Source organism: Marinobacter subterrani (assembly GCF_001045555.1).
Taxonomy (GTDB): domain Bacteria; phylum Pseudomonadota; class Gammaproteobacteria; order Pseudomonadales; family Oleiphilaceae; genus Marinobacter; species Marinobacter subterrani.
Window position 1 is genome coordinate 1 of sequence record NZ_LFBU01000001.1, and the last position, 456094, is coordinate 456094.

Sequence of the window (456094 nt, forward strand, 5' to 3'; positions counted from 1 at the left end):
CCAGCACCAAGGCAGCGGAACCGAATACCCAACCTGGCCAGGGCGCCAAGGAAACCGAAGCAACGGAGCCGGCCAAGGACCAGGCCGCCAAGGAAGGCACCACCGATAACGCCCAGGCACCGCAAGCGCCAGAGAGTGCGAGCGCCACGGGCGAGGCTGGGCAGCACGTTGCAGAGCCGGCTGGCGACGCCAAGCCCGAGGACGCCCAGGTGACAACACCCAGGAAACCGGCAACCAGAATGACCAGGGCGAGCAGACCCCAGACCCGGAGGGCGACAACGACAACCCGCCCGAGGGCGAGAAGGCCGCGCTGTGGGTGCGTACCCGCCGCCGTGTGGGCAGTCGCCGGCGTGCCGGCATTCGCTTTGGCCGCGAGCCCATCGGTGTGGACCTGGAGTCCCTCACCGACGAGCAGGTGAAAGCGATCAAGGAAGACCCGGCACTGATTGTCGAGGACGTGACCTACCCGGCCGAGTCCGAGGAGTAAGCCATCATGCCTACTGCACCCTGGATGACCTGATCGAGCGGTTCGGCGAGAACGAGCTGCTGGATCTGGTGCCTGACAGCACTGGGGCAGTCATCGACCAGTCGGTGGTCGACAAGGCCATTGAGGACGCCAGTGGCGAGATCGACGGCTTTGTGTCTGCCGGTGGCTATCCGGTGCCGATGGACCCGGTGCCGCGCATCGTCACCGCCTACTGCACGGACATCGCCCGGTACCGGCTCTACGACAACCGGGCAACTGATCAGGTGACCAAGCGCTACGACGACGCGGTCAAGTTCCTGCGCTCCGTGGCCAGCGGCCAGGTAAAGCTGGGCACCCGGGTACCGACGGAATCCTCGGTTGGTGACGCGCAGTTCGACACCGGCCGGCGCACCTTTAACGGCGGTGGCTTCTGATGCTGGCCACCATTGAGGACGCCATCATCGAGCGCTGCCAGGCGGTGCTGGGTGCGCACGTGCGCACGGTGGAGGATCTGCCGGGGCGCTGGAGCGAGGCCACCCTGCGCGCAGCGCTGCGAAGAACACCAGGTGTTTACGTGGCCTGGGGTGGCAGCAGCGCGGTGGGCGACAACACCCAGCCACCACCAATGCCCGATACGTGGTTTACGTGGTGACCTCCCACGCCAGTGGCGAGCGTGAACGCCGCCGGGGCAACAGCCGCCAGGTGGGCGCTTACGAATTGGTGGAGCGCGTGGCGCCTGCCGTGCATGGGCTGAAGGTGGACAATATCGGCAGCCTGAGCCTGGAGAGCATCGACAACCTGTACTCCGACCGGTTCGACAAGGAAGGCGTGGTGATCTACGGCCTGGCCTACCGGCTGCGGTTGACCTTCCCGCCCGCCTTTGATGTGAACACTTTGAACGATTTTGAGCTTTACACCGGCACCCATCAGGTGGGTGATGCGGACGATCCCGAGCTGCAAAGCCGGGCAGATCTGAACCAGCCAGAGTAGGAGGAGTGATCCGTGGCCAAAGAACGCATTTACGTGAAGCCTCGCCAGCGTGACCCGGCCAAACCCGCCGCCGGTGTGCTGCAGGTGCGCCGGGAGAACGGCACGCCGATCCCGGACGAGGGCGCCTGGGTAGAACCCAGCCAGTACATCCGCCGTCGCCTGCGCGATGGCGACCTGGTAACGGCCACCGCCCGAAAAAGGCGAGTGCCAAAACCGCCGCCAAATCCACTGACACCCAGGAGTAAGCCATGATTACCGCCGGTGTATTCAATGACATCCCAGCGCGCTGCGCATTCCGGCGTGTTCATCGAGTTCGATGACCGCCTGGCCAACAGTGGCGTATGGCAGACCGCCTGCTGGTGCTGGCCAGCGCAGCGCGGCTGCTGAAAAGCCCGCCCTCTCGGTTGAGCGGGTCACCAGCGCCGAACAGGCCGACCGCTTCTACGGCCGCGGCTCCATGATCGCCGAGATGATCCGCGCGGCACTGGAGATCGACCCCTACATGGAAACCTGGGCCATCCCTCTGGATGACGACGGTACCGGCGTGAAGGCTACCGGGAGCATCACCGTGGCTGGCACGGCCACCGTGCCGGGTACCCTGGCGCTGTACATCGCCGGTTACCGGGTGCGTGTTGCGGTTGACGCCGCCGATGCGGCCGCCGATATCGCCCAGAGTATGGTTGCGGCCATCACCGCTGACGATCGTTTGCCGGTGACCGCGGCCGTGGACGGCGTGGATACCACCAAAGTGAACCTCACCTGTCGCTGGGCTGGCGAGACCGGCAACGACATCGATCTGGATCTCAACCGCCAGGACGAGGTAAGCCCGAATGGCGTCACCCTGACCTTTGGGGCGATGGCCAACGGGGCCGCCAATCCGGATCTGGCCGCTGCGATCGCCGCCATGGGTGACCAGTGGTACCACTACATCGCCTGCCCCTACAACGACACCGCCAACCTGGGAGAGCTCAAGAACGAGCTGGACCGCCGCTGGGGCCCAATGGTGCAGCAGGGTGCCCGGGCGTTCACCGCGTTCCGGGGCACTCACTCTGAGACGGGCACCTTTGGCAGCGGCCACAACAACCCGCACCTGACCGTGATGGGCACCAACCTGGCAGCCAGCCCAACCTGGTTGTGGGCGGTGACCTACGCCATGGTGTCGGCGGGCTCACTGAGCAACGACCCGGCCCGGCCGCTCCAGTACCTGGCGTTGCCAGGGCTGATCGGCCCGCGTACCTCTCTGGCCTGGACCAAGGCCGAGCGCAACCTGCTGCTGTACGACGGCATTGCCACCTTCACCGTGGCCAACGACGGCACCGTGCAGATCAACCGGGAGATCACCACCTTCCAGACCAACAGCGCCGGCGTGGCCAGCGATGCCTACCTGGACATCCAGGTGCCGGAAACCCTGGAGCGGATCCGCTACGAGCAGATCAGCCGCATCCTCTCGAAGTACCCGCGCCACAAGCTGGCCGGCGATGCCGACGCCGGCAACTACGGCGCTGGCCAGCCGATCGTGACGCCCGGGTGATCAAGGCGGAGCTGCTGGACCTGTACCGCGACTTCATGACCAGCGGCTGGGCCCAGGACTACGCCGGCTACGCCGAGAGCCTGACCGCCAACATCGACCCGGCCGACCCCAAGCGCATGAACGTGATTGACTCGCCCAAGCTGGTTGGCCAGTACCGCATCCACGCCATGCAGACCCAGTTCCGCCAGTAAGGCCTGACGCCCCTGGCATTGAGAGACAGGAGTAAAGAGACATGAGCCAGATTACCGGCAAAGCCACCGTCAAGGTGGATGGCGAGGAGCTGCTCACCGACGTGGACGCCACCCTGAACGTGGGCGGCGTGAGCCGCGAGGCCGTGATGGGGCCCCGTGGTGTGCAGGGCCACCGGGAAACCCGGAAGCCCCAACGCTCACCACCACGGTGCGCCACACCGAAAACACCGACCTGCTGGCCCTGGGCCGCATTACCGGTGCCACCGTGCTGTTTGAGACCGACACCGGGGATGGCTACATGCTGCGCCGCGCGTTCGTAACCGACACGGTCGAGCTGAGCAGCGGCAACGGCGGCGTGCGGCTGAACTGGAGCGGTTACGGCGTGGAGCGGATCTGATGGCGGGCGCACGAATCACCGTTGCATTGATCCATGGCCTGGCCCTGGGTGAGGAGGTGCACAAGGAAGTGACCCTGCGTGAGCCCACGGCCGGCGACATTCTGGACGCCCAGGAAGCCTCCGAGCGCCTGATGATGGTGCCCACCGGCGACGGTGGCGTGGAGCCCATGCTGGTGAGCAGCCCATCGCGCAGCAGCATGGAAGTGCTGCGCCGGCAGATCGTCAGCGTGGGCGACATCAGCGGCCCGCTGGACATGAAGCTGCTGCGCAAGCTGGACCCCGAAGACCTCGACCTGCTGCTGGCCACGACCGGCAACCTCAACGCCGGCAGTATCAACCAGGTGCAGCAGGAGGTGGTGAAACGGGGGCGAGGCGAAGGCGGCCGTCCGGACGCTGACTAAAGCGATCTGGAGGGTTGCCACCCACACCGGCTGGAGTGAGGCCGAGCAGCGCGGCATGACACCGCGCCAGTTAATGCGATACATCCAACAAACCCGGAAGGACTCAGCATGAGCGAATTGCGCGCCAGCGTGGTGATGAACCTGCGGGGCAACCTGGAACGAAACGCCAGGCGTTACGAAGGCTCCATGCGCCAGCTGGCCACCAACGGCAGCCGGCACATGAGCCGCCTGCAGCGGGTGACCAGTGGTTTGGGGCGCACCCTGGAGTCCCTCGGCGGGCGCTACACCGCCATGCTCGGCGGTGCCGCTGCCGGTTACGCGGGTGTCCGGCTGGCTGTTGAGTCCGCCAAGTTGGATAAGCAGCTTATCCAGATCCGACAGACTGCGGGCGCCACCGTAGAGCAGTCTCAGTTGCTCAGAGCCGAGCTGCACCGGATGAGTGAGGAGACTGGCCAGTCTCTCGGATCCTTGCTGAACGGCTTTAACAGCCTTATTCAGGCTGGTCAGAGCTGGGAGCAGGCGCTGGCCACGATTATGGCCATTAACCCGGCCATGGCGGTGACCGGTTCTAACGCTGAAGTGCTTGCCTCGGCTGTTGGAGTTGCTGGAGAGGCATTCAAGTTTGACCTTTCTAACCCGAAAACAGCGCTGGCCTTGATTGATCAAATGACCAAAGCCGGACGACTGGGTAATGCCGAGCTGGAGGATTTGTCGAGCATTTTTGCCCGAGTCGGTGTTAATGCCAAATCTGCGGGCCTCGAATTTGCGGACACCCTGGGCTTCATCGAGCAGCTCTCGATGATCGAGAGAAACCCGGAACGTCTGGCTACCTTAGTTGATTCGACTCTGCGGTTATTCACCAATTCCAAATACATGGAGCGTGCTCAAAACGCGACGGGGGTTAGCTTCTATAACGCCGAGGGTGACCGCCGTGCAGCTTTCGACGTGCTGGACGATATTGCATCCAGGTATCAGGAGCTGGAGACCGATCAGCAGAGGGCCGGCGCTATTGAAGCAGCTTTTGGCAATGCTGACCTCGACACAATCAAGGGTCTTAGAACGCTTTTGTCCGGGGATGCGATTGCCGGCGCCAGAACCAAGACCAGAGACATTTTGAACAGCGCTGGCACGATCAGCAGGGATCTCGAAGAGGCGTTGTCGAATTCGGTTGATCAGGTCGCCCGCCTCAAGAATGCTCTCTCTGGTGCAGCAGATGAGTTCGCAAAGCCAATCAATGAGGCCGTAGAAAACGCAGTCAAATATCTTCTGGATGAACAGAATCTCAGCGGCAAGGAAATGATCGGCGGCGGGCTGGCGGCAGCGGCCGGCGGTCTGGCTTTGGCCAAAGGTGGCGGCAAGCTGCTGCAACGTTTCGGAGGCTTAGGTACCGGTGTTGCAGTTGGCAAGGCTCTTGAGGAAGCGTCCGGAGTTCAACCCGTCTATGTCGTCAACATGCCGGGTGGTGGGTTTGGTGCTGGCGCTGATGCTCGTGGCGGGGCTGGTGGTTCCAGGGGTAACAGGCGCCGTGCAAACCGTGTCAGCAACTGGCGCATGGCGCGCCGTGCGCCGTCTTTGAGAATGTTGCCAACCGCAGGGCTCGGCGTGATGGGTACGGCAGGGTTGGCAGTGGGAGCTGCTGGCGCTGCTGGATATGGAGTGGGCTCACTCGTCAGCAATAAGTTGCTGACCGATCAGGGGATGCTGGGCACTGAGACCGGCCGCAACATTGGCGAGGCTATCGGCGAGAGCGTGGCCCGCGTATTGGCTGCGTTCGGCAACGATGAAGCGCAGCGGGCTATCCGCTACAACGAAGGCCGTGGCGAGAGCACTGTGAGGATTCAGATCGATCAGGATGGTCGAGTGCGTGGGGCGACCCCAGAGAAAGGTCCGGGTGGCCCGGACCTGGACGTTGACTCTGGGGCATGGGGGATCTGGCCGTGAACTCAGTTTTTGTAAATATCTGGTTGGCGTCCTCAGCAAGTTGCAGCAGCTTGAAGTAGCTCCCCTCATCGGTCAGGTGTTCCTCTGCCAGGAGGGTCACATCGTGCTCGGTCAGGTAGTAGGTCTCCAGAAAGGGGCCATCCCCGGGCCGGACACAAGCGCCGTATCGGTCTTTCCCGTGAGAGCAGTAGATGAGTTCCACGCCCTCATATCTGGCTTGCCGATCACAGTCCTTAGGTTCGGTCCAGGTGCCGCAGTCACCAATGGCCGGCAGGTGGTACCGGAACCTTTCCAGGGTGTCCAGCCGCCACTCGCGATAGCTGTACCTTTCTCCATGGCTGAGTCCCAGCTTGCTGGCGATCGCTTCGGATTCGGCTTTCTCGGCCGGGTCGATAGTGACGCCGATAGGGGCGTTACTTTTGGGCTCGCCTTTGGTGTAGACGACGGTGTCTCTGCCGGCTTTTCCTTGGCGGCCGCAAAACTCAGCCCCCTGATGCTTCTGTGTAAGCCATACATCGTCCCACAGGTAATAATAAACGTGGTGACCGCTGGCCACGCCGCCATCAGGGGCAACCACGAGACTGACTTCCACTTCCAGGGGCCAGCCGTAGGTGTCTTCTCGATACGGCATGGGGCTTTTCAACTCAATAGTGGGGCCTTCAACAATGCGGTCTTCGAATTTGTTAAAGAGGGTTGGGCAGGTCTCCAGAAAGCCGGCCAGGTAGCCCTTAGCTTTTTGAATGTCTTCTTGGGTCGCCTGTTCGGCGCTGATTTTCATCTCCAAGGTGCGGTCATCCCCGGCTTGAGAAACCACGATGTAAATCAACAGGCCGGCCAGCATTCCCAGCGGGACTCGAATCCAATTGCTCATCATTACACTCCCTCCATCTATCCGAGGAGCATAGCCCAATGACCTGGAGAGATCGAATCGGAGACGGCACCGCCGAGTTCCGGGGCGTGGTGCTTTACCTGGAGCGCGGCTCCATCTCACCTGGTCGCCGTGTGGAAGTGCACGAGTACCCCCTGCGCGATGAGCCCTACGCCGAAGACCTGGGCCGCAAGGCGCGGGAGTGGCAGATCACCGGCTACCTGGTGGGTGACGATTACGACGCACAGCGCAACCGCCTGGCGGATGCCCTGGAGCTGCCGGGTGCCTTTGAGATGCGCCACAGCTATTACGGCACACACCAGGTGGTGGTGATTGGTGAGCCGCGCATCACCGAAACCACCCGCGAAGGCGGCATGGCCCGGGTAACCCTTACCGTCGTTCGGGCGGATGACAAGCCCCGGTACCCGCGTGCGGTGGCAGACACCCAGAAGGTGGTGGAAGACCGCGCCGAGAGCGCCTTCGATGCCCTGCAGGCGGAGTTTGAGGAGCAGTTCGAGATCGTCGACCTGGCCGCTGATCGGGTGGAAGAGGTGGAAACCGCCATTCTGAATGCCCTTCAAGACGCGGAAGGCATCGCCGGCGATATCGGCGGCACCATTGCCCGCGTAATCCGCACGCCAGGTGAATTGGGCGTGGCCATCATAGACAGCCTGGTGGGCATTGCCGATCGGCTGGCCGAGCCATTGCGGGCACTGCGTTCCTATGAGGCGCTGTTCGGTGCCGGTGAGACCCGGTCCGCATCGCTAACCGCTCCACTGGACACCCGCCTGCAGGCCCAGGCGCAGACCGCTGCCGTTAACCTGGTTCGCCGTGGCTCAGCCGTGGCGGCTGCCCGTGCCTCTGCCAGCTGGACCTACAACACCCGCGACAGTGCCCAGCAAAGCCTGGAGACCATCCACCGTGGCTTGACCGACCCGCTCTCCACCACGGAGCCACCCACACCGGCAACCACTCAACGCCTGGTGTCTCTGCGCGCGGCCGTGGTGGATGACCTGCGCCGGCGCGGTACCGCCCTGCCAGAGCTGACTGTATTCAACACCCGCCGCGCCATGCCGGCGCTGGTGATCGCCCATCGCCTGTATGGCGACGCCACCCGCAGCGAGGAGATCGTGGCCCGCAACCGCGTCCGTCATCCAGGTGCGGTGCCCGGTGGTTCGGAGCTGGAGGTGCTGAGTGAGTGAGCTGATGTTGCGCGTAGATGGAAAGCTCCACGGCGGCTGGAAGAACGTGACCATCCGCCGGAGCCTGAAACAGATGGCGGACACCTTCGAGGTAAGCCTGACCGAGAAATGGGCGGACTCACCTGAGCCCCGGCCGCTGCGCCCGGGCCAGTCGGTGACGGTAGAGATTGACGGCGAGCGCGTGATTACCGGTTACATCGACGACGTGCTGCCTAGTTACGACGCCCGCACGCACAGCCTGGTGGTTAGCGGCCGTTCTAAAACGGCAGACCTGGTGGATGCCTCCGGTACCGCCCAACCGATTGAGACGTCCCAGACCGTGCTGCAGATCGCCCGCAAGCTGGCCCGGCCTTTTGGCATTGAGGTGGTGGCCGAGATCAACGTGGGCGGGCCGATTCGTAGCCTGGAGGTGGAGCCTGGCCAGACCTACGCCGAGGCCCTGGCCCAGATTGCCAGTTACCGCGCACTCATTCTGGTACCGGATGCCGATGGCCGCCTGGTGATCACCCGGCCGCCGCGCGGGCGCTTGAGCACGGAGCTGGCCCTGGGCGAGAACATCCGCACGGCCAGCGGCCGCTTCAGCGATCGGGACCGGTTCAGCGAAGTGATTGTCCAAGGCCAAAGCGTGGCCGACGACGCCATCTGGGGTGAAACAGCCAGCGAGCCGGAGGGCCGGGCCAAGGACACTGGTATTGGTCGGTACCGCCCCACGTTGGTGGTTTGTGACACCGGTGTGGATCGCAGCTCCTGTAAGCAACGGGCGGATTGGGAAGTGCGCCGGCGCTGGGGTGAATCCCGGGGCGTGACTTACACGGTGGCCGGCTGGCAGCACGCCCAGGGCATCTGGCGGCCGGGGGACATCGTGCCAGTGCGCGATCGTTGGCTGGGGCTGGATGGCGTGGAGTGGCTGATCACTGAGGTGCAGCTGCTGCTCGATGAGCGCGGCGAACGCAGCGAGATCCGTGTGGCCCCGCCCAGCAGCTTTGACCTGCAGGCCCAGCCGGAGCCCGAGCAAGAGGAGAGTGTGTGGTGAATGCGCGCGAGGCTTACAAACTGCTGTCGCCGCTGTGGCGCCGCCTGCGCCTGCTGATCAGCCGGGGCGTGGTTGGCCGTACCGAATCCAGCGCAGGGCTGCAGCGCCTGCAGATGAGCCTGCTCAAGGGCGAAACCCGCAACCTGGAGCACATGGAGCCGTACGGGTTTACGGCTCGACCGCTGAAGGGCGCGGAGACCATCGCCGCTGCCGTGGGCGGTGCCCGTGGCCACCTGGTGGCGCTGGTGGCCAGCGACCGCCGGTACCGCCGCAAGGGCTTGGCCGAGGGTGAGGTGGCGCTTTACACCGATGAGGGCGACGAGCTGGTGTTCGCGCGCGGTCGCGTGGTGCGCCTGAACGCCGGTAACGCGGTGGAAGTGACGGCGCCGGAGGTACGGGTGATCGCCAGCACGTCCGTCACCCTGGACACGCCGCTGACCACGGCCACCGGCAACCTGGTGGTTGAGCAGAACATCAACGCCGGCGGCAACATGGTGGCGGCCGGCCAGGTGCAGGACGGCGTAGGCACCATGAGTGACATGCGCGGTACCTACAACAGCCATACCCACAATGAAAACGACAACGGTGGGCCGACTGATTCGCCCAACCAGGGGATGATCTGATGGATGTGCGCCTAAAGGGACTCAATGGGGAGCTGGACGTGTCTCTTGGTACCAACGGCGACCTACTGGCTGACGATGGCATGCGCACGGCCGTGGCGCTGTCACTCCTGAGCGATCGCCGCGCCCGTGCGGACGACGCCTTGCCAGACGGCACCACCGACCGGCGTGGCTGGTGGGCCGACGCCCTGGCCGATCGGCAGGGTGACCAGTTTGGCTCGCGCCTCTGGCTGCTGAGCCGCGAGAAGGATCTGGAGGAAGTTCGCCGGCGTGCCGAGGGCTACGCCCGGGAGGCGCTGCAATGGTTGCTGGATGACCGCGTGGCCACCGATATCGAAGTGGAAGCGCGCACGGTGGGTGGTGACCGGCTGCTGATCGACGTGGCTGTGATCCGTGGTGACGGCACGCGCCTGGCGCAACAATTTGACTATGTGTGGAGGTAATCGATGCCCTGGAACTCGCCGAGCTTAACCGAACTGGCCGAAGGCGTCCGGGCCGATATCCGGGGTCGGGTGTCGTCGGCACGTCCGGAGTTGCGCCGGTCGCTACTGCGGGTGATTGCCGATGTGGATGCCGGTGTGGCTCATGGCCTTTATGGCTATCTGGCGTGGCTGGCCAAGCAACTGATGATCGACACTGCGGATGCGGAGTACCTGGAACGCTGGGCAGGCATCTGGCGGATCGAGCGGGAAGAGGCGGTGTCTGCCACTGGCCCGGTGCTGTTGACCGGCACCTCCGGCGCGCAGGTGTTGCAGGATACAGAGCTTGAGCATGACAGCGGTGCGGTCTACACGGTGGACGACACCGTGACTCTGGATGCTCAGGGCAATGCGGTGGCGCAACTCACGGCTGTAGAGCCTGGTGCCTCCGGCAATCTGGATGCCGGCGCCACGCTGCGTTTTGTGGAACCGGTAAGCGGCGTGAATGCTGAGGCCACAGTAGATACAGAGGGGCTCACTGGCGGCGCCGATCAAGAGGACATTGAGCGGCTCCGGGAGCGACTGCTGGAGCGGATTCGCCGGCAGCCCCATGGGGGCAGCGAGGCGGATTACATTGGCTGGGCCCTCGAGGCGCATCCGGATGTGACCCGGGCCTGGGTTTACCCGCATCAACCGGACGAAGGGGAGGTGTCCCTGCGCCTGGTGTGCGACGAACTGGCCAACATTATTCCCACCGATGCCGTCATACAGGCGGTCGAGACCTACATCGATGGGGAGCGTCCGGTGGCCGCCAGAGGGTTTTATGCTGTTAAACCAGTGGCCAAACCGTTAGATCCGAGCATCCGTCTAACGCCTGACACCCAGCAAGCCCGCGATCGGGTAAGTGCCGCACTCAAGGACTTTCTGACCGATGTGGCCAAGCCTGGTGGCACTCTATATCGAGAGCAGCTATCCGGTGTCATCTACGTAGCCGCCGGAGACAGCCGCCATGAACTGGTGATGCCTGACACGGATGTGGTGCATGCCATTAACGAAATCGCCGTTCTGGGGACACCGACATGGCTTTAAGCCGTGACCAGTATAAAGACCTGATGAATCAGCTGGCTCCGCCCGGGGCAGCTCTGCCGCAAGCGCCCGAGAGCCTTTGGCAGCAACTTCTGGCTGCTCGGGCTGGCGCGTTCGAACGATTGGACGGTCGGGCGGATGTGCTGATCAACGAGGCGGATCCGCGTACCGCCTATGAGCTGCTCAGCGACTGGGAGCGAGTGGCCGGCTTGCCTGATCCTTGTGTCGACCGTGAGCAGACCATCGCAGAGCGTCGAGCGGCCCTGTTGCGAGTGTTCACGAGTACCGGCGGTGCCAGCCGCAAGTACTTTCAGGAACTGGCGGCGGATCTCGGTTACGCCGTTGCGGTGGAAGACTACACCGCGCATACCGTTGGCGACCCGGTTGACAAGCCGATCTATGGCATCGCCTGGCGATGGGCTTTCACCGTGCGCAGCGCCGAGGAAACCGTGATCTATCACTCCGTCATCGGCAACGTCGGCGAGGCCCTTGCCACGTGGGGCAACGACCGCTTGGAGTGTGTTATTGAGCGCCTGAAGCCGGCGCATACCCGTGTTCTATTTGCTTATGGAGAGGACTGATGGTCGATAGAGTTTATGAGCGCAATGCAACGCAGTCGGCGCCGCAGGCTCCACAAACGCCCAGTGCAGGTTATCCGACCGATGGCAACCCCGCGCAGGGTATCCCCGCGACAATTCCGGGTGCTTACTGGTACCACATGATTCTGGAGAGCCTGGTGGCCTTGGTCTCGAAATCAGGCCAGCAACCGGATCACACGGACTTGCAACAGGTGGTCGAAGCTGTAAGTCGGCTTTCTGCCCGTGGTGTTACGACCGTTACCAGTGCGGACTCGCCGAAGTCCCTGACCGTGGCCGAGGCCGGGCTGGTGCTGGTGGATGCTAGTGCAGGCGATGTGACACTGAATTTGCCGGCCTCTGCTGGCAATAAGGGCCTGGGCTACACAATCGCCCGCACCGACAGCAGCGCCAACGCCGTGACGGTGACCCCGGACGGCACGAACCCGGACACCATCGAGGGTGCTGCCAGCCTGTCCCTGACCGTTTCCCGGCGCTTAGTGCTCATTGCGGACGGTGTGACCGACTGGACTGCGCCGGTGTTGGTGGCGACGGATGCCGAGGCTCAGGCCTTCGACGCCGGACGGTTGATCGATGGCGCAGCTTTGTTGGCAGCATTTAAAGGCGGGAACCAGAATCTGGCGGACAGTGGTTATCAGAGGCTTCCAGGTGGTCTGATCATTCAATGGGGTAAAGCAGCTACCGATAGTCAGGGCTTCATAGCAGCTTTCTTTCCGATCGCCTTCCCAAACGCGTTCTTGGGCGCAGTATTAACTGAGGCAAATGCGGATTCAGCTACTGGAGGACTTTGGGACACGGACACCGCGACTGTTTACGGAACCAACGGTAATAGCACTTTGACGGAAATTCGAGGCGCGGGACGCAGGCTCGACCCTACAGGCCCTTCCAAGCAGGCAGGGATGGCTGCTCAATACTTCGCTTTCGGATACTAGGAGTCGTATATGGCACTTTACTTTAGCAAGACTGCCGGTGGATTTTTCGATGACGCCATTCACGACAACCTGCCTGCCGACGTTGTCGAGATTTCATATGAAGATCACGCTACATTGATCAACGGGCAGGCGGACGGAAGCACGATAAAGGTTGATTCAGATGGCAGGCCGTACTTGGAGTCGAAGCCGATACCCGTTTTGGCCGATCGGCGAAAATCAGCCAAGCAAGCCATCGACCGGGCTGCGGGACAAGCCCGCCAACGCTACGTAAGTGATGGCCAACTGGTGGAGCAGGAATATCGCCAGGCGCTGGAGGCCACAAAAGAGTGGCGTGCGGCCGGCAGTCCGGCAAATTCGGTGCCGGCAGATATTCAGGTGTGGGCAGACGCTGCAGGTATTTCTGCAGAGGAATCGGCCCAGAACATCGAAGCTACTGCCGCAGCCTGGACACAAGTTCTCAGTAACATCCGCCAGATCCGCCTATCTGGGAAAGCCGCTGTCGACGCGGCCACCGACCAGTCATCCGCACATGACATGGAGGTGGTCGCCCAGCCTTATATAGACCAGCTAGAAGCCCTGAAACCATGATCACCCTGCAATTCTCCACCACCAAAGGCATCGGCAACCGGGTGATCCGCTGGGCCACCTGGTCGCCGTTCAGCCATGTGGACCTGGTTCTGGACGATGGCCGGCTGCTGGGCGCCACGGCCCGTTTCGGTGTCTCCGTGCGAGATCCCGAGCCGGTTAAGGCGTCTGTTCGCTTCCAGGTGGCTGCGCCTGCTGAGGTTGTTGAGGCCGCCCGCAGCCAGATTGGCCGGCCCTACGACTGGCCCGGCATCTTTGGATGGGGCTTTCGCCGTAACTGGCAGGAGCAAGACTCCTGGTTTTGTTCTGAGCTGATTGCCTGGGCTTTCCAACAGGCCGGGCATCCGTTGCTCCGTTTCGACAAGGTATGGAGGGTCACCCCCCGCGACATCCTATTGTCTCCACTGCTGGAAGCCATCGATTAATTTTGAAGAAAAGAGAAAGCGACCCAATAGCGCTGCCACGCTAGAGGGCCACCAGAACACAGCGAGCTAGGCGCTGTGAACCAGCCAAGGCTTTCTCACCGCGACGTCACGGCGCGAGAAAGCCTACCAGAAACAAGGTAGGTTCACATGCATAACATCCGTTGTGGTAGTTGCAACAGGCTGCTCGCTAAGGGTTTGTTTGAACAACTAGAAATCAAATGCCCGCGCTGCGGGAAAATCAACGAGAGGACCGCGAGTCCCATGGAAAAGGATGTGAAGTACTCCCATGGCAAAACCTCTCGTACCCTGGATCGGCGGCAAACGAAAACTCGCTGATCACATTATCCCGCTGTTCCCAGACCACAGCTGCTACGTAGAACCATTCTGCGGCGCAGCTGCACTGTTTTTCATGAAGGATCCTTCCAAGGTCGAGATCTTGAATGATGTGAATGGCGACTTGGTTAACCTTTACCGCGTGGTCAAGTACCACCTGGAGGAGCTGTACAAACAGTTCAAGTGGCTGCTATCGAGTCGGCAGCACTGGGAGTGGATGAGCCAGACCCCGCCTGAGACCATGACGGACGTCCAGCGGGCTGCGCGCTTCCTATACCTGCAAAAGCAGGCGTTCGGTGGCAAGGTCGATGGTCAGTGCTTTGGAACAAGCGCCACCAGCCGTCCTCGGTGGAACATCTACACACTTGAGCATGACCTGGCCGAGGCCCACTATCGGCTTTCGGGCACAACGATCGAGCACCTCGACTGGAAAAAGATAATCCAGAAGTACGACCGCCCCGGCACTCTGTTTTACCTAGACCCACCATACTGGCAAACCGAAGGATACGGAGTTCCTTTTGGGTTCGAGGAATATGAGTCTATGGCGTCTCTCGCCAAGTCAATCGATGGTGAGATGATCATAAGCATCAACGACCATCCTGATGTCAGATCGGCCTTCAGTGGCCTTCACGTTGTAGAGGTCGATTATCAGTACACTGTGGGTGGTTCAGACAAGCCCTCAAGCTGCGTTGAGCTCATTTACGGAAGCTGGGAAAAGGCTCCGGTCCCGAGGGGGCAGGCTGGTCTATTTGAGCGGTGATTTACCGTGGTTTGCGTGTGCCAAGTCCGGCGCCACTCGGTGCCAAATCCGGCGCGCGTTTACACAATTTCTGATTTGCGAATTTTGGACGATCCCGGAACCTGTTCGTAGGCCTTTCGCTCGGCGCGGGCCCGTTACCAGCCCCAGAACAGCAACCACCAGGCCGCCGCGATCACGGCGATTGCTGCCGCACCAAATCCTGTCGCAAACAGTCTGCGAGTGGAGGAGCGGGTGTACAGCCCGGTGATCTGCCAGAACAGCTTCAGAGCCCAGGTGCCGGCGGCGGCGAGCAGGGCGGCGCGGGTTGGTCCGACCCAGAACAGCGGAACGTGCTCCGCCCGGAGCATGCTGATGGTCACAGCGGAAAGCCCCAGGAACACCCCGACGCCGGCAAGCGGAATCAGCGCGTGGGAAAGGTGGTAGAGCATCCGCTTGTTGAAGTGTGAGAGTGCACGCTGCGAGGCCACCAGCAACCCGGACAATGCCGTACCCATCACCAGGCCGGTAGCTGCGATATAAGCCAGCAGGAGAGAGCCGTCCAGAAGATTAAACACATCGTTCTGCGCGGGGTAGTTGGTGAAAATCCACCAGGGCATGTGGGCCTGCAGCGGCCACATCCAGTCATGGCTGATCAGCCACACGGCGAGGGTCTGTTTGAGTTCGATGAACCAGGGGCTGGCAGACCAGTGAAACGCCCCGACGGCGATGCCACAAAGGCCGAAGGTGATCAGGATGAAGTCGCCGAACGTCGCGCGACGGCCGCTTTCATGGACGACTTCGGAGCCTGGTGCCCGGGCGGTCAATTCGATGGCGTCGCGGTGCCCCTCGCAGCGGCCGCACACGTGGCAGTCGCTGGCGGTTTGCAGATCCTTCAGTGACAACAGGGTGGGGCAGTTGACCGCCTCCGGCCTTTCGCCCCGGGCGCGACTGGTCTGCCAGAGTTCCGGATCCGCCCGGTAGTGTACCGGCGCGAGTTTCGACAGCAGGCTGAAGACGCCGTTCACCGGGCAGAGATAGCGGCACCAGACGCGGACATTCCGCCCGTAGAGATAGCCAATGATGATGGCGCCCAGGGTGGAGCCGCCGAGAATGAGGAGAGTGGCTTTGGGGTATTGGTAGACACTGATCATTTGGCCGTACACGGTCGTGCCCACAAACGCCACGAACGGCCAGCCTCCCCAGCGTACCCAGCGGGGTATCGCGCCACCGCGGCCATTCCGGCTCGCCCACTCGCTCAGGGAACCCTCAGGGCAGAACACGCCGCACCAGATCCGCCCCATGAGCACCATGCTGATCAGCACGAACGGCCACCATATGCCCCAGAACAGGAACTGGGCGAACAGGGTGAGGTCGTTCCAGATGTGGGCGGTGTGGGGTGGCAAGGGGCGCACCGCCGGCACAATGATCAGCACGGCATAGAACGCCACCACCAGCCACTGGACGCGGCGAATGATCCGCTGATTAAGCCGCATCCACTGCCCGAAGGCTGCGAGTTTGCCCTGCGGCCGGGGTGCCTGGGTTCCGGTGCGGTCGGTGGCAATGATGGTCGGCATGACACCCTCAGGCATTGGCGCTGACGGTCTGTCGGCTCTGGTACCTGAACAGGCCCAGAATCACAATCCAGAAGCCGACCCAGGCGACCACGTCTGTCAGCGCAGGGTAGGCCCGGTAGCCGGTCAGCGCCGAGATCACACCGCCCAGGCGGCTGCTGTCACTGAGAATGGCCGAGGTGTCCCAGAGCGGGTCGATACCGGCGGGCAGCCAGCCGAGGCCGATCAGCTTGTCGATCGCCGAGAGCAGCAGGGCGCTGGCGAGCAGTAGCAGCATGACTTCCGTCACCCGGAAGAAGTGTTTCCAGGAGAGCCAGTAGCGGCCGGCCTGCAGCAGATAATAGGTGAGCCCGGCCAGAGCCAGGGCCAACGCCACTGCGCCGGTAAAACCGACCCAGTCCTGCATGCTCTGCTGGGCGTAGCTCATGCCGTACAGGAAAATAACCGTCTCGGAGCCTTCCCGTGCGATAGCGACCGCGACCAGGATGGAGATGGACCAGAAGGTCCGGTTGTTGATCGCCTTCCGGGTCTGATCCCGGAAGTGGCTGTGCAGGTGGCGCCCGTGTTCACGCATCCAGAGCACCATGTGAACGATCAGAGCCATCGCCGTCAGCATCATCACGAGCATGAAGATTTCCTGCCCATTGCCGCTGAGGAACTGTTGCATGCCCAGCAGGGCGCCTGCCAGGGCCAGTGCGGCAACCACACCGCCGGTTACCCCGAACCACAGGTATCGCAGGGTGCCGTCGGCGCCGAACTGCTTGAGCCAGGAATAGAGAATGCCAACCACGAGAAGGGCTTCGATGCTCTCCCGCCAGACGACGAAAATGATCTGCTCCATGGGTCACTCCTACTGCGCGATGATCCTGCCCTTGGCGTCAGGAAGGTGGAATTCATCAAAGAACTCGTACTCGTCCTTTTTCAGGGGCGGAATCACCACAAACGATTCGGCGCCGGGCGCCAGCACCTTCTCCTGACGGAGCCGCGGGCTCTCGAATTCCACCGGGCCCATGCCGGTGTTGTGCAGGTTGAGCTTGAATCGCTCGCCAGCGTTCACTTTGAGGGTTTGCGGGTTCAGAGCGCCGTCCTTCAGTTCAAGATCGTAGGACGGCAGGCCCGCAAATGCGGGCGTGACGACTCCGAATGACAGCAACACCAGTGATGCCCGGAGAAACCTGGACACGGTTAATACCCTCCCTTTTTGCCGGTTCCGGCATAAACAAAGTCATACTCCAGAGTGAACGGATCGAACCATTCAGCCACCCCGGTATCGCGGTCGACGTGCCGCATGAACGGTTTGCCCATGTAGGTGGGCGCGTGAATGGTGTATTCGAGGTGGTACTTGCCCGGGCCTTCGAGTTTCACGTTGGCGCCATAGTGGGTGCCGTCACTCGCGACCATCGGCATGAAGGTGCCGGACACTGTCTTGTCGCTGCCTTCCCGGCTGAGTACGTAATCCACGGTGAGGTAGGGGACCCAGGCACCGGCCGGAATACCGTTCGGGTTTTCTTCCAGCGCCATGATGTCGGCTTCGAGATGAACGTCCGCCTGTTTGGCGGGCAGGTTGCCCGCAGGTTCCATGATGACCGGTTGCAGGTAAACGGCAGCCACTTCCATCCCGTGCGCCTGCTGGGGGTGACCGATGGGGTATTCCGCCGCATTGGCCAGGGGAGACGCGGCGGCTCCGGCAAGCAGCAGGGCAGAGGCGGTTAAAGAGGCGTTCAGTCGTTTCATGGGCAAGGTTCCTTGGTTGGGGGGCTGAATGAGTCCTGATCAACTTGGGAAGCAGTGTACACAGACAGTCATGGATATAAAATAGAAAGATTCGCATTTAGATTAAGTTGAAATGACTCAGGTCAATTGCGGATGTCAAATGCGCTCGAAATAATCCGGGGATGGCGTTGCCCCGAGCTCTGTGCCCGGGGCCGGGCCCGGAAGGTGACGGATACGACATTGCTTGTCGCTGACTACCGTTACGATATCTGTTACAAAGTCCCCGGTGGCTGACGCCGCCCACCATTTCGAACTGATCCAGGAAAAGCACGATGCCCAAGTTTTTGCACACGGCAGACTGGCAGATGGGGCGCGCCTTCAGCCGCTTCGAAACAGAAGACGGGGCGGCGTTGGTCGAAGCCCGGTTTGAGGCCATTGAAAAGATCGCGCGGCTGGCCAATGAGCATCAGTGTGATGCGGTTCTGGTGGCCGGGGATGTTTTTGACGCCCAGACTGTCGCAGACCGGACCATCCGCCGGGTATTCAACGCCACCGGGGCATTCAGGGGTCCGTGGGTGATGTTGCCGGGTAACCACGATGCGGCCCTGGCCGAGAGCGTCTGGACGCGAGCACAGCGCCTCGGCGCGGTGCCGGATAATGTCCATGCGGCACTGGAGCCCGGCGTGATCAACCTCGAACCCCAGGGCCTGGCGATCCTCTGCGCTCCGCTGACACAACGCAACACCTACAGTGATCTCACAGAGGCCTTCAGTACCTGGGAAACCCCGGAACGCCTGATCCGGGTCGGCCTTGCCCACGGCAGTGTCCAGGGCGTCCTGTCTGATGACATTGACTCGGCCAACCCCATATCGCCGAATCGCGCAGAGGCTGCCCGCCTGGATTACCTGGCCCTGGGCGACTGGCACGGCACCAGGCAGATTGACGGGCGCACCTGGTACAGCGGTACCCCGGAGCCGGAGCGGTTTCGTAACAACAGTGCCGGCTATGCCCTGATCGTTGATGTGCCCGGGCCAGGAGCGTTGCCGCAGGTAACGCCCCTGGAAACCGGCCGCTACCAGTGGCACCAGTGGCGCGAAACCCTGACGGTGGAGTCCGACCTGGACCAGTTGCTGGAGAGGCTCGGCGAATTACCCGAGCCTTCCGTCGTCGATCTTCGCCTGGAAGGCGCGATCACTCTGGCCGGCGAGGAGAGGCTGACTAATGCGCTGTCGGTAGCCGAGGCCAGGTTCCGAAGCATCCAGTGCGATCGCAGCGGATTGCAACTGGCGCCCACCGATGACGATGTTGCCGCCCTCAAGGCGGACGGCTACGTGGGGGAGGTTATCGAGCATTTGAGGTCTCACCAGCAGGACGATGACGCTGAAGCCGCGCGGGATGCGCTGGCCATTCTGGCCGGACTGCTGAAAGACCGGAAACAGGAGACCAGCGAATGAAACTCCGTCGTCTGCAGGTGGAGCAGCTTCGCCAGTTCCGTCAGCCATTTGTACTGGACAGCCTGGAGCCGGGCCTGAACCTGATCCACGGCCCCAATGAGTCCGGCAAGAGCACTCTGGTGCGGGCCATTCGTGCCGCCTTTTTCGAGCGCTACCGGACCAGCTCCGTGGACGACCTGCGCCCCTGGGGTGATTCCGCTGCAGCCCCGACCATTACCCTGGACTTTGAGGCCCGCAGCCAGTCCTGGCATCTGGTCAAGAGTTTTCTCCAGCGCAAACGCTGCGACCTGACGATCGATTCAGCCAGCTACAGCGAAGACGAGGCCGAAGAGAAGCTCGCGGAGCTCCTTGGCTTCCAGTTCTCCGCCAAAGGTGTCAGCAAGCCCGAACACTGGGGTGTGCCCGGGTTGCTGTGGGTTGAGCAGGGCACCGGGCAGAACATCGAGCAGGCGGTGGAGCATGCCGGCGATCATCTGAAATCCGCGCTCAACTCCCTGGTGGGCGAAGTGGCCAGTACCGGGGGTGACGAGCTGATAGACCAGGTCAGAACCCGCTGGCGGGAGCTGTTCACACCCACGGGTAAGCCCCGTGGTGACTACCAGAAACTGGAGCGGGAGCGGGAAGAACACCAGCAGGCGATTGACGAGCTGCAGGCCCGGATCCGGAAATACCAGGAGCAGGTCGACCGACTTGGCAAACTCAAGCAGGACCATGAGCGTATCCAGCACGAGCGCCCCTGGGAGGAGGCCGAGCGGCAGCTTGAACACGCCAGGGAGCGGTTCCGGCAAGTCGAGAAGCTGGAGCAGCAGCAGGCACAGGAAAAAGAAACCCTGGCCCACCTGCAGAGCAACCGGCAACTGCTGCGGCAGAACCAAGAGCAGCTTCAGAGCCTGAGCAGGAAGCTGGATGTCCGCACGGCAGAACTGGAGAAAGCCAGGCGGGAACTGGAGCAGACCGAGGCCCGAAGCGCCTCTGTTGCGAGCAATATCGAGGCCGCAAAAGCCGCCTATGAGGCTGCCGCCCGGCAGGTTGAGCAGGCTCGTCTGCAGGAAACCTGGTCCCGGCTGGAGCAGGATATCCGCCGGCTGGAACAGCACAACCAGACGCTGACCGAGAACCTGAAGAGCGCACAGCAATACCAGCAAGCGCTCGAGCAGGCGAGAGAGCAGGCCCGGGAGAACCGGATTGATGCCGCCGCCGTGAAGGCGCTGAAGAACACGGAGCACCAGTGGAACGAAGAAAGCATCCGCTCGCAAGCCATCGCGACCCGGTTAACCTGGCAACTGGAGCCAGGCGCAAGGCTGGCGCTGAACGACGAAGCCGTGGAAGGCGAGGGCGAGCGACAACTGCTTGAGTCATCCCGCCTGGTGATACCGGGTGTGGGTACCCTGGGCATTACCCCCGGTGGCGAAGACCTGGCCAGTACCCGCCGTAAGCTTGCTGCTCTCAGGCAAACCCTGGCCGAACAGATGCAGGCGCTGGGCGTGGAATCCGTGCAGCAGGCTGAGCAGCGGGTGGCGGCGCATGAGTCGGCCGAAAGAACACTACAGCACACCCTTGAATTGCTCAAGTCTGTGGCGCCCGTGGGCATCGAGCAGCTCCTGGCCGACCAGAAGGAAGCCGAGTCCCGGCTGCGGAAGGCAAAAACCGAACTGCAGAGCCGTCGGGCACCGGAGGGTCCAGCCGGGGTCACCGACGTTGCCTCCGCAGAAGCCGGTCGAGCCAAGGCCGAAGCCCGACTGGCCGAAGCAGAAGCGGAGGAGCGGAAGCATCAGACAGAGCTTCTGACCCGCCGGCAGAGCCGGGACAGTGCAAACTCGGAATGGCAGCAACTGCAGAACGAGGTGCAGAACCCGGAGCATCAGAAGCAGCTCCGGAAACTCGCCACAGAACTGGCGGACATCGACAGGAAGCAGGGCAGTCTGGAGGCAGGGCTGCAGGCCCGTGAACAGGAAATACAGCAGGCTCACCCGACAATCCTGAAGCAGGATATCGACCGCTACCAGCGCAGTATCAGTAACCTGCGCCAGGCCCAGGAAGACCGGCAGCGGGAACTGCGAGACATACAGGTGAGGCTGGAGGCCTGGGGAGCCGAAGGCCTGGAAGAGCAGTTTAACGAAAAGGCGGCTGATCTGGAGCAATGCAATCGTCGCTATCAGGAACTGCATCGCCGCGCCCGGGCCCTGGACCTTCTGCTCTCGCTGCTGACGGACAAGAGACAGGCACTGACCCGGCGCCTGCAGGCGCCCCTGCAAAAGCACCTCGACCACTACCTCTCGCTGCTGTTCCCGCAGGCCACCCTGGAAGTGGATGAGCACCTCAGGCCGGGTACGTTTACCCGGGGCGCTGAACTGGGCCAGATCGCCGAGCTGAGTTTTGGTGCCCGCGAGCAAATGGGCCTGATCAGCCGTCTGGCCTACGCCGACCTGCTGCGTGAAGCCGGAAGGCCTACCCTGGTGATCCTCGACGACACGCTGGTACACAGCGATACGGACCGCCTGGAAGACATGAAGCGCATTCTGTTCGACGCCGCCAACCGGCATCAGATATTGCTTTTTACCTGCCACCCGGAAAAGTGGAGTGATCTGGGCGTGGTGCCCAGGGATATCCAGGTTATGAAAGAGCGTCTCGAAAACCCCGGGTAGCAAGCCGCCAATGACATTTGTGTTATGGAGCGGCAAGGCCGGGAGACAGGTTGGCGGGCAGGAAAATGTTTTTATGTCAGTAACTTCCACTATGTCATTACCGAAACCTGACGGGAAATTGACAATTTCGTAACTAGAAAGATGACATGCTTCACATCGATAATTCGCCGCGTTTTATACAATTTCATATAACCGACGAATTATTGGTGTTAACTGTCCATGAAACGCGTCATAACAATGTCAAAGGCATGGATTGCCGCGTTTATTCTGGGAGTCTTACTATCGGGGTGTGGAGGTTCCGGCAGTTCCAGCGGCCAGGCCTCAACGCAGGAGGGCACCGCCGTCCTGAGCTGGAGTGCACCGAAGAAGCGGGTCAATGGAGAGGATCTGAGTCGGTACGAGCTGGAAAAATATACCATCCGTTATGGTACTGAGCCGGATAATCTGAACCAGGTTGTGGTGATTGACAATGTTGGGGGCCTCATTGAACTGAGTCATGAGGTGACCGATCTGTCCACCGGCACCTGGTACTTCACTATCCAGGTTCAGGATGCCAATGGTTTGACCAGCGAACCCTCCGACGTGGTAAGCAAAACCATCAGTTCCTGAGCCCGGTAGTCCATGGCCTGGTGTTATGCAGTCTCAGGCCAGTGGGTCGGCGATTGGCAGCTTCAGGGTGAAGGTCGAGCCGTCGCCCGGGCTGGACAGCACTGAAATTTCCCCTCTGTGTTTTTCCACCACCGTTTTGACAAAGGAAAGTCCGAGCCCGGTGCCATGCACCCCAGCCAGCTCGCTGCTTTTCTGCCGCCGGTAACGGTCGAACAGGAAAGGCAGTTCTTCCGGGTCGATGCCGGAGCCCTCGTCAGCAATGGCAAGGCAGGCCTGATGACCGGCCTGGAACACCTGGATGCTGACAGTAGACCCGCCAGGGCTGTACTGGACCGCGTTGGTGAGCAGGTTGATGACCGCCCGCTCCAGCAACTCCGCGTTACCCCGGAGCCAGAGGTCTTCAGTGCCCTGTAGCTGAAGCTGAATCTGTTTCTCCAGCGCCTGTTCACTGACGCTGTCCCGGGCGTTCTCCACGATGGCAAGGAACTCGCACTCGTAGAACCGGGTTTCCGTGAGCTGTTCCGCCCGGGCAAGCTGTACGAACTCCTCCGCCAGATGATAGCTCCTGCGGGCAAGCCGGCTCAGTTGTTCCAGCTGGCTTTGCTCGATGTGGCTGGGGTCGCGTTTGAGCTGTTCGATCAGGGCCAGTTGGGAGACCAGCGGCGAGCGGACATCGTGGGAAATGAAGTCGATGGCCTCGCGATGCTGGCGCTGTTGCTCCCGCAGTTCCGAGATGTCGGAAATGTTGGCGATGATGCCCTGCTGGTTGCTGTCGGGCAGAGAAAACGGCGCGAAGTGAATCAGGAAGTCCTTGTCACGGATTCTCAGATCCACGGTGCGGCTTTGCCTGAGGGTCAGGGTGTCGGAGACGGTTTCATGCCAGGGCGGCGTTTCCCTGGGGTCGTGGCCCTCTAGGAGTCGCACCAGAGGCAGGCCGCCCAGGCTCGGCATGGGTTCCCGGAACCACTCTTCAATGTGGCCGTTGGCGAAGCGGATAACGCCCAGCTCGTCGGTCACGATGATGCCGTCGGGCATCCGTTCAAAGCTCCTGTGGATGAACTGCTGCATGTGATTCAGCCGGTCGGTGGCAACGCGAACCCGTTCGATCCGTGCGGAGATGTTCTCGCTGTGCCGGGAATTGCGATTTGCCGGTGCCGTCTGCTCAAGATGCAGCCGTTGAAGGTAGCGCTGAATGGCCTCCCGGCCAAGGTCGTTAGGCAGGGCCAGGCCAAGGTGATAGCGGGTACCTCCCCGTAAAAGCTGGATCCAGCTTCGGTTGCTGTCGTGTAGCCAGAGCCCGGGTGTCAGGTCTTCCGGGATGTCGGCGGGGCGGAGGTCCTGCCTGGACAGAACATTGCGCTCCTCGGTCAGCAGCCATCCGGTGGGCTGGAAAAGCGCTATGAAATGCTCCAGCAGTTGGGTCGGGTGTCTGCCTGAAGGCGCGGGCAAGGCAACCTGGGGGCTTCTCGCCAGGCCATCCAGTTGGCGGTTCAGGAACCTGTTGGTCATGGCAAGGCGAAGACCGCTGGAGATCGGGAAGGCAAGTAAAGGCACCAGCATGGCGTTCGCCATGGGTATCCACCACCCAAGTACCCGTAGTGTGAACAGGTAAAGCCCGATGAGCGCAGCCGCACCGGACACACAGGCAATAAGGGTGCGCGCCGGCCGCAAGGGAGGGAGGGCAAGCGAGTACATCAGAACCATCGCCAGTGCCAGAACAGCCGATACCCACTCCGGTGCCCGGCGCATAAGCAGGCCCCTGGACTGTGCGGAAAACACATTGGCGTGGAATTCCACGCCAGACATGGGGCGGCTCAGGCCGGAGAACGGGGTTGGCAGTATGTCTCCCAATCCGGCCGCCGTGGCACCGACAAACACGGTCTTTCCACTGAATCGTTCCGGCGCCGGTGGCTGGCTCAGTACCTGTGCGAACGAATAGCTGGGCAGGGAGCCGGCGCCTCCGATCAGAGGCACCGCCCGATATTCATCCCGAACGTTCACGTAGGGTGGAATGTTTCTGGCCGCGGGGCTTTCTGGCCCGGCACCCCGGGCGGCCAGGGCGAGGCTGGGCCAGAGCCGATTGCCAAGGCCGTTGAAAAGATACAGGCCGCGGGCAACGCCGTCACTGTCCAGCTCCACATGGGCATGGCCAAGCCCGGCTGCCGCCGTGGCGAGGGTGCTGACCGGCAGTTGTTCGCTTAAAAGGTACTGGGAGGTCGGCGGTGACAGGTAAACCGGCAGAATCACATTGCCGTGATTGCGCATCTGCGCAGCCAGTGCATCGTCGTCTGCCGAGGGTTCTGCGAAGAGTACATCGAACACAATGGTTCTGGCGCCCGCCCGGGTCAGTTTGTCGATCAGTTCGGCGTGCAGGCTCCGGGGCCACGGCCAGCGGCCCAGACGGTTCAGGCTGGGCTCGTCGATGGTTACCAGAACAACGTTATCCGAGGCGTTCACCGGGTTGGCGGTGATGGCACGGTCGTACAGCCAGTAATCAAGGCGCTGGGGCAGTGCGGTAAGCTGTATCAGCAAAAGGAGGGCCAGCAGGATCAGGCCCAGTGTCCAGGGGGTCGTTTTTATTGGCAGCCAATCCCGGTTCATGAGCCCTGCTGTGTGTTTCGGTCGATCAAAGGTTTATTCCAGGTACAATTCCCTCCCAGGTCCCCAGCGGCTTTGCAGCGGACCATCAGAAAGAGCTTTCAGGCGCACAAAATACCGCCTTCCGGGAATCAGACGCAAGGCTGCGGTGGTATCAGACAGCGTGGCTTCCTTGATGATGTTATTGAATCCCGGCTCTTCCGAGAGTTGCAGGCGGTAATCCGTGGCTGTGTCGACTTTCTCCCAGAACACCCGTACCTGGCTGTCGATGTAGTTCACGCTGAGGATGCGTACAGGTGGCAGGCTGCCATTCACCACCACTTTGCGCGGCTCGGTCGTGGCCACCGAATTGCCGCCGGCCTCGGTCACAACCCGCCAGTAGTATTGGCCCGGGCTCAGAGGGCGTGATGGCAGGGCCGAGGTTTCCGGCGCCCATTCGCTAGTGGTGATCAGGTTGCTGAAGGCTTTGTCTTCGGCGATTTCCACCCGGGCCACTTCGTTATCGCCGTTGAGCTGCCAGCGGAATTCCGGCATGTCATCGTTGACGGTGCCGCCGTCGGCAGGTGATACCAGCGATGCAGCGCGCGCCTGCAGGTCAACCTTGACCGGCACCACCCCCGGCATTCCGGCGATGCCGCGACTGTCCAGGGCGGCCAACTGAATCTCATAGCTGCCGTTGTCCAGCAGGCCGATATCAAAGCTGTTGCCGGTCACTCTGCGGCTCTCCACCCAGCGGCCACTGTCGGCCTCGAAGATGTCCACCCGGTACATGGGCGCCAGGCTTTCCTGCCAGGTCATGGTTGATGGCAACTGGGTCAGCGTGGGTGGTAGCGGGTTGATTTCCGGCGCGGGCGGCAGGCGGCGAATTTGCAGACCAGTGTGGCTGTTGGTAGACAGGCTGGCCCCGTACCCGGCGGGAATGCGCTGGGTTTTGCCGGGTGCGCCAAAGTCCACGACGCCCTCGGTTACCTGCAGGCGCGTGCCTTCGGGCGAGGCCTGGAGAACAAAGGCCGTGCCACGCACCGCAGCCACGGCAGACGGCGTTTCAATCTCAAAACGTGCGCCGCCTTCCATGACCGGCTTCACCCGGGTATGGACTTCCCCATGGTTGAGCCGCAGGCGGGTATCGACCATTCCGGCTTTGCCGTACTGGGTCAGGCGGTTGAATATCAGGCGCGAGTTGGGCGAGATCCGTACTTCCGAGCCGTCGGCCAGTTCGATGGTCGCGGTGCCTGAGGCGGACAGAATCTCGTCACCGACCCGGATCAGGGTGTTTTCACTCAGTTGTATCTTGCGGCCGGTGCTGGCGGAAATCAGTTGAACGCTCCCCGAGACGCTGATGGCCTTTGCCGGCTGGGGCTGTCGCTTGAGCCAGGCCAGGGGAATGCGAATGCTGTCGCCCTCGCCGAGGATAGCGCCGTTACTGATCTTGTTGTACTGCAGCAGTTGCCTGGTGTGGTAGTTCGGGGCCAGCAGGTCGTTTGCCACCTCGGAGAAACTCTCGCCCGGGTGAAGGGTGTAGATCCACTCCGGCACTGTGCTGGCAGAGGAGGTCTCGGTATACTGCCCGGCGGACCCGCGGGTGATCGACAGGTCGGCGCTTGCCGGTCCGGCGCAGGCCAGAAGGGCAAGGATCAACAGCAGAACAGGTAGCTTGGGCGCCGGCGTATCAGTCATTGGTGAGGGTTTCTGCCTCGGGCGAATCGGCGTCCGGTTCCTGGGCTTTCATGGCCTCCAGGCGGTAGCCGCGCTGGTAGATGGTCTTGATCCGGAAACCGTTTTCCGGATTGAGGCCCAGCCGCCGGCGCAGACGGCTCATGTGGGTGTCCACGGTGCGGGTGTTGATGTCCCGGGCCAGGCCCCAGACGCGCTCCAGCAGCATTTCCCGGGTAAGCAGGCGGCCCTGGTTCTGGAACAGAAACAGGGTCAGGTCAAAATCCTTGTCGGTCAGCGTGAGTTCTCTGCCGTGCAGGGCAATCGTGCGCTGTTGTGTGTTTATTTCAAACGGTCCGTAAAGCAGCAATTCCTTTTCGCTGTCCGGGTTCGTGCGTCTGGCCAGGGCGTTGATACGCGCCACCAGTTCGGCGGCCCGGGCGGGCTTGGCGAGGTAATCATCAGCGCCGGCATCCAGTGCCCGCACGATGTCGGTTTCGCTGTCTCTCTGGGTGAGGAACACCACGGGAATCGGCCAGTTTAGCTGCGCCCGGACACTCTCGAGAACGTCGATGCCCGTCATGTCGGGGATCTGCCAATCCAGGATCAGCAACTCGTAGCTTCGGTGAAATACGGCACTCAGGAAACTCTGACCGGTAGGGAAGCTGTCGCAATGATGACCGCGCTCAGACAGAATTGACTGGATGTGCTGTGCCTGTTCGGTTTCGTCTTCAAGCAAAGCAATGCGCATTAAACCTCTCCCGGGTGTCGCCTTGTTGTTTCCTGGCAGGGTGCAGGCCGATAGACGGACTGCCCTGTTATACCTGCCGATTATCACAAAACGTGAATAAGTGTTCAGTATCGTTATGTAGACTTGCGTAACGGAATGGCAGGCTTTCCGTTGTCGTCGTCGAGTGTTTGTCGGCAGCCGGGGAAGTTACTGCAGCCCCAGAACCAGCCTTTTTTACCTTTGCGCCGGACCAGCGGTGAAAAACAGTGTGGGCAGGGGATGGGCTTCTGGCTGGTGCCATCCTCAGGGCTGGCCTCTTCCAGCGGCCGGGTGCCGCGGCAATCCGGGTAGCGGGTGCAGGCATAGAAGCGCCCGAACTTGCCGTCTCGCTCGAGCATGGGGGCCCGGCATTTAGGGCAGTGGGGCAGGTTTTCCGGTGCGGCGGTCTCGGGACCCGTGGAGCCGCCCGCTGGCTGGCCCTGGGGCTGATTCAGAAAGCCGCGAATTTCCTGCTGCAGGGTTGCCAGGAACCTTTTCGGGTCGCCTTCGCCCCGGCGAATGCTCTCCAGGGTGGCTTCCCACACCGCTGTACGATCCGGCTTGCTGACCGATTCCGGCAAGGCGCTGATCAGTGCCTTGCCTTTGTCGGTGGCGCGTATGTGGCGGCTGTCCCGGTACAGGTACTCCCGTTTGAACAGGGTGTCGATGATGGCCGCGCGAGTGGCTTCGGTGCCCAGGCCGTCGGTTTCCCGCAGCGTTTTGCGCAGCTCGGCATCGGTTACAAAACGGGCGATGTTGGTCATCGCCGAGAGCAGGGTGGCATCGGTGAAGTGTTGGGGTGGCTGGGTCTTCCGTTCGGCGATGGCGCTGTCTTCACAGAGAACCGGCTCGCCTCTCTCCAGCCTGGGCAGCGGGGTTTTCTCCGGCTCAGCGCGCCCTTCCCGGAGTTTTATTTCCAGGGCTTTCCAGCCGGGCAACAGGATGGCGGTTTCCGTAGCCCGGAAGTGGTGGTCTGCAACCTGTACCGTGAGCTTGCCTTCCCGGTGAACGGCATCGGCTGCGAGCTGCATCAGGTAGTAGCGGCTGATCAGTCCGTAGATCTTTGCCTCCGCCGCACTGAGCTTGCCGTTGGGGGACGGCCGGCTGGTGGGGATGATGGCATGGTGGGCATCCACCTGCTTGTCGTTCCAGGCGGCGGTTTTCCGGTTCAGGTCTGCGCCATCGCAGGCCTCCTGGAGATCCGGTGCCACCCGGCCGATCGCCCGAACCACCTGTTCCCGCTGGCCATAATGCCCCTCCGGCAGATACCGGCAATCGGATCGGGGGTAGGTGATGAGCTGGTGGCGCTCGTACAGATTCTGGGCGGTATCCAACACCTCTTTTGCGCCCATCCGGAACAGCCTGCCGGCTTCTATCTGCAGGGCGGACAGGGAAAACGGCAGAGGCGGCGCTTCTGGCCGGTCCCGGAAGCGGGCTTCGGTGATTTTGCCGGGCCGGCCTTGTACGCTTTCGGCGATCTGTGCGGCGACTTCCCGGCTGAGCAGGCGGTTTTCTTCGTCCAGGTAATCCTGGAACTGCTCGTTTGGCTGCCAGCGGGCGGTGAAGCTCTGCTGGTCGGCCTCATCTTCCTGGGCCCTGAACCGGGCCTCAACCCGGAAATAGGGCCGGGGCTGGAAGTCTTCGATGGTGTTGTCCCGTTCCACCACCAGGCCAAGTACCGGGGTCTGCACCCGACCAACGGAATAGACGCCCTGTTCGCCCAGTTGCTGGTAGCTGAGGGTGTAGAAGCGGGTCAGGTTGATACCATAGAGCCAGTCTGCCCGTTGGCGGGCCAGGGCAGAATGGGACAAGCGGCGGAATTCGCGGTTGTCTTTTGGCTTCTGGATAGCCCGGGCCACGGCGGCCGGCGTCAGGTCGTTGATCAGAATGCGCTGCACCGGTGCGCTGGCGCCAAAGTAGCGGATCACTTCATCGACCAGGAGCTGGCCCTCGCGATCCGGGTCGCCCGCGTGGGTGATGGTGTCGGCCTGGCGGATCAGGGACTCGAGGACTTTGAGTTGCTGGCGTACGCTGTCCTTGGGCATGACTTGCCATTTTTCGGGAAACAGGGGCAGGTCTTCCTGGCGCCATTTTTTCCAGGCCGGGTTGTAGCGGGCGGGTTCTGCCGGTTCCAGCAGGTGGCCGATACACCAGCTGACGGTGGCGGCCTGCTCGCCCTGGCCACAGCGTATCCAGCCCTGGCCTTTCTGGTGCGGGCCCGGTAAGGCGGCGGCGATGGCGCGGCCGAGGCTTGGTTTTTCGGCGATGTACAGGTGCATGGGGTCTGGTGTTTTGGAATCGGGGTGGGAATGTGGCGCTTTGGCTTTATGCTGTCAAGGTTCGGGTGGCGGCGGTATGTGTAGTAGACTGAAAACGTTGGGGGAGGCGGCTGTGAAGATGGCCGTCCCAAAAGACGCCGTGAACCCATCCATGGGGGCTTGGTGTTGCCATCCATGGCAACACACACTTTTGGGACGGCCATCTTCACACCCGCTTCTGGCCAGGTGCAATTCGCTCACTTTCAACCGAGGTTGAGCCGTAGGAGTCTCGAAACATGAAAATCCAGAATGCGATTGAAACCAAACTGAACGACGCATTTGATTCGCGTCTTCTTCAGGTGGAGAACGAGAGCCACAAGCACAGTGTGCCGCCGAACTCAGAAACCCATTTCAAGGTGACGCTGGTGTCGCCGGAGTTTGAGGGGCAGATGAAGGTTCGGCGGCATCAGGCGATCTACAAGGTGCTGGCCGAGGAGCTGGAAGGCGGGGTGCATGCGTTAGCGCTGCATCTGTATTCTCCGGCGGAATGGGAGGCATCCGGGCAGGCGGTGCCGGAATCGCCGAATTGTATGGGCGGGTCCAAGAAGGATCCGGTGATGGCGGCACGGATCGCTCGGGGAGAGGGTTAATGAGTCAGTTTTTCCAGATCCATCCGGAGACGCCGCAGAAGCGTCTGATCAACCAGGCGGTGGATATTCTTCGTCGCGGCGGGGTGATTGTCTATCCCACGGATTCCGCCTATGCCATTGGCTGTCACCTGGGTGACAAGCAGGCGGCGGACCGGATCAAGCGGATTCGCAGGCTGGATGACAAGCACAATTTTACGCTGGTGTGCCGGGATCTGTCGGATATCGGGGTGTATGCCAAGGTGGACAACACCCAGTACCGGTTGCTGAAGAATTTCACGCCGGGCCCCTACACCTTTATTCTCGATGCCACCAGCGAGGTGCCGCGCCGGTTACTGCATCCCAAGCGCCGCACGGTGGGGGTTCGGGTGCCGGATAATGCCATTGTCCAGGAATTGCTGGGCGAGCTGGGCGAGCCGATCATGAGCAGTACCCTGATACTGCCCGGCGAAACCGACCCGATGACCGACCCCTACGAAATCCGGGACACTCTGGAGCATGAGCTGGATCTGATTATCGATGGCGGGTTCTGCGGTATGGAAGCAACCACGGTGGTGGATTTTACAGGCGAGGCGCCGGTGGTGACCCGGGTTGGCAAAGGGGATCCGGCACCTTTCGAAGTCTGACACCCGCGACTTCTAAAAGCCGGAATCAGGCCCGGGCGTTCAGGTTAAAAGCGTACGACCGGGTGTTTCCTGCCGCTTCTATCTGCTCGGCGCTTACGGATCGCCGTAGGGTGTCGTAGCGGTGAACCAGGTCCTGCAGGCCGTTGAACTGCTGGTTATCACTGATCAGGGTATCCAGTAACGGGTTATTGACGCCGTAGGCCTGGTTGAGTTTCAGCGCGTTGTCCATAAAGTGCAGCGTCGGCTCGTTGACACTCAGGCGGCTGAAGGCGTCCTTGAAGTTTTTGTTCACGTTGAGATCTTTCTCGATCAGCGTCCTTGTTTTTTCGGCAATTTTCCCATCTACGGCAATACGACCGCTCTCATCCTTGCTCACATTGAGCGCGGTTGCCGGGTGCAGGTTGTATTCGGCAAGTTTATGCCGCAGCGTTTCCCGCACAAAGGCAAGATCCTGCCCCACGGTCTGCTTGTAGTCGACCAGGGATAGCTTGCGGGATTTCAGGCGGGCGAGGTCGGCCTGGTTGTTGTCCGAGGGCGTGAAGCGGTCAGCGCCCGGTACCGGCTCGGCTTCGGCTGGTTGGCTCCGGGGCGTGCCGGCAGAGGCGTCCGCGCCGGTGACTGGGGCCTGGCGTTTTTCCATGGCCTGCTGGAACTGGGTGCTCGCCCGGATCAGAGACGTCAGTAGGGACATGGGTGGTTTTCCTCCTTCGGCTTACCCGATTGCGGGCGCCGAACCGTCAGCGTTGGCAATTTCTGGTACTCACCACTCGATTTAGCAGCTTTCGGGCCAACTCTTGCCCTGCCTTTTTTGCTCCCTGCGCAGTTGATGCTACTGACCTTTCCCGGATCTGATCTGGATCAGGAAATAGTTGGCGCAAAGTTATAAAGTTCCGCGGCAGTTAACCGTCATCATAACCAGTGAAAACAATCGTCAAGTCGCGGGCTGAGCGGCTTCTGTGCCGGGTTACCATGAAAAAACACTATTCCATCCGTTTTCTGCTTCTCGCTGCCCTGGCGGCGGCTTTCTCACTCGTGCTTGTGCTTACCGTGCTCTACAACGCGGATTCGCAACGGGATCATATGGAAGCGTTCAGTCAAAAATATGTTGACGGGTTGGCCAAGTCCTATTTCGACGGGCTGAACACCATGATGGTCACTGGCACCATCGCCAACCGGGACGTGCTACGGCAGAAGGTGATGGCCCCGGAGGATGTGCTGGATGTGCGGGTGATTCGCGGTGACCACCTGAACAGTATCTTCGGCGACGGCAAGGCAACGGAACAGAAGCGCGAGCCCCTGGACCGGAAAGCGCTGGCCGGTGAGCGGGTGGAGGCCTACTCCAGTAATGAAGACGGACGGGTGTATACGCTCATCAAACCGGTCATTGCCACGGAAAATTACCAGGGCGTGAACTGCCTGGGTTGCCACCAGGCCAAGGAGGGGACGGTACTGGGTGCCATCCGGATCGACTATTCCCTGGCCGAGGGCGACGCGCGCCTGCACCGACAGCTACTGACCAGTGGTGGCATTCAGATTGCCATCTTTGCCGTGGTGTTTTTCCTCACCGCAGTGGCCCTGAGCCGCCTGGTGTTTTCCCGCCTGCGCCGGCTCCATGACCGGATGGACGAGATTTCCCGCAATTCCGACCTGACCATTGAGCTGGAGGTTACCCGCAATGACGAAATCGGCTCTGTCTCCCGTGCCTTCAACCGGATGATGGTGAAGATTCGTGCAAGCATGAACACGGTCATGGATAACGCTGGGCGGGTTGAGCAGGCGGCCCGCAGTATCGCCAGCAAGGCAGACACAACCGAGCATGAAGTGCTGGCCCAGCGGGACAACACCGACCAGGTAGCGAGCGCAACCACGGAAATGGCCGCGTCAGCCGTCCAGGTGCGGGAAAATGCCATCCATACCACCCGCAAATCTGCCGATACCGCAGAATCAGCCAGCAAGGGAGAGAGGCTCGCGCGCACTGCGGTGGAAGGCATCGAGGCACTCAATACAGAAGTTCAGAGCGGCGCGAAACGGATTGAGCAGCTTGACCAGCGAACCGGCCAGATGTCCGACATGCTGGCGGTGATTTCCAAGATTGCCGACCAAACCAACCTGTTGGCATTGAACGCCGCCATAGAAGCGGCTCGGGCTGGCGAGCAGGGCCGTGGTTTCTCGGTGGTGGCGGACGAGGTGCGGGCCCTTGCCTCGCGCACCCAGGATTCCACCGAGGAAATCCGCAAAACCATCAATGGCCTGAAGGGCGAAGTGGTGGACTGCGTAGCCACCATGCGCCACGCCTCGGAAATGGCGGAACAGCAGGTGGCGGCCATTCTGACTGTCGAATCCGAGCTGCAGGCCATCGCAACAGCCGTGCGTGAGATTACCGATCTGAACGAGGAAATGGAGAGTGCCGCCAACGAGCAGAGCGACGTTTCCGAATCGATCAATCACAACGTGATCGAAATCAGCCGGTCTGCGGAGCAGACCTCCGGCGATGCCAAGGAGACCTCCCGCATTGCCGGCGACCTGCTGGCCATGGCGGAAACGCTGAGAGAAACCATCGAGCAATTCCGGCTCAACCAGGGCCGCCGCGACTGACAACGCCAGTCCGGGCCGGCCCTGTGGCCAGCCCGACGGGGCAAAAGGACTTACCAGGCCAGCCAGATCACGTGGCGCGCACCCTTACCCGGGCGAAGAGCCCGCACGGTTACCGGCTCCACGGAAAACCCGGCACGGCGCAGGCGCTCGGTAAATGCATGCTCCGGGCCGGCGGACCAGTAGGCCAGGATGCCCTCCGGGCGAAGGGATTTCTGGGCGGCGGCGATGCCGGCCGGGGAGTAAATCCAGTTGTTCTCCTTGCGGGTCAGCCCTTCCGGGCCATTATCCACATCCAGCAGGATGGCATCCCACTCGCCCTCGCTGCTTCTGAGCAATTCCGCCACATCACCGATATGGATACGGGCCCTGGGGTCGCTCAGCGGGTTGCCGGCGGCAGCACCCAAGGCCCCCCGGTTCCACGCTTCCACTTCGGGAACCAGCTCAGCCACGGTAACCTGCGCGTCGTCGCCCAGTGCTGCTAACGCGGCCGCCAAGGTGAACCCCATGCCCAGCCCGCCAATCAGAACCCGGGGCGAGGGTTGGTCGGCAATGCGCTCGCACGCCAGCGTGGCAAGTGCATCCTCCGAGCCGTGTACCCGGCTGTTCATCAGCTCACCGGTGGTGCCGGCAATCTTGATGGAGAACTCGTCATTGCGTTGCAGCAGGCGCAGCCGGGTTCCGTTGCCGGGAATTGTTGCGGTGCCGATTTCGGTGAAGCGGGCCATAGGGGGTCCAGATAGCTGAGCGGGCCCGCAGTTTAACCTGACCGGACGGATTTGAAGAACAGGATGAGGAAAAACCGGCACTTTTCAGCCCAGCTCCACCTCGACAAAATGCTCCCCGCGGTCATCGGTCAGGGGAATGCGCATGTCAGCCTGTTCGGCACCGTCCAGGGTTACACGGCTTACCTGTCCCGACGCCTCACCGCGGCGGCTGATGGTGATGTGGTAGACGGTGTCACGATACCGGTAATGGATTTTGTAGCTGTCCCACTCGGCGGGCACACAGGGGGCAATGCGCAGGTGGTCCACTTCCAGTTGCAGGCCCAGCAGGGTTTCCACGGTCAGCCGGTACATCCAGCCTGACGCTCCGGTATACCAGGTCCAGCCACCGCGGCCGATGTGTGGCGCCACACCATAGATGTCCGCGCACATCACATAGGGCTCGACCTTGTAGCGGTCGATGGACTCGGGCGTATTGCCGTGGTTAACAGGGTTAAGCATGGCGAAAAATTCCCACGCGCGTTCGGTGTCACCCAACATGGCAAATGCCATCGTGGTCCAGATTGCGGCGTGGGTGTATTGGCCACCGTTTTCCCGCACGCCCGGGATATAGCCCTTGATGTAGCCCGGCTCCAGGCCGGATTTGTCAAAGGGCGGATCGAGCAACTGGATGATCTGTTTGTCGCGCCGCACAAGGCGCCGGTCCACCGCCATCATCGCCTGTCGGGCCCGCAGTTGATCGCCGCCTTTCGAGATGACCGCCCAGCTCTGGCTTATGGAATCGATCTGGCATTCGTCGTTACTGTCTGAACCCAGTGGGGTGCCGTCATCAAAATAGGCGCGCCGGTACCAGGCACCATCCCAGGCCTTGGCTTCGATGTAGTCCCGCAGTTGTGCGGCCTGGGCGCGGCACAACTCGGCAAATTCCTGGTCATTGCGCTCACCGGCAAGGTCGGCGAACAGCTCAAGATTTTCCACCAGGAACCAGGCCAACCATACACTCTCGCCACGGCCGTCCTTGCCGACCAGATTCATTCCGTCATTCCAGTCGCCGCAGCCCATCAGCGGCAAATGATGGGCGCCAAACTTCAGGCCGTACCTGAGGGCCCGCACGCAGTGCTCGTAGAGACTGGCGGCTTCGGGTGAGCGTTGCGGCTGGTCGTAGTAAGCCTCTTCGTCGGTGTACAGCTCACGGCCCTCCAGGAAATGGATGGGCTCGTCAAGCACGCCGGTATCGCCGGTCGCCCGCACATAACGGCAGGTGGCATACGGCAGCCACAGATAGTCGTCGGAGAAATGGGTTCGTACGCCCTGTCCGTTGGGTGGATGCCACCAGTGTTGCACATCGCCCTTGAGGAACTGGCGACCGGCATGCCGAACCAGTTGCTCGCGGGCGAGCCAGGGCGTGGCGTGGACCAGCGCCATGGTGTCCTGCAACTGGTCGCGGAAGCCGTAGGCGCCCCCCGACTGGTAATAGCCACTGCGGCCCCACAATCTGCACGACAGGGTCTGGTAAACCAGCCAGCCGTTGGCCAGTACGTTCAGCGCCACGTCCGGTGTATCGACGCTGACGGCCCCCAGGGTGCGGTTCCAGTATTCCCACACCGCTGCCAGCGCCTGGCGCGCGCCCGCCTGGCCGCCGAATTGCTGGATCAAATGCCGCGCTTCGTCGGCATTGGCAGCTGCCCCGAAGACGAACACGATCTCCCGTTCCTGGCCGGCGTCCAGTTCGATCCGGGTCTGGATAGCTGCGCACGGGTCGAGGCCAGCACCGGTCCTGCCCGACAGGCGCTTCCGGCGCATTGCCGCCGGACTGGCGAGGGTGCCGTTGCGGCCGATAAACTCAGTGCGGTTGCCGCTCACCGACCGCCCCCGTTCGCTGACCTGCGCAAACACAACCCGGTTGGCACACTCGCGACCGTAGGAATTGCGGGCGAACAGTCCGCCCGTGGGCAGGTCGATTTCGGTGACGATGTGCATCAGGTTGGCGTGTCGCAATTCGCCGAGCACCAGTTCCCAGTAACCGGTCAGCGACAGCTTGCGCGATCGCCTGGACTGGTTGTGCAGTTTTACCACCAGGAATTTGACCGGCGCATCCATGGCGACGTAGGTGTACAGTTCCGAGGCGATGTCGGCCTCCAGGTGCTCAAACACGCTGTAGCCGAAACCGTGTCGGCATACATAGCCGGAACGCCCGCAGGCAGGCAGTGGCGTTGGCGACCAGAATGCGCCGGTTTCCTCGTCGCGGAGATAAAGCGCTTCGCCGCTAGTGTCGGAGAGTGGGTCGTTGTGCCAGGGGCTAAGCCGGAATTCGTGGGCGTTGCCCACCCAGGTATAGGCGCTGCCGCTCTCGCTGACGACGGTGCCGATGTGTGGGCTGGCAATGACATTGGCCCAGGGCGCCGGTGTGGCTTGTCCGGGTTCAAGGGTAACGACGTATTCGTGGCCGTCGGGCGTGAAGCCGCCGAGGCCATTGCTGAAAATACGCTCGCGCGGCGCCAGCGGATAAACCGGCTCGGTCTCGGCCTGCTTCGAAGGCTCCAGAAGGTCCGATGTCCGTTCCGGTGATACTCTGCGGTCCACCTGCTCAATCAGGGTGTCAGCGCTGTCGCTGAACACGATGCGAGCCACGGTCTGCAGCAATACCCGTTCGTCTTCGGAAAGTTCTTCGGCCCGTCGCACGAAGACGCCGCCCGGTTTATCGACCACCTGGGCCTCGGGGCCCGCGTTGATCAGCCCCATGATCTGGTCCTGCAGCTCCGCCCGATAGCCGGAGAAACCCTCGTTGACGATCACCAGATCAACCGCAAGGCCCTTCATGCGCCAATAGGCATGGGCCTGCACCACCTGCTTGACCAGATCAATCCGGCCGAGGTCACCGATAAGCAGCAACACGATGGGCAGATCGCCGGAGATGGCAAAACGCCACAATCCCGACTGGCCCAACTGATTGCGGGCGATGACGCTGGGCGCCGCGCGGCGCAGTGCATTGCTGTAGATGACAGAACTCGCCAGACGGCCAAAAATCTGGGCATCGGCTTCGGTGGCGCTCAGGTGCCGCAATACTTCCTGGCTCTGGAACCAGGCCATCTCGAACGCGCGCTCCACGAAATGGCGGTCGCCGTATTTCTCGATCAGGACCAGTGCAGCCTCGCGGGTGTCCGCGATACCGGAAATGATCTGTACGCTTGCCGATCTGTCGGGCAGCAGGGTCAGCGTACTGCGGATTGCCACAATGGGGTCCAGCACTGCGCCCTGGGTATTCGACAGGGCCGAGCGGCGGCCTCCACTGTCCAGCACGACCGGATTGGCGGGGGTGCGACCGCGCCCGATGAACCGCGCGCGGTCGGTTTCAAAGGAAGGTTCGTTGGCCACCGAACCCGGCGCCGCCAGCAAGTGAAACATCCAGGGCACCTGTTCGCCCGGGGTGCGGGGGCGTCGGGTGCAGAGGATGGCCTGCCGCCCGGGCAGGATTTCGGTCTGCACGAACAGATTGCTGAACGAGCGGTGGGACAGGTCGGCGCTCAGCGGCGCCAGCACCACTTCAGCGAAGCTGGTCACCTCAACGTGGCGGGTGCGCGACGACTGATTGGTGAGCGTGACACGACGGATCTCGACGTCATCTTCGGGAGACACACTGATCTCTGTGTGCGCTTCGATCGCATGGTCGCGCCGCCGGTATTCGGCGCGGGCCTGCACAAAAATGGCTTCATAGTAATCAGCCTGGCGCAGGGTTGGCTGGTGCGCCGTGGACCAATACTTGCCAGTGTCGCGGTCTCGCAGGTAAATGAACGTACCCCAGCCATCGCAGGTGGCGTCCTCGCGCCAGCGGGTGACGGCGAGGTCGCGCCACCGGCTGGTGCTGCCGCCGGCGTGGGTTGCCATCACGTGATAGCGACCGTTCGACAGCAGGTGAACTTCGGGGAGCCGCGTGGCCGGGTCGGTGAACACGCGCATGATGGCGCCGGCCTCCGCGCTGGGCGGACGGGCGGCGGCGCTGACTTCGGCTGCGTGCGGGTGCAGGGTGTCACTCCTCTTCGGTACTCGCTCCTGCAGCAGCAACTCGGTCGCCCGCGCGAGCGGATCGGCCATGAAGCGGCGCTGCATCGGCTGGTCAAACAGGACATGGGCAAAGGCCAGGAAGCTCATCCCCTGGTGGTGCGCCATGAACGTCTGCACGATGGCGTGCAGCTTGCCCCGGGGCACGCGCGTGGGGGTGTAGTCGATGGCTTCGTAGAAACCGTAGGCACCGAGGAATCCCTGGTCAGCCAGCCCCTGCAGATTACGGCAGGCCTCCTGCGGCATCACCGTCAGTGCCAGCGCGCTGGCATAGGGCGCGATCACGAGGTCATCGCCCAATCCGCGCTTGAAGCCAAGGCCGGGTACGCCGAACGCCCGATACTGGTAAACCTGATGGATGTCGGTGAGGTTGTAGCAGGATTCGGAAATCCCCCAGGGCACCGCCCGCTGCCGGCCGTATTCGATCTGGCGTGAAACGGCTGCCTTGCAGCTATGCTCCAGCAGGGTATTGCCATAGCTCGGCATAACCAGCTGTGGCATCAGATATTCGAACATGGAGCCGCTCCAGGAAATCAGGCTGACGTCACCGCCATGGCTGGTCAGCAGGCGGCCGAGCGCGAACCAGTGCTTCTGGGGTACCTGTCCCTGGGCAATAAGCAGGAAACTGGCCAGCCGCGCCTCGGATGCCAGCAGGTCGTAGCAGGCGCGGTCACGGCGCCGTTCACTGACGTCATAGCCAATGGTCAGCAGGCTGCACCCGGCATCGTAAAGAAATTCGAAATCCATTGTTGCCAGAACCTGGCAGCGGTCTATCAGGCTGTCGATGAGGTCGAGCTGCTCCTGGGCGGCCGGGCCCGCGCCCGAATCATGGCTGCCCGCCAGCGCCATCCGGCTGGGGAGGCCGCTGTCCTGCCAGGTAGCGGGTACCAGAAAGGCGAATTCGTCGCGCAGCGCACGCAGTTGCTGATGGAATGCCCTGGCCCAGTACGCCAGTTCGCCATCGATGTCGGCATCGGCCGAAAGCCAGGTAAAAAGGGGACCGCCGGTGCGGTCGATCTGGTCCAGCGCGCTGGCGGTGCCGGCCAGTGTGCGGGGTGGACCCTCCAGGGTGAGGGCGCGCAGGGTGTCCTGCAGTACACGGATATTCTCCGCCAGTTCGGGGGTGAGGGCGGCGGGCAGCTCGTCGGCCAGGGCCTGCAAGGTGTCCTGCAGGCCCTGCAGTGCGCAGGTCGACGGCACCGGCTGGTACTTCAGCTCGGCCAGCCCGGCCTTCAGCGTAAGCAGGGCGCCTACCAGATTGCCACTGTCCACCGACGAAACGTATTGCGGGTGGAGTGGCTGCAGCGTTCGGGTGTCGTACCAGTTGAAGAAATGGCCGCGGTAGCGTTCCAGCTTTTCCATGGTCGCCAGTGTGTTGTCGATGCGTTGCAGGCACTCGCCAACGGTGAGATAGCCGAAATCGACGGCAGCCAGATCCGCAAGCAGCGCCATGCCAATGTTGGTGGGTGAGGTGCGCGAGGCGATGGCGGGGGCAGGGTAGGCCTGGAAGTTATCTGGCGGCAGCCAGTTGTCCTCCGGGCCGACAAAGTCCGCGAAGTAGCGCCAGGTGCGGCGGGCCGCTTTGCGCAGGAAAACCTCCTGCCCTGCACTCAGGCCTGGGGTGGGGGCGGGCAACGGGCGGCTGAGCCACCAGCCAATGGTGGGCGCCACCAGCCACAGCAACAGAACGGGAAAGGCGGCGAGCCACACCGTCGGCGGGCTGTCCGCCATAACCAGAGCCGCAACCAACCCCGCCGCCAGACCCGGGGGTACCCACATTTCCCGACAAAAATCCGCCAGTGAACGGCATGCGTTGCGGCGTGTGTATCCGGGCAGTTGCCACAGCAACAAACCGCGCCGGGTGAATGGCATGCGCGCCCCGGAGCGCAGAATCGCCCCCAGGATTATGTGGGTGTCGTAGGGCAAAAATGCGAGGCTCAGGAGGGCGAGCGCTAACGGCCGGCCGGCGGAGTTTCCGGTCATGCCCAGGTGTACCAGCCAGTTGCACTCTGCCGGCTTGCGAGTCAGCTCGATCAACAGGGACAGCAGTGTGGGCAGGAATAACACCGCCAGGACCAGCCCAGTCGATGCCCACAAGTAGCCCGTGCCCCAAAGCCATCCCGCCACCAGCAGGACAAGCAGCGCCGGTGTAACCAGGCTGCGCCGGAGGTTGTCGAAGATCTTCCAGAGCGACAGGGCCGACAGCGGGTTGGCCTGCCGCTTCGACCCTGCACCCTGCAAGCCGGGCGCCCCTGGCACCCGTGGCAGCAACCATCCGGCCAGTTGCCAGTCACCGCGTATCCAGCGATGGCGCCGGCTGGACTCGATCGCGATACTGGCCGGTTGATCTTCGATCAGGTCGACGTCTGTCACCAGCGCGGATCGCGCGTAGCCGCTTTCCAGCAGGTCGTGACTGAGGATGAGGTTTTCCGGAAAGCGACCGTCAACTGCCTGGCGAAAGGCATCGACGTCGTAGATGCCCTTGCCGATGTAGGAGCCCTCCGCAAACACATCCTGGTAGACATCCGACACCTCGCGGGTGTAGGGGTCGAGGCCCGATTCACCTGCGAACAGCCGGGTAAAGCGTGACTGGCCGGCGCTGGTCAGGCTGATTGAGGCGCGTGGCTGGAGGATGGCGTAGCCTTCGACGATGCGGCCTTTGGCAGCATTGAAAACCGGGCGGTTGAGCGGGTGCGCCAGGTTGCCGACCAGGAGGCGTGCCGCCTCGCGCGGCAATTGGGTATCGGTATCCAGGGTGATGACATAACGGATCGAGCCCAGGAGCGACTGATCACCGACGATGTCCGAGAACGCCGTGGACGCTTGGCCCCGGAGCCGGGCGTTGAACTGCTCGAGCTTGCCGCGCTTGCGCTCGTAGCCCATCCACACTCGCTCGAAGGGATTCCACTGCCGCGGTCGGTGGAACAGGTAGAAGACACAGGGGCGATCGTCGCGGTAGGTGTCATTGAGTGCCTCGATTCCCGCTCGGGCGCGGGCGAGCAGGGCCGCGTCGTCTGGCAGTGTTTGCTCGGGTGCGTCGGGAAAATCCGTCAGCAGGGCAAAGTAGAGGTTGGCATCGCGGTTGCCGAGATAACGTATCTCGAGGGCATCGAGCAGATCATCAATTTCCTGCCGACTGCTCAGCAGGGTGGGAACGATCACCATGCTGCGGTGATCGGCAGGGATGCCCTGTGAAAAATCCAGTCGTGGCAATGCCCGCGGCGGCACGAATAGCGTAATCGACCGATTGACAAGCGCGAGCGCGAGTGCCGAGGCTCCGGTCATGGCGGTCATCGCAAAAATCCAGTCGCGCCAGGCCTGGAGTGAGATGCCATCAAGCGCGGACTGGGCGGCTGCCGTGGTGAGCAGTGTCAGTAACACTATGCCCCCCAGATACAGGGGCAGGCGAACAGGCCTGCAGGCCCGGTTCAGGCGCGTTCTCAACGACAGGCGGCAGCAGATCGAATGCTCCAGGCGTGGCCGCCCCCGGTCGATCAGGTAGTAGCCGACATGGGCGCTACGGTCGTGCCGGCCCTGTTGTGCCGCTGCTGCGTGGGCCAGAACAATGGCTTCCCGTGCCACGTCCAGTTCGCCACACAGGCTGCCCCGCGCCAGGTCCTCGATGACATGCCGGTAGCGGTCGCGGGTCGCGAAATCCTGGTGGGCGTGCATGCCCGACGGGTCTTCGCGCAGTGTCTTTTCCACGACACTGAGGGATTCGACGTACTCCTTCCAGTCCATGGCGCCGATAAAGCGCAAACTGCCAATGCTGTTGGCGATGGATATCTGGTTGGCCGCGTCGGTGTGCCCGGCCGCTTCCGAGAGCTGGGTTGCGGTCACCCCCTGTCCGAGCAGTTTCTGTTCCACCCAGGTCTGCACGAAGGCCATGACGGACCCCTGCGCCTGGAGCCGGTCGTAGAATTCCTCCACGAACGGCGCGGTGAGTGGGACATCGGCATGGGCAAACTCGGCGAGCAACAGGATCAACTGTTTCGGATCGCTTTCGGCTGCGACAAGCATGCGATCCGCCCAGGTGGCGGCCGCATCACGCTCTTCCCGCCGCTGGGCGATGCGCACGCTGACCCGCCGCAGGTTTTCCAGCAGCGCCAGTTGCAGCATGATGGGAAAGGCCCACAACTCGCCTAGCCTGAAGGGTTCCACGGTCTGATAGGCGGCGATGAACTGGGTGACGTTGTCGCTGTCGACGCGACCGTCCATGTGGGAGATCAACTCCAGCGCCAGGTCGTAGATGCGGGGGAAACCGGCCGAATGCCCCTCGGCCAGACGCGGCAATTGCCGGCTGTATCCGCGAGGAAGGTGACGACGTGCCAGGCTGATCTGCTGTTCGATCAGATAAAAGTTGTCCAGCAACCAGGCTTCGGTCGGCGCGGTCCGTTGTCCCGGCGCCACGGCAGCCGTAACAACATCGTAGGCTGCCAGCAGAACCCGGGCATTATCCGCCAGCCGTGGCAGTAACCGGTCTGCCCCCGGTCGCGGTTCAATCCGGTGCTGACCCGCCAGGGTAACCGCATGGCGCTTGAGCTGCTCAATACTGAACAGCTCCGCCCGCAACAACTCGGTATCCCGGTCATGGCGCAGCTCATTCCGTGTGCGTGCCAAAAACCTGAACGGTTTGATGATTAATGCTCCCTGCTAACCCTGAGCCTCTCCGGGATACCACCTCGCAGCATCGGTCAGGGCTTTGGTTTCAATGTCTTCAGTGCTACGCCACGATTCAGAAGTTGTAACCCAGACCTATGGTGTAGGCCCAGGCGCCGCTGTCCTGGAACGCATCATCGGCATCATCCGCGTCGTTAAAGAAGAACTGGTACTCCGCCCGGGCCAGGAAGTAGGTCTTGGTCTGAACGTAGTATTTGATACCGGTTTCCAGGCCGGCAAAGGCACTGTCCTTGACGCCGTCGCCGTAAATACCGCCGAGGCTGCCGCCCACAAAGGGACGTGCACGATCGTTGAGGAACTGATAGTCGAGGTAACCCCGGGTTGAGCCGTTCCAGAAATCGTCCTCGATATCGGCACCTTCGATGCTGGCGTAGTTGACGCTTTGGCGGACACCGCCAACCATGTTATCCCGCAGATACCAGCCCAGATCGCCGGTTACGCCGAAGCTGCCACTGTTGAAATCCCGGTCGTTACTGCCGGTACCCGAGATGGAGAATTCGCGATCTCCCTGATCAGGACCAAACTCTGCAGATTGAGCGGCGGCTGCCAGGGGCAGTGCGCCAAGAAGACAGCTTAATGTGATAGCCGTAGTGTGGATTCTGGTCATGAGAAGCTCCTTGCTTGCATTTTTCAGACGGCATTTCCGGTGTATGCCGCCGGTTGCCCGGCGTCGACTTGGCCCCAACCTGACAGGGCAGGGCGAGTCTTTGCCGGGGCAGACCCTCAGGATCGGCGCTTGCTGGCCGGGTGGTCTGTTCGCAAGCACACACAGGAAGCGGAAAAGGAACTGCGGCATTGGCATCCCGGGCCTGTCGGGCGCCAGCAAGCTTTTATTTTTCGTCGGAAAAGCGCAGTCTTATGGCCAACAATGCGAATGCCGAGACTCGATTTTCGGTCGCGGACCGAATGGGTGTGGTTAATTTCCAGTCAATAACCATTTCTGACAGGATCAGCAGCGTGAGTACTCGCGACGACACTCCTCAGCCCCGATTGCCCGCCGGGATCTGGGTGCTCGGCTTCGTAAGCCTGTTGATGGATATTTCGTCCGAGATTATTCACAGCCTCTTGCCTGAGTGCCTTCTATCCGTGCTTGGCGTCGGCGCCCTTGCCGGCTCTGTGGTTTGGGGCTTGCACATGGGTATGACCCAGGGATTGCTCGCAACTATGGTTGCAAATGCGGCACCCAGAAGCCTGCGCGGAACTGCGTTTGGTTTTTTCAACCTGGTGTCGGGCATTGCCCTGCTGATCGCGAGCGTGCTGGCGGGGCTGCTATGGCAATACGGCGGCCCAGAAAATAATTGACGTTATCTCCCCGCGTCGCACCGACAATCGCAAAAAAACAGCAGGCCTCCGAGATCAAAATACCCCTGCCCAGCCAGCATGCCCATCATGAGCAGCAGGGCCGAACCGACAAAAACAAGCCAGGTAAAAAACCGTTTCGGCCAGGGCGGCAAAAAATGCAAACCAGTAACCCCACAAGCCGACACTTTGCGCCAGTGACATTGCGGACTGTGTTAGGGAATCCATCTTCGGGTATTTCCTGAATTCAGGAATTTCAATATGGTGCAAGTTTAAAACAGAAGGATATGAGGGGCATTTAAAGAGATTGGAAGTGCGGTTGGTACCCCCGGCAGGACTCGAACCTGCTACCTTCCCCTTAGGAGGGGGACGCTCTATCCAGATGAGCTACGGGGGCATTATCGCGAGAAGGGCGGTATGATAACGGCCTGAGCCCCGCGGCTCAAGGTGCAGTCCTGTTTCGGTGAATCTCACGGAGTGCGTGTTGCCTGAACCTTTCTCGTTGAGCGTGATCATCCCGGTATGGAGGGAGGCGGCCGGTATTACCGAAACACTCCGGGCCCTGCAGCCGATTCGTGGCCGGGCGCATGAAGTGATTGTGGTGGATGCCGGCAGCACCGATGGCACCGCTGAACTGGCGCGGCCGCTCTGCGACCGGGTGGTGAACTCTGAAAAGGGGCGGGCGGCACAGATGAACGCCGGAGCGGCGGTGGCCAGAGGCGATCTGTTGCTTTTTCTGCATGCCGATACCCGCCTGCCGGAAAGCGCCCTGGAGCATCTTGCCGACTTTGCCCATTCTCATCGCGCCTGGGGGCGGTTTAATGTGCGTCTGAGTGGCCAGCGGCCGGTGTTCCGGGTAATCGCCTGGTTTATGAATAAGCGTTCCCGCCTGACGGGTATCTGCACCGGTGATCAGGCGATGTTTGTACGCCGGGATGTGTTCGAGGCGCTGGCCGGTTTCCGTCCGATGCCGTTGATGGAAGACGTGGAATTTTCACGCCGCCTTTGCCGAATGTCGCGCCCCTTCTGTATAAAAGAACCTGTCGTAACCGATAGCCGCCGATGGCAGACGCATGGTGTCTGGCGAACGATTTTCCTGATGTGGCGGCTGCGCTGGCGTTACTGGCGCGGTGAATCGCCGGAATCTCTGGCCCAAATCTACCGATCGGATGTACGCAATGCCTCAAAGTAACCCTCCCCTGGCGGTATTTCTCCAGTTTGCCAAGTGGCCGGAAGCCGGCCGTGTGAAAACCCGGTTAATTCCGGAGTTGGGCCCGGCTGGCGCGCTCGAAGCCCATATAAGGTTGACGCTGGCGGTGCTCGATAACCTGTGTGCTACCGGTTACGCGGTGGAATTCTGGTGGGACCGGCTGGTGGACGATCACCCTTTGGAAGCCGCCTCTATTCTTGAAGAAGTCGATGGAGCCGGTCTGGTTCAGGGGGTGCAGCAGGGCGATACGCTCGGGGAGAAGATGTTCGCCGCACTCAGCCAATCGCTTTGCGACTATGACCGTGCCCTGGTGGTCGGCAGCGACTGCCCATCGGTTGATCCTGAGTATGCCCGCAGGGCCGTGGCCTGCCTGGCGGATCATGATGTGGTGCTGGGGCCCTCCGACGATGGTGGTTACGTGCTCATCGGCGCCTCAAGGGTGGTGGATGGAATGCTGGACAACATCGCCTGGGGAACGCCGGACGTTCTGGCCCAGACCTGCGAGCGGCTGGATGCAGCGGGGCTAAGCTATGTCTTGCTGGAGCCCCGCTGGGACGTGGACGAGCCCGAGGACTGGGCCCGTTTTCTTCGCATCGTCTGACGCTGTCAGCTGGCGGGCACAAGTGGCAGGTCGGTCAGCTTGCCAAGGGCTTTGTCCGCTTGCAGGCCGTCGCCACCGGTAACCACCCGCAGTGCCTGCTCTCGCTCCAGCACCGCATTGCGGAAGGTGGCCAGTAATTCCTCCTTGCTGACCTTCTTCACCGCCTCGGCCAGGCGCTCCCGCGAGTTGAAGTAGTCTGCGCCACGGTCAATTTCGCGCCAGTAGCGGCTGGAGATCTCGCCGAGTTGCCGATCCTGCTCCAGAAGTTTGCTTACCACGGCCTGTTTTTCCTGGTTGAGCCGCTCTTCGGTCAGCCCGGCCAGTGTTTTATCGAATCCTTTGGCGAATTCTCTGACCGCCTGGTCAATCTCGGATTGCGAGGCAGAGGGTGACTGCACCACAAAACCCAGTGCCGGCGTCTCCAGCATTTCGTAGGGAGTGGCATACACAATGTAGCCAAGTTGGCGGGTGGTGCGGATTTCCTCGTAGAAGGGGCTGCTGATGATCTGCCCCAGCAACTGGAAGCGGGCCCGCTCCTCGAAACTGGTATTGTCCCCCTGCATATACAGGGTGTAGCCGGTATCAGGGTGATCCACCTTGAGGGACACCTCGGTCTCGCGCTCCGGCAACTGGCGCACCTGGCTGCGATCTACCCGGGTGTTTTCGCTGTTGCGAAGCACGATGGCGTTGATCTGGCGAGCCAGGTTCAGGGCCGAGGCCTCGGTGAGGTTGCCGTGCGCCATCATGACAGGGTCCACCTGGGCGAAGGCGTTCTCAGCGAAGGAGCGCAGCTCATCAAAGGTGACCTCTTTCGCTGCCCGGAGTTTGGCCGCCGTGCTCCAGGCGCCTTCGATCAGGGCCGTCTGAACAAACTCCGAGGTCTGTTCCACCGGGCGGTCCTTGGCCTGGTTCTGCAGGCTGTCGATCAGGTTCTGCCGGGCAATATCAAAGCGCTGCCGGGTCAGTTCCGGCACCGCCACCTGCAGCAGGATGCGGTTCATCAGGGTGTGCAGTTTGTCATTGTAGCCGCCGACGCGAACGGTGATGCCGCGCAGGTGCGGATAAACGCTGTAATCCAGCCCGGCCAGACTGGCGGAATAGGCCCAGGCGTTGAGGTTGGCGTTGATGGAGTCAACCAACAACTGGGTCAGTACGTGGCCGCGTGCCGATACCGTAGCAGCAGGTGTCCTCAGGCTTAAAAACACATTGGCTTTGGGCGTATCAAACCGGGTATCCCGGGCGAACCAGATGTCCATGCCGTTCAGTGTGCCCAGCATTATGGGCTTTGCCATGGTCTTTCCGGGCACCAGTTCCAGGTCCTCGGGTATGAAAGGGTTGGCCGGCGGCAATTGCAGCTGGCTGGCAAGTTTGGGCAGGCCGGTTTGTGTCAGGGTGTCCGGGTTCAGTGGTTCTTTGGTCCAGCGTGCCTCGTACCACTTGGTGAGGTTCGGGTTTTTCAGCTCCGGGTCCGGCGCAAGGACGAATACCAGGACATTATCCGGCGTCAACCGTTGCAGGATGTCCCGGTATTGTTCAGGGGCATAGCGCTCAACCAGCCAGGGCGCGCGGAGCAGGTCCTCTGGCGGGTATTCCAGGAGCTGGCTGGCCAGGCGCATGGCCTCATGCAGCGGGCTGCCCTGTTCACGGAACCGGAAATCGATGCGCGCCAATTTTTTCATTTCCCGGAAGCGCTGCTCGCTGATGCCGTTCTCGCGAATCTGGGCGATGTAATCAAAAACCAGTGGCAGGATTTCCTCTTGGCGGTTCAGGCCTTCCGGGGTCAGCGCGATGCTGATCTCGAGGGTGGCGTTTTCGCCGGTATCCATGCCAAGCCCTGCTGACAGGCTCTCGGCAAGCCCTGCCCGTTTCAGGACGTCGAACAGGCTGCCTGGCCCTTCATGGCCCAGCAGGTTGGCCACGTAACTGGCTGGTTTGGTGCGATAGTTGTCTTCCTGGGAGGGAATGGGGAAGGTGAGCGTCAGGCTCCGCACATCCTTGATGGCATCCGCTGTTACCTTTGCCGGCAGCTCATCCTGCTCCAGGAGGCTGGCCATATGGCGCTTTGGCTCCAGATGGCGGTTCTCGATGGCATCAAACCGCCCACGCACCATGGCTTCCAGGTCATCCAGCGGTTGCGGGCCGTAAACCGCCAGGGACATCAGGTTGGCCGAATAGTGCTGTTTCCAGAATTCAATCAGGTCCGGGCGCAGCGGGTTGTCGTCGGTATTTTCAAGGGTGCTCAGGTTGCCAACGGCAAACTGGCTGAAGGCACTCTCCGGGTTGCTCACGGCCTTCTGTACCGAATAGAACCTGCGGCCATCGTCCTTCTGCTTGGAACTGAACTCCGAGTGAACGGCATTGCGTTCCCGGTCTACCAGTTTTGCCGTGAACAGTGGCGCTGCAAACTGCTGGGCAAACCGGTCCAGTGCCGGCGCGAGAAAATCGGCCTGAATATCAAAAAAATAGTTGGTGTCCTGGAACGCGGTGAAGGCGTTGTGCTGCCCGCCGTGGCTCTTGATGAATTGCTGGTACTCGCCGGGTTCCGGGTATTTTTCGGTGCCCAGAAACAGCATGTGTTCCAGAAAGTGGGCGATGCCCTCGCGGTCTTCGGGGTCGTCTCCGCTGCCAACGGCCACATTCATTGAGGCGGCGGCCTTGTCTGCCTCCTTGTCGGAAACCAGGATGACCTTCAGGCCGTTCTCCAGTTCAATGAACCGGTACTGGTTGTCGTCGTTCGGGCTTTTTTCCGGTATCTGGGCGGCGAGGCTCAGGGTGCTGATCAGCAGGAGTGTGAGCAGGGCAAACAGACGCGCCATCTGGCTTTGCATTGGGTGTTTTCTCGAGATGCGGGTGCTCATAGGCTCTCTGATATCCGGTGAATGTGGTCTGGCGTTCAGTGCATCAGTGTGTTGCGTGTGCTTTCCGGCTGCCGGTCCAGTGTTTTACGGGCAAGATCCGCGGCCTTTTCGGCGTCCAGCTGGCCAGAGGCAATACGCTCAAGAACGGTTGCCATAACGGCCACGGACTGGCGGTAATCGGCGAACTCGGATTGAAAGGCACTGTCGATGGCCTCGTAAACCGCCTGGATTTTCTGCTCGCGGGAACCGGCGTTCTCGGCGGAGTCGTTAATGGCCTTGAGGCAGGCCCGGGCAATGGAAATGTAGCGTTCTGCGTTGGGATTGTCTTTTTGCATGATCGGGTTTCCGGAGGTCGGTTGTCCTGTGAGATAGAGAGATGCCAAAAGGCCCTAAAAGTTCCTGATTATGTCATTGCTGGCGGGGTGTTTCATTGCTTTGTGGTAATCCAACAATCGGGCAGGCAGACGGCCATTCCTGTGCTAGTCTCAACAGCATTATGTCGGCAAACCGGATAGGCCCGCCAGGTGCGGGAGAGTGAATTTTTAGAGTAATAGCTCTATTTAAAACAAAGGCTTACGGAGTAAAAACTCTAAAAAAGTTCGATACATGAAGGTTGCAATTAAGTACAATTCCGGCGTTTCCGGATTAACCTAAGACTTTAGTCGTATGGGTGCCGGCACGGATAGACAACAACTGAGCAACAAGCAGGGTGGAAGATTGATGAACTATTTCCTGACCGGTGGCACCGGATTTATTGGCCGATTTCTTGTGGAGAAGCTGCTGGCGCGCGGCGGCACGATACATGTGCTGGTCCGTGAGCAGTCCCTGGACAAGCTCGACTTACTGCGTGAGCGCTGGGGTGCAGACGAAAGCCAGGTGAAGGCGGTGATAGGCGACCTTACCAGCGAGAACCTCGGGATCGATGCCAAAACGCTCAAGGCCCTGACAGGAAATATTGATCACTTTTTCCACCTCGCCGCGGTGTACGACATGGGCGCCGACGAGGAGGCCCAGCAGGCGACCAATATTGAAGGTACCCGGGCTGCAGTGAATGCGGCTGAGGCCATGGGCGCCAAGCACTTCCATCACGTGTCCTCGATTGCCGCCGCTGGCCTGTTCAAGGGCATTTTCCGCGAGGACATGTTCGAGGAAGCGGAGAAGCTGGATCACCCGTACCTGCGCACCAAGCATGAGTCTGAAAAAGTCGTGCGCAAGGAGTGCAAGGTGCCGTTCCGCATCTATCGGCCGGGCATGGTCATTGGCCATTCTGCCACCGGTGAGATGGACAAGGTGGACGGGCCCTATTATTTCTTCAAGATGATCCAGAAAATCCGCCACGCACTGCCCCAGTGGGTTCCCACCATTGGCATTGAAGGCGGCCGCCTGAACATCGTGCCGGTGGATTTTGTGGTTAATGCCATGGACCACATCGCCCACCTGGAAGGCGAAGACGGCAAGTGTTTCCATCTGGTTGATCCGGATCCGTACAAGGTCGGTGAGATTCTCAATATTTTCAGTGAGGCGGGCCATGCGCCCAAGATGGGCATGCGCATCGACTCCCGCATGTTCGGCTTTATCCCGCCGTTCATTCGCCAGAGCCTGAAGAATCTGCCGCCGGTAAAGCGGCTCACCGCGGCGGTGCTGGACGATATGGGTATTCCGCCTTCGGTGATGTCGTTCATCAATTACCCGACCCGGTTCGATGCCCGGGAAACCGAGCGGGTTCTCAAGGACACAGGTATCGAGGTGCCACGCCTGCCGGATTTCGCACCGATAATCTGGGATTACTGGGAGCGTCACCTGGATCCGGACCTGTTCAAGGACCGCACGCTGCGCGGTACCGTTGAGGGCCGGGTCTGTGTGGTGACCGGCGCAACCTCCGGTATTGGTCTGGCCACCGCCCAGAAGCTGGCAGATGCCGGCGCAATTCTGGTGATCGGTGCCCGTAAACGGGAGCGCCTCAAGGAAGTCACCGCGGAACTGGAGTCCCGCGGTGCCAGCGTGCATGCGTACCCGTGCGATTTCTCGGATATGGAAGCCTGCGACGAATTCGTTAAAACAGTGCTGGATAATCACGGCCATGTGGATGTGCTGGTCAACAACGCCGGCCGTTCGATCCGCCGGTCACTGGATCTGTCCTTCGACCGTTTCCACGATTTTGAGCGTACCATGCAGCTCAACTACTTTGGCTCTGTGCGCCTGATTATGGGCTTTGCGCCCACGATGCTGGAGCGCCGCCGTGGCCATGTGGTGAATATTTCATCCATCGGTGTGCTGACCAATGCGCCGAGGTTCTCGGCCTATGTTGCCTCCAAGTCCGCGCTGGACGCCTTCAGCCGATGCGCCGCCTCGGAGTGGTCTGACCGTAACGTAACCTTCACCACCATTAATATGCCGCTGGTGAAAACGCCCATGATAGCGCCGACCAAGATCTACGATTCGGTGCCGACCTTGTCGCCGGATGAAGCAGCGACGATGGTGGCTGATGCCATTGTTTACCGGCCGAAGCGAATTGCGACCCGTCTGGGCATCTTTGCCCAGGTGCTGCATGCTCTGGCGCCGAAGATGGGAGAGATTGTCATGAACACGGGTTACCGCATGTTCCCGGATTCACCGTCTGCTGCGGGCAGCAAGTCCGGCCAGCGGCCCAAGGTGTCTTCAGAGCAGGTAGCCTTTGCGGCCATCATGCGGGGCATTTACTGGTAATCGGTTGGATCCTGAAACAAAAAAACCCGCTTCGGCGGGTTTTTTTCTGGCGGTTACTCGGTCTCTTCCGGGATCAGGGGAGGGGGAAAACCGCCCAGCTCCTTCCAGCGGTTCACAATGCCGCAGAACAGATCAGCCGTCTTTTCGGCGTCATAGGCGGCCGAGTGGGCTTCCTTGTTGCTGAACGGAATGCCGGCCAGCTTGCAGGCCTGGGCCAATACGGTGTGGCCGTAGGCGAGGCCCGCCAGGGTGGCTGTGTCGAAGGTGGAAAAGGGGTGGAAGGGGTTGCGGCGGATGTCGGCACGCAGGGCCGCGGCGAAGATGAAGTTGTGGTCGAAGGTGGCATTGTGGCCCACCAGCACGGCCCGTTTGCAATCGTGGTTTTTCACGGCCTTGCGGATCGGGCTGAAGATTTCACTCAGGCCTTCGCGCTCGGGTACTGCTTCCCGCTCCGGATTCCAGGGGTCAATGCCGGTGAAGTCCAGGGCGGACTGTTCCAGGTTGGCGCCTTCAAAGGGGTCAATCTGCTGTACGTGGGTTTCAGTGCGGCGCAACCAGCCATCGTCGTCCATAGTCAGGATAACGGCCGCCACTTCCAGCAGAGCGTCCCGCTCGGGGTTGAAGCCGGCGGTCTCCACATCCACAACAACAGGCAGAAAGCCGCGGAAACGGCGGGACATGGGGTGCGGTGGTTTGTTTTCGTCAGTCACTCAAGCTCCGGTCTTGGCCGTGTGTGATAGGGAATAATCGATAGTTACGCGAGCTGCCAGTGAACGGTTTCACCGGCCTTCAATGGCACGATGGTGCCGTCAGCCAGGGGTAGTTCTGCCGGCATGGTCCAGGGTTTACGCACCAGGGTGATGGTGTCGGTGTTGCGCGGCAGGCCATAGAAATCGGCACCGTTGAAGCTGGCAAAGGCCTCGAGCTTGTCGAGAATGCCCAGCTCCTCGAAGATGTCGGCATACAGGCCGATGGCCCCGAAGGCCGAATAGCAGCCGGCGCACCCACAGGCCGCTTCCTTGCGGTCTTTGGCATGGGGGGCTGAATCCGTGCCCAGGAAGAAGCGTTTGTCGCCGCTGGCAACGGCATCCCGGAGTGCTTTTTGATGGCGGTTGCGCTTCAGAATCGGGAGGCAGTAGAGATGCGGCCGGATACCGCCCACGAGCATGTGGTTGCGGTTGTACATCAAGTGCTGAGGCGTCAGGGTGGCGCCGAGATTATCGCCGCTGTACTGGCGGACAAATTCCGCCGAATCCTCCGTGGTGATGTGCTCCAGTACGACTTTCAGGTTGGGAAAGGCCGCAAGCGTCGGCGCCAGAACGCGCTCCAGAAAAACCTTCTCCCGGTCAAAAATATCAATGTCGGCGTCGGTTACTTCACCGTGCACCAGCAGCAGCATTCCACAGTCGGCCAAGGCCTCCAGAACCGGATAGATGTTGCGGATGTCCTTCACGCCCGAGGCGGAATTGGTAGTGGCACCGGCCGGGTAGAGTTTGGCGGCTACAACGCCGGCGGCTTTGGCCTCCCGGATGGTTTCCGGGGTGGTGCTTTCGGTCAGGTACAGGGTCATCAGTGGCTCAAACCCGGTGCCGTTGGCGGCGGCCAGGATCCGGTCGCGGTACGCGGTGGCATCGGCTGCCGTGGTTACCGGTGGTACCTGGTTGGGCATGATGATGGCCCGCCCGAAACACGCCGCAGTCGCAGGTACCACGTGCTTCAGGACATCGCCATCCCGAACATGGAGGTGCCAGTCGTCGGGGCGGGTAAGAGTTAGCTGGTCAGTCATGGCAGTTGTCCGCAATACCTTGGGAGAGTCGAGTCCGGAGCCGAAAACGGCAAGGCCGGGGGGTGGTATTACACAGGCCCCGGAAAAATTTGGCGAATTATACCAGAAGGTGCCGGTGATTGTTTTCTGTCCCGGAGCTAAAGAAACACCACCCTGGGCCGTTAAACTCTCAGAGCCTGTTAACTCCCTGATACCGATGGCAACCGATATGGGATTCCGCCCCCGCAATAATCCGATCACCGCGCTGGCTGCTGGCCTTCTCGGCCTGTGTTTGCCCGCGATTGGCGCAGCTGCAAGTTATGGTGCCGGCATTGAAAACAGCCAGTGGTACCTGGCCGAATCGGTTTTTGAATGTCGGCTGGTGCATGAAGTACCCGGGTATGGGCGGGCGGTGTTCTATCATCGCGCAGGCGAGAGCCTGTCGTTTTTTCTTGAATCCGACGCGCCGCTGATGCGCCCCGGCCGCGGCAGCCTGGTGGTTGAAGCACCTTCCTGGCGTCCGGGCGTGGCTCCGAGGCCGCTGGGCACCGTGCATGTTTCCGATGGCCGTCGCCAGGTTGCCCTGGATACCCGCCAGGCCTTTGTTCTGGCTCGCGGCTTGCTTGATGGCATGCAGCCGACTGTTACCCGGGAATCCTGGTTTGATGGCCGCCCGGTGCGCGTGCAGGTTTCCAATATCAATTTTGCCGGTGAGTATCAGCGTTACCAGCGCTGTACCAACAATCTACTGCCGGTGAACTTTGATCAGATCCACCGATCGAGAATTCCCTTTGCCAGCGGCAGTACCGAGTTGTCCGCCGCCGACCGGCAGTTACTCGACAATATCGTGGCCTACGTGAATGCCGACTCCACCGTGGAGCGGATTTTTGTCGACGGGCACAGCGACAGCATTGGCAGCCGGATCAACAACCGGGCGCTGTCGGAGGATCGCGCCAATGTGGTGGCCGATTACCTCAAGGCCCGCGGCATTGATGAAAACCTGATTACGGTCCGGGCCCACGGCGACCAGTATCCGGTTTCAAACCGCCCGGCGGATAATCGACGCACCAACATCCGGTTGCAGCGTGCTGGTGACCAGCCGGAACTGCAGCAGGCGAATGGCTACGGCGGGGATCCGCTAGGTTAGGCGGAATCAGTAAACCGAGTCGAGCACTTCCAGGTGGGCATTCACGCTCTCGGCCAGGGCCTGAAGGTGATAGCCGCCTTCCAGGGTTGAAATGATCCGGTCATTACTGTGCTCGCCGGCCACCTCCACAATCATTTCTGTCAGCCAGCGATAGTCTTCAGTCTCCAGATTCAGCTCCGCCATCGGATCCAGCCGGTGGGCGTCAAAGCCTGCGGAAATAAGGACAAGCTGGGGTTTGAAGTCGTTCAGTCGCTGCAACCAGCCGGCTTCCACCTGCTTCCGGTACTCCTCAGACGAACAGTTCGCCTCAATCGGAATATTCACGATGTTGTCCGCCTGCCGGTGCACATGGGAGTGCGGATAGAAGGGGTGCTGGAAGCTGGAGCACATCAGGATTCGCTCGTCGCCACCTACGATGTCCACCGTGCCGTTGCCCTGGTGCACATCAAAGTCGATGATCGCCACCCGCTCAAGGTGGTGGAAGGTGAGGGCGCGCATGGCGGCCAGCGCGATGTTGTTGTAAAAGCAGAACCCCATGGATTTGGCGCGCTCGGCATGATGCCCCGGAGGGCGGGCGCAGACAAAAGCATTGGTAACCTGGCTACTCATCACCATATCCACCGCCTGGACATTGGCGCCGGCGGCCAGACGGGCAGCGCGCAGGGTATCCGGCATCATGGCCGTGTCCGGGTCGGTAAACACCCGGCCCCGGGTAGGCTGCATCAGATCGAGCTGGTGCAGGTATTTCTCAGGATGCACCGTCAGCAACTGGTCACGAGTGACTTCTTCCGGTCGGACCCAGTCCAGTCTCTGGTCCAGACCGGTATCCGCCAGATAACTGATAATGGCCGCAAGCCGCTCCGGGCTTTCCGGGTGTTCCGGGCCCATGTTGTGCTTCATGAAGTCATCGTGGGAAAAGAATGCCGTGGTCATACGTCTGGGGCTGCCTTCGAATTGCTTATATTTTCTTCAAGCTTATCAGGGAAAACCACAGGGTGCCGTGTTTCTTTGGTCTTATGAGCTCGATAGTCATTTCATATCGGAGGATCAGCGCCTAAGATAAGAGATGCACCTATAAGTAACCTGTTTTATTACACTTATTACCCGACTGGCCCTGGGCCGGACAGTAAGGAGAGTCAGCTTGAGCACCCGGTATCTGGAAAGCCTGTTCAACCCTGCATCCATTGTGGTGATCGGTGCATCAGAGCGGGGTGATAACCTTGGCGGCATGGTGCTGAGGAACCTGATGGGTGGCGGTTATCCCGGGCGCCTGCTGGTGGTGAACCAGAACGATTACGACAACGTGCACGGGGTGCCCTGCGCCCGGAAAGTCTCGAAAATGGACTTTACTCCCGATCTGGCAATCATCTGTACGCCGCCGGATACTGTGTCCAAGACCATCAAGCGGCTCGGAGAGGCGGGGGTGCGCACCGCCATTGTGATGACCGGCGGCATGTCCCGTACCCACAGCAAAACCGGCCAGCCCCTGATGTACTCGGTGCGGGAAGCCGCCCGAGAGACCGGCATACGGGTGCTTGGCCCAAACACCATCGGCCTGATGGTGCCGGCCCGCAGTCTCAACGCCACCTATGCCCACATGGGCGCGATTCCCGGCCGGGTGGCGTTCGTCGGCCAGTCCGGCACCATTGCCAGCTCGGTGATCGACTGGGCCTTCGCCCGGGGCGTCGGGTTTTCCTATTTTCTGACCCTCGGCGATGGCATGGACATCGATCATGACGATCTGATCGACTACCTGGCCCAGGATACCCAGACCCGTGCCATTCTTCTGCATATCGAGAACATTCCCAATGCCCGACGTTTCATGTCCGCTGTTCGGGTTGCCTCCCGCACCAAACCGGTGATTGCCGTGAAATCCGGCCGGGTGCCGGAATCCGAATGGTTCCCCCATGAGTTGCCGGCGGGGCTGAAACGCAGCGACCCGATCTACGATGCCATGCTTCAGCGCGCCGGTGTGCTTAGGGTGGACGGCCTGGGGCAGATGTTTGATGCCCTGGAAACCCTGACCCGCATGCGCCCGTTGCGCCGGGAGACCCTGGCGATCATGGCGAACGGGGTTGGCCCGGGTGTCCTGGCTGTGGACCGGCTGGCAGACCTGGGTGGCGAGCTGGCAGAGCTGTCGGAATCCTCTATCGAGGCGTTGGCGGAACTGCTGCCGCCGTACTGGACCCGGAAAAACCCCATTGACCTTAACTACGACGCGTCTCCAGAGCTCTACGGCAAGGCCATCAAGATCCTGGCGAAGGACCCGGAAGTGGCCAATGTGCTGGTGATGTATGCCCCCAGCCTGACCGAAGACAGTCTTCAGATTGCCGATGCGGTGGTGCAGGCGTCCAAGGGTACCCGTTTGAATGTGTTTACCTGCTGGCTTGGCCAGAGCACGGTGATGGATTCGCGGGAGGAATTTTACCGGGCCGGGCTGCCGTCGTTCTTCAACCCGGAAAAGGCGGTAATGGCGTTCATGCAGCACGTTCGCCACCAGCGGGTGCAGCGGTTGCTGACGGAAACCCCGGAGTCCTTTACCGATCATTTTGCCGACCGCACGCACACGCGCAAGGTGGTTGTGAGGGCGCTGCGCTCCGGGCGCCATCATCTGTCCAACCGTGAGGCCCGCGAGCTTGTGCGGGATTATGGCATCAACACCATTGATACCCTGTATTGCGACGATATGGAGGAGGTGCTCGAGGTGTTCGCGGTTGAGCGCCGGCCCATCGACATTGCCATTATTCATGAGCAGGCCTGTCACCCGTTCCTGAACCTGAGCCCTACCCAACGTCGCTACAAGGGCACAGTACAGAAGCTCAACAGCGAAGCGGCCATCATGGATTCCTGCCGTTACCTGATGGAGGAATACCAGACCCACTTCCCGGACAGCGGTTTTCTGGGGTTTGCCGTTCAACGCTCCTACCAGCATGTTGGGGGTATCGAGTTCAGCGTGGGCATCACCCGGGACAAACTGTTTGGCCCTCTGGTCGTATGCGGCGCCGCCGGCGCCCAGATTAACGTGATGACCGACCGCCAGATCGCTCTGCCGCCCCTGAACATGGTGCTGGCAAGAGAACTGCTGCGCCGTACCTACATGTACAAGCTGCTCAAGGAGCACAGCCTGAAGCCGGAGGAGGATATCCGGGCCGTCTCTGAAACCCTGGTGACTCTGTCACAGATCGTGATCGACATCCCGGAAATCCAGGGCCTGGAAATTGCCCCTTTGCTGTTCAACGAACAGGGCGCCGTGGCGGTCAATATCGCCATCAACCTGGCGGACACGCCGGGCCGGCCAATTATCCAGCCTTACCCCAGGGAGCTTGAGGAGTGGATTGTGCTGCCCAAATCCGGCCGCCGGGTGATTATCCGGCCGGTACTGGCGGAAGATGAACCGGCCCACCGCGCGTTCCACGAGTTGCAGTCACCGGAATCCATTCGCTACCGGTTCTTCCAGTACCGCAAGCATTTTTCCCGGGAGGACGTGGCCCAGATGGTGCAGATCGATTACGACCGGGAAATGGTGTTCATCGCCAATGCACCCAGGGAAGACGGCGAGGGCGAGGAAACCCTGGGGACTGTCCGCACCTGGACTGACGCCGACAATCTGCAATGCGAGTTCGCCGTGATGGTGCACGACAAAATGAAAGGCGAAGGCCTGGGCGTGGCCCTGATGCAGAAGATGATCGACTACTGTCGGGCCCGTGGCACCATGGAAATGGTCGGCAATGTGCTGCCGGACAATCGCCCCATGCTGCAACTGGCGGAACACCTGGGCTTCGAGATCAAGTTCAATACGGAAGAGGAAGTGATGGATCTTCGGCTGGTGCTGAACGAGCCGGAGAAGGACTGGCAGCGGGAGCGGCTGGGAAAAATCGCGCACTGAAAGTGGGGTCAGATGAAAATGGGGTCAGATGAAAAGTTCATCTGACCCCATTTTCATCTGACCCCGAGTTCACGTTTTTAGTCTTCGACAATCGCCGAGCGGTCTTCTCCGCCCAGGGCCTCCAGCAGGCCCGGGATCAGTCGGGACAGCTCCAGGGTCATCAGGGTGAAGGCGGCGTCAAACTTGGCCGCGGCGTCGTCGACGTCAACGTCGTCGAGCTGCTCCTGAAGGGTTTCGCCGAATTTCAGGCGGCGGATGCCCAGTTCCTCGTCCAGCACAAACGAGACGTTGTCGTCCCAGGTGAGAGACAGTTTGGTAACCTGCATGCCGGCGTCCAGGTGATTGCGGATTTCCTCGGCTTTCAGATCCAGGCCTTTGCAGCGCACCACGCCGCCGTCTTCGGACGGGTCTTTCAGCTCGCATTCGCTACCCAACGTCACTGAGCCGGGCAAATCAATGGACTCGTTCAGCCATCCGGTAAAGGTGAAGGCGGGTGCCTGTTCCACCGCTGGCGGGCGCACGGGCAAAGAACCCAGGCTCTTGCGCAGGGTTGAAGCCAGGTCTTCCGCCTGTTTCGCCGAGCCCGCGTCCACCACCAGCACACCGTCCTGGGGCGCGAGGTAGGCAAAGCAGCGGCGGTTTTTGGAGAAGGCCTGGGGCAGCATCTCCAGCATCACCTGTTCCTTGATTTCGTCCTTTTCCTTGCGACGGACCTTGCGGTTCTGCTCGAATTCAATGGCTTCGGCTCTTTCCTCGACGGCTTCCTTGACCACCGGGCCCGGAAGGATTTTCTCTTCCTTGCGCAGGGCGATCAGATGGTAGCCATTGGCGCTGTGAACCAGTTGTTCACCCCGCTTGCCCAGCGGTGGTACCCAGCCCTGACGGCTGGTTTCCTGGGGGCCACAGGGTTTGAACGCATCGGCCTGGAGTTTCTCTTCCAGATCCTCGGCGGTGATATCAAACGGCTTGGTAAAACGGAATATTCGGGCGTTGCGAAACCACATCAGGGCTGGTCCTTGTCTTTCATATTTGCATGATCTCTACGAGTACGGTTTTGACGAGAAAGCCCACAACACCTGCACCGAGAACGGTAAACAGGGCGATGGTGCCAAACTTGCCAGCCTGGGATTTCTTGGCCAGATCCCAGACGATGAAACCCATCCAGACAATCAGGCCGGTCAGAAACACCAGCATGGCGATCTGGGAAAAAACTGCTTCGTTCATTGGTTAACTCCGATTTAAACGTCGATCACTGTTCGTCCCGCAGGAAAACCCAGTTGTTCTTATCGGATTGGTCTTCGCTGAAGTAGTAGCCTTCGAGGTTGAACCCCTTGAGGTCGTCGGCCTGGGTAATGCGGTTCTGAATGGCAAACCGGGCCATAAGGCCGCGGGCCTTCTTGGCATAGAAGCTGATCATCTTGTACTGGCCGTTTTTCCAGTCCTTGAACTGGGGTGTCACCAGCCGGCCTTCCAGGTCCTTCTTCTTTATGCTTTTGAAATACTCGTTGGAGGCCAGGTTAACCAGTACGCCGTCGTCATTTGCCAGCAGGCAATTGATTTCATGGGTGATCTTGCTTCCCCAGAAGGCATAGAGATCCTTGCCGCGGTGGTTCTCGAACCGGGTGCCCATCTCCAGCCGGTAAGGCTGCATCAGGTCCAGCGGTTTGAGAATGCCGTAGAGACCGGAGAGCATGCGCAGGTGCTTCTGGGCAAACTCGAAATCCGCCTCACTGAAGCTCCCGGCATCCAGGCCTGTGTACACGTCGCCCTTGAATGCCAGCACGGCCTGGCGCGCGTTTTCCGGGGTGAACGGCGTGTGCCAGTTCCGAAAACGCTCCGCGTTCAGCTGGCCCAGCTTGTCGCTGATGCTCATCAGGTTGCTGATCTGGTGCGGTTCCAGCTTCTTGAGCTGATCCACCAGTTCGCAGGCGTCATCAAGAAAGTCCGGCTGGGTGGTCTTGTCGGTCGCCAGCGGGCTTTCGTAATCCAGTGTTTTGGCAGGGGAAACAACCATCAACATGTCAGGCAATCCTCATTGCAGGAATGTGAGTAAATCATCCCTGGTAAACGGCCAGTCCAGCTCCGCACCGTTATCATTACGGCGCAACACCGGGATACGGGTGCCATATCGCTCAACCAGCTCGTCGGACTGGGCAATGTCCACCACATCAACCGGAATCGGTTCCGGCATCGGTGTATTGACCAGCAGGGCTTCGGCCAGCTCGCACAAGTGGCACTGGGACGTTGTGTAGAAAAGCAGTTCCATTATTTCGGCTGTGCGTCCAGCTTCTGGCCGGTGACGCCCTGGCTGTCCTTGCCCATGAGATACAGGTAAATCGGCATCAGGTCCTCCGGTGCCGGATTCTGCTGTGGGTTTTCCGCCGGGTAGGCGTGGGCTCTCATGTTGGTACGGGTGGCGCCGGGATTCAGACTGTTCACCCGTACATTATGGCGTTCATCGTCCAGTTCATCCGACAGCAGCTGGCTCAGGCCTTCAACGGCGAATTTGGAGACGGCGTAGGCGCCCCAATAAGCCTTGGCTTTCCGGCCGACGCCGGAGGACGTGAAAATAACCGAGGCCGCATCGGATTTGCGCAGCAGGGGTATCATGGCGCGGCTCAGCAGGAACGGCGCCGTGGTGTTAACGTGCATGACCTTGTTCCAGGTTTCCGGGTCATACAGCTCCACCGGGCTGCGGTCGCCCAGAATGGCCGCGTTGTGTAGCAAGCCGTCGAGCTGGCCGAAGTTGTCTTCGAGGGTCATGGCCAGCTCCTCGTAATCCTTCACCGCGGCCCCTTCAAAGTTCATGGGTACAATGGCAGGCTTCGGATGGCCTGCGGCCTCGATTTCGTCGTAAACCGTCTCCAGCTTGCTGACAGTGCGGCCCACAAGCACCACGGTCGCACCATGGGCTGCATAGGCCTTGGCGGCCGCCCGGCCAATGCCGCTTCCGGCGCCGGTAACCATGACGATACGGTCTTTCAGAAGATCGGCGGGTGCTTGATAATCGTGCATAACCTGTCTCCGTACAAGGCGTTTACCGGCAGCGATACCGGATCCTGAAATTGGCCGACTATTGTAACAGCTTTGCCAGATCCGTGACGGTGTCGGCGATCAGATCGGCTTGCCACAGATCAACGCTGTCCGGTTGTTCGATATAGCCGTAGCGAACCGCAATGGTCTTCATGCCGGCATTGCGGCCAGCCTCGATATCACGCTCGTGGTCGCCTACGTAGATACCGGTGCCCGGGGCCGTTCCCATCTGCTGGCAGGCGAGGAGGAGGGCTTCCGGATGTGGCTTGCGCTGGGCGACGTGGTCGGGGCATACCAGAGTTGCGCAGCGGTCGGCCAGGTTCAGCGCCTTGACCAGCGGCACCGCGAACCGGGCCGGCTTGTTGGTGACGATACCCCAGGGGATACGCCGTTCTTCAAGCGTTCTGAGCAGCTCGTCCATGCCTTCGAACAGGGTGGTCTCAATCGCCACGCCCGCATCGTAGAGGTCCAGAAACGCCGTGTGCTTTACCAGATAGTCCGGGTGCTCCGGCTCCAGCCCGAACCCCACCCGGATCATCGCCCGGGCGCCATTGGAAACGGAGCGCCGAATCTGTTCGGCGGGCAGGGCGGGCAGGCCGTGCTGATGGCGCAACTGGTTCAGGCAACGGATAAAATCCGGCGCCGTGTCGATCAGCGTTCCGTCCAGATCAAACAGGACCGCGGAAGTTTCCGGGGTGACTTGAGGGGCGGCTTCAGGCTTCACGGACATCCCTGGCATGCATCAGGTAGTTCACATCGACATCCCGGCCCAGCTTGTACACCTTGGTAACGGGGTTATAGGTCATTCCGGTGAGTTCGCGGACATCCAGCCCGGCATGGCGCAGGTGATCGGACATTTCCGACGGTCGGATAAATTTCTTCCACTCATGGGTTCCCTTGGGAAGCAGCCCGAGCACATATTCAGCGCCGACAATGGCAAACAGGAACGACTTGGGGTTGCGGTTGATCGTTGAGACGAACAGGTGGCCGCCGGGTTTCAGCATGCTGGCGCAGGCTTTGATAACCGAGGCCGGGTCGGGTACATGTTCCAGCATCTCCAGGCAGGTAACGACATCGTACTGTCCGGCATGGGCCTGGTCCTGGGCCAGTTCCTCGACGGTGATCTGGCGGTAGTCGACGCTGATCCCGGTTTCCATACCGTGTAGCCGGGCTACCGACAGTGGCGCCTCCCCCATGTCGATGCCGGTTACGTGGGCACCGCGCTGGGCCATGCCCTCGGACAGCAGGCCGCCGCCGCAGCCGACGTCCAGCGCCCGCTTGCCGGCCAGGGAGACGCGCTCGTCGATATAGTTCAGGCGCAGGGGGTTGATGTCGTGTAACGGCTTGAACTCGCTGGTCGGATCCCACCAGCGGCTGGCCAGGGCCTCGAATTTGGCGATCTCATTGCGGTCTACGTTCTGGTTTGTCATGGTTGCTTCTGCCTGGTGATTCAATAGAAAATCGGTTAGTCAGCCTGTCTGCGGATTCGTCCCGCCCAGTCGTCAACCCGGAGCATGAGATCGGCAACATCAATACGGGTAAGCCGGCCGTCCTGTACTTGTGGTACGCCGTTAATCCAGCTGTGGCTTACCGACCGGCCATGGTTGCTGTACACCAGGTGCGACGCCGGGTCGTAGACCGGTTGCAGGAACGGGTCGCTCAGATCGATGGCAATCAGGTCGGCCAGTTTTCCGGAAACCAGCGAGCCCAGTTCGTGATCCCGGCCAAGCGCTCTGGCCCCGTTGATGGTGGCCATTGCCAGTGCCCGATGGGCCGACACGGCAGCCGCGTCGCCGGCCACAACCTTGGCCACCATGGCGGCGGTGCGCAGTTCTCCGAACAGGTCCAGGTCGTTGTTGCTGGCTGCACCGTCGGTGCCGATGGCGACGTTTACGCCGCTATCGAGCAGTTTCTGGACCGGGCAAAGGCCGCTGGCCAGCTTCAGGTTGGACTCCGGGCAATGGATAACCTGGGCGCCGGACTGCTGCAGCAGGCGGATGTCGCTGTCGTCGATCTGGGTCATGTGCACGCACTGGGTCTCCGGGCGCAACATGCCAAGCTCAGCCAGTCGGGCCGTGGGGCGCCTGCCCTGCTTTTCAGTGGCTTCCTCAACCTCGAAAGCGGTTTCATGCAGGTGTATCTGGATCCGGGCGCCAGTGGCCTCGGACAGCCGGACGGCCTCGGCCATGGGGCCATCAGAGACCGTGTAGGGCGCATGGGGGCCAATGGCAGGCATGATATAGCCATCGTTTTTCCAGGTATCGATAAAGGCGGCGCCCTTGCTCAGATATTCTTCCGGGCCGGAACCCCAGATAGTGGGGAAATCCAGTAACGGGAAACAGATCTGGGCGCGCATGCCAGCATCGCAGGCAACCTGTGCGGCAATCTCTGGGAAAAAATACATGTCCGAGAAGGTGGTCGTGCCTGTGCGCAACATTTCCGCCATGGCCAACTGGGTGCCGTCGGCAATGAACTGTTGGCTGATGTGGCGGCCCTCGGCCGGCCAGATGTGGTCGTTCAGCCAGGTCATCAGTGGCAGGTCGTCCGCCATGCCCCGGAAGAGCGTCATCGCCGCGTGGCCGTGCATATTGATCAGGCCGGGCATAACGACATGATGTGGCAGATCAACGGTTTCACGGGTTCTGAACTCCCGGTTTGCCTGCGCCTGGGGAATAACCGCGGCAATCCGGTTTCCCTGGATGATCACGGCCTGGTTGTCGAGCACTGTGGCCGCCGGTTCAATCGGAATCAGCCAGCGTGCGTTGATGCGAATATCGGCTGCGGTGATGGTATCTGCCGTCATTAACCCTGCCTTACAGCGATTGGCGCGGTGCGGCCGCGCCATGGAAATGTAGCGGGCAAGTATAACCGTTATACTGGCGGTTTTCAGCGCTGGCAAAGCGGAGCAATTTTCATGGCAGAATCCCCGAAACCATCTTCCTCCGGACGCAGTATTGGCACGTTTGCGATGCGCTGGCATGGCAACAGCCTGGAGCTGCTCGACCAACGCCTGCTGCCCGGAGAAGAACACTGGATCACCCTTGAGGGCGCCGCCGGTGTGGCCCAGAGCATTCGGGATATGGTAGTGCGTGGCGCTCCCGCCATCGGCATCAGCGCGGCATACGGTGTTGCTCTGGCAGCACGGCATGCCGGCGGGGGTGACTGGAAAGCGGAAATCAAACAGGCCATCCGGGAGCTGGCGGCCTCACGCCCGACGGCAGTCAATCTGTTCTGGGCGCTGCAGCGAATGGAGCAGGTATTCCATGAGTGCCACTCCCTGGCGGAGGCGGTGAAGCGGCTGGACCAGGAGGCGGTGGCGATTCACCAGGAGGATCTGGCGGCCAATATTGCCATGGCGGACCATGCCCTGGAATTCATGGCGCCGGCCAGCCCCATATCGGTACTCACGCACTGCAACACCGGCGCCCTGGCCACCGGCGGCTACGGGACAGCTTTGGGGGTCATCCGCCGGCTGCACGAGGAGAAGTTGCTGAAAAACGTTTTTGCCGATGAAACCCGGCCCTGGCTTCAGGGCAGCCGTCTGACAGCCTGGGAGCTGGCCCGGGATGGTATCCCGGTAACATTGAATGCCGATGGCGCGGCGGCGGCGATCATGGCCCGGAAAAACGTGCGTTGGGTGATTGTGGGCGCGGATCGGATTACCGCCAACGGGGATGTCGCCAACAAGATTGGTACCTATAGCCTGGCGGTTCTGGCCCGTCATCACAAAGTGGGCTTCATGGTGGTGGCGCCCTCAAGCACCGTGGATATGTCCCTGGCTTCGGGCTCGGACATCCCCATTGAGGAGCGGGAAGGCCTTGAGGTGCGGGAGATACGGGGGATTCCGCTGGCCCCTGCAGGCGTCAGGGTGTTTAACCCGGTGTTTGATGTAACACCGGCCAGCCTGATTGACGCCATCGTTACCGAAAAGGGCGTGGTGCATAACCCCAATATTACCGGTATGCGGGCGCTATTTGGCTGAGGGGTTCCTGGTTGAGGAGGCCTTTTCCTCGTAAGCCGCCCGCAGCTCCTCCACCTGCCGTTCCTGCTCTTCGACAAAGTGCAGGGACATCTCGAAACTGTGGCGCGTGAATTCCAGTACCTTCTGGAAGCCTTCGTCTGAAAGGGTGCGGGCGTCGTCATGCCGGCGAAAGATATTGATGAATTCCCGTTCGCGTTCAAACTGCAGTGGCAGCCTTGCCACCCCCCAGTCGTTCAGAAGCTGCCAGACTTCGGGGTTGTAGTTGCGCGTGGTGCGCATGATGAACGGGATGGGATCGTTCCGGGCGATGAGGGCGGCGAGCCGGAGAATCAGTTCGAAGGAGAGGGTGGCGGTGCCGTTCTCAATGGCCTCCAGTACCGATTTATCACGGAGGTTCAGGGCCTCGCTCATTTCCGAAAGCGTGAGCCCGGCCACTTCCCGGATATCCTTCAGGGATTGGCCCGCCGTCAGCATGGCCCTGAGCTGATCCTGTGAGTTGATCAGGGCCCGGCCTACCCGAAGAGACCTGTCCGTGGCTTTTACTCCGAACCGGAGCGCCGAACCGGTCAGGCTGGCCAGCCGGTCAAGCAGCCCCTCCGGCCCGGGTTCCTGTGCCGGGGGCTTTTCCAGACCTTCAACTTCTTCAAGGGATCGCATGGCATGCAGGGCGTCCAGGAGCATATCCTGGAGTGCTTTTGCCCTGTGCCGGTTGTCTTCCCTGTCAGTCATTGAAATGGCTGGCCTTTTTCTAGGGGCTGGAGGTGACTGCGGGCGTCTGTGCAGCCAGTTGCTGTGGGGTCAGGATAGATGCCATGCGGCTATTCAGGTCGAGCATGTCCGCCATGATCTGGCCGCCCTCGCGAATAATGAAATCCACCTCGTCGTCGGTCGAGGCCAGATCCGCGGCTTGCTGATCCTGCCAGTCTTCAAGCGCCTCAAGTGACTCGAACGGCGGCTTCCCGTCGAGCTCGCGCCGGGCATTGGCAATCGCCAGGCGCGTGCGTTCGATCTGTTCGTACTCTTCCCGACGCTCATTCAGATTCAGGCTGACTCTGTCTGTGGCACGCTGTTTGGTCAGGAAGTCAATTTCCTTCTGCAGCAGGCTGAATTCAGGGCTGGTGGCAAAACGCTGGTCATGGCGCTGCCGGAGTTCATCAATGATGCTGCTGAAATCGTAGTACCGGGTGTGGGGCACCGCCTCGATCTGATCCCAGGGCAGGGCATGCTCGAGCGCGTCCTCACCGATGCGGGTCTTGTCGATGCGGGAGGGAATCTCGATATCGGGAATCACGCCCTTGTGCTGGGTTGAACCGCCGGATACCCGGTAGAACTTCGATTGGGTGATTTTGAGCTGACCATGATTCAACGGGCGAACGGCCTGAACCGTGCCCTTGCCGAAGGTCTGCGATCCGACCACCAGCCCGCGGCCATAGTCCTGAATGGCCCCTGCGAAAATCTCTGACGCCGAGGCGCTCATCCGGTTGGTGAGAACCACCAGCGGGCCGGCGTAGGCGACGGAGGGATCCTCGTCAACCAGCACCTGAACGTCATTGTTGGCGTTGCGGATCTGCACGGTCGGGCCCTTGTCAATGAACAGGCCGACCATGTCATTGGCCTCATGCAGAGCGCCGCCACCATTATTGCGCAGGTCGATCACCAGTCCGTCGACACCTTCGGCTTTCAGTTGCGTAATCAGTTCGCGGACGTCGCGGGTTGTGCTCTTGTAGTTGGGGTCACCGGCCTGCATGGCCTGGAAATCCGCATAGAAAGTCGGAATGGTAATGACACCGATGGTGTATTCCTTGCCGCCCCGCTGCAGATGCAGGGTGTCCTTGCTGGCGCTCTGTTCTTCCAGCTTTACCTCATCGCGGGTGATGGCGATGGTTTCGGTCATGGTTTCATCGGAGGCCGTCGCCGGAATCACTTCGAGGGTGACGCTCGAGTTACGTGGGCCGCGGATCAGGTCCACAACTTCGTCAAGGCGCCAGCCGATCACGTTCACGGGCTTTTCGCCTTCCTGAGCCACTGACACAATCCGATCCGCAGGTTGCAGTTCACCCTGCTTGGAGGCCGGGCCGCCGGGTACCAGCCGGACGACCTTGGTGTATTCGTTATCGGACTGGAGAACCGCACCGATCCCCTCCAGGGAAAGGCTCATGTTGATGTTGAAGTTCTCGGAGGTACGCGGCGAGAAATACGAGGTGTGCGGATCCCACATACCGGTAAATGCGTTCATATAGGCCTGAAACGCATCCTCGCTCCGGGCCTGGTAGGCGCGCTTAAGCTGCCCTTCGTAACGGCGGAGCAGGGTATCTGCAATCGCCTCGTCCTTGGTACCACTCAGTCGCTGTGCCAGGACGGCATTCTTGATGCGCTTGCGCCAGAGTTCATCCAGGGCCTTGGAATCGGCTACCCAGTCGGCTTCCGAACGGTCGACCAGAATGCTTTCGTTCTCAGTGAAATCGAGCTTGTCGATGCCATTCTCGATAACACCAATGGCAAACTTCAGCCGTTCAATGACTCGCTGCTGGACCAGGTTATAGATATCGAACCCGGGCTGTAACTGGCCGGTTTTCAGGGCTGAACCCAACTGGCCCTTGATCTGGTCGAACTTTTCAATGTCCGCTTTGGTCAGGTAAATCCGCTGGCCGTCGAGGTAGTCCAGATAGGCTTCAAACACGTTAGCGGACAGCTCATCGCTGATGTTCAGATCCCGGAAATGGGTGAACTGCAGCTGACGGGCAATCAGGATATTTGCCCGTGCCTGCTCAATGGTCGGTGCCACCGGCTCGTAGACCGAGGCTGGATCCACCTTGGCTTGCAGTCCAAGCGGCGTCGAGAGCAACAGGGCAACGGTGATTGCCCGGCATACTCCGCCCCGGATGTTCGGAACCGGAGAGCGACGGGCCATAATATTTTCCGCAATGGTCATACATGCATACCTGACGGTGTTGGGCAGAAAAGCACGGCTGAGACACTTTTTCTGACCGTGAACGATAGATTTATTGTAGGCAAGCGCTACACCTGTTGCCATAGGCAGCGAGTATCGGTTCGTGACAATCTGTCCATGAAGCCGGCAGGTTGGTAACCGGGAAACTGCATGTCGTCGCAATCTGCATGACGGGCAAGGGGGCGCCGGAAGGGAGTGTCGCGCCTCCCGGCGTGATGCCTTCAGGCGAATACCGAGTTGCTCTCGGCTTTCTCCAGCAGCAGCCTGGGTGGCGTAAATCGTTCACCATAGAGGCGGGCAAGTTCTGTTGCCCGTTCTGTGAACGCTCTCACGCCATATTGGTTAATAAATTGTATAGCGCCCCCGGTCCACGGGGCGTAGCCAATGCCAAAAATACTGCCGATGTTGGCGTCTTCCACCGTGCGCAACACGCCTTCCTCGAGACAGCGGACCGTTTCAATAGCCTGGATGAACAAAATACGATCTTTGAGTTCCTGGAGTTCAACGTTCCGGGCCCTGTCGACATCGACAAACCGTTTTTCCAGCTCGGGCCAGAGGTGTTTCTTGCCGTTGGCCGGGTAATCATAGAACCCTGCACCTGCCGCTTTACCCTTGCGGCCGTGCTCGTTAACCATCGCATCAATTACGGCTTCCGCCGGGTGGGCGTTCCATTTACGGCCTGAGGCATCGGTGTCCTTCATGCTCTGGTCCCGGATGTGCTGCATGAGGGTCAAGCTGACTTCGTCGGAAATGGCCAGCGGGCCCACAGGCATGCCTGCGAGCAACCCGGCGTTTTCAATACTGGAGGGGTGAATGCCTTCCCCGAGCATGCAGATACCTTCGTTGACAAAGGTGCCGAAGACCCGGGAGGTAAAGAAGCCCCGGCTGTCATTCACCACAACGGGGATCTTGCCGATCTGCTGCACGTAATCGAACGAGCGTGCCAGGGTTTCATTGGAGGTTTTTTCACCGACAATGATTTCCACCAGTTGCATTTTATCCACCGGTGAGAAGAAATGCAGGCCGATGAAGTTCTCAGGTTTTGCCGAGGCGCCCGCAAGCTGGGTAATGGGGATGGTGGAAGTGTTAGACGCAAAAATGCCGTTGGCAGCGAGTTTCGGCTCGGACTCCCGGGTTACTGTGGCCTTCAGCTCGCTGTCTTCGAATACCGCCTCGATAACCAGATCGCAGCCTTCCAGATCGTCCGCGGAATCCGTGGCTTTGATGCGGCCCAGGATTTCTGCTTTTTGGTCTTCGGTCATCCGGCCACGGCTGACCCTCTTGGCCAACAGTTTCTCGGAGTAGCTTTTGCCTTTCTCGGCATTTTCCACGGAGACGTCTTTCAACACCACGTTGATACCGCGTGTGGCCGTGGAATAGGCAATGCCTGCGCCCATCATGCCGGCACCCAGCACACCTACCTTGCGGAAGGTTTCTTTTTCAACGCCGTCGGGACGGCTGCCGCCTGCCTTGATTGCGTTCAACTGGAACCAGAAGGTGCCGGTCATGTTCTTGGCGACCGGGCCGATCACCAGTTCGGCAAAATACCGGGTTTCGATCAGGCTACCGTTGTCGAAATCCACCTGGGCACCTTCGACTGCGGCGGAGAGGATGCGCTCCGGCGCCGGATAGCAGCCTCTGGTTTTCTGCTTCAGCATGGCTGGGGCGATGGCCAGCTTCTGGGCCATGGCGGGATGGTGAGGCGCGCCGCCGGGGAATTTGAAGCCCTTCTGGTCCCAGGGCTGCTGGCATTTGGGGTTGGCGTCAATGAATGCCCGGGCCCTGGTAATCAGGTCGTCGGCAGAATCTGCCAGCTCGTCAACGATGCCGGCCTTGAGGGCGGCTTTCGGATTTACCTTCTTGCCCTCCATCAGGAACGGGAAGGCGGCCTCCAGGCCAATCATCCGGGGCAGTCGCTGGGTGCCGCCACCGCCGGGCAGCAGGCCCAGTGTCACTTCCGGCAGGCCCAGTTGAATGCTGTCGTCGTCAATGGCGATGCGGTGGTGACAGGCCAGGGCGATCTCAAGCCCGCCGCCCAGGGCAGAGCCGTTAATGGCGGCAACTACCGGTTTGCCGCTGGTCTCGAGAAAGCGCATGTCGGCTTTCAGGCTGTTGACCATGTCTTCAAAGGTCTGGGCATCCTCCCGGCTAACCTTGTGCAGCTCGTTCAGATCGCCGCCGGCGAAGAAGGTCTTCTTGGCTGACGCAATGATCACGCCCCGTATACTGTCCAGGTCGCCTTTGACCTTTGCGGCGGTTTCCGAGAGGGCTTCCCGGAAAGCGGCATTCATGGTGTTGGCGGACTGGCCGGGCATGTCGATGGTGAGGGTCAGGATCTGGTCTGAACCCAGTTCGTAACGGATGGCGCTCATAATCGGTTCTCCTTGAAAAGTGGACGGGGTCAGACGCGCTCGATAATGGTGGCAATGCCCATGCCGCCACCCACGCACAGGGTAGCCAGGCCGAAGCGCAATTCGCGGCGCTCCAGCTCATCCAGCAGGGTGCCGAGGATCATGGCACCGGTGGCACCCAGCGGGTGGCCCATGGCGATGGCGCCGCCGTTCACGTTCACTTTTTCATCGGGAACCGAAAGCTCCCGCTGGAAGCGCATCACCACGGAGGCGAAGGCTTCGTTCACTTCAAACAGGTCAATCTGGTCGGCGGTCATGCCCGCTTTTTCCAACGCCTTGCGCGCGGCCGGCGCAGGACCGGTCAGCATGATGGTCGGGTCGGTGCTGGTGACTGCCGTGGCGACAATGCGGGCGCGCGGTGTCAGGCCCATGGCCTTGCCCTTGGCGTCGCTGCCAATCAGCATGGCGGTGGCCCCATCCACAATGCCGGAGGAATTGCCGGCATGGTGTACATGGTTGATCTTTTCCACGTAGTGGTACTTTTCCCGGGCCACGCCGTCGAAGCCCATCTCGCCCATCATCTGGAACGAGGGTTTGAGGCCAGACAGGGATTCGACGGTGGTGTTGCCGCGCACATGCTCGTCACGGTCAAGAATCACCACGCCGTTCTGGTCAGTGACGGGGATAATGGACTTTCCGAAGTGGCCGTTTTGCCAGGCGTTGGCGGCCTTTTGCTGGGATCTCACCGCGAAGGCATCAACATCCTCGCGACTGAAGCCCTCAAGCGTGGCGATCAGATCCGCGCCGATCCCCTGGGGCATAAAGCCGGTGTGCAGGTTGGTCTGTGGATCGGTCGCCCAGGCCCCGCCGTCCGAGCCCATCGGAACCCGGGACATGGCCTCCACGCCGCCGGCTACGACCATGTCTTCCCAGCCGGACCGTACTTTCATGGCCGCCAGGTTGACGGCCTCCAGGCCCGAGGCGCAGAAGCGGTTAAGAGTGACACCCGCTACCGTTTCATCCCAGTCAGCGGCCAGTGCCGCCGTCTTTGCAATATCAGCGCCCTGGTCGCCCACTGCCGTCACACAGCCCATCACAATGTCATCCACCTGAGCTGTGTCCAGGCTGTTCCTTTTTTGCAGGGCATTGAGCACGGTGGTCAGGAGTGTAATAGGTTTGACACTGTGGAGTGATCCGTCTTTTTTCCCGCGCCCTCTCGGCGTGCGGACTGCATCGAAGATATACGCTTCGGTGGTCATTGCCTGTCCTCTGGTGATGTTGCTTTCTGGATTGTCTGATCAATGACTCAACCATAGCCGGTTGCAGCAGCGGCGGGTAATGACGCTGGCTGCCAATCGCATTGGCAAAATTGCTCATGAACCATGACAAGCGGACGGGTGACTTCTATGGTGATAGAAACCGCAGACGAATTCAGGAGGCGCGAGCCATGTCTCTGCGAGATGCAATCGACAATTTCTACGAGCGACTGGTGGTGGATGCGATCGACGCGACCCGGGAGGAGGCCGACACCGCAGATTTTCTCACCGATGTGATGTGTGTGGCCCTGAACCGCCTGCCCACGCGTTATTACCGCCACTCCATCGATATGATGTTCTATCTGGGGGATGAAGAATTGAAGGAGATGAAGCAGAAATCCCTGGCCGCCGTGAAGGACGCCAGGGGTTTCGTCAGAGGGCATCAGCGGGAGTGACCCGCTGAATCTTTCAGGGCTGGTTCAGGTTTGAAAGCGCGTTGTTCAGACGTTCAGCCAGGTCTCGGTTAGCAGACTGGCCGGCTTCGCCCAGGCACCAGTTGGCGACCAGCTTTTCCACATCCTGCAGTTGATCGCTACCGTTGTCCGCGGAGCCCATGCCATCGGCCAGGCGCTGGACCTGGATCTCCATGCGCCGTTGCTGGTCCGAATCCGGTGATGGAACGCCGCACAGGATTTCTGCGCGGATGACCAGCTCCGTCGGATCACCGATCTCAGAGGCTTCGGCCAACGGCTGCCAGTGCTCCGGTGCCTGGTCATCCGAGACTTCGCCGGTTGCCGCTGCCAGCACCAGCGACTGCCAGGATGCCATTTTCGCCCGCAGCTGCAGACCGGAGAGGGTCTGGTTGAGCCGCTGCTTTTCCTGCTGGACATGCTCCCTGAGATTTTTCGACAGGGCCGAGGCATCGATGTCCCGCAGGCTTGCCAGCGCTGTGATTACCGACTGCTCGTCACTGTTGCCGGTGACCCCGGACGATTGCGCCAGGACTGCCTGCGCGGATTCGTCCGCGGCCCGGGAGGCCAGCTGCTGCTCTGAGCGCTCGGCATCACGGCGGGCGAAGATCCGGTCGCAGGCCTTGCGGAAGGCCTGCCAGAGTTTCCGGTCTTCCCGGTGGCGGGTAATTCCGATGGCTTGCCAGTCGGATTGCAGTGCCTTGGCCTGATTCATCGCCTCCTGCAGCGGTTCGTGATCCACCAGTGCCTGGGCTTTATCGACAATCGCCTGCTTCAGGCTTTCGTTTTTCCGGCGCTCCTCATCCAGCGGTGCTTGCAGTCTCTTGAGCAGCTCATCGAATCGCTTCTGGACGGCCCGGTTGTCGCGGAACTCCACCGGCCAGGCTTCCTTCCATTCCTGGCGGGCGGTCTGGTGAATCCGTTCGGCGGCTTTCCAGTCGATGGAAGACCAGTCGGCGTTGTCCAGGAAGGTTTCCAACTGTTCGCAAATGGCAGCTCGTTTCTCCAGGTTGGCCTGTTTCAGGCCGGATTTGGCGGAGAAGTACGCCTTGCAGGGTTCATAAGCTTTGTCCGAAGCGGCCTTGAAGCGGGACCAGAGGTTTCGGTCGGACGATCCGCCCAGATCGCGCCACGCGTTCTGCAGTTCCTTGATTCGGTCGGCCTTGGCTTCCGGGTCCATGGGCTGGTCGGCCAGGTATTCCATCTGTTCACACAGGGCAACCTGCTTCGGCTCGGTGGCAAAGCCCTGCCAGTCGGTGAGCTCTCTGAGTTGCCCGGTCAGTAGCTGCATCCGTGCCTGGAAGGGTTTGCCGTGGCGATGGTCAAGATCCCGGAGGTGCTGTTGGGCGGTCTTGAACAGTTGCTTCGATTCTTTAAGCTGCTTTGCCTCAAGTGCCTGTTCCAGCTGTTGCAGGTCGGATTGCAGGCGTGTCGCAAGGGCTTTCTGTTTTTCCTGGTCTTCCGGAGCTTCAACGCGGGGCTTACGCTTTCCGGCCAGCTTTCGTAGCGGCTCCAGCAGGGCCGGGGCGGGATAGCCTTCCGGCCAGTTAATTTCCTGGATCAGGGTTTTGGCCCGGGCACGCTGCTCGTCGGAGGCCTCATCATGGCTATCCAGAACGGCACCGAGTTCGTCAATGGCGCCTCGCTCCTGGCTGATGCGCCTGACCGCGTTCAGGTAATTGCGCAGGGCAAGCATGGCGGTCTCGTAGGATTTCTGCTCCTGTTTGTCTACGCTGGTATCCCGGGTTGCTTCGAGCCAGCGGTTTTCCTGGGTCTTCTGCAAGGCATCCAGGGATGCAATGGAGGGCAGGGCCTCCGGTGCTTGCGCCCTGAGATCGTCCAGGGTACCGGTCAGCATGTTCAGGGTTTCCCGGCGCTGCAATGACTGCTCGCGCTGACGTTTTTCCGTCTCGGCAGCCGTCTGGATAGCGGTAATTCTCTCCCTGCACCGATGAGCCGCCTCAAGGAACGCCTGCGCCTGTTCAGGAGTTGTGTGCGTTTCCACCCCCGACCATTGCTTGAGCAAGGCCTCCAGCCGGGCTTCATAGAGTTTGGTGTCGTCACTTCGTGCCTGATCCTGAGCGTGGCGGATCAGGCTGGCGATGGTCTGGGCAATGCCTTCCTGGCGGGCCTGTTCGTCCCTCTGTTTCTGGAGCGCCAGCTTGACAGTCTGATAAACCCCTTTGTCTCTGCCCTTGGCCTGCTTCTGAACCTGTTGCAGAGTGCTTTCGTCGGTCAGCAGGCTGGCAGCGCCTTGTCGGATCTCGGCCGTTGTGCCATCAATTGCCAGCTTTGCCAGCACATCCTGTGACGGCGAGCCCGCCAGCGTTCTGAGCTGCTCCTCTCTTTGGCCCGCCCGGGTGTCTTCCTGCTCAATGGGGGAAGGTTGGGGAGCTTTTTGACCTTTCTGAGGGGCAGCGGTTGTCTTGCGGGATCTGAACAGTTTCTGGATGAACGCGGCCATAAGAGTATCCTTTGGTGTTGAAACCAGTTCACGGTGTCGGGCACAGTTGAGCCGCCACCGGCCATCGGCCTCCTGGAGTGGATGCCGGGTAGTTTCGCTGGCCAGGCTGGCTGGTCAGCTGATGGAATTCGCGGCTAGTCTAGCGTTTTGTATGCGTATGCGGAAAGGGTCTGTATGGCAAAACAGAAAAATCAGGATGATCAGGAATACAAGGCCCGGGCAACGGCCCTCAGGCTGCTGGCCAGACGCGAGCACAGCCGCTTGGAACTGAGCCTGAAACTCCGCCAGAGGAAAGTCCCGGGAGCTATTATTGAGACGGTGCTCGACGACTATGAGAACGAGGGCTGGCTTGACGATAACCGCTTTGCCGATGTCTATGCGCGCCAGAGGCTGGATCTGGGCTACGGGCCTTTGCGAATTCTCGGCGAGCTTCAGCAGCGAGGGGTTCACCGTTGCCCGGAGTGCCTTGATGAAATTACGGAGGAGGGCTGGTGCCAGAGGGCCATCGGTCTCAGGGATAAGCGGTTTGGCCTGGCGGATCTCAGTGAGGACTGGGATGAGAAAATGCGCCAGGCAAGGTTCCTGTACCGGCGGGGATTTTCTGCCAGTCAGGTGGAGTGTGCGCTTGAGGCCCGGTCACCCTGGCCGTCTGTAGACGCTGACCAAGCTTGACGGTTACAACGTAGGGGGAATCATCCCCAGTTCCGGTGGCAGGGCGGCCCTGAGTTCGGAGCCAGGGCGCGAGCCCTTCGGCTGGGCACCTTTGTCCTTTTGGCCATCCAGTTGCACGAACTGCGGTTTTTTCTCGGGAGGCTCGGGGCTCGGTTCGTGAAGGCGCGCCAGCACATCGTAGTAGCGCCGGATATTCTGGACATAAGCGACCGGCTCATTGCCCCGCGCGTAACCGAAGCGGGTTTTGGTATACCACTCCTTCTCGGCAAGCAGGGGCAGAAATTCCTTGACGTCCATCCACCGGTCGGGGTCTTTTCCGGCACTCTCAGTCAGGCGCCGTGCGTCTTCCAGATGCCCGAAGCCCACGTTGTAGGATGCCAGGGCAAACCAGCTCCGGTCAGGTTCCGGAATGCGCTCCGGGATCTTTTCGTGAACGATTCTGAAGTACTTGGCGCCGCCCTGAATGCTCTCCTCGGCATCCAGCCGGTTATTGATTCCGATGTGGCTGGCGGTGTTGCGGGTCAGCATCATCAGGCCGCGCACACCGGTGGGCGATACGGCGTTGGGGCGCCAGTGGGATTCCTGGTAACCCATGGCGGCGAGGAGGCGCCAGTCAATGTTATATTCCCTGGCGTATTCCCGGAACAGCGGCTCGTATTTGGGCAATCTGTTATCTACGTGGTGCATGAACGTGCGCGCGCCCACATAGTTCAGTTGGTCCAGGTGGCCGTAAAAGCGTTCCGAAATCTGGGCCAGTGCGCCTTCTTTACGGAGCTTCGCCAGAAACTTTGCGGCGGCATTGGCCAGTGATTTGTCCTGTGCGGCCGGGAAAAACCAGGCCAGCTCGCTGACAGGGCCGATGGCGAAGGCTGCTTTTACCATGGGGTAGAACACCTGGTTCATTTCAAGCACATTGGATGAAATGACCGCGTACCGAAATTCACCGCTCTGAACACGGTTCAGAACGCCGGCGGCGTCCAGGCCGGGGTGGACCTGCCACTGAAGTTCCGGGAAGTCCGGCTGGATCCGGGCCAGGCGTTGCTCATGATTGCTGTCTGCAACCACGTGAACCGTTCGGCCGGCAAGATCCGCCAGGGATTCCGGGCTCTCAACGTCACGGTTGTAGATCAGCACCGACTGGGCAGTGATGCCTGTCGGAACCGTATGATATTCGCCGGCAAGTGCGGTCTGGCTGGACAGGCCCGCCATCCCGATATGGGCATAGTTTTTCCTCAGCACCGAGAGAATTTCGGTATTGTCGTCGGCAACCCGCACGTTCAGCTTCACCCCCAGCTCTTCGGCAAAGAGTTTCGCCAGCTCGTAGTCGTAGCCGGTCGGCCCGTCCTCTTCCTCAATATAGATAGAGGGGGCGACCCGGGTAATAACATGCAGAACCCCTTCTTCACGAATCTCTTGAAGAGTGGAGGGCTGTGAGCAACCGGTAATGATGAGGGCAACACCAAAGAGAAGAAGCGTCCTGGCGGATGCGCCTGCTATCGCAGTACTAAACATGGACAAATCCCTGGTCTCCGTTACAGCTGGATCATCTGGTTACGGCGCCTTTGTGCTTCCGTATCCTTTTTTATCTTGAAAGTGGGATTCCGTTCCGCCCTCCCAATGATCCTTTGTGTCGGGTGGCTGGTCAATCAATCTGGTTAATTAATATGCAAAACAATGTCAATTGTACAGTCCGGGATTAACGTTCTCAGCGCTGTATCCTGACCCCGCTTTCGAGTATCATGGCGGCCTTTCAGAATTGCACCCGGTCTTCCCCGTTTCGCGCGATACAGGTTGATATCATGCTTGAACTTCGCGGCGCGCCCGCGCTTTCGCCATTCCGCTCACGCAAACTGCACTCCCGGATTCAGGACATCCTGCCTGAAATCGAGCATGTCTACGCCGAGTTCATGCACTTCGTTGATCTGGAGGCCGACCTCTCCGAATCCGAACAGGCCATACTCGACCGGCTTCTGACTTATGGGCCCAGTGTTCCCGTCGAAGAGCCCGATGGTGTGCTGTTCCTGGTGGTGCCACGCCCGGGCACGCTTTCTCCCTGGTCCAGCAAGGCGACCGATATCGCCCGGAACTGCGGGCTTCGGCAGATTCACCGGATAGAGCGAGGTACGGCTTACTACGTTCGGTCGCGCCGCAAGCTGGGTCTTGAGCAGCGGGAGAAAATCGCGGCCTTGCTGCACGACCGTATGACCCAGAAAGTGTTCCACGAAATGGGTGGCGCAGAATTGCTGTTCAGCCATGACGAGCCCCGGCTTCTTGGCCGGGTTCCGGTATTGGCGGGTGGTCGGGATGCGCTGGTAGAGGCGAACTCACGCCTGGGGCTGGCGCTCGCGGAAGACGAAATCGACTACCTGGTCAAATCCTTCACGGATCTGGCGCGGGATCCGACCGACGTCGAACTGATGATGTTCGCCCAGGCGAACTCCGAACACTGTCGGCACAAGATTTTCAACGCGTCGTGGGATATTGACGGTGAAGGCCAGGAAAAATCGCTGTTCGCCATGATCCGCAACACCTATGAAATGAACAGCGAAGGTGTCCTCTCTGCGTACAAGGATAATGCTTCGGTCATAAGGGGCAGCCGTGGTGGCCGTTTCTTCCCGGACCCGGAAACCGGGGTTTACGGCTACAACCAAGAAGAAATCCACATTCTGATGAAGGTGGAGACCCACAACCACCCGACGGCCATCGCGCCGGCGGCTGGCGCGGCGACGGGCTCCGGCGGTGAAATTCGGGATGAAGGGGCGACGGGCCGTGGCTCCAAGCCCAAGGCCGGCCTGACCGGCTTTACGGTCTCCAACCTGAACCTGCCCGATGATCCCCAGCCGTGGGAAATCAACTATGGCAAGCCAGAGCGGATTGCCTCGGCCCTGGATATCATGATTGAAGGGCCTATTGGTGGCGCTGCGTTCAACAACGAATTTGGCCGTCCCAATCTGGCCGGCTATTTCCGCACCTTTGAAGATAAGGTGCCCGGGGCTGCCGGTGAGGAAGTGCGCGGGTACCACAAGCCGATCATGATTGCCGGTGGTCTCGGCAATATTCGCGAAGAGCATGTGGAGAAGGGCAACATACCGGTCGGTGCCAAGCTCATCGTTCTGGGCGGGCCGTCGATGCTCATCGGTCTTGGCGGCGGTGCAGCCTCGTCGATGGATTCCGGCTCAAGTAACGAGAATCTGGATTTCGCCTCGGTGCAGCGTGACAACCCCGAAATGGAGCGCCGCTGCCAGGAGGTTATTGATCGTTGCTGGCAGATGGGTGCAAGGAATCCCATCGCGTTTATTCATGATGTCGGCGCCGGCGGCCTGTCCAATGCCATGCCGGAACTGGTGAAAGACGGCGGTCGTGGCGGCAAGTTCGAACTGCGCGACATTCCCAGTGACGAACCGGGCATGTCGCCCCTGGAGATCTGGTGTAACGAATCCCAGGAGCGTTACGTTATGGCGGTGGCTCCGGAGAATATGGAGTTGTTCGACGACCTTTGTCGGCGTGAGCGCTGCCCGTATTCGGTGATCGGCGAGGCCACGGAAGCCCACTACCTTGAGCTCGGTGACTCCTATTTTGACGATAAACCCGTTGATATTCCCATGGAAGTGCTGTTCGGCAAGCCGCCACGCATGCACCGGAGCATCAACCGTGCGTCGTTCACCAAGCCGGTATTCGACTCCACGAAGATTGACCTGCACGATGCTATTCGCCGAGTCCTTCGCCTGCCGTCGGTGGGCTCCAAGAGCTTCCTGATCACCATTGGCGACCGCACCATCACGGGCCTTGTTGCCCGCGATCAGATGGTGGGGCCCTGGCAGGTGCCCGTTGCAGATGTGGCAGTCACTGCCAGTTCATTCGATGTCCGCACCGGCGAAGCCATGGCGATGGGTGAGCGTACCCCGGTTGCCACCATTGATGCGCCGGCCTCTGGCCGTATGGCGGTGGGGGAGGTCATTACCAATATGGCCGCGGCACCTATTGCCCGGCTTTCCGACATTCGGTTGTCCGCCAACTGGATGGCCGCGGCTGGCCACCCGGGCGAAGACGAAAACCTCTACGAAACAGTTCGGGCGGTGGGCATGGAACTCTGCCCGGAACTGGGCATTACAATCCCGGTGGGCAAGGACTCCATGTCCATGAAGACCATGTGGGAAGAAGACAATGGCGAGCAGAAAAGCGTTACTGCGCCACTTTCGCTGATTGTCAGCGGTTTTGCACCGGTCACTGATGTTGCGAAAACGCTGACCCCACAACTGAAAAAGGATGTTGGTGAGACCGATCTTATTCTGGTGGATCTGGCAGCGGGCCAGAACCGACTGGGAGGCTCGGCGCTGGCTCAGGTCTACCGCGCCGTAGGCGCTGTGGCGCCTGATCTGGATGATCCGGAGGATATCAAGGCCTTCTTCGCCGTTATCCAGGGGCTCAATGCGGACGACAAACTGCTGGCGTACCACGACCGGTCGGACGGGGGCTTGTTCGTTACCCTGGCGGAAATGTGTTTTGCAGGCCGTTCCGGTGTTGATATCAAGCTGGATGGACTGGCAGAAGACCGTACCCAGTTTGCACGGGAGCTGTTCAACGAAGAGCTGGGCGCCGTTATTCAGGTTCGCCGCGACGACACTGGCTTTGTTCTGCAGCAGTTCTCGGCAGCCGGGCTTGGGGATTCCATCAGCGTTATTGGTAGCCCCAACAACAGCGATCGCCTGCGCCTGACCTTTGAAGGCTCGACAGTGGTGGATGAGGCCCGGGTTGAATTGCAGCGCCTCTGGGCCGAGACGAGCTATCGTATCCAGTCCCTGCGCGACAATGCCGACTGCGCCCGGGAGGAGTTCGATAACCTGCTGGATGCTGAAGATCCGGGGCTTCATGTCGACCTGTCCTACGATATCAATGAGGACGTAGCTGCGCCGTACATTAACAAGGGCGCACGTCCGAAGGTGGCCGTTCTCCGTGAGCAGGGGGTGAACGGGCAGGTGGAAATGGCTGCGGCCTTTGATCGCGCCGGCTTTGAGTCTGTGGATGTGCACATGAGCGATCTGCTCTCAGGACGTGTAACCCTGGAGGGCTTCAACAGCCTCGTTGCCTGCGGTGGCTTCTCATACGGTGATGTTCTCGGTGCTGGTGAAGGCTGGGCAAAGTCCATTCTGTTCAGCGACCGGGTGCGGGACCAGTTCGCTGGTTTCTTCAACCGGCAGGACACCCTGGCCCTTGGCGTCTGTAATGGCTGCCAGATGCTGTCAAACCTGCACGAGCTGATTCCCGGTAGCGAAGACTGGCCGCGATTTGTGCGCAACCAGTCAGAACAGTTCGAGGCGCGCCTGGCGATGGTCGAAGTTATGCCGTCGCCGTCGGCCTTCATGGACGGTATGGCCGGTTCGAGGATGCCGGTTGCAGTCGCCCATGGTGAGGGCAGAGTTGAGTTTGCCGGTGGCACGTCAGCCGCGGGGTTGGCTGAAAATGAACTGGTGGCCCTGCGTTTTGTCGATAACCGGGGTGAGGCGACCATTCGTTACCCATACAACCCGAACGGGTCAGAGGCGGGTATTACCGGCGTCACCAGCCGCGATGGCCGTGTCACCATTATGATGCCCCACCCCGAGCGGGTTTTCAGGGCGGTACAGCACTCCTGGCATCCGTCGGAGTGGCAGGAAGACGGTTCGTGGATTCGCATGTTCCGAAATGCGAGGCGCTGGTTCGGCTGATCAACCGTCCCAAATTCAAGCCGGCTTTGGATGCACTCATTATGGGCGCTGACATCAAAGCCGGCTTTTTTGTTTGAAGCCCTGTTCTGAGCATTTTTTCAAGGGGAAAAAGCCGGGAAATCGGAAAAAATCCCTTGACTCAGTATTCTTATGCACATTTCTGGTGCCGTGTTGTGTGTTCTGTGAACAAAGCACGGGAGTTCGGTTCAATTTTTGCGCATGAATCGTAAGGTTCTGATTATTAAAGAATAAATGAATCAGGTGAATTTGTCGCCAATTTGACAAGAGTGCAGTGATTACGGGGTTCGGGGGCGTGTTCCCAAAAACTTTCCCCAGAGTTATCCACAGATTCTGTGGGTAAGTGTCTAAGCTATTAATCTGTACAAAAAATATCCGATCAGGAGGAGGGTTTTCGATGTACAAGATGTGTTATTTCGTTCCGGAAACTCATGTTGGGGCAACCAAGCAGGCATTGTTTGATGCCGGGGCCGGTCGCATTGGCGATTACGACAGTTGTGCCTGGCAGTGCCTCGGCAGAGGCCAGTTTCGCCCGCTGGAAGGAAGCGATCCTTTCCTTGGCAAAGCGGGGGAGGTTGAAACGGTCGATGAGTACAAGGTGGAGTTGGTTTGCGAGGACGACTTCATCCGGGATGCGCTTGCGGCGCTTAAACGGGCTCACCCGTATGAAGAGCCCGCCTACGAAATCTATCGGCTGGAAGAGTTCTAGCGCCCTGCGCGGAAACCCCCTCAGTCGGTTTTGGCCCGGGCGGCTGACATCGAATGACGAATGTCGCTGACATGAACGCCGAAGGATTCGTTTCTCGCGTCCTCAAGGAAAAGTTCAAGAGTGCGCCTTACGGTCGGGAAGGAGATCTCGTCCCAGGGAATCTCGTCAAACCCGAACAGTTTGCTTTCAAGAGACTCCTCACCGGCACCGAACTGCCCGTCCTTGAGGGTCGCCCGATAGAACATGTGCACCTGGTTAATGTGCGGAACGTCGATGATAGAGTAGAGGCCTTCGATGTTTACCTCGGCGAGGGCTTCCTCAAGAGTTTCACGTTCAGCGGCTTCAACAGTGGTCTCGGCGTTCTCCATAAATCCGGCAGGGAGTGTCCAATAGCCATAACGCGGCTCAATTGCCCGTCGGCACAGGAGTATTTTGCCGCCCCAGACCGGAACCGTGCCGGCGACAATGCGCGGATTCTGGTAATGTATGGTTTCGCAGCTGACACAGACATAGCGGTGGCGGTTATCACCTTCGGGGATGCGTTGTTCAACCGGATGGCCGCAGGTGCTGCAGTACTTCATGATTTTCCCCGTTTACTGGAATTGGTGTATTTAGTCAGTTTAACGATCCAGGCTGGCTCTGTCTCATCCGGCATCAGGATGTACCATGGAGACAAAATTTGCGTGATTTACTCGCCGAGCGCCTCGCCGGCTATGCCCCCCGGCAATTAGCGCTGGACTATCCGGAAGCCGGTATATTAGTACCCATAACGGACGATCACCGTAACCCGGAAATGATTTTTACGCTCAGGTCGGAAAATTTGAGCACTCATCGGGGACAGGTTGCGTATCCGGGCGGAAAACGTGACCCTGGCGATCCTTCGCTGGCGGCCACGGCGCTGCGGGAGACCCACGAAGAGATTGGTCTGCCACCGGATCAGGTGCAGATTATTGCACCGCTCAGCCAGGTTATGTCCCGTCACGGTATTCTGGTAACGCCCTACGTGGGTGTCATTCCCGGGGATCATCCTCTGGAGGCTAATCCTTACGAGATTGAAAGCATATTTCGGGTGCCACTCTCGTTTTTTCTTGAAGATCGGCGGGAAAGAACGGATGCTCTTTACTTTCTGGACCATACCTTTTACGTGCCATGCTATCGCTGGGAGCGATACCAGATTTGGGGGCTATCCGCGGTGGTTCTGGTGGATTTCCTGAACGCTGTTTATGGTGCCGGAATTGACTTGCTTGAGCCGCCTGAAGGAGGCTGACATGTTTTACCAGCTTAACGACCGAGTGCCCGAGTTCGAGGGAGAGGGGCAGTTTGTCGCTGAGAATGCCTCGGTGATCGGCCGCGTCCGCCTCTTTGAAAATTCCAGCGTGTGGTTCAATGCGGTTATCCGGGGTGATAACGAGTTGATTACGATCGGGCCGGAATCCAATGTTCAGGACGGTGCGGTTCTGCACACCGACCCGGGCATACCTCTGACATTGGGGCGGGGGGTCACCGTTGGCCACAAAGTGATGCTGCACGGCTGTGAGATTGGTGACTATTCGCTGATTGGCATCAATGCAGTGGTTCTCAACGGCGCGAAGATTGGCAAGCATTGCCTTATTGGTGCCAACGCGCTGATCCCGGAGGGTATGGAGATACCGGATGGCTCGATGGTTATCGGCTCGCCCGGCAAGATCAAGCGGCAACTGAACGACAACCAGCAGAAGATGCTGGAAATGAGCGCGCAGCATTACGTGGAGAATGCCGCCCGTTACCGCAGGGAGCTGAAACCCTGGGAGCCGGAAAGGTGAGCAGGGCTGACAAGGTGCGCTCTCCTTGTGTAAGCATTTGCGCTCTGGATGATGACGATGTTTGCGTGGGCTGTCATCGAAGTGGTGATGAAATTACCCGATGGGCCCGAATGAATAATGAGGAAAGGCGGGACGTGCTCCGGAAGGTCGCGGAGCGTGAAAAGAAATCGCTGATTCAGAGTTAAAAGGCGCTTATAGATAATGACTGACATTGTGCGAATTGGTACTCCTCTGAAAGGTAACGCGTTCAGGGTTCTCTTTTGCGGCTCTGGCGAACTTGGCAAGGAAGTGGTCATCGAGTTGCAGCGTTATGGCGTCGAGGTAATCGCGGTCGATCGCTACGCTGATGCGCCGGCTATGCAGGTTGCCCATCGAAGCCATGTTCTCGACATGCTGGACGGGCAAGCCCTGCGCCGCATTATTGAGCAGGAAAAGCCGGATCTCATCGTCCCCGAAATCGAAGCCATCGCAACGCCTGAGCTGGTCAAGCTTGAGGAAGAGGGGTATCGCGTGATTCCGACAGCCAGGGCGGTCAACCTTACTATGAACCGTGAAGGTATCCGACGTCTTGCTGCGGAAGAACTGGGGTTGCCGACCTCTCCTTATCGGTTCGCCGGAACACGTGAAGAGTACCTGGCCGCTGTAAAGGAGGTCGGGTTGCCACTGGTGGTGAAGCCGGTTATGAGTTCCTCCGGAAAGGGGCAGAGTACTGTCAAGGCAGAAAGCGATATTGAGGCGGCGTGGGAGTATGCCCAGTCCGGTGGTCGTGCCGGCAAGGGCAGGGTGATCGTAGAGGGGTTTGTGGATTTTGATTATGAGATCACTTTGCTCACGGTAAAGCACCGGGGTGGCGTTTCTTTCTGTGAGCCCATAGGTCACCGGCAGGAAGAAGGGGATTACCGCGAATCCTGGCAGCCTCAGGCAATGGCGCCCCTGGCCTTTGACCGCTCGGCAGAAATTGCCCGTGCCGTGGTCGAGAACCTGGGTGGCTATGGCATTTATGGGGTTGAGCTATTTGTTAAGGGCGATAATGTCTGGTTCTCAGAGGTTTCCCCACGCCCCCATGATACGGGCCTGGTAACGCTTGTTTCCCAGGACATCTCGGAGTTCGCGCTTCACGCCCGGGCCATACTCGGTTTGCCCATTCCGTCGATCCGGCAGAATGGCCCCTCGGCGTCTGCGGTTATTCTTCCAGAAGGTGAATCATCAGAGGTGGCGTACTCCGGGCTGGAAGAGGCTCTTGCAGAGCCGGACACCCAGCTACGCCTGTTCGGCAAACCGGAGCTCAAGGGTCGGCGCCGCATGGGTGTGGCACTGGCAACAGGGGTCTCGATCGAGCAGGCGCGTGAGAAAGCCCGTCGTGCCGCGGGTGCCGTGAAGGTTGAGGTTTGACTTCTGCTTCTGCTGACTGGATTTATGGTGGGCGCATTTTGGCAGTTTTGGTTGTTCTGAAAAAAAAGTTAAAGTGAACCGTTGACACCCCGGCGCAGGTCTGTAGAATGCGCATCTCTTTCGAGGGGCAGGCCACTGAGTCGGCTCCGGATTCGGAAGGCAACTGTTTGAAAGTATTCGAAAATTTGCAGCAGAAAATCTTCGAAATAAACGGTTGACAAGGCGGCGGAAGGATGTAGAATACGCCACCTTGATTGAGCAACGGCTCAAACGCTCTTTAAAAAGTTAACCAAGTAATTCGTGTGGGCGCTGGCCGAGGTATTTCGGATACGAAATATCAGGACAGTGACTCGTCGAAATTGAGTTTTGTCTTGAGCAAGAATAGAGGATCTTCGGATTCTTGTATGATTTAAACTGAAGAGTTTGATCATGGCTCAGATTGAACGCTGGCGGCAGGCTTAACACATGCAAGTCGAGCGGTAACAGGGGGTGCTTGCACCCCGCTGACGAGCGGCGGACGGGTGAGTAATGCATAGGAAACTGCCCAGTAGTGGGGGATAGCCCGGGGAAACCCGGATTAATACCGCGTACGCCCTTCGGGGGAAAGCAGGGGATCTTCGGACCTTGCGCTATTGGATGTGCCTATGTCGGATTAGCTAGTTGGTGGGGTAAAGGCCTACCAAGGCGACGATCCGTAGCTGGTCTGAGAGGATGATCAGCCACATCGGGACTGAGACACGGCCCGAACTCCTACGGGAGGCAGCAGTGGGGAATATTGGACAATGGGGGCAACCCTGATCCAGCCATGCCGCGTGTGTGAAGAAGGCTTTCGGGTTGTAAAGCACTTTCAGTGAGGAGGAAGGCTTTCAGATTAATACTCTGGAGGATTGACGTTACTCACAGAAGAAGCACCGGCTAACTCCGTGCCAGCAGCCGCGGTAATACGGAGGGTGCAAGCGTTAATCGGAATTACTGGGCGTAAAGCGCGCGTAGGTGGTTTGATAAGCGAGATGTGAAAGCCCCGGGCTTAACCTGGGAACGGCATTTCGAACTGTCAGGCTAGAGTGTGGTAGAGGGTAGTGGAATTTCCTGTGTAGCGGTGAAATGCGTAGATATAGGAAGGAACACCAGTGGCGAAGGCGGCTACCTGGACCAACACTGACACTGAGGTGCGAAAGCGTGGGGAGCAAACAGGATTAGATACCCTGGTAGTCCACGCCGTAAACGATGTCAACTAGCCGTTGGGACTCTTGAAGTCTTAGTGGCGCAGCTAACGCACTAAGTTGACCGCCTGGGGAGTACGGCCGCAAGGTTAAAACTCAAATGAATTGACGGGGGCCCGCACAAGCGGTGGAGCATGTGGTTTAATTCGACGCAACGCGAAGAACCTTACCTGGCCTTGACATGCAGAGAACTTTCCAGAGATGGATTGGTGCCTTCGGGAACTCTGACACAGGTGCTGCATGGCCGTCGTCAGCTCGTGTCGTGAGATGTTGGGTTAAGTCCCGTAACGAGCGCAACCCCTATCCCTAGTTGCTAGCAGTTCGGCTGAGAACTCTAGGGAGACTGCCGGTGACAAACCGGAGGAAGGTGGGGATGACGTCAGGTCATCATGGCCCTTACGGCCAGGGCTACACACGTGCTACAATGGCGCGCACAGAGGGCTGCAAACCCGCGAGGGGGAGCCAATCTCACAAAACGCGTCGTAGTCCGGATCGCAGTCTGCAACTCGACTGCGTGAAGTCGGAATCGCTAGTAATCGTGAATCAGAATGTCACGGTGAATACGTTCCCGGGCCTTGTACACACCGCCCGTCACACCATGGGAGTGGATTGCACCAGAAGTGGTTAGTCTAACCTTCGGGAGGACGATCACCACGGTGTGGTTCATGACTGGGGTGAAGTCGTAACAAGGTAGCCGTAGGGGAACCTGCGGCTGGATCACCTCCTTAAACGAAGCCGAATGCTTCGGTCAGAGTCCACACGAATTACTTGGTTGGCTAATAAAGAGAGCAAAAGGGTCTTTGCAGGCCCGATGGCTGCGACGCTTTAAAGTGAAGCAGGCATTAGCGCTGTAGATTGTGACAGCTGACAAGGCGCAGGCTGAGAGAGCGAGGGAGCGTACATAAGTACGTGACCGAGTGAACGAAGACTGCAACGCAGCTCAGGTGGCGCAAGATGCAGTGATAATTGGGTCTGTAGCTCAGGTGGTTAGAGCGCACCCCTGATAAGGGTGAGGTCGGTGGTTCAAGTCCACCCAGACCCACCAGAATTGCGTGGCTCGTCGTTGTGTCCGGACTTGCATAGCAGGCTATGCGGCGCCCAGACACGCCTAGATCCACACAATTCTATAGCTTAGGTTAAACGGCCTGGCTTGTGTGGAAGATCGAGGGGCCATAGCTCAGCTGGGAGAGCGCCTGCCTTGCACGCAGGAGGTCGGCGGTTCGATCCCGCCTGGCTCCACCAAAAGCCTGAACGATCGATGCTTACATAACTGACTAACTTCGGTTAGCAGTGTACAGAAACGAATGTTTCATGATGATGAAGCCTTCCTTTCTGATCACTGGGTCAGATTTGCTCTTTAACAAATTGGACGAGATAGAACACGATTGATGGATTCCATTATCTCCGGAATTCATTGATCAGAGTGATAACGATTTCAAGCGTTATCCGGTGTTGTCGTTGAAGTGGTTGTTATATCGCTTCAAGGAACTGTCTCCACTTATTGACGCCCTGGGTTACCAGGTGGTTGATAGTTGGAACACAGTTGTCTTGGGGTTATATAGTCAAGCAACTAAGCGCATACGGTGGATGCCTTGGCAGTCAGAGGCGATGAAAGACGTGGAAGCCTGCGATAAGGCTCGGGGAGCTGGCAAACAAGCTGTGATCCGGGCATTTCTGAATGGGGAAACCCACCGACTTTCGGGTCGGTATCTTGCACTGAATACATAGGTGTAAGAGGCGAACCGGGGGAACTGAAACATCTAAGTACCCCGAGGAAAAGAAATCAACCGAGATTCCCTAAGTAGCGGCGAGCGAACGGGGACTAGCCCTTAAGCTGGACAACTGGTAGGAGAAGGCTCTGGAAAGTGCCGCCATAGTGGGTGATAGCCCCGTATCCGAAACCTGAGTCTGGTGAAATCGAGTAGGACGGGACACGTGGTATCCTGTCTGAACATGGGGGGACCATCCTCCAAGGCTAAATACTCCTGACTGACCGATAGTGAACCAGTACCGTGAGGGAAAGGCGAAAAGAACCCCTGTGAGGGGAGTGAAATAGATCCTGAAACCGTATGCGTACAAGCAGTCGGAGCGGACTTGTTCCGTGACGGCGTACCTTTTGTATAATGGGTCAGCGACTTATGTTCAGTGGCGAGGTTAACCGTTTAGGGGAGCCGTAGGGAAACCGAGTCTGAATAGGGCGATTTAGTCGCTGGGCATAGACCCGAAACCGGGCGATCTATCCATGAGCAGGTTGAAGGTTGAGTAACATCAACTGGAGGACCGAACCCACTGTCGTTGAAAAGCCAGGGGATGACTTGTGGATCGGAGTGAAAGGCTAATCAAGCCCGGAGATAGCTGGTTCTCCCCGAAAGCTATTTAGGTAGCGCCTCGGACGAATACCACAGGGGGTAGAGCACTGTTTCGGCTAGGGGGTCATCCCGACTTACCAACCCGATGCAAACTCCGAATACCTGTGAGTACTATCCGGGAGACACACGGCGGGTGCTAACGTCCGTCGTGAAGAGGGAAACAACCCAGACCGCCAGCTAAGGTCCCCAAGTACCAGTTAAGTGGGAAACGATGTGGGAAGGCTCAGACAGCTAGGAGGTTGGCTTAGAAGCAGCCATCCTTTAAAGAAAGCGTAATAGCTCACTAGTCGAGTCGGCCTGCGCGGAAGATGTAACGGGGCTCAAACTGGTCACCGAAGCTGCGGCTGCATACATAGTATGCGGGGTAGGGGAGCGTTCTGTAAGCCTGCGAAGGTGAGTTGAGAAGCTTGCTGGAGGTATCAGAAGTGCGAATGCTGACATGAGTAACGACAATGCGGGTGAAAAACCCGCACGCCGGAAGACCAAGGGTTCCTGCGCAACGCTAATCGGCGCAGGGTGAGTCGGCCCCTAAGGCGAGACCGAAAGGTGTAGTCGATGGGAAACGGGTTAATATTCCCGTACCTTGGATAGCTGCGATGGAGAGACGGAGAAGGCTAGGTGAGCCGGGCGACGGTTGTCCCGGTTTAAGCATGTAGGCAGTGGGGTTAGGCAAATCCGGTCCCACAATGCCGAGACGCGACGACGACTGCTCTTAGAGCGGGAAGTCATTGATGCCCTGCTTCCAGGAAAATCTTCTAAGCTTCAGGCTATTCGAGACCGTACCCCAAACCGACACAGGTGGTCAGGTAGAGAATACCAAGGCGCTTGAGAGAACTCGGGTAAAGGAACTAGGCAAAATGGTGCCGTAACTTCGGGAGAAGGCACGCCGGTATTACGTGAAGCCCCTGCGGGTGGAGCGGAAGCCGGTCGAAGATACCAGGCCCCTGCGACTGTTTATTAAAAACACAGCACTGTGCAAACACGAAAGTGGACGTATACGGTGTGACGCCTGCCCGGTGCCGGAAGGTTAATTGATGGGGTTAGCGCTTGCGCGAAGCTCTTGATCGAAGCCCCGGTAAACGGCGGCCGTAACTATAACGGTCCTAAGGTAGCGAAATTCCTTGTCGGGTAAGTTCCGACCTGCACGAATGGCGTAACGATGGGGGCGCTGTCTCTACCCGAGACTCAGTGAAATTGAAATCGCCGTGAAGATGCGGTGTATCCGCGGCTAGACGGAAAGACCCCGTGAACCTTTACTATAGCTTCACAGTGAACTTTGAGCATGTTTGTGTAGGATAGCTGGGAGGCTTTGAAGCGGTGACGCCAGTCATCGTGGAGCCAACCTTGAAATACCAGCCTGACCTGTTTGAGGTTCTAACTTCGTCCCCTGATCGGGGATAAGGACACTGTGTGGTGGGTAGTTTGACTGGGGCGGTCTCCTCCCAAAGCGTAACGGAGGAGCACAAAGGTGGGCTAAGCATGGTCGGACATCATGCGGTTAGTGTAATGGCACAAGCCCGCTTAACTGCGAGACAGACACGTCGAGCAGGTACGAAAGTAGGTCATAGTGATCCGGTGGTTCTGTATGGAAGGGCCATCGCTCAACGGATAAAAGGTACTCCGGGGATAACAGGCTGATACCGCCCAAGAGTTCACATCGACGGCGGTGTTTGGCACCTCGATGTCGGCTCATCACATCCTGGGGCTGAAGCCGGTCCCAAGGGTATGGCTGTTCGCCATTTAAAGTGGTACGCGAGCTGGGTTTAGAACGTCGTGAGACAGTTCGGTCCCTATCTGCCGTGGACGTTGGAGATTTGAGGAAAGCTGCTCCTAGTACGAGAGGACCGGAGTGGACGAACCTCTGGTGTTCGGGTTGTCACGCCAGTGGCATTGCCCGGTAGCTATGTTCGGACAGGATAACCGCTGAAAGCATCTAAGCGGGAAGCCCCTTCCAAGATGAGATCTCCCTGGCCCCTCGAGGGCCCTGAAGAGCCGTTCAAGACCAGGACGTTGATAGGTCGGGTGTGTAAGCGCTGCGAGGCGTTGAGCTAACCGATACTAATTGCTCGTGCGGCTTGACTATATAACACCCAAGACAATTGCGGATAACGCAAGAGCCAAAAGCTCTGAAATCAACATCACACCGTTCCATCTCGTCCCCCAGTGATCAACCGTTTTGCCTGACGACCATAGCGGTCTGGAACCACCTGATCCCATCCCGAACTCAGAAGTGAAACAGACCAGCGCCGATGGTAGTGTGGCGTTGCCCATGTGAGAGTAGGTCATCGTCAGGCGCCTAATGCCTTAAACCCCAGTATCCTCGATGCTGGGGTTTTTTATTGCCCGGAATTTGGGAAATCTTGGTTTAAAACGCGTTTGTCATGGCAGCCAGATCTCGAACACCCCACCACCCAGGCTTCCTCCGTTATGCAGCTTGATGGAGCCGCTTCGGTCTCCCTCGCTGTGAAGCCTGGCAACGGAGGATGCGAAAAACAGTCCCAGGCTGGTACTGCCGCTTTTGAAATCGAGGGATTTGAAATTCAGGGTACCGGCGTGCTGCATACTTTCCGGGTAGCCTTCTCCATCATCTTCGACCCCGATCACAAGATAGCCTTCCCTTTCACCGGCGGTGAGGCGGATTTTTTTTCTGGTATAACGGATGGCGTTGTTAATGGTGTTGTTCAATACACCGGTCAAAAGGTCCTCGTCGAAAAAACCGTTAATGTCGTCGGCTTCGATGGAGCAGTGGATGCCTAGCCCCTCAAGCAAGGGTGTATGCCGGGCGAGGTGCTCTGAGAGGAAGTCTGGAACGAAATGTTCCTCAATGTGAGCGGACAGATTATTCTCGCCCAGGCGGTAGATACCCAGGAGCTGAACGAGATCGTTATGCATGCGCTCTGCTTCATACTGCAGGGTATTGAAGCGTGGGGATTCTCCCAGGCTATGCTGTTGCTCGCTCCTGAGCTCGTCCAGGGAGTTCAGGAGCATGCCAAGCGAGTTCTTCATATCGTGAACCGCGGAGGCAAGGACCATCGAAAAATCTATGTTCTGATTGTTCATTCCATCAGCCCCTTGAGCTTGCGTTGTAAGGCGATATAACGCCGGTATTGACGGTGTTGTTCGGGCAGGCCGGATAACCGGTCCAGGCAGGACTGACAGCGACTGAGCAGGCCGGAGGCCGCCGGATTGCTGTCGTATTCCTTCATCAGTACCTGAACCAGGTTAAGGTTCAGGGCGGCGTGCTCCGGCACGATTTCCAGGGCCCTGGCGAAGGTCTCCGCAGCTTCCTGCAGGTTGCCTGACTCGAACGCCCTGATGCCATCCCGGTTCAGCGTACGGGCTTTGATCTTCTGCCGGAATCCCACAGGTTCATCCAGAAGGTTTTCGATTTTCTGCAGAGTTTCAGGGTCCTCACTGCAGCGTTGGGCCATATCTGCAAGCAGGTGCTTTGCCTCGGCATCATGGTTGAGTCGGAACAGGGTTTTTGCATAGTCGAGGCCGGTGTCCGCATCCAGCGATGAGGTGTTTTCAAGGTCAGGGCGGATTGCTTCTAGAATGTTTTCGGCCTGTCTGTGTTGGCCCTGGCCTGCAAGCACCCGGCACTGGATGATCTGGCTGCGGACACTGATGCCTTCCTCTTCCGCAAACCGCTTCTCCATCTTCTTGAGTACGGCAAGTGCTTCCTTTGCCCGGACGGCGCCGTCCTCTTCCTGGTCGCCCTCGCTCAGATCCGAAAGCGTCTGGCCGAGCGCCAGGTAGTGGGCAGAGCTGTCGTGAATCGAATGTGTGCCCAGTTCAACGGTCCGGCGCCATGCATCGGACGCGGTGTCCATATCCTGATTGGAACCCGCCAGTTCTGCCAGGTGCTTTTGTCTGAGCAGGGCGTTCGGCGAGTGCTCAGTGGCCTTCTCGAGGATTTGTTGTGCCTGGCTTGGCCGACCCTGACGTTCAAGCCCCTCCGCCAGAAGATCGTAAGCCTCCATATAGTCCGGATGTTTGGCGATAAGCTCACGGAGGCCCTCTACGGCTTCGTCGAAGCTTCGTTTGGCGAGAAGTACCTTGCAGCGGCCAAGTTTTGCCCAGGAGAGCTCGCGCTGGGCAAGAACTTCATCATAGACCTTGATGGCGTGGGCCAGGTCACCCAGCCGGAAATACAGGTCCCCCAGGGTTTTCATCAGCCAGGTTTTGTAGCGGGGTTGTCGAGGCAATGCCTGAAGACACAGGGAAATGGCTTCCGGATAATTTTCCCGGTCCATTTCCCGGTTGATGGGCATGAGGGCATTGCGCTGGCTGATCAGGCTTTCCAGGCGCTTTTCAAGAACGGCCCGGTTAATCGGTTTGGTGAGGTAGGCGTCCGGTTGATATTCGCGGGCGCCCATGACCATTTCCTTGGAGGTTTCTGCGGTTACCATCAGGAACAGGGACGACCGTTGCAGGAGCTTTTTGTGGCGTAGTTCCTCCAGGATGTGCTGGCCGTTTTTGCCCTCGCCAAGGTTAAAGTCGCAGAGCACTACATCAACGTGGTTGTAGGTGCAGTATTGAATCGCCGGGGTGGCGTGAGCGACCAGTTCGATTTTGTCAGCCCCGCAGCTACGGAGCATCTGCCGTATTGATAAACGGAAGTTCTCGAAGTCATCGATAATCAGGTAGGTCAGTTTTCCGAACGGATTGAGATCAGCTTTGGGGTCGGTCATGAGCGTTTCTGCTTGAGTAACTTGTTAACCAATGCGCGCAAGGCCGCGGGTTTTACCGGCTTGTAGAGAATCTGGTAGCCACGGGACAAGGCATCTTCCCGAACGTCCGGCGCCATATACCCGGTAATCAGTATCCCCGGGATATCCTCGCTGAGAGCATCGCGGATGCCGTCCATGGCGTCCAGGCCATTCTTGTTATCATCCAGCTGGTAGTCGGCAAGTATAATGTCCGGCTTCTGGCCGGCCAGTTTTTCCATGGCATCGTTGAGGCTTTCCGCCGCCGTTACGTCACACTTCCAGTTACCCAGCAACGCCACCATGCCCTGCAGGATGGCAGGATCGTTATCAATACACAGGAAATGCAGGCCACCCAGGTTAGACACTCGCCGCGAGCTGGAGGCAGATTTCGTGACAGAGGGTTCGCTCTGCTCCGGTGCCGCGACGGGTACAGTGATTCCAAACACACTCCCACGGCCCTGAACCGAATGCACGCTGACCGGGTGGTTCAGCATGCCACTGATCCGGTCCACGATGGCCAGGCCAAGCCCAAGACCTTTTTTGTCTCTGCCGTGCTGGAAGCGGCGGAACTCCTCGAAAATATGGGCCAGCTGGTCGTCGGGTATGCCTGGACCGGTGTCCCAGACCTCGATACGGAGATACCCCTTCAATCGCCGGCAGCCAAGCAGAATCTTGCCTTCCGGGGTGTAGCGTATGGCATTGGACAGAAAATTCTGGATCACACGGCGCAGCAATTTGGCGTCTGACCGGATCCAGACGCTGCTGGGTACAACATGTAGTTCAAGGTCCTGATCCGCAGCAATCGCTGAAAAATCGGTGGCCAGATGGCGCATGATGTCGTTGACGGGGAAGACTCCGATGTCCGGCTCCAGCGCACCGGCATCGAGCTTGGAAATATCAAGCAGTGTGCTGATGATTTCTTCAGCGGCCCCGAGAGAACTGTCGATATGGGTGACCAGATCTTTCATCTCGGTGTTCTCGGCCTTGCCTGCCAGGGCCGAGGTAAACAGCCGGGCCGCATTGAGAGGCTGCAGCAGGTCATGACTGGCGGATGCCAGAAACCGGGTCTTGCTCTGGTTGGCCTGCTCGGCAACCGATTTTGCCTTGAGCATCTGTTCGTTGATGACCTGCAGTTCCTGGGTTCGCTCTTTTACCCGCTGTTCCAGATAAATGTTGGTTTCCTTCAAAGCCTGCTCGGTCCGACGCATGGCGGTAATATCCTGGAATGTCGTGACATAACCACCGCCGGGAATAGGGCTGCCGTCTATCCTGAGGACAGTGCCATCCGGCCGCTGCCGCTCATAGGACATGGGGCGCCCCTCCCGCATGCTGGCGCATCGGTCCGCGATCACTTCGTCAATTCTGCGGGCCGACAGGTTGGCGTTCGTCAGGTTATACCGCATCAGATCTTCCACCGGGCGTCCTACTCTCACAAAGCCCTTGGGGTAGGTAAACTGTTCAAGGTAGCGGTGATTCCAGACCACCAGTTGTTGCTGGTGGTTAACCACAGAAACGCCCAGGCTGATATTTTCAATGGCCGACTGCAGTAGCTCGCGACTGAAGGTCATGGCCTGTGAGGCTTCGTCGACAATGCTGACCACATCCTCGATCTGCATATCACGGCCGGTCAGAGTGGATTCGAGTACCACCCGCGCCGTGGATGCCCCGATTACCGAAGCCAACTGACGTTCGATATACTTCATGAGGTGGGCTGACGCGGGCCGGTGCAGATGCAACCGGATGGCGTTACGACGCTCGTAGTTCCGGAAAATTGTTTCCGAGCGATCCTCACCCATGAACCGGTCCGTCAGGGCCTGTAGATCGGAGGTCAGGATTTCGCCTTGCCAGCTCTGGTGCTGGGCAGTTTCCGCCCTGGGGTGGGGGTCGTGAAAAAAAGACGCAATCTGGATTTTCTCGCGCACCCGCTGACGGGTCAGCATCGAAAGTACGATGTAGACCACCGTATTGATACCGAGGCTCCAGATAATGCCATGGCTGGTCTGGTCCAGCTCTGAGCCGAATAACGCGGTGGGGCGGGTCCAGCTCAGGCCCCAGATGCCATGGTTTATCAGGGTATCGGTTACCCATCCTGTGGTTGCCAGGGCGGGCAGGAGCAGGGTGTAGCACCACATCAGAAAGCCCAGCCCGAGGCCCCATACCGCCCCCGTGTAATTGCCTTTTCGCCAGATTATGCCGCCGACAAGCGCTGGCCCAAACTGTGCGGCTGCAGCGAAAGAGAGCAACCCGAAGGCCGTGAGACTGTAGTCTTCCCCGGCCATTCGATAGAAACCGTAGGCCGTCAGAAGAACCACAAAGATGGCCACCCGCCGGATGCTCAGCAGCAGATAACTGAGGTCGTTACGCCGATTCATGCCTGGCCGGAAGAATTTCAGCAGGGCGGGCATGATGATTTCGTTACTGACCATGGTGGCAATAGCGACCGAACAGACTATGACCATGGCAGCGGCAGCCGAACCACCACCGAGGAAGGCCAATATGGCGAGCCATTCCTTACCTGCCATGATTGGCAGTTGCAGGATCAGGATATCAGGGTTGCCTGCTGCTGCTTCCGGCGATAAAAGTCCCGCGGCAGCGATGGGAAGCACGAATGCACTGGCAACGATGAGGTAGATGGGCATTGCCCAGCGGGCAATCTCGAAATCGCGATGATCAGTATTTTCCACGACCATGACATGGAATTGCCGTGGCAGGCAGATAATTGCCAGCATCGCGATCAGAGTCTGGGTGATAAACGCCGGGGCCTCGACGCCGTTGGTAGTGAGCGTACCAATCAGGTCTGCTTCTCTGGCCCGGGCAAACAGGTCACCGAACCCGCCATACAGCCCGTAGCCCACGAAAAGCCCAACGGCAACAAAAGCCACGAGTTTGATCAGTGATTCGAAGGCAACCGCCTGGATCATGCCTCTGTGGTGCTCCGTGGACTCCAGGTGTCGGGTGCCAAAAAGCACTGTAAAGACTGCCAGCGCCAAGGTGATGTACCAGGCGGAATCGTTCCAGGCTGCCGAACTCAGTTCTGCATGCCCTGCGCCCGTCGCTGACAGCACGTTGAATCCCATGGCAATCGCTTTCAACTGCAGGGCAATGTAGGGAACGCTGCCAATCAGCGCAAAGGTCGCAATCATTGCGGCCAGTAGTTGGGATTTTCCGTAACGGGAGGCGATGAAGTCGGCGATGGAGGTGCTGTTATTGCGCTTGCTGATGTAAATAATGCGGCGTAGAAGGGGCGCGCCAAAAACGAAGACCAGCAGCGGCCCGAGATAGATCGGCAGAAAGCCGAGGCCTTCCTGGGTGGCTCGGCCAACAGCACCGTAGAAGGTCCAGGAGGTAAAGTAAACTGCCAGTGACAGGGCATAGATATGGGTTCGTGCCAGGCGCCGGCGATACAGCCCCGGATGTTTGTCGCCCGCCCAGGCGATCACAAACAGGACTGAAATGTAGGTGATTGAGATAAGAACCAGTAGCCAGGCACTAATCATCAAAAGCGCTTCCCGTTAAACCAGTACCGGATCCTGAGCCCGGACCACTGCGTTTTGCAGTAGATTAACGAATTACCCGGTCGGGTCGCTAGTCTGTGCAAACCGTCTCAACCAGTTGATCGTCAGGCGCCAGGATTTTCATGTTATCGACCCGGGGCGTTCCATCCGAGCCCAGGGGCACCAGTTCACGGGACTGGCAATTCATGATGTGGACCCGGTGAGAGACAGCGTCCGCGAGTTTCTGTTCGAACCGGTAAAGGGTGAAGCGCACGATATCCGGGTTGCTGGTGTCACGACTGATACTCTTAACATCCACCGTCGAGAATGCAGTGACATAGGGGAACACAAAGGTCCATGGGCGCCACAGGATCCCATCGCTTTCAGTGTCGACGACAATAGCCTCCTCTGGCAGCAGCGTTTTCTTGTGGTCGTACCAGGTGTATTCACCATAGATGAGATAACCGAGCATGCCGGCGCCGGCGAATACCGGTATCAGCCACCGGGGCGCCTTGTTACGGCTGACGGCGCGGATACCCAGGGCGATGCCGGCAGCGCCGAGGCCGCAAAAGACAGTGGCAATCAGATTCCAGAACATAAAACGACTTCCTCAAAAAAAGAACGGGCTTCCTCATTGAGGAAGCCCGCCCAGTTTCAACCCGTTAACTCATTGAGTGAATCAGGTTGAGTTGCTGCTTAGTGGTCTTGAGCCTGACTCGCCCCACGTGGGTAACGAACGCTTTCAACCAACTCCTGAATCTCAATGGGCGGTTCTTCAGTTGCGTTGGACACAATGAAGGCTACCGCAAAGTTGACGGCTGCACCAATCGCGCCGATAGACAGCGGCGAAATGCCCAGTACCCAGTTTTCCGGAGTATCAGGAAGGTTGTTGGTGCCCGGGATGAACAGCCAGCCCTTGTATACAAAGATGTAGGTCAGGGTGAAGGCCAGGCCTGCCAGCATGCCGGCAACTGCGCCCTTGTTGTTCACCCGCTTGGAGAAGATACCCATCATCAGTGTCGGGAACAGCGAGGCTGCGGCAATACCGAACGCCAGTGCCACCACCTGTGCCGCAAAGCCCGGAGGGTTGGCGCCCAGGTAAGTGGCTACCACGATGGCTACGGCCATGGAGATCCGGGCAGCCATCAATTCGCCTTTCTCCGAGATATTCGGGTTGATCGAACCCTTGATCAGGTCGTGACTGACAGCCGACGAGATCGCCAGCAACAGACCTGCCGCCGTCGACAGTGCCGCTGCCAGACCACCGGCTGCAATCAGACCAACAACCCAGCCCGGAAGGTTGGCAATTTCCGGGTTGGCCAGCACCAGGATGTCCCGGTTAACTACCAGCTCGTTGCCTTTCCAGCCACGACGGTCCGCTTCCTGCTCGAAGGAGGGCGCATCGTTGTAGAGCTGGATGCGGCCATCTTCGTTTTTGTCCGTGTACTGGATCAGGCCGGTAATTTCCCATTCCTTGATCCAGTTAGGCCTCTCATCATACTGGATCGGCGCCGCGGAGGTGCCATCCGGATAGATGGTGGTCATCAGGTTCAGGCGCGCCATGGAAGCAACTGCGGGTGCAGTCAGGTACAGCAGGGCGATGAACACCAGAGCCCAGCCTGCAGACCAGCGGGCATCAGCGACTTTAGGTACGGTGAAGAAGCGGATGATGACGTGGGGAAGACCTGCAGTACCGATCATCAGGGTCAGGGTGAACAGAACCATGTTCAGCTTGTTGTCGATATCGGCAGTATAGGAATTGAAGCCCAGGTCGGTGATAACCTGGTTCAGTTTGTCCAGGATGGGCATGCCGGAATCCACGTGGGTGGAGAACAGGCCCAGGGCCGGAATGGGATTGCCGGTCAGTTGCATTGAGATGAAAACTGCCGGAATGGTGTAGGCGACGATCAGTACACAGTACTGGGCAACCTGGGTGTAGGTGATGCCTTTCATGCCGCCGAGTACGGCGTACACGAAGACCACCACTGCGGCGATGATCAGACCCATGGTGGCGTCTACTTCCAGGAAGCGGGAGAAGGCAACACCGGCACCGGCCATCTGACCGATTACGTAGGTGACAGACGCCACGATCAGGCAGATAACCGCCACCAGGCGGGCATTCTTGCTATAGAAGCGATCACCGATGAACTCGGGAACGGTGAACTTGCCAAACTTCCGAAGGTACGGAGCGAGCAGCATGGCCAGCAGAACGTAACCGCCGGTCCAGCCCATCAGGAAGGTAGAGTTGGCGTAACCACCGGCGGCAATCAGGCCAGCCATGGAAATGAAGGACGCCGCTGACATCCAGTCTGCACCGATCGCCATACCGTTGGTAATCGGGTGAACGCCGCCGCCGGCGACATAGAAATCCTTCGTGCTACCGGCCTTGGCCCAGATAGCGATAAGGATGTAGAGGAGGAAGGAGCCCCCTACAAAAATCAGGTTAATCGCAAATTGGCTCATCGCTGCTTACTCCTCGTGCACGCCGAATTGTTCGTCGATCTTGTTCATACGCCAGGCGTAGAAGAAGATCAGGACGATGAACGTAAGAATGGAACCTTGCTGGGCAAACCAGAAGCCCAGGTCCGTTCCACCGACGTGAATGCCGGCAAGCATTGGTCGAAGCAGAATGGCAAAGCCATAAGAAACCAGGGCCCAGATAATCAGACTCCCGAATATGAGGCGCAGATTCGCCTTCCAGTACTTCTCAGCGTCGTAGCTATGACCTGCTGACATAGGATCACTCCTGTGTTGTTTTTGTGGAGGTTGGGTGGATTTCTGGTGAGGCACTTCGGTTAGAGAATTTATTATTCATATAAGTACTTCTCCGACTAGTTGTCTCTACTGACTTTACCGGTCAAGCGATTTATAGATATTGGCAAAAGGTCTAATTCTCAGTAATTTGCCGCACATTTGATGAAATTCTGCGAGCCCGTTCGTGGTTTAGAATCAAAAGCGATGCATGTTTTTGAGACGGCGGTGGTAATGCAGCTTTTGATGCAGATCCTTCAGGGTTTTTACGCCGCCTTTTTGGGCCTTGTTCAGGGCTGCCAGCGTTAACTCGGCAGTTGCCAGTGCGTCGGAAGCGGCGTGGTGCCGTTCGCTGACCTCCAGGCGGAAATACTCCGCCCAGTGGTCAAGCCCTTTGCCGCCGGTATTTGCCTCGGGGAAAAAGGCGGGCATCAGGTCGGCGACGTCCATCCAGGTGTGGTTTGATGTGTAGCCAAGCTGGGCTCGCAGGGTTTTCTCCAGAAACTTCTGATCAAAGGCTGAGTGATACGCCAGGATCGGGTCGCCGTTCATCCATTCAAGCAGATAGAGCAGGGCGTCCTCGGTTTCGTGTCCCTGGGTCAGTGCCTCGGGCCCGATCCCGTGAATAAGGACGGTTTCCCGGATGTCCAGCTCAGGGCGCCGCAGAATCAGATCAAACTGGTCGCCAAGGTGGATGATGCCACCCCGGATAGCTACCGCTCCGATGGCGATCACCTCATCCTTTGCCGCATTCAGCCCCGTGGTTTCAAGATCAAGCACCACCAGCCGACAATCGGAGAGCAACTGGTCACCCGGTGTCTTCGGATGGGGCAGGTTGCCCGGGTCGTGGCTGCCAATTTTTCCGCCCCGGCGATGCGCAATCCATTGTCTGATCTGTTCCAGCATGTGGCGTTGCCCGAGGGTCAGAGTTGATAGGTGAGTTCGAGTTTCTGCTGCAAACGCTGGGCTTGCCTGAATGATTCCCGAAGGATGCGACGGTCCAGAGGGTTCAGGTCATCAGGATCGATATAGTTGGTGAGTTCCTCACCCTTTGCCAGCATTTCCTGATGGGCCCGCATCCGGATGGCCTGGATCAGGCTGTACCCTTCCTTCCAGGCGTTGGCGTCCTTGGGATCGAACACGCCCTTCTTCGCCAGCGCATCCATCCTCTCCAGGGTGTTGGCCGTTTCTACGCCGTTGGCCAGGGCGAAAACCCTGACGGCTTCCACGAAGGGCGCCAGGCCCTGGCGTTTGAGATCCAGCGCACGCTTGTTGCCCTCGGAAAGGTAGCGGAAGCTCCGGAACATGGTCAGCGGGGGCTTGCGCTGGAAGGCATTGCCCGCCAGCATTTTCTGGAACAGCAGGTTTTTACGGATGCGTGACAGAACCTTTTCGAGCAGGGCTTGCAGCGGCAACGTGGGGCCGAAAACCGCTCTCATGTCCAGAAAGATCGAGGAGTACACCAGGTTCTGCGGCGTTGAGGCATCGATGAACCGGATAAACCAGTCGTCCCACTCCCGGTCGCTCAGACACAACTTGGGGTTGCTGGCCATGATGTTGCCCTTGCAAAGGGTAAACCCGCATTCCGCCAGTTCGTCGTTCACCCTGAGGGCAAACGGCAGGAGAATCTCCCGTACCTGGTTGTCGGTCATGCCCTCCGGAGTCTGGAACAGGATGCCGTTGTCCTGGTCGGTCAGCAGCGTCTGCTCCTGGCGACCCTCACTGCCAAAGGTAAGCCAGGTGAAGGGGATGCCCGGATCGTTCTTCTTGATGTTCAGTTCCAGAACCCGTCGCACGGTGACGTCGTTCAGGGTGGTAATAATCTTGACCACCTGCCCGGAGTCGGCCCCATGGGCGAGCATGGCGTCCACCAGGCGGGAGACCTCTGTGCGAAGGCTCACCAGAGTGCGCAGGTGGGTGGCGGTGCCGATGGTGCGGGCCAGGTTGACCAGGTCGACGCGCTGCAGCGAGAAAAGGTCACGCTCTGAAACCACGCCAATCAGCTTGAGCTCGTCGTCGACCACGCACAAATGGGCGAAATGATGCTCGGCCATCAGCATGGCCGCTTCAAAGGCGTCGGCCTGGGCCGGCAGGCAGGAAGGATCCCGGGTCATCACCTGGCGGATCGGTGTATCCAGTGATCCCTTGTCCTCGGCAATCATCGTGCGAAGGTCCCGCAAGGTAAAGATGCCGACGGGATGACGACTGTCGTCGGTGATAATAATACTGCCGACATTGTTTTCATGCATCCGGGCCACGGCCTTGCGAACCGGCAGGTCCGCAGAGCAGACAATCGGGTTGCGCAGGGCATAGCGTTCCAGTGGCGTATCCAGGGAGGTACTGGAACCCATCGACGCCATGGCGCTGGACTGAATTCGGCGGTTTACCTGATCCAGCAGGCTGCTGACGCCCCGCAGGCAGAAATCCCGGAACGGCTCGCTCTCGGCAAACAGGTTCACGAAGGCCGCCTGCCCGATGCTGAGGCAAAACGTATCGCCGGAGGCCCGGTGCAGGGTTCGTGTTGGTCGTTCGCCTATGATGGCGGCGAGCGGAAAGCACTCCCCCTGACTGATTTCGAAGGTGGTCTCGGTCCGGTCTTCCTTGTCATTATGGCGCTCGCCACGAATCCGCCCCTGTTTGACGACGTAGAATCGTTTTACAACGCCCTGGTCGGGTGAGAGGACAACGTCGCCGTCGGCGTAGAACTGTATAGAGGCGTTCTCCGCGAAGTGCGCCAGATGCGCATCGTCCATGCTGGAAAAAGGCGCATGCTCCCGCAGAAACGTCATGGTGGCGCGGATGTTCTGGGGGTGCTCATGTTCCTGGTTCGCTGCGGCCATATCCTTTGTCACTCGCTGGTTGTTATTGTCCGCCTGAAGTGTAGTTCACCACATGCGCTTGCAGCCCTAAGATTTTGGTCGCAAGGGGACTGGCCCGGATCAGTTTTCTTTAAGGCGGGTGGGCCGGGTGGTAAAGTCGTCTCCTGAATCGGGTCATTAATTGTAATGCCATGACTACCAAAGACGAACGCCTCAGCTTCCTTGAGGAAATGAAAGATGTCCGGCGTATTCGCAAGCCCAACCGCGCCGAGGTTTCAACACCCCGTGAACTGACGCCCGGTCATCTTGAGCGCCAGCGGGCCGCCGTGGAAAGCCCGGTCCGGGACACCAACCCGCTGACATCCGAAATGGTCGAACCGCTCACCGCCCATGACGTACTGAGCTGGCAGCGCCCGGGTATTCAGCATGGCGTATTCCGTAAGCTGCGGCTCGGACAATACCCCATTGAAGCCCGCCTCGATCTGCACCGGATGACGGTGGAACAGGCTCGCAGGGAGGTGTTTGCGTTTGTCGGTGATTGTGTGCGCTATGGCCTGCGTTCAGTGATCATTCTGCATGGCAAGGGGGAGCGCAATCCGGATGGCGTTGCCCAACTGAAAAGCTACCTTGCCAAGTGGTTGCCAGAGCTTACGGATGTTATGGCCTTCCATTCGGCCCAGAAACACCATGGCGGCACCGGAGCGGTTTATGTCATGGTGCGAAAGAGCGAACGGGACAAGCAGCATAATCGTGAGATTCACGGAAGCCGGTGACGGCTCCAGTTTCTGATGTCTTTAAAATGTGGCCAGTTACATGGCCGAACGGAGGTGATCGTCGTGAAAAAAGCAATCCTGGTTGTATGCGCAATGCTGGCGCTGGCTGGCTGCAAGGATCGAGTTATCTGGAACGACAACGGCAAGGTGGAAGAGGCGACCACGAATCGGGAGGTCTGGGATGCCAATGGCAAACTGGAATCCGGCGAGCGCAAAATCTGGGTCAACAAGGAAGGTGAGGAAGTCATCAAGTAACAGTTGATTGATTCCGCCAAAACAAAAGAACGATAAATCCGGCGCCCCGAACCAGGGCGCCCAGGGGAGAGCGCAGGAATGGCATTGAGGCTGACAGTCAACGGGCAGCAACATTCGCTGGATGTGGAGGCGGATACGCCGCTGCTGTGGGTAATCCGCGATGAACTGGGCCTGAAAGGCACCAAATTCGGCTGTGGGGCCGGGCTCTGCGGTGCCTGCACCGTGCATCTGAACGGCCAGCCCGCGCGGTCCTGCTCAACGCCGGTTGAAATGGCGGCCGGTGGCCGGGTGGAGACGATTGAGGGGCTGGGTGGCAGTGACCGGCTTCACGCCCTGCAGGAAGCCTGGATTGCGCAGGGTGTTCCACAATGCGGTTACTGCCAGTCAGGACAGATCATGAGTGCGGCACACTTGCTGGCCAGCAATCCGGCCCCGTCGCGGGACGACATTGTTGCCGCCATGGCTGGTAACCTGTGCCGGTGCGGAACCTACTCCCGGATCATTGCCGCGGTGGAATCCGTCGCCGCTGGCCCATCAAACGGCCAGGAGGCGTGAGATGGCTCTGAATCGACGGAATTTTCTCAAAGTCAGCGCTGGCGCCTCCGGCAGCCTGGTGGTTTCCCTGGCGCTGCCGGGATGTTCCGGAATCCAGACCGGCTATAAGCCGGAATCCGGTGAATGGCGCCCGGATGCCTGGCTGGAACTGACCGAAACCGATGACGTGTTTTTTACCCTGGCACGCGTTGAAATGGGGCAGGGAACCTATACTGGCCTGACCACCCTGATTGCCGAAGAGCTGGAAGTAGCGCCGGAGCGAATCACCCCTCGTTTCGCACCGGTTGCGGATGAATACCGTAACCCCCTGTATAAACTGCAGCTCACCGGCGGCAGCACCAGCATGGCGACCAGTTGGGAGCCCCTGAGAATTGCCGGGGCGCAAGCCCGTCAGATGCTGGTAATGGCGGCTGCCCGGGTCTGGAAGGTGGATGCCGCAGAATGCAGCGCCAGTGAAGGCCGGGTGGTGCACCCCAACGGCATGGATTCCATGGCTTACGGCAAGCTGGTAAAGCTGGCTGCAAAAGAGGTGGTGCGCGGAGACATTGCCCTCAAACCCCGCCATGAATGGAAGTACATTGGCAAAAACCGGGGCAAGCTGGATGCCAGGGCCAAATCTACCGGCACGGCGGTGTATGGCATAGACATGGAATTGCCAGACATGGTCTACGGCGTGATCGCCAGGCCGTCCAGGCACGGGGGCCGTGTGCTTGGTTTTAATGGTGATGAAGTCCGGTCGATGACCGGAGTGCTTGACGTATTCGAAACCGACCGGGGTGTCGCGGTGGTTGCCGATAAATACTGGCGTGCCCGCAAGGCCCAGGAAGCATTGACGGTCGACTGGGATTTTTCCGGGGCGCTTTCGGTATCCACGGATGATGTCTTTGCATCGTATCGCGCTGCAGCCGATGACAACCCGGGTGAGTCAGAGCGCAGCGAAGGCAGCTTCGACGGCGTGCTGGAAGGAGCGGACCGGGTGCTGGAAGCTGAATATGCTCAGCCCTATCTCGCCCACGCCACCCTGGAGCCAATGAATGCCACCGCCTGGTATCGGGATGATCACATGGAGGTCTGGGCACCGACCCAGGCGCCGGATCTTGGTCGCATCGCGGTTGCCAGGGCGACTGACCTGGGGCCGGAGGATGTCACGATTCACACCACCTTCCTGGGAGGTGGATTTGGCCGCCGGCTGACGCAGGATTACATTGAAGAAGCGGCCGCCCTGGCGTATCGGGTCAGGCGACCGGTCAAAGTAATCTGGTCCCGGGAAGAAGATACCCGACATGACCTCTATCGCCCGGCCATGCTGCACCGGATGAAGGCGAGCCTTTCCGGCGGTGAGCTGACCGGCTGGCACCACCAGATCGTCGGCCCCCAGATTCTCGGCTGGTTCGTGCGTAACGCCGCGCCAGCCCAGTTCCCCTGGGCGCCGAAATTCATGTACGACACCCTGGGCAAGGTGGGCCTGATGGCGGAGGGCATTGCCACGCCCAAGGATATGTCCGCCATTGAAGGGGCCATTGAGTACCCCTATCAGGTGGACAACATCGATATCCGCCACACCCACACGGATCCCGGCGTACCCATCACCTGGTGGCGATCGGTGGGCTATTCCCATAATGGCTTTGCTGTGGAAACCTTCATGGATGAACTCGCCCATGAATCCGGAGAGGATCCCTACCGGTTTCGGCGCCGGCTGCTGGCGTCCGAGCCAAGGTACCTTGCGGTGCTCGACCGTGCTGCACGCCTGGCCGACTGGGCGGAGCCCGCGCCGCAGGGCCGGGCCAGGGGAATTGCCCTGATGCGGAGCTTCGGGACCTATGTGGCGCAGGTTGTCGAGGCCGGAGTCGAGAACGGAGCGATCCGGGTCTACAAGGTGGCCTGTGCCGTGGACTGCGGCCAGGTCGTAAACCCCCGCATTGTGGAAGACCAGATCGAAGGCGGCATCCTGTTTGGCCTGACCGCCGCGCTCTATGGTGAAATCACCCTGACAAATGGCGAAGCGCAGCAAAGCAATTTCCATGATTACCGGTTAATGCGCCAGTACGAGCGCCCGGAGGTGGTGGTGGATATTTTGGACAGCGCCGAAGCGCCAACCGGTGTCGGCGAGCCGGGCGTGCCGCCGGTGATTCCGGCCCTGGGCAACGCCCTGTTTGCCCTGACCGGTAAACGCCAGCGCCGTCTGCCACTGAAAGCGGAGGGCTGATATGGATGCTTCCCGATCCTCGCTGGCCGCTGGCCATCAGTCCGTGATTCGCGACATCGCGAACTGGCTGGAACAGGGCCAGAACGCCTGGTTGTGCACCATTGTGGAAACCTGGGGTTCGTCACCGCGCCCCGTGGGTTCCTGGCTGGCCATTGGTGAATCCGGCCAGTGGAGCGGTTCGGTGTCTGGTGGGTGTCTGGAAGAAGATCTGCTCAGACGCACGGCCGACAAGGGGCCGGAGCATCCTGTACTGATTGATTACGGCATTTCCGACGACGACCGCGATCAGTTCCAGTTGCCCTGTGGTGGCCGCATCCGCCTGCTTGTCGAGCCGCTTCACAGTGCGGCTGGAAAAGACCATGTCCGTGCCTTGGCGGAGGCGTTGACCAGTCGCGAACCGGTTATCCGGCGGGTGCCGCTGCAGGGTGAGGCGACACTTGAGTTTCGGCAATCCAGGGATCGTTCGTCTGTAACATTTGACGGTGAGCTGATGGTGCACTCGCTGCAACCAGAGTGCCGGCTGCTGCTGATTGGCTCTGGCGAGGTGGCCCGTTACGTCACCGAGTTCGCCACAGCGGCGGATTTTTCCGTGACCCTCTGTGAACCCCGGGAAGCCTTTGCCGACGGCTGGGGATACCGGCATATTCCGCTGGACCGGCGCTTGCCTGATGACCTGATAGCCGAAGACTTCAACGACGAGTTTTCCGGCATTCTTGCCCTGGCCCACGACCCACGTATCGACGACATGGGGTTACTGGCGGCGCTGCACTCGAAAGCGTTTTACATTGGTGCGATGGGGTCCCGGAGAACTTCGGAGGCCAGGCGCGAACGACTGGCGTCCCTGGGCATCGAAGCCCGGGTTCTTGAGCGTTTGCGGGCCCCCATTGGCGTCGATATTCCCAGCAAGACACCCGCAGAAATTGCCATATCGGTGGTCGCCGATCTGATTGCCGTACGACACCATTTGCGGGCCGCCCCTGCACCCCTATAATGTCGGCAATTGAGCCCGTCGAAGGCACCCACAACCCCGGGAGAGAAGCCGTGTTTGATGTAACCCGATACGCCGTGGCCGCCGAGGCGATTGTTGAAGCCGGGCGCTTTCTGTACCAGCAAGGCTGGTCGCCGGCGACCAGCAGCAATTACTCGGCGCGCATAGACGGGGAGCACATTGCCATCACCGTGTCGGGTCGCCATAAGGGGCAACTCGGTGCGGGCGATGTCATGGTGGTGGATCTGGCGGGCCGGGCGGTGCAGAGTGCCTGCCGGTCGTCGGCGGAAACCCGGTTGCACACCATATTGTATGAGGTTTTTCCCGATGTTGGCGCGGTGCTGCATACCCATTCGGTCAAGGCAACCGTGTTGAGCCGGCTGCTGACCCCGGGCCAGCCACTGGAACTGGAAGGCTATGAACTCCAGAAAGCCTTTGCCGGCGTTGAAACCCATGAGTCGGTGTTGACCGTTCCGGTTTTCGACAATACCCAGGATATAGGTGCTCTGGCGCAGCAGACCCGGGACTGGTTTCGCGCCCATCCGGAACAGCCCGGTTACCTGATTCGCGGCCACGGTCTCTACACCTGGGGAAAGACCATGGCCGACTGTCTGCGCCATGTTGAGGCCTTTGAATTCCTGTTTGAATGTGAGCTTGAAACCATGAGGGTTCGACCATGACTACCTTGAGTATCTTTGATCAGAGCCAGCCCGAGACCGCCCGCACGGTCACCGAAAATCCGTCCGAAATCCGGGAACTGCTGGCCGGCAAGGGCATTCGCTTCGAGCAATGGCACACCCGGGATCTTCCGGCAGACGCCTCCCAGGACCAGATCCTGGAAGCCTATAGCAATGAGGTGGCAAAACTGAAAGCGGAGTGCGGCTTCCAGACTGCCGATGTGATCAGCCTGAACCCGGATAACCCCCAGAAAGAGGCGTTGCGGAAAAAATTCCTGGATGAGCACACACACAGTGAGGATGAGGTGCGTTTCTTTGTCCGGGGGCAGGGCCTGTTCTATCTGCATTTCGGCAACGAGGTGTTTGCCGTGCTGTGCCAGAAGAACGACCTGATCAGCGTGCCGGATGGCACACGGCACTGGTTTGATATGGGGCCGGAGCCGGAATTCACCTGTATTCGCCTGTTCTCCAATCCTGAGGGCTGGGTTGCCGAGTTCACCGGCGAGGACATTGCTACACGGTTGCCGCGCTATGAGGCACTGGCAGGAGCATCGGGATGATCCGGGTGGTCCTCACGGACATCGAGGGCACCACCAGTTCCATCTCCTTTGTCCACGATGTCCTGTTTCCCTACGCCAGCGAGCACCTGGCCGACTTTGTTCGTGCCCGGCACCAGGATGATCCGGCGGTGGCCGAGCAGCTTGATGCGGTGGCGGAGAAATCCGGATTGGCCCGTGGGAATGTGGAGGGGCTGATCGAGGTTCTCCAGGGCTGGATCCGCGAGGACCGCAAGGAAACCTCGCTCAAGGCTTTGCAGGGGATGATCTGGGAGCAGGGTTACCAGAACGGGGAGTTGAAAGGACATATCTATAGCGATGCCGCCGATTATCTCCAGCGTTGGCATGATCGGGGCCTGCGCCTGTTCGTATATTCCTCCGGGTCGGTCAAGGCCCAGAAACTGATCTTTGGTTTTACCACGGAGGGTGATTTCACGCCGTTTTTCTCCGGCTATTTCGACACCCGGATCGGTGCCAAGAAGGAGGCTGGCGCCTACCGAAACATTCTGGCGGAGCTCGGTGTTGAAGCCAATACCGTGCTTTTTCTGTCGGACGTTGAAGCTGAGCTGGCGGCGGCCGAATCGGCAGGCATGCAAACTGCCTGGCTGGTCCGGGAGGGCGACCTGCCCGAAACCGAACGCTTCGTGGCCCGTGATTTCGCGGAGGTCGATCGCCTGCTGCAACAGCGGTAGCCCCGCGCCCCCGATTAACTTCACTGCAGGAGGGAACGATGGCGGCAACCGGACTGTTCAGGCTCGTCATTCCGGTTCTGGTTTTGCTTCTTGCAGGCTGTAATCCGTTCTCCGATGCCCGCCCGATGATGGATGAATACGTCGAGCGGGTGGCCAGGGTTCTCGAAGTCGATCCTGAGCTTTCCGTCATCGTGCCGGCCAACCAGCTTCCCCGCCGCCGCGACCGGGTGCTGGCCATGCCCGATCTGGATATGGGCATTCTCGATTTTTTCTCCCTCTATGGCTGTGAACTGCAGTACGTTGTCGGCGAGAAGAACTCGGTCATGGGCCGGGTCATGCAGCCCCTGAATCGCCTCCGCTATGAGATCCGGTTTATCCAGACTGCCCGTGAGTGTCTCCCGTCAGTGAAAGACGAAGGCCTGGCGAAGGAGCTGGGCAAGGCTGTTGAGAGCAAGCTTGAGTCCTTGCCTGTTGCTGTCTGGAACGCCACCTGGGGCGTGAGAGAAATCGAGGAACTGTTTACCCTGGCCAAGGGCTATTACCCCGTTGCACCAAAAGGCAACCCGGTCTCTGATCTGGCCATCGATATTGTCAGGCTCAATGGCACGGTAGCCAGGCTGCTCTCGGGTGACTTGTCGGTGTCGCTGGATTTTGCGGGAGAGGTTCACCAACGCTGGTTGGCTGAACACCGTGCAGGCCAGCTCATCAATAGCGCACTGTTGCTGGCGGCCAGGCTGAACGATGCCACCGCCTTGCTGAAACAGCGCATCGACGGCCGGCCTCTGTGCCTGAATGGTAAGCCGAATAATCAATCCGATATCGTGGAGAGTATGTTTTTCAGCGTGTACATCGCTAAGGTACAGCCGTATATGAGCGAGGTTGCCCGAGCCCGGGCCGAACTGATCGTGCCGTTCGAACGGTTGGCAAAGATGCAGGTGGATGTCATGCCCGACCGTTTCCGCGCGTGGTATCAGCGTTACCTGTCGCAGGACTCTCATGCCAGCCTTTGGCGGGAGCTGGACCAGGCGATGATGAACCACACCAGGGCCTGGCAGGTGTTGCTGGAGCAGTGTGGTTTGCGCCCTGGCGCCTGAACGCGATCAGCGCTGGCTTTCGGGTGTGACCCGAAGAATTTCCTCAACCGTTGTCAGGCCGGCAGCCACCTTCTGGGCACCACTCAGGCGCAGGGATTTCATGCCTTCCTTGTAGGCGTCCAGCCGGAGCTGTTCCAGTTCGCACTGATCCGTTATCTGGCGCAACAGTGGCCCTGAAAGCGCCATGATTTCATAAACCCCGGCCCGGCCCAGGTAACCGGTGTTGCGGCATTCCAGACAGCCCACGGGCTGGTAGAACTGTTTCGGAACCGGCGCCTTCCAGGGTCGGGTCAGGGTCTGCCAGGCCTGTTCATCGGCAGGGCCGGGGGCCTTGCAGTGTGGGCACAGGGTTCGGGCAAGCCGTTGCGCCATCACCCCCAGCACCGTGGCCCGGATCAGATACGGGGGAATGCCCAGCTCCATCAGCCGGGTAATGGCGCTGGGCGCATCGTTGGTATGCAGGGTGGAGAGCACCAGATGGCCGGTTAGCGCCGCCTGCACTGCCATTTCCGCGGTTTCCAGATCACGGATTTCGCCGATCATGATGATGTCCGGGTCCTGCCGCAGCAGGGCGCGCACACCGGCGGCGAAGGTGAGCTCAATATTGGTCTGCACCTGCATCTGGTTGAACGCCGGTTCCACCATCTCGATGGGATCTTCAATGGTGCAGACATTCAGCTCCGGGGAGGCTATCTGTTTCAGGGTTGAGTACAGGGTGGTGGTCTTGCCTGAGCCGGTCGGCCCGGTCACCAGTACAATGCCGTGTGGCCGGGAGGTAATCTCCTGCCAGCGCTGGCGGTCTTCCCGGCCAAACCCCAACTGCTCGTAGGATTTCAGCAGCACGTCTGGATCAAAAATCCGCATGACCATTTTTTCGCCGAAGGCGGTCGGCATGGTGGCCAGGCGAAGTTCAACCTCGCGATTGTCGGGCTTGCGGGTCTTGATCCGGCCATCCTGGGGCCGGCGCTTCTCGGCCACGTTCAGGCGTCCGAGAATCTTCAGGCGGCTGGTGACCGCTACCCCGACATGTTCCGGGAATTCATAAACGTTGTGGAGCACACCGTCGATCCGGAAACGGACCTGGGTGGCCGAGCGCCGGGGTTCAATATGAATGTCGGAGGCGCGCTGGTCGAACGCGTATTGCAGCAGCCAGTCAACGATCTTGACCACGTGCTGGTCGTTGGCGTCCGGGTGTTCGCTGGCGCCGAGATCCAGCAGCTGTTCGAAGTTCTGGTGGCCAGCTACCCCCGGGGCCTGGCCACCGCTGGCCTTGTTGACCGAATTGGCGAGCTGGTAGAACTCCACCGTGTAGCGGCGTATATCCTCGGGATTGGCCACCACTCGCCGGATGTCCTTGCGAACCGCCTGCTGCAGGTTCTGCACCCAGTCACTCTTGAACGGCTCCGCGCTGGCGACCAGAACTTCCTCCCGGCCAATCTCCACGGCGAGGATGCCATGGCGCTGGGCGAAGGCGTAGGACATCACCCGGGCGATGGCCGGGGTATCAATCTTCAGCGGATCGATGTGGTAGTAGGTTTGCCCCGCCCAGCCGGCCAGCCACTCGGTAAGCCGGTCCAGATCCAGAGTGCGGCCGCTCTGTTCGCTGGTCAGGGAGGCAATGGCAACCAGTTCAAGAGGGTGGCGCTTTCCGGCCTGGCCGTTGCTGGTTGCGGCGCCCAGGTTGGCCGATAAAATCCGCTCGGCATCTTCCTGGCTGACTTCGCCGCTGGTCACCAGGGCGGTGCAAATATCCCGCAGCGTCAGGGTGCTTCGGTGCGGTGCGGGTGGCCGCTGTGCGATTCCGGAGGTATCGGTGTCAGCCATAGGCGGTCAGATCCAGGTGTTGATGAGTGTGTTTCAGTTCGCCACGGGCCGGTTCACTTTAAGGTGAATCATGGCAACAGTGAACAGCAGGAAGGTCAGTATCATCAAGATGACCGGCCCTGGGGCGCCTTCGCTGAGCCACGCCGAGACGACTGCCTGGGTAAAGTAGAAAATTACCACGAAAGCCAACCAGATATAGCCCCGGTTGTTGGCCCGGAAAACCGGCACCGCGAAGGCCAGCAGCGGAATCAGTTTGACCGACAGCATCAGTGCGATGGATACCCCCTGGACAGGGGCGGGATAGAAGGTGGTTATCAGAAGTGTGGCCAGTACACCAATGTAAAGCGCAATGGTCGCCCGGGCAGTGTAACGGGCTTTTGGGTTGTTCAGCATAGTGTGTTTCCGTAAACAGGGAAGTGTCAGGCAGCTTACGTTATGGGCCAGGGCCTGTATCAGTTGGCCAGTTTCAGGGCGAGCCTTGCCAGCCTTTCACCAAACGCCTGGCACAGGGCTTTCTCATGGGCGCTCAGTGGCTGTTGCTCGCCGGTGCCGGACCAGTGGGTCGGGCCGTAAGGCGTGCCACCGGTTTCGGTTTCGTTCAGGTTTTTCTCCGAGTAGGGCAGGCCACAAATCACCATGCCGTGATGGAGCAATGGCACCATCATGGTCATCAATGTGGCTTCCTGGCCACCGTGCAGACTGCCGGTGGACGTGAACGCACCGGCGGGCTTACCCTCCAGGGCACCGCTGAGCCAGAGATCCCCGGTGGTGTCCAGGAAATGCTTCAGCGGCGCGGCCATGTTGCCGAAGCGGGTGGGGCTGCCGATGGCCAGACCTGCGCACTGGGCGAGATCGGCTTTGCTGGCGTAGGGAGCGCCGGAATCCGGCACCGGGGGCAGCGAGGCGTCGGTGTCCGGTGAAACCGGAGGTACCGATCTCAGCCTGGCCTCGATGCCACTCACCCGCGCGACTCCCCGGCCGATATGGCTGGCCAGCTCTGCAGTCTGCCCGTTACGGCTGTAAAAAAGTATGAGAATGTACGGCAGTTGCTCGGGCATCGTCAGCGATCCTTTTGGTTCGGCTGTTGAAAACGGTCTGGCTCAGAGAATGGAAAGCACGTTTTCCGGCGGTCTGCCAAGGGCTGCTTTTCCGTTTGCGAGCACAATCGGCCGCTCGATCAATTTTGGCGTGGCAACCATGGCGGCAATTAACTGTTCACGCCTGAGATCCGGATCATCGAGGCCTTGTTCCTTATACTCTTTTTCTTTGGTCCGCATCAGGTCGCGGGGCTCGAGCTCCAGCGCTGCAAGAATATCCTCGAGCTGCTGCTCTGTCGGTGGCGTTTCAAGGTAGCGTATAATCTCCGGTTCAATACCCCGTTCGGTAAGCAGTTCAAGGGTTTGGCGAGATTTTGAGCAACGGGGGTTGTGGAAAATCCGGGTTGGTTCTGTCATCTTCGAGCCTGGTTGGTTGAATGGATGCCATGATTTGTGTGGCCATTAGTCTAACAGGAGGTTTTCCAGTGCAGTACCCTGGGTTGCTGCGTGTTCGTCCGCAGCTTGTGTCTCGGCCTTTGCTCGCTGGCGGCCTTTTGCTGCTGGTCATGGCCCTGGCCGGTTGCCAGAAAACTGAACTTGAACGGGCCGACGGTACCAAGCTGAACTGGGACAGCCTGCGGGGCCAGTGGGTGCTGGTGAACTACTGGGCGGAATGGTGCAAGCCGTGCCTGGAAGAAATCCCCGAGTTGAACGCTATCGACAAGGCGCCCGATATCTCGGTCCTGGGTGTCAATTTTGATGATGTGCAGGGCGGCGCACTGGCCGAATTGGGCGAACAGATGGGTATTGAATATACCATGCTGGCGGACGATCCCGGGCCCGGATTTGGCTGGCAGTTACCCGTGGCGCTGCCAGCGACATTCATCGTTAACCCGGACGGTGAGCTGGTGGAAGCCCGTTTCGGCCCGCAGACAGAAGAAGGCATCCGGTCGCTGACCGGCGGCTGAAGTTCCTTGGCCTCATCGAATTCTACAGCAGGAATAACCTGACGTTATGTCGCAGACTTTTGTACATCTCCGCGTCCATTCCGAATACTCCATGGTGGATGGCCTGGTTCGGGTCAAGCCACTGATCAAGCGGGTTGCCGAACTGGGCATGCCCGCGGTGGGGCTGACCGAGCAGTCCAACATGTGCTCGCTGGTGCGCTTCTACAAGGCCGCCATGGGGGCGGGTGTAAAGCCCATCATCGGTGCCGATCTCTGGCTGGAGAACCCGGACGAACCGGAGAACCCCTTCCGGCTGACCCTGCTGGCCCGGGACAATGACGGCTACCTGAATCTCACCGAAATTATTTCCCTGGGTTACACCGAGGGGCAGCGCTTCGGCAAGCCGATTATCCGGCGAAAGTGGCTCGAGGCCCGGCCGAAGGGCCTGATTGCGCTCTCGGGTGGCAAGATGGGTGATGTGGGTAAGGCGCTGCTGGCGGGCAAGCCGGACCTGGCCCACGAGCGGGCCCACTACTGGATGAGATTGTATCCGGACAGCTACTACCTCGAACTGCAGCGTACCGGTCGCCCCGGCGATGAAGACTGCCTGCATCTGAGTGTTGAGCTGGCGCAGGCGCTGGGCCTGCCGGTGGTGGCCACGAACGATGTCCACTTTCTGGACGCGGACGATTTCGAGGCCCACGAAGCACGGGTCTGTATCGGGGAAAGCCGGACCCTGGATGACCCCCGCCGTGACCGCCGCTTCAGTGACCAGCAGTACCTGCGCAGCGCCGATGAAATGATTGAGCTGTTCAGCGACATTCCGGAAGCCATCGAGAATACCGTCGAGATCGCCCGTCGCTGCTCAGTCAAGGTCCGCATGGGTGAATACTTCCTGCCGAACTATCCGATTCCCGATGGCATGACCATGGACGATTACTTCCGCAAGGTATCGGAAGAAGGCCTGGAAGAGCGGCTTGCCAAGACCCTGAGCAAGGACGACCCGGAGTACGACAGCAAGCGCGAGGCTTACTACACACGGCTGAATTTCGAGCTGGATATCATCATCCAGATGGGCTTCCCGGGTTACTTCCTTATCGTGATGGACTTCATCAAGTGGGCCAAGAACAATGGCGTGCCAGTGGGCCCGGGCCGGGGTTCCGGTGCTGGCTCGCTGGTTGCCTACGCCCAGATGATTACCGATCTGGACCCCCTGGAATACGATCTGCTGTTCGAGCGATTCCTGAACCCCGAGCGGGTGTCCATGCCCGACTTCGACGTCGACTTCTGCATGGAAGGTCGGGACCGGGTGATTGCCTATGTGGCCGAAAAATACGGCCGTGAGGCTGTGTCGCAGATCATTACCTTCGGCACCATGGCGGCCAAGGCGGTGGTGCGGGACGTTGCCAGAGTGCAGGGCAAATCCTACGGCCTGGCCGACAAGCTCTCCAAGATGATTCCCTTCGAGCCCGGCATGACCCTTGAGAAGGCCCTGGTTCAGGAGCCCCAGCTCAAGGAGTTTCTCGAGCAGGACGAAGAAGCCCAGGAAATCTGGGAAATGGCCCTGAAGCTCGAGGGTGTCTGCCGGAACGCCGGCAAGCACGCCGGGGGTGTGGTTATCGCGCCCACCAAGATCACCGATTTCTCGCCGCTTTACTGTGACGACGAAGGCGGGAGCCTGGTTACCCAGTTCGACAAGGGGGATGTGGAAGATGCCGGCCTGGTGAAGTTCGACTTCCTGGGCCTGCGCACCCTGACCATCATCGACTGGGCGCTGAAGATGATCAATCCGCGGCGTGAAAAGCGCGGTTTGGCGCCACTCGACATCAATGAAATCCCGCTTGACGACATCCCGTCCTTCGACATGCTCAAGAAGGCCGAGACCACGGCAGTGTTCCAGCTCGAATCCCGCGGCATGAAAGACCTCATCCGCCGCCTTCAGCCGGACTCCCTGGAAGACATGATCGCCCTGGTGGCGCTGTTCCGCCCGGGGCCGCTGCAATCGGGCATGGTGGATGACTTTATTGACCGGAAGCACGGCCGGCAGCCAATGTCCTTCCCGCACCCGGACTATCAGTACGAGGGCCTGAAGCCCGTGCTGGAGCCCACCTACGGGGTCATCCTGTACCAGGAGCAGGTCATGCAGATCGCCCAGGTGATGGCCGGCTATACCCTGGGTGGCGCGGACATGCTGCGCCGGGCCATGGGTAAGAAAAAGCCCGAGGAAATGGCCAAACAGAAGCAGATCTTCCTGGATGGTTGCGAGAACAACGGCATCAACAAGACCCTGGCGGAGAATATCTTCGACCTGGTGGAAAAGTTCGCCGGCTACGGGTTCAACAAATCCCACTCCGCAGCTTACGCCCTGGTCTCCTACCAGACGCTGTGGCTGAAGGCGCATTACCCGGCGGAGTTCATGGCTGCCGTGCTGACCGCCGATATGCAGAACACGGATAAGGTGGTGACTCTGGTTGAAGAGTGCCGGAACATGAAGCTGGATCTTCTGGTGCCGGACGTCAGCCGCTCGGAATACACCTTCACGGTGAACGATGAAGGCCAGATCGTTTATGGCCTGGGCGCCATCAAGGGCCTGGGCGAGGGGCCTATCCAGAGCATTGTGGAAGGGCGCGGCGACGGTGAGCCGTATCAGGATATTTTCGATTTCTGTCGGCGGGTCGATCTGAAAAAAGTCAACAAGCGCGCCATGGAGGCGCTGATCCGTTCCGGGGCCATGGACAAGCTCGGCGCCGGCCGGGCCCAACTGATGGCCAGCATCGACAAGGCCGTACAGCAGGCCGGCCAGCAATCCCGCAACGAATCCGTCGGAATGATGGATATGTTCGGCGAGATGCTGGAGGTTGGCGATGGCGGCGATCCCTACGAGGATGTGGCCGGGATTCGCGAGTGGCCGGAGAAACAGCGGCTCAAGGGTGAGAAGGACACTCTTGGCCTATACCTGACCGGGCATCCGTTCGACGAATACGAGAAGGAGGTCCGGCGGTTTGTACGGTCCTCCATCGCCGATCTGAAGCCCAACAAATCGCCCCAGCGCGTTGCCGGGCTCGTGGTTGCCCAGCGCACCATGAAGACCCGAACCGGTTCCACCATGTGCTTCATAACAATGGATGACCGGAGCGCCCGGATAGAAGCGACCCTGTTCTCGGAAGCGTTCTTCGAGAACCGGGAATTGCTGCAGTCTGATCAGGTTATTGTGGTTGAAGGGCAGGTCAGCCACGATGACTACTCCGGCCAGATGAAGATGCGAGTGAGTTCGGTGATGGGGGTGGCCGCAGCACGACAGCAGTTCAGCCGCGGACTGAAACTGAACCTGTGCGCCGACCAGTTGCAGAATGGCCTGCTGGAGAAGCTCGACAGTACGCTTCGGGCCTTCCGTTGCGACGGCAGCCCGGTCTGGATTGAATACAGCAGCCCTGACGCATCAACGCGGATTGAACTCGGCGAATCCTGGCGGGTTCAGCCGGATGACAACCTGCTGCTGGAACTCAGGCACCTCATGGGCGACCAGTCGGTGGAACTGGTCTATGATTGACTCAGCAAGTTGAAAAATTAAAGCTTTGTCAGAAAGTGGACTCATACCAATGTCCGCTTTAGACCCTGGCCGGGCGCTGCTATCTTTGTTTCAAATTCTGGTTTGGCGGGGGTCAGTCCCGCCTGGCAAAAAAATGATGGATCATCATGAACCCTAATTATCTGGATTTCGAACAGCCAATTGCCGACCTGGAAGCCAAGATTGAAGAGCTTCGTATGGTGGGTAACGACACCGACATCAATATCTCCGATGAAATCACCCGGTTGAAGAAGAAAAGCGTCAGCCTGACGGAGAGTATTTTTTCGGACCTGCAGCCCTGGGACGTCTCCCGTCTGGCCCGGCATCCGCGCAGGCCCTATACCCTCGATTACATTGAGCACATGTTCGAGGATTTTGACGAGTTGCACGGTGACCGCCGCTACGCTGACGACCTGGCGATTGTGGGCGGTACCGCCCGGCTGGATGACAAGCCAGTCATGATCATTGGTCACCAGAAGGGCCGGGAAGTGCGTGACAAGGTAAAGCGCAACTTTGGCATGCCCCGTCCGGAGGGCTATCGCAAAGCCCTGCGCCTGATGGAAATGGCCGAGCGGTTCAGGATGCCGATTCTGACCTTTATCGACACCCCGGGTGCCTATCCGGGCATCGGTGCCGAGGAGCGGGGCCAGAGTGAGGCCATTGCGTTCAACCTGGCGGTGATGTCACGCCTGAAAACGCCCATCATCTCCACCGTGATTGGTGAGGGGGGGTCCGGCGGCGCCCTGGCGATCGGTGTCTGTGATCAACTGAACATGCTCCAGTACTCCACCTACGCGGTTATTTCTCCGGAAGGCTGCGCCTCGATTCTCTGGAAGAGCGCGGAGTACGCGGCCCAGGCAGCAGAGGCCATGGGCGTTACTGCAGACCGCCTGAAAGACCTCGGGCTGGCGGATAATGTTGTCCGCGAACCTCTGGGTGGCGCGCACCGGAACCCGGAGAAAATGTCAAAGGCGCTGAAGGACGTGCTTGCAAAGGGCGTTGCTGAACTCAGTCGCCTGCCCCTGGATGAACTGGTTTCCCGCCGCTACGAGCGGCTGACCCGCTATGACACCGGGCGCTGAGCCCACTCTCGGATTCCACTGGCCGGAGGCGCTTTGCGCCCCGGTCAGAGCTCTCCCCGATTTCTCCCGTCTGTGGGTCGCCCTGAGCGGCGGGCTGGACTCGACCCTGCTTCTGCATCTTGCCGCTCAATGTCATGGCGGTGCCGGCCCCGTAAATGCTGTTCACATCAATCACCAGTTGCAGCCCAACGCTGCGGAAACCGAGGCGTTCTGCCGGTCCCTCTGCGCCGGGCTGAATGTTCCACTGGTAGTGGAGCGGGTGTCGGTTGCCTCCGGTGAAGGCTCCAGCGGTTCCGGCGGCATCGAGGAAGCGGCCAGAAAGGCTCGCTATGCCGCTCTGGAGCGGCTGGTAGAACCGGGTGATCTCCTGTTGATGGCCCACCACGGCGACGATCAGGCTGAAACCGTTTTGTTCAGACTGCTCAGGGGGAGTGGCGTGGCGGGGCTGGCTGGCATGCCGGCCAGTCGGGCGCTGGGCGGGGGGCGTCTGTTTCGGCCATTGTTGCATCTGGAGCGGTCCGAGCTTGAGCGTTGGGCGCGAGCAGCCGGGCTGGCCTGGATTGATGATCCCAGCAATACCGACGAACGCTTCGACCGGAATTTCCTCAGGCATCGGGTTTTGCCCTTGCTGCGATCCCGCTGGCCGGGATTGGCCCGCAGGCTCCGCCATACGGCCGATGCCTGTGCCGAGAGCGAAACCCTGAACCGGAAGCTGGCAGCCTTGCAGTGGCAGTCTCTGGCAGGCGAGGGAGACCGTTTGCCGGTGGCCGGCCTGTACGCACTCTCACTGGCAGAACAGAAGAACCTGATTCGCTGGTGGGCCCGGGAGCGGGGGTTTCAACCACCCTCGATCACAGACTGGCGGCAAAGCCTGAACGACCTGCTGTATGCCGGTCAGGACCGGGAGCCGGAACTGCGGGCAGACGGTTTCAGCCTGCGACGATTCCAGGGTGACCTGTACCTGGTTCCGGAGACTAGGCCATTGCCGGAAACGCCGGTCGTTGTTGAGCCCGGCTCTTCCCTGCGCTGGGGTGAGTGGACACTGACATTGGTCGCTAGCCCGAAAAGTCCCCCGCCGCCAATACGGGTATCTACGAGGCAGGGTGGAGAGCGCGTTCGCTTTCATCCTGACGGCCCGTCCCGATCGCTGAAAAAATGGCTTCAGGAGCGTGCGGTGCCTCCCTGGGAGAGGGCCCGTCTGCCGCTGGTTTTTGCCGGCCCGGAAGGAGCTGGGGAGCTAATTGCCATTGGCGATTTGTGGTGTTCTGAACAATACTCGGGAGGCGCCCATGCCGCCGGCTGGCGGCTGGTTGTAGAACGGGAATGTGATTGAGTCAGTGGGGCCTTTCTGGTAGTCTGGCGTCCCATCTTGAGATGATAATCTCCCTCCTTCACCGAACCAGACAATCACGGAATCTGCATGACGCGTTATATTTTCGTCACCGGCGGTGTCGTGTCCTCCTTGGGGAAAGGTATCGCATCAGCTTCTCTGGCTGCGATCCTCGAGGCACGCGGCCTGAAGGTCACTATTCTCAAGCTGGACCCGTACATCAACGTGGACCCCGGCACCATGAGCCCGTTCCAGCACGGTGAGGTTTTTGTCACCGAAGATGGCGCGGAAACAGACCTCGATCTGGGCCACTATGAGCGCTTCATCCGCACGCCGATGAGCCGTCGGAACAACTTCACCACGGGTCGTGTGTACGAGGAAGTCATCCGCAAGGAACGCCGCGGGGATTATCTCGGCGGCACCGTTCAGGTGATTCCTCACATCACCGATGAAATCAAACGTCGTGTGGTCGAAGGCGCAGCCGGGGCGGACGTTGCCCTGATTGAAATCGGCGGCACCGTGGGTGATATCGAATCCCTGCCGTTCCTTGAGGCCTGTCGGCAACTGAAGGTGGAAGTGGGGCCCCAGCGGGCGATCTTCATGCACCTGACCCTGGTGCCTTACATTGCCACCGCGGGTGAGATCAAAACCAAGCCAACCCAGCACTCCGTCAAGGAAATGCGCTCCATAGGCCTGCAGCCGGATATTCTGTTGTGTCGGTCCGAGCATGAAGTGGATGTCAGTTCCCGTCGCAAGATTGCCCTGTTCACCAACGTCGAAGAGCGCGCGGTCATTCCGTTGCAGGATGCCAAGTCCATTTACGCTATTCCACGCATGCTCTACGAACATGGCCTGGACCAGCTGGTGATTGAACGCTTCAATCTCGATGCCCGCCCGGCGGACCTGAGTGAGTGGGACGAGGTGGTGGAATCGCTGATGCATCCGCAACAGGAAGTGACCATTGCCATGGTTGGCAAATACATGGAGCTGCTGGACGCCTACAAGTCACTGATCGAATCCCTGCTGCATGCCGGCATCAAGACCCGCACCAAGGTCAATATCAATTACATCGATTCCGAGGATATCGAGCGCGACGGTACCGGTGTGCTGGCAAATGCCGACGCCATCCTGGTGCCCGGTGGTTTCGGTGAACGCGGGGTCGAAGGCAAAATCCGTACGGTTCAGTATGCCCGCGAGAACAAGGTTCCCTACCTTGGGATCTGTCTGGGTATGCAGGTAGCGGTGATTGAATACGCCCGCAATGTTGCCGGCCTGAGAGACGCCCACAGTACCGAATTCCGGGAGCATACACCTGAGCCGGTTGTCGGCCTGATCACCGAATGGCTGGACGCCACGGGTGAGCGTGAAGAGCGGACTGAAGAGTCGGACCTTGGCGGTACCATGCGCCTGGGCGCGCAGGACTGTGTGCTGAGTGATAATTCAACTATTGCCAGCTGTTATGGCAAGAAGACCATCCGTGAACGCCACCGTCATCGTTATGAGGTGAACAATCATTTCCTGTCGAGGCTGGAAGAGGCTGGTCTTAAAATCGCGGGCCGGTCTACCGATGGCAGGTTGGTGGAAGTAGTAGAGGCACCGGATCACCCGTGGTTCGTCGCCTGCCAGTTCCACCCGGAATTTACCTCCACGCCCCGCGATGGTCACCCGCTGTTCAAGGGTTTCGTTGAGGCAGCACTGGCCAACAAGAAAGGATCCTGAGTATGGCGCAGAACACCGTAAACGTATCGGGAATCGAGGTCGCCAACGACAAGCCATTTGTGCTTTTTGGTGGCATGAATGTCCTGGAGTCTCCGGAATTGGCCATGGAAGTGGCCCAGGCCTATGTCGAGGCCACCGGTAAACTCGGGATCCCGTATGTATTCAAGGCGTCCTTTGACAAAGCCAACCGTTCATCCGTGAACTCTTTCCGGGGACCGGGTCTTGAAAAGGGACTGCAGATACTGGCCGACATCAAGAGTAAATTCGGGGTTCCCATCATCTCTGATGTCCACGAGCCGGCCCAGGCGGCCCCAGCCGCTGAAGTCTGTGACATTATCCAGCTGCCGGCCTTTCTGAGCCGCCAGACCGATCTGGTGGTCGCCATGGCGAGAACCGGTGCGGTGATCAATATCAAGAAGGCACAGTTCCTGGCTCCTCAGGAGATGAAGCACATCATTACCAAGTGCGAGGAAGCCGGCAACGATAAGGTGATCCTCTGTGAGCGGGGGAGCAGCTTCGGTTATAACAACCTGGTCGTCGACATGCTGGGTTTTGGCATTATGAAAGCCATGAACGTACCGGTGATGTTCGACGTTACCCACTCCCTGCAGATGCCGGGCGGGCGAGCCGACTCCGCGGGTGGCCGCAGGGCCCAGGTTACGGATCTGGCTTTGGCGGGCATGTCTCAGGGCCTGGCCGGCCTGTTCCTGGAAGCCCATCCGGACCCGGACAAAGCCAAATGCGATGGCCCCTGCGCTCTGCGGCTCAGCCAGTTGGAGCCTTTCCTGCAGCGGGTGAAAGCTGTGGATGATCTGGTAAAAAGCTTTAAACCTATCGACACCGCCTGATTGGCGGTGTCTGTTTTGTATGGGAGTACGAGCAGGTGGGGGATGGCTTTCCGAAACACGCTCCTTGCGGCACATCCATGTGACGCTTGGGCTCCGCCATCCATGGCTCCGCACAGTTTCGGAAAGCCATCCCCCACCTGCTCTATGCCCAACTTCGGATTAGAACCGTTTAGACATCGAAAATTTGGAGAATCATTCGAATGACCAAGATTGCCAACATCAAAGGACGTGAGGTTCTGGATTCCCGCGGTAACCCCACCGTCGAAGCAGACGTTATCCTCGAAGACGGCACCATCGGCAGTGCGTGCGCACCCTCTGGTGCCTCTACCGGCTCTCGCGAAGCCCTGGAACTGCGTGATGGTGACGCCTCCCGTTACCTTGGCAAAGGTGTTCTGAAGGCGGTTGGAGCCGTGAACAGCAAGATCCGTGATGCGCTGGTAGGCAAAGATGCGGCTGATCAGCGGGCTCTGGACAACATCATGCTGGATCTCGACGGCACCGAGAACAAGGCTAACCTGGGCGCCAACGCCATCCTGGCAGTTTCCCTTGCTGCGGCCAAGGCGGCGGCGATTTCCCTGGGTAAGCCGCTTTATGCGCACATTGCAGACATCAACGGCACCTCTGGCAAGTTTTCCATGCCGGTGCCGATGATGAACATCCTGAACGGTGGCGAGCACGCGGATAACAACGTTGATATCCAGGAGTTCATGGTTCAGCCGGTTTCAGCCAAGAGCTTCTCTGAAGCCCTGCGTGTTGGTGCGGAGATTTTCCACAGCCTGAAGAAAGTGCTGAAGGTCCAGGGCCTGAATACGGCGGTTGGTGACGAGGGCGGTTTTGCTCCCAATCTGCCCTCCAACGAAGCCGCGCTGGCGGTGATTCAGGAAGCGGTTGATAAAGCCGGCTACAAGCTGGGTACCGATGTGACGCTGGCCCTGGACTGTGCCTCGTCTGAATTCTACAAGGACGGCCAGTACCAGCTTTCCGGTGAGGGCAAGAGCTTTGATTCCGAGGGCTTCGCCGATTACCTGGCCGGTCTGTGCGAGCGTTACCCGATCGTCTCCATCGAAGACGGCATGGACGAGAGCGACTGGGACGGCTGGAAAGTTCTGACTGACAAGTTGGGCAGCAAAATCCAGTTGGTTGGCGACGACCTGTTCGTAACCAACACCAAGATCCTGAAGCAGGGGATCGACAAGGGTGTGGGTAACTCCATCCTGATCAAGTTCAACCAGATCGGCAGCCTGAGCGAAACCCTGGATGCCATCAGGATGGCCCAGGATGCCGGCTTTACCGCGGTGATTTCACACCGTTCCGGGGAAACCGAGGACACCACCATCGCCGATCTGGCCGTGGCAACCTGTGCGGGTCAGATCAAGACCGGTTCCCTGTGCCGTTCTGATCGCGTTGCCAAGTACAACCAGCTGCTGCGCATTGAGGAGGCGCTGGACGGGAGCGCACCCTACCGCGGCCTGAGTGAGATCAAAGGGCAGGGTTGATCGGCTGATGTGACCGGGCGGGGACCGAACGCCCCGCTGGTTTACAGCGATAGCCGCTAAGGCCATCGTGTTCCGGGTAAAAACGTGAACACGATGGTCTTTTTACACAGGCAGTTAGAAGAATTTGTTGCTAATCTACACTAAGGTCTATACTCAACGTCCTGCGTTGTAAATTTGATTGGTCATTTTTTGAACGGAATCGGCAATGAAGTTGCTTTGGGCCCTGATGGTAGTCTTGATTCTCCTGCTGCAGGTTCGTCTGTGGGTTGGAGAGGGCAGCTTTGCGCAAGTCTGGGCATTAAAGCAGTCCATCGCCGAGCAGCGAGAGGAAAATGCCGAGCTTGCTACCCGCAATGACCGTCTCTATGCCGAGGTCAGGAATCTTCGTAACGAGCAAAGTGCCGTTGAAGAGCGTGCCAGGATGAACCTCGGGCTGATTCAGGAAGGCGAGACCTTTTTCCTCGTTGTTGAAAACTGATTATCTATGACTGCACCGAGACTTTGGTTGATAGTTCCGGCCGCCGGCACTGGCAAGCGCATGCAGGCGAACCAGCCAAAGCAGTATCTCCGGATTGATCAACGTTTTATTCTCGATATTACCCTTTCCCGCCTGATGAGCTCTGCCCCCTTCGCCGGCTGCATGGTTCCACTTCACCCTGCCGATCACTGGTGGCCCGAAACCGAGGCCAGACAGGACGGCCGTATTCAGACCTGCACCGGCGGCTCCGAAAGGGCCTGTTCGGTATTATCTGCGCTGCATGCATTGGCGGAGCAGGTGCGGGATGACGACTGGGTACTGATCCACGATGCAGCCAGGCCCTGCTTTCACACCCGGGATCTTTCCAATCTGATCGACAGGGTTTACAGCCACCCCGTGGGTGGCCTGCTTGCGTCGCCGGTGGCGGATACGCTCAAGAGGGCCAGTGCGGGAGAACTGCCCGAGGTCGCTGAAACGGTTAATCGGAGCGAGCTCTGGCGGGCCCTGACCCCGCAGATGTTCCGCTACCAGTTGCTGGTTGACGCGCTGGAAAGTGCCCTCGAATCCGGCCTGCCGGTGACAGATGAGTCCTCTGCCATGGAGTTTTCCGGTAACATGCCGGTTCTGGTTGAGGGGCGGCCTGATAACCTTAAAATTACGGTACCTGCGGATCTCGAGCTTGCCCGTTTTATCCTGAGCCGGTTCTGATTGTCCGAGTTTTCCGGAGCACATTATGCGTATTGGTCAGGGCTTTGATGTCCATGCCTTCTGTGAAGGCGATTCCGTTATTATCGGCGGAGTCAGAATTCCGCATTCCCGGGGGCTGAAGGCCCACTCCGATGGCGATGTGTTGCTGCACGCCCTGGCAGATGCACTTCTGGGTGCAGTGGCTCTCGGCGATATCGGCCACTTTTTTCCGGACACCAGCGACGAGTGGGCGGGGGCAGACAGTCGTGATCTGTTGCGGCGGGTTGTGGCCCGTGTCCGTGACGAAGGGTTTACCGTGGTCAATGTCGACACCACGGTGATTGCCCAATCTCCCAAAATGGCGTCTCATATTGATGCTATCCGCCTGAATATTGCCGAGGATCTCGGCGTTCCCGCCAGTCGGGTCAGCGTGAAGGCAACCACCACGGAGAGGCTTGGCTTTACTGGCCGGGGCGAAGGCATCGCCTGTCAGGCCGTGTGTCTGCTTGAGTCGGTGGAGTCATGAGCCTGTGGCGCCTTGACTGGCCAACTTCCGGAGGCCGGCGTATTGCTCGCGCGCAACTCAAGACATCCGCAAGCGATTTCTTCGTGGAAGAGGTTCTGGAACCCGCCGGAAGTCTGGCCGGTGATGTCTCGGGGGAGGTGCCGGGCAGCGGGGAGCATCTCTGCCTGAAACTGGAAAAAACCGGCGACAATACCGAGTTTGTCGGCCGCGAACTTTCCCGTCTGGCGAACTGCCGGAGCTTTGACGTGGGATTTTGCGGCCTCAAGGATCGTCATGCGGTCACCCGCCAGTGGTTCAGTCTCTATCGCCCGGGCCGGGAGGCTGAGGATGGGGGTCTCATTCACGAGGTGGCTTCCCGCTGGCCAGTGCTTTCTGGGTTTCGCGATGCGCGCAAGCTGCGCCGCGGTGATCACAGCGGTAACCGGTTTGTGATTGTTCTGAGGAATGTGTCCGGGGATCGGCAGGCCATTGAAGACGCTCTGCAGCGACTGGCCACCCTCGGCGTTCCGAATTATTTCGGTCCCCAGCGGTTTGGCCGGGATGGCGCCAACCTGGACCGGGCACTCCATATCGATCCGTCCGCACTGAACCGGCGCAGCCGGTCGGGTGGAAAAGGTCGCGGAGGTAAAAAGCGCGCTGGAAGCGAGGGCACTAAAAACGTATTGTACTTTTCGGCGGCACGCTCGTGGCTGTTCAACGAAGTGCTTGCTGCCCGGGTTGAGGATGGTAGCTGGGCCGAGGCCTCGGCAACCGGCCCCCTGTGGGGTGATGGCGGCACCACGGCTTCCGGGCCCCAGGAAGCCCTGGAGCGAAATATCGTGGCCCGGACCCCTGGCCTGGCGGAGCTGTTTTCGGTCACCCGCATGAAGCCTGAACGTCGGTCCCTGGCGGCAAGGCCGGAAGATCTCCTGTGGCAGTGGCAGGCCGACAACTGCCTGGAACTGGCATTTTGCCTGTCGCCCGGGCAGTACGCCACGACGATTCTGAATGATATTTTCGAGCTTGAGGACATGAGCCTCGGCCGACATAACGAACAACAAGGCTAGCGGAGAACACTGTGCGTATTCTGTTGTCGAATGATGACGGCGTTCATTCGCCGGGTCTGATTGCCCTGTATGAGGGCTTGAAAGGGCTCGGGGACCTCGAAGTGGTGGCGCCTGACCGCGATCACAGCGGTGCCAGCAACGCGTTGACCCTGAACCGGCCCCTGACCGTGGAAGAACATCCCAACGGTTTCCGCTCGGTGGACGGAACACCGACAGACTGCGTTCACCTGGCGGTGAACGGTCTGTTCCCACAACCGTTTGACCGGGTGGTTTCCGGCATCAACACCCACGCCAACCTCGGGGATGACATCATCTACTCCGGCACGGTCGCGGCCGCTACCGAAGGGCGCCACCTCGGGTTGCCGGCCATTGCCGTGTCGTTGGTTAATGACGGCCACTTTCATTACCAGACCGCCGCCCGGGTTGTCCGGATGCTTCTCGAGAGCAAGCGCCCGCTGGTCCTTGGGCCGCGCTCCATCCTTAATGTGAATGTTCCGGATGTGCCCTGGGAAGCGTTGGCTGGTATTCGTGTCACCCGGCTCGGCCATCGGGAGCGGGCCGAAGGTGCAGTTCCGATGACCTGTCCCCGCGGCAGGGAAAGGTACTGGATCGGTGCCGCCGGGGTGGGCGGTGATGCCGGCCCCGGAACCGATTTCCACGCCGTTCGCGAGGGCTACGTGTCGGTGACACCCGTTCACATTGATATGACCCGTCACGAGGCACTGGTCCCGCTCCGGGACTGGGTGGATGCGCTGGAGGATCGCGAATGACGGCTCAGCTCGAAGGTATCGGGATGACCTCCCGTCGCACCCGGTTGCGGCTGGTTCAACGGCTCAGGGAAGCTGGCATCGAGTCGGACCGGGTCCTCGAGGTGATGGGGGAGGTGCCGCGCCACATTTTTCTGGATGAGGCCTTGTCTCACCGGGCATACGAGGACACATCACTGCCCATTGGCTACGGGCAGACGCTCTCCCAGCCATACATAGTGGCAAGGATGACCGAGCTGATGCTGGCTCACAGCCCTGCAAACGTGCTGGAGCTGGGTACCGGCTCGGGTTACCAGACCGCTGTGTTGTCTCGCCTGTTCAAACACATTTATAGCGTGGAACGCATCAAAGCCCTGCAGGATCGTGCGCGGGAGCGGTTGCGGACGCTGAACGCCAGAAACGTATTTTTCAAACACGCCGATGGCGGCATGGGCTGGCCGGAACGCGGTCCGTTCGACGGCATTATCGTGACCGCGGCACCGATTGAAATTCCCGCTGAGCTGCTTGCCCAACTGGCGGACGGTGGTGTCCTGATTGCACCGGTCGGCGAAGAGCATCAGGTTTTGGTGGAGGTAACCCGTTGTGGTGACCGTTTTGAACAAAGAGAGCTTGAGCCGGTCCGGTTTGTTCCTCTGCTGGGAGGCGTTGTCCGCTAATCATGACTAACCCGGAATCAAATAGTATCAGCCCCGAATCCGAGCGCATTCAGCACCCTGCGGCGGTCTTTGCCCGTGGTATTGCCATGGGCGCTGCCGATATTGTACCGGGGGTATCCGGTGGCACCATCGCGTTCATCACCGGGATATACTTCCGGCTGCTGGAGGCCATCAGCGCCTTGCCGGTCGCCGCTTTCCGTCAGCTGTTGCGGGGCAATATCAGGGCGTTCTGGCAGGCATGCGACGGCACCTTCCTGGTGTGCCTGCTGGCCGGTATCCTCACCAGCGTTGCCACGCTGGCGTCGGCGATCAGTTACGTATTGGTGGAACACCCGATCCTTATCTGGAGTTTCTTCTTTGGCCTGATCGTCGCCTCGGTCTGGCACGTGGGGCGCGAGGTGCGGCACTACAGGGTGGCACTGGTGGTGCCTCTGCTGGCGGGCATTGTTGTGGCCTGGTGGATCACCACCCTGTCCGCGGGGCAGGTTTCACCCTCCAGTCTGGCATTCTTCGGCGCCGGGGCACTTGCCATCTGTGCCATGATCCTCCCCGGCATTTCCGGCAGCTTTATTCTGGTCATTATCGGCATGTACGCGCCTGTACTGGCGGCCATCAAGTCGTTCGACATGGGTATTTTGCTGTTGTTCATGGCGGGTTGCCTGGTCGGCCTGCTATCGATTGCGCGGGTGATTACCTGGGCGTTCCATCACTATCATGATCTGGTGTTGGCGTTGCTGACCGGGTTCATGCTTGGCGCCCTTAACAAGGTCTGGCCCTGGAAGGAAATACTCAGTTGGCGGACCAACAGCGCGGGTGAACAGGTACCGCTCAATGAGGTGAGTATCTCGCCCTGGACCTTCGCCGAGCAGGCGGGACAGGATCCCCAGATTGGGTTAGCGGTGTTGATGGCGCTGCTCGGGTTTGGTCTGGTTTTGCTGGTGGAGTGGATCGGCTTTCGCCACCGGAAGGTGAAGACACGGGAGTAGCCGGGCGGCAATCTGGAGCAAAAGTGTTACCTGGCGCACAAAATCAGTGTGTCGTCAGGTAACAGGAAGCCGTAGGCAGTAACTTGGATTTCATCAGGAAATATGCAATATATTAGCAAGTTACTATTAAAACCTTAGAATTTGGTTCTACAGGCCGGGTGACTTATACGAATTTTTTATAACTGGGTCCGTCTTATTCCTGTGAGATTTTTTCGTGGGTCAGTCAATGCCGTTTTTTCGGCGTTCCCGCGGTTCCCTTCCGGTGCCTGTGAACCTTCTCGCCTTTTTAAAAAAAATCCGCCTTCGTCTGTTGCCATTATTCCGCTGGTTGTCTTGCTGTTGCTTTCCGGTTGCAACACCCCTGCTCTTTACCAGGACGACCTTTACAACCCACCGGTCTACTGGGGCCGTCATGTGGTTCAGCCCGGTGAGACCCTGTACAGCATTGCCTGGCGGTACGGTCGGGATTATCGCGAGCTTGGCAGTGCTAACGGCATCGGCCCGCCCTGGACGCTGAAGGTGGGGCAGGTGCTGCGCCTGGACCTTCGCGGAACTGTAACCTCCGGCCGTCAGACTAATTCAGCGAGCAGGCGGGAGGCATCAGGTCACGACCACCGAAACCGGGTGTCGGTGCCGAGACCGACTGCGGAGTCCGCGCCAAAGCCCTCGGTTACCCGGGCGCCAAGAAGGGGGGCGCCACTGGGCTCCCAGACCCAGACCGTCGCCCGTATCGAATGGCGCTGGCCACATGTTGGCACCGTAATTGCTCGATATTCAACATCCGGGAAAGTCAATAAAGGTATTGATATTGCCGGGCAAGCCGGGGATGCTGTAAGAGCTGCAGCCACCGGGAATGTGGTGTACGCGGGCAACGGGTTGCTTGGATACGGCAATCTGATTATTGTGAATCACAACGAGCACTATTTGAGTGCTTACGCTCATAACCGGAAGATTCTGGTGCAGGAAGGGGAGGACGTAAACGCCGGGCAGGTGATTGCAGAGCTTGGTAGCAGCGGTGCTGAACGACCCATGTTGCATTTTGAAATCCGAAAAGATGGCAATCCGGTTGATCCAGTGCATTATCTGCCACCGCGCTAATGGAGCAAGCAGTCAGCAGGCTGCCTGATCAACCACCCCGGCACTGACAGACACACCGCATTCGAAAGAAAAACAAGAACGGTAAAGGCTGTGACAGGCCAACCAACAAAATGTCCTGAAGAAGAAGCATGAAGGCGTTAGCGTCCGCAATAAAAAGAAGTATCGGGCGAACATCCAGGATTATTGAGAGGCGGGGCAAGACAAATGTCAGCAGAGCAAGAAGACATCATTATTGATCGTGTGTCAGATATCGAAGACTCAGAAGATCAACTGTTAGCGGAAGAAAAGGTCGACAAGGAAGCAGCCGACGAGGTTGCCGAGGTCGAAGAAGGATTTCCCACCCAGGGGCGTTATTTCACCAGCCAGAAGCAGCTGGACGCCACCCAGCTTTACCTCAACGAAATCGGTTTTTCACCACTCCTGACCCCGGAAGAAGAAGTCTATTTCGCCCGCCTGGCGCGCAAGGGCGAGGAATCCGGTCGCAAGCGGATGATTGAAAGCAATTTGCGCCTGGTGGTTAAAATCGCGCGCCGGTACGTGAACCGTGGGCTGACCCTGCTGGACCTGATTGAAGAAGGCAATCTCGGCCTGATCCGGGCCGTTGAGAAGTTCGACCCGGAGCGTGGTTTTCGCTTCTCGACCTACGCGACCTGGTGGATCCGCCAGACCATCGAACGCGCCATCATGAATCAGACCCGTACCATCCGTCTGCCAATTCATGTGGTCAAGGAGTTGAACCTGTACCTGCGGGCGGCCCGGGAACTGACCCAGAAACTGGACCATGAGCCCTCCGCAGAAGAAATCGCCACGATGGTGGACAAGCCGGTTGCCGACGTCAAGCGCATGCTTGGTCTTAACGAGCGTGTGGCGTCGATGGATACGCCCATTGGCAGTGGTGGCGAGAAATCCCTGCTGGATACGGTGGCCGATGAGGGCGCCTCTGATCCGGCGGATCTCCTGCAGGACAACAATATGTGCTCCTGTCTGGAAAAATGGATTGATCAACTCAGCGACAAGCAGCAGGAAGTGCTTTCCCGCCGCTTTGGTCTGCGAGGCTACCCGGTGAGCACACTGGAAGAAGTCGGGCAGGAAATCGGGCTGACTCGCGAGCGTGTTCGCCAGATCCAGGTCGAGGCGCTTCGCCGTCTTCGGGAAATCCTGGAGAAGGAAGGCCTGTCGGGGAATTTGCTGTTCAAATAAGACGTCAAGACAGGTTCGGTCGAAATAAAGCCGGTCGGGGTAAATCCGACCGGCTTTTGTGTTTCAGGATCTCTGCAAATGAGAACCAGGTTGCGCCTTGCCAGACAGTGTCGTTGGTAGAATGCCGGAACCGGGCGGGGATAAGGGTGTCGAATCCCGGTGCACGAATGAAACACGTCAATAATAACGATCGAGAAGGAAAGGACTATGAAGAACGCTCTTACAACCGGCTTTGCCTCACTGGCGATGGCCGCCATGCTGTCCGCACCAGTCTCTGCAATGACTGTGGAAGGTGTTGATGTTCCGGATACATACTCGGCCATGGATACCGAACTGAAGCTGAACGGTGCAGGTACCCGTTCCAAGTGGTTTATGGATCTGTATGTGGGCGGCCTCTACGTGCCGGAGACGGTCAGCGATGGAGAGGCGGTCATCAATGCCGATGAGCCACAGGCCATCACCCTGCACATCATTTCCGGCATGATCACCAGTGAGCGGATGGCAGAGGCCACGCTTGAAGGGTTTGAGGCATCAACCGATGGCGATATGGCCGCCATCCAGGACGATGTGGATCAGTTCATGGCGGTCTTTGATGAGGAAATCTCAGAGGGCGATGTGTTTGATCTGGTCTATGTTCCGGGCACAGGCGTTAAGGTCCTGAAGAACGGTGAGCTCAGGGATACCGTCGGTGATCTGGCGTTCAAGAAAGCCCTGTTCGGGATATGGCTCTCAGACAAGCCGGCCCAGAAGGATCTGAAGAAGAAAATGCTGGGCCAACGCTGAAGCCCTCCAGCCCTGATAGCAGTGCAAAGCCGGCATAATGCCGGCTTTGTCGCGTCTGGCAGAGACTTCAGAGCGGGATCAGAGATAATCCGGCTTCTGCTTGAATTCGCAAAGGTCCTCAATGATGCAGGCGCCGCATTTGGGCTTTCGGGCGGTACAGGTGTAACGCCCGTGAAGAATCAACCAGTGGTGGGCGTCCAGTAAAAATTCGTTCGGCACCAGGCGCATCAGTCGCTGCTCCACCTCCAGAACGTTCTTGCCCGGCGCAATGCCGGTCCGATTGGAAACCCGGAAGATATGGGTGTCCACGGCCATCGCCATATGACCAAAGGCAGTATTGAGCACCACATTGGCGGTTTTGCGACCAACTCCTGGCAGAGCTTCGAGATCTTCCCTGTGTTCCGGTACCTGACTGCCGTGCTTTTCAATAAGAATGCGGCAGGTCTTGATCACGTTTTCGGCCTTGCTGTTGAACAGGCCAATGGTCTTGATGTAGTCCTTCAGCCCATCCACTCCCAAAGCGAGAATAGCTTCTGGCGTGTTGGCCACGGGGAACAGTCTATCGGTGGCTTTGTTCACGCCAACGTCGGTTGCCTGGGCCGACAGGATGACCGCAATAAGCAGCTCGAACGGGCTGGCATAGTTCAGTTCCGTGGTCGGGTTCGGATTGGCGGCCCGCAGACGGGTAAAGATTTCAGTACGTTTCTGCTTGTTCATCAGTGCCCAGTTTTTCGCATTCTCGAATTCAGGAAACGTTCCCGGTAACCCGGACGCGCTTGTTACCGGCAGCCACCGGCGTCGGCTCGCTGGCCTTGCGACGCTCTTTCAGGTGATTGTCGATGCCGTTCTTGAGGGCAATCAGCACACCCAGGCCAATAAACGCACCGGGTGGCAGCATCATGAACAGCATGTTGGGGTAGTTCTCAAACGGGCGGATGACCCAGTCAGCGGCCCCCGGGCCGAGCAGCAGGTTCATATCCACAAAGAGGCTACCCTGGCCGATAAGCTCCCGCATGCCACCCAGAACGATCAGGACAGCGAGGAATCCGACGCCCATCATTGCGCCGTCCAGCAGGGCGGGGCCCGGCGCATTCTTGGAGGCGAACGCATCAGCCCGGCCCAGAATCGAGCAGTTGGTCACGATCAGCGGTATGAAAATGCCCAGGATCTGGTAAAGCTCATAGGTAAACGCCTGCATCAGCAGTTCTGCGCAGGTCACGAACGATGCGATGATCATGACAAACGCCGGCAGGCGCACGGACTCACTGACGAAGTTGCGAATCAGCGACACGGCGAGGTTGGACCCCATAAGGACCATCAGGGTCGCCACTCCGAGGCCAATGGCATTGACCACCGTGCTGGTGACAGCGAGCAAGGGGCACAGCCCCAGAACCTGCACCAGAGCCGGGTTGTTGGTCCAGAGACCGTCGCGGATAATTTCACTGGAAGATTTGGTTGCCATAATCAGGAATGCTCCATGTTGGACGATTCGCCGGCAATCGCTTCCGGCGAGAGGGGCTCCTGCCTCGGATTCGGCGCTTCATTGAGCTGTTCCCGGATGATCTGTCGGTGCTCCCGGAAGTAGATCAACGCCTTCTGCACGGCCTTTACGACGGCCCGCGGGGTGATTGTAGCCCCGGTAAACTGGTCAAACTGGCCGCCGTTCTTCTTCACGTTCCACTCACTGTGAGGCGGCTGGCCAAGCGTGCGACCTTCGAAGCTTTTGATCCAGTCGGATTTCTTGGTCTCGATCTGGTCGCCCAGCCCTGGTGTTTCCTTGTGACTGGTTACCCGCACGCCCAAAATGGTGCCCTGCATATCCACACCAACCAGCAGGTGGATGTTCCCGGAGTAGCCATTGGGTGCAACGATGGGCATGATCATCCCGACAGGCTGGTCATTTTTCCGGGCAACCCAGACCGTGAGGGGGCCGGGCTGGCTCAGGCGCTCACTGGCGGGCAACTGCACGGTATCCTTGAGCAGGTCATTGGAAAGCTGGCTTTCCGGAATGATTTCGAACAGTGCCTGCGCTTCTGCACGCGCTGCCTGCTCAGCAATCCGCTCCTCGGTTGCCACCTGGGTTACCGCAATGGTGCCACCGGTGATCACCGCGAACAAGCCGAGGCCGATGGCACTGCGACGCATGGACTGTGCTATGGCTGCCATGGTTTATCCCTGATTTCCCGGCACACCGCGGCGGGCCTTGTGATGGCCATAGGTCCGCGGTGGTGTGTAGTGATCGATAAATGGCACGGCGAAGTTCATCAGCAGAACGCTGAACGCAACGGCATCCGGGTAGTTCCCCCAGGTTCGGATGAGATAGATCAGGATACCGATTCCCGTCCCGTAGACCAGCTTGCCCTGATGACTGGTCGCTGCGGAGACCGGGTCGGTGGCGATAAAGAACGCACCGAGCATGGTGCCCCCGGCCAGCAGGTGAAGCGATAGCGGCGTGTACAGGTCGGCATTGCTGCCAAAGGCCAGGCTCATCAGTATCAGCCCACCGAGAAAACCGGCCGGGATATGCCAACTGATGATGCGCAGCGCCATCAACCCCAGGCCGCCGGCAAGGAAGGCGGCATTGACCCACTCCCAGCCCCTGGCAATGCCCTCACCGAAGGTGGGGTGGGTAAGAACTTCCGCCGCCGTGTGGGTGGTGATCTTATGTTTGTATTCGTCAAGGGGCGTTGCCATAGTCCAGCCGTCGACAGCCGTTTGCTGGCCTGAGGTAATGGTTACCAGGGTTTCGCCGAAGCCTGGAGCACCTTGCCAGAGCAGGGCCGGTTCAGCCCAGTTGGTGGTCATGGCCACGGGAAACGACACCAGGACCAGGGCATAACCCACCATGGCCGGGTTAAACGGGTTCGAGCCCAGCCCTCCATAGAGCTGCTTGGCGACCACGATGGCGGAGATGACCGCCACCACTGAAACCCACCAGGGGGTAAACTGAGACAAGGACAGGCCGAGCAGCAGGCCAGTGACGGCCGCGGTGTTGTCCCTGATAAAAAAGGCCACGGGTTTCTTGCGGAGCCGGAGCATGGCGGCTTCGGCGGCGACGGCGACGGCGATGCAGAAAACCACGTTGATCAAGTTGCCCCAGCCGAAAAACAGGGTTTGGGCAACCAGGCCGGGCAGGGTGGCAATCATCACCCACAGCATGACGCGGGAGGTCGGCCGGGCATTGCGGGCATGAGGTGAGGATTGTTGAACGAACGCCATGGGCTGCCTGATTCCGTTTTAAGGGTTGGACTGGGATTCGGTTGGCCGAGCCGCCAGTTTGTCTCTGGTCTCTGCCAGTGCGTCTTCGGCCCGCTTTACCCGGTCGAGGTTCTTGGCGACGGCCCGCTCCAGCTTATCGACGTTGTCCGCCTGCTGGGCTTTTGCTTCATCGAGCATGCCCTGCATGGTTTCCAGCTTGGATTGCGCCTGGCTCAGCTGCTTTTCAAGAGCTTCAAGATCTGGCTTGTCTTCGGCTGAATCGGCAGCGGGCTGTGGCCGCGATGCCTCGGTTTTTGCCTTCTTGCGTGCCAGGGCCTGCTCGACCAGAGCGGCCTTGGCGGATCGTTCATCAACGGCCTCGCCGTCTGCCGCTACTTGCTCTGCTTCGGCTTTTTTCCGAGCCTCGGCTTCCGCCGCCGCTTTTGCCCGTTCCTTCCGCCTGAGTTCTTTCTCTTCCTGCTCCCGCTCAAGGCGGGCCCGGCGGGCCTCAAAACGTTCCCGGGCACGGTCCGCTTTCAGCTGTTCTGCCCGCTGAACCCGAATTTCACCCTTGGCAAAGCGATAGTACTGCACCAGCGGAATCGAACTCGGGCACACGTAGGAACAGGCGCCGCACTCGATGCAGTCAAACAGGTTCAGGTGTTCCGCCTTTTCGAACTCTGTGGCTTTGGCGTACCAGAACAACTGCTGCGGCAGCAGGTCCATGGGGCAGGCTGCGGCGCACTCTCCGCAGCGGATACAGGGTTGCTCCGGTGGCGGGGTAGGTAACTCCCGGGCGGTTGCGGCTATGACACAGTTGGTGGTCTTGATGACCGGCACGGCTTCCGTGGTGAGTGTGTAGCCCATCATCGGCCCGCCGAGCACCAGCCGGCTCAGCTTTTCCTGCTGAACCCCGGCCTGTTGCAGCAGGTATTCAATCGGGGTGCCCAGCAGTGCTTCAACATTGCCCGGTTCCCGCACCGCCTCGCCGGTGATGGTCACAACCCGGGCAATCAGCGGTGTGCCTTCAAGCACCGCATTTGCCACGGCAACGGCGGTGCCGATGTTCTGGCACATAACGCCAATATCCGCCGGAATGCCACCGCTGGGCACCTCCATGCCGGTCAGAATCCGGATCAGTTGCTTCTCACCGCCAGACGGGTACTTGGTTGGAATGACCGCAATTTCGGTCTGGGTGCCTTCAGTTGCTATGCGCAGGGCGGCGATGGCTTGCGGTTTATTGTCCTCAATGCCGATAACGCACCGCTCCGGACGCAGAATCCAGGCCATGATTTTCAGGCCGGCGATGACCTGGTCGGCCTTTTCCCGCATCGTCATGTCGTCGGCGGTGATATAGGGCTCGCACTCAGCTCCGTTCAGGATGAGCGTGCTTACCTTGCGGTCCCGGGGCGGCCGGAGCTTGATGTTGGTGGGGAAGCCGGCGCCGCCCATGCCGGAGATGCCGGCTTCACGGATAATCTGAAGCACCTGGTCTCGCTCCAGAGCGCGATAATCGCTTATCGGATGTCGCGGACACCACTGGTCTTCGCCATCCGGTTTCAGGGTGATGCAGCGGTCCGACATGCCCGAAGGATGGGGAACCGGGTAGTCGGCAATACTCTCGATCACCCCGGACGTTGGCGCATGAACGGGAACTCCCACGCCAGTTCCGATATCGGCGATTTTCTGCCCCTTCAACACCCGGTCACCCACTTTGACAATGGCTTCTGCAGGTTCTCCGATATGCTGCTGAAGGGGCAGGACCAGGCGTTCGGGGATGCCGGCGCATCGAATCGGTCGGGCCGTCGACAGGTCTTTGTGCTCCGCCGGATGAACCCCGCCGCGAAAATCCCACAGTTGTGTCATCAGGCACTGGCTCCCTGGCGGTCGGTGGCAATGAGTGCGGGTTTGGGCGGCGTCCAGGTCCAGGTCCGGATATCGGGTTCAATGCTCACCATATCGATGCAATCAACAGGGCAGGGTTCCACGCAAAGATCACAGCCGGTGCATTCGCTCTCAATGACGGTGTGCATGTGTTTGGCAGCCCCAAGAATGGCATCGACCGGGCAGGCCTGAATGCACTTGGTGCAGCCGATGCATTCGTCCTCTCGAATCACGGCAACCCGCTTTACCTGCTCAACGCCGTGCTCCGCATCCAGCGGTTCCGGTTCCACATCCAGCAGATCGGCCAGGGCCTTGATGGTGGATTCGCCTCCTGGCGGGCACTTGTTGATGGCACCGCCTTCGGCGATGGATTCGGCATAGGGCCGGCAGCCCGGATAGCCACACTGGCCACACTGGGTCTGCGGCAGCAGAGCATCGATTTCGTCGACCAGTGGATTACCTTCCACCCTGAACCGTTCGGCGGCGAAGCCCAGCAGAGCACCAAAAACCAGGGCCAGGGCCAGCAGAACCACCACGGCAACAAGAACGCTTGTCCACATAACTGCTGCTCCTACTCCAGCCAATCCTGACCCTGCTGTCCGATCAAATGCTGACCAGGCCGCCAAAGCCCATAAATGCCAGGGACATCAGCCCGGCGGTAATCAGCCCGATTGCTGCCCCACGAAACGCCACCGGCACGTCAGAGACGGCGATGCGCTCTCGCATGGCGGCAAACAGGACCAGAACCAGGGAAAAACCGACAGCCGCCCCAAAACCGTACAGAATCGACTCAACGAAGTTGTTGTTCTTGTTGATGTTAAGCAGCGCAACCCCGAGCACCGCGCAATTGGTGGTGATCAGGGGAAGGAAAATGCCAAGTACCCGGTACAGCAGCGGGCTGGTCTTGCGTACCACCATCTCCGTGAACTGGACGACCACGGCAATCACCAGAATGAACGTGATGGTTCTCAGAAATGCGAGGCCCAGGGGCTCAAGCAAGTAGGTGTAGGCAAGGTAACTGCACACCGATGCCAGCGTCAGTACAAAAGTAGTGGCCAGGGACATGCCCATGGCCGTTTCCAGCTTTCCGGAAACACCCATGAACGGGCACAGGCCCAGGAACTGCACCAGCACGAAGTTGTTCACCAGAATGGTGCTGATCAGAATCAGCAGATATTCGGTCATTCACCTTGCTCCATCGACCTTGCTGCTGGCCGTCACATGATTCGCATGCCGGGCGCGGCGCCGGTATCCGGCGACAGGATAAAGATATCCTTGCCACCGGGGCCTGCGGCCAGAACCATACCTTCGGACATGCCGAACTTCATCTTCCGGGGCTTGAGGTTGGCAACCATCACTGTCAGCCGCCCCTCAATGTCTTCCGGCCGGTATGCCGACTTGATACCAGCAAACACGTTGCGTTCGCCATGCCCCACGTCAAGAGTGAGGCGAAGAAGTTTGTCGGCGCCTTCCACATGCTCCGCTTTGACAATTTTAACAACCCGGAGATCCACTTTCGCGAATTCGCCAAATTCTATTTCATCAGCGATGGGCTCGATATTGGCAGCGGGCGCCGGCTTGCCCGTGGCTGCCGGAAGCTCTTCTTTTGAGGCGTCCAGCATCTTTTCGATCTGGGCCATGTCCACCCGGCTCATCAGCGGCGTGAACTTGTTGATGCTGTGGCTCTCCAGACGCTCGCTGCGGTTATTCCAGTCCAGCTTGGCGCTCAGGAAGGCCTCCGCGGCCTTGGCTGTCTCGGGCAGCACCGGTGCCAGGTAGGTCATCAGCAGGTGGAACATGTTGATGGCGTTGGTGCAGATGGCCTGAAGCTTCTCGTCCTGGCCTTCCTGCCTGGCGATCACCCACGGCTGCTCGTCATTGACGTACTGGTTGGCAATATCCGCCAGCTCCATGATCCGGCGCATGGCACGGCCGAATTCCCGGGCTTCGTAGTATTCCTCGATGTCCTTGCCTGCGTCGATGAACGCCTTCAGCTTGCCGTGCTCGGTCACCTCGCCCAACTGGCCATCGAAGCGTTTGGTGATAAAGCCAGCGCTGCGACTGGCAATGTTGACCACCTTGCCCACCAGATCCGAGTTCACCCGGGCAGCGAAATCCTCGAGGTTCAGGTCCATATCGTCCACGCTGCCGGTCAGTTTGGCTGCAAAGTAGTAGCGCAGGTATTCCGGATTCAGGTGGTCCAGATAGGTGCGGGCCATGATGAAGGTGCCGCGGGACTTGGACATCTTCTTGCCGTTCACGGTCACAAACCCGTGGGCCCAGACCGCCGTCGGCGTGCGGAAGCCGGCGTCGTGCAGCATGGATGGCCAGAACAGCGCGTGGAAGTTGATGATGTCCTTGCCAATGAAGTGGTACACCTCGGCGGTGGAGTCGGCTTTCCAGAAGTGCTCGAAATCGATGCCTATCCGGTTACACAGATTCTTGAAGCTGGCCAGGTAGCCAATGGGAGCATCCAGCCAGACATAGAAGTATTTGCCCGGCGCGTCCGGGATCTCGAAGCCGAAGTAGGGTGCATCGCGACTGATATCCCATTCCTGTAGCCCGGCGTCCAGCCACTCGGCCAGCTTGTTGGCCACCTGTGGCTGCAATGTGCCGCTGCGGGTCCATTTGGTGAGGAAGTCAGCGAAATCCGGCAGCTTGAAGAAATAGTGCTCGGACTCTTTCTCAATGGGCGTGGCGCCGGACACCGCCGAACGGGGGTTGATCAACTCCGCCGGCGTATAGGTCGCGCCACAGGCTTCGCAGTTATCGCCATACTGGTCGTCGGTTTTGCACTTGGGACAGGTGCCCTTGATAAACCGGTCCGCCAGGAACATGTTCTTTTCCGGGTCGTAGGACTGAGTGATCTTGCGCGTGGCGATGTGCCCGTTTTCCTGCAACTGGCGGTAAATGTACTCGGAGAACTGACGGTTTTCCTCTGAGTGCGTGGTGTAGTAGTTGTCAAAGCTGACATGGAAGCCGCTGAAATCTTCCTGATGCTCCTCACGGATACGATCAATCAACTGCTCGGAAGTAATGCCTTCCCGCTCGGCGCGGAGCATAATGGCGGTGCCATGGGCATCATCGGCGCAAACGTAGTAACAGTTCTGGCCACGCATTTTCTGATAGCGCACCCAGATATCGGTCTGAATGTATTCCAGCAGATGGCCCAGATGAATAGGGCCGTTGGCGTACGGCAGGGCGCTGGTAACCAGAATATCGCGCTGTTGCTTGCTCGCTTGCGTCATGGTGATGTCCGAACCTTATGTTGACACGGGTTGGAAAGACAAACGGGGTTCTGGCGGCGATGGCAATGGATTGCGCCAGATAAAGACCCCATATGGTCAGAAACGGGCACAGATGATACCTTCCGGGCAGATAATTTTCATCCGAATCACCCGTTTCCGTGCTTAAAATCGCGCATTAGCTTATTCCGGAGAACCCGATGACACAGATTTCAGAGCAGGCCCTGCAAACAGCGGTGCGCGAGTACCGCGACCCGTACCTCAACAAGGACCTCTACGAACTGGGTGCAGTAAAATCCCTGAACGCGGACGACAGCGGAAAAGTGACCGTCATGGTCGAGCTGCCATATCCGTCGAAAGGCATCGCCGGTGCCCTGAAAGAAATCGTGACCCACGCGCTGGAATTTGTCGATGGTGTAGAGAGTGCCGACGTTCACGTAGGCCAGAAGATTCACTCTTATAAGGTTCAAAAAGACCTGCCATCGGTCCCCGGCGTCAAAAACATTATCGCCGTTGCGTCGGGCAAAGGCGGTGTCGGCAAATCCACCACCGCCGTCAACCTTGCCCTGGCGTTGCAAGCGGAAGGCGCCAGAGTTGGCATCCTCGATGCCGACATCTACGGCCCCAGCATCGGTATGATGCTGGGTGTGCCCGAAGGCAAGCGCCCGGATACCCGTGAAAACAAATACTTCGTCCCCATGGACGCTCACGGCCTCCAGGCCAACTCCATGGCCTTCGTCGTCACCGAGAAAACCCCCATGGTCTGGCGCGGCCCGATGGTCAGCGGCGCCGTGATGCAGTTGCTCCAGCAAACCCTCTGGAATGAACTCGACTACCTCATCGTCGACATGCCCCCCGGCACCGGCGACATCCAGCTCACCCTGGCCCAGAAAGTCCCGGTCACCGGCGCCGTCATCGTCACCACACCCCAGGATATCGCCCTGCTGGATGGCAAAAAAGGCATCGAAATGTTCCGCAAGGTCGAGATCCCCGTGCTGGGCGTGGTCGAAAACATGAGCGTCCACATCTGCAGCAACTGCGGCCACGAAGAACCCCTCTTCGGCCACGGTGGCGGTGCCCGCATCGCGGAAGAATACGACACCACACTCCTCGGCCAACTCCCGCTGCACATGACCATCCGCGAGCAGACCGACGGTGGTACCCCCTCGGTGATCGCCGAACCGGACTCGGAAGTGGCCCGCCGTTACCGCGATATCGCCAGAAGGGTAGGGGCTGAGCTCTCGACCCGCGAGCGGAACCTCTCCGGTTCAATCTCAAGCGTTTCGGTGACCGAGCACTAGAGGCGGCTTAAAGAGGCGATTTCCCGGCTACTCGAGTCGTGAGGTTGGGATGCGCTGTCCAAGACTGCAGAAGGCCGTGGGCGGTCAATTCGAATGTCGATTCGCGGGCGCAGGAAAAGCCGTCCAAAAATGTTGGAGGCCAAGGATGGCCGGAAACAAGCGCACATGGATGTGCTCGTAGCGGTTTTTGGACGGCTTTTCCTGTGACCGCAGCCCCCAAGCTCAAGCAAATAAGTAAGCTGCTGAAGCTTCGACAGACCTTCAGGGAACAGGTAAACTACGCCCCAATTTACCCAGTGGATACGAGACTTCGCCAATGAGCATCAAATCCGACAAGTGGATTCGCCGGATGTCCGAACAACACGGCATGATCGAACCGTTCGAAAGCGGACAGGTTCGGGAAACCGAAAAAGGCCGCGTGATCTCCTACGGCACCTCCAGCTACGGTTACGACGTGCGCTGCAGCAACGAATTCAAAATCTTCACCAACGTCCACTCCGCCACCGTGGACCCGAAGAACTTCGACGAAAACAGCTTCGTCAACTACACCGGCGACGTCTGCATCATCCCGCCCAATTCTTTCGCGCTGGCTCGCACCGTCGAATACTTCCGTATCCCGCGAAGCGTATTGACCATCTGCCTGGGCAAGTCCACCTATGCTCGTTGCGGCATCATCGTCAACGTCACCCCGCTGGAGCCGGAATGGGAAGGCCAGGTCACCCTCGAGTTTTCCAACACCACCAACCTGCCAGCGAAAATCTACGCCAACGAAGGCGTGGCCCAGATGCTGTTCTTCGAATCCGATGAAATCTGCGAGACCAGCTATAAAGACCGGGGCGGCAAATACCTCGGCCAGACCGGCGTGACCCTGCCCAGGACATGAACGCCAACCAGTTTCTTAAAGCCGTTTCACAGCTGCAGGGCTGGCGCGAGTGCGCCTTCCTGCTGGCGCTCGCTGAGCGCTCATTTCCCAACTACGCGCTGTTTGCCGACGCCGTCGGCCTGAAAACAGGAGCCAAGATGCGCCAGTTGCTGGATCTTGCCTGGGGCATGCTCCAGAAAGATGTCTCGGAATCCGCCATTCCCCAGTTGCTGGCGAAGCTGGAGACACTGTCCCCGGATGTCGAAGCCTACGATGCCTACGGCGTTTACCCGGCCTTCGATTTCTGCCAACTGCTGGAACAGGCTCTGCTGAACCGCCTGAACCCGGGCAAACACCGGGCAACCGATGCCTCCCAGATGGCCACAGCCACCGTGATGGACTTCATTGAGCTGTCAGAAGGTGAGGATCTCGGCGAAGACGAGCTGGTCAGGGTTCTGGATCAGCACCCCCTGATGAAAGAAGACAAGACCTTCCAGCGGGATCTGGTGCTCGACCTGAAGCGCCAGCGCACGCCCACGGAACAGTTCGTGGCCCGGTTGAGGAAAGACTCCGCCAACGATGGCGTCAGCAACCTGGGAATCTCGCTCAACGAGTAAACGCCGGGCGCCCGGGCAGGCTACACTTGCGGTAGTACCCGTTGCTTTCAGGCTTGGTTCGATGGATTTTACCCGATGAAACTTTCTGCTTTTGGCCGCAAATTCACCGCTGATGCCGGCATTACTTCCCTGATGGACGATCTGGGGAACGCCATGGCCTCCGGCGATGACATGATCATGATGGGAGGCGGTAATCCCGGCCATATTCCCGAGATCCAGAAGCGGGTGCAGGAAATTCTGGCGGATATGAGCCGCAATGAAGGCGATGTCCGGCGGCTGGTCGGCATTTACGATCCACCCCAGGGCGAGAAACAGTTTATTGCCGCCCTTGCCGAGATGCTGAACCGGGAATACGGCTGGGGCCTTACGCCCGAGAACATTGCGCTGACCAATGGCAGCCAGGCCGCCTTCTTCATGCTGTTCAACATGTTTGGTGGAGACTACGGCGATGGCCACCGCAAGCACATTCTATTGCCGCTGGCGCCTGAGTACATCGGGTACGCGGACGCGGGCATCGAGCCTGGCCTGTTCCATGCGGTGCAACCGGACATTTCCTTCACCGATGCCCACGAATTCAAGTACCGGGTAGACTTTGACGCCGTGGAAGTGACTGGCGAGACCGGTGCCATCTGTGTGTCGCGGCCCACCAACCCGACCGGCAACGTAGTAACCGATGAAGAGCTGCTGCGCCTGGAGCAACTGGCACGCGATCACGATGTGCCACTGATCGTTGACGGGGCCTACGGCACGCCGTTTCCCAGTCTGCTTTTTGTTGATGCTACCCCGACCTGGAACGAGCAGATCATTCTCTGTCTCAGTTTGTCCAAGCTGGGCCTTCCTGCGGCGCGGACCGGAATAGTGATTGCAGCGGAGCCGATCATCAAGGCGCTCTCTGGCATTAATGCCATTATGAATCTGGCGACCGGCAGTTTCGGGGCAATGCTGGCCGATCCCCTGGTTCGCTCCGGCGAGATCCTGTCTCTCAGCCGCGACGTGGTGTGCCCGTTCTACAAAGCAAAAATGCAGAAGGCGGTGGCGGTTTTCCGGGAGGCCATGGGCGAGGACAGTTGCCGCTGGTATATCCACAAACCCGAGGGCGCGATGTTTCTGTGGCTCTGGTTCCCGGAGCTTCCGGTTACCAGCCTGGAACTGTACCAGCGTCTGAAGGCGCGGGGCGTTCTGGTGGTTTCCGGCCACTATTTCTTCCCAGGGTTGCCGGAGGATGGCTGGAAACACCGTCACGAATGCCTGCGCGTCACCTATTCCCAGGACGATGACCGGGTTGCCGAGGGCCTGAGGATCATTGCCGATGAGGTCAAAACCGTCTGGCGGGAAGCCGGGCGCGACGTCTAGGGCCTGAAGTCCGCGTCTTTCAGTTTGAGCTCATATCGGCTGCCGTCCGGCTCCACCTGCAGGAGCCGGACAAGCAGGTAATTCTGCTCGGGTGAAAACCACATCAGGGTCTGACGACTGGAGTCCTTGCGGACCTTTTCCGCTTTCAGGGTGTCGATGGTTTTATTGCCATTCCTGATCTCGGCCTTGTTGTCGATAACCGCGAAACGATCGATATCGACTGATCGGCCATCAAGGACCCGGTAGGCCATTTCGCGTTTGCCGTTGCTGATGTCCTGGTGCAGCTGGAGCTGGAAACCCAGCGGATCGAGTACGCCATCCTCGATGGCGACCTGAAATGAATCGCCCTTGTATTCGCCCGTGGCGACGCCCTTTGACCAGTCAAAATCGATGCTTTGTTTCCGGTCCTTGATGAGAAAGCCAGAGAGGTGATAGCGGTATGTGAGGGGAACGACCCAGCCGTGCTCCCAGCGGAAAAGGACCGATTCATCGATGTTGACGATAAAGGAGCTGACATCCGTACGGTACAGCCAGGTGTTGTTGCCCTGCGGGGTCAGCGTGCGTTTGGCGCTGCCATTCAGGGAGACGCCTTTTTCCATGGCGGCTGTGTAGCTGGCTTCGAATGGCACGAGGCCCTTGCCCGTTTCGGCGGAAACCGGCGGTGTAATAATACCGAGGCAGGCCACCAATACGGCCCATCGGAGTCTGGTAACCAGATGTGATGTCATTGCATTAGACCCGAGCAACTACCGTCATCGATGGCGACAGTGTAGCTGCTCGGACGCGCTGGCAGGATGACAATTCGTTCAGGCCGTTGTTCAGTTAGCGGGCAGGCGCATGGGCGCTGCCAGGGGCTGGCCGTCAAACATGACGTAATCGCTGCCCAGTTGAACCCGGCCTTCACAGAACCAGCGTACCACGATGGGATAAAGCACGTGCTCCTTCTCCTGGACCTTTTCTGCAAGGGATTCCGGTGTATCGTCTGATGCGATTGCCACTTCCGCCTGGGCGATGACGGGGCCGCCGTCCAGTTCTTCCGTCACGAAGTGGATGGAGACGCCGTGAACGCTGTCACCGGCTTCCAGCGCCCTCTGATGGGTCTTCAGGCCGGTGTATTTGGGCAGCAGGGAAGGGTGTATGTTCAGCATCCGGCCCCGGAAGGCCCTTACGAAATCCGTGGTCAGAATCCGCATGAAACCGGCCAGCACAATCAGATCCGGGGCATGGCGAAGAATCTCTGCCATGAGCGCCGCATCAAACTCGTCCCTGGATCCAAAGTTCCTGTGGTTCACCACGAAGGTTTCCAGGTTGGCCTGGGCGGCCCGCTCAAGGGCAAAGGCCCCCGGCTGGTTGGAGCCGACGGCAACGATTTGCCCCGGAAAGTCCCGTTCACGGCTGGCGTCGATCAATGCCTGAAGGTTGGTGCCACTGCCGGAAGCCAGTACCAGGATTTTCGGCAACGGGGTCTGATCTGCCTTCATGCCGACAGAAGCCCGGGTGCGTAACGTACGGACGGATCGGCGCCTTCGCTGCCGCCACGCTCCATTATTCCGACCTGCCAGGCATTTTCACCCAGGGCGTTCAGGGTATCCAGGGCCAGGTCCTTCTGGTTTGCCGGTACGCAGACGATCATGCCGATACCACAATTAAAGGTCCGGTACATTTCCTCGCTGGCGACACCGCCATTGTCCTTCAGCCACTGGAAGACCGGCGGTAGTGTCCAACTGGCGGTGTCGATCGCGGCAACGGTGCCATTGGGGAGTACCCGGGGAATATTCTCTGGCAACCCGCCGCCGGTGATGTGGGACAGGGCGCGCACGTCCACTTCACGGATCAGTTGCAGAAGGTTCTTGACGTAAATCCGGGTGGGCGCCATCAGGGCATCGGCCAGCGTGGTGTCACCCATGGGCTGGTTCAGATCGGCACCGCTGACTTCCAGGATCTTACGGATCAGCGAGTAGCCGTTGGAGTGGGGCCCGGAGGAGCCCATGGCTATCAGCACGTCGCCGGGCTGAACGCGGCTGCCGTCGATAATTTCGCTACGTTCGGCAACGCCGACACAGAAACCCGCCAGGTCGTAGTCGTCGCCCTCGTACATGCCCGGCATCTCGGCCGTCTCGCCACCCACCAGCGCGCAGCCGGCCTGCTCGCAGCCTTCGCCGATGCCGGCGACCACCTGGGCGGCAACATCAACATTGAGTTTGCCGGTGGCGTAGTAATCCAGGAAGAACAGAGGCTCTGCGCCTCCGACTACCAGATCGTTAACGCACATGGCGACCAGATCAATGCCGATACTGTCGTGTTTGTCCAGTTGCATGGCCAGGCGTAGCTTGGTGCCCACGCCGTCAGTACCGGACACCAGCACCGGTTCATTGTAACCGACAGGTATGGATACCATGGCGCCGAAGCCGCCGAGCCCTCCCAGAACCTCCGGGCGCCGGGTGCGCGCTGCAGTGTCCTTGATACGGCTGACGAGTTCATTGCCGGCATCAATATCAACGCCAGCATCGCGGTAGGTCAGGGAGGGCTTCTGTTCGCTCATGGTGTACTTAACCGTTGGCCAGTGGGTCAGGCGGCGGATTTTAACAGGTGCAGTGTGGCGCTCCAACTGTAGATTGCTTTTCTGAAACCCGGGGCTGCTACTCACGCCATGGGGCATGGTGTATCCTATGCGCCATTCATGCGAACTGCAGGGTGTTTCATGTCAGTATCAGGACAAAAGTCGGCACATAGGACAGTATCAGCGGCCTGGGTGGCTGTGTTGTTCACCTTTCTGCTGGCGGGAATTGCCAGCCCGGCAGCGGCGGTAACGGTGTCCGGCCTGTATTCTGCCCGTGTCCCGGTATCGGGGTCGTCCCCGGACCAGCTTGCTCAGGGTTATTCGGACGGACTGGCCCAGGTTCTGGTGCGCGTTTCGGGAACCCGTGACGTGCTGGCGACAGAAGATGCTCAGGCATTGCTGGCGGACGCTGAATCCTTGCTACTGTCTTATCAGGTCATCCGTGACGAGTCCGGCCAGAGTGTTCTGGATATGTCCTTTGGTGCGGTAGGCGTCAACCGGGCCCTGGCCTCCATCAATGCACCGGTTTGGGGAGCCAACCGGCCCCTGACGCTTGCCTGGATTGCCGCCGAGGATCGGGGCTCCCGAACCCTGGTAACCGACAAGACCCGGGGCGCGGCCCTTGGCGCCGAGGATGCCAGCGGAGCCTGGCAGGCCGCTTTTGCCGAGGCATCTCGAAAAAGGGGGCTGCCGGTAGCCCTGCCGCCGGCCAGTTTTGGTGCAGACCGGGAGCTGTTGTCAGACATCTGGGGCCAGTTTGTTGGCCGGGTGAAGGCGGCATCGAATGATCTGGAGCACGATGTGCTGGCATTGGTGCGAATCAGCCGGGCCGGTGATCAGTGGCGTGCCGGTTGGGTGTTCGATGGCATGGCGATGAACGCGGGAGAGGAGTCGGTAACCGCTCCGACCCGTGATGCCCTCGCAGAGGCGGTGATTAACCGCTGGGCGGGGCTCTACGCCAGCCGTTATGCGGTCGACGCCGCCGAGGTTGGCAAGTCCCCGCAGGTTGACATTGTGGTCCGTGGTGTGGAAACGCTCGAGGACTACGCCAGAATCAATCAGGTTCTCGGGGGGCTGACACCGGTGGTCAGTGTCGGTGCCCATCGGGTGCGGGATGGCCAGTTGACCCTGAGAGTCGCTTTTTCCGGTGAGCTGGACCAGCTCAAGGAATACATTGCCCTCGATCCCAGATTCGTGAAGCTGGAAGCGGAACGCCCGGCCGATATGCCCGGGCCGGTTGCAGGCGCTTCGCTGCCAGATCAGCCGGCAACCACGACGGAGACCGGTACGGTAGCCGCAAGTTCCGGTCAACAAACTGAGGCCGGCACCGAATCCGGGCCATCAGAAGGAAAATCCGAAGGCCCGTCTCTGTATACCTACCAGCCGGTGCCGGTGGATAAAGACGAGGCCCAGCAGGCGTTCGAATCCCTGTACCAGGTTCTGTATTATCGTTGGCAACCGTCTTCTGTCATCGGGAGTGATGGCGGCGAATAAGGCGTTACCGGAGGGAGCCTTTTGAATTTGCAACGCTGGCGATGGATTCCCAATGCCCTGACGTTCCTGCGCATTCTTCTGATTGTTCCCTTTGCAGTGGCGCTGCAGGCCGGAGACTATCGGCGCGCGCTGGCCATATTTTTTCTGGCAGCCTGTACCGATGCGATCGACGGGTTCCTGGCCCGGCACTTCAACTGGCGTTCCAGGCTCGGCGCAATTGCCGATCCGCTGGCAGACAAGGCGCTGCTGATTACCGCCTACCTTATGCTCACGTTGACGTCTGTTCTCCCGGTCTGGCTATTTGTCGTCGTTCTGGGGCGAGACCTGCTGATCGTGGCGGGGGCGTTGGCCTACCACTATGGTATCGGCCGCTACGACATGGAGCCGAGTGTCCCCGGCAAGATCAATACCTTCGTGCAGATCCTGGTTGCCCTGGCGATCATCGTGCTGTTGGCGGATTTGCCCATGCCGCCCTGGGTGGTGGATGCCGGCATTTGGCTGGTGGCCGCATCAGCAGTGTTCAGTGGCGCTCATTACCTTGGGATCTGGGGGCTGCGGGCCTGGAGGGCGAAACGCTCATGACTGCGTCCCAACTGGTGCTTGGCGTCAAACTCCGTGATGATGCGCGTTTCGATAACTTCCATGGTGATCGTAATACGGACGCGGCGAAACGTCTCGAGGCAGTGTGTCATCAACCTGTCGGGGTGCCCGTGATGGTTCTGTGTGGAGATTCCGATACCGGTAAGAGTCACCTGCTGCAGGCGGTTTGCCATGCCAGTGAAAACCAGGGCAAGGCGGCGGTGTGCATCAGTATTGCCGAGCTGCAGCCGTTTGGGCCGGAGGCGCTGTCTGGCCTTGAGTCCCAGGAGGTTATCTGTCTGGATGATCTGGACCGTGTCGCGGGCGACCGGGTGTGGGAAGAGGCCATTTTCCACCTGTATAACCGGGTACAGGATCGGGGCGGGCTGTTGATGGTGAGTCTGGCGGACCTGCCCGGGAACCTGCCATTTCAATTGCCGGACCTGGTGTCGCGACTCAGTCACGGGCTGACCATCCAGTTGGGGATTTACCGGGATGAAGACCGGCTGACGATTCTGATGGCTCGGGCGGAAAAACGCGGCCTGATGATGGCGGATGACGTCGCGAGCTATATCATGCGGCGCGCCCCCCGGCGTCTTGGGGATTTGCTCGGCATTCTGGATATACTGGATGAAAATTCACTTCAGGCCCAGCGCAGGCTCACCATCCCGTTTGTGAAAACGGTCATGGGATGGTGAAAGCCGGCGAGGCTATAGTGGCATTAAAAAAACGATACGTGCTTATCAAGGGAGAGACGAAATGAGACGGGTGGTATTCAACCAGAAAGGCGGTGTCGGGAAGTCCAGTATTACCTGCAACCTTGCCGCCATCAGCGCGGCCCGGGGAAAGCGGACCCTGGTCGTGGATCTTGACCCTCAGGGCAACTCCACTCATTACCTGTTGGGGAAGCCTGCGAGTGAGCTCAAGGACACGGTCGCAGACATGCTTGAGCAAACGGTCGCTTTCACGGTTTTCAATCGTCGCCCGGATGAGTTTGTTCATGCTTCACCGTTCAAGAACCTGTTCGTGATGCCCTCCAGCCCGGAGCTGGATTTCCTCGAGCGCAAGCTGGAGGCCAAGCACAAGATCTACAAGCTGCGCGAAGCCCTGAAGAAACTGGGGGAGACCTTTGATGCCATATACATCGATACGGCACCGGCGCTCAACTTCTATACCCGCTCCGCCCTCATCGCGGCCCAGCGCTGCCTGATACCCTTCGATTGTGATGATTTCTCCCGCCAGGCTCTGTACAGCATTCTTGCGGAAATCCGAGAGTTGCAGGAAGACCATAACGAAGACCTGGTGGTTGAGGGCATTGTGGCCAACCAGTTCCAGCCCCGGGCCAGTCTGCCGAAGCAACTGGTCAGAGAGCTCATCGAAGAAGGCTTGCCGGTTTTGCCGGTGCGGCTCTCAAGTTCCGTGAAAATGAAAGAGTCCCACCAGAGCCGGCAGCCCCTGATTCATATGGCGCCCAAGCATCCACTGACCCGCCAGTACGAAGACTTGTTCCGGGTTCTGCATGGTGAAACGGTGGAGCTGGAGCCGCTGAACGACTGAAGCGAGACTGCTATGAACGAACCCGGTAATCCAGTCGGGCAGGTTGCGGACAGCCTGTTGAACATCGAGATGGAATTGCGGCAGCTCGGGCTCTGGCAATCCGAGCCACCGCCTGACGAGGCTTTTCTGAGCACCAAGCCATTCTGCATTGATACCCTGGAGTTCCACCAGTGGCTGCAGTTTGTGTTTGTTGCCCGGATGAAAGTCATCGTGGAGAACGACCACCCGTTGCCATCGGTATCCGGTATCGCACCCATGGCCGAGGAGCACTTCCGTGGCCGGCCGGAAACCGGCAGCGTGCTGATCAGAGAGCTGGAGGAAATTGACCGGTTGCTGTCCGGGGGCTGATCACTCCAGCCGCATCGACAGATCCACCGCCTTTACGTCCTTGGTGAGCGCCCCGATCGAGATGAAATCCACGCCAGTTTCCGCAACGGGGACCAGGGTGGTTGAATTGATCCCGCCGGACGCCTCGAGTTTTGCCTTGCCCGCCGTCCTGGTGACGGCTGTGTGCAGGTCATCAAGCGAGAACTCATCCAGCATGATGATGTCTGCGCCTGCCTCCAGGGCCTGTTCCAGTTCGTCCAGGTTTTCGGTTTCTACTTCAACCGGTTTGCCGGGTGCGATCCGATGCGCCGCGGCAACGGCTGCGCCGATCGAACCGCAGGCGGCAATGTGGTTCTCCTTGATCAGAAACGCGTCCCACAGGCCGATGCGGTGGTTGTGACAGCCTCCGCAGGTAACCGCGTATTTCTGGGCCAGACGAAGCCCTGGGAGTGTCTTGCGGGTGTCCAGCAGGCGGACGCCGGTGTGGGCCACTGTGGCCGCGTATCCGGCACAGGTCGTGGCGACACCGGAGAGGGTCTGGAGCCAGTTAAGGGCTGCCCGTTCCGCGGTGAGCAAGCTCCTTGCCGGGCCCTGCATGGTGAACAGGGGCTGATCCGGTGACACCGGATCGCCATCGGCAACCTTCCAGGTTAGCTCAACGGAAGGATCGACCTGCCGGAAAACTTCCTCAACCCATTCCCGGCCGGCGATGGTGGCGGCTTCGCGGGTGATGACCCGGCCCCGGGCGCGCTTTTGCTCCGGGATCAGCCTGGCAGTGATATCGCCGTCACCAATGTCTTCGCGCAGGCTCTGGGCAACATTTTCGATTCTGGCCTGGCGCAGGAGTTCTGGGGTGATCATAGGCAAAAGTATCCGGTGATTTGAGGTGGAACACAGTTTAGCCTGCCAATTCTATAGGGCACCCGGGGAATCGCCAAACTCCTGGCGCTTGCCTGCTAATCTTAAGGTCAGGTTGCTAAAGTGTGATGCAGGTCCGGTCTACACAAAAGGTGACAAATTCTGACACAAGCTGACGCAGGCAGCCCGTATCATGTCAGATGGCAAGACCTTCAGCCAACGGCTAACCCAAACCCGGAGCAGTTTCATGGCCCACGATCACAAGGTTGTCAGCTTTTCAGACAGGAAGCCGCCTGCCCGGTTTTCATTGCCGGGCGCGCTGGTCCACTTGCGTGACGCTTCGGGTCAGTCGCTGAAGTCGGTTCTTGGCCGGTTTTTCGATCGTGCCGACGATGCCCTGTTCGAACTTGCCGACAAGGCCGGCAGCAATCTCGACCAGACCGCCTATTTTGATGCCATGCGCGAGCTCAGGCTCCGCCGCAAGTCGATGGTGGTTTCGATACTGCAGTACGTCAGCCAGGCCTTCAATGAAATCGGCAAGTTCCAGCCTCATCAGACAACCGGTACTCTGGAAGAGGTCGACCTGGATTCCCTCAGTCTGGTGGATCACTCCCAACTGGAGCAGCAGGTTGCCGTCGATAATCTGATCAACAAGCTACGGAACCGGTACAGCGAACAGATTCGCTTGTTGACTGTGCGGGTGAGCCATCTGGTGCAGGGCATTGATCTGAAAGATGCCCAGATGCCGCTCAGCCCGGAAGTTATCTGTGGCGGGGTGGCCGAGGCCTGTGCCGATCTTGATATAGACATCAGGGCCAAGCTGGTGGTTCTCAAGCTGTTTGACAGGCTGCTGGCTGACACCCTTGGCGACTTCTATAAAGAGGCCAACCGCACGCTGGTCAATGAGGGGGTGCTGCCAGAGATGCGGCGCCCCCCGACAGGGAAAGCGCCCGCCGGGTCCGGCCCGCGCCCGGAGAATACCCGTGCTGACGCAGGGGCATCATCGGGTTCGGCTGTTGAAGGTTATAGTGGGGCATCCTCCCGGGCGACCTTCTCCGAGCTCAGCGCGCTGTTGCACCAGGGTGACGCCGCATCCGGTAGCAGTGGCGCCTATGGCGGCGAAGGCTACATAGATACCGACAGGCTCATGACCCGTCTGTCGGAAGCCCAGGCCAGCAGCCGCGAATGGAATGATGGCGCGGTTGTGTCTCTCAGCGAGCAGCTACAACCCATCCTGCGGGCAGGCGATGGCAGGAGTCTGAACCCGGGGCAGGTGGACAGTGATGTGATCAACCTGGTGTCCATGCTGTTCGATTTCATTCTCGAGGATCGCCAGTTGCACCCGGTCATGAAGGCGCTGATCGGGCGTCTGCAGATTCCGGTTCTGAAAGTGGCGCTCAGTGACCGGAATTTTTTCAACCGGGGAGGCCATCCGGTTCGCAAGCTGCTTAACGAGCTGGCGCTTTCCGCCATTGGCTGGACTGAGAAAAAGACCGGGCAGCGGGACCCGTTGCGCGAGAAGATTGAGTCGGTGGTGGATCGGGTTCTGAACGAGTTCACGACCAACGTGGCGTTGTTCGAGGAATTGCTGAAAGATTTCAGTCACTTCATGGATCTCGACCGCAGGCGCCGGGAGTTGGTGGAGCAGCGCCTCAGGGATGCCGAGGAAGGTCGGGCGCGCCAGGAGCGGGCGTCCCAGGCGGCAGAAAACCTGGTGCAGGAGCTGACGGAGGCCCGGGAGATTCCGGAGCCGGTGGCAGGTTTGCTGAATGAGCCCTGGATCCGGTATCTGCAATGGGTCGTTCTGAGGGAGGGTGAAGACAGCGCGCGCTGGAGTGATGCCCGGACCCTGACGGAAAAGCTGGTCTGGAGCGTGGACCCACGCCCGGTCAGCGATGACACCCGGAGCGAGCTGCTGCGGGCGATTCCTGCCATTGTTGATGATTTGCGCAAAGCCCTGCAGGAAATTTCCTGGGACCCGTTTGCCACCGACGCCGCCATTCGTGACCTGGAACTGGCCCATGTTGATGTGTTCCAGCGACTAGTGACAGCGCCGTCCCGGGAGGCCGTGTCGGAACCGGAAGAAGCGAAATCCCGGGATGTTGCCCAACCTGAACCTTCGGAGGCAGCGGCAGTGCCCGAGGTCCCGGTGGACACCCCACCGGCTCTGCCTGCGTCCAAGCCGTCGGAGTCGCGGGTTGAGATCGCCAGCGAGACATCTGCAGAGGGGCCGGAGGCTGCCGGGGACACCTCTCAGGTGTCGCTCCAGTGGCTGGAGAAGGCGGACAGCCTTCGCGTGGGATCCTGGATCGAGCTCACCCGGGAAGAAACCAAAGTTCGCTGCAAGCTTGCCGCTTTTATCAAGGCTACCGGCAAGTACATATTCGTCAACCGCAGTGGCGCCAAGGTAGCGGAATATCTTCGACAGGATCTGGCGGCCGACATGGCAGCCGGCAACATCAGCATGCTGGATGATGGCCTGATCTTCGACCGCGCACTGGAGTCGATCATTGACAATCTCCGCAGCAGTCGCAAGGACTGATTCGTAGCAACCCTGGCGGGATTGTGATTCAATCGGGGGCGTAATCCTCTGAAAATTTTGGAATTACTTTGTCCGATTCAGACGCTTTGTCCCTTAGCCTTGCGGATCCCGGTTCGGTAGTGGGTACACTTCGGGAAACCGGCCGTCTTCCCTTTGCCCGCTGGTGTCCGTCACCGAACTTTGGCCCACGCCCTGAGGACGCTGCTATCTCCCTGCTCGTCGTCCACAATATCAGCCTGCCGCCCGGGCAGTTCGGTGGTCCGGAAATAGAAAACTTCTTCTGCAATTGTCTCGATCATTCGGCGCACCCCTATTTTGAATCCATTGCGGGCGTCCAGGTCTCTGCCCACCTGTTGATTCGCCGTGACGGATCGGTCGTCCAGTTTGTCAGCTTGCTGGATCGTGCCTGGCATGCCGGCCGATCGAGTTTCGGGGGGCGGGAGGAGTGCAACGATTTTTCAATCGGGATTGAGCTCGAGGGTGCGGATGACGTTCCGTACAGCTCTGACCAATACCTTCAGCTGGCCAGCATTTCCGATCTCATCATGCATGCCTGGCCCGATATCACCGCCGGTCGTATCACCGGCCACTGCGATATTGCGCCGGGCCGCAAGACCGACCCTGGCCCGGCGTTTGACTGGGCCCATTTCCGGAACGTCCTGAACAGAACCCGATCTGCCAGGGAGGGCGTTTAAATGGTGCTGGTTGTTTTCCTGCTTGCCTACCTGGTGCGTCGGCGCCTGGATTCCCTGGGGCTGCTTGCCGGCGATGAAATCTGGCGCCGATGGTTCCGTCGTGGCTCCCGCGTCCGGGCGGGTCACGAGGCAGAGGTTGGCAAAGGTCTTGCGCTGGTGCTTCTTCCGGCATTTTTGCTGGGGCTGGCGGAATATTTGCTGGTTTCGTCCGGCTGGCAGTTGGCGGCCTATCCGCTGGAGTTCCTGGTTCTGGTGTCTGTTATGGGCGCGCCGGGCTGGCGTCAGGCTCTCCGGGCCTATGCCGAAGCCTGGCAACGGGGCGATATGCAGTCCGCCTGGCATCACATCAAAGATTATCTTCCTGCCAGGGAGCGAGGTCAGGCGGTATCTCCGGAAGTCATGCACCTTTACCTGACCAGGGCGCTGATGGTGTCGGTATTCCAGCGCTTTTTCCTCGTGGCCTTCTGGTATGTCGTGGGCGGTATCGGTCTGGCGGTGTTGGCGCGGGGGCTGGTCGCGCTGGCGGACCATTGGCCCCAGGCCCCGGCCAGGCCCCGGTTTGCCAGAATCTCGGAATGGGCGGGCTGGATTCCGGCCCGGCTGTTGTCACTTACGTTTGGTCTTGCCGGCGACCTGGCCGGCTGGTTGCAGGAAACCCGCCGGACCCTGACCTCAGTCGCCAATACCGCCGGTGAAGTGCTTATGATTTCCGCCAACGGTTCGTTAACCGGGTATGCGCTGGATCCTGCCCGCTTCTCCCGGATTCATCCGGAGGAGTGGCCAGGGTTCGGGGGCCGAAGCCTGAGTGCGGTAAGGGATTTGCTCAACCGAAGCATGCTGGTGTGGATCTGCATTCTCGCCTTGCTGGTCATTTCCGGGGTCGTATGACCCGGTTTTTATAAAACATTACAGATTAACAACAAATAACGCTCAAGTTTTTAGTACTTTAGGCGACAATATAAAAAGAACATCTGTTCAGTTTTTTTAAGCTCCAGCAAGAGGACCACCGTGAAGCAACTCCTGAATCCTGCGATTGCGTTGATGAACCGGCTGCCAATGGTCTACAAGTTCAGTCTCATCAGCATTCTTTTTCTGTTGCCTATCGGTGGGCTGTCATGGCTGGTTATCTCCGATCTTAACCGTGAGGTTGAGACCATGACCCGGGGGGTTGAGGGGCTTGAGCGGCTGCAGCAGGTCGATCGCCTGGTGGGTGCGGCCATGGATTACCGGGATTACCGTTCGCCCGCGGTCATCAAGAACGACAGTGCTATGATGGCCGTGTCCGAGGACGCGGCTGCTGGAGTAGAGGCAGCGCTGAACGCGCTGGCCACCGGAGAGCACTCATTTGACCCCTCCGGCACCTGGATCGAACAGGTCGAGGCGCTCCGGAAAGAGTGGGAGGCACTGCGCGCCGACAGCAATTACCTGGGAAGTTTCGATCCCCAGTTCAAGTACTACCAGGAATTTGTCCAGAAGGCGCAGGCGTTGTTGCCCTCCACCATGGAGCTGTCCGGTCTGGGGCAGGGGGTATCCCGAGAAAACCAGCTCATTCTGGGTCTGATCCAGGAATCACTGCCAGCAGCGCGTTCGGCCATCGGCCGGGCAAAATCCTATGGCATGTTTGCGCTGGTCGAAGGACAGGTCGGTTATGCCCTGAGCGACGCCCTGAACGAAATTTATGATCAGCTCACCAATCGCAGCTCCCTGCTGTCCCCGGCACTGTCGGTAGTCTCTGAATCGTCGCCCGGGCTGGTGGAGAAAGCCGGTGAGGCCATTCGTGGAGTCGACCAGAGCCTGGTTCACGTGCGGGATGTGCTGGACCAGAACGTGATCACTCCGATGCGTCTGGATATGCCCTGGCAGGAGTATGATCAACTGGTGGCGGAACAACTGGGCCACTACGAGCAGACCAAATCCGCCGCGTTTGACGTGGTAGAGGCCAACCTCCGCTCGCGGCTTGACAGCAAGATCAATCAGCGAAGCCTGATCATCATTGCGCTGATCGCTATCCTGCTGGTGGTGGTTTACCTGTACATTGGTTTCTTCCTGTCTGTCCGGACCGCGATCAAGCGGTTCAGTCAGGCGGCACGGAGTGTTGCAGCGGGTGATATGACCGCGCACATCCACCTGCGTAACCGCGATGAGCTGGGCCAGTTGACCACCGAATTCAATAACATGACCGACCGGATTGCCGAGCTCATCCGTTCGGTAAGCCGGACAACGGCGGACGTGGATCAACAGGCCGCCCGGGTCAACGAGACTGCCTCAGCCAACAGCCAGGCAGTTGCCCGCCAGATGGAAGAGAGCGGCCAGATCAACGAAGCCATGGGCCAGATGGTCGAAGCCGTACATGAAGTAACCGAGAGTGCCCACCGGGTGGCCGACAGTGCCGGCAATGCCGAGCGCGATACTGAGACCGGCCGGGGGGTAGTTGCTGATACGGTAAAGACCATCAACAAACTGGCGACGGAAATATCCGGTGCGGTGGAGGTGATCAACCGGGTCAGCAAGGACAGCGGTAATATCAGCCAGGTTCTGGTCGAGATCAAAGCCATTGCGGAACAGACCAATCTTCTGGCGCTGAATGCCGCGATCGAAGCGGCCCGGGCAGGCGAACAGGGCCGGGGATTTGCGGTGGTTGCCGATGAAGTCCGGTCGCTGTCACAGCGTACGCACAAGTCGACCGAAGAGATTGAAGGCATGATCTCCAGGCTGCAGAGCGGTGTTAAGGATGCGGTGTCTGCCATGACCAACAGCCGGGACGTGACCGAAGCAACGGTGCAGAAGTCGGGTGAGGTAACGGAAGCACTTGACCGGATTGCCAGGGGCATCTCGGTGATTGTGGATATGAGCCATCAGATCGCTCAGGCGGCGGAGGAGCAGTCCGCCGTTGCCAAGAACGTTAACTCGAATGTCGAGCAGATTGGTGAACTGGGTAAGGCAACCGCCGCCAACGCCGAGGAGACGCTGGGTTCCTCAAGGGAAATGTCGGAACTGACGGCTTCACTGCAGCGGCTGGTGGAGGCCTTCAAGGTCTGACCGGGCGGCGCCTGGGATAATCCGGCCTCAGAGGCCGGATTTTTTTTGCTCCCAGAGAATTTCCTCACCACCAGCACGGCGTGCAAGCACCCGGGCAATGACGAAGAGCAGATCCGACAGGCGGTTCAGGTAGTGCCGTGAGGCCGTATTGATCGAGTCCTCGTGGCCAAGGGCAACCACTACGCGTTCCGCACGACGGGAAACGGCCCGAGCCAGATGGCATTGGGCCGCAGCCGGTGTGCCACCGGGCAGGATAAAGTTTTTCAGGGGCGGCAGGCCCTCGTTGTGACGGTCCAGAGTATTTTCCAGCCACTCGATGTGATCATCTCCGATGACCCGGCTGCCCGGAATCGCGAACTCGCCGCCCAGATCAAACAGGTGATGCTGAATACGGCGCAGGGTCTCCGCCAGTTCGTCGTCGCTGTCCAGGGTTTCAATCAACAGGCCAATGTGGCAGTTCAGCTCGTCGGCCGTGCCCATGGCTTCGACCCGCTGAGCGTTCTTGGCGATGCGATTGCCATCGGCAAGGCCCGTGGAACCATCATCTCCGGTGCGGGTGTAAATCTTGGAAAGGCGATTGCCCATTGGTCTGCTCCTGTGAATGTGACGACAACTGTTGTACCCGTTGTGTGAGCATTTGGTTCACCGGCGTATTGATGCCAAGCTGTTTTCCCAGCCTTGTCAGATAGCCGTTGATAAAGTCTATCTCGGTGGTGCGGCCCTTGAGAACATCCGCGCGCATGGACGAGGTGTTGCCGGCAGTATTGTGCGCAACCGTTTCGATCCGTTGGCGTAAGGCGTCCGGGGCGTCTTCGCCCTGGCCGCTGGCTCGCATCAGGGCGGACAGTTCGTGGCAAAGGCCATTAATGGTGCCCTGATACAGGGAAGAAGCAAGGATGTCGCCGTTGGGGCAATCCAGAAGGGCCGTGTAGGGGTTGATGCCGGCGTTGATAATGAGTTTCTGCCAGAGCCGCTGAACAATATCCTGCTCGGCATGGATGGTCAGGCCGCTGGTATTCAGGAAGTTCACGGTTGTACCGGGAAGTCCCTGCGCCGGTTCGGTCATGGGCCCGATCCAGGTATCGCCGGTGCCGGCGTGAACCAGCAGATCCGGCTCTGGCCGGTTGGCACCCTCGGTGGTACTGGCGGCCAGAATGGGGCGGTCAGGCCACTGGGCGACTACTGCCTGCTGGCTGCCCAGGCCGTTCTGGAAGAGCACTACGGGGGTATGTCTGGCAAACCGGTCAATCACCCCGGCTATCGCCTCAAAGGTACTGCCGGCCTTGGTGGTGACCAGAATCAGCTCCAGGGCGTCTTCGGGTCCTAACCAGGGAACGTCGACTGTCGTTTCCTGACCATCGAAAGGCCGGAACCGGTAGCGGGTATTCGCCCCGGGCAGTTCTGCCGGCCTGGGAATGAATCCCGCCCGGCCAGCGGGCAGGCAGGCGGCCCAGAGCCGCCCCAAAGCGCCTGCACCGAGAATGCCGATCATGCCGGTTACATGGCCTCGATATCGGCCCGCTGCTGGCTCAGGCGTGCCTGGCTGCTTTGGGCGTCGCGGAGCTTTTCCTGTTCCTTCTCGACCACGTCGGCCGGGGCCTTGGCGGTAAATTTCTCGTTGCCCAGCTTGCCTTCCAGGCGCCCGATCTCTTTCTGCAGGCGCTCCAGTTCCTTGTCCAGGCGCTTGAGTTCCGCATCCTTGTCGATCAGGCCGGCCATCGGAACCAGCACTTCCATTTCACCCACCAATTGGGTGGCCGACATCGGGGCTTTTTCACCCTCAAACCAGTCCAGGCTCTCCAGTTTGGCCAGTGAGCCCAGGAACTGGCGGTTGTCATCCATGCGGCGCTTATCGTCCGCGTCTTTGCCGCGCAACAGAACAGGGATTTTTTTCGCCGGGGAGATATTCATCTCGCCACGAACATTACGCACCGCGACGATGACACCCTTCAGCCATTCGATGTCTGCGGTAACTGCAGAATCCTGTTTGCCGGCATCGGGCTGCGGGAACGGCTGCAGCATAATGCTGTCGCCGGTCACGCCGGCGAGGGGCGCAATGCGCTGCCAGATTTCCTCGGTGATAAAAGGCATCATCGGGTGCGCCAGGCGCAGGACGGCTTCGAGCACGCGCACCAGGGTGCGGCGGGTGCCGCGTTTGGCTTCCGCACTGGCATGTTCATCGTTGAGTACCGGCTTGGACAGTTCCAGATACCAGTCGCAGTACTCATTCCAGATGAACTCATACAGGGCGTAGGCCGCCAGATCAAAGCGGTACTGGTCCAGGTGGCGGATGACATCCTGCTCGCAGCGTTGCAACTCGCTGATGATCCAGCGATCCGCCAGGGACAGATCCACCGGCTCATCATTGAATCCACAGTCTTCGCCCTCGGTGTTCATCAGTACGTAACGGGCGGCGTTCCACAGCTTGTTGCAGAAGTTGCGGTAGCCTTCCAGGCGCTTCATGTCCCAGTTGATGTCACGGCCGGTGGTGGCCATGGCTGCCAGGGTGAAGCGCAGGGCATCGGTGCCGTGGGCAGCAATGCCGTCGGGGAATTCCTTCTGGGTGCGCTTGCCGATCTTCTCGGCCAGTTTGGGCTGCATCAGGTTGCCGGTGCGCTTTTGCAGCAGGTCGGGCAGGCTGATGCCGTCGATCATGTCCAGCGGATCGATCACGTTGCCCTTGGATTTGGACATCTTGTCGCCGTGTTCATCCCGGATCAGGCCGGTGACATATACGGTATGGAAGGGCACCTGGGGCGTGCCATCCTCATTCTTCATGAAGTGCATGGTCATCATGATCATCCGGGCAACCCAGAAAAAGATGATGTCGAAGCCGGTCACCAGGACATCCGTGGGGTGGAAGGTCTTCAGGCGCTCGGTGATTTCCGGCCAGCCCAGGGTGCCGAAAGTCCAGAGGGCAGAACTGAACCAGGTGTCCAGGACGTCGTCATCCTGCTTCAGCTCCAGATCGGCGGGCAGGCTGTGTTTCTGTCGGACTTCGTCTTCGCTTCTTCCCACGTAGATGTTGCCGTCGGCGTCGTACCAGGCCGGTATCCGGTGGCCCCACCATAACTGGCGGGAAATGCACCAGTCCTGGATGTCGCGCATCCAGGCGAAGTACATGTTTTCGTACTGTTTGGGTACGAACTGGATGCGGCCGTCTTCCACCGCCTCAATAGCGGGTTTGGCAAGGGTTTTGGCATCGGCGAACCACTGGTCGGTCAGCATCGGCTCAATGATCAGGCCGGATCGGTCGCCCCGGGGAACACTCAGTACGTGGTCTTCTTCCCGCTCCAGAAGGCCAGCCTCGTTCATATCGGCGACGATTTGTTTGCGGGCCGCTTCGCGGGTTAAACCTGCATAAACGGCCGGGATCTGGCCGTCGAGGTCGGTATTTTCGGTTCCGTCGGCGTTAAATACTTCAGCAACGGCCCGGATGTTGGCATCCTGGGTCATGACGTTGATCATCGGCAGGTTGTTGCGCTTGCCGACGGCGTAGTCGTTGAAGTCGTGGGCCGGGGTGATCTTCACGCAGCCGGAGCCTTTTTCCGGGTCGGCGTGATGGTCGGCGACGATGGGGATGCGCCGATTTACCAGTGGCAGCAGCACCTGCTTGCCAACCAGGTGCTGGTAGCGCTCATCGTCCGGGTGAACGGCTACGGCGGTGTCGCCCAGCATGGTTTCCGGTCGGGTCGTAGCAACGATGACATAATCCTTGCCATCCTGCGTTTTCGCGCCGTCGGCCAGTGGGTAGCGCAGGTGCCAGAAAAAGCCCTTTTCTTCCTTGTTCTCTACTTCGAGATCCGAGATGGCGGTGTGCAGTTTCGGGTCCCAGTTCACCAGCCGCTTGCCTCGGTACACCAGGCCTTCGTCGTACAGGCGGATGAACACGTCCTGCACGGCCTTGTAGAAACCGTCGTCCATGGTGAAGCGTTCGTTGTCCCAGTCCACGGAGTTGCCGAGGCGACGGATCTGACGGGTGATGGTGCCACCGGAGTGTTCTTTCCAGTCCCAGATGCGCCTGATGAACTCTTCGCGGCCCAGGTCGTGGCGGGTTTTGTCTTCCTCGGCGGCCAGTTTGCGTTCAACTACCATCTGGGTGGCAATACCAGCGTGGTCGGTGCCGACGGTCCACAGTGCGTTACGGCCCTGCATACGCTTGAAGCGGGTGAGGGTGTCCATGATGGTGTGCTGGAACGCATGGCCCATGTGCAGGCTGCCGGTGACGTTAGGCGGCGGGATGGCGATGCTGAATGATTCGCCTTCGCCGGATGGGCGGAAGTACCCTTTGGATTCCCAGTTTTCGTACCACTGGCGCTCGATGTTTTCTGGCTGGTAGGTTTTTTCCATGGGGTTCTGCAGTGACCGTTGGTTGATTCACAAGGGGAAAATTAGACGCCCGATTATACATGGTCGCCGGTGATGCGGCGAACCCTGGAGGTGGCTCCTTGATTCAGGACTGAGGAGTTAGTGCAGGTGAGTTTTGATCTATGTGCAATTCGCTTGCGAGATAGCAAAGCGCGTAGGTCGGGTTAGCAAAGCGTAACCCGACAAGACTCTACCCCCGTTTTCTTTGGTCATGCACTCTCGATTCAATCCCCATTGCTCTTAACTGCTTGAAATGCGATCTGGCCTGGTTCAGGACATTCGGATCATTATGGGCAATCAGCGCAAGCCGTTTAAAACGGTCTGAATCCGCAGGCAAGGTGGCTGAAAGTACAATCACCGTATCCCAATCCTCCGGAGCGGGGGGGCAGAGCAGGATGCCAACGGGATCGGAACAGGTTGTCGCAGGGTCCGGGACGATGCTGTGGGGGATGAAGGCGTCGGGGCTGAAGTTCCAGATCAGGTCGTCCAGCTCTTCCGCATGTTGCATGGTATCGCAGACGATGCACACGCGGTCACCCTGCTGCCAGGCTTTGTCCACGAGTCTGGCGGCGTGGAGGTTGCGGGCGGCGGGGGTGTTCTGGGCGAGGATGTGGAACCAGTAACGTTGGTTCCGGTCCTCCTGGCCGGAGGGGCCGGCAGCGGGGCTGCCGGTCTCCGCGTTACCTTGCCCCTGGCCAGTGGCCGGATTATTTTCCGGCATGGGACATCAGGTAGTCGACCAGCAGGGGCACCGGGCGGCCTGAGGAGCCCTTGGCTTTGCCGGAGTGCCAGGCGGTGCCGGCGATGTCCAGGTGGGCCCAGCGGTAGTCCTTGGCAAAGCGAGACAGGAAGCAGGCGGCCGTGATGGTACCGGCCGGGCGGCCACCGATGTTGGCCATGTCGGCGAAGTTGCTGTCGAGCTGGCTCTGGTATTCGTCCCAGAGGGGCAGGCGCCAGGCGCGATCGCCGGCACGTTCGCCGGCGGCCAGCAGTTCGTTGGCCAGTTCGTCGTTGTTGGCGAGCAGGCCGGTGGCGTGGTTGCCCAGGGCGATAATGCAGGCGCCGGTGAGTGTGGCCAGATCTATCACCGCGGCGGGATCGAATTTCTTCACGTAGGTGAGGGCGTCACACAGCACCAGGCGACCTTCGGCGTCGGTATTGAGGATTTCCACGGTCATGCCGGAGAGGGTGGTAACAATGTCGCCCGGGCGCGAGGCGCCGCCGTCCGGCATGTTTTCCGCTGCGGCGATCACCGCCACCACGTTGATTTTGGGCTGGGTCTCGGCCAGCACTTGCATGGCGCCGAACACGCTGGCGGAGCCGCCCATGTCGTACTTCATCTCGTCCATTGCTTCACCGGGTTTGAGGCTGATGCCACCGGTGTCGAAGGTGATGCCCTTGCCAACCAGAACGTGAGGCTTATCCTTGGCCTTGCCGCCCCGGTATTCCATCACAATCAGCCGAGGCGGCTGGGTGCTGCCCTTGCCGACTGCGAGGATGGTGTTCATGCCCATCTTTTCCATTTGTTTTTCATCAAGCACTTCGGTCTTGATGCAGTCGTGCTCCTTTGCAAGCTTCTTAGCCTGCTGCGCCAGCCATTCGGGGTGGCAGACATTGGGCGGGGTGTTGCCGAGGTCGCGGGTGAGGTTCATGCCGCGACCGGTGGCAAGGCCCAGGTTGAAGGCGTCCTTCAGGTCTTTAGCGGCGCTGGAGGCAACCACAACGATTTTGTTCAGTTTGCGGGCCGCCGGTTTTTCGCTCTTGAAGTCGCTGAACGTATAGAACTGGTCTTCCAGCGTGCGGCCGATCAGGCTCAGGCGGGCGGCCTCGGAGCTCACCGCGTCTTCGCCGGTTACCGGAGTGTCGGCGAGGGCGACGGCGACACTTTTCGACGGGCCGTCCTTCAGGGCAGTCATCATCGCGATCAGGGCCTTGCGGTAATTCGCCGGTGTTCGATCGCTGTCGTTACCGGTGCCAACCACCAGCAGGCGGCTCCATGGCTGGTCGGTAAGCGGGATGGTCGCGGTGGTGGCATTTTTGCCGCTGATGTCACCGGCTTTCTGGAGTTTCTTGATCAGCCCGCCCAGCGCCTCGTCTGCCTGGTTGGTGAACTGCGGCCAGGTGCCTTTTTCGGGCACGCCGACAACGAGACAGTCCGCTTTGGTGCTGGCGATGGCTTTATTGCTCAGGCTGAAATTCATGGCAACTCCTTTTTGATTTTTCGGGAGACGTCCGCCAGGGGCGGGAATCATGCTTGAATGTTATCTAGTCTAGCATTGGGGCTGGCCCGGAATTTATCAAGCGGCCGATGCCCCTTGCGCGCCTGTAGGGCCCTTCATGCCGGCGTAATGCTGCTGCTCTGTCATTCAGCATCAAGGTTACATAGAATACGCGCAGTTCCCGGGCATCCTTCACGTTTCAGCGGATACAGTCAGAGAGACCGATTTGACCATCATTTTCCGTTATCTCATTCGCCAGGTCATGGTCAGCATGGTTGCCGTATCCGGCATCCTGCTGCTTGTCTTTATGAGCGGTCGTTTCCTGAAGTATCTGAGTAATGCTGCGGAGGGTGAGATTGCCGCAGGCGTGCTGGCTGAGATCATGGCCTACCGGTTTCCGGGCTTTCTCGAACTGATTCTCCCCCTCGGACTGTTTATCGGGATCTTGCTGGCCTATGGGCGCATGTACCTGGAGAGCGAGATGACGGTGCTGTTTGCCTGCGGCTTGAGTGAAAAGTCGCTGCTCGGAAAAACCCTTCTGGGCAGTCTCCCGGTAATGCTGATCGTCGGCGCCATGAGCCTTTACGCCTCGCCATGGGGTATGAATAAGGTTGAGAAAATCATATACGAGCAACGCAAGGCGACCGGGTTTGAAATGCTGGCGCCCGGAAGGTTCCAGAGTTTCTCCACAGGTGGTCGTGTTACCTACACCGAGAGTTTGAGTGAGGACAAACTTCAGCTTAAAGGGGTGTTCATCGCCGAGTACGCGCCGGATGGCAGTGGGTTGACCATTATTACGTCGGATGCCGGGGCTCAACTGGTGGATCCGGAAACCGGAAGCCGCTTCCTGATTCTCGAGGAGGGCAGCCGGTATGAGGGTTCTGCGGGCGAGCTGGATTACAAGACCATCGACTTTGAAGCCTATGGCCTGAAGATCGAGAGTGGAAAAGCCGGTACCCGGGAGCTGGAGGATGGCGTCAGTACCAGGAGTCTGTTGGAATCAGACAGACCTGAGGATCGTGCGCTGCTGCATTGGCGCATCTCGTTGCCGCTCATCGTACCGGTGGTAACCCTGCTTGCCGTGCCCCTGAGCCGGGTGAACCCGCGGCAGGGCCGGTTCTTTCACCTGTTACCAGCGATGCTGGTATACATCACTTACCTCGGGCTGTTGATTGTCGCCCGGGACTGGCTGGCCGAGGGCAAGGTTCCTGAATGGATAGGCATGCTCTGGGTACACGCCCTGTTTCTGGGGCTGGGCCTGTGGCTCCAGTTCGGCCCCGCCTGGTTGTACCGGCGGCGCCTGAAGCGTGAAGGGGGCAGCCATGCGCCTGATTGACCGCTATGTGATGCGTACCGTTGGCGGCGCCATGTTTCTGGTCATGGTGGTGGTGCTGTCGCTTGACCTCATTTTTGCGTTTATCGCAGAGTTGGACGATACCCGGAACGGATATCAGACCCTGGAGGCGCTCTGGTATGTGTTCCTGACCCTGCCACGCCGGATTTATGATTATCTGCCTCTTGGTGCCTTCATGGGGTGCCTGGTCGGTCTCGGGTCCATGGCGAGTTCGTCCGAACTGACCATAATTCGCGCCGCTGGCGTGTCGCTCAAGCGCATTGTCTGGTCGGCCATGAAGCCGACACTCGTGGTCGTGATTCTCGGTGTGTTGATCGGCGAGTACGTGGCGCCCCCGGCAGAGCGCGTTGCCCAGAGTGATAAGGCGGTGGCACTGGGTGCCGGCCGTAATGTGGTGTCGGCGTCCGGGGTCTGGCACAAGGAAGGCAATGAATATATTCACCTGAATGCAGTGCAGCCGAACGGTGTGCTGCACGGGGTGTCGCGCTTTCGTTTTGATGATAACCGGCAATTGCTGGCAGCGAGCTTTGCAGAACGGGCAATCTATCAGGGTGATTACTGGTTGCTGGAAAAGGTGCGCACGACCCGGTTTGAGGATAAACAGACGGTTCTGGATGTGGATCAGACCCTTCGCTGGGAGACTGGCCTTTCTCCAAGTCTGCTCAGCGTGCTGATTGTTAAACCGGAAAACCTCTCGATGTCCGGGCTGTATACCTACGCCACCTATCTTGGCGAGCAGCGCCTGAGTGGCGCGCCCTACTGGCTGGCGTTCTGGAAAAAGACGCTGATGCCGCTGGGTACTGCGGTTATGGTGCTGGTTGCCATCTCCTTCATCTTCGGTCCTTTGCGCTCGGTCACCATGGGTTTCCGGGTGTTTACCGGCCTTCTGGTGGGGCTTCTTTTCAAGTATATGCAGGATCTGCTGGGGCCGATGAGTCTCGTTTACGGGTTCAGCCCGCTGCTGGCCGTGCTTGTGCCCATCGCGATCAGTGCTGTGGCAGGGGCCATCCTGATGCGCAGGGCCGGCTGACTGGCCCTGCCACGGTTATGATTTTCACCTGGTGCCGGATGGCTTCTTGGCGGAGGACCTGGGCAGGGAGACCACCACGCTGTCAGACAGCCGGTCTGTGGCCGACAGGCCGTTGATCGGGTAAAACAGGGCGATTATTGCCGGAATGGTCAGGAACAGCGTTGCCACACTCAGGTAATAGCCCGCGAGCAGAGTCACGAAAATAACCGCGGCCGCCGTCACATAGCGAATCAGCGCCTGGGTCCAGCTCACGGAAGTGCCGTCCAGGTTCTCGATCCGGACTCGCCATACCTGCATTCCCAGGGTTTGCCCGACACGGGTCCAGAAGTAGGCAAAGAACAGGTAGAGCACCAGGAAAAGTACGAAGGTCAGGCCGGGGTCACCGGAAAGCTGGTTGGCTTCGGCAAGCTGTTCGTAGTGATCCCAGCCGGTAATCGAGCCGGACACCATGGTGTAGGCCCAGGTGGCCACCAGCAGCACGGCAATGCTGATCAAACCGTCATAAACAATCGCCAGGGCACGCTTCAGGGCGGTGGCGGGGGGTAACAGTTCCTCGGCGTCATGGAAGCGTCGGGGCATGGAGTCTCCTGTGATGTTTCACGTTTTTCCTGTTCTCGGCGTGTGCTAGAGTAGCGGATTTGCACAAGCATGTAAGTATTCGTATTCAATCGCGGACCGGGCGGTGTCCCCGCCGGGTTTCTGGAAAGGTATCAAAGGGCTATGAAAACCGCAGAGTTGCGACAGGCGTTCCTGGATTATTTCAAGCAGCAAGGTCACACCATTGTTCCAAGTAGTTCGCTGGTACCTGCGGACGACCCCACATTGCTGTTTACGAATGCGGGAATGAACCAGTTCAAGGACCTGTTCCTGGGTCGTGAAGAGCGCGACTACACCCGGGCAACGTCCTCCCAGAAATGTGTCCGCGCCGGTGGCAAACACAATGACCTCGAAAACGTCGGCTACACCGCCCGTCACCACACCTTCTTCGAGATGCTGGGCAACTTCAGTTTTGGTGACTACTTCAAGCGCGAAGCGATCAATTACGCCTGGGCATTTCTGACCGGCGAGAACTGGCTGAACCTGCCCCAGGAAAAACTCTGGGTAACCGTTTACGCCGAAGATGACGAGGCCTTCGATATCTGGAACAAGGAAATCGGTGTGCCGGCAGACCGTATCGTCCGTATTGGCGATAACAAGGGTGGTCGTTACGCCTCTGACAACTTCTGGCAGATGGGCGACACCGGCCCCTGCGGGCCCTGTACTGAAATCTTCTTCGATCACGGCCCGGGCGTTGCTGGTGGACCTCCCGGGTCACCGGAAGAAGATGGCGACCGCTACATCGAAATCTGGAACGTAGTGTTCATGCAGTACAACCGCACCGCCGACGGTGAGATGCTGAAACTGCCCAAGCCGTCTGTTGACACTGGCATGGGGCTGGAGCGAATCACCGCGGTTTTGCAGGGTGTGCACAGCAATTATGAGATTGATCTGTTCCAGGATCTTTTGGCCGCAGCCTCCCAGATTCTGGGCGGTGCAGCCACCACGGAGGCATCCCTACGCGTTGTCGCCGATCACATCCGTTCTTGTGCCTTCCTGATTGCTGACGGTGTCATGCCCTCCAACGAGGGTCGCGGTTTTGTGCTGCGCCGGATCATTCGCCGTGCCGCACGCCACGGTAACAAACTGGGTGCAACCGGGCCGTTCTTCTACAAGCTCACCGGCGCCCTGGTTGAGCTGATGGGCGAGGCTTTTCCGCAACTGGTCAGCAGCCGCAAACAGATTGAAAAGGTATTGCTGCAGGAGGAGGAGCAATTCGCCAAGACCCTGGACAAGGGGCTGCGCCTGCTCGAGCAGGATATTGCCGAGCTCAAGGGCACAGAGATTCCGGGCGAGACCATCTTCACCCTTTACGACACCTACGGTTTCCCGGTTGACCTGACCAACGACATCGCCCGTGAGCGAGGCTTGACGCTGGATTACGAAGGCTATGAGAAAGCCATGGAAGGTCAGCGCGAGCGTGCCCGGGCAGCCAGTAAGTTCGGTATCGACTACAACGCCGCCGGTCTGCAGCTCGAGGGTAAGACCGAGTTTACCGGTTACGAGCACATTGACGGCCACGAGAAAATCCGCGCCGTGATTGTCAACGGCGAAGAGAAAGCGGCAGAAGCCGGTGATGAAGCCGTCGTGGTGCTTGAGCGCACGCCTTTCTATGCCGAATCCGGTGGTCAGGTCGGCGATACCGGTCTGCTGACCTGGAGCGGTGGCCGGTTCAAGGTAACGGATACGCGCAAGGAAGGTAATAATCACCTGCACCTTGGCACCCTGATCGAAGGCGAGCTGTTCCCGGGCCTGGAAGTGGATGCGCGGATTGACCATGTCCGCCGCGAGCGGACCAAGCGCAACCACTCCGCCACTCACTTGCTGCACGCAGCCCTGCGCAAGGTGCTGGGCGAGCATGTGAGCCAGAAGGGGTCGCTGGTGGATCCGGACAAACTGCGTTTCGACTTCTCCCATTTCGAGGCCGTTACCCCGGAGCAGCTTCGTGAGATCGAGCGCCAGGTGAACGAGCAGATCCTGGAAAACAGCGCGGTACAGACCGAAGTTACCGACATGGAGAAAGCCCAGGAAAAGGGCGCCATGGCCCTGTTCGGTGAAAAATACGGTGATGTGGTCCGGGTGCTCAGCATGGGAACCGACAACTACTCGGTTGAGCTTTGCGGCGGTACCCACGTTTCCCGAACGGGCGACATTGGTCTGTTCCGGATCACCTCTGAAAGCGGTATTTCTTCCGGCGTGCGCCGCATTGAAGCAGTGACAGGCATGGGCGCGCTGGATTGGATTGATGGTACTGAGCGAACCCTGAGAGAGGCTGCGCGCCTGGTGAAGGGTACTCGCGAATCCCTGGTAGAAAAGGTTCAGCAGACGGTTGATCGTAGTCGCCAGCTTGAGAAGGAAGTGGATGCCCTTAAGGCAAAGCTGGCTTCGTCTGCCGGGACCGATCTTGCCAGCACAGCCGTCGACGTGGCGGGGCTCAAGGTAGTGGCCTCGGAACTGGAAGGTGCAGACCGCAAGGCCCTGATGGAAACAGCTGACCAGCTCAAGAACAAGTTGGGCGAAGGTGTCGTTGTACTCGCCAGTGTTGAAGACGGCAAGGTGACTCTGGTTGCTGGCGTAACCAAGTCTGCCACTGGCCGGATCAAGGCCGGGGACTTGATGAAGCATCTGGCTGCCCAGGTGGATGGCAAGGGCGGAGGACGGCCCGACATGGCTCAGGGCGGCGGAAACGATCCGTCGAAACTTGAGGATGCGCTGGCCGGTGTGGCTGGTTGGGTCGAGAAAAATATCGCCTAAGCAACTGTTTTTGGCAGCGGGCGGGGGTTTATAATCCCGCCCGTTTGTTTTGACTGGCGGAGCGACGCTCCGCTGTGAGTCCCCGTTTCGGATATTGGGAAAACAATGGCTCTGTTGGTTCAGAAATTTGGTGGCACCTCGGTGGGAACCACCGAGCGGATTGAAGCGGTTGCCGAGAAGGTGTGCCGTTTCCGCAAGGAAGGTCATGATGTGGTTGTCGTGGTCTCCGCCATGAGCGGTGAAACCAACCGGCTGATCGCCCTGGCCAATAATATCATGGAGGAGCCGACGCCCAGGGAGATGGACGTTCTCGTCTCCACCGGTGAGCAGGTAACCATTGCGCTGCTGTCCATGGCACTGCAGAAGCGTGGTTGTGATGCGCGCTCCTACACCGGCTCCCAGGTGCGAATCCTCACGGATAGCAGTCACACCAAGGCGCGTATCCGGCAGATCGATGAGCAGCGCATGCGTGAAGATCTGGACGCCGGCCGGGTGGTTGTGGTTGCCGGATTCCAGGGAATCGACGAAAGTGGCAACATCACCACGCTGGGCCGGGGAGGGTCTGATACCACGGCGGTGGCTCTGGCGGCTGCGCTCAGAGCGGATGAATGCCAGATCTATACAGATGTAGACGGCGTTTATACAACCGATCCCCGGGTTGTGGATACTGCCCGCCGGCTGGAGCGGATTACGTTCGAGGAAATGCTCGAGATGGCCAGCCTGGGCTCGAAAGTACTCCAGATCCGTTCGGTAGAATTTGCAGGTAAATACAATGTTCCGCTAAGGGTTCTTTCCAGCTTCCAGGAAGGGGAAGGGACCCTGATTACTCTTGAGGATGAAAAGGCCATGGAACAACCGGTTGTTTCCGGCATCGCTTTTAACCGTGATGAAGCCAAACTGACGATTGCCGGTGTGCCCGATACCCCGGGCAGCGCCCTGCGTATTCTGAAACCGGTTAGCGATGCCAACATTGAAGTGGATATGATCGTCCAGAACGTGGGTGAAGATAACCGCACCGCCTTCACGTTCACCGTGCATCGTAACGATTTCAAGCGGGCGAAAGAGGTGCTTCAGCGGGTTGCCGACGAGCTTGGTGCCCGTGAAGTTGCCGGTGACAGCAAGATTGCCAAAGTCAGCATCGTGGGTGTCGGTATGCGCTCCCACGCGGGGGTGGCAACCCAGATGTTCGAGGCGCTGTCCAACGAAGGCATTAATATCCAGATGATCTCCACGTCCGAAATCAAGATTTCCGTGGTGATCGATGAAAAATACCTTGAGCTTGCCGTTCGCGCGCTTCACAGTGCGTTTGAGTTGGACAAGCCCGCGGTATCGGAAGAGGCCTGAAATCCGCAGATAAAAGGTCGGTCGGCGGGGCCTCGGAAAAAGGGCGTCATATACTGAGCCTATGACAAACGTGAACCGTATAAGGGAATGTGCGTCTTTAGATCAGTAAGTGATCCCACTATAAAAGCAATAAGTAGATAATAACCATTTGTCGGAACAGGTAGCTCTGGATAGGGAGTAAGGGATATGTTGATTCTAACTCGCCGTGTTGGCGAAACTCTGATGGTCGGCGACGATATCACCGTCACCGTTCTGGGAGTGAAGGGAAACCAGGTGCGCATTGGTGTAAATGCCCCTAAGGAAGTTGCGGTGCACCGCGAAGAAATCTACCAGCGCATCCAGTCGGAAAAGGGCTCAGAAGAGCCGGAGCCCGGCAACAGCTGATAGACGAAAGCCGTTCATGGGAAGCCTGAACGGCTTTTTTAATGCCCAGGGAAATCGAGGCGGAAAAAACTCGTGTCAACCCTATGAAAACAGAAAAATTATGGTAGTATACGCCCCGTTCTCAAGGAGAGGTGGGTGAGTGGCTGAAACCAGTTCCCTGCTAAGGAACCGTACGAGCAATCGTACCGAGGGTTCGAATCCCTCCCTCTCCGCCATTTCCTTCATGGGAAAGTGAGACAGGTTGATCTAGCATTCAACCAGAGCAAGTGATCAATGTGCGGCTGTAGCTCAGCTGGATAGAGTACCTGGCTACGAACCAGGCGGTCGGAGGTTCGAATCCTCCCAGCCGCGCCATCGATCAACCTTGCCACCCGTTTCAAGCGGCTGTAGCTCAGCTGGATAGAGTACCTGGCTACGAACCAGGCGGTCGGAGGTTCGAATCCTCCCAGCCGCGCCATATCAAATAAAGAACCCCGCCATGTGCGGGGTTCTTTATTTGCAGATCTCGGAACCTCCTCCGGGTGTCAGAGCCTGAAGCGCGAGACAAGGTTCTGGAGTTCGCTGCCCAGTTGTAGCGCGCCGCAAAGATTGCGACATCGTGCCACTAGGTCTGTGACAAGGGAATAGCCGGCGTTTAACCGCCGTTTCCGCCCCCCGTAAATACCCCTTTACTCGGCGCCATCTGGTCGCCGTTTTCAACGCCCAGAAGCATCGGCGAAAGCAGCAGGTCCCTGGGGGTGATCCTCCAGGATCTGTCCGCCCTCAGAAGCGAGTGGCCAGCCTCCTGGAATGCCCAGGCGATCAGCTCAGAACAGAACCAGGAGTCCTGTTCCTGCCAGTTGCGCCGGAAGCCCCAGCCGAAGATGCCGGGCCAGTCGTAGGGCCGCCCGATCTGGCTGCGCGCGGCTGCGATAACATCAGCCGGCGCAGATACCTGGAACCGGGAGCAGGCGCAGGTCGGCTCCGGGTCGCGAATCGCCACACCATGGCGCGTCGTAGCACCCAGAAGCCGGCCATCATCCAGCATCAGATCCACGTGGCTGTATGGCGACCAGGTGGCCCAGCGGATCACCCGGCTGCCGATGCCTTTGGTTGTGGAGAACTGCAGGGTAATCATGCCGGCGCCATCGCATGCAGTTGATGGATGTACTGCTGTGCGGTCGCCTCGCGCTGATCCTCCTCAGCTGTTTGAACGGCTGCCTTGCCGGTCAGCCGGATCTCGCGGATCTGATCGATCGCTCCGTACCAAAGTTCGGCGGTAGCGATGATGTCGTCGGCGGCTTCCTGATTGGTCCAGCCTTTGGCGGTCGCCCAGCTGCTGACAGCGCTTGGAACATCGGACGATGGGTAGCCGGCTGCTGCGAAGTTTCGCGCGGCCTCTTCGGCTCGTTTGTATTCTTGTTCCACCAAGTAGCCGGGGGAAACGAATCGCTCCCTGGCTACTCCGGCCGAGCGGTCTATAGCTACATGTAGTTCTGCGACGCTACGGGCAGGAGGTTCCGGTATCTCGACCCACGACGGCTGACCGATGGAATCCGGCTCTCGTCGGTAACCACTGGGTGGCTGACTACTGAACTCGGCGAAGACTTCCTCGCTGACCTCGAAAGCATCGGCAGGCCAAGTTCCTGCCCGCTCATATTCGTCCCGGAATTCGCCTGCGAAAAAGGCATTCTCAGTTGCGCTGTAATACATTTTTTCGAACCTCGCCTTAGTAACCAATTGCAACAAGATCGCCGGTCCATTCGCCGCCATCCCAACCACTGAGCGATATATTCTGACTGCTAAGATAACGCTGCCCTGCATTAAAATATGGCGTCATCCCTGCGGTTACACCGGAATTCTTGTCATTCAATGAGCCGAAAACTGAAAAAACTTGGTTGGGAAAGGAAATTGGAAAGTTCGCTGTTGCAGAGCCGGAGCTAGATGAAAAACTCACCCACTGGATGATCAATCCGTTTGGCAGTTTCTGGTAGCCCGGCCTCGCTTTGTTTCCGTTTCCTCCACCAAACGCGGCCACCAGTGCCGCCCCGTCAATCAACCGCCCCGGAGCGAACGCCCGGGCCTCGGCATCGGTCGCCACCAGCATCGGCGCGGTCCAGTCCGTGCCCCCATCCGCCGTCAGCATCATGCGCCGGCCAACTTCCAGGGCGACACTGACGGCGCCCTCGATGGTGTCCGGGTTCGTGCCGTCCGGGGTCACCGTCACGGCGTTGGCGCTGCTGTCGGTGCGCGCGATCGTGTACCCCAGGCCGGCGTCACTGTCGGCCGGCGGCAGCGCTAGGTCGACATTGCCAGCGCTCGCATCCACCAACACCAGCCCTGACTCGGCCACAGTCAGGGCCTTGGGGGACTCCGCACTGGTAACGGTCGTTACGCCACGCCCGGCCAGCCGCTGGATCGCGGCGAGCAGCTGGTCCTCGGTGTTGATGTCCGGCGCCACGCCGCCGGCTGAAAGGATCGCCAGCAGCTCACGCTGCAGCATGTTGAAATATGCGGACAGCATAGGCGTTGCCTGCTGACCCGTTGCCGGGTCGCCAGGGCGCCATTCGCCCTCGGCAGTTGCCCGTTCTGTAAATACTCCTACTTTCTCCACGATGTCACTCCTCTATGTAACCTACTTGCAAAATCAGCCAGCTGGGCGCCGCCTCCCGCAGGGCGCACTCGATCAGCTCGTCGCCCCAGGAACGCAAGGGGTCGCCGATCTGCGCCTCGTCCACTACTGACTCGCGCACCACCCCGTTGGGCAGCAGCACGCGCCAGGTGGAGTCCCAGTCGCTGCCGTTAATGTCGTCACCGATCACTGCGCCGGCGTGGCCGGTAGCTGTGTTCACCTCCACCGTGGCTTCGCGCAGCTCGATGACCTCGATGTTCTCGTAACCCAGCCCGGCGGCCAGCTCGATGTAGTCAGCCGCCCGCATGCCTCCCTGTGAGACCACCCGGCCGACCAGCGCGGCCCGGCGGTCGGACATGGACTGATCAGCCGGCGCACAATCGCCGGGCAGCCCATAGCTGGCTTCCCACTCCTCGAACAGGTACAGCGCCCGGCGGGGGTCGGCTTCCAGCAGCATATCCGCGACACGCGAGTCCACGCGGGCGAACTCCTGGGCCGAACCGTCCAGCAGCCGCTGCACGTTGCTCTCCGGCTCCACTGGCCACACCATCCCCGGCGGCAGCAGGCTGAACAGCAGCCCCCGGTAGTCCTGGGCGGTCAGGTTCAGATCCATGTGACCCCTCCCCAGACGGGCAGCTCACCCGTGGCGTACTCGATGTTCGCCGTGGGCCACTGCAGGTCGTAGTCCTCGATGCCGGCCGCCGAACTGATCGCATGGCGCACGCGGGTGATCAGTAGGGTGCCGCCGGGTTCGCCCTCGCGCTCCACCAGGTCCTGCAGGCCGGCCGCTGCCGCCGCGCGCACCTCGGCCGTGTCAGGCGTCACCGACAGCTGCGGCGCGAAGTCCACCGGCGTCGGGGCGATCACATACAAGTGCGCGGTCACGTTCTTGCGCTCGGTGATATAGTCGAACACCGCGTCCAGCAGCTGCTGGGACGGCAGCGGCCCGTCGGCGGCATCGTCGGCCATGATGCGGATCACGACAGACCCCGCGCCCATGCCCAGCGGGTCCTCCCAGGCCCTGGTCACGCCCGGCACTTCCAGCGCCCAGCCTTCCCAGTCACCCTCGGCGCCACCGCGCGGCACCCGTGCCCGGCGCTGCAGGATGCGATCGCGCCAGCTGCTGTAGGCTTCCAGATCCGCACCGCCCTGCAGGCCATCGGCCCCCACCACGGCCTTGCTGTCCACGCCTGGAATCGGTGACACCAGGCTAAGCTCGGCACCGGCGGACTGATCACCGGCCGCGCCGGCTTCCAGCGCTTCGACGGTGGCCACGGCCGTGCCTCCGGCGATCGCCACCTCCTCGGCGGTCTCGTACTCCTGGCCGTCCAGCTGCAGGCGGGTGCTGGCGATGATCACCGCGCCATCGGTGCCGGTGAAGGTCACCTCGCCGGTGGCCTGGGATGCCTGGCGGCGGGGAACACCGGCGCTGTGCAGGTGCAGCAGGTCGTCGTCGCAGGTCTCCGGGAACATCTGCCGTTCCAGCCACTGCAGGTACCCATAAAGGCCGTGCGTTACCCCGGCCTGGCTTGTTGCCAGGGCCTGGGTCAGGCGGGTGGCCAGCGCCGCCTGCGCACCGGGCAGCCGTGACAGCAGGTCCTGGTCGACCCGCGCCATCAGCTCCGGTAGTGAAGGCCGTTTAAACCCCATCTAACCCTCCGTTATGCGGCGTTTCGCCACACGTAGTCGTATTGCCGTTCCAGCACCGCGCGATCGCCGCGCCGGATCACCACCCGCAGCCCCAGGGTGTCGCGCCGCATGTGCCACGCCTCCACCTCCACGGCCTCGGCCACCTCGTCCTCGATCAGCCACGCCAGCGCCTCCTCGGCATACTCCTGGGCGCGCCGCAGCACCTCGTCCTGTTCCTTCTCCCGGTGCAGCAACCACAGGCGGGAACCATGGGGCCGGTCGCGGTAGGCGTCTGCCCAGTAGCCCCGGCGGTCGCCCGTGCCATCCGGCAGCCGGTCCTCGTCCAGGGCTCGCCGATCGGTGAACAGGGAAAGGGTCACCGCCGTCTGCAGGCCCTCGTCGGTCGCCAGGTCTCCGCCCTCGATTGCCAGGTCGAAGCGCTTGGCGCCGGCGTCGTACTTCAATGCGATGTCCATCAGCCCATCTCCTGGTTAGGCGTGCTGGTCGTTCCGCCACTGTCGCCGCCGTGGTTGTGGCCGTTGTAGGTGTCGCGCATGCCCTGCATGGTGCCCGTGGCGTCGCGCACCTGGCCGGCGGCCTCGATGTCGCCGGTGGCGATCACCTTGGGGGTGTTCAGCGTCACGCTAGTGCTGCAGTTGAACACTGCCTCCGGGGCGGTCACCTCCAGCTTGCTGCCAGCCTTCACGGCGATGATCTTGCCCCGCTTGAAGCGGATCTCGTCGCCCTCGTCGGTGTATAGGCACACCTCGCCAGCGGCCAGGCCCTTCGGCCGGTACCGCCGGTCGTCCACCGACAGCGCGACCAGGTGGGCACGGGCACCACCCACGGCTGCCACGATCGCCTCGGCCCCTGGGTGCGGGTGGCTGGTGTAGCCGTATTCCTGGAAGCGCTCGGCCCACGCCGGCTCGCCACCCAGCAGCGACACCTGCACGCCCTGCAGCTTCAGGCTGTCGTCCACCAGCTTCAGCACGCCACGGGAGACCAGCAGGCGGATGCGCCGCCACACCGGCCCCATCAGGCGCTGCCAGGTGCGTCTCTGATCAGCCATCACCACCCCCATCCGGCCGGGGTGCCGCTGCTGTCGCTGGGCTCCGGCTCCGGTACCGGCACTGGCTCGAAGGCCGCCGGCGGGGCCACGCGCAGTTCGGCGGTGCGGCCCTGGTTGCTCTCGATCAGCTGCACGTCGCTGATCAGCAGCTGCTCGTCCAGTCCCAGATAGGCGTCCCGCACTTGCACCAGGTCACCAGGCCGCCACACGCCCTGTTCATGCCGCCAGGTGCCCACGGTGTAGGTCACGCCCCGACCCTTGGCCCAGCGCATCCGCGCCTCCAGTTCCGCGCGGGCCTTGCAGTCCGCCGAATCGGCCGGGGTATCGCACACGATCAGGGTGGCGCGCGGCTTGCGGATTCTTGGGTCGGTCACCTGGGCGGTAGGGCCGGCCGCGTCTTCGCCGTTCCAGTCGTCGGTGCCGGGTGTCTGGCCTTCCACGATATAGACGTTGAAGCGGTCCCGATCGCTGAAAGCCCCGGACCCCTTGCGGATGTTTCCGCCCAGCTCCAGCATCGTGCGGATCTCCCGCTGCACCGCGTGCACAATCACCAGGCGGCCCTGGGCGTCGCTCACGATCCGGGCGCCCCGGATCTGCGCCGCGCGCTCGATGGCCTCGGCGATCGGCTGGCCATCCTCCAGGGTGAAGTTGCGGAACACCTTGTTATTGCCCACGGCGTCCACCACCTCGATGCCATACGGCGCTGCCAGCTTTTCGGCGATCTGCTTCAAGGTCAGGCCCGTCAGCGGGGTATCCTTGCCGCTGCAGTCGATCAGGTCCGCCGCCTTGCTCCGGCCGCTGGCCGATATGGTGTGGCTGGTCGCGTCGTAGTCCGGCAGCACCTCGTCCAGGTAGCCGGTCACCACCAGCTCGTCGCCCACCTTAACGGTGCAGGCTTCGCCAGGCGTTACCGGCCGCACCAGGCCGGACTCGGCCCAGCGCTCGGTCAGGGTCAGCTCGAAGCTGTCGGCGATCTGTTCCAGGGACAACCGGATGCGCACCTCCTGCCAGCCCTGGTGGCGCATGCTGCCGATCTGCAGCGTTACCGGGTCGCGGTTACTCACTCAGCACCTCCAGATCCATGCCGCCGCGCAGGGCGCCGGGGTGGCGGGCGCTGTTGCGCACCACGATCTCGTCCGCCCGGGTGGCGTCGCCATAAAGCCGGTGGGCAACCACCAGGGCGGGCAGCGTCCGCTGCGGTGTGTAGGTGGTCATGCCAGGCAGCGCCACCGCACGGGTGCGCAAATCGTCGGAGACCTTGGCCCGCAGATCCACCAGGGCGGCATACACCGCGTCGGTGATGGCCTCGTCGGTGGTCATCTGGCGGTCGATCAGCTCCAGGGTGTTGGCCCCGGCGTCCTGGGCGTCCTGCCGGCTCATCCAGTCGGTGTCAGCCACCAGGCGCGCGGCGGCCAGAGTTGCCGCCCGGCTGTTCAGCTGCCGGGCGGCGATGGTGTTCTGTGCTCGCTGCCGGCGCTCGGGCGTGTCCGCCACGGGCGGGGTCACGCTGTCGCCGCTGATTCCTGTCTCCAGCAGCAGCCGGGCCGCACGGGTCGGGGTGCCCGGGGTCAGCAGCACACGGCCGCCGCCCTCGTCGTCGCTCTTGCCCAGGATGGTGTTGCCGCTGTACAGGTCCAGGGCGTTGATCGGTCGCAGCACCGCGTTGCGCAGGCGATTGAAGCCGCCCAGCACGATGCCCACCATGTTCATCGGGGCGCGGATCTGCGCCGCCACCTCGTCGGCAATGCCGCCCACCACGTCCTCGATGCCCTGCATCACGGCCGCCAGGTCACGCTCCACCGCCACCAGGGACCAGCCCAGCAGGCCCTCCACGCTCCACTTGTCCGCGAAGTCCTCGGCCAGGGCCTCCTCGAAGGCGTCCGCCGATTGCTGGACCTCCCGCTGGGTGTCCACCGTGGTGGCCGGGTAGGCTTCCGTACCCGCCTCGGTGAACGTCACCTGAAAGTCGCAAACGCCGCCGTCGCGGGTGGTCTCGCTCCAGCGCACGTCGCTGGCCACGGCCGTGAAGCTGCCCAGGTAAGGGTGCACCAGGGTGGCCGCGCCCGGGGCGTCCAGGGCATCGATCAGCGCATCGCGCTGGAGGTCGTAATCGTCGCCGGCCACGAACAGCGCCAAGCGCCACTCCCGGGCATTGAGCCCCATGTCCTCGGCATAGGGCAGATTGCGCCGTGGATACTCATGGATCAGCCACCGGCGGCCGCCCTTGGTGTCGGAGCGCTCCACGTGGAAGCGCACACCGCGATAGGAGCCCGTCAATTCCGGGTCGATACGATCACGCCAGCTCATGTGCTACCCTTTTGGACTGTCTGAAAAACAAGGAGAAAATTCCGTGTCCGATATCTTTTTGGTTGTACTGTTGCTCTCTCTGATCGCTCTCGTCGCGGGGATGATTAAGCCGCGCTGGGCACTGCCCTGGGCATCGACACCCAGTCGCGGCAAGGCGGCCGGCCTTTATGTCGCCGCTATCCTGGCCAGCTTTGTCGGCTTCGGCATCACGACAGACCAGGCCAAAAAGGCCACGGCGGACGCCACGGAAACAGAGCAACGCACGACTACGGAGACCGCCCAACCAGAGCCGGCAGCAGAGCCCGAACCCGAACCACTCTCTCCGGCTGAACTTGCCGCCAACAACATGCCGGAAGCACAAAAGAGCTTTTTGGCTGTTATGGCTGATGCGGCCAGAGCATACGAAGACGCCCCCAATGAACTCGTGAAATCCACCATCGAGCGCGACCGCCGGACGGACTCCCGAGAATTCACCAAGGACGGCTTGACTGCGTGGACCGGGGTGTTGGAGCGCCTGGAAACAAACGGGGACGGCAACGGTATCGTCGTGATTCGGGCCAACTCGCACACCACCTTCCAGACCTGGAACAACGCGTACTCTGATGCCCAATACAACACGCTGATTCCGAACGGCTCCGAGCTTTACACCAAGGTTGCCCAACTTTCGGTCGGCGCGCCGGTCCGCTTCTCCGGCAACATTGTTTCGGAGGGCAGCGCAACCGAGAGGGGCTCCGTGATTGAACCTGAGTTCATCGTCCGATTTAGCAACGTCGAAGCGCTTCATTAAGGCGCCACCCCCAGCACTCCCGATTCCACATCGAAGTCCATGCCCCCGTTGCGGCGAGCCTCCGCGACGCGGGGCCGCCCCTCCGAATCCACCACGATCCTCAGCTCGCCACCCACCTCGGCCCGTGCCGGGCCAGGCATCGCGCCCCGGCGGTTATCGGCCACCGGCGCGCCGGTCGGCATCGGTGCAGCCATTCCGCCCAGCCCCAGGCGGTCCTTCACCCAGTCCGGCATCCACTCGATCAGCCCGGTGACGCGCTCCGATAGCCAACCGGTCAGCTGCGACCACTGGGCGCTGATCCCATCCCACAGCCCGCCGATCCACTCCTGACCCATCTCGGTCAGCGGCCGCGCGCCGAACAGCTCGAACACCGCGTCGATGCCTTTCATCAGCAGAGCGGCCGGACTGAAAGCCAGCAGGTCCTTGGCCACCTGGCCGATGCCCTGGCTGAAATAACCGGCGATGCCGTCCCACATACCGCCGAACCATTCCGCGATACCGTCCCAGTGCCGATAGATCAGCCCCGCCGGCGTCCAGGCCAGCAGGTCGCCCGCGATCTCGCCTGCGCCACGGCTGAAAAAGTCTTTCACCCCTTGCCACAGGTTGCCGAACCATTCGGCGATGCCTTCCCAGTTGCGATAGATTAGGTACACCGCCCCGGCCACAGCGGTTACGCCCGCGATGATCCAGCCGATCGGGGTTGCCATCAGGGCAAGGCCCAAGGCGCGAATGCCGGCAATGGCAGCGGGCACCGCGCGCGTCGCCAGGCCGATCAGCCCGGTACCCATGCGGGTGCTCATGGCCCCAGCTAGGAGGGATGCCCGGCCAAACGCCATCAGGCGCTTGCCGCCACTGAGGAGGCCGCGCCCTACCCACAGCAAGCCTTTCACCACGGTCTTGCCAGCCGTCCAGGCAAAGACTCCTAGTTGGACAGTGGCTAGTACCAGCGACAGCAGGAACTTGCCAGCCATCAGGCCGGCAACAATGCCCAGCAGATTGGCATAGCCACCAACACGATCAGCGGCCCAGCTCACCGCAGCACCCACCATCTGCATACCGCGCCAAATATCCCGGATGCCGTCCAGAATGTCGCTGGCCACAGCCTCACGGTTAGCCTGGCCCAGGGCACCCATGCGGCCGATCCACTCATTGATCGCCGGCAGCAGCTCGCCCACCACCGACGCCTGGATGCCGAACAGTACCGTGCGCAGGTCGCCCATCTGGCGGGTGTACTCGCGGCTGTTCTCGATTTCCTCCTCGGTCAGGATGGCGCCACGGTCCCGGCCGGCCTGCATCATCCGCTCGATCTCCTCGCGGGTGGCGCCCAGCATTTCCACCATCTGCTCGCCACCCTGACCGCCGAAGATCTCGTCCATCACCCGCTGGCGAGCGGCGTCGTTCTCCAGGCTGCCCAGGCGCGAACGCACCAGGTCGAACATGGCGGCCGTGTCGCCGCCGGTCTTGCGCAGCTCCTCAACGCCAATGCCCAGCCGTCCGAAGGCTTCCGCCGCCGGGCCGCCAGCAGTGACCACGAACTCGTCTGCCCTCAGGGACAGCTCTTTCAGGCCGTCCACCAGGGCGTCGTTCTGTACCCCGAACTGCTTGCCGACGTACTGCCACTCCTGCAGCCAGGTGGTGCCCACGCCCACGCGCTCGGCCGCGTTCATCACCTCGTTGCCCAGGTCGGTGACCCCCGACACCAGGCGTTCCGTACCCCAAACCGCGCCGGCAGTAATACCCCCCATCCATAGCAGGCGCTGGCCCAGCCCCTGGGCGCGCTCCATGACGGCACCCAGGGACTGACTCACGCGGCGGCCGGAGGCGGCCAGACGGTCCAGCCCGGCCCGACGCGCCAGGCCTGACAGCGACTGCTGAATGCGACGGACCGGGCGGGTCACTCGATCCACCAGCTCCATGACAACGCTGGTCACCATGCTACCCATTGGCTTTCATCTCCTCCGCCAGTTGTTCCGCCTGGTGGTACCACCACACCAGGTCATCCAGGTCCATCTCCAGCAGCTCCAGCGGGCTGAACCCGGTGAAAGCCACCGCCACGGAGCGGACTAGCGCCGCCCAGTCCGCGGGGGCCTCGGCAAAAAAGGCTTCATCGCTTCCAGGCATAGCACGATGTCGCGCCCGTCCATCTCGTCACAGGCGTGCGGCGGGATGCCGGCCAGCTTGGCCACCAGGGCCATGGACTTGCCCATCTCGCCCTCGGCCTTGTCCAGCGCCTTCAGGTGCTTGCCCTTGACCTTCTTGGGCAGGGTCAGCGCCTCCAGGGTGCGCTCGCCGTCCAGCTTGCTGGCGGTGAACACCAGCGGCTCGGACAGCGCCACCTTGAGGGCGTCGCCGGTGTCCTCGATGCGCGCCAGCTCCTCCTCGGTCAGGTCGATGTCGTCACTGGCGGCGTAGATCGCCTCGATCGCGTTGCTCATGTGTTAAACCCTCTCGCAGGTGCGGGCGGCTAGGTTCAGACGGATCTGGCCCTCGCCGCTGTTCAGTTCCGCTGTCTCGGTCACGAACGCCCCGGTCAGCATGTAGTCCTGGCCGTTGTCGCACTCGAACAGCACGGTGGCATCGCGGATCTTGCCGATCTCGATGATGTCCAGCTCCTCGGTGTGCAGCACGGTGGCCTGCAGCGTCGGGGCCACCGGCTCCTCGCTGTAGTACACGCGCCGGCCGGCCATCTTGGTGGCGCGGTTTACGCCACCCGGGTTCAGCGTGGCGCCGCGTTCGGTGGGGAACTCCTGGCCATCCACGCGGATGGTTGCTACCCCTGTGATTCGTCCGCTCATGGGTGTTTACCCTCCTGTTACACGGTGGTTAACCGGCGCTTAGCGCCGGAACTGGGTCTGCTGGGCATGCACGCGGTACTGGCCGATCAGCATGGGCTGGTCGATCACGTTCAGCCGGCCCGGGTCGTTCGGGTCGATGCTCGCCTGCAGGCTCTCGGAATAGCCGGCGTAGTCGCGTACCCAGCCAAAGGCCCCCATCAGCGTTAGCCGGTAGAGGTTCAGCAGCTCGGTGCGGGCCACCTTGGGCGTCATGATCGGCTGGCTAGGGTCGTAGAACTCGCGGTCCTCGTCGGCGGCCAGCTTGTGGCGTGGGTACTTCTGCGCGAACAGGCTGATCTGCTCGAAGCGGATGCGCTCCAGCGTTTCCGGCGTGTTGATGTCCAGGTAGGAGTCGTCCGCCACGCCGCTGGCGTTCTCCTGGTAGGTCGTGATCTGGCGCTCGATCTGCACGCTGCCGTCGCTCGCCACGGTGTAGGTGGCAATGCCATCAAACAGCAGCAGGTTGCGCTCGGCATCGCTCCAGCGCACGTCCTCCGCCGGCGGAATCAGGCCGGGCATGGTCAGCCGCTGCAGCGGCCGGGCCGGGTCGATGGCCAGGGACTTGGCCGCCACGATGGCGTTGGTCGCCGCCCACAACCAGGTGGGGGTCGGCGCCAGGTTGGTGCCCATGATGGTCACGTGCGGCGAGTTGCGGCCGCTTCCCAGGGTGCCGGTGTCGCTGTGGTTACCCCGGTAGGCGCAGAACGCCCGGCCACCGATCTGGCGCATGGGGCCGTAGCGGTCGGACAGCTCGGCCTCGATCGCGTCCAGGCTGGTGGCGTCGGTGTAGGGCAGGCAGATCCAGTTCCACCACTCGCTGCCCATGGCGGCGATCACCGGGTCCAGGCTCGGATTGACCGCGCCACCGGTCGGCTGCACGTAGGTCAGGCCCAGGCCACCGGGGCGCTGCTCGCCCTTCACGCTGTCGCGCAGGTCGATGTCGTCGCCGGTTTCACCACCCCAGCGGCAGGTCACGTTCACCTGGTTGGTAATAGTGGCGTCCACTGCGGCCGTTACCGGCACGCGGTCGTCAGCGTTGATGGCATCGACCATCGCCTGGGCCACCACGTCCGGGGTGTCGCCTCCAGCCATCTCGACCCACACGCGGCGTCCGGCGATGTAAAGCGCCAGCGGGCGGGTGTCGGTCGGGGCGGTGTCGATGGTGATGTTGCCTTCCGCCTTCGCGGCGGTGGCGGCATCTTCCAGGGGAATCGCCCAGGTCTCGGTGTAGAGGTCCACTTCCTTGATCGCACGCATCTGCTCGGCCAGCATGGAGGCCCGGCCGAACAGCTCGTCGGCTTGTTCCTTGCTGGTCACGCGCACCAGGCTGCCGGCCGCTTGGCTGCCGCCGGCCAGCTTTTGGCCGATCACCAGCAGCTTGCCCATGAACACGGAATTGCCCGCCAGGCGGTTGTCGAACTCGATGTACCAGCCCGGCACCCGCAGGGCTGACGGAATCTCATTGAATACGGTTGCGCTGATCGGCATCAGTCAGCCTCCTTCTGCTTGGTGGCTTCGCCCTGGGGCTTGGCCTTGGTTTTCGCCGGCGGCTTGGCCTCGACGATCGAACCCTCCGCCTTACGGCGCACCCAGTGCCCGCTCCAGTCCACCCAGGCACCCTCGGCGGGCAGCGGGCGGCCGTTTTGCGGCTGGCGCACCACCAGGCCCTCGCGGGCCGGTTTGATGTATCGCTTGATCACGGTCATGTCTCCTCGTTACCCGTGGGGATCTCGGTGTAGCTCTCGGTGTCCGGGCCATCGCCCACCTGGTGGGTGGCGCTGTAGATGGCAAAGTCGGCCAGATCCGAGATATCGGTAGCCCTCAGGGTCAGGGCTTGCTGCCAGCTGACTGCCCAGAGCGCTATGCCCTGGCGGTCAGCGGGGCCGCTGTACAGGTTCTCGGCGGCCACGTTTTCCGGGCGCTGGGTGTTGTCCAGCCCCCAGCGGTTGTCCTTGATGCAGCGCAGCAACGCTTCGGTGTAGTCCAGGGCGATGACGTCCCGCGACACACCCGGCGCATCGCTGGCCACCACGTAAGCCACCCACCGCACCGTGACCTGGTTGACCCGGTTACGGGCGGCCTCCGGTATCTGCACAGCGGCTACCAGCACAGCGGGCGCGCGACGGCTCCACCGCTTCAGCTCCTGGAGGTCGAAACGACCGCCATGGGCCTGGCAATCCTTCAGCTCGGGCAGTGCCTTGGCGATGGCGGCGACGATGGCGTCGCGGGTCAGGTTGATGTCACCGGTGTTCATGCCTGCTCCAGGTGCCGATCCAGCCAGCGGTCAGCGACCGCCTGGATCTCGGCCAGGTTGTCATTGGAAAAGCCCAGGTAAGGACGCGCAGGGATGCCAGCAGGGCCCGGCGCCATGCCGGCCTCACCGCCTTCCTGGTGGATCCGCGCGTAGATCAGGTTCGAGCCCACCTCTACCTGGTCGTTCTGGACATCAAAGGTGATGCTGTCGCTGAGGTCGCCTTCGCCCTGAAGCAGCGATTGGCCGCCATGCCGACTCTTTGCGTAGTCCGGCGTCCACGTTGCCCAGGGGACGCCATCTGGCGACTCTTGATCCTCGCTGAGCCGACGCCGGGTCTGACTCTCCACGAGACTGCCAAGCTGCTCACCGAGCACCCGCCGGTCCGGGTTGGCCAGGCGACCGATCCGGGCCTGCAGCCGCTCAATGTCGGAGAAATCCGTACGCAGAGACACACTCATGTGAGCCTCCTGTCGCGGCCCCACCGGCGTGGGCGGGAGCTGATCTCGGGTTTGATGCTGACCGGCGAGGCTTGCTGAATACCCAGGCTCACTTCACCGCGGGCGATCAACTTCAGCAGCTGGACGGCCTTCTCTCGCCGGGTCTGACGGTGTTCGGTCGCGGTGTCCGCCTCTGGTGACAAGGTGTCGAAGGCGATGTCCACAGCCAGCTTGGTCAGGATGCGCGGAACCATAGGCAGCGGCAGCTGGTACTGCTGTCCGACGTAGGTGTCGATTTCGGCATCGGCATCCGCCAGGGCCTGCTCCACCACGTCGGCATCCACCTGGCCGTCGCCGTCCCGATCGGCAGCGATCAGCAGGGCGTCCGTGCCGAACCGGTCGAGCAGATTCTGCAGCGTGGCGTAGACAGCCATGTCAGCCTTCCTGGCCTGAGTCTGCGGTCACCGGACGAACCACCAGGCGCGGCTCTTCCTCGATGGCCTGCAGCTGCTCGTCGGTGAGCCGGCGGATGTCCAGGATGGTTTCGGTACGACCGAACTGGAAGCCGGCCCGGCGGAAGCTGGGGGTGATGGAACGGACCGCGATCCGTTTCACTTCCTCGGACGCCGAGGACTTCTCCTGGTCGCCCGCTTTCGGTTGCGCTTCCGGATCCTTGGTGTCGCCACTGTTGCCCCCATCCGCCGGTGATCCCTGGTCGCTTCCTGCGGTGTCCTGAGCTGGCGTCTCGCCCTGGCTCTGCTCACCCTGGCCCTGAGTCACTTCCTCGGGCTTGGCGGTGTCCTGAATCTGGGTGTTGTCCGTATCGGCAGCGGTGTCCTTGCTGGCCTGGGTGACCTGCTTGGTGGACCGTGCTTTGCTGGTCTTGGTGGCAGCCATGGTGCCCTCCCAAATGATGGTTGTTTTCAAAAATGGCCAGGCACGGGCCCGGCCATTTTCAGATCACGCACTGCCCGGGCTTAGCCCTGACCTGTGGAGCCGTAGGCCATCTGCCAGAAACTGAACCCGGCAGCACCACGGGCTTCCGCGCCGTAGCGGTACTTCTTCTGCAGAAACACGCTGTCGCTGTCCATGTTGGTCTGGGAGACGAACACCGGCGCCTTGCGCTCCTGGTAGATGAACGGCTTCACCGGCTTGGTGGTATCCAGCAGGAACCAGGCGGTGTCGGAGGTCAGGCGAGAAGACACCACCACTTCCGCCGCGCCCTTGTATGGATTGGGCTTGCCGTCCTCCAGTCGGTCGACGGTCATCAGAGCGCGAGCGGTATCCTCCAAAGCAGGCGGTACCAACAGCACGCTGGGGTTGATGTTGAGTGGCCGCTCCTCGTCGTCCTTCATCTTGCGCAGAGCGGTCCGGCCTGCCCCGAAACTGGCCTGGGCCGCCGCCAGAGTGGCGTGACTCAGGGCCGACGTGCCCTTATTGGAGACACTGACCGTAGTGCCATCCTTCTTGCCCACCGGGTGATCGGTGTCGAAGAACGGCTGGCCGTCGTACGACAGTTCGGTGAAGCCGGCATTGACCAGGTCAAACACCAGCTCGTCCGGCAGGTGGGCGGAGCTGTAACCGGCCATCTCGGCCTCCGGGCCATAGATGCCCAGGGTGTCGTCCTCGATGTCGTTACGGTCCACCTCGATGGTGGCCTCGAAGTCATCGTTGATGATCGTGTAGCCCTGGCCCTTGAGCTGTTTCACCACTTTCTCGCCCGCCCACTTGCGCATGGCCGGGAAACGCTCCATCCACTTGTAGCGATTCTCCGATGACGTGGAGGTCACCTTCATGGCGATCTTCTGCCACTCAGGCTCGGACGCTTTCAGGGCCCGGTTGAACGTGGTCTTCAGGTTGAAGAACACGCCATCAAGTGCACTTTTATTGACAATCACTGCAGCTCTCCTTACTCGACCCAGACGCCGGCAGACTCGACAGCCAGCACAACTCCGGCTTCGGAACGGGTTCCGGTGCCATCAGTGCCGGCGACGGTCTCGTCGTCCAGGATGTAACAGGGTTTACCGACCAGGCTCTGGTCGACCGGATCGGTGCCGGAGTTCTTCCAGAGGAAGGCCTGCTTGCGGCGGACATGGACCAGCTCGTCGCCATCGGCGCCGGTGGTGTTATCCACGTGAGCATCGGCCCGCCCGATGTAGGTCAGGCCAGTGGCCTCGGTACCCGCGACGAGGAAGCCTGCCGCGTTCACGGCCACCAGGGCCCCCATGAAGATCTCCTGGCCTGCCGCCACGGCGTAGGGCATCAGCTCGCCGTCACGGTTGGCCGTCATGCGGTCTTGAGTCAGCGGCATCAGTTGATCCCTCCGTAGGTTTTGAGATCCTCCTCGGAATTGCCCATCATGCTGGCAATCTGCAGGGTCTCGGCATTCAGGGCCTTGTCGGCCCCGGGTACCTTGCGGCCATCCAGGCCAGAGTCACCCGCCACTACCGGGGCGCTCTCCACAAACGCCTTGAAGCGTTCCAGGCCGCCCTCGGTGCGGCACTGTGCCTTGTGGTACTCAACCGTGGCCGGCGCGATCTTGCGATCCTCCAGGGCCTGGTTGATGGCGGTCTCGATTGCCTCGTCCTCACGCTGCTTTTTCAGGCCTTCCAGCTGCTGCTCCGCGTTGGCGGCGCGCTGCTGGGCCTGATCGAAGTCAGCCCGGGGCACATACTTGTCGAGGCTAGGGTTGGCCTCGCGGTTTTTTGCGGTCTCAAGATCCGCCTGGACCTGATTGAGGGCAGTGATGGCCTGCGCCTCAGTCGCGTCCTCGGGCAGACCCAACTTTTTGAGCAGATCTTTCCACACGGGGAAGTCCTCCTGGTGGGTTTGCTGGTTAAGCGCTGTGAGCGCCAGGTTGGGTTGGTTGGTAAGGCCCGCGCTTGTGAGCCGGACGATCTGGCGCTCATCGCGGGTAAACAGGAAAACAGGGGACAGGTAGCGGTATGCCTTCGCTTCCAGCTGCTGGGCGGCTTTGGGAGTCCATTCCGTGCGCCCCCACACGGAGCCGTCGCGCACTTCCATTTCTTTCACCCAGGCGGCGGCCGGGGCGTCTTCGCCTTTCGGGGCGCGGTGCTCGGTGGCGTGTTCCCAGTCAATGACCAGGTCCATGCCCCGCAGGTTGAACTGATCCACCACGGCCTGGGGGTTGGGGTTGCGCCATGTCCGGCCATCGCGACCGACGAGCACTTCCCCGGCGGGCAGCAGCTCCACCCACTCCGGCACTTCCCCGGCGGGCAGCTCAACATTCAGCGCCAGGCGTTCGCCCGGGGCTGGCTCGGTGTTCAGGGCCTTTGAGAGGCCAAAGCGGAGTGCGTTTGTGTTGTCCATGGCGCCACAGTAGCGGCACCGGCAGGCTTAGCTGATCCTGAGATGGTTCAGGGGTGATCCGGGTGGGGTTTCAGGGGGTAAATCGAGACGTTGCTGGCGGGCGCAGCAACTGGAAAACAGAATATCGAACCCCGCCTTATCCTGGCAATCGCCACAAAGGCATTTAACCCCCGTTTAAAAACGTTTTTCGGGGTCTGGTCCCGGCGTTGGTAGCGCCAGCTTGCCAGAGGGCCTTAGAGAGCGTCTGAGGGCGTTCTGTGAATCGTCGCTCTGGCGGGCGGAATTGCACTTGCCGAGGCCACGCCAGTATACTGAAATCCGGCGCACGCGACACGGTGATGAATCTGCCTGCCGTAGCACGCCCTTCAGGACGAGGGGCGGAGCGCAATGTGGGGTTGCCCGCACCCGATGCGGGAGGCAGGCCCCACCGTGCGCCACTCCTACTGTTCGTTCCGGATCACCTTCCCCTGGCGTTGAAGGCGTCGCAGCTCCCGGTCGTCGGCTTTCTGAAAGCTCACCAGGTACAGCCGGTCCGAGTCCCCTGTCCGCTTGAATGCAACTTTCCACCATCGGTTTCTGGAGTCGCCATCACGTCGGCGAAACGACACCACCGTGCGCGCATCCTGTTCCACCAACATGCCGCCGGCCAGAATGTCCGGAAGCTGGCGATAGTCAGCAACGGTCAGATCGGCATGCTGCTGCGCCTGCTTGTTGAACGTATCCGGCGATAACCGCACCACCTGGGTACTTGCGCTCAGGGCCGACTGTGCCTGGCGGGGGACCACGCCCGCGGGCAGCTCGCCATCAGGTCGATTGACCCAGGCATCCAGTACCGGCGAGCCCATCACATCCCGCGTGGTTGCCTGTGCCAGCCGCTGATCCACTGTGTCAAGCTTGCCCGCCAACCGGTCGCGCAACACCCGCACCCGGTCCTGTCCGGGGTTGGTAGCCCAGGCCGGGTGCAGGCCCTGGTCCACCTGAGTGATCTCGCCGGTACGTCGATTGGTGAAGCTGACGGTGCGGGTGGGTGGCGGCTCGCGCCGCACCGGCGCAGCCCGACGCTGTCGCCTGCCCGTGGGCAGCCCGGTCTCCGGGTCCGTTTCGATCTCGGCGCGCGGGTCCTGAACGCCCTCGCGGTCCAGGCGTTCGGCCTCCACCTGCGACACCTGGCGCACCCGGCATTTGCAGCCGTAGCCGTTGGGCGGCATGTGATCACGCCACCAGGGGTGATCCACCGGCAGCAGGGTGCCCGCCCAGGACACGTGCTCGTCCCGGTGGTTCTCGCTGGGGCCCAGCTCATAGAGCAGGAATGGCTGGCCTTCCTTGGTGCGCTGGATGCGTTGCCACTGGCCCGCCGCCCGGGCGCTGCGCAGGTTGGACTGGTAGATGGTTTTTAGCCGGCGAGGTGAGCCCAGCTGCACCTCACGGCGCTCGCCGGTCTCCGGGTCGATCTCTTCCTTGACGCCCCACCAGCCCTTCGCCTGCAGCCTGGGCTTGAGGTCACGGGAAAACTCCCGGAACGTTTTCCCCTCAGCCAGGGCCTCATCCAGTCCGGCACGGATATCGTCCAGGATATCCAGCTTCATGGCCTTGGCCACGGTGAAGGCGTGGGCGTGCTCCTGGCCCCAGACGTCCCGGTAATCGAAGCCGACCCGCAGATCCTTGCCACGGAAGTAGGCCAGCGCGTCACGCGGTACCGGGCCCGCCTCGAAGTTGGCCATCAGTCCTCCTCCGCATTACCGAGGCCCCGGGCCTTGAACGTGCTGGCCGCGAGCCGCCGCACCAGCTCGGTTTCGTCCATCTCTTCCAGCACGTCGCCCAGGCGGGACAGGAAGTCATTCTCGTCACCGCCCTCATCGGCAACCCGACGCGCCAGTCGTTCGATCGGATCAATGATCGGCGCCAGCTGGGGCTGCCACTCGTCCTCGGCCTCGGCGATCTGCTCGAAGTCCGGGTCGCGCTCATCGACCACAGACTCCCGGTTTTGAGCGGTGTTTAAAGACCGGTTAGGGGCGGTTTCCTGGAACGGTAAACCCGCCGCTGGTGGCTGCAGGACCTCGGCATCCTCAGCCGGATCCGGCAGGCCTAACTTGTCGGCGATCACGGAGCGCTCCACCCGCAGGCCCAGCGGCACCAGGTCCTTCAGCGCAGCCACCAGCTGCTGGAGATCCTCCGGCTCGGGGATGTGGATCCGGATGGTGGGGTAGCGTCGCTGGACGCCATAGTTCAGGTCGACGAACGGCTTGACCAGGTCCCGGCCCAGGGTGTGGCTGAGGTGGCGGGCGTCGGCGCGTTGGATGTCTTCACGCACGTCGTTATGGACCGTTGCCTGGGACTGGCTGGAACCGTCGTCCGCCGTCATGGTCTGGCCCAGCACCGCCTTGCTGGTCTGCTTGTCGATCCATTCGGCCAGCCCCTTGAACAGGTCGGCCCCGCCCTGGGTGTTGGCGATCTCCTGAAACTCGATCTTCATGCCTTCAGGCAGGATGGCCGCTGCATCGGAGCCCAGGTTGGCTACGGCGGCACGCAAAATGTCGACCTCGTCCGGTCTGGCGTTGCTGTTGTAGCGACCCAGGCGCAGCGGCATACCGAACACTTCGGCAAAGGCCAGCCAGTCGGTCAGGGTGTAACTCTTGGCCATGTAGGAGACGGCCACCAACCGGGCCAGGCCGCCGCGCATGGGGATGCCCGCCTTCAGCCGGGGGCGATGCACAATGAACTTGTAGGGTGCCAGCGGGATGCCTTCGGCCACGTTCTGGGGGTCGATCAGCCTCAGCTCGCGCCCGGTGGCCTGGTCGAACCGGAAAAAGCGCGGGTCGCGCCACACATACTCACGGGGCCACCACTGCCCGCCCCGGGTACTCCACAGGATCTCAGACACGGAATACCCTTTTCCCAGGGCGTCCAGCAGGTCCTCCACCAGGGTGCCGAAGGCAGCGTCACGCACCAGGTCACGCACCGCATCCGCCAGGCGCACATCCGCCGGGTCATCGGAGGCAGATTCCACCACTACGTCCAGGCCACTGACGGCGCGCTTGCGGGTACCGAGGACCGAGGCATAGTGCGGTTCGCGCTCCTCCATCTCCTCGGCGAGGGTCAGGTAGTCGTGGCCGTCGTTGTTCTCGGCAGCCCGGAGGATGGTCCCGAGCCGGTCCGGCGTCAGGTGGCTGGCAATGCCGTTGTGCCACACCTGGCGTACACCGGTGAGCGATGGGGCGGCCAGCTCCTTCTTCAGTTCGGCCTTACGGATCGGACGGCCGTTTGTGTCAACAATGGGTGATTCCGCCATTACAGCAGTCCTCCTCGGTTACGGAAGCCAGCGGTGGCGCGCACCGGGCGGGGGTGTCGTTGTTCGGGGCCAGTGCGGATCGCCTCATAGCCATATTCCAGGGCGGCCTGCTGGAAGCTGGCGTAGTAGGCCAGGGCCAGCGCGATCGCGGCGTCACCGTGGCGCTTCTTGTCTTCGCCGGTCTTGGCGTCCGGCAGCTTGGGAATCCCCTTGATAACCTGCAGAGCCCTGAGGTCATCGAGCACATCGCTGTCCCGGGGGATCTCAATCCCGTCGTCCTCGAAGGCCGCCTTGAACCGGGGCATCGCATCCAGGTACCAGGCCTGGGAGAGCATCACGGCCTCCACGCGCTCGGCGCCATACTCGTACTGGGCCTGCTCCGCCAGGTACTGGCCGTTGCCCCGGGCGTCCAGGGCCCCGTATTGCAGCCCTGGCAACCGGTCGACGATGTAATACAGGATCTGCTCCTGCTGTTTGAAGGGCACGTTCCGCAGCTCGACCAGGAACGGCACCCGCCGCTTGAGCTGCTGGCTGATAGCCATGGGGGCGATGACCGTCAGGTCACCACTGCGCCCGAAGTCCTCACCAAAGCAGTGGCACTCTTCCGGGTTCAGCGCTTGCAGCAGCGGCAGCAGCTCGCTTTCACACCAGTCGCGGACCTCAGCCTGGCGCAGGTGCTCCGGCCAGGCGTTGAACTCCGCCGTGCCCTCAAAGCGGACCACCGGGGCCTCCACCATCCGTGCCTCGATCATGCCCCGGGACAGGTAGGCACCGCCGCCGGATTTGGGCACGCAGTAGTATTCCTCCAGGGCGTCCTCGCGGGTGGCCGTGTCCCGCAGCAGGTTGTCCTTCCATTGCTTCTCGGCGGCCTCGCTCCAGGGCTTGCCACGCACCTGGCAGATGCGCTGGTACAGGCCCTGGTCACAGGCATCGTCCAGGGTGAGCCGATGCACGCTGTAGCGTTTCTTGCCGGCGCGGCTGTCCTGGATCAGCTCATTGAACAGGTTCTCGGCGCCGTTGTGGGTACTGATCAGGCGTACCTTGGAGCCCCACATGGTCAACGCCAGTGCGGCCTTGAGCACCTCGGCCAGCTCCGCGTGGAAGGCGGCCTCGTCAATGGTGACGTTGCCCTGACGGCCCCGCAGGTTACTGGGGCGACTGGACAGCGCCTGAATCTTGTAGCCACTGGAGAAGCGGATATTGAAGGTGAGAATGTCCTTGTCCTCATCCTCGATGACTTCTTCCTGGACGGTGGAGGCGGCCCGGTCGAAGGCCCGTGCCCACATGGCACAGGCGTCGATGAACTCGATGGCCATTTCCTTGTTGGAGCCGACGTAGAAGTGGTTGGTACCGCCGGCAGACTTGGCGGCGCTGGCCGTCAAAACAGCATCCGCCGCCTCGCCCCAGGTGAGGCCGGTGCGTCGGCTCTTCTCGGCAATCTTGAGTTCGGACTGGTCCTCGATCCATGCCTTCTGGTACGGCAGCAAGACCGAGTCAGGGAGGGAGGCAGTCATCACGCAATGCCCAGGATGTCGCGCTTGATGGCGTCGATGGACTCGCGGGTCATGCCCTGGCTGGCCATCGCGCCTTCGGCAGCCTCAGCGGCTTCCCGGGCTACTTCCAGGCGCAGCTCCCGGGCCCACTTCTTCTGCCCCAGAGACACCCGCCCGATCTCGGCCAGGGCACGGGTCACGCTGCCCAGCTGCTTGGCGGCCTTGGCCGGGTCGTCCTCGGCCTTGCGCATGGCAATGGAAATACGCAGCAGCTGGTCCTGCACGATACGGGCGGTGGCGTCGATCAGATGGCCGCTCTCGTCCTCCTGATTCGTCGCCATGGCGCGGGCCAGCTCGGTAGTCTTGCGCACATCCCCCATGGCCTCCTCGAACTCTTCCTGGAGGTCCTGGCCATACCGGTGCACAGCGGAGCGTGAGAGCTTGAATCCGCGCTCCTCCAGCCACTGAGTGAGGCCGTCATAGCCCTGGAAACCGGTGCTGACCAGCCGCTCATTCAGTTCCTCACGAAGGTCCTGGGGCAAGTCGTAGATCTTTGAGCGCGGCGGCATGGCTTATACCTCCGGCCGTGGCGGGGCGACACCCGGCACACGGGCCCGGCCCTCGGCCACGTCACTACCGCGACTGGTCAGGGTCACGATCCAGCCGGCGCGCGGCTGCTGGCAGATCACCAGTCCCTGCTCCTCCAGCCAGGCCAGGTCTGTGTGCAACTGGTCCTTACTCACCAGATGGCCATAGTTGCCGCCCAGCTCGTCGCTGAGACTGTACTCGTTGGTGGTGAACTGATTGCGCCGGGACAGAATGCGGAGAATGCCCAGACGACGACCTTCAGTCTGAAAGTCCTGGTAGCTCATTGACCCTGGCCTCCTTTCTGGTTCAGCAGGTACTGGTTGACCATTGATAGCTGGTGAGACAGGGCACGCATCTGTCCGGACACCCCGGAAAGATCCTCGGCCACGTCGTTTAAGCGCTCATAAACCCGTGATAAATCCTGATGAGTCGGCGCACCATCAAGCTTGCTTTCGAACACATCCTGCCGTCGCTCGGTGCGGCTGACGCGCTCCTCCAGGTGGTCGTACTGTTGCTCCAGATCACCCCGCACGGTATTGATGGCACTGGCATTGGCCTTCGACTTGTTGGTGATGTGCGTGTAAACAAACAGCGCGACCAGGCCGGCCAGCTGAATAAAGCCCATCCAGAACTTCGCGGCTTCGTAGTCGAACTCCAGCAAACCCATTACGCCCCCCGTCGGTCATGGTCGGTCTGACACGCCACGCAGCGCACGGCGTTCGGGTTGGCCCTCAGGCGGGGTGCGCCCAGAGCGCTGTCGCAGTCGCGACACAACCGCTGGCCATTGATCTCCAGCGGGGGCTCAAGATGAACCTGCAGGGCCTGCTCGATGCCGGCCCGGGTGAGCCGTTCGGTGAGCGCCTGCGCCTCCTCAAAGCTGCGTTCATCCATGGCGCTTTGCCTCCAGGCTGTCGGTCAGTTTATCCAGCAGGCCCCGGCTGTCCTGCCCGGCAGAGGCTCGCTTGTCGCGACTGCGGGCGGTGATGTTGATGCCCAGGATGGACAGCGCAATGCCCCACATGGGCGTCAGTGCCGTTACAGCGTTGATCAGATCCGCCGCGTTCTCAGGCGCGCCCACCATGGCCCAGGCGATGGCCACCGATTGCACCAGCCAGGTGATGGCGACCATGTACCCGAAGGTGGGGCGCCAACGGCGCACATAGCCGTCCTGGGCGCTTGCCTCGGCTCGCATGGTCTGGTTGATCTCAGCCAGCCGGGCGGTCTCCGCCTCGATGACCATGCGCTTGAGTTCCCGTTCGTGCTCACGCTCCAGGGCCTTGAGCTTGACCAGCGCATCCGGGTCGGCCTGGATGGCAGTCGCCACGGCCTCGGGGTTGTCATCGGTACCCAGGGCGCTGGCGATCAGCGTGCCCACGGCACCACCAGCAGGCCCCAGGGCGCTGCCCAGCAATGGCGCGGCCTTGGCTACCACGCCCTTTACGTCGTCCCAGCTCCAGCTCATGTCAGGGCCACTCCGGTGTTTTGGTGCGGATATCCAGATGCCAGCGCTGCCTGGCTTCCAGGTCTTCCATCAGCATCTTGAAGGCCGCAAAGGAATTGAGCACCGCCCACTGGGGCGTGCCGTGGTTGTCCGGCAGTACGCCGGTGGACAGCCCGGGGGCCAGGCAGCCTTCCAGATCGTCGATGGTGTTGGCGGGGTGCATCATGATGTAGGTGCGCCCGGGCACGTCCTGCACCTCCCAGCCGTGCAGGTACTGGCCGCCGGTGGTGCGCTCTACCACGCCGGAACGGCGCAGGCCGAGGGTATACACGCCCTCGGGAATGCAGCTGACGGAGGTGCGGTTGCCCAGCCAGGGGCGCTCCAGCAGGTGGTAACTCCGGTTCGGGGTTACCAGCGTGCCAAACACGCCCCGGTCAGTGTAGGCGCGATGCAGAAACAGGGTGTCGGGGTTTGAAGTAGTCATGGCCGCAGGGTAGCGGCCCAAAGGCTTAGGCCGCGTCCTGAACGGGTTCAGGGGGTAATCACGGGCAGGGGGATGAAGTGATCAAAGCGTACCGCCGGCCGGTCTTTATGGCAAGCTCAGGCGGCGGGCAGACAAAGGCGGGGCTGCAGGGCGCAGCCCCGGGGCGGGTCAGTCGTCGTCTTCCGGTACCAGCGGCACCATGGTGTTGAGCACCGCGTGCACATCGTTGATCGCCAGATCCACATCCACGTCCCATTCGCGCTGACCATCACCCAGATCCGTCAGGATCTGGCGAAGGCGGGTCTGTCGCTCTTCCAGCAGGGGCGTTAAAGTCTGGATCTGGGCGGGTGTCAATCGCTCTGTTTTCATACATCACCTCGGAGATTAGTAGTATGCCGATTTATCGCAAGTCTGCGACTGAGCCGTTTCTCAAGGACATTGATGAGTTCTATCAGAGACTCCGCAAAACCCTTGAAGGCCGGCCGCCTTCCACTGCCCTGGCACCGGAGTACCAGGCCAGCCATGAAGACTTCGCTGAAACCTTTACCCACATCGACCCGCTGGACCTGGAGCGCGATGTGAAGTACTTCAAAGTGGCCGTGGAATCCTGCAGAGAACTGAAGAAAAAGGAGTACCACGCCCAGAAACGTCAGCGCCCGTAGGGGCTGCGGTGGCGCAGGGCGTTGAGCCTGCGCCGCCAGTCATTCCTGTCTTCCCCGTCTTCCATCTCCTGCAGCCACACCCGGATATCCGCCGGCCGGCGCGACTGGGTGATCTGCCAGGCCTTGAACCACCGGCGCTTGTCGCGCTCGATGCCGGCGCGGTGATCCTCCGGTTGCAACGCCAGGTTATGACTCATTGAACAGATCCGCCTGCTGATCGCCCGGCAGGTCCTCGGCGAGGATCTCCCACACCCGCCGTTCGGTGAGCTGGTAACGCAGCGCCAGGCGGCGTACGGACACGCCGGCCTCGTGCTCCTGGCGCATCCGCCGGTTGCGCATTGCCTTGGTGGCGGCACTGGCCGTGGGCACGTCGAACCGCTCCAGAGCGTAATGCCGGGACAGCGTCCGGGCTGCCTCGATCCCCAGCAGCTCCGCCAGAGGGTGCGCCTCGTGCATCTTCGCGGGCACCGTCAGCCGGGTGCCGCCATACACGCCGACCAGCTTGCGGGCCGGCTCCAGGCCGACCACATCAATCAGGTCTTTCAGCGAGGCGGGCAGGTAGTCGGTGTCCCAGTCGCTCATATCAGCCTCCGGTATTGCGCTTGGTGTTGAACTGCTCGGGGTCCACGCCCAGCCGGCGCATCTGCGCCTCCCACTTGCGACGGGACTCCTCGGGGGTTTCCTCTACGCCCTGCTTTTTCTCCCAGGAGGTCGGGCGGTTGCTGTCAGATTCCGCCCCCGGTTTGCGGGCATCGGGCGCTACGCTGGCCAGCACCTGTTTCAGGTAGTTGTGGTTCTTCAGCGGCTTGGTCTCACCCCGCTGGCGCTTCTCGTGCAGGCTGCGAACGGTGTCCTGCAGCCCGGCGATCAGGCTGTCCCGGTCCGCGATGGCCAGGGTGTCCTGCGCGAGTTTGAGGGCGCGGGCGTTGCTCAGGTCGCTCTTGGCCGGACGGAACAGTGCCAGGTATTGCACCAGCGGCCTCGCCAATGGACGACCAAGGCTCGCCAGCAGGCCCAGCAGCTCACTGCCGGCGTCGTCCTGGATAAGGGCGTCCAGGTGCAGGTGGCTATGGCAGACGGGGCAGCGGCCGAGTTTCATGAATGACCGCCCTCCCGGCAGGCTTCGTACCACGATTCGACATTCGCGAAGTCCACAAAAAGGGAGCCCAATATCTTTCTGTTCCGCCGCCAGTTTTTCGGGAGCGCAGGGCGGGAGGTGTCGATAAAGTCGAGCGTTAGGCCTTGCTTCTCAAGGGTAAGCTCTAACGCCCTCAGCAACCGGCGCTTTTCCAGCTCTACGTCCAGTGAGGCAATCAGCGCCCGCAGGTGCTCCGGTTTTTTCAGCCAGGCCACCCGCTCGATGCCGGTCTGCCGTTTGGCGATGGCGTCGGCGTAGCTCCAGGGCGCTTTTATTTCGGCCAGCAGGGCCTCCACTTTCTGCAGCATGGGCTCGCGGCCCAGGTTGTGCGGGGTGCCGGGATGCTGCACCACCCGTTTACGGGGCCGGGCCTTGAAGCCCCGGTCCTTCATGTGCTGCAGGATCTGGTACAGCTCCGCCACGGTGCAGTCGGCGCAGGATCGTTTGCCACCGGTGACCATGGCGATCGCAGCGCGATAGGTATCCTCATCCATGCCCAGCTGCTTGCGGGCGATATGGATCTGGGCCGTGACCTTTTTGCGGTTGTCGCCCCTCATGCTGTCGCTCCGGCCTTGCGGGCTTTCCTCGAAGGCAGCTGTGCGTAACAGGCCTTGCACGGCTGGGCCGACCGGCCGTTCTTGCGGTAGTAGAACTCCGCATCATCCGGCCAGTAATCGCCGCACTTCGTGCATTGGCGCTCCTGGCCCAGTTCGGTTACGCGTATTCGCTGTGCCATGCCTGCCTCCCGTTGATTGGCTGCTCATCAGTACCGGGCCACCACGCCCGATAGACGCCCCGTGGGGCGTTTCGCTAGTGGGGTTTCTGGTCCTGCGCATCCATGCGGACCACTTCCTCGGACCTGACGTCCAGCTGGTCACGGATCGCCTTGCGGATGGCCTCACAGCCCACCAGGGCAAGGCCCTGGACCATCGTCGGGTTTTCCAGGTTCGCCTTTTCCTCGCCAAAGCGAAGCGCCAACTGGATCCCATCCTTAGTCGGCAGAATGGTGATGGTTGCCGGCTTTCCGCAGTCGGCCAGCCACTGCTTTGCGTTGTGTTCAGCCATGGTTGAGCGCCTCCCGCAGTGCCTTGGCTGGCTTCAGCCGGGCGGTCACGGACGCCGGCACCTGGATGGCCTCACCGGTTTGCGGGTTGCGCCCGCTGCGCGCACTGCGCTCCACGGCCACCAGTTTGCCGACACCTGGCAGTGGCACTTCGCTGCCGGCAGCCAAACGGTCCTGGATGATTTCACCCAGGGAATCCACCACGGCTTCCATATCGGCTTTGCTGATTTCGCACATCTCGCGCTTGCCATGATGACCGGCAATGAGGGCCTCAATAAGTTGGCTCTTGGTCATGGTCTGTTCCTCTTTGGTCATGGGGTAATTCCTCATTTGAGCTGGTTTAACGGCCCGTTAAAGGGCCGCTACGTCCAGCGGGATCTGGCGGTAGGGGCCGTCCTGGCCCTGCCGCTCGTAAAAGCGTAAGTAGCTCTTGCTGCCGGTGATCTGGATGGAATCCATGATCGCCTGCATGGCCTGCTGCCATTTTTCGTGCTGGATGTTCAGGCTGCGCAGACTCAGCACCCGGGCGGTGGAGATCTTGCCCTCTTTGTCGGTCTGGAAGGCGTGCTCCACCAGGGCCTGTACTTCGCTGCGACTGCCGGCGGTCCACTCATGGATGCACTGGTCAATCAGTTCCTTGGCCACCTGCAGGCGCTCATCGAACGCCAGGTGATCGGCCACCGCCCGTTTCACCTGGTACTGGCCATCGAAGGACGCCAGGGTGACGTTGCCCTTCTTGCCGCCGTAGGTGGTGTCGTACTCCCGGGCGGAGAGCTCCAGGAAAGCGTCCACCTCCTCGGTCAGCAGGGCCTTCACCCGGCGCATTTCCGCCTGCAGGGCGAGCACCTGGCTGATGACGTTTTGCACCAGGTCATCCCGCAGACGGTCGATGTCCCGGATCTGCTCCAGCGGTACCAGGTGCCCGCGACTGTTGCGGCGGAACTGTTCTGGATCGTGGGTCGTGTTCATGATTCTCAACCTCGTGTGGGGTGGGGTGTTGGTTTCGGGCTCCGCTTGAACCAGCAGGCAAAGCCACGGCGTTTCGGGTACCGGTGGTGGCGCATGGGCTCGAACGGCCGCACGTTGTTGCGCGGGTAGCCGTCCAGCTCCTGCTCCAGCTGGGCCTCGATCTCGCGACGAAGCTCGTCGCGGACCAGGTCCGCCGTGGACTGAAGGCGCTCTTTCTTAATCTCCTCCCGCATCAGCCGGGTGCGCACCCGTGTCTGTGTCGGCAGCAGCGGGAACGGGCGGGTCAGCAGGTCCTGGTACCGGGCCGGGTCGGCCAGGTACTGGTCCAGGCTGACACCCTGCTTGTGCAACAGGGCGGCGGCGTACTGGTCCGCGTGGTATTCGAGATAGGCGGTCGGATACATGCGTGTCACAGCTCACCTCCTGCGATCTCCCGGACTCGCTCGGCAAAGGCCACGGAGTCTTTCAGGCTACCGGCGATATCGGTGGCCTCTTTGGGTGACAGCTCCAGGCAGAACGTCTGCTTTGGCTGGCCACTCACCATTTGCCAGGCCCGCAGAGAGATGGGGCGCTCTGCCGTTCTCGCATCGCTGTCGTAGCTGACCGTGATGTCGGCGGCGTCCAGGTTGATGGGGGTGTTGTCGTTGGCCACAGGTCAATCCTCCTCAATTGCGCTGTTTGGGCAGCCGCTGCGGCAGGCACGGTAGAGCCTGACGCGCTGCGCGTTGGTGGCGGCAAATGGCTGGCGCTGGCAGTCCAGGCACTCGCGTACAGAGATCCGGCCAAGCACCGGGCAATCCACGGAGGCACCCAGCAACTCGCCCTCTACGCGCTTTCGCAAACTGGTCATGTCGCCCGGGTATTTACCCTTGAGCGCCTGGCTGATCATCGCGGCCGAGACGCCCAGGCGTCTGGCCACTCGGTTCTGGCTGCTTTGCTGGCAGGCCTGATCCAGGGCTTCGAGCCAGTTACTCATGGTCATCCTCCTTCGGCCACACAACCCGGCCGACATTGGGGTCGAACACCTGCTTGATGCGCTGCACCATGGGGGGCAGCGGGCCGGTGTAGCGGCTGGGAAACAGGCGGTAGCGGGCGGCCTGTCCCGGGCCACCGGCCTGCACACAGCCGAGATAGCCGGCCTTGTACAGGTGGTGGACGTAATCTTTCGCCTCGCCGGGCTTGACCGGGTGGTCTTCGGTGCTCGCCTGCACCGCCAGTTCGCGCCAGTTGAAGCTGCCGATGATGCGCATGGTCCGCCACATCTGTTCGCGGCCCCGGCCCTGAGTGACGGGCTTTCCATCCTGGGTGACGCGGGGCGCCTCCACGCCCACATCGTTCACCAGCTCCCACCAGTGCGGCGGGTAGCGCGTATCGGCGGGGGGCTCCGGCGCCTCGATGCGCTTGAGGTAACCGGCCCGGGTGAGCCCTTTAACGTAGGTCTGGACTGTCTTCTCCAGAATCCGGGTCTGGTCCTCGATGTCACTCAGGCGGAACCGGCGCAGCTTGCGCATGGCTTCCCACATGACCTGGCGGCCTTCCGGGCGCGGCGCGTTTGCCATCAGATGAACGGGTTTGCGGGCCATGGTTACACCCTCCGCTTCGGCGCATCGCCGCTGTAGAGGGGGCGATTGCCCCAGGCATCCAGGTCCATCGAATCCAGGCCGTTGGTCAGCGCTCCCTGGCGCACGCTTTCGAGGTTTACGCAGATCCGGCGGGCGGCCCCGCGGCTGACGTCCTGGATCTTTGCCAGCAGGTCATCGGCAATCGCGACCTCGTGGCAGTACATCCGTGCCAGCGCCCGGGTGTCATCCAGGTCGCAGGGCTGGGCCGGTACCCACGCCAGCATGCGGTTGTGAAAGCGTTCCCACTCGCGCAGCTTGGCGGGCAGCAGCTCCTCACCAATCAGCAGGATGGCGGCGTTGGAACCCTCGTAGATGTCCCGGATCACCTCCACCGCCTTCTTGCTGACGATGTGGTCCATCTCGTCGACGATCAGCGGGCGCTGGGACAGCACCAGTTGCTCGCTGATCTGGTCAGCCATCTCGTACAGCGTCTTGGCCGGGGCGATGCCCATTTCGGAGAGAATCGCCGAGAGCAGCGCTTTCTTGGTCCAGGAGCTCTTGCACTCCACGTAATAGGCGCGGTGTTTGTTGGCGCAGTAGGCCGCCGCTGTGGACTTGCCCCAGCCGGAGGGGCCATAGAAGGCCACCAGGCCCGGCAGGTGTGCCGGCCGGTTCATGGCCCGCTCCAGTGCGCCGTTGCACAGCGCCACATTTTGCAAGGGGGCGGTGGTGACGCCCGAGCCGAGATTGACTACGTTTTGCGGTTGGTTCATGCTTTACTCCGTTGTTGCAGTAGTGATTGCGCCCGTGCCCTTACACGGGCGTTTTCTTGCCTTTCAATACCCGTTTACATCCAGATTGAAGTCCTCGAAAAAGCCCTTCATAGAGCGGTATTCGTCCGTCCCCCGGTAGCTGTTGTGGAATTTCTGGTCGCCTTCGGCCAGGCGCTCGCCGTTGTTCACCCGCTGGTCCAGCCGAACCCAGCGCTGGTACCGCCGCTTCGGGTTGTCCGCTTCCAGCACGGTGGGTGTCGAGTTGGCGGCGGCCAGTTCAGCGGCCAGTTGCTGGCGGGCATCGTCCTGAGCGCCGTCGAGGGGCTCCGCCTGGGGCGGCAGGTCGGCGCGGGCGGCACGGCCGGCCTCGCGCAGGCCATTCGGGGCGTACTCCTCGCTGGGACGAGGCAGCGCTTCGACGTTCTCGATCTGCGCCAGCTGGTAGTCGAGCACGGTCTGGCCGATGTTCTTGTCGATGTCCTTGCGTACCCGCTTGAACTCTTTCTGCTGGACTGCCAGGAACCGCTTCTGCGCCGCCTTGGTGGCAGCCGCCCGCTCCTGACGGGAGATGCCCAGTAGCTCGGCGCACTCGGCGATGGCCACAAACTCGCCCTCGACGTAGACGTACAGCCGGCCAATGTCAGACTCGTCCCGCTTCAGTACCGCTTCACGGCCCACGTGCTCGAACAGCTCCGGCGCATCGTAGAGGTGGCCCTCGAACCGCAGACCTTTCTTGCCGATCACACGGGTACCGCCCACCTCGGCCAGCAGCAGGTCCAGCGCCCGCTCGTCGGTGATGCGCCGTACCGGGCCTGTCCAGTTGGTGGCCACCTCAAAGGGTGTCCGGTTCTCCAGCCCGCTGTGCGGCGTGTGGTGGTATACCTGGCACCACTGGTCGAGGACCTTCTGCAGCTCGTCGCTGCTCATGGAGACCTCGACGGTTTCACCCGGCGTCATGATCCGCTTGGCGAAGCTCTTGCGGGCCTCGATCACCTTGCGCTCGGCGACGTTGTGCCCGATAAACCCAGGCAGCAGGTCCAGGATGCCGTGGCTCATGGTGCGGAAAGCGCGCTCAACCGTGCCTTTCTCTTCGGAGGCGAACGGGGCGCAGAGCTCCTGGTCCACTTCCAGGTCGCGCAGCACTGAGGTGAACTGGTGGCTCACGTAGTCCTTGCCGTTGTCGGTGCGGGCGATTTCGTTGATGCCCCAGGCCAGGACTGAGCGGCGATAGACCTGGCAAACGGCCATTGCGGTCGAACTCTTGGACACATACAGCTTGAAGCGACGTGAGTAGAGATCGATGCAGCCGATGACGCTGTGTCGCCCGTCCGAGAGCAGCCAGTCCCCCGGAGTGGAGTCCAGCTCCCACACCTGGTTGAGGCGCTCCACCCGCTCATGGTGGGAGCCCACCGCCGCCATGTACTGGTTCTTCCACGCGTCCGGGTTGGTGGCGTAGGTGTAGGCCTGGGCGTTGTCAGACTTCCATTGCTTCATGAACCGCTCGTAGCTCTTGAGCGAGATCAGGTCCTTCTCGGGGTGCTTCGCCGCCACGTACTGCTTGACCTTCTTGGGGGTGATGTGCGGCTGCTCCAGCAGCAGGCCCTTGATCACATCCGCGAGGCCGTCGATCTGCAGCACCTTGGACTGGCCCTTGCGGGCACCGTAGCCGTCTACCAGGCCCCAGATACCCTCCGCCCGGTAGTCGTAGTGCCAGCGCTTGATGGTGCCGGCGCTCAGCGCCCGGCGGCCCCGGACATGGGGCATCCATTGCCAGACGGAGTCCGGAAGGGCCACTTCTCCGGCGTTGGCCAGCTCGGCGAACTGGGCGAGCGCCGGGCGCAGGGTCAGGCCGCGGCGGCGCTGGTAGTCCCACAGGGTGAGCAGCAGCGACTCTCTGGCCTTGGCGCGCAGACGTTTATCACTGTCCGCCGGCAGCGAGGCGAAACGTTTCATGCCTTCCTGCTTGCGCTGGCGCCGGGCCTCCTCGCCAGCCTCCTGTTCCGCCCGCAGTGTGCGGGCATAGGCCCGGGCCTCTTCTCGGGGGTCCGGCGCCCGGCTGGTCAGTGAGGCTTCAGCCAGGGTCTCGATCCGGGCCTGAGCGGCGATGATGGCTTCGCGTTCCTCAATGGCTTCCTGCGTTTTCTCAGGAAGCGAAGCAAACTCATACTCCCAGCCCTTTCCTTTCAGGCGTTTGTGGCGCTGGAGGACCCCCTTTTCACCCCAGCCGTTCACGCCACGTTCAGTGGTCGGCATGCCCGGAAGGCCCGCCAACTCCTTAGGGGTGTATCGTCTACTCATTGGGGTTCCTCGCCTCATCAAACAGACCCAGTTCCGGGGCTTCATGCTTAACAACGTTTTCTCGGTGACCGGCCAGCTGCTGCATCGCACAGGTCACCCCCTGCAGCACGTCTTCGGCTTCGGCCTCGCCCCGGTAAAACCGGGTCAGCAGCGACACGGACTCGTTCAGCTGGTTCTGCAGGTCCAGCAGTTCGTCCTGGTTGCCCGATCGTCCCGAAGGGATATCAATCACCAGCTTCTGGGCACTGCTGGCGATGTAGCGGGTAACGAACGTGGCGTCACAGGCAAACTCGAAGGGGCGGATCCGTTTGCTCGGGATAGAGCCCTCACTCATCCACTTGTAAACCGTCCACTCTGAGGTGCCGATCAGGTCGGCCACCCGGGCCACGCTGCGGTTGTGCTTGTGCACGGCGTAGTCCAGGCACAGCCGGATCGCGTGCTGCATGGTCTGCGGCTGAACCGGCTTCCAGCGCTTACGTGTCATTTGTACCCCCTGGCAAAACCGGCACTCCAATCACCGCGCTGCTCTGCATCTAGGCAACTGCAGGGCCGCCCCTTAGGCTGAGCGTTAAACATGGATGGAGTCCGACTCATGCCGCCGCTCTCTGCGCTTTACAGTTGGTTGCAGCTTGCACCCCCGAATTGGTGTTATTCTTGGAGGCGGTGCGTGAAGCGTTTTTGGCATACCGGCTTGGCCAGATTTTGGCCGGTTCAATACCGATCGCATCCGCAATTAATGCCTGCCCCTTTGGCCAGCGACGATCCAACGCAGCAGTCAGGGTGGTGGGCGACGAGTAGCCGTGATGTAGCGCTAACTGACGCAGGCTCCAACCAGCCTTGCGCAGTGCCGCAACAATGTCGGCGCGGTGCCAGTCTTCTGGCGCCGCTTTTTTTGGCTTGCGTGATTCGCTCATGTCTAAAGATCCTTGGTCGGTATTTGTAGGTAATGACCTAAAGCCATGAGCGAAGAATAGCCGCATTTGTTCTAGTACGTCAAGAGCTAGATATTGTTCCGATTCTAGATTTCGGAGCGCAGTTATAGAGCAAGATATAGGTTATTGATATGCCTGGTAAAAGGAAAGAATCGGAACAGGACGCAGGAATCGGAACAGGTTTCCCAAATCTCGCATCCGGAATCGGAACACGAATAAAGACTGCGGCCAGCAAGGTTGGAACTAGAGCTAGCGCGGCAAAAGCTGCCGGGGTATCCGATGACATGCTCTACCGCTATATCCGTGAGCAGAGCCCTCCATCTTTCAGCGCCATGGCGGGGCTGGCAGCAGCGGCAGGTGTCCGTCTAGAGTGGATAGCGACTGGGGAAGGCCGCCCTGAGGCTCGCTCAGCAGAGAGCGAATCTCAGGGCGAACTGGACCTGGATCTTTTGGAGCACGTGGCGCACACCACGTTTGAGGAGCTGGACGATCGGGGCCTGACCCTGGACCCGGCGAACAAGGCCCGCCTAGTTCGCGTGCTATACAGGCACTTCGTCAGCCGCAAGGAGCAGGTGGATCATGAGACTGTAAGTAACATCATAGACTTAGCAGCTTTCCGTTAGAGGCACTGCATTATTAAGGTGTAACCAATGAGTGACGATGTAGAAAAAGAGATCAAAGAGATATTCGAAAAGAGTCGGCGCAAGAAAGGGGAGAAAGAGAGGCCTGTAGGAATCGCGGTGGGTGATATCACAGGCAACAGCGGCACCGTGGTGATAGGCGGCAATATCAATCAGGGGCGCCGAGAGGAAGACCGCCCGGACGCGGACGAGAGCAGCCATGGCCGGCGTGCGTCTGACCATAAGCTGCACCGAGAGTTGCGCCAGCTTCGCCAGCAGGTGGGCACGTTAGTCGACCTGGTAGACCGGCTTCAAAAAAAACAGGCTGAATGTCTAGTAACAACATGCAAAAATTCGGTCGGGAAAACGGGCGTTAAAAGAGACGTAAAGGTGCCTTTTCCGGTTCGTCATAGTGTTCGCAAACTATGCGACGCCACGCCCGAAAATTGCCCGATCTATCTGACGCGGCGACGTTCGAAATCTGCGACATCAAATCGCTCTGAAAGTCCCGTCATTGCAGGTTCCGTCCCATCTCTTCCCAGATTGTTTATAGGTAGTCCCGCTTTTCCCATACTAAGTGTCCCCTCACACCAGTCTCGCGAGTTCACTGCTGGAGCTGGCGGTCTGGTTGGATGAGGCTGCGGACTGATCGGTAACATCCCGGATGCTGGTAATGTTCTGGCTGATCTCTTCGGCCACCGAGGTCTGTTGCTCGGACGCTGTGGCAATCTGGCTGTTGTATTGTTTGATGTCTTCAACCGCCCGCGCAATGCGCTCAATCGTTGCGCCCGTTGCTTTGGCGCGTTGCAGGGTGTTGGAAGCCATTGTGGTGCTGGATTCCATGGCGGACACCGAATCTCCGGCACTGTTCTGAAGTGAGGTTACCAGGGTTTCGATTTCCTGTGCTGATGACTGGGTCCGCTGGGCCAGGGAGCGCACCTCATCGGCAACCACCGCAAACCCGCGGCCCTGCTCGCCGGCGCGCGCGGCCTCTATGGCGGCGTTCAGGGCAAGAAGGTTGGTCTGCTCCGCCACGGATTTAATGACGTCCAGAACGGCACCGATGTTGGCTGTTTCCTTTTGCAGGCCTTGAATGGTTTCCATGCTCTGGCTGACTTCCCGGGCCAGATCATTCACCTGATTCACCGTTTCCCCCACTTCGCGCTCCCCGTCGCTCGCCTGACTGGCAGCATCCGTTGCCACCGTGAAGGCCTGTTCGGCGCTGCGCGCGATGTCGCTGACCGTCGCGGTCATCTCGTTCATGGCCGTTGCAACCTGATCGGTCTCCTGCTTCTGGCGATGAATGCCGTCACTTGTCTGGCTGGTAACGGTAGACAGTTGCTCAGAGGAGGCCGCGATATTGGCGGCGCCGGATTCGATGCTTCGGACCAGCTCCCGAAGGCTGGTGACCATGGTTGCAAGTGCAGCCATCAGCCGGCCGATTTCGTTGGTTCCGGCGGTGTTGATGTCGACCGTCAGATTACCGGAGGCAACCTCACTGGCCACGCTTACTGCCTGGTTGAGCGGCGTGACGATTGCCCGGGTAATCAGGTAGGCCATCAGTATGCCCAGCACCAGCGCGATTCCGGTCGCGCCATAGATCAGCCAGGTTGCCTGCTGACGATCAGCTTCCATCTTCCCGGACTGCAGCACACGAAGGCTGTTTGCAGACTCGATGGCGCTTCTGGCTCTGGTGACCATTTGCTCCGATAAACGCTTGCCGCTCTGGATCAGCTCAACAACGGTCTGGAATTCGCTGACATAAGTGTCGAGGGCTGCGTTGATCTGTTCTTTTTCCTCCGCAGTAATGGCCGCCGATTTTACGGGGCCCTGAACCCGTTTGGCGTCGCCCAGAAAGGTCTTGACGCTGGCGTCGTCATGCTCGATCAGGAATTGCCGCTCTGACCGGCGCATATCCTCGAAAATTGCGGACGCAAAGAACAGCGAGCTCTGGGCCTTCAGGGATGACCCCAGGATTCTGGCGCTGGTCTCGAGGCGCTTCAGGGCTTCTTCCCGCGCACTGATATTGCTCTCAACCTGAGCCATGAGCTGCTGATACTGTTTAACATCGGACTGAATGCTGTCCAGCCTGGCGATGTCTTCGTCAGCGACCAGCATAGGCCTGATTTTACCGGTTAACTCAAGAACACGATCACCCCGGGCCTGAACGTCCTGAACGGCGCTGGCCTCGCCTGTCAGCAGGAAGTTTTTTTCTTCAACGCGGGCTTCGGTAAGCCGGGTATTTACTTGCCCGAGCATGGCAACGATGTTTGATCTCTGGCTATAGCTGTCAAGGGCGCGGTCACCCACAAGGCCCACCAAAATGGTCAGCAACAGCAGGATGGCGAAGCCGCTGGACAGCCGGGTTCGAATGGTCAGGTTGGTGAGGAGTTCTCGAAAACGCATTGTGGTCATGTCCCTGGAGGGTGTGAGGTTTGCCGTTTTGACCTGTACCGATCCACGTATCCAGAGAAAAGCCCGGTGGCATTCGTGATACGCAAAGGCGGCAAAGGTAGCTTTTGTTTGACTTATATTAAGTCGTTTTACGGCTGCGTTTTCCAGAACTTTACAGTTACAGATGTTTACCAGGAGTATTTTGAATGCGATACGGAATGAGGGGGCTCTGGCTCTGAATGCTATCAGAACCAGGGGGTCGGGTTACCACATCAGGTCATCAGGGATCTCATAACCGGCATAGGGATCATCTTCTCCCGCGTCGTCGGTCTTGCGATCGTGGAGCACGATAACGGCTTTTTCATCACGTTCCATAACCTTCCTGGCAACGCCCTCTGCCACGATCTCGTAATTGTCGTTGACATAGACAATAGCCAGCCGGCCGCGGGAAAGCTGATCGACCATTTTTTCATCAACAAAAATCTTCTTGATCTTCTTGTCGTGGACAAACTGATAGGATGTTTCCCCCCGGCTTCGGTCCAGACGATTGGTTTCGACCAGTTGACGGATCTGGGCCTGGATGGCCTTCTTCTCGGCGGCCTGCTGGCGTTCAAGGTTGAGCTGGCGATCCCGCTCTGCCTTCTCTTCGCGGGCCTGGCGTGCCCGGGTTTCAGCCTCGCTGACCTGAACCGCGCCCTTGGGTTGCTGCTTGCGTTGCTTGCGCTTTTCGCTGCGAATGGTCTTGGCCTTTTTTTCATCGGCAAGGCCGGCTTTCAGCAATTGATCCTGAAGGGATGCCATCAGTAACTCCGTTATTGGTTGCGGATTCTGGTACAATCTGCAGCTATTATACGCCCTCATTATTGCCTTCATAACCAGCTTCCGCTGATTCCGGGATTTTCTTCTATGTCTTCTTTCAACGACTTCGGTTTGTCTTCCGCCATGCGCGCAAATCTTGAACAGTTGGGTTTTGAAAAACCCACGGAGATTCAGGAAAAGGCGCTGCCACCGGGCCTTTCCGGCAAGGATGTTATTGCCATGGCGAAAACCGGGAGTGGCAAGACGGCTGCGTTTGGTATCAGCCTGATCGAGCGGCTGAACCCTGGGCTGTTTGCTGTGCAGTCATTGGTTCTGTGCCCCACCCGGGAACTGGCGGATCAGGTGGCCAAGGCGTTGAGGGAGTTGGCCCGGGCCCGGGATAACGTCAAGATACTGACCCTGTGCGGGGGGGTGGCTATCGGGCCCCAGATCGGCTCGCTCAGCCACGGCGCGCATATTGTTGTGGGTACGCCGGGCCGCATCCAGGATCATCTGCACAAGGAGACCCTTTCGCTCGCTCGCCTGAAAACCGTGGTTCTTGATGAGGCAGACCGGATGCTGGATATGGGGTTTCAGGAGGCCATGGAGGACATCCTGTCGAAGACTCCGTCTTTCCGCCAGACCCTGATGTTCTCGGCAACCTGGCCTGCGCCGATACGTGAACTCAGCAAGCAATACCAGAAAGACCCGGTGGATGTGCGGGCAGAAGCCACGGGCGAAAACCCGGATATTGAAGAGCTGTTCTACGAGGTGTCGCCCCAACTCAAGATGGATGCCGTAGTGGCACTGCTCTCTGCAAGGCAGCCTGAATCCTGCATTGTCTTCTGTACCACCAAGCAGCAGTGTGACGAGATGGCGGGTGATCTGGGGGGGCGCGGGTTTTCCGCGCTGGCGTTACATGGTGATCTGGATCAAAAGGATCGGGACAGTGTGCTGGTACGTTTTGGTAATCAAAGCTGTTCGATTCTGGTTGCCACGGATGTCGCCGCCCGCGGCCTGGATATCAAGTCGCTGCCCCTTGTTATTAATGCGGAGCCAGCCCGAGACCCCGAGGTGCATACGCACCGCATCGGTCGTACCGGGCGGGCAGGGGAGCAGGGCCACGCGGTAACCTTCTGCACGCCGGCCCAGGGGCACAAGGTCAGCCGGCTTGAATCCGAGCGGGGGCGCAGCGTCGTTTGGGGAGATACAGAATCGCTTATGGCCACCCCCGTAAAACCGGTGGTTCCGGCCATGCGAACACTGTGCATTGCCGGCGGCCGCAAAGACAAAATACGCCCGGGTGATGTGCTGGGCGCGTTAACCGGAGAGGCCGGCATTCCCGGAAGTGCGGTTGGCAAGATTGACCTGTTTGATCATCAGTGTTTTGTGGCTGTTGAAAAGTCACAGGCGGCTAGGGCTTTGTCGAGGCTGGAAAGCGGCAGGGTCAAAGGCCGGAAAATACGCGTGCGGTATGCCTGAATAGGGTTTTATGCCGCAGTCGGGGCGTTTGCGATCCCGGGCAAGAGCTTCGGAAACTCCTTATGGCAATCTTTATTCAGGTTGCCCGGGGCCATTGAAAACGGTAAATTACGCAAGATTTTGCCGCCCAAATTGTGCCGGAAAAGCGTTAGACTTTAGTCTAAGTGGTCAGTCCGGGCAATGTTTTTGGGGAAACATAAATCAATACAGGTAGCTGTTCGATATGAATGACCTGATGTCACAAGCCATCGATCTGATGATTGCCGGGATGGGGTTCGTGTTCGTGTTTCTGATCATTCTGGTCTTTGCGACACAAATCATGTCCAAGCTCATAGGACGGTTTGCGCCAGAGCCGGTAACCCCAAAAAAAGCGCCACGTGCCAAGCCTAAGGCGCCGGCGTCGGTTGATCCCGACACGGCAGAGGCCATCAAAAAGGCGATTGCCAAGTTCCGGTCACGCCACAAGAAGTGACACGACAAAAGACAGAACCTTTAAACAGAAGGCTGACACGATGACTGACACAAAGAAGCCGCTCGGGATTACGGACGTTATTCTGCGCGACGCCCACCAATCCCTCCTTGCCACCCGCATGCGGCTTGACGACATGCTGCCCATTGCCGAGAAACTCGACAAGGTCGGCTTCTGGTCTCTGGAATCCTGGGGCGGAGCTACCTTTGATTCCTGCATTCGCTATCTGGGCGAAGATCCCTGGGAGCGAATCCGCGAGCTTAAAAAAGCCATGCCCAACACCCAGCAGCAGATGCTTCTGCGGGGTCAGAACCTGTTGGGTTACCGGCATTACGCGGACGATGTAGTGGACCGATTCTGTGAGCGTGCCGCCGAGAATGGCGTGGACGTGTTCCGTATTTTCGATGCGATGAATGACCCCCGTAATCTGGACCGCGCTATCAAGGCTGTTCGCAAGACCGGTAAGCATGCCCAGGGCACTATTGCCTACACTACCAGCCCTGTCCACACCATCGAGATGTGGGTAGAGCTGGCGAAAGAAGTGGCCGACATGGGGGCGGACTCCATCGCGATCAAGGACATGGCGGGCATCCTCAAGCCTTACGTGGCCTATGATCTGGTCAGCCGTCTAAAGAAAGAATTACATATTCCGATCCACATGCAGTGTCACGCAACGACTGGTATGTCGACCGCTACCGCTATCAAGGCAGCGGAGGCCGGTATCGATAACGTGGATACGGCCATCTCGTCAATGAGCATGACCTACGGTCATTCGCCCACTGAAGCGGTGGTTGCGATCCTTGAAGGTACTGACCGTGACACAGGCCTGGACCTGAACCTGCTAGAAGAGATCGCCAGCTACTTCCGCCAGGTGCGTAAGAAGTACGCGAAGTTTGAGGGCAGCCTCCGCGGTACCGATTCCCGCATCCTGATTGCCCAGGTGCCAGGTGGCATGCTGACCAACATGGAAAACCAGCTTCGCGAGCAGAACGCCAGCGACAAGTTTGACCAGGTTCTGGACGAGATTCCCAAGGTTCGTGAAGACCTGGGCTTCATCCCTCTGGTCACTCCGACCTCCCAGATCGTAGGTACCCAGGCGGTACTGAACGTTCTTACGGGTGAGCGCTACAAGTCCATCTCCAAAGAAACCTCTGCGATCCTCAAAGGTGAGTACGGTGCTGCGCCGGCTGCGATGAACAAGGAATTGCAGGAGCGTGTTCTGAATGGAAAAGAGCCTGTTACCTGCCGTCCGGCTGATCTGATTGAACCGGAAATGGACAAGCTGACCGACGAGCTCAAGAAGCTGGCCGATGAGAAAGGCATCAAGCTGGCGGAAAACACCGTAGATGATGTGCTGACTTACGCCCTGTTCCCGCAGATTGGTCTGAAGTTTCTGGAGAATCGCGGTAATCCGGATGCGTTTGAGCCGGTACCGACCGCCGAATCTGCTGCACCAGCCAAGAAGGCCGACGGGCCCGAAACCTACACCGTTGAGGTAAACGGCAAGAAGTTTGTGGTTGCTGTTTCCGAAGGCGGCGAGATTGCCCAGATCCAGGGTGAGGGCAGCGCAGCGTCTTCCCCGGCGGCCTCTTCTCCCACACCGGCTCCTGCGGTTGGTGAAGGTGAGCCGGTGGTTGCGCCTCTGGGTGGCAACATCTTCAAGGTTCTGGTCTCTGCGGGGGACACCGTGGAAGATGGCGATGTGCTGGTCATTCTCGAGGCCATGAAAATGGAAACCGAGATCCGCGCACACAAGGCCGGTACTATCGGCGAAGTCTTCATCAAGGTCGGTGATGCCGTTTCCCCTGATGATGAAATGCTGACAATCGCATAAGGGCCAGCATTCCATGGATAAATTATTGACGCTCTGGACAGGCAGTGGCCTGTTCAATATGACAGCGGGCCAGGCAGTGATGATCGCGGTCGGTCTGCTTCTTCTGTACCTTGCGATTCGCAAGGGGTTTGAGCCTCTGCTGCTGGTGCCGATTGGTTTCGGTGGCATTCTGGCGAATATTCCGGAGGCAGGGCTGGCCCTGTCTGCGGCAGAAAATGCCATTCATTTTGCCAAGCCTGAAGTATTGGCAGCGTTGGCGGGAATTCTGGATGTGTCATACCAGGCCGGCCAGGCAGTGACGCCGGAAGTTGTGGAGGTGTTCAAGCATGCCTATAAGGAAGCCAGTACTGGCGAGGTTTCAACGGCGATTGCCGCGGCCCAGGACTTTGGTTACACCAATGGCATGATGTACAACTTCTATCAGGTTGTGATCGGCAGCACCGTAGGGCCGCTGGTTATCTTCATGGGCGTTGGTGCCATGACCGACTTTGGTCCACTGCTGGCCAACCCCAAGACCATGCTGCTGGGTGCCGCGGCGCAGTTCGGTATCTTCGGAACCGTGCTGGGTGCGGCCCTGCTGGACTGGACCGGGATTCTGGATTTCACCATGCTTGAAGCGGCGGCCATTGGCATCATTGGTGGCGCGGATGGCCCCACTTCGATTTATGTGGCCAGCGTACTGGCGCCTCAACTGCTTGGTGCGATTGCGGTCTCTGCCTATGCCTACATGGCGATGGTGCCGATGATCCAGCCGCCGATCATGAGAGCCCTGACGACACCGGAAGAGCGCAAAATCAAGATGTCCCAGTTGCGCCCGGTGAGCAAACTGGAAAAGATTGTATTCCCGATCGTTGTTCTGATCGCGGTTGCACTTTTCCTGCCGGATGCCGCCCCGCTTCTGGGTATGTTCTGCTTTGGTAACCTGATGCGCGAGTGTGGTGTGGTCGAGCGCCTGAGTGATACCTCGCAGAACGCCCTGATCAATATTGTCACCATTTTCCTGGGGCTCTCGGTGGGGTCCAAGCTGATGGCTGACAAGTTCCTGGATGCCCAGACTCTGGGTATTCTGGCACTGGGTATCATCGCCTTTGGTATCGGCACCGCCTGTGGTGTGCTGATGGCGAAACTGATGAACAAGTTCACCAAGGAACCCATCAACCCGCTCATCGGTTCCGCCGGGGTATCCGCGGTGCCGATGGCAGCGCGAGTATCCAACAAGGTTGGCCTGGAAGCCAATCCGCACAACTTCCTGCTGATGCACGCCATGGGCCCGAACGTGGCTGGTGTTATTGGTTCGGCGGTGGCTGCCGGTGTGATGATCAAGCTTTTGGGCTGATAGTCTTGCCGCAGTACCAAAAACCCCGCCTTGGTGCGGGGTTTTCTTATTTTTGCAGACTGCGAATTTTGGTGCTGGCACCATTGCGAAGGCCCCTTCCAGGAAACGCTACAAGCACCCCTGCGGGGTCCAGCCTGCAATCACAGATTGCAGTCGTTCGGCTGTCGCATGAAGCTTCGCTTCATCAACGCTCGGCCTCACCCATGTGCGCTTGACTCCGGCCGTCCATGGCCGGAGACATTCCTGGAAAGGGCCTCCGCAATGGCGCTTCGAACTCTACAGTTGCCCTTCAATGCTCCCCGTAGGTCGGATTAGGCAAAGCCGTAATCCGACAGACTTGATCTGCAAGTTGCAGACTTAATGAAAATTCCGGGAATGCACCGGTAACGACTGAATCAGATGGCTAAGGTCTGAAAGCCTCCCTGCCATCACATGCACGATATCCCCCTGGCGCTCCAGAACCCCCTTCACATGCAACAAGCGGGCGGTCAACAACGGCTTCCGCTGCCGCCGTGCCGTTTCCAGCCACACCACCACATTCACATTGCCGGTCTCGTCCTCGAGAGTGACGAAGGTAACCCCAGAGGCGGAGCTGGGGCGTTGGCGGCCGGTAACGAGCCCGGCGACCTGAACCGGGATGCCGGCTTTGGTGGTTTTCAGCTGTTCGGAACTCAAGCAGAACTTCAGGTGGCCCTGTTCCCGAAGTAGCGCCAGAGGGTGGCGCTGGAGGGTTAAGCCCTGGCTGGCATAGTCGGCGAGGACGTTCTGGCCTTCGGACGGTTCTGGTAGTTGGTGACAATACTCTGGCTGGTAGTCGACGGTGGTTTCTTCGGCAAACAGTTCGATGGGCTGCTCGTAGTCGAGCAACTGCCAATAGGCCTGGTGGCGATTGGCGGTGAAAGCCGGCATGGCGTTGGCACCGGCGAGCAGTTCCATCTCCCGCTGGCTCACGGCGGCCAGGCGGCGAAGTTCGCTGGCGGCTCGGTAGCCGTTGGCTGGCCGGTTCTGGTGGATGCGTTCGGCACCATTAACGGACAAACCCTGGATGATGCGCAGGCCCAGGCGCAGGTGGCGTTCCTCGCCTTCCAGGGTGTGGTCCCACTGGCTGGTATTCACATCCGGCGGAAGCACGTTAACGCTATGGCGCCGGGCGTCCTGCACCAGTTGGGAAGGCGAGTAGAATCCCATGGGCTGGCTGTTGAGCAGGGCGCAATAAAAGGCGGCCGGGTAATGCCGTTTGATCCAGGCCGAGACGTACACCAGCAGGGCAAAGCTGGCAGCGTGGGATTCCGGGAAGCCGTAGCCGCCGAAACCACAGATCTGCTGATACAGCCGCTCGGCAAAATCGGCATCGTGACCGCGTTCGAGCATGCCGGTGATCAGCTTCTCCCGGAACGGGGTCAGGTCGCCATGGGATTTCCAGGCTGCCATGGCCCGCCGCAGCTGGTCGGCTTCGCCGGCGGAAAAACCGGCGGCCACCATGGCCAGCTTGATCACCTGTTCCTGGAAGATCGGCACGCCCAGGGTGCGTTCGAGGACTTTTCGTACAGCATCATTGGGGTAGTCCACCGGCTCAAGGCCATGTTTCCGGCGCAGGTACGGGTGCACCATGTCGCCCTGGATGGGGCCAGGGCGCACAATGGCGACTTCAATCACCAGATCGTAATAGGTTTCCGGTTTCAGGCGCGGGAGCATGTTGATCTGGGCCCGGGATTCCACCTGGAACACGCCGATGCTGTCGCCTTTCTGAAGCATGGCGTAGGTGGCCCGATCTTCCTGGGGAACATCCTGTATCCGGAAGGGTTGGCCCTTTTCGTCGCTGATCAGTTCCAGCGCCTTGCGGATGGCCGACAGCATACCGAGGGCCAGCACATCCACTTTCATCAGGCCCAGGCTTTCCAGGTCGTCCTTGTCCCACTGGATCACGGTTCGGTCGGCCATGGCGGCGTTTTCCACCGGCACCAGCTCGGCCAGTGGCCCGGCGCTGATGACAAAGCCGCCCACGTGCTGGGACAGGTGCCGGGGGAAGCCCAGCAATGTATTGACCAGGGTGAAGAACTGGTCGGCCACCTGGGGGTTGCGGGTGATTTTCTTGTCCAGAATCTGCTGGCGCCAGCTGGTGACCTTGTCCCGCCAGTCGATGCCTTCCAGCAACTGCTCCACCAGGGCCGGGTCAAACCCCAGGGCTTTGCCGACATCGCGAATGGCGCTCCGGGGCCGGTAACGGATCACGGTGGCGGCCAGAGCAGCGCGCTCACGGCTATAACGCCGGTAGATATACTGGATAACCTCTTCACGCCGTTCGTGCTCGAAATCCACATCAATATCGGGTGGCTCGTCGCGGTCTTTGGAGATAAAACGCTCGAACAGAAGCTCCACCCGGGCCGGGTTCACTTCGGTGATGCCCAGGCAATAACAGACGGCAGAATTGGCGGCCGAACCCCGGCCCTGACAGAGAATGCCCCGGCTGCGGGCAAAGTCCACGATATCGTGGATGGTGAGGAAGTAATGCTCGTACTTCATCTCCGAGATCAGGCCCAGCTCCTTGCGGATCAGACTCTGTACCTGCAGCGGCGTGCCCTCCGGATAACGCCGGCGCTCGCCTTCGCGGGTCAGCCGTTTCAGGTAGCCGGCCGGGGTTTCGCCTTCCGGCACCAGGTCCGGTGGGTATTCATAGCGCAGGCTCCCGGGCTCGAAGGTGCATTGCCGGGCAATATTAAGTGTTTCATTCAGCCAGGCCCCCGGAAACAGCCGTTGCAAAACAGGCAGGGGCCGCAGGTATCGCTCTCCATTCTGGAACAGACAGTGGCCGGCATTTTCCAGATTGGTGTGGTTGCGCAGGGCGGTGAGCACATCCTGCAGGGGCTGGCGCTCCCGGCTGTGCATGTGCACCTCGCCCACGGCAGCAACGGGAAGGCGCAGCTGGTCAGCCAGCCAGCGTATCCGCGCTAGCCGCTGCTCCTCGCCGGATTCCAGGGTGCGGGCTGCGGCAATCCAGATCCTTGGGTCAAACAGGCGGGCCAGCCACTCGCCGCAGGCCAGGGCCTGATCGGAGTCCACCTCGGTGGGTGAGGGGGGCAGCCACAGGCACAGGCAGTCATCGAGGGTGTGGGTTTCAATATCCCGGTAGAACAGCTGGTACTGGCCTTTCTCGGCCCGGCGACGACCAGTGGTGATCAGCTGGCAAAGCTGGCCATAGCCCTTGCGCGTGCGGGCCAGAAGGATAAAACGGGGCGGGGTTGTGCCGACTGGCGCATCCGACAGCTCAAACCAGCTGCCGGTAATGAGTTTGACCGGGCTGTCTGCCAGCGCCGCCCAGGCCCTGGGAATGCCGGCAACGGAGCAGGCATCGGTGATGGCCAGGGCGGTGTAGCCCAGCTCGTGCGCCCGCTCAGCCAACTCGTGAGGATGAGAGGCGCCGGTCAGGAAGGTGAAATTGCTGAAGCAGAACAGCTCCGCATACTGCTGCCCGGACATCAGCCGAACCACCCATGCACAAACCAGCCTTCCCGGGCATCCCGGAAGACCCAGGCCAGCTGGCCGCTGTTCAATTGGGCAATGTAATAATCCCGATGCACGCGCTGGCCATCCCACCAGCCACCGCTAATGCGCTCTGGCCCGGAAAACCAGGCAACTGGCGCTTCAGTCAGTGGTTGCGGACCTTTCAACAACCAGAGCGGCCGCCTGGGCAGTTCTGCCGCCGGTATTAGCGGCGTTCCGGTTTTACGCAGAACTTCCGAAGCAGACCAGGCCCGTTCCGGGCGGTGATCGGCCTGGGGGGAAAGCTGCCTGAGGGCCTGATCGCCAAGACGCGCCTGCAACCGGCTGATCAGGGTATGCCAGGCTTCATTCAGATCCTGTGTTTCACCCAGCAGATCCAGCCCGGAGGGTGCTTCACGGGAAAGGAAGCGCTTCACCAGCAGAACCATGGAGATAACCGGCGCGCTCAGGGAATGCTGCTCCAGCCGCAGGCGAATCAGATTGAGGAAGTTATCGGCCCGGTGCTCCGGCCCGGACGTGCGGATCTGTAGCCGGGTTGGCTCTGCATGCCGGTGCCTCAGAACCAGCCGCAGACTGTCGGTATCCTGCTGGCGCCAGCACAGATCCTCTTCCAGTTCGGCAAGCATGCGCTGGAGCGGAAACAGCAGCCCCTGGGTATGCTCGATCTCCTGCACAAAATCCGCCTGTTGCCGGAACGAGTGGGGCGGCTGCCAGGGCGTGCGGGGATCTGGCCGGGTGCCCTGGATTTTCTGGATGTAAGCCAGCAGTTCCGGAGACAGGCGCCGGGCCAGTTCCCCGGGCGGTAAATCAAACACCTCCCCCAGAGTGTTCAGCCCCAGGCGCTTTAGCCGGGTACAGGCCTTGTCGTTGAATTCCGCTGCCAGCAGAGGCATCTGGCTCAGAGTCCGCAGAATATGGCCTTTATCCGCCGTGCATTCTCCTTTGCCGGCCCGGGCAATCAGCCGGGCGGCCAAGGGGGTATAGCCAATACCGATCCAGGCATTCAACTGGCGTTCATTCAGCCCCTGCTCCATGGTTTGCCAAACGGCGGGCAGACCGCCATAGAGCTTCTGCAGGCTGCCAATCTCGGCCAGCAGGCCATCGGGCGGCACCAATACAATATGGGCGGCATAGCGGTATAGCCAGCGGGCCTGATCTTCCAGAATCCTGGCTTCCTGGGTTTCATCGGCACGCACCATGCCCAGATCCGGCGCCAGACTGATGGCAGTCTTCAGGCGCATGCCGCTACGAATACCCTGGCTCCTGGCCTCAGGGCAGGCCTGAATCACCTTCTGGCCAGAGCCTTCAACCACCACCAGGGCGCCCTGATCTTCACGGGTGCGGCGAATATGGTCCAGCACCAGGTGCGGGAAATGCAGATAAAGCCAGAGCATGGAGCGTTATTACCCGGTTGAACCCGACCAGGGGCCCCGGATAATCCGGGTGGTTTCACGAAATGAGAGGTCTGCCCGCTGGGCCATGGCCAGTGAACAGCGTTGCCCGGGCCAGCTGCCCCGGCGTTTGAGTACATTCACCTTGAGATCCTGCTGCTCGCCCGGTTCGAGTTCCAGGCGCAGGGCAGCCGGAGAATTCTGCTCGGCGTAGCGCCGCTCCCGGAACAGAACGCACACGTTGCTACCGGCTTCGGCTGCCAGTTGCAGGCGGCGGACTTCCCGGGAGGCCAGTTTCCCCGGCCAGGCCATCACCAGGCCCGTTACCGGTGAGCGCAGGCAGTTCTCAAGGGTCCACAGAAAGTCGCCCTCATCTTCGGTATGGATCAGCACCACCTGGTCCAGATTCACACCCTCCCGAGCCAGGGCAGGGGCATAGGGTGTGTGGGGCGGGTTCAGCCAGAACACGCTTTTGCCCTCTTCGCACAGCCGCTGTAGGAGCGGCAGCAGCAAATGCAACTCACCAATACCCGGTGCATCCAGCAGGCATTCGCTCAGGGCGCCCCGGGGCCAGCCCAGGCCTCCGAGCTGGTTATCCAGAACCTGATACCCGGTTGGTTCCGCCGGCTGTGTGGTCCGGGTGTGACGGTGCCCCTGCCAGACACGGGCATCCTGCATCAGCGTGTTCAGAAGCTCGCTCATGATGAAAACTCTCGAAATACTGTTTAAATATACAGTATTCGGAAAGCGACCGGATTTCAAGAGAAGGGTTGATAAAGCGAAGAGCCCGACCCACGCTTGTAGTACAGCCATCAACCATGGAGGTTGAAATGATTGACCTGAAAGCCCACAGCTGTGAAGCCTGCAGCCCGAACGCACCCAAGGCGACCGAGGAAGAAAAGCAGCAGCTACACAAAGATGTTCCGGACTGGGAGATCCTGGACATTGACGGTGAAGAGCAGCTTCACAAGGTCTACAAGCTTAAAAACTTTGTGAAGGCCCTGGAGTTCACTAACAAGATTGGCGAACTCGCCGAAGAAGAAGACCACCATCCTGTGGTTGTTCTGGAGTACGGCAAAGTCGCAGTGAGCTGGTGGAGCCATGAAATCGGCGGACTGCACAAAAATGACTTTATCCTGGCGGCAAGAACCGACGCTGCCTTTAGCGATATGCAATAATTCAAACTGCGGCGGAACCCCGCTTCCGCCGCGTTCCTTCCGGAGATCGCCAGCAACATGGTTGAAGACCGCACCGATAACCCCCTGACTCTGCAGTTGGGTCATGAAGAGCTGATCATTCGTCGACGCTACGAGATGATCAGCATCATCAACGATTTTTTCATCGCCATCTGGTTCCTGGTGGGCAGCATCCTGTTTCTGTTCCCGGAGTATGAGACGTCGGCTATCTGGCTGTTTATCATCGGCAGCTTTCAATTTCTGGTTCGCCCGACCATCCGGCTTATCAGCCACATTCACGTTAAGCGGATTCCAGCCAGCAACTGGGAGAGTTAGAAGCCTTCATCAACCGGGCTACGCACACCAAAACCGCCCCTGCGAACAACGTGGGTGTAGATTTCTGTGGTGCGCAAATCCGAGTGACCAAGCAGTTTCTGGATAGTGCGGAGATCATAGCCGGCTTCAAGCAAGCGTGTGGCAAAACTGTGGCGAAAGGTATGACTGCCCGCGAGTTTGCGGATGCTGGCCGCCTGGATAGCTCGGCGAACGTGCTTTTGAACAGTTCGATCCAGTAAATGATGGCGCCTGCGAATGTTTGAGCGAGGATCCCGTGAAAGCTCCTGCGCGGGAAAGATATACTGCCAGCCGGGCTCCTGACTGGCATTGGGATATTTGCGTGCAAGGCCCGCCGGAAGATAAACAGAGCCAAATCCTTTCAAAAGATCCGCCTGATGCTGGTGCAGCGCGGAATCGATCTGTTCCTTTAACGGCTCGACGAGACGGTCTGGCAATAGCGTAATTCGGTCTTTAGCACCTTTGCCGCTTCGAACAATCAACTGTTGCATATCAAAATCAACATCTTTGACTCTTAGGCGCAGGGCTTCGTTGATACGCAGACCGGAGCCATAGAGGAGCATGGCCACAAGCTTGTAGTCTCCACTCAGGTTGTGAATAACGGATCTGGCTTCTTCCGCACTGAATACCGTTGGCAGCTTTACCGGCTTTCTGGATTGCTCGAACTTCAGATCGTCCAGAGGTTGGCCCAGGAATTCCCGATATAAAAACACCAATGCGTTCAAAGCGACTCTCTGGGTAGAGGCGCTGGCGTTTGCCTGCAAAACCAGATGAGACAGAAATGCTTCGACTTCTGCAGAGCCCATAGCTTCAGGGTGTTGGAGGCCATGGAAACGGATAAAGCGTTTGATCCAAAACAGGTAGGTTTTCTCTGTCTTATACGCCATGCCTCGCGGGCGAATAAAACCTCGAACTTTGTCCAAAAAACGGGTTGGTTGCGCAGGTATCGGGGTAGGGATATCCATATCCAGTCATCCTTTACTGTTTTTATATACAGTATATCGGTTTGAGCCGAAGTCAAGAGGCAGATGTTAGCGGAGTTATACGAACCCGTTCGCAAAACTCCAGATATCACATGAGAAATGTCGGTAACTATCTGATAGGGTTGGAAAGTTGGAGCGGGAATGGCAAAGTTATACGCCCACGGTGGGAGCAGGAGTGGCTCAAAAGAGGGCGTATAACTCCGGCGGTAGCCGTGGTGATTGGTGCTCAAGAGGCTGTTTTTATTAAAGAAGCTCGTGATTTCTTGAGCGTGTTTGAATGAAGTTTTACGAACGGGTGATATACGAACGCGTTCGTATAATTAGCTGTTAGAGACTATGGATACTAAAACGAACACATGGAATTTCGGCAATAGGGTTCTTTATCAAATGTGTGAACAGCATCCTCTACACAATGATGAGGACGTTATCGCTGGAAAGATTTGGCTTATTGGACGTGCTTACTCGGCGGCTATAGAAAGAAAAGCCGGTGATAACATCGTTGAAGGTGAAAACTTCTATGCAGCGAAGGTTGCTCCCATGATCCGAGCTTCAGACCTTGATGGCTGGATAAAATCAGTGCGCCATATAGAGCGGGTTACGGTGGATAACGTTGAGCAGGTTTTGAGCGTACATAAAAATTTCACGGATCTGCTCAAGGACATAACCGGAATAGAAAAAAGGTCACTGGCATCAAAGTATTTACATTTTCACTTGCCAAATGCCTTTTTCATTTTCGACTCAGTCGCGAATAAAGAGCTACGAAAGCGTCTGAAAGGGAGGCGTTTCAAGTATCCAAAAGAATATGATGATGCTTATGCTGCATTCGTCGTTCGGTGTCTAGAGTTTCGCAATACGGTATTGGAACGCACCGGTAAACGGAACACACATCCTCGTGAGCTTGATAAGCTCCTACTTGGGTACTAATTATCTCTAACAATCGCGTCAACGGGACCGCTTTGTTCCGCTGCGCTCCACAAATCGGCCCGTTACGCCAGCGTTACACATTGCAGGAGGCATCGTGATAGTCATCTATGGAATCAAAGAACACCTTAACTCGGTTAAGGCTCAGCTCTCCGAAGTCATTCACGGATGCATGCAGTCCGTACTCGGAATGCCGGAAGACAAGCGGGCTCATCGTTTTATCCCGATGGATGCCGAGGATTTTTATTACCCAGGTGGCAGAACTCCAGCCTACACTGCCATCGAGATCAACATGATGCAGGGGCGAGCTCCCGAGACCCAAAAAGCTCTGATCAAGGAGCTCTTCAACAAGATTGAGTCTGTGGTTGGCATATCACCTGTGGACATCGAAGTGACAATTAAGGAGCAACCTGCTCATTGTTGGGGATTTCGGGGCATGACTGGAGACGAGGCACGTGACCTCAAGTACTCAGTCAATGTGTAACAAATCGCTCAAGTACGTTCCCGGCCTGACGGCCGTCCACCGGACGTCCCTGACGGGCCGCCGCTTAGCTTCGCGTTAGCTGAGAAGTGCGCTGTTCCTTTGGGGTGGTTCGGTGCCAGTGGCATTGGCCGCAAACGGGTAGCAAAATCGTCAAGGTCGGTGGTTTGCCAAGGCCGTCGAAATCCGTCGTCAGGTTGGCAGCTCAGTCGGTCAGCGGTGTTGGTAAAAGCTTGGGTGTTTGCCGTGCGGGGCCGTCCGGCGAAACCTGGTTCCTTGCTTACCTGCTACTCTGAAGTTCAGGTTCGTTCACCGCATCATCGGCGGTGGTTTTAATCAAGGTGCACTGGGCAGAGCTTGTGCCCCAAAGAAACGGAGCAGGCTGTCATGCTGGTTGCCAAAGATCGGGTTTCATTCCGGTTCGGTTGTTCGCAGCTAACAAAGCCATCAAATTCGCTCCCTACGGTCGCCGGACGCCCTTGTCAGGGCGCCGTTTATGGCCGGCGTTATGTTTTGTGGGGCATGAATGAGTGAACTGCAAGAAATCGAAAAACTATTAAAGGCCGCTATGCAGTCCTTAGAGGTGGGTCTTGAAGAATACTGGCCGGTCGTTAATCCTGATAAGAATGGATTGCAAGAGGCGAACCTTACCACTCACTTAGCTCATAAGGCACTCAACTCCGGATTCTATGCGTATCCGCAAGCATCTAACGCTCATTTTGAAGCCGGCCATAGTCGCGTCGATTTACTTCTAATCCGAAAAACGGAAAGAATAAAAACTGCAGTGCTTGTAGAAGCCAAGAAGCTCTATTCATCAGAGAAGGCTTTAGAGCTTGTGTCAGACTTTGAGAAAATTCGTAGATTCCGTTTCGTGCCGGACCGAATTCAAAAAGGCGCCGACCTCGAAACAGTCAAATATGGCCTTTTGATGGCGATAACAACTAGCTCTGCAAATATGGAATGGTGGAACGACCCATATGATTGGGATTTTGGGGCATCTTGGGACAAGCTCAAAGCCATTATTGAGACGGCTGCACTTAGGTCATCAGTTACTTTACCAGCGCGCAGGCATCAGTATGTTTTGTACGCTGTATTCGAGCTGGGGAGAACATAACCAGTAGCGCCAGTCGGACCGGTTTGTTTCGCTGCGCTACACAAACCGGCCGCTGCGCATAGCGTTAGCTCTACAAGATGAGATCGAGCATGAAGGAAAAATTAAAAAAGTTATTTGGGGTTTTGCCATTCGCAGCTGCTGCAGGAGCTTCTGTTCAAGCCAATGAAATGGATGAAGACGCATTTTGGCAGAAGGTTTATGACGTCAGGACGAGCTACTATGAGGAAAATATCGGTCAATTCCCACAAGACATCCTGAAAATGGGAAATATGACAGGAGTTTGGCCTGGTGGTGGTCTGTTTGTAATGTCAGCTGAGAAGCTGGGTAAAGGCCTTTGGGTTTACACGACATTTGGGTTAAGTAACCCAGATATGCCGGCCAGCACCATGATGGCCGATTATAAAATTGAAACTGATGACCATGGTCGTGCCAGCAAATACTCAGGTACTTTAAAGGGAAAAGAGCCTTCCAAAACGTCGGATGGCTATGCTGGGTATGGATATGAAATGTTATTGATCGCCAGAGAAAATACTGAATGGCCACTCTGGTTCATGCAGTGGTCAGTAAATGCAGAGATCCTTAACGACGCGGGAATACTAGAACGGGTGGAGAAATATAATGGTCTCACCGTTCAAGATATTCAGGTGGGAGAAAACGAATCAGTCAACGTGCTTATTGCTAAGGCTCAAAAGCCACTGCCCACGGGTTTGGTGCTTCCAAATGGTAGCATGGATCTGCTCGTGGCCACTGTAATAACAGAAGCAGAAATGAAGTGGTCTATGGAAAACGGGCGTGACGAACTACTTAAAAGACTAATCGCAGCTAGCATTGGCCAAGTGAGCGATAGAAATAGAGACTCTGTCGTAAAATGAGCTAACAAGTGGCTGTTGTCGGACGCACCTCCGCTGGCGCTCCGGTGCGCCGCAAAGCCAAGCGTTAGAGCCATAAAACAACAAAGCTAGGAGGTAGCATGAAAGTTAGCGATTTACTTAACGAGCGGAAAAAAGATTGCGTTCCCTATGGTAGCGATGTTTCAGCGGGTACGTATCGCTGTGCGGACTGTGGCCATGAGTACTCAAACCAGTCAAAAACATCATTGCCGCCATGCCCAAAGCTGGAGAAAGTGCCGCATCCGAGAAAATGCTGGAAAATCGTAACTGGGAAAGGGGATGCTCCGGAAGATCCTTATCCCAATAAATAGCTTTAACAAGTGACTGTGGTGTCAATCACATATATTAAGCCATATTTTCACGCCACGATTCCTGGTTTTTGACCATCGTATTGAGTACCACAATCATCTTTCGCATGCAGGCAACGACGGCCACTTTTGGAATCTTCCCCTGTGCCTTCAAGCGTTCGTAAAAGCGTTTGAAAACAGGATTGCATTGGATGGATGAGAGCATGGCCATGAACATCACGGTTCGGACTCTGGGGCGCCCACCTCGTATCCTCCGTTTGCCATTGAGCTTGCCGCTGTCTCGATTGATGGGTGCGACACCGACCAGTGCGGCGATCTCCTTTCGGTTCAGAGAACCGAGTTCCGGTAGCTCGCTGAGGAAGGTGTAGGCGAGCACTTTTCCGACACCGGGCACACTGGTCATGATGTCCATTTTGGTACGCCAGTGATCCACTTTGGCCACTTCCTGCTCGATCTGTCGGGTGATTGTTTCAATCTGACTCTGGAGCATTTTGAGTAAGCTTTTAATGGATCGGTGAAGGGGCTTCGGCATGATCTGGAGACGGTTTTTCTCCATGGTGGACATTTCCAGAAGCTGTGCCCGCCTGGCTAGTAAGTCTCTAATCTTCTGGAGGTTTTGTCCGGGATGGGTCTGAATTCCGGCTTCAGTGTGGCGGCATATTTGGCAATCACCTGGGCATCAATACGATCGGTTTTGGCGAGCACGCCAATGGCCTGAGCGTAACGTCTGACACTGGTGGGATTGACGACTATGATCGGTAAGCCTGCCTGATTGCAGGCCTGAACCAGGGCATGCTCATGGCGCCCTGTGGCTTCCACCACGATTCGTTCAATGTCGTAGTTCTTGAGGATTTTCACGAACCGATGAATGTGGGCTTCGCTATTGGGTATTGAATAAAATTGTCCGGAAGGATGGAGAGCGATATCAAGGTTGGCTTTACCAACGTCGACACCGATATTCAGTGAGGTTTGGATTTCTGTGGTGTTCATAATAAGCTGACTCTGCCTTGCTATACGGGCTCGAGGCCCCGATGACTGTACGAGTTATCGCTTGAGAGTCATGCAGCGCTACGCACTTGTTACCGGTCTCTCGGATGAGGAGCCTGCCAACATCGAGCTGCCGCATGAAGGCCCCCAGCGGCCACTGGGGGTGGGCCTCAATTTACCCAAACACGGTAGAAATTATCCATACAAGGCCATTAAGGTTGTTCCGGGCCGATGGCCCTCCACCGGACGCCCCTGTCGGGGCGCCGCTTATGGCTGGCGTTAACTGGGAAGGAGCCCATGAATCAGAATCTTGCGGATGAACTAATCAAAATGATGGCGGAAGACCAGCAGCTATTGACGCAGCTCGTCGATTCTGGAGAACTGGAGTCTGAGCCTTACCATCCCAGTATGAAAGCCCTGCATGAGCACAACGCCTCCCGCCTGAAAGAGATTATTGGCGTGCACGGTTGGCCCGGCATTGGGTTAGTGGGGGAGGAGGCTGCCAAAGCTGCATGGCTAGTCGTTCAGCATTCTGTTTCAGATCCCGAGTTTATGGGAAAGTGTATCCCTCTGCTAGAAGATGCCGTTGCGAGAGAGGACGCAGCTGGCTGGCAGTTGGCGTTCCTCCAGGATCGAATATGTACGCTATCAGGCAAGTCTCAATACTACGGCACCCAGTTTGATGCTGATGAAAACGGTTGGCCAATACCGTTTCCAATTGAGGATTCTGCTAACGTTAATGAACGTCGTGCGCGTCTTGGGCTGAACTCTCTTGAGGAACGCCAGGAACAAATTACCGAGCAGATACGGAAACGTCGAGCCAATATCGGGCAAACCAGTTAACCAAACGCGGCACTCGGACGCCCTTGTCTCCGCTTCGCTACGTCAAGGTCGCCGGTGCGCTCTGCGTTAAAAGGGGTCATGGATGGCAGAAACTTTCCTTGTAGATGCGAGCTTTTTGGTTCCCGCAATTCGGAGCAGCCACGAGTTCCATCTGCCTTGCTATACCTTTGCTGAAGACCATAGAGATGCCAAATGGATCATTCCTAATCTGGCAATCTTTGAGTTTCAAGCAACTCAGTCTCGGCGAAATCGCGGCGACAATGACTCCCGAGAGCCGTACCGGCATATCTATTGGGAAAATGCTGTGCCGTATGAAGTTGGCCCGGAGCTCACAAAGAAGGCCTGGGAGTTAGACCTGTTCAATCGTTTCGACCGCTTGAAGGGCGCCGATCTTGTTTATGCATGCATAGCGAAAATTGAGAATGTGCCGTTGGTCACTCGCGATAATGATTTTTCTCGTTATTCTAAGGAGATAACCATCATCAACCCCGTGACCGATAGTGACTTTTAACCAGTCAATTAAGTACGTTCCGGCCCTGCGGGCCTCCACCGGACGCCCCTGTCGGGCCGCCGCTTATTTCAGCGTTATGGGTATCTGACCGCATGTTCTTAGCTCTGTTTCTAAGCCTTGTTTTAACGACTTTTGTTTTTGTGGTGGTTGGTCCGATAGTGGGATTTTTTGCTCTTTCGTTTGCCGTCCCATCGCTACTTGAGAACATTCCGCAAAACTTATTCTTTGCGTATGTGGGTGGTGCTATGCCAGCTTTGTTAGCTGGGATAGTAAACTGGAGCCTGCTTCTTGCTCTGCACCCTCAGGTTGGTAGGTTAAGGTTAAACCTCTTAAGTGCCTTAGCATCTAGCGTTGTTGCTTCGTTCATTTTCGGATGGCGGATAATTTTCGAGGACCCAACGAGTTTTTTGATTTTCTTTTTGCTCTGTTCAATTGCCTCTGTCAGCTGCGTTTTCCTGACCAATAAAGCTGCCCGCAATATTTTGGAGGATTTAGGTGGTTCACGTTTTACCCCATAACCAGTCGCTTAAGTCTGTTCCCGGCCTGTCGGCCGTCCACCGGACGCCCCTGTCGGGGCGCCGCTTAGCTTCGCGTTAAAGGCCTTACTCCGGTGTTCTTTGGTTGGGTGTTTGGCTGCGGTTTTGGTGGTTGCCCGCAGGCACAATACAGCCCTGAATTGGGCAACGGTTTTGACCGGTAATTCGGTGTTCAGGTCGCGGGGCAATCCGGAGCAATCGTCGGGCACTTTCCGCGCATTCAGTGTTCTGGTTTCTGGCGCCATGGGTCTGGCTGGTCCACAGTATCGGGAGTGGGCATTCGGCCTGGGTGCCGGAATGAATCGCCGGGTTACCGGCATTTAACCAAGCCAGGCACAGCGACGGCTTTTCCATTGCGGCTTCGCCTACATTCCAAAGCCGCGCGTGCTGGCGGCGTTATGACCACAAGGAAGTCGAGTGAAGAAGAAGGTTTATCTGTCCATTTTTGCCAGCCTAATTTTGGCAGTGTTTGTCAGCGCCGCAGGCGGAAGTTATGGGCGAGCACTGACAGAGCACGTTAATAAAGAGGCTATTGAATTAGCGTTAGATGGCAGGTCCATATCAGATCTTTCGTAAGCGTCCGGGCATCACACCTTGTCAGGTATAGCCGGCTTCCAGTTGTGGGGCAATAGCTCGTCGATGGCGTTGTTTTTCTGCGTCGGCAGGCGGGTCAGCACATCTTTGAGGTAGGCATAGGGATCATGCCCGTTCAGCTTGGCTGACTGGATCAGAGTCATGACCGCCGCAGCACGCCGGCCACTGCGTAGTGATCCCGCGAACAGCCAGTTGGAACGGCCCAGCGCCCAGGGCCGGATCTGGTTTTCCACCCAGTTGTTATCGATGGGCACAGCACCATCGTCCAGGTAGCGCGTCAGCGCTTCCCAGCGTTTGAGGCTGTAATCCAGGGCTTTGGCTGTGCCGGAGCCATCCGGCACTTTCTGTCGGTGGGCCAGCATCCATTGATGCAAGGCGTCAGCAATCGGTCGGGCTTTTGTTTCCCGGATCTCCTGCCGTTTGTCCGGTGGCAGGTCTTTGGTATCCCGCTCGATCTCGTAGAGGGTACCGATGTATTCCAGGGCTTTGGCCGCCAACTCACTCTTGTTGGCTTCGTGCAGGTCGTAGAACTTGCGTCGGGCGTGGGCCATGCAGCCGATTTCGATGATGCCGTTGCCGAACCCGGCCTTGTAGCCAGCATAATCATCACACACCAGCTTGCCCGGCCAGTCGCCCAGGAAGGTGCGGGCGTGTTCGCCCGCGCGGCTGGGCGCGAAGTCGTAAACGGTGGCTTTCAGATCTGAGAACGGCGTGGTGCAGTAGGCCCAGACGTAGGCTTTGTGGGTTTTCTTCTTGCCCGGAGCCAGCATGCTCACCGGGGTTTCATCGGCATGCAGAACGTTGTGTTCCAGCAAGGTGTTTCGCAGTGCATCCGCCAGGGGCTGCAACTGCACACCGCAGGCACCGACCCATTCGGCCAGAGTGGAGCGCGGGATTTCCAGGCCGGCACGGCCGAAGATGCGTTCCTGGCGGTACAGCGGCAAGTGGTCGGCGTACTTGGCCACCAGGACCTGAGCCAACAGACCGGAGGTAGGTATTCCCTTATCGATCACCTGCGCCGGTACCGGTGCCTGGATCAGCGTCTCGCATTTGTCGCAGGCCCACTTGCCCCGGATGTGGCGCTCCACCGTGAACTCGCCGGGGACATAATCCAGCTTCTCACTGACGTCCTCGCCAATGCGCTTGAGCTGGCAGCCACACTGGCATTGGGTATTGTCCGGTTCGTGGTGGATCAGGGTACGGGGCAGTTCCGGTGGCAGCGGTGTACGCTTGGGCTTTTGCTTGGGCCGGGCAGCCTTCTGCTCCTCGGTCATCGCCTGGTCCAGCTCGGCTTCGATCGCCGCCAGGTCGCTGTCGATCAATTCATCCAGCAGCTTGCCCTGAACGGCGTCCAGTTGCTCGCTGCGCCGGGCGTACTTGTGGCGCTTGAGGATGGCTACTTCGTGAGTCAGCTTCTCGATGATGGCGTTGCTGCGCACCAACTCTCGCTCCTTCAGGCCCAAGACTTGATCCTTGGCGTCTAGAGAGTCCATCAGTTCCGTCGCCAGGGCACGGAGCTGATCGGCAGAGAGTTGGTTGATATCGGGGCGCTGAGTCATGCCGCCTAGTATGCCAAGTCCCTGTGCGGCAAGCGATTCGCGGTTCTGGCTATAGCAGCATTACGGCACTTGTGGTTACAGGATGGAGATGACGCCTTCCGCGCCAAGGCGCTGCCAGGGCAGGCCCTGAACCAGAGCGGACAACTGTTCCTCGGTCAGGCGCAGTTGGTCACCGCGCCAGGTTTCACCCCAGTGGAACTTGCCCCGGTTCAGCCGGCGGGCACACAGCCAGATACCGAGGCCATCGTGGATCAGCACCTTCATCCGGTTGCCGCGTTTGTTGGCGAACAGATAGGCGCAATGCGGCCTGGCCGAACCAAACACCTGGATGACTCGCGCCAGCGCCTTGTCCGGCCCCGCCCGCATATCCAGTGGTTCGGTGGCCAGCCAGATCTCGTCGATACGGATCATCCCAACAGGCCCCGGAGCAAAGCAGCACATTGATGCGCCTGCTCCGCAGGCCACTCCACCACAACCGCACCACCGGCGCGGGGAATCTCGATACGGATGGTGCTACGCTTGTCCGAGACCGACGGGTTGCTCGGTGCTGAGGTTGCCGCTGGCAGTTTGACCGGTACAAATTCCGGCGTTTTATCCGCTCGCTGCGCTTCACTCATCCAGCGCCGGACCATGTTGGCGTTGAGGCCGTTATCCAGGGCGATCCGGGAAACGGAGGCACCAGGTGCCAGGCATTGGGCGACAATCTCGGCCTTGAATTCGCGGGAAAAGCGGCGACGGCGCTGGTAGGGTTTGGTTACGCTTAAGTCGTTCATGTTAAGTGTCCACTAGAAAATAAGTGGACACTATCCTGACGGCGGCAGCGCCTGACTCAAGATGGGATTACCGGCCGCTTACGATCTTTCCCGAGAAGAGGGCAATGCATTGAGGCGCTCTCCGGAATTTTTGGACCGCTTGGTCGCAGCTAAGGAAGAGGTATCTGACCAGTACTGGTGGTATTTCGCCGCGAACCTCCCCATCCAAATTTTACTAATGCTCGTCATTTGCTTGGTTTGCGGAAAATTTGTAATTCATACGGTGACTAAGCATGCGAGGCCATAACCAGGCGGTCAGCCGGACGCCAAAAGCGTGGCGCTTTTGGTGCCCTCCGCTAGCGCTCCGGCGCCGGTTACCTCGGCGTTAAGGTAGGTGAGAGTTTGACGCAAAGTCTTGATTGCTCGTCAGTGTCTTATGAAAGGCTTAAAAATTTGTTCAACGAGCAGGGCTTCATACTGATTGAATTGCCGCCCAGAAAGGCCCGTGTAGCACGAAGATTGTTGAGACCCGTGCAGTCGATGAGAGATATTGAGTCTGGAGCCGAGTATTCAAAGGCCTCCCTATGTCTTCAAATGATAACGGGTATAGTTTCGGTTCTTCTGGACGGCCTGTCTCGCAATAGCATATTCCCTGTTCTCCAGTTCTATATTTTGGAAAAGCCTGTGGGTTGGGAGCTTGAACGAATTCCGAACGGCATGTACCGGCTGAGCTTTTTGGGGCGGTCAGCACCTTAACAAGTGCATCAAATTCGTTCCGGCCCGATGGGCCTCCACCGGACGCCCTAGTCGGGCGCCGTTTATGCAGGCGTTATGCACAAATGGAGAAACTATGAACATCAAGGATGATTGGAAGAAGGTAAAGTCAGTTTTAGAGCAAGGTCAGGCTTCTACTGTTTACTGCTCGATAGCAACCGTAAACCCCGACGGCACGCCCCACATCACGCCAGTTGGCACTGTTTTCCTTCGCGATGATCAGAGCGGGTACTTTTTTGATCACTACGCCGAGGCTTTGGGTAAAAACATCGATCAGAACCCGAATGTTTGCATCATGGCAGTCAACGCCGGTCGATTCTTTTGGCTAAGGTCTCTGCTAAAAGGCCGTTTTGTTGCTCCGCCGGGCGTGAGACTTTACGGCAAGGTCGGACGAATGCGTGAAGCCACGCCTGAAGAAATCGAGAAGATAGAAAAACGGGTTAAGCCATCTCAGTGGATGAAGGGGGCGAGGTTGCTCTGGACTGATTTCACCCACGTTCGAGACATTGAATTTACCCATTACAAGCCAATCACCTACCCAGTGATGATGGATGGGATGTGGCCGGAACATGCATAACCAAGTGGTCAACGGGACGCCAACTACGCTGCGCTCCGTTGTCGCCCATTACCACCGGCGTTATGGGTATCTAAGGAAGGAGCAACATGCAAATAAGGAGCTGTGAGGCAGCAGATATCGAGCAAGCTGCCCTGATTTTTTGTCAGGCCTATGCTACCCCGCCATATAACGAATCTTGGGAGTTAGCCGATGCATCCGCTTACTTGCGGCGGTTTCGGGAAATCGACCCTCAGGGCTGCTTTGTCTCTGAACAGACCGGTGAGGTTACCGGGGCAATTTTTTCGTTTTCTTACCCATGGCATTCGGGCAAGCTCACCTGTATCCAGGAGCTATTTGTTGCCGAGCCAAGCAGGAAACAAGGTGTGGCCCGGACATTGGTCCAAAGGGTAAATGGCGGTTTGGGTGGTGGCGCTTGGTTGGTCGCCCACAAGGCCTCCGGGGCAGCTGAATTCTACGAGCGCCTGGGATTTCGCAAGGATGGGCCTTATGAATTTTACTATGGCGCAATCAACCCATAACAAGGCAATCAAATTCGTTCCGGCCGATGGCCTCCACCGGACGCCCTTGTCAGGGCGCCGTTTATTGCTGGCGTTAAGTGCCAAAGGATTGATCGATGCAAGGTGAATGTCTCTGCGGAAGCGTGAAATTCGAAATTGATGGGGAGATACGGAATCTCTATCAGTGTCACTGCTCGCTGTGCCGCAAAGCCACAGGGGCTGCCGCTAACGCTGCCACATTTGTGCAGGGTTCTAGTTTTCGTTGGGTCTCAGGTCAAAGCGAGATCCGGTCGTACCAAAAGCCAAGTGGTTTCCGGAGCGATTTTTGCTCAAGTTGTGGGAGTCCGGTTCCAAATAGCCTGCGGGGCACCGAGATGGTTTGGGTTCCAGCCGGTTTGTTCGATGAACTCGCCGTATCAAGGGTTTCTGTTCACCTCCACACAGCCTCCGCCGCGCCATGGGAGCAAGAATCCGCTGAGTGCGTTCGATTGGAGGGCGGCCCTGAGAGCCTGGAATCACTTAACAAATTGTTGTAGTTCGTTCCGGGCCTCCGGCCCTACACCGGACGCCCATTTCGCTGCGCTACACGGGCGCCGCTAAACAAGGGCGTTAGGCAACCATAGTCTATGCGAGTGGAAGATATCGAATTTCTAGACCAGCGCACATTTACTCTTTTGATTGATATAGCATTGTTGCTAGACGAGAGCGAACGGTGCGATAAACCATGGATCGCAAGTAGTTTTGCGCGGTCAGCAATTATGAACTCGTCATTGCTCTTGGAATGTATCTCCAATAGCTGCTTGACCACCCTCGCCCTGCCATCGAAGTTGCTCAATGAAATTGACAGGCTTCCCGTCCTGAGCAAACTCGACTATTTCTTATTCGCAAATACCGGCGCACATATTGATCGCGGTTGTAGAGAAGTCCAGCTCGTGAGCGAGGTGCTAAAACTTCGGGATCATATTGTGCACCCTAAGCCCAAGCCCGGTAATTATGTTTCGGACGATAGGGGCGAGCGAGTCGATTACGGGTCCTCATCCAGTATGGATATAGCTTTTGATAGCCGAGACTGGGACCATAAAGATGGGGCAAAGGTCGCACATGCAGTTACTCAGTTTTTGGAGCTTTTCTTTCTCAACTGGTGCCGCCTGGAAAAGGGGCATATCACGCGCATGCTTGGGTGTCGTGAGAAAGGATTGCTGAGTACAGACCAAGTTATGTGGGTTCAAGTATCTGGGCCTATTTATGGTTTAATTCTTAAATGGTTGCCGTCATTGCTGGCCTTTATGGACGTGCGTTCTGGCGGAGATAAAGCCTAACCAAGCATTGCAGTTCGTTCCGGCCCGAACGGGCCTCCACCGGACCACCTTTCCGCTGCGCTCCAAGGTGGCCGCTGAATATCAGCGTTACAAGGCCAACTGAAAGGGAGTTCAAGTGGTTACCTGCTACCTAAAGTACGTTATAGATCCCTACAAAGCCGCCGAGTTCGAGCGCTATTCCAAGATGTGGATACCTCTGGTCCAGAGGTTCGGCGGTCAGCACCATGGGTATTTCTTGCCTTCCGAGGGTGCCAACAATATCGCCATCGCACTATTCACGTTCGAGTCTCTGGCAGCCTATGAAAAATACCGTGAGGCTTCGTTCCAAGACTCAGATTGCCAGGCCGCATTCAAATACGCAGAAGAAACTCGTTGTGTACTAAGCTGTGAGCGCAGTTTTATGAGGCCGGTCTTTGAGTGAGCTTGTAACCAGTCATTCAAGTTCGTTCCCGGCCTGGCGGCCGTCCACCGGACGCCCTAGTCGGGCGCCGCTTAATATTGGCGTTAGGCACCAAGTATGGACACTGATCAGGTAGCTCGAAAAGTCCTTGAAGAACTGCGGAGAAAGGCGGCAGCCAGTGATGATGGCTCAATCTACGGTGAGCGGGACAGAGCGCTCCAGGATCTAGACCTCTTGCTTAGCAATCCGTCGACTGATGGCGTAAAGCGCCTGTTGTTGCCGACGGCCAACCTTCAAGAGTTGTCCTTGGAGAATGGGTGGGGTGATGAGTTCAATAAGCTAGCATCTAAACTAGAGTCAGTGCTTGATATTTCCTAGGATTTCGGGCTTCAGTCACCAGATAAAGACTAACAAATCAATCAAGTACGTTCCGGGCCTGACGGCCCTACACCGGACGCCCTTGACAGGGCGCCGCTTATTTTTGGCGTTAAAGGGTAGATCATTAGTCATGGCACGGAGGCAATTTCTGGATGGGACGATAAAGGTTACTGGTCTGCGCATAACTCCAGTCACCGCTGGAACAAGTGGTAGAGCTTTCAGGGTCATTGCTTTACCTGGAAAGGAAATCATCTATTGGTCATTTTTCCGCGTCAAAGTTAATCGGTTCGCTAGAAAACAATCGGAAGAACTGCAAGTGCCAGTTGATTTTGAGCCCAGCCTTTATGGACAGTCACTGAAGTTTGAATACAGTTATGAGCCTTTTGAATACATTGTAGGCGGAGTATTGTCGATAGGGATGGCTGGGCTTTTACAGTTGGATATGGATGGGTCGAGTGCACTAGCCGCAGTCTTCTGTGGGCTTGGGATATTTCAATTGGTACAAGCTTACAAGGCGAGGGCAGCTTTCAAAAACCTTTAACAAGTGCATTAAGTCTGTTCCGGCCCGACGGGCCTCCACCGGACGCCCTAGTCGGGCGCCGCTTATGCAAGCGTTAGCTGAGAAGTGCGCTGTTCCTTTGGGGTGGTTCGGTGCCAGTGGCATTGGCCGCAAACGGGTAGCAAAATCGTCAAGGTCGGTGGTTTGCCAAGGCCGTCGAAATCCGTCGTCAGGTTGGCAGCTCAGTCGGTCAGCGGTGTTGGTAAAAGCTTGGGTGTTTGCCGTGCGGGGCCGTCCGGCGAAACCTGGTTCCTTGCTTACCTGCTACTCTGAAGTTCAGGTTCGTTCACCGCATCATCGGCGGTGGTTTTAATCAAGGTGCACTGGGCAGAGCTTGTGCCCCAAAGAAACGGAGCAGGCTGTCATGCTGGTTGCCAAAGATCGGGTTTCATTCCGGTTCGGTTGTTCGCAGCTAACAAAGCCATCAAATTCGCTCCCTACGGTCGCCGGACGCCCTTGTCAGGGCGCCGTTTATGGCCGGCGTTAAAAAGTCACCAATCATCCTATGAAAGAGCATGTAATCGAATCTGTCGCAGAAATTCTCCAGCAGTGGAATCCGCTAGGAGAAAGCGCGTCATCAATGAGCGACCTCGAGGGTTACAGGTACGAGGCTATGGACATCATCTCCACGGCCTCAATAGCCAAGAAACCCGTACGGGACGCAGTTGCTCTCGTTTTGACCCAAGCATTCAAAGTTGAGCTGGATTCAGAAGCACTCACCCGCTTCAGTGAGCGTATTGAAAGAGCTATAGCTGAGGATTAGTTCCTTTCCTAAACTGGACGCTGGGAATTAGCATAAGTGGGGTGACACCGTGGAGATCGATGAGAACAAAATCGACGAGACTGTTTTGGCTCTGCTCTACCTGACGTTGCATGATGGTGCTCGTGCATGGAAGTCTTTTGATTGGGATTCGATGAATAGGCTTCACGAAAAAGGATTTATTACTGATCCCGTCAACCAAGCGAAGTCAGTCGGTTTGACGGAGGGCGGACTTCAGGCATCAGAGCGACTGTTCAAACAGCTTTTTTCCAAGAATCAGTAACATTGGCGGGAGTGCTGTTTTAACAAATTGTTCCAGTTTGTTCCGGGCCTACGGCCCTCCACCGGACGCCCTTTTCTCCGCTTCGCTGCAAAAAGGTCGCCGCTGAACAAAAGCGTTAAAGGCCTGGCTCAGGTGTTCTTTGGTTGGGTGTTTGGCTGCGGCTTGGCAGGTTGCGTAAACCGCTGAAGGTTGCCACCCATTCCACGTGAAGCCTGCCACCCGGACCGGAGCAAGGCTGCCACCCATCGGAGCGTAGCGACGCGGGGTTTCTCTTCTTACTCCGAAGTCTCGGTGGTCGTCAACTTTGCCTGTTGTTTTCGCATGGACTCGCCCCGCAGATTGATCTTGTAGGCGTTGTGAACGAGCCGGTCCAGAATGGCGTCTGCCAGAGTGGCGTCACCGATTACGCCATGCCATTCCTCGATGGGTAATTGGCTAGTGGCGATGGTGGAGCGCCGGCCATGTCGGTCTTCCAGCACCTCCAGCAAGTCTCTCCGGTTCTCCGCGCTCAGTTTCATCAGCCCCCAGTCATCCAGGATCAACACGTCGACCTTGGCCAGATTCGTCAGGAGTTTTGAGTATTGGCCGTCGCCCTTGGCAATGGTCAGCTCCCGCATCAGTCGGGTCAGGCGCACGTACTGTGCGGTGTAGCCTTCCCGGCAGGCCTTGTGTGCCAGGGCGCAGGCCAGCCAGGTTTTGCCAACCCCGGTGGGACCGGTGATGAGCACGTTCAGGTGCTCTTTTACCCATTGGCAGCCCGCCAGTGATTGCACCAGCCCTTTATCCAGGCCCCGTGAGTGCCGGTAATCGATGTCTTCGAGGATGGCCGTGTGCCGCAGCCGGGCCCGGCGCAACCGGCTGGTCATGCGCCGGTTATCTCGCTCGGTCATTTCCCGGTCCACGAGTAGCCCGAGGCGCTCCTCGAAGCTCAGATCGGTGATGTCGGGGGTGGCCGACTGATCCGCCAGGGCGGCAGCCATGCCGGTTAGCTTGAGAGCGTGGAGCTTGTCCAGAGTCGGATGTTTCAACATGTCAGGTTCCTTCAGTGGTAGTAGGCGGGGCCGCGGATGTTGTCGTGGGTGTCGGGTAAGGCCAGTTCCTGTTGTTCTTCCAAGGGCTGCTGGTCCAGGCGATGTTTGAGGATGGATTCAATGCTCTTGTAGCGGCAGCTTCCCAGCATCAGGGCGCGCTGGCAGGCGGCCTCCAGCCGCGACTCGCCGTAGCTCTGCCCCAACCGGAGAATGCCGAGGCACGAACGGTAAGCCTGCTGTGGGTGTTTGCGGGCACCCAGTGCGGTGCGGATAAGCTTCTCCGTCGCCGGTCCGGTCTTGGCTGCCCAGGCGATCAGCCGTTCCGGCGACCACTCGCCGGCGTGGCGATGGGATTCGGGCATGTGCGCGGCGATGGTGGTGTGCCGTCCCTTCTGGTCGGAGCGCCGGTGGCTGGCGATCCGGTTGCCCCGGTAAAAGCATTCGATGGTGTTGTGAGTGATGCGAACCTCCACCTCTTTCTTGATCAGGGTGTAGGGCACCGAGTAGTAATGCCCGTCGATGGCCACGTGGTAGTCGATGTGGACCCGGGCTTTTTTCCACTCCGCGTAGACATACGGCTCTGCGGGCAATGGCTGTAGAACCGGTTTATCCAGCTGCTCGAAGTGGTCGCGCCGGCAGCCGGGCAACTTGCGGAAGGGGCGGGTGTTCAGCCTCTCCAGCAGCTCACGGATGGTGGCGTTGAGTTGCCCCAGAGAGAAGTGCTGGTGATGGCGCAACGCCGCCAGGATCCAGCGCTCGACGATCAACACACCCCCTTCCACCTTGGCCTTGTCGCGGGGCTTGCGGGCACGCGTGGGAACGATGGCGATCCCATAATGGGCAGCCATATCCTGGTAAGTTGGATTGAGGTCCGGTTCGTACCGGTGGGCCTTGGTGACCCCCGATTTCAAATTGTCCGGGACCACTAATTCCGGCACTCCGTTCAGGTACTGGAAGGCCCGGGTGTGAGAGCCGATCCAGTCCGGCAATGTCTGGCTCCAGGTGGCTTCGGCGTAGGTGTAATTGGATGCGCCCATCACCGCGACAAAGACTTGCGCCTCATGGATCTCTCCGGTGGTGCGGTCAATGACGGGCACGGTCTGACCAGCGTAGTCCACGAACAGCTTCTCACCGGCCCGATGGTCCTGGCGCATCACCAGGTCCAGCTTGCCCCGCCAGGTCCGGTAGTGCTCGCAGAACCAGCTGTACTGATAACCGTCCGGGTTGGCTTGCCGGTACTCCTGCCACAGCAGGAACAGGGTGACATTCTTGCCCGTGAGTTCGTCGCGGATGTGTTGCCAGTCGGGTATGCCTCTGGCCTGTGCCGGGAGATCCGGTGGTGGCGGGAACAGCAGCTGCTCCAGATGGGCCTCGTCCAGATCCGCTGGCAACGGCCAGCTCAGACCGGCCTCAACCGTGCGGCGCAGGTATTCGCTCACGGTGGGGCGGCTGACGCCACAGGCCGCCGCAATCTGGCGGTTGCTCAGCCCTCGCTCCCACTTGAGGCGAAGAACTTCTTTGATCTTACGCATGGATAACCTCTTCGCTGGCATCTGGCCCATCTCCGGATGAAAAGGGTCAGAGTACCGTTAAGTTATCCCGCGCCGGACGATTTTGATGGAGCTTCAGGCAGCCTGCCGGGGTGGCAGCTTTGCCGTGGAATCAGTGGCAGCTTTCGCGTGGAATGGGTGGCAGGCTTGGTCTGGAATCAGTGGCAACCTTGGTCTGGAATACGCAGCAGGTCTTCGGCAGGCAGAAAACAGCCCTCAGTTTGGCAACGGTTTTCGCTGGTAATTTGGTGTTCAGGTCACGGGGCAATCCGGCGTAATCATCGGGTGTTTTCTGTCTCCGGTGCTCTGGTTCCTAGCGCAATGGGTCAAGTTCCTGCAAGGTATCAGGAGTCGGCATTCTGTTTTGGGTGCCAAAATAAAGCACCGGGTAACCGGCATTTAACCAGTCGCTGTAGTACGCGGCCGATGGCCGCCGGACGCCCTTTTCATTGCGGCTTCGCCTCCATTACAAGGTCGCCGCTAAGCTCAGCGTTATAGGCAATATGAGTAAGCCACCATATAGAAGCAAAAGTAGAGATAAACCCAGGACGGTGTATGGGGTAAGTCCGTTCGCGAAAAAGAAAGGTCCGCCGCCACCAGAGAGTGGCAAGTTGAATTACCATCTTAAAGGCCATCGCTTCTCTGAAATTTTTGAAGCGTCCGTAGAGGAGAATCGAAGGAAAATCACGTCGGAATTTCATGACGAAGTAAGCAGAGCGCATGAGGTGGCAGACTTAATTTATGAGCTTGCCAGCCAATATATGTGGCTAGTGAGGTCTCCACTTGCCGCCGACATAAGCCCTGTAAATGACATTTTAATGCCATGTTTTCATAAAACCCAGATTGGGGTTTACTCGGCCTTGACGATGACTGAAAAAGGGCTCTACGGAGCAGCACGCCCCTTGCTGCGTCACGCTTTTGAATCGTTGATGATTGCAAAATTTTGCTCAGTGAATAACGATTCTGAGATTTTTGATAAATGGGTGGACGGACTAGATATTTATTTCACAAACGGGGTTTTGAAGAAGATTAAACACCCTGATAATGATGAGTTTAAGGTATTCTGGTCGTCACTCTCAAATTATAGTCACTCCTCTATATATGCGATTCAGCCTGATCTCTCAGTTGATGGAGCATCATCTGAAATCGACTTGAATTTTGTTTTCATAGGTATGCTTCAGGAGTGTAAATATCACCTTTTGATACGACATTTTGTAACCCCGTCAATGAGGTATTATCAGGCTAGATATAAAGACCGAGGTCGTGTGTGCGAAATAAAGGAACGTCTTAAGCAGCTTTTTACTGAGAGCCGTAGATCTATGGCTCCGGGTGCTAAAGCACTCATAAGAGATTACCGCGCCGCGTGGTACTCGGATTGATCGAAACAGCTATAACAATACGCGGCACTCGGACGCCCTTGTCTGCGCTTAGCTCCGTCAAGGTCGCCGGTGCGCTCTGCGTTATGTGCGTTGAACCTACAGACGAAAATTAATGGATGTGTCTGAGATTAGGGTCGTAATTGCGAGCGATGTCAGTGATCGAGATGGCATAGGTGTAGAGCTATATCACGGCGATGAGATGCTGATGGAGATCTTTCGTGACGACACAAAGAGAGAACGAGAGGTTACTCTGTACCGTAAAGATCTCCCGCTAAACATCGTTGAGTACGGTATACGGTTATTTAAGTCAGAATTACCCTGGGACTACATCGAAGATGAGTAGTCATCACATAACAGTGACTGTGGTGTCAATCACATATATTAAGCCATATTTTCACGCCACGATTCCTGGTTTTTGACCATCGTATTGAGTACCACAATCATCTTTCGCATGCAGGCAACGACGGCCACTTTTGGAATCTTCCCCTGTGCCTTCAAGCGTTCGTAAAAGCGTTTGAAAACAGGATTGCATTGGATGGATGAGAGCATGGCCATGAACATCACGGTTCGGACTCTGGGGCGCCCACCTCGTATCCTCCGTTTGCCATTGAGCTTGCCGCTGTCTCGATTGATGGGTGCGACACCGACCAGTGCGGCGATCTCCTTTCGGTTCAGAGAACCGAGTTCCGGTAGCTCGCTGAGGAAGGTGTAGGCGAGCACTTTTCCGACACCGGGCACACTGGTCATGATGTCCATTTTGGTACGCCAGTGATCCACTTTGGCCACTTCCTGCTCGATCTGTCGGGTGATTGTTTCAATCTGACTCTGGAGCATTTTGAGTAAGCTTTTAATGGATCGGTGAAGGGGCTTCGGCATGATCTGGAGACGGTTTTTCTCCATGGTGGACATTTCCAGAAGCTGTGCCCGCCTGGCTAGTAAGTCTCTAATCTTCTGGGAGGTTTTGTCCGGGATGGGTCTGAATTCCGGCTTCAGTGTGGCGGCATATTTGGCAATCACCTGGGCATCAATACGATCGGTTTTGGCGAGCACGCCAATGGCCTGAGCGTAACGTCTGACACTGGTGGGATTGACGACTATGATCGGTAAGCCTGCCTGATTGCAGGCCTGAACCAGGGCATGCTCATGGCGCCCTGTGGCTTCCACCACGATTCGTTCAATGTCGTAGTTCTTGAGGATTTTCACGAACCGATGAATGTGGGCTTCGCTATTGGGTATTGAATAAAATTGTCCGGAAGGATGGAGAGCGATATCAAGGTTGGCTTTACCAACGTCGACACCGATATTCAGTGAGGTTTGGATTTCTGTGGTGTTCATAATAAGCTGACTCTGCCTTGCTATACGGGCTCGAGGCCCCGATGACTGTACGAGTTATCGCTTGAGAGTCATGCAGCGCTACGCACTTGTTACCGGTCTCTCGGATGAGGAGCCTGCCAACATCGAGCTGCCGCATGAAGGCCCCCAGCGGCCACTGGGGGTGGGCCTCAATTTACCCAAACACGGTAGAAATTATCCATACAAGGACAATCCCGGCGACGTCTACTACATTGCGGCTTTGCCTGCATTTCGTAGCCGCGCATGTTGAGCGGCGTAAGACTGGAAAGAGGACAACATGAAATTACTAGCCATTTCCGGAAGCGCACGCAAAGCATCCACCAATACGGCGTTGCTGAGGGTTATGAAGAGCGTTGCTCCGGATGGTCTCGAGTTATCGGTCTTTAACAGGCTAGATGCACTTCCGGTTTTTTCTCCAGACTCTGAAGATGAGGCGACACCACTGGCGGTGCGCGAGTTTATGGAAGCGGTTTCCGCTGTGGATGGCATTATCATATCGAGCCCAGAATACGTCCGATCCATACCGGGTGGTCTTAAAAATGCAATAGACTGGATGGTTTCTCGTTTCGAAGTTATAGGTAAACCCATAGCTTTAGTCCATGCTTCACACCGAGGTGACGATATGCTTGCCTCCCTAAGGCTAGTGCTTTCCACAGTCAGCGATAATTTTCTGGAAGATATTTTTTTGCGTATCCCTTCCCTCGGGAAATCCCCAGAAGAAATCGAAGAGTTGGTTTGGGTGCCAGAGTATAAGTCGCAAATTTCGACGTTTCTGAGCGATTTTGTAGCGGCAGTCCAGAATAGTGGCGGGCAAGCCTAACAATCGGTTGCACAGCGACCGATTCTCCGCCGCTTCGAGGCTCCAAACCGGCGTGTGAACCGTGCGTTAAATTGCCCGGTTCTGTTTATCTTTCGAGTTCAAAGATATCTCTTTGCAGAAGATCCCCTATGAAACACCACTCGGTGTGTATGGTGTGTAAAAATATTGACTTTCGTGTGTTGTGTGTGTAAGCTGCCCTTGTCATTTTGATTAAGGACCCGCTTATGGATAGTCGGAAACTTGTCAAGATGATCGAAGCAGATGGTTGGCAGCTCATTCGAACGAGGGGGAGCCATCAGCAGTTCAAGCACCCAGAAAAGCTTGGACTGGTGACGATTCCCCATCCAAAGAAAGATCTTCCAACTGGCACTGTTAAGAGCATCTTGAAGCAAGCCGGGCTTTAAAGCCCGGCCGCTTTTCCGAGCCAATTGTGGGGTAAATCCAACAAAGGAGGAAAGCGCGAGGCGATTGAGACACGCGCAACTATAAAGTTCATCAACTGAATCCGTTGAATTGACTGTTAAGTTAACCAAAGTAAATTGTCATTTAATAAATAGACCTTTAAATGAAATCTAAGTGGAAAGTGGAGGTGGTGATATGTTCTATCCCATCCTGATCCAACAAGAAGGGGACAGTGCCTACGGAGTGATTGTGCCGGATCTTCCCGGCTGTCACTCAGCAGGAGATACCTTTAATGAAGCAGTAGAAAATGCAGCAGAAGCGATCGATTTCCATATGGAGACTATGGCGGAAGAGGGGATAGAGATTCCGACCGCCAGTGATCTAGGAGAGCTAACAGGTAATCCGAATTACGCCAACGGCGTTTGGGTAATGGTTCAAGTCGATGTGGTTCGTTATCTTGGTACAGCCCAACGAATCAATATTTCGCTGCCGAACCGCCTGATTACTCAGATCGACCGCTTCGTTGACACACATAAGGCCTACAAGGATCGATCGAAGTTTTTAGCAGATGCTGCAATGAAAATTTTGCATCACGTTTAATCTTCTATGGCCTTAGTAGATAAAAAGCCCTGCATTTTGCGGGGCTTTTTATTTTGAACTTGATATCCAATTTAACACATATGAGCCTTCTGCGTATTCCGGCGAACGTGACCGGTCATTCCGGGGATCGTGACCGATTTTCACACGGCCATCACACTGGAGTGGGTTTTGTACTCTGAGCGGTCACGATGGGTCAACCGATTCCGGTTTTTGTGCTTTCGCTTTTCGCAATGATTCCCCCTTTAGATTGAGTCGGTGAGCGCCGTGCAGAAGCCGATCCAGGATGGCGTCTGCCAGCGTGGCGGAGCCGATGTAATCGTGCCAGTGTTCAGTCGGTAACTGGCTGGCAATGAGGGTCGAGCCCCGGCCATGGCGGTCCTCAATCACTTCCATCAGATCCTGTCGTTGTTGCGCGGTCACCTTTTGCATGCCCCAGTCGTCCAGGATCAGCAGATCGGTTTTAAGCAACTGATTCATTAGTCGGGCATAGCTGCCATCGCCATGGGCGATGCGCAGTTGTTCGAACAGGCGCGGTACCCGCAGGTAACGAACCGAGAGGCCCTGCCGGCAGGCCTGGTTACCCAGGGCACACGCCAGCCAGGTCTTGCCACAACCTGTCGGGCCGGTGATGCACAGGTTCAGGGATTGGCGGATCCAGTCGCAGCTGGCCAGACCCGCCATGCGAGAACGCTCCAGCCCTCGTGGGTGGCGGTAATCGATGTCTTCGATGCAGGCCGGCACACGTAGACGGGCGGCCCTGAGCAGCCGCTCCAGTCGCCGGCTTTCGCGGTGCAGCACTTCACGATCCACCAACAGGGCCAGTCGTTCCTCGAACGCCAGGTCGTGGGTCTCAGGTTGGGATCGTTGTTGTTCCAGCGCATCGCACATGCCCGTCAGTTTGAGTTGGCGCAGGATGTCGAGGGTGTTTTGAGTCAGCATCAGTCTCTCCGGGATCAGTGGTAGTAGTGGGGGCCACGAACGTTGGTGTGAACAGGCAGATCGGTCAGTTCCGGCTCTTCCTCAGCTAGGGGCAGCGGGAGTTGATCCAGCCCCTGCTTTAGGATCGAGGTGATGCTCTGGTAACTGGCCGAGTTGATAGCCAACGCCCGGTCACAAGCCTGCTCAAGGCGGTCACGGCTGTAGCGACGACTGAGGTTCAGCAGACCCAGGCAGGCCCGGTAACCATGTTCCGGATGCGGCCGATCCTTGAGCTGTCCCTGCACCACATCCAACGTGGCGGGGCCGATGTCCTTGGCCCAGTTCAGGAAGCGTCCCGGTGACCAGTTCTGATGGGCCTGATGCGACTTGGGCATGTGTTCGGTCAGGGTCACGAAGCGGCTCTTGCCGTGGCGAGAATGCAAGGCTACCCGTTGTCCCTTGTGCATGACCTCAACGGACGTATCGGTCACCCGAACATCCAGCTTCACACCCACCAGGGCGTGAGGCACGCTGTACAGCCGTTTGTCGATCTCGATGTGGTAGTCAATGCCCGGTCGCGCTTTGCACCACTCGGCATAGACATAGGGTGTTGCGGGCAGAGGTCTCAGAGCTGGGCGATCCAGTGACTCGAACAAGCTCTGGCGGCTCTCGGAGCGCCCCTGGAACGGGCGCTGGTTCAGCGCCGGCAACAACTGGGCAATGGCCGAGTTCAGTTCGGCCAGGGAGAAGAACATCCGGTGCCGTAACCGGGCCAGTATCCAGCGCTCGACCAGCAGTACGGCGGCTTCAGCTTTCGCCTTGTCCTTGGGTTTGTAGGGGCGTGCCGGTAATACGGCAGTCTGGTAGTGGGCGGCCAGTTCGGCGTAGGTCTCGTTGATCTTCGGGGTATATCGATCGGCCTTGGTGACCGCTGCCTTGAGGTTGTCAGGAACCAGCAATTCAGCTACACCGCCGTAGAACGCCAGCATCCGTTGGTGGGAGGCAATCCAGTCCGGCAGGGACTGGCTCCAGGTAGCCTCGGCGAAGGTATAGCTGGACGCTCCAAGCACGGCGACAAAGACCTGAGCCTTACGCATTTCACCGGTGGAACGATCCACCACTGGCACAGTGGGGCCACAGTAATCGATAAAGATCTTCTCACCGGCTCGATGGACCTGGCGCATGCTGCGCCGCTGCCGGCCACGCCAGAGCCGGTAATGGTGGCAGAACTGGCTGTAGCGATAGGCCTTGTCGCTGTGGCGTTCTACGTACTCGGCCCAGAGCAGTTGCAGGGTCACGCCCTTGGTCTTCAGTTCCTGGTGGACCTGGAAGTAATCAGGTTCGGCAAAGCGTGCAGGTGGGGTCTTAGCCGGGAACAGCAGCGCTTCCAGTCGTACCTCATCAACATCCTCTGGCAACGGCCAGGTCACATCATGGGCCTGGGCAAGATTGACGTACTTGCCAACCACACCTTTGGAGAGACCGCAGGCGCGGGCAATGCGCTCATGGCTCAGGCCTGCTTCGTACTTGAGGCGCAAGACCTCGATAATCTGTCGCATGGAAATCCTCGCAACCGGCATCCGCTCTTCCTCGTGATAAAAAGGAAGGGGGTATGCCGGATTAAGTTGAAGAATTCCAGCGCTTTGGCAGTGGTTCCGGGGGAACGTGACCGATGATTCCGGCATCGTGACCGGCGATTCCGGAAAACAACCCGAAATCGGTCACGATAAAACGGAATGAGCGGTCACGATCGCCCGGAACAGGCGGTCACGTTCAAACGGAATGGGTGGTCACGATGGCGCGGAATACGCACCTTCTCGGAATCAATAGGCAATAGTCATTTTTTTGGCCGCGCCGGCGGCCAACCTAAACCCATGAGCGAGAACGCCTGCTTCGTCAGTCTCGCGGGGCTGTCAGGCACTCAGGTAATCCCCCCGAAAAACAGCGGTGATCAAAAGTAGAATTTTCCGTAAGCTACACGCAGGGAGATTCTGCATGAAGAAGTCACGTTTTTCCGACAGCCAGATCCTGTCGATACTTAAGCAAGCCGAGAACGGCGTACCGATTCCGGAGCTTTGCCGTGAGCACGGCATGAGCAGTGCCAGCTTTTATAAATGGCGCGCCAAGTTTGGCGGCATGGATGCATCGATGATGGCCCGCCTGAAAGAGCTGGAGGATGAAAACCGCCGGCTCAAGAAGATGTATGCCGAGGAGCGGCTGAAGGCTGACATCCTCAAGGAAGCCATCGAAAAAAAGTGGTGAAGCCGTCTCGTCGCCGTGAGATGGCGCAGAAAGCCGTTGATGAAAAGCGTGTCAGCATTCGTCTGGCCTGCTGGATGTTCAGCATCAGTGAGACCTGCTACCGCTATCAGCCCAAACTGAGCAGCGAGAACGCTGAGATCGCGGACTGGCTGGTGCGACTGACCCACAATCAGCGGAACTGGGGCTTTGGTTTGTGCTTTTTGCACCTCCGGAACGTTAAAGGGTTTGGTTGGAATCACAAGCGGGTTTACCGGATTTACCGGGAGCTGGAACTGAATCTGCGCATCAAGCCCAAGAAGCGTCTGGTTCGGGAAAAGCCGGAGCCATTGGCTGTGCCGGCAATGATCAACGACAGTTGGTCGATGGACTTCATGCACGACCAGCTCAACGATGGCCGCAGTTACCGGCTACTGAATGTGATTGATGACTTTAACCGCGAGGGGCTTGGCATCGAAGTGGACTTCTCGCTTCCGGCAGAACGGGTTATCCGATCGCTGGATCAGATCATTGAATGGCGGGGTAAACCGCGTTCTATCCGCTGTGACAACGGACCTGAGTACATCAGCGGCAAGCTGTCCGCCTGGGCTGAAAAACGGGAGATCGCGCTGGCGTTTATCCAGCCTGGCAAACCCCAGCAGAACGCCTACATCGAACGCTACAACCGAACGGTCCGTTACGATTGGCTGGCACAGTATCTGTTCGACAGCACCGAAGAAGTCCAGGATTATGCCACCCGCTGGCTCTGGCACTACAATCACGAACGACCCAATATGGGACTGGGAGGAATTACTCCTCAACAGAAATTGGCCATGATGGCCTGAGGTCTACTTTTGAATCCCGTTAAAAATGGGGGGATTACCCTCACAGCAAACACATATAGGGGCTCTCTTACGTGGCTTTAGGCCACGGCCTGACCGGTCGTTCCTTCGGTGGGTCAGGGGCACCAGACATTCATCGGTTAACCGGTCACTGGCACTATTCAAGGTGTCGGGCTGCATAGCTCCAGTTAGTTTCAGGCTCAGGACCGGTGTAAGCGCACTGGCTCATGGTATTAAGGCACGCCCACGGAGTGGCTAATCAAAGCGACTGGCTTCAACGTCGGTGATAGAAGGCCGGTTTGGTATCGAGTACCAGTCAGCGGACACCCGGCTTTCGGTCATCATCCTGTTTGATCCAGTTAGACGTCATGCTCACCCCGTGGCGTGACTAACCCTTCAGGAATCGTTGTTCATCGAAGACCCTCTGATGCTTGAGCATGAAGTAGGCGGCCCGGCCCAGCTTGTGGGCCAGCGCGGACAGCGCCTTGGGCTTGTTCATTCGTTTCTGGAGTTTCTGTAGGTAGCGCTGGGCTTTGTCATTACCTCGCAGGTACAGCACGGCGGCTTCCGAGAACGCCCACTTCAGATGGGCGTTGCCGATCTTGTTGCCCTGAGTGCCGTAGACTTTGCCGGCAAATTCGGCTTTGCACTTGATGAGCCGGGCGTAAGAAGCAAATTTCTGCACTGTCTCAAATCGTTGGATATCGCCGAACACCGATTTCGTAGAGCATCGTCAGGGCGAGGATGCGGCCCACACCAGGAATGGTCCGCAACACACTCAGGGAGGCAGGATCGTGTTCCCGGGCACCGATATTCTTCAGGTTGGCCTTGTTGGGCGGCAGATTGTATTGGCTGGTGGTATTGACCACATGGGCTTTGAGCATGGCCCCGTGCTGGACGATGCGGGTACGCCGGCGTAGCAAGTCGCGTGTGGCCCGCATCTCTTTGGGATAGGTATACGCTAGAGGGAAGTTGCCGCCTTTCATGAGCATGGCGATCTTGAAAGAATCGGTGCGGTCGTTCTTGGTTTTGCCGCCGTGAATGGCTTTCATGTACAGGGCGTGGCCCAGGATAAAATGGATGCCGTGTTCTTCACACAGATCCGAGATCCAGTACCAGCAGTGCATGCATTCGACACCGATCACCAGATCATCACGAAACGGTTCAAGCAGGGCCAGTAGCGGTTCCGGGCGGGCTTTGATTTCCTTGTGCAGCAACACTTCACCCTGCTCGTCGATGATGCAGACATACAGGCTGCGGGCGTGCAGATCGATTCCACAATAATAACGGTGAGTGCTATGGTAAAAGTTCATGAGTCTTCTCCCTTGTAGTGCTTGGTCGCCTTCCAGCTTAGCGGGTAACCGCGAGGCTGGGGAGAAGGCTCAATCAGTATCAAGGCGCATCAATTCGCGGCCTGCGGCCGCCGGACGCCCTTTCCATTGCGGCTGCGCCTCCATTGCAAGGGCGCCGTTGTGCGCTGGCGTTAGGACTGTCTATTCAGAGTGGTATTGCGATCATATGGCTGATACTTGGATTGTTAATCTTCAGCATTACCTGAACCAGGATGGATCCATCGGGATAGAATCGAGTTCTGGTCGACGTTTGGCAGGGCACTTTGCTGCGATCGTACAAGAGACCAGCGGCGACATTGACGGAGAAGGACGTTTCTCAAAGGTGCGATGCCGCAGGAAACCCGGTAGAAAACCGTGTGCCGGTGAGATTGAGAGCTATATTGATCCGGAAGATGATGCAATTGTGTGGCGTTGTCCGGTATGTGGAGACAACGGAGCTATAGGCGGTTGGGCGGGCACGTTGTGGGATCTCTCAGAAGTTGCCACGAGACATTGAGTACGAAGCCCTAACAAGGCGCATCAATACGCGGCCGATGGCCGCCGGACGCCCTTTTCATTGCGGCTGCGCCTCCATTACAAGTGCGCCGTTGTGCGCTGGCGTTAGGCACCAAGTTTGGACACTGATCAGGTAGCTCGAAAAGTCCTTGAAGAACTGCGGAGAAAGGCGGCAGCCAGTGATGATGGCTCAATCTACGGTGAGCGGGACAGAGCGCTCCAGGATATAGACCTCTTGCTTAGCAATCCGTCGACTGATGGCGTAAAGCGCCTGTTGTTGCCGACGGCCAACCTTCAAGAGTTGTCCTTGGAGAATGGGTGGGGTGATGAGTTCAATAAGCTAGCATCTAAACTAGAGTCAGTGCTTGATATTTCCTAGGATTTCGGGCTTCAGTCACCAGATAAAGACTAACAAATCAATCAAGTACGTTCCGGGCCTGACGGCCCTACACCGGACGCCCTTGACAGGGCGCCGCTTATTTTTGGCGTTATACGTAATGTGAGGGTTCGATGACATACTTAACCGGTTCTTGTCTATGTGGAAGCGTAACGATCCGCGTGTCCGATCAGTTTCAGTTTATCGGATACTGTCACTGCTCCGAATGCCAAAAGTGGTCGGGCTCCGCGTTCGCTACAGGCGGTCTTGTCAACTCTGAAGACTTGGTAATTACCTCAGGAAAAGAACTCGTATCTTGTTACCATAAATCCGAGGAAACGGATTTGTGTTTTTGCAGCACCTGCGGTGCGAGCTTATTCTCCGAGAAGCTTAGACTTGGGAAGTATGTGGTTCGGCTGGGCATCCTGGATGACACGCCCACGCAACGACCGGACGTCCACATATTTACGGCGTCGAAGGCTCCGTGGTTTGAGCTTACCGATCAGCTTGAGAAATTCGAGCAGTTGCCATGAAACGCTGGTTACGTATAACACGGCGCTCAACGGGACTGGGTTCCGCTTCGCCCCACCCAACCCGTTAGCTCTACGTTATACCCCTACGAGGAGGTCTTTATGCACCGTACTTTCACAAAGCGAATAGCTTCCTACGTCGAGGTTGAGCTGAAGAATGCTAAGCAGGCAAGGTCAGCCGGTGATCTTCGGCAAGAATTTACCCATCTGGAACGGGCGCATGTGCTTGGACAGGAATCGACGTATTGGCACGTCAAGGTCCATGTGTTGATGCTGGTATCGGCTACTCGTAACGGTTCAGTCCGAGAGGCACTAGGTCAGGTTTTTCGTATTGTTGGCGCTGCGACTAAAACAGCATTCGGGTTGGTACCTCAAGGCAATACTGGCGGAGCTAATGTCAGCCCGTTCAAGAAAATGCCAATAGCGCCGGAGCTGGCCACTTTGATTCAAAGGGCGAAGTCCGGTGTATAACCATACGCGTCACGCGGATGTCCTTTACGCCGCTTCGCTCTGTAAAAGCCACCGGTGCGCTCTGCGTTATGTTTCCAACCTTGATTACCTTGCTTGCCGCCCGGCAATACCGTACTCTTTAATGTACGTTTAAACGTACTTGGGTGATTTTATGTCAAGGGTTCGATTAGATGAAGATATCCGTCCTCTGTCTGAATTTCGTGCAGGGGTGGCCACATTTGTGAAGCAACTCCATGAAAACCGACGTCCTATGGTGCTGACACAAAGAGGTCGCGGCGTTGCCGTACTGGTGGATGTTCACGAGTACGAGAAGATGCAAGAACGTCTGGAAATACTGGAAGAGGTGTATAAGGCGGAAGAACAGATAGCTGCCGGGGATGGTTCTGCGCATGAAGATGCGAAAGCTCGGGTTCTGAGCGGGCTGGCCCAATGAAGATTGTTTGGTCCCTGCTTGCGCTAGAGCGTGTCGAGGATAGAGCTCGGTTTATTGCCGAGGACAATCCAGATGCTGCGGTGCGGTGGGTTGATGATTTATTTGCCGCGGTCGAGCGGTTGGCGGATTTCCCTAAAAGTGGACGTATGGTTCCGGAGGTGGGGTCGCCTCGCATCGGGGAGCTGATGTTTGGAACGTATCGGGTTATTCACAGCGTCAAAGATCAGGTTGATATCCTGACTGTGCGTCGCAGTAGCCAGTTATTGCGGATGTCCGAAATCGGTGATGAAGAAACATAACCAGAGGCTGCACCGCGACCGATTTTCCGCCGCTTCGTGGGTGTGTCATGACGAAAGACTCCGGTCTTTCTTGCTGTACTCAAGATGGGGGGGAGCCCCTCGGCCTCGGTGACCAGGCACCGGAACCAGACCGCCTAATTCGGTATACAGGGAAGTAGTGGTTCCATCGTGTCGCATTTATTATCGTGAGGATGAGCAGCGGGTTCTCGTGCTCTATGTTATGCGAGAGGAGCGGCAGCTTCGTGCGTACATGCTTGGGAGCAGCTAACCAGGCGCGTCACACCTCACTGATCCAGCCTTGATGCCTCTACGGCAGCGCCGTATATTTTGCCATCGGTGATGGCGGGCATCAGACCTGGTCGATTTATATGTCAGGATTGCTTCAAAATGGCCCGGAGAAAATCCGCACTTTGACGGGAGAACGGTTATGGTCGATATAATCCTGGAATCGACGCTCAAATGCCCAAACTGCGGCCACCGCAAAACGGAAACCATGCCCGCCCATCCAGCAAGGCTCAGGGTGCTGTACTCCCGGTCAATAACACATCGCCGTGTAATTGTTTTCCACCCATATTGAGCTGGCTATGTATTCATGACGATTCCCGTTAAAGATCTCACCAATACCGAGATTTCGTGTTCAACTTGCCGGGCTTGTTGCTGCCGGTTGGAAGTCATGATCATTTCTGACACAGGAGTTCCTGAGCGGCACACCGCTTATGACAGGTGGGGTGGCGAAACCATGTTGCGGCTGGAGGATGGTTGGTGTTCTGCGTTAGATCGCCAAACCTTCCTCTGCACAATTTATGAAAACCGGCCCTGGATTTGTCGGGAGTTCGAGATGGGTTCCTATGAGTGCCGTGAGGAAAGGGACGGCTACATGGGAGTCACACCCGATAATCACTGAGCCTGACCGGCTGCCTTCTGGCGCCCCAATGTCCCGGTGGGCCCTCAAAAACGCCGGCACAGGCGCTACCACAGGATTGGCAGTGGCCGTCATCGGTGAGGTTCCAGGTGCTGAGTACGTACCAGTCGCGGCCAATGAGCAGCTCGCCGCAGTTGTGGCAGTATGTGCTGCCGCCTGATGTGTCATGCACATTGCCGGTGTAGGCGTAGCGAACGCCGTTATCCATGGCAATCTGGCGGGCCCGAGTGAGCGTCTCCGGCGGAGTTGGCGGGGTATCCATCATCTTCCAGTCCGGGTGGAATGCAGTGAAGTGCATGGGGACATCCGGCCCCAGTTTCTCCACAACCCATCGGGTCATTTCATTGAGTTCCTGCCCGGAATCGTTTTCGCCCGGAATGAGCAGGGTTGTCAATTCCAGCCATACGCCGGTTTCATGTTTTATATACTCGAGGGTTTCCAGCACCGGCTGCAGGTGCCCGCCGGTCACCTTGTGATAGAAGCGCTCCGTAAAGGCTTTGAGGTCAACGTTGGCGGCATCCATGTAACGGTAGAACTCCCGGCGGGGTTCTTCGGTCACATAGCCGGCGGTTACTGCAACCGAGCGCACGCCAACGTTGCGACAGGCCCTGGCCACATCTATGGCGTATTCGTGGAAGATGACCGGGTCGTTGTAGGTAAAGGCAACACTTTTGCAGCCCAGGCTCCGGGCGGCTCGGGCAATGGCTTCCGGGCTGGCCTGGTCGGCAAGTTCATCGGTTTCCCGGGATTTGGTCATGTCCCAGTTCTGGCAGAACTTACAGGCCAGGTTGCAGCCTGCGGTACCAAACGAGAGAACCGGGGTGCCGGGGAGGAAATGGTTGAGAGGCTTCTTTTCGATGGGGTCTATGCAGTAGCCACTGGAGCGCCCGTAGGTGGTCAGAACCATGGTGTCGTTCAGGCGCCCGCGCACAAAGCAGAGGCCGCGTTGGCCTTCATGGAGTTTGCAGAATCGCGGGCATAGACTGCACTGGATACGGCCATCATCGAGCCAGTGCCAGAATCCGACCTCACGGCCCTGAAGAACCGGTATGTCGCCCACGGTGAGATCCCTCGCAATTTTGCTAACGGAACGCCTCAGATAATCTATAGTTTCCTTATGAGAGCGTGTCAATTTTCTCACAGGCAGGGCGTGCCCGCCGCGAATCGCCCTGTAAAGCAGGTGGCCAGCCATGTCTGCGAACGTACGAAAACCCGCCGTCGCCGGTGTATTCTACCCGGACGATCCTGCCCGGCTGAGAGCCATGGTTGACGGTTTCCTGAACCAGATTCCTGTGGAAGGGCCGGCTCCCAAGGCCATTATTGTTCCCCATGCCGGGTACCAGTTTTCCGGCGCTGTTGCCGCCCGTGCCTATGCCCGGCTTGCGCCGCTTCACGACCGCATTCACAGGGTGGTTCTTCTGGGGCCTTCCCATCGTGTAGCCCTGAAGGGGATTGCCGCGCCGACGGCGGGCTTCTTCGAAACGCCGCTGGGCAATGTGCAGGTGGAGCAGAGCGTGCTGGCAAGGCTTCAGGCGTTGCCTCAGGTTGGCTATCTGGATTCAGCGCACCAGCTCGAGCACAGTCTTGAGGTGCACTTGCCGTTCCTGCAGTCGGTTTTTGACCACTTTACCCTGGTGCCGCTGGTGGTGGGGGAGTGCTCTCCTGAAGCAGTTGCCGAGGTGCTGGAAGCACTCTGGGGAGGTGACGAAACCCTGGTCGTGATCAGTTCGGATCTGAGTCACTACCACAGCTACTCTGTTGCCTGCGAACTGGACAGCACTACCACCAGGCATATCGAGAATCTGGATTATCGCCACATCGGTTATGAAGACGCCTGTGGGCGAAACCCGGTTAATGGCCTGCTGTTTCTGGCAGAGAAGCGAGGCCTGAAAGTAACCACCCTGGATCTTTGCAACTCCGGTGACACCGGTGGGCCGAAGGATCGTGTTGTGGGCTACGGCGCCTATGCCATCACCGAGGCACCGGACAGCCATGTTCAATGATCAGGAGCGAGAGGCTCTTTTGGAGGTGGCCTCTGCTTCCGTTCGTCATGGACTCGGCGGTGGGCAGCGGTTGCCGGTGGAGCCGGAGGAGTACCCGGAGAGGCTGGCAAGGCCTGGGGCCTGTTTTGTCACGCTGACAATCTCTGGCGGTTTGAGGGGCTGCATTGGTTCTCTGGAAGCAAGGCTGCCGCTCATCCAGGACTGTGCCGACAATGCGTTTGCAGCGGCCTTCCGGGACTTCCGCTTTCCTCCGGTTGCGGCACAGGAGCTGGACCTGTTGGAGTATCAGGTGTCGGTTCTGAGTGTGCCTGCGCCCCTGCATTTCGTGTCTGAGGATGATCTGCTCTCGCAGTTGCGCCCGGGCACCGATGGCCTGGTGCTTGAGCAGGGCAGTCGCCGGGCCACGTTTTTGCCGTCGGTCTGGGAGACCCTGCCGGAGCCGCACCAGTTTCTTGGCCATCTGAAGCAAAAAGCAGGGTTCGCGCCGGACTACTGGTCGGACGCTATCAAGGCGTACCGCTATACCGTTGAATCCATCAGGAGGATGTAATGCAGGCGACCGGGTCGTCATGGCTGCGGCAGAGGCCGTCAGGTATTCCCCGCAGCCCGTTACTGTGCTGCTGGACGACAAGGATGCCGATATGCCGCCCGACCGGATAGAGCTGATCAGGCAGGATCTTGGTATTGCCGGCTCAGATTTGCGGATGAGGGCGCTTCCCGTCAAGGATCCTGTTACCATCGCGCAGATTTTACGTCAGGAGAGGGTGACCCAGCTTGTGGTAAGCCGGGATTGCGCGCTGCTTCGGCAGCCTGGCGCCGACGCGTTGCTGGCGGCGCTTGATTTACCGGTAACCATAACGCCCTGAACCCGCCAGATATTTTTCCGACCACCCAGGTGTTTTTTTGATGTTTCTGGATGTTCTCTATGTGATTGGTTTAACCACGCTCGCCGGAGCCTGTATTCCGCTGGGTGGCCTGCTCGCCAGCGTGGAGCGAATCAGCCCGAACTGGCTGGAGCTGGAGTTCCGGCATTTCCTGATCGCTTTTGGGGGCGGGATTCTTCTCGGTGCGGTTTCAGTGGTTCTGATTCCCCAGGGGCAGGAGAGTATGGGCGATTCCCTGTGGGCCATACCGACGATTATCGCGGGCGGCCTGCTGTTCTTTGCGGTGGAGCGCGTGCTCGGCCTGAAGCGTCGGGAGTCGCCTCAACTGATGGGGGTAATGCTGGATTTTGTCCCGGAAGCCACAGCGTTGGGCGGGCTTACGTTGGTAAGCCCGAAAATTGCCTTGCTGATGGCGGTGTTGATTGCGTTGCAGAATCTTCCGGAGGGGTTTAATGCCTACCGGGAGTTATCGAGCCTGCCCGGTTACACCTCCCGAAAAACTCTCGCTTTCATGGGGTGTCTGGTCAGTGCCGGTCCCGCTGCCGGTTTACTGGGTTACTTTTTTCTCTCGGAACAGCCGGTGATTCTTGGTGCCGTTATGCTCGTGGCGTCCGGTGGCATTCTTTATCTGATCTTCCAGGACATTGCCCCGCAGTCACGGCTCGAGCGGCACTGGGGGCCGCCGCTTGGCGCCGTCGCGGGCTACTGCCTCGCTCTGTTCAGCCATGGTCTGGTCACCCATTTCTGAACCGTCGGTCAGGCAATCTTGCGTGCGTCTTCCTTGCGCAGGATTTCCTCAATTTCCTCGCCTGCCAGGGTTTCCTGGTTCAGAACCGCCCTGGTGAGGGCTTCAAGCTGGTCACGGTGTTCGGTCAGAAAATCAAACGTCGCTTTTTCCAGCCCCATCAGCTGTGACTGGATTTCGGCGTCGATCAGCTCAGCCATTTTTTCGCTGAACTCCCTGGGCAGGCCCATTTCCCGGCCCAGGAATACATGCTCTTCGCCAATGCTCAGCCCCAGGGGGCCGATTTTCTCGCTCATGCCCCACTGGCCGATCATCCGGCGAACAAGCGTGGTGGCCTCCTTCAGATCGTTCTGCGCACCGGTACTGACCTCGCCGTAGATCAGCTTTTCCGAACACCGCCCACCGAGCATCACCTTGATGCGGTCTTTCAGATAGCTTTCCGTGTAGGTGTAGTGGTCGTCCTTCGGGGTCTGTTCGGTGACTCCCATGGCCATGCCGTGGGGGATGATGGTGATTTTGGTGAGAGGGTCGGCATTGGGCATGTAGTAGGCCATGATGGCATGGCCGCATTCGTGATAAGCCACGGCTTCCCGCTCCGTCGGGGTGAGCCGGGTGTCTCTTTGCTCGCCAAGGATGATTCTGTCCCGGGCCAGATCAAAGCAGTGGGCGTTGACCTCATGCAGGTTTTCACGGGCTGCGGTCAGGGCGGCCTCGTTCACCAGGTTTTTCAGGTCTGCGCCGGAGAAGCCGATGGTGCGGGAGGCCAGTTGTTCGAGGTTGACATCGTCAGCCAGGGGTACCTTGCGCACGTGCACCTGCAGAATAGCGGTGCGGGCGTCCTTGTGGGGGCGGTCGAGGGTGATCTTACGGTCAAACCGGCCCGGGCGGAGCAGGGCGCTGTCCAGAACATCCGGCCGGTTGGTGGCAGCGAGCACCAGGACATTTTCGTGGGCCTCGAAGCCGTCCATTTCGGTCAGGATCTGGTTCAGCGTCTGTTCGCGCTCGTCGTGCCCGCCGCCCAGGCCGGCGCCCCGGGAGCGGCCGATGGCGTCGAGCTCATCAATGAAAATCAGAGACGGGGCGTCCTTGCGCGCTTCCTGGAACATATCCCGCACCCGGGCGGCACCCACACCCACGAACATCTCAATAAATTCTGACGCGCTGATGCTGTAGAAAGGCACCTCCGCCTCGCCGGCGATGGCACGGGCCAGCAGGGTCTTGCCGGTTCCCGGCGGGCCAACCAGCAACACGCCCTTGGGCATGACGGCGCCCAGGGCCCGGTACTTTTCGGGGGACTTGAGAAAGTCGATAATCTCGGCAATTTCCCGCTTGGCGGACTCAATGCCGGCTACATCATCGAGGGTGGCGGTGGACGTTTCCTTACGCGCCCGCCGGGCCTTCGACCGGCTGAAATTGAACGGGCCACCGCCCTGGGTCATCCGTTTCTGTGCCGCGCCCCAGAACCAGAACATCAGTCCCAGCAACAGGAGCCAGGGCAGAAAGCCACGAATCATTTCCTGCCACCAAGGCAGGCCAGAGGGCGCAGCCCGGATGGTCACCTGATGTTCCTCCAGCAGGTTCAGCAGAGATGGATCCTCCATTGGCGGGCGTATGGTGCGGAACCCCGGGCTGCTAGGCCGGGCGGGGGTGTCAGAGCTCAACGCCGCCGTGCCACTGTCGGTGAACAGGCCGGTAATGGCTTCTTGCCTGAGGGTGACTTCCGCCACCTGGTTGTTCATTACAGCGGCTTTGAACTCCGAGTAGGCCAGTTCCCGAAGCTGGGGCTGGTTTCCGTCCTGAAGCCAGAGTATCGCCAGGAAAATGGCGGCGCTGAGCCACAGGAAGGAGAACTGGTTCGGCATAGCCGGTTGCGGATTGTTGTCCGGCTTGTGCGGATTGCTCGGCCCGTTTGGTGCTGTCATTTCGGTCTCCGGTCGCCCTCCATGATTTTTGCCACGAAGACGGATTTGCCATAAGTCTCGAATGACCACTTCATGGTATCCGAGAGAACCTTCATTACTTCATCGTAGTCGCCAAAAATTTCGGTGCTCATTCGCCCGGGATAGACTTCCAGGCCGGTTTGCTCCAGGCGGGCTATGAGTTCCCGTATTGGCTGTTTGTAGTCTTCTTTCAGGGGATAACAGCTCAGTTGTACAGAAAGATACATAATGCCTCCGTTCAGATCAGTGACTCCGGTCAATTACAATCTTCAGTAGCCCATGGCTGATGAAGTACTTCGTCTTGGGTCGGCTCCTCCGTAAAGAGTGCCATCCTCTCCAATCATAATACTCTGGATGGCGCCCATGGCCGAATTACGCACCACTTTGTGGCCCTGTTGTTCCAGCAGGCGAATGGTGTCCGGGCTGATGCCCTGTTCAATGCGGATTTCATCCGGCAACCATTGGTGGTGTATCCGCGGCACACTCACCGCCGTCTGGATGTTCATGCCATGATCAATCACGTTCATGATCACCTGCAAGGTGGTGGTGATAATCCGCGAGCCGCCGGGGCTGCCTGTTACCAGCACATTTTTGCCATTTTTTTTGACGATGGTGGGCGACATGGAGCTGAGCATGCGCTTGCCGGGCTCAACCTTGTTGGCCTCACCACCAATCAGGCCGTAAGCGTTGGGCACGCCGGGCTTGGCGCTGAAGTCGTCCATTTCATTGTTGAGCAGGAAGCCGGCCCCCTCAACCGTAATGCCGGAGCCATAACTGAAGTTGATGGTGTAGGTGTTCGACACAGCGTTGCCCCACTTGTCCACCACCGAGAAGTGTGTGGTTTCGGGGCTTTCCCAGGGGGCCGGCTGGCCTGGGTTGATATCACTGGCGGGGCGGGCCTTCTGCGGGTCTATGCTTTTCCGGAGTTCTTCGGCGTAGCCCTTGCTGGTCAGGCCCTGCAGCGGTACCTCCACATAGTCCGTGTCACCGAGGTATTTCGAACGGTCGGCGTAAGCCAGCTTCATGGCTTCCGCCATGTGGTGAATTGCAGCGGCTGAATTGTGGCCAAATTCGGCCATCGGGAAACCTTCCAGAATGTTGAGGATCTGGACAATGTGGGTGCCGCCGGAGGAAGGCGGAGACATGGAATAGATATCGTAGCCACGGTAGGTGCCGTGCACCGGAGTGCGAACCACCGGCTGGTAGTTCTTCAGATCCTCAAGGGTAATCAGGCCATCGTGCCGTGCCATTTCTCCTGCAATCAGCTCGGCGGTTTTGCCCTGGTAAAAGCCGCTCACCCCGTTATCCGCAATTCGCTGCAGAGTGGCTGCCAGCTCCGGTTGGCGAAAGCGTTCGCCGGGTTGCCAGGCGCTGCCGTCTTCCTTATAGAAGGTTTTGAGGCTGGCAGGCCAGCGCCCAAGCCGGTCCCGGGCCTGCTCCAGGCCTTCGGTAAAGCGTCGGGGCACGATAAAGCCTTCGCGGGCCAGTTTGATCGCCGGTGCCAGGGCCTGGTCCAGGGAAATGGTGCCGTGACGTTCCAGGGCCAGGGCAAGCCCCGCCACGGTACCGGGTACGCCTGCGGCCAGATGGGTAAACCTGCTGCGATCTTTGACCACGTTTCCGGCTTCATCCTGGAACATGGTTGCGGTGGCCGCCGCCGGGGCCTTTTCCCGGTAATCAATGGCTTCCGGCTCAGAACCGTCACCTCGGGCGATCAGCATGAAACCACCACCACCGATATTGCCCGAGCGGGGCTGGGTAACCGCCAGGGCGAAGCCCGCTGTGACCGCGGCATCCACCGCATTCCCACCGTTCCTGAACACCTCAAGGGCGACTTCAGTGGCGAGCGTGTGACTGGTGGCAACCATGCCCTGCTGGGCGGTAACCGGGTGAAATCGCTCGCCTTCGAGAATGGCTTGTCCGAAGGCCGGCACTGTAAAGATCAGGAAGGTTAGTGCAACTGCAATCGAAAGGCGCTCTGAGCGCCCCCTGGCGAAGTTTTTGGCTGTGCGGTGGTAGAGGCCTCTGTCCATATCTCCATTCCTCGTTTCTGGCGTTCAGATAAGCTATCATAGCCGGTCATTTTCAGAGGTGCGTACCGTTAACCTGCCGGTAACGCCGGTGGTGACTTCCCGAAGCACCTGCTTTCCCGGATTTCAGTTAAGGAAAGGCTTTCATGGAGCATACCTATCGTCTTGTGATTTCCTGCCCCGATCGGGTGGGAATTGTCGCCAAGGTGAGTAATTTTCTGTCGACCTACAACGGCTGGATTACCGAGGCGAGTCACCACTCGGACACCCATACCGGCTGGTTTTTCATGCGACATGAAATCAAGGCCAGGTCGATTCCGTTTGGCCTGGACCAGTTCCGTGCCGCGTTCGAGCCGATTGCCCGTGAGTTCAACATGAACTGGCACATTGCGGATTCGGCCCAGCCAAAGAAAGTCGTGCTGATGTGCAGCAAGGAATCCCACTGCGTGGCGGATCTGCTTTACCGCTGGCACAGCAAGGAAATTAACGCCGAGATTGTGGCCGTGATTTCCAACCACGACGACCTTCGCCGAATGGTGGAATGGCACGAGATTCCCTACCACTATGTGCCGGTCAGCAAGGAAAACAAGGCGGACGCCTTTGCCCATATCGAGGACCTTTTCCACAAATACGAAGCCGATGTGGTGGTGCTGGCCCGCTACATGCAAATCCTGCCGGCGGAGCTGTGTGAAAAGTACTCCGGCAAGGTGATCAATATCCATCACAGCTTCCTGCCGTCGTTTGCCGGGGCCCGCCCGTATCACCAGGCCTACAGCCGCGGTGTAAAGCTGATTGGCGCCACATGCCACTACGTGACCCAGGATCTCGACGAGGGGCCGATTATCGAGCAGGACGTTATCCGGATTACCCACAGCGACTCTATCGAGGATATGGTCCGCCTGGGCAAGGATGTGGAAAAGAACGTGCTGGCCCGCGGCCTGCGCTCGCACATCGAAGACCGGGTGATTACCTACGAAAACAAGACAGTGGTGTTTGATTAAGGCCGCCTCACAGTTGCCCCGGACAGGGTGTGACTGTGGTAGACTTGTCGGCTTGTTGAAGAATAACTATGGGGCCCGGAAACGGCCCTGATACGACTTCCAGATAACGCAAAGGAACCTTTCTCGATGGGTGAGTTAGCCAAAGAGATCCTGCCGGTCAATATTGAAGATGAGTTAAAACAGTCCTACCTCGATTACGCCATGAGCGTTATTGTCGGGCGGGCGCTTCCGGATGTGAGGGATGGCCTCAAGCCGGTGCATCGCCGTGTTCTGTTCGCCATGTCCGAACTGAACAATGACTGGAACAAGGCCTACAAGAAATCCGCCCGTGTGGTGGGTGATGTTATCGGTAAATATCACCCCCACGGTGACTCTGCGGTTTACGACACCATCGTACGCATGGCCCAGCCATTCTCCCTGCGCTACCCGCTGGTGGATGGCCAGGGTAACTTCGGTTCCATCGACGGTGATAACGCAGCCGCGATGCGTTACACCGAGATCCGCATGGAGAAGATTGCGCACTCCCTGCTGGCGGATCTGGACAAGGAAACCGTCGATTTCGTTGATAACTATGACGGCACCGAGCGGATTCCCGAGGTTCTGCCCACGCGGGTACCCAACCTGCTGGTAAATGGTTCCTCCGGTATCGCCGTGGGTATGGCCACTAACATTCCGCCCCACAACCTGACGGAAGTGGTTAACGGCTGCCTGGCGCTGATTGATAACCCGGATCTTACCGTGGATGAGCTGATGGAGTTCATTCCGGGCCCGGACTTCCCGACTGAGGGCATCATCAATGGCCGCGCCGGCATCGTCGAGGCCTATCGCACGGGCCGTGGCCGCATCTATATTCGTGCCCGCCACGAAGTCGAGCACGACAACAAGACCAATCGCGACGCGGTCATCATCACCGAGCTGCCGTATCAGCTCAACAAGGCGCGCCTGATTGAAAAAATCGCCGAGCTGGTAAAGGAAAAGCGCCTGGAGGGCATTACCGAACTCCGGGACGAATCCAACAAGGAAGGTATCCGGGTGGTGATCGAGCTGCGTCGGGGTGAGAACCCGGATGTGGTGGTCAATAACCTGTTTGCCCATACCCAGTTGCAGACCGTATTTGGCATTAACATGGTTGCGCTGATCAATGGCGAGCCGAAAACCCTGAACCTGAAGCAGATGCTGGATGCGTTCGTGCGCCACCGCCGTGAAGTGGTAACTCGCCGAACCATTTATGAGCTGCGCAAGGCCCGTGAGCGCGGCCATATTCTTGAAGGTCTCACGGTTGCCCTGGCCAATATTGATGAGATGATCGAGCTGATCAAGGCCTCGCCCAGCTCGGTGGAAGCGAAAGAAAAGCTGATGGCCAAGGGCTGGGCGCCGGGCGATGTCCTGGCCATGCTGGAGCGCGCAGGCGAAGATGCCTGCCGCCCGGACGACCTGCCGGAAATCTATGGCCTACGTAACGGTCTGTATTACCTGTCTCCCGAACAGACCCAGGCGATTCTGGATATGCGTCTGCATCGCCTGACCGGGCTGGAAACCGAGAAGCTTCAGAATGAGTACAAGGATATTCTGGAAAAGATCGCCGGCCTGCTGGAAATCCTGGCCGATCCGGACCGCCTGATGCAGGTGATTCGTGAAGAGCTGGAAGCGGTTGTGACCGAGTTTGGTGACGAGCGCCGTACCGAGATCACCAGCTCCCAGCGTGATCTGACCATTGCGGATCTGATTGATGAAGAAGACCTGGTGGTGACCATTTCCCACAGTGGTTACGCCAAGACCCAGGCCGTGGAAGACTACCAGGCCCAGCGCCGGGGTGGCCGGGGCAAGGCGGCGACATCGATGAAGGATGAAGACTTCGTCGAGAAGTTGCTGGTGGCCAATTCCCACGACACCATCCTGTGTTTCTCCAACCGGGGCAAGGTCTATTGGTTGCGGGTATTCGAGATCCCCCGCGCGAGCCGGGCTTCCCGCGGTCGTCCGATGGTCAACATCCTGCCGCTGGAAGAAAATGAGCGTATCACCACCTTCCTGCCGGTGCGTGACTACCCGGAAAACCAGTTTGTACTGATGGCCACCTCCGCCGGTGTCGTCAAGAAGACTCCGTTGCCGAACTTCTCGCGTCCTCGCAGCAGCGGCCTGATAGCCCTGTCCCTGGACGAAGGCGATACCCTCATCGGCGCTGCTATCACCGAGGGCGACGCCGAAATTATGCTGTTCTCAAGTGCCGGCAAGGCCGTGCGCTTCAGTGAGGAGGCGGTACGCCCGCTGAGCCGGACCGCCCGTGGTGTTCGGGGTATCCGGATGCCGGAAGGCCATCATGTGGTGTCGCTGATCATTCCGCAGCAGGGTGGTGTGATTCTGACCGCCAGCGAGAACGGCTACGGCAAGCGGACCGCCATTGACGAGTTCCCCACCTACAGTCGTGGCAGTCAGGGTGTTATTGCCATGCAGTGCTCTGAGCGGAACGGCAACCTGGTAACCGCGCTTCAACTGTTTGATGGCGATGAGATGATGCTGATATCCGACAAAGGCACGCTGGTACGCACCCGTACGGATGAGGTTTCCGTGCTGAGCCGGAACACCCAGGGCGTCCGCCTGATTAAACTCAGCCAGGAAGATGAGCGGCTGGTGGGTGTTGAGCGGATTGCCGAAACCGACGATGACGAACTCGACGGTGAGGAGCCAGGCGACGCGCCAGCAGACATTGGCCCGGAAGATGGTAGCGAAGGTGAGGGTGCCGGCGAAGAATAAGCCGGCACCACCGTCCGACAGATTCAGCAAGACTTGAGAGATTACAGCAACATGAGCAGGGCGTATAACTTTTGTGCAGGTCCGGCAACGATGCCGGAAAGCGTGCTTCGTCAGGCGCGGGATGAAATGCTCGACTGGCGCGGCACCGGCATGTCGGTGATGGAGATGAGCCATCGCAGCGACGATTTTGTCGAGATTGCCGAAACTGCAGAAAACGATCTGCGTGAGCTGGCTGGCGTGTCGGACGATTACGCCGTGCTTTTCATGCAGGGCGGGGCGTCCAGCCAGTTCTCCACCATTCCTCTGAACCTGCTGGGTGACAAGAGTTCGGCAGACTATGTGAATACGGGGATCTGGTCCAAGAAGGCCATTGCCGAAGCCAGCCGTTATGGCGAGGTAAATGTGGTGGCCAGCTCGGAGGACAGTGGTTTTACCACGATTCCCGATCAGTCCTCCTGGCAGACCAGTGCTGATGCGGCTTACCTGCACTACACGCCGAACGAAACCATCGGTGGCCTCGAGTTCGATTTCATCCCGGACAGCCCGGCGGTCCCGCTGGTGGCGGATATGTCTTCCACCATGCTCTCGCGCCCGGTCGATGTGTCGAAGTTCGGCCTGATCTACGCCGGTGCCCAGAAGAACATCGGCCCCTCCGGTCTGGTTGTGGTGATCATTCGCAAGGACCTGCTCGGCAAGGCCCGCAGGGAGACCCCAACCATGATGAACTATCAGGTGATCGCCGATAACGGGTCCATGTACAACACGCCAGCGACCTATTCCTGGTACCTGGCAGGCCTGACCTTCCAGTGGCTTAAAGCCCAGGGCGGGGTGAAGGCGATGGGGGAGGTGAACCGGCGCAAGGCCAGTAAGCTGTATGGCTTCATCGATGCCAACGACTTCTATGCCAACCCCATAGACCCGCGTTTCCGGTCCTGGATGAACGTGCCGTTCACCCTGGCAGACGATGCCCTGAACGGTGAATTTCTCAAGGGGGCCAATGCCCGGGGTCTGCTGAACCTGGCCGGCCATCGCTCGGTAGGTGGTATGCGTGCGAGTATCTACAACGCCATGCCCGAAGCTGGTGTGGATGCGCTGATTCAGTACATGACGGAATTTGCGAAGGAGCGTGGCTGAGCATGAGTGATGAGCAGGTCCGGCTCGGAGAGCTGAGGGACGAGATTGATCAGATTGACCAGAAGATCATGGACCTGATCAGCGCCCGGGCTTCCCGTGCCCAGGAAGTGGCCCACGTTAAAACGACGGCCAATCCGGGGAAGGATGTGTTTTTCTATCGCCCCGAGCGGGAAGCTCAGGTGTTGCGCCGCATCAAGGAGCAGAATCCCGGGCCCTTGTCCGGTGAAGAAATGGCGCGCCTGTTCCGGGAGATCATGTCGGCCTGCCTGGCGCTGGAAAAGCCCATGCACATTGCTTTCCTCGGGCCGATGGGCACCTTTACCCAGGCCGCCGCACTCAAGCATTTTGGCCATTCGGTTGTCAGCGTGCCGCTGCCTGCCATTGATGCAGTATTTCGTGAAGTGGAATCCGGTGCCGCCCACTACGGTGTGGTGCCGGTAGAGAACTCCACCGAGGGTATGATCAATCACACACTCGATATGTTCATGTCCTCGCCCCTGAAAATCTGCGGCGAGGTGCAGCTGAGGATTCACCATCACCTGCTGGTGTCGCCAAAGCACAGAGATGAGGAAATCACCCGGATTTACTCTCACCAGCAGTCCTTCGCCCAGTGTCGCCAATGGCTGGACACCCATCGCTACGGCGTTGAGCGGGTTACAGTGTCCAGCAATGCGGAAGCGGCCCGGCGCGCCGCTTCCGAGCCGGGAACAGCCGCCATCGCCGGTGATATGGCCGCCGAACTGTATGGCCTGGAAAAGCTGGCCAACAGCATTGAGGACCGCCCGGACAATACCACCCGTTTCCTTATCATTGGCCGGGAAGAGGTTCCTGCAAGCGGCCACGACAAGTCCTCTATTCTGGTGTCCATGCGCAACAAGCCCGGGGCGCTGTATCAGTTGCTGGAGCCGTTTCACCGTCACGGGCTCAGCCTGACCCGCATCGAAACCCGGCCGTCGCCGACCGGCACCTGGGCCTATGTCTTCTACATTGATTTTGAAGGGCATATGGAGGATGAGCAGGTGCGCACGGTTCTCGCAGAGGTGGATGACGAAGCCGTTGAACTCAAGCGGTTGGGTTCCTACCCGATTGGCGTTCTTTGAGCAGTGCCGGCTGGTGGTATTTGAACAGACAGTGTTGAGGATGATGTATGGCCATTGATTATCAGAGTCTGGCGGTCCGGGGTGTGCAGGCGCTTTCGCCCTACCAGCCGGGCAAGCCGATTGACGAGCTGGCCCGGGAGCTCGGGCTGAATCCGGCTGAAATCATCAAGCTTGCCAGTAATGAAAATCCGCTTGGACCAAGCGAAAAGGCGCTTTCAGCCGCCCGCGAGGCATTGTCGGAACTCTGCCTCTACCCGGACGGCAACGGCTTCAATCTGAAGCAGGCGCTGTCCAGACGTCTGGGTGTCGGGATGGATCAGATCACCCTCGGCAATGGCTCCAACGATGTTCTGGAAGTCATTGCCCGGTGTTTCGCCGATGCGGATTCCGAGGTTATTTTCTCCCAGTACGCCTTCGCCGTGTACCCCCTGGTGACCCAGGCGATCGGCGCAAAGGGTGTCTCCGTACCTGCCCGTGACTGGGGCCATGACCTGGATGCCATGGCCGCCGCGGTAACTGACCGTACCCGCCTGGTGTTTGTTGCCAACCCGAACAATCCTACCGGTACCGTGCACAAAGCCGGTGCCATTGAGGCGTTTCTGGAAAAGATTCCGGCAAATGTGCTGGTGGTTCTTGATGAGGCTTACTGCGAATACCTGACTGGCAGCGACTACCCGGACGGTGTTGAGCTGCTGGCCCGGTTCCCGAACCTGATTGTGTGCCGGACCTTTTCCAAGGCCTGGGGGCTGGCGGCCTTGCGGGTAGGCTACAGCGTCTGCTCGCCCGCCATCGCCGATATCCTGAACCGGGTGCGTCAGCCCTTTAACGTCGATACGGTGGCCCTTTCGGCGGCGACCGCAGTGCTGGATGACGAAGATTACCTGCAGCGCTCCCGGGATGTGAACAGCGCCGGCCTGCGTCAGCTTGACCAGGCATTTGATCGCATGGGGCTGCGCTACATCCCCTCGGCCGGCAATTTTATCGCGGTAGAAGTGGGAGAGAATGCCATGGGCGTTTACCAGGCGCTGCTGGCGCACGGCGTCATCGTTCGTCCGGTTGCCGGATACGGCATGCCCCGTCACCTCCGGGTCTCGGTAGGGCTTCCGGCAGAGAACGAACGGTTTATCGGCGCGCTTACCAAGGCACTGACATCGTCGGGGCTGAGCGACTGAAATGGCGCTTTCCGAACCTCTGTTCAAACGGGTTGCCGTCATTGGTCTGGGACTGATCGGTGGCTCGCTGGCCAGCGCAATCCGGCGCAACGGCCTGGCCAGTACCGTGGTTGGTGTGGACCAGCGTGCTGAGGAGTTACAGCTCGGAAAAGTGCTCGGGATTGTCGATGAAACGGCCTTTACGGTGGCCGAGGCGGTTCAGGGGGCTGACCTGGTGGTGCTTGCGGTGCCGGTTCGGGCCACTCGCGCTGTTCTCGAGGAAGTTCGGACAGTTCTGGAGCCGGGCGCCGTTCTGACGGACGTTGGTAGCACCAAGTCCAGCTTTGTGGCAGATGTTGAGGCGGTCTTTGGTTGCCTGTCGCCACTGGTGATTCCCGGCCATCCGATTGCCGGCTCGGAAAAGAGCGGTATCCACGCGGCTGATCCGGAGCTTTTCGCCCATCACAAGGTCATTCTCACGCCCCCGGATAACGTCAGTGAGCCCCATCTGGCCAGGCTCAAAGCGCTTTGGGAAGGCTGCGGCGCCACGGTGCTGACGATGTCCGTGGCCTATCACGACGAAGTGCTGGCGGCCACCAGCCATTTGCCCCACCTGATTGCGTTTTCCCTGGTTGATACGCTGGCGGGGGAAGACGAGAACATGGATATTTTCCGTTATGCTGCCGGTGGCTTCCGGGACTTTACCCGGATTGCGGCCAGTGATCCGGTGATGTGGCACGATATCTTTCTGTCGAACCGCGAGGCGGTTCTTCGCGTTATCGACCATTTCACGCACGACCTGGAACAGCTGCGCACCGCCATTGCCAATCAGGACAGTGCAACCCTGTTACGGGTTTTCAGTCGCGCCAAGGCGGCGCGTGAACATTTTTCCAAGATGCTCTCAGGACAGGCTTACGTGACAAAAAACAGTGAAAAGCAGGTGACGTTCCGTCTTCAGCCCGGTGGCGCGATTTCCGGCGATATCCGCGTGCCGGGTGACAAATCCATGTCCCACCGCTCGATCATGCTCGGTGCGCTTGCCGACGGTGTAACCGAGGTCAAGGGCTTCCTGGAAGGCGAGGACAGCCTGGCTACCCTTCAGGCGTTCCGGGATATGGGGGTAACCATCGAGGGTCCGGAGGATGGCTTTGTCCGGATTCACGGTGTGGGCATGCACGGCCTGCAGGCGCCCCGTGGCCCGTTGTACCTCGGCAATTCGGGAACCGCGATGCGGTTGTTTGCCGGACTGCTCGCGGCCCAGCCCTTCGATTCCGAGCTGACTGGCGACGCCAGTCTGTCAGGGCGTCCCATGGGCCGGGTGGCGGATCCTTTACGGGCCATGGGCGCAGTGATAGATACCGCTGAAGGCGGGCGCCCGCCGCTCAGGATCCGGGGTGGCCAGAAGCTTTCCGGAATCCATTATGAGATGCCGGTGGCCAGTGCCCAGGTCAAATCCTGCCTGTTGCTGGCAGGGCTCTACGCCGAAGGCAGTACTTCTGTTACCGAGCCGGCACCCACGCGCGACCATACCGAGCGCATGCTGGCGGGCTTTGGCTACCACGTACACCGTGACGGTGCGACCGCCAGTGTCAGCGGCGGGGACAAGCTGACGGCCACCAATATTGACGTACCGGCTGACATTTCCTCCTCTGCGTTTTTCCTGGTGGCGGCCAGTATTGCGCCCGGGTCCGACCTGATCCTGCGTCATGTCGGGATGAACCCGACCCGTGTCGGTGTCATCAATATCCTGCGGCAGATGGGTGCCAACATCGAGGTTCTGGACGAGCGTGAAATTGGTGGTGAGCCGGTCGCCGACCTGCGGGTTCGTTCCGCAGAACTGCGGGGAATTGATATTCCGGAAGACCAGGTTCCGCTGGCGATTGACGAGTTCCCGGTTCTGTTTATTGCGGCAACCTGCGCCAATGGCCGCACGGTGCTTCGCGGTGCGGAAGAGTTGCGGGTGAAGGAAAGTGACCGGATCCAGGTGATGGCCGACGGGCTCGCGGCCGTAGGTGTGGAGACAACCGTAACACCCGGTGGCATCATCATAGACGGTGGCCAGACTATTGGTGGTGGCACCGTCAACAGCCACGGTGACCACCGTATCGCCATGTCCTTCGCCGTTGCATCGCTTCGGTCCAGGGGCGAGATCATGGTGACCGACTGCGCTAATGTGGCAACGTCTTTCCCCGGATTTGTGGAACTTGCCAGGGGTACGGGGATCAATATCTCAGCCGAGGGGGCTGAATGATGGTGGATCGCAATGCACCGGTCATTGCCGTGGACGGCCCCGGTGGTTCCGGTAAAGGGACGATTACCCAGATGCTGGCCAGAAAACTGGGCTGGCACTTGCTGGACAGCGGGGCCCTGTACCGGCTTACGGCATTGGCCGCCCTCCGCCAGGGAGTGTCTCTGGACGATGAAGAAGGCCTGGTGAGAGTTGCCGCCGGGCTGGATGTGGCCTTTGAACCGACGCCCGAAGGTGAGCCGGTGAAGGTGATTCTGGCGGGGCAGGATGTGACCGCAGATATACGTACGGAATCAACGGGCGACAACGCCTCGAAGGTGGCTGTGATCCAGCCGGTTCGCGACGCGCTGTTGCAGCGCCAGCGGGACTTCCGGCAGGCTCCGGGCCTGGTGGCCGATGGCCGCGACATGGGCACGGTGGTGTTCCCGGATGCGCCGGTCAAGATTTTCCTGACGGCAAGTGCCGAGGAGAGGGCCCGGCGGCGTTACAGCCAGTTGAAGGGCGCAGGTGTCGATGTTAACATTGACGCCCTTTTAGAGGAGATACGGGTTCGTGATGAACGGGATATGAACCGTTCCGCTGCCCCTCTCAAACCCGCGGATGATGCGCAAGTCATTGATTCTACGGGGTTGAGTATAGAAGAGGTGTTAGACAGGTGTATGGCCGCAGCAGGTCAGGCCTGACTACACCTTTTTGTCGTTGAAATGCCGGATCCAGCGTTATCTGCCAGCCACAGGCTTGATCCGGAACTTATTAACAGACCGTGTTGCTGGTGGCACGGAGTACACTTGCGTTGATCATATAGGACTCATAATGAGCGAGAGCTTTGCGGATCTTTTTGAAGAAAGCCTGAAAGAAATTGACATGCAGCCAGGTTCCATCGTCCAGGGAACCGTAGTGGATGTCGACAACGACTGGGTCACCGTTAACGCCGGGCTGAAGTCCGAAGGCGTTATCCCCGCCTCCCAGTTCCTGAACGAAAAAGGCGAGTTGGAAATTGCTATCGGCGATGTTGTCGATGTAGCTCTCGACGCTGTGGAAGACGGTTTCGGTGAAACCCGTCTGTCCCGTGAAAAGGCCAAGCGTGCAGAATCCTGGAAAGTGCTCGAGAAGTCTTTCGAAGCCGAGGAAGTGGTTAAGGGTATCATCAATGGCAAGGTCAAGGGTGGTTTCACCGTCGATCTGGCCGGTATCCGTGCCTTCCTGCCGGGCTCTCTGGTAGATGTTCGTCCGGTTCGCGATACCGCGCACCTGGAGAACAAGGAACTCGAATTCAAGGTTATCAAGCTCGACCAGAAGCGTAACAACGTGGTTGTTTCCCGCCGCGCCGTTCTGGAAGCTGAAAACAGTGCCGAGCGTGAAGCTTTGCTGGAAACCCTCACCGAGGGTATGGAAATCAAGGGTATCGTCAAGAACCTGACCGACTACGGTGCATTCGTGGATCTGGGCGGTGTTGACGGCCTGCTGCACATTACCGATATGGCCTGGAAGCGCATCAAGCATCCGAGCGAAATCGTCAACGTGGGCGATGAGATCAGCGTCAAGGTTCTGAAGTTTGATCGTGAGCGCAACCGTGTATCCCTCGGCCTGAAGCAGCTGGGCGAAGATCCCTGGGTCGATATCAAGGGTCGTTATCCCGAAGGCAGCAAGGTTACTGCCCGCGTTACCAACCTGACGGATTACGGCTGCTTTGCCGAGCTGGAAGAAGGTGTTGAAGGTCTGGTTCACGTCTCTGAAATGGACTGGACCAACAAGAACATCCATCCGTCCAAGGTTGTCCAGGTGGGCGACGAAGTGGGCGTGATGATTCTGGATATCGACGAGGAGCGTCGTCGTATCTCCCTGGGTATCAAGCAGTGCGTGTCCAACCCGTGGGAAGATTTCTCCAGCAACTTCAACAAGGGCGACCGCATCTCCGGCAAGATCAAGTCAATTACTGACTTCGGTATCTTCATCGGTCTGGACGGCGGCATCGACGGTCTGGTTCACCTGTCTGACATCAGCTGGAACGAGACTGGTGAAGAAGCGGTTCGTGAATACAAGAAGGGTGACGAAGTTGAAACCGTTATCCTGTCTGTTGATCCGGAGCGTGAGCGTATCTCCCTGGGCATCAAGCAGCTCGAGAGCGATCCGTTCGCCGAGTTTGTCCAACTGAACGACAAGGGCTCTATCGTCAAGGGTACTGTCTCCGCGGTTGATGCCAAGGCAGCGACCATTGCCCTGAATGATGAAGTTGAAGCTGTACTGAAAGCCTCTGAAATCAGCCGGGACCGCGTTGAAGACGCACGCAACGCGCTGAAGGAAGGCGAAGAAGTAGAAGCCAAGATCATCAGCATTGATCGCAAGAACCGCATTATCAACCTGTCTGTGAAGTCCAAAGATGTTGAGGACGACAAGCAGGCACTGGAAAATGTGCGGACCAAAACTGCCGAAACGTCTTCTGGTGCGACCACCATTGGTGATCTCATCAAGGAGCAGATGCAGCAGCAAAACGCCAACAAGGAATAAATTTCCGGTTGGTACGAAAAAAAACGGGCTCTAAGAGCCCGTTTTTTTTGTGTTTTTTTCTGGTTTGGCTAAACTAGGTAGTCATGGGAATCCGGTAACAGACGGCCGAATAATAACGAAAGAGGGAATCGCCTCATGACGAAGTCCGAATTGGTTGAGCTGATTGCGTCCAAGCAGACGCAGCTCTCCGTTAAAGATGTCGAACTGGCTGTAAAAACCATCATTGAGCACATGTCCCAGTCGCTCGCTGATGGACAGAGAATCGAGATTCGGGGATTTGGCAGTTTTTCCCTTCATCACCGGGCGGCACGGACCGGTCGCAACCCGAAAACGGGTGAATCTGTGCAGTTACCCGCCAAGTTTGTGCCGCATTTCAAGCCGGGAAAGGAATTGAGAGAGCAGGTGAACGACAGTCTCAAGAAAGGCTTTTAACAGCTGCTCAGGGAATGCGTATAATCCGGGCTCAAACGGCCCTTTGGGAGTGCTATCGCTATGGCAGGATTGCAGAAAATCCTCATTATTCTGTTGGTTTTGGTCCTGGTTCTGCTGGCGCTGGTGTTCTCACTGAATAATCAAATGGCAGTTTCCCTCAACTTCCTGTTGTTTGAAACCCAGCCTCATGGCATTGCCGTCTGGATCATCATGGCCTTTGTTATCGGTGCGCTGGTTGGCGTATTGATTACCACGCTGGCCACAATCCGTACCTCGGTATCCCGGCGAGCCCTCCAGAAACGACTTGATCGTGCCGAGCAGGCATTGGAGAAATCCCGGGCCCAGAACGACCGGACGCTTTAATGGATATTGTACTTCAGTGGCTGCTGCTGACAGTTGCGGTTGCTGTTGGGTGGCTGGTCGGCAGGCTGGGGAACAATGACAGCCGAGGCGGGAAAACCATTGCGGATGAAGATTCGGTCAGGGATCGTCTCCAGTTTCTTTTCACCAACTATTCTGATCAGGCCGTCGAGAATTTTGTTCAGTCGCTTGCTGTCAACAAGGACACGGTCAGCCTCCACCTCTCCATTGGCAGTCATTTTCGCAATAAAGGCGAAACAGACAGAGCCATACTGATTCATCAGAACCTTCTGGCCAGGCCCGAACTCCCACCACGCTTTTCGCCGCAGGTAACGCTTGAGCTTGCGCGGGATTACCTCAATGCCGGTTTGCTGGATCGAGCGGAGGCATTACTACACCAGCTGATGGGCGACCGCGACTACGGCCGGAGTTCGGCCCAGCAACTGATCGACCTGTACCAGCAGGAGAAGGAGTGGGGCAAAGCTTCAGAGGTAGCAAGAACACTAACCCGTGGCGATGCGGATCCGGGAATGTATAAAGTTCTGGCCTACCTGACCTGTGAACTCGCGGAAGAGGCACTCAAGCATGATGACCGCTGGGCGGCTCAGAAGCTCGCCAAAGAGGCGCTGGACTACGATCGGTCTTGCGTGCGCGCTTCCCTGATTCTGATGAAGCTGCTGGTCCGCCAGGGCAGTTTCCGGGAAGCGGGTAACCAGAGCCTGAAGGTTTTTGATCAGAATCCCGAGTTTGGCCCGGAAGCCATTGATCGCCTGATGAAGCTGGAACATGAGCATGGCGATATTGGTCGACTGGCAAAAAAGCTTCGCAAACTTTATGAAAGCTATCCCAGCACCAGCCTTCTGTTGGCCCTGGTGGAGTCGGTTGAGCGCGCCTCCGGCCGCTCCGCCGCTATCGACCTGCTGCGGCAGGAACTGGAAACCCGCCCGAGCGTGCGCGGCCTTTTGCGGCTGGTAGAAATGGCGGGCTACGAGAAGGGCATGACCTCAGACGAGGGGCGCCTGGTAAGCCGCATTGGCCACCTGATCCTCACCAATCGCCCGGTCTATCGTTGTGTCAGTTGTGGTTTCTCCGGGCGCCAGTTGCACTGGCTGTGCCCAAGCTGCAAGCAATGGGAAACCGTCCGCCCGATTCAGGGCGTGGAAGCCGAATAAACCTTTCCAGAAATTCCGTAGGACAATTGAACGTGCAAACCGCTAACGATCCCAAGATCATCGTCGCCCTAGACTTTCCTTCCCAGAATCCGGCCTTGGAGCTGGTAGAAAAACTGGACCCGGCGAAATGCCGCCTGAAAGTGGGCAAGGAACTGTTCACCCGCTCCGGCCCGCAATTGGTTGAGGGGTTGCAGAAGCGTGGATTCGATGTGTTTCTGGATCTGAAATTCCACGATATCCCGAACACCACATCGGCAGCGGTTGCAGCCGCTGCCGACCTTGGTGTCTGGATGGTGAACGTCCATGCCTCTGGCGGCGAGAAAATGATGAATGCCTGCCGGGAGAGACTGGAAGCCTTCGGAGCGGATCGGCCACTTCTGATCGCCGTCACCGTGCTGACCAGCATGACCGCCGACGACCTGGCCGACATCGGCATCACCGGTTCCCCGGAGGCCCAGGTATCACGCCTGGCAACCCTCACCAAAAACTGCGGCCTCGACGGCGTCGTCTGTTCCGCGCAGGAGGCACCGAAGCTCAAAGCCGAGCAGGGCGCCGACTTCAAGCTGATCACACCGGGCATTCGGCCGCTGTCTGCCGACAGGGGCGACCAGCAGCGCATCATGACCCCCGCAGATGCCCTCAAGGCCGGTTCCGATTACCTGGTGATTGGCCGCCCGATTACTCAGGCGTCTGACCCGCTGGCTGCTTTGGAGGCTATTCACTCAGAGGTGATAGGGCTCTAGTTCTGTCCGGAATTTGAGTCCTGACCTAGCCTTCGAGCTTGGAGGCTGGTGCTGTGGGGGCGCCCTCCCAAAAACCGCTACGAGCACGTCCATGTGCGCTTGACTGTGGCCATCCATGGCCACAGACATTTTTGGGAGGGCGCCCCCACAGCACCGTCTCGGCCAAGGCAACTATAGTCGACCTTTTTAAACCAGAAGTAGGTCGGATTAGCGCAGCGTAATCCGACGATGAAGATTGCTAAATTGGCGTTCAACGAATTTGTCGGATTACGCCGGGCTAATCCGACCTACCGGTTATCCGTTTCCACAAGGTACGTTGTTGTTTGAGGACGCCCGCATGGTCAGAACGGTGTGGCTGGCATGGCTTTCCAAAACTGTAGAGGGCCATGGACGGCCCGAAACAAGCGCACATGGGTGAGACCGAGCGTTTATGAAGCGAAGCTTCATGCGACAGCCGAACGACTGCAATCTGTGATTGCAGGCTGGACCCCGACGGGGTGCTTGTAGCGTGTTTTGGAAAGCCATGACAGCCGCACCAGTCCCGCCAATGAGCAGGCTAGGGCAGGACTAGATCCAAACAGCAAAAAGGCAGAATCAAAAGCCGGGCAATAAAAAACCCGCTAACTCAGAGAATTAGCGGGCTTTCAGAATAGTGGCTCCCCGAGCTGGGCTCGAACCAGCGACAAACGGATTAACAGTCCGTTGCTCTACCAACTGAGCTATCGGGGAACGTCGTCGTGTGACGAGGCGCGTATATTAAGTTGGCTATACCGCCCCGTCAACCCCTGGCCAGAAGTTTTTAGCCGAGCGCTTTCTGCAAACGCTCGATGGCCTTTTCCAGGTTTTCCATGCTGGTGGCAAAGCTCAGGCGCATGTGGCCCGGGCAGCCGAAGGCGGAGCCTGGTACCAGCGCCACACCGGCGTCTGTCAGCAGTTTTTCAGCGAATTCCACATCATTGCTGATACTGGAATCGGCATCGATGGCGCCCTGGAAGCTCGGGAATACGTAGAAGGTTCCGTCGCCGTTCAGGCACTCAACGCCCGGCAGCTTGTTCAGCGCCTTTACCAGCCAGTCGTGACGCTCCTTGAAGGCCTTGACCATTTCGCCGACGCAGGCCTGATCGCCATCCAGCGCTGCAACTGCAGCCGCCTGGGAGATGGAGGCCGGGTTGGAGGTGCTCTGGGACTGGATTTTCTTCATGGCACCAATGATTTTCGCGGGGCCTGCCGCGTAGCCGATACGCCAGCCAGTCATCGAGTAGGCCTTGGACACACCATTCAGTACGAAGGTGCGATCATACAGCTTGGGCGTTGCGTTCAGGATGTTGCAGAACGGCTTTCCGGTCCACAGGATCGGTTCATACATGTCGTCGGTGGCGATCATGATGTGCGGGTGCTTTTTCAGTACCTCGCCGATGGCCTGCAGCTCTTCCAGGGTGTAGGCCATGCCGCTGGGGTTCGAGGGGCTGTTGATCACGAACAGTCGGGTGCGCTCGGTGATGGCGTTTTCCAGCTGTTCCGGGGTGATCTTGAAGCGGGTCTCTGCACCGGTTTCGATAATGACCGGTTTGCCTTCGGCAACCAGCACCATGTCCGGGTAGGAAACCCAGTAAGGTGCGGGGATGATGGCTTCGTCGCCGGCATTCAATGTGGCCAGTGCCAGGTTGAAAAAGCTCTGTTTGCCACCACTGCTTACCAGGATCTGGTTGGCTTCATAATCCAGGCCGTTGTCCCGTTTGAACTTCGCGATAATCGCTTTCTTCAGGGCAGGCGTACCATCAACGGCGGTGTACTTGGTCTGGCCATTATTAATGGCTTCAATGGCTGCCTGTTTGATGTGATCGGGGGTATCGAAGTCCGGCTCGCCAGCACCCAGGCCAATGATATCCTGGCCGGCTGCGCGGAGTTCCGCAGCCTTGTTGGTGACTGCGAGGGTGGGAGAGGGCTTGATCGCCTGTACTCGGCTGGAAAGTTGAAGGTCCAAACTTGCGCTCCTTAAAGCTGCGTCTGATAGGGCTGCGACCGCCGGGTGCCAGTGCTGCTGGCTGATTTTTGCCCAGCCGTCGATCGCACTGATGGTATCATGAAGCCAGCGTATCGCTAAATTTCTCTGATGGTAGGGGCTAACGTGTCCCGCCATCGGTTTTACCGGAGGTTTCCGCCAGTTATGGCCAGCAATCAGCCCACTGTGTCCACCAGAGAAGGTCTGTTCAAAGTCGATTCGCCGTTCGAGCCGGCAGGCGATCAGCCCAAGGCGATTGAGGGGCTGGTGGATGGCATCCACTCCGGCCTGGCACATCAGACCCTGCTGGGGGTAACCGGCTCCGGTAAAACGTTCACCATTGCCAACGTGATCCAGCACATCCAGCGGCCAACGATCGTCATGGCCCACAACAAGACGCTGGCGGCGCAGTTGTACGGTGAGTTTCGTGAATTTTTTCCGGACAATGCGGTGGAATATTTCGTTTCCTACTACGACTACTACCAGCCGGAGGCCTATGTACCTTCCTCGGACACGTTTATCGAGAAGGACGCCTCAATTAACGAACATATTGAACAGATGCGGCTTTCCGCCACCAAGGCGCTGCTGGAGCGGCCTGATGCCATCATTGTGGCGACGGTCTCTTCAATCTATGGTCTCGGTGATCCGCAATCCTATCTGAAGATGATGCTGCACCTGGACAGGGGCGATCAGATCGACCAGCGGTTTATCCTAAGGCGGCTTGCAGAGCTGCAGTACACCCGGAACGACATTGAGTTTCACCGGGCCAACTACCGGGTGCGCGGCGATGTGATCGATGTGTTTCCGGCGGAATCGGAGAAAGAAGCCATACGCATCGAACTGTTCGACGACGAGGTGGAGAATCTCAGCTATTTCGATCCGCTGACCGGCGAGGTATTGCGCCGGGTGCCCCGGGTAACCATTTATCCGAAGTCGCACTATGTGACGCCCCGGCAGACGGTGCTTGATGCCATAGAGCACATCAAGGTGGAGCTGGACGAGCGGCTTCAGCAGTTGCGGGACAACAACCGACTGGTGGAAGCGCAGCGACTGGAAGAGCGCACCCGATATGATATCGAAATGATGTTGGAGCTGGGCTACTGCAACGGCATCGAGAACTACTCGCGCTACCTCTCCGGCCGTCGCCCGGGGGAGGCGCCACCGACCCTGTTCGACTACCTGCCGCCCAATGCCTTGCTGGTGGTGGATGAATCCCATGTGACCATCCCGCAGATCGGCGCCATGTACAAGGGCGACCGGTCACGGAAGGAAACCCTGGTGGAGTATGGGTTCCGGCTGCCATCGGCGCTGGATAACCGGCCGATGCGATTCGAGGAGTGGGAGCGTATTGCGCCGCAGATGATTTTTGTCTCTGCAACGCCGGGTAACTACGAAGCCGAGCACGCAGGGCAGGTGGTGGAGCAGGTGGTAAGGCCCACCGGGTTGCTGGACCCTGAAATCGAGGTTCGGCCGGCGTCCACTCAGGTGGATGACCTGCTGTCCGAAATTCACGCCCGGGTGAAAGTGAAGGAACGGGTTTTGGTGACCACGCTCACCAAACGCATGGCCGAAGACCTGACCGACTTCATGATGGAGCACGATATCAAGGTGCGGTATCTGCACTCGGACATCGACACCGTGGAGCGGGTTGAGATCATCCGGGATCTACGCCGGGGCGAGTTTGATGTGCTGGTGGGTATCAACTTGCTGCGCGAAGGGCTGGATATGCCCGAGGTGTCGCTGGTTGCGATTCTGGATGCGGACAAGGAAGGCTTCTTGCGTTCCGAGCGCTCACTGATCCAGACCATGGGCCGCGCCGCGCGAAACCTGCATGGCAAGGCCATTCTCTACGGTGACCGGGTTACCGGCTCCATGCAGCGGGCCATCGATGAGACCGAGCGCCGTCGCGCCAAGCAGGAAGCCCACAACCTGGAGCATGGCATTACGCCCCAGGGGCTGAACAAGAAGATTGCGGACATCATGGAAGGTGCTGGCGGTGGCGGCCGCGGTCGCCGCAAGGCAGAGCGTCCAGGCCAGAAGGCGGCCGAGGAGGCGGAGCAGTATCGGGCCAAGGTTGGTAACCGGTCTCCCGAGGAGGTGCTCAAGGAGGTTTCGCGCCTTGAGGACGAGATGTACAAGGCCGCATCCGAGCTGGATTTCGAGACGGCGGCGCGCCTTCGGGATGACATTCACGAATTGAAAGAGGCGGCACTACGTACCGGCTAGTGCGGGTTTTGGTCTATGTAGCCGGCTCTATTCAGCCCAGGCGTTATCGCTTGGGCCCTACAATCACTGCTGCTTGCAGCGGCTGATTTCTTCCGTACCGGGAGATCTGGTTGAATACCCGTTTGTCCACGGGCAGGTATTGCTTGTCGGCGACGGTTTCGCCGACTTCCACGTCTATTTCCGGATCGTGCAGGTACACGAACTGATCATCGATGGCACATACGGTTACCCAGTGGGGCACACGGCTGCGGTTCAGTTGCCAGGTGCTGATCAGGATGACCGGTACCCGGCCATTGTGCAGTGCATCTTCCATGGCTTCCAGGGTGAGCGGGTCGTGGTGGAGTTCAATGCCGGTCTGGCCTATGTCGTGCAGAAAGCCCTCATGGACCAGCTCCAGAACCCGTTTCTTGTCCTCGCTCCGGACCGTGTCTTTGAACAGGGCCCCCTCCATGCTTATCCACGCGCTGGCTTCAAAGCCCCGATTCCAGGCCGAGAGCGCCAGGCCGTGAGGGCCGCTGCCGCCGTGGCCGGCGAGCATGAAGATGGTGGTTGCCTCTCGCCAGATTTTCAGTTCTTCCAGGGTGGTGAGCGGTTGTTGCTCATCCAGAGCGGCCATCGCCATGATCAGGGCGGCAGGCCCGCAGGAAAAGTCGGTGGTCTGGGGATAATAGGGCACCGCCGGGAATTGTCGGGAGGGCTCATAGAACAGAATCCGCCGCTCAAAACGCAGGGCATCCCCGTGGTCTTCGTAATAGTCCCGGTAGGTTCCGAACTGGCGATACCCAAGGCGTTTGTACAGGTTGATGGCGCCGGGGTTATCCTCACGGACTTCCAGCCGCATGACGATACGGCCTGCTTCCGCAGCTTCTGATTCAGCTTCCCGAACCAGCTTTTCGCCCACACCCTGGCCGCGTGCGGCCGGCGAGACTGCAATGGAGTAGATCCGGGCCAGCCGGGTAGCAGCGCTCATCAGGACAAGGCAGTAACCAACCAGCTCACCGCTATTTTCCGCGATGATCAGCCGATCGCGGGGCATGTCCAGAAAGCGCCGGAAGCTACGCCGGGAAAGCCGGTCCTCGGTAAAACACCGGTTTTCGAGCGCGATCAGGGCGTCCAGGTCTTTGCTGGTGGCTTGCCGAAGCTGGGGGTCAGGCATGTAAAGGTGGCCTTGAGAGGATCTTTGAGGGCGTGCTGGTAGGCTTCCCATATCCGGCTATTATGGTAGAGAGTTCCTGGTACGCATAGCCTGCAAGCATTCGTAAAAGCACGCATTATTGACCGATTGTGCCGTGAATGTTAGCAGCGTAATGTGACGACCTCTAACACCGACAACAACCTTCAGGGAGAGATTCCTTTCATGTCCCGACTGCTTATCGTAGTGGACCGCGCGAAAGACTGGGCACCGTACTATCCGAGTGAAGACGTCCTGACTTTTGACCAGTATCTTCAATTTTCGGCACCGCCATCCAGCCGGGTGAGGGTGATCAATCTTTGCCAGAGCGCCAAATATCTGAGCAGGGGCTATTATTGCTCATTGCTGGCTGAAGCTCGCGGCCACCACGTTGTTCCCTCGGTGATGACCCTCAACGATCTGAGCCGAAAGGGCCTGTTCTCCCTGGAGCTGGAAGAGCTGGATGCCAGTGTGATCAACTGGCTTGAAGCCGCTGGCTCGGCGATTGATCCGGCCACGGATGAGCGGGATGCAACCCACGAAGTAAAGATACGTACTTACTTTGGCCAGTCTGAGCACCAGGACCTGAAGCCGGTTGCCAGAGCTCTGTTTGAACGCTTCCCCTGTCCGATTCTTGAAATCGTTTTCAAACGCCGCAAGCAGTGGCAGATTGAATCCATGAAGCCGGCAGCGCCGGCCGATCTGGGCGAGCATGAGCAGGACGCGTTCGCTGCCTCTCTGGATCGTTTCAGCAGCATGATCTGGCGCAAACCCCGGACACGCAGGCGCTACCGGTTTGATCTGGCTGTCCTTGTCAATCCGGATGAGGAGATGCCGCCAAGCGACAAGGTTGCCCTGAAGCGGTTTGAGAAAGCTGGCCGAAAACTGGGTATCAATGTGGAACAGATCACCCGCCGGGACTACATGCGCCTGCCGGAATACGACGGCCTGTTCATCCGGGAAACCACAGCCATTGACCATCACACCTACCGGTTCGCCCGCAAGGCCGATGCCGAGGGCATGGTGGTGATTGATGATCCGGTGTCGATCCTGAAGTGCACCAACAAGGTGTTCCTGGCGGATCTGCTAAAGAACAACAAGGTTCCGACGCCCAAGACGCTGATTCTCTCAAAGGATCAGAAGGATGCTGTCGAGCAGGTCATCCGGGATCTGGGCTTCCCGGTAGTCATCAAGATCCCGGACGGTGCATTTTCCCGCGGCGTTACCAAGGCCGAAGATGAAAAATCCCTGCGTGCCGGCCTGCGGGAGCTGTTCAAGCAGTCTGCGCTGGTGCTGGCCCAGGAATACCTATATACCGATTACGACTGGCGGATTGGTGTGCTGGGTGGTCGAGCCATCTACGCCTGCAAGTATATGATGGTGAAAGGTCACTGGCAGATTTACCAGCATGGCGAATCGGCAAGCGAGAGCGGCGGTTTCGAGACCATGCCCACCTACGAGGTGCCAAGGAACGTCATCCAGGCTGCTTTGAATGCCACCAGGTTGATCGGTAACGGGCTGTACGGTGTGGACATCAAGCAGTCGGGAAACCGGGTTGCGGTAATCGAGGTGAATGACAACCCCAGCATTGATGCCGGGGTTGAGGACAAATTCCTTGGCGGGGAGCTCTACACCCTGATCATGCAGGAGTTCCTGTCCCGAATGGAAGAGAATCGGCGCCGATAGGCGCCCGACCTCTGCTCAGGGCCCGCTGATCCACACCCGGATACTGCCAAACCAGGGGTACTCCGCCAGTTGCTCGCGGATATTTGCTGCGGTCAATGCAGTGCTTGTCACCGGCTCCTCCAGGAACAGTTCCAAGTGTACCTTGTTCTTCAGGTAATGGAGCCGCAGGCGGCTGTGGGCTGGCAACTCTCCGAGACGTTGTGCCATGACCGCCCGGATGTCTTCCCTGGACGGCAATTGTTCTGAGGTCAGGGGCTGGTCTTCGTCGTTTTCGGCGTCAATATGGAAATTGATGTACCGGATGTTGTCCAGGGCGTCCCGCATGCCCGAAACCACCTGCATGCCGATCTGGTGGCCTTCCGACACGCTGATTTCCGGCCGGACCACAAGATGGATATCCAGCAGAATGTCGTGGCCCATCCGGCGGCTGCGAAGCTCGTGAACGTTTCGTACACCGTTGGTGTCCCGGGCAATGCTCTTGAGCATTTTCGTGTCTTCCGGAGAAAGTCCGGTGTCCACAAGCTCCTTCACGCTGTCCCAGGTGAATTTCCAGCCTATATGGATGATGATGCCGGCAATGATCACGGCCGCGAACACATCCAGCCAAAGCATACCCATCATCGCCCCGGCGGTAGAGACCACGACAACCACGGAAGAGAACGCGTCAGTCCGGCTGTGCCAGGCATTGGCAATGATCAGGTCTGATTTGATGGCCACGCCAACCTCGCGGGTATAGCGGTAAATCCATTCCTTGCCGACAACGGAGGCCCCTGCAGCCACCAGGACCGGCCAGCCAGGCATGGTCTCCACGCCGCCCTCGATAAGGCGGAGGGTGTTTTCCCAGGCGAGGGCCGCACCCACGGCGATCAGGATACTGCCCAGCACCAGGGTGCCAAAGGTTTCGATCCGCTGGTGGCCGTAGGGATGATCGTCGTCCGGCTCCTGACGGGAAACCTTCATTACACCAAGAACCACCAGATCCGAGGCAACGTCGGAAAACGAGTGTATCCCGTCTACGATCAGGGCCTGGGAATGAAAAAGAGCACCTCCAATGACTTTAATGATGCCAAGAACGGCATCAAGAACCATCCCGATAATGGTGACCCGAGACGCGGCCTTCATTTCAACGGCCAGGCTCTCCCGATGTTGTTGTGCCGGGGAGATGGGTTCTTGCATGGGGGTAGACTCCGGATTGGGTGACGGTGGCCAGTATAACGTTATTCCGACGTTTTTTGGCAGACCCGCCCAACCCCCGGAATTGCAATGATTTATGCACATCTTTGCAAAGTGATGACCGGGTAACATTTTGTACAGGTTTTGTCGATGGCTATACGAAAATCACGTAAATTGCTGAAATAAAAGGATAAAATAACTGGTTAAAAAGTGATCAATCTGTAGGCTGGCGCAGTTATCAAGGGGTGGCACACGTTGCCCCGGGATTTTCAACAGGGTTATCCACAGATTCCGTGGAAAAGGTCACGAGACTGCCATCATACAGTCATTTAGCGCTGATTTTGTTTTGCCCCGGGATGCTGTGGAAAACTTCCGGTATACTCCGGCCTCTTGAACGAAGGGAGTTTTCTCAGATGTACGGCGTTATCCGCAACCTGCTTTTCCGCCTTCCGCCGGAACAGGCTCATAATATTGCATTGAATGGTCTTGATATTGCTCATCGGCTGGGCGTTTTGAGCGCTTTTTCGCCAAAGATAGATTCATTGCCAGTGAATGTTATGGGTCTGGAATTTCCGAACCCGGTGGGGCTGGCTGCAGGTCTCGACAAAAACGCAGATCACCTGGATGCGCTGGGCGATCTGGGGTTCGGGTTTATCGAGGTGGGGACAGTCACGCCGCTGGCGCAACCCGGTAACCCGAAGCCACGGATGTTCAGGTTGCCGGAGCATAAGGCCATCATTAACCGGATGGGCTTTAATAATGAGGGGCTGGCGCATCTGCTGGCACGAGTGGATCGTCGTCGCTACCGGGGCGTGCTCGGAATCAATGTGGGCAAGAACAAGGACACGCCGAATGACCAGTCCGAGTCGGATTACCGGAAGGGGATTTCGGCTGTTTACACACGGGCGGATTACATCACGGTGAACGTCTCGTCGCCCAACACGCCCGGGCTACGGGATCTGCAGTTCGGTGATTCTTTGAAAGAGCTGCTGGCGGCGATTAAGGATGAACAGCTCAAATGTGAAGCACAACATGGTCGGTATGTGCCGGTTGCCGTGAAGATTGCCCCGGACATGGATGATGAGGGCATCCGCTTTGTCGCTGCTGCCCTGCGGGACACCGGACTGGACGGCGTGATTGCCACCAACACCACGGTCAGTCGTGATGCCGTGGCCGGTCACCGTCATGCCGAAGAAGCCGGCGGGCTCAGCGGAGCTCCGGTCAGGGAGGCCTCCCTGAGAGTCATCAGGGGGCTTTACGCCGAGCTGGGTGAAACCCTGCCGATTATTGGCGTGGGTGGAATCACAGATGGTGAGAGTGCTGCGGAGAAAATCCATGCGGGCGCGAAGCTGGTACAGGTGTACACCGGGTTTATCTATCGTGGGCCGGAACTGATCAGGGAAGCGGTGGAGGCTATTCGGCGGGTGAAGTAGATTCGGTTGCCCCAGAACGAAGGTGGGCCCGCTTGGCGGGCCCTTGCGGGGAATGAACCCCGTGGCGCTTCATCGCATGTTACGGGGCGGGAGGCCCCGTTTGGGTTGCTCTGATTACTGCGTCAAATTGTGTAGAAAAAGATCAGATTAAGATTCGGGGTTAGATCAGGCGTCACGCCGTCGTAACGTTGGCCAGTCTGTGAATGCCGGATACGCCGGTCATGCCCTCCCATTGATCTGTGCGGCCTTCTCGCCACCCGTTCAACCATTCCTGGCGGACTTCCGCCTGTTCGAGCGGGCAGCTGTCTTTGGATTTACCGGACACGCCAGCGAGATAACCCCGCTTGAATGCACGAGCGTACATGTCTCTTTTCTGTCTTTTCATGCCGTTCCTCACTGATGGATTAACAGAACAAGCGTGTACACTTCTGCGGTGGCTGAGAAGAGGGAGATCCACTCCGGGATAACCCACTATTGTCAGCTCAAGCCAGAGCAGTCAGGATCCTGTTAACGGGAGGTTTGTTACCTTCCCGAACGACGCGTCACTTACAAGGTAAGTCGAACATCGCGGGGATGTACACTATTTATTTCATCTATGTGGCGCTTTTTTTATAGTTATGTGAAATAAGAATGCGTAGCGTATTTCAGGAACAGCTGGCATTCCGCAAACTTACCCCACGCCGCCATTGAACCAGGAGTTGATCTTGTCCAAATCTGTCTTTTTCGTAACCTGCCCGAAGGGGGTTGAATACCTCCTGGCAGACGAGCTGAATACGTTTGGGCTGGCTACGGTTCGAAACGCGCCGGCTGGGGTCTGGGTGGAGGGCCCCCTGGAGGGAGGTTACCGGACCTGTCTCTGGTCGCGGCTGGCCAACCGGGTAATCCTGCATATTGATGAAGTGGCCGCCACCAGTGGCGATGAGCTCTATGACGGCGTGGTACACATGGACTGGCAGCAGCACATTCCGGTGCATGGCAGCTTCCGGGTGACCTTCCTGGGTCAGAACGATGCGATCCGCAACACCCAGTATGGCGCCCAGCGGGTCAAGGACGGCATCGTCGACCGGTTCCAGGCCAACGGCGGGCCGCGGCCTTCGGTGGATGCCAAGAATCCCGATGTCATCATATCGGCCCGTCTTAACCGGGGGCGGCTGGCTCTGGGTATCGATCTCAGCGGCCACAGCCTGCATATGCGGGGCTACCGGACGGACCAGGGCATTGCGCCTCTGAAAGAGAACCTGGCCGCGGCACTGTTGATGCGCTCGGGCTGGCCGGAGATCAGTGCGGCCGGTGGTGATTTTGTGGACCCCATGTGTGGTTCGGGTACGCTGGTTATCGAGGCCGCCATGATGGCCCTGGACCTGGCCCCTGGCCGGAAGCAGGAACGGTTCGGATTCGAACAGTGGCCGGGGCATCAGCCCGACCTCTGGCTGTCGCTCCGGCAGGAAGCGGAACGTCGCGCCCATGAGGGTAAACAGAACCGCATTCCCAGGTTTGCCGGGTTTGACCAGGACAGCCGGGTGATTGCTACAGCCTGGAAGAACATTCAGCGGGCAGGGCTGGAAGACCTGGTGCGCGTCGAGGCGAGACCGGTAGAGAGCCTGCAACTGGAAGGTGACTGGGCAGGGCGGGGGCTGGTGCTCACCAATCCGCCCTACGGCGAGCGGCTGAGCGAACGCAGGGAACTGGGTGCGCTCTATCAGTCCCTCGGCGATGCCGTTAAGCGGGTTGTGCCCGGCTGGCGCCTGGGCGTGTTCACCGGTGCGCCGGAGTTTGGCAAATCCATTGGATTGCGCAGCTACAAGCAGTACCGGTTGTTCAACGGCAAGCTGCCCGCCCAGTTGCTGCTTTTCGAGGTCAATGATGCCAGTGTCATGACGCCCCGGGAGCCCAATGTTCCCGGTGAGGTGACGCCTCGTATTGCCAACGAGGAACGTGCGGCCATGTTGCGCAACCGATTGAAGAAAAACGTGAAGACCATTGGCCAGTGGGCGAGAAAGCAGGATATCGGTTGCTACCGCCTGTACGATGCGGACATGCCGGAGTTTGCCCTGGCGATTGATATCTACGAGGGGCGGGTGCACGTTCAGGAGTATGCTGCGCCAAAGTCCATCGACGAGCGCTCAGCCCGCGAACGACTGGCGGAAGCCCTGTCGGTTATCCCCGAAGCACTGGGGATCGAGCGGGAGAATATGGTGTGCAAGCAGCGCCAGCGCCAGACGGGTACCAGCCAGTATGAGAAACAGGCCGCAAGTGGTGAGTTTTTCAGGGTTCACGAGTACGGCTGCGTGCTCAAGGTGAACCTGAAGGACTATCTGGATACCGGGTTGTTCCTGGACCATCGCCCGGTAAGGCACTGGATTCAGCAGCATGCGGCCAACAAGCGGTTCCTGAACCTGTTCTGTTACACAGGCGCTGCGACGGTACACGCTGCAGTGGGTGGTGCCAGCCGTTCACTGAGCCTGGACATGTCGAAGACCTACGTCAGCTGGGCCGAGGATAATCTCGCGCTGAACCGGGCGGATCCAAAGAAGCATCGCGTAGAGCAGGCCGATTGCCTGGCTTGGCTGGCGGACCGATCGACCGCCGACCAGCGTTTTGATCTGATTTTCATGGATCCGCCCACCTTCTCGAACTCAGCGAGGATGGCCGGGGTGCTGGATATCCAGAAGGACCACCCGGCGCTGGTCAGGCAGGCCATGGCGCGGTTGAGTTCCGACGGCTTGCTGATCTTTTCCAACAATTTCCGGCGGTTCAAGCTGGAAGAGGCGCTTGAAGGTGAGTTTGAAATAGCCGAGGTCACCCGGGATACCCTCGACAAGGATTTCCAGCGCAACGCGAGGATCCACCGGTGCTGGCATATTCGCCACAAGGCTTAACGGGTATCGAATAGTAGGGCGGATTAGCGAAGCGTACTCCGACAATCTGGTGATACCCAATGCCGGTGATGTTTTGTCGGATTACGCTTCGCTAGTCCGACCTACATTCAATCCGGGCTACTTCTTGATGGTGCTGATGCTTTATCAGAACTCGTAGCGCACGCCGCCAGAGAACTGGAATGTATTCACATCCGAGCCGGTGTCCTTGAACAGCTTCCCGCCTTCAAACACCAGGTAGGTGTCGTCCATCACTTCAAAATCCAGGCCAGCGAGCCAGCTCACACTGAAGCCACTCTCAGGGAATTCGCCTTCCAGGTCGAGGAAGGGCTTGTTGCGATTATTGTCAGGGTCGCTGATGTCACCTTCGCCGTGGATATACGAGAAACCGAACTGACCGTAGAGGTTGGCGTAGTCGGTGATGGGGTAGTGCAGGCCCATGTACCAGCTGGCATAGTAGTCGACCGCGAGGGTGAGATCACTTCGCGGGACGTCGGCATCCTTGAAGCCGCCCCCGGCCCGGAGCTCGGCATGGAACAGGTCGTTCAGGTGGCCGCCCACCACAAGCGTGCCGCCGGTGCCCCAGGCGCTTTCATTGGCATCTTCGCCGACGGACCGGTGGTTGAAGGAGGTCACCATCAGGCTGATGTAGTGTTTGTCCGACCTGGGGGCTTCCTCGGCCAGGGTAGCCTGGGAGGCGAGAATCAGGGCGGGGGCCAGCGCGGTGGTTAAAAGCGTTCGCACAACCTTGTTCATTGTTATCGGGCTTCCTGACGTGGGCGAATACGGCCTGATTCTGCCTTGCGTAACCGTTTGTTACGTCGACCCGTGTCACACTTCCCTGTGCCCATTCAGCTGGTCAGAGGTCTTCGTCGAACAGTCCTTCTTCGCGCGCCATCAGGAGCAGGGCATAGACGCCGTTTTCCGGCAGTTGGGGTTCCAGGGTTTCCTCGAACAGCAACTGGCGGCGTCGGTCTTCCAGGGTTTCGCTGTCCAGCCCGGTGATAAGTTCGCTGATCGGGGCGATTTCGAAGGGGGCTTCCTGGTCCACTGCGGTGAAAATCAGGTCTATCAAGATCTCGTCCGGGTCCAGGCCGTCTACGTATACGGTCTGGTCGGGCAGATCCTGGTGCAGTTCCCGGGTGAGCTCGATCAGGGGCACGCCCTGTTCCTCAAGGTAAAGCAGGTCGATATCGCCCAGGTCGCCGTCTTCCGGAAGCCAGTCGTCGGACGGCGCGATCACCACGGTTTTCATGCGGCCGTCTTCCAGCGACCAGGCCATGGCGGTCGGGAACAGGGTGTCGTCGGTCTGGCAATATTCGATGTCGAGAAATCTCGGTGCAGGCACAGTGGGCTCCCGGTGGTGGTGGATTTGTGATCCGGTTATAGGGAATGTCCGTTGACCCAGTATGAGGCTTTGCGGCTTCATGCCATACTGGTGAAGCAATTATCTTTCAATCAGGGACATCATGGAACACGCTGAATTCAACAAAGATTTACTGAAGTTTCTGACCACCTCCCCCACACCCTGGCATGCCGTGGCAACCATGAAGCAACGGTTGGATGCCGCCGGCTTCCAGGCTTTGGATGAGCGCGAGGACTGGACTCTGGCGCCGAACCAGGGCTATTACGTGATCCGCAACGGCTCGTCGATGGTGGCTTTTCGCACCGGTGGCAAGGATGTCAAGGCATCTGGAATCCGAATGGTGGGTGCTCATACCGACAGCCCCTGCCTGAAGGTGAAGCCGAATCCCGAGTTGCGTCGCAAGGGGTTTTTCCAGTTGGGTGTCGAGGTTTACGGCGGTGTTCTGCTCAACCCCTGGTTTGATCGTGATCTTTCGCTGGCGGGCCGGGTTACCGTGCTGGATGAGGACGACAAGGTTCGCGATACCCTGGTGGATTTCCGCAAGCCTGTGGCGTTTATTCCCAGCCTCGCCATCCACCTGGACCGGGAGGCCAACAGCAACCGCACGGTAAACGCCCAGACCGACCTGCCGCCTTTACTGATGCAGGTGCCGGAGAGTGACACGACCAGTTTCCTTGATCTGCTGTCACAGCAGATCAAGGACGAATCGGGCCTCAGTATCCGGAAGGTGCTGGGTTACGAACTGAGTTTCTACGATGCCCAGGCAGCTTCTTTCGTGGGTCTGCGGGATGAATTCATTGCCTCTGCGCGGCTGGACAACCTGTTGAGCTGTTACATCGGCCTGCAGGCTCTGCTGAAAGCGTCCGGCGACGAGGCGGCGCTGCTGGTGTGTAATGACCATGAAGAGGTCGGCAGCATGTCGGCCGAAGGCGCCCAGGGCCCGTTCCTGACGGCCGTTCTGGATCGCTGGGCCGGTCCCGGAAAGGCCCGGGCGATTGCCCGCTCCATGATGGTGTCGGCCGACAATGCCCATGGCGTTCACCCGAACTACATGGACAAACACGATGAGAATCACGGCCCGATTCTGAACCATGGCCCGGTCATCAAGGTCAACCACAACCAGCGCTACGCCACTAACAGCCGGTCAGCAGCCGTGTATCGTCACATCAGCGACGAACTGGGCCTGCCGCACCAGACCTTTGTGGTGCGGAGCGACATGGGCTGTGGCAGTACCATCGGGCCACTGACGGCGGGCAATCTTGGCGTGACCACGCTGGATATTGGCGTGCCGCAGTTCGGGATGCACTCCATTCGGGAACTGGTCGGAACCGAGGATAGTTTCACCCTGTTCCGTGTGCTGACCGAGTTCATGCAGCGTGAGCAGGTTTTCTGAGGCTGGAAACGAAAAATGCCGCTGATTCAGAAGAAACAGCGGCATTCCGGAATAAGTGGCTCCCCGAGCTGGGCTCGAACCAGCGACAAACGGATTAACAGTCCGTTGCTCTACCAACTGAGCTATCGGGGAACAGCATCAATCGGCGCGCATATTAAGCGCTTTGCTATGCAGGGTCAACCCCCTGAAATAAAAGGCTAAAAATTGTACGAAAGCAACGTCCTTCACTACCGACCGCCGCCCTGGTTGCGTAACGGCCATGTTCAGTCCGTCTGGCCTACGCTGTTTCGCCGGGTGCCGATGGTAGAGCCGGAGACCGAAATCCTGCCGACGCCGGATAACGACGAACTGCATCTGGACTGGTACCGGCAGGGCAGCAGCCGGCTGGCCATTGTGTCTCACGGGCTGGAAGGTCACAGTCGCCGGCCCTATGTGTTGGGTCTCACCCGGGCGCTGTTGCGTGAGGGCTGGGATGTTCTGGCGTGGAATTTTCGGTCCTGCGGCGGCGTAATGAACCGCCAGCCAAGGTTCTATCACAGTGGCGCGACAGAAGACCTGGGCCTGGTGGTTAATCGTTGTTTGGCAGGTGCCTACAGTGCATTGTTCATGTCAGGTTTCAGCATGGGCGGCAACCTCACGCTGCTCTATCTGGGTGAACAGGGCGAGCGGGTGGACAGCCGCATCTGCGGTGCCGTTGCCTATTCGGTGCCCTGCGACCTTGCCGGCAGCGCCGACATGCTGGCACTGCCCAGCCGGAAGATCTACATGCAGAGGTTTTTGCGGGATCTCAGGGTGAAGATGGAGGAAAAAGCAGAAAAATTCCCGGACCTGATTGATGTTTCCGGTTTTGATTCGATCCGCAGCTTTCATCAATTCGATAATCGCTATACGGCACCGCTGCACGGTTTCAGGGATGCCCGGGACTACTGGGCCCGATGTTCGGCGCTTGGCCGGCTGAACGATATCCGGGTGCCCGCGCTGATGGTGAACGCCGCGGATGACCCCTTCCTGTCGCCCCGGTGCTTCCCTGAATCGCGCCGCATACTCGGCTCCCATGTCCGGCTGGAAGCCCCCCGCTGGGGCGGACACGTCGGCTTTGTCGAGCACGCCCGGGATGGCTTCTACTGGTCTGAGCGGCGAGCCCTGGCGTTCCTGCAGGCGATTGCCTGAGAAGTATCATTGTTTAAGTATGGGGCGGATCACCGGCCAGACATTCTCAAGCAGCTTTGGCTGGGCTTGCTCCGTGGGGTGAATGCCATCGTCCTGCATGAGCCCGTCCTGGTTATAGATACCCGCAAGAAAGAAGGGAACCAGGGCAACGTCATAGCGGTCTGACAGCTTCGGGTAGATTTCCGCGAACATCTCGGTATAGCGCTGGCCGTAGTTCGGCGGGATCTGCATGCCCACCAGCACGGCGCGGGCGCCGGAGGCCTGGATCTGTTCGATCATGGAGGCGAGGTTGGATTCAATAACATCGGGTGGAAAGCCCCGCAGGCCGTCATTGCCGCCCAGCTCGATAATGACCACCTCGGGGTCGTTCTCCCTGAGCAACTCGGGCAGTCGGCGGGCGCCGCCGTCAGTGGTTTCTCCACCGATGCTGGCATTGACCACTTCCCAGCCCGCCGGCCCCTGGTTCTGGAGGCGCTCACGCAGCAACTGCACCCAGGCAGTCTCGGCTGGTACGCCATGAGCCGCGCTCAGGCTGTCTCCCACAACCAGCAGCGTGTTCTGGCTGGCCATTGCCGGCAGCGCCAGCAGAGTCGCCGCAAGAAAAAGGATTGATCTGACGTACACCAATGCCGTATGCATAAAAAAGCCATTTCACCCTTAGCAAATGTTCAGAACCCAGGATCGGGAGATTCCGTGAACCAGATGACCGATGTTAGCCCGGATAACCATGGCCCCATGTTACGGGTCGAAAACCTGACTCACCGGGTCAGCGTAGAAACCGATACGCTGACGATCTTGCAGGGGGTCAATCTGGAAATCAATCGGGGAGAATCCGTAGCCATTGTCGGGCGTTCAGGATCCGGTAAAACCACGCTGCTCGGCTTGCTGGCGGGTCTTGATACACCAAGTGACGGTACGGTTGAACTGGACGGCTCGGTTATCAGCTCGCTCAGTGAGGACGAGCGGGCAAAGCTCCGGGCCCACCGGGTCGGCTTTGTGTTTCAGTCGTTCCAACTGCTGCCAGCGCTGACGGCCCTGGAGAATGTGATGCTGCCGCTGGAGTTGGCGGGCCTGGAAGCGCCGGAGAAACGCGCCCGGGAACTGCTGGAGCGAGTGGGGCTGGGTGAGCGCCTGACGCATACCCCGCGGCAGCTCTCTGGCGGTGAGCAGCAGCGCGTGGCGATCGCCCGGGCATTCGCCTCGGAGCCTCTGATCCTGTTTGCCGACGAACCCACGGGTAACCTGGATAACCGCACTGGCCAGGCCATTTCCGACTTGCTGATGGCGCTGAACCGGGAACAGGGCACCACATTGGTGATGGTGACCCACGATGAGCAGTTGGCTGCTCGCTGCAGCCGACAGTTCCAGATCGAGGCCGGGGTACTGACAGAGCCGGACGTTGCCCGGGAGCTTGCCCACTGATGGCTGCTGCAAAGAAACTGATGTCTGTCCGCCGCGACTGGCGGGAGCGGGACGTTCGAGTTGTCCTGGCGGCGCTGATCATAGCGGTTGCCACCGTTGCCACCATTGCGCTTTTCGCCAGCCAGTTGCAGCGCACCCTGGTGACCTCGGCCAGCTCCTTCCTGGCCGCGGACCGGCAACTTGAGGCGGAGAATGGTCGGCCGATAGCGGAATCCTGGCTGGTCCATGCAAGGGAGTTGGGGCTGGAAACCGGCCGTATGGTCGAATTCTCCACGATGGTGTTCGGCGCCGATAACTTCCAGCTCGTGTCGGTCAAGGCGGTGAGTAACGAGTACCCCCTGCGAGGCGATATAGAGATCCAGCAGAATCCGGACGCGCCCAGGAAGCTGGTACAGCAGGGCCCGGCCCCGGGTGAAGTCTGGATTAATCCCCGCCTGTTAAGTCTCCTTGGGCTGGACGTTGGTGACAGCCTGGAAGTGGGAAGCCGCAGCCTGACTGTATCCGGGCTCCTGATTCGCGAGCCGGACGGCGGATTCCGCCTTTCATCGTTGGCGCCCCGGGTGATGATGCATGTGGACGATGTGACGTCCACAGGGGTGATCCAGGAAGGCAGTCGGGTGGAGTACGTTTATCTCTTCGCCGGTGAGCAGGATGCGCTCGAGTCGTATTACCAGTGGCTGAAGCCGCGCCTGGAGCCCAGCCATGAATGGGAGGGGGTGCGCGATGGCGAGACCTTCTCCCAGTCGCTTGAGCGAGCCGAACGTTTCCTGTTGCTGGGTGGCAGCCTGGCAGTGCTACTCGCGGCAGTTGCCGTGGCGGTAGCCAGCCGGCAATACGCCCTGGCCCAGCGCGATACCGTGGCCCTGTTGAAAACCCTTGGCCTGAGTGGTGCCGGTATTGGCGGGCTGTATCTCAGGCGGCTGGCGCTTTGGGGGGTGACGGGTATTATCGGCGGGCTTCTGGTGGCATTGCCGTTGTTCTGGTTGCTGACCCGAATGCTCAGCGAGGTATTGGCGCGCCCGGTGGATTTCCAGCTTGATCCCTCGGCCCTGTTGCCGGCGTTGTTAACGGCCTTGGTGTCGCTGTTTGCGTTCGCCTACCCCCCGGTGCGGCGGCTCCGGCATGTGCCCGCCATGCGGGTATTGCGAAGCCAACCGGGGGAAACCGGTCGGGAGGCCCTGCCGGATCTCGTTATTGCCATCGTTGCGGTTTTCGGACTGGTCTGGCTGTACGCTGGCGAGTTGGCGCTGGTGGTGTCTCTGCTGGGTGGTCTGGCTCTGTTGCTGGGAGCGCTCGGGCTGGTTGGGTGGTTGCTCGTGGCCACCTTGCGCAAGGTTCGTGGCGGCGGCAACGCCTGGCGCCTGGCGCTGGTCGGGCTTTACCGCCACCGCAGGGCCAGTATGTCGCAGATTGCGGTCTTTGCGATGACCCTGATGCTGGCGGCTACGCTCATTCTGGTCCGGACCTCCCTGCTTGCCGACTGGCAGGCCCAGTTGCCGGAGGACGCGCCTAACCACTTCCTGATCAACATTGCACCCGATGCCGTTGATGACATCGACGCCTTCTGGCAGGAGCATGGCCAGCCCCTGGACAAGCTCTACCCCATGGTGCGAGGCCGCCTCACGGAACTCAATGGTCAGCCGGTCAAGGAAGCGGTCAGCAAGGATGAACGCATTAATGCTCTCAATCGTGAACTGAACCTCACCTGGATGTCGGAATTGCCCGAGGATAACCGGATCGTTGAGGGCAACTGGTTCAGCCCCGGGCAGCAAAACGGCGTATCCGTTGAGGCGGATCTGGCGGGCAAGCTTGGCCTGGCGCTGGGGGATAAGCTGACCTTTACCATCGGCGCGGAAAAAATCACCGAAACCGTGACCAGCATTCGTACCGTTCAGTGGGACAGCATGAAGCCGAACTTCTACATGGCGTTCCCGCCGGGGGGCGGCCTGACCGATATGCCGGCCACCTGGATTACCAGCTTCTATCTCCCGAGAGACAAGAAAAATGCCCTGAATGAGTTCTCTCGGCGCTTCCCGACCGTCTCTGTGCTGGAAATCGACAACATCATCGACCGTATTCAGGAGATTGTCCGGCAGGTTACCCAGGCGATCGAAGCCATTCTGGCACTGATTCTTGCCGCCGCACTGGTGGTAATGGCGGCAGTGGTCAGCGCCACGCTCCGGGACCGGCAGCGGGAAGGTGCGTTGCTGCGTACCCTGGGCGGCCGGCAAAGCCTGCTGGTTCGCAGCACCATGCTCGAGTTCGCCTTGCTGGGTGGCTTCGCCGGGCTACTGGGAGTGGCCGCCGCCGAGGCCGCCGTCTGGGCCCTGCAGTTCAGGATGTTCGGGGGTGCTTTCCAGTGGCACTGGCATGTTGTGTTGCCGATACCGCTGATCAGCGCAATCGTGCTGGCCCTGTTTGGCCGATGGCAGCTGCGTCCGGTTCTGAGTGTGTCGCCGATGCTGCTGCTGAGACGTCTGGAATAATCTCCAGGCGTTTGAGGTTGTACACTACCGATAGTTGGCCAGAATGGCCTCAAGCTCTCCGTTTTCCTTCATGCGGGCCAGTTCGGCATTGAAACCACGGGCGAAGGATTGCCAGTCGGGTCTCAGCATAATCCGGAAGCCGTACTCGCTGATGCCTTTATCGGAGGACCGGAATTCGTCCTGCAAGTCCTCGTTGCGCAGAATCCACCTGCCAACCAGTTTGTCCGCAACGGCGGCATCGAACCGCTCGCCATGAAGCACAAAGGTAAACATGTCCCGGTCCCGTGAGACGTCAAAGCGGCGTATCTTGCCGGCGGTGAAATAGGGTTCCAGTTTCGGGTAGTGGTAGCCGAGGTGGGTAACGATGGTCTTCGAGAAGAGATCCTCGGGCGTCTCGTACCTGAACCCCGAGTTTTCAGGTGAGAAGAACACCTCCTCGATCTTGACTACCGGGTCGGTGAAGATAAACTTTTCCGCATGCTCGGTCCACTCTCTGGCCCGGGGGGTGCCATCAATGTAATCGTCGAGCAGCATCTGATCGACCCGCTTCCGGGGGACGCGCTCGGCGACCACGCTGTAGCCGAGCCTTTCTGCGATCCGTGAAACCACATCCCACATGATTCCCGACGGGGAATTCTGGTCAACAATCAGGTAAGGCGGATAGCCATTGGGTGAAATGTTGAAGTGGAATACCTTTTTTTCCTGAGCGCTGGCATTCCCCGAGACCAGGGGGGTCAACGCGAGGAGCAGAGCACTCAGTACGGAGGGAAGCCGGCAGAATCGTCGGTTTGTCATGCGGAAGGGCTCTCTACGGAGTAGTGCTGTAGGTTGAGTAACGAACCCGGCTAAGATCCCTGCCAGAAGTTCCAATTGTCCCTTCTTTATCGGTCAATTTCAATGATCTGGTTTCTATGTTCAGAAAATCCGGCGAGGGGACTCCGCGAACCGGGGCCCCTCGCAGGAGTAGCGTTCAGGCCCAGGCGCGACGCAGTACCGCGCGGGCATCCTCCAGGCTTACCTCCTTCGGGTTGAACATGATGGAACCGTCATCCAGTGCCATTTCAGCAATAGAGTCCAACTGCGCCTCGGTGACTTTTCCGGTTTCCTTCAGGGTTCGCGGCAGTTGGCAGCGCTTGTACAGGGCGTCCCGCAGCTTCCGGATCGCGGAGATGCTGGCCTCGGCCCGTCGGCTTGCCGGCGTGGCAGCGAAGACTTCCGGGCCTTCCAGATACAGCAACAGCTCGCCCAGAGGGTCCCGGATAGATTCCAGGTTGTATTCCAGCACGTAGGGCAGGTACAGGCTCATGCACAACCCATGGGGCAGATGGCAGATGGCCCCGGTGGCATGTCCGAGAGCATGCACCAGACCGACCATGGAGTTGGAGAAGGCAATGCCGGCCATGGTAGAGGCCTGGGCAAGTTCCAGCCGGCCATCGCTGTCTTTCGGATTGTCCATGACAGACAGCAGGGAATGGCTGATCTTTTTGATGGCCGCGGTGGCGTAGGCATCACTCAAAGGGTTCTTGGCCATGCAGGTGAAGGCTTCGGTTGCATGGGTCATGGCGTCCATGGCGGTTGCTGCGGTGATATGGGGTGGCAGCGTGAGCGTCATCCTGGGGTCAATGATGGCGGCGTTCGGCAGCAGGAATGACGAGGTGAATGGCAACTTGACGCCCTTGGCTTCATCCGTGATAACCGCAACCGACGTTACCTCGGAGCCGGTGCCGGCGGTTGTAGGCACCACAAAAAACGGTTTCAGCGGGTGCTTGAGTACGCCGGCGCCGCTGTATTTTGCAATATTGTCACCGCCCTCGGAGACCAGAATGTTGACTGCTTTGCCGGTATCGATCGCCGATCCACCGCCCACGGCAATGATGGAATCGCATTTTTCCTGCCGGTAGATACCCGCAATGTCGCGCACCACAGTAGTGGAGGAGTCGGGCGGCACGTCATCGTAGATGGTGGTGATTTCCAGGCCGCGTTCCTCGCAGGCCGCAATCACCGGTTCCAGCAGACCGGCCGCGCGAACGCCCTTGTCGGTCACAATCATCGGCCGTTTGGCGCCCATGCCGGTCAGCTCGTAGGGGATATGCTCAAGGGCGGCCTTGCCGGCAATCACTTTTACCGGGCAGAAGAACTCATAGTATTTGTTGGTCATTACGCTCTCGCTGTCTCGATGAAATTGGTGGCAACTTTCAGGTAAATGCGCGCGGCGCTGATCAGTTTCTCCGGCAGGTGCAGATCTGCCGGGTATTCCTTCACCGCACGCCGGGCGACCAGTTTTGGCAGAATGAAGGTTTCGAGCCGGTTCAGCACCCGCGTCATGCGCACGGCGTAGCTGATGTCGCCATCCACCACCATGCGGTCATTGGCGAACGCCACCGAGGTTTTTTCCTGGAAGGACAGCACCAGAAAAGCGTGGGCGATGTGCTTGAACTGGATGGAGAGGTCCACCGGGCGAGGGGCGGAACTTCCGTGATAGTGAAAACGGCCCTGGCCGGTGTGCTCGACAATCAGCCGGGCGCCATCCGGCATCACCATCATTTCAAACAGAAAACCGTCGGGCAGTGCCCGAGCTTCCGTACGGACGTTTTCGTCTACCTCACTGACCGCCTGCAGGGCCCGCCCCATCACCTGGAACATCAGTTCCACGTATAGGCGGCGAGCCTGGAAAACCATTGGCTGGATACGTTTCGCTAACATGCCTGTCGTCCAAAGGTTGTTGATGTCATCTGATTTTTAGAGTTATTGCTCTAAAAGTCAATGCGGACGACGATACGACGCTACTGCATCAGGGCAGCCAGCTTCCGTTTGGCCTCTTCGGCAACGTCACCACCGGCTTCCGCGGCCTTGCTGTAGTAGGCAATCGCATCATTACGGTTATTCTGTCGGACCGCGATATCGCCCAGACGCAGGAAGGCAATGGATGTGGGTACTGTCTGGTTGGCCTTGATCAGGTTTTCCCGGGCCTTGGCCAGATTGTTCAGTTGCAGGGCATTCAGGCCGTTGTACAGCCGGTAGGTGAACATTTCGGGGTAGAGGCCCACCGCCTTTTCAAAATCAGCCGCTGCCTTTTCTTCCTGCTTCAGCCCCTGATAAATCCGGCCGCGCAGGCTGTAGAACATGGCCTCCCGGGGCAGCAGTCGAATCGCCTCATTCACCTTGTCCAGTGCTGCGTCGAGCTTGTCTTTGGCGGCCAGTTCGAGGGCCTTGTCATGGGCATCATAGGCCGGCTGCAGAGAGCGGAGTTTGGCCATTTTCCGGTCGAAGACTTCTTTGCCCCGGTAGCCACCGGCCCCGATTTTCTGCACCAGTTGCCGGTTTTCCTCAACCCGTTCAGCCGAGGGGGGGTGGGTGGCGAACAGGCCATTGATAAAACCGGACTGTTGGCCTTCGGATAACTCCAGGAAAATCTGCTGAAGCTCCACTGCCGCGGTCGGGTCGTAGCCAGCTTCTTTCATGTAAAGGATGCCGTAGTGATCGGATTCCAGTTCATCGCTCTGGCTGTACTGGGCCAGCGCAAGCTGGGCACCGAAAGCTGCCCCCCCCATGATCAGCCCGGCCCATTCATTGTCCGATAGCGCAAAGCCGAGGCCCGCCACACCGGCGCTGATCAGCATGGTTTTCTGCATGCGCTGCACGCTGTGCCGTGCTGCCGCGTGGACAATCTCATGGCCCAGTACTGATGCCAGTTGGGCCTCGTCATCCAGCTTGGTCAGCAGGCCCCGGTTGATGGCAATCTTGCCCCCGGGCAGAGCCCAGGCATTGGGCACACTGCTGTTAAGTACCACGAACTCATACGGAAGGTCTGGCCGGTCACTCACGGCGGCCATTTTCTCGCCGACCTCCCGCACATAAAGGGTCAACTCAGGGTCGACATAGAACTGGCCACCCTGGGTCTGCTGGGTCGGTACATACTGCTCCGCGCCCATGGCAAGTTCCTGGTCCTCACCGATCAACGAAAGTTGTTGCTCCCCGGTGACCGGATTGACAGTGCAACCGCCGAGGGTGACTGCCAGGACAATGGCGAAAAGGCTGGTTTTGAAAGCGGACAGGTTCACGGTGAACTCCCTTTTGACGGTGCAAAGTCAGAACCCTGCTGGTCCAGGATCCCGGTGCCTGTATGGCCAGTTTATAGCACATCCTGGCCTGGCATTGGATTATCGGGCTATCTGTGACGGTGGTGGCTTGCAGGGCCGTGGCGTATCATAAACTCGCTTTTCCCGCGGCGTTTCACACTTTTGATCATAAGGCAGTTAATGGGCAATCTACTCGAACTGATGGCGTTACTCTGGTTCCTGGTTTGCTGGCTTGGTTACACCGAATATTCCAGGCGCAGAGCGTCGAGTCGCCCCTGTTTGTCCAATACCCTCGACCTTTACCGGGAAGACTGGATGCGGGTCATGCTCCGGCGGGAAAACCGGATTGCGGACGCCTCGGTCGTCGGTAATCTGGAGCGCAACGGCGCTTTCTTCGCGTCCAGCTGTCTTTTGATCCTTGCCGGTATCATCACCGCGCTTGGTTATACCCGGGAAGTCATGGAAGTGTTCAGCACGATGCCGTTCGGCACGATGCCGACCCGGGAAATCTGGGAGCTGAGAATGGTGGTGCTTCTGGTGGTGTTTATCTACGCCTTTTTCAAATTCACCTGGTCCATGCGGATGTACAATTTTGTGTCGGTGATGGTGGGCAGTGCTCCGCCACCGGACGACGCCAAAACCAGCCCGGCGGGGAGGGAGGCGTTTGCCCGCAGCGCTGGCAATATCTGCAATCTTGCCGGTGATGCGTTTAACCTCGGGCTGCGATCCTATTATTACGCGCTCGCCGTGGTAGGCTGGTTTATCCATCCGGTTGTGTTCATGGCGGCCTCCACACTGGTGGTCATCGTACTGTACCGCCGTGAGTTCTGTTCCACTGCCCTGGAAGCGCTCAGAGCAGGAAAAGTGTTTGAGGAGCCCGTGCCCGGCAAGGCGGAAAGCAGCCCAAAACCCAAAAGCTGATCCACAGGTTGAACCTGAATGAACGATGACATCCGGCGGAAACGGGTTACCCGTTTCATCGAAACGCTCAACCAGGCAAACGAACTCGGCCTCACGGTTACCGAGGCCACGAAAGGCAGCCTGACCCTCTGCCTGCCATACAGCGACCGGATTATCGGTAACCCGGACACCGGCGTAATTCATGGCGGGGCCATCACCACGCTGATGGATACCACCTCCGGCTGCGTGATCCTGTGTGGCCTGGAAGATTTTGAACTCTGTCCAACGCTGGACCTGCGTGTGGACTACATGCGCCCGGCCCAGCCCCGGATGCCGGTCTATGCAAGGGCTGAAACCTACAGGGTAACCCGGAACATCATTTTTACCCGCTGTGAGGCCTATCAGGAGGGCGGTGAAACCATTGCCAACTGCGTGGCCACCTTCATGCGTATCGGGAAGGATGCCAGCCCGAAACATTACCGGGACCTGATTACAGGAGGTGAAGAATGACCGATCCTGAAATCCTCCGCTATACCCAGGAAACCGGCGACTTCAGCCGGATGCTTCAGAGCATTCCCTACGCCGCCTGGATTGGCCTGCAGTGCGAGCGCTTCGGCGACGACCTGATATTCCGACTGCCTTGCAAGGATTCAAATCTCGGTAATCCAATCCTGCCGGCCATCCACGGTGGTGTGATTGGTGGCTTCATGGAGATGTCCGCCAACATCTACCTGATCATGTCCCAGGAAAGTCTGCGCATGCCCCGCATCGTCGACTTCTCCCTGGATTACCTCCGGGCGGGCCTCAACCGCGAAACCTACGCCGAATGCCGGCTGACCCGCCAGGGCAACCGCGTTGCCAATGTGATGGTCACCGCCTGGCAGAAATCCCGTTCGCAACCAATAGCGACTGCCCGAGCTCATTTTCTGTTAGAGGACTGAGTTTCAGGCGTTTTCGGGGCTTGAAATGCCCGTCCTCGTCCCCATTTCCTGTTCAACACAAACTCGATAGCCGGGTGGAGTGGTTGGGCAGGCCTTTCCAAAACAAAGGCCTGCCCAACCACGCCACTACTCCGAATGTAAAAAGCAGGAGACATAAACACCATGACGGTTGAAGCCAATAAAGAGACGCTTGGATTCCAGACTGAAGTGAAGCAACTGCTTCACCTGATGATTCATTCCTTGTACTCCAACAAGGAAATTTTTCTTCGCGAACTGATTTCCAACGCTTCAGATGCTGAAGACAAACTTCGCTTCGCGGCTTTGAAGGATGACAGCCTGTATGAAAGCGATCCTGAGCTGAAGATTCGTCTGGATTTTGACGAAGAGGCGAATACCGTTACCTTGACCGACAACGGCATCGGCATGACCCGTGACGACGTCATCCAGAACCTGGGCACCATTGCCCGTTCCGGTACCGCCGAATTCCTCCAGCAGCTTTCCGGCGACGAGAAAAAGGACAGCAAGCTGATCGGTCAGTTCGGTGTCGGTTTCTACTCATCGTTTATCGTGGCCGATAAGGTGGATGTGTTTACCCGCCGTGCCGGTGCACCGGCGGAAGAGGGTGTGCATTGGGAGTCCAAGGGCGACGGCGAGTTTTCCATTGAGCAGGTCAATCGGGAAAATCGCGGTACCCAGATCGTCCTGCATCTCAAATCAGACGCCAAGGAATTTGCCAATGGTTGGAAACTCCGCAGTCTGGTGAAGAAGTACTCGGATCATATCTCCTTCCCGGTGGTGATGAAAGCCGAAGCCGAGGAAGGAGAAGAGAAGAAGGACGATTACGAAACCGTCAACGATGCGACAGCGCTCTGGACGCTCCCGCGTACCGAGATCAAGGACGAGGAGTACAAGGAGTTCTACAAGCACATCGCCCACGATTTTGAAGACCCGCTGACCTGGTCCCACAATAAGGTGGAAGGCAAGCTGGATTACACCAGCCTGCTGTATATCCCGGCCCGCGCGCCGTTTGATATGTACAACCGGGAAGCACCCCGCGGCCTGAAGCTGTACGTGCAGCGTGTGTTCATCATGGACGACGCTGAGCAGTTCCTGCCGCTGTACTTGCGGTTCGCCAAGGGCGTGATTGATTCCAACGATCTGTCCCTGAACGTGTCCCGGGAGATCCTGCAGAACGATAGCACCGTGGAAAGCATCCGTACCGCTGTCACCAAGCGGGTTCTGGACATGCTCTCTAAACTGGCGAAGAAAGACCCCGGGCAATACCAGAAGTTCTGGGGCGAGTTCGGCACGGTACTGAAGGAAGGCCCGGCCGAGGACTTCAGCAACCGCGAGAAGATTGCCGGCCTGCTGCGTTTTGCCTCCACTCATACCGGTGAGAGCACCCAGAATGTGTCTCTGGACGATTACATCGGCCGGATGAGGGACGGCCAGAAGAAGATCTACTGCATCACTGCCGACAACTTCACTGCCGCCAAGAGCAGCCCGCACCTGGAGGTGTTCCGCAAGAAGGGTATTGAGGTACTGATTCTGTCTGACCGCATCGACGAGTGGATGATGGGTTATCTCAGCGAATATGACAGCAAGCAGTTCCAGGATGTGGCCCGTGGTGACCTGGACCTGGGAGAAGTCGAGACCGAGGAAGACAAGAAGCACAAAGAAGAGGCCGCCGAGGAGCACAAGGCCCTGCTTGAGCGCATCAAGAACGCGCTGAGCGATCGGGTCCAGGAAGTGCGAGTTACCAACCGGCTGACCGATTCACCGGCCTGTCTGGTGGTGGGTGACTTCGACATGGGCGCGCAGATGAAGAAGATCATGGAGGCCGCCGGCCAGAAGGTGCCGGACAGCAAGCCGATCTTTGAAATCAATGTGGACCATCCGCTGGTTCAACGCCTCGAAAGCGAGAAGGGCGAAGAGCGGTTCAGCGAGCTCTCGGCGGTTCTGCTCGACCAGGCTACCTTGGCCAGCGGTGAACAGCTTTCTGACCCGGGTGCCTATGTCACCCGCCTGAACCGTCTGCTGCTGGAGCTGGCGAACTGAGGCCCCGAGCCGGTTCTGTGTCGGATTACGCCGTTGGCTAACCCGACCTACAACTGGAACTGGCGAACTGAGGCCAGGAGCCAGTCCTGTGTCGGATTACGCCGTTGGCTAATCCGACCTACAACTCAAGGTAGGTCGGATTAGGCGAAGCCGTAATCCGACAAAAAGGTCAGCATAAGATGCAGCAGATCATTGTGGATATCAGCATCAGCCCTGATGAGTGGATCAAACTCTATCAGGGCGTTGCCTCCGATGTTCACACCACGGCCCGGGACGGGCGTTCCGTCCGCTTCCCGGCCCGTATCCTTTCCCGCTTCTATCTTCGCGATGGCATACGCGGCAGTTTCCGCATCCTGTTTGATGATGCCGGCAAGTTCTCTTCAATAGATCGGCTTTGATCAGTCGAACACGCCTTCCATAAATAAAAACTTTCACAAATGTATTTTTAATTAATTGTATTGCTTTGCCGGCCCCGAGCTAAAGTGACGCTGTTCTCGTTAGGCAGGAGCAGGTCCATGTCAGCTGTGTTCTCACTCAATCGGTCGTTCGCCTGGCCCGATGTCCTCGGAATTCTGGCGGATTATTCAAGCGATTACGCGTGTGCCCAGTAACCGGAAAGACCTCGATTTTGTCTACGGTAAACCCCATAGGCACACGCTATTCCGGATATAAGAAATACTCAGAGCAGAGTATTGGCTGTGTTCTATAGTTAGATGTGCCGAATTCGAAGCAGTGTCGTTTTGCCAAACCCAATGAGGAGAGAGAAATGACAGACAACAACAGCGCAGGTGGAAAATGCCCCGTCATGCATGGCTCGAACACGCAGGACAAGGCGGATGTGACCGCCTGGTGGCCGGAAAACCTCAATCTTGACATCCTTCATCAGCACGACCACAAAACCAATCCCCTGGGTGAGGATTTCGACTACCGCGAAGAAGTCAGAAAACTCGATTACGAAGCGCTTGAAAAGGACATGCATGAGCTGATGACCAACAGCCAGGACTGGTGGCCTGCCGACTGGGGTCACTATGGCGGCCTGATGATCCGTCTGGCCTGGCACGCTGCGGGTACCTATCGTCTGGCGGATGGTCGTGGCGGTGCCGGCACCGGTAACCAGCGTTTCGCTCCGCTCAACTCCTGGCCCGATAACGGCAACCTCGACAAGGCCCGCCGTCTGCTGTGGCCGCTGAAGAAAAAATACGGCAACAAGGTTAGCTGGGCCGACCTGTTTATCCTGGCCGGCAACGTTGCCTACGAATCCATGGGTTTCAAGACCTTCGGCTTTTCCTACGGCCGTGAGGACATTTGGCACCCGGAAAAAGATATCTACTGGGGTGCCGAAAAAGAGTGGTTGGCCCCGTCTGATAGCCGCTACGAAGACGTTGATAAGCCCAACACTATGGAGAATCCGCTTGCTGCGGTTCAGATGGGTCTGATCTACGTTAACCCGGAAGGCGTTAATGGCAAGTCTGACCCGATCAAGAGCGGTGACCAGGTACTGGAAACCTTCGCCCGAATGGCCATGGATGCCGAGGAGACTGCGGCCTTGACGGCCGGCGGCCATACGGTTGGTAAGACCCATGGTAACGGCAATGCCGATGCCCTTGGTGCCGAGCCGGAAGCTGCGGACGTTAATGAACAGGGGCTCGGCTGGCACAACCCGAACCTGCAGGGCAAAGCCGCCAATGCAATAACCTCAGGGCTGGAAGGCGCCTGGACCACCAACCCGACTCAGTTCGATATGGGGTATTTCGATCTTCTGTTCGGCTACGAATGGCGGCAGACCAAGAGTCCGGCGGGTGCAAATCAGTGGGAACCGATCGATATCAAAGAGGAGGATATGCCGGTTGATGCGACTGATCCGTCAGTCCGTCGCATGCCGATGATGACCGACGCCGACATGGCCATGAAGATGCATCCGGCATTCCGGCCGATCTGCGAAAAATTCATGGCCGACCCGGAATACTTCAAGGACTGCTTCGCCCGTGCCTGGTTCAAGCTGACTCACCGGGATATGGGGCCGAAGTCACGGTACATCGGTCCGGACGTGCCAGCCGAAGACCTGATCTGGCAGGATCCGGTCCCCCAGGGTGAGACCAATTACATTGAGGAAGTGGTCAAGGAGAAGATCGCCGAAGCCGGTGTGAGCCTGAATGAACTGGTCTGCACCGCCTGGGACAGCGCCCGCACCTTCCGGGGTTCTGACATGCGCGGCGGTGCCAATGGTGCCCGAATCCGTCTGGCTCCCCAGAAAGACTGGGAAGGCAATGAGCCGGATCGTCTGGCCAGGGTGCTGAAGGTGTACGAGAAGATCTCTGCCGACACTGGCGCCAGCATGGCTGACGTGATTGTGCTGGGTGGCAACCTGGGTATCGAGATGGCTGCAAAGGCCGCCGGCCATGACGTTCATGTTCCCTTCCTGAAGGGCCGTGGCGATGCCTCCGACGAAATGACCGATGCCGAGTCGTTCGAGCCGCTTGAGCCGTTGTCTGATGGCTTCCGCAACTGGCAGAAGAAGGACTATGTGGTCAAGCCGGAAGAGATGCTTCTGGACCGCGCCCAGTTGATGGGCCTGACCGCACCGGAAATGACCGTTCTGCTCGGTGGCCTGCGGGTGCTCGGCACCAACCATGGCGGCACCAAGCACGGCGTTTTCACGGATCGCGTCGGCCAGTTGACCAATGATTTCTTCGTGAACCTGACCGATATGGCGAACCGCTGGGAGCCAACCGGCAAGAACTCGTACAACATCGTGGATCGCAAGAATGGCAACACCAAGTTCACCGCGACCCGGGTTGATCTGGTGTTCGGTTCCAACTCCATCCTGCGTGCCTACGCAGAGCTGTACGCCCAGGACGACAACGAAGAGAAGTTCGTGAAGGACTTTGTTGCTGCCTGGACCAAGGTCATGAACGCCGATCGCTTCGACGTCAAGTAAGACCTGCCAGTCAGTAAATGGGCACCCCGGTAACGGGGTGCCCGTCTACCAACTTCCCGCCAAATTCCTTACAATCCGCTCCGGCTGATTTTTGAACAGCCTTTCCCTGAACAGACCCTCGTTGCTGGAGCACTCATGCGAATCATCCTCGCCCCGATGGAAGGGCTGGTCGACGCACCCATCCGTGAAACACTGACCAGAGTCGGTGGCATTGACCGGTGCGTAACCGAATTTGTTCGCGTGACCCACGGCATGCTCCCGCCCAGGGTGTTCTACAAATACGCCCCGGAACTGCACAATCAGTCACTCACCGAAGTGGGCACACCGGTGGCCGTCCAGTTGCTGGGCTCGGACCCGCAACAGATGGCCCGCCATGGCGTGCGGGCCGCGGAACTGGGCGCGACCCAGGTGGATATCAATTTCGGCTGCCCCGCCAAGACCGTCAACAAGCACAAGGGTGGTTGCGTGTTGATGCGCGAGCCCGAGCTGATGCACGAGATTGTGACGGCAGTCCGCCAGGCTGTGCCGGCGGCAGTGCCGGTTACCGCGAAAATGCGTTTGGGTTATGACGATCGGTCCATGGGCGTTGCCTGCGCCCAGGCCCTCGAGGCCGCAGGCGCGGAAGAGATCGTTATCCATGCCCGCAGCAAGGTGGATGGTTACAAACCGCCTGCCTACTGGGAGGAAATCGCCCGGGCCCGGGAAGCTGTGAATACCCGTATCATCGCCAATGGTGAGATCTGGTCTGTCGCCGATTACTGGCGCTGCCGTGAAGTTTCGGGCTGCGAGGATGTGATGATTGGCCGCGGCCTGATCGCCCGGCCAGACCTGGCCCGCCAGATCAAGGCCAGCCAGCAGGGCATAACGGTACCGGATATGACCTGGCCGGAAGCGGTGGCCCTGGTTCGTGAGTACGCCACCGTGCTCCAGGGCTGGCTGGAAGACCGCTATGTGACGGGCCGCATCAAGCAATGGCTCAACTTTCTGCGCCAGGGCTTTGCCGAAGCGGAAGCCCTCTGGCCCGACGCCCGCAAGATCCGCCAGGTGGCGCCCATGCTGGCGTGTCTGGAGCAACCGGTGTCGATTACGGATTCCCGCGCGGCCTGATCCGTCTGCATCGAAAATTCTTCTTCTCGCTGACTACACTGGTACTAAGAGCGCTAACGTTCGTATCAGTGTGGGTATGAACAATAAAACAAGTGGGAGGACGAATAATATGTCTCAAGGATTGTTCCGAAGCACCGTCGCCATGGCGGGGGCCTCTGCCTGTCTGTTGCTGGGCGCAGCGCTGCCGGCCGTTGCCGATGACCATGTGGTGAAAGTCACTCCGCTGGGCAGCCATGATGGCGAATTCTGCAGCCGCGACCGCGCACTGGTCTTTGAAGACCCCAATGGCACCCGCATTCTTTACGATGCCGGGCGAACCGTCGCCGGACCCGACGATCCCAGGCTGGGCAAGGTTGATATCATCCTCGTGTCCCACATGCACGGAGACCATATAGGAGACCAGCGAATCAGCAAGACCAATCAGGGTACCTGCGCCTCGCCGGCCACCGATGTCTCCACATTGCCGCAGTCCAACACCATCGATATCGCCGTACAAAATAACGCGAAGATTGTAACGGGCAGCGAGATGCCGGCGTTCTTTGCCGCCAAGCTGAAGAATGCTGGCGGTGACCCCGCCAATTCAATGCTGGTGCGTTTTGGTGGCGAGCGGGAAGTGGGTGGCGTTGCCATCACCACCGTGCCTGCGGTGCACAGTAACGGTGTTTCTCCCGCGTTCCTGACCGGGCCGCTGGCGGAACATCTGAAAGCCGCCGGTGTCGCTGCCAGCGTTGGGCCGCCCACTGGCTATGTGCTGGAATTCTCCAATGGCCTGGTGGTGTACCTGTCAGGGGATACCGGCATTACCGCTGAGCAGGAGTTGGTGGTGAAAGACCACTACAAGGCGGAGCTGGCGGTCATGAACATTGGCGACACCTACACCACCGGACCGACCCAGGCGGCCTATGTGATCAACGATCTGGTGCAACCCAAGGCGGTGATCCCATCCCATGCCAATGAGCCGGCTACCTCCGGTGGCAAGGTTCAGGAGGGCACCCGTACAGCGCTGTTCCAGGCGTCGGTTAAGGTGCCGGTTTACGTGCCGCTCAGTGGTCGCACCATGGCATTTGATGGCTCGGCAAGTTGCGTCTCTGGCTGCCAGTGATTCAGCAGCCCGAAGCGGCGCCTGAACAGAAGGCCGGCCGGATTCAGTCTTCCATTTCCGGCCGGTAGGTGCCCGCCCGCGCGGCCCCGTTCAGTCGCGCCCGCTTGAGCATCGCGGCCTGGGCATCCGGGCCGTTGTCCAGGTTGCCGGCCCAGGCTTTCTGGGCCGGCTCCTGGAGCGCACGGCCATAGGAAAAGCTCAGCGCCCAGGGTTGTGGGCCTTGACTGTTCATGGCGTTCAGGTTGGCGGTGGCCTCCTCGGGAGTCTGGCCACCCGACAGAAAGAAGATGCCCGGAACGGCCGCCGGCACCACACGCTGAAAGACCTTGAGGGTTGCTGTCGCCACCTCTTCAGGAGACGCCTTCGGGCTTTCCTGGCCGGGGGTGACCATACTCGGTTTCAGGATCATCTGCGTCAGCTCGACTTTGTGCCGGTAGAGCGCGTGGAAGACCTCTCTCAACACTTCCCCGCTGACGTCTGCGCTCCGCTCGATCGTGTGGTTGCCGTCTATCAGCACCTCCGGCTCCACGATGGGCACAATGCCCAGTGACTGGCATATGGCCGCATAGCGTGCGAGAACCTCGGCATTCGCTTCCACGGCCTGGCGCGAGGGAAGGATGTCGGAGATGTGGAATACATTTCGCCATTTGGCAAACCGGGCGCCCTGATTCTTATAGATTTCCAGGCGGTCTTCCAGGCCATCAAGGCCCACCGTAATCTCGTCACCGGGCGCATTAACCAGAGGCTGCTTGCCCTTATCCACCTTGATGCCCGGCACGATGCCCTGGCTGGCAAGCAATCGGGGCATGGGTACATCGTCCAGACTGTTCTGGCCGAGGGTCTCCTCGAACAGAATAACACCACTTACCGACTCACCCAGGCCCGCTGCGGAAAAGATCAGGCTGCGGTATTCCCGGCGCTTTTGTTCGCTGGACTCGACACCCACGGCCTTGAAACGCTTGGCAATGGTGGGGTGGCTCTCATCCGCCGCGAGAATACCCTTGCCGGGCTGAACCAGTTCCCGGACGGTGGCGTTCAGTTCTTCCTGAATGGTCATAGTGCGCTCCTGAATAAAGTCGTTGCCGTCTGAATGTGCGCTCGGGCTGTCTTTCATTGTAGACGCTGAATGGTGCCATGGAATTTGATCTGGGCTAAGGCAGAAAGCAGTGTTGTGAATTAGGCTGTAGGTGATAACCACAGGAAAAGGAAAGGCCTGAATATGAAGACCGTTGTCAGTGTGAGCCAGGGATCTGCAGAATACGATTACGATCTGGAAACCGAATTTCTGGGCCAGCCATTTCGTATAATCCGGATCGGCACGGACGGCGATCTGGCGCGCGCGGAAGCGGTGCTTGAATCGGTTCACGTTCAGGCAGACGCCATCGGGCTGAGCATGATCCACGATCACTACGAGGTGGGCCGGGAGCAGCTTGAGCATCCGGACACTGCCCGCCTGGAGGCCTGCGTTCCGGATAAGCCAGTCACCACCGGCGCGGGCCTGCGGGGTATTCTGCAGGAGTGGGCAGTGCGCCATACCCAGTCCGAGCTGGGGCATTTTTTCGACAACGCCCGGGTACTGTTCATGAATGGCCAGGCAGGCTATCGCATTGCCCGGGCGCTCTCTGAACACACGGAAAACCTGTTCTTCGCCGACCCCTACAACGATTTCGGCGTGCCAAGGCTGCTGACATCGCTGAATCAGCTTGAAACCTACACCTCGCTGACCGCCCCCCTGATGTTCCACCCCGTGGCGGTTAAAACCATCGAGGCGCTTCTGCGCACGCCGCTCTATCGTCTCGGTGAGGGTCTGGTTAAGGGTTCACTGCATCACGCAGTGGCCGAAGCCCATGTGATTGTGGCGGCTATCGGAGATCTGGAGCATTTCACCCGGAAAGAGCTGGATGGCAAAACCGTGATCACCTCCCGTGTTGCCGAGTCGTCCCTCGACTGGATGCGTTCCAGGAACGTGGCCATGGTGGTGGATTACAGCCCCTGGCTGGAGGGCCGCCCGGTGGGCGTGAATGTGATGGAAGCCATGATCAGCGCCGCGCTTTCCCGCACGCCGGAACAGCTTGGGCCGGATGATTACCTGGATGTGATCCAGAGCCTGGGGATTGAGCCCCGGATCCTTTACCCGAATGGTTATCGCCGGGTAAATCGCTTCGCCTTTGTCATCCACCCCCTGTCGCAGCAGTATCTCACCAAAACACCGCCTCTGGACTGGATTGCCAATGTCTCACCGCCGGTGGTGATGAACCTGGTCGAAAAGGCCGTGGCCTATACTCCGCCGTTTATCTATTCAAAAGTATCGGGGGTTCATTCGCCGACCGGTGATGAGGTGGAGGGCTGGCTGATTACGGTGGGCGGTACGCCGAGGGAAATCATGGCCCATGGGCCGGAATTTACCTACGCGCGCCTGCTGCAGGCGGCAAAGCTGGCGAAGGAACTCGGAGCCCAGATCATGGGCCTTGGTGCGTTTACCAAGGTCGTGGGAGATGCGGGGATTACGGTGGCCAAGCGGGCGCCGCTGCCGATTACCACCGGCAACAGCTACAGTGCCTCCGGCGCCCTCTGGGCTGCCCACGACGCCATGAAGAAAATAGGGCGGGTCAGTATCGGTCCCAGCGGTAAAGCCGCCGGCAAGGCCATGGTGGTGGGCGCCACGGGAGCCATTGGGTCTGTCTGCGCCCGTTTGCTGGCAAAGGCGGTGGACGAGATCTACCTGGCCGCGCCGGAGCCGGCAAAACTGCTCGCCCTGAAGGAAAGCATCGAGCAGGAAACCCCCGGCGCCATTGTGCATGTGGCGGGCTCAGCCGAGCGTGACCTGGCCGACATGGACATGATCGTGACCGCCACTTCCGGTGCCGGAAAACGCATTCTCGATATCATGAAGGTAAAGCCCGGGTGCGTGATTACCGACGTGGCCCGGCCCCTCGATATCCCGGCGGAAGATGTGGCGAAACGCCCGGATGTGCTGGTGATCGAATCCGGCGAGATCCAGTTACCGGGCGAGGTGCGCATGAAGGATATTGGTCTGCCCAAAGGCATCGCCTATGCCTGCCTGGCGGAAACCATCGTGCTGGCCCTCGAAGGGCGCTTCGAGAATTTCACCCTGGGCCGCAACATTGAATGGGAGAAGGTGCGGGAGATCTACAAGCTGGGCCTGAAACATGGCATGAAGCTGGCCGCCATCTCCGGGGTGAACGGGGTGTTCACCGAGGAGGATTTCGAACGGGTTCGAGTTCTGGCGGCCAGCAAAGAGGATCAGGCTGAAGGGTCAAGCGTACCGGCGTAACGCAGGCGGTGACGGCCGCAGGTTTGCCATCAATCAGCAGAATTCTTTACGCCAGGCCTGCCCTGGCTGCCCGGGCGTGATGCAGCTTTCGGTAGCTTTCGATCAGCCGCTGATGTTTCTCCAGTCCTTCCAGCTGCATGTTGGTTGGTTCAAGACCATGGAACCTTACGGAACCATCCACTGAGCCGACAACCGCTGCCATGGTTTTTTCACCGAACATGCGAGTGAAGTTGGTGATGTAGTCATCCAGCTCCATCTCTTCATCAAGGGTGACTTCCAGAACGGCATACATCGCCCGGTAGAACAGACCCCGCTCAACGGTGTTGTCGTTGAACTGCAGGAACATGTCCACGAACTCCAGCGCTTCCTCGTGCCACTGCAGGGCGAGACAGATCAGGATCTTCAGCTCCAGGATGGTGAGCTGGCCCCAGATCGTGTTCTCGTCAAACTCCACGCCAATCAGGGTGATGATTGTCATGTAGTTGTCCAGCTGGCTCGCTTCAAGGCGTTCCACCAGGTCGGCCAGTTGCTCGTCGCTCAGGCGGTGCAGGTTAAGAATGTCTTTCCGGTAGTCCAGGGCCATGTTGGTGTTGTCCATGATCAGGTCTTCCACCGGGTACACCTCGGAATAGCCCGGAACGAGGATCCTGCAGACCGGCGCGCCTAGCTCCTCATAAACCGCGACATACACTTCCTTGCCCATATCCCCGAGAATGCCGAACAGGCACGCGGCTTCCTCGGCGTTGGTGCCGGAGAAATCCCATTCGACAAAATCGTAGTCTGATTTTGCACTGAAGAAGCGCCAGGACACCACGCCGGTGGAGTCGATGAAGTGCTCCACGAAGTTGTTCGGCTCGGTGACTGCCAGGCTGTTGAATGTGGGTGCTGGCACGTCGTTGAGGCCTTCGAAGCTGCGGCCCTGAAGCAGCTCGGTCAGGCTGCGCTCAAGGGCCACCTCGAAGCTTGGGTGGGCGCCAAAGGAGGCAAACACACCGCCGGTTCGCGGGTTCATCAGGGTAACGCACATCACCGGGAACTGGCCGCCAAGGGAGGCATCCTTCACCAGCGTCGGGAAGCCCTGGGCTTCGAGGGCTTCGATACCCTCAAGAATGTCCGGGTATTTCTCAAGTACTTCCCGGGGCACGTCCGGCAAGGCAATTTCTTCTTCAATAATCTGTTTCTTCACCGCCCTCTCGAAAATCTCCGAGAGGCACTGAACCTCTGCCTCTTGCAGGGTGTTACCGGCACTCATGCCATTGCTGAGGAACAGGTTCTCGATCAGGTTGGAGGGGAAATACACCACCTCGCCGTCTGACTTGCGTACAAAGGGCAGGGAGACTATCCCGCGCTCGGTCTTCCCGGAGTTGGTATCGATCAGGTTGGAGCCGGACAGCTCGCCGTCCGGGTTGTAGATGGCCAGGCAGTGGTCATCCAGGATGCCTTCCGGCAGCTCATCGTCGGGGCCGGGCTTGAACCACTTTTCGTTTGGATAGTGGACAAACTCGCTGTTGGCGATGTCTTCCCCGAAGAACTGGTCGTTGTAAAAGAAGTTGCAGCTCAGGCGCTCTATGAACTCTCCCAGGGCAGAGCAAAGCGCGCTTTCCTTGGTGGCACCCTTGCCATTAGTGAAGCACATGGGTGAGGCGGCATCACGGATATGCAGCGACCACACATGGGGCACGATGTTGCGCCAGGAGGCAATCTCGATCTTCATGCCCAGCTCTTCAAGGATGCCGGTCATGTTGGCGATGGTCTGCTCCAGGGGCAGGTCCTTGCCTTCTATAAACGTCTGGGTGCCGCCTTCCGGCTGAGTCATCAGGAGAGCCTGGGCATCGGCATCCAGGTTCTCGACGGTTTCAATCTCGAAGGTGGGGCCGGTCTGCACCACCTTTTTCACTGTGCAGCGGTCGATGGAGCGGAGGATGCCCTGCCGGTCCTTGTCGGAGATGTCCTCCGGCAGCTCCACGGAAATCTTGAAGATCTGGTTGTAACGGTTCTCGGGATCCACAATGTTGTTCTGGGACAGGCGGATATTCTCGGTGGGAATATCCCGGGCCAGGCAGTAAACCCGGACAAAATAGGCCGCGCACAGGGCAGAGGACGCCAGGAAGTAATCAAACGGGCTGGGCGCGGAGCCATCGCCCTTGTAGCGGATGGGCTGGTCCGTTACGACCGTGAAATCGTCAAACCTGGCTTCAAGTCTGAGGTTCTCGAGAAAGTTGACGTTGATTTCCATTACAAAGAGTCCTGGATCGGAGAATTTGGCGCGCTGTGGCTTGAAAGCCTGTGATGAATGGCGGCCATTATCCAGTTTTTGCAGGCGTTCGTCTTGGTCGGTGTTTTACGGATAACTCAAGGAAAACGCCTGCTCCATGGTGAAGCGCGTGCCAAGAAGGCCGACGCGGGTGATGTGTCCGGATAAGAAGCGGAGGAATGAAGCGTCCCGGCCCCGTGACCGGGACGCTGGCTCACCGGGATGGTGAGTGCAATGAGGTTAGCGGTGATCAGACGTCAAAGAAGCCTTCATCACCTGCATCGTCCCACTCGCCGGCATCCCAGTGACCGTTTTCGTTGTCGTCATAGGTGTCGTAGTAGCTATCATAGAGCTCGCCGGCGTCCAGATAGTCGTTGTTGTCGACGTCCCATTCTGAGAATTCATAGTCGAAGCCAACGTCTTCGAATTCACCAACGTCGAGCAACCCGTCGTCGTTCAGATCCCAGTCGGCGTAGATACCGGAATCGCTCAGGGTGTTGTAGTACTCGTCTTTGGAAATCTTGCCGTCGTCGTTGGCATCCTGAAAGGTAAAGTTGGCCGCTGCCAACGACATTGAACTGGCCAGAGACAGTGCGATAAGTGAAGTGAGTTGAGCTTTCATAGAATGCTCCTTCTCTTTGTCGGCATAAATGAAATGTGCTGCCTGGGAGCGGTGTTAACTTATCCGCGTCCCTGTTACGGACGTTTAGGTTAATTCGCGCTGCTTTCAAGGCGCGAGGGGCAGTTTGAGTGGCTGTCAGTTCGATAGAAGCGTCACTGAGGATCTTGAAATGCCTGAAAGATATGGTTTTTTATCTAAATTCTTAAGGCCAATGCCGACCTGTTAAGATGCATTACGATTGCTTAATAATCATTTTTGTGCTTTGAGTAAAAGCTAACTCCACCACTTCAGAATCATCGGACGGACCGTCAGCCCGTGGACGATAATCGAGAGGACGATAACAACCAGCGTAATGTGGATAAGTTCCACGGAAAGCTCTTCAGGCAGGCCAAAGACGATGGCGAACATCAGGTAGTAGATCGAGCCGATGCCGCGTACGCCGAACCAGCCCACCAGCATCTGTAACCTTAACGGGGTTCCGGAACCAAGCAGACCGAGGAAAACACTGACCGGTCGGACCACTAAAAACAGGAAAAGTGCCAGGCCGATGGCTCTGAAGCTCCAGGAATCAAGAAACAGCATCCCGCCCAGCAAAAGAACAAGGGCCAGTTCCGACACCCGCTCCAGAGATTCCTTGAAAATAAGGGAACCATCCGATACCTGGGGGCTCAGTTGTGGCTGTGGCCTGCCTCTCGGGTCCGGAAATACTGACAGGGGATCGGCGGTATCACCGGGAGCGTTTTTACCTGCCTGCCTGAGCTCTGACTGCCGCAGGGAAATAGCGGCGACGAAAACCGCCAGAAACCCCCAGGCGTCAAGCGCCAGGCACATGCCGTAAACCACACCGATCAGGCCCAGGCCGAGAAAATCGTCAAGCAGGGGGCGCTCGCTGTCGAGGATGCGCTGCTTCTGCACCACTTGCGCCAATACGTGCCCCATCACCAGACCTACGAAAAGGGCAGCCAGCGTCGACCATAAAACGTCTTTCAGTGCCCAGGTGCCCATCAGTTCAAAACTTGCCGGTGTGCTGATCAGCGCCAGCCCCAGCATGACAAATGGGAAGGCGCTGCCGTCATTCATCCCGGCTTCGCTGGTCAGTGTGAATCGCAAGGGGTCTTTATCGCCCACATGCCGAACCTGAACCTCGGTCGCCAGCACCGGATCGGTGGGGGCGAGAATGGCGCCCAGCAGAATAGCCCCACCCAGGGGCAGGCCAAGCACGTAATATCCAAAAGCCGCTGTCAGGGCGACACTGATCGTCATGGACACAAAGGCCAGTCGGATGGGCGCCTTCCATTCCTGCCAAAGAAAGGGCACCGGCATCTTCATGCCTGCGATAAACAGCGACAGCAGTACCGCAACTTCGGCCAGCACCTCCAGAAAATGCGCCTGTTTCAGCGGGTTGAAATGAAAGGCACCAAACACCGTCGGTCCCAGGGCAATGCCTACCGCCAGGTAGACAAGGGTTGGTGTCAGATGGAATCGCTGCAAAATGGATAGCCGCAATCCGATCATGATCAGCAAACTCCCAATCAGGACAAACCAGATGGCAATGTTCACGGTGGCTCTCCAATGCGGTCCATGCGACCGTTCAATGTGACAGACTATTGCTGCAAGAACACGAACGGAAAAACACCTACCTGTTTGAAGGCGGGATATTGCACAGCGATTCCACTGGCATTTACCAGCCGATTCGCACCGGTGCGAAAGGCCTCCAGGCATCATCAAGGTATTCTGACTCCCTTCCAGCGACGCCGGAGCGCGTGTTCTGGCTGCACTTAAGTTTTGATTAAGGTTGGTCTGCCACACTGCCGCTCTCTGATATTGGGGCCTACGGCCTTTTCGCAGCCCCGTCGTCGCGAACAACTTGATTTACCTGAGGTGGCATGAAACGTTTTTGGCAGAGCCTGTTTGTCATGAATAAATCGACACTGATTGTTGTGGTGTCGGTATTCCTGATGGCATTTGGTAACCGTGCATTTTTTGCGAACATCGTCGATGTCTACCCGCTGAATCCGGGTAATGCCGCGTTTCTGATCTCCCTGGCGGTGGTCTTTGGCGCTGCTCTGGTTCTCATTTTCTCTCTGGTTTGTTATCGCTATACCACCAAGCCAGTGTTGATCACGATCCTGATGCTGTCTTCCTTTGCTGCCTATTTCATGGACAGCTATAACACAGTGATCGATACCGACATGCTGCGTAACGTGGCGCAGACCAACGTCTCTGAAGCGTCGGACCTGATGTCCGGTACCCTCGCGATTTACGTGATCTTGCTCGGCATTCTGCCGTCGTTGTTTGTCTATCGTGTTCGGATTACCACCGGAACGGTACGCCGGGATATTCTGTCCACCATCAAACTGGCGTCAATTTCGCTGGGTATTGGTGTGCTCACCGTTGTGGTCTTTGGCAATTTCTACGCTTCTTTTATCCGGGAACATAAAATATTGAGGTATTACGCCAATCCGTCTTTCTACCTTGTCTCGACCGTCAAGTTTGCCGGTAGCTTCATTGAAAGCAGCAGTCTGCCATTCAAAATGATCGCCGAGGATGCCCATGCGGCTCCGTCGGATGGCTCCCGTGAACTGATGATTATGGTGGTTGGCGAGACTGCAAGAGCAGACCGGTTTTCACTCAATGGGTATGAGCGCGAGACCAACCCGGAACTGGCGAAGGAAGATGTCATCAGCTTTTCAGACTTCTGGTCATGTGGAACCTCGACGGCTACCTCCGTACCTTGCATGTTTTCCGTGTACGGTACGTCGAACTACGATGAGCAAAAAGCCGCAGCCACCGAAAATGTGCTGGATATTCTCGCTCGCACCGGCGTGAACGTGCTGTGGCTGGACAATAATTCCGACTCCAAGGGGACGGCCACACGGATTACCTACCGCAATTTCAAGACGCCAGAAAATAACCCTGAGTGCGACGGTGAAGAATGCCGCGACACCGGAATGCTGACCAACCTGCAGCAATACATTGATGCCCACCCGAAAGGGGACATCCTGATAGTACTGCACCAGATGGGCAACCACGGGCCCGCCTATTACAAGCGGTATCCCAAGGCTTTTGAGAAGTTCACTCCGGTCTGCCAGACCAACCAACTGGAGGAGTGCAGCAAGGAATCCATCAATAATGCGTATGACAATGCGATTCTGTACACCGACTTTTTCCTGTCAAAGGTGATCGATTTGCTGAAGCGAAATACGGGCGGGTTTCAAACTGGAATGTTTTATGTAAGCGACCACGGTGAATCCCTGGGTGAATTCGACGTGTACCTGCATGGCCTGCCGATGTTTATTGCGCCCGATGCTCAGCGCCATGTTCCGGCAGTGATGTGGTTCTCCGACAACTTTTCCGGGGTGAACGAGGGGGCCCTGCGCGCCGCCAAGGACCAAACCATGAACCACGACTGGATATTCCACACGCTGCTTGGGCTGTTTGATGTGCGTACCGAGGCCTATCAGCCAGGCCTCGATATCCTCAATATCCCGGGCGCGGAGATAGCCCGGACACCAGCCCAGTGAGCACGACAATAGTGGGCCGCAGGATCAGCCGGTATATCCAGCTGCCGATGTACAATGCCGGCAGAAGTATCAACAACCAGCCCAGGAACTGCACCAGCCAGGCCGGATAGCCCAGCACTTCAGACACTTCCGCGAGGAAATCACTAATGATGCCGGGGTGGGAAACCACGAGGTAGCCAACACCTATGATCGCTGGCCATTTGGCGTACCGGGCACTGTTCATGAGCATCCGGCCGCTGTTGGCCAGACGGGTAGCGAGGGCTGCGGAGCGAGTGCTTCGGGCGGCGCCCCGGGTTGAGACTGCCACGGCCCGCCCCACCCGGAGTACCTTCAGGGCACTGGCGAAAACGAGCACGTCTATCGACGCCCAGCCAATGTCCTCCGCGGACACCTCTTCACCGGTGCGGTACTGGATCTCGAGGTTGCGGATTCCGCTGGCAAAAAACTGGTTGAGGTTTTCCAGAACCCGCTCAGTTCTTACCCAGGTGATTTTCCCCTGATCACTGACGACAAACTGGCCCAGGAAATCATGGCCTTCTTCCTGAATGAAACGCACCGCATACCAACCACGCTCCGCCGGAAGCAGGTTGTCGGCCCCGGGGGTGGCCTTGTTTTCAGAAGTCGCCTCCTTGCCAGTAAAGAAGTTTTTGACGGCCTGATACTTGTCAGCCGCCGTGTTCATCAGCTCGATCGAGCCAATCGGTCTGTTCAGGAAGTAGTAAATGGGCGGAAGGATGTTCTCGCCGTATAGCCGAAGGATTATGCGAAACTCTTCCTCTGCCCCGTAAAGGGGCAGGATCTTTCGGGTCATTTCGGGGTATCGAAGATAGGCGGCCCGGGCTTTCACCAGCAGCAGCTCGTCGTCTGCCATATCGAGCAGGGCGGCCTGCAGCTCCGGGGGTTCGGTTGTGATACCGTTGAATTGATGGAGTGTATCCTCCGCCTGAATCCGGATCAGCCGCTCCTCAATGGGCATTGGACTGGAGCTGGCGGTTGAAACCAGCGCAATCACCAGTGCCAACCCAAGAATCAGGAAAAATTTTGTCACAATCCTACCCTGTGAACCTTTTGGCTACCCGTGTTGTCAGGCATTAACAACCCTCGGTAAAGATCAGATCAACACCATGGAGCGAGGGACCAGCACCGTTAGTTGGCCCCGCCTGACATGAGTAATATCGACGTTACCCTGATGCTGCTTCTGTGCCAAGCGCCTTTGCGGGTCTGGATTTTTTGTCGAGGTTATGGAGAGAGGCTAAGCTTCTGGTAGCGCCTTCCGCTGGTCACTGGCTGAAAACGTCGAAGTTCGGCCCCGATTGCTCTTCGGTTTGCTCTGCGCGATGGGTTCACAGGAGTTGGTTATGAGCAGAAAGAAAACTGAAAAGGAGTACGTAATAAGGGAAGGCCGGGAACAGGATCTCCCGCTGTTGGTGGAGTTCCTGGTAAAACTGGCGCTGCATGTCTCAGGGGGCGAGCCAAAGGACCTCAGGGAGAGCGAACACAAACGGCTCCTCAAGGCGTTGAGTTCTTCTCTGAAAGACGAGGATAAACACCTGGTGGTAGCAGACAGTAGCGAGGCGGGGCTGGTTGGAATGGGCTACGTTTATGTATGGAGTACCCAGGGAATCTGGGCGCAGACTGAGCCGGTGGAGTTCAGGTCGGGAATGATTGACGATGTATGGGTTGAGCCGGAATTCAGGCATCGGGGTATTTTTAAGGCGTTGCTCCGGGATTTGGTCGCGTTTGCAGAGAGCCACAATGTTTCAGAGCTGATTCTCGAATATTCCGCCACGAACAAGGAGGCCGAGGCAGCGTGGACCAAACTGGGCTTCCGGCCAACAGGCATTCGCGCCGCAGCATTCACCTCAAATGTGAAGCAAGCTCTGGCGAAGCAGCAATAACGAAGCAAGGGATAGTCTCATGATCGGCGACCGAAGTGTGCACGTGTTTTATGACGAGGTAATGCTGGGGCACAACCCCGAGGTGGATTTGCCATTCATGCCCAGCAGGGTGGAAAAGCGCGTGAGGTCGATTCTCCAGGGGCTGGATTTCAAATGGAGTTATCCGGAGCACCCGGGGCGTCTGACGGCAATCAAGGCATACCTGGACGAGAATCCAATAGAGGGTGTTCAGTTCAGGGCGGGCGCGGCCCCGGCAACCTATAATCAGCTGGCACGAGTACACACCGCCGCCTACCTGGACCACATGTTTTCATTTGCGGGAAAGCGTGCCTGGCTCGACCGGGATACAACCGCCGTTTCACCGGAAAGCATAAACGCGGCCACCGCAGCGGCCGGCAATGCCATTGCTGCCGTAGAAAGCGTTGTGAACGGTGAATGTAAAAGCGCGTTCGCTCTGGTGCGGCCACCGGGGCACCACGCCGAGCCGGTGCGTGCCCGCGGTTTCTGCCTGCTCAATAATATTGCGGTAGCAGCCGCCCATGCCCAGGCCAAACTGGGGTGTGAACGTATCCTGATCATTGACTGGGACGCGCACCACGGTAACGGTACCCAGGATATCTTCTGGGCAGAGCCGGATGTGCTGTTCTTTGACACCCATTGTGCGGCGCCCTTTTATCCGGGTTCGGGCCACATCGAGGAGATAGGCGAGGGCCTCGGCGAAGGGTTCACCATCAATGTGCCGCTACCGGAGACCTCTGGCGATGTTGCCTTCGAGAAAGTCTTCCGCGAGATTCTGGTGCCGGCTGCCGATTACTTCAAACCGGATCTCGTACTGGTTTCCGCCGGGTTCGACCCACACCGCAACGATATGGCACTGAACCTCACCTATGACGGTTTCAGGATGATCACCCGGATCGTTCAGGACATTGCCGATACACACTGTGAAGGACGCCTGGTACTCGTTCTGGAAGGCGGTTACAACCTGACATCACTCTCACATGGCGTGCACGCGGTGCTTGAGACGCTGGCGGGCGGCGATGTGCCGGAGATCCGGGAGACGGGCGTAAAAGAAGCGGAAGAAGCTGCGGAATTTCACCGATCTGCTTTCAGTGATGAGCAAGAAGAGTAACCTGAGAGACACCCCGGCCATGACATCCAGTTGCAGCAACTGTGATAATGTAGCTCCCAGGTGAAGGAAACTGGAGAGTGTCATGACGCGTCCCATTTGCTGCAACACCTCCGTGCGGGCCAGCGTCTCGTGAGACTGCCGCAGGCACGGCCACGGCATGAGCGCGCCGGGTTTGCACCAGGATCCGGACCGGGCGCTGCCGATTCCCGCCGCCCATCAATGTGTGGTATTCGGCGTCAATCACTTTGATCTGCTCGACAGCCAAGCGGTTTATGAGCGGATCCACAATTGGCTGGCCGGGCACTGATAACGCGGTTGCAGTCTATTTTCCTGCCGGAAGAGGATTTGATGTCGTTTCGGAGTGGATTTTACCGGTATGCACAGGCCTTTCGCCGGGGGCTTCATATCCTGGCGGCCCCGGTAAAGGGCGACAGTGGTCGGGGCGGGCTGTTTATCCAGGCTTACCGGGGTTACGGCTCGCCAAATCGCCTGTTTCTGATGGGGCAGGTTTTCCGGCAGCCCGGGTTCGGGGCCTCGTGGCGGGAGGATCTGCTGCGCCGGGATTTAATCGATCTTGTCCGCAGATTGCTGCGCAAGCCGATTGTCGGAGCCCGGGTCCGTATACGGTACAAAGACACCAATACCTTCGTTCATACCGATAGGCACGGGTTCTTCCGGGTTGATATGGAACTGCGCACCATGCCGTCTGAGGTTTCCTGGCATGAAATGCAGCTGTCTCTGGACAGTCACGCCGACGAGCGTGCCGCCACCATTGGTGAGTTCTATACGCCACAGCCTCGTGCCCGTTTCGGCGTGATCAGCGATATCGACGACACCGTGGTTTACACTGGTGTTGCCAATACCGTCATGATGATGTGGCGCCTGTTTGCCCAGGGCGCCGAAAGCCGTATGGTGTTTCCCGGCGTGCCGGCCCTTTATCAGGCCTTTCATGCCGGCCGCGATCAAGGCGAGGGAAACCCGCTGTTCTACGTGTCCCGTGCGCCCTGGAGCATCTATCACGTACTGGCGGAAGTTTTTCGCCGTAATCGAATTCCCCATGGGCCGATCCTCATCCTGCGCGAGTGGGGCATGAAGCGTGGCAGTCTGCTGCCGCGAAGGGCCAAGGATCATAAGCGGGACGCGATCCGGCATATTCTGGGGATGTACCCGGATATGCGCTTTGTCCTGGTTGGGGACTCCGGGCAGCGGGACCCGGAGGTGTACAGCCGCATTCTTCGAGAGCATCCCGACCGGATACTGGGGATTTATATCCGCGATGTCAGCAATACCCCTGAGCGCTCGGAAGCCATCGACCGGCTTGCCCTCGAGGCCCGGGAAGTGGGATGTGATCTGATTCTGGCCGCCGACAACCTGGAAATGGCGAAACACGCCGCCAGCGAAGGGCTGATTGCCGACCGAGCTGTGGCCGCGGTACGTGAAGAGTTGCGCCGCGCCGCCCAGCGCGGCGACTGATCATCCAGCAGACCTACAACCGGTTACATGACCCTTGCAAATAGCCCGAAGGGCAGGGATTTCAACACATAACCCAGCGGTGTCCAGGGCCACCAGGGCACGTAGGCCCGGCGTTTTTCAGATTCGATGGCCTTTACCAGGGCCTTGACGCCGGTTTCCAGATCGACGCGGAAGGGGGCATTCTCCGTGTCCCGGTTAATATCCGTAAGTATATAGCCGGGCAATATGTTGCTGACGTTGATCGGTTTGCCCCTGGTATCCAGTTGCAGGCCTTCTGCCAATGAAGCCACGGCGGCCTTGGTGGCGGCATAAACGTTCAGAGGGCCACGGAACCCACGAACACCACTGACCGAAGACATCAGCACCAGGTGGCCGCTGTTCTGCTCTCTGAAAATCTCCATGGCGGCCTCGCTCTGGGCGATGGCAGCGACGAAGTTCGTTTCAGCGGAGTGCCGGTTGGCGGCAAAGTGCCCACGCCCAATGGGTTGAGAGCTGCCAATGCCCGCGTTGACCACCACACGGTCAAGACTGCCCAGCTCATCCCGAAAGCCTCGGAAAACCTCGAACACCTGATCGTAATCACAGACATCCAGCCCCCGGACCAGCACCCGAATATTGGGGTAGGCCTGCTGCAATTCGCGCTGCAGGGCCTCCAGCTTATCGGCCCGCCGCGCACACAATGCCAGATTGCAGCCTTTGGCGGCCCACTCCCGCGCCATGCCTTCACCGAGACCGGTGCTGGCACCGGTAATCAGAATGTTTTTTCGCATCAGTTATCCCTTGAGTTCCCTGTTACGCCTTTGAGCGGTGAAGAGCCTTATACCGTTCCGCCAACTCAACCCGAATCGCGCGACGTTCCTGGCCGTTGGCGAAGCGCCTGATTTGCTCATCCGTGCGTGGTTCCAGTTCAGGTACTTCAACGGCTTTTCCGTTGTCATCCACGGCGACCATCGTGAAAAAGCAACTGTTGGTGTGTCTGACCAGCTTTTCACGGATGTTTTCCGTGATCACTTTAATGCCAATCTCCATTGAAGTGCGTCCTGTGTAGTTGACGCTGGCCAGGAAGGTTACCAGTTCTCCAACATGAATCGGTTGAAGAAACATTACCTGATCCACGGACAGGGTAACAACATAGGTGCCTGCGTAACGGCTGGCGCAGGCATAGGCCACTTCATCGAGACACTTGAGCAAGGTGCCACCGTGCACATTGCCAGAAAAGTTGGCCTTATCCGGTGTCATCAAAACGGTCATCGTGAGGGTAGTAGATTCGAGTTCCATAATGCTCTCGTGTTTATCTGATGCTTCAGTATATGCGCAAACCACGCAGGGGCATAAAACAGGTAGGCGGGGATGGCCGTAAAGATATCGTCGCAGTACGGGGGTCAAGGGCCATGTATTTCCTTTTCTCTGGCCACGGTGTCAACCATAATCGGCGCGACAATTCTGATCAGCTGGTACTGGGCGAAGTCGCAACCGGCGTCCTCAAGCTCAGAGAAGCGCGGCCTTCCAGAATTCCTCCGTGGTGCTGCGAGTGAACTGCAGGGCGGAGGTATTGATTCTTACCTGGAACGGCAGCCGGGTCAGCGAAGACCAGCTCTCGGCTCTGGCGGCTGCCTCTGCAAAGTCCCAGTGGTCCAGATCGCTTATCCGCCCGATTTCTTCTGCCAGGCCCAGAAAAATTTCCGGCATCATGGCCGAGGCGAGGCTACAATGGACGAGTCGAATCTTGCAGCAACACAAACGTTTCTGGATGGCTAAAGGGCGGGGCGGTTGAATGAGTGACAGGGACGCCAATCAGGATACCTCCCCCGAAAAGGAAGCCAAGGAGGCCGCGGACGAGCAAGAGTCTCGCGCCAAGGCCCAGGATCGCGAATCCCGCGAACAGACACCGACGCCGAGTGAAAAATCACTGACGCCGAAAGAACGTGATACCGTAGCCGAACATGGCGGTCTATCTTCGCTGACTCTTTATTCCATCATCCTGCGCGAGGGCGAAGAGGAGCTACAGCGCCCGAAAATCTCGCTCTGGTGGTCTGGTGTGGCAGCAGGGCTCGGGATTTCGACCTCGGTCCTCGTCGAGGGAATTATCCGCTCCAATATGGGCTCAGATCACCCCTATCTGACGTTGATTGAAAGCCTGGGCTACTCGTTCGGGTTCGTTCTCGTGATCCTGTGCAGGCTTCAACTGTTCACCGAGAATACCATCACCGTCGTGCTGCCTGTTCTGGCCCAGCCGACGCGCAACCGGTTCTATCGCACCGGGCGCCTTTGGGGCATTGTGCTTGCGGCAAATTTATTTGGCACGTTTATTACCGCTGCCATCGGCGTCCACGGGGGCATTTTAACCGCCGAGACCCTCACGGCGATCCTGGAGATATCGCGCCACTTGGCAACGCTGACCCCGGCCGAGACACTTTTGCGCGGTATTCCATCAGGCTTTTTCATAGCGGCTCTGGTGTGGATGCTGCCTTCAGCGAAGAGATCCGAAGTGCTGGTAATCGTCATTTTTACCTGGCTGATTGCGGCGGGTGGCTTTACCCACGTGATTGCCGGGTCAAACGAGATTTTCACGCTGGTGCTCAATGGGGAAATGAATATCTTTACCGCCTTGATCTACCATATTGCCCCGGTACTCGTCGGCAACATTATCGGCGGTACCGGTTTGTTCGCGATGCTGGCCTATGGCCAGGTTCATGAAGAAATGTGATACGGCGTCCCTGACTCTGCAGAGGTCAAAAAGGAGGCGTACGGTAACTCTCGCCCTGGACGTATTCATCCCGAAGGGATGAGAATTCAGGTTCATGCCGAGGACTTACATTGCTTTCAAAAAATACCAGGCACTGGATGTGTCCCGGTTTATGATGAGAAAAACGGCCTGCGCGGGGAGCGAGGCCGGTGCAAGAGAGCACTTCGGGTCCATAGCCATATTGCCAACGAGGCTGTTAGAAGCCTAATTCCTGAGTTGGGATTGCGCCTCATCCTTGCGGCGCACGATGTGACATCCTGTCCGGGCTGGTCCGTCGCCTCATCTATAACCAGAATAAGTCATCAGCTTTGTCCGGTCTGTTCGCTAGCGCACCAAGTGTAAAAATATGTAAGTGAGCTCCGAATTGGTTGAAGACTGTATCCTCCGCAGTTCCGACGGCCCAAACGCCGCCCCTTGCCATCTTCGATCTCTCAGTGTTAGAGCCGTTTCGCCAATAAAACAATTCTGGCCCGGTTTTTTGAAAATCCTAATCGAGCACTGTCTTTGCAGCTTCAGAGGCCATGGACTTACCCCGGTGCAGCTCGTCAGCCAGGATTACGTACGTCGCCGTTTCAGCCGGTACATGTTGTCATCAGCATGGTTCAACAGGGTGTCGGCGTCCTCCCCGTCCGTTGGATAACAGGCCACGCCGATACTGCAGGTCGGCGTTTTGATACTGCCGAATTCGGCACCCAGGGGCGCGGTCACGGCTGCGATGATCTGCTCCACCTTTTTGGAAACAGGTTCCGCCGACTGTATGTCCGTCAACAGCACAGTGAATTCGTCGCCACCCATCCGGGCCACCGTGTCCGTCTCTCGAACGCAGCCTTCCAGCCGTCCGGCAATCATGCAGAGCACCCGGTCACCCATGGCATGCCCATGGGTATCATTGATGTGCTTGAAGTCATTGAGATCCAGAAACAGCAAAGCCAGGCTGCTCTGGTGGCGATGGGCTATGCGGATGGCCGACTCAAGTCGCTCAAGGAACAACAATCGGTTGGCAAGCCCTGTCAACGGGTCGTGATGCGCGAGGAAACGCAGTTTCTCCTCGGCCTGCCTCAGTGCCGTCACATTACGTGCTACACCGATCCGCACACCGTCCTCTTCGGATAAACGGGCAGACCAGAGGATGTATACAATAGAGCCATCTTTGTGGATATAACGGTTACAGAAGTCGTTGTGGGGCTGACCGTCCATAACTCGAACAATGGACGCTCGTGTGGTGCCCAAGTCATCTGGATGCAAATAGTCGGTGATCAGCGTGCCCGTCAGCTCATCGGCACGATATCCGAGCAGTGGTTCACACGAATCGCTCACAAAGACGATCTGGTCGTTCTGATCGACGACAAAGACAGCGTCCAGCAACAAATTGGTCAGCTTGGGGAAAAGCGCTTTCAGATCAACGGGCATAGTTCAGTGGAATTTGGTGATTCATAGAGGTCAAGTATCGTCCAGTGGCTGCAACAGGTTGTCGAAAAATCGCCTTTGTGGCCGGGCCTTCACGGGCAAACATGGATTCGCGCAATTCTCCAACCGACCTCTCCTTTCTTTGACGCTTTTTCTGTCTTGGAGGCCTTTTCATATAATTGCATAACGCTGGGCGCAGCGGGCAATTTTTTGGTCCGACTGACGCCTTGCTTATCGCCCAGCTTCGGTATCACTACTAATTTAACGCGGAGCGAAGCGGCGGCGTTGGCTTCCAGTGCATAGCATTGTGTACGCCCAGCATGGGCATGAACTAATGGGGTGAAAGTCCCCTGTGGGAAGATCACTGTTCAATGGCTTTAGCCGATTGAACGCTAACCACTAGCGAATGGCAAGGGCCGATCCGCGAGGAGCGGTCTGGAGGAAGCCGCTAGCAAAACTGCGAGCTGATGAACAAGAACATCATACGAGGCGTAGGCTGAAGGCGAGTTGGCACAAGACAACGAAGCCAGCCTTTAGTAAAGATCTACTCGAGCAGATGCTCAGCAAGGCCAATCTACAAAAGACCTGGAAGCAGGTTCGAGCAGTCGATTCGCACGGGGGATTCTCAACCGGCGCCAGTAAGGCGGGTTGAAACGCGCACCAGGCGGTGCGACGGATGCAGAGCATCCTCAAGCACGGGAGAAGCCTTGCGGTGGGTGTGGACCTGTCGAAGTTCTTCGACCGAGTCAATCACGACCTGCTGATGACGCACCTGGGCCATAAAGTCCAGGACAAGCGCATGCTGGGTCTGATTGGCCGGTAGGGTCGCACTCCAGGTTTGCCCGGTTACCAGCGTTGGCAAATCTGGTACTGTCGTTGCAGCTTACCGCGGATGAGCTTGAGTCTCTGGAGGCAACCGCCGCTTCACGAGTGAAGCACCTAAGGGGGGCAGATCCGATCTGTCCCTTTTACTGATCACGGGCTTTGTGAATCCCGCAAAGACTGTTCAATCTGACCACCACAGTAGGCGTTACCCAATTCCCGACGCTGATTGTCCAGAAAAGCACCTATCGAGGGGCGGCGTTCCATACGCTGGCAGAGGTTCGCCACCCTGGGGGCGTGGTGTTCCAAATCCCTGTCGAGTTCCGGAAAGCTGTGGACCAGGGAACCGAACAGCGCAGCAGTCGCAATATCGGCCACCGTGAGCCTGGTGCCCAGTAGATAGCCCGTGTCCGGCTTGAGGGAATGCGCCTGACCTGTCTTTTCAAAGATCGTCATCCAGTCGGCCAGACGATGGGCCCGGAACTCCTTCCATATGTCCTCCTCCCACATCACCATGCCATTGTGGTTGGTGATTTCCATGAGAACATCGTTGCAGTCCAGAATCACCTTCAGGGCCAGGGTGTGTTGCTCTGCTTCGTCGGGAAGAAGATGATACGCCTTCGCCAGATGCATGAGAATTGCCGGCATCTGGGCGAACCAGAGCTGGGCCCTGCAGTCGTAAAGATACGGTGGTGCCATCCCGGGGTAAAGGAGGCTCAGGTTTCTGTCAGGATAGACCTCGTTGGCATCCAGCTTCCGATAATCCGCCCGAACCTCCTCCAGCAAAAGCTGGATAAAATTGCCGCGAAAGGGCAGGTTCCAATAATAGAGTTCGTAGTCCGGCATAGCCGTCCTCCCGTATTTTTTAGTAGAACGGTGAACTGCTGCCTGGAGTATAGCGCACGGGAAAGCGGAAACCTGGTTGTGTGGTTTGCCAGTATTTCTTGCCCGGAATCATACAGACAGCATCATCAAATGGCTTATCAACCAGATCTAAAGCCACCGCCGAACCCGTCGCTCATACGCCCGGAAGGCGTCGCCGAAGCTCTCCCGCAGGGCGCGTTCCTCCGGTTTGATCTGGAACCGGTTCATATACAGCACAAAGAACATGACCCCGACTAAAGCTCAGGCGGAGGCCAGGAAAACGCCCCAGGCCAACAGCCACAGCCCGAACCCCAGATACATTGGATTGCGGGGTAATCCCCCCGGAATCATGCTGTGTAGCTCTTCCCCGCGCTATCGAAGCTGGCTGTCCTTGCGCCGGGCCTCTGGAATTGGCGCTCCGCACTCATCGCATTCCTCGGCGCTTTCGCCTTTGGCCAACTGGCTGCGTGCTCGCTGGATTTCATCTTCAACGCTTGCGTCGATCTGTTCCTGAACCGCACCATCACGAGACCATCCGCCTGCCATGAACCCTCCGGAGTCTGGATGACTGTATCAACTCAACGTTAGCATTCGAGCGCGGGCGCGCAAAGATGGCCGACGCTGATTTTGCTGATGCAAATGGTCAAAGCTTGCCGGGGTCAGGCTCGCGCCCACCTCGAAGAACCGGATACAGCAACGGCCCTGCGGACACAAACACTGCCGTCATTACGATAAACGGAATCAGGTAACCCAACCCTTTGCCACGACGTTTGGCGTCCTGGTACATCCAGATACAAGCCAATACAGCGAGAATGTAGATCGATGACAACCTGGGCGGTATCGGGGCTGGACATTAGCTGGGCACCGAAGGCCAGGAGCGATTGCTCCGCTCCGGCTATTACCCAGAAAGTGAAGCCCATGAACAGGCAGAGAGCGATGGGGGGAGGGGGGGTACTTTCATGATTTTTCTTGATTTGATCTTTCCTGGAATTAAATGACTTCAGCGATGCGCTTCAGGGATTCGCCATCAAGAAAATCGGAATCAATCTTGAGCAGCTTTGCATCTTTGCCGATCACAAACAGGAAGGCCTTGTCCCCGTGGGACAGCCGTAATTCACCGTTTGATCGTCGGTCATGTCTGCGAGCGCGAGAAATCGTTTACCGGGCTCATCGCCATACCGAAATATCAGCATGTTCTGACTGTCGTCAATATCACCAACAACGGTGAAGCCTGCCGGAATGCTGAATCTCAGGTCTGAATACATGAGTTCGATGTCATCACCGGCTTGAATTCCGAAGGATAGACTTAAAGCAACAGCGGCCAACCCCAAGTTGTTCAGCCGGATGCCAGGTATTCGCGCTTGAGTTCAATGCGGCCACCCTTGAATTGGAAATCCTTGCCTTCCTCAAATCTGAATTGCTTGAGAACGACCTTATCTGAGATCGCCGAAGCGATTGAGCTGCTGCCTTCACCTTTCCGGATCTCTACGATCTTCGGCGTTGTTTCTGGCGTAAACTGCGCTGGCCAGATGATCGAGGTTAAACACACGGGAGTTGATCCGTCCTGTGGGTTGCTGCAGTTTCTGTAGCAGCCCACAAAGGCGTCGCGGTCCGGCGCCGCCGCGAACTCTGAGTCATTGTCCGGCGCCAGCGTGGAAACGCAGCCTGTTAACAGCAGCAGAAGCCCGGCTGAGAAGGCTCGTTTTATAGCGATACTTCTAGCCACCTTTATTCTTCAACTACCGCTCACCCTCCTTGTGGTACTCCTTCTTGACCGCCGCCCAGGCCACCCTCATGGCAAAGCTCCCGGTCCACCCAATGACCGCCACGGGTCTGACTCCGTAGCTCGGATTCAATCGATGGGCGTCCCGGGGATGTTTTTCAGAAGTTCGGCATTTGTGGGGTACTGTTCAAGCAGCTCAACCAGCTTTTTTGTGCCCTCCAACGGTTTGAGGCCGCCAAGCGCGCGACGCAACGCTCTGATTTTGTCCAAATCTTTCGGGTCCAACAGCAGCTCTTCACGCCGTGTACTGCTTTTCGAAATGTCGAGCGCAGGGAAGATTCGCTGATTCGCAACGTCTCTCGATAAAACCAGCTCCATGTTCCCCGTGCCCTTGAATTCCTCAAATATCACCTGGTCCATACGGCTGCCGGTATCCACCAGAACGGTTGCCAGAATGGTAAGCGAGCCGCCATTCTCAAGGTTTCGTGCAGAGCCAAACAGCCTCCGCGGGATCTCCATCGCCCGAGCATCAACCCCGCCAGACATCGTACGACCGCTGCTTTTTCGCTCCGCATTATGCACACGCGCAAGCCTGGTAAGAGAATCAATCACAATCATGACGTTGTGACCCTCGCCAGCCTGTTGGCGAGCGGTATCAAGAAGCTCATCGGCAACGCGAGCGTGATGGGCATAGCTTTCATCCGAAGAGGAAGCGTGTACCTCCGCCGGGACACTACGCCTGAAATCGGTGACCTCTTCCGGTCGCTCATCGATCAATAACGCGTAAAGTTTAATGTCGGGATACGCCTTTCCCACCGCCTGGCAGATATCTTTTAACATTGTCGATTTCCCAGACCCAGGCGGGGCAACGATCAAACCTCGCTGCCCCATTCCAATCGGCGTGATCAAATCCATCGCGCGTACCGTGAGTTTTTCTGAACCTGACTCCAGGCGAATCCCCGGCGCTGGATTAATAGCCACACCGTTTAGAAAACGTTTTTGTGGATCAGCCTCAGCCTCAACTTCAGCCATAGCTTCGGCTTCCTTAACCGCTGGTTTGGAGTCTCTAATTGGTTTCCGGGTTAAACCTAGTGTTTTTCTCGTCATCGCTGTTTGATAGCCCTTATTTGGTAGATATTTTTAGAAATGGTCTGATAGCGCCAAAAAGCAGCTGTTGCTATGGTGGACCAACTTGTCCCGGATGTTCTCGGTGACCACTCGGATGCCGATTTCCATGGAAGTACGGCCGGTGCAGTTCACTCTGGCCAGAAAGATGACCAGCTCGCCCACGTGGATGGGTTGGAGGAACATCACCTGGTCGACGGACAGGGTAACGACATACGTCCCCCCGTAACGGCTGGCGCAGGCATAGGCGACTTCATCCAGATACTTCAGCAGGGTGCCGCCGTGCACATTGCCGGAAAAATTGGCTTTGTCCGGCGGCAGTACTTCTCAATCGGCCTCGAAAGTCACCAGATCCACATCCGCCGCCTGGGTGCGTAACGGCACCAGCGCCTGATAAGCCGGGGAGTTGTGCCAATCGGCGACGGAATCGGCATCCGGGAAGCGGATAACCACCGTATCGGTATGCCGGTATTGCCCGCTCAGCACCTTCGACTGTTTACCCCGAAGCACCAGTTCCGCGCCCCAGGGCACCAGCGTTGCCGGCACCAGGCTGCGGTATTCCGCCCATTTGTCCGGGTCTTTCACGGTGATGTTGCCGATAACGTAGGCTGTCATTGGCGGTCTCCGGTCATTACGTGAAGGGGCGGGTTAGATCGGATGGTCGCGAAAAATAGATCTGTCCCGGTTTCGCGGGTAAAACCGTTTCATATACGTTCCCTGTTATTCTTAACGCAGAGCGCACCGGTAACCTTGACGCAGCGAAGCGGAGACAAGGGCGTTCGAGTGCCGCGTTTGGTTAAATTGCTATCGTTCACCCTCAAGGCCATGCCAAACCCGGAGAATAATGATGGCACTGGCATGGACTGAGTATCGAACGACGTATTTTCCGAAAACCATATCTCGAACAGAGTCCGGCACCGGTGCCATTTCAACGGGTGTGCCCATTTTTGGGAAGTCTGGAAGTAATTCGATTTTGCTTACCAGTTCGGTGGCAATCCTGGCTGCCGCCAATGGGTTGTGCACGGCAATGAACTCCCTGAGGCGTTTCAAATCATCAATGGCTTCGTCCGTGTAAACCAGTTTCACTTACCTGACCTCGGTACATCCTGTTCGTTTTCTGTTCCCCAACTATTAAGCCAGCTGTGAACCTCGCTGGCATCAACAACCTTGCCTTGGGCAGCGGACTCCATTGCCTCTAAGGTTTGTTTCCAGCGCTCTTGCTCAAGCTGCTGCTTTTCAATGTATTCCGACAATGCCTGGTTGATTACCCAGCCTTTGCTCCGGTGCAGCCTTCTGGCGATTGCTTCCAGGTGCTGTTCAACTTCTGCTTGAAGGCGAACTGTGGTGACGCTCATGACTAGGACCCTCGAATTTGGCAACTACAATGTATTACAGCATAGTCTGCGAGGGTGCAGCAAAAATTTAACGAGCACAGCGGCGCCACATCCGTGGCGTCCGGTGGCAATCGGCCGCGTACTGCTGCGGTTATATTTTGCTGGTTTCGACTTTAGATCCGCTCCAACCACGTAGCACCAAATATAGCAGTAAACATGCAGATAAAGGTCAAAGCAGGGAGAATGTAGAGGTCAATAACAATCTGGGCTGTGTCCGGGCTGGACATGAACAGACAGGGGATAATAAGGGGGAAACTGGATAACTCTCATACTCTTCCTTGATTGAGATTTAAGAAATATAGCGCTGGGTAGGGTGAGTGAACGATTGTCTCCGCTATCAGGATGCTTCGATTCCGCCCGACGCATCTGATAACGTAGCCGACCTCTCAATAACCGCTTATCGGAACTCGTGCATGGCCCCCTCCAAGCAACACCCGTGGTTTCCGCTACTCATTTTCCTGGGCGCGGCCTTTACCTTCAGTGTCACGATGATCGGCACCACCATGCCGACCCCTCTCTACCCCATCTACCAGGACAGATTCGGGTTTTCCGATCTGATGATCACCATCATCTTTGCAGCCTATGCCGGTGGTGTGATTACCGCCCTGGTGCTGACGGGACGCTGGTCTGACCAGGTGGGCCGCCGGCCATTACTGTTTGCGGGGCTGGCTTGCTCCATCATCAGTGACCTTGTGTTCTGGCAGGCCAATGGCCTGGCGATGATTCTGACCGGCCGGGTGTTGTCTGGGCTGTCCGCCGGGATCTTTACCGGCACGGCCACTGTGGCCGTCCTTGAACTGGCCCCGCCCCACTGGCGGGATAAGGCCACATTCTTTGCCACGGCGGCGAACATGGGCGGGCTGGGCCTTGGGCCCATGCTTGCCGGTGCCCTCTCTCAGTATCTGCCCTGGCCACTGCAGCTGACCTTTCTGGTGCACTCCGCCATGGCCGTGCTGGCAGTGTGCTGCATCTGGGTGGCTCCGGAGACCGTTTCGAAACCCGCTCACCCCAAACTGTCGATACAGCGCCTGAGTGTGCCACCGGAAGTCCGCGGCGTATTTACGCCCGCCGCCATTGCCGGTTTTGCCGGCTTCGCCATGTGCGGCTTCTTCACATCCATTGCCCCGGCGATGATGGGCAAGGTCCTGGGCTACGACAATCAGTTGTTGATCGGCGTCGTGGCCGGCAGCATCTTCATCGCTTCAACCCTGGGCCAGTTCCTGCAGGGCACCCTGCCGCTCAGGCTGCGCCTTCCTCTGGGCTGTGTGGCTCTGATGCTCGGGGTGATTCCGATAGTGCTGGGCATATACACCCAGTCCCTCGCTCTGTTCATAGTCGGTGCTGTGATCGCAGGTATGGGCCAGGGCATTGCGTTCCGGGCCGGCATGGGTGCGATCGCCTCGGCCAGCCCGACTGCGGAGAAGGCGGCCGTGACGTCCACCTTCTTCGTCGTGGCCTACATAGCTATCTCGGTGCCGGTGATCGGCCTGGGGTTGATGGCGAGCGTGACCAGCCTGATGACGACCGGGATCAGTTTCGCAGCTGTTATGGGATCCTTGGCTGCGCTCGCATTGGTACTGCTGATTAGGCGGGATCGGGCAGAGGCCTGATGAGGGGTTCCAGTGCTTGTTCCCAACTATCATTGAGGCTAATTCTTTTTGTACGCTCTCAATCGCCCCAAATTCCTCTGCTTCGATCAGCTTACCCAGTGTTGCATCGCGATAATTGTCGCTTACAGAAACACCACGAATGCGGCTTGCCGGGACGCGCTTGATAACGCCCTTTGTAATTTCCTCCTCAACAGGGCAATCAGAGACGAGCTGCGGAGAATAAGACCACTCGACTCGGCCATGGCCTCAGCAAATTCCAAGTTGTATTCGCTCATCGCTTCCGACTCCCTTCCTGCCTAACATTTGTATAGTAGCTGAAATGATCGTTTTCCCAGATCAATTATCCCGATTTGGCCTCTTTCGAATCCAGCACAAAATGGCGTCGATTCAATATTTTAGAGTTTAAATCCGTATGGCCACATCCGAGACAAACGATCACCACGACCACTTTTCCTTATTTCACTGACTTTTCGATCGAAGCGATCATTTTTCTCCTCACAACAAAAAGGCCCGAAGCTTTCACTCCAGGCCTTCTCGTCACTCACTGCAGTCAATCACCTCAACCGCATTTACTATCGCCGCAGGACAGGCAGGTCGCACAGCCGTCCATTACGATCACCGCCTTGGTGCTGCACTTGCCGCACATGGTGGCGTTGGGCGGGTAGTCATCGGCTTTGTCATCGTTCGTGGCCGTGCTGTGGCTGGCTTCGAACTCGGCGCGTTTTTCGGCGAGGATGCGCTTGGTGGTTTCGCTCATTTCCTCGCTTTCCAGCAGGCCTATGGCCTTCAGGTGCTTCTCGATCACGGCGCCGATTTCAGCAACCAGGGAAGGCATGAATACGCCGCCTTTCTTGAAGTAGCCGCCGTTAGGGTCGTACACGCTGCGCAGCTCTTCCACCAGGAAGGTGACGTCGCCGCCCTTGCGGAAGACCGCAGAGATTACGCGGGTGAGGGCGATTACCCACTGGAAGTGTTCCATCGACTTGGAGTTGATGAACACTTCGTACGGCTGCCGGCTTTCGTGGTCGGTGCCTTCGTTGAGCAGGATGTCGTTGATGGTGATGTACATCGCGTGCTCGGCCACCGGCGGCTTGATCTTGTAGGTGGTGCCAAGCAGGAAGTCCGGCCGCTCGATGTATTCGTTCATCTGAACGGGCTTGGTTTCCGCCTGCACCGGTGCCTGGTGTTCGGTAGCTTCTGGGTCGGCTTTCTTAACGCGGTAGCCGACGATCTTGTTGCTGATTTTAACTATCATGTTCGTTGTCCTGTGTCGGTTCCCGGATCAGTACTTGCCGTAGGTGCCTTCTTTAAGCGCGTCAAACAGGTTGGCGGCGTTGTGGATTTCGCCGTCGTACTCTACCTGTTCATTGCCCTTGAGGGTTACCTTGCTGCCATCGTCCAGGGTGAACTCGTACAGCGTGTTTTCCAGGTCCTTCTCTTTTACCAGCACGCCCTGGAAGGCTTCGGGGTTGAAGCGGAAAGTGGTGCAACCCTTCAGACCCTTGTCGTAGGCATAGAGGTAGATGCCCTTGAAGTCCTGATAGTCGAAGTCTGTCGGAACGTTTGCGGTCTTGGAAATCGAGGAATCTACCCACTTCTGGGCGGCGGCCTGGATGTCCACATGCTGCGCCGGGCTGACATCATCGGAGGTGGTGAAGTAGGGCGGCAGCTTCTTGTCTTCGTCGTCCGAGAACGGCATGGCGCCCGGGTTCACCATATGGCGGTAGGCCAGCAGCTCGAAGGAGAATACGTCGACCTTCTCTTTGGTCTTACGGCCTTCGCGGATGATGTTGCGCGCGTAGTGGTGCGAGAAGCTCGGCTCAATGCCGTTACTGGCATTGTTGGCCAGCGACAGGCTGATGGTGCCGGTGGGCGCGATGGAGGTATGGTGGGTGAAGCGGCCACCTTTTTCGGCCAGTTCTTCCACCAGTTTTGGTTCTACGTTGGCAATCTGCTGCATGTACTTGCTGTACCTGGCGTGCAGCACGCGGCCCTTGAGTTTGTCGCCCAGCTTGTAGCCGTCTTCCCGCAGCTGAGGGCACTTGCCCAGCATTTTCGGGGTGACTTCAAACTCGTCGTCCATGATCGGCGCAACGCCTTTTTCCTCGGCCAGGGCGAGGGACTGGCGCCAGCCTTCCACGGCCATTTCACGCACGACTTCTTCGGTGAACTGTACGGATTCTTCAGAACCGTAGGGCATGCGCAGCATGGCGAGGGTGGAACCCAGGCCCAGGATGCCCATGCCGTGGCGGCGCTTGTAGGTGATTTCGTGGCGCTGTTCGGCCAGCGGCAGGCCGTTGATTTCCACCACGTTGTCCAGCATGCGGGTGAAGATGGCCACGACCTTGCGGTACTTCTCATAGTTGAAGCTGGCCTTTTCGGTGAACGGGTAGTCCACGAACATGGTCAGGTTCACAGAGCCCAGCAGGCAGCTGCCGTACGGGGGCAGGGGCTGCTCACCGCAGGGGTTGGTGGCGCGGATGTCCTCGCAGAACCAGTTGTTGTTCATCTGGTTGACCTTGTCGATCAGGATGAATCCCGGCTCGGCGTAGTCGTAGGTGCTGGTCATGATGGTGTCCCAGATGAACTGGGCTTTCAGGGTACGATAGATGCGGCAGGCTACCTTGCCTTCATCGTTGATTACGTAGCCTTTCTGCACCGGGAAATCGCGGTACACGAACTGGCTTTCGTCGCTCAGGTCCAGCCCTTCATCTTCCACTTCCTTTTCGGTTACGGGGAAGGAGAGGTGCCAGTCATCGCCGTTGCGCACGGCTTCGATAAAGTCTTCGGTGATCAGCAGCGAGAGGTTGAACTGGCGCAGGCGACCGTCTTCACGCTTGGCCTGGATGAAGTCGATCACGTCCGGGTGGTGCACGTCGAAGGTGGCCATCTGGGCGCCACGGCGGCCACCGGCGGAAGACACGGTGAAGCACATACGATCAAAGATATCCATGAACGACAGCGGGCCGGAGGTGGTGGCACCGGCGCCGGCCACGTAGGCGCCTTTCGGACGCAGGGTGGAGAACTCGTAACCGATACCGCAGCCCGCCTTGAGGGTAAGGCCGGCCTCGTGGTTCTTTTCCAGGATGTCGTTCATGGAATCCTGAACGGTGCCGGAAACGGTGCAGTTGATGGTGGAGGTGGCCGGCTTGTGCGCTTCGGCACCGGCGTTGGAGGTAATCCGGCCGGCGGGGATGGCGCCGTGCTGCAAGGCCCAGATGAAGTTCTTCATGTGCTGGGTGCGTACGGATTTGTTCTCTACTTCAGCAAGGGCTTTGGCAACACGTTCGTAGGTTGCGTTGATGTCCTTGTCTACGGGATCGCCGGTCTTGGTCTTCAGCTGGTATTTGCTGTGCCAGATGTCGATCGAGGCTTCCTGCATCGGAATTGTTGTTACCACTGCCTGTGCCTTAGCGTTCATTGCCACCCTCTGTCTTCCAGTATGTCTTCTTTTGATGGCGCCTGCCCGCGTGCCGGCGGCGCCATACCCCTTGAGAATCGTGTTTTCGGGCCGGGCCCTGTTTTCTTTTTAACCACTAGATATGGGTTGAATCTGAAGCGAGTATAACAGGATATAGTGTTCTGTGAAGAAGAGCGCAACTATTGGTACGCGCTCCCGGGCAAAGAAAATCAATCAAAACCGGCTTGAATCCGGGAAATTTTTTCCAAAACAGCAAATTGGATGAAAAGCTTCAAAACCACTACATGTTGTGGTTCAAAAACTGATCATACGCAAATCCGTCAGGAGCCAATCCGTTAGCAAAGGCAGGTAAACTGTGATCTCTGCACGTACTCGAATTGAACGTGTCGTTAAAGTACAGGTGTGGTGTCGAATACTGCAGTGGCCCACAGGATGTGACTAAGACTAAAACAAGGAAATAATAATGAAAGGCCTGAAACCAACGTTGCTAGCGCTCTGCGTTGCGGGTGTTCCACCTGCGGCCATGGCAGAAATACAAATGCTGGATGAAGCAGCAATGGGAGACATCACCGGCCAGGCCGGTGTCACCATTGAACTGGAGACCCAGGTCAATATTGACAGGTTGACCTACACTGACCAGGGTTCGCTGGAAGTCAACGATATCTTTGTGGGAGGTACAAATCGAACCGATCTCTTCTCGGAGATGCGCCTGAACCTGACTGGTCGGCCGGCAAATACATTGTTGGACAATATCCGCATCGATATTGATGTTTTGTCCGACGGAGACGCGGTCATCAATTTTCAACCTCAAGATCTGGCGTTTATCGATCTCGGTATAAGGACGGGAGCCTGGAATCTGGTCGGTCAGACTGACACGACGACCATTATGGACAACTTCCGCATGGATGCCCTGGTGGGTTCGGGAACCCTTTGGGTGGACACCGCAACCGATAAGCTGAACTTCATAACAGATTTCGCTATTGATGACATGGATTTTGACGTGCCGTTCCTGGCGATCGGAATACGTGATTTTGAGCTCACGGGCTCGGGTTACGATCTGAATGCCCCCCCGTGCACTGGATCTGTTTGCCAGAGTCAACATGGATATCTACAAGGCGCCGAACCATGCTGGCGTGGATAGTCTGGCCGTGGATCTGCAGAGCTTTGAGGCGGATATCCGTATCGGCGGGATTCTCGTTGGAGGAACTTCGATTGGTTCAATTGCCATGGATAACCTGGCGATAACCAATACATCGATGCTTATCTATGGCCACTGACCGGAGCCAGGAAAACTAGTGTAAAAGCGGGGCCTGGCCCCGCTTTTTTTGCTTTCCCGCTATGTGGATGCCTGTGAGGTCAGACGCTCGTCAGCCCAGAAGAAGGCTGTCGTCGTCCACTTCCAGTCCGCGCTGCTTCTCGAACAGGCCGAGCAGGTCCTTCACTTCCAACCCTTCGCGGTCCTTTCCGGCGATGTCGAATACCACCTGGCCCTGATGCAGCATCACCGTGCGGCTGCCAACTTCCAGTGCCTGTTTCATGCTGTGGGTCACCATCAGGGCGGTGAGCTTCCGCTCCTCGATGATCCTGGTGGTGAGTTCCAGCACGAAGGCGGCGGTTTTCGGGTCCAGGGCGGCGGTGTGTTCGTCCAGCAGCAGGATGGCGGAAGGCGTGAGGCTGGCCATCAGCAGGCTCACGGCCTGGCGCTGGCCGCCGGAGAGCAGGCCCATTTTGTCGCCCAGGCGCTTTTCCAGGCCCAGGTTAAGGGATGAGAGGCTTTCCCGGAACTGCTCCAGGTACTGCCTTTTCACGGCCGAAGTCAGGCCCCGGCGCTGGCCGCGTTTGATGGCGAGGGCCAGGTTTTCTTCAATCGTTAGGCCCTCACAGGTGCCGGCCAGTGGGTCCTGGAAAACCCGGGCCACGCGGCCCGCCCGTTTATGGGTAGACAGTTTGGTGACATCCAGGTTGTCGACGATGATCTGGCCACTATCGACCAGCACTTCGCCGGCCAGCGCGTTCAGAAACGTGGATTTGCCGGCGCCGTTGCTGCCAATCACGGTCACGAATTCGCCCTGGTTTACCGTCAGGCTCATGCCCCGGAGCGCCGGGTTTTCCAGTGGCGTGCCCTTGCCAAAGGTCAGCCGGAGGTCGGTTGCGGTAATCATGGTGCCTCCTCAGGCCTTGCTGCGGGAGAATTTGTTGACCACCGAGTTGCGCACGCCCGGTAACACAATGGCGAGGGTCACAAGTACGGCGGTAATCAGGTTCAGATCCTGGGCCTGCAACCCAAGCACATCGGCATTCAGGGCGAAGGCGATGGCCAGGCGATAGATGATCGCGCCCACCACGCAGGCAATCAGGGCCCGGAGCACGGAGGAGGGGGTAATCACCGCCTCACCGCCAATCAGTGAGGCCAGGCCGATCACAATCACGCCCACGCCCATGGTCACGTCTGCCGCCCCCTGGCTTTGGGCGAACAGGGCACCGGCAAGACCCACCAGGCCATTGGACAGCGCCACACCGAGCACGATCATGCCTCCGGTCGCAATGCCCTGGGCCCGGGCCATACGGGCATTGGCACCGGTGGCACGCATGGCCAGCCCGGTTTCCGATTTCATGAAGCGCCACAGGAGCACCAGGGCAATGGCGATCACGATGGTAAACAGCAGCACGGGCACCTGGTGGTAGGCCAGGCCCAGATCGTACCAGGGCGTGAGCACGGTTTCTTCAGTGAGCAGTGCCACGTTCGGTCGGCCCATGATGCGAAGGTTCACCGAGTAGAGCGCGATCATGGTAAGGATGGAAGCCAGCAGGTTCAGGATTTTCAGCTTTACGTTCAGCAGTGCGGTTACCGAGCCGGCCGCCATGCCGGCGAGTATTGCCGCGCCCGTTGCCAGCCAGGGGTTTACACCGTCGATGATAAGCACTGCTGAGACAGCCGCGCCCAGCGGGAAGCTGCCATCAACGGTAAGGTCGGGGAAGTCCAGAACACGGAAGGAGATATAGATGCCAAAGGCCACCAGGCCATAGATCAGGCCGGTTTCGAAGGCGCCGTAAAGGGCTATGTCACTCAACATGGTTGGGTATCACTATCAATAAAAACGGGCGGCTCTCTGTGGTGAGGGCCGCCCGTGGGGTTCAGGGGTTACTTGGCGCTGTCGACGACTTGTTCGGCATCTGCAACCAACTCATCAGACAGGGTAATGCCCATGCGCTCGGCTGCGGCCGGGTTCACGAAGAGGTCGAGTTTTTCCATGGTTTCCACCGGCATTTCGCCCGGATTCTTGCCTTCCAGCACCTTGGCTACCATTGCGCCGGTCTGGCGGCCGTGGTCATAGTAGTCAAAGCCGAGGGCGGCAACGGCACCACGCTCAACGGTGGCCGTGTCGGCGGCGAAAACGGGGATGTCTGCCCGCTCACCAACGGCAATCACGGCTTCGGCTGCGCTGATTACGGTGTTGTCGGTGGTCAGGTAAATGGCATCCACATTGCCCACCAGGGAGCGGGCGGCACCGAGCACTTCGGAGGTCTTGGTGGCGGCGGCTTTCTCCAGGGTCAGGCCGCGGGCCTTCAGGCGTTCTTCCAGCAGGTTAACCAGGGATACCGCGTTGGCCTCGCCCGGGTTGTATACGGTACCAATGCGCTTGGCATTGGGCATGACGCGCTGCAGCATATCGAGGTGCTTGTCGATGGGGAGCATATCGCTCACGCCGCTGATGTTGGCCCCTGGGGCTTCCAGGCTCCGGACCAGCTTGGCACCGACCGGATCGGTCACCGCAGAGAATATCACCGGGATGTTGCGGGCGGCTGCGGCGACGGTCTGGGCGGAAGGCGTTGCGATGGCAACAATCACATCCGGCTGTTCGCCAATGAATTTACGGGCAATCTGGGAAGCGATAGCGGCGTTGCCCTGGGCACTTTCGTGCATGATGGTAAGGTTTTCACCTTCCTTGTAGCCGCGCTCGGCAAGTTCGTCCTTTACGCCCTGATAGACGGCATCCAGTGCCGGGTGCTCGACAATCTGAGTAATAGCGACAACGCGGGGTTCCTGGGCCTGAACGAGGGTTGCCAGTGCCAGCAGGGTGGCACCAAAGAGGGTGCGCAAGGTACTTTTGGCCATATGCCCTTCTCCGGGTAGGTTTACTGGTATGTTGTGGTACGGTTTGTCGTAAGTCGGACTTGCAAGAGGGGCGCAAGTTTACCACAGGCGCGTGGTAAGAGGGCTATCGAAAAATTGGTATCACGGCTGCCATTACGCGGGGAGGATAGGTGCAGTTGCGAATATTTTTGCTTCTATCACGTTTTGACGCTACAGCTTGTGTTGAAATACCCTACGAAAGTCTAATAATAAGTCATCCATAACTCGAATAACGAACTACAAGGAAGGTCCATGGACACAACCAACAAACTCCCCCTGGATATGCTCTACCACTGGGAGAAAACAAAGACGAACTCCCGTTACATGACCCAGCCCATCGGAGATGGCAAGGTTGTAGAGTACACCTGGGGTCGGGCAGTGGATGAAGCGCGGCGCGTGGCGTCTTACCTGAAATCGCTGAACCTCCCGGAGAACAGCCGTATTGGGCTGATTTCCAAGAACTGCGCCCAGTGGATCATGACAGACTGGGCCATCTGGCTGGCTGGCCATATTTCCGTACCGCTGTATCCCACCCTGAACGCCGATACGGTGAACTACATCCTGAACCACGCCGAGTGCGAGGTTCTGTTTGTGGGCAAGCTGGACGACTGGGACATGATGAAGCCGGGTGTGCCGGAATCCGTACGCTGTATTTCCTACCCGCTGAGCCCCCCCAACGATTTTGAAACCTGGGACGATATTGTTGCCAAGTACCCGCCGCTGGAAGAGAACGTCAAGCGTGACGCCGGTGAGCTGGCGACGATTGTGTACACTTCCGGTAGTACCGGTAAGCCCAAGGGCGTAATGCTCAGCTTTGGCAACATGGCCTTTGCGGCGGAAGGCGGTATGGAGGTGCTGGGTGTCGGGGATAACGAGCGCATGCTTTCCTATTTGCCCCTGGCCCATGTTTTCGAGCGGACCTTCGTTGAGCTGGCATCTCTGTATGCCGGCTTCCAACTCTATTTTGCGGAGTCACTGGATACCTTTGTACAGGATCTGCAGCGTGCCCAGCCGACTCTTTTCCTATCTGTGCCGCGGCTGTGGGTGAAGTTCCAGCATGGTGTGCTGAAGAAGCTGCCCAAGAAGAAGCTGGATCGGCTGCTGAAGATCCCGGTGGTCAACAAGTTGATCAAGAAAAAGATCCTCAAAGGCCTGGGCCTGGACAGGGTCAAACTGGCGGGAAGCGGGTCTGCACCGCTGGCCAGTGATGTTCTTGAATGGTATCGAAATCTTGGTCTTGAGCTGCTTGAAGGCTATGGCATGTCCGAGAACTTTGCCTATTCCCACATGAACAAGCCTGGTCGCTCCCGTATCGGTTACGTCGGTGAATCCCTGCCCGGTGTGGAAACCAGGATCAGCGAGGAGGGCGAGGTCCAGATCAAGAGCCCGGCCACCATGATGGGTTACTACAAGGATGAGGAAAAAACCCGGGAAGCCTTTACCGAAGATGGTTTCCTGAAGACCGGTGATAAGGGCGAGATTGACGAGATGGGCCGCCTCAAGCTGACCGGCCGGATCAAGGAAATCTTCAAGACCAGCAAGGGCAAGTACATTGCGCCGGCGCCCATCGAGAACCGGCTGATGTCGCACGACGCCATCGAGATGGTGTGTGTGTCCGGGGCCAACCAGACCCAGCCCCATGCGCTGGTGATGCTGGCCGAGGAATCCCGGCCGAAGATGGCGGATGAGGCATTCCGCAAGGAGATTGAGGAAAGTTTCAAGCAGCTGATCGCCGATGTGAACAAGACAGTGGATCCGCACGAGCAACTGGCGTTCATCACGGTCGTCAGTGATGAGTGGTCGATTGAAAACAGCTTCCTGACACCGACCTTGAAGCTCAAGCGGAACGTGGTGGAGGATGCCTATCAGGCCAAAGTGGATAACTGGTACGCCCAGCGTCGGCCGGTAATCTGGCAGTAACATTCTGCAATCTGTTTTCTGGTTGTCATCAGGCCCGGCATCGCCGGGCCTTTTTCGTGGGTCGCAGAAAACCGACATTAGTCGCATAGGGAAAAGAGCAAAGCCGTCCTAAACTGGAACGATATCAGGAGTATGTTATGAGCCAGTTGTCTCTTTTCCAGAAACGTATCCACGACGAGATTCCTCTTTCACGGGCGCTGGGAATTCAGTTGCATTCCTGGGATGGCCATTCGCTGCTGCTCAGCGCACCGCTGGAACCAAACCGTAACCACCAGGGTACCGGATTCGGCGGCAGCATCTACTGTGCGGCAGTTACCGCGGCCTGGGGGCTGACAGAGTTGGCGCTCTGGGATATGGGGCTGAGGGGGAGCGTGGTCGTTCAGAACGGCACCATCGATTACCTCGAGCCGGTGACTATGGACTTTTATGTCATATGCCGGTTGCCCGGTGATGAAGTGCCGGAACGCTTCCGGAAAAGCCTTGCCCGCCACGGCAGGGGTCGGCTGGATCTCACCGCTGAGGTGTTCTGCGGCGAACCCAGGTCCATGCCGAATGTTGAGCCGGTGGCGGTGTTCCAGGGGCGGTTTGTAGTGCAGGATGTCGGGTCGCGGATGAATCCCTGACAGCGTAAATCTTCCGGGAGTATGCGTGCTCGGGTTTCAGGCAATGGAGCGGGTTCTGGAGATAGACCGGCTCATCAGGATAATCGGTATGATGCCTGCGAGAACGATAATCAGGGCGGGCAGGGCGCTGTGGTAAAGGCGTTCGTCAGAGGCAAACTGGTACACGTAGGTGGCCAGGGTATCAAAGTTGAACGGCCGGAGTATAAGCGTGGCCGGTAGTTCCTTCATGCAATCCACGAACACCACCAATGCTGCCGTCAGCAATGTTCCTCTCAGCATGGGCAGGTGCACCTTTACCAGGGTTTTGCCGGGGCTGTGGCCCAGGGAGCGGGAGGCCATGTCCATGCTCGGTGTGATTTTTTGCAGGGCACTTTCCACGCTGCCGGCTGAAACAGCCAGGAAACGCACGGTATAGGCGAACACCAGGGCAAACGCTGATCCGCTCAGTATCAGCCCCGTGCTGATTCCGAACACCTCCCGCATCAGGCTGTCCAGCGAGTTGTCGAAGGCCGCAAGGGGCACAATCACACCGACGGCCAACACAGCACCTGGCATGGCATAACCAAGACTGGAAAGCCGCATTAGCACCTGCATGCCCCGGGTATTGTGAAGGCGACGACTGTAGGCGAGGGTAACGCCGATCAGCAGGGTTGTTAGAGCCGCTGTACCCGAAAGGAACAGGCTGTTAAAGGTGTTGCGAACAAATTCCGGGTTCCAGCTTTCGTCAAAATAGTCCCAGGCGTAGTAGCCGAGGGTGGCCCCGGGAATCACAAACCCGAACAGCACCGGCAGCAGGCACACGGCCAGGCAGACCAGTTGGCGCGGCAGTGACATGGTGAACCGGTGGATGGGTTCCCGGTTGTCACGGGCGGCATACTGTTGTTGGCGCCTGCGGGAATAGCGCTCCAGGGTTACCAGAATCACCACGAACACGAGCATGACCGTTGCAATCTGCGCGGCGCCGCCAAGATTGCCGAGATTCATCCAGGTGTCAAACAGGCCGGCGGTGAGCGTCTGTATCGCAAAGAAATCCACGGTGCCGAAATCGTTGAGGGTCTCCATCAGCACCAGTGACAGCCCCACGGCCACCGCCGGGCGCGCAATGGGCAGCACCACCTTGAAAAACGTGCTCAGCGCGGAATGACCAAGGCTTCGGCTGACCGCAAACAAAGAGGGTGACTGGTCCAGAAACGCCGCCCTGGCAAGCAGGTACACGTAGGGGTAGAGCACCAGACCAAGCATCAGTGTGGCGCCTTCCAGGCTGCGGATTTGCGGGAACCAGTAGTCCGTTGCGTTTTCCCAGCCAAACCAGTCCCTCATGGCTCGCTGCACCGGGCCGGCGTAGTCCAGCAGGCTGGTATAAACATAGGCGATGACATAGGCCGGTACCGCGAAGGGCAGCAGCATGGCCCATTCGAAGAATTTTCGCCCGGGAAACTCGCACATGGTAACGGCCCAGGCTGAGGCCAGGCCGATGACCAGGGTGATTGCGCCCACGCCCGCCATCAGTTGAATGGTGGTAATCAGGTAGCGGGGCAGGGTGGTTTCGATGAGGTGCGGCCAGATATTCTCGTCGGGAAAAAATGCCAGAAAGATAACCGAGAGAACCGGCAGAGCAACAATGGCGGTGGTCAGCAAGGCACTGATAAGCCATTTCTGTGAGGTGCGCTTAGCCAGCAGGGGCTGGGATAGCCCGGGGTTACCACTAGGTGCGACCTCGCTCATAGTTACCCTGTGTGTGAATGAGTGTGCTGTCCGTTTGAAGGGTGCAGATTGTAGACAGCTGTCATTGTGCCTGCAATCACTGCTGTGATTGTTGACGCCGGAGGGGCTGGCCGGATGCGGGGCGAAGAGTGGTCAAACCACCTTCGCCCGTAATACGGAGATTACTCGCCGTCGTAATTGACGCGGTCAACCATCTTGACTGCCGCCTCACGGTTTTCGGCAATTTTCTGCAGAGACAGGTCGTCTGGGTGGATTTCTCCCCACTCGGCTACCAGGCCGGTGACCTTCACTTCCGGATTTGCCGGGTATTCGGTGTTGGCTTCGGCGTAGATGCGTTGCGCTTCCGGCGATGACAGGAATTCCATCAGCTTGATCGCATTTTCGCGATTGGGCGCGCTCTTGGTCAGCGAGATGCCGCTGATGTTTATGTGGGTGCCGCGGCCTTCTGCGTTCGGGAATACCAGGCGAACCTTCTCGGCGAATTCCCGCTGGTTCTCATCCTGCAGCATGTTGCCGTAGTAATAGCTGTTGCCGATTGATACATCACAGACGCCCTCGGCAATGGCCTTGATCTGGTCACGATCGCCGCCCTGCGGCCGGCGGGCCAGATTGTCTTTGACCCCAGCCAGCCATTTCTCGGTTTCCGCTACACCGTGGTGCGCGATCATCGAAGAAATCAGGGCGATATTGTACGGGTGCTTGCCGCTGCGGGTGCAGATGCGGTTGTCCCACTTGTCGTCTGCAAGTTGCTCGTAGGTAGTGATCTCGCCCTCCTTCACCCGCTCTTTGGATACAAAGATCAGACGGCCACGGGTAGTCAGCGCAAACCACTTGCCGTCCGGATGACGAAGGTTTTCCGGGATATTGTCTTCCAGTACCTTGCTGTCGACGCCCTGAACCAGATCCCGCTCCACCAGCTCGTTCAGGCGCGAGATGTCCACGGTCATGACGACATCAGCAGGGCTGTTGCGGCCTTCCCGGGCCAGGCGCTCGGCCAGACCCTGTTTGGCAAATACCACGTTGGTATCAATGCCGGTTTTTTCCTCAAACGCTTTCAACAAAGGCTCAAGCAGGTATGCCTGGCGGTAGGAATAGATGTTTACCTCCCCGTCAGCCGAAGCCACCAGAGGCAGGGAAGCGAGGGCGATTGCGACGGTTGCAGCCAGTTTCATTCGCATGGTCGGGATCCTTTTGGAAGGTGCTGAATGTTGGGGCTATGGGTGAGATCCACAGTCGTTTAAAAACGCCAACCATTCTCATTTCTATTAAATGTATAGTCAATATCTCCTTTGGCCTATTTTCGTGAAAATGGTGTTATGCTTCGGAACACTATAAAAACTATGCAAAAAGTGGTGGAAACCGCAGATGGCTGAGAACGATCGAAGAGAGCACATGCGCACCGCCATGAGTGCGAAGGTGAAAGTGGTCCATGAGTCGCTTGGCGAATTCATATTTTCAACCCGCGACATTTCGGACGGCGGGGTGTTTATTGTCGTCGACGTGGAGCCCTTTGCCCCGCAGATCGGCGACAGGGTGACGGTACAGGTGCAGGGGCTGCCGGTGCCGGCTCCGGTGCTGGACATGGTCGTCGTGCGTAAAACCAATGACGGTTATGGCCTTCAGTTTGATCAAAATGGTGACTGATAGGCGGATTCCAGGGGCCCGGTGTGGATAATTGTCCGGGCCAGTGAGTTTGCCACCAGGGACTTCGTCGACAGATGATCTTTGCTATTCTTTCAAAAACTTACAAGCCAGTTATTGCAAATTTCCTGCTGCTGTTGCTGTCCGGGTGCGCCAGCTATTATTCGCATTTTGCCGTGTTTCCTGCGGCGAATTCTTCCGGTGAACCCAGAGAGGTGCGCCTGTCTTGGCAGAGTGCGGAGTATCCGGGTTGGTGGTTCGCCAGCGATAAAGCAACGTCTGTGACGGTTGAAACCCAGTGCAGCGACCGGGTCTGGCACCTGCGCGATGACGACGCTTCCGGGGCGGGGAATTGTGGCGCTGGTATCCGGGCGTGCGGCAAGGCCGGCCGTGACCTCCTTGCGAAGACCGGCGTGCCGGCGGGTGAGACGACCCGGTGCATGGCCATTAATCCGGAAGATGCCAGCGCTCGCGTTACCGGGATTGGGGGGAAACTCGAGCTGCTGGTTTCCTGCAAGCCCGCTGTAGTGACGGAAAAAGTCGGTGGTGAAAACCGTAACCTCGATTACATAAGGGCGTCCTCCGTGCCCTACACAATCTACGTACGAAAGGCGCCGCGCGGTGCCCTGAATGCAAAGCCCCCTGAGTTTGACAAGTCGGTTTGTGACGCAGAGTGACACTTTCTGACGTTTACGTGTGACCGTCATCACATTGCTACACTTTGTTTCCTCCTGAACATTATCGTTACCCTTTGTCGCATTTGAGTTACCCGACGATACGAATTTGTAATGGTGTCTTCCGGCGGTTCGGTCAGAATGGTAACCATCGAAAGAGCATTTTTTGAGGTGGTCCATGGGTGTCCAACAGAAAAAAGTAGCCGTGCATGATCTGGAAGTGGGCATGTTCGTGTCTGACCTGGACAGGCCCTGGCACCAGACGCCTTTCCCGATCCAGGGTTTCCATATTCGCTCCCAGGAAGATGTCCGTGCCCTGGTTTCCTACTGCAAGTGGGTGATGGTGGATGTCGCCGAAGCCCGGGAGATCAGCGAGTCCAGGCCCGTCACCAGGCACGCATTTGGCAAAGGTTCGAGCCGGCGTGGTGGTGGCCGGGAGCAACTTCAGTTGCCGCCACTGAGTATACGCGAGCCGGTGAGTTATGAGTCGGTGACCAGCCTCCGAAAGGAAATGAAGACATCGAAGCAGCTACTTGATGATGCCGAGGTCGCGCTGGACAGCCTTTCCAAAGCACTTGTTACCGGGGATGTGGCTGATCTGAAGGCCATTGCAACCGTCACCAGCAAGATGGTGAGTAGCGTAATTCGGCAGCCGGATGCCTTGCTGTGGCTCAGTCGTACCCGCGCCCACGACAATTATTTGTACCGCCATGCCCTGAACACCGCCGTGTGGGCGCTGGTGTGCGGGCGTCACCTGGGGCTGAACGAAGGGCTTCTGAACCATCTTGGCCTCGGCTGTCTGCTGTCTCAGGTGGGTAAGACGGCATTGCCGGCCGACATGCTGGCACGGGAAGGGCAGTTGACCGCGGAGGAATTGGTTACCTACCGTGGCTACGTGGGTCTGGGTGTCCAGATGCTGGATGGCAGCGGGCTGTCCCGGGCTGTTCTGAGTGTTGTCCAGGGCCACCGGGAGCGTCACAACGGCTCCGGGTTCCCGGAAGGGATTCGGGGTGACCGGATTCCGCTATTGGCGAAGGTCGCCGGTATTGCGGAGTTCTTCGAATCACTGATTGCTCCCCGGGACCATGCCGAGCCGATGACGCCTGCCAGGGCGGTGACTTTGCTTTACGAGATGCGCAATATCGAATTTCAGGAAGACCTGGTGGAGAACTTCATTCAGGCAATCGGAATCTATCCGACGGGTAGCCTGGTGGAACTCACCGACGGCCAGCGCGGTATCGTGGTTTCCCATTCTCCGGAACGCCGGCTCTGGCCGCAAGTGATGGTGATGACTGACAATGCCGCCCGCCCCCTGAAAACCGCCAAGATTATTGATCTGGCCCGGTATAACGAAGGAAAGGAGGCGGCCAATACGATCCGGATCCGGGATTGCCTGCCGCACGGTACCGAGGGACTGGACCCCTCGCATTACGATGTAACCGGCGTGGAATCCCGCTGGAGTCTATCCAGGCTGATCAGCGGATAATCACTCTCAGCTGTTTGCGAACCCACCGGTAGGTGTTCTCCGGGCGGAAACTCATCAGGAGTTCAGATTCTCCGCCCGGGGCGCCGGCCACAAAGTACTCCACCTCGGCGCTTTGCCAGTCCGCTGACTGCACCTGAACATCCTGGGGTCGGGTGCTTATGGCTTCCAGTTCGGCTATGGATGTACTCCCGCCAATCTGGCGTACAGCCACACTCTTGATGCCGGTATCGCTGGCCGGGTAGCTGGCAACATCCTCATTCAGGTAATAGCCGTTGGCGATCTCTGTGCTGATGGCCTCAAGCTCCCGTGTCAGGTATGTCTGGGCATCTTCGGCAGTAATGTCTTCCAGGGTGCGGACGGAATTGGCGATTCGTTCCTTTTTTGCGATCAAATCTTCCCGGTACTCAATGTCAGGGTCTCGCGCGTCAGGGTCGTCTGGCCGCGCCGGCGCGTTGTCGATCTCAGTCTGTGTGGGCGGGTCCTGGCAAAGCTCGTCGTCTTCGGGGTAAAAGCAGATGGACGCCAGGAGCTGGTTCGCCGGGGAGGGAACGGGTGAGGTCGCCGTGAACTCGGATTCGCTGACCGTAAAATCGATGGGGCTGTTGAGTGCCGGCAACGCAGCATTCAACTGCCGGATTACCCGGCCCCGGATATCGATGCCGTCGCCCTCCGCGACATTCTCGGTCCAGTTCAGCAGCATCAGGAAGCGGGTCAGGTTCATCACGGCGGCGCTTTCCAGCACCTGCTGCTCCGTATAGGTGTGCGTTGACAGACCCAGGTCATCCACCGTTGGTATTTGCAGTGCGCTACGCGTACTTTCGAAAAATTCGAGCAGCGTCACGTAGTGTTGAGCCGGTACTCCGCTGACCAGCGTAAGGTCGCCGACCCGGAATGTCAGCGTCTCACCGGGGTAATACCTGAACTCGCCGGACTGATTGGTGTTGCCGGTCTGGCTGGCGGTCTGATAGGCAAGGCCGTTGAAGCCATTGAAGTGAAGCTGGCCGGTACTGGTGCCGCTGCCGGAGCTGCTCTTGTCACCCAGGCAGCCGGTGAATGCAAGTGCGCTCAGAAGTGCGAGTGACAATCGGATGCGGTGAGCGGATTTCATGATGTGTCGTACATTCCCTTCAATTAAGCCCGCCCGTCGTCACGGTGCTTCAGGCCTTTTGTAAATTGTTGTAACCGCATTATAGAAGTGGGGGGCGCCTGATATCGGGATTCCTGTCGCAGTTTCCGGCTTTGATGCCTGGACAGATACAGGCCGGTAATGGGCTTGAAATCAGTGGCTTTGTCACAATAAATAGCAATCTAAATTGTGGCGGGCGGCCCCGGCTGTTTCCCGCCGTTCATTACTGGACCAGGATCGTTTATGACCAACGCACTGGAAATTGAGAGCCTCAGTAAAAAATACGGGGACGGCTTCGAGGCGCTCAAGGGGATCAACCTCAATGTTGCCGAGGGAGATTTCTTTGCCTTGCTCGGGCCCAACGGGGCCGGCAAATCAACCACCCTTGGCATTGTTTGCTCCCTGGTGAACAAGACCGCCGGCAAGGTTCGGGTGTTTGGCTATGATATCGATACCCATCTGTCCGATGCCAAGCTGAATCTTGGCGTCGTGCCCCAGGAGTTCAATTTCAACCAGTTCGAGAAGGTGTTCGATATTGTTACCACCCAGGCCGGCTACTACGGAATTCCGTTGAAGCAGGCGTCGGTGTCTGCCGAAAAGTACCTGAAAAAGCTTGGTCTCTGGGATAAACGTAATACGCCTGCCCGGATGCTGTCCGGGGGCATGAAGCGGCGATTGATGATTGCCCGTGCCCTGGTCCACGAACCAAAGCTGCTGATCCTGGATGAGCCCACCGCCGGCGTCGATATCGAGCTTCGCCGGTCAATGTGGACGTTTCTCGAGGAAATGAACCGCCAGGGCACAACGATCATTCTGACCACCCATTACCTTGAGGAGGCGGAAGCGCTTTGCCGTAACATTGCCATCATCGACCACGGCAAGATCCTCAAAAACACCAGTAAAAAGGCGCTGCTGCAGCAACTTAGCCTGGAAACCTTTGTACTGGATACCGAGCAGCCGCTGGCAGAACCACCGGAATTGGCCGAATTCCATACCCGCCTGGACGGGGAAGGGGCGCTGGAGGTTGAGGTCCAGAAAGGCCAGGGCCTGAACCAGGTGTTTGTGCAACTGGATCAGTTGGGCATCAAGGTGGTCAGCATGAGGACCAAGGCAAACCGGCTGGAGGAGCTGTTTATCCGGATGGTAGAGGATAATGCGGTCGACGCTGCCAAGGCGGTCAAGACGGTGGAGGGTGCGGCATGAAGTCACAGGCACTGCTCACCGCGTTCCAAACCATAGTGGTCCGGGAGATTCGCCGCTTTACCCGGATCTGGCCCCAGACACTGTTGCCGCCGGCTGTCACCATGACACTCTATTTCATCATTTTCGGCAACCTGATCGGCTCCCGTATTGGTCAGATGGGCGGCTTTGATTATATGTCGTTTATCGTGCCCGGGCTGATCATGATGGCGGTCATCACGAGTTCCTATGCCAACGTGGTGTCGTCGTTCTTTTCAATGAAATTCCAGCGCAGTATCGAGGAGCTGCTGGTGTCTCCGGTACCGAACTGGGTCATCCTGGGGGGTTATGTGGTTGGAGGCATGGCCCGGGGGCTGGGGATCGGCCTTATTGTCACCCTGGTGTCCATGGCATTTACGGATCTCACTATCCATAACCTTCCGATGATGGTGCTGACCGTGTTCCTGACCTCCGCCCTGTTCGCGCTGGGCGGATTCATCAACGCCATGCTCGCCACCAAGTTTGATGACATTTCTATCGTGCCGACATTTGTGCTGACGCCGCTGACCTACCTCGGGGGCGTGTTCTACAGTATCGACCTGTTGCCGGATTTCTGGCAGGGCGTTTCCATGATCAACCCCATTCTGTATATGGTAAACGGCTTCCGCTATGGCATTCTGGGGGTGTCGGACGTCAATCCGTTCATTTCACTGGGCATGATTCTGTTTTTCATCACCGTGCTGGCAGTCGTCGCTTTGAAGCTGCTGGACCGGGGCAAAGGCATTCGCCACTGATTTCAGGAACACCTATGGCACTTCTTGATGCACCACTCGGCAAAACGAGTGATTACCCGGACCGCTATGATCCGGATCTGCTGTTCCCGGTGGCAAGAGGGGAAAACCGTCGCCGGCTGGGTCTGAACGATGGTCGCTGGCCGTGGTTCGGGGCGGACCTGTGGCAGGCCTGGGAAATTTCCTGGCTGCGGCCGGGTGGAATCCCGGAAGTCGCCTGGGCAGAGTTCGTCTTTCCAGCTGCATCGCCGTCGATCATCGAGTCGAAGTCACTGAAGCTTTACCTCAACTCCCTGAATCAGACCGTGTACTCCAGCGCGGAGCAGGTGGCGGAGGTGATCACTCAGGACCTTTCAAGTGCCTGCGGTGCGGCGGTTCAGGTCAAAATGATGAGTGTCGATGAATCGGGCGACGCCATCGGTCGCCCCGGTGGATTCACATTGATCGATGATGAGCCAGTCAGCGACGTGGTTTATGACTATGCGCCGGAGTCTCTCAGCTCAGGCGGCGAGGACGTCACCGAGCACCTTTGCTCGCACCTGCTGAAAAGCAATTGCCCGGTGACCGGCCAGCCGGACTGGGCGACGTTGTTGATCAGTTATACCGGGCCGAAGATGGATCGGGCCGGATTGCTGCGGTATGTGGTGAGCTTCCGCCAGAAACAGGACTTCCATGAACACTGTGTGGAAACCGTGTTCACCGATCTGATGAACCGCTGCATGCCGGAATCGCTGACGGTGTGTGCCCGCTATACCCGCCGGGGCGGGCTGGACATCAACCCCTGGCGAAGCACGGAAACCGGCCAGGATGCCGGCCCCAGGCTGGTTCGTCAGTAGGCGGGGAGAGGTGTGAGGCGTGAAATTGCGTCTCAGGAAACGTCTTCTTCCCGACGAAGGCGGTCGGCGGCATCTTCCAGGGCAGTGAGGATGGACTGGCGCTCCTTCTCGGTGATCTTGTCCGAATCGAGGTACATGGCAAAGCCACTGTGTTCATGCTCCATGAAACTGCGGTTCGGCCCCATGTCCCGCCGGAAATCCACCACCTCGTATATCGGCACCGGCTTGCCGAACCCTTTTACGGTGATCTCGCCCTTGTCCCGGCACATGATCTTGTCTTTGATCAGGGAGAAGGTCTCGTAGGACACCAGAATCTCACCGGGCTCCGCCAGCGATTCAAGGCGGCTGGCCAGATTCACTTCCTTGCCGATAATGGTGTAGTCCATGCGGTTCTCAGCTCCGAAATTGCCCACTGTTGTGTAGCCGGTGCTGATGCCCATACGGATTTCCAGTGGGGTCTTGATGCCCTGGCTCCGCCATTTCTGGCGCATGATCTTCATATGCTTGCGCATGTCGATGGCCATGGAAACGCAGGCCAGGGCGTCTTCCCGTTGTCCACGGCTGGTGGGATCGCCGAAAAACACCATGATGGAATCACCCACGAACTTATCGATGGTGCCGCCGTACTTGAGAGCCACTTCCGACATTTCATTGAAGTAGTGATTCAATAATTCGGTCAGAGCCTCCGGTTCCATTTCTTCGGAGAGTTCAGTGAACCCCTTGATGTCGGAGAAGAACACCGCCAGTTTCTTGCGCTGTGTTTCCAGGCGCACGTCCCGCTCGCCGGTAAATATGGACTGCCATACCTGGGGCGAAAGGTACTTGGACAGTTTGTGGGAGAGAGCGATGGATTGCTCTCGCTGGTTCTGGATCTGGGTCTTGGCCAGCATCAGTGCCCGGGCCTGCTGGTGTGAATAGTAGGCGGTAACACAGATATACAGGCCGGTGGAAAGCACCGAAACAATCATGGTGAGCAGGGGTGCATGCGGGCCGTCTGCCGGACCAAGTATGGCCACGGCTATGGCAATCGCTCCAATCATGAAACCGGTGCCGAGCAGCCACTGCCGAATGCCGCCGACAATCAGGCAACTGAACATCAGCATCAGGGCCACCGCCAGGGAGGGGATTACCACCAGGCCAATGCAGCCGATGAAGCCGCCGCCGATCACGCAGTCGACAATAAGCATTTTCTGCCGAATCCGGGTGGAGGTCCTGAGGAAGGTCTTGCGGGTCAGCGCATGGGCGATGTGGGGCCAGGACAGGGCGCCGGCCACCAGCCATAGCAGCGGGTGAGGAAAGGCCTCTTGAAGCACGCCGGTAACAATAATGGCGGCCGTGGAGGTGTATGCCAGGATCCGGCCGCTGTAATCCGGCATCGGAGGTATCGCAATGGGATTGCCGGGGATCTCAGCAACCATCGACTTGCCGGCGGAATTGCTGGCATTGCGCAGATCGGCGGGTACGCTCATCATCTCAGAAACGGATCCTGCCAATGAGCATGTCCCGGAACATGACCCAGTCTCCCATCAGGCTGTACAGTGGGTATTGGAAAGTTGCCGGGCGGTTTTTCTCAAACCTGAAATGGCCGACCCAGGCAAACCCGTAGCCGATGACAGGCAGGGACAACAGCCAGACCGGGTTACCCGATGTCAGGGCCCAGACGGCAACCAGAAGAACGAGAAGGCTGCCCAAAAAATGCAGGCGACGGCAGGTGGCATCGCTGTGTTCTTCAAGATAATACGGATAGAATTCAGTGAAATTGTTGAAGGCTCGCTGATTGCTCATTGTGTTGCTTCTCACTTTCTCACGCCTGCGGCATTTATAGTTGTTGGTCAAGCCGACTACGACCAAAGGTTAACAGCATTACGTACAACCCACAATTCACAGCCGGCAATTGTTGCTGCGCACTTTTTAATACAGTCACCAGAAAGCGAGGCGATATGACCGCAGTCACCGATTTCCTGCTCAACCGATCCTCAGAGCCCAGGCTGGAGGCTCCGGCGCCAGACAGGGAAACCCTCGACCGGGCCTTTGCCTGTGCCGCCCGGGCCCCGGACCATGGCCTGTTAAGGCCCTGGCGCTATCTGGTCGTGGAGGGTGACGGGCTGGAGGCACTTGGAGGGCTGTTTGCTTCTGCCTGCGCTGACGACACTGACGAACGGCAAACCGAAAAACTCCGGACAGCCCCTTTGCGCGCGCCCATGGTTATTGTGGGCATCGCTTCGCCGCGCCCCCACCCGAAAGTTCCGGAGGTGGAGCAGGTCATGTCGGCGGCCGCGGGCATGGGTTTTCTTGAACTGGCACTTCAGGATGCCGGTTATGGCGTTATGTGGCGAACCGGCTCAGTGGCCTACCACCCAGGCGTGCACGAGGGGCTGGGGCTGAGTGAGAACGAGCAGATTGTGGGCTTTCTCTATACCGGGAGTGTTTCGTCGGCCAAACCTCCGGTTCCCCGTCCCGGGGTCGAGGAGTTCGTTCGGCACTGGCCGTAACGAGCAACTGTATGGCTCCCCCGGCGTCGGCCGGGGGAAACGGTTTGCCGCTTTCATGAGTTTTTTTTCCGACATACATTTCCAGTTTTCCAGCTTAGCCCTGCCAAGCCCGCCAATGCTGCCTGCGGGCAGTATTTATAGCGCCTTTCCAAATCTGGCATTCACCTTGCTTTAACTCTCTCAAAGCGCACAGCCGGCAAAAACAGGTCGGTGCCAGGTGCAGTTTCCGGGAGGCAACATGGCAATCAGTTTCGATAATGCACTGGGTATTCACCAGTACGCGGTGGAAGCACGGGTGAAGCGTGCCGAGGTTCTGGCGAATAACCTCGCAAACGCCGATACCCCGGGTTTCAAGGCCCGGGACGTGGATTTCCAGGCGATGATGCAGCGGGCCCATGAGTCTGTCAGCGGCTTCCAGATGGAAAAAACCGATGAGGCCCATATGGGTATCTCTCCGTCGGGCGAAGCGGGTGACCTGCTGTACCGGGTGCCGCATCAGCCCTCGGTAGACGGGAACACAGTGAATACCCAGGAGGAGCAGGCGCGCTTTATGCGCAACGCCATGGACTTCCAGGCCAGTTTCCAGTTTCTGAGCAGTAAGTTCAGCGGCCTGACCAAAGCCATCAAAGGCGAATAAGCCGCAGTCACAGGATTAGCGAGGGAGAATTTTCATGTCACTTGGCAACATTTTTGATATCGCCGGCTCCGGCATGACGGCGCAATCACTGCGGCTGAATACCACGGCATCCAACATTGCCAATGCCGAGACGGCCAGTTCCAGTACCGAGACAACCTACAGGGCCCGAAAGCCGGTGTTTGCTGCCATTCAGCAGTCTTTGCTGAACCCGGGCCAGAGTGGCTTCACGATGGGAGGTGAGCAGGAGCAGGGCGCCGGTGTCAGGGTTGAAGGCATCGTTGAGAGCCAGGCGGAACTGCAGATGCGTTACGAGCCGAATCATCCGGCAGCCAATGAGGAGGGGTATGTCTACTACCCCAATGTAAACGTGGTGGAAGAGATGGCGGACATGATGTCGTCGTCCAGAAGCTTCCAGATGAATGTCGATGTCATGAACACAGCCAAGTCCATGATGCAGCGCGTTCTGACACTTGGTCAGCAGTAACAGGGTGAGGAGCACAACATGACTGCAGTAAACACAACAGGTGCGTCGGATGTTCTGAGCCAGTATCAGCTGAAGAGTCAGGACGCCGGCAAGGGTTCCAGCGAGCTGGGCCGCGGCGAATTCATGGAGCTGATGCTGGCCCAACTGAAGAACCAGAACCCGCTGGAACCCCAGGACAACGGAGAGTTTATATCTCAGCTGGCGCAGTTCAGTTCCCTGGAGGAAATTCAGAATCTGTCCGGCACGGTGGAAGACGTGGCAGGGCAGTTCCGCTCAACCCAGGCGCTGCAGGCCTCAGCCATGGTGGGTAAAACGGTTCTTGCGCCCTCCCAGATCGGCATTCTGGGTGCTGAAGGCCAGGTGAGCGGTACCATCCAGGTTCCTGCCTCGACGGGTGGGCTGCGGCTGTCGGTTCAGGGCCAGAACGGCGAGCTGGTGCGCCAGATTGATATGGGTAGCAGCCAGGCCGGAGTGACCTCATTCAGTTGGGATGGCAAGGACGGCAACGGCAATCCCTTGCCGCCGGGGCCCTACCGCATTGTGGCGGAAGCATCCTACCCCGATGGCCCGCAGCAGTTGTCGACCATGGTGAGTGCCAATGTTGACAGTGTCTCCCTGGGCCAGGGTGGCTCGATCACTCTGAATCTTGCAGGTATGGGCTCCATCGCCCTGTCTGATGTGAAACAAATTAACTGATACCGGTGAAACACCAGGGGGTAAACCATGGCATTTAATACAGGTTTGAGTGGCCTTCGGGCGGCTTCGGTGGATCTGGACGTCACCGGTAACAACATTGCCAATGCCAGCACCGTTGGCTTCAAGGGCAGCAAGGCGCAATTTGGCGATCTCTACGCCAGCGGCTTTCTGAGTGCGGGCACCAATCCGATCGGAGATGGTGTGCGGGTTCAGGATGTAAAGCAGTCCTTCGGCCAGGGCAATATCAGCTTTACCGACAATGGTCTGGATATGGCCATCAGCGGTGACGGCTTCTTTATTCTCAACAACGGCGGCGAGATCCGGTACTCCCGGGCAGGGCAGTTCGGAATCGACAAGGAAGGCTACGTCACCAATAACCAGAACATGCGGGTCCAGGGCTATACCGCGGACGAGGACGGCAACCTGTCCGGTATTCGTGGTGACCTTCAGATCGCAACCGACAACCTGGCGCCGCGCAGAACCACGAACCTGCAATCGGATCTGAACCTGGATTCGCGGGAACCGGTGCTGGAAAACCGGGTGATAAGTCTGGGCGATTATCTCGACCCCAGGAATTTTGATGGAAACTCAGTAAGCGTGACCTATCAGGATGGAACTACTAGCACCCCGGTTACCCTTTCCTCCCTTGAGGATGCTTCGGGTACGCTTATCACTGGTGTTGGCGCTAACACCGTTGCTGACGAATTAAATAATATTGACGGTTTGTCAGCGTCAGCCACAACCAAATTAACACTAAACAGCACAGATCTCAGCACGGCAATAAGCAGCGGTAATTTTAACTTTAGCATTGCATTGAATGGATCTTCGCCGGTGGTTTTCAACAGCGGCATTTCAAACCTGCAAGATCTGGTAGATGCTATTAACAGCGCTAACTTTCCAAGCCCCGATGTGCTTGATACCGTCAGTGCTAAGGAGGTGGGCACCGATCTTGTGATTCGTGACAGCCGCGGCCAGACGGTGGATGTTAGCTTTTCGAGCAATGCAGTCACTGATGATCCTCCTGCCCAGCTTGGCACCATCGTCAGCCTGAGGGCAGACAGTTCCGTTCAGGATGTTACCGGCAGCACTTTTCTTGCGGGGCAGTATGACAGCGGACTGGGCAGCCCAATCATTACCAATGCCTTCAACCCGATCGATCAGCGCACCTACAACCATGCGACCTCCACCACCATTTATGACAGCCTGGGCAACTCCCACGAGCTTACGCAGTTTTTCGTAAAAGACCCCTCGCCGGGTAATGGTGTGGGTCAGAGCCAGTGGTCGGTTTATGTACAGATCGACGGTGAAATGGTTGCCAACACTGATCAACAGCCCTACACCGCAGTTTTCAATCAGGACGGTTCGCTGGAATCCATTAACGGCGATGCCAATGGTGAGATCATTGTTGCCGACTGGATCCCCAAGGACGCCAACGGCGATCCGAATGGCTCTGACGGCCCTCCTGCGGATCCTACAACCGTGGTCAGCCCGATTCCTGAGCCGCCCACGTCTTCCGCCTTCGTTATTGATCTGGCGGGCACCACGCAATATGGCGCTGCCTTTGGCGTAAACGACCAGCAGCAGAACGGCTACACCACCGGGCGCCTTTCCGGGCTGGATGTCTCTGACCAGGGGGTTCTCTTTGCGCGATACACCAATGGCCAGTCCAAGTCTCTCGGTCAGGTAGCGCTGGCTGCGTTCAACAACACCAACGGCCTCTCACCGGTGGGCGACACCTCTTGGGTGGAAACGTTCGAATCCGGCCAGCCCATCATCGGGGCGCCAGATACTGGTACTCTGGGCGCCATCAAGGCAAGTTCACTGGAGGAATCCAATGTGGACCTGTCGGCAGAACTGGTCAACCTGATCATTGCCCAGCGTAACTATCAGGCCAACGCCAAAACCATCGAAACGGCCGATGCGGTTACCCAGACCATCATCAATCTCCGCTAATTCCGCAATCTAACGAATATGGCATGACTCCTGCAGGAAGACTGGAAACAGTCAAAATTCCGGCAGGAGTTTTCCCATGGACAAAGCCCTCTACATTGGTATGTCTGGCGCCAAGCAGCTCATGCTGGCCCAGCAGGCCCATGCCAATAACCTGGCTAACGTCAGCACCACCGGCTTCAAAAGAGACTTCGCCCAGGCCCGCAGCATGCCTGTGTTCGGTGGCCATCACCCCACGCGCGCCTACGCCATGACCGAGAGGCCCGGTACCGATCTCTCGGCCGGGGCACTGATGGAAACCGGACGGAAGCTGGATGTCGCAGTCGAAGGCGAAGGCTGGCTGGCGATTCAGAACGAGCAGGGCGAAGAAGTGTTTACCCGCAGCGGCAGCTTGCAGGTGGATGTGAACGGCCTTGTTCGTCTGGCCGGCGGCGACCTGGTGCTGGGTAACGGCGGGCCGGTCGCGTTGCCGCCCTTCGAGAATGTCGAGATCGGTGCCGACGGCACCATTTCGATTATTCCGGTTGGCGGTCCGCCGGATCAGTTGGTGGAAGTGGATCGCCTGAAACTGGTGAATCCGCCGGCGGATGCGCTGGAAAAAGGCCCTGATGGCAACATGCGGCGCAAACCGGACCAGGCACTTGATGGCCCCGAGCCCCCGGATGCCAATCAGCGGGTGGCCTCCGGCTTTCTGGAGAGCTCTAACGTGAACGCGGTGGAAGAGATGATCTCCAACCTGCAGCTTTCCCGGCAATACGAAATGCAGGTGAAGGTGATGACGACAGCCAACGAGAATTCCGAAGCAGCGGCACGACTGTTGCAGAACCTTTAAGTAACCACTGAACACAATGGCCTGGCGGGCCTGAAGCGGCAAAAAATGGCCGCCTGATGGCCACCGGCAAGGAGTAAGCACCATGCATCCAGCACTTTGGGTCAGCAAAACCGGGTTGAGCGCGATGGACACCAACATGTCCACCATTTCCAACAACCTGGCCAACGTTAATACCACCGGTTTCAAGCGGGACCGCGCGGTATTCCAGGACCTTCTCTACCAGGTCAAACGGCAACCCGGCGGCCTTTCCACCCAGAATTCGGAGCTGCCTTCCGGTCTCCAGTTGGGCACCGGTGTCCGGGTGGTGGGTACTGCCAAACAGTTCACCCAGGGCAATCTTCAGATTACTGAACAACCACTGGATATGGCGGTCAACGGCCGCGGATTCTTCCAGGTTCAACTGCCCGATGGCCAGATTGCCTATACCCGGGACGGCCAGTTCCAGCTGAATGCCGACGGCGACGTTGTGAACCCTGAGGGCTACCCACTGGAGCCGGCCATTAATGTCCCCGAGAACGCAACGAACATCACCATTGGTAAAGACGGAACGGTAACCGCGGTGACCGATGATCAGGCAGCACCGGTTAACCTTGGCCAGATTACGCTGGCGGATTTCGTAAATCCCCAGGGCTTGCAGGCCATTGGTAACAACCTGTTCAAGGCGACAAATGCCAGCGGCGATCCTGCCCAGGGTGAAGCCGGGCTGGCCGGGCTGGGCAGCATAGAGCAGGGTGCTGTGGAGGCGTCCAACGTGGAAGTGGTAGAAGAGCTGGTGAACATGATTACCACCCAGCGTGCCTACGAAATGAATTCCAAGGTGGTCTCGGCCACCGATCAGATGTTGCAGTTTATTACCAACAACATTGGCTAAGATCGCCAGAGGTGATGCCATGAACCTGACTGATTCCGGCCGGACAATGCCGGGCGCCAGCGCTCTGGTGATGGTTGTCGTATTGATGGTGCTGCAAGGCTGCACTGCCATGAGCCGGCCCAGGGCAATTCCGGACGATCCCGATTATGCGCCGGTGCGGCCCCAGGCCATGATGCAGCGGGATGTCGACTCCGGCTCCATCTACCAGCCTTCCCGGAATTTCAATTTTTACGGCGACACGACTGCGCTGAATGTGGGTGACGTGCTGACGGTAACCCTTCGCGAATCCACCCGGGCGAGCAAGAACGCGGAAACCAGCATCACCAAGGACAACGAGATCTCGCTCCCCGAGCCAACGATTCTTGGCCACAGCAATATTGGTATTGCCACGGATCTCAGCCAGAAGCGCGACTTCCAGGGGCAGGCCGAGGCTGACCAGAGCAACAGCCTTGCCGGCAGCATTACCGTTACGGTTACGGAAGTATTGCCTAATGGTGTTCTGCGTATTCGCGGCGAGAAATGGCTGTCGCTGACCAACGGTGCCGAGTATGTCCGTGTGACAGGGTTGGTGCGCCCGGAAGATATTCAGCCGGACAACACCGTGGCCTCTACCCGTATCGCGGACGCCCGGTTCGCATATGGTGGCACCGGTGATTTTGACCAGGCTAACCAGATGGGCTGGCTGGCCCGCTTCTTCAACAGTGAATGGTGGCCACTATGAGCATTCGACGGTTCTCTGCCTGGGTACTGGTGCTGACCCTGTTCGCCGCGCCGGTGATGGCAGATCGCCTGAAGGATCTGGCACGGATTAAAGGCGTGCGGGAAAACCAACTGGTGGGTTACGGGCTGGTGGTTGGTCTGGACGGAACCGGAGACAAGGCGCCGTTCACCAATCAGACCTTCCGGAACATGATGAGCCAGTTCGGCGTCACTCTGCCTGAAGGCGTTAATCCGAATCTCGCCAATGTTGCCGCGGTAACCGTAACGGCCACGCTTCCGCCCTTTGCCAAGGCCGGGCAGGAAATTGATGTCACCGTTTCTTCTATCGGCAATGCCGACAGCCTTCGCGGCGGGATGTTGCTGATGACGCCACTGAAAGGAGCCGACGCCAGGGTCTATGCGATGGCGCAGGGCAGCCTTGTGGTGGGTGGATTCGGCGCCCAGGGTAAGGATGGCTCCCGAATTACAGTGAACATTCCCAGTGTCGGACGAATTGCCAACGGTGCCACGATCGAGCGTGAGATAACCTCGCCCTTCAGCCAGGGAGACACCATAACCTTTAACCTTCTGCGCCCGGATTTCACCACCGCTCGCCGGGTGGTAGAGGCGGTGAATGGAACCCTGGGCCCCGATATGGCCTATGCCCACGATGCAACGTCGATCTCCGTTCGTGCACCCAGGGATCCCTCCCAGCGGGTCAGTTTTCTGTCGATTCTCGAGAATATCGAAGTCGATCCCGCCGAGGCCTCGGCAAAAGTGGTTATCAACAGCCGAACCGGCACCATTGTAGTTGGGCAGAATGTTCGGGTCAGCCCGGCAGCCGTCACCCACGGCAACCTGACAGTGACTATTCAGGAGAACCCCGAGGTAAAGCAGCCGAATCCATTTGCTGAGGGGCAGACCGCCGTTGAACCGGATTCCCAGATTGCGGTAACGCAAGAGCCGGCCCGCATGTTCAAGTTTGGCCCGGCTGTCACCCTGAACGAGATTGTCCAGGCGGTGAACCAGGTTGGTGCCGCTCCGGGGGATGTCATGGCAGTGCTTGAGGCACTTAAGCAGGCCGGGGCACTGCGTGCCGAGCTGATTGTGATCTAGGTGGAATGATGCAGGACTATTCGCTTCAGCAGTCGCGGGTTTACACCGATCTGAACGGTCTGAACGCTCTGAAAGTGCAGGCCCGTACCGACAAGAAGGCGGCGTTGGAAGAAGTTGCCCGCCAGTTCGAGAGCCTGTTCCTGTCTGAGATGCTGAAGTCCATGCGCAAGGCTGGCGATGTCTTTTCCGAAGGAAATTATCTCAAGAGCAATCAGTCCGATTTTTATCAGGACATGTTCGACAATCAGATGAGTTTGACCATGGCCGGCGGACAGGGTGCTGGCCTCGCCGAGGCCCTGGTCCGCCAGCTGAGTAAACAGATCCCCGGTATGGACAGCGAGGGCGGTAAGCTCGCGGATCACAAGGTAACCCTTGCCGATTACGACCGGAGTTTACCGGCCCTTTCGCCCCAGTTGCCAGAGCGGGTAAAGCAGGTGAAATCGGTGGCGGAGCAGTCTGCACGAGCTCCGGTACAAAGCGAACCGGAATTGCCGGAGCAGTTCGAATCGCCGGAACATTTCGTGAGAGCGTTGCTGCCGGTCGCCCAGCGGATCAGCCAGGATACCGGCATTGACCCGAAACTGATGGTTGCCCAGGCGGCCCTGGAAACCGGCTGGGGCCGGCACATGATCAAGGGTGATGACGGTAAGCCCAGCTTCAACCTGTTTGGCATCAAGGCCGACAGCCGATGGGAAGGCAATGCCGTAACCATCACGACAACGGAATTCCGTGAAGGGGTGCCCATGAAAGAGCAGGCGGATTTTCGAGCCTATCCGGACTATGAATCGAGTTTCCGGGATTATGTGTCCTTCCTGGAATCCAACCCACGATACCGTAAGGTTCTGTCAGCTGCGGATCAGCCGGACGTGTTTGCTGACAGACTGCAGGAAGCCGGTTATGCAACTGATCCGGAATACGGCTCCAAGATCCGCAGTATCATGAACCGCGACTCGCTGATGACGCTGTCCATGGGCAGTGACGGGATGAAGGAGTAAACGTTATGGCAGGACTGATAGGCGTTGGCCTGACCGGTATCCTGAGTCATCAGGCGGCACTGAACACCACCGGCAATAACATTACCAATGCCAATACTCCGGGCTACAGCCGCCAGGAAGTTGTATTCGACACCCAGGAAGGCCAGCGAACAGGCGCGGGGACTATCGGCAGTGGTGTGCGGGTTACCGACGTACGCCGTTTGGCAAATGAGTACCTGGTTCAGCAGGTGCGTGAGGATTCGTCCCTCAATGGTGAGCAGACGGCCCTGAATTCCGAGCTTAGCCGGCTGGATAACCTGCTTGGCGGTGAAGCAACCGGGCTGAGCAATTCGCTGAATAATTTCTTCGCAAGCCTGCAGAATGCGGCGGAAGATCCCACATCGCTGCCGCAACGGCAGTTGGTGTTAAGCGAGGCCAACCAGGTCGTCAGCCGGTTCCGGGCCCTGAGTGAGGAACTGATTCAGCAGCGTGAATCGGTCAAAACCCAGATGCAGCAGGGTGCGGCCGATGCCAATGCGTTGCTGGCCAGTATTGCCGATCTCAACCTTGCCATCTCGGAGTCTCCGGGCCTGGCCCAGGGCAGGATGCCCAACGAGTTGATTGACCAGCGGGACGAGAAACTCCGTCAGTTGTCGGAACTGGTCAGCATCAAGATCAGCGAAACGGAAGGCAGCCAGGTTAACGTGTCGCTCAATAACGGGCTTGCCCTGGTGGTCGGCAGCAATGCGGCCCGCTTTGGCACCCGCGAAAACGCCGCGGATCCGGCGCGCCTGGAGTTCACGCTTACGGCCGGCGGGCGGACCCTGACGGTGGACAGCCAGATTACCGGCGGCAAGCTGGGCGGCTTGCGCCGATTTGAACAGGAAGGCCTCACCCCTGCAATTGATGATCTGGGCCGGGTGGCGGTGGCACTGTCGGCCACCGTTAACCATCAGCATGAAATCGGTATGGATCTGGAAGGGGATCTGGGCGGCCTGTTTTTCACGGATATCAACAGCCAGGCGGCCCAGCGTGGCCGGGTGATCATCAATGAGAATAATCAGGCACCCCAGGATACCAGGCTGGCCGTCGAGATTACCGATGCCTCTCTGCTCGAAGGCGGTAGCTGGACACTTCAGTTTGCCGACAATGGCAATTACCAGTTGATTGATGAGGCCACCGGCGATGTGGTGAATCAGGGGCGCCTGCCGGCCACGCCGCTGGCGGAAATCTCAATGCCCGGGTTCAACATCCGTTTTGAGGGTGGCAGCATCAGCCCCGGAGACAAGTTCCTGATCCAGCCTACCCGCAATGCGGCCTCCAGTATCGGCCTGGAAGTCCGCCGGGAAGAGGACCTTGCGCTGGCCAGCCCGATCAAGGCATTAACCGGGAGCTTCCAGGACACCGACGGCAATCCGGCAACACCCGACGTACTGGTGGATGCCAATAAGGGCACCGGCATTATTGATCAGGGCACCATGCTGAATGTGAAGAATCCGGTCACCAATGCGCTGTTGCCGGGCTTCACCCAGAATCAGACGCTCGCCAATGGCCCTTTGCAGATCGTTTTTGAAGACGACGGTGCGGGCGGCGTTACCTTCAGTGTGTTTGATGTCAACAATCCACCGGGGGTTGCCGGAAGTGTGCCGCTGATCGCCAACAAGCCTTTTACTGACGGTGTCACCAACACGGTGTTCAGCGAATCGCCGGGAGATGGTGCTGCCTATCAGGGTTACCAGTTCCGGATTTCCGGTCAGCCCGAACCCGGCGACCGATTTACGGTCAGCTTCAATAACGGCGGTGTCTCTGATAACCGGAATGCCGAGCTTCTGGCCGCACTGGGTACCGCCAACACCATGAACGGGGGTAGCCAGAGTTTTGCCGAGGGCTATGCCGGAATCGTTGAGGATGTTGGTGTTAAGACCCGGCAGAGCCAGCTTGATCTGGATGCGAGCGAGACGTTGCTTTCGCAATCGGAAAACCAGCGACAAGCAGTATCCGGGGTAAATCTGGACGAGGAAGCCGGCCGATTGATCCAGTACCAGGCGGCCTACAACGCGTCTGCGCAGGTGATTTCCGTGGCCCAGGATCTGTTCAACACACTGCTGCAGAGCTTCCGTTAACAGGTCGCCTTGTGCGAGAGGTAATGCCCCATGATCAGAATTTCATCACAGCAGGTGTTTACTGGCGGCATCAACCGCTTGCAGGAGCTGAACGCCAGTCTGAACAATACCCAGGAGCAGATTTCCACGGGTAAGAAAGTCAACAGGCCATCGGACGATCCGGTGGCGGCTGCCCGCATTCTCAAGCTTGATCAGGAGGTAAAGCGCATCGAGACCTACCAGCGCAATGTCTCACTTGCAGATAATCGCCTGCAACAGGAGGAGAATGCGTTGGCGGGTTCGGTCGATATCCTGCAGCGAATCCGGGAGCTGACGGTGCAGGCCGGGAATGGGTCGCTGTCAGCCAATGACCGCCAGTCGATCTCGGCGGAACTGCAGCAGCGGGTCGATCAGTTGGCTGATCTCACTAACACCCGGGATGCCTCCGGTGAGTATATATTCAGCGGCTTCCAGGGGGATCAGCCCGCGTTCGTCCAGGCGGCGGACGGAAGCTGGAATTATAACGGCGACGAGGGGCAACGGGTTCTGGAAATCGATGACGGTGTCACCGTTCCCATCAGTGACCATGGCAAGGGCATCTTCGTCAACGTTCCTGCGGCCATTTCCGTTAAGGCAACTACCGGCACCGATGGCTATATTTCCGGCCTGGAACTGGGCAACGAACAGGCTCTGCGGGATGCCTTTGTTGGCGCTGTACCGGACGACCTGACCGTTGTGGTCGACGCCGGTGGCACCGTTACCGTCGAGAACCGCAACGTAACACCAGTACAGACGCTGACGACCTCCCCGGCGACGGTCCAGGCCGGAGAGGAATTCGAGGTTGCCGGTATTCGCATGACCGTAAGCCAGGGCGCCTCAGCCGGGAACTTCACCCTCGGCATCAACGACAGACAGTCGGTTTTCGGCACCATCGACAAGCTGATTGCCGGGCTTGAAGGCATCGATAAAACAACCCCGGAAGGCCAGGCGAGTTATGATGCGCTGATCGCCGAATCATTGATCAACCTGGATAATGCCCAGGAAAGCATCATTCTCAAGCAGACCGAGCTCGGCGGGCGGATGAATGCGGTGGAGTCCACCGAAGCGTTCCTGGAAGACTCTGCACTGTATACCAAGGAGATCCGGTCTGAACTGGAAGACGTGGATTATGCAGAGGCGGTCAGCAATCTCAGCTTCCAGAGCTTTGTGCTGCAGGCAGCCCAGCAGTCGTTCGCGCAGGTTTCACAATTGTCTCTGTTTGATCAGTTGTAAATATCGGAAATCGCGGGCCGATCTGGCCGCTGGCTTATTGCTTTCGCGATTAAGCTCAGTATAATTCCCCACACTCTCCGATGGCGGCGTGGTGAAATTGGTAGACACGACGGATTCAAAATCCGTTGGGGTAAAACCCGTGGCGGTTCGAGTCCGCCCGCCGCTACCATCCTCTTTATTCGGCACCGTTAACTGTCCATTCCATGAATGTCTCCGATTTTCATTTTGACCTGCCGGACGAACTGATCGCCCGCTATCCCCTGAAAGAACGCAGCGCTTCCCGTCTGCTTTGCCTGGATGGTCTTTCGGGTGGACTCGACCACCGGGTCTTCGGCGATCTCCCAAACCTGTTGCAGCCCGGCGATTTGCTGGTGTTCAACAACACCCGGGTCATTCCTGCGCGCCTGTTCGGCAAAAAGGAAACCGGCGGTCAGGTCGAGGTGCTGGCGGAACGGGTTACCGGAGAGCATGAAATCATTGCCCACGTTCGAGCTTCAAAGGCTCTGAAAGAAGGGCAGGCAGTCATTCTTGAAGATGGCACGTCTCTGCGTATGGTCGGGCGGGATGATGCGCTGTTTCATCTGGTGTGTGAGTCTGAAGAGTCCATACTGGATGTGCTTGAACGAATCGGCCACATGCCCCTGCCGCCCTATGTTGACCGCCCGGACGAATCTGTCGATCGCGAGCGCTACCAGACGGTCTACGCGCGGGAAGCTGGCGCGGTGGCGGCACCTACTGCCGGGCTGCATTTTGATGAAGCGCTGTTGGATAAGCTGGCTGCCCGAGGTATTGAAAGCACCTTTGTTACGCTGCATGTCGGAGCCGGCACCTTCCAGCCTGTGCGGGTTGACAAGATTGAAGATCACGCCATGCACAGTGAAGTCGTCCATGTTCCCCAGGAAGCAGTTGATGCTGTTGAGCGCACTCGGGCCCGGGGCGGGCGTGTGGTCGCGGTTGGCACGACATCGGTTCGATCGCTGGAATCGGCAAGCAGGGGCGGGCGCCTGCAGGCATTTACCGGCGAGACGGAGATTTTCATCTATCCGGGGTATCGCTTTCAGTCCGTCGATGCCCTTGTGACCAATTTCCATTTGCCGGAATCCACGTTAATCATGCTGGTCAGCGGATTTGCCGGCTATGACAATGTAATGGCCGCGTACCGGGAGGCGGTGCAGGCGCGTTATCGTTTCTTCAGTTATGGCGATGCCATGTTCATTACCGGCCAGGAGCCCAGCCGCGGCATGTTGCTGGGGCCCGCCCTGGAATCCACTTCAACCGGTACAGACGAGACCGGGGAGGCTTTGTGACACAGACCTGTTTCATGTCGTTCGAGAAGCTGGGCGAGGATGGCCAGGCCCGTCGCGGCCGGCTGACCTTTCCCCGTGGCACCGTTGAGACGCCCGCATTCATGCCGGTTGGCACCTATGGCACTGTTAAGGGAATGTTGCCCCGGGACATTCACGAGATCGGGGCAGAAATCATCCTTGGCAACACCTTTCACCTGATGCTCCGGCCGGGTACCGAGGTGGTCAAGGCTCATGGCGATCTGCACGATTTCACCCAGTGGCAAGGGCCAATACTGACGGATTCCGGTGGCTTTCAGGTGTTCAGCCTGGGTGAGATGCGGAAAATCACGGAAGAGGGTGTGACTTTCCGCTCACCGGTTGACGGTTCGCCGGTGGAGCTCTCCCCGGAGATCGCCATTCGGGTCCAGCGTGACCTGGGGTCGGACATTGTCATGATCTTTGATGAATGTACCCCCTACCCGGCAACCGAGCGTCAGGCCCAGGAATCCATGGAGCTGTCCCTGCGCTGGGCGAAGCGCAGCAAGGATGCCCATGAGGGTAATCCAGCGGCACTGTTTGGCATAGTGCAGGGCGGTATGTATGAGGGTCTTCGGGACAGGTCTCTGGCCGGGCTCACGGATATTGGCTTTGACGGCTACGCGATCGGAGGTCTTTCCGTTGGCGAGCCCAAGGAAGACATGATCCGGATTCTTGATCATCTGCCGCCGAAAATGCCGGAGGACAAGCCCAGGTATCTCATGGGCGTTGGCCGCCCGGAAGATATCGTTGAAGCGGTGCGGCGTGGCATCGATATGTTTGATTGTGTGATGCCCACCCGGAATGCCCGAAACGGGTACCTCTTCACATCTACCGGAATCGTCAAGATCCGTAATGCCCGGCACCGGCACGACACCGCGCCACTGGATGAGCGTTGTGACTGTTACACTTGCCAGAACTTTTCGAGAAGTTATCTGCATCATCTGGATAAATGTGGAGAAATGCTCGGAGCCCAGCTGAATACAATTCACAACCTGCGGTTCTACCAGAACCTGATGGCCGGATTGCGTGGGGCCATTGAAGCAGGTACATTGTCGGACTTTGTAACCGACTTCTACGCACTGCGCGGAGAGACAGTTCCGCCGCAGGGTAGTGTTTGATCGACACGCTTAACCAACGGAGATATTCAATGAAATCAATTAAACTGCTTGTTGCCGGCCTGTTGGCTCTGATGCCTGCGCTGGCCATGGCTCAGGCGCCGAGTGCCCCTGGCATGGGTGTTATGGGCCAGGTCATCTTTTTCGCCGGCTTCATACTGATTTTCTACTTCCTGATCTGGCGCCCGCAGTCCAAGCGTGCGAAAGAGCACAAGGCTTTGATGTCCGGCCTGAACAAGGGTGACGAAGTCGTGACCTCCGGCGGTCTTGCCGGCAAGATTACCAAGGTGACGGATGACTTTATTGTTGTTGAAATTGCTGACAACGTCGAAATCAAGGTTCAGAAAGTCGCAGTTGCCGCAGCCCTGCCCAAGGGTACGCTCAAGGACATCTGAGCGAAGGCCATTTAGTCCGCCATCCCGGGTGGCCGGACTGAATCCTTCTGGCTGAAACACCAAGGCCGGCCTGTTCGCCGGCTACAAGGGATCCCATGCTGAACAAGTATCCGCTTTGGAAAAACCTGGTTATCCTGGTCGCGCTTGTGATCGGGTTTATCTATGCTTTGCCCAACCTTTATCCCGATGACTATGCCATCCAGATCACCGGTGCCAGAAGTAGCACTGATGTGAGCGGCGGTGTGCTGGATCGCGCCGTTGATGTGCTCCAGAGTCAGGGTATCGAGGTTAAAAGCAGTACTCTTCAGGATCGGGATGCTCTGATCCGTCTGACCAGCTCCGATGCCCAGCTGCGAGCCCGCCCCCTTGTGCAGGCCGCTCTGGGTGACGACTATCTGGTGGCACTCAATATGGCGCCCTCCACCCCGGACTGGCTGAGAAGCCTCGGAGCAGGCCCAATGAAACTGGGTCTGGATCTGCGCGGTGGTGTGCATTTCCTGCTTGAAGTGGATATGGAAACCGCGGTCAGCCAGCGCCTTGAGGCAATGGCCGGCCAGGTCAAGCAGCAGTTGCGGGAAGAGCGGATTCGTTACCGTGGCGGTGACGTCCAGAACGACCGCAAGATCGTTCTCAGTTTCCGTGATGAAGGATCCCGGGCTGCTGCCTTTGATCTGATTCGCGGTCAGTACAGCGAATTTTTGCTGGACCAGCAGACCGAGGGAGATGAGTTCCTGCTGGAACTGACGCTGTCCGAAGCCGAGGTTCGGTCGATTCGCGATTACGCCCTTGAGCAGAACCTCACCACAATCCGCAACCGGGTTAACGAACTGGGTGTTGCCGAACCGCTGGTTCAGCAGCAGGGTGATGACCGAATCATAGTCGAGCTTCCAGGTGTGCAGGATACTGCCCAGGCCAAGAGGGTACTTGGTGCCACGGCCAATCTCGAGTTCCGGATGGAGGCCCGTCCGGACGCGCCAGCCAGTGAGACGGAAGAATTCAGGTTCCGGGACCAGCCGCAGCGAACGGCCCGCCTAGAACAGGACGTTATCGCCACCGGTAATAATGTGGCCAACGCCCAGCAGGCCTTCGACGAGAACGGCCAGCCTCAGGTGAATATCACCATGGATTCGGTTGGCGGCGACCTGATGAATCGGGCGACTCGAAACGCGATCGGTCGCCGGATGGCGGTGCTCTTTATCGAATACCGCACAGAAACAGAAACCCGTATGGTCGATGGTAAGCCAAAGCAGTTTGAAGAGCGCGTGGTGGAGAAGGGCATAATCAGTCTGGCCACAGTTCAATCTGCTCTTGGCAGCAGCTTCCGTATCACCGGGCTGGATTCGATTCCGGAAGCGGCCGAGCTTGCGTTACTGTTGCGTGCCGGTGCTCTGGCGGCTCCCATGTATTTTGTCCAGGAGCGCACCATCGGGCCAAGCCTGGGGCAGAAAAATATCGATGCCGGCATGATGTCCGTGGCACTCGGCTTCGCCCTTGTAATGCTGTACATGTTGGTTTATTACCGTGGCTTCGGGTTGATTGCCAACGTTTCACTGTCCCTGAACCTGATGCTGCTGGTCGCGTGCATGTCCATCCTGTCGGCCACGCTTACCTTGCCTGGCATTGCCGGCATCGTTCTGACCGTCGGTATGGCGGTGGATGCCAATGTACTTATCTTCGAGCGTATCAAGGAAGAGCTCAGGGCCGGGGCTCCGCCCCAGATGGCTATAAATGCAGGCTACTCCCGTGCCTTTGTGTCCATCTTTGACTCAAACATTACCACCTTGCTGGTAGCTATTATTCTGTTTGCCATGGGTGCCGGGCCGGTAAAAGGTTTTGCGATAACCCTGTGCATCGGGATACTGACGTCAATGTTCTGTGGTCTGATGGTCAGTCGCAGCATCGTGAACCTTGTCTATGGCGGCCGCAAGGTCGAGAAACTGTCGATCGGAGGAAAGCTCGCCAATGCCTGATATGGATAAGAAACCGTTTGATTTCATGGGGCTGCGGAACATTGCTTCCGTGGTGTCCGTCGCACTCGTTATTGTGTCTATTGCTGTGCTGGGGATCCGCGGCCTGAACTTCGGTATGGATTTTACCGGCGGCACCTCGGTGGAATTCGAGTATGCAGAGGCCCCGCAACTGAGCGATGTTCGCGCACGGCTGGATGCGGCCGGCTACGAGCAGTTTTCCGTACAGAACTTCGGGTCCGATACCATCGTTCTGGTGCGTTTGGCCGAAGCGGGTGATGACAAGCTCGCAGCAGAGGTCACCCGGATACTGTCCGCAGAAGGCATAGAGCTTGAACTGATAAGCTCGGAGTTTATCGGGTCTCAAGTGGGCAAGCAGCTCAAAGAGGACAGTGGTCTCGGTTTGCTGCTTGCAATGATCGTGGTGCTCATCTACGTGGGAATGCGCTTCCAGTTCAAGTTTGGCATTGCCTCCGTTTTGCCCCTGGGCCACGATGTAATTATTGTTCTGGGTTTCTTCGCCTTGTTCCAGTGGACTTTTGATCTGACGGTTCTGGCGGCCCTGCTGGCGATCATCGGTTATTCACTGAACGACACGATCATTGTGGCGGACCGGATCCGGGAAAATTTCCGGAAAGTCCGTGTCGGGAGCCCCGCGGACATAATCAATCTGTCGGTTCATGAAACCATCACCCGGACCATCAATACCTCTGGTACGACTCTCGTGGTGGTGATTGCTCTTTATCTGCTGGGCGGAGAGGCGATCAATAACTTTGCGCTCGCGCTGATTATTGGCATAGTCGTTGGTACCTACTCGTCGATTTACGTCGCCGCCAACCTTTTGATCGCCATGGGTGTATCTCGTGAGGACCTGATTGTGCCACCGAAAGAGGGCGTGGCCGGTGCGGAAGAGGACGAACAGCCCCCCGAATGGCTTAACCGGATGTAGGAGGGCGTCTCTCCCTCGCCGTTCAGGCACAAAAAAGCCGCCAGATGATGCTGGCGGTTTTTTTGTGCCCGACAGTCGGCAAACCTCAGCGAGGCAGTCGACCCCGGAAGGGGTGGAGTACTTTCAGAACCTCGCGGAACAGCTTGGGGTTGGCGACTACCAGTTGACGTGCGTTGCCGGTGGAGGGGTTGCCGGAGAAATCACCGGTCAGTGCGCCGGACTCCATCGCCAGCGTGATGCCCAGGTCCAGGTCTGCCGTTTCCGGGCGGAAGATAATGGCAGCGTCCATCAGGCCGGCCGATACCCGGGCAATATCCAGGACCACGCAGCCAGAGGTGCGGAACATGCCGGAATCCTTTGCCAGAACCGCGGCCATTTCACCCCAGAGCAGAGGGTCTTCGCTTTTACGCGCCTGATCGAGCAGATTGGTGGCAATGGCTGCATTCGCGGTCTGCTTGATATCCGAGGTGCGAACCCGACGGCTGTTCAGGGCAGCACCATGGCCGCGACTGGCTGAGTATTCCTCACCGGTAACGGGGTTGACCAGAAGCAGGTTCTCTACCCGGTTGTTCTTTTTCTGGGCCAGGGCCAGGGCAAATTCGGGAATGCCCCTGAGAAAGTTTTCACGGCCCAGGACCGGGAAAATGTGCCAGCTCTTCTCACTGGTTCCGGCATTCGCTTCATTGGGGGGAGCGATGCTGTGATCCTTGTAGGCCTTTTCGAGTTGCTCGGCAAAATTGTCGTAAATGGACTGCTCAACCCGCTCCAGCTGGAGACGACGTTCTGAATCGTCTTTGCCGGTGGGTTCCTGGCGCTCGAAATGGGCTTTCAGATAATCTGATCCCTGCCGCGCGACGCGCAGGGCCATTTTAATAGCTGGTTGCATCTGAGTGATCATTATCCGGGTGTGTGAAGGCCGGGTATGATAGCAAAAGATCACCCCGCTTGTATGTTTTTTGCCTCAGCAATAGCACGGATAACCAGAGCTTACGGGTTGTTCGGAGGGGCAGGAGGCGGGTTGTTTCTGGTATCATTGCCGCCCTGTTCAATAACCTTGGGCCTGTTAACAATGCACAAAAGCGCGCTTCCACAGGAAGGGACGGAGACCTTTCAGGATCAGATCCGGATTGTTCTGGTTGAGACCTCACACTCGGGCAATATCGGTGCGGTCGCCCGGGCGATGAAAAATATGGCCCTGGGGAACCTCTGGCTGGTCAATCCGTGCACGTTTCCGGATGAGACGTCCTATGCCCGCGCCGCTGGTGCGTCGGATATTCTTGACCGGGCGCAGGTGGTCTCTTCCCTTGATGAAGCCCTGGCGGACTGTGTCCTGGTGATGGGCACGAGTGCCCGAGGCAGAAAGGTACCCTGGCCGGTATGCGCGCCTCCCGAGGCAGCCGCCGCTGCAGCCCGACATTCTGAGGACGGTCCGGTTGCCCTGGTGTTTGGCCGGGAAAATCATGGCCTGAGCAACGACGAGCTGCAGCGTTGCCACTATCACATCCACATACCCTCGAATCCCGATTACAGCTCGCTGAATCTGGCCATGGCCGTACAGGTCATGTGCTATGAATTGCGGATGTATTATCTTCGCAGCCTTGAAGGTGGAGAAGGCAGCCCATACCTTAAGTCGATGGCCCGGCCCGGAGACGAGGGCTGGGATGTTCCGCCCGCCAAAGTGCAGGACGTGGAAGGATTCTTTGGGCACCTGGAGCAGATGCTCATTGATATCGATTTCCATCGGCGAGAGAACCCCAGACAGTTGATGACCCGCTTGCGGCGACTGTTCCAGAGAGCGAGACTTGATCAGATGGAAATCAATATACTCCGGGGCATTCTCACTGCCGCGCAGAAGGCCGCGGGCGCAAGGGATCATAGCGAGCAATCCGAGGCCGGTAGCTCGGCGACAGAGCAGGACAACAGCCATGTTTGAGCGTTTGCGTGAAGACATAAACAGTGTGTTTCACCGGGACCCCGCCGCCCGCAACACCTTTGAGGTGCTTACCAACTATCCGGGGCTGCATGCGCTGTTGTTTCATCGGTTTTCGCACTGGCTGTGGGGTTTGGGGCTCAAGTGGCTGGCTCGCACCATTTCGACCATTGCCCGTTGGCTGACGGGAATTGAAATCCACCCCGGTGCAACGATCGGCCGCCGGTTTTTTATCGATCACGGCATGGGTGTGGTCATTGGAGAAACGACCGTTATAGGCAACGACGTAACGCTCTATCAGGGTGTTACGCTCGGCGGAACCAGTTGGAACAAGGGCAAGCGCCATCCCACCATTGGCGACAGCGTCGTAGTGGGTGCCGGGGCCAAGATTCTCGGGCCCTTCGAGGTAGGTGAGGGTGCCAAGATCGGTTCAAATTCAGTGGTCACCAAGGCGGTCCCGGCCGGTGCAACGGTCGTCGGTATTCCAGGGCGGGTGATTGTCAAGCGCCATGGCGAGGACGACGCCCGGCGCAAGGAAATGGAAGAGCGCATGGGTTTCGACGCCTATGGTGTCACCGAAGAAATGCCGGATCCGGTTGCCCGTGCCATGAGGTCGCTGCTTGATCACATGCACGCAGTGGATGACCGCATCGAGAACATGTGCCAGGCGCTACGCAAGGTGAACAGCGAATACCAGAACGGCAAACTGCCTCCGCTGCACGAAGAGGACTTTGATTGCGTTCGTGATGAAAGTGATACGCGGAGCTGAATACTTGACTGATTTAGTAGGTCAATTCATACTCGGCTCTGCGTATTGAGATTCAATCCCGTCATGGGGCTGACACTATGAAATTGACCACCAAAGGCCGCTACGCTGTCACGGCGATGCTTGATCTGGCTCTGCACGGAGACCAGGGGCCGGTGAGTCTTGCCGATATTTCGGCCCGTCAGGAAATCTCCCTGTCCTACCTGGAACAGCTTTTTTCCCGTCTGCGGCGCCAGAAACTGGTTACCAGTATTCGTGGGCCGGGTGGCGGGTACCGGCTGGGCCGCCCGGCTTCTGATGTCTTTATAGCCGAGGTGGTCGATGCCGTGAGCGAGTCCCTGGATACCACACGATGTGGCAATAAAGGCGATTGCCAGAACGGCGAGAAGTGCCTGACCCACCATCTATGGTCTGACCTGAGTGATCAGATTCATCAGTTTCTCAGCGAGATCAGTCTCGGAGACCTGATGAACAAGCGTGAGATCCTGCAGGTTGCAGACCGACAGAGTCGTCGTCATTCTGGTACCGGCTCCGAAACGATCAATACCGAACGCCTGTCCGACCAGGCTCCGGTCTGATACCTACGAACTCCAGGAAACCATGAAAAAGCCCGTATATCTGGACTACGCGGCCACCACGCCCGTTGATCCCTCCGTAGCCAATGAAATGATAAAATACCTGACCCCGGACGGCGTATTCGGAAACCCCGCCTCCCGCTCCCACGCTCTTGGCTGGCAGGCAGAGGCGGCGGTTGAGGCTGCCCGCAAACAGGTGGCCAGCCTGATTCATGCTGACCCGCGGGAAATCGTCTGGACCTCCGGCGCCACGGAAGCCGACAATCTTGCCATCAAGGGGGCGGTGGCCGGTCGTGAGAACGCCCATATTGTGACCTCGAAAATTGAGCACAAGGCAGTTCTGGATACCTGCAAGTGGCTGGAGCACCAGGGTGTTGACGTGACCTGGCTGGACCCCGAGCCGGATGGCAGTATCAGTCTGCAGCAGGTGCTTGATGCGCTCAGAGACAATACCGTCCTGGTCAGCCTGATGCTGGTGAATAACGAACTCGGAACGGTCACCGACGTTGCGCCGATCGGTTCGGTGTTGCGGGAGCGCGGCATACTGTTCCACGTGGATGCGGCCCAGGCGGCTGGAAAAATGCCGGTGGATGTCACATCGATGCAGGTGGATCTTTTGGCGCTCTCCGGTCACAAGGTATACGGGCCCAAGGGCGTGGGAGCGCTTTATGTCCGGCGTTCTCCGGATGTGCGTATCGAGGCCCAGATCCATGGCGGCGGCCATGAGCGTGGGATGCGTTCCGGAACGCTGCCGACTCATCAGATTGTGGGCATGGGTAGAGCTTTCGCAATGGCCCAGTCCGGGCTGGAGCAGGAAGTCCAGGTGTTGGAATCGTTGCGCGAAAAATTTCTCGCTGGGCTGGAAGGGCTGGATGGTGTCAGCCTGAATGGCCGGGAATCAGGTCGTGTTCCGGGCATCGTAAACCTCTCTTTTGATGGCGTTGAGGCGGAGTCGTTGATGCTGGGGCTGCGTGATCTGGCCGTTTCCTCCGGCTCGGCCTGTGCCTCGGCTTCGATTGAACCCTCCTATGTTCTGCGCGGCATTGGTCTGAGTGAAGAGCAGGCTAATCGGGCACTGCGTTTTTCCTTTGGGCGTTTCAGCACCGAAGAGGAAGTCGCTTTTGCCAGTTCGCAGATTGTTGAAGTCGTAGGCCGCTTACGCTCGGTGCGGTAGGAACTTTGCCCCGGACTGCGTATAATCGCAGGCCAGAATTTTTACCATAAACAAACTGGAGAAAGACTATGGCAACTGAGCGCACGCTCTCCATTATCAAGCCCGATGCGGTAGCAAAAAACGTGATTGGCGAAATCTACAGTCGTTTTGAAAAGGCTGGCCTGAACATCGTTGCCGCCAAAATGATGCACCTGACTCAGGAGCAGGCAGAAGGCTTCTACGCGGAGCATAAAGAGCGCCCGTTCTTTAACGATCTGGTTGCCTTCATGACCTCCGGTCCTGTTGTTGTTCAGGCGCTTGAAGGCGAAGGCGCCATTCTGAAGAACCGTGATCTGATGGGCGCCACCAATCCGAAGGAAGCCGAAGCGGGCACTATCCGCGCCGATTTCGCATCGTCCATCGATGCCAACGCGGTTCACGGTTCAGATTCCGCCGCTTCTGCCGAGCGCGAAATCGCCTATTTCTTTAATGACAACGAAATCTGCCCGCGGGGTTGATCACGTTGATCGGAGGCGACTTCCGGGTCGCTTCCGAATTGGTTATCTGATCGAGGTTATAACATGACAGCGGCTGCTGAAAAAACCAATCTTCTGGGGATGCCGAAAGCAAAACTCGAAGCTTTCTTTGAATCCCTGGGCGAGAAGCGTTTTCGAGCGACCCAGGTTTTGCAGTGGATTCATCAGCGTGGCGCCGATGACTTCGATCAAATGACCAATATGAGCAAGGCGTTGCGGGAAAAGCTGAAGGCAGTGGCTGAAATCCGTGGCCCCGAAGTGGTTTTCGATGAGACGTCCAAAGACGGCACTCGCAAGTGGGTGATGCGCATGGACAATGGCAACAGTGTCGAGACCGTACTTATACCCGATGGCGAGCGGGGCACGCTGTGTGTGTCGTCCCAGATTGGCTGCAGTCTGGACTGCACCTTCTGTTCCACCGGTAAACGCGGCTTCAACCGCAATCTTACCGCGGCGGAGGTGATTGGGCAGGTGTGGGTTGCCCGAAAGGCTTTCATGCCCTTCGAGCCGGGCCCGGATCGTCCAATCACCAATGTTGTGATGATGGGGATGGGCGAGCCCCTGCTCAATTTCGACAATGTGGTCGATGCGATGAACCTGATGATGGAAGATCTGGCGTACGGTATTTCGAAACGTCGGGTTACGCTCAGCACTTCCGGCGTTGTTCCTGCCCTGGACCGCCTGGCGGAAGTTACCGATGTTTCACTGGCCATTTCGTTACATGCCCCGAATGATGAACTCCGTAACAAGCTGGTTCCGTTGAATAAAAAGTACCCGATTTCGGAGTTGCTTGCGGCGACCAAGCGTTACTTTGCCCGGCTGCCGGACAAGCGCAAAGCGACCATTGAGTACACCGTGATTGAAGGGATGAATGATCAGCCGGAACACGCCCGGGAGCTTGCCGTGCTGTTGCGGGATCTGCCGTGCAAGATCAATCTCATACCCTTCAATCCATTTCCGGAGAGTGATTTTCGCCGGCCGAGCATGAACGCGACCCGCAGGTTCCAGGCGGTTCTGAACGAAGCTGGCTATATCGCCACGATCAGAACTACCCGGGGCGACGATATCGATGCCGCATGCGGCCAGTTGGTAGGGCGGGTTGAAGACAGGACCCGGCGAAGCCAGAGGTATATTCAGGTTCAGCAGGTCAACCCCTGAGCCGCGAACCCAATACAGCCCAATCGAGGAAGGGGAAACTGTGACAACGACACCAGCAAACCGACGTTTTTCTTTGTTGGCCCTTATGCTGATAACCTTGCTTGTCACGGGCTGTGTTACGACCACGAACAGCCGGTTTACCCGGGAAGCGGATCGCCAGGAAGTCGTGGATGATTATGTGAAGCTTGCCACAGCTTATATCGGGCAGGGCAACCTTGACCGGGCCCGCCATCACCTCGACCGGGCCCTCAAACTGGATGCTGATGATCCCGGCGCCAGGGCTGCGCTGGGCCTCGTGCTGAATGCTGAAGGCGAGCCCGAACTGGCGGAGAAGAACTTCCGGCGGGCAATTTCAGAAGATCCGGGCTATACACGAGGCAGGGTGTATTATGGTGCGTTCCTGTTTGGTCAGGGGCGCATGGCAGACGCCCGGGACCAGTTCCGGGCGGCTTCCCGTGATACCGCATACGAGGATCGGGGGTCGGTATTTTTCAATCTTGGTATGGCCCAGGAGCGCCTTGACGAACTGGATTCCGCGGCGACATCCTATCAGCGCGCGGTTGAGCTGATGAGAGGCGACGCTCGCCCTCTACTGGCGCTGGCCAGGGTCTTTGTGGAGTTGGGGCAATACGAGAACGCCGCCAGATATTATTCACGGCTGACGTCGATGATGGAACGGAACCCACGTCTTGTTCACTCAGCAGAGAGTCTTTTTACCGGTATCCGCATTGCCCGTTATTTCAACAACCAGGACCAGGAAGGGAGTCTGGCGCTTCAGCTCAGAAACAATTTTCCCGAGTCTGTGGAATACCGTCAATACAAGGTGCTGATTTCTAATGGCGAATGATGAAAGTTCACAGCCGGCGATGAATGAGGCCGTCGGTCAGCAACTGCAAAAGGCAAGAGAAGCGGCCGGCTTGAGTGTCAGCGAGGTAGCCGGGGCGCAGCATCTGCGGCCCTCGGTGATACAGGCTATCGAATCCGGGGATTACAGTCAGATTGACAGTGAACTCTTTCTCAAGGGTTACGTCAGAACCTACGCGAAGCAGGTGGGACTGAATGCCGATTCGGTGATAGCCGATCTTGACAGGGAACTGGAACCGATTCGCCAGCAGCGGGAGCAGGAATATGAAGCCAACCCGTTGGTAGATATAGAGCGGCGCCGGCGCCGGAAACGCCAGGTCGCCAGGACGCTGTTTTTCCTGGTAATACTGGGTGTCGCAGGGTATCTGGCCTTTGCCTTTCTGATGCCCGGGCAAGACAGTGGTGAAGCGCAGTCAGAGGCTCCCGGAGTGACCGAAGCGCCGCAGGAGCAGAAAGAGCCGGCGCCGGAGACGACCGAGCCCGCAGCGACCTCGGTTCCAGACGCTTCAGAGGCTGTTGAGCTGTCGTCGGTGCCTGAGCCTGACGCAGAGCCGGATACGCTCGCGCCCCTGGCGACGGAGAACCCGGCCGGCGGGGACGCAGTATCTGAACCGGTGGCGGAGCAGATTCCCACCGTTGTTGAGACGCCGGAACCTGCGTTACAGAATGTCTCGGGACTGGCAACGAGTTCTGACATGGCCCGGCTGCAGATACAGTTTACCGGCAACTGCTGGGTTCAGGTACGAGATGCAAACGGCAATCAGTTAGTCAGCTCGCTGCAGCGAGCGGGCGATTCCATTGACGTGTCGGGTGAGGCGCCGCTAAAGGTCGTAATCGGCGCTGTAGATGCGGTGGGCACAATTCGATTCCAGGGGGAGCCGGTGGAGCTGGGTAGCTATCGTGCCGTCAACAACCGTTCAGAGTTCACACTGACAATCTGAAATTTGATCACCTCTTCCATATTGGTCAGCAAGACATGAAACAGGATTCTCCGATTATCAGACGCAAATCCCGCCAGATCATGGTGGGTAACGTTCCCGTGGGTGGCGACGCGCCGATAGCGGTGCAGAGTATGACCAACACCAATACCTGCGACGTTGAAGCCACGGTCGGCCAGATTCAGGCGCTGCAGGAGGCCGGTGCCGATATCGTAAGGGTTTCCGTGCCGTCGATGGACGCCGCCGAGGCATTCGGCAAGATCCGTGAGCAGGTCTCCCTGCCACTGGTCGCTGACATTCACTTCGATCACAAGATTGCTCTGAGGGTTGCGGAGCTGGGCGTTGACTGCCTGCGCATCAATCCCGGCAATATCGGCCGGGATGATCGCGTCAGTGCCGTCATCAGTGCCGCGCGGGATCGGAATATTCCGATACGGATTGGTGTAAACGCCGGTTCCCTGGAGAAATCCCTTCAGCGCAAGTACGGTGAACCCACGGCGGACGCCCTGGTCGAGTCGGCCATGCGCCACATTGATATTCTGGACCGCCACGATTTCCAGGATTACAAGGTCAGCCTGAAGGCGTCGGAAGTGTTCATGACAGTGTCGGCCTACCGCAAGATCGCAGCGCAGATTGAGCAGCCGCTGCACCTCGGAATTACCGAAGCCGGCGGCTTCCGTTCAGGAACGGTTAAATCTTCGATTGGTCTCGGCATGCTTCTGATGGACGGCATTGGCGACACCATTCGAGTGTCGCTGGCGGCCGACCCGGTTCAGGAAATCAAGGTTGGCTTTGATATTCTTAAAAGCCTTCGCCTGCGCAGCCGTGGTATCAACTTCATTGCCTGCCCGAGCTGTTCGCGCCAGAACTTCGATGTGATACAGACCATGAACGATCTGGAAGCGCGGCTCGAAGACGTCAACACCTCACTGGATGTGGCCATTATCGGCTGCATTGTTAACGGGCCCGGTGAAGCCAAGGTTGCCGATATCGGCCTGACTGGCGGCAGCCCGAAAAACCTGTTCTACATGGCGGGCAAGCCGAACCAGAAGCTTGAGAACGCCACATTGACTGACGATCTGGAGCGCCTGATTCGTGAAGAGGTGGCCCGTCGTAAGGAACAGGAAGAGTCGATCATTGCCCGTTCTGACCACTGATCCGCGTTCAGGTACAACCATCCAGACACAGTTAAGGGTTTACATTGGCTAAGATTCAGGCAGTTCGCGGGATGAACGATATCCTGCCGGAACAGACGCCCGTTTGGCAGTTTGTCGAGTCCAGGGTGCGCAAAGTACTGGCCCAGTATGGCTACCAGGAAATCCGTATGCCGATTGTCGAGCAAACGGACCTGTTCAAGCGTTCCATCGGCGAGGTGACCGACATCGTCGAAAAGGAAATGTATACCTTTGACGACCGTAACGGAGACAGCCTGACCTTGCGCCCCGAAGGTACCGCCGGTTGTGTCCGAGCGGCCGAAGAGCATGGCCTGCTGTTCAACCAGACCCGTCGCCTGTGGTACACCGGCCCGATGTTCCGGCACGAACGGCCTCAGAAAGGTCGTTACCGGCAGTTCCATCAGATCGGCGTTGAATGTTTTGGCATGAGCGGCCCGGATATTGACGCCGAGTTACTGTTCCTCACCGAGCGTCTTTGGAGAGAGCTCGGTCTGGCGGAGCACACCCGGCTCGAGATCAACTCCATCGGCAGCTCGGAATCCCGCAAAGTCTATCGGTCTGCTCTGGTGGACTATCTCGGCCAGTTCACGGCGGAACTGGATGCCGACAGCCAGCGCCGGCTGGAGACCAATCCTCTGCGCATCCTGGACAGTAAGGATCCCTCCACCCGGAAAATCCTCGAGGGAGCGCCGAGCCTGGAGCATTATCTGGATGATGAATCCCGGGATCACTTCGAGCGCCTGAAGGCGTTACTGGACGCTGCCGGAGTGCAATATACGGTGAATCCGGCGCTGGTCCGGGGCCTGGATTACTATGGCAAGACCGTTTTTGAATGGATCACGGACAGCCTTGGAGCCCAGGGCACGGTTTGCGCCGGTGGCCGGTATGATGGTCTGGTGGAACAACTCGGCGGCAAACCAACCGTTGCGGTGGGCTTTGCAATGGGGCTGGAGCGCCTGATTCTTCTGCTCGAAACCCTGGGGCTGGTTCCCGATTACGTGAACAGCAACGCAGAGGTCTATGTCACTGCTATGGGCGACGGAGCCGTCGCTGCGGCACTGGTGCTTGCCGAGAAACTTCGGGCAGCGTTGCCGGATCGAGTGATTGTTTCCCACTGTGGGGGCGGCAGCTTCAAGAGCCAGATGAAGAAGGCCGATCGCAGCGGTGCGAAGTATGCCGTGATACTCGGGGAGAATGAGGTTGCCAATGGCACCGCCGGGCTGAAGCCGCTGCGAGCGGATGTTCCTCAGACCGAGGTTGCCCAGGATGAACTGGCCGCCGCACTGGCAAAGGTTCTGTCTGACTGAATCTGAATCAATTTACTGATATAAAAGCAAAAAATTTCGACTACAGGAGTCCCCATGGCAGAGTTGCGCACCGAAGAAGAACAGATTCAGGCGATCAAGGATTGGTGGAAGACGAACGGCGCCTCCTTGCTGATCGGCATTGCCGCCGCGCTTGCCATAGTGTTTGGCTGGCAGGGATGGCAGAACTACCAGGCCCAGCAACGCACCGAAGCGGCGAATGAATTCGCCAACCTGCTCAATGCGTTCAGTAATCAGAGTGACGAAACCCGGGGTGAAACGGTTGCCTTCGTGGCAAAAACCCTCAGGGAAGACTATCCCGATAGTGCTTACGCGGTTTACGGCAACCTGGTACTGGCTCGCCAGCAGTTGATGGAAGAAGCCGATGCCCAGGCGGCCATTGAATCACTGAAATGGGCGCTGAAACAATCGGCGGAACACGAGGCTCTGGCGCTTGTCGTTCGCAATCGGCTTGCCCGCGCCCAGTTTTCTGCCGGTCAGTACGATGACGCCCTGGTGACCATCGAAGGTGCTGGCAAGGCTGACGCCTTCGATGCCATCTATTCCGAGCTTCGGGGCGACATCCTGCTGGCGCAGGGTGACCAGGAAGGTGCCCGGCAGGCCTATCTTGCAGCCCGTGAGCAGAGCCAGCAGGGTCGCAGCGGTATTCTGGAACTCAAACTTGCAGACCTTGGTGTCGGGGAGGGCGCCTGATGCCGGGGTTACCCAACAGCGTTCTGAAGCGCGGGGTTTTCGCGCTGCTGCTGTTGGCCGGGCTTGCCGGTTGCAGCACAACCGATACCTATGAACAACCAGTTCCGGTGCCAGACATTGAGGCGACTGCCGAGTTTGAAGAGATCTGGAGTATGTCGGTCGGGGACGGGCACGATGGCGACTTCCTCTACCTGGCGCCCCTGAATGCGGGAGAGCGGATTTTTGCGGCCTCGGCAGACGGCGAACTGTATTCCGTCGACCCGGAAAACGGCAAGGTTATCTGGGAGAACCCGTTGGAGGATCGTGTCTTTTCCGGCCTCGGGGGCGACGCCAACCATCTTTACCTGACCACCGAGAATGCCGATCTGGTCGCGCTCTCCCGGGAAGATGGCTCGGAAATCTGGCGCAAGTCACTGCCAACCGAAGTGCTTTCGGCGCCACAGTCCAATGGTTCGCTGGTCGTTGTCCAGACGATTGACGGCCAGGTTCTGGGTTTCAATGCCGCGGATGGTGAAAAGCGCTGGCAATACGATGGTTCAGTGGCGGTGCTTTCGATCCGGGGTGCCGCAGCACCTCTGGTCGGTGGTGATGTGGTTATTGCTTCATTCGCCAATGGCAACATGATCGCACTGAGTGCGGACACCGGGCAGCCCCTGTGGCAATACGAGGTGGGCCAGCCGGAAGGCCGTACCGAACTTGAACGTCTGGTTGATGTCGATGGCCAGCCGCTGGTGGTCGAAACCGCGCTGCTGGTGGTGGGCTACCAGGGCAAACTTGCGCTGGTTGATATCCGCACAGGGCAGGAAATCTGGAGCCGGGAAGCATCAAGCCTGTATTCACCCATGATCGGTGATGGTGACATCTACCTCTCATCCGCGAATGGTGAACTGGTTGCCCTTCGCGGTTCAGACCGTAAGGAGCTCTGGGTACAGGACCGCCTTGCGTGGCGTCAATTGACCCAGCCCATGGTCTATGGAGACTATCTGGTCGTCGGTGACTATGAGGGTTATCTGCACGCAGTCGATCGTAAGGATGGCAAGCTTGTAGCCCAGTTGGAGTTCGACGATGAGGGTATCCGCGTACCGGCACAGCGGCTAGCCAATGGTAACCTGCTGGTTTTTGGCAACAGCGGAAAGATGGCCGTATTCCAGGTTAAGCCGCAGGACTAATCACTTATCATGACCCCAGTAATTGCCCTTGTCGGACGTCCCAACGTCGGCAAATCGACATTGTTTAACCAGATGACCCGCTCCAGAGATGCCCTGGTAGCGGATTTTCCGGGTCTGACCCGTGACCGGAAGTACGGTGAGGGAAATTACGAGGGCCAGCGGTTTATCGTTATTGATACCGGCGGGCTCACCGGCGATGAGCAGGGGCTTGACCTCGAGATGGCGCGCCAGTCCATGCAGGCGGTGGAAGAGGCCGACATCGTGCTGTTTCTGGTGGATGGCCGGGCAGGGCTGACCGCCGGCGACGAGCTGATAGCCGATCATATGCGCCGTTCTGGCAAGCAGGCTCACCTGGTCGTCAACAAGACTGATGGCCAGGATCCCGACATCGCAGCCGCGGATTTCTACAGCCTGGGCTTCGAGTCCACCTTTCTGATCGCTGCCTCCCATAACCGGGGTATCCGGTCAATGCTGGAGATTCTGCTGCCCTCGGAAGAGGAAAGGGAAGATCAGGACAGGGCTGACCGGTATCCGGGCATCCGGATTGGTGTGGTCGGGCGCCCGAATGTGGGTAAATCAACCCTGGTGAACCGCATGCTCGGGGAAGACCGGGTGGTGGTATTTGACATGCCTGGCACAACCCGGGACAGCGTCTACGTGCCCTACGAGCGCCAGGGTAACCAGTACACGCTGATCGACACCGCCGGGGTTCGCCGGCGCAAGAACGTCAGCGAAGTGGTCGAGAAGTTCTCCATTATCAAGACGCTGCAGGCAATTGAAGATGCCCATGTGGTGATTCTGGTCATTGATGCCCGGGAGGGGCTGGTCGACCAGGATCTGCACCTGATCGGCTTTGTTCTCGACGCCGGCCGCTCACTGGTCATCGCCGTGAACAAATGGGACGGCATGGACCCCGAAGACCGGGCCAGGGTCAAAGAGCAGGTGAAGCGGCGCCTCGATTTTCTCGATTACGCCGATAAGCACTACATCTCCGCGCTACACGGTTCCGGCGTTGGCGTGATGTACGAGTCGGTTGAGGCCTGCTACGACTCAGCCATGGCCAAGTGGCCGACCAATCGCCTGACTGCAATACTGCAGGATGCTATTGCCCAGCATCAGCCACCCATGGTTCAGGGCCGGCGAATCAAGCTACGTTACGCTCACCAGGGTGGTTCGAATCCTCCCGTGATCGTTGTTCACGGCAATCAGGTGGATTCACTGCCGGGCTCTTACAAGCGCTATCTGGAAAATACGTTTCGCAAGGTTCTGAAGGTAACCGGTTCCCCCATCCGGTTTGAATTCCGGGCCGGAGAAAACCCCTTCGCCACCAAGGTCGATCGGTTGACACCGCGGCAGAAGGTAAAAAAAGATAATGACCAGAAGCAGGGCCCCAGCCCGAAGAAAAAGCGCCAGAAGAGCCTCAAGCGCTGATTCCGGGGTGTCGTGTCAGCGTGCGGCCTGTCCTGCGGTTTCAACCTGCTTGGCCTGGACCGCAGTGAGCGCAATGGTAAAGACGATGTCTTCAACCAGTGCCCCTCTGGACAGATCGTTCACCGGTTTGCGGAGGCCCTGCAGCATCGGGCCGATACTGACAACATTGGCGCTACGCTGCACTGCTTTATAGGTAGTGTTTCCGGTGTTCAGGTCCGGGAACACAAACACCGTGGCTCTGCCTGCCACCTTGCTGTCAGGCGCCTTGCTTTTGGCGACGCTCTCAATGGCCGCCGCGTCGTACTGCAACGGGCCGTCAATCAGTAAATCCGGTCTGCGCGCGCGCGCAATGCGGGTCGCCTCTCTTACCTTGTCGACATCCTGGCCACTCCCTGATTCCCCGGTGCTGTAGCTGATCATGGCAACGATAGGCTCAATGCCAAAGGCCTCGGCTGATTCCGCGCTCTGAATGGCGATGTCCGCCAGCTCCTCGGCATTGGGGTCGGGATTGATGGCGCAGTCGCCATACACCACCACCTGTTGCGGCAGCAGCATGAAGAACACCGACGACACGACTTTCGCATGGTCGTGGGTCTTGATCAGTTGCAGGGCGGGGCGGACGGTGTTGGCAGTGGTATGGATTGCACCGGAAACCAGCCCGTCGGCCTCATCCAGGGCCACCATCATGGTGCCCAGAACCACATTGTCTTCCAGCATGGCTTCGGCCATCTCCGGAGTCAGCCCTTTATGCTTCCGCAGTTCCACCATCGGGGCGACGTAACGCGCCCGGACCTCAGAGGGATCGATAAATTCGATGTCGTCCGGCAGCGCCAGATCCTGGGAGCGCGCTATTCGGCGAATTTCAGCTGCGTTGCCGATGAGCGCGCAGCGCGCAAGTTTTCGCTGGTGGCAGGTGATGGCGGCCTGCACGGTTCGTGGCTCCGCGCCTTCGGGTAACACGATTCGCTTGTTTGCCGCCCGGGCCCGCTCCGAAAGCTGGTAGCGAAACGCCGGCGGAGACAGGCGGCGTTGACGCTCAACCTTGAGGTGCTGCTGTAACCAGTCCGTGTCAATGCGCCGGGCAACCGACTCCATGGCCTTTTCGATGCGGTCCGGGTCATCGATGGGAATGGCCGATGACAGGTTGGCCAGCATATACGCTGTTTCATAGGTGTTGGCATCAGAGCTCAGCACCGGCAGGCCGGTATCCAGCGCCCGGTGGCAGAGATCAATCACCCGCTGGTCGGGCATAAGCCCGCCGGTGAGCATCAGGCCCGCCAGTGGTACCCCGTTCAGTGCGGCGACTGCCGTGGTTACCACAATGTCCTCTCGATCGCCCGGCGTAACCATCAGGGTGCCCGGCCTGAGGGTTTCCGTCATATTGCGGATACTTCGCGCGCACACCGACACCTTCTGCACCCGCCGGGCATGCATCTGGCCCTTGTTCAAAACCGGCAGTCCGAGCTCCCGGGCAATATCCGAGACCCTGGGGGCAAGCAGCTCTGGCTGCCAGGGTATTTCAGCAATCAGCCGAAACCTGCCCTCACTGAACACCTGGCACCGGGTACGGTAGTCAATGGTGGCTGCATTCGGGAGATTGGCGATGCTGCGGGGTTCGAGACCGGATTGCTCCGGTTCGCCGACCTTGTTCAGAATGACACCGATCACCTCGGGATCGCTCGGGCTGGCAAACAGGCGTGCGGAAAAGTCCAGTTCCTCATCCATCTGCCCGGCATCAAGGGTTTTCGGCGTGCTCACCAGAATGACATCGGAGCCGAGATTGCGGGCAACTTCCACGTTGAGCCGGGCGATATACGCTTCGCTCCGGTCGGGCACCAGCCCCTCGATTATGACGACATCAACCTCTCTGGCGACCTTCTGGTACTCACCCACCACCGTTTCCAGCAAGAAGTCGGATTTACCCCGGTTGAGCAGTTTTTGGGCTCGCTTCAGGGGAATCGGGTCCGGTGGGTTCAGGTGACTGCTGGTCCGCACGAACGCCACGGAGGAGTCCTGGCCGTCGTTGTGCACGGACTCTGCATGGTGGACGGATTGGCAGAAGGGTTTGTAGAAACCGACACTCACGCCAACCCGCTCAAGGGCCCGTAACAGCCCGAGGCATACGGAGGTCAGGCCGGCGTCCATGGAGGTTGGTGCAATAAAGAGGCTCTTTGCCATTATCCTGTTTCCTGGTCATGCGTGGTGTTCAGTCCTGGCCGGTCGCGCCGGCAAGCCGTGATGCCTCGCGCGCGATCACCAGCTCCTCGTTGGTCGGAATTACCAGAACCGGGAATCGCGAACCGGCGCTTTCAATCCGGCCATCACTGATCTCACCGTGGTGTCTGTTAAGGTCCTCGCTGAGTTCAAAACCCATGATGCGCAAATGGTCCAGGGTGTCCCGCCGCACCCGGGCACTGTTCTCTCCGATGCCGCCGGTGAAAACCAGGGCATCCAGATCCCGCAACGACGCCATCATGGCACCAATGTATCTGGCCAGGCGGAAGCAGAACACCTCAATTGCTGTTTGAGAGGGCTCATGGCCATGGTCGGCAAGCTCGCATAACGAACGCATGTCATTGGTCTGGCCGGACAGCCCCAGCAGTCCGCTCTCCTGATTCAGTACCCGATGAACCTCTCTGGCAGCGATGCCCTTGCTGGCCAGGAAGTCAACAAGGCCCGGATCGACATCGCCGCTTCGCGTCCCCATGACCAGGCCCTCAAGGGGCGTCAGGCCCATGCTGGTATCCATGCTTATGCCATCGCGGATGGCCGTAATGCTGCACCCGTTACCCAGGTGGGCGGAAATAATAGACGTGGTGGCTGGCGTTTTGCCCAGCAAACGCGCCGCTTCAACCGCCATAAAGCCATGGCTGGTGCCGTGAAACCCGTAGCGCCGGACGCCCCAGTCCCGATACCAGGAATCCGGAAGGGCATACAGGAAGGCCCGTTTGGGCAGGGTCTGGTGAAATGCGGTGTCGAACACCGCCGTCTGGGGAACATCTGGAAACAGCGCGAGGGTTGCCCTTATTCCCGAGAGGTTAACCGGGTTGTGCAGCGGCGCAAGCCCGGCACAATCTTCAATGGCGCTGATTATGCCGTTATCGATAAGGACCGCTTCACGAAAGGTTTCACCACCATGGACCACTCTGTGACCGATCGCCGCCGGTAGGGAAGTCAGTAGTTTATGGTCCCGGAACGCCCTGATGAGTGTTTCAAGCGCCTCATGATGTGAGGCGGCCGGGCTCAGTGGAACCGTCTCCTGAATGCCATCAATGCGGGCAAAGGCATCATTCTGGTTGAGGCGTTCGGCCTGCGCCGACGCCAGTTTCTGGTATGCGCCATCAAAGAGTGCAAGCTTGAGTGATGAGCTGCCACAGTTAACGACAAGTACAGTATCTTCCATGGAAAGAAGTTCCGGTGGTTTTGGATCTATACCCGATGATTGCTGCTGAGCCAGTCGTCAAACTCCGGGGCCGGCAGGGGCCGGCTGTAGAAATAACCCTGAGAGAAGTCACAGTTTTCCTTTTTCAGGAAATGCGTCTGTGCTTCTTCCTCGACTCCTTCGGCAATGACCCGCAGGCCCAGACTATGGGCCATGTTGATGATCGCACGGACAAGGGACGCATCTTCAGGCTCTTTCATGACATCCTGAACAAAGGACTTGTCAATCTTCAGGGTATCAAACGGATAGCTCTTCAGGTAGCTGAGCGCAGAGTAGCCAGTACCAAAATCGTCCACCGACAACCGAATGCCTGCTTTGTCAAGCTGGCGCAGGATTTCTGCGGTCTCGATGGAGTTGTCCAGGATCAGGCGTTCGGTAATTTCCAGCTCCAGTAGCTCTGGCGCCAGGCCACTGGTTGAGAGCGCATGCATCACGGTTTCGGTGAATCCAGGATCCCGGAACTGGCGGGGCGAGACGTTGACAGAGATGCCGATATCCCTGCCGGTTGTCTGTATCCAGCCCACTGCTGCCCGGCAGGCCTCTTCGAGAACCCATTCGCCGATGGGTGTGATCAGGCCGGTTTCTTCCGCCAACGGAATGAAGCGATCCGGCATCACCATGCCCATGGCGGGGTTGTTCCAGCGTAGCAGAGCTTCGACGGCACAAAGGTTGCCGGAATCCGTTTGCACGATGGGCTGGAAGTAGAGCTCGAATTCCTTCAGCTCCAGCGCCCGGCGCATACTGGATTCCATCTTGAGGCGCTCGTGGGACACCTCGGTCATTTCCGGCGCGAAGTGGGCGAAGGCGCTCTTGCCCTTGTGTTTGGCCTGGTACATGGCGGCGTCTGCGTGCTGCAAAAGTGTGCCACTGTTGTCGGAGTCGGTCGGGAAAATCGCGATCCCGATACTGGTGGTTACGAATACTTCCTGGCCGTTGAGGATATAGGGTGGTGCGAAGGTCTTCAGGATCCGTTCTGCAACCTGCGACGAGGCTTCCGGGCCGGTCAAACCGGGCAGGATGACCAGAAACTCATCGCCACCGAGACGGGCCACCGTACTGGTGCCCCGAAGGCAACTGGATATCCGGCGCGCCGCTTCAATGAGCAGATTGTCGCCGGCATCGTGGCCAAGGGTGTCGTTGATGTGCTTGAAATTGTCCAGATCCAGGAACATGACGCCAACCAGCGAACTTTCACGCCGGGCCTGGGCCAATGCCAGTTTCAGGCGATCCAGCGCCAGCATCCGGTTGGGCAGGCCAGTAAGGATGTCATAGTTGGCCTGGCGCAGGAGCTGCTGCTCATAGCGTTTTCTGATGCTGATATCTTCGCCGAGGATCAGGTACCCGGTAATGCCGCCGGTCTCGTCCTTGATGGGCGTAACGATAAGCTGCTCCCAGAACCGCTCGCCATTTCGGCGGACGCTGTTTACTTCGCCCTGCCAAACGCCAACCCGCTGGACCTGCAGCCGGATGGATTGCCAGAGGTGGTGGTTCTCCCGGTTTTCCAGTTGGTTTTCCCCCAGCGCGCCGGGGTGTTTTCCGACAATGGTCTTTGCGTCGTAACCAGTCAGTTGCGTGAACTTCTGGTTGGCAAATTCAATCCGCCATTGCCGATCACAGATCAGCACGGATGAGGGGCTTTGTTCGATCGCCTTGGAAAACTTCCGGATTTCTGCCGCGTCTTTGTGCTGTCGCTCCATATCGGCGTTGAGACGTTCGCGCATCTGGTTGATGGCATCGGTGACCCGCCCCAGCTCGTCAATACGGTTTGACGGCGTATTCGGGCGGTCCAGGGTGAGGGGCTCGGAGGTCGTCTTCAGCGAAAAGTCGCGGGCATAGTTGGCCATGGTCGTGAGGTGTCGGGCCACGAAATGCTGGAAGATCCAGATAATGAGTATGGATACAAAGAAGGTTTTCAGGAACTGGGTGAAAAGGATGACCACGACTTTGCGCTTCAGATCGTCATAAATCCGTTCAAGATCTGCAGTCACCGTGAGCTCTCCAAGCTCGAACTCTTCATCGCCCCTGTGAACCAGGCTGAAACTGTGGGATTTGGTCCTCGCATCAAGGGGTATGTCACCCATGACCAGTTCGGAATCCGGTTCAATCCTCAGCCGAAGGTGCACTACATCGGGCAGGCTGAGAATGCCTTCCATCTGAGTCTGCAACAGTTTCTGGTCCAGTGCCCAAAGGCTGCGAGCCAGGCTTGAGGCATAACCGGATTCGATAACCTGCATGCGGTTGTCGATCTGGGCCAGATCCTTGCGGTAATCGGAGTAGATCTGCAAGGCCGACGCGACCATGGTAAAGGCGGAGCTGAATAGAAGTATCCAGGCCATCAGCCTGAATGACAGGGGAGAACCTGTGCGAAAACGTTGCAGACGCGTCGACAATTTTGGCATGTCTAAAACTTCAGCCATCCGAACCGGTTAGGAGATCAGAGATTATCCCTTCGAATTCGACTATAGCAGCAGTTTCTTGCAAATGCCTTGCAAATGCAGGAAAAATCGAGAGAAATGTGTTGTGGTTCTGACTCTGTATGACGTTCAGGCGTGGCTTGGCCGTTGATCTGGATCAATACCCTCCGGGCTTGTCGGGCGTAATCTGAGTTTTATCAAGTCGACTACCGGAAGGGGAATGAAAAATGTATACGGACGTCGTTGTTATTGCTGGTATTGCAACTGTGGTGCTGATGATTGGTTTCTTCGTTGGCGTGGGTGTTTTCGTGATGAAAGACCAGAAAGCGCACGGTAAGCAGGACAGGAAGGAAGGCAATCAAAACCAGAAACCGGTTTGATAGGCCGGTACCGGGAAGACCCATCGGAAAAAGCAGTTTGAGAAATTGGCGTCCCCTAGGGGGTTCGAACCCCTGTTGCCGCCGTGAAAGGGCGGAGTCCTAGGCCACTAGACGAAGGGGACGCAACGTTTTCTAAAGCTGCCTCGTCGAGGTGGCGCGTATATTAAGTAAGGCTCTGGTGGCTGTCAACGCCTTTTTTGAAAAAGCCTCACTGTTGGTGTTTCAGGCAATCGGCCAGTGCCTGCTCGAGATCGGAATAGCGGAACTGGAACCCCGCACTGGACAGCTTTGCGGGAATGGCTTGCTGTCCTCCAAGAAGTAACCGGGACATCTCCCCCAGGCCGGCCTTGAGCAGCGGCGCGGGGACGGGGAATAACGTGGGACGGTGCAGCACCTTGCCCAGGCAACGGGTAAATTCGGCATTAGTGACGGGGTTGGGACTGGCAACATTGAATGGCCCGGAGGCATCGCTGGTTTCCATCATCCAGATCAGCGCACTGACCACGTCATCCCTGTGCACCCAAGGCATGTATTGGGTGCCGCTTCCAATGCGGCCGCCAAGCCCAAGCTTGAAGGGCAGGACCATTCGTTCCAGGAACCCGCCTCCGGGGCCTGCGACAACGCCTGTACGTGAAACGCAGACTCTGACGCCGTCTTCGGAAAGTGCCAGGGCGGCATTCTCCCAATCCCGGCACAGGCGGTGGGTAAATTCGTCGTGCGGACGGGTGTCCTCGGTCACGATGTCCGGGCCCTGGTCGCCGTAAAATCCTACCGCCGACCCTGAAACCAGAACCTCGGGTGCGCGCCCCCAGCTCCGGATAACGTTTACCAGGGATTCGGTCGTGGCTATCCGGCTGTCCCGCAGTTGTTGCTTGCGCGCTTCGGACCAGCGCTTGTCTGCAATGCCTTCGCCGGCGAGGTTGATAACGGCGTCGAAACCGGGGTGGGACCACAGTTGCTGTAGATCGCGGACGGCTTCCACTCTGCCGCAGCAGGCTTTCACCGATTCTGCCTTTTGCCGGCTGAACACCGTCAGCTCATGGTTGCCTGCCAGCAATTCGCGGCACAGAACCTGGCCAATAAACCCGGTACCTCCGGTAATCAGAATCTTTTTTGCCATGAGACTTCCTCCCGTCGCCATGGGGCGGACCAGCCAGCCATCTTCGCGCCCGGCTCAGGACGGCGCCTGTTCCAGCTGCATCATCACAACATCCCGGATGGCCTGCCCGAGTACCGGATTTTCTCCGATTGGTGGCGCCAGATGAATATTCGCGCCGTGTGTCTGCTCCAGTTCTTTGATCATAGCAGGAACATCCTTGCGCAGATGACGTCCGGCTGCCAGAAACAGAGGGATGATGACGAAGTCACTGGCGCCTTCGGCGACGCCTTGTGCAATAACAGTATCCATCGAAGGTTCAGCCAGTTCCATGTAGGCAATCCGGGCATTGTCGACAGCCTTGAGTGTGGGGTCGGCCAGCTGCTCGAAGGTTTCACACCAACGCTTGTCACTGCTTCCGTGTGCCAACAGAATAATGCGGGGGCTGGTCATTGCCTCTCCTGAGTAGTCAGTTTGATAGGGCCTGTCGTAAGTCCGGTGCGCCGGCCCGGAAACGGGCGCAACAGCATATAAAGTAACAGGGTGGGAAAGAATGTTCGATTGGAAAGAGATTCTGGATTTCTGGTTTGGTGAATTGGATGAGCATGGGCTGCCAGACAGTGACCATCGAAACAAATGGTTCCGGTCAGACCGCAAGTTCGACCAGGAAATCCGGCGCCGCTTTCTTTCCCTCGTGCTGTTCGCGTCCGAGCAGGGTCTGGAGCACTGGCGGCAGGAAGCCGGCGGCGTACTCGCTGAAATTATCCTGCTGGACCAGTTTTCCAGAAACATTTTCCGGGGCAGCGGGATGGCGTTTGATCAGGATCCGCAGGCTCTGAAGCTTTGTCGGAAGGCAACGGAGAGGGGGCAGGATATGCGCCTGCCCCCGGTGCAGCGGGCGTTTCTGTACATGCCGCTGCAGCACTCAGAGCGAAAGAAGGATCAGGACAGGTCGGTGGAATATTACGAGCAGCTTGCCCGATCCACTCAGGGGATCCTCCGGGATTTCATGGGCAGTTTTTGTCAGTCAGCCCGTGACCACCGTGAGATTATCCGGAGGTTTGGCCGTTTCCCTCACCGGAACGAGGCCCTCGGGCGGGCATCAACCCCTGAGGAAACGGATTATCTCCAGGGAGGCCCCCGGTTCGGGCAATAATACTGGTAAACGGGGCCTCGGCCGGCACGCGACCGATTGGGACGTTTCTTAAATTTTTGTATGAAAAGTGTACATCCTGACGGGGTTGGCAATTTTGCCTGATAGAATGCGCAACACTATCGAGCAATGGGTGAGAGCGTGTCGTTCGCCCTTCAATCTGCGTGGACTGGGTGTTTGCAATGAAAAGTGTGCAGCGATTTTTGCCCGCAGGGCTGTTACTGGCTGTGTGCTGGGCTCTTCCTGTGACATTGCCCGCGGCCTCTCTGGACGACCAGTTGCTGAACCGGTTGGCTGAAGCCGCTCCCAAACTGGATAAAACGGTCCTGAAGACCGCATTCAAGGCTTCCCGCTGCGCGGTCTCCAGTGGTATCGAGATGCCTGAGCGTCTCGCGGTGATTGATTTTTCGTTACCCTCGCGTGAGGAACGGCTGTGGATTTTTGACCTGGAAAAAGGCCGGCTTCTGTTGCGGGACCTGGTTGCCCATGGCGAGAATTCCGGGAGTTTCAAGTCAACCGAGTTTTCCAACGTGGAGGGCAGCCATCAGTCCAGCATCGGGCTCTTCAAGGCCAGTGAATCCTATTATGGCAAACACGGCTACTCCCTGCGGCTCGATGGCCTGGAGCCTGGTATCAATGATCACGCCCGGGAACGCGCGATCGTTATCCATGGTGCCGACTATGTGAGTGATAAGTGGGTTAACAAATATGGTCGGATAGGCCGAAGCTATGGGTGTCCGGCTGTCGACAATCAGGTGATTCGCGAGGTGGTGGATAATCTCAAGGGTGGCCAGCTTGTCTTCAAGTACTATCCGGATCAGCAGTGGCTCCACAGTTCAGATTTCCTGAATTGCGACAACAAGACACTTGCCGGGAAAAACCTGAAAAAAAGTGGTTGACGGAGCCGGTTGGATCCGTAGAATACGCCTCCGTTGTCGGTAACAGCCGAGCAGCGTTGCGGGAATAGCTCAGTTGGTAGAGCACAACCTTGCCAAGGTTGGGGTCGCGAGTTCGAATCTCGTTTCCCGCTCCAGATTCAGAAAACCCGGTCTTGCGAGAGGCCGGGTTTTTTTCATTTTGGCGACCACAAAACCAGCGTCGCAGTTTCTGGTCAGGTATACTCGGCAGCCTGTTTCTTATCCTTATTCCATGGGTGGAGGCGCCTGCCATGAAGGTCCATTCGTTGTTTGTTTACCCCGTCAAATCCCTGGCCGGCATTGAGGTAGACCGCTTTGATATCGACGATTTCGGTCCTGCCGGCGACAGGCGCTGGATGATCGTTGACGATGACCGCCGCTTTGTCACTCAGCGGGAAATGCCGGAGCTGGCGCGGGTTGCCACCATTCTGGCCGAGGAGCGTGTGGTCATTGATATTCCCGGGGAGGGAAGATTTCCCCTGGTTGCGACAGATTTAGCCTTGCGGGTGCTTGTCTGGCGCGACTGGGTTCCAGCGATTATCGGCCGGCCTGAAGCCAACGAGGCGCTGAGCCGGTTCTGTGGTCGGTCTTTACGTTTCGTCTATATGCCGGACAGTTCGTTCCGCCGTGTTGATGCTGTCCGGGTCGAGGCCTATCGGCGTGTGGGCTTTGCCGACGGCTTTCCGTTCCTTGTTACCAATACCGCATCGCTGTCTGAGCTGAACGGGCGCCTCGATACGCCTGTCGAAATGCGCAGGTTTCGCCCGAACATTGTGGTAGAGGGAGTCGGCCCCTGGGACGAGGACAACTGGCAACAGCTTGTCATTGGCGATAACCGTCTGAGCATTGTGAAGCCCTGTTCCCGCTGTGTGATGACCACGGTGGATCCCGCAACAGGGCAAAAAGACACGGCTTTGCAGCCTCTCAGAACCCTGTCAGGCTATCGAAAAACATCGGACGGCGTAATTTTCGGCCAGAACGCCATTCATGAATCACCGGGAAGTATCCGGGTTGGTGATCCCGTTACAGTCAACAAATCGGAGTGATACCTAACGTGCCATTGTTAACCCTGGACTCAGTTTCCCTGGCTTTTGGAATGCATCCTTTGCTGGATCAGGCCTCGCTGGTTATCGACGCCGGAGAGCGTGTGTGTCTGCTGGGACGCAATGGCGAGGGCAAGTCCACTCTGTTGAAGATTGTAGCCGGGGAAGTGGTTGCGGATGGCGGAGAGGTGCGCCTGGATGACGGTACAGTACTTGCGGTGTTGCCCCAGAACCTGCCTTCAGAGGATGCCCGTACTGCCTATGAAGTGGTTGCTGGTGCGTTTCCGGAAACCGGAGCCCTGCTGGCGGAATTCCACAAGCTTTCCCAGCAGGCCGATGAGTCCAGCCTTGACCGCCTGATGAAAGTCCAGGAGCGCCTGGAGGCGCTGGATGGCTGGCGGCTGGACCAGAAGGTGACCTCCATTCTTGGCCAATACGGTGTCGATTCGGATCAACGGCTGAACACCCTGTCCGGGGGCTGGCAACGCCGTGTATTGCTGGCTAAAGCCCTGGTGGCCGAGCCGGACATCCTCTTGCTCGATGAACCCACCAACCACCTGGATGTCCCCGCGATCGCCTGGCTCGAGGACGCACTGGGCCAGTTTCGCGGCGCCATGCTATTTGTCAGCCACGACCGGGCATTTATCCGGCGTATGGCCACCCGGATCGTTGAACTGGACCGGGGAAAACTGGTGAGTTTTGCTGCCACCTATGACCGCTACCTTGATCTGAAGGAAAAGGCGCTGGAAGAGGAAGATCGGCAGAATGCTCTGTTCGACAAGCGGCTCAAACAGGAGGAGGCCTGGATCCGGCAGGGTATAAAGGCGCGCAGAACCCGCAACATGGGGCGGGTGCGGGCCCTCCGGGCCATGCGCGAGGCGCACCGGCAACGCAGGGTGCGCGGCGGTACCGCGAGCTTCGCGGTGGAAGATGCCGCCCGTTCCGGGAAGCTGGTAGTGGAAACCCGGGACGCGGGTTTTGCCTATCCCGATGGCACGCCGGTAATCAGCGGTCTGAATCTGACCGTCCTGCGGGGTGACAAGATCGGCCTTGTCGGCGAAAACGGTACCGGGAAAACCACGCTGGTTCGCCTGTTGCTCGGAGACCTGAAACCAACGGAAGGTTCAGTGCGTCTCGGGACCAACCTGCAAGTGGCCTATTTCGATCAGCTTCGGGGTGAGCTGGATCTGACCCGCAATGCCCTGGATAACCTGTCTGAGGGCCGGGAATTTATTGATATCAACGGCCAGAGCAAGCATGTGCTTGGCTATCTGCAGGAGTTCCTGTTTACCCCGGAACGGGCCAGGTCGCCGGTCAGTGTGTTCTCTGGGGGCGAAAGGGCAAGATTGCTGCTTGCCAAGCTGTTCAGTAAACCGGCGAACATCCTTGTGCTTGATGAACCGACCAATGACCTGGATGTGGAGACGTTGGAGCTATTGGAAGAGCAGTTGGCAGAATTTGCCGGAACCGTGATCGTGATCAGTCATGATCGGGAGTTTCTTGATAATGTGGTCACTGAAACGGTTTTCCTGGATGGCTCGGGCAAGGTGCAGGAGTTTGTCGGTGGCTATACCGACTGGCGTCGGCAAGACGGCCGCTTCCCGTCGGAAGCGACCGGCAATCGGCCGGACAAGCAGGACAAAGCCACCAAAAGCATTAGAGAAGGCGGCCAAAAAGCACCCGCACGCGTAAAAGAGCAAGAGCTTCCGAAAAAGAGCAAGCCCGTCAAGCTGAGCTATAAGCTCAAACTTGAGCTGGAACAGCTGCCCGGGCAGATCGAAGCATTGGAGCAGGAGGTTGCAGCCCTGAAGGAAACGATTTCCTCGGCTGATTTTTATTCAGGCCCACCGAACGACGTCTCGGCCACTCTGGAAGAGTTGACGGAAAGGGAAATCCGTCTGGAGAAGGTTATCGAGCGGTGGATGGAGCTGGAAGAGCAGGCAAATCAATGAATGTGAACTATGAATTCAGGTTTCAGGACGGCCGTGCCGTGGAGTTCAAGGTTACTGGTCAGCCGTCTCAGCGGTCAGGGCCCTGGCCTGCATGGACCAGGCTCGAACATTGCCAGTGCAGTAACTGCCCACTGAAAGCTGCGGACTCGCCTCATTGCCCCGCCGCGACTGAAATATTGCCCGTTGTAGAGGCTTTTCAGGCGGACGACGCCTATCAGAAAGTCGAAGTAAAGGTCACCGATGACCGGCGCAGCTATTTGAAACAGACCGCACTGGAAGAGGCGCTGCGGTCCCTCCTGGGGCTTAAAATGGCGACCAGCGGTTGTCCGGTGCTGGCGGAGTTGAAGCCCATGGCGGTGCACCATCTACCCTTTGCAAATACAGACGAATTCATCATGCGCAGCGTTTCCCATTACCTGTTGCAGCAGTATTTCGCCAAGCGGAATCATGAATCGCCGGACTGGGATCTCAAGGGGCTGGTTGACAGGAATCAGAGGTTGCAGCTTGTGAATCAGGCCCTTTGGCAACGTATTCACTCGGTTTGCAAGGGTGACAGTAACTTGAAGGCGTTACTTAACTTCTTTTCGATGGCGTCCAGCGTCAGCTTTTCCCTGGAAAGTCAGCTTCGCAAGCTTGAGGGCAAAATGGCCGGCGATCAGGGGTAACGGCCGTAGCTCCAGTAACTGGCCCGGGCTATGGCCCGGGCTAATATAGTAACGGTTAACCGTGTATTCGTACCGCCAGAACGTCGCACTCGGTACCGTGCAGGACCCCATTGGCGGTTGAGCCCAGCAAAAGCTGGAAGCCCTTTCTTCCGTGGCTGCCCACGATCACCAGATCCGCGTTGTGTTCCTTCGCCAGGCGGTGAATTTCCGATTCCGGGCGCCCGACGGTGACCACCTGATTGGTCTTTGCAACACCGTACTGATCACCGTAATTACCCAGTTGCTCATGGGCCGCCTTGTCGAGCTGGTCTTGGAGCTCCGTGAGATCCATCGGTATATCCCCGCCGTAGGCATAGCCGACGGGCTCCACGACGTGTACCAGTACCAGTTCTGCACCATGGGCCTCACTCACCGCTTTCGCTTTGTCGAGCACCTGCGGCGCTTCTTCAGTCAGATCAATTGCAACCAGCATCTTTTTATAGGCGGGCATGGCATCGCTCCTTCGTGCATGAATAACTTTCTGAGGATAGTATGTTCAGTCTAGTTCGAACAGTGTAGAGGGAAAGTGACCGGTATCAATAACGAACGCGGAAACTGGCGTTTCCGGCAGGCAATCAGGTCTGCCGGAAACGGGAGAGGGATCAGGCGTTGCCTTGCAGGAGCTCAATAGTGGTAGCAAGCCCCTTGAGGATGCCCTTCGAATAACGGTCAATAACGAAGCCGACATTCCTTTCGTTGTAATTGATATAGGAGCCGCGGATAAATTGCCATTTGGAGGAAATGTCATTCAGTACTGCCTTCAGTTCGGGCGTGCCCTGGCCCTGGATAACAGAGCCCAGCAGGGCATCGAGTTCCCGGGCCTGTTCGTCAAGCGGCTTTTCAGTGGATGAGCCCTGGAAGGTCTGGGTTACGGCTGAGTTGGAGCGCACCGAGTACTTGGCCATCATCTGGGCCATTTTCACGGCGGCGGAGCGTGCCGCTTCGACTCTCGGGTCGGTTGCAGTATGGGTGCTTTCCTGTGCTACCTCATATAACTCCGTGGCCTTTTCGTTCATGGTGAAGGCCTGATTGGCCATGTCGGACACCAGTCTCAGGTCCGGGTAGCCCCTCTTCCGAACATCATTGATGTTGTCGCGCATCAAGTTCTTGAACCTGTCGAATTCCTGGTTCAGCGCTTCCAGTTGTTCGGCAGACAGCACACCGGAATCGCTTTCGGCAAGAGAGTTCATGGCGTCGTTGGCAGAGTTGATGCCCTGGACAATCTCGTTCAGGGTTTCGGTATTGCCAGTGCCACTGAAGCGGTAGAAAGCATCCAGTGCCATGTAGTTGCTGACCCGGAAATCGTGAAGGTCGGCGAGGAACCCGTTTGCACCTTCCTGTGCCCGGACAGCCATCGAAGTTATTGCCAGAAAAATAAGCGGTGCTACCAGGGAGCGTAGCCGCAGGGTGGTGTCTTTCATCGGATGGGTCTCCGTGGTGCTGTTTTATTATTGTGGACTAAAGTCGTAAATCGACGGTAAAGTAACTCCGCCTGCCAATCAAGCAGTTTTGGCGTCTTCAGAGTCCGCAAATGTAAACAAATTTTAAATTTGCGTGACGAAGTTCCGGTTTTTTCTCAAGAATGAAATCCAGTTCACTGAAATATAACAATTCCATTCGCATTTTCTTCGGGTGCCGGCGGTTTTCCGGAGACAATTGCACCCTTCCAGAAGAAACAAATTGACAAACGCGCCGTTTTTTTTCATCGTGTGCCCTCACGATTCAAACGACTGTATGAATTTTGAATCGGATGATCGGGCAGTGACCGAAATCTCGCTGCACAAACAGCCACGCCGGTGAATCAAAAAGTACCGCTCGGCTGGAAGCAGTTCCAAACACAGACTGGAGATCAGTTGATGATTTACGAAGGTAAAGCCATCACGGTTAAAGAGATCGAAGGCGGGATCGCTCAGTTGAACTTCGACTTGCAGGGCGAGTCAGTCAACAAGTTCAACCGTCTCACTATTGAAGAGCTCCGCGCCGCGACTGACGCACTGAAAGCGCAAAAGAACCTGAAGGGTCTGGTGGTTACCAGCTCCAAGGATAGCTTCATTGTTGGTGCCGATATTACCGAATTCACCGAGCTGTTCGCCGGTTCGGAAGAGGACCTGGTAGCCAACAACCTCAAGGCCAACGAAGTATTCAGTGCCGTTGAAGACCTGCCGTTCCCGACTGTTACCGCAATCAACGGTATGGCTCTGGGCGGCGGTTTCGAGATGTGCCTGGCGACTGACTACCGGGTCATGGACAAGAAGGCCAAAGTCGGACTTCCGGAAGTGAAGCTGGGCATCTTCCCGGGCTTCGGTGGTACCGTGCGACTTTCCCGTCTGGTGGGTGTCGATAACGCCGTTGAGTGGATCAGCGGCGGCACCGAGAACCGTGCGGATGTGGCATTGAAGGTTGGTGCTGTTGACGCCGTGGTCGAGTCCGACCAGCTGGTTGAATCCGCCGTGGCCATTATCCGGCAGTGTAACGAAGGCAAGCTGGATAACCTGGCCCGTCGCGAAGAGAAGAAGGGGAAGATCAAGCTCAATGCCATGGAAAGCATGATGGCATTCGAGATCTCCAAGGCGTTTGTCGCCGGCAAGGCTGGCAAGAACTACCCGGCGCCGGTTGAAGCCATCAAGGTCATGCAGAAACATGCCGGCATGACCCGTGACAAGGCAATCGAAGTGGAAGCCAAGGGCTTCGCCAAGATGGCCAAGACCAACGTTGCGGCGTGCCTGGTGGGCCTGTTCCTGAACGATCAGGAGCTCAAGAAGAAGGCCAAGGCCTGGGAAAAAGAAGCCAACGACGTGAACCTGGCCGCCGTTCTCGGCGCCGGTATCATGGGCGGCGGCGTTGCATTCCAGTCCGCGCTGAAAGGCACGCCGATCATCATGAAGGACATCAACCAGGACGGTATCGCCCTGGGGCTGAAAGAAGCCAAAAAGCTTCTGACCAAGCGGGTCGAGAAGGGCAAGATGAAGCCCGATCAGATGGCCGACGTGCTGAACAGCATTACGCCAACCCTGAACTATGGTGATTTCAAGAACGTAGACCTGGTTGTTGAAGCTGTTGTTGAGAACCCGAAAGTGAAGGATGCAGTACTGCGCGAGACCGAAGACGCGGTGCGCGAGGATGCCATCCTGACCTCCAACACCTCGACGATTTCCATCGACCTTCTGGCCAAGAACCTGAAGCGCCCGGAAAACTTCTGTGGCATGCACTTCTTCAACCCGGTGCACATGATGCCGCTGGTTGAGGTTATCCGCGGCAAGAAAACCAGCGATCGCGCCATCGCAACTACCGTGGCCTATGCCAAGGCCATGGGCAAGACCCCGATCGTTGTCAACGATTGCCCGGGCTTCCTGGTAAACCGTGTTCTGTTCCCGTACTTCGGTGGCTTTATCGGCCTGGTGCGTGACGGCGCGGACTTCCAGCAGGTTGACAAGGTCATGGAGAAGTTCGGCTGGCCGATGGGCCCTGCCTATCTGCTGGACGTTGTCGGCATGGATACCGGCAAGCACGCTGGTGAAGTCATGGCAGACGGCTTCCCGGATCGCATGAAGCACGAGGGCACAACCGCCATTGACGTGATGTTCGATAACAACCGTTACGGACAGAAGAACGACAAGGGCTTCTACAAGTATGAACTGGACCGCAAGGGCAAGCAGAAGAAGGTTGTCGACGAAGAGACCTACAAGTTGCTCGAGCCGGTTGTTCAGGGTAAGAACGAGTTCAGTGAAGAAGACATCATCGCTCGTATGATGATTCCTCTGTGCCTGGAAACCGTTCGCTGCCTGGAAGACGGCATTGTCGAAGATCCGGCAGACGCTGATATGGGCCTGATTTTCGGTATCGGCTTCCCGCCGTTCCGGGGTGGTGCCCTGCGCTATATCGACGATATGGGTGTAGACAAATTCGTCGAGCTGGCAGACAAGTTTGCAGACCTTGGTCCTCTTTACCACCCGACCGAGAAGCTGCGTGAAATGGCCAAGACTGGCAAAAAGTTCTTTGGCTAACCCTGAACGAGATTTCCGAACGGAGAAAGATCTATGAGCCTTAATCCGAGAGACGTTGTCGTCGTCGATTGCGTGCGGACTCCGATGGGTCGTGCCAAAAATGGTTGTTTCCGGAACGTGCGTGCAGAGACCCTGTCCGCCGCTCTGATCGAAGCACTGTTTGAGCGCAACCCGAAGCTCGACCCGAAAGAAGTTGAAGATGTTATCTGGGGCTGTGTAAACCAGACCAAGGAGCAGGGCTTCAACGTGGCGCGTCAGATTTCCCTGCTGACCCGCATTCCCCACGAGTCTGCGGCGCAGACCGTGAACCGTCTGTGTGGTTCCGCCATGAGTGCGATTCACACTGCCGCCCAGGCCATCATGACCGGTAACGGTGATGTGTTCTTCGTCGGTGGGGTCGAGCACATGGGGCACGTACCCATGACCGAAGGCTTTGACCACAACCCGGCTGCGTCCAAGTACTCTGCCAAGGCGTCCAACATGATGGGCCTGACCGCGGAAATGCTGGCGAAGATGCACGGCATCACCCGTGAGCAGCAGGACGAGTTCGGTGCACGGTCTCACCGCCTGGCCCATGAAGCGACCGTAGAAGGCCGTTTCAAGAATGAAATCGTGCCTATTCAGGGTCACGACGAAAATGGCTACGTGAAGCTGATCGAAGAAGACGAGACCATTCGTCCGGAAACAACGGCCGAGTCACTTGGCCAGTTGAAGCCGGCTTTTGATCCGAAGAACGGTACTGTGACTGCCGGTACGTCTTCCCAGTTGACCGATGGTGCGGCTGCCATGGTGCTTATGTCTGCTGAGCGCGCCGAAGCCCTGGGCCTGAAGCCCATGGCCCGGATCCGCAGCATGGCTGTTGCCGGCTGTGATCCCGCGATCATGGGCTATGGCCCGGTTCCGGCCACCAAGAAGGCGCTCAAGCGTGCAGGTCTCAAGGTTGAGGACATCGACTTCTGGGAACTGAACGAAGCCTTCGCCGGCCAGTCTCTGCCAGTCCTGAAAGACCTGAAGCTGCTGGGCGTGATGGAAGAGAAAGTGAACTTGAATGGTGGTGCGATTGCCCTGGGCCATCCGCTGGGCTGCTCCGGTGCACGGATCTCGACAACCCTGCTGAATGTGATGCAGGCCAAAGGCGGTAAGCTTGGTGTTTCCACCATGTGTATCGGCCTTGGTCAGGGCATTGCGACTGTATGGGAGCGGCTCTGATCCCCTAAGCCGGATTGGATTCAAGCTCTCGGAAGGCCCGGCAATCGCCGGGCTTTCCTGTCTCTGACCGCGCAAAAAAGCCGGCGTTAAACAGAAGAATGGGTTGTCTTGCTTTTCTTGACCCTGTAAAACAATGCACCTATACCAATGTGGCGGCTATTAAGTGTTTTCTAGCCGACTGATTTTACAGCGAGTTTACGGTTTGCTGATTATTTAACCGATTATCGCCAAGGATACAGATCTCCGATATGGGTAAAAGTCTCGTTATTGTCGAGTCGCCAGCGAAAGCGAAGACCATCAACAAATACCTGGGCTCAGACTTTATTGTGAAGTCGAGCGTCGGGCATATTCGCGACCTTCCAGTGAGTGGCAGCGGGTCCCAATCCGACCCCAAAGAGCGGGCCAGGCAGGCGGCTGCCACCCGCAAGATGAGCCCGGAGGAAAAGGCCGCGCACAAGAAGCGCAAGTCCCGCGAACAGCTCGTCGCGCGCATGGGTGTTGATCCGGATCAGGACTGGAGTGCCCGTTACGAGATCCTTCCCGGCAAGGAAAAAGTGGTCAGCGAACTGAAGCGCCTGGCGAAATCCGCCGACCATATCTATCTCGCGACGGATTTGGACCGCGAGGGGGAGGCGATTGCCTGGCACCTGCAGGAAACGATTGGTGGTGAGCCGGAAAAGTACCGGAGGGTGGTGTTTAACGAAATCACCAAACGGGCCATCAAGGAAGCTTTCAACGATCCGGGTAACCTCGACAATAACCGGGTGAACGCCCAGCAGGCCCGGCGTTTTCTTGACCGGGTAGTAGGTTATATGGTGTCGCCGCTGCTGTGGGCCAAGCTGGCCCGTGGCTTGTCTGCCGGGCGGGTGCAGTCGGTTGCGGTACGGCTGATTGTCGAGCGCGAACGTGAGATCCGTAAATTCATTCCGGAAGAGTTCTGGCAGTTGCACGCCGATCTGGGTGCACAACAGGCCAAAGAGTCGGTGCGATTCGAAGTTACCCGCTATGGCGACAAGCCTTACCGGCCAGAAAATGAACAGCAGAGCGCTGAGCATGTTGCCCGCCTGAAATCGGGCATGTTCAAGGTTGCCAAACGCGAAGACAAGCCGACCAGGTCCCGGCCGTCCGCACCCTTTATTACCTCAACCCTGCAACAGGCGGCGAGCAACCGCATGGGGTTCAGCGTCAAGAAAACCATGATGCTGGCGCAGCGGCTTTATGAAGCCGGTTACATCACCTACATGCGTACCGACTCCACCAACCTGAGTCAGGATGCGGTCAACAGCTGCCGGGAGTTTGTCCAGAAGCAGTTCGGCAACCGCTACCTGCCGGAGAAGCCACGGGTTTATGGCAGCAAGGAAGGCGCTCAGGAGGCCCACGAGGCCATCCGCCCGACCGAGGTGAGTCGTCGCCCGTCGGATATCAGTGGCCTGGAGAAAGATGCCGAGAAGCTGTACGACCTGATCTGGCGCCAGTTCATCGCCTGCCAGATGGCGGATGCGGAGTTTCTCAGCACCTCTATTGTTATCGCCAATGGCGATTACGAGCTGCGCACCCGTGGGCGCATCATCAAGTTTGACGGCTTCCTCAAGGCCGCGCCGCAATCCGCCAAGAAGGATGAGGACGTGGCGCTGCCGGATATCCAGGTTGATGAAACGCTGGACCTGAAGAAGCTTGATCCTAGCCAGCACTTTACCAAACCGGCGCCTCGGTTTACTGAAGCGAGCCTTGTCAAGGAGCTGGAGAAACAGGGCATCGGCCGGCCGTCGACCTACGCCTCGATCATTTCCACTATTCAGGATCGTGGCTATGTGCGGCTGCAGAATCGTCGTTTCTATGCCGAGAAAATGGGCGAGATTGTCAGTGAACGTCTGACCGAGTCGTTCCCCAATCTGATGGATTACGATTTTACCGCCCGGATGGAAGACGAGCTCGACGAGATTGCCGAGGGCGAGGTCGAGTGGAAAAAAGTTCTTAATGATTTCTACGGCAAGTTCCGCCGGCAGCTGGAGACCGCTGAAAGCAGCGACGACGGCGGCATGCGCGCCAATACGCCAACAGAAACCGACATTCCGTGTCCGACCTGCAGCCGTAACATGCAGATTCGTGTAGCCAGCACCGGCGTGTTCCTGGGGTGCTCCGGCTACGCCTTGCCGCCGAAGGAGCGCTGTAAGACCACCATCAACCTGATCCCGGGTGACGAGGTGGTCAGCGCCGATGAAGACGTGGAAGGCGAGGGCGAAACCCGCCTGCTGCGCAAGAAGCGGCGCTGCACCAAATGCGGCACTGCCATGGACAGCTACCTGATTGACGAGAAGCGCAAGCTGCACGTTTGTGGTAACAACCCGGACTGTTCAGGCTATGAGGTAGAGCAGGGCACCTTCCGCATCAAGGGTTATGATGGTCCGACCCTGGAGTGCGACAAGTGCGGCTCCGAGATGCAGCTGAAAACCGGCCGCTTTGGCAAGTACTTTGGCTGTACCAACACAGAGTGCAAGAACACTCGCAAGCTATTGAAAAATGGCGAGCCGGCACCCCCCAAGATGGACCCGGTACCGATGCCTGAACTGCAGTGCCAAAAGGTGGATGACACCTACGTACTGCGGGACGGGGCGTCTGGCCTGTTCCTGGCTGCCAGCAAGTTTCCGAAAAACCGTGAAACCCGTCCACCCCTGGTGAGCGAGATCAAGCCCCATCGCAAGGAAATCGACCCCAAGTACGATTATCTGATGGACGCTCCCGAGGCTGATCCGGAAGGCAATCCGACGGTGATCCGCTACAGCCGGAAGTCGAAGGAGCAATATGTCATGAGCGAGAAGGACGGCAAGGCGACGGGTTGGTCGGCCTGGTATGTCAACGGGAAGTGGCAGCCGCAAGACAAGAAAAAATAATCCAGCAGGGACCGGAAATAAAGGTGGGGTCAGATGAAAGCTTTCATCTGACCCCAATTTCAGCCTTTTATCGAAACTTCCTTAACCGCTGTATCAGCGAAGAAGTATCCCAGCGTTTGCCACCCATGGCCTGCACGTCGGCATAGAACTGATCGACCAGCGCAGCCACCGGCAGTGAAGCGTTCACCTTGCGTGCCTCCTCCAGGCAGATACCCAGATCCTTGCGCATCCAGTCGACGGCAAAGCCGTGCTCAAATTCACCGGCGATCATGGTGCCGGAGCGATTCTCCATCTGCCAGGATTGTGCGGCCCCTTTGGAAATCACATCAACCACTCTGGCGACGTCCAACCCAGCCTGTTCCGCGAAGTGCAGTGCCTCTGACAGACCCTGTACCAGCCCGGCAATGGCTATCTGATTCACCATTTTGGTTTTCTGGCCGCTGCCGGCGGGGCCCATCAGGTTGAGCGCCCGAGAGTAATGCGCCATAACAGGCTGAACCTTCGCGTAGTCTGCTTCGGAGCCGCCGCACATGATGGTCAGCTTGCCGTTTTCAGCGCCCTGCTGGCCGCCGGAGACCGGGGCGTCGATAAAGCCCATGCCCTTGTTACGGGCAGCTTCGGCCAGGTATTCAGCGATGCCGGCGGACGCGGTAGTGTGGTCGACAAGAACCGCTCCGGGGGCTGCGCCGGCAAGAATGCCTTCCTCGCCTTCATAAACCGCTTTCAGATCCCGGTCGGCACCAACGCACGTCAAAACAACGTCGGCGTCCTTCACGGCTTCACCAATGGTGCTGCAGCCGGTTCCGGAATATTCCCTTGCCCACTGTTCGGATTTGGCTGCAGTCCGGTTCCAGACCCTGACCGTGAGCCCGGCGTTGGCCAGGTGACCCGCCATCGGGTACCCCATGACGCCGAGGCCGATAAATGCTGCTGTAGTCATCGCTTGCTCCTCTGATTTTGTTGTCGGATTAACTTATCACAGAAGAGTTGGGCAGGATGGAATAAAAAAGGCCGCTGAATCAGCGGCCTTTCTGTAAATGCCCTATGGCACTACAACGTTACTTCGTCGGGTAGTCCCGTTTCGGGGATCCGGTGTAAAGCTGGCGCGGGCGACCAATGCGGTAGTCACCACTGACCATTTCGTTCCAGTGAGAGAACCAGCCGATCGTGCGGGACATGGCGAAAATCACCGTGAACATAGAGGTCGGAATGCCGATTGCCTTCAGGATGATGCCGGAGTAGAAGTCAACGTTCGGGTAGAGCTGGCGCTTCACAAAGTATTCGTCTTCCAGCGCAATTTTTTCCAGGCGTTGGGCGATCTTCAGCAGAGGATCATTCTCCAGGCCAAGCTCGGTAAGGACTTCGTGAGCGGTTTCGGCCATAACCTTGGCGCGCGGGTCGAAGTTCTTGTAGACCCGGTGGCCGAAGCCCATCAGGCGGAAAGGATCATCCTTGTCTTTGGCCTTGGCAATGAACTTCTCGATATTGGACTCGTCACCGATCTCCGCCAGCATGTCCAGTACCGCTTCGTTAGCGCCGCCGTGAGCCGGTCCCCAGAGTGCTGCAATGCCAGAAGCAATACAGGCGTAGGGGTTGGCGCCGGTGGATCCGGCAAGGCGCACGGTAGAGGTTGAGGCGTTCTGCTCGTGATCGGCGTGCAGAATAAAGATCTTGTCCATGGCTTTGGCCAGGATCGGGTTCGGCTTGTACTCCTCGCAGGGTACGCCAAACATCATCTGCAGGAAGTTTTCGGAGTAGGACAGGTTATTCTTCGGATACATGAACGGCTGGCCGAGGCTGTACTTGTAACACCAGGCAGCAATGGTGGGCATTTTCGCAATCAGGCGATGCGCAGTAATCTCCCGCTGGGTCTGATCGGTCACGTCCATCTGGTCGTGATAGAAAGCCGAGAGGGCGCCAACGACACCGCACATGATGGCCATCGGGTGAGCGTCACGACGGAAACCCTGGAAGAAGTTCCGCATCTGGTCGTGCAGCATGGTGTGGTTCTTGATCGTATCATGGAACTGCTTGTTCTCTTCGGCATTGGGGAGTTCGCCATGGAGAAGGAGGTAGCAGACTTCCAGGTAGTCGGAGTGCTCGGCCAGTTGTTCTATCGGATAGCCCCGGTGCAGGAGAACACCGTTTGCACCGTCAATGTAGGTAATGGCTGATTCACAGGCTGCTGTGGATACGAATCCCGGGTCGTATGTGAAAACGCCTTCCTGGACCAGGCCTCGTACGTCGATAACGTCAGGGCCGACGGTGCCGGAATAGATCGGTAGCTCAATGGACTTGTCCCCCACCGAGAGCGTGGCTTTCCTGTCGGTCATGGTGCTCTCCTATTTATCAGCTTTGACAGCTTTATCTATGATTATAGATGCGCTAGAAAGGCGCGTATTATCGCAAAACTGGCGGCAAAATATAGGGCGTTGGCTTTTTTTGTCAATGGCAGAGTCCGGAAAAGCCCGAATTTGACACGGCTTGTAAATCAGGGATGTCACGAATAACAACGCACTGCGGCGGAAAAATTCTTTGTCAATAATCCTTATAGCTTGCCTAACCCCCTGAAATACACGGCCCACAGGGCGTTGCAGGTTTGTAATTGCTTAGGGTACTCCTTATAATCCGTAGCCCGGAATCGGGGATTAACCTGTTTTCGGTAACCTGAATTCGCGGGTTGCCGGTCAGGTTGCCTCCCTCCTGAGCCAATCGTGCGCCGGTTTCGTTTCGGCGCGCTGATCCTTACATACCAACCATCCGCACCCGGTTTTCCGGTTCCGCGGAACCAAGAGAGAGTGTGAGAGCGCTGTGAATAGCAAACGACCAGTAAATCTCGATCTCGGCAAGTTTCATTTTCCGCTGCCAGCCATTACGTCCATATTGCACCGCATCAGCGGCATCATCATTTTTGTTGGTGTTGCGTTCATGCTTTACGGGCTTCAGCTTTCCCTGTCCGGGGAAGAGGGCTTCAGCCGTGTAAGTGAACTGCTGGACAGCTTCCTTGCCAAGCTGATTATCTGGGGCATTTTGTCTGCTCTGCTGTACCACCTGGTTGCAGGTATCAAGCACCTGTTCATGGACATGGGCATTGGTGAAGAGCTGGAGAGCGGCCGCCTCGCCGCGAAGATCACGATTGTGGTTTCCGTTATTCTCATCGTTCTGGCAGGAGTCTGGGTATGGTAAACAGCGTCACGAACCTGGGTCGCAGTGGTGTTTTTGACTGGATGATCCAGCGGGTAACCGCCTACGTACTTGCTTTGTATACAATTTTCCTGCTTGGTTTCATGCTGACCACTGACGTGAACTACGAGTCCTGGTCGGCCCTGTTCGATCAGACCTGGTTCCGTATTTTTACTCTGATGGCACTGTTGTCCATTGGTGCGCACGCCTGGGTCGGTCTGTGGACGGTAACCACAGACTACATCAAGCCCATGGGCCCAAGGTTTATTGTGCAGGCAGCGTGTGGTCTGACCATGTTTGTGTATGTGGTCTGGGGTGTTCAGATTATTTGGGGGCTTTAATTGATGGCTAATATCAAGACCATGTCTTATGACGCGATCGTGATCGGTGGCGGTGGGTCCGGAATGCGGGCTGCGCTGCAGTTGACTGAGTCCGGCGTTAATACCGCGTGTATCACCAAAGTCTTTCCGACGCGTTCGCATACGGTATCTGCCCAGGGCGGCATTACCTGTGCCATTGCAAGTGCTGATCCCAACGACGACTGGCGCTGGCACATGTATGACACGGTTAAGGGCTCGGACTACATCGCCGACCAGGATGCCGTTGAATACATGTGTTCTGTGGGCCCCCAGGCTGTTTTCGAGCTGGAGCACATGGGGCTGCCGTTCTCCCGTACCGAGCAGGGCCGTATTTACCAGCGCCCGTTCGGTGGCCAGTCCAAGGGCCCGGATGACCCGACTCAGGCCGCACGTACCTGTGCCGCTGCTGACCGCACCGGTCATGCGCTCCTGCATACTCTTTATCAGGCAAACATCAAGGGCGGTACGACCTTCCTGAATGAGTGGTACGCCGTAGATCTCGTGAAGAACGGCAAGAACGAAGTTGTTGGTGTTGTTGCCATCGAGGTTGAAACCGGCGAAGTGGCCTACATCAAATCCAAGGCGACGGTTCTGGCGACAGGCGGTGCCGGCCGTATCTACGCATCGACCACCAATGCCCTGATCAACACCGGTGATGGCGTCGGTATGGCGCTGCGCGCCGGCTTCCCGATGCAGGATATGGAGATGTGGCAGTTCCATCCCACCGGCATCTATGGTGCTGGTACTCTGGTAACCGAGGGTTGCCGGGGTGAGGGTGGTTATCTGATCAACGCCGAAGGCGAGCGTTTCATGGAGCGTTATGCGCCCAACGCAAAAGATCTGGCGGGTCGCGATGTGGTTGCCCGTTCAATGGTTATCGAGATTCTGGAAGGGCGAGGTTGTGGCCCCGACAAGGATCACGTTCTGCTGAAGCTGGACCACCTCGGTGAAGAAACCCTGAACCTGCGTCTGCCAGGTATCTGCGAGCTGTCCCGTACCTTTGCCCATGTGGACCCGGTAAAAGAGCCGATCCCTGTGGTTCCGACCTGTCATTACATGATGGGTGGTATTCCGACCAATGTGGGTGGCCAGGCCCTGACCCAGGACGAAAATGGCAAAGACAAGCCGATTCCCGGCCTGTTCGCCTGCGGTGAGGCTGCCTGCGTATCGGTGCACGGTGCCAATCGCCTGGGTGGTAACTCTCTGCTGGATCTGGTGGTGTTCGGTCGAGCGGCCGGCCTGCACATCGAAGAACAGCTGCGCGGTGGCTTTGAGGTCGATGGGGCCAGCGAGGAAGACATCAAGCGTGCCATGGCGCGGCTCGATCGTCTCAACAGTGCGTCAGAAGGGGAGAGTGTTGCGGAAGTTCGCAAGGAGCTCCAGAACTGCATGCAGTTGTATTTTGGCGTATTCCGTGATGGCAAGAGCATGGAAGAGGGGCTGAAAAAGCTGGAGGCCATCGGTAAGCGCGTTCGTAACACCCGGTTGGACGACACCAGTAACGCCTTCAACACCGCGCGCATCGAAGCGCTCGAGCTCGATAACCTTTACGAAGTCGCCCTGGCGACCGCTATTTCAGCATTCGAGCGCAAGGAAAGTCGTGGTGCCCACGCTCGAAATGACTTCACCGAGCGTGACGACGAAAACTGGCTGAAGCACTCCATGTACTTCCCGCTAGACAAGCGTGTTGGCAAGCGTGATGTGAACTTTGCGCCGAAGACCGTAGCCACGTTCGAGCCGAAGGTCCGGACTTACTAAGGGGGACGTTGAAAATGTTAGTAAGCCTTTATCGTTATAACCCGGAAACCGACAACGCGCCCTATATGCAGGACGTAGAGGTCGAGATTCCGGCAGGTAAGGATCTGATGGTCCTTGATGTTCTGAATCTCATGAAGGAGCGCGATCCCTCGGTGGCCTACCGTCGCTCCTGTCGTGAGGGCGTTTGTGGCTCTGACGGTATGAACATGAACGGCAAGAACGGCCTGGCTTGTATTACACCGGTTTCCCAGGTTGTGAAACATGACAAGCTGGTTCTGCGGCCGCTGCCGGGACTGCCTGTAATCCGTGATCTTGTTGTCGACATGAGCCTTTTCTACAAGCAGTATGAAAAAGTCATGCCGTACCTTGTGAACGACAAGCCGGCGCCCGCCATCGAGCGCCTGCAGTCGCCGGAAGACCGGGAAAAGCTGGATGGCCTTTACGAGTGCATTCTCTGTGCCTGCTGTTCCACATCCTGCCCGTCGTTCTGGTGGAATCCGGACAAGTTCATCGGCCCTGCGGGATTGTTGCAGGCTTACCGCTTCCTGGCGGACAGCCGCGATACGGCCCAGGCAGAACGGTTGGCAAATCTGGACGACCCGTTCAGCGTTTTCCGGTGCCGTGGCATCATGAACTGTGTCAGTGTCTGTCCGAAAGGCCTGAACCCCACAAGGGCAATCGGCCATATCCGGAATCTTCTGCTGCAACGGGCGACTTAAGCGGCAGAATTGCAGGCAGACGCTATACTGTCTTGATCAGGTTAGTGCCCGGAAGGCCCCGCTGTTCGCGGGGCCTTCAACCAAAGGCTTATGGTCAAAAGTCTTATAGAAGTGCACACTATCTGAGTCGTGGCGGGAACTTACCAAGTTTTCACCCAGCTTTGCTGAGTACAAAAAACCACCGGGGAACGGAAAACATCCATGTCGGGTGTGGTGGCCAAAGTCGATCCCGTAAAAACCCGTATTGACTGAGCATTACCCCTGGTCGACCATACCGGGCTCCCCGCACCAGCCCAAGGTGAGCTATTCAAGATGCACGAAAGCATAATGGAGCAGTTATGGCAGACTTCCCACCTGCAGGGTGGTAATCTCGCCTATGTTGAACAGCTTTTTGAAACCTACCTGACAGACCCCAATGCCGTTCCTGAAGAGTGGCGGAGCTATTTCGACAAGCTTCCCAGTGTCGATGGCTATCAGGGCCGAGACATCGCCCACTCTTCCATTCGCGAGCAGTTCGAACACATCTCCCGCAATCAGCGTTTTCTCGCCAGCGGCGGCGTTCCCGCCAGCGCTACGTCCGACGCAGACAAAAAGCAGATCCGTGTTCTCCAGTTGATCAACGCATTCCGTTTCCGTGGCCACCAGGAAGCAAAACTGGATCCGCTCGGCGTATGGCAGCGACCTCAGGTAGAAGATCTGGATCCGGCGTTCCACGAACTTTCGGATTCCGACAGCGACCTGGAATTCCAGACCGGTTCCCTGAATCTTGGCGCCGAGACCATGAAGCTCGGAGATATCGTCAAGGGGCTGCGTCAGACTTACTGCGGGAGCATCGGTGCCGAATACATGCACGTCGTCGATACCCGTATCAAGCGCTGGTTCCAGCAACGTATGGAGCCGGTTCGCTCGCAGCCGGAGTACGAGGCGAAAACCCGCAAGCACATTCTTGAACGCCTGACCGCCGCCGAGGGTCTGGAGAAGTATCTGGGGTCCCGTTACCCGGGTGTCAAGCGTTTTGGTCTTGAAGGCGGCGAGAGCCTGATTCCCTGCCTGGACGAACTGATCCAGCGCGCCGGCTCTTACGGCGCCAAGGAGATCGTTCTCGGCATGGCTCACCGTGGCCGCCTGAATGTTCTGGTCAACACCCTCGGGAAGAACCCGAAAGAACTGTTCGACGAGTTCGAAGGCAAGAAACTGGCCGCCTCTGGTTCCGGTGACGTCAAATACCATCAGGGTTTCTCGTCCAACGTTATGACCCCGGGCGGTGAGGTTCACCTGGCCATGGCCTTCAACCCATCGCACCTGGAAATTGTATCTCCGGTGGTCGAGGGTTCTGTTCGTGCTCGCCAGACCCGTCGCAATGATAACGACGGCACCCAGGTGGTCCCGATTATTATGCACGGTGATGCGGCGTTTGCCGGCCAGGGCGTGGTAATGGAAACCTTCCAGATGTCCCAGACCCGCGGTTTCGGGGTTGGTGGCACCATTCATATCGTCATCAACAACCAGGTTGGCTTTACCACCAGCAAGCAGGAAGACGCACGGTCTACTGAATACTGTACCGACGTTGCCAAGATGATTCAGGCGCCGATCCTGCATGTGAATGCGGATGACCCTGAAGCGGTCATGTTCGTTACCCAGATGGCCATGGACTACCGCAACGAGTTCAAGAACGATGTGGTCATCGATCTGGTGTGCTACCGCCGCCGCGGCCATAACGAGGCGGATGAGCCGGCAGCCACCCAGCCGGTGATGTACGAGAAGATCCGTAAGCTGAAAACGACCCGCAATCTGTACGCTGACCAACTGATCGCAGCCGGCGTGATCAGCGAGGACGAAGGCAAGCAGATGGAGAATGATTACCGTGACGCGCTGGATAACGGTGAACACGTGGTCAAATCCCTGGTCAAGGAACCTAATAAAGCGCTTTATGTCGACTGGACGCCTTACCTGGGTCATGAGTGGACTGCCAAGTGCAAATCCAGTGTCGCCCTCAAGACGATCCAGAAGCTGGGCAAGAAGCTGACCTCGGTCCCCGAGGGATTCAGCATCCAGCGTCAGGTGTCCAAGATTGTTTCAGATCGCGAGAAGATGACGGCAGGTGCCCTGCCGATCAACTGGGGTTATGGCGAGGTTATGGCCTATGCGACCCTGCTGAACGAGGGCCATCCGATTCGTCTGACCGGCCAGGATATTGGCCGGGGCACTTTCTCCCACCGTCATGCGGTTCTTCACAACCAGAAAGATGGCTCTACCCACATTGCTCTGGCAGAACTGGCCGAAGACCAGCCAAAGTTTGAAATCTACGACTCGCTGCTTTCGGAAGAAGCCGTGATGGCGTTTGAGTACGGTTATTCAACTACGGCGCCAGACGGTCTTGTGGTCTGGGAGGCGCAGTTCGGCGACTTCGCCAATGGCGCTCAGGTGGTCATTGATCAGTTCCTGACCAGTGGTGAACACAAGTGGGGGCGCCTCTGTGGTCTGACTCTCCTGCTGCCGCATGGTTACGAAGGGCAGGGGCCAGAGCATAGTTCTGCGCGTCTTGAGCGGTTCCTGCAACTTTCTGCCGAGCACAACATTCAGGTGTGCGTGCCGACCACACCGTCGCAGGTGTTCCATATGCTTCGCCGCCAGGTCAAACGCCCGCTGCGCAAGCCTTTGGTTGCGATTACGCCGAAAAGCCTGCTGCGTCACAAGGAGGCCACCTCCGACCTGGACGACCTGACCTCCGGAACCTTCCAGACGGTGCTGCCCGAGAAAGAGCCGTCTGATCCAAAGAAGGTGACGCGCCTGATCATGTGCAGTGGCAAGGTGTACTTCGATCTTCTGGAAAGAAAGAAAGCCGACGAGCGTGAGGATGTCGCTATCGTCCGTATCGAACAGCTATACCCGTTCCCGGCGGACGACCTTGATGAGCTTCTGAGCAAATACAGCAAGCTCAAGCACGTAGTCTGGTGTCAGGAAGAGCCGATGAACCAGGGTGCCTGGTACTGCAGCCAGCATCATATGCGTAACGCGCTGCACCGCCTGAACCCGAAGCTGTACCTTCAATATGCCGGTCGTGACGCTTCGGCTGCTCCCGCTTGTGGCCACATGTCGGCCCACATTGAAGAGCAGAAGAAACTGGTTAACGACGCGTTTGAAATTTGACGAGCTACCGAACTAAGGATCTGTAATGTCAACTGAGATTAAAGCCCCCGTTTTCCCGGAGTCGGTCGCCGAGGGTACCGTCGCGACCTGGCACAAACAGCCGGGTGAAGCCTGTGCACGTGATGAGCTGATTGTCGACATCGAAACGGACAAGGTTGTCCTTGAGGTGGTTGCGCCGGCGGATGGCGTGATTGAAGAAGTTCTCAAGAATGAAGGCGATACGGTCGAGAGCGGAGAAATCATCGGCCGGTTCAAGGAAGGCGCAGCGGGCGAGTCCAAGCCTGCGGAAGGCAAAAAGGATGAGAGCAAAAGCGAGGCTCCGACGGAAGAGGGCAAGAGCGAAGCGGCTTCCGGTGATGCCATCCTGAGCCCGGCAGCCCGCAAGCTTGCGGAAGAGAACAATGTGGATCCGAACGCGATCAAGGGCACCGGCAAAGATGGCCGTGTCACCAAGGAAGACGTTCAGAATCACGTGGAAAACGCTAAGTCCTCCGGCGCTTCTGCTGCGCCCAAGCCGGCTGCCGGCATGCCGGAAGTGAACGTGTCCGCTGGTGAGCGCCCGGAGAAGCGCGTCCCGATGACCCGCCTGCGTGCCAGCATCGCCAAGCGTCTGGTCAATGCGCAGCAGAGCGCAGCCATGCTGACAACCTTCAACGAAGTCAACATGGCGCCGATCATGGAGCTGCGCAAGCAGTACCAGGAAAGCTTTGTGAAGCGTCACGGGATCAAGCTCGGCTTCATGTCCTTCTTTACCAAGGCGGCGACCGAAGCCCTGAAGCGATTCCCCGCGGTGAACGCCTCCATCGACGGTAACGATATGGTTTACCATGGTTACCAGGACATCGGTGTGGCGGTATCCACCGATCGTGGTCTGGTGGTTCCGGTGCTGCGTGATTCCGATGCCATGGGGCTGGCGGACATCGAGAAGAAGATTGTCGAGTACGGCACCAAGGCGAAAGAGGGCAAACTCGCCATCGAGGACATGACCGGCGGCACCTTCACCATCACCAACGGTGGTATCTTCGGCTCGCTGATTTCCACGCCCATCCTGAACCCGCCACAGACCGCGATCCTGGGTATGCACAAGATCCAGGAGCGCCCGATGGCGGTGAACGGCAAGGTGGAAATCCAGCCTATGATGTATCTGGCGCTCTCTTACGACCACCGCATGATCGATGGCAAGGAAGCAGTGCAGTTCCTTGTTGCGATTAAGGAAATGCTTGAAGACCCGGCACGTATTCTGCTGGACGTCTGAGCCGACACTAAACGAATCGGAAAACGGGATTAATTATGTCTGATAAGTACGACGTCATTGTCATTGGTGCAGGCCCCGGGGGCTACGTGGCCGCCATCAAAGCGGCTCAGCTCGGTCTCAAGACCGCGTGTGTTGAGTCCTGGACCGCGGAAGACGGCAAGGCACAGGTGCTCGGCGGAACCTGCCTGAACGTTGGCTGTATTCCGTCCAAGGCACTGCTGGAAATTTCTCACAAGTTCGAGGAAACCTCGCACGATTACGAGATGCAGGGCATCATCGCCAAGGATGTCAAAATGGACATCGGCAAGATGATGGAGCGCAAGAGCGGCATCGTTAAGCAGCTGACCGGCGGTATTGCAGGCCTGTTCAAGTCCAATGGTGTTACCTCCATCCACGGTCACGGCAAGCTGCTGGCGAACCGCAAGGTGGAAGTCACCGACAAGGACGGCAAGACCAAGACCTACGAGGCGGAAAATGTGATTCTGGCCACCGGCTCCAAGCCGATCCAGATCCCGCCCGCTCCGTTTGATGGCGACTACATCGTCGATTCCGAGGGTGCGCTGGAATTCAGCGACGTGCCTAAGCGTCTTGGCGTTATCGGCGCCGGTGTTATCGGCCTTGAGCTCGGCAGTGTGTGGGCCCGCCTGGGAGCTGAGGTAACTGTGCTGGAAGCTCAGGACACCTTCCTGCCCATGGTTGACCAGCAGGTTGCCAAGGATGCCCTGAAGCAGTTCCAAAAGCAGGGTCTGAATATTGTCATGGGTGCACGCATGACGGGCGCAGAAGTGAAGCGCAAGCTGGTGAACGTGACCTATGAGGATTCCAAGGGCAAGCATGAGGCCAAATTCGACAAGCTGATTGTTGCCGTTGGTCGCCGCCCCTACACCGACAACCTGCTGTCTGAGGATGCCGGTGTCCAGATGGACGAGCGTGGATTCATCTTTGTGGACGACAACTGCAAGACCGAGGCGCCGGGCGTATGGGCGATTGGTGATGTGGTTCGTGGCCCCATGCTCGCTCACAAGGCCTCGGAAGAAGGCATCATGGTTGCCGAGCGTATCGCCGGGCACAAGCCCCAGGTGAATTACGACTGTATCCCGAACGTTATCTACACCTCGCCGGAAGTTGCCTGGGTCGGCAAGTCCGAGGAGCAGCTCAAGGCGGAAGGTGAAGAATACAACGTGGGTACCTTCCCGTTTGCTGCCAATGGCCGTGCCATGGCCGCAAACTCGGCATCCGGTCTGGTCAAGATTATTGCTGATGCGAAAACCGACCGTATCGTCGGGTTCCATGTAGTAGGTCCCCAGGCCTCTGAAATCGTTGCCCAGGGCGTGATTGCCATGGAATTCGGTTCCAGCGCCGAAGACCTGGCCCTGACCTGCTTTGCACACCCGACTCTGTCAGAGTCCGTGCATGAGGCAGCTCTGGCCGTCGGCGGTGGCGCGATTCACATTGCGAACCGCCGCAAGAAGAAGTAACGCAAACCAGGAATTTTTTAATTCGGGACATTGACTATGAATTTGCATGAATATCAGGGCAAACAGCTTTTCGCTGAATATGGCCTGCCAGTTTCCAAGGGCATTGCCTGTGATACTCCGAAGGAAGCGGTCGACGCTGCCGGAGAGATCGGCGGCGACGCATGGGTCGTCAAGGCACAGGTACACGCAGGTGGCCGTGGTAAGGCCGGCGGTGTAAAGCTGGTCAAGAGCAAAGACGAGATCCGTGAATTCGCCGAGAAGTGGCTTGGCAAGAACCTGGTTACCTATCAGACAGACGAGAACGGCCAGCCGGTCAGCAAGATTCTGGTTGAATCCCTCACCGACATTGACCAGGAGTTGTACCTGGGCGCCGTTGTTGACCGTGGTACCCGCCGTATCGTATTCATGGCCTCCACCGAAGGCGGTGTTGAGATCGAGAAGGTTGCCGAGGAAACGCCCGAGAAGATCCTGAAAGCGGAAATCGATCCGCTGGTCGGCGCGCAGCCGTACCAGGGTCGCGAGCTGGCGTTCAAGCTGGGCCTTGAAGGCAAGCAGATCGGACAGTTCACCAAGATCTTCCTGGGCCTTGCCAAGCTGTTTGAAGAGTGCGATCTGGCGCTGGTTGAAATCAACCCGCTGGTCATCACTCCGGCCGGCGACCTGCACTGCCTGGACGCCAAGATTGGTGTTGACGGCAACGCCCTGTACCGCCAGAAGAAAATCCACGAGATGCACGATCCTTCCCAGGAAGATTCCCGGGAAGCGGAAGCGGCACGGTGGGAGCTCAACTACGTTGCCCTGGAAGGCAACATCGGCTGTATGGTTAACGGCGCTGGTCTGGCCATGGGTACCATGGACATCATCAAGCTGTCCGGCGGCCAGCCGGCCAACTTCCTGGACGTTGGCGGCGGTGCTACCAAAGAGCGGGTTTCCGAGGCGTTCAAGATCATCCTGTCTGATTCCAACGTCAAGGCGGTTCTGGTTAACATCTTCGGTGGTATCGTTCGCTGCGACATGATTGCAGAAGGCATCATCGGTGCCGTAAAGGAAGTGGGCGTGAAGGTTCCTGTGGTTGTTCGCCTTGAGGGCAACAATGCCGAGAAGGGTACTCAGGTACTCGCCGACAGCGGCCTGAACATCATTGCCGCCACCAGTCTGTCGAATGCGGCAGAGCAAGTCGTTAAAGCCGCAGGGGGTAAATAATGAGCATCCTGATCAACAAAGACACCAAGGTTATCTGTCAGGGCTTTACCGGCGCGCAGGGTACCTTCCACTCAGAGCAGGCGATTGACTACGGTACCAAGATGGTTGGCGGCGTAAGCCCCGGCAAGGGCGGCACCGAGCATCTGGGCCTGCCGGTGTTCAACACCGTACGTGAGGCGGTCGAAAAAACCGGTGCAGAAGCCACCGTTATCTACGTTCCGGCACCGTTCTGTAAAGACGCCATCATCGAAGCGGCGGATGCCGGTATTCAGCTGATCGTTTGCATCACTGAAGGCATTCCGACCATCGATATGCTGTATGCCAAAGAATACGTCGATCGCAAAGGCGTTCGCATGATCGGCCCGAACTGCCCGGGTGTGATCACTCCGGACGAGTGCAAGATCGGCATCATGCCAGGCCACATCCACAAGAAGGGCAAGGTGGGCATCGTGTCCCGTTCAGGCACCCTGACTTACGAAGCGGTCAAGCAGACCACAGACTTCGGTTACGGTCAGTCTACCTGTATCGGTATCGGTGGCGACCCGATCCCGGGTTCCAACTTCATCGACATCCTGGCCCTGCTTCAGGAAGACCCTGAAACCGAAGCCATTGTGATGATCGGCGAGATCGGCGGTACCGCCGAGGAAGAAGCCGCGGCCTACATCAAGCAGAACGTCACCAAGCCGGTGGTTTCGTACATCGCAGGCGTGACTGCGCCCCCGGGAAAGCGTATGGGCCATGCTGGCGCCATCATTTCCGGTGGTAAGGGTACGGCAGACGAGAAGTTTGCCGCCCTGGAAGATGCCGGTGTGCGGACTGTTCGCAGTCTTGCGGAGATCGGCCAGGCGCTGAAGGAAGTTACTGGCTGGTAAGTCGGACTTCTTTCGATAAACCCCCGTTTCTGCCCTGCAGAACGGGGGTTTTTTATTTATAATGCCGGGTCGCCTGAATTATGATGGCGCTTCCAATACCAATTAAGGAGTTCGTGCTTTGAGTTCTGTAGATTCCCAGCAACGGGTATTGTCCGGTATGCGTCCGACCGGCAAGCTTCACCTTGGCCACTACCACGGTGTGCTGAAAAACTGGGTGAAACTCCAGCACGAATTCGAGTGCTTCTTCTTCGTGGCAGACTGGCATGCGTTGACCACCAACTACGACGATCCCTCGGGCATCGAGCAGAGCGTCTGGGACATGGTCATTGACTGGCTGGCAGCGGGTGTGAACCCCGGGTCATCCACCATGTTCATCCAGTCCCAGGTGCCCGAGCATGCGGAATTGCACCTGCTGCTTTCAATGATTACACCACTCGGCTGGCTGGAACGTATCCCCACGTTCAAAGACCAGCAGGAGAAGCTGCGGGAAAAAGACCTGGCGACGTACGGCTTCCTCGGTTATCCGCTGCTGCAGAGCGCCGATATTCTGGTCTACCGGGCCGGCAAGGTGCCAGTTGGCGCCGACCAGGTGTCCCATGTCGAGATTACCCGGGAGATTGCCCGCCGCTTTAACCATCTCTACGGCCGTGAGCCGGGGTTTGAGGAGCAGGCGGAAGGCGCCATCGTGAAGATGGGCAAGAAAAACGCCAAGCTGTATCGGACCCTGAAGAAGCGCTATCAGGAAGAGGGCGATATGGAAGCCCTGGAAACGGCCCGGGCCCTGCTGAAAGAGCAGCAGAATATTTCCCTGGGCGACCGTGAGCGGCTGTACGGCTACATTGAGGGAGGTGGCAAGGTGATCCTGCCCGAACCCCAGCCGCTGCTCACTCCGGAGTCCAAGTTGCCGGGGCTGGATGGTCAGAAAATGTCCAAGTCCTACAACAACTACATTGGCCTGCGGGAAGAGCCCGACAGTGTGGCCCAGAAAATCCGTACCATGCAGACCGATCCTCAGCGGGTGCGCAGGACCGATCCCGGGGAGCCCGAGAAATGCCCGGTCTGGGGTATGCACAAGATCTATTCCGACGCCGACACCCAGGAATGGGTTCAGACTGGCTGCCGCAGCGCCGGCATCGGCTGTCTGGACTGCAAGAAACCGCTGATCGATGCCATCATAGAGGAACAGCGCCCCTTGCACGAACGGGCGCGGGAATATGAAGGCAACCCGGATCTGGTCCATTCCATCCTGCAGGAAGGCCGGGAACATGCCCGTGATGCGGCGCGGGATACCCTTGAAGAAGTTCGGGCCGCCATGGGGCTTCACTACCGCTGAATCAGATCAGGCCGGCGCTCAGGTGCTGCTCTGGCAGACCGGGCCGGGGAGGAAGGTTATGACGGAAGAATCCACGGGCGCGGTTGTTGCCGAAGGCGGGGAGTCCGCGCCAGAATCGTCGCCGCTTGCGCGGGTGTCCGGCAAGGCGGTGGTGGATCTTCCCAAGGACCTGTATATACCCCCGGATGCCCTGGCAGTGTTTCTGGAGGCATTCGAGGGCCCACTCGACCTCCTGCTTTATCTCATCCGGCGCCAGAATATGAACATTCTGGATATCGACGTCAGCGAGATTACCCGGCAGTACATGGATTACATCGGCGCTGTCGAAGCCATGCGCTTTGAACTTGCGGCGGAATACCTGGTGATGGCGGCCACCCTGGCAGAGATCAAGTCGAGGATGCTGCTGCCCAGGCAGGAAAGCGAAGATGAGGAAGACGTCGACCCGAGAGCAGAGCTGATCCGTCGTCTGCAGCAGTATGAGCGGTTCAAGCAGGCAGCGGAGGACATTGACGAAATGCCCCGCCTGGAGCGGGATACCTTCGCAGCCTCCGCAGCGTTACCCAAAATGCCTTCAAGCCAGCCCCATCCGGATGTGGATATGCGGGAGATGCTGCTGGCGCTTCAGGGCGTACTGAGGCGGGCCGATCTGTTTACCAGTCACCATGTCGAGCGGGAAAGACTTTCGACCCGTGAGCGGATGTCCGCCATCCTGTCTGTCCTTCAGGATGACCACTTCGTGACGTTCGAAAGCCTGTTTACCGTGGAAGAAGGGCGCCTCGGCGTAGTGGTTACGTTTCTCGCCACCCTGGAACTGGTGAAAGAGCAGTTGATTGAAGTGGTGCAGGCGGAAGTCCTTGGCCCGATTCACGTTCGGGCCCGGGCGGCAAGCTAGCAGCCCGGCGGTCACTGAAAGCGCGGAAATACGGATAGGCATCATGAATGAAGAACATCTGCTGAGAATCCAGGCCATTGCCGAGGCCGCACTGCTGGCGGCGGGCAAGCCCCTGTCTCTGGACCAGTTGCGGGAACTGTTCTCTGAGGAGGAGCGGCCGGCCCGTCAGGTTATGGAGCACGTCATGGTGCAACTGGAAAATGCCTGCGAGGGCCGGGGGTTCGAGCTGAAAAAGGTCGCCAGTGGTTACCGGATTCAGGTTCGCCAGGAATACGCGCCCTGGGTTGGCCGGTTGTTTGAGGAAAAGCCACAACGTTATTCCCGTGCCCTGCTGGAAACTCTCGCCCTGATCGCCTATCGGCAACCGATCACCCGGGGTGAGATCGAAGACATCCGGGGCGTTACGGTAAGCAGCAATATCATTCGTACGCTGCTTGAGCGAGAGTGGGTGCGGGTTGTTGGTCATCGTGATGTTCCCGGCCGGCCGGCCATGTACGCGACGACCAAGCAGTTTCTGGATTATTTCAACCTGACGGGCCTGGATCAGATGCCTCCGCTGTCGGAAGTCCGGGATCTCGAGGAAATTGGCCGGGAAATTGAAAAGAACATGCAGGCGGAGATCGAATTTGAATCACCCGCCGCGGAGACCGAAGACGAATCTCCGGGCCAGACACTTCACTGATACCATCCGGGTATCAGTCAAAGACTAAGGATTGATTTCATGGCGGCAGAGCGCCCCGAAAAACCAGCCAGACCCACAAAAGACCGGGCCCGGGCGGCGAAAGCCCCGGCCAGGCTTGCGGCGAAGGTTACCCACGATGGCCCCGAGCGCATCCAGAAAATGCTGGCCCGGGCGGGCGTCGGTTCACGCCGGGAGATTGAGGGCTGGATGGAAGCCGGCCGGCTTACGGTAAACGGCCTGGCCGTTACCCCGGGCCAGAAGGCCACGGTGGAAGACCGGTTTGAACTGGACGGCAAGCGCCTTGAGGTTTCCGGGGCGTCCGAAGTGCTGCGCCGGGTGCTGATCTACAACAAGCCCGAGGGTGAAGTAAATACCCGCAAGGATCCGGAGGGCAGGCCGACGGTTTTTGATCGCTTGCCACGGCTAAAGGAGCACCGCTGGATTTCCATTGGCCGGCTCGATATCAACACCACCGGTCTGGTGCTTTTCACCACCGACGGCGAGCTGGCCAACCGGCTGATGCATCCGTCCAACCAGATTGACCGTGAATATGCGGTGCGTATCTTCGGGGAAGTGGACGACGCCATGATCGAGCGCCTGCTGCAGGGCGTGCTACTTGAAGATGGTATGGCAAAGTTTACCGACCTTTCCCCCGCCGGTGGCAGTGGCATGAACCGCTGGTTCCACGTCACCTTGCTGGAGGGGCGTAACCGGGAGGTTCGGCGACTCTGGGAATCCCAGGGCGTTCGGGTCAGCCGCCTGAAGCGGGTCCGGTATGGGCCGGTTTTCCTGCCCAGCCGCCTGACTGTGGGCAAGTGGGAGGAACTTGATCAGAAAGCCGTGGACAGCCTCAGCCGGAGTGTCGGCCTCGATAGCGTTGATATTCCCCAGAAAACCCCGGATGAGAAGGCGAGCCATGACCGTCAGCGCCGGAAAAGCCCGGGCCGGTCCGGCAAGAAGACGCCGGGCAACAAATGGGCGGTCAGCGATACCAGGCCTGCGCGGGTCGATTCCCGTGCTTCGAAGGCCGATCGGCCGGGCCGCAAAACGTCCCGAAGCTGAACGTCAGGAAATCGTCGCGAACACCCGGGTGCAGTTACGGCCCTGGTGTTTGGCGCGGTAGAGGGCTTCATCGGCCCGTGCCAGCCATTCCTGGGCGGTCTCTTTCGGCAGGAAGGTGGCTACCCCGCAGCTCGTCGTGACCCGAAGCTCTTTGCTACCGGCATCAACCTGGATCGCCATAATGGCCTCGCGAATCCGCTCGGCTACCTCCCTCGCATCCTGCTCGCCGGTAAGGGGCAGCAGAATGGCAAACTCCTCGCCGCCGAACCGGTAGACGCTGTCTGAGGTCCGCACTGCCTTCTCAAGCTCAGCCGCCGCGATCTGCAGGAGGTGGTCGCCGACTACATGCCCGTGGGTATCGTTAACCGTCTTGAAATGGTCCAGGTCGCACAGGATGAGGGAGTAGGGCTGGCCATGGCGCTCGGATAACTGGCTGGCACGCTGCAGGTCGTCATCCATTGCCCGCTTGTTGGGTATGCCCGTCAGTGAATCCGTCAGTGAAGCCTGTTCAATGGCGATGAAACGGCAGGCATTGCGGATCGGACAGATGGCGGCACTGAGGATCATCTCGACGCCCTCGAGTTCCTGATCGGAGAACCGCTGCCGACGGTACAGGCTCAGAGTTCCGTAATTGGCACCCTCAAGGCCCAGCCGGTATTCGCACCGGTGGGGGCCGCCCATGCCGGTGGCATAGACGAAATCCTGCTTGCCGATCCGGTGGCGGTAATTGAGGGTATCGAACGGCACGACCGAGCCCAGCTCATCGGCCAGGATCGCCAACTGCTGTTCCAGCGAAAGCGTGGTGGACAGGCGTCGAGTCAGCCTGGTGAGCACATCCGGGGTGTTGTTCCAATCCTGGTGAGCCTGACGTAGCGCCGCCAATTTTTGGGGCTGGGAGGCAGACTTCTGGACTGACGGTATGTTCTTCACTACGGCTCACTCTGTCGCATAACTTTACAGTGTTGTGGTCAGGAATTAGCAGTAAGCATGCCGAAAAATAGAAATCCATGTAAAACATATAGTAACGGCATTGTTCAAGACTTTAGCTCAACGTTTGAGGCTTCTCGAACGGCCCTTCGTCAATATACCGGCAGTGATTTGCCGCTGGCTGACCAATGGCCCGGGAAAATGTCAGACAAGGGGATGGGGCGGCAGAATCCCTGTGGTAAACTTCTGCGCTTATGATCGTGCCGTCTGCAGAAGTGAGCGACTAACGTTATGAGGTTTCAGGCCCCGGAAAGTCTATCCGAACAAATTGCCCAGCATCTCGGGCAGCGGATTATCACGCGAGATCTCAGGCCCGGAGAGCGAATTCAGGAGCTGAAGGTCGCAGGCGATCTCAACGTCAGCCGGGGGTCCGTGCGTGAGGCGCTGCTTATTCTGGAACGGCGCCACCTGATCGAGATATTCCCGCGCCGGGGGGCGGTGGTCTCAAGCCTGACCCCGGACACCGTCAATGGCCTGTACGATATCTACATTGATCTGCTCTGCATGCTGGGCCGCAAGGTACTTGAGCGCTGGTCCGGCAGTGAGCTTGGCGGCGTGATGGGGCAGGTTCGTGAATTGCAGGCGGTGATTGATGCGCTCAACGCCACCAGTGCCGACGCTGCCGAGCAGGTGATTGATGCCGGTTTCGGGGTGATGCGCTATGCCTACGGTCTGGTCGAAAACCCTTTCCTTGAGGAAACCCTCGAAAACTTCCGGCCGGCGATCAGTCGAACCTATTTCGTCGCCCTCGACCACTTCCGGGACGAAATCGGCGAGACCGCGACGTTCTTCCGGCAACTGGCTGACGCCGCGATGAGTGACGATGCCGAGCGCTTGCAGGCCGTTATCCAGGCGTTCGGTGAGCATCAACGGCAACAGGTACTGACCATCCTCCGGCAGGAGGAGAACGCCTGACATGCGCCTGAAATCCATCAAGCTGTCCGGCTTCAAATCCTTTGTCGATCCGACGACAGTGCCATTCCCATCTAACATGACAGCCGTTGTCGGCCCCAACGGTTGTGGTAAATCGAACATTATCGATGCGGTACGCTGGGTGATGGGTGAAAGCTCGGCCAAGTACCTGCGCGGCGAGTCGATGACCGACGTTATCTTCAACGGTTCCAGCGCGCGCAAACCGGTGGGCCAGGCGTCCATTGAGCTGATATTCGATAACAGCGATGGCTCTGCGCCGGGGGAGTTTGTCCGGTTCAACGAGATTTCCGTTCGCCGCCGGGTGTCCCGGGAAGGCCAGTCGGAATATTTCCTGAACGGTTCCAAGTGCCGCCGCCGTGACATCACCGATCTGTTTCTCGGCACCGGTCTGGGGCCGCGCAGCTACGCCATCATCGAGCAGGGCATGATCTCCCGGCTGATTGAGGCAAAGCCCGAGGAACTTCGGATCTACATTGAAGAAGCCGCCGGCATCTCCAAGTACAAGGAGCGGCGCCGGGAGACGGAAAACCGGATTCGCCGGACCCAGGAAAACCTGGAACGGCTGACCGACCTGCGCGAAGAACTGGGGCGCCAGCTTCAGCATCTGGAACGCCAGGCTGCCGCCGCGGAGAAGTACAAGGCCTACAAGCACGAAGAGCGCCAGAAGAAAGCGGAGCTGACCGTGCTTCGCTGGCAAACCCTCGATAACGACCTGCAGGCCTGGCTGGGCAAGATCCGCGACACCGAGCTTGAACTGGAAAAGTATCTGACCGAAAGGGTCAGTCTGGAAACCTCACTGGAAGCTCTCCGGGACAGTCACCAGGACCGCACCGAGCACTTCAACCGCGCCCAGGCCCGCTATTACGAGGCTGGCGCCGATATTGCCCGTATTGAACAGAGCCTCGAACACCAGCGGGAACGCAGCCGGCAGATGGCGACTGAGCTTGATCAGGCCCTGGCGAATCAGCGGGAACTGGCCCGGGAGCTGGAGCAGGACGAAGAGAAGCTGGCCGGTATCCAGGAAGAGCTGGACATGCTGGAGCCGGAGCAGGAAGCGCTGGCTGTTCGTTCGGAGGAATCCGGCGAGAAGCTGCAGCAGGCTGAAGACGCCATGAGCGACTGGCAGCACAACTGGGAGGACTTCAGTGCCCGTTCCTCGGACGCGCGCCGCCAGGCTGAACTGGCCCAGTCAAGAATTCGCTCCCTGGAGGATGCCATCGAGCAACTTCTGACTCGCCAGCGCAAACTCCAGGACGAGCAGTCGTTGCTGGAAGGCCAGATGGATCGTGCCGAGCTGGAAGATCTGCTGGAGCGGCAGGAAACCCTGGAACTGCAACGGGAAGAGGCCGCCGAACGCATTGCCGCGATCCAGGATGAGCTCTATGAAGCCCGCCAGAATCAGCGCGAAGCCGAGCAGGCTGTGTCTGAGGAGCGCCAGCGGGTCCAGAGCCTGAGGGCTTCGCTGGAGTCCCAGCAGGCGTTACTGGATGAGCAGATGGGAGGGCAGGACGATGCCCTGCAAACCTGGCTTGCCGATAATACCCTGAACGATATGCCCCGTGTCGCCGGCCAGTTACAGATTGAGGATGGCTGGGAGTTCGCGGTGGAGCAGGTGATCGGCCGGTTCACCCAGGGGGTGTGCCTGCCTGATATCGACCAGCTCTCACCGGCCATGAAAGACGCGCCAAGGGGCCTGGCTCTGGTTTCTTCCGAAGCGGCCGGCAGCGGTGTGAGCGCAGGGCTGGCGGCAAAAGTCTCCGGGGTTCCGGCGGTTGCGGCGTTGCTTCATGGTATCGATGCTGCCGAGACGCTTTCGGATGCCATGGGCCTGCGCTCCGGCCTGCAGGCAGGACAGAGCGTGATTACGCCGGAAGGCGTCTGGGTTGCCCGTGACTGGGTGCTGATGCCGGATTCCGACGCCGGGCAGGTGGGTGTGATTGAACGACAGAAGAAGGTCACGGAGCTTGCCGCCCAACTGGCCGACGCTGAAGAAGCGCTGGAAGCCGCCAGCGAACGACTGGACGGCTTGCAGGAGCGTGCCGAACGGTCTGAATCAGCGCGGGATGAGGCCCAGACCCGATTGAGCGAGGCCGACCGCGAACTCAGTACGCTGTCGTCGCGGGTGAGTGGGCTGCGCGCCCGGGCTGAGCAGATTGATGCCCGGCTTCAGCGAATCCGGGAAGACATCTCCGATGTTGCCGGGAGTCTTGAGGGCCAGCAGGACAGTCTGCAGGAGGCCCGGGAAGAGTGGCAGCAGGCTCTGGCGGCCTCGGAAGACAGCGACGAAGAAAAAGAGCGTCTTCTCGAACACCGCGACAGCCTGCGGGAAAACCTCGACCAGCTTCGCCAGGAGGCCCGGCACGATCGCGACCACGCCCATCAGTTGCAGTTGCAGCTTCAGTCACTGAACAGCCAGCGGGATGGTCTGCGGCAGACCATCGACCGCATGCAGATGCAAAAGGAGCGCATTGACGAGCGCCTGGAAATACTGCGCGAATCCCGGGAGAGTGCCGAGGAGCCGATAGAAGATCTGCAAATGCAGCTCGAGGGGCTGCTCGACCGGCGCCTGGCGGAAGAAGAAAAGCTCGGTGCCGCCCGTGATGCGCTGGAGGAGATTGACCGGGAAGTGCGGGAGAAAGAGCAGGGCCGGAGTGGTACCGAGCACCGAATCCAGGATGTCCGGGCTCGCCTCGAGGCGCTGAAAATGGAATCCCAGGCGCTGGAGATCCGCTCCGGTAACCATATCGACCAGCTCAGGGAGCTGGATGTGAAGCTGCAGGACATCCTGCCCCAGCTACCGGAGGGTGCCAACGAGAAAGAATGGGCGGAGGAGCTTGAGAGGATTGGCAACCGGATTCAGCGCCTCGGTGCCATCAACCTGGCGGCCATCGAGGAGTACCAGGTCCAGAGCGAGCGCAAAACCTATCTGGATTCCCAACACGAAGACCTGATGGAGGCCCTGGAAACCCTGGATAATGCCATCCGCAAGATCGACCGGGAGACCCGCCAGCGCTTCAAGGAAACCTTTGACCAGGTTAACGGCGGCCTCCAGGCCCTGTTCCCGAAGGTCTTTGGCGGCGGTAACGCCTATCTGGAGCTGACCGGGGAGGATCTGCTTGAAACCGGCGTGGCGATCATGGCACGGCCACCGGGCAAAAAGAACAGCACAATCCACCTGCTGTCCGGCGGCGAAAAGGCACTGACGGCCATCGCCCTTGTGTTCTCGATTTTCCAGCTCAATCCGGCGCCCTTCTGTATGCTGGACGAAGTCGACGCCCCGCTGGACGATGCCAACGTGGGCCGCTATGCGAATATGGTCAAAGAAATGTCGAAACAGGTCCAGTTCATCTACATTACTCATAACAAGATTGCCATGGAGATGGCTGACCAGCTGATGGGGGTGACCATGCATGAACCTGGTTGTTCACGGCTGGTCTCGGTCGACGTGGACGAAGCCGCAGCGCTTGCGGAAGCCTGAGGCTGCGCGCTGGCGATTAAGCAGGCAACCATGACAAAAACGCCATCTGGCCCGGGTGTGCGTTGTATTCATTACGGGCTTTTCTTAGAGTAGCAACGTTACGGGATCTGCCAACAGGACAGCAGCACTATGTCACTTAGGGAATGGTTAATTGCCATCGGTACCCTGGTTATCATCGGCATTATTATTGATGGCGTCCGCCGGGTCAGGCGCGCTCGCAAGGAATCCATGGAGATTTCGTCGGGCATGGGCGCGGACGACCTTGAGGATTCGCCGCTCGATGATGAATTTAATCCGGAGTTGCCAAATGGCGGCGCACGAAGCATTTCCCGGGATACCCTCGAAGAGCGTGGCTATGTGAAACGGGAAAAGTCCAGCCGGTTCGGCTTTCCCAAGCCCAAGCCAACCCGCCCGGTAATCGCCGATCGAACCGCATCCGTGCCGGGCGAGCAACAGCAGTCAGAGGAAGAATCGTTCGAGGCAGACCCGGATTACGGGATGTCCAGTCACGAGCCTTTCGAGGACGAGCCGGATTCGGGCTGGAGTGCCACCGACGATGCCGATCCGGTGCCGCCGACCGTCACCACGGAAGTGGAAGAAGACACGGCGCGACGCGAACCACCCCGTCCGAACAATGGTCAGCCTTTGGCGGGAGCCAATCGACCCGAGGCCAGGGAAGTGGTTGTCATCAACGTGCTCGCCCGAAAAGACGAGGATTTCCAGGGAACGGCTCTGAAAAAACTGTTCGAGGCCTGCGGCCTGGAGCATGGTGATATGGACATTTACCACCGCCATGAGCAGTCAGACACCACCAGCCCCGTGCAGTTCAGCGTTGCCAATGCCGTTGAGCCCGGCACCTTCAAGCCGGGTGACATGCCGAGACTGACAACCCCGGGGATCAGCTTCTTCATGAGCATGCCGGGGCCATCCAATGCGCTGCAGGCGTTTGATTTCATGCTGGAAACCGCCCAGTGTGTGGTTCGGAACCTCGGCGGCGAACTGAAGGATGAGCGCCGGAGCGTGATGACTCCGCAGACCATCGAGCACTGCCGCCAGCGGATCCGGGAGTTTGAGCGCAAGCAACGTTCCCAGCGGAGCTGAATCCTGGCGGAAAAGACTGAATGATGCCCGGTTCGTTCCGGGCATTTTTTTGACAGATGAGAGTGCCAGTCCATGAGCAAAGCCACGCCCGACATCATCCAGCGTGTAGAAGAACTCCGTTCGGTCATTGATGACCACAACTACCACTATTACGTGCTGGACGATCCACGCATTCCCGATGCCGAGTACGATCGTCTGTTCCGGGAGTTGCAGAAAATCGAAGCGGATTATCCGGAGCTGGCCTCGGACAATTCCCCCACCCGGCGGGTGGGCAGCAGCGCTGAAACCAGTTTTGAGGAAGTGGTCCACCGGTTGCCCATGCTGTCGCTGGATAATGCGTTCAGTGAGGAGGAACTTCGGGATTTTGACCGGCGGGTGCGGGATCGGCTGGGTGTCAGCGAGGACGTGGAATACGTCTGCGAGCCCAAGCTGGACGGGCTGGCTGTCAGTCTGCATTACGAGAACGGGGCGCTCACCACCGCCGCGACCCGTGGTGATGGTTATTCAGGGGAGGACATCACCGCCAACATCCGGACCATACCTTCGGTTCCGCTCAGGCTGCGTGGTGAGGACGTACCGGATCTGGTCGAGGTGCGCGGTGAAGTGTACATGCCCCGGGAAGGATTCGAGCAATTGAATCGCCGGTTGGCCGAGCGCGGAGAGAAAACCTTTGTAAATCCCCGGAATGCCGCCGCGGGCAGCCTCAGGCAGAAAAAATCGACGGTCACCGCCAAACGGCCCCTGGAAATGTGTGCCTACAGTGTCGCGGTTACCGACGAGAGCCTGCTGCCGGACACCCAGTGGGATGGCCTGCAACGGGTCCGCGGCTGGGGTTTCCGGATTAACCCCGAGATGCGCAAGGCTGTGGGAGTGGACGAGTGTCTTGAGGCCTACAACGAGCTGATGGCCAAGCGCGATGCCTTGCCCTACGAGATTGACGGGATTGTCTTCAAGGTTAATCGGCTGGACCAACAGAAGGCCCTGGGGTTTGTCTCCCGGGCACCGCGCTGGGCCATCGCCCACAAGTTTCCGGCGCAGGAAGAACTCACCGTTATCGAAGATGTGGAGTTCCAGGTCGGGCGCACCGGGGCAGTAACGCCGGTGGCCCGCCTGAAGCCGGTGTTTGTTGGCGGAGTTACGGTGAGCAACGCCACCCTGCACAACATGGATGAAATCCGTCGCCTCGATGTTCATATCGGAGATACCGTGTTTATCCGCCGGGCCGGGGATGTCATACCCCAGGTGGTGAAGGTCGTTGCGGAAAAACGGCCGGCAAACGCCCGGCAGGTCGAGTTGCCGGCAACCTGTCCGGTCTGTGACTCAGACGTTATCCAAATTGAAGGCGAGGCCGTTGCCCGTTGCTCCGGCGGCCTGTTCTGCCCGGCCCAGCGCAAGGAGGCTATCCGGCACTATGCCTCCCGAAAGGCGCTGGATATTGAGGGCCTGGGAGACAAGTGGATCGATATTCTGGTCGATGAAGGCATGGTCAAGACCGTTGCTGACCTTTACCACCTGGCCACCACGGATCTGACGCGGCTGGAACGGATGGGGGAGAAGTCCGCCTCCAACCTGGTGTCGGCCATTGATCGGGCCAGACATCCTGTGCTCTGGCGATTCCTCTACGCACTCGGGATCCGGGAAGTCGGGGAAGCCACCGCGAAGGCCCTGGCCTCCCATTTCGGAACCCTCGAGGCCATCGCTGCCGCAGACGAAGAAACGCTTCAGACGGTGCCCGATGTCGGCCCTATCGTGGCGGGACACATCCGGAGTTTCTTCGAACAGAGCCACAACCGGGAGACCCTGGAGGCTCTCGGAAACGCCGGCGTAGAATGGCAGGAGGAAGAAGTAAAGCAGGGCGACCAGCCCCTGAAGGGGCAGACCTGGGTACTCACGGGAACCCTGGCGGAGATGACCCGGGATGAGGCCAAGGAAAAACTGGAGGCTCTCGGTGCCAAGGTCGCCGGTAGCGTTTCCAGAAAGACCGCCTGTGTGGTGGCGGGTGAAGCGGCCGGGTCCAAACTTGCCAAGGCGGAGCAACTGGACGTGTCCGTTCTGGATGAAGCGGGTCTGCTGGCTCTGTTCAGAGAACGTGGCCTGTTACCGGGCTGACGGAATCTGAGAACTCGCGCAGATCCCCTGCAGATTAAATTGGCTACCATGGCGTTGTTCTGTAACGGTGTGTAAATCGCCCGGTCTTCCCGGCGGGCGTCTCCACCATAACAACAACGATTTAAACGGATTTTTACATGGGCGCCGACCGCTACTCCCGCTTTTATCCCGTCTGCCGCTTTGTCATCCTTGGCCTGCTGTTTTCCGGGCTTGCTGCCTGTAAGACCGAGAAGGACGCCGACCAGCCTACCGTTCTGGGCGTTCCGCCGGAGACTGCCTATCTGGGTGTGGAGTATTCCTACAACTTCGGCGCCTACGGCGGGGAGGACATCCTTGATTACTCCCTCACGAACGCCCCTCCCTGGCTGGCCCTTGAAGACATCAGCAACAAGGCGCGGCAGGGCGTCATCATGCGTGGGGTACCGGGTTTGACGGGGGGTAACCGGGGTGAAGCAGACCTCGGCAAAACCAAAAACATTAACCTGGTAACAACCGATGGGCAGATGTCGGGCACCCAGCCGTTTGATATTGACGTCAAATACAACCTGATGTCCCTGGACGCCGAGGCCTTTACCGAAGGTGAAAGCCCGGAGATAACGGCCAGCAACCGGCAACACTGTGCCTTGCCGGATCTCGAGCCAGCGGGCGAGCACAGTTTTACCGTTAACCTGTATAACGATGATGGGTCTGTCTCCGGCACCAAGGCGCTGACGCTGCCGACCCGCCGGGTTTATGTGAGGGTGAATCTGGACAAGCCATCGGTAACCCGGGTTGCCGTCGCCTTTGAGCTCCAATCGGATTACGATGCGACCCGTTGTGATGCCAATGTCTCGGCTCCGCACCAGAATTGCGATTACAGCCGAGCCAATGCGGGCGATGCGATTCCGGGCAAGGACATTGTCGGGCTGGGCAGCGCCAGTCCTGCGCCGAAGGATGCCTCCGGAAACACGCTTGGCTACATCGAGTATGAACCGGATGACCGGGGCTTTTTTACCCGTGGCGTTATCACGCTCGAGCCTGGTATTACCGAGTGCTACCTTCCCCTGGAAGTTGTTGAAGACAGCTTCCCTGAATCTCCCGAAACGCTCAGATTGGCATTGACCGAAGTCCGTTCCGGCCTGGCCGGTCTCGGCGGTGGTAACGAAGGCGTGGATGTGAACCTCTCGATAGAGGATAACGAGCCCGTGCTGACCATTGAAACGGTCAAAGGCGGGTCGCGGGACACCCTGAATGTGGGTGACGTGCGGGAGTACGTGGCCAGACTGTCGGGGGAGCGTGACCGGACCATTTACGCCAAACTGACCCACACCGAAGACTCCACGGCCCGGCTTGGCAGCGAGTTTGTGATTGAGCGGCGGGAAAACAGCGCCTGGGTGGAAAACGACCAACTGGTGTTCCCGAACGGCACGGATGAGATCCGGTTCAGAATCCGCGTCCCTGCGGCGGGCTACTCGAACCCCGCGTTCAGCGACCGGTTCATACTGTTGGGCGTCAATCAGGATTTCCAGGCAGGGCGGGAGAATTACGCCCGGGGGGAAAGCGAAAACCTGATACGGGTCAGTCTCAATGAACTGACAACACCGCTGGTTCTTAATGCCAGCGCCCGCTTCGTGCCCACTGACATGGCCCTGGGCCATGAAGGGCGCCTGTTTGTGGCCGGCTATGACAGCCAGGACAATGACAGGGTGCTGGTAAGGATCTTCGACCAGCGCGGTGGCCTGCTACAGCAGGTGGATGTGTCTGCCGCCGGTGACAGCCTGGTGGCGCCGAGCCCCGTGATCAATGTCGTTCAGCGAAAAGTGACCCAGGGCAACGCCAAGGTCGACCGCTTCGAGTTTGTGGTTTCCTACAGTACCGATCAGCCGGTTGCCGGCACGACGGCTCGCGGGGCAGAGGACATGGTGACGTCGCTCTACTGGTTTGATGCGGCCAGCAACGGTGGCGAGTATGTGCCCACCTGGACCACCCGTACCGGCACCGCAGCAGGCGATAACGTTCGTTGGGCAGGCATCAATCGGGACACCGGCTATGTCTTGCTGGCGGGTGAAACCAACGGCGTTTTCGCGGGGCAGCAGGGGTCGGGTGGCCGCGACAGTTTTCTCCAGCGGATCGATACCGAGCTGGACGGCACCAGCCAACGGCCCGTGGAGGCCTGGACTCGTCAGGCCGGTTCCGCAGCCGACGACAATGTTGCCGGGGGCAGTCTCGAGTCGGTGGCTCCATTGCTGTTCGGCTCCGTCGCCGGCTCGGTGGAAGGTGAGCCGGTTCTCGGAGGTGTTGATGCGTTCTTCTACCAGGCATCCGGCGCGGATACGGTGCTGGATGTTTCCCAGGTTGGCACTGAAGGCGACGAGGCTATCTCCAACGGGCTGTTTTTTTCCGGCGCCCTGTGGCTGATGGGCAGCAGTAATGGAACCTACTCGGTTCTGGCACCGAAGGAGGAGGAGCCGGTTCTCGAACGGAATCCGTTAAACAGCACCGCCGGCTTCCTTCTGGGCTATTCCTCCACAGGCACACCGGTCAGAGCCTTCTCGCTCAACGACAATAACGATCAGGCGACCGAACAGCTTTCGGGTCTTGCCGGGTTTGACGGCGATCTCGTGGTTGCTGGCTCCACCAACGGCGATTTTGCCGGTACCGGTGTCGTTTCCGGCACAACCCAGGGGATTGTTGCCCGGGTATCCCTGGTTGCGGAAGCAGACAGCAACAGTGAAGACACCAGCTTTCAGAATAACTGGCGTTACCAACTGAATCAGGCAGACTCGGAAATCTTCGATCTGGCGAACTTCCGGGACGACGAAGTGGTTGCCCTGGCCCGGGTGGGCAGTAACTGGTCTGTGTTGTTGTTCAGCCCTGAGGGTGTGCTCCTTACTCCCTGAACTGATTTCGGGGATGGCAGGCGCTAGACGGTTCCTTCGTGCCTGCCGGAGTTGGCGTACAGCCGAAGATAGTCGGTGCTGGTAACCACGCCGGCCGCCTTGCCCTTTGTATCGATGACCAGAGCGGCATTCAACTGGTGGGCGAGCATCAGCCTCGCCAGTTGATGGGCGTCAGTCTCCGGCGATGCGGTCAGGAACGCAGGAAGCTCGATATGCTGCAGGCTCTCGCTCATGGCGTTGGCTTCATGGTCGTGAAGCCAACCGAGCAGCCATCGGAGGTCTACCAGGCCAGCCACATTGTCGCTGGACATAATAACCAGATGGTGTACCTGGTGCTCGTCCATGACCGAGAGTGCCTCGGCGATGGTTGCTGACGCCTGAACCGAATAGAGCGTGGACGACGCAATTCGCGACACCGGAAGATAAGGCCGCTCTTCCCGGCGTTCACCTGCAGCGGTTGCGCCGTATTCTTCAAGCGCTCTGTGCCTTCCTGCGTTGGCGGCCAACTGAAACTCGGCGTCGGTCGCTTCGCTGCGGCCGGTGTTAATGGTCTCGGTCTCTGTCAGCTCCGTAACATCGCCCACGCGACGGGCCCGGAATGCTTCCGGTAGCCGGGTTCCGACCGGGCGGCCGGGTTCGCTGACAAAAATGGACATCGGGTTTCTCCCTGACAAAACTCGCCTTGGTGATTTATCGGCTGTCAGGCCGGAATCTTCAGTACTGTTTTATTACGAAACCGCCTGTTCCGCCAGGTACAGGCGTCGGGTTTCCAGGCGCCGCACAAGGTTTGCCGGCAGGCAAACGGGCTGACCGCTCAGCCGATCCGCGAGGTACTCGGCCAGCAAGGGGGTATAGGTCAAGCCTTTGCTGCCAAGCCCGGTGAGTAGAAACAGGTCCTCAAGCTCACTGTCTTCGCCATCAAAGACCGGGCCCGCTACGGGCTGATAATCGTGGGTTGTGCAACGAAAGGCGACCCTGCCCTCAAGGCTGGCGACATCCACACCGTCAGCCTCGGTGTCCTTCAGAATGGATGGCAGCATCGCCGTGAGCTCCCGGATATTTTCCCGGTGGCTCTCGGTGGTGGGCAATGGGTTGGCATCATTCAGGTCGAAGGTGGCGCCGGTAACGGCGGTCTGCCCCAGGGCTGGGTTCATGTAACGGTTGCCGCAGATGACGGCCCGGGGATTCTGAATTGCCTCCCTGGGCAGGTGCGTTACCTGGCCCCGGATGCTTTTAAACCGGAACCTGCCCTTGACCGGAATGAGCCTGGAGCTGAGGTGCCCGGTGCAGAGCACCACGCGGTCAGCAACTATGGTTGTGCCATCCGCACCGGAAATGTGCCATTTCCCATTACACGGCAGCAGCCGGTCCACGGTAACGCCGCAAGAGACCGATATCATTGGATGATCGGCCAGTGCCCGGCAAAGATTCCGGGGCTCGAGCCAGCCACTGCCGGGAAACCAGAGGCCACCGGAGTTCGTGGCGACACCTGAGAGTTCGCTGGCCTGTTCCCGGGTCACGGGAATAAGGACGTCTTCTGGATACTGGTTGCGCTGGAGAAACCGCCGTTGGCGGTCTGCTTCCTGGTCGCTCTGGGCGAGCTGGAGCAGGCCGGTCGGGTGCCAGTATGCGCCGCGCCAGGTATTATAGAACCGCTGGGCGAAGGTCAGGGCCTGCAGCGCCAGTTCGGTCTGATCATTGAACTCGACACCCAGCTTCACATACATGGCGCCCTGGGCGTTCCCTGAAGCTTCACTGCCTGGCCCGCTGGCGGAATCCACCAATGTCACCGGGACTCCCCGCTCGGCCAGGTTTCTGGCAAGGGCACACCCGGCGATTCCGGCTCCGATGATGGCAAGGGAACCCGGGTTATATTCCCTGGCTGGTTCGCTGGCTGGCAAGACGCCCCGAAGCATATGTCGTTTTCGGCCAAAGCCGGGCGCTTTCTGCACGTCGAACCCGACCTCAATCAGGGCGCGACGAATTCTGCCAACCGAGGTGAACGTCGCCAGAGTTGTGCCCGGTTTGCTGTGGGCCCGGATCTGCGTGATGGTTTCATTCAGCCACATCCCGGGGTTACAGGCCGGGGCAAACCCGTCCAGAAACCAGGCGTCGGCATGAAAGTCCAGGGCCTGCCAGGCGTCTGTAATATCGCCAAAATAGAGCGTGAGCCGAACCTGCCCCCCGGCCAGTACCAGCCGATGCACTCCCCGTACCAGAGGTGGATAGTTCCTGATGAGCTCATCGGCCAGCGGCCGGAGTTCCGGCCATAATGCCAGCGCCCGGGTCAGATCTTCGCGGGCCAGGGGGAAGCGCTCTACCGATATAAAATGCAGGGTCGCCGGGGCTGCGGGCCCATGGCTCAACCAGGCCTGCCAGGCGGCCAGAAAATTCAGGCCGGTCCCGAAGCCATTTTCCGCGATGACAAAGTGCCCACACTCAGGAACCCGGGAAAACCGGTCCGGCAAACCATTGTGCCGGAGAAACACATGGCGGGTTTCCTCCAGCCCGTTGTCCCGGCTGAAATAGACATCGCCAAAACGGACAGATTCGGGTACGCCGTCGCGCCACGCCAGTTCCGCAGGTTCAATCCCGGGGGGCAGCAAAGGCGAGTTCACGGCGTCAGTCAGCGGAATCGAGCAAGGTGACTGATTCAATGATCACCGGTTCCACCGGGACATCGGCCATGCCCTGCTTTCGGGTGGTCTGCTTGCGGGCAATGGCATCGACCACGCCCATGCCTTCCGTTACCTTGCCGAACACGGCGTAGCCAGGGCCACGGACACCGGCATTCAGGAAGTCGTTATCCGACAGATTGATGAAGAACTGTGAAGTGGCTGAATCCGGCGCGCTGGTGCGAGCCATGGCGATGGTGCCACGTAGGTTGGGAAGTGTGGGGCGTGCCTCGTTCCGGACCGGGGCGCGGGTCGGTTTCCGGTCAAGTTCTTTGGTAAATCCGCCCCCCTGGATCATGAAGCCGGGAATGACCCGATGAAAGATCGTGCCATCAAAGAATCCACTTTTCGCATACTGGAGGAAGTTGGCCACGGTTTCCGGAGCCACGTCCGGGCGGAGCAGCAGTTCAATGGGGCCTTCGCTGGTCACCATCCGGACCCTGGGTAGCTGATCGTCGGCCTTTGATTCATCGCTCTGGGCCAGGGCATTGCCGGCCGGAACCATCATTGCCAGAAACACGATCAGGACGGGGATCACACTTTTCACAGGTTTTACCAGGTTTGTCATTTTCAGCCGCTCTCTGAGTTATGGGCAGGAGGATTTCCTGCGACAATTCAACGAATTCTGCTGTCAGGCGCCTGATTTTATCAGAAGGTGATTGTAAAACGGGGACTGCATTCACGCACTCTTGATTACGATCGGCTAAGCTTTCCAGTTATCAGAGCGGCCTCATCATACTGGCCGGGCAGGGTTGTACGGTTTTAACGGGTCAACAAGGAGAATCCGGGTGAGAATCCGTCAGGGATTTCAAGAAAAATCACGCCTCGGGCGATTGCTTGTCAATCGCGGCTATCTGTCCCAGGGACAGGTCGATGAAGGTCTGAAAGTGCAGCAGGAAACCGGTCAGCGCCTCGGTGAGGTGTTTATCCAGGCCGGCTGGATCTCCGAAAAGGAGCTTTACAGGGTCCTGAAGCACCAGTCCCGATACCGCAACGCGGCGGCGCTGGTGACCATGGTTGCGCTACCCCTGCAGCCCCTGGTTTCCTTTGCGGCCAGCAACAGTGCAAGCGCCTCGCAGGCGTCTCCGGAAGCCGGTGAGCTGTATCAGAGCGGCAACCTTGCCCCGCTGACGGAAGCGGAGCTGGCGGAGGTTTCCGGGCAGGGCGATCCGACCCTGCTTGGCCGCATCGGGCTGGTCGGAGCGATGGCTGGCAATCCGATGGGTGAGGGCGGCCAGGCTGAACAATCCGGGCCCGACGTCATCGAGGGCATCAAGCTGGCGGCGAATATCTTTGTGCCGGTTCTGAACTTCCTGGATTCGGATCTCAGCATTTCCGGTGTCCACTACCGGGCGGGGCAGCCACGCTACTCGGTGCGGGAAGACGGCGCCCTGATGCTGGCGTTCCCCGAGCGTATCGAACAGATCCGCATGGACAATATCCGTGTTGCCGGAAACCAGAGCCCGTCAATGGGCAACGTGAGCATTCACGACATCCGGTTCCATCCGGATTCCCGGATGACCATCTATACCCGATAGAGCTGGCGGAGGAATCTGCCGGCGCCGTGTTCAGGCGCTGGCAAGTACCGTACGGCTTGACACCGTGGTCTGCTCGCCACGGGCACCATAGAGTTTTGGCTGGCTGGTAGCACCACGGAAGATATCGGTCAGGCGGGACAGGCGCTTTTGCAGGTGGCTGATGACCCGGCCATTGGCCTGGTTCAGCGACTGGCAGGCGCGCAGTTTCTGATCGGCTTCCTGCCAGAGCTGGTAGAGCTCGGCGAGACCCGCGCTGCGAATGAAGCGGGAAGGTTCGCCGCTCTCGGGGCGGTAACCCATCTGGACAAGGGTGCGGATTTTCTGCTTGGCCCGCTCGCGGATCGCGCCAAGAAGATCGCCTTTCTCCTTGGTGAGCCCATTAAGTGCCTGGAGGTCGGAGGTAGCGAGGCAGGCTTTTTCCCTGTCCAGGACATCAGCCAGCGCGTCCAGTTGGCTGAGATCCTGGGACAGAAGGTTCTTCAGATCATCAATTGCGGCCATGATTTACTCACCCGAAAATGCTTTCATCCATCTCAAGCATTTTCTGGGCCAGTTTCTCGGCATCAATCTTGTAGGTTCCGTTTTCCAGAGCGGAACGGATCTGTTCAATCCGGTCGTCATCCATTTCCGGATAATCGCCGAGTTTCTGCTCAAGCTGTTTGAGATTTTTGGCCTGACTGCTCAGGCTGACGTTTTCCCCCCGGGCTCCCTGAGCCTGGGTTTTTGCCTGCTGATTGGTCGCCTGCTGGGTGTTCTGGGTGCTGGCGCCCTTGTCGGCCGTGGTTCTCTGGGTGTTGACCTGGCCGGGGCCAATTCCATTGAAGTCAACTGACATATCGTTACCTGCTTGCCTGGTGCACCACGGGTGTGGCGCTCACTCGAGTTTATATCTGCTTAACGGCTGTACCGCAGAAACCTTTAGAAACTTTTTTCCTCCAGGGTTAACGTTTTGTTACCCGGAAGCCTATGCCTGCATTTACGGCAAGCTTTTGCCATGTCGGCAAGGCGTTGCCGAATGCATGTCACATCGGGATTTCCACGTGGCCGGGGCCAACAACGTTCCCTTTCACCGTGCGGGAAGACCGGAGATTCTCCACCAGAACCTGCTCCCCGATGCCCGCGCTTGCCAAGGCCTTGCCCCTGGAACTGACCGAGAATCCGCCACTTCTGGCGGTAATGATAACATGGTCGCCGCGCTCAACCGCAGCCGGCGCAGAGAGCATGTCGGGCGTGATCAGTGCGCCGGCATTGATGGATCGCCTGACTTCCATGCCCACGGCCTCTTGGGTCTCTGTTATAGCGCCGCGCCTTGAGGCATTAATCTCAACCGGCTGATGCGTAACGAGATCCGCAGTAATTCGCTCACCGCGAGTCAGTGGCCGGGTTGCTACCAGGGCCGGCCCATGGATTGAAACAGACGCGGTAACAAACATGCGCCATGGGCGGTTGCCCTCGCAGGACACTTGCAAAGTGGGGCTTGTGCTCTTCCAGGGGTCACCGCTGAACTCGACTGTCAGTGGACTTTCGCATTCGGCGAGGGCGACACGGCTGTCGATTGATCCCGACTCATAGGCGACCTTGTAGCCGGCACTGGCCTGTTCTGTGGCAAACTCATCCAGAAATTTCAGGGTGGCTTCCCGGATTTGTCCCGCCGTGGTTTGCGCCAGCAATGAGCCGCTCAAGCCAGACATCAGCAGGAGTACGACGAATTTGGTGATGCGCATATGCAGTTGTTTGTCCTATGCTGTCTATATCCGGGCGGAAAACCACGGACATGCCTAAGGATTAAGTACTAGCGGCCGATACACTAGCCGGTCCGCCGAGCAAACGACGGTTTTCCGTTGTTTCGGCCGTTATTCAGCAAGCAGCAAGATATATGCCGGTGTAACATCGGCAAGCCGGGAGAAAAACATGGCAGGGGTATTGGACAGCGTAAACCAGCGCACGCAGCTGGTAGGGCAGAATCGCCTTGAGCTCCTTCTGTTCCGCTTGAGGGGGCGCCAGATCTATGGCATCAACGTGTTCAAGGTTAAGGAAGTTCTGCAGTGCCCCAGGCTCTCATCCATTCCCAACAGCCGGAATGTGGTCAGGGGCGTCGCGCACATTCGCGGTGAAACCATTCCGATTATTGATCTGAGCATGTCGATTGGACTGCCCGGTATACCGCAGGAAGATCTGGCGACCAGTTTTGTCATCATTACCGAGTACAATCGCAAAACCCAGGGCTTCCTGGTGACCGCTGTCGACCGGATCATGAACATGAACTGGGAAGACATTCTGCCGCCACCCAAGGGCGCCGGAAGGGATGTGTACCTTACCGCTGTCACCAAAATTGATGATAAGCTGGTAGAAATCATTGATGTAGAGAAGGTTCTTGCCGAGGTTTCTCCGCTCGGGGAGAATGTAACCGAAGCCGTGCTGAGCAAGAGTGCCGACCGGGTTCCAGGCCATCTGCCGGTTCTGGTTGTTGATGATTCTTCAGTGGCCCGCCGGCAGATAGAACGCTGCCTGACAGCGATCGGAATGGAAGTCGCCACCAGGAATGATGGCAAGCAGGCCTACGACTATCTCAAGGAAATCACGTCGGACGGTAGCCGGGCGAAAGACCACCTAAGTCTGATTATCTCCGATGTTGAAATGCCGGAGATGGACGGTTACACCCTGGTGACCAAGGTAAAAGGAGATCCGGCCCTTGCCGATGTGTTTATCATGCTGCACACCTCCCTCAGCGGCGTTTTCAACCAGGCCATGGTGAAAAAAGTGGGGGCAGACGATTTCATGGCAAAGTTCAGTCCGGACGAACTGGCAGAGCGGGTAATGGAAATCATCGACCAGGGATGATCCGGCCGTTCAGACATTCATTCAGAACAGAGATCCAATGAAAGCGGATATAACGCCACAGGAATATGATGCCTTCAAGTCGTTCCTGCAGGATGCCTGTGGGATTTTGCTGGGCGAAAACAAACAGTACCTGGTGAAAAGCCGGTTGCGCAGAATTCTCGAGGAGAACAGCCTGAATTCGCTGGGGGAACTCCTTGACCGGCTCCGGCGGCCCGGCCGGGGTGGCTTGCGGGAAGTCGTCATTGACGCCATGACCACCAATGAAACCCTGTGGTTCCGTGACAACCATCCGTTCCGGATACTCCAGGACAAGCTGCTTCCGGAATTGGCCGAGCGTAAGTCCGGCCAACCGCTTCGCATCTGGTCTGCCGCCTGTTCCACCGGGCAGGAGCCTTACTCGGTCGCCATGATTGTCGAGGAGTTCCGGCGGCTCCGGCCGGGAAAATTGCGGGATGTAAAAATCACCGCCACCGACATTTCCAAAAGTGTGCTTGAGGTTGCCCGCAAGGGCGAATACGAGATGCTAGCCATTGGTCGCGGCCTGTCACCGGAGCGCCAGAAGCAGTTCTTTACCCCGTCACTGAACGGCGGCTGGCAGATCAAGCCGCAGCTCAAGACCATGGTGGAATTCAAGGAGCTGAATCTGCTGGAGCGATACATGCTGGGCAAATTCGATATCGTGATGTGTCGCAACGTCCTGATTTATTTTTCCGCCGAATCGAAAAAAGACATTCTGACCCGAATGCATGCCACCCTGAACCCGGGCGGTTATCTGGTTCTCGGTGCCTCTGAATCCCTGAACGGTTTGCCCCACCTTTATGAAATGGTGCAGTGCCACCCGGGCATCATCTACAGAAAAAAATAACGGTGCACCTGAAACCGCTGTAACAAGAGAGCGACTGATGCTGATTGATATTGCCGCGATGGATCCGAAAGACGCATACCATGTCCTGACCCAGACCGTCATCCCGCGCCCTGTTGCCTGGGTGTTGAGTGAGAACCCGGAGGGCGACTTCAATCTTGCGCCGTTCTCGTTTTTTACACCGATAACCAGTAACCCGCCTTTACTGATGTTTTCGGTGGGCAAGAAGCCGACCGACGGCGCCTTCAAGGATACTCGGGTCAACATTGAAGAACGCAAACAGTTTGTCGTACACATCGCGCACCGGGAGCTGGCGGCGGCCGTAACCGAGTCGTCCCGGACCCTGGCGCATGGCGATTCCGAACTGAAGAATCTCGATCTTGAGGTGGTGGATTTTGAAGGTTCCCGGCTGCCGCGACTCAGGGATTGTCATGTCGCCTTTGCCTGCGAGCTTTATGACATCAAGGAAATCGGTGCCGGCCCGCAATCACTGGTCTTTGGCAAGGTTAACCAGGTCTGGGTGTCCGATGAAGCGGCCCGTTACGACGACAAAAACCGCCTGACTTTTGATGGCGCCGCCATTGACCCACTTGGTCGCCTTGGCGGCAGCGAGTATGTGACCTTTGGCGAGATCATCAAGATTCCCCGGCCTTCCTGATCGCGCGCGCGGAGTGCCAATATGGAACAGCTGAATCTCAGGCACCTGTATTACTTCTGGGTGATCAGCCGCGAGGGTTCCATTGCCCGGGCCAGTGAGGTACTTGAACTGGCTCCACAGACCCTGAGCGGCCAGCTTGCCACCTTTGAAGCCTCGGTGGGCGGCCGATTGTTCTCACGAGAACGGCGCCAACTGATTCTGACAGACCTGGGGCGGCTGGTTCTTGGTTATGCTGACGATATTTTCGTGCTAACCGGTGAGCTTTCGGAAACGCTGCGTCTGGCCCCCTCCGATCGCCCGCTTACGCTGCGTGCGGGCATCTCCGCCTCCATTCATAAGCTGATTGCCTACCACTTGCTGCAACCTGCCATGGCAGGTGAGCGGCCTGTCCAACTTGAGTGCCAGACGGGGCGTACCGAAGATCTGGTGCTGAGCCTCAAACGCAAAGAGCTTGATGTTATCCTCACGGACTATATGCCCAAGGTTCAGGATGACGGAAATCTCACCGTGCACCCCCTGGCAGGGTCGAGTATAAGCCTGTTTGCGGCGCCCGGATTGGCCGGGCAACTGCGAGATAACTTTCCAGAATCGCTCAATGACCAGCCTCTTCTCGCGAATGCCGTCGATGCGCCATATTTCGAGCGCCTTATGAAGTGGTTTTCGCTCAACGGCGTTCGAATGAATCTGGTCGCCAGGATTGATGACAGTGCGCTTATCAAAGTCTTCGGAAGCCAGGGCTATGGTGTATTTGCTGCTCCGACGGCAATTCAGGAAGAAGTCTGCCGACAGTACGAAGTGGAGCGGATTGCCTCAATTGATGAGGTGATGGATGAACTGTTTGCCATTACCCGAGACCGGCGAATTTCTCACGAAGGGGTAAGGGCGATTTGCCGGACACAACCGGTAGATGCCCGGTTTTTACCCAGATGACCGTCTCCTGGTCGACGAACGGGTGGTGCTGGCTCAGGTGCGGACTGCGAATCCAGGTGCCCTTGGGGTAGCGCCCATGTTCGTCACAGAACTCGCCGGAAAGTACAAAAATCTCCTCACCTCCGAAATGCCGGTGCGGTTGGAAAATCTCGTTGGCCGGCCACTTCACCAGGGCCACATGTTCGTGCTCGAACTCGTGTAATGGCATCACCTCAAGGCCGCCGATGCCCGGAAGCCAGGGTGTATTGCGGGTATCGATGCGCACCGTTGACCGGTCGCGTTCATCGAACTGGTGCAGTTTGACCAATAGCGTGCAGCCCTCCTTGCTGAACGGCGCGTGCCCGCTGCCTGGTGGATTACGCAAATAAGTGCCGGTCGGATAATCGCCGGTCTCGTCGGAAAACACGCCGTCCAGAACCAGGATCTCCTCGCCCATAGGATGCTCGTGTCGCTTGAAGGACGCACCGGGCTCGTATCGGACCACGCTGGTCGCATGGCCGCGCTCAGCGTCCTCACGGGCCAGGGGTTTTCTCAAAACGCCGCCGGCGGGGCTGGGCATCCATTCCTGCTCGGCGGTGCGAATGGTGACATTTCTGGAAAAGTCCATGTTGAGCATTGCTTACCTCAAAACCACCTGTAATTGACCTGATTGATTACGAGTGGACTCATTCGGTGGATGGTTTTATTTGATCAGGGCCTGGATGCTCCTGAACTGTGGGTGTCTGCAATGGCGCATCCATTCAAACGCCACCATCTCAAGCGTTACAATTCTGGCCCCGCTCTCGCTGAGACGGTCCAGTGCCACATCCCGATCGAACTCGTTCCGGGATCCGGTCGCATCCGCCACTACCCAGACCTTGTAGCCGGCATCAAGCAGGCTGAGGGCGGTCTGCATCATACAGACGTGGGTCTCGCAACCGCCGATAACGATGTGCTGTCGGCCCTCGGGCAACTGGTCGATGAGCCCGTCGGGGCAGGCATCGAAATGGTGCTTGGCCAGGATCTGGTCACATAATTCCCCGACCGCGTCCACTTTGTGGCCCAACTTGTCCGGCAACTGCTCTGTGGCCAGAACCGGCACTTCCATCAGCCCGGCTATCGTGGCAAGCGTAACGCAGCGGTCGACCACCTCACCGCCGTGGCTTATGGCCGGCATGAGTTTTTCCTGAACATCGATCAGAAGCAGGGTCGATTGCTCGGCTTTCATCAGCATTATTCTTGTCCTCGTGTGGGTGCCGGTGTGTTAACGATAGCGCTGAATCATAGTATTGGGTAAGCGCAAACCGGTTGAATCCTGAAAATTTTTAACGATTTTTCTCAGGGTAGTTGCCAAGCGCCCCTAAAACCATTAAAGTTTGCGCCCTCAAATGAGCGACGACATCGCTGATTTGAAACAGTTTATTGGAGAGGTGGCCGAGTGGCTGAAGGCGCACGCCTGGAAAGTGTGTAAACGTTAATAGCGTTTCGAGGGTTCGAATCCCTCCCTCTCCGCCAATACAAAACCCCAGCAGCGCTGGGGTTTTTTATTGGCCGATTGGCAGGGTAAGAAGAACCCTCGCGGGTTCGACCGAAGCCTGCAGCGCAGGCTGAGGAACGTCGGAGCAAAGCGACGACGGCCCCGAAGGGGTGAGGGCCAAAGGCCCGAATAATCCCTCCCAAGCGGGTCCGACCTAGGATTTCCGCCAGACCAACAATCGATTATTAGCCGGCATCTCAAAATCCTCTTCAAGCACCAGCCCGGTTTCCTCGCCGAGTGCCTTCAGATCCTCGATATCCCGTATCCCCATATGAGAAGCCTGAGCCCTCAGAGATCGATCAAACCGCTCATTACTCTCACTGGTGTGCCGGCCGCCATAGCGGAAAGGTCCATACAGGCTGAAGACTCCATTTGATGGTAGAACTCCGCCGATCCCGAGAAACATCGCCCTCACTTCCTCCCAGACCATAATGTGGGCGGTGTTGGCGGAAAACGCGCCGATGATGGCGGGCAGGTCGAACCAGACTCCGTCCAACACGTTCAGGGCGATAGGCGGGTTGATATTGGCGAGTCCGGAATCGGCGATCCACGGCCTACAGAGCTGAGCATTCTGGGGATGATCCGTTGGCTGCCACACGAGGTGGGGCAAACGATCGGCAAAGTGCACCGCATGCTGGCCGGTGCCCGTGCCGATTTCCAGAATGGTGCCCGGCTGTTTGAAAAGCGTCGCCAGTTTTTCCAGAATCGGCGCTTTGTTGTTTTCGCAGGCCTGGGAAAACGGCTTGTCTTTGTGCATGCTCCAACCTATTGATGTGTAGCGGTTCTTGCCGGTATCGCGCCCGAACGGTCTGGCCCTGAGTCTGGAACGCGCGGTGGACCGGGAAATCAGCGAATGCCGAAACCGCTGAACTCGCCGGTCGCCGTCTCGAGGATAATGTCGACAGAGTCCACCCTCGCATTTGGAGGCCCGTCCGCGCACCAGGTCTTCAACTGAGTCAATTGGTCCTCCTGCCCTTCGGCCACCACCTCAACACGGCCATCGGGCAGGTTGCGAGCGAAACCGGTTAATCCCAGGGCGGAGGCCTTTTGCTCCGTCGAAGCGCGGTAGTAAACCCCTTGTACCCGGCCGGATATAAGCAACTGCCAGCGTTTGGTATCCATGATTTGCCCCCGATGGATCTGTCATGCCAAATTTCAATCTACCGGTTCAGGCAGGACAACTTCAAGGAGTGTGGGAACCAATGGCCGAGACGCATCTGAAACAGAACACCACGGGCTATGCGGATGCCCTGATTTGCGAAGCGGAGGGCCTGGAGTGCATTGCCAGTGTGCTCAGAGAGGCCGGTGTGGCTGGCATTGGCGTGCCCGAGGTATACCGGGTAGATGAAACCGAACTGGAAATCACCGCCATCCAGGCGTCACGGGGGTCGGATGAGATCCTGGAGGTGCTGGGTGACGGGCTGGCCCGACTGCATAGCCTGCCGCAGCAAGCCTATGGTTGGAGCCGGGACAACTACATCGGGCTTTCGCCGCAACCAAACCGCTGGTGTCAAAGCTGGGGCGAGTTCTTTGTGCGGGACCGGCTTGGTTATCAGGTCTCCCGGGTGCGCGACGCCGCCTGGCGAAGCCGGTTTCAACACGTGCTGGATGAGCATGGTGGCGAGCTCATGGATTGGCTGGACCGCCACTGCGATCACCCGAGCCTGCTTCATGGCGACCTCTGGAGTGGCAATGTCCTGTTTGATACCGAGCGGCCCTGGCTGATTGACCCGGCCATTTATTGCGGTGATCGCGAAGCGGATCTTGCCATGACAGAGTTGTTTGGAGGATTTGGCCTGCAATTCTACCGGGCCTACGACAGGGTGTATTCACGCACGCCCGGGTATGACCGGAAGCGTGAGGTCTATAACCTCTACCATTACCTGAATCATTACAACCTGTTTGGTGACGGTTATCTCGGCGGCTGCCGGGCCGGCTTCACCGTGATCGAATCGGTTGCCCGAGGAGAGCGCTAGATCAGCCCGGCGCCGCGCAGTATGAAAACTCCCAGGGTGACAGTGACGCTCGCCAACAGAGTGGTCACCGCGATGATATTGGCAGCCAGCCGGTCGTTCCCGCCAAGCGCCTTGACCATGACAAAACTGGCGGCGGCTGTGGGGCTGGCAAAGAACAGGAACAGCAGGCCCAGCTCGGGCCCGCGAAAACCAAACAGCCACGCTGCGGCGGTGCACAGTGCCGGCAGTACCACCATTTTCATCAGGCTGGAACTGAACGCCGTTTCACTGTCGCTTCGGATGGCGCTCAGCGAGACAGTCGCGCCAATGCAGAGCAGGGCGAGTGGAAGGGTCAGGGATGCAAAATAGTCCCCACTGGTCATCACCCAGCCGGGAAGCGTGATATCGAGCGCGGCCACGGGAATGGCAATCACTACCGCGAGAATGAGCGGGTTGCGGACGATGTCATGAAAGATCCTCCGCCAGTCTGTACTTTGGCCAGGCTGGTAGGCCAACAGCACGATGACTGAAAGCGCGTTGTAAGAGATGATAACCAGGCCAAGCAGGATGCCGCCTGCTGAGAGCCCGAAATCGCCATACAGGTTGGCGGCGAGGGCCAGACCGACAATGCCACAGTTACCGCGGAAGGCGCCCTGCACATACACGCCGCGATCCTCCCGGACGACACGCCAGCGAGCCCAGAGCCAGGCTAGCGCGAAACTGGCCAGGGTTGCGCCCAGATAAAACACCAGAAGCCCGGGGTTGAAGGCTGTTTCCAGGTCCGCGCGAATGATGCTGAGGAAAACAAGCGTGGGCAAGGTCGCCTTGAAGACCAGTGCCGAGGCGGTGTTCACGAACGCGCCGTCTATCCAGCCGATTCGGCGCAATCCAAGACCAATGAATACCATGGCAAAGACTGGCAGTGTCGTCTCCATGGTTTGCAAAAACAGATCAATCAGGGTCATGGAGAGTGGCCATGCGGTAGGGGTAAAAGAAGGAAGCGGTGATTATAACTGCTGAGATAGCTAGCGTGCTACCAGAGTGCGGGGGAATGCCACCAAAGTCCAAGACCAGGCCTCCGGGCTTTAGTTGCAGAAATTACACAATCTTGTGAGTTGCAGGCTGTATAATTAACCCTATAGAAATCCCGGATATTCAGGAACGTTGTGCCTCAGGGACGGGGTTCCGGTCCACAGTTCTTTTTCATGCGGGAGCCGCAGCTTACCTTGAACCCTGACCGCTTTCCCGAGGTGCCCGACGCGCTTCACTCCCGTCCTGAGTACCCGCTTCCGGATACCTCTCTGCGCATCCAGCCCTGCGGGTGTCTACTGGTACTTGATTCAGCCCTGTCCCGAATTCTGCAGTGCAGTGCCAACACCGGGCTGTTCCTTAACGCCCCTGCCGAAACCCTGTTGGGTGAGCAACCCGCGCAGGTCCTGGGGAGGAGGCTTACCGGGAAGTTGCGCAGCGAACTGCGAGCAAACGAACGGCTCAGTGGCCCTCTGTCCCTGCAAAAGGAGATTGACGGGCGCAAAACCCGCCTGCAGGTCAATGCGTTCCGTTCAGGTACCATCGTTGTGGTCGAGGTTGAACCGATTACGCCTCTTGGTAACCGGCGCCTGATGGGGACGGTCAACCAATGGCTGACCCGGCTGTCGCGAGCGGAAACGCCGGACTCACTCATGGACACCCTGGTTACCGGCGTCAGGGATATCACCCGCTTTGAGCGGGCCCTGGTGTTTCATTTTGATGGTGAGGGCCACGGTGTCTGCCTGGCCGAAAATCTGGCAAAAGGCCTGTCTCCGGTGTTGGGGCAGCGCTTCGCCGCCAGCGATTACCCGGCTGAACAGCGGGAAAAGTTTGCCGTGCGGGAAGTTCGTAGCATCCCGGACCTGAATGCGGCCCCGGTAACTGTGCTGTCCTGGCAGACGGTCTCCGAAGCGACGGTAGCCCGGATAGATGCCAGCGGCACGGTGCTTCGGGCACCGTCTCGCCGCCAGCGGAATTTCCTCGACGATTTCAATGCCTGCTCGCTGCTGTCCATTGCCATCGTTGGACAGTCTGGCCTGTGGGGCATGGTGACCTGTATTTCCGAGACACCGACACCTCTACCACCCACGCTCCGGGATGCTGCCCGCACGCTGGTAAGCATGGCGACCCAGCGACTGTTCCTGATCAAGGCGCGGATGGAGTCCCGTTTTCTGCTTCAGGTTCAGGAGTCGAGGGATTGTCTGGTGGAGGATGTGAGGGCAGGTTTGTCGCCCGCGGGCATGCTGGATAAGTACGGCAAGGACTGGCTGTCTCTTTTCCGGTCCGACGGTCTGGCTTGCGTGAACCGGGGCGAGATCTCTGCCTATGGTGCAACGCCGCCGCTAAAAAGTATTGCCCGGCTTGCCCGCGGGTTGGCGCATCGGCACGGGCAGGGCGCTTGGGCGAGCTCGCGACTGCGGCATGCCCCTCTTGCAAAAGGACTGGCACTCAACGGGTGTTGCGGGCTGCTGGCAGTTCCGTTGCCGGGTGACGATGCCCAGGGCTGGTTGATGTTGTTCCGCCCGGAGCATGACAGAAGCTTCTACTGGGCCGGCCGGCCGGAAGCCGATGCCCTGATCAGCACACCGGCGCCTGGACAGGATTTGCACCGCACCTTTCGGACCTGGCAGGAGGAAGTCCGGGGCACCGGTGAGCCCTGGAAGCCGGTGGAGTGCCAGGCGGCCGTGGACCTTGGCGAGGATGTTGCGCTGGTGGCGTCTGCCAGTGAGATAACCCGGCTGAACCAGATGTTGAGAGGCGAGCAGCAGGCTCTGGCAATGGCCAACGACAAGCTCCGGGAAGCGGTCAGCCACGATTCACTCACGGGCATCTGGAACCGCTATCGAATCGAGCAGGAACTGGACAAGGAACTGGCCAAGGCGCGCCGGCAGAAGTCGCCATTCTGCGTCCCGCTGTTGGATATTGACCACTTCAAACAGGTGAACGACAACCAGGGCCATGAAACGGGTGACGAGCTACTCAGGCACATCGCTTGTGAGGTTACCGGCGTGTTGCGCCAGGAAGACGCTATCGGCCGGTGGGGTGGGGAAGAGTTCGTGGTTGTCTCCACGGGTGCATCGCGGGTAGATGGATTGATTCTGGCCGAAAGGATTCGCAAGGCCATTTCAGAGGTGAGCATCAAGCAGTTGCCGGAGGGTGTAACCGCCAGCATTGGTGTTGCCACCTGGAGACCGGAGGACTCACGAAAGGAACTGGTCGCCAGGGCCGACAAAGCCATGTATGCGGCAAAAACCGGCGGGCGCAACCGGACAGAAACCGACCAGGGCCTCTGATGAGGCCCTGGTCCAGGTTC

423 protein-coding genes, 12 tRNA genes, 3 rRNA genes, 1 other RNA gene and 8 pseudogenes (1 of these 447 cut by a window edge) are annotated in these 456094 nt (G+C 58.7%); 248 read left to right on the forward strand and 199 right to left on the reverse strand.

Annotated features, from left to right (window positions below; translation table 11 throughout):
- Positions 1-316 precede the first annotated feature (316 nt).
- The 20 genes and pseudogenes from msub_RS21945 to msub_RS00095 all read left to right on the forward strand — a co-directional run bounded on the left by msub_RS21945 (position 317) and on the right by msub_RS00095 (position 14776).
- Positions 317-487, forward strand: a complete 171-nt coding sequence (locus tag msub_RS21945; protein WP_227506823.1) for a hypothetical protein — start codon at positions 317-319, stop codon at positions 485-487.
- Positions 488-507: 20 nt separating this feature from the next.
- Positions 508-900: a gp436 family protein gene (locus msub_RS20845; RefSeq protein ID WP_227506752.1), complete on the forward strand. Its 393-nt coding sequence runs from the start codon at positions 508-510 to the stop codon at positions 898-900.
- A pseudogene (locus tag msub_RS00015) lies at positions 900-1456 on the forward strand (phage protein Gp37). The gene msub_RS20845 and the pseudogene msub_RS00015 overlap by 1 nt, the downstream one beginning before the upstream one ends.
- Positions 1457-1468: 12 nt before the next feature.
- Complete coding sequence (locus msub_RS00020; RefSeq protein WP_048494133.1) at positions 1469-1708, forward strand: DUF2635 domain-containing protein; 240 nt, start codon at positions 1469-1471, stop codon at positions 1706-1708.
- A gap of 64 nt (positions 1709-1772) precedes the next feature.
- Entirely contained in the window at positions 1773-2987 is a 1215-nt protein-coding gene (locus msub_RS00025) for a phage tail sheath subtilisin-like domain-containing protein (protein ID WP_053077917.1), read from the forward strand.
- Positions 2984-3178 (forward strand): hypothetical protein, encoded by a 195-nt coding sequence (locus msub_RS21710; protein WP_053077918.1) that lies wholly within the window; start codon positions 2984-2986, stop codon positions 3176-3178. Before msub_RS00025 ends, msub_RS21710 begins: the two co-directional genes overlap by 4 nt.
- Positions 3179-3219: 41 nt before the next feature.
- Positions 3220-3575 (forward strand): annotated as a pseudogene (locus tag msub_RS20850) (phage tail tube protein).
- Complete coding sequence (locus tag msub_RS00035; RefSeq protein ID WP_053077919.1) at positions 3575-3976, forward strand: phage tail assembly protein; 402 nt, start codon at positions 3575-3577, stop codon at positions 3974-3976. The pseudogene msub_RS20850 and the gene msub_RS00035 overlap by 1 nt, the downstream one beginning before the upstream one ends.
- Before the next feature lie 108 nt (positions 3977-4084).
- Positions 4085-5917 (forward strand): phage tail tape measure protein, encoded by a 1833-nt coding sequence (locus msub_RS00040; RefSeq protein WP_048494135.1) that lies wholly within the window; start codon positions 4085-4087, stop codon positions 5915-5917.
- Positions 5918-6826: 909 nt separating this feature from the next.
- Positions 6827-7987 carry a DNA circularization protein gene (locus msub_RS00050; RefSeq protein WP_048494137.1) on the forward strand — a complete coding sequence of 387 codons (1161 nt, stop codon included), beginning with the start codon at positions 6827-6829 and terminating at the stop codon, positions 7985-7987.
- Complete coding sequence (locus msub_RS00055) at positions 7980-9020, forward strand: phage baseplate assembly protein (RefSeq protein ID WP_048494138.1); 1041 nt, start codon at positions 7980-7982, stop codon at positions 9018-9020. Before msub_RS00050 ends, msub_RS00055 begins: the two co-directional genes overlap by 8 nt.
- Complete coding sequence (locus tag msub_RS00060) at positions 9014-9643, forward strand: phage baseplate assembly protein V (RefSeq protein ID WP_048494139.1); 630 nt, start codon at positions 9014-9016, stop codon at positions 9641-9643. Before msub_RS00055 ends, msub_RS00060 begins: the two co-directional genes overlap by 7 nt.
- Positions 9643-10083: a phage GP46 family protein gene (locus msub_RS00065; protein ID WP_048494140.1), complete on the forward strand. Its 441-nt coding sequence runs from the start codon at positions 9643-9645 to the stop codon at positions 10081-10083. The genes msub_RS00060 and msub_RS00065 overlap by 1 nt, the downstream gene beginning before the upstream one ends.
- 3 nt (positions 10084-10086) lie before the next feature.
- Complete coding sequence (locus msub_RS00070; RefSeq protein WP_048494141.1) at positions 10087-11148, forward strand: baseplate J/gp47 family protein; 1062 nt, start codon at positions 10087-10089, stop codon at positions 11146-11148.
- Positions 11139-11726 carry a YmfQ family protein gene (locus tag msub_RS00075; protein WP_048494142.1) on the forward strand — a complete coding sequence of 196 codons (588 nt, stop codon included), beginning with the start codon at positions 11139-11141 and terminating at the stop codon, positions 11724-11726. The genes msub_RS00070 and msub_RS00075 overlap by 10 nt, the downstream gene beginning before the upstream one ends.
- Complete coding sequence (locus tag msub_RS00080; RefSeq protein WP_048494143.1) at positions 11726-12673, forward strand: gp53-like domain-containing protein; 948 nt, start codon at positions 11726-11728, stop codon at positions 12671-12673. The genes msub_RS00075 and msub_RS00080 overlap by 1 nt, the downstream gene beginning before the upstream one ends.
- A gap of 9 nt (positions 12674-12682) precedes the next feature.
- The gene (locus tag msub_RS00085) at positions 12683-13261 is read left to right on the forward strand and encodes a hypothetical protein (protein WP_048494144.1); all 579 of its coding nucleotides are present in this window, start codon (positions 12683-12685) and stop codon (positions 13259-13261) included.
- Positions 13258-13683 (forward strand): C40 family peptidase, encoded by a 426-nt coding sequence (locus msub_RS00090; RefSeq protein ID WP_048494145.1) that lies wholly within the window; start codon positions 13258-13260, stop codon positions 13681-13683. Before msub_RS00085 ends, msub_RS00090 begins: the two co-directional genes overlap by 4 nt.
- A gap of 147 nt (positions 13684-13830) precedes the next feature.
- Positions 13831-14019: a Com family DNA-binding transcriptional regulator gene (locus tag msub_RS20855; RefSeq protein ID WP_082146364.1), complete on the forward strand. Its 189-nt coding sequence runs from the start codon at positions 13831-13833 to the stop codon at positions 14017-14019.
- A complete protein-coding gene (locus tag msub_RS00095; protein WP_048494146.1) occupies positions 13970-14776 on the forward strand; it encodes a DNA adenine methylase in 807 nt (268 codons plus the stop codon). The genes msub_RS20855 and msub_RS00095 overlap by 50 nt, the downstream gene beginning before the upstream one ends.
- Before the next feature lie 134 nt (positions 14777-14910).
- Here the strand turns inward: msub_RS00095 and msub_RS00100 are convergent, their stop codons facing one another.
- The 4 genes from msub_RS00100 to msub_RS00115 are packed head-to-tail and all read right to left on the reverse strand — an operon-like array spanning position 14911 to position 18060.
- On the reverse strand, positions 14911-16329 hold the full coding sequence (locus tag msub_RS00100) for a 4Fe-4S binding protein (protein WP_048496892.1): 1419 nt from the start codon (positions 16327-16329) through the stop codon (positions 14911-14913).
- Between the two features lie 7 nt (positions 16330-16336).
- Positions 16337-17167, reverse strand: a complete 831-nt coding sequence (locus msub_RS00105) for an FTR1 family iron permease (protein ID WP_048494147.1) — start codon at positions 17165-17167, stop codon at positions 16337-16339.
- A 9-nt stretch (positions 17168-17176) separates the two neighbouring features.
- Positions 17177-17509 carry a cupredoxin domain-containing protein gene (locus tag msub_RS00110; protein ID WP_048494148.1) on the reverse strand — a complete coding sequence of 111 codons (333 nt, stop codon included), beginning with the start codon at positions 17507-17509 and terminating at the stop codon, positions 17177-17179.
- A gap of 2 nt (positions 17510-17511) precedes the next feature.
- Positions 17512-18060, reverse strand: coding sequence for an iron transporter (locus tag msub_RS00115; protein ID WP_048494149.1), 549 nt, complete (start codon positions 18058-18060; stop codon positions 17512-17514).
- A gap of 311 nt (positions 18061-18371) precedes the next feature.
- Between msub_RS00115 and msub_RS00120 the strand changes: the two genes are divergently transcribed.
- The 3 genes from msub_RS00120 (at position 18372) to msub_RS21950 (ending at position 22747) form a co-directional block, all read left to right on the forward strand.
- Positions 18372-19493: a metallophosphoesterase family protein gene (locus msub_RS00120; RefSeq protein WP_048494150.1), complete on the forward strand. Its 1122-nt coding sequence runs from the start codon at positions 18372-18374 to the stop codon at positions 19491-19493.
- The gene (locus msub_RS00125; RefSeq protein ID WP_048494151.1) at positions 19490-22138 is read left to right on the forward strand and encodes an AAA family ATPase; all 2649 of its coding nucleotides are present in this window, start codon (positions 19490-19492) and stop codon (positions 22136-22138) included. Before msub_RS00120 ends, msub_RS00125 begins: the two co-directional genes overlap by 4 nt.
- Before the next feature lie 237 nt (positions 22139-22375).
- A complete protein-coding gene (locus tag msub_RS21950) occupies positions 22376-22747 on the forward strand; it encodes a fibronectin type III domain-containing protein (protein WP_227506589.1) in 372 nt (123 codons plus the stop codon).
- A 33-nt stretch (positions 22748-22780) separates the two neighbouring features.
- Here the strand turns inward: msub_RS21950 and msub_RS00135 are convergent, their stop codons facing one another.
- The 4 genes from msub_RS00135 to msub_RS00150 form a co-directional block, all read right to left on the reverse strand.
- Complete coding sequence (locus msub_RS00135; protein ID WP_048494152.1) at positions 22781-25348, reverse strand: CHASE2 domain-containing protein; 2568 nt, start codon at positions 25346-25348, stop codon at positions 22781-22783.
- A gap of 33 nt (positions 25349-25381) precedes the next feature.
- Positions 25382-27022 carry a FecR family protein gene (locus msub_RS00140; RefSeq protein WP_048494153.1) on the reverse strand — a complete coding sequence of 547 codons (1641 nt, stop codon included), beginning with the start codon at positions 27020-27022 and terminating at the stop codon, positions 25382-25384.
- Positions 27015-27749, reverse strand: a complete 735-nt coding sequence (locus msub_RS00145) for a response regulator transcription factor (protein WP_048494154.1) — start codon at positions 27747-27749, stop codon at positions 27015-27017. Before msub_RS00145 ends, msub_RS00140 begins: the two co-directional genes overlap by 8 nt.
- A gap of 113 nt (positions 27750-27862) precedes the next feature.
- Positions 27863-30046 carry a DNA topoisomerase III gene (locus msub_RS00150; protein WP_048494155.1) on the reverse strand — a complete coding sequence of 728 codons (2184 nt, stop codon included), beginning with the start codon at positions 30044-30046 and terminating at the stop codon, positions 27863-27865.
- Between the two features lie 275 nt (positions 30047-30321).
- On the opposite strand from msub_RS00150, the gene msub_RS00155 reads away from it, so the two are divergent.
- Both msub_RS00155 and msub_RS00160 read left to right on the forward strand, forming a co-directional pair.
- A complete protein-coding gene (locus msub_RS00155; RefSeq protein WP_048494156.1) occupies positions 30322-30675 on the forward strand; it encodes a BolA family protein in 354 nt (117 codons plus the stop codon).
- Positions 30675-31298 carry an L-threonylcarbamoyladenylate synthase gene (locus msub_RS00160; protein ID WP_048494157.1) on the forward strand — a complete coding sequence of 208 codons (624 nt, stop codon included), beginning with the start codon at positions 30675-30677 and terminating at the stop codon, positions 31296-31298. The genes msub_RS00155 and msub_RS00160 overlap by 1 nt, the downstream gene beginning before the upstream one ends.
- Before the next feature lie 25 nt (positions 31299-31323).
- Here the strand turns inward: msub_RS00160 and msub_RS00165 are convergent, their stop codons facing one another.
- Entirely contained in the window at positions 31324-31989 is a 666-nt protein-coding gene (locus msub_RS00165) for a hypothetical protein (RefSeq protein ID WP_048494158.1), read from the reverse strand.
- 278 nt (positions 31990-32267) lie between these two features.
- Between msub_RS00165 and msub_RS00170 the strand changes: the two genes are divergently transcribed.
- Positions 32268-33893 carry a methyl-accepting chemotaxis protein gene (locus msub_RS00170; protein WP_048494159.1) on the forward strand — a complete coding sequence of 542 codons (1626 nt, stop codon included), beginning with the start codon at positions 32268-32270 and terminating at the stop codon, positions 33891-33893.
- A gap of 50 nt (positions 33894-33943) precedes the next feature.
- On the opposite strand, the gene msub_RS00175 is transcribed toward msub_RS00170, so the two are convergent.
- From msub_RS00175 to msub_RS00185, 3 genes are all read right to left on the reverse strand, one after another.
- A complete protein-coding gene (locus msub_RS00175; protein ID WP_048494160.1) occupies positions 33944-34618 on the reverse strand; it encodes a polyamine aminopropyltransferase in 675 nt (224 codons plus the stop codon).
- Positions 34619-34702: 84 nt separating this feature from the next.
- Entirely contained in the window at positions 34703-43294 is an 8592-nt protein-coding gene (locus tag msub_RS00180) for a GH36-type glycosyl hydrolase domain-containing protein (RefSeq protein ID WP_227506590.1), read from the reverse strand.
- 115 nt (positions 43295-43409) lie between these two features.
- Complete coding sequence (locus msub_RS00185; RefSeq protein ID WP_048494161.1) at positions 43410-43961, reverse strand: hypothetical protein; 552 nt, start codon at positions 43959-43961, stop codon at positions 43410-43412.
- A 497-nt stretch (positions 43962-44458) separates the two neighbouring features.
- Between msub_RS00185 and msub_RS21420 the strand changes: the two are divergent.
- Positions 44459-44641, forward strand: a pseudogene (locus tag msub_RS21420) (MFS transporter); the annotation flags it as partial.
- A gap of 332 nt (positions 44642-44973) precedes the next feature.
- Here the strand turns inward: msub_RS21420 and msub_RS00195 are convergent.
- Positions 44974-45050: transfer RNA gene (locus msub_RS00195), tRNA-Arg, on the reverse strand.
- 84 nt (positions 45051-45134) lie between these two features.
- Between msub_RS00195 and msub_RS00200 the strand changes: the two genes are divergently transcribed.
- Together msub_RS00200 and msub_RS00205 are read left to right on the forward strand one after the other, a co-directional pair.
- On the forward strand, positions 45135-45845 hold the full coding sequence (locus msub_RS00200) for a TIGR04283 family arsenosugar biosynthesis glycosyltransferase (protein ID WP_319803293.1): 711 nt from the start codon (positions 45135-45137) through the stop codon (positions 45843-45845).
- Entirely contained in the window at positions 45832-46464 is a 633-nt protein-coding gene (locus msub_RS00205) for a TIGR04282 family arsenosugar biosynthesis glycosyltransferase (protein WP_048494164.1), read from the forward strand. Before msub_RS00200 ends, msub_RS00205 begins: the two co-directional genes overlap by 14 nt.
- A 5-nt stretch (positions 46465-46469) precedes the next feature.
- On the opposite strand, the gene msub_RS00210 is transcribed toward msub_RS00205, so the two are convergent.
- On the reverse strand, positions 46470-49292 hold the full coding sequence (locus msub_RS00210) for an insulinase family protein (RefSeq protein ID WP_048494165.1): 2823 nt from the start codon (positions 49290-49292) through the stop codon (positions 46470-46472).
- A 65-nt stretch (positions 49293-49357) separates the two neighbouring features.
- The gene (locus tag msub_RS00215; protein ID WP_048494166.1) at positions 49358-49657 is read right to left on the reverse strand and encodes a hypothetical protein; all 300 of its coding nucleotides are present in this window, start codon (positions 49655-49657) and stop codon (positions 49358-49360) included.
- A 385-nt stretch (positions 49658-50042) separates the two neighbouring features.
- Here msub_RS00215 and msub_RS00220 point away from each other — a divergent pair, with 385 nt between their 5' ends.
- Complete coding sequence (locus tag msub_RS00220) at positions 50043-52028, forward strand: SDR family oxidoreductase (protein WP_048494167.1); 1986 nt, start codon at positions 50043-50045, stop codon at positions 52026-52028.
- Between the two features lie 53 nt (positions 52029-52081).
- On the opposite strand, the gene rnt is transcribed toward msub_RS00220, so the two are convergent.
- Entirely contained in the window at positions 52082-52738 is a 657-nt protein-coding gene (gene rnt, locus msub_RS00225; RefSeq protein ID WP_082146365.1) for a ribonuclease T, read from the reverse strand.
- Positions 52739-52782: 44 nt separating this feature from the next.
- The gene (pyrC, locus tag msub_RS00230; protein WP_048494168.1) at positions 52783-53814 is read right to left on the reverse strand and encodes a dihydroorotase; all 1032 of its coding nucleotides are present in this window, start codon (positions 53812-53814) and stop codon (positions 52783-52785) included.
- 208 nt (positions 53815-54022) lie between these two features.
- Here pyrC and msub_RS00235 point away from each other — a divergent pair, with 208 nt between their 5' ends.
- Positions 54023-54940 (forward strand): flagellar protein MotY, encoded by a 918-nt coding sequence (locus tag msub_RS00235; protein WP_048496896.1) that lies wholly within the window; start codon positions 54023-54025, stop codon positions 54938-54940.
- Positions 54941-54946: 6 nt separating this feature from the next.
- Here the strand turns inward: msub_RS00235 and msub_RS00240 are convergent, their stop codons facing one another.
- A complete protein-coding gene (locus msub_RS00240; RefSeq protein WP_048494169.1) occupies positions 54947-55873 on the reverse strand; it encodes a histone deacetylase family protein in 927 nt (308 codons plus the stop codon).
- A 208-nt stretch (positions 55874-56081) separates the two neighbouring features.
- Between msub_RS00240 and msub_RS00245 the strand changes: the two genes are divergently transcribed.
- The gene (locus msub_RS00245) at positions 56082-58826 is read left to right on the forward strand and encodes a bifunctional acetate--CoA ligase family protein/GNAT family N-acetyltransferase (RefSeq protein ID WP_048494170.1); all 2745 of its coding nucleotides are present in this window, start codon (positions 56082-56084) and stop codon (positions 58824-58826) included.
- 77 nt (positions 58827-58903) lie between these two features.
- Here the strand turns inward: msub_RS00245 and rdgC are convergent, their stop codons facing one another.
- From rdgC to msub_RS00285, 8 genes are read right to left on the reverse strand one after another with little or no spacing between them, the layout of a single operon-like run.
- Positions 58904-59830, reverse strand: a complete 927-nt coding sequence (rdgC, locus tag msub_RS00250; protein ID WP_048494171.1) for a recombination-associated protein RdgC — start codon at positions 59828-59830, stop codon at positions 58904-58906.
- A 19-nt stretch (positions 59831-59849) separates the two neighbouring features.
- Positions 59850-60050, reverse strand: a complete 201-nt coding sequence (locus tag msub_RS00255; RefSeq protein ID WP_048494172.1) for a DUF2788 domain-containing protein — start codon at positions 60048-60050, stop codon at positions 59850-59852.
- A gap of 25 nt (positions 60051-60075) precedes the next feature.
- Positions 60076-60846: a peroxide stress protein YaaA gene (gene yaaA / locus msub_RS00260; RefSeq protein ID WP_048494173.1), complete on the reverse strand. Its 771-nt coding sequence runs from the start codon at positions 60844-60846 to the stop codon at positions 60076-60078.
- Positions 60847-60858: 12 nt separating this feature from the next.
- Entirely contained in the window at positions 60859-61092 is a 234-nt protein-coding gene (locus tag msub_RS00265; RefSeq protein ID WP_048494174.1) for a glutaredoxin family protein, read from the reverse strand.
- Positions 61092-61841 carry a YciK family oxidoreductase gene (locus tag msub_RS00270; RefSeq protein ID WP_048494175.1) on the reverse strand — a complete coding sequence of 250 codons (750 nt, stop codon included), beginning with the start codon at positions 61839-61841 and terminating at the stop codon, positions 61092-61094. Before msub_RS00270 ends, msub_RS00265 begins: the two co-directional genes overlap by 1 nt.
- A gap of 58 nt (positions 61842-61899) precedes the next feature.
- Positions 61900-62583: an HAD-IA family hydrolase gene (locus msub_RS00275; RefSeq protein ID WP_227506592.1), complete on the reverse strand. Its 684-nt coding sequence runs from the start codon at positions 62581-62583 to the stop codon at positions 61900-61902.
- Entirely contained in the window at positions 62573-63289 is a 717-nt protein-coding gene (ubiG, locus tag msub_RS00280) for a bifunctional 2-polyprenyl-6-hydroxyphenol methylase/3-demethylubiquinol 3-O-methyltransferase UbiG (RefSeq protein WP_048494177.1), read from the reverse strand. The genes msub_RS00275 and ubiG overlap by 11 nt, the downstream gene beginning before the upstream one ends.
- Positions 63290-63324: 35 nt before the next feature.
- The gene (locus msub_RS00285) at positions 63325-64662 is read right to left on the reverse strand and encodes a TRZ/ATZ family hydrolase (protein WP_048494178.1); all 1338 of its coding nucleotides are present in this window, start codon (positions 64660-64662) and stop codon (positions 63325-63327) included.
- Between the two features lie 111 nt (positions 64663-64773).
- Between msub_RS00285 and mtnA the strand changes: the two genes are divergently transcribed.
- The gene (gene mtnA, locus msub_RS00290; protein ID WP_082146366.1) at positions 64774-65841 is read left to right on the forward strand and encodes an S-methyl-5-thioribose-1-phosphate isomerase; all 1068 of its coding nucleotides are present in this window, start codon (positions 64774-64776) and stop codon (positions 65839-65841) included.
- On the opposite strand, the gene msub_RS00295 is transcribed toward mtnA, so the two are convergent.
- The 4 genes from msub_RS00295 to msub_RS00310 form a co-directional block, all read right to left on the reverse strand.
- Positions 65830-66570 (reverse strand): helix-turn-helix domain-containing protein, encoded by a 741-nt coding sequence (locus tag msub_RS00295; protein ID WP_048494180.1) that lies wholly within the window; start codon positions 66568-66570, stop codon positions 65830-65832. The genes mtnA and msub_RS00295 overlap by 12 nt on opposite strands.
- A 19-nt stretch (positions 66571-66589) precedes the next feature.
- On the reverse strand, positions 66590-68773 hold the full coding sequence (locus tag msub_RS00300; RefSeq protein WP_048494181.1) for a carboxy terminal-processing peptidase: 2184 nt from the start codon (positions 68771-68773) through the stop codon (positions 66590-66592).
- Between the two features lie 239 nt (positions 68774-69012).
- On the reverse strand, positions 69013-71163 hold the full coding sequence (locus tag msub_RS00305) for a 3-hydroxyacyl-CoA dehydrogenase NAD-binding domain-containing protein (protein WP_048494182.1): 2151 nt from the start codon (positions 71161-71163) through the stop codon (positions 69013-69015).
- A gap of 29 nt (positions 71164-71192) precedes the next feature.
- On the reverse strand, positions 71193-72401 hold the full coding sequence (locus tag msub_RS00310; RefSeq protein WP_048494183.1) for an acetyl-CoA C-acetyltransferase: 1209 nt from the start codon (positions 72399-72401) through the stop codon (positions 71193-71195).
- A 188-nt stretch (positions 72402-72589) separates the two neighbouring features.
- Between msub_RS00310 and msub_RS00315 the strand changes: the two genes are divergently transcribed.
- Positions 72590-72853, forward strand: a complete 264-nt coding sequence (locus msub_RS00315) for a late competence development ComFB family protein (protein WP_048494184.1) — start codon at positions 72590-72592, stop codon at positions 72851-72853.
- 13 nt (positions 72854-72866) lie between these two features.
- Here msub_RS00315 and msub_RS00320 read toward each other — a convergent pair whose 3' ends face one another.
- A complete protein-coding gene (locus msub_RS00320) occupies positions 72867-75332 on the reverse strand; it encodes a DUF349 domain-containing protein (protein ID WP_048494185.1) in 2466 nt (821 codons plus the stop codon).
- A gap of 174 nt (positions 75333-75506) precedes the next feature.
- Here msub_RS00320 and msub_RS00325 point away from each other — a divergent pair, with 174 nt between their 5' ends.
- Positions 75507-76004, forward strand: a complete 498-nt coding sequence (locus msub_RS00325) for a regulatory protein RecX (protein WP_048494186.1) — start codon at positions 75507-75509, stop codon at positions 76002-76004.
- Between the two features lie 3 nt (positions 76005-76007).
- Here msub_RS00325 and mltF read toward each other — a convergent pair whose 3' ends face one another.
- Positions 76008-77516, reverse strand: coding sequence for a membrane-bound lytic murein transglycosylase MltF (gene mltF / locus msub_RS00330; protein WP_048494187.1), 1509 nt, complete (start codon positions 77514-77516; stop codon positions 76008-76010).
- A gap of 287 nt (positions 77517-77803) precedes the next feature.
- On the opposite strand from mltF, the gene purL reads away from it, so the two are divergent.
- Positions 77804-81709, forward strand: coding sequence for a phosphoribosylformylglycinamidine synthase (gene purL, locus msub_RS00335; RefSeq protein WP_048494188.1), 3906 nt, complete (start codon positions 77804-77806; stop codon positions 81707-81709).
- 415 nt (positions 81710-82124) lie between these two features.
- A complete protein-coding gene (locus tag msub_RS00340) occupies positions 82125-82436 on the forward strand; it encodes a Nif3-like dinuclear metal center hexameric protein (RefSeq protein WP_048494189.1) in 312 nt (103 codons plus the stop codon).
- 20 nt (positions 82437-82456) lie between these two features.
- Here msub_RS00340 and msub_RS00345 read toward each other — a convergent pair whose 3' ends face one another.
- Entirely contained in the window at positions 82457-83017 is a 561-nt protein-coding gene (locus msub_RS00345; RefSeq protein ID WP_048494190.1) for an NUDIX hydrolase, read from the reverse strand.
- A 98-nt stretch (positions 83018-83115) separates the two neighbouring features.
- Here msub_RS00345 and msub_RS00350 point away from each other — a divergent pair, with 98 nt between their 5' ends.
- From msub_RS00350 to rrf, 9 genes are all read left to right on the forward strand, one after another.
- Positions 83116-83703: an NUDIX hydrolase gene (locus msub_RS00350; protein ID WP_048494191.1), complete on the forward strand. Its 588-nt coding sequence runs from the start codon at positions 83116-83118 to the stop codon at positions 83701-83703.
- A 1-nt stretch (position 83704) separates the two neighbouring features.
- Positions 83705-84238: a gamma carbonic anhydrase family protein gene (locus msub_RS00355; protein WP_048494192.1), complete on the forward strand. Its 534-nt coding sequence runs from the start codon at positions 83705-83707 to the stop codon at positions 84236-84238.
- Entirely contained in the window at positions 84235-84423 is a 189-nt protein-coding gene (locus tag msub_RS20860; protein ID WP_082146367.1) for a DUF1289 domain-containing protein, read from the forward strand. The genes msub_RS00355 and msub_RS20860 overlap by 4 nt, the downstream gene beginning before the upstream one ends.
- A gap of 25 nt (positions 84424-84448) precedes the next feature.
- Positions 84449-85630, forward strand: coding sequence for a formate-dependent phosphoribosylglycinamide formyltransferase (gene purT, locus msub_RS00360; protein WP_227506754.1), 1182 nt, complete (start codon positions 84449-84451; stop codon positions 85628-85630).
- A 411-nt stretch (positions 85631-86041) separates the two neighbouring features.
- Positions 86042-87581 (forward strand): 16S ribosomal RNA (locus msub_RS00365).
- Between the two features lie 240 nt (positions 87582-87821).
- Positions 87822-87898: transfer RNA gene (locus msub_RS00370), tRNA-Ile, on the forward strand.
- A gap of 121 nt (positions 87899-88019) precedes the next feature.
- Positions 88020-88095, forward strand: a tRNA-Ala gene (locus msub_RS00375).
- 318 nt (positions 88096-88413) lie between these two features.
- Positions 88414-91305 (forward strand): 23S ribosomal RNA (locus msub_RS00380).
- Positions 91306-91401: 96 nt separating this feature from the next.
- Positions 91402-91516, forward strand: a 5S ribosomal RNA gene (gene rrf / locus msub_RS00385).
- The 16S, 23S and 5S rRNA genes sit together here with 2 tRNA genes alongside, the layout of an rRNA operon.
- Before the next feature lie 85 nt (positions 91517-91601).
- Here rrf and msub_RS00390 read toward each other — a convergent pair.
- From msub_RS00390 to msub_RS00425, 8 genes are all read right to left on the reverse strand, one after another.
- On the reverse strand, positions 91602-92282 hold the full coding sequence (locus msub_RS00390; RefSeq protein WP_048494194.1) for a sensor histidine kinase: 681 nt from the start codon (positions 92280-92282) through the stop codon (positions 91602-91604).
- A complete protein-coding gene (locus msub_RS00395) occupies positions 92279-93916 on the reverse strand; it encodes a tetratricopeptide repeat-containing response regulator (protein WP_048494195.1) in 1638 nt (545 codons plus the stop codon). The genes msub_RS00390 and msub_RS00395 overlap by 4 nt, the downstream gene beginning before the upstream one ends.
- Positions 93913-97431 (reverse strand): hybrid sensor histidine kinase/response regulator, encoded by a 3519-nt coding sequence (locus tag msub_RS00400; protein ID WP_048494196.1) that lies wholly within the window; start codon positions 97429-97431, stop codon positions 93913-93915. The genes msub_RS00395 and msub_RS00400 overlap by 4 nt, the downstream gene beginning before the upstream one ends.
- Positions 97432-97519: 88 nt before the next feature.
- Positions 97520-98026 (reverse strand): hypothetical protein, encoded by a 507-nt coding sequence (locus msub_RS00405; RefSeq protein WP_048494197.1) that lies wholly within the window; start codon positions 98024-98026, stop codon positions 97520-97522.
- Between the two features lie 98 nt (positions 98027-98124).
- A complete protein-coding gene (locus tag msub_RS00410; RefSeq protein ID WP_048494198.1) occupies positions 98125-99891 on the reverse strand; it encodes a sodium:solute symporter family protein in 1767 nt (588 codons plus the stop codon).
- Between the two features lie 6 nt (positions 99892-99897).
- Positions 99898-100164, reverse strand: coding sequence for a DUF4212 domain-containing protein (locus tag msub_RS00415; protein ID WP_048494199.1), 267 nt, complete (start codon positions 100162-100164; stop codon positions 99898-99900).
- 213 nt (positions 100165-100377) lie between these two features.
- Positions 100378-101085, reverse strand: coding sequence for a 3'-5' exonuclease (locus msub_RS00420; RefSeq protein ID WP_048494200.1), 708 nt, complete (start codon positions 101083-101085; stop codon positions 100378-100380).
- A 17-nt stretch (positions 101086-101102) separates the two neighbouring features.
- On the reverse strand, positions 101103-103019 hold the full coding sequence (locus tag msub_RS00425) for a putative nucleotidyltransferase substrate binding domain-containing protein (RefSeq protein ID WP_048494201.1): 1917 nt from the start codon (positions 103017-103019) through the stop codon (positions 101103-101105).
- A gap of 170 nt (positions 103020-103189) precedes the next feature.
- Here msub_RS00425 and smrA point away from each other — a divergent pair, with 170 nt between their 5' ends.
- The 9 genes from smrA to msub_RS00470 all read left to right on the forward strand — a co-directional run bounded on the left by smrA (position 103190) and on the right by msub_RS00470 (position 110795).
- Entirely contained in the window at positions 103190-103771 is a 582-nt protein-coding gene (smrA, locus tag msub_RS00430) for a DNA endonuclease SmrA (RefSeq protein ID WP_048494202.1), read from the forward strand.
- 63 nt (positions 103772-103834) lie between these two features.
- The gene (locus msub_RS00435) at positions 103835-104026 is read left to right on the forward strand and encodes a membrane lipoprotein lipid attachment site-containing protein (protein WP_048496897.1); all 192 of its coding nucleotides are present in this window, start codon (positions 103835-103837) and stop codon (positions 104024-104026) included.
- Positions 104027-104104: 78 nt separating this feature from the next.
- Positions 104105-104581 carry a (2Fe-2S)-binding protein gene (locus tag msub_RS00440; RefSeq protein WP_048494203.1) on the forward strand — a complete coding sequence of 159 codons (477 nt, stop codon included), beginning with the start codon at positions 104105-104107 and terminating at the stop codon, positions 104579-104581.
- Between the two features lies 1 nt (position 104582).
- Complete coding sequence (locus msub_RS00445) at positions 104583-106787, forward strand: xanthine dehydrogenase family protein molybdopterin-binding subunit (protein ID WP_048494204.1); 2205 nt, start codon at positions 104583-104585, stop codon at positions 106785-106787.
- 1 nt (position 106788) lies between these two features.
- The gene (locus msub_RS00450) at positions 106789-107778 is read left to right on the forward strand and encodes an XdhC family protein (protein WP_227506594.1); all 990 of its coding nucleotides are present in this window, start codon (positions 106789-106791) and stop codon (positions 107776-107778) included.
- Positions 107779-107828: 50 nt separating this feature from the next.
- Positions 107829-108455: a methylthioribulose 1-phosphate dehydratase gene (locus msub_RS00455; RefSeq protein WP_048496899.1), complete on the forward strand. Its 627-nt coding sequence runs from the start codon at positions 107829-107831 to the stop codon at positions 108453-108455.
- Positions 108452-109012 (forward strand): 1,2-dihydroxy-3-keto-5-methylthiopentene dioxygenase, encoded by a 561-nt coding sequence (locus msub_RS00460; protein ID WP_048494205.1) that lies wholly within the window; start codon positions 108452-108454, stop codon positions 109010-109012. The genes msub_RS00455 and msub_RS00460 overlap by 4 nt, the downstream gene beginning before the upstream one ends.
- A complete protein-coding gene (gene mtnC, locus msub_RS00465; protein ID WP_048494206.1) occupies positions 109009-109701 on the forward strand; it encodes an acireductone synthase in 693 nt (230 codons plus the stop codon). Before msub_RS00460 ends, mtnC begins: the two co-directional genes overlap by 4 nt.
- Before the next feature lie 38 nt (positions 109702-109739).
- Positions 109740-110795 (forward strand): DUF3080 domain-containing protein, encoded by a 1056-nt coding sequence (locus msub_RS00470; protein ID WP_048494207.1) that lies wholly within the window; start codon positions 109740-109742, stop codon positions 110793-110795.
- Positions 110796-110801: 6 nt separating this feature from the next.
- Here msub_RS00470 and msub_RS00475 read toward each other — a convergent pair whose 3' ends face one another.
- Genes msub_RS00475 through arsC form a run of 4 tightly spaced genes read right to left on the reverse strand, consistent with a single transcriptional unit; the run spans position 110802 to position 114073 of the window.
- On the reverse strand, positions 110802-112619 hold the full coding sequence (locus msub_RS00475) for a GspE/PulE family protein (RefSeq protein ID WP_048494208.1): 1818 nt from the start codon (positions 112617-112619) through the stop codon (positions 110802-110804).
- A 33-nt stretch (positions 112620-112652) separates the two neighbouring features.
- The gene (locus msub_RS00480; protein WP_048494209.1) at positions 112653-113012 is read right to left on the reverse strand and encodes a DUF2069 domain-containing protein; all 360 of its coding nucleotides are present in this window, start codon (positions 113010-113012) and stop codon (positions 112653-112655) included.
- A gap of 59 nt (positions 113013-113071) precedes the next feature.
- A complete protein-coding gene (gene wrbA / locus msub_RS00485) occupies positions 113072-113677 on the reverse strand; it encodes an NAD(P)H:quinone oxidoreductase (protein ID WP_048494210.1) in 606 nt (201 codons plus the stop codon).
- Positions 113678-113719: 42 nt separating this feature from the next.
- The gene (arsC, locus tag msub_RS00490) at positions 113720-114073 is read right to left on the reverse strand and encodes an arsenate reductase (glutaredoxin) (RefSeq protein ID WP_048494211.1); all 354 of its coding nucleotides are present in this window, start codon (positions 114071-114073) and stop codon (positions 113720-113722) included.
- 68 nt (positions 114074-114141) lie between these two features.
- On the opposite strand from arsC, the gene msub_RS00495 reads away from it, so the two are divergent.
- From msub_RS00495 to msub_RS00575, 17 genes are all read left to right on the forward strand, one after another.
- Complete coding sequence (locus tag msub_RS00495) at positions 114142-114624, forward strand: TlpA family protein disulfide reductase (protein WP_048494212.1); 483 nt, start codon at positions 114142-114144, stop codon at positions 114622-114624.
- Positions 114625-114670: 46 nt separating this feature from the next.
- Positions 114671-118153 carry a DNA polymerase III subunit alpha gene (gene dnaE, locus msub_RS00500; protein ID WP_048494213.1) on the forward strand — a complete coding sequence of 1161 codons (3483 nt, stop codon included), beginning with the start codon at positions 114671-114673 and terminating at the stop codon, positions 118151-118153.
- A 146-nt stretch (positions 118154-118299) separates the two neighbouring features.
- A complete protein-coding gene (gene accA / locus msub_RS00505; RefSeq protein WP_048494214.1) occupies positions 118300-119253 on the forward strand; it encodes an acetyl-CoA carboxylase carboxyl transferase subunit alpha in 954 nt (317 codons plus the stop codon).
- On the forward strand, positions 119237-120586 hold the full coding sequence (tilS, locus tag msub_RS00510; RefSeq protein ID WP_048494215.1) for a tRNA lysidine(34) synthetase TilS: 1350 nt from the start codon (positions 119237-119239) through the stop codon (positions 120584-120586). The genes accA and tilS overlap by 17 nt, the downstream gene beginning before the upstream one ends.
- 87 nt (positions 120587-120673) lie before the next feature.
- Positions 120674-122302 (forward strand): CTP synthase, encoded by a 1629-nt coding sequence (locus msub_RS00515; protein ID WP_048494216.1) that lies wholly within the window; start codon positions 120674-120676, stop codon positions 122300-122302.
- A gap of 2 nt (positions 122303-122304) precedes the next feature.
- Positions 122305-123150, forward strand: coding sequence for a 3-deoxy-8-phosphooctulonate synthase (gene kdsA / locus msub_RS00520; protein WP_048494217.1), 846 nt, complete (start codon positions 122305-122307; stop codon positions 123148-123150).
- Between the two features lie 200 nt (positions 123151-123350).
- Complete coding sequence (gene eno, locus msub_RS00525; RefSeq protein ID WP_048494218.1) at positions 123351-124646, forward strand: phosphopyruvate hydratase; 1296 nt, start codon at positions 123351-123353, stop codon at positions 124644-124646.
- A gap of 205 nt (positions 124647-124851) precedes the next feature.
- On the forward strand, positions 124852-125124 hold the full coding sequence (locus msub_RS00530) for a septum formation initiator family protein (protein WP_048494219.1): 273 nt from the start codon (positions 124852-124854) through the stop codon (positions 125122-125124).
- Between the two features lie 6 nt (positions 125125-125130).
- Positions 125131-125832 (forward strand): 2-C-methyl-D-erythritol 4-phosphate cytidylyltransferase, encoded by a 702-nt coding sequence (ispD, locus tag msub_RS00535; protein WP_048494220.1) that lies wholly within the window; start codon positions 125131-125133, stop codon positions 125830-125832.
- Positions 125833-125857: 25 nt separating this feature from the next.
- Positions 125858-126337: a 2-C-methyl-D-erythritol 2,4-cyclodiphosphate synthase gene (gene ispF, locus msub_RS00540; protein ID WP_048494221.1), complete on the forward strand. Its 480-nt coding sequence runs from the start codon at positions 125858-125860 to the stop codon at positions 126335-126337.
- Positions 126334-127383 (forward strand): tRNA pseudouridine(13) synthase TruD, encoded by a 1050-nt coding sequence (truD, locus tag msub_RS00545; RefSeq protein ID WP_048494222.1) that lies wholly within the window; start codon positions 126334-126336, stop codon positions 127381-127383. The genes ispF and truD overlap by 4 nt, the downstream gene beginning before the upstream one ends.
- Before the next feature lie 11 nt (positions 127384-127394).
- On the forward strand, positions 127395-128153 hold the full coding sequence (surE, locus tag msub_RS00550; RefSeq protein WP_048494223.1) for a 5'/3'-nucleotidase SurE: 759 nt from the start codon (positions 127395-127397) through the stop codon (positions 128151-128153).
- Complete coding sequence (locus msub_RS00555) at positions 128150-128806, forward strand: protein-L-isoaspartate(D-aspartate) O-methyltransferase (protein ID WP_048494224.1); 657 nt, start codon at positions 128150-128152, stop codon at positions 128804-128806. The genes surE and msub_RS00555 overlap by 4 nt, the downstream gene beginning before the upstream one ends.
- Positions 128807-128808: 2 nt before the next feature.
- Positions 128809-129792 (forward strand): DUF368 domain-containing protein, encoded by a 984-nt coding sequence (locus msub_RS00560; RefSeq protein ID WP_048494225.1) that lies wholly within the window; start codon positions 128809-128811, stop codon positions 129790-129792.
- A 324-nt stretch (positions 129793-130116) separates the two neighbouring features.
- Positions 130117-130890 carry a peptidoglycan DD-metalloendopeptidase family protein gene (locus msub_RS00565; RefSeq protein ID WP_406564698.1) on the forward strand — a complete coding sequence of 258 codons (774 nt, stop codon included), beginning with the start codon at positions 130117-130119 and terminating at the stop codon, positions 130888-130890.
- A 204-nt stretch (positions 130891-131094) separates the two neighbouring features.
- Entirely contained in the window at positions 131095-132090 is a 996-nt protein-coding gene (gene rpoS / locus msub_RS00570; RefSeq protein ID WP_048494227.1) for an RNA polymerase sigma factor RpoS, read from the forward strand.
- Positions 132091-132297: 207 nt separating this feature from the next.
- On the forward strand, positions 132298-132873 hold the full coding sequence (locus msub_RS00575; RefSeq protein WP_048494228.1) for a chalcone isomerase family protein: 576 nt from the start codon (positions 132298-132300) through the stop codon (positions 132871-132873).
- A 78-nt stretch (positions 132874-132951) separates the two neighbouring features.
- On the opposite strand, the gene nth is transcribed toward msub_RS00575, so the two are convergent.
- The 8 genes from nth to metG are packed head-to-tail and all read right to left on the reverse strand — an operon-like array spanning position 132952 to position 141203.
- Positions 132952-133590: an endonuclease III gene (nth, locus tag msub_RS00580; protein ID WP_048494229.1), complete on the reverse strand. Its 639-nt coding sequence runs from the start codon at positions 133588-133590 to the stop codon at positions 132952-132954.
- 28 nt (positions 133591-133618) lie between these two features.
- A complete protein-coding gene (locus tag msub_RS00585) occupies positions 133619-134335 on the reverse strand; it encodes an electron transport complex subunit E (RefSeq protein ID WP_048494230.1) in 717 nt (238 codons plus the stop codon).
- Between the two features lie 2 nt (positions 134336-134337).
- On the reverse strand, positions 134338-135039 hold the full coding sequence (gene rsxG / locus msub_RS00590) for an electron transport complex subunit RsxG (protein ID WP_048494231.1): 702 nt from the start codon (positions 135037-135039) through the stop codon (positions 134338-134340).
- A gap of 3 nt (positions 135040-135042) precedes the next feature.
- The gene (gene rsxD / locus msub_RS00595; RefSeq protein ID WP_048494232.1) at positions 135043-136092 is read right to left on the reverse strand and encodes an electron transport complex subunit RsxD; all 1050 of its coding nucleotides are present in this window, start codon (positions 136090-136092) and stop codon (positions 135043-135045) included.
- A gap of 18 nt (positions 136093-136110) precedes the next feature.
- Positions 136111-137937, reverse strand: a complete 1827-nt coding sequence (gene rsxC, locus msub_RS00600; protein WP_048494233.1) for an electron transport complex subunit RsxC — start codon at positions 137935-137937, stop codon at positions 136111-136113.
- Complete coding sequence (rsxB, locus tag msub_RS00605) at positions 137937-138515, reverse strand: electron transport complex subunit RsxB (protein ID WP_048494234.1); 579 nt, start codon at positions 138513-138515, stop codon at positions 137937-137939. The genes rsxC and rsxB overlap by 1 nt, the downstream gene beginning before the upstream one ends.
- Positions 138516-138558: 43 nt before the next feature.
- Positions 138559-139140 carry an electron transport complex subunit RsxA gene (rsxA, locus tag msub_RS00610; protein WP_048494235.1) on the reverse strand — a complete coding sequence of 194 codons (582 nt, stop codon included), beginning with the start codon at positions 139138-139140 and terminating at the stop codon, positions 138559-138561.
- Between the two features lie 32 nt (positions 139141-139172).
- Positions 139173-141203: a methionine--tRNA ligase gene (gene metG, locus msub_RS00615; RefSeq protein ID WP_048494236.1), complete on the reverse strand. Its 2031-nt coding sequence runs from the start codon at positions 141201-141203 to the stop codon at positions 139173-139175.
- A 197-nt stretch (positions 141204-141400) separates the two neighbouring features.
- Between metG and apbC the strand changes: the two genes are divergently transcribed.
- From apbC to msub_RS00635, 4 genes are all read left to right on the forward strand, one after another.
- Positions 141401-142501, forward strand: coding sequence for an iron-sulfur cluster carrier protein ApbC (gene apbC / locus msub_RS00620; RefSeq protein ID WP_048494237.1), 1101 nt, complete (start codon positions 141401-141403; stop codon positions 142499-142501).
- 316 nt (positions 142502-142817) lie between these two features.
- The gene (dcd, locus tag msub_RS00625) at positions 142818-143384 is read left to right on the forward strand and encodes a dCTP deaminase (RefSeq protein WP_008172848.1); all 567 of its coding nucleotides are present in this window, start codon (positions 142818-142820) and stop codon (positions 143382-143384) included.
- Positions 143381-143980 carry a YjaG family protein gene (locus msub_RS00630; RefSeq protein WP_048494238.1) on the forward strand — a complete coding sequence of 200 codons (600 nt, stop codon included), beginning with the start codon at positions 143381-143383 and terminating at the stop codon, positions 143978-143980. The genes dcd and msub_RS00630 overlap by 4 nt, the downstream gene beginning before the upstream one ends.
- Positions 143981-144055: 75 nt before the next feature.
- Entirely contained in the window at positions 144056-145333 is a 1278-nt protein-coding gene (locus tag msub_RS00635) for a valine--pyruvate transaminase (RefSeq protein WP_048494239.1), read from the forward strand.
- Here msub_RS00635 and msub_RS00640 read toward each other — a convergent pair.
- From msub_RS00640 to purM, 3 genes are all read right to left on the reverse strand, one after another.
- Complete coding sequence (locus msub_RS00640; protein ID WP_048494240.1) at positions 145330-146061, reverse strand: DUF3108 domain-containing protein; 732 nt, start codon at positions 146059-146061, stop codon at positions 145330-145332. The two genes, msub_RS00635 and msub_RS00640, sit on opposite strands and share 4 nt — an antisense overlap.
- 90 nt (positions 146062-146151) lie before the next feature.
- Positions 146152-146814 carry a phosphoribosylglycinamide formyltransferase gene (purN, locus tag msub_RS00645; protein ID WP_048494241.1) on the reverse strand — a complete coding sequence of 221 codons (663 nt, stop codon included), beginning with the start codon at positions 146812-146814 and terminating at the stop codon, positions 146152-146154.
- Complete coding sequence (purM, locus tag msub_RS00650; RefSeq protein ID WP_048496900.1) at positions 146811-147875, reverse strand: phosphoribosylformylglycinamidine cyclo-ligase; 1065 nt, start codon at positions 147873-147875, stop codon at positions 146811-146813. Before purM ends, purN begins: the two co-directional genes overlap by 4 nt.
- A 219-nt stretch (positions 147876-148094) precedes the next feature.
- On the opposite strand from purM, the gene msub_RS00655 reads away from it, so the two are divergent.
- The 5 genes from msub_RS00655 to msub_RS00675 all read left to right on the forward strand — a co-directional run bounded on the left by msub_RS00655 (position 148095) and on the right by msub_RS00675 (position 151871).
- The gene (locus msub_RS00655) at positions 148095-149387 is read left to right on the forward strand and encodes a DUF2066 domain-containing protein (RefSeq protein ID WP_227506596.1); all 1293 of its coding nucleotides are present in this window, start codon (positions 148095-148097) and stop codon (positions 149385-149387) included.
- Positions 149388-149408: 21 nt separating this feature from the next.
- The gene (locus tag msub_RS00660; RefSeq protein ID WP_048494243.1) at positions 149409-149969 is read left to right on the forward strand and encodes a CDP-alcohol phosphatidyltransferase family protein; all 561 of its coding nucleotides are present in this window, start codon (positions 149409-149411) and stop codon (positions 149967-149969) included.
- Positions 149966-150664 (forward strand): DnaA regulatory inactivator Hda, encoded by a 699-nt coding sequence (gene hda / locus msub_RS00665; RefSeq protein ID WP_048494244.1) that lies wholly within the window; start codon positions 149966-149968, stop codon positions 150662-150664. Before msub_RS00660 ends, hda begins: the two co-directional genes overlap by 4 nt.
- A 61-nt stretch (positions 150665-150725) precedes the next feature.
- Positions 150726-151523 (forward strand): ParA family protein, encoded by a 798-nt coding sequence (locus msub_RS00670; RefSeq protein WP_048494245.1) that lies wholly within the window; start codon positions 150726-150728, stop codon positions 151521-151523.
- Positions 151524-151535: 12 nt separating this feature from the next.
- The gene (locus msub_RS00675; RefSeq protein ID WP_048494246.1) at positions 151536-151871 is read left to right on the forward strand and encodes a YqcC family protein; all 336 of its coding nucleotides are present in this window, start codon (positions 151536-151538) and stop codon (positions 151869-151871) included.
- Here the strand turns inward: msub_RS00675 and nadC are convergent, their stop codons facing one another.
- Positions 151872-152711, reverse strand: coding sequence for a carboxylating nicotinate-nucleotide diphosphorylase (gene nadC / locus msub_RS00680; protein ID WP_048494247.1), 840 nt, complete (start codon positions 152709-152711; stop codon positions 151872-151874).
- 244 nt (positions 152712-152955) lie between these two features.
- On the opposite strand from nadC, the gene msub_RS00685 reads away from it, so the two are divergent.
- The 4 genes from msub_RS00685 (at position 152956) to msub_RS00700 (ending at position 158984) form a co-directional block, all read left to right on the forward strand.
- Positions 152956-155250 carry a DUF1631 domain-containing protein gene (locus tag msub_RS00685; RefSeq protein WP_048496901.1) on the forward strand — a complete coding sequence of 765 codons (2295 nt, stop codon included), beginning with the start codon at positions 152956-152958 and terminating at the stop codon, positions 155248-155250.
- A 68-nt stretch (positions 155251-155318) separates the two neighbouring features.
- Complete coding sequence (gene ampD / locus msub_RS00690) at positions 155319-155945, forward strand: 1,6-anhydro-N-acetylmuramyl-L-alanine amidase AmpD (RefSeq protein WP_082146368.1); 627 nt, start codon at positions 155319-155321, stop codon at positions 155943-155945.
- The gene (gene ampE, locus msub_RS00695) at positions 155946-156833 is read left to right on the forward strand and encodes a regulatory signaling modulator protein AmpE (RefSeq protein WP_048494249.1); all 888 of its coding nucleotides are present in this window, start codon (positions 155946-155948) and stop codon (positions 156831-156833) included.
- Positions 156834-156953: 120 nt separating this feature from the next.
- The gene (locus msub_RS00700; RefSeq protein WP_048494250.1) at positions 156954-158984 is read left to right on the forward strand and encodes a methyl-accepting chemotaxis protein; all 2031 of its coding nucleotides are present in this window, start codon (positions 156954-156956) and stop codon (positions 158982-158984) included.
- Positions 158985-159011: 27 nt separating this feature from the next.
- Here msub_RS00700 and msub_RS00705 read toward each other — a convergent pair whose 3' ends face one another.
- The 5 genes from msub_RS00705 to msub_RS00725 form a co-directional block, all read right to left on the reverse strand.
- Entirely contained in the window at positions 159012-159569 is a 558-nt protein-coding gene (locus tag msub_RS00705) for a cob(I)yrinic acid a,c-diamide adenosyltransferase (protein WP_048494251.1), read from the reverse strand.
- The gene (locus msub_RS00710) at positions 159526-160476 is read right to left on the reverse strand and encodes a ketopantoate reductase family protein (protein ID WP_048494252.1); all 951 of its coding nucleotides are present in this window, start codon (positions 160474-160476) and stop codon (positions 159526-159528) included. The genes msub_RS00705 and msub_RS00710 overlap by 44 nt, the downstream gene beginning before the upstream one ends.
- Before the next feature lie 5 nt (positions 160477-160481).
- Positions 160482-163334, reverse strand: coding sequence for a valine--tRNA ligase (locus msub_RS00715; protein WP_048494253.1), 2853 nt, complete (start codon positions 163332-163334; stop codon positions 160482-160484).
- Between the two features lie 208 nt (positions 163335-163542).
- Entirely contained in the window at positions 163543-164073 is a 531-nt protein-coding gene (locus msub_RS00720) for a DNA polymerase III subunit chi (protein ID WP_048494254.1), read from the reverse strand.
- Positions 164060-165553 (reverse strand): leucyl aminopeptidase, encoded by a 1494-nt coding sequence (locus tag msub_RS00725; RefSeq protein ID WP_048494255.1) that lies wholly within the window; start codon positions 165551-165553, stop codon positions 164060-164062. The genes msub_RS00720 and msub_RS00725 overlap by 14 nt, the downstream gene beginning before the upstream one ends.
- Before the next feature lie 244 nt (positions 165554-165797).
- Between msub_RS00725 and lptF the strand changes: the two genes are divergently transcribed.
- Together lptF and lptG are read left to right on the forward strand one after the other, a co-directional pair.
- A complete protein-coding gene (gene lptF, locus msub_RS00730) occupies positions 165798-166907 on the forward strand; it encodes an LPS export ABC transporter permease LptF (RefSeq protein WP_048494256.1) in 1110 nt (369 codons plus the stop codon).
- Positions 166894-167955: an LPS export ABC transporter permease LptG gene (gene lptG / locus msub_RS00735; protein WP_048494257.1), complete on the forward strand. Its 1062-nt coding sequence runs from the start codon at positions 166894-166896 to the stop codon at positions 167953-167955. Before lptF ends, lptG begins: the two co-directional genes overlap by 14 nt.
- Before the next feature lie 24 nt (positions 167956-167979).
- On the opposite strand, the gene msub_RS00740 is transcribed toward lptG, so the two are convergent.
- The gene (locus tag msub_RS00740; RefSeq protein WP_048494258.1) at positions 167980-168534 is read right to left on the reverse strand and encodes an RDD family protein; all 555 of its coding nucleotides are present in this window, start codon (positions 168532-168534) and stop codon (positions 167980-167982) included.
- Positions 168535-168675: 141 nt separating this feature from the next.
- On the opposite strand from msub_RS00740, the gene alaS reads away from it, so the two are divergent.
- From alaS to msub_RS00770, 6 genes are all read left to right on the forward strand, one after another.
- The gene (alaS, locus tag msub_RS00745) at positions 168676-171306 is read left to right on the forward strand and encodes an alanine--tRNA ligase (protein ID WP_048494259.1); all 2631 of its coding nucleotides are present in this window, start codon (positions 168676-168678) and stop codon (positions 171304-171306) included.
- 105 nt (positions 171307-171411) lie between these two features.
- Positions 171412-172650, forward strand: coding sequence for an aspartate kinase (locus msub_RS00750; RefSeq protein WP_048494260.1), 1239 nt, complete (start codon positions 171412-171414; stop codon positions 172648-172650).
- A gap of 186 nt (positions 172651-172836) precedes the next feature.
- On the forward strand, positions 172837-173034 hold the full coding sequence (gene csrA / locus msub_RS00755; protein WP_008172808.1) for a carbon storage regulator CsrA: 198 nt from the start codon (positions 172837-172839) through the stop codon (positions 173032-173034).
- A 125-nt stretch (positions 173035-173159) separates the two neighbouring features.
- Positions 173160-173249, forward strand: a tRNA-Ser gene (locus msub_RS00760).
- Between the two features lie 62 nt (positions 173250-173311).
- A tRNA-Arg gene (locus msub_RS00765) sits at positions 173312-173388 on the forward strand.
- Positions 173389-173414: 26 nt separating this feature from the next.
- Positions 173415-173491, forward strand: a tRNA-Arg gene (locus tag msub_RS00770).
- A gap of 177 nt (positions 173492-173668) precedes the next feature.
- Here the strand turns inward: msub_RS00770 and msub_RS00775 are convergent.
- The 9 genes from msub_RS00775 to msub_RS00815 all read right to left on the reverse strand — a co-directional run bounded on the left by msub_RS00775 (position 173669) and on the right by msub_RS00815 (position 180650).
- Entirely contained in the window at positions 173669-174151 is a 483-nt protein-coding gene (locus tag msub_RS00775; protein ID WP_048494261.1) for a C40 family peptidase, read from the reverse strand.
- Positions 174148-174726: a hypothetical protein gene (locus tag msub_RS20790; RefSeq protein WP_053077920.1), complete on the reverse strand. Its 579-nt coding sequence runs from the start codon at positions 174724-174726 to the stop codon at positions 174148-174150. The genes msub_RS00775 and msub_RS20790 overlap by 4 nt, the downstream gene beginning before the upstream one ends.
- Before the next feature lie 16 nt (positions 174727-174742).
- Positions 174743-175537, reverse strand: a complete 795-nt coding sequence (locus msub_RS00785) for a gp53-like domain-containing protein (RefSeq protein WP_048494262.1) — start codon at positions 175535-175537, stop codon at positions 174743-174745.
- A gap of 94 nt (positions 175538-175631) precedes the next feature.
- Entirely contained in the window at positions 175632-176258 is a 627-nt protein-coding gene (locus msub_RS00790; RefSeq protein ID WP_048494263.1) for a YmfQ family protein, read from the reverse strand.
- Complete coding sequence (locus msub_RS00795; RefSeq protein WP_197083762.1) at positions 176249-177262, reverse strand: baseplate J/gp47 family protein; 1014 nt, start codon at positions 177260-177262, stop codon at positions 176249-176251. The genes msub_RS00790 and msub_RS00795 overlap by 10 nt, the downstream gene beginning before the upstream one ends.
- Before the next feature lie 44 nt (positions 177263-177306).
- Positions 177307-177750 carry a phage GP46 family protein gene (locus tag msub_RS00800; RefSeq protein WP_053077921.1) on the reverse strand — a complete coding sequence of 148 codons (444 nt, stop codon included), beginning with the start codon at positions 177748-177750 and terminating at the stop codon, positions 177307-177309.
- Positions 177750-178343, reverse strand: coding sequence for a phage baseplate assembly protein V (locus msub_RS00805; protein ID WP_048496903.1), 594 nt, complete (start codon positions 178341-178343; stop codon positions 177750-177752). Before msub_RS00805 ends, msub_RS00800 begins: the two co-directional genes overlap by 1 nt.
- Positions 178343-179407 (reverse strand): phage baseplate assembly protein, encoded by a 1065-nt coding sequence (locus tag msub_RS00810; protein ID WP_048494266.1) that lies wholly within the window; start codon positions 179405-179407, stop codon positions 178343-178345. Before msub_RS00810 ends, msub_RS00805 begins: the two co-directional genes overlap by 1 nt.
- Positions 179400-180650: a DNA circularization protein gene (locus msub_RS00815; RefSeq protein ID WP_048494267.1), complete on the reverse strand. Its 1251-nt coding sequence runs from the start codon at positions 180648-180650 to the stop codon at positions 179400-179402. Before msub_RS00815 ends, msub_RS00810 begins: the two co-directional genes overlap by 8 nt.
- Before the next feature lie 43 nt (positions 180651-180693).
- On the opposite strand from msub_RS00815, the gene msub_RS00820 reads away from it, so the two are divergent.
- Positions 180694-181437, forward strand: coding sequence for a hypothetical protein (locus tag msub_RS00820; RefSeq protein ID WP_048494268.1), 744 nt, complete (start codon positions 180694-180696; stop codon positions 181435-181437).
- Here msub_RS00820 and msub_RS00825 read toward each other — a convergent pair.
- The 22 genes from msub_RS00825 to msub_RS00930 form a co-directional block, all read right to left on the reverse strand.
- Positions 181434-183380, reverse strand: coding sequence for a phage tail tape measure protein (locus msub_RS00825; protein WP_156182692.1), 1947 nt, complete (start codon positions 183378-183380; stop codon positions 181434-181436). The two genes, msub_RS00820 and msub_RS00825, sit on opposite strands and share 4 nt — an antisense overlap.
- Positions 183381-183500: 120 nt before the next feature.
- Positions 183501-183872, reverse strand: coding sequence for a phage tail assembly protein (locus msub_RS00830; RefSeq protein WP_048494270.1), 372 nt, complete (start codon positions 183870-183872; stop codon positions 183501-183503).
- Between the two features lie 3 nt (positions 183873-183875).
- Positions 183876-184232: a phage tail tube protein gene (locus msub_RS00835; RefSeq protein WP_048494271.1), complete on the reverse strand. Its 357-nt coding sequence runs from the start codon at positions 184230-184232 to the stop codon at positions 183876-183878.
- 39 nt (positions 184233-184271) lie between these two features.
- The gene (locus msub_RS00840; protein ID WP_048494272.1) at positions 184272-185759 is read right to left on the reverse strand and encodes a phage tail sheath subtilisin-like domain-containing protein; all 1488 of its coding nucleotides are present in this window, start codon (positions 185757-185759) and stop codon (positions 184272-184274) included.
- Positions 185759-185977, reverse strand: a complete 219-nt coding sequence (locus tag msub_RS00845; RefSeq protein WP_048494273.1) for a DUF2635 domain-containing protein — start codon at positions 185975-185977, stop codon at positions 185759-185761. Before msub_RS00845 ends, msub_RS00840 begins: the two co-directional genes overlap by 1 nt.
- Positions 185974-186525: a phage protein Gp37 gene (locus msub_RS00850; protein WP_048494274.1), complete on the reverse strand. Its 552-nt coding sequence runs from the start codon at positions 186523-186525 to the stop codon at positions 185974-185976. The genes msub_RS00845 and msub_RS00850 overlap by 4 nt, the downstream gene beginning before the upstream one ends.
- Positions 186522-186983: a phage virion morphogenesis protein gene (locus tag msub_RS00855; protein ID WP_048494275.1), complete on the reverse strand. Its 462-nt coding sequence runs from the start codon at positions 186981-186983 to the stop codon at positions 186522-186524. Before msub_RS00855 ends, msub_RS00850 begins: the two co-directional genes overlap by 4 nt.
- The gene (locus tag msub_RS00860) at positions 186980-187396 is read right to left on the reverse strand and encodes a gp436 family protein (protein ID WP_048494276.1); all 417 of its coding nucleotides are present in this window, start codon (positions 187394-187396) and stop codon (positions 186980-186982) included. Before msub_RS00860 ends, msub_RS00855 begins: the two co-directional genes overlap by 4 nt.
- Position 187397: 1 nt before the next feature.
- Positions 187398-187859: an HI1506-related protein gene (locus msub_RS00865; protein WP_156182694.1), complete on the reverse strand. Its 462-nt coding sequence runs from the start codon at positions 187857-187859 to the stop codon at positions 187398-187400.
- A gap of 80 nt (positions 187860-187939) precedes the next feature.
- Entirely contained in the window at positions 187940-188860 is a 921-nt protein-coding gene (locus msub_RS00870; RefSeq protein WP_048494278.1) for a Mu-like prophage major head subunit gpT family protein, read from the reverse strand.
- Between the two features lie 11 nt (positions 188861-188871).
- Complete coding sequence (locus msub_RS00875) at positions 188872-189273, reverse strand: hypothetical protein (RefSeq protein WP_048494279.1); 402 nt, start codon at positions 189271-189273, stop codon at positions 188872-188874.
- A complete protein-coding gene (locus msub_RS00880; RefSeq protein WP_082146369.1) occupies positions 189273-190292 on the reverse strand; it encodes a phage protease in 1020 nt (339 codons plus the stop codon). The genes msub_RS00875 and msub_RS00880 overlap by 1 nt, the downstream gene beginning before the upstream one ends.
- A gap of 440 nt (positions 190293-190732) precedes the next feature.
- Entirely contained in the window at positions 190733-192013 is a 1281-nt protein-coding gene (locus msub_RS20865) for a phage head morphogenesis protein (protein WP_082146370.1), read from the reverse strand.
- Entirely contained in the window at positions 192013-193581 is a 1569-nt protein-coding gene (locus msub_RS00890; protein ID WP_048494280.1) for a DUF935 domain-containing protein, read from the reverse strand. Before msub_RS00890 ends, msub_RS20865 begins: the two co-directional genes overlap by 1 nt.
- Positions 193581-195095, reverse strand: coding sequence for a terminase large subunit domain-containing protein (locus msub_RS00895; protein ID WP_048494281.1), 1515 nt, complete (start codon positions 195093-195095; stop codon positions 193581-193583). Before msub_RS00895 ends, msub_RS00890 begins: the two co-directional genes overlap by 1 nt.
- Positions 195095-195643 (reverse strand): DUF3486 family protein, encoded by a 549-nt coding sequence (locus tag msub_RS00900; RefSeq protein ID WP_048494282.1) that lies wholly within the window; start codon positions 195641-195643, stop codon positions 195095-195097. The genes msub_RS00895 and msub_RS00900 overlap by 1 nt, the downstream gene beginning before the upstream one ends.
- A gap of 3 nt (positions 195644-195646) precedes the next feature.
- Positions 195647-195946 carry a VpaChn25_0724 family phage protein gene (locus msub_RS00905; protein ID WP_048494283.1) on the reverse strand — a complete coding sequence of 100 codons (300 nt, stop codon included), beginning with the start codon at positions 195944-195946 and terminating at the stop codon, positions 195647-195649.
- A complete protein-coding gene (locus msub_RS00910; RefSeq protein WP_048494284.1) occupies positions 195943-196329 on the reverse strand; it encodes a DUF2730 family protein in 387 nt (128 codons plus the stop codon). The genes msub_RS00905 and msub_RS00910 overlap by 4 nt, the downstream gene beginning before the upstream one ends.
- The gene (locus msub_RS00915; RefSeq protein ID WP_048494285.1) at positions 196329-196553 is read right to left on the reverse strand and encodes a TraR/DksA C4-type zinc finger protein; all 225 of its coding nucleotides are present in this window, start codon (positions 196551-196553) and stop codon (positions 196329-196331) included. Before msub_RS00915 ends, msub_RS00910 begins: the two co-directional genes overlap by 1 nt.
- On the reverse strand, positions 196546-197124 hold the full coding sequence (locus msub_RS20795; RefSeq protein ID WP_053077922.1) for a 3TM-type holin: 579 nt from the start codon (positions 197122-197124) through the stop codon (positions 196546-196548). Before msub_RS20795 ends, msub_RS00915 begins: the two co-directional genes overlap by 8 nt.
- 1 nt (position 197125) lies before the next feature.
- Positions 197126-197587, reverse strand: a complete 462-nt coding sequence (locus msub_RS00925) for a DUF5675 family protein (RefSeq protein WP_048494286.1) — start codon at positions 197585-197587, stop codon at positions 197126-197128.
- A gap of 168 nt (positions 197588-197755) precedes the next feature.
- A complete protein-coding gene (locus tag msub_RS00930) occupies positions 197756-197956 on the reverse strand; it encodes a hypothetical protein (protein ID WP_048494287.1) in 201 nt (66 codons plus the stop codon).
- Positions 197957-197979: 23 nt separating this feature from the next.
- Here msub_RS00930 and msub_RS00935 point away from each other — a divergent pair, with 23 nt between their 5' ends.
- Positions 197980-198249 (forward strand): hypothetical protein, encoded by a 270-nt coding sequence (locus tag msub_RS00935; protein WP_048494288.1) that lies wholly within the window; start codon positions 197980-197982, stop codon positions 198247-198249.
- On the opposite strand, the gene msub_RS00940 is transcribed toward msub_RS00935, so the two are convergent.
- The 17 genes from msub_RS00940 to msub_RS01015 form a co-directional block, all read right to left on the reverse strand.
- Positions 198237-198446 carry a hypothetical protein gene (locus msub_RS00940; RefSeq protein ID WP_048494289.1) on the reverse strand — a complete coding sequence of 70 codons (210 nt, stop codon included), beginning with the start codon at positions 198444-198446 and terminating at the stop codon, positions 198237-198239. The genes msub_RS00935 and msub_RS00940 overlap by 13 nt on opposite strands.
- Positions 198436-198831, reverse strand: coding sequence for a Mor transcription activator family protein (locus msub_RS00945; RefSeq protein ID WP_048494290.1), 396 nt, complete (start codon positions 198829-198831; stop codon positions 198436-198438). The genes msub_RS00940 and msub_RS00945 overlap by 11 nt, the downstream gene beginning before the upstream one ends.
- Position 198832: 1 nt before the next feature.
- On the reverse strand, positions 198833-199348 hold the full coding sequence (locus msub_RS00950; RefSeq protein ID WP_053077923.1) for a hypothetical protein: 516 nt from the start codon (positions 199346-199348) through the stop codon (positions 198833-198835).
- Positions 199345-199944, reverse strand: a complete 600-nt coding sequence (locus msub_RS00955; protein ID WP_048494291.1) for a gp16 family protein — start codon at positions 199942-199944, stop codon at positions 199345-199347. The genes msub_RS00950 and msub_RS00955 overlap by 4 nt, the downstream gene beginning before the upstream one ends.
- Entirely contained in the window at positions 199941-200123 is a 183-nt protein-coding gene (locus tag msub_RS00960) for a hypothetical protein (protein WP_048494292.1), read from the reverse strand. Before msub_RS00960 ends, msub_RS00955 begins: the two co-directional genes overlap by 4 nt.
- A 14-nt stretch (positions 200124-200137) precedes the next feature.
- Positions 200138-200200: hammerhead ribozyme type II (locus msub_RS20870), an RNA gene on the reverse strand.
- Entirely contained in the window at positions 200198-200452 is a 255-nt protein-coding gene (locus tag msub_RS00965) for a hypothetical protein (RefSeq protein WP_048494293.1), read from the reverse strand. Before msub_RS00965 ends, msub_RS20870 begins: the two co-directional genes overlap by 3 nt.
- Entirely contained in the window at positions 200445-200765 is a 321-nt protein-coding gene (locus tag msub_RS00970) for an HU family DNA-binding protein (protein ID WP_197083763.1), read from the reverse strand. The genes msub_RS00965 and msub_RS00970 overlap by 8 nt, the downstream gene beginning before the upstream one ends.
- Before the next feature lie 36 nt (positions 200766-200801).
- A complete protein-coding gene (locus tag msub_RS00975) occupies positions 200802-201419 on the reverse strand; it encodes a DUF3164 family protein (RefSeq protein ID WP_048494294.1) in 618 nt (205 codons plus the stop codon).
- Between the two features lie 5 nt (positions 201420-201424).
- Positions 201425-201832, reverse strand: coding sequence for a hypothetical protein (locus tag msub_RS00980; RefSeq protein ID WP_156182695.1), 408 nt, complete (start codon positions 201830-201832; stop codon positions 201425-201427).
- Positions 201829-202071, reverse strand: a complete 243-nt coding sequence (locus tag msub_RS00985) for a hypothetical protein (protein WP_048494296.1) — start codon at positions 202069-202071, stop codon at positions 201829-201831. The genes msub_RS00980 and msub_RS00985 overlap by 4 nt, the downstream gene beginning before the upstream one ends.
- A gap of 3 nt (positions 202072-202074) precedes the next feature.
- The gene (locus tag msub_RS00990) at positions 202075-202395 is read right to left on the reverse strand and encodes a LysR family transcriptional regulator (RefSeq protein WP_048494297.1); all 321 of its coding nucleotides are present in this window, start codon (positions 202393-202395) and stop codon (positions 202075-202077) included.
- A complete protein-coding gene (locus tag msub_RS00995; RefSeq protein WP_048494298.1) occupies positions 202388-203002 on the reverse strand; it encodes a hypothetical protein in 615 nt (204 codons plus the stop codon). The genes msub_RS00990 and msub_RS00995 overlap by 8 nt, the downstream gene beginning before the upstream one ends.
- Positions 203003-203004: 2 nt before the next feature.
- Positions 203005-203754 carry an AAA family ATPase gene (locus tag msub_RS01000; RefSeq protein ID WP_048494299.1) on the reverse strand — a complete coding sequence of 250 codons (750 nt, stop codon included), beginning with the start codon at positions 203752-203754 and terminating at the stop codon, positions 203005-203007.
- 63 nt (positions 203755-203817) lie between these two features.
- The gene (locus msub_RS01005; RefSeq protein WP_197083764.1) at positions 203818-206052 is read right to left on the reverse strand and encodes a DDE-type integrase/transposase/recombinase; all 2235 of its coding nucleotides are present in this window, start codon (positions 206050-206052) and stop codon (positions 203818-203820) included.
- Complete coding sequence (locus msub_RS01010; RefSeq protein ID WP_048494301.1) at positions 206045-206536, reverse strand: hypothetical protein; 492 nt, start codon at positions 206534-206536, stop codon at positions 206045-206047. The genes msub_RS01005 and msub_RS01010 overlap by 8 nt, the downstream gene beginning before the upstream one ends.
- Before the next feature lie 106 nt (positions 206537-206642).
- Positions 206643-206966 carry a helix-turn-helix domain-containing protein gene (locus msub_RS01015; RefSeq protein ID WP_048494302.1) on the reverse strand — a complete coding sequence of 108 codons (324 nt, stop codon included), beginning with the start codon at positions 206964-206966 and terminating at the stop codon, positions 206643-206645.
- A gap of 302 nt (positions 206967-207268) precedes the next feature.
- On the opposite strand from msub_RS01015, the gene msub_RS01020 reads away from it, so the two are divergent.
- Together msub_RS01020 and msub_RS21430 are read left to right on the forward strand one after the other, a co-directional pair.
- Complete coding sequence (locus tag msub_RS01020) at positions 207269-207607, forward strand: hypothetical protein (RefSeq protein WP_197083765.1); 339 nt, start codon at positions 207269-207271, stop codon at positions 207605-207607.
- 27 nt (positions 207608-207634) lie between these two features.
- Positions 207635-208240: a hypothetical protein gene (locus msub_RS21430; protein ID WP_156182696.1), complete on the forward strand. Its 606-nt coding sequence runs from the start codon at positions 207635-207637 to the stop codon at positions 208238-208240.
- Here msub_RS21430 and msub_RS01030 read toward each other — a convergent pair.
- On the reverse strand, positions 208190-210010 hold the full coding sequence (locus msub_RS01030; RefSeq protein WP_048494304.1) for a methyl-accepting chemotaxis protein: 1821 nt from the start codon (positions 210008-210010) through the stop codon (positions 208190-208192). The genes msub_RS21430 and msub_RS01030 overlap by 51 nt on opposite strands.
- A 252-nt stretch (positions 210011-210262) precedes the next feature.
- A complete protein-coding gene (locus msub_RS01035; protein ID WP_048494305.1) occupies positions 210263-210799 on the reverse strand; it encodes a DUF2058 domain-containing protein in 537 nt (178 codons plus the stop codon).
- A gap of 105 nt (positions 210800-210904) precedes the next feature.
- Here msub_RS01035 and dbpA point away from each other — a divergent pair, with 105 nt between their 5' ends.
- The 4 genes from dbpA (at position 210905) to msub_RS01055 (ending at position 215917) form a co-directional block, all read left to right on the forward strand.
- Complete coding sequence (gene dbpA, locus msub_RS01040; protein ID WP_048494306.1) at positions 210905-212278, forward strand: ATP-dependent RNA helicase DbpA; 1374 nt, start codon at positions 210905-210907, stop codon at positions 212276-212278.
- A 223-nt stretch (positions 212279-212501) separates the two neighbouring features.
- Positions 212502-212750, forward strand: coding sequence for an OadG family protein (locus msub_RS01045; protein ID WP_048494307.1), 249 nt, complete (start codon positions 212502-212504; stop codon positions 212748-212750).
- 40 nt (positions 212751-212790) lie between these two features.
- Positions 212791-214581 carry a sodium-extruding oxaloacetate decarboxylase subunit alpha gene (gene oadA, locus msub_RS01050; protein ID WP_048494308.1) on the forward strand — a complete coding sequence of 597 codons (1791 nt, stop codon included), beginning with the start codon at positions 212791-212793 and terminating at the stop codon, positions 214579-214581.
- 13 nt (positions 214582-214594) lie between these two features.
- Positions 214595-215917 (forward strand): sodium ion-translocating decarboxylase subunit beta, encoded by a 1323-nt coding sequence (locus tag msub_RS01055; RefSeq protein ID WP_048494309.1) that lies wholly within the window; start codon positions 214595-214597, stop codon positions 215915-215917.
- Positions 215918-216274: 357 nt separating this feature from the next.
- On the opposite strand, the gene msub_RS01060 is transcribed toward msub_RS01055, so the two are convergent.
- The 3 genes from msub_RS01060 to imuA are packed head-to-tail and all read right to left on the reverse strand — an operon-like array spanning position 216275 to position 221511.
- Positions 216275-219394 carry an error-prone DNA polymerase gene (locus msub_RS01060; protein WP_048494310.1) on the reverse strand — a complete coding sequence of 1040 codons (3120 nt, stop codon included), beginning with the start codon at positions 219392-219394 and terminating at the stop codon, positions 216275-216277.
- Entirely contained in the window at positions 219394-220812 is a 1419-nt protein-coding gene (locus msub_RS01065) for a Y-family DNA polymerase (RefSeq protein WP_048494311.1), read from the reverse strand. The genes msub_RS01060 and msub_RS01065 overlap by 1 nt, the downstream gene beginning before the upstream one ends.
- 9 nt (positions 220813-220821) lie before the next feature.
- Complete coding sequence (gene imuA / locus msub_RS01070) at positions 220822-221511, reverse strand: translesion DNA synthesis-associated protein ImuA (protein ID WP_048494312.1); 690 nt, start codon at positions 221509-221511, stop codon at positions 220822-220824.
- 128 nt (positions 221512-221639) lie between these two features.
- Here imuA and msub_RS01075 point away from each other — a divergent pair, with 128 nt between their 5' ends.
- Together msub_RS01075 and msub_RS01080 are read left to right on the forward strand one after the other, a co-directional pair.
- Positions 221640-221987, forward strand: coding sequence for a 4a-hydroxytetrahydrobiopterin dehydratase (locus tag msub_RS01075; RefSeq protein WP_048494313.1), 348 nt, complete (start codon positions 221640-221642; stop codon positions 221985-221987).
- Positions 221988-222044: 57 nt separating this feature from the next.
- Positions 222045-222320, forward strand: a complete 276-nt coding sequence (locus msub_RS01080) for a YrhK family protein (RefSeq protein ID WP_048494314.1) — start codon at positions 222045-222047, stop codon at positions 222318-222320.
- On the opposite strand, the gene msub_RS01085 is transcribed toward msub_RS01080, so the two are convergent.
- A complete protein-coding gene (locus msub_RS01085; RefSeq protein ID WP_048494315.1) occupies positions 222317-223303 on the reverse strand; it encodes an integron integrase in 987 nt (328 codons plus the stop codon). The genes msub_RS01080 and msub_RS01085 overlap by 4 nt on opposite strands.
- Positions 223304-223657: 354 nt before the next feature.
- On the opposite strand from msub_RS01085, the gene msub_RS01090 reads away from it, so the two are divergent.
- From msub_RS01090 to msub_RS21715, 5 genes are all read left to right on the forward strand, one after another.
- Positions 223658-224245 carry a hypothetical protein gene (locus tag msub_RS01090; RefSeq protein WP_156182697.1) on the forward strand — a complete coding sequence of 196 codons (588 nt, stop codon included), beginning with the start codon at positions 223658-223660 and terminating at the stop codon, positions 224243-224245.
- Positions 224246-224339: 94 nt separating this feature from the next.
- Positions 224340-224726 (forward strand): tautomerase family protein, encoded by a 387-nt coding sequence (locus tag msub_RS01095; RefSeq protein WP_048494317.1) that lies wholly within the window; start codon positions 224340-224342, stop codon positions 224724-224726.
- A gap of 523 nt (positions 224727-225249) precedes the next feature.
- Entirely contained in the window at positions 225250-225837 is a 588-nt protein-coding gene (locus msub_RS01100; RefSeq protein ID WP_048494318.1) for a hypothetical protein, read from the forward strand.
- Between the two features lie 89 nt (positions 225838-225926).
- Positions 225927-226709 carry a suppressor of fused domain protein gene (locus tag msub_RS01105; protein WP_048494319.1) on the forward strand — a complete coding sequence of 261 codons (783 nt, stop codon included), beginning with the start codon at positions 225927-225929 and terminating at the stop codon, positions 226707-226709.
- A gap of 98 nt (positions 226710-226807) precedes the next feature.
- Positions 226808-227038, forward strand: a complete 231-nt coding sequence (locus msub_RS21715; RefSeq protein ID WP_082146372.1) for a hypothetical protein — start codon at positions 226808-226810, stop codon at positions 227036-227038.
- 34 nt (positions 227039-227072) lie between these two features.
- Here msub_RS21715 and msub_RS21720 read toward each other — a convergent pair whose 3' ends face one another.
- Complete coding sequence (locus msub_RS21720) at positions 227073-227600, reverse strand: transposase (RefSeq protein WP_227506598.1); 528 nt, start codon at positions 227598-227600, stop codon at positions 227073-227075.
- Positions 227601-227623: 23 nt separating this feature from the next.
- Complete coding sequence (locus tag msub_RS21725) at positions 227624-228025, reverse strand: IS110 family transposase (RefSeq protein WP_197083767.1); 402 nt, start codon at positions 228023-228025, stop codon at positions 227624-227626.
- A 294-nt stretch (positions 228026-228319) separates the two neighbouring features.
- On the opposite strand from msub_RS21725, the gene msub_RS01115 reads away from it, so the two are divergent.
- From msub_RS01115 to msub_RS21440, 4 genes are all read left to right on the forward strand, one after another.
- Entirely contained in the window at positions 228320-228865 is a 546-nt protein-coding gene (locus msub_RS01115; protein ID WP_048496910.1) for a DUF6624 domain-containing protein, read from the forward strand.
- 82 nt (positions 228866-228947) lie between these two features.
- Positions 228948-229376, forward strand: a complete 429-nt coding sequence (locus tag msub_RS01120) for a PIN domain-containing protein (protein WP_048494320.1) — start codon at positions 228948-228950, stop codon at positions 229374-229376.
- Positions 229377-229468: 92 nt separating this feature from the next.
- Positions 229469-229894: a hypothetical protein gene (locus tag msub_RS21435; protein WP_156182698.1), complete on the forward strand. Its 426-nt coding sequence runs from the start codon at positions 229469-229471 to the stop codon at positions 229892-229894.
- Positions 229895-230329: 435 nt separating this feature from the next.
- Positions 230330-230488: a hypothetical protein gene (locus tag msub_RS21440; protein ID WP_156182699.1), complete on the forward strand. Its 159-nt coding sequence runs from the start codon at positions 230330-230332 to the stop codon at positions 230486-230488.
- A gap of 11 nt (positions 230489-230499) precedes the next feature.
- On the opposite strand, the gene tnpC is transcribed toward msub_RS21440, so the two are convergent.
- From tnpC to tnpA, 3 genes are all read right to left on the reverse strand, one after another.
- Positions 230500-232065, reverse strand: a complete 1566-nt coding sequence (gene tnpC / locus msub_RS01130; RefSeq protein ID WP_048494322.1) for an IS66 family transposase — start codon at positions 232063-232065, stop codon at positions 230500-230502.
- A gap of 75 nt (positions 232066-232140) precedes the next feature.
- A complete protein-coding gene (gene tnpB / locus msub_RS01135) occupies positions 232141-232476 on the reverse strand; it encodes an IS66 family insertion sequence element accessory protein TnpB (protein ID WP_048494323.1) in 336 nt (111 codons plus the stop codon).
- Positions 232473-232838 (reverse strand): IS66-like element accessory protein TnpA, encoded by a 366-nt coding sequence (tnpA, locus tag msub_RS01140; protein ID WP_048494324.1) that lies wholly within the window; start codon positions 232836-232838, stop codon positions 232473-232475. Before tnpA ends, tnpB begins: the two co-directional genes overlap by 4 nt.
- An 829-nt stretch (positions 232839-233667) precedes the next feature.
- Between tnpA and msub_RS01150 the strand changes: the two genes are divergently transcribed.
- The 8 genes from msub_RS01150 (at position 233668) to msub_RS01185 (ending at position 238364) form a co-directional block, all read left to right on the forward strand.
- Entirely contained in the window at positions 233668-234168 is a 501-nt protein-coding gene (locus msub_RS01150; RefSeq protein ID WP_048494326.1) for a pyridoxamine 5'-phosphate oxidase family protein, read from the forward strand.
- 86 nt (positions 234169-234254) lie between these two features.
- Positions 234255-234686, forward strand: a complete 432-nt coding sequence (locus tag msub_RS01155; RefSeq protein WP_048494327.1) for a GNAT family N-acetyltransferase — start codon at positions 234255-234257, stop codon at positions 234684-234686.
- 95 nt (positions 234687-234781) lie between these two features.
- On the forward strand, positions 234782-235201 hold the full coding sequence (locus msub_RS22500) for a GFA family protein (protein ID WP_082146373.1): 420 nt from the start codon (positions 234782-234784) through the stop codon (positions 235199-235201).
- 90 nt (positions 235202-235291) lie between these two features.
- On the forward strand, positions 235292-235984 hold the full coding sequence (locus msub_RS01160) for a hypothetical protein (protein ID WP_048494328.1): 693 nt from the start codon (positions 235292-235294) through the stop codon (positions 235982-235984).
- Positions 235985-236099: 115 nt separating this feature from the next.
- Positions 236100-236405, forward strand: coding sequence for an NIPSNAP family protein (locus tag msub_RS01165; RefSeq protein WP_048494329.1), 306 nt, complete (start codon positions 236100-236102; stop codon positions 236403-236405).
- 487 nt (positions 236406-236892) lie between these two features.
- A complete protein-coding gene (locus msub_RS01175; protein ID WP_048494331.1) occupies positions 236893-237303 on the forward strand; it encodes a hypothetical protein in 411 nt (136 codons plus the stop codon).
- A gap of 598 nt (positions 237304-237901) precedes the next feature.
- Entirely contained in the window at positions 237902-238084 is a 183-nt protein-coding gene (locus msub_RS01180) for a hypothetical protein (RefSeq protein ID WP_156182702.1), read from the forward strand.
- Positions 238085-238133: 49 nt separating this feature from the next.
- On the forward strand, positions 238134-238364 hold the full coding sequence (locus tag msub_RS01185; protein WP_048494333.1) for a DUF6429 family protein: 231 nt from the start codon (positions 238134-238136) through the stop codon (positions 238362-238364).
- Between the two features lie 275 nt (positions 238365-238639).
- On the opposite strand, the gene istB (msub_RS01190) is transcribed toward msub_RS01185, so the two are convergent.
- Both istB (msub_RS01190) and istA (msub_RS01195) read right to left on the reverse strand, forming a co-directional pair.
- On the reverse strand, positions 238640-239395 hold the full coding sequence (gene istB, locus msub_RS01190) for an IS21-like element ISSpu5 family helper ATPase IstB (protein ID WP_048494334.1): 756 nt from the start codon (positions 239393-239395) through the stop codon (positions 238640-238642).
- Between the two features lie 11 nt (positions 239396-239406).
- The gene (istA, locus tag msub_RS01195; RefSeq protein ID WP_036204651.1) at positions 239407-240948 is read right to left on the reverse strand and encodes an IS21 family transposase; all 1542 of its coding nucleotides are present in this window, start codon (positions 240946-240948) and stop codon (positions 239407-239409) included.
- 608 nt (positions 240949-241556) lie between these two features.
- On the opposite strand from istA (msub_RS01195), the gene msub_RS01200 reads away from it, so the two are divergent.
- Complete coding sequence (locus tag msub_RS01200; RefSeq protein WP_048494335.1) at positions 241557-242324, forward strand: hypothetical protein; 768 nt, start codon at positions 241557-241559, stop codon at positions 242322-242324.
- 381 nt (positions 242325-242705) lie between these two features.
- On the opposite strand, the gene msub_RS01210 is transcribed toward msub_RS01200, so the two are convergent.
- Positions 242706-243659: an IS110 family RNA-guided transposase gene (locus msub_RS01210; protein ID WP_048494337.1), complete on the reverse strand. Its 954-nt coding sequence runs from the start codon at positions 243657-243659 to the stop codon at positions 242706-242708.
- 295 nt (positions 243660-243954) lie between these two features.
- Between msub_RS01210 and msub_RS01215 the strand changes: the two genes are divergently transcribed.
- The 3 genes from msub_RS01215 (at position 243955) to msub_RS01225 (ending at position 245499) form a co-directional block, all read left to right on the forward strand.
- Complete coding sequence (locus msub_RS01215; protein WP_048494338.1) at positions 243955-244497, forward strand: NADPH-dependent FMN reductase; 543 nt, start codon at positions 243955-243957, stop codon at positions 244495-244497.
- Positions 244498-244721: 224 nt separating this feature from the next.
- On the forward strand, positions 244722-244901 hold the full coding sequence (locus msub_RS01220) for a type II toxin-antitoxin system HicA family toxin (RefSeq protein ID WP_048494339.1): 180 nt from the start codon (positions 244722-244724) through the stop codon (positions 244899-244901).
- A gap of 193 nt (positions 244902-245094) precedes the next feature.
- Positions 245095-245499: a type II toxin-antitoxin system HicB family antitoxin gene (locus msub_RS01225; RefSeq protein WP_048494340.1), complete on the forward strand. Its 405-nt coding sequence runs from the start codon at positions 245095-245097 to the stop codon at positions 245497-245499.
- 183 nt (positions 245500-245682) lie between these two features.
- Here the strand turns inward: msub_RS01225 and istB (msub_RS01230) are convergent, their stop codons facing one another.
- Positions 245683-246438 carry an IS21-like element helper ATPase IstB gene (gene istB / locus msub_RS01230; protein ID WP_036202190.1) on the reverse strand — a complete coding sequence of 252 codons (756 nt, stop codon included), beginning with the start codon at positions 246436-246438 and terminating at the stop codon, positions 245683-245685.
- 14 nt (positions 246439-246452) lie between these two features.
- A complete protein-coding gene (gene istA / locus msub_RS01235; protein ID WP_197083768.1) occupies positions 246453-247997 on the reverse strand; it encodes an IS21 family transposase in 1545 nt (514 codons plus the stop codon).
- 415 nt (positions 247998-248412) lie between these two features.
- On the opposite strand from istA (msub_RS01235), the gene msub_RS01245 reads away from it, so the two are divergent.
- Positions 248413-249500 (forward strand): IS3 family transposase gene (locus msub_RS01245; RefSeq protein ID WP_156182704.1). Its coding sequence is split into 2 segments (ribosomal slippage): positions 248413-248665 and positions 248665-249500, totalling 1089 coding nucleotides; the frame shifts between segments, so codons are not numbered across the junction.
- A 385-nt stretch (positions 249501-249885) separates the two neighbouring features.
- Here msub_RS01245 and msub_RS01250 read toward each other — a convergent pair.
- Positions 249886-250810 (reverse strand): annotated as a pseudogene (locus msub_RS01250) (IS110 family transposase).
- A gap of 1044 nt (positions 250811-251854) precedes the next feature.
- Between msub_RS01250 and msub_RS22505 the strand changes: the two are divergent.
- The 5 genes from msub_RS22505 (at position 251855) to msub_RS20900 (ending at position 254357) form a co-directional block, all read left to right on the forward strand.
- Positions 251855-252253 (forward strand): GFA family protein, encoded by a 399-nt coding sequence (locus msub_RS22505; protein ID WP_048494344.1) that lies wholly within the window; start codon positions 251855-251857, stop codon positions 252251-252253.
- A gap of 99 nt (positions 252254-252352) precedes the next feature.
- Positions 252353-252721, forward strand: coding sequence for a DUF3703 domain-containing protein (locus msub_RS01265; RefSeq protein ID WP_048494345.1), 369 nt, complete (start codon positions 252353-252355; stop codon positions 252719-252721).
- A 151-nt stretch (positions 252722-252872) separates the two neighbouring features.
- A complete protein-coding gene (locus msub_RS20890; protein ID WP_082146520.1) occupies positions 252873-253154 on the forward strand; it encodes a type II toxin-antitoxin system Phd/YefM family antitoxin in 282 nt (93 codons plus the stop codon).
- Positions 253151-253453 carry a type II toxin-antitoxin system RelE/ParE family toxin gene (locus msub_RS01275; RefSeq protein ID WP_048494346.1) on the forward strand — a complete coding sequence of 101 codons (303 nt, stop codon included), beginning with the start codon at positions 253151-253153 and terminating at the stop codon, positions 253451-253453. Before msub_RS20890 ends, msub_RS01275 begins: the two co-directional genes overlap by 4 nt.
- Before the next feature lie 592 nt (positions 253454-254045).
- Positions 254046-254357, forward strand: coding sequence for a YkgJ family cysteine cluster protein (locus msub_RS20900; protein ID WP_082146374.1), 312 nt, complete (start codon positions 254046-254048; stop codon positions 254355-254357).
- Here msub_RS20900 and amrS read toward each other — a convergent pair.
- Positions 254338-255435: an AmmeMemoRadiSam system radical SAM enzyme gene (gene amrS, locus msub_RS01280; protein ID WP_048494347.1), complete on the reverse strand. Its 1098-nt coding sequence runs from the start codon at positions 255433-255435 to the stop codon at positions 254338-254340. The two genes, msub_RS20900 and amrS, sit on opposite strands and share 20 nt — an antisense overlap.
- Positions 255436-255565: 130 nt before the next feature.
- Here amrS and amrB point away from each other — a divergent pair, with 130 nt between their 5' ends.
- The 4 genes from amrB to msub_RS01300 are packed head-to-tail and all read left to right on the forward strand — an operon-like array spanning position 255566 to position 258010.
- On the forward strand, positions 255566-256378 hold the full coding sequence (gene amrB / locus msub_RS01285) for an AmmeMemoRadiSam system protein B (protein WP_048494348.1): 813 nt from the start codon (positions 255566-255568) through the stop codon (positions 256376-256378).
- Positions 256368-256928 (forward strand): AmmeMemoRadiSam system protein A, encoded by a 561-nt coding sequence (amrA, locus tag msub_RS01290; protein ID WP_048494349.1) that lies wholly within the window; start codon positions 256368-256370, stop codon positions 256926-256928. Before amrB ends, amrA begins: the two co-directional genes overlap by 11 nt.
- 19 nt (positions 256929-256947) lie before the next feature.
- Positions 256948-257244 (forward strand): hypothetical protein, encoded by a 297-nt coding sequence (locus tag msub_RS01295; RefSeq protein ID WP_048494350.1) that lies wholly within the window; start codon positions 256948-256950, stop codon positions 257242-257244.
- Positions 257245-257284: 40 nt separating this feature from the next.
- Positions 257285-258010, forward strand: coding sequence for a ZIP family metal transporter (locus msub_RS01300; RefSeq protein ID WP_048494351.1), 726 nt, complete (start codon positions 257285-257287; stop codon positions 258008-258010).
- Positions 258011-258018: 8 nt separating this feature from the next.
- On the opposite strand, the gene ftsH is transcribed toward msub_RS01300, so the two are convergent.
- The 3 genes from ftsH to ggt are packed head-to-tail and all read right to left on the reverse strand — an operon-like array spanning position 258019 to position 261980.
- On the reverse strand, positions 258019-259929 hold the full coding sequence (gene ftsH, locus msub_RS01305; RefSeq protein ID WP_048494352.1) for an ATP-dependent zinc metalloprotease FtsH: 1911 nt from the start codon (positions 259927-259929) through the stop codon (positions 258019-258021).
- On the reverse strand, positions 259926-260174 hold the full coding sequence (locus msub_RS01310) for a YkoF family thiamine/hydroxymethylpyrimidine-binding protein (RefSeq protein WP_048494353.1): 249 nt from the start codon (positions 260172-260174) through the stop codon (positions 259926-259928). The genes ftsH and msub_RS01310 overlap by 4 nt, the downstream gene beginning before the upstream one ends.
- A gap of 42 nt (positions 260175-260216) precedes the next feature.
- Positions 260217-261980 (reverse strand): gamma-glutamyltransferase, encoded by a 1764-nt coding sequence (gene ggt / locus msub_RS01315; protein ID WP_048494354.1) that lies wholly within the window; start codon positions 261978-261980, stop codon positions 260217-260219.
- Positions 261981-262123: 143 nt separating this feature from the next.
- Here ggt and purU point away from each other — a divergent pair, with 143 nt between their 5' ends.
- The 12 genes from purU (at position 262124) to pyrF (ending at position 276577) form a co-directional block, all read left to right on the forward strand.
- Positions 262124-262978, forward strand: a complete 855-nt coding sequence (purU, locus tag msub_RS01320; protein WP_048494355.1) for a formyltetrahydrofolate deformylase — start codon at positions 262124-262126, stop codon at positions 262976-262978.
- A gap of 126 nt (positions 262979-263104) precedes the next feature.
- Positions 263105-265729 carry a DNA gyrase subunit A gene (gyrA, locus tag msub_RS01325; RefSeq protein WP_048494356.1) on the forward strand — a complete coding sequence of 875 codons (2625 nt, stop codon included), beginning with the start codon at positions 263105-263107 and terminating at the stop codon, positions 265727-265729.
- A gap of 51 nt (positions 265730-265780) precedes the next feature.
- Entirely contained in the window at positions 265781-266863 is a 1083-nt protein-coding gene (serC, locus tag msub_RS01330) for a 3-phosphoserine/phosphohydroxythreonine transaminase (protein WP_048494357.1), read from the forward strand.
- Positions 266864-266865: 2 nt separating this feature from the next.
- Complete coding sequence (gene pheA / locus msub_RS01335; RefSeq protein WP_048494358.1) at positions 266866-267963, forward strand: prephenate dehydratase; 1098 nt, start codon at positions 266866-266868, stop codon at positions 267961-267963.
- Between the two features lie 47 nt (positions 267964-268010).
- Positions 268011-269135 (forward strand): histidinol-phosphate transaminase, encoded by a 1125-nt coding sequence (hisC, locus tag msub_RS01340; RefSeq protein WP_048494359.1) that lies wholly within the window; start codon positions 268011-268013, stop codon positions 269133-269135.
- A gap of 1 nt (position 269136) precedes the next feature.
- On the forward strand, positions 269137-271365 hold the full coding sequence (locus msub_RS01345; protein WP_048494360.1) for a bifunctional prephenate dehydrogenase/3-phosphoshikimate 1-carboxyvinyltransferase: 2229 nt from the start codon (positions 269137-269139) through the stop codon (positions 271363-271365).
- Positions 271365-272045 carry a (d)CMP kinase gene (cmk, locus tag msub_RS01350; RefSeq protein ID WP_048496913.1) on the forward strand — a complete coding sequence of 227 codons (681 nt, stop codon included), beginning with the start codon at positions 271365-271367 and terminating at the stop codon, positions 272043-272045. The genes msub_RS01345 and cmk overlap by 1 nt, the downstream gene beginning before the upstream one ends.
- A gap of 130 nt (positions 272046-272175) precedes the next feature.
- A complete protein-coding gene (rpsA, locus tag msub_RS01355; protein WP_048494361.1) occupies positions 272176-273870 on the forward strand; it encodes a 30S ribosomal protein S1 in 1695 nt (564 codons plus the stop codon).
- Between the two features lie 135 nt (positions 273871-274005).
- Positions 274006-274302 carry an integration host factor subunit beta gene (locus msub_RS01360; RefSeq protein ID WP_048494362.1) on the forward strand — a complete coding sequence of 99 codons (297 nt, stop codon included), beginning with the start codon at positions 274006-274008 and terminating at the stop codon, positions 274300-274302.
- 60 nt (positions 274303-274362) lie between these two features.
- A complete protein-coding gene (locus msub_RS01365; RefSeq protein WP_048494363.1) occupies positions 274363-274665 on the forward strand; it encodes a LapA family protein in 303 nt (100 codons plus the stop codon).
- Positions 274665-275834 carry a lipopolysaccharide assembly protein LapB gene (lapB, locus tag msub_RS01370; protein WP_048494364.1) on the forward strand — a complete coding sequence of 390 codons (1170 nt, stop codon included), beginning with the start codon at positions 274665-274667 and terminating at the stop codon, positions 275832-275834. Before msub_RS01365 ends, lapB begins: the two co-directional genes overlap by 1 nt.
- Before the next feature lie 32 nt (positions 275835-275866).
- The gene (pyrF, locus tag msub_RS01375) at positions 275867-276577 is read left to right on the forward strand and encodes an orotidine-5'-phosphate decarboxylase (RefSeq protein WP_048496914.1); all 711 of its coding nucleotides are present in this window, start codon (positions 275867-275869) and stop codon (positions 276575-276577) included.
- A 653-nt stretch (positions 276578-277230) separates the two neighbouring features.
- On the opposite strand, the gene msub_RS01380 is transcribed toward pyrF, so the two are convergent.
- Both msub_RS01380 and msub_RS01385 read right to left on the reverse strand, forming a co-directional pair.
- Positions 277231-277306 (reverse strand) — tRNA-Asn (locus msub_RS01380).
- 70 nt (positions 277307-277376) lie between these two features.
- Positions 277377-278561, reverse strand: coding sequence for a pyridoxal phosphate-dependent aminotransferase (locus msub_RS01385; RefSeq protein ID WP_048494365.1), 1185 nt, complete (start codon positions 278559-278561; stop codon positions 277377-277379).
- A 183-nt stretch (positions 278562-278744) separates the two neighbouring features.
- Here msub_RS01385 and uvrB point away from each other — a divergent pair, with 183 nt between their 5' ends.
- Entirely contained in the window at positions 278745-280805 is a 2061-nt protein-coding gene (gene uvrB, locus msub_RS01390) for an excinuclease ABC subunit UvrB (RefSeq protein ID WP_048494366.1), read from the forward strand.
- Between the two features lie 43 nt (positions 280806-280848).
- On the opposite strand, the gene rimI is transcribed toward uvrB, so the two are convergent.
- Complete coding sequence (rimI, locus tag msub_RS01395) at positions 280849-281961, reverse strand: ribosomal protein S18-alanine N-acetyltransferase (protein ID WP_048494367.1); 1113 nt, start codon at positions 281959-281961, stop codon at positions 280849-280851.
- A gap of 201 nt (positions 281962-282162) precedes the next feature.
- Here rimI and msub_RS01400 point away from each other — a divergent pair, with 201 nt between their 5' ends.
- Positions 282163-283662, forward strand: coding sequence for a RimK family protein (locus msub_RS01400; protein WP_048494368.1), 1500 nt, complete (start codon positions 282163-282165; stop codon positions 283660-283662).
- Between the two features lie 15 nt (positions 283663-283677).
- On the opposite strand, the gene msub_RS01405 is transcribed toward msub_RS01400, so the two are convergent.
- Entirely contained in the window at positions 283678-284838 is a 1161-nt protein-coding gene (locus msub_RS01405) for a cation diffusion facilitator family transporter (protein ID WP_048494369.1), read from the reverse strand.
- A 410-nt stretch (positions 284839-285248) separates the two neighbouring features.
- Between msub_RS01405 and msub_RS01410 the strand changes: the two genes are divergently transcribed.
- On the forward strand, positions 285249-286268 hold the full coding sequence (locus msub_RS01410; protein WP_048494370.1) for a quinone-dependent dihydroorotate dehydrogenase: 1020 nt from the start codon (positions 285249-285251) through the stop codon (positions 286266-286268).
- A 172-nt stretch (positions 286269-286440) separates the two neighbouring features.
- On the opposite strand, the gene rmf is transcribed toward msub_RS01410, so the two are convergent.
- Positions 286441-286653 (reverse strand): ribosome modulation factor, encoded by a 213-nt coding sequence (gene rmf / locus msub_RS01415; RefSeq protein ID WP_048494371.1) that lies wholly within the window; start codon positions 286651-286653, stop codon positions 286441-286443.
- Positions 286654-286972: 319 nt separating this feature from the next.
- Here rmf and rlmKL point away from each other — a divergent pair, with 319 nt between their 5' ends.
- Positions 286973-289147, forward strand: a complete 2175-nt coding sequence (gene rlmKL / locus msub_RS01420; RefSeq protein WP_048494372.1) for a bifunctional 23S rRNA (guanine(2069)-N(7))-methyltransferase RlmK/23S rRNA (guanine(2445)-N(2))-methyltransferase RlmL — start codon at positions 286973-286975, stop codon at positions 289145-289147.
- Between the two features lie 144 nt (positions 289148-289291).
- Here rlmKL and msub_RS01425 read toward each other — a convergent pair whose 3' ends face one another.
- Together msub_RS01425 and msub_RS01430 are read right to left on the reverse strand one after the other, a co-directional pair.
- On the reverse strand, positions 289292-289900 hold the full coding sequence (locus msub_RS01425; protein WP_048494373.1) for an outer membrane beta-barrel protein: 609 nt from the start codon (positions 289898-289900) through the stop codon (positions 289292-289294).
- Between the two features lie 103 nt (positions 289901-290003).
- The gene (locus tag msub_RS01430; protein WP_048494374.1) at positions 290004-290492 is read right to left on the reverse strand and encodes a hypothetical protein; all 489 of its coding nucleotides are present in this window, start codon (positions 290490-290492) and stop codon (positions 290004-290006) included.
- A 121-nt stretch (positions 290493-290613) separates the two neighbouring features.
- Between msub_RS01430 and msub_RS01435 the strand changes: the two genes are divergently transcribed.
- Entirely contained in the window at positions 290614-291903 is a 1290-nt protein-coding gene (locus tag msub_RS01435; protein ID WP_048494375.1) for a M18 family aminopeptidase, read from the forward strand.
- Positions 291904-291959: 56 nt separating this feature from the next.
- Here msub_RS01435 and msub_RS01440 read toward each other — a convergent pair.
- Positions 291960-292035: transfer RNA gene (locus msub_RS01440), tRNA-Asn, on the reverse strand.
- A 72-nt stretch (positions 292036-292107) separates the two neighbouring features.
- Here msub_RS01440 and msub_RS01445 point away from each other — a divergent pair.
- On the forward strand, positions 292108-293073 hold the full coding sequence (locus msub_RS01445; RefSeq protein WP_048494376.1) for a YheT family hydrolase: 966 nt from the start codon (positions 292108-292110) through the stop codon (positions 293071-293073).
- A 6-nt stretch (positions 293074-293079) separates the two neighbouring features.
- On the opposite strand, the gene msub_RS01450 is transcribed toward msub_RS01445, so the two are convergent.
- A complete protein-coding gene (locus msub_RS01450; RefSeq protein WP_048494377.1) occupies positions 293080-293712 on the reverse strand; it encodes an arylesterase in 633 nt (210 codons plus the stop codon).
- 63 nt (positions 293713-293775) lie between these two features.
- Here msub_RS01450 and msub_RS01455 point away from each other — a divergent pair, with 63 nt between their 5' ends.
- Together msub_RS01455 and msub_RS01460 are read left to right on the forward strand one after the other, a co-directional pair.
- Positions 293776-294495: an ABC transporter ATP-binding protein gene (locus msub_RS01455; protein ID WP_048494378.1), complete on the forward strand. Its 720-nt coding sequence runs from the start codon at positions 293776-293778 to the stop codon at positions 294493-294495.
- Positions 294495-296981, forward strand: a complete 2487-nt coding sequence (locus msub_RS01460; protein WP_048494379.1) for an ABC transporter permease — start codon at positions 294495-294497, stop codon at positions 296979-296981. The genes msub_RS01455 and msub_RS01460 overlap by 1 nt, the downstream gene beginning before the upstream one ends.
- Before the next feature lie 24 nt (positions 296982-297005).
- On the opposite strand, the gene msub_RS01465 is transcribed toward msub_RS01460, so the two are convergent.
- From msub_RS01465 to msub_RS01480, 4 genes are all read right to left on the reverse strand, one after another.
- A complete protein-coding gene (locus tag msub_RS01465) occupies positions 297006-297776 on the reverse strand; it encodes a substrate-binding periplasmic protein (protein WP_048494380.1) in 771 nt (256 codons plus the stop codon).
- Between the two features lie 175 nt (positions 297777-297951).
- Positions 297952-299139: an iron-containing alcohol dehydrogenase gene (locus tag msub_RS01470; protein WP_048494381.1), complete on the reverse strand. Its 1188-nt coding sequence runs from the start codon at positions 299137-299139 to the stop codon at positions 297952-297954.
- Positions 299139-299684: a hypothetical protein gene (locus msub_RS01475; RefSeq protein ID WP_048494382.1), complete on the reverse strand. Its 546-nt coding sequence runs from the start codon at positions 299682-299684 to the stop codon at positions 299139-299141. The genes msub_RS01470 and msub_RS01475 overlap by 1 nt, the downstream gene beginning before the upstream one ends.
- 80 nt (positions 299685-299764) lie before the next feature.
- Positions 299765-301042, reverse strand: coding sequence for a M48 family metalloprotease (locus msub_RS01480; protein WP_048494383.1), 1278 nt, complete (start codon positions 301040-301042; stop codon positions 299765-299767).
- A 198-nt stretch (positions 301043-301240) separates the two neighbouring features.
- Between msub_RS01480 and msub_RS01485 the strand changes: the two genes are divergently transcribed.
- The 8 genes from msub_RS01485 (at position 301241) to msub_RS01520 (ending at position 310106) form a co-directional block, all read left to right on the forward strand.
- A complete protein-coding gene (locus msub_RS01485) occupies positions 301241-301981 on the forward strand; it encodes a DUF599 domain-containing protein (RefSeq protein ID WP_048494384.1) in 741 nt (246 codons plus the stop codon).
- Between the two features lie 18 nt (positions 301982-301999).
- Positions 302000-302470, forward strand: a complete 471-nt coding sequence (locus msub_RS01490; RefSeq protein WP_048494385.1) for a PaaI family thioesterase — start codon at positions 302000-302002, stop codon at positions 302468-302470.
- Complete coding sequence (locus tag msub_RS01495; protein WP_048494386.1) at positions 302467-302901, forward strand: PaaI family thioesterase; 435 nt, start codon at positions 302467-302469, stop codon at positions 302899-302901. The genes msub_RS01490 and msub_RS01495 overlap by 4 nt, the downstream gene beginning before the upstream one ends.
- 162 nt (positions 302902-303063) lie before the next feature.
- Positions 303064-304959, forward strand: a complete 1896-nt coding sequence (htpG, locus tag msub_RS01500; RefSeq protein ID WP_048494387.1) for a molecular chaperone HtpG — start codon at positions 303064-303066, stop codon at positions 304957-304959.
- A gap of 179 nt (positions 304960-305138) precedes the next feature.
- Positions 305139-305357 carry a DUF2835 domain-containing protein gene (locus msub_RS01505; protein WP_048494388.1) on the forward strand — a complete coding sequence of 73 codons (219 nt, stop codon included), beginning with the start codon at positions 305139-305141 and terminating at the stop codon, positions 305355-305357.
- Between the two features lie 368 nt (positions 305358-305725).
- On the forward strand, positions 305726-307897 hold the full coding sequence (gene katG / locus msub_RS01510; RefSeq protein ID WP_048494389.1) for a catalase/peroxidase HPI: 2172 nt from the start codon (positions 305726-305728) through the stop codon (positions 307895-307897).
- Between the two features lie 135 nt (positions 307898-308032).
- Positions 308033-309004, forward strand: coding sequence for a tRNA dihydrouridine synthase (locus tag msub_RS01515; RefSeq protein WP_048494390.1), 972 nt, complete (start codon positions 308033-308035; stop codon positions 309002-309004).
- Between the two features lie 109 nt (positions 309005-309113).
- Entirely contained in the window at positions 309114-310106 is a 993-nt protein-coding gene (locus tag msub_RS01520) for an MBL fold metallo-hydrolase (protein ID WP_082146376.1), read from the forward strand.
- A gap of 43 nt (positions 310107-310149) precedes the next feature.
- Here msub_RS01520 and msub_RS01525 read toward each other — a convergent pair whose 3' ends face one another.
- On the reverse strand, positions 310150-311163 hold the full coding sequence (locus msub_RS01525; RefSeq protein ID WP_048494392.1) for a class I fructose-bisphosphate aldolase: 1014 nt from the start codon (positions 311161-311163) through the stop codon (positions 310150-310152).
- Between the two features lie 162 nt (positions 311164-311325).
- On the opposite strand from msub_RS01525, the gene msub_RS01530 reads away from it, so the two are divergent.
- A complete protein-coding gene (locus tag msub_RS01530; protein WP_048494393.1) occupies positions 311326-313401 on the forward strand; it encodes a dehydrogenase in 2076 nt (691 codons plus the stop codon).
- A gap of 46 nt (positions 313402-313447) precedes the next feature.
- Here the strand turns inward: msub_RS01530 and msub_RS01535 are convergent, their stop codons facing one another.
- The 3 genes from msub_RS01535 to msub_RS01545 all read right to left on the reverse strand — a co-directional run bounded on the left by msub_RS01535 (position 313448) and on the right by msub_RS01545 (position 317837).
- Positions 313448-315637 carry an OsmC domain/YcaO domain-containing protein gene (locus msub_RS01535; protein WP_048494394.1) on the reverse strand — a complete coding sequence of 730 codons (2190 nt, stop codon included), beginning with the start codon at positions 315635-315637 and terminating at the stop codon, positions 313448-313450.
- A gap of 268 nt (positions 315638-315905) precedes the next feature.
- Positions 315906-316277, reverse strand: coding sequence for a hypothetical protein (locus msub_RS01540; RefSeq protein ID WP_048494395.1), 372 nt, complete (start codon positions 316275-316277; stop codon positions 315906-315908).
- 273 nt (positions 316278-316550) lie between these two features.
- Positions 316551-317837 carry a cation:proton antiporter gene (locus msub_RS01545; RefSeq protein WP_048494396.1) on the reverse strand — a complete coding sequence of 429 codons (1287 nt, stop codon included), beginning with the start codon at positions 317835-317837 and terminating at the stop codon, positions 316551-316553.
- A 326-nt stretch (positions 317838-318163) separates the two neighbouring features.
- Here msub_RS01545 and msub_RS01550 point away from each other — a divergent pair, with 326 nt between their 5' ends.
- Positions 318164-319801: a phosphoethanolamine transferase gene (locus msub_RS01550; protein ID WP_048494397.1), complete on the forward strand. Its 1638-nt coding sequence runs from the start codon at positions 318164-318166 to the stop codon at positions 319799-319801.
- Here msub_RS01550 and msub_RS01555 read toward each other — a convergent pair.
- Positions 319758-320849 (reverse strand): hypothetical protein, encoded by a 1092-nt coding sequence (locus tag msub_RS01555; RefSeq protein ID WP_048494398.1) that lies wholly within the window; start codon positions 320847-320849, stop codon positions 319758-319760. The genes msub_RS01550 and msub_RS01555 overlap by 44 nt on opposite strands.
- Positions 320850-321159: 310 nt before the next feature.
- On the opposite strand from msub_RS01555, the gene msub_RS01560 reads away from it, so the two are divergent.
- The 4 genes from msub_RS01560 (at position 321160) to msub_RS01570 (ending at position 324301) form a co-directional block, all read left to right on the forward strand.
- Positions 321160-321699, forward strand: a complete 540-nt coding sequence (locus msub_RS01560; protein ID WP_048494399.1) for a GNAT family N-acetyltransferase — start codon at positions 321160-321162, stop codon at positions 321697-321699.
- Positions 321700-321718: 19 nt separating this feature from the next.
- Positions 321719-322828 (forward strand): histone deacetylase family protein, encoded by a 1110-nt coding sequence (locus msub_RS01565; RefSeq protein WP_048494400.1) that lies wholly within the window; start codon positions 321719-321721, stop codon positions 322826-322828.
- 157 nt (positions 322829-322985) lie between these two features.
- Positions 322986-323135: a hypothetical protein gene (locus tag msub_RS21445; protein WP_156182705.1), complete on the forward strand. Its 150-nt coding sequence runs from the start codon at positions 322986-322988 to the stop codon at positions 323133-323135.
- Between the two features lie 41 nt (positions 323136-323176).
- Entirely contained in the window at positions 323177-324301 is a 1125-nt protein-coding gene (locus msub_RS01570; RefSeq protein ID WP_048496915.1) for an App1 family protein, read from the forward strand.
- 23 nt (positions 324302-324324) lie between these two features.
- On the opposite strand, the gene msub_RS01575 is transcribed toward msub_RS01570, so the two are convergent.
- The 3 genes from msub_RS01575 to msub_RS01585 all read right to left on the reverse strand — a co-directional run bounded on the left by msub_RS01575 (position 324325) and on the right by msub_RS01585 (position 325993).
- Positions 324325-325071, reverse strand: coding sequence for an SDR family oxidoreductase (locus tag msub_RS01575; protein ID WP_048494401.1), 747 nt, complete (start codon positions 325069-325071; stop codon positions 324325-324327).
- Between the two features lie 22 nt (positions 325072-325093).
- Positions 325094-325579, reverse strand: a complete 486-nt coding sequence (locus msub_RS01580; protein WP_048494402.1) for an acyl-CoA thioesterase — start codon at positions 325577-325579, stop codon at positions 325094-325096.
- A 210-nt stretch (positions 325580-325789) separates the two neighbouring features.
- Complete coding sequence (locus tag msub_RS01585; RefSeq protein ID WP_048494403.1) at positions 325790-325993, reverse strand: EAL domain-containing protein; 204 nt, start codon at positions 325991-325993, stop codon at positions 325790-325792.
- 82 nt (positions 325994-326075) lie between these two features.
- On the opposite strand from msub_RS01585, the gene msub_RS01590 reads away from it, so the two are divergent.
- Positions 326076-327008 carry a formate/nitrite transporter family protein gene (locus msub_RS01590; RefSeq protein ID WP_082146377.1) on the forward strand — a complete coding sequence of 311 codons (933 nt, stop codon included), beginning with the start codon at positions 326076-326078 and terminating at the stop codon, positions 327006-327008.
- 594 nt (positions 327009-327602) lie between these two features.
- Here msub_RS01590 and msub_RS01595 read toward each other — a convergent pair.
- The gene (locus tag msub_RS01595; protein ID WP_048494404.1) at positions 327603-328457 is read right to left on the reverse strand and encodes a diguanylate cyclase; all 855 of its coding nucleotides are present in this window, start codon (positions 328455-328457) and stop codon (positions 327603-327605) included.
- A gap of 673 nt (positions 328458-329130) precedes the next feature.
- Here msub_RS01595 and msub_RS20905 point away from each other — a divergent pair.
- Entirely contained in the window at positions 329131-329277 is a 147-nt protein-coding gene (locus tag msub_RS20905; protein WP_227506600.1) for a hypothetical protein, read from the forward strand.
- Positions 329278-329429: 152 nt separating this feature from the next.
- Here msub_RS20905 and msub_RS01600 read toward each other — a convergent pair whose 3' ends face one another.
- The 11 genes and pseudogenes from msub_RS01600 to msub_RS01640 all read right to left on the reverse strand — a co-directional run bounded on the left by msub_RS01600 (position 329430) and on the right by msub_RS01640 (position 334343).
- Positions 329430-330122, reverse strand: coding sequence for a glutathione S-transferase (locus msub_RS01600; RefSeq protein WP_048494405.1), 693 nt, complete (start codon positions 330120-330122; stop codon positions 329430-329432).
- A gap of 147 nt (positions 330123-330269) precedes the next feature.
- Positions 330270-330470 (reverse strand): annotated as a pseudogene (locus msub_RS21955) (methyltransferase family protein); the annotation flags it as partial.
- 60 nt (positions 330471-330530) lie between these two features.
- Positions 330531-330686, reverse strand: a pseudogene (locus msub_RS21450) (TraR/DksA family transcriptional regulator); the annotation flags it as partial.
- A 97-nt stretch (positions 330687-330783) separates the two neighbouring features.
- Positions 330784-331060: pseudogene (locus tag msub_RS21960) on the reverse strand (DUF2834 domain-containing protein).
- A gap of 416 nt (positions 331061-331476) precedes the next feature.
- The gene (locus msub_RS21455) at positions 331477-331866 is read right to left on the reverse strand and encodes a hypothetical protein (RefSeq protein WP_156182707.1); all 390 of its coding nucleotides are present in this window, start codon (positions 331864-331866) and stop codon (positions 331477-331479) included.
- 13 nt (positions 331867-331879) lie between these two features.
- Positions 331880-331969 (reverse strand): ChaB family protein, encoded by a 90-nt coding sequence (locus msub_RS21965; protein ID WP_227506601.1) that lies wholly within the window; start codon positions 331967-331969, stop codon positions 331880-331882.
- A gap of 23 nt (positions 331970-331992) precedes the next feature.
- Entirely contained in the window at positions 331993-332895 is a 903-nt protein-coding gene (gene rho, locus msub_RS01620; protein ID WP_053077925.1) for a transcription termination factor Rho, read from the reverse strand.
- A 123-nt stretch (positions 332896-333018) separates the two neighbouring features.
- A pseudogene (locus msub_RS21460) lies at positions 333019-333309 on the reverse strand (acyl-CoA thioesterase); the annotation flags it as partial.
- Positions 333310-333315: 6 nt separating this feature from the next.
- A complete protein-coding gene (locus tag msub_RS01630; RefSeq protein WP_048494407.1) occupies positions 333316-333603 on the reverse strand; it encodes a DUF1330 domain-containing protein in 288 nt (95 codons plus the stop codon).
- A gap of 189 nt (positions 333604-333792) precedes the next feature.
- Positions 333793-334074 (reverse strand): type II toxin-antitoxin system RelE/ParE family toxin, encoded by a 282-nt coding sequence (locus msub_RS01635; RefSeq protein WP_048494408.1) that lies wholly within the window; start codon positions 334072-334074, stop codon positions 333793-333795.
- Complete coding sequence (locus msub_RS01640) at positions 334071-334343, reverse strand: CopG family ribbon-helix-helix protein (protein ID WP_048494409.1); 273 nt, start codon at positions 334341-334343, stop codon at positions 334071-334073. The genes msub_RS01635 and msub_RS01640 overlap by 4 nt, the downstream gene beginning before the upstream one ends.
- Before the next feature lie 452 nt (positions 334344-334795).
- Between msub_RS01640 and msub_RS01645 the strand changes: the two genes are divergently transcribed.
- Positions 334796-335992 carry an MFS transporter gene (locus tag msub_RS01645; RefSeq protein ID WP_048494410.1) on the forward strand — a complete coding sequence of 399 codons (1197 nt, stop codon included), beginning with the start codon at positions 334796-334798 and terminating at the stop codon, positions 335990-335992.
- 559 nt (positions 335993-336551) lie between these two features.
- Here the strand turns inward: msub_RS01645 and msub_RS01650 are convergent.
- Both msub_RS01650 and msub_RS01655 read right to left on the reverse strand, forming a co-directional pair.
- A complete protein-coding gene (locus tag msub_RS01650) occupies positions 336552-337247 on the reverse strand; it encodes a TSCPD domain-containing protein (protein WP_048494411.1) in 696 nt (231 codons plus the stop codon).
- Between the two features lie 27 nt (positions 337248-337274).
- The gene (locus tag msub_RS01655) at positions 337275-339413 is read right to left on the reverse strand and encodes an adenosylcobalamin-dependent ribonucleoside-diphosphate reductase (protein ID WP_048494412.1); all 2139 of its coding nucleotides are present in this window, start codon (positions 339411-339413) and stop codon (positions 337275-337277) included.
- Positions 339414-339876: 463 nt separating this feature from the next.
- Between msub_RS01655 and msub_RS01660 the strand changes: the two genes are divergently transcribed.
- Together msub_RS01660 and msub_RS22440 are read left to right on the forward strand one after the other, a co-directional pair.
- On the forward strand, positions 339877-340554 hold the full coding sequence (locus msub_RS01660) for a DUF6160 family protein (RefSeq protein ID WP_227506602.1): 678 nt from the start codon (positions 339877-339879) through the stop codon (positions 340552-340554).
- Complete coding sequence (locus msub_RS22440; RefSeq protein ID WP_227506603.1) at positions 340514-340690, forward strand: DUF6160 family protein; 177 nt, start codon at positions 340514-340516, stop codon at positions 340688-340690. The genes msub_RS01660 and msub_RS22440 overlap by 41 nt, the downstream gene beginning before the upstream one ends.
- A 90-nt stretch (positions 340691-340780) precedes the next feature.
- Here the strand turns inward: msub_RS22440 and msub_RS01665 are convergent, their stop codons facing one another.
- From msub_RS01665 to msub_RS01675, 3 genes are all read right to left on the reverse strand, one after another.
- The gene (locus tag msub_RS01665) at positions 340781-341575 is read right to left on the reverse strand and encodes an ABC transporter ATP-binding protein (RefSeq protein ID WP_048494413.1); all 795 of its coding nucleotides are present in this window, start codon (positions 341573-341575) and stop codon (positions 340781-340783) included.
- A gap of 9 nt (positions 341576-341584) precedes the next feature.
- Positions 341585-342487, reverse strand: a complete 903-nt coding sequence (locus msub_RS01670; RefSeq protein ID WP_048494414.1) for an ABC transporter permease — start codon at positions 342485-342487, stop codon at positions 341585-341587.
- A gap of 68 nt (positions 342488-342555) precedes the next feature.
- A complete protein-coding gene (locus tag msub_RS01675) occupies positions 342556-343530 on the reverse strand; it encodes an ABC transporter substrate-binding protein (RefSeq protein ID WP_048494415.1) in 975 nt (324 codons plus the stop codon).
- Between the two features lie 270 nt (positions 343531-343800).
- On the opposite strand from msub_RS01675, the gene msub_RS01680 reads away from it, so the two are divergent.
- Positions 343801-345468: an AMP-binding protein gene (locus tag msub_RS01680; RefSeq protein WP_048494416.1), complete on the forward strand. Its 1668-nt coding sequence runs from the start codon at positions 343801-343803 to the stop codon at positions 345466-345468.
- Between the two features lie 137 nt (positions 345469-345605).
- A complete protein-coding gene (locus msub_RS01685) occupies positions 345606-346091 on the forward strand; it encodes a thioesterase domain-containing protein (protein WP_048494417.1) in 486 nt (161 codons plus the stop codon).
- 36 nt (positions 346092-346127) lie between these two features.
- On the opposite strand, the gene msub_RS01690 is transcribed toward msub_RS01685, so the two are convergent.
- Entirely contained in the window at positions 346128-347816 is a 1689-nt protein-coding gene (locus msub_RS01690; protein ID WP_048494418.1) for an ABC transporter permease, read from the reverse strand.
- Positions 347817-347977: 161 nt separating this feature from the next.
- A complete protein-coding gene (locus msub_RS01695; protein ID WP_048494419.1) occupies positions 347978-348994 on the reverse strand; it encodes a Fe(3+) ABC transporter substrate-binding protein in 1017 nt (338 codons plus the stop codon).
- 187 nt (positions 348995-349181) lie between these two features.
- Between msub_RS01695 and msub_RS01700 the strand changes: the two genes are divergently transcribed.
- The 3 genes from msub_RS01700 (at position 349182) to msub_RS01710 (ending at position 351617) form a co-directional block, all read left to right on the forward strand.
- On the forward strand, positions 349182-349460 hold the full coding sequence (locus tag msub_RS01700; protein ID WP_048494420.1) for a PilZ domain-containing protein: 279 nt from the start codon (positions 349182-349184) through the stop codon (positions 349458-349460).
- Positions 349461-349534: 74 nt separating this feature from the next.
- Positions 349535-350134, forward strand: coding sequence for a hypothetical protein (locus msub_RS01705; protein WP_048494421.1), 600 nt, complete (start codon positions 349535-349537; stop codon positions 350132-350134).
- A 175-nt stretch (positions 350135-350309) separates the two neighbouring features.
- A complete protein-coding gene (locus msub_RS01710) occupies positions 350310-351617 on the forward strand; it encodes an HD-GYP domain-containing protein (protein ID WP_048494422.1) in 1308 nt (435 codons plus the stop codon).
- Here msub_RS01710 and msub_RS01715 read toward each other — a convergent pair.
- Complete coding sequence (locus tag msub_RS01715; protein WP_048494423.1) at positions 351607-352725, reverse strand: hypothetical protein; 1119 nt, start codon at positions 352723-352725, stop codon at positions 351607-351609. The genes msub_RS01710 and msub_RS01715 overlap by 11 nt on opposite strands.
- A 261-nt stretch (positions 352726-352986) precedes the next feature.
- On the opposite strand from msub_RS01715, the gene msub_RS01720 reads away from it, so the two are divergent.
- Genes msub_RS01720 through queF form a run of 3 tightly spaced genes read left to right on the forward strand, consistent with a single transcriptional unit; the run spans position 352987 to position 355549 of the window.
- On the forward strand, positions 352987-353946 hold the full coding sequence (locus msub_RS01720; RefSeq protein ID WP_048494424.1) for an ABC transporter ATP-binding protein: 960 nt from the start codon (positions 352987-352989) through the stop codon (positions 353944-353946).
- Positions 353943-354716: an ABC transporter permease gene (locus tag msub_RS01725; protein WP_048494425.1), complete on the forward strand. Its 774-nt coding sequence runs from the start codon at positions 353943-353945 to the stop codon at positions 354714-354716. The genes msub_RS01720 and msub_RS01725 overlap by 4 nt, the downstream gene beginning before the upstream one ends.
- A gap of 14 nt (positions 354717-354730) precedes the next feature.
- Complete coding sequence (gene queF, locus msub_RS01730; protein ID WP_048494426.1) at positions 354731-355549, forward strand: NADPH-dependent 7-cyano-7-deazaguanine reductase QueF; 819 nt, start codon at positions 354731-354733, stop codon at positions 355547-355549.
- A 32-nt stretch (positions 355550-355581) separates the two neighbouring features.
- Here queF and msub_RS01735 read toward each other — a convergent pair whose 3' ends face one another.
- Complete coding sequence (locus tag msub_RS01735) at positions 355582-357021, reverse strand: adenylate/guanylate cyclase domain-containing protein (protein ID WP_048494427.1); 1440 nt, start codon at positions 357019-357021, stop codon at positions 355582-355584.
- A 1-nt stretch (position 357022) separates the two neighbouring features.
- On the reverse strand, positions 357023-357334 hold the full coding sequence (locus tag msub_RS01740) for a DUF962 domain-containing protein (protein WP_048494428.1): 312 nt from the start codon (positions 357332-357334) through the stop codon (positions 357023-357025).
- Between the two features lie 155 nt (positions 357335-357489).
- On the opposite strand from msub_RS01740, the gene msub_RS01745 reads away from it, so the two are divergent.
- The 18 genes from msub_RS01745 (at position 357490) to secF (ending at position 375425) form a co-directional block, all read left to right on the forward strand.
- Positions 357490-358041: a nitroreductase family protein gene (locus tag msub_RS01745; RefSeq protein ID WP_048494429.1), complete on the forward strand. Its 552-nt coding sequence runs from the start codon at positions 357490-357492 to the stop codon at positions 358039-358041.
- Positions 358042-358279: 238 nt separating this feature from the next.
- Positions 358280-358678, forward strand: a complete 399-nt coding sequence (flgB, locus tag msub_RS01750) for a flagellar basal body rod protein FlgB (protein ID WP_048494430.1) — start codon at positions 358280-358282, stop codon at positions 358676-358678.
- 34 nt (positions 358679-358712) lie between these two features.
- Positions 358713-359162: a flagellar basal body rod protein FlgC gene (gene flgC, locus msub_RS01755; protein ID WP_048494431.1), complete on the forward strand. Its 450-nt coding sequence runs from the start codon at positions 358713-358715 to the stop codon at positions 359160-359162.
- An 18-nt stretch (positions 359163-359180) separates the two neighbouring features.
- Entirely contained in the window at positions 359181-359858 is a 678-nt protein-coding gene (locus msub_RS01760) for a flagellar hook assembly protein FlgD (RefSeq protein ID WP_048494432.1), read from the forward strand.
- 27 nt (positions 359859-359885) lie between these two features.
- On the forward strand, positions 359886-361811 hold the full coding sequence (locus msub_RS01765; RefSeq protein WP_048494433.1) for a flagellar hook protein FlgE: 1926 nt from the start codon (positions 359886-359888) through the stop codon (positions 361809-361811).
- Between the two features lie 76 nt (positions 361812-361887).
- On the forward strand, positions 361888-362640 hold the full coding sequence (locus msub_RS01770) for a flagellar basal body rod protein FlgF (RefSeq protein WP_048494434.1): 753 nt from the start codon (positions 361888-361890) through the stop codon (positions 362638-362640).
- Positions 362641-362722: 82 nt separating this feature from the next.
- Entirely contained in the window at positions 362723-363511 is a 789-nt protein-coding gene (gene flgG / locus msub_RS01775) for a flagellar basal-body rod protein FlgG (protein WP_048494435.1), read from the forward strand.
- A 19-nt stretch (positions 363512-363530) separates the two neighbouring features.
- Positions 363531-364232: a flagellar basal body L-ring protein FlgH gene (flgH, locus tag msub_RS01780; protein ID WP_048494436.1), complete on the forward strand. Its 702-nt coding sequence runs from the start codon at positions 363531-363533 to the stop codon at positions 364230-364232.
- Positions 364229-365326, forward strand: coding sequence for a flagellar basal body P-ring protein FlgI (locus msub_RS01785; RefSeq protein ID WP_048494437.1), 1098 nt, complete (start codon positions 364229-364231; stop codon positions 365324-365326). The genes flgH and msub_RS01785 overlap by 4 nt, the downstream gene beginning before the upstream one ends.
- 8 nt (positions 365327-365334) lie before the next feature.
- On the forward strand, positions 365335-366321 hold the full coding sequence (flgJ, locus tag msub_RS01790) for a flagellar assembly peptidoglycan hydrolase FlgJ (RefSeq protein WP_048496919.1): 987 nt from the start codon (positions 365335-365337) through the stop codon (positions 366319-366321).
- 5 nt (positions 366322-366326) lie between these two features.
- Complete coding sequence (gene flgK, locus msub_RS01795; RefSeq protein WP_048494438.1) at positions 366327-368423, forward strand: flagellar hook-associated protein FlgK; 2097 nt, start codon at positions 366327-366329, stop codon at positions 368421-368423.
- Between the two features lie 30 nt (positions 368424-368453).
- Entirely contained in the window at positions 368454-369674 is a 1221-nt protein-coding gene (flgL, locus tag msub_RS01800) for a flagellar hook-associated protein FlgL (RefSeq protein WP_048494439.1), read from the forward strand.
- Between the two features lie 82 nt (positions 369675-369756).
- Positions 369757-369843 (forward strand) — tRNA-Leu (locus msub_RS01805).
- Between the two features lie 34 nt (positions 369844-369877).
- Entirely contained in the window at positions 369878-370981 is a 1104-nt protein-coding gene (gene queA, locus msub_RS01810; RefSeq protein ID WP_048494440.1) for a tRNA preQ1(34) S-adenosylmethionine ribosyltransferase-isomerase QueA, read from the forward strand.
- 14 nt (positions 370982-370995) lie between these two features.
- Positions 370996-372117 (forward strand): tRNA guanosine(34) transglycosylase Tgt, encoded by a 1122-nt coding sequence (gene tgt / locus msub_RS01815; RefSeq protein ID WP_048496920.1) that lies wholly within the window; start codon positions 370996-370998, stop codon positions 372115-372117.
- An 86-nt stretch (positions 372118-372203) separates the two neighbouring features.
- Positions 372204-372509: a preprotein translocase subunit YajC gene (gene yajC, locus msub_RS01820; RefSeq protein WP_227506759.1), complete on the forward strand. Its 306-nt coding sequence runs from the start codon at positions 372204-372206 to the stop codon at positions 372507-372509.
- A 95-nt stretch (positions 372510-372604) separates the two neighbouring features.
- On the forward strand, positions 372605-374479 hold the full coding sequence (gene secD / locus msub_RS01825) for a protein translocase subunit SecD (RefSeq protein WP_048494442.1): 1875 nt from the start codon (positions 372605-372607) through the stop codon (positions 374477-374479).
- Positions 374472-375425 carry a protein translocase subunit SecF gene (gene secF / locus msub_RS01830; protein WP_048494443.1) on the forward strand — a complete coding sequence of 318 codons (954 nt, stop codon included), beginning with the start codon at positions 374472-374474 and terminating at the stop codon, positions 375423-375425. The genes secD and secF overlap by 8 nt, the downstream gene beginning before the upstream one ends.
- An 85-nt stretch (positions 375426-375510) precedes the next feature.
- On the opposite strand, the gene msub_RS01835 is transcribed toward secF, so the two are convergent.
- Complete coding sequence (locus tag msub_RS01835; RefSeq protein ID WP_048496921.1) at positions 375511-376311, reverse strand: inositol monophosphatase family protein; 801 nt, start codon at positions 376309-376311, stop codon at positions 375511-375513.
- A 183-nt stretch (positions 376312-376494) separates the two neighbouring features.
- Here msub_RS01835 and trmJ point away from each other — a divergent pair, with 183 nt between their 5' ends.
- The 13 genes from trmJ to der all read left to right on the forward strand — a co-directional run bounded on the left by trmJ (position 376495) and on the right by der (position 389138).
- On the forward strand, positions 376495-377358 hold the full coding sequence (gene trmJ, locus msub_RS01840; RefSeq protein WP_082146523.1) for a tRNA (cytosine(32)/uridine(32)-2'-O)-methyltransferase TrmJ: 864 nt from the start codon (positions 376495-376497) through the stop codon (positions 377356-377358).
- The gene (gene cysE / locus msub_RS01845) at positions 377351-378124 is read left to right on the forward strand and encodes a serine O-acetyltransferase (protein ID WP_048494444.1); all 774 of its coding nucleotides are present in this window, start codon (positions 377351-377353) and stop codon (positions 378122-378124) included. The genes trmJ and cysE overlap by 8 nt, the downstream gene beginning before the upstream one ends.
- Before the next feature lie 77 nt (positions 378125-378201).
- Positions 378202-378699 carry a Fe-S cluster assembly transcriptional regulator IscR gene (gene iscR / locus msub_RS01850; RefSeq protein WP_048494445.1) on the forward strand — a complete coding sequence of 166 codons (498 nt, stop codon included), beginning with the start codon at positions 378202-378204 and terminating at the stop codon, positions 378697-378699.
- A gap of 22 nt (positions 378700-378721) precedes the next feature.
- Positions 378722-379870 carry an IscS subfamily cysteine desulfurase gene (locus msub_RS01855; RefSeq protein WP_048494446.1) on the forward strand — a complete coding sequence of 383 codons (1149 nt, stop codon included), beginning with the start codon at positions 378722-378724 and terminating at the stop codon, positions 379868-379870.
- A 68-nt stretch (positions 379871-379938) separates the two neighbouring features.
- A complete protein-coding gene (gene ndk, locus msub_RS01860; protein ID WP_048494447.1) occupies positions 379939-380367 on the forward strand; it encodes a nucleoside-diphosphate kinase in 429 nt (142 codons plus the stop codon).
- A gap of 63 nt (positions 380368-380430) precedes the next feature.
- Entirely contained in the window at positions 380431-381543 is a 1113-nt protein-coding gene (gene rlmN / locus msub_RS01865) for a 23S rRNA (adenine(2503)-C(2))-methyltransferase RlmN (RefSeq protein WP_048494448.1), read from the forward strand.
- An 85-nt stretch (positions 381544-381628) separates the two neighbouring features.
- A complete protein-coding gene (gene pilW, locus msub_RS01870) occupies positions 381629-382390 on the forward strand; it encodes a type IV pilus biogenesis/stability protein PilW (RefSeq protein ID WP_197083857.1) in 762 nt (253 codons plus the stop codon).
- Positions 382380-383348 (forward strand): RodZ domain-containing protein, encoded by a 969-nt coding sequence (locus tag msub_RS01875; protein ID WP_048494450.1) that lies wholly within the window; start codon positions 382380-382382, stop codon positions 383346-383348. Before pilW ends, msub_RS01875 begins: the two co-directional genes overlap by 11 nt.
- Positions 383349-383383: 35 nt before the next feature.
- Positions 383384-384502: a flavodoxin-dependent (E)-4-hydroxy-3-methylbut-2-enyl-diphosphate synthase gene (gene ispG, locus msub_RS01880; protein ID WP_048494451.1), complete on the forward strand. Its 1119-nt coding sequence runs from the start codon at positions 383384-383386 to the stop codon at positions 384500-384502.
- A gap of 44 nt (positions 384503-384546) precedes the next feature.
- Positions 384547-385827 (forward strand): histidine--tRNA ligase, encoded by a 1281-nt coding sequence (gene hisS, locus msub_RS01885; RefSeq protein ID WP_082146378.1) that lies wholly within the window; start codon positions 384547-384549, stop codon positions 385825-385827.
- Between the two features lie 54 nt (positions 385828-385881).
- A complete protein-coding gene (locus msub_RS01890) occupies positions 385882-386538 on the forward strand; it encodes a YfgM family protein (RefSeq protein ID WP_048494453.1) in 657 nt (218 codons plus the stop codon).
- Entirely contained in the window at positions 386538-387707 is a 1170-nt protein-coding gene (gene bamB / locus msub_RS01895; RefSeq protein ID WP_048494454.1) for an outer membrane protein assembly factor BamB, read from the forward strand. Before msub_RS01890 ends, bamB begins: the two co-directional genes overlap by 1 nt.
- Positions 387708-387716: 9 nt before the next feature.
- Positions 387717-389138 (forward strand): ribosome biogenesis GTPase Der, encoded by a 1422-nt coding sequence (gene der, locus msub_RS01900; RefSeq protein WP_048494455.1) that lies wholly within the window; start codon positions 387717-387719, stop codon positions 389136-389138.
- 15 nt (positions 389139-389153) lie between these two features.
- Here der and pta read toward each other — a convergent pair whose 3' ends face one another.
- Genes pta through msub_RS01915 form a run of 3 tightly spaced genes read right to left on the reverse strand, consistent with a single transcriptional unit; the run spans position 389154 to position 394979 of the window.
- Complete coding sequence (gene pta, locus msub_RS01905; RefSeq protein ID WP_048494456.1) at positions 389154-391316, reverse strand: phosphate acetyltransferase; 2163 nt, start codon at positions 391314-391316, stop codon at positions 389154-389156.
- A 28-nt stretch (positions 391317-391344) separates the two neighbouring features.
- A complete protein-coding gene (locus tag msub_RS01910) occupies positions 391345-392541 on the reverse strand; it encodes an acetate/propionate family kinase (protein WP_048494457.1) in 1197 nt (398 codons plus the stop codon).
- A 26-nt stretch (positions 392542-392567) separates the two neighbouring features.
- Complete coding sequence (locus msub_RS01915; protein ID WP_048494458.1) at positions 392568-394979, reverse strand: bifunctional diguanylate cyclase/phosphodiesterase; 2412 nt, start codon at positions 394977-394979, stop codon at positions 392568-392570.
- 242 nt (positions 394980-395221) lie between these two features.
- On the opposite strand from msub_RS01915, the gene ccoM reads away from it, so the two are divergent.
- Positions 395222-395374 (forward strand): cytochrome c oxidase subunit CcoM, encoded by a 153-nt coding sequence (gene ccoM, locus msub_RS22510; RefSeq protein ID WP_197083770.1) that lies wholly within the window; start codon positions 395222-395224, stop codon positions 395372-395374.
- A gap of 46 nt (positions 395375-395420) precedes the next feature.
- On the opposite strand, the gene msub_RS01920 is transcribed toward ccoM, so the two are convergent.
- The 3 genes from msub_RS01920 to msub_RS01930 form a co-directional block, all read right to left on the reverse strand.
- A tRNA-Glu gene (locus msub_RS01920) sits at positions 395421-395496 on the reverse strand.
- Positions 395497-395582: 86 nt separating this feature from the next.
- The gene (locus msub_RS01925) at positions 395583-396494 is read right to left on the reverse strand and encodes a TIGR01777 family oxidoreductase (protein ID WP_048494459.1); all 912 of its coding nucleotides are present in this window, start codon (positions 396492-396494) and stop codon (positions 395583-395585) included.
- Positions 396495-396548: 54 nt separating this feature from the next.
- Positions 396549-396923, reverse strand: coding sequence for a sirohydrochlorin chelatase (locus tag msub_RS01930; RefSeq protein ID WP_048494460.1), 375 nt, complete (start codon positions 396921-396923; stop codon positions 396549-396551).
- A gap of 100 nt (positions 396924-397023) precedes the next feature.
- On the opposite strand from msub_RS01930, the gene msub_RS01935 reads away from it, so the two are divergent.
- The 6 genes from msub_RS01935 (at position 397024) to msub_RS01960 (ending at position 402200) form a co-directional block, all read left to right on the forward strand.
- A complete protein-coding gene (locus msub_RS01935) occupies positions 397024-397626 on the forward strand; it encodes a DUF924 family protein (protein WP_048494461.1) in 603 nt (200 codons plus the stop codon).
- A gap of 179 nt (positions 397627-397805) precedes the next feature.
- Complete coding sequence (locus msub_RS01940) at positions 397806-398522, forward strand: murein L,D-transpeptidase catalytic domain family protein (protein WP_082146379.1); 717 nt, start codon at positions 397806-397808, stop codon at positions 398520-398522.
- A gap of 58 nt (positions 398523-398580) precedes the next feature.
- Positions 398581-398656: transfer RNA gene (locus msub_RS01945), tRNA-Gly, on the forward strand.
- Between the two features lie 135 nt (positions 398657-398791).
- A complete protein-coding gene (locus msub_RS01950; protein ID WP_048494462.1) occupies positions 398792-399586 on the forward strand; it encodes an MOSC domain-containing protein in 795 nt (264 codons plus the stop codon).
- Positions 399587-399594: 8 nt separating this feature from the next.
- Positions 399595-401535, forward strand: a complete 1941-nt coding sequence (locus msub_RS01955) for an ATP-binding cassette domain-containing protein (protein ID WP_048494463.1) — start codon at positions 399595-399597, stop codon at positions 401533-401535.
- Entirely contained in the window at positions 401532-402200 is a 669-nt protein-coding gene (locus msub_RS01960; protein WP_048494464.1) for a DUF6901 family protein, read from the forward strand. Before msub_RS01955 ends, msub_RS01960 begins: the two co-directional genes overlap by 4 nt.
- A 55-nt stretch (positions 402201-402255) precedes the next feature.
- Here the strand turns inward: msub_RS01960 and msub_RS01965 are convergent, their stop codons facing one another.
- Both msub_RS01965 and msub_RS01970 read right to left on the reverse strand, forming a co-directional pair.
- On the reverse strand, positions 402256-402690 hold the full coding sequence (locus tag msub_RS01965; RefSeq protein ID WP_048494465.1) for a universal stress protein: 435 nt from the start codon (positions 402688-402690) through the stop codon (positions 402256-402258).
- Positions 402691-402841: 151 nt separating this feature from the next.
- Positions 402842-403660, reverse strand: a complete 819-nt coding sequence (locus msub_RS01970) for a hypothetical protein (RefSeq protein ID WP_048494466.1) — start codon at positions 403658-403660, stop codon at positions 402842-402844.
- Between the two features lie 435 nt (positions 403661-404095).
- Here msub_RS01970 and fadB point away from each other — a divergent pair, with 435 nt between their 5' ends.
- The 3 genes from fadB to topA all read left to right on the forward strand — a co-directional run bounded on the left by fadB (position 404096) and on the right by topA (position 410343).
- Complete coding sequence (gene fadB / locus msub_RS01975) at positions 404096-406243, forward strand: fatty acid oxidation complex subunit alpha FadB (RefSeq protein ID WP_048494467.1); 2148 nt, start codon at positions 404096-404098, stop codon at positions 406241-406243.
- A gap of 33 nt (positions 406244-406276) precedes the next feature.
- Positions 406277-407452, forward strand: coding sequence for an acetyl-CoA C-acyltransferase FadA (gene fadA, locus msub_RS01980; RefSeq protein WP_048494468.1), 1176 nt, complete (start codon positions 406277-406279; stop codon positions 407450-407452).
- A gap of 248 nt (positions 407453-407700) precedes the next feature.
- Positions 407701-410343 carry a type I DNA topoisomerase gene (topA, locus tag msub_RS01985; protein WP_048494469.1) on the forward strand — a complete coding sequence of 881 codons (2643 nt, stop codon included), beginning with the start codon at positions 407701-407703 and terminating at the stop codon, positions 410341-410343.
- A gap of 67 nt (positions 410344-410410) precedes the next feature.
- Here topA and msub_RS01990 read toward each other — a convergent pair whose 3' ends face one another.
- Both msub_RS01990 and gltA read right to left on the reverse strand, forming a co-directional pair.
- The gene (locus msub_RS01990; protein ID WP_048494470.1) at positions 410411-411283 is read right to left on the reverse strand and encodes an NAD(P)-dependent oxidoreductase; all 873 of its coding nucleotides are present in this window, start codon (positions 411281-411283) and stop codon (positions 410411-410413) included.
- Between the two features lie 118 nt (positions 411284-411401).
- Positions 411402-412676: a citrate synthase gene (gltA, locus tag msub_RS01995; protein WP_048494471.1), complete on the reverse strand. Its 1275-nt coding sequence runs from the start codon at positions 412674-412676 to the stop codon at positions 411402-411404.
- A 478-nt stretch (positions 412677-413154) separates the two neighbouring features.
- Here gltA and sdhC point away from each other — a divergent pair, with 478 nt between their 5' ends.
- The 13 genes from sdhC (at position 413155) to rluB (ending at position 428289) form a co-directional block, all read left to right on the forward strand.
- Positions 413155-413529, forward strand: coding sequence for a succinate dehydrogenase, cytochrome b556 subunit (gene sdhC, locus msub_RS02000; protein WP_048494472.1), 375 nt, complete (start codon positions 413155-413157; stop codon positions 413527-413529).
- A complete protein-coding gene (gene sdhD / locus msub_RS02005) occupies positions 413523-413867 on the forward strand; it encodes a succinate dehydrogenase, hydrophobic membrane anchor protein (protein WP_048494473.1) in 345 nt (114 codons plus the stop codon). The genes sdhC and sdhD overlap by 7 nt, the downstream gene beginning before the upstream one ends.
- Before the next feature lie 3 nt (positions 413868-413870).
- Positions 413871-415643, forward strand: coding sequence for a succinate dehydrogenase flavoprotein subunit (gene sdhA, locus msub_RS02010; RefSeq protein ID WP_048494474.1), 1773 nt, complete (start codon positions 413871-413873; stop codon positions 415641-415643).
- Positions 415644-415657: 14 nt separating this feature from the next.
- Positions 415658-416362, forward strand: coding sequence for a succinate dehydrogenase iron-sulfur subunit (locus msub_RS02015; RefSeq protein WP_048494475.1), 705 nt, complete (start codon positions 415658-415660; stop codon positions 416360-416362).
- A gap of 312 nt (positions 416363-416674) precedes the next feature.
- Positions 416675-419512: a 2-oxoglutarate dehydrogenase E1 component gene (locus tag msub_RS02020; RefSeq protein WP_048494476.1), complete on the forward strand. Its 2838-nt coding sequence runs from the start codon at positions 416675-416677 to the stop codon at positions 419510-419512.
- A gap of 25 nt (positions 419513-419537) precedes the next feature.
- Entirely contained in the window at positions 419538-420767 is a 1230-nt protein-coding gene (gene odhB / locus msub_RS02025; protein WP_048494477.1) for a 2-oxoglutarate dehydrogenase complex dihydrolipoyllysine-residue succinyltransferase, read from the forward strand.
- A 35-nt stretch (positions 420768-420802) separates the two neighbouring features.
- Positions 420803-422245, forward strand: a complete 1443-nt coding sequence (lpdA, locus tag msub_RS02030; RefSeq protein WP_048494478.1) for a dihydrolipoyl dehydrogenase — start codon at positions 420803-420805, stop codon at positions 422243-422245.
- 36 nt (positions 422246-422281) lie between these two features.
- Positions 422282-423448 carry an ADP-forming succinate--CoA ligase subunit beta gene (sucC, locus tag msub_RS02035; protein ID WP_048494479.1) on the forward strand — a complete coding sequence of 389 codons (1167 nt, stop codon included), beginning with the start codon at positions 422282-422284 and terminating at the stop codon, positions 423446-423448.
- Positions 423448-424320: a succinate--CoA ligase subunit alpha gene (gene sucD / locus msub_RS02040; RefSeq protein WP_048494480.1), complete on the forward strand. Its 873-nt coding sequence runs from the start codon at positions 423448-423450 to the stop codon at positions 424318-424320. Before sucC ends, sucD begins: the two co-directional genes overlap by 1 nt.
- A 118-nt stretch (positions 424321-424438) precedes the next feature.
- Entirely contained in the window at positions 424439-425653 is a 1215-nt protein-coding gene (locus msub_RS02045; protein ID WP_082146380.1) for a tryptophan--tRNA ligase, read from the forward strand.
- A 58-nt stretch (positions 425654-425711) separates the two neighbouring features.
- A complete protein-coding gene (locus msub_RS02050; RefSeq protein WP_048494482.1) occupies positions 425712-426545 on the forward strand; it encodes a segregation and condensation protein A in 834 nt (277 codons plus the stop codon).
- Between the two features lie 43 nt (positions 426546-426588).
- A complete protein-coding gene (gene scpB / locus msub_RS02055) occupies positions 426589-427227 on the forward strand; it encodes an SMC-Scp complex subunit ScpB (RefSeq protein WP_048494483.1) in 639 nt (212 codons plus the stop codon).
- A gap of 39 nt (positions 427228-427266) precedes the next feature.
- Entirely contained in the window at positions 427267-428289 is a 1023-nt protein-coding gene (gene rluB, locus msub_RS02060) for a 23S rRNA pseudouridine(2605) synthase RluB (protein WP_048494484.1), read from the forward strand.
- A 3-nt stretch (positions 428290-428292) separates the two neighbouring features.
- Here the strand turns inward: rluB and msub_RS02065 are convergent, their stop codons facing one another.
- Positions 428293-429219 (reverse strand): GGDEF domain-containing protein, encoded by a 927-nt coding sequence (locus msub_RS02065; RefSeq protein WP_048494485.1) that lies wholly within the window; start codon positions 429217-429219, stop codon positions 428293-428295.
- Between the two features lie 288 nt (positions 429220-429507).
- Here msub_RS02065 and msub_RS02070 point away from each other — a divergent pair, with 288 nt between their 5' ends.
- The 5 genes from msub_RS02070 (at position 429508) to msub_RS02090 (ending at position 439776) form a co-directional block, all read left to right on the forward strand.
- The gene (locus msub_RS02070) at positions 429508-430191 is read left to right on the forward strand and encodes a GntR family transcriptional regulator (protein ID WP_048494486.1); all 684 of its coding nucleotides are present in this window, start codon (positions 429508-429510) and stop codon (positions 430189-430191) included.
- A 1-nt stretch (position 430192) separates the two neighbouring features.
- Positions 430193-433687 carry a chromosome segregation protein SMC gene (gene smc, locus msub_RS02075; RefSeq protein WP_048494487.1) on the forward strand — a complete coding sequence of 1165 codons (3495 nt, stop codon included), beginning with the start codon at positions 430193-430195 and terminating at the stop codon, positions 433685-433687.
- Between the two features lie 129 nt (positions 433688-433816).
- Complete coding sequence (zipA, locus tag msub_RS02080) at positions 433817-434788, forward strand: cell division protein ZipA (protein WP_048494488.1); 972 nt, start codon at positions 433817-433819, stop codon at positions 434786-434788.
- A 72-nt stretch (positions 434789-434860) separates the two neighbouring features.
- Complete coding sequence (gene ligA / locus msub_RS02085) at positions 434861-436897, forward strand: NAD-dependent DNA ligase LigA (RefSeq protein ID WP_048494489.1); 2037 nt, start codon at positions 434861-434863, stop codon at positions 436895-436897.
- 137 nt (positions 436898-437034) lie between these two features.
- The gene (locus msub_RS02090) at positions 437035-439776 is read left to right on the forward strand and encodes a hypothetical protein (RefSeq protein ID WP_048494490.1); all 2742 of its coding nucleotides are present in this window, start codon (positions 437035-437037) and stop codon (positions 439774-439776) included.
- 23 nt (positions 439777-439799) lie between these two features.
- Here msub_RS02090 and msub_RS02095 read toward each other — a convergent pair whose 3' ends face one another.
- From msub_RS02095 to msub_RS02105, 3 genes are all read right to left on the reverse strand, one after another.
- Entirely contained in the window at positions 439800-440432 is a 633-nt protein-coding gene (locus msub_RS02095) for a CBS domain-containing protein (protein ID WP_048494491.1), read from the reverse strand.
- A gap of 72 nt (positions 440433-440504) precedes the next feature.
- Positions 440505-442394 carry a bifunctional tRNA (5-methylaminomethyl-2-thiouridine)(34)-methyltransferase MnmD/FAD-dependent 5-carboxymethylaminomethyl-2-thiouridine(34) oxidoreductase MnmC gene (gene mnmC / locus msub_RS02100; protein ID WP_048494492.1) on the reverse strand — a complete coding sequence of 630 codons (1890 nt, stop codon included), beginning with the start codon at positions 442392-442394 and terminating at the stop codon, positions 440505-440507.
- A gap of 4 nt (positions 442395-442398) precedes the next feature.
- Complete coding sequence (locus msub_RS02105; RefSeq protein ID WP_227506761.1) at positions 442399-442959, reverse strand: peptidylprolyl isomerase; 561 nt, start codon at positions 442957-442959, stop codon at positions 442399-442401.
- A 280-nt stretch (positions 442960-443239) separates the two neighbouring features.
- Here msub_RS02105 and msub_RS02110 point away from each other — a divergent pair, with 280 nt between their 5' ends.
- Entirely contained in the window at positions 443240-443989 is a 750-nt protein-coding gene (locus tag msub_RS02110) for a hypothetical protein (RefSeq protein ID WP_048494494.1), read from the forward strand.
- Between the two features lie 30 nt (positions 443990-444019).
- Here msub_RS02110 and msub_RS02115 read toward each other — a convergent pair whose 3' ends face one another.
- From msub_RS02115 to flgA, 3 genes are all read right to left on the reverse strand, one after another.
- Positions 444020-444490, reverse strand: a complete 471-nt coding sequence (locus tag msub_RS02115; protein ID WP_048494495.1) for a flagella synthesis protein FlgN — start codon at positions 444488-444490, stop codon at positions 444020-444022.
- 7 nt (positions 444491-444497) lie between these two features.
- The gene (gene flgM / locus msub_RS02120; protein ID WP_048494496.1) at positions 444498-444824 is read right to left on the reverse strand and encodes a flagellar biosynthesis anti-sigma factor FlgM; all 327 of its coding nucleotides are present in this window, start codon (positions 444822-444824) and stop codon (positions 444498-444500) included.
- A 187-nt stretch (positions 444825-445011) separates the two neighbouring features.
- Positions 445012-445713: a flagellar basal body P-ring formation chaperone FlgA gene (gene flgA, locus msub_RS02125; RefSeq protein WP_197083771.1), complete on the reverse strand. Its 702-nt coding sequence runs from the start codon at positions 445711-445713 to the stop codon at positions 445012-445014.
- A 187-nt stretch (positions 445714-445900) separates the two neighbouring features.
- Here flgA and msub_RS02130 point away from each other — a divergent pair, with 187 nt between their 5' ends.
- The 4 genes from msub_RS02130 to msub_RS02145 are packed head-to-tail and all read left to right on the forward strand — an operon-like array spanning position 445901 to position 449280.
- Entirely contained in the window at positions 445901-446830 is a 930-nt protein-coding gene (locus msub_RS02130) for a chemotaxis protein CheV (protein ID WP_048494498.1), read from the forward strand.
- A gap of 37 nt (positions 446831-446867) precedes the next feature.
- Positions 446868-447695, forward strand: coding sequence for a CheR family methyltransferase (locus tag msub_RS02135; RefSeq protein ID WP_048494499.1), 828 nt, complete (start codon positions 446868-446870; stop codon positions 447693-447695).
- Between the two features lie 37 nt (positions 447696-447732).
- A complete protein-coding gene (locus tag msub_RS02140; protein ID WP_048494500.1) occupies positions 447733-448350 on the forward strand; it encodes a flavin reductase family protein in 618 nt (205 codons plus the stop codon).
- A 21-nt stretch (positions 448351-448371) separates the two neighbouring features.
- Complete coding sequence (locus msub_RS02145; RefSeq protein ID WP_048494501.1) at positions 448372-449280, forward strand: LysR family transcriptional regulator; 909 nt, start codon at positions 448372-448374, stop codon at positions 449278-449280.
- On the opposite strand, the gene msub_RS02150 is transcribed toward msub_RS02145, so the two are convergent.
- Both msub_RS02150 and msub_RS02155 read right to left on the reverse strand, forming a co-directional pair.
- On the reverse strand, positions 449195-449896 hold the full coding sequence (locus msub_RS02150; protein ID WP_048494502.1) for a cupin domain-containing protein: 702 nt from the start codon (positions 449894-449896) through the stop codon (positions 449195-449197). The genes msub_RS02145 and msub_RS02150 overlap by 86 nt on opposite strands.
- Before the next feature lie 66 nt (positions 449897-449962).
- Positions 449963-450493, reverse strand: coding sequence for an isochorismatase family protein (locus tag msub_RS02155; protein WP_048494503.1), 531 nt, complete (start codon positions 450491-450493; stop codon positions 449963-449965).
- 190 nt (positions 450494-450683) lie between these two features.
- On the opposite strand from msub_RS02155, the gene msub_RS02160 reads away from it, so the two are divergent.
- Positions 450684-450774, forward strand: a tRNA-Ser gene (locus msub_RS02160).
- A gap of 176 nt (positions 450775-450950) precedes the next feature.
- Here msub_RS02160 and msub_RS02165 read toward each other — a convergent pair.
- On the reverse strand, positions 450951-451553 hold the full coding sequence (locus tag msub_RS02165; RefSeq protein WP_048494504.1) for a DUF938 domain-containing protein: 603 nt from the start codon (positions 451551-451553) through the stop codon (positions 450951-450953).
- Positions 451554-451642: 89 nt separating this feature from the next.
- On the reverse strand, positions 451643-451918 hold the full coding sequence (locus msub_RS02170) for an acylphosphatase (protein ID WP_048494505.1): 276 nt from the start codon (positions 451916-451918) through the stop codon (positions 451643-451645).
- Between the two features lie 80 nt (positions 451919-451998).
- Between msub_RS02170 and msub_RS02175 the strand changes: the two genes are divergently transcribed.
- Positions 451999-452772, forward strand: a complete 774-nt coding sequence (locus msub_RS02175) for a fructosamine kinase family protein (protein WP_048494506.1) — start codon at positions 451999-452001, stop codon at positions 452770-452772.
- Here msub_RS02175 and msub_RS02180 read toward each other — a convergent pair.
- Complete coding sequence (locus msub_RS02180; protein ID WP_048494507.1) at positions 452769-453716, reverse strand: AEC family transporter; 948 nt, start codon at positions 453714-453716, stop codon at positions 452769-452771. The genes msub_RS02175 and msub_RS02180 overlap by 4 nt on opposite strands.
- Positions 453717-453977: 261 nt before the next feature.
- On the opposite strand from msub_RS02180, the gene msub_RS02185 reads away from it, so the two are divergent.
- On the forward strand, positions 453978-456074 hold the full coding sequence (locus msub_RS02185) for a sensor domain-containing diguanylate cyclase (protein ID WP_197083772.1): 2097 nt from the start codon (positions 453978-453980) through the stop codon (positions 456072-456074).
- 18 nt (positions 456075-456092) lie between these two features.
- Here msub_RS02185 and msub_RS02190 read toward each other — a convergent pair whose 3' ends face one another.
- Positions 456093-456094, reverse strand: a 2-nt sliver of a protein-coding gene (locus msub_RS02190; protein WP_048494509.1) for a xanthine dehydrogenase family protein molybdopterin-binding subunit. 2335 nt of this gene lie beyond the right edge of the window; just 2 of its 2337 coding nucleotides fall inside the window; its start codon lies beyond the right edge, outside the window; only part of the stop codon is in view: it crosses the right edge, with 2 bases visible at positions 456093-456094.

Excerpts from the sequence above, each read along its gene's own strand:
- msub_RS00025 (WP_053077917.1), top strand. The coding sequence starts at position 1,773 with ATGACCGCCTGGCCAACAGTGGCGTATGGCAGACCGCCTGCTGGTGCT.
- msub_RS00035 (WP_053077919.1), top strand. The coding sequence starts at position 3,575 with ATGGCGGGCGCACGAATCACCGTTGCATTGATCCATGGCCTGGCCCTG.
- msub_RS00040 (WP_048494135.1), top strand. The coding sequence starts at position 4,085 with ATGAGCGAATTGCGCGCCAGCGTGGTGATGAACCTGCGGGGCAACCTG.
- msub_RS00050 (WP_048494137.1), top strand. The coding sequence starts at position 6,827 with ATGACCTGGAGAGATCGAATCGGAGACGGCACCGCCGAGTTCCGGGGC.
- msub_RS00065 (WP_048494140.1), top strand. The coding sequence starts at position 9,643 with ATGGATGTGCGCCTAAAGGGACTCAATGGGGAGCTGGACGTGTCTCTT.
- msub_RS00070 (WP_048494141.1), top strand. The coding sequence starts at position 10,087 with ATGCCCTGGAACTCGCCGAGCTTAACCGAACTGGCCGAAGGCGTCCGG.
- msub_RS00075 (WP_048494142.1), top strand. The coding sequence starts at position 11,139 with ATGGCTTTAAGCCGTGACCAGTATAAAGACCTGATGAATCAGCTGGCT.
- msub_RS00080 (WP_048494143.1), top strand. The coding sequence starts at position 11,726 with ATGGTCGATAGAGTTTATGAGCGCAATGCAACGCAGTCGGCGCCGCAG.
- msub_RS00085 (WP_048494144.1), top strand. The coding sequence starts at position 12,683 with ATGGCACTTTACTTTAGCAAGACTGCCGGTGGATTTTTCGATGACGCC.
- msub_RS00090 (WP_048494145.1), top strand. The coding sequence starts at position 13,258 with ATGATCACCCTGCAATTCTCCACCACCAAAGGCATCGGCAACCGGGTG.
- msub_RS20855 (WP_082146364.1), top strand. The coding sequence starts at position 13,831 with ATGCATAACATCCGTTGTGGTAGTTGCAACAGGCTGCTCGCTAAGGGT.
- msub_RS00095 (WP_048494146.1), top strand. The coding sequence starts at position 13,970 with ATGGCAAAACCTCTCGTACCCTGGATCGGCGGCAAACGAAAACTCGCT.
- msub_RS00100 (WP_048496892.1), bottom strand. The coding sequence starts at position 16,329 with ATGCCGACCATCATTGCCACCGACCGCACCGGAACCCAGGCACCCCGG.
- msub_RS00105 (WP_048494147.1), bottom strand. The coding sequence starts at position 17,167 with ATGGAGCAGATCATTTTCGTCGTCTGGCGGGAGAGCATCGAAGCCCTT.
- msub_RS00115 (WP_048494149.1), bottom strand. The coding sequence starts at position 18,060 with ATGAAACGACTGAACGCCTCTTTAACCGCCTCTGCCCTGCTGCTTGCC.
- msub_RS00120 (WP_048494150.1), top strand. The coding sequence starts at position 18,372 with ATGCCCAAGTTTTTGCACACGGCAGACTGGCAGATGGGGCGCGCCTTC.
- msub_RS00125 (WP_048494151.1), top strand. The coding sequence starts at position 19,490 with ATGAAACTCCGTCGTCTGCAGGTGGAGCAGCTTCGCCAGTTCCGTCAG.
- msub_RS21950 (WP_227506589.1), top strand. The coding sequence starts at position 22,376 with ATGTCAAAGGCATGGATTGCCGCGTTTATTCTGGGAGTCTTACTATCG.
- msub_RS00135 (WP_048494152.1), bottom strand. The coding sequence starts at position 25,348 with ATGAACCGGGATTGGCTGCCAATAAAAACGACCCCCTGGACACTGGGC.
- msub_RS00140 (WP_048494153.1), bottom strand. The coding sequence starts at position 27,022 with ATGACTGATACGCCGGCGCCCAAGCTACCTGTTCTGCTGTTGATCCTT.
- msub_RS00145 (WP_048494154.1), bottom strand. The coding sequence starts at position 27,749 with ATGCGCATTGCTTTGCTTGAAGACGAAACCGAACAGGCACAGCACATC.
- msub_RS00150 (WP_048494155.1), bottom strand. The coding sequence starts at position 30,046 with ATGCACCTGTACATCGCCGAAAAACCAAGCCTCGGCCGCGCCATCGCC.
- msub_RS00155 (WP_048494156.1), top strand. The coding sequence starts at position 30,322 with ATGAAAATCCAGAATGCGATTGAAACCAAACTGAACGACGCATTTGAT.
- msub_RS00160 (WP_048494157.1), top strand. The coding sequence starts at position 30,675 with ATGAGTCAGTTTTTCCAGATCCATCCGGAGACGCCGCAGAAGCGTCTG.
- msub_RS00165 (WP_048494158.1), bottom strand. The coding sequence starts at position 31,989 with ATGTCCCTACTGACGTCTCTGATCCGGGCGAGCACCCAGTTCCAGCAG.
- msub_RS00170 (WP_048494159.1), top strand. The coding sequence starts at position 32,268 with ATGAAAAAACACTATTCCATCCGTTTTCTGCTTCTCGCTGCCCTGGCG.
- msub_RS00175 (WP_048494160.1), bottom strand. The coding sequence starts at position 34,618 with ATGGCCCGCTTCACCGAAATCGGCACCGCAACAATTCCCGGCAACGGA.
- msub_RS00185 (WP_048494161.1), bottom strand. The coding sequence starts at position 43,961 with ATGACCAGAATCCACACTACGGCTATCACATTAAGCTGTCTTCTTGGC.
- msub_RS00205 (WP_048494164.1), top strand. The coding sequence starts at position 45,832 with ATGCCTCAAAGTAACCCTCCCCTGGCGGTATTTCTCCAGTTTGCCAAG.
- msub_RS00210 (WP_048494165.1), bottom strand. The coding sequence starts at position 49,292 with ATGCAAAGCCAGATGGCGCGTCTGTTTGCCCTGCTCACACTCCTGCTG.
- msub_RS00215 (WP_048494166.1), bottom strand. The coding sequence starts at position 49,657 with ATGCAAAAAGACAATCCCAACGCAGAACGCTACATTTCCATTGCCCGG.
- msub_RS00220 (WP_048494167.1), top strand. The coding sequence starts at position 50,043 with ATGAACTATTTCCTGACCGGTGGCACCGGATTTATTGGCCGATTTCTT.
- pyrC (WP_048494168.1), bottom strand. The coding sequence starts at position 53,814 with ATGACTGACCAGCTAACTCTTACCCGCCCCGACGACTGGCACCTCCAT.
- msub_RS00235 (WP_048496896.1), top strand. The coding sequence starts at position 54,023 with ATGGGATTCCGCCCCCGCAATAATCCGATCACCGCGCTGGCTGCTGGC.
- msub_RS00240 (WP_048494169.1), bottom strand. The coding sequence starts at position 55,873 with ATGACCACGGCATTCTTTTCCCACGATGACTTCATGAAGCACAACATG.
- rdgC (WP_048494171.1), bottom strand. The coding sequence starts at position 59,830 with ATGTGGTTTCGCAACGCCCGAATATTCCGTTTTACCAAGCCGTTTGAT.
- msub_RS00255 (WP_048494172.1), bottom strand. The coding sequence starts at position 60,050 with ATGAACGAAGCAGTTTTTTCCCAGATCGCCATGCTGGTGTTTCTGACC.
- yaaA (WP_048494173.1), bottom strand. The coding sequence starts at position 60,846 with ATGTTGATGGTTGTTTCCCCTGCCAAAACACTGGATTACGAAAGCCCG.
- msub_RS00265 (WP_048494174.1), bottom strand. The coding sequence starts at position 61,092 with ATGGAACTGCTTTTCTACACAACGTCCCAGTGCCACTTGTGCGAGCTG.
- msub_RS00270 (WP_048494175.1), bottom strand. The coding sequence starts at position 61,841 with ATGCACGATTATCAAGCACCCGCCGATCTTCTGAAAGACCGTATCGTC.
- ubiG (WP_048494177.1), bottom strand. The coding sequence starts at position 63,289 with ATGACAAACCAGAACGTAGACCGCAATGAGATCGCCAAATTCGAGGCC.
- msub_RS00285 (WP_048494178.1), bottom strand. The coding sequence starts at position 64,662 with ATGACGGCAGATACCATCACCGCAGCCGATATTCGCATCAACGCACGC.
- mtnA (WP_082146366.1), top strand. The coding sequence starts at position 64,774 with ATGGCAGAATCCCCGAAACCATCTTCCTCCGGACGCAGTATTGGCACG.
- msub_RS00295 (WP_048494180.1), bottom strand. The coding sequence starts at position 66,570 with ATGACTGACAGGGAAGACAACCGGCACAGGGCAAAAGCACTCCAGGAT.
- msub_RS00300 (WP_048494181.1), bottom strand. The coding sequence starts at position 68,773 with ATGACCATTGCGGAAAATATTATGGCCCGTCGCTCTCCGGTTCCGAAC.
- msub_RS00305 (WP_048494182.1), bottom strand. The coding sequence starts at position 71,163 with ATGAGCGCCATCCGTTACGAACTGGGTTCAGACCAGATCCTGACCCTC.
- msub_RS00310 (WP_048494183.1), bottom strand. The coding sequence starts at position 72,401 with ATGACCACCGAAGCGTATATCTTCGATGCAGTCCGCACGCCGAGAGGG.
- msub_RS00315 (WP_048494184.1), top strand. The coding sequence starts at position 72,590 with ATGTCTCTGCGAGATGCAATCGACAATTTCTACGAGCGACTGGTGGTG.
- msub_RS00320 (WP_048494185.1), bottom strand. The coding sequence starts at position 75,332 with ATGGCCGCGTTCATCCAGAAACTGTTCAGATCCCGCAAGACAACCGCT.
- msub_RS00325 (WP_048494186.1), top strand. The coding sequence starts at position 75,507 with ATGGCAAAACAGAAAAATCAGGATGATCAGGAATACAAGGCCCGGGCA.
- mltF (WP_048494187.1), bottom strand. The coding sequence starts at position 77,516 with ATGTTTAGTACTGCGATAGCAGGCGCATCCGCCAGGACGCTTCTTCTC.
- purL (WP_048494188.1), top strand. The coding sequence starts at position 77,804 with ATGCTTGAACTTCGCGGCGCGCCCGCGCTTTCGCCATTCCGCTCACGC.
- msub_RS00340 (WP_048494189.1), top strand. The coding sequence starts at position 82,125 with ATGTACAAGATGTGTTATTTCGTTCCGGAAACTCATGTTGGGGCAACC.
- msub_RS00345 (WP_048494190.1), bottom strand. The coding sequence starts at position 83,017 with ATGAAGTACTGCAGCACCTGCGGCCATCCGGTTGAACAACGCATCCCC.
- msub_RS00355 (WP_048494192.1), top strand. The coding sequence starts at position 83,705 with ATGTTTTACCAGCTTAACGACCGAGTGCCCGAGTTCGAGGGAGAGGGG.
- msub_RS00390 (WP_048494194.1), bottom strand. The coding sequence starts at position 92,282 with ATGAACAATCAGAACATAGATTTTTCGATGGTCCTTGCCTCCGCGGTT.
- msub_RS00395 (WP_048494195.1), bottom strand. The coding sequence starts at position 93,916 with ATGACCGACCCCAAAGCTGATCTCAATCCGTTCGGAAAACTGACCTAC.
- msub_RS00400 (WP_048494196.1), bottom strand. The coding sequence starts at position 97,431 with ATGATTAGTGCCTGGCTACTGGTTCTTATCTCAATCACCTACATTTCA.
- msub_RS00405 (WP_048494197.1), bottom strand. The coding sequence starts at position 98,026 with ATGTTCTGGAATCTGATTGCCACTGTCTTTTGCGGCCTCGGCGCTGCC.
- msub_RS00410 (WP_048494198.1), bottom strand. The coding sequence starts at position 99,891 with ATGAGCCAATTTGCGATTAACCTGATTTTTGTAGGGGGCTCCTTCCTC.
- msub_RS00415 (WP_048494199.1), bottom strand. The coding sequence starts at position 100,164 with ATGTCAGCAGGTCATAGCTACGACGCTGAGAAGTACTGGAAGGCGAAT.
- msub_RS00420 (WP_048494200.1), bottom strand. The coding sequence starts at position 101,085 with ATGCTGGAACAGATCAGACAATGGATTGCGCATCGCCGGGGCGGAAAA.
- msub_RS00425 (WP_048494201.1), bottom strand. The coding sequence starts at position 103,019 with ATGGCCGCAGCGAACCAGGAACATGAGCACCCCCAGAACATCCGCGCC.
- smrA (WP_048494202.1), top strand. The coding sequence starts at position 103,190 with ATGACTACCAAAGACGAACGCCTCAGCTTCCTTGAGGAAATGAAAGAT.
- msub_RS00440 (WP_048494203.1), top strand. The coding sequence starts at position 104,105 with ATGGCATTGAGGCTGACAGTCAACGGGCAGCAACATTCGCTGGATGTG.
- msub_RS00445 (WP_048494204.1), top strand. The coding sequence starts at position 104,583 with ATGGCTCTGAATCGACGGAATTTTCTCAAAGTCAGCGCTGGCGCCTCC.
- msub_RS00450 (WP_227506594.1), top strand. The coding sequence starts at position 106,789 with ATGGATGCTTCCCGATCCTCGCTGGCCGCTGGCCATCAGTCCGTGATT.
- msub_RS00460 (WP_048494205.1), top strand. The coding sequence starts at position 108,452 with ATGACTACCTTGAGTATCTTTGATCAGAGCCAGCCCGAGACCGCCCGC.
- mtnC (WP_048494206.1), top strand. The coding sequence starts at position 109,009 with ATGATCCGGGTGGTCCTCACGGACATCGAGGGCACCACCAGTTCCATC.
- msub_RS00470 (WP_048494207.1), top strand. The coding sequence starts at position 109,740 with ATGGCGGCAACCGGACTGTTCAGGCTCGTCATTCCGGTTCTGGTTTTG.
- msub_RS00475 (WP_048494208.1), bottom strand. The coding sequence starts at position 112,619 with ATGGCTGACACCGATACCTCCGGAATCGCACAGCGGCCACCCGCACCG.
- msub_RS00480 (WP_048494209.1), bottom strand. The coding sequence starts at position 113,012 with ATGCTGAACAACCCAAAAGCCCGTTACACTGCCCGGGCGACCATTGCG.
- wrbA (WP_048494210.1), bottom strand. The coding sequence starts at position 113,677 with ATGCCCGAGCAACTGCCGTACATTCTCATACTTTTTTACAGCCGTAAC.
- arsC (WP_048494211.1), bottom strand. The coding sequence starts at position 114,073 with ATGACAGAACCAACCCGGATTTTCCACAACCCCCGTTGCTCAAAATCT.
- dnaE (WP_048494213.1), top strand. The coding sequence starts at position 114,671 with ATGTCGCAGACTTTTGTACATCTCCGCGTCCATTCCGAATACTCCATG.
- accA (WP_048494214.1), top strand. The coding sequence starts at position 118,300 with ATGAACCCTAATTATCTGGATTTCGAACAGCCAATTGCCGACCTGGAA.
- tilS (WP_048494215.1), top strand. The coding sequence starts at position 119,237 with ATGACACCGGGCGCTGAGCCCACTCTCGGATTCCACTGGCCGGAGGCG.
- msub_RS00515 (WP_048494216.1), top strand. The coding sequence starts at position 120,674 with ATGACGCGTTATATTTTCGTCACCGGCGGTGTCGTGTCCTCCTTGGGG.
- kdsA (WP_048494217.1), top strand. The coding sequence starts at position 122,305 with ATGGCGCAGAACACCGTAAACGTATCGGGAATCGAGGTCGCCAACGAC.
- eno (WP_048494218.1), top strand. The coding sequence starts at position 123,351 with ATGACCAAGATTGCCAACATCAAAGGACGTGAGGTTCTGGATTCCCGC.
- msub_RS00530 (WP_048494219.1), top strand. The coding sequence starts at position 124,852 with ATGAAGTTGCTTTGGGCCCTGATGGTAGTCTTGATTCTCCTGCTGCAG.
- ispD (WP_048494220.1), top strand. The coding sequence starts at position 125,131 with ATGACTGCACCGAGACTTTGGTTGATAGTTCCGGCCGCCGGCACTGGC.
- ispF (WP_048494221.1), top strand. The coding sequence starts at position 125,858 with ATGCGTATTGGTCAGGGCTTTGATGTCCATGCCTTCTGTGAAGGCGAT.
- truD (WP_048494222.1), top strand. The coding sequence starts at position 126,334 with ATGAGCCTGTGGCGCCTTGACTGGCCAACTTCCGGAGGCCGGCGTATT.
- msub_RS00555 (WP_048494224.1), top strand. The coding sequence starts at position 128,150 with ATGACGGCTCAGCTCGAAGGTATCGGGATGACCTCCCGTCGCACCCGG.
- msub_RS00560 (WP_048494225.1), top strand. The coding sequence starts at position 128,809 with ATGACTAACCCGGAATCAAATAGTATCAGCCCCGAATCCGAGCGCATT.
- rpoS (WP_048494227.1), top strand. The coding sequence starts at position 131,095 with ATGTCAGCAGAGCAAGAAGACATCATTATTGATCGTGTGTCAGATATC.
- msub_RS00575 (WP_048494228.1), top strand. The coding sequence starts at position 132,298 with ATGAAGAACGCTCTTACAACCGGCTTTGCCTCACTGGCGATGGCCGCC.
- nth (WP_048494229.1), bottom strand. The coding sequence starts at position 133,590 with ATGAACAAGCAGAAACGTACTGAAATCTTTACCCGTCTGCGGGCCGCC.
- msub_RS00585 (WP_048494230.1), bottom strand. The coding sequence starts at position 134,335 with ATGGCAACCAAATCTTCCAGTGAAATTATCCGCGACGGTCTCTGGACC.
- rsxG (WP_048494231.1), bottom strand. The coding sequence starts at position 135,039 with ATGGCAGCCATAGCACAGTCCATGCGTCGCAGTGCCATCGGCCTCGGC.
- rsxD (WP_048494232.1), bottom strand. The coding sequence starts at position 136,092 with ATGGCGTTCGTTCAACAATCCTCACCTCATGCCCGCAATGCCCGGCCG.
- rsxC (WP_048494233.1), bottom strand. The coding sequence starts at position 137,937 with ATGACACAACTGTGGGATTTTCGCGGCGGGGTTCATCCGGCGGAGCAC.
- rsxB (WP_048494234.1), bottom strand. The coding sequence starts at position 138,515 with ATGTGGACAAGCGTTCTTGTTGCCGTGGTGGTTCTGCTGGCCCTGGCC.
- rsxA (WP_048494235.1), bottom strand. The coding sequence starts at position 139,140 with ATGACCGAATATCTGCTGATTCTGATCAGCACCATTCTGGTGAACAAC.
- metG (WP_048494236.1), bottom strand. The coding sequence starts at position 141,203 with ATGACGCAAGCGAGCAAGCAACAGCGCGATATTCTGGTTACCAGCGCC.
- apbC (WP_048494237.1), top strand. The coding sequence starts at position 141,401 with ATGACACAGATTTCAGAGCAGGCCCTGCAAACAGCGGTGCGCGAGTAC.
- dcd (WP_008172848.1), top strand. The coding sequence starts at position 142,818 with ATGAGCATCAAATCCGACAAGTGGATTCGCCGGATGTCCGAACAACAC.
- msub_RS00630 (WP_048494238.1), top strand. The coding sequence starts at position 143,381 with ATGAACGCCAACCAGTTTCTTAAAGCCGTTTCACAGCTGCAGGGCTGG.
- msub_RS00635 (WP_048494239.1), top strand. The coding sequence starts at position 144,056 with ATGAAACTTTCTGCTTTTGGCCGCAAATTCACCGCTGATGCCGGCATT.
- msub_RS00640 (WP_048494240.1), bottom strand. The coding sequence starts at position 146,061 with ATGACATCACATCTGGTTACCAGACTCCGATGGGCCGTATTGGTGGCC.
- purN (WP_048494241.1), bottom strand. The coding sequence starts at position 146,814 with ATGAAGGCAGATCAGACCCCGTTGCCGAAAATCCTGGTACTGGCTTCC.
- purM (WP_048496900.1), bottom strand. The coding sequence starts at position 147,875 with ATGAGCGAACAGAAGCCCTCCCTGACCTACCGCGATGCTGGCGTTGAT.
- hda (WP_048494244.1), top strand. The coding sequence starts at position 149,966 with ATGACTGCGTCCCAACTGGTGCTTGGCGTCAAACTCCGTGATGATGCG.
- msub_RS00670 (WP_048494245.1), top strand. The coding sequence starts at position 150,726 with ATGAGACGGGTGGTATTCAACCAGAAAGGCGGTGTCGGGAAGTCCAGT.
- msub_RS00675 (WP_048494246.1), top strand. The coding sequence starts at position 151,536 with ATGAACGAACCCGGTAATCCAGTCGGGCAGGTTGCGGACAGCCTGTTG.
- nadC (WP_048494247.1), bottom strand. The coding sequence starts at position 152,711 with ATGATCACCCCAGAACTCCTGCGCCAGGCCAGAATCGAAAATGTTGCC.
- msub_RS00685 (WP_048496901.1), top strand. The coding sequence starts at position 152,956 with ATGGCCCACGATCACAAGGTTGTCAGCTTTTCAGACAGGAAGCCGCCT.
- ampE (WP_048494249.1), top strand. The coding sequence starts at position 155,946 with ATGGTGCTGGTTGTTTTCCTGCTTGCCTACCTGGTGCGTCGGCGCCTG.
- msub_RS00705 (WP_048494251.1), bottom strand. The coding sequence starts at position 159,569 with ATGGGCAATCGCCTTTCCAAGATTTACACCCGCACCGGAGATGATGGT.
- msub_RS00710 (WP_048494252.1), bottom strand. The coding sequence starts at position 160,476 with ATGATCGGCATTCTCGGTGCAGGCGCTTTGGGGCGGCTCTGGGCCGCC.
- msub_RS00715 (WP_048494253.1), bottom strand. The coding sequence starts at position 163,334 with ATGGAAAAAACCTACCAGCCAGAAAACATCGAGCGCCAGTGGTACGAA.
- msub_RS00720 (WP_048494254.1), bottom strand. The coding sequence starts at position 164,073 with ATGCCGGAAAATAATCCGGCCACTGGCCAGGGGCAAGGTAACGCGGAG.
- msub_RS00725 (WP_048494255.1), bottom strand. The coding sequence starts at position 165,553 with ATGAATTTCAGCCTGAGCAATAAAGCCATCGCCAGCACCAAAGCGGAC.
- lptG (WP_048494257.1), top strand. The coding sequence starts at position 166,894 with ATGCGCCTGATTGACCGCTATGTGATGCGTACCGTTGGCGGCGCCATG.
- msub_RS00740 (WP_048494258.1), bottom strand. The coding sequence starts at position 168,534 with ATGCCCCGACGCTTCCATGACGCCGAGGAACTGTTACCCCCCGCCACC.
- alaS (WP_048494259.1), top strand. The coding sequence starts at position 168,676 with ATGAAAACCGCAGAGTTGCGACAGGCGTTCCTGGATTATTTCAAGCAG.
- msub_RS00750 (WP_048494260.1), top strand. The coding sequence starts at position 171,412 with ATGGCTCTGTTGGTTCAGAAATTTGGTGGCACCTCGGTGGGAACCACC.
- csrA (WP_008172808.1), top strand. The coding sequence starts at position 172,837 with ATGTTGATTCTAACTCGCCGTGTTGGCGAAACTCTGATGGTCGGCGAC.
- msub_RS00775 (WP_048494261.1), bottom strand. The coding sequence starts at position 174,151 with ATGATTACCCTGCAGTTCTCCACAACCAAAGGCATCGGCAGCCGGGTG.
- msub_RS20790 (WP_053077920.1), bottom strand. The coding sequence starts at position 174,726 with ATGTATTACAGCGCAACTGAGAATGCCTTTTTCGCAGGCGAATTCCGG.
- msub_RS00785 (WP_048494262.1), bottom strand. The coding sequence starts at position 175,537 with ATGCTGTCCGCATATTTCAACATGCTGCAGCGTGAGCTGCTGGCGATC.
- msub_RS00790 (WP_048494263.1), bottom strand. The coding sequence starts at position 176,258 with ATGGATCTGAACCTGACCGCCCAGGACTACCGGGGGCTGCTGTTCAGC.
- msub_RS00795 (WP_197083762.1), bottom strand. The coding sequence starts at position 177,262 with ATGGCGCGGGTCGACCAGGACCTGCTGTCACGGCTGCCCGGTGCGCAG.
- msub_RS00800 (WP_053077921.1), bottom strand. The coding sequence starts at position 177,750 with ATGGACATCGCATTGAAGTACGACGCCGGCGCCAAGCGCTTCGACCTG.
- msub_RS00805 (WP_048496903.1), bottom strand. The coding sequence starts at position 178,343 with ATGGCTGATCAGAGACGCACCTGGCAGCGCCTGATGGGGCCGGTGTGG.
- msub_RS00815 (WP_048494267.1), bottom strand. The coding sequence starts at position 180,650 with ATGAGCTGGCGTGATCGTATCGACCCGGAATTGACGGGCTCCTATCGC.
- msub_RS00825 (WP_156182692.1), bottom strand. The coding sequence starts at position 183,380 with ATGGGTAGCATGGTGACCAGCGTTGTCATGGAGCTGGTGGATCGAGTG.
- msub_RS00830 (WP_048494270.1), bottom strand. The coding sequence starts at position 183,872 with ATGAGCAACGCGATCGAGGCGATCTACGCCGCCAGTGACGACATCGAC.
- msub_RS00835 (WP_048494271.1), bottom strand. The coding sequence starts at position 184,232 with ATGAGCGGACGAATCACAGGGGTAGCAACCATCCGCGTGGATGGCCAG.
- msub_RS00840 (WP_048494272.1), bottom strand. The coding sequence starts at position 185,759 with ATGCCGATCAGCGCAACCGTATTCAATGAGATTCCGTCAGCCCTGCGG.
- msub_RS00845 (WP_048494273.1), bottom strand. The coding sequence starts at position 185,977 with ATGACCGTGATCAAGCGATACATCAAACCGGCCCGCGAGGGCCTGGTG.
- msub_RS00850 (WP_048494274.1), bottom strand. The coding sequence starts at position 186,525 with ATGAACACCGGTGACATCAACCTGACCCGCGACGCCATCGTCGCCGCC.
- msub_RS00855 (WP_048494275.1), bottom strand. The coding sequence starts at position 186,983 with ATGAGTGTGTCTCTGCGTACGGATTTCTCCGACATTGAGCGGCTGCAG.
- msub_RS00860 (WP_048494276.1), bottom strand. The coding sequence starts at position 187,396 with ATGGCTGTCTACGCCACGCTGCAGAATCTGCTCGACCGGTTCGGCACG.
- msub_RS00865 (WP_156182694.1), bottom strand. The coding sequence starts at position 187,859 with ATGGCTGCCACCAAGACCAGCAAAGCACGGTCCACCAAGCAGGTCACC.
- msub_RS00875 (WP_048494279.1), bottom strand. The coding sequence starts at position 189,273 with ATGCCGCTGACTCAAGACCGCATGACGGCCAACCGTGACGGCGAGCTG.
- msub_RS00880 (WP_082146369.1), bottom strand. The coding sequence starts at position 190,292 with ATGGACAACACAAACGCACTCCGCTTTGGCCTCTCAAAGGCCCTGAAC.
- msub_RS20865 (WP_082146370.1), bottom strand. The coding sequence starts at position 192,013 with ATGGCCAACTTCGAGGCGGGCCCGGTACCGCGTGACGCGCTGGCCTAC.
- msub_RS00890 (WP_048494280.1), bottom strand. The coding sequence starts at position 193,581 with ATGGCGGAATCACCCATTGTTGACACAAACGGCCGTCCGATCCGTAAG.
- msub_RS00895 (WP_048494281.1), bottom strand. The coding sequence starts at position 195,095 with ATGACTGCCTCCCTCCCTGACTCGGTCTTGCTGCCGTACCAGAAGGCA.
- msub_RS00900 (WP_048494282.1), bottom strand. The coding sequence starts at position 195,643 with ATGCCGCCGCGCTCAAAGATCTACGACTTGCCCCAGGACCTTCGTGAG.
- msub_RS00905 (WP_048494283.1), bottom strand. The coding sequence starts at position 195,946 with ATGAGCTACCAGGACTTTCAGACTGAAGGTCGTCGTCTGGGCATTCTC.
- msub_RS00910 (WP_048494284.1), bottom strand. The coding sequence starts at position 196,329 with ATGGGTTTGCTGGAGTTCGACTACGAAGCCGCGAAGTTCTGGATGGGC.
- msub_RS00915 (WP_048494285.1), bottom strand. The coding sequence starts at position 196,553 with ATGGATGAACGCAGCTTTGAGGAGGCGCAGGCGCTCACCGAACGGCTC.
- msub_RS20795 (WP_053077922.1), bottom strand. The coding sequence starts at position 197,124 with ATGAGCTGGAGCTGGGACGACGTAAAGGGCGTGGTAGCCAAGGCCGCG.
- msub_RS00925 (WP_048494286.1), bottom strand. The coding sequence starts at position 197,587 with ATGACTACTTCAAACCCCGACACCCTGTTTCTGCATCGCGCCTACACT.
- msub_RS00930 (WP_048494287.1), bottom strand. The coding sequence starts at position 197,956 with ATGAAAACAGAGCGATTGACACCCGCCCAGATCCAGACTTTAACGCCC.
- msub_RS00935 (WP_048494288.1), top strand. The coding sequence starts at position 197,980 with ATGCCGATTTATCGCAAGTCTGCGACTGAGCCGTTTCTCAAGGACATT.
- msub_RS00940 (WP_048494289.1), bottom strand. The coding sequence starts at position 198,446 with ATGAGTCATAACCTGGCGTTGCAACCGGAGGATCACCGCGCCGGCATC.
- msub_RS00945 (WP_048494290.1), bottom strand. The coding sequence starts at position 198,831 with ATGAGCGACTGGGACACCGACTACCTGCCCGCCTCGCTGAAAGACCTG.
- msub_RS00950 (WP_053077923.1), bottom strand. The coding sequence starts at position 199,348 with ATGAAACTCGGCCGCTGCCCCGTCTGCCATAGCCACCTGCACCTGGAC.
- msub_RS00955 (WP_048494291.1), bottom strand. The coding sequence starts at position 199,944 with ATGAGGGGCGACAACCGCAAAAAGGTCACGGCCCAGATCCATATCGCC.
- msub_RS00960 (WP_048494292.1), bottom strand. The coding sequence starts at position 200,123 with ATGGCACAGCGAATACGCGTAACCGAACTGGGCCAGGAGCGCCAATGC.
- msub_RS00965 (WP_048494293.1), bottom strand. The coding sequence starts at position 200,452 with ATGGCTGAACACAACGCAAAGCAGTGGCTGGCCGACTGCGGAAAGCCG.
- msub_RS00970 (WP_197083763.1), bottom strand. The coding sequence starts at position 200,765 with ATGACCAAAGAGGAACAGACCATGACCAAGAGCCAACTTATTGAGGCC.
- msub_RS00975 (WP_048494294.1), bottom strand. The coding sequence starts at position 201,419 with ATGAACACGACCCACGATCCAGAACAGTTCCGCCGCAACAGTCGCGGG.
- msub_RS00990 (WP_048494297.1), bottom strand. The coding sequence starts at position 202,395 with ATGAGTAACTGGCTCGAAGCCCTGGATCAGGCCTGCCAGCAAAGCAGC.
- msub_RS00995 (WP_048494298.1), bottom strand. The coding sequence starts at position 203,002 with ATGGCCCGCAAACCCGTTCATCTGATGGCAAACGCGCCGCGCCCGGAA.
- msub_RS01000 (WP_048494299.1), bottom strand. The coding sequence starts at position 203,754 with ATGAACCAACCGCAAAACGTAGTCAATCTCGGCTCGGGCGTCACCACC.
- msub_RS01005 (WP_197083764.1), bottom strand. The coding sequence starts at position 206,052 with ATGAGTAGACGATACACCCCTAAGGAGTTGGCGGGCCTTCCGGGCATG.
- msub_RS01010 (WP_048494301.1), bottom strand. The coding sequence starts at position 206,536 with ATGACACGTAAGCGCTGGAAGCCGGTTCAGCCGCAGACCATGCAGCAC.
- msub_RS01015 (WP_048494302.1), bottom strand. The coding sequence starts at position 206,966 with ATGAGCGAATCACGCAAGCCAAAAAAAGCGGCGCCAGAAGACTGGCAC.
- msub_RS01020 (WP_197083765.1), top strand. The coding sequence starts at position 207,269 with ATGCTCTACCGCTATATCCGTGAGCAGAGCCCTCCATCTTTCAGCGCC.
- msub_RS21430 (WP_156182696.1), top strand. The coding sequence starts at position 207,635 with ATGAGTGACGATGTAGAAAAAGAGATCAAAGAGATATTCGAAAAGAGT.
- msub_RS01030 (WP_048494304.1), bottom strand. The coding sequence starts at position 210,010 with ATGCGTTTTCGAGAACTCCTCACCAACCTGACCATTCGAACCCGGCTG.
- msub_RS01035 (WP_048494305.1), bottom strand. The coding sequence starts at position 210,799 with ATGGCATCCCTTCAGGATCAATTGCTGAAAGCCGGCCTTGCCGATGAA.
- dbpA (WP_048494306.1), top strand. The coding sequence starts at position 210,905 with ATGTCTTCTTTCAACGACTTCGGTTTGTCTTCCGCCATGCGCGCAAAT.
- msub_RS01045 (WP_048494307.1), top strand. The coding sequence starts at position 212,502 with ATGAATGACCTGATGTCACAAGCCATCGATCTGATGATTGCCGGGATG.
- oadA (WP_048494308.1), top strand. The coding sequence starts at position 212,791 with ATGACTGACACAAAGAAGCCGCTCGGGATTACGGACGTTATTCTGCGC.
- msub_RS01055 (WP_048494309.1), top strand. The coding sequence starts at position 214,595 with ATGGATAAATTATTGACGCTCTGGACAGGCAGTGGCCTGTTCAATATG.
- msub_RS01060 (WP_048494310.1), bottom strand. The coding sequence starts at position 219,394 with ATGTCCGGGCAGCAGTATGCGGAGCTGTTCTGCTTCAGCAATTTCACC.
- msub_RS01065 (WP_048494311.1), bottom strand. The coding sequence starts at position 220,812 with ATGCTCTGGCTTTATCTGCATTTCCCGCACCTGGTGCTGGACCATATT.
- imuA (WP_048494312.1), bottom strand. The coding sequence starts at position 221,511 with ATGAGCGAGCTTCTGAACACGCTGATGCAGGATGCCCGTGTCTGGCAG.
- msub_RS01075 (WP_048494313.1), top strand. The coding sequence starts at position 221,640 with ATGATTGACCTGAAAGCCCACAGCTGTGAAGCCTGCAGCCCGAACGCA.
- msub_RS01080 (WP_048494314.1), top strand. The coding sequence starts at position 222,045 with ATGGTTGAAGACCGCACCGATAACCCCCTGACTCTGCAGTTGGGTCAT.
- msub_RS01085 (WP_048494315.1), bottom strand. The coding sequence starts at position 223,303 with ATGGATATCCCTACCCCGATACCTGCGCAACCAACCCGTTTTTTGGAC.
- msub_RS01090 (WP_156182697.1), top strand. The coding sequence starts at position 223,658 with ATGGATACTAAAACGAACACATGGAATTTCGGCAATAGGGTTCTTTAT.
- msub_RS01100 (WP_048494318.1), top strand. The coding sequence starts at position 225,250 with ATGAGTGAACTGCAAGAAATCGAAAAACTATTAAAGGCCGCTATGCAG.
- msub_RS01105 (WP_048494319.1), top strand. The coding sequence starts at position 225,927 with ATGAAGGAAAAATTAAAAAAGTTATTTGGGGTTTTGCCATTCGCAGCT.
- msub_RS21715 (WP_082146372.1), top strand. The coding sequence starts at position 226,808 with ATGAAAGTTAGCGATTTACTTAACGAGCGGAAAAAAGATTGCGTTCCC.
- msub_RS21720 (WP_227506598.1), bottom strand. The coding sequence starts at position 227,600 with ATGTCCACCATGGAGAAAAACCGTCTCCAGATCATGCCGAAGCCCCTT.
- msub_RS21725 (WP_197083767.1), bottom strand. The coding sequence starts at position 228,025 with ATGAACACCACAGAAATCCAAACCTCACTGAATATCGGTGTCGACGTT.
- msub_RS01115 (WP_048496910.1), top strand. The coding sequence starts at position 228,320 with ATGAATCAGAATCTTGCGGATGAACTAATCAAAATGATGGCGGAAGAC.
- msub_RS01120 (WP_048494320.1), top strand. The coding sequence starts at position 228,948 with ATGGCAGAAACTTTCCTTGTAGATGCGAGCTTTTTGGTTCCCGCAATT.
- msub_RS21435 (WP_156182698.1), top strand. The coding sequence starts at position 229,469 with ATGTTCTTAGCTCTGTTTCTAAGCCTTGTTTTAACGACTTTTGTTTTT.
- tnpC (WP_048494322.1), bottom strand. The coding sequence starts at position 232,065 with ATGACTCAGCGCCCCGATATCAACCAACTCTCTGCCGATCAGCTCCGT.
- tnpB (WP_048494323.1), bottom strand. The coding sequence starts at position 232,476 with ATGATCCGTATCGACGAGATCTGGCTGGCCACCGAACCACTGGATATG.
- tnpA (WP_048494324.1), bottom strand. The coding sequence starts at position 232,838 with ATGAACGACTTAAGCGTAACCAAACCCTACCAGCGCCGTCGCCGCTTT.
- msub_RS01150 (WP_048494326.1), top strand. The coding sequence starts at position 233,668 with ATGAACATCAAGGATGATTGGAAGAAGGTAAAGTCAGTTTTAGAGCAA.
- msub_RS01155 (WP_048494327.1), top strand. The coding sequence starts at position 234,255 with ATGCAAATAAGGAGCTGTGAGGCAGCAGATATCGAGCAAGCTGCCCTG.
- msub_RS22500 (WP_082146373.1), top strand. The coding sequence starts at position 234,782 with ATGCAAGGTGAATGTCTCTGCGGAAGCGTGAAATTCGAAATTGATGGG.
- msub_RS01160 (WP_048494328.1), top strand. The coding sequence starts at position 235,292 with ATGCGAGTGGAAGATATCGAATTTCTAGACCAGCGCACATTTACTCTT.
- msub_RS01175 (WP_048494331.1), top strand. The coding sequence starts at position 236,893 with ATGGCACGGAGGCAATTTCTGGATGGGACGATAAAGGTTACTGGTCTG.
- msub_RS01180 (WP_156182702.1), top strand. The coding sequence starts at position 237,902 with ATGAGCGACCTCGAGGGTTACAGGTACGAGGCTATGGACATCATCTCC.
- istB (WP_048494334.1), bottom strand. The coding sequence starts at position 239,395 with ATGTTGAAACATCCGACTCTGGACAAGCTCCACGCTCTCAAGCTAACC.
- istA (WP_036204651.1), bottom strand. The coding sequence starts at position 240,948 with ATGCCAGCGAAGAGGTTATCCATGCGTAAGATCAAAGAAGTTCTTCGC.
- msub_RS01210 (WP_048494337.1), bottom strand. The coding sequence starts at position 243,659 with ATGAACACCACAGAAATCCAAACCTCACTGAATATCGGTGTCGACGTT.
- msub_RS01215 (WP_048494338.1), top strand. The coding sequence starts at position 243,955 with ATGAAATTACTAGCCATTTCCGGAAGCGCACGCAAAGCATCCACCAAT.
- msub_RS01220 (WP_048494339.1), top strand. The coding sequence starts at position 244,722 with ATGGATAGTCGGAAACTTGTCAAGATGATCGAAGCAGATGGTTGGCAG.
- msub_RS01225 (WP_048494340.1), top strand. The coding sequence starts at position 245,095 with ATGTTCTATCCCATCCTGATCCAACAAGAAGGGGACAGTGCCTACGGA.
- istB (WP_036202190.1), bottom strand. The coding sequence starts at position 246,438 with ATGCTGACTCAAAACACCCTCGACATCCTGCGCCAACTCAAACTGACG.
- istA (WP_197083768.1), bottom strand. The coding sequence starts at position 247,997 with ATGCCGGTTGCGAGGATTTCCATGCGACAGATTATCGAGGTCTTGCGC.
- msub_RS22505 (WP_048494344.1), top strand. The coding sequence starts at position 251,855 with ATGACATACTTAACCGGTTCTTGTCTATGTGGAAGCGTAACGATCCGC.
- msub_RS01265 (WP_048494345.1), top strand. The coding sequence starts at position 252,353 with ATGCACCGTACTTTCACAAAGCGAATAGCTTCCTACGTCGAGGTTGAG.
- msub_RS20890 (WP_082146520.1), top strand. The coding sequence starts at position 252,873 with ATGTCAAGGGTTCGATTAGATGAAGATATCCGTCCTCTGTCTGAATTT.
- msub_RS01275 (WP_048494346.1), top strand. The coding sequence starts at position 253,151 with ATGAAGATTGTTTGGTCCCTGCTTGCGCTAGAGCGTGTCGAGGATAGA.
- msub_RS20900 (WP_082146374.1), top strand. The coding sequence starts at position 254,046 with ATGACGATTCCCGTTAAAGATCTCACCAATACCGAGATTTCGTGTTCA.
- amrB (WP_048494348.1), top strand. The coding sequence starts at position 255,566 with ATGTCTGCGAACGTACGAAAACCCGCCGTCGCCGGTGTATTCTACCCG.
- amrA (WP_048494349.1), top strand. The coding sequence starts at position 256,368 with ATGTTCAATGATCAGGAGCGAGAGGCTCTTTTGGAGGTGGCCTCTGCT.
- msub_RS01295 (WP_048494350.1), top strand. The coding sequence starts at position 256,948 with ATGGCTGCGGCAGAGGCCGTCAGGTATTCCCCGCAGCCCGTTACTGTG.
- msub_RS01300 (WP_048494351.1), top strand. The coding sequence starts at position 257,285 with ATGTTTCTGGATGTTCTCTATGTGATTGGTTTAACCACGCTCGCCGGA.
- ftsH (WP_048494352.1), bottom strand. The coding sequence starts at position 259,929 with ATGACAGCACCAAACGGGCCGAGCAATCCGCACAAGCCGGACAACAAT.
- msub_RS01310 (WP_048494353.1), bottom strand. The coding sequence starts at position 260,174 with ATGTATCTTTCTGTACAACTGAGCTGTTATCCCCTGAAAGAAGACTAC.
- ggt (WP_048494354.1), bottom strand. The coding sequence starts at position 261,980 with ATGGACAGAGGCCTCTACCACCGCACAGCCAAAAACTTCGCCAGGGGG.
- purU (WP_048494355.1), top strand. The coding sequence starts at position 262,124 with ATGGAGCATACCTATCGTCTTGTGATTTCCTGCCCCGATCGGGTGGGA.
- gyrA (WP_048494356.1), top strand. The coding sequence starts at position 263,105 with ATGGGTGAGTTAGCCAAAGAGATCCTGCCGGTCAATATTGAAGATGAG.
- serC (WP_048494357.1), top strand. The coding sequence starts at position 265,781 with ATGAGCAGGGCGTATAACTTTTGTGCAGGTCCGGCAACGATGCCGGAA.
- pheA (WP_048494358.1), top strand. The coding sequence starts at position 266,866 with ATGAGTGATGAGCAGGTCCGGCTCGGAGAGCTGAGGGACGAGATTGAT.
- hisC (WP_048494359.1), top strand. The coding sequence starts at position 268,011 with ATGGCCATTGATTATCAGAGTCTGGCGGTCCGGGGTGTGCAGGCGCTT.
- msub_RS01345 (WP_048494360.1), top strand. The coding sequence starts at position 269,137 with ATGGCGCTTTCCGAACCTCTGTTCAAACGGGTTGCCGTCATTGGTCTG.
- cmk (WP_048496913.1), top strand. The coding sequence starts at position 271,365 with ATGGTGGATCGCAATGCACCGGTCATTGCCGTGGACGGCCCCGGTGGT.
- rpsA (WP_048494361.1), top strand. The coding sequence starts at position 272,176 with ATGAGCGAGAGCTTTGCGGATCTTTTTGAAGAAAGCCTGAAAGAAATT.
- msub_RS01360 (WP_048494362.1), top strand. The coding sequence starts at position 274,006 with ATGACGAAGTCCGAATTGGTTGAGCTGATTGCGTCCAAGCAGACGCAG.
- msub_RS01365 (WP_048494363.1), top strand. The coding sequence starts at position 274,363 with ATGGCAGGATTGCAGAAAATCCTCATTATTCTGTTGGTTTTGGTCCTG.
- lapB (WP_048494364.1), top strand. The coding sequence starts at position 274,665 with ATGGATATTGTACTTCAGTGGCTGCTGCTGACAGTTGCGGTTGCTGTT.
- uvrB (WP_048494366.1), top strand. The coding sequence starts at position 278,745 with ATGGCCAGCAATCAGCCCACTGTGTCCACCAGAGAAGGTCTGTTCAAA.
- rimI (WP_048494367.1), bottom strand. The coding sequence starts at position 281,961 with ATGCCTGACCCCCAGCTTCGGCAAGCCACCAGCAAAGACCTGGACGCC.
- msub_RS01400 (WP_048494368.1), top strand. The coding sequence starts at position 282,163 with ATGTCCCGACTGCTTATCGTAGTGGACCGCGCGAAAGACTGGGCACCG.
- msub_RS01405 (WP_048494369.1), bottom strand. The coding sequence starts at position 284,838 with ATGCAAGAACCCATCTCCCCGGCACAACAACATCGGGAGAGCCTGGCC.
- msub_RS01410 (WP_048494370.1), top strand. The coding sequence starts at position 285,249 with ATGTACGGCGTTATCCGCAACCTGCTTTTCCGCCTTCCGCCGGAACAG.
- rmf (WP_048494371.1), bottom strand. The coding sequence starts at position 286,653 with ATGAAAAGACAGAAAAGAGACATGTACGCTCGTGCATTCAAGCGGGGT.
- msub_RS01425 (WP_048494373.1), bottom strand. The coding sequence starts at position 289,900 with ATGAACAAGGTTGTGCGAACGCTTTTAACCACCGCGCTGGCCCCCGCC.
- msub_RS01435 (WP_048494375.1), top strand. The coding sequence starts at position 290,614 with ATGGAACACGCTGAATTCAACAAAGATTTACTGAAGTTTCTGACCACC.
- msub_RS01450 (WP_048494377.1), bottom strand. The coding sequence starts at position 293,712 with ATGCATACGGCATTGGTGTACGTCAGATCAATCCTTTTTCTTGCGGCG.
- msub_RS01455 (WP_048494378.1), top strand. The coding sequence starts at position 293,776 with ATGACCGATGTTAGCCCGGATAACCATGGCCCCATGTTACGGGTCGAA.
- msub_RS01460 (WP_048494379.1), top strand. The coding sequence starts at position 294,495 with ATGGCTGCTGCAAAGAAACTGATGTCTGTCCGCCGCGACTGGCGGGAG.
- msub_RS01465 (WP_048494380.1), bottom strand. The coding sequence starts at position 297,776 with ATGACAAACCGACGATTCTGCCGGCTTCCCTCCGTACTGAGTGCTCTG.
- msub_RS01470 (WP_048494381.1), bottom strand. The coding sequence starts at position 299,139 with ATGACCAACAAATACTATGAGTTCTTCTGCCCGGTAAAAGTGATTGCC.
- msub_RS01475 (WP_048494382.1), bottom strand. The coding sequence starts at position 299,684 with ATGTTAGCGAAACGTATCCAGCCAATGGTTTTCCAGGCTCGCCGCCTA.
- msub_RS01485 (WP_048494384.1), top strand. The coding sequence starts at position 301,241 with ATGGGCAATCTACTCGAACTGATGGCGTTACTCTGGTTCCTGGTTTGC.
- msub_RS01490 (WP_048494385.1), top strand. The coding sequence starts at position 302,000 with ATGAACGATGACATCCGGCGGAAACGGGTTACCCGTTTCATCGAAACG.
- msub_RS01495 (WP_048494386.1), top strand. The coding sequence starts at position 302,467 with ATGACCGATCCTGAAATCCTCCGCTATACCCAGGAAACCGGCGACTTC.
- htpG (WP_048494387.1), top strand. The coding sequence starts at position 303,064 with ATGACGGTTGAAGCCAATAAAGAGACGCTTGGATTCCAGACTGAAGTG.
- msub_RS01505 (WP_048494388.1), top strand. The coding sequence starts at position 305,139 with ATGCAGCAGATCATTGTGGATATCAGCATCAGCCCTGATGAGTGGATC.
- katG (WP_048494389.1), top strand. The coding sequence starts at position 305,726 with ATGACAGACAACAACAGCGCAGGTGGAAAATGCCCCGTCATGCATGGC.
- msub_RS01515 (WP_048494390.1), top strand. The coding sequence starts at position 308,033 with ATGCGAATCATCCTCGCCCCGATGGAAGGGCTGGTCGACGCACCCATC.
- msub_RS01520 (WP_082146376.1), top strand. The coding sequence starts at position 309,114 with ATGTCTCAAGGATTGTTCCGAAGCACCGTCGCCATGGCGGGGGCCTCT.
- msub_RS01525 (WP_048494392.1), bottom strand. The coding sequence starts at position 311,163 with ATGACCATTCAGGAAGAACTGAACGCCACCGTCCGGGAACTGGTTCAG.
- msub_RS01530 (WP_048494393.1), top strand. The coding sequence starts at position 311,326 with ATGAAGACCGTTGTCAGTGTGAGCCAGGGATCTGCAGAATACGATTAC.
- msub_RS01535 (WP_048494394.1), bottom strand. The coding sequence starts at position 315,637 with ATGGAAATCAACGTCAACTTTCTCGAGAACCTCAGACTTGAAGCCAGG.
- msub_RS01540 (WP_048494395.1), bottom strand. The coding sequence starts at position 316,277 with ATGAAAGCTCAACTCACTTCACTTATCGCACTGTCTCTGGCCAGTTCA.
- msub_RS01550 (WP_048494397.1), top strand. The coding sequence starts at position 318,164 with ATGAAACGTTTTTGGCAGAGCCTGTTTGTCATGAATAAATCGACACTG.
- msub_RS01560 (WP_048494399.1), top strand. The coding sequence starts at position 321,160 with ATGAGCAGAAAGAAAACTGAAAAGGAGTACGTAATAAGGGAAGGCCGG.
- msub_RS01565 (WP_048494400.1), top strand. The coding sequence starts at position 321,719 with ATGATCGGCGACCGAAGTGTGCACGTGTTTTATGACGAGGTAATGCTG.
- msub_RS21445 (WP_156182705.1), top strand. The coding sequence starts at position 322,986 with ATGAGCGCGCCGGGTTTGCACCAGGATCCGGACCGGGCGCTGCCGATT.
- msub_RS01570 (WP_048496915.1), top strand. The coding sequence starts at position 323,177 with ATGTCGTTTCGGAGTGGATTTTACCGGTATGCACAGGCCTTTCGCCGG.
- msub_RS01575 (WP_048494401.1), bottom strand. The coding sequence starts at position 325,071 with ATGCGAAAAAACATTCTGATTACCGGTGCCAGCACCGGTCTCGGTGAA.
- msub_RS01580 (WP_048494402.1), bottom strand. The coding sequence starts at position 325,579 with ATGGAACTCGAATCTACTACCCTCACGATGACCGTTTTGATGACACCG.
- msub_RS01585 (WP_048494403.1), bottom strand. The coding sequence starts at position 325,993 with ATGATGCCGGAAATTTTTCTGGGCCTGGCAGAAGAAATCGGGCGGATA.
- msub_RS01590 (WP_082146377.1), top strand. The coding sequence starts at position 326,076 with ATGAGTGACAGGGACGCCAATCAGGATACCTCCCCCGAAAAGGAAGCC.
- msub_RS01595 (WP_048494404.1), bottom strand. The coding sequence starts at position 328,457 with ATGCCCGTTGATCTGAAAGCGCTTTTCCCCAAGCTGACCAATTTGTTG.
- msub_RS20905 (WP_227506600.1), top strand. The coding sequence starts at position 329,131 with ATGCAGAGCATCCTCAAGCACGGGAGAAGCCTTGCGGTGGGTGTGGAC.
- msub_RS01600 (WP_048494405.1), bottom strand. The coding sequence starts at position 330,122 with ATGCCGGACTACGAACTCTATTATTGGAACCTGCCCTTTCGCGGCAAT.
- rho (WP_053077925.1), bottom strand. The coding sequence starts at position 332,895 with ATGGCTGAAGTTGAGGCTGAGGCTGATCCACAAAAACGTTTTCTAAAC.
- msub_RS01630 (WP_048494407.1), bottom strand. The coding sequence starts at position 333,603 with ATGACAGCCTACGTTATCGGCAACATCACCGTGAAAGACCCGGACAAA.
- msub_RS01640 (WP_048494409.1), bottom strand. The coding sequence starts at position 334,343 with ATGAGCGTCACCACAGTTCGCCTTCAAGCAGAAGTTGAACAGCACCTG.
- msub_RS01645 (WP_048494410.1), top strand. The coding sequence starts at position 334,796 with ATGGCCCCCTCCAAGCAACACCCGTGGTTTCCGCTACTCATTTTCCTG.
- msub_RS01650 (WP_048494411.1), bottom strand. The coding sequence starts at position 337,247 with ATGATAGTTAAAATCAGCAACAAGATCGTCGGCTACCGCGTTAAGAAA.
- msub_RS01655 (WP_048494412.1), bottom strand. The coding sequence starts at position 339,413 with ATGAACGCTAAGGCACAGGCAGTGGTAACAACAATTCCGATGCAGGAA.
- msub_RS01660 (WP_227506602.1), top strand. The coding sequence starts at position 339,877 with ATGAAAGGCCTGAAACCAACGTTGCTAGCGCTCTGCGTTGCGGGTGTT.
- msub_RS22440 (WP_227506603.1), top strand. The coding sequence starts at position 340,514 with ATGGATATCTACAAGGCGCCGAACCATGCTGGCGTGGATAGTCTGGCC.
- msub_RS01665 (WP_048494413.1), bottom strand. The coding sequence starts at position 341,575 with ATGATTACCGCAACCGACCTCCGGCTGACCTTTGGCAAGGGCACGCCA.
- msub_RS01670 (WP_048494414.1), bottom strand. The coding sequence starts at position 342,487 with ATGTTGAGTGACATAGCCCTTTACGGCGCCTTCGAAACCGGCCTGATC.
- msub_RS01675 (WP_048494415.1), bottom strand. The coding sequence starts at position 343,530 with ATGGCCAAAAGTACCTTGCGCACCCTCTTTGGTGCCACCCTGCTGGCA.
- msub_RS01680 (WP_048494416.1), top strand. The coding sequence starts at position 343,801 with ATGGACACAACCAACAAACTCCCCCTGGATATGCTCTACCACTGGGAG.
- msub_RS01685 (WP_048494417.1), top strand. The coding sequence starts at position 345,606 with ATGAGCCAGTTGTCTCTTTTCCAGAAACGTATCCACGACGAGATTCCT.
- msub_RS01690 (WP_048494418.1), bottom strand. The coding sequence starts at position 347,816 with ATGAGCGAGGTCGCACCTAGTGGTAACCCCGGGCTATCCCAGCCCCTG.
- msub_RS01695 (WP_048494419.1), bottom strand. The coding sequence starts at position 348,994 with ATGCGAATGAAACTGGCTGCAACCGTCGCAATCGCCCTCGCTTCCCTG.
- msub_RS01700 (WP_048494420.1), top strand. The coding sequence starts at position 349,182 with ATGGCTGAGAACGATCGAAGAGAGCACATGCGCACCGCCATGAGTGCG.
- msub_RS01705 (WP_048494421.1), top strand. The coding sequence starts at position 349,535 with ATGATCTTTGCTATTCTTTCAAAAACTTACAAGCCAGTTATTGCAAAT.
- msub_RS01710 (WP_048494422.1), top strand. The coding sequence starts at position 350,310 with ATGGGTGTCCAACAGAAAAAAGTAGCCGTGCATGATCTGGAAGTGGGC.
- msub_RS01715 (WP_048494423.1), bottom strand. The coding sequence starts at position 352,725 with ATGAAATCCGCTCACCGCATCCGATTGTCACTCGCACTTCTGAGCGCA.
- msub_RS01720 (WP_048494424.1), top strand. The coding sequence starts at position 352,987 with ATGACCAACGCACTGGAAATTGAGAGCCTCAGTAAAAAATACGGGGAC.
- msub_RS01725 (WP_048494425.1), top strand. The coding sequence starts at position 353,943 with ATGAAGTCACAGGCACTGCTCACCGCGTTCCAAACCATAGTGGTCCGG.
- queF (WP_048494426.1), top strand. The coding sequence starts at position 354,731 with ATGGCACTTCTTGATGCACCACTCGGCAAAACGAGTGATTACCCGGAC.
- msub_RS01735 (WP_048494427.1), bottom strand. The coding sequence starts at position 357,021 with ATGATGAGCGTACCCGCCGATCTGCGCAATGCCAGCAATTCCGCCGGC.
- msub_RS01740 (WP_048494428.1), bottom strand. The coding sequence starts at position 357,334 with ATGAGCAATCAGCGAGCCTTCAACAATTTCACTGAATTCTATCCGTAT.
- msub_RS01745 (WP_048494429.1), top strand. The coding sequence starts at position 357,490 with ATGACCGCAGTCACCGATTTCCTGCTCAACCGATCCTCAGAGCCCAGG.
- flgB (WP_048494430.1), top strand. The coding sequence starts at position 358,280 with ATGGCAATCAGTTTCGATAATGCACTGGGTATTCACCAGTACGCGGTG.
- flgC (WP_048494431.1), top strand. The coding sequence starts at position 358,713 with ATGTCACTTGGCAACATTTTTGATATCGCCGGCTCCGGCATGACGGCG.
- msub_RS01760 (WP_048494432.1), top strand. The coding sequence starts at position 359,181 with ATGACTGCAGTAAACACAACAGGTGCGTCGGATGTTCTGAGCCAGTAT.
- msub_RS01765 (WP_048494433.1), top strand. The coding sequence starts at position 359,886 with ATGGCATTTAATACAGGTTTGAGTGGCCTTCGGGCGGCTTCGGTGGAT.
- msub_RS01770 (WP_048494434.1), top strand. The coding sequence starts at position 361,888 with ATGGACAAAGCCCTCTACATTGGTATGTCTGGCGCCAAGCAGCTCATG.
- flgG (WP_048494435.1), top strand. The coding sequence starts at position 362,723 with ATGCATCCAGCACTTTGGGTCAGCAAAACCGGGTTGAGCGCGATGGAC.
- flgH (WP_048494436.1), top strand. The coding sequence starts at position 363,531 with ATGAACCTGACTGATTCCGGCCGGACAATGCCGGGCGCCAGCGCTCTG.
- msub_RS01785 (WP_048494437.1), top strand. The coding sequence starts at position 364,229 with ATGAGCATTCGACGGTTCTCTGCCTGGGTACTGGTGCTGACCCTGTTC.
- flgJ (WP_048496919.1), top strand. The coding sequence starts at position 365,335 with ATGCAGGACTATTCGCTTCAGCAGTCGCGGGTTTACACCGATCTGAAC.
- flgK (WP_048494438.1), top strand. The coding sequence starts at position 366,327 with ATGGCAGGACTGATAGGCGTTGGCCTGACCGGTATCCTGAGTCATCAG.
- flgL (WP_048494439.1), top strand. The coding sequence starts at position 368,454 with ATGATCAGAATTTCATCACAGCAGGTGTTTACTGGCGGCATCAACCGC.
- queA (WP_048494440.1), top strand. The coding sequence starts at position 369,878 with ATGAATGTCTCCGATTTTCATTTTGACCTGCCGGACGAACTGATCGCC.
- tgt (WP_048496920.1), top strand. The coding sequence starts at position 370,996 with ATGTCGTTCGAGAAGCTGGGCGAGGATGGCCAGGCCCGTCGCGGCCGG.
- yajC (WP_227506759.1), top strand. The coding sequence starts at position 372,204 with ATGGCTCAGGCGCCGAGTGCCCCTGGCATGGGTGTTATGGGCCAGGTC.
- secD (WP_048494442.1), top strand. The coding sequence starts at position 372,605 with ATGCTGAACAAGTATCCGCTTTGGAAAAACCTGGTTATCCTGGTCGCG.
- secF (WP_048494443.1), top strand. The coding sequence starts at position 374,472 with ATGCCTGATATGGATAAGAAACCGTTTGATTTCATGGGGCTGCGGAAC.
- msub_RS01835 (WP_048496921.1), bottom strand. The coding sequence starts at position 376,311 with ATGCAACCAGCTATTAAAATGGCCCTGCGCGTCGCGCGGCAGGGATCA.
- trmJ (WP_082146523.1), top strand. The coding sequence starts at position 376,495 with ATGCACAAAAGCGCGCTTCCACAGGAAGGGACGGAGACCTTTCAGGAT.
- cysE (WP_048494444.1), top strand. The coding sequence starts at position 377,351 with ATGTTTGAGCGTTTGCGTGAAGACATAAACAGTGTGTTTCACCGGGAC.
- iscR (WP_048494445.1), top strand. The coding sequence starts at position 378,202 with ATGAAATTGACCACCAAAGGCCGCTACGCTGTCACGGCGATGCTTGAT.
- msub_RS01855 (WP_048494446.1), top strand. The coding sequence starts at position 378,722 with ATGAAAAAGCCCGTATATCTGGACTACGCGGCCACCACGCCCGTTGAT.
- ndk (WP_048494447.1), top strand. The coding sequence starts at position 379,939 with ATGGCAACTGAGCGCACGCTCTCCATTATCAAGCCCGATGCGGTAGCA.
- rlmN (WP_048494448.1), top strand. The coding sequence starts at position 380,431 with ATGACAGCGGCTGCTGAAAAAACCAATCTTCTGGGGATGCCGAAAGCA.
- pilW (WP_197083857.1), top strand. The coding sequence starts at position 381,629 with ATGCTGATAACCTTGCTTGTCACGGGCTGTGTTACGACCACGAACAGC.
- msub_RS01875 (WP_048494450.1), top strand. The coding sequence starts at position 382,380 with ATGGCGAATGATGAAAGTTCACAGCCGGCGATGAATGAGGCCGTCGGT.
- ispG (WP_048494451.1), top strand. The coding sequence starts at position 383,384 with ATGAAACAGGATTCTCCGATTATCAGACGCAAATCCCGCCAGATCATG.
- msub_RS01890 (WP_048494453.1), top strand. The coding sequence starts at position 385,882 with ATGGCAGAGTTGCGCACCGAAGAAGAACAGATTCAGGCGATCAAGGAT.
- bamB (WP_048494454.1), top strand. The coding sequence starts at position 386,538 with ATGCCGGGGTTACCCAACAGCGTTCTGAAGCGCGGGGTTTTCGCGCTG.
- der (WP_048494455.1), top strand. The coding sequence starts at position 387,717 with ATGACCCCAGTAATTGCCCTTGTCGGACGTCCCAACGTCGGCAAATCG.
- pta (WP_048494456.1), bottom strand. The coding sequence starts at position 391,316 with ATGGCAAAGAGCCTCTTTATTGCACCAACCTCCATGGACGCCGGCCTG.
- msub_RS01910 (WP_048494457.1), bottom strand. The coding sequence starts at position 392,541 with ATGGAAGATACTGTACTTGTCGTTAACTGTGGCAGCTCATCACTCAAG.
- msub_RS01915 (WP_048494458.1), bottom strand. The coding sequence starts at position 394,979 with ATGCCAAAATTGTCGACGCGTCTGCAACGTTTTCGCACAGGTTCTCCC.
- ccoM (WP_197083770.1), top strand. The coding sequence starts at position 395,222 with ATGTATACGGACGTCGTTGTTATTGCTGGTATTGCAACTGTGGTGCTG.
- msub_RS01925 (WP_048494459.1), bottom strand. The coding sequence starts at position 396,494 with ATGGCAAAAAAGATTCTGATTACCGGAGGTACCGGGTTTATTGGCCAG.
- msub_RS01930 (WP_048494460.1), bottom strand. The coding sequence starts at position 396,923 with ATGACCAGCCCCCGCATTATTCTGTTGGCACACGGAAGCAGTGACAAG.
- msub_RS01935 (WP_048494461.1), top strand. The coding sequence starts at position 397,024 with ATGTTCGATTGGAAAGAGATTCTGGATTTCTGGTTTGGTGAATTGGAT.
- msub_RS01940 (WP_082146379.1), top strand. The coding sequence starts at position 397,806 with ATGAAAAGTGTGCAGCGATTTTTGCCCGCAGGGCTGTTACTGGCTGTG.
- msub_RS01950 (WP_048494462.1), top strand. The coding sequence starts at position 398,792 with ATGAAGGTCCATTCGTTGTTTGTTTACCCCGTCAAATCCCTGGCCGGC.
- msub_RS01960 (WP_048494464.1), top strand. The coding sequence starts at position 401,532 with ATGAATGTGAACTATGAATTCAGGTTTCAGGACGGCCGTGCCGTGGAG.
- msub_RS01965 (WP_048494465.1), bottom strand. The coding sequence starts at position 402,690 with ATGCCCGCCTATAAAAAGATGCTGGTTGCAATTGATCTGACTGAAGAA.
- msub_RS01970 (WP_048494466.1), bottom strand. The coding sequence starts at position 403,660 with ATGAAAGACACCACCCTGCGGCTACGCTCCCTGGTAGCACCGCTTATT.
- fadB (WP_048494467.1), top strand. The coding sequence starts at position 404,096 with ATGATTTACGAAGGTAAAGCCATCACGGTTAAAGAGATCGAAGGCGGG.
- fadA (WP_048494468.1), top strand. The coding sequence starts at position 406,277 with ATGAGCCTTAATCCGAGAGACGTTGTCGTCGTCGATTGCGTGCGGACT.
- topA (WP_048494469.1), top strand. The coding sequence starts at position 407,701 with ATGGGTAAAAGTCTCGTTATTGTCGAGTCGCCAGCGAAAGCGAAGACC.
- msub_RS01990 (WP_048494470.1), bottom strand. The coding sequence starts at position 411,283 with ATGACTACAGCAGCATTTATCGGCCTCGGCGTCATGGGGTACCCGATG.
- gltA (WP_048494471.1), bottom strand. The coding sequence starts at position 412,676 with ATGACCGACAGGAAAGCCACGCTCTCGGTGGGGGACAAGTCCATTGAG.
- sdhD (WP_048494473.1), top strand. The coding sequence starts at position 413,523 with ATGGTAAACAGCGTCACGAACCTGGGTCGCAGTGGTGTTTTTGACTGG.
- sdhA (WP_048494474.1), top strand. The coding sequence starts at position 413,871 with ATGGCTAATATCAAGACCATGTCTTATGACGCGATCGTGATCGGTGGC.
- msub_RS02015 (WP_048494475.1), top strand. The coding sequence starts at position 415,658 with ATGTTAGTAAGCCTTTATCGTTATAACCCGGAAACCGACAACGCGCCC.
- msub_RS02020 (WP_048494476.1), top strand. The coding sequence starts at position 416,675 with ATGCACGAAAGCATAATGGAGCAGTTATGGCAGACTTCCCACCTGCAG.
- odhB (WP_048494477.1), top strand. The coding sequence starts at position 419,538 with ATGTCAACTGAGATTAAAGCCCCCGTTTTCCCGGAGTCGGTCGCCGAG.
- lpdA (WP_048494478.1), top strand. The coding sequence starts at position 420,803 with ATGTCTGATAAGTACGACGTCATTGTCATTGGTGCAGGCCCCGGGGGC.
- sucC (WP_048494479.1), top strand. The coding sequence starts at position 422,282 with ATGAATTTGCATGAATATCAGGGCAAACAGCTTTTCGCTGAATATGGC.
- sucD (WP_048494480.1), top strand. The coding sequence starts at position 423,448 with ATGAGCATCCTGATCAACAAAGACACCAAGGTTATCTGTCAGGGCTTT.
- msub_RS02050 (WP_048494482.1), top strand. The coding sequence starts at position 425,712 with ATGACGGAAGAATCCACGGGCGCGGTTGTTGCCGAAGGCGGGGAGTCC.
- scpB (WP_048494483.1), top strand. The coding sequence starts at position 426,589 with ATGAATGAAGAACATCTGCTGAGAATCCAGGCCATTGCCGAGGCCGCA.
- rluB (WP_048494484.1), top strand. The coding sequence starts at position 427,267 with ATGGCGGCAGAGCGCCCCGAAAAACCAGCCAGACCCACAAAAGACCGG.
- msub_RS02070 (WP_048494486.1), top strand. The coding sequence starts at position 429,508 with ATGAGGTTTCAGGCCCCGGAAAGTCTATCCGAACAAATTGCCCAGCAT.
- smc (WP_048494487.1), top strand. The coding sequence starts at position 430,193 with ATGCGCCTGAAATCCATCAAGCTGTCCGGCTTCAAATCCTTTGTCGAT.
- zipA (WP_048494488.1), top strand. The coding sequence starts at position 433,817 with ATGTCACTTAGGGAATGGTTAATTGCCATCGGTACCCTGGTTATCATC.
- ligA (WP_048494489.1), top strand. The coding sequence starts at position 434,861 with ATGAGCAAAGCCACGCCCGACATCATCCAGCGTGTAGAAGAACTCCGT.
- msub_RS02090 (WP_048494490.1), top strand. The coding sequence starts at position 437,035 with ATGGGCGCCGACCGCTACTCCCGCTTTTATCCCGTCTGCCGCTTTGTC.
- msub_RS02095 (WP_048494491.1), bottom strand. The coding sequence starts at position 440,432 with ATGTCCATTTTTGTCAGCGAACCCGGCCGCCCGGTCGGAACCCGGCTA.
- msub_RS02105 (WP_227506761.1), bottom strand. The coding sequence starts at position 442,959 with ATGATGGTTCCGGCCGGCAATGCCCTGGCCCAGAGCGATGAATCAAAG.
- msub_RS02115 (WP_048494495.1), bottom strand. The coding sequence starts at position 444,490 with ATGGCCGCAATTGATGATCTGAAGAACCTTCTGTCCCAGGATCTCAGC.
- flgM (WP_048494496.1), bottom strand. The coding sequence starts at position 444,824 with ATGTCAGTTGACTTCAATGGAATTGGCCCCGGCCAGGTCAACACCCAG.
- flgA (WP_197083771.1), bottom strand. The coding sequence starts at position 445,713 with ATGCGCATCACCAAATTCGTCGTACTCCTGCTGATGTCTGGCTTGAGC.
- msub_RS02130 (WP_048494498.1), top strand. The coding sequence starts at position 445,901 with ATGGCAGGGGTATTGGACAGCGTAAACCAGCGCACGCAGCTGGTAGGG.
- msub_RS02135 (WP_048494499.1), top strand. The coding sequence starts at position 446,868 with ATGAAAGCGGATATAACGCCACAGGAATATGATGCCTTCAAGTCGTTC.
- msub_RS02140 (WP_048494500.1), top strand. The coding sequence starts at position 447,733 with ATGCTGATTGATATTGCCGCGATGGATCCGAAAGACGCATACCATGTC.
- msub_RS02145 (WP_048494501.1), top strand. The coding sequence starts at position 448,372 with ATGGAACAGCTGAATCTCAGGCACCTGTATTACTTCTGGGTGATCAGC.
- msub_RS02150 (WP_048494502.1), bottom strand. The coding sequence starts at position 449,896 with ATGCTCAACATGGACTTTTCCAGAAATGTCACCATTCGCACCGCCGAG.
- msub_RS02155 (WP_048494503.1), bottom strand. The coding sequence starts at position 450,493 with ATGCTGATGAAAGCCGAGCAATCGACCCTGCTTCTGATCGATGTTCAG.
- msub_RS02165 (WP_048494504.1), bottom strand. The coding sequence starts at position 451,553 with ATGCACAAAGACAAGCCGTTTTCCCAGGCCTGCGAAAACAACAAAGCG.
- msub_RS02170 (WP_048494505.1), bottom strand. The coding sequence starts at position 451,918 with ATGGATACCAAACGCTGGCAGTTGCTTATATCCGGCCGGGTACAAGGG.
- msub_RS02175 (WP_048494506.1), top strand. The coding sequence starts at position 451,999 with ATGGCCGAGACGCATCTGAAACAGAACACCACGGGCTATGCGGATGCC.
- msub_RS02180 (WP_048494507.1), bottom strand. The coding sequence starts at position 453,716 with ATGACCCTGATTGATCTGTTTTTGCAAACCATGGAGACGACACTGCCA.